The 352,644-nt window shown below is 62.8% G+C and carries 315 protein-coding genes, 1 tRNA gene, 1 other RNA gene and 4 pseudogenes (1 of these 321 only partly in view); 165 read left to right on the forward strand and 156 right to left on the reverse strand.

Features of this window, described 5'->3' with window-relative positions; genetic code table 11:
- Window positions 1-297, forward strand: the 3' end of a protein-coding gene (zapE, locus tag UB48_RS12210) for a cell division protein ZapE (protein ID WP_045197288.1). 798 nt of this gene lie to the left of the window's left edge; the window shows 297 of its 1,095 coding nt (coding positions 799-1,095); its start codon lies beyond the left edge, outside the window; its stop codon occupies window positions 295-297.
- 125 nt (window positions 298-422) lie between these two features.
- Here the strand turns inward: zapE and UB48_RS12215 are convergent, their stop codons facing one another.
- Window positions 423-1,343 (reverse strand): GlxA family transcriptional regulator, encoded by a 921-nt coding sequence (locus tag UB48_RS12215; RefSeq protein WP_177329159.1) that lies wholly within the window; start codon window positions 1,341-1,343, stop codon window positions 423-425.
- 190 nt (window positions 1,344-1,533) lie between these two features.
- Entirely contained in the window at window positions 1,534-2,574 is a 1,041-nt protein-coding gene (locus UB48_RS12220) for an NADP(H)-dependent aldo-keto reductase (RefSeq protein WP_045197290.1), read from the reverse strand.
- A 252-nt stretch (window positions 2,575-2,826) separates the two neighbouring features.
- Between UB48_RS12220 and rplM the strand changes: the two genes are divergently transcribed.
- The 7 genes from rplM to UB48_RS12255 all read left to right on the forward strand — a co-directional run bounded on the left by rplM (window position 2,827) and on the right by UB48_RS12255 (window position 7,691).
- Window positions 2,827-3,255, forward strand: a complete 429-nt coding sequence (gene rplM, locus UB48_RS12225; RefSeq protein WP_010220758.1) for a 50S ribosomal protein L13 — start codon at window positions 2,827-2,829, stop codon at window positions 3,253-3,255.
- Between the two features lie 14 nt (window positions 3,256-3,269).
- A complete protein-coding gene (rpsI, locus tag UB48_RS12230) occupies window positions 3,270-3,662 on the forward strand; it encodes a 30S ribosomal protein S9 (RefSeq protein ID WP_038998850.1) in 393 nt (130 codons plus the stop codon).
- A 263-nt stretch (window positions 3,663-3,925) separates the two neighbouring features.
- The gene (gene petA, locus UB48_RS12235; protein WP_010220763.1) at window positions 3,926-4,519 is read left to right on the forward strand and encodes a ubiquinol-cytochrome c reductase iron-sulfur subunit; all 594 of its coding nucleotides are present in this window, start codon (window positions 3,926-3,928) and stop codon (window positions 4,517-4,519) included.
- A complete protein-coding gene (locus UB48_RS12240; protein WP_045197292.1) occupies window positions 4,519-5,730 on the forward strand; it encodes a cytochrome bc complex cytochrome b subunit in 1,212 nt (403 codons plus the stop codon). The genes petA and UB48_RS12240 overlap by 1 nt, the downstream gene beginning before the upstream one ends.
- The gene (locus UB48_RS12245; RefSeq protein ID WP_010220765.1) at window positions 5,730-6,509 is read left to right on the forward strand and encodes a cytochrome c1; all 780 of its coding nucleotides are present in this window, start codon (window positions 5,730-5,732) and stop codon (window positions 6,507-6,509) included. Before UB48_RS12240 ends, UB48_RS12245 begins: the two co-directional genes overlap by 1 nt.
- A gap of 118 nt (window positions 6,510-6,627) precedes the next feature.
- Window positions 6,628-7,245 carry a glutathione S-transferase N-terminal domain-containing protein gene (locus UB48_RS12250; RefSeq protein WP_010220766.1) on the forward strand — a complete coding sequence of 206 codons (618 nt, stop codon included), beginning with the start codon at window positions 6,628-6,630 and terminating at the stop codon, window positions 7,243-7,245.
- A gap of 17 nt (window positions 7,246-7,262) precedes the next feature.
- Window positions 7,263-7,691: a ClpXP protease specificity-enhancing factor gene (locus tag UB48_RS12255; protein WP_045197293.1), complete on the forward strand. Its 429-nt coding sequence runs from the start codon at window positions 7,263-7,265 to the stop codon at window positions 7,689-7,691.
- 50 nt (window positions 7,692-7,741) lie between these two features.
- On the opposite strand, the gene UB48_RS12260 is transcribed toward UB48_RS12255, so the two are convergent.
- From UB48_RS12260 to UB48_RS12280, 5 genes are all read right to left on the reverse strand, one after another.
- Window positions 7,742-7,960, reverse strand: a complete 219-nt coding sequence (locus tag UB48_RS12260; protein WP_045197295.1) for a YgdI/YgdR family lipoprotein — start codon at window positions 7,958-7,960, stop codon at window positions 7,742-7,744.
- Window positions 7,961-8,014: 54 nt separating this feature from the next.
- The gene (locus UB48_RS12265; RefSeq protein WP_045197297.1) at window positions 8,015-8,593 is read right to left on the reverse strand and encodes a BON domain-containing protein; all 579 of its coding nucleotides are present in this window, start codon (window positions 8,591-8,593) and stop codon (window positions 8,015-8,017) included.
- A complete protein-coding gene (locus UB48_RS12270) occupies window positions 8,590-9,183 on the reverse strand; it encodes a phosphoheptose isomerase (RefSeq protein WP_026001179.1) in 594 nt (197 codons plus the stop codon). Before UB48_RS12270 ends, UB48_RS12265 begins: the two co-directional genes overlap by 4 nt.
- Before the next feature lie 134 nt (window positions 9,184-9,317).
- Window positions 9,318-9,689 carry a YraN family protein gene (locus UB48_RS12275; protein ID WP_045197304.1) on the reverse strand — a complete coding sequence of 124 codons (372 nt, stop codon included), beginning with the start codon at window positions 9,687-9,689 and terminating at the stop codon, window positions 9,318-9,320.
- Window positions 9,689-11,509, reverse strand: a complete 1,821-nt coding sequence (locus UB48_RS12280) for a penicillin-binding protein activator (protein ID WP_045197306.1) — start codon at window positions 11,507-11,509, stop codon at window positions 9,689-9,691. Before UB48_RS12280 ends, UB48_RS12275 begins: the two co-directional genes overlap by 1 nt.
- Before the next feature lie 186 nt (window positions 11,510-11,695).
- Here UB48_RS12280 and rsmI point away from each other — a divergent pair, with 186 nt between their 5' ends.
- The 18 genes from rsmI (at window position 11,696) to lpxC (ending at window position 31,091) form a co-directional block, all read left to right on the forward strand.
- A complete protein-coding gene (rsmI, locus tag UB48_RS12285; RefSeq protein WP_045197308.1) occupies window positions 11,696-12,571 on the forward strand; it encodes a 16S rRNA (cytidine(1402)-2'-O)-methyltransferase in 876 nt (291 codons plus the stop codon).
- Between the two features lie 67 nt (window positions 12,572-12,638).
- An RNA gene (rnpB, locus tag UB48_RS27100) (RNase P RNA component class A) lies at window positions 12,639-12,998 on the forward strand.
- A 309-nt stretch (window positions 12,999-13,307) separates the two neighbouring features.
- Window positions 13,308-13,763, forward strand: a complete 456-nt coding sequence (gene mraZ / locus UB48_RS12290) for a division/cell wall cluster transcriptional repressor MraZ (RefSeq protein WP_010220775.1) — start codon at window positions 13,308-13,310, stop codon at window positions 13,761-13,763.
- 2 nt (window positions 13,764-13,765) lie between these two features.
- Window positions 13,766-14,707 (forward strand): 16S rRNA (cytosine(1402)-N(4))-methyltransferase RsmH, encoded by a 942-nt coding sequence (rsmH, locus tag UB48_RS12295; RefSeq protein WP_156160200.1) that lies wholly within the window; start codon window positions 13,766-13,768, stop codon window positions 14,705-14,707.
- Entirely contained in the window at window positions 14,704-14,997 is a 294-nt protein-coding gene (ftsL, locus tag UB48_RS12300) for a cell division protein FtsL (RefSeq protein ID WP_045197313.1), read from the forward strand. Before rsmH ends, ftsL begins: the two co-directional genes overlap by 4 nt.
- Complete coding sequence (locus tag UB48_RS12305; protein WP_176794319.1) at window positions 14,997-16,730, forward strand: penicillin-binding protein 2; 1,734 nt, start codon at window positions 14,997-14,999, stop codon at window positions 16,728-16,730. The genes ftsL and UB48_RS12305 overlap by 1 nt, the downstream gene beginning before the upstream one ends.
- The gene (locus tag UB48_RS12310) at window positions 16,730-18,193 is read left to right on the forward strand and encodes a UDP-N-acetylmuramoyl-L-alanyl-D-glutamate--2,6-diaminopimelate ligase (protein WP_045197317.1); all 1,464 of its coding nucleotides are present in this window, start codon (window positions 16,730-16,732) and stop codon (window positions 18,191-18,193) included. The genes UB48_RS12305 and UB48_RS12310 overlap by 1 nt, the downstream gene beginning before the upstream one ends.
- Window positions 18,186-19,556 (forward strand): UDP-N-acetylmuramoyl-tripeptide--D-alanyl-D-alanine ligase, encoded by a 1,371-nt coding sequence (murF, locus tag UB48_RS12315; protein ID WP_045197320.1) that lies wholly within the window; start codon window positions 18,186-18,188, stop codon window positions 19,554-19,556. Before UB48_RS12310 ends, murF begins: the two co-directional genes overlap by 8 nt.
- Window positions 19,556-20,638, forward strand: coding sequence for a phospho-N-acetylmuramoyl-pentapeptide-transferase (gene mraY, locus UB48_RS12320; protein ID WP_036996790.1), 1,083 nt, complete (start codon window positions 19,556-19,558; stop codon window positions 20,636-20,638). Before murF ends, mraY begins: the two co-directional genes overlap by 1 nt.
- A 6-nt stretch (window positions 20,639-20,644) precedes the next feature.
- Complete coding sequence (gene murD / locus UB48_RS12325; RefSeq protein WP_045197331.1) at window positions 20,645-21,991, forward strand: UDP-N-acetylmuramoyl-L-alanine--D-glutamate ligase; 1,347 nt, start codon at window positions 20,645-20,647, stop codon at window positions 21,989-21,991.
- Complete coding sequence (gene ftsW, locus UB48_RS12330; protein ID WP_176794320.1) at window positions 21,991-23,202, forward strand: putative lipid II flippase FtsW; 1,212 nt, start codon at window positions 21,991-21,993, stop codon at window positions 23,200-23,202. The genes murD and ftsW overlap by 1 nt, the downstream gene beginning before the upstream one ends.
- Entirely contained in the window at window positions 23,192-24,271 is a 1,080-nt protein-coding gene (murG, locus tag UB48_RS12335; RefSeq protein ID WP_045197334.1) for an undecaprenyldiphospho-muramoylpentapeptide beta-N-acetylglucosaminyltransferase, read from the forward strand. Before ftsW ends, murG begins: the two co-directional genes overlap by 11 nt.
- Window positions 24,264-25,718: a UDP-N-acetylmuramate--L-alanine ligase gene (murC, locus tag UB48_RS12340; RefSeq protein WP_045197336.1), complete on the forward strand. Its 1,455-nt coding sequence runs from the start codon at window positions 24,264-24,266 to the stop codon at window positions 25,716-25,718. Before murG ends, murC begins: the two co-directional genes overlap by 8 nt.
- The gene (locus tag UB48_RS12345) at window positions 25,715-26,674 is read left to right on the forward strand and encodes a D-alanine--D-alanine ligase (RefSeq protein ID WP_045197338.1); all 960 of its coding nucleotides are present in this window, start codon (window positions 25,715-25,717) and stop codon (window positions 26,672-26,674) included. The genes murC and UB48_RS12345 overlap by 4 nt, the downstream gene beginning before the upstream one ends.
- Window positions 26,675-26,678: 4 nt before the next feature.
- Window positions 26,679-27,548 (forward strand): cell division protein FtsQ/DivIB, encoded by an 870-nt coding sequence (locus UB48_RS12350; RefSeq protein WP_038998876.1) that lies wholly within the window; start codon window positions 26,679-26,681, stop codon window positions 27,546-27,548.
- Between the two features lie 15 nt (window positions 27,549-27,563).
- Window positions 27,564-28,823 carry a cell division protein FtsA gene (ftsA, locus tag UB48_RS12355; RefSeq protein WP_010220793.1) on the forward strand — a complete coding sequence of 420 codons (1,260 nt, stop codon included), beginning with the start codon at window positions 27,564-27,566 and terminating at the stop codon, window positions 28,821-28,823.
- A gap of 56 nt (window positions 28,824-28,879) precedes the next feature.
- Window positions 28,880-30,067, forward strand: a complete 1,188-nt coding sequence (gene ftsZ, locus UB48_RS12360; RefSeq protein ID WP_045197340.1) for a cell division protein FtsZ — start codon at window positions 28,880-28,882, stop codon at window positions 30,065-30,067.
- A 112-nt stretch (window positions 30,068-30,179) separates the two neighbouring features.
- Window positions 30,180-31,091 (forward strand): UDP-3-O-acyl-N-acetylglucosamine deacetylase, encoded by a 912-nt coding sequence (lpxC, locus tag UB48_RS12365; RefSeq protein ID WP_028943297.1) that lies wholly within the window; start codon window positions 30,180-30,182, stop codon window positions 31,089-31,091.
- Between the two features lie 123 nt (window positions 31,092-31,214).
- Here lpxC and UB48_RS12370 read toward each other — a convergent pair whose 3' ends face one another.
- Window positions 31,215-31,682, reverse strand: a complete 468-nt coding sequence (locus tag UB48_RS12370) for a DUF721 domain-containing protein (protein ID WP_045197343.1) — start codon at window positions 31,680-31,682, stop codon at window positions 31,215-31,217.
- 283 nt (window positions 31,683-31,965) lie between these two features.
- Between UB48_RS12370 and secA the strand changes: the two genes are divergently transcribed.
- The 4 genes from secA to UB48_RS12390 all read left to right on the forward strand — a co-directional run bounded on the left by secA (window position 31,966) and on the right by UB48_RS12390 (window position 37,697).
- A complete protein-coding gene (secA, locus tag UB48_RS12375; RefSeq protein ID WP_045197346.1) occupies window positions 31,966-34,698 on the forward strand; it encodes a preprotein translocase subunit SecA in 2,733 nt (910 codons plus the stop codon).
- A 126-nt stretch (window positions 34,699-34,824) separates the two neighbouring features.
- A complete protein-coding gene (gene argJ / locus UB48_RS12380; RefSeq protein ID WP_045197349.1) occupies window positions 34,825-36,042 on the forward strand; it encodes a bifunctional glutamate N-acetyltransferase/amino-acid acetyltransferase ArgJ in 1,218 nt (405 codons plus the stop codon).
- 81 nt (window positions 36,043-36,123) lie between these two features.
- Complete coding sequence (locus UB48_RS12385) at window positions 36,124-36,756, forward strand: glutathione S-transferase (RefSeq protein ID WP_045197351.1); 633 nt, start codon at window positions 36,124-36,126, stop codon at window positions 36,754-36,756.
- Window positions 36,753-37,697, forward strand: coding sequence for a Nudix family hydrolase (locus UB48_RS12390; protein ID WP_045197354.1), 945 nt, complete (start codon window positions 36,753-36,755; stop codon window positions 37,695-37,697). Before UB48_RS12385 ends, UB48_RS12390 begins: the two co-directional genes overlap by 4 nt.
- 56 nt (window positions 37,698-37,753) lie before the next feature.
- Here the strand turns inward: UB48_RS12390 and UB48_RS12395 are convergent, their stop codons facing one another.
- The 3 genes from UB48_RS12395 to UB48_RS12405 are packed head-to-tail and all read right to left on the reverse strand — an operon-like array spanning window position 37,754 to window position 41,298.
- Window positions 37,754-38,314, reverse strand: a complete 561-nt coding sequence (locus tag UB48_RS12395; RefSeq protein WP_045197356.1) for a cob(I)yrinic acid a,c-diamide adenosyltransferase — start codon at window positions 38,312-38,314, stop codon at window positions 37,754-37,756.
- Window positions 38,315-38,316: 2 nt separating this feature from the next.
- The gene (locus UB48_RS12400; protein ID WP_045197359.1) at window positions 38,317-40,329 is read right to left on the reverse strand and encodes an ATP-binding protein; all 2,013 of its coding nucleotides are present in this window, start codon (window positions 40,327-40,329) and stop codon (window positions 38,317-38,319) included.
- Window positions 40,330-40,380: 51 nt separating this feature from the next.
- Window positions 40,381-41,298 (reverse strand): putative 2-dehydropantoate 2-reductase, encoded by a 918-nt coding sequence (locus UB48_RS12405; protein WP_045197361.1) that lies wholly within the window; start codon window positions 41,296-41,298, stop codon window positions 40,381-40,383.
- Between the two features lie 113 nt (window positions 41,299-41,411).
- On the opposite strand from UB48_RS12405, the gene UB48_RS12410 reads away from it, so the two are divergent.
- The 3 genes from UB48_RS12410 (at window position 41,412) to UB48_RS12420 (ending at window position 44,273) form a co-directional block, all read left to right on the forward strand.
- Window positions 41,412-41,897, forward strand: a complete 486-nt coding sequence (locus tag UB48_RS12410; RefSeq protein ID WP_045197363.1) for a YajQ family cyclic di-GMP-binding protein — start codon at window positions 41,412-41,414, stop codon at window positions 41,895-41,897.
- A 116-nt stretch (window positions 41,898-42,013) separates the two neighbouring features.
- Complete coding sequence (locus tag UB48_RS12415) at window positions 42,014-42,856, forward strand: mechanosensitive ion channel family protein (protein ID WP_045197365.1); 843 nt, start codon at window positions 42,014-42,016, stop codon at window positions 42,854-42,856.
- 166 nt (window positions 42,857-43,022) lie between these two features.
- Window positions 43,023-44,273 carry an MFS transporter gene (locus tag UB48_RS12420; RefSeq protein ID WP_045197366.1) on the forward strand — a complete coding sequence of 417 codons (1,251 nt, stop codon included), beginning with the start codon at window positions 43,023-43,025 and terminating at the stop codon, window positions 44,271-44,273.
- Window positions 44,274-44,297: 24 nt separating this feature from the next.
- On the opposite strand, the gene UB48_RS12425 is transcribed toward UB48_RS12420, so the two are convergent.
- Window positions 44,298-45,839 carry an AmpG family muropeptide MFS transporter gene (locus UB48_RS12425; RefSeq protein WP_045197368.1) on the reverse strand — a complete coding sequence of 514 codons (1,542 nt, stop codon included), beginning with the start codon at window positions 45,837-45,839 and terminating at the stop codon, window positions 44,298-44,300.
- A 43-nt stretch (window positions 45,840-45,882) separates the two neighbouring features.
- A complete protein-coding gene (locus UB48_RS12430) occupies window positions 45,883-46,236 on the reverse strand; it encodes an MGMT family protein (RefSeq protein WP_045197370.1) in 354 nt (117 codons plus the stop codon).
- Between the two features lie 152 nt (window positions 46,237-46,388).
- On the opposite strand from UB48_RS12430, the gene UB48_RS12435 reads away from it, so the two are divergent.
- The 5 genes from UB48_RS12435 (at window position 46,389) to groL (ending at window position 51,052) form a co-directional block, all read left to right on the forward strand.
- Window positions 46,389-47,396: a DUF481 domain-containing protein gene (locus UB48_RS12435; RefSeq protein WP_045197889.1), complete on the forward strand. Its 1,008-nt coding sequence runs from the start codon at window positions 46,389-46,391 to the stop codon at window positions 47,394-47,396.
- Between the two features lie 108 nt (window positions 47,397-47,504).
- The gene (locus UB48_RS12440) at window positions 47,505-48,236 is read left to right on the forward strand and encodes a HugZ family protein (protein ID WP_045197372.1); all 732 of its coding nucleotides are present in this window, start codon (window positions 47,505-47,507) and stop codon (window positions 48,234-48,236) included.
- A gap of 64 nt (window positions 48,237-48,300) precedes the next feature.
- Complete coding sequence (locus tag UB48_RS12445) at window positions 48,301-48,801, forward strand: FxsA family protein (protein ID WP_045197374.1); 501 nt, start codon at window positions 48,301-48,303, stop codon at window positions 48,799-48,801.
- A 257-nt stretch (window positions 48,802-49,058) separates the two neighbouring features.
- Window positions 49,059-49,352 carry a co-chaperone GroES gene (locus UB48_RS12450; RefSeq protein ID WP_003260750.1) on the forward strand — a complete coding sequence of 98 codons (294 nt, stop codon included), beginning with the start codon at window positions 49,059-49,061 and terminating at the stop codon, window positions 49,350-49,352.
- Window positions 49,353-49,399: 47 nt separating this feature from the next.
- Window positions 49,400-51,052 carry a chaperonin GroEL gene (gene groL, locus UB48_RS12455; RefSeq protein ID WP_045197377.1) on the forward strand — a complete coding sequence of 551 codons (1,653 nt, stop codon included), beginning with the start codon at window positions 49,400-49,402 and terminating at the stop codon, window positions 51,050-51,052.
- Window positions 51,053-51,114: 62 nt separating this feature from the next.
- Here the strand turns inward: groL and UB48_RS12460 are convergent, their stop codons facing one another.
- Window positions 51,115-51,843, reverse strand: a complete 729-nt coding sequence (locus UB48_RS12460; protein ID WP_045197379.1) for a phosphatase PAP2 family protein — start codon at window positions 51,841-51,843, stop codon at window positions 51,115-51,117.
- 188 nt (window positions 51,844-52,031) lie between these two features.
- Between UB48_RS12460 and colR the strand changes: the two genes are divergently transcribed.
- The 5 genes from colR to UB48_RS12485 all read left to right on the forward strand — a co-directional run bounded on the left by colR (window position 52,032) and on the right by UB48_RS12485 (window position 55,763).
- Window positions 52,032-52,715 (forward strand): two-component system response regulator ColR, encoded by a 684-nt coding sequence (gene colR, locus UB48_RS12465; RefSeq protein WP_045197381.1) that lies wholly within the window; start codon window positions 52,032-52,034, stop codon window positions 52,713-52,715.
- The gene (locus UB48_RS12470; protein ID WP_045197383.1) at window positions 52,705-54,000 is read left to right on the forward strand and encodes a HAMP domain-containing sensor histidine kinase; all 1,296 of its coding nucleotides are present in this window, start codon (window positions 52,705-52,707) and stop codon (window positions 53,998-54,000) included. The genes colR and UB48_RS12470 overlap by 11 nt, the downstream gene beginning before the upstream one ends.
- Before the next feature lie 137 nt (window positions 54,001-54,137).
- Window positions 54,138-54,818: a class I SAM-dependent methyltransferase gene (locus UB48_RS12475; RefSeq protein WP_045197385.1), complete on the forward strand. Its 681-nt coding sequence runs from the start codon at window positions 54,138-54,140 to the stop codon at window positions 54,816-54,818.
- Window positions 54,819-54,825: 7 nt separating this feature from the next.
- Complete coding sequence (locus UB48_RS12480; RefSeq protein ID WP_045197386.1) at window positions 54,826-55,536, forward strand: lipopolysaccharide kinase InaA family protein; 711 nt, start codon at window positions 54,826-54,828, stop codon at window positions 55,534-55,536.
- Window positions 55,536-55,763 (forward strand): hypothetical protein, encoded by a 228-nt coding sequence (locus UB48_RS12485; RefSeq protein ID WP_045197388.1) that lies wholly within the window; start codon window positions 55,536-55,538, stop codon window positions 55,761-55,763. The genes UB48_RS12480 and UB48_RS12485 overlap by 1 nt, the downstream gene beginning before the upstream one ends.
- Before the next feature lie 53 nt (window positions 55,764-55,816).
- Here the strand turns inward: UB48_RS12485 and UB48_RS12490 are convergent, their stop codons facing one another.
- From UB48_RS12490 to UB48_RS12530, 9 genes are all read right to left on the reverse strand, one after another.
- Window positions 55,817-58,864 carry a multidrug efflux RND transporter permease subunit gene (locus tag UB48_RS12490; protein ID WP_045197390.1) on the reverse strand — a complete coding sequence of 1,016 codons (3,048 nt, stop codon included), beginning with the start codon at window positions 58,862-58,864 and terminating at the stop codon, window positions 55,817-55,819.
- A gap of 13 nt (window positions 58,865-58,877) precedes the next feature.
- Window positions 58,878-60,026 (reverse strand): efflux RND transporter periplasmic adaptor subunit, encoded by a 1,149-nt coding sequence (locus UB48_RS12495; protein WP_045197392.1) that lies wholly within the window; start codon window positions 60,024-60,026, stop codon window positions 58,878-58,880.
- Window positions 60,027-60,151: 125 nt separating this feature from the next.
- Entirely contained in the window at window positions 60,152-61,249 is a 1,098-nt protein-coding gene (locus UB48_RS12500; protein WP_045197394.1) for a DUF1513 domain-containing protein, read from the reverse strand.
- Between the two features lie 2 nt (window positions 61,250-61,251).
- Window positions 61,252-62,316, reverse strand: coding sequence for an imelysin family protein (locus UB48_RS12505; RefSeq protein ID WP_045197396.1), 1,065 nt, complete (start codon window positions 62,314-62,316; stop codon window positions 61,252-61,254).
- A gap of 15 nt (window positions 62,317-62,331) precedes the next feature.
- Complete coding sequence (locus UB48_RS12510) at window positions 62,332-63,759, reverse strand: di-heme oxidoredictase family protein (protein WP_045197399.1); 1,428 nt, start codon at window positions 63,757-63,759, stop codon at window positions 62,332-62,334.
- Window positions 63,760-63,979: 220 nt separating this feature from the next.
- Complete coding sequence (locus tag UB48_RS12515) at window positions 63,980-65,317, reverse strand: imelysin family protein (RefSeq protein ID WP_045197891.1); 1,338 nt, start codon at window positions 65,315-65,317, stop codon at window positions 63,980-63,982.
- Between the two features lie 149 nt (window positions 65,318-65,466).
- Complete coding sequence (locus UB48_RS12520) at window positions 65,467-67,518, reverse strand: bifunctional diguanylate cyclase/phosphodiesterase (protein ID WP_045197401.1); 2,052 nt, start codon at window positions 67,516-67,518, stop codon at window positions 65,467-65,469.
- 344 nt (window positions 67,519-67,862) lie between these two features.
- A complete protein-coding gene (locus UB48_RS12525; protein ID WP_045197403.1) occupies window positions 67,863-68,459 on the reverse strand; it encodes a superoxide dismutase in 597 nt (198 codons plus the stop codon).
- A 189-nt stretch (window positions 68,460-68,648) separates the two neighbouring features.
- Complete coding sequence (locus tag UB48_RS12530; protein WP_045197405.1) at window positions 68,649-69,248, reverse strand: LysE/ArgO family amino acid transporter; 600 nt, start codon at window positions 69,246-69,248, stop codon at window positions 68,649-68,651.
- Between the two features lie 122 nt (window positions 69,249-69,370).
- On the opposite strand from UB48_RS12530, the gene UB48_RS12535 reads away from it, so the two are divergent.
- The 3 genes from UB48_RS12535 (at window position 69,371) to UB48_RS12545 (ending at window position 72,248) form a co-directional block, all read left to right on the forward strand.
- Entirely contained in the window at window positions 69,371-70,261 is an 891-nt protein-coding gene (locus UB48_RS12535) for a LysR family transcriptional regulator ArgP (RefSeq protein WP_045197407.1), read from the forward strand.
- 52 nt (window positions 70,262-70,313) lie between these two features.
- On the forward strand, window positions 70,314-71,318 hold the full coding sequence (locus tag UB48_RS12540) for an NAD(P)-dependent oxidoreductase (RefSeq protein WP_045197409.1): 1,005 nt from the start codon (window positions 70,314-70,316) through the stop codon (window positions 71,316-71,318).
- Window positions 71,319-71,405: 87 nt separating this feature from the next.
- Window positions 71,406-72,248 carry a hypothetical protein gene (locus UB48_RS12545; protein ID WP_045197411.1) on the forward strand — a complete coding sequence of 281 codons (843 nt, stop codon included), beginning with the start codon at window positions 71,406-71,408 and terminating at the stop codon, window positions 72,246-72,248.
- Window positions 72,249-72,375: 127 nt separating this feature from the next.
- On the opposite strand, the gene UB48_RS12550 is transcribed toward UB48_RS12545, so the two are convergent.
- The 3 genes from UB48_RS12550 to UB48_RS12560 are packed head-to-tail and all read right to left on the reverse strand — an operon-like array spanning window position 72,376 to window position 74,928.
- Window positions 72,376-73,425 carry an alkene reductase gene (locus tag UB48_RS12550; RefSeq protein ID WP_045197413.1) on the reverse strand — a complete coding sequence of 350 codons (1,050 nt, stop codon included), beginning with the start codon at window positions 73,423-73,425 and terminating at the stop codon, window positions 72,376-72,378.
- Between the two features lie 17 nt (window positions 73,426-73,442).
- Window positions 73,443-74,612, reverse strand: coding sequence for an MFS transporter (locus UB48_RS12555; protein WP_045197415.1), 1,170 nt, complete (start codon window positions 74,610-74,612; stop codon window positions 73,443-73,445).
- A gap of 13 nt (window positions 74,613-74,625) precedes the next feature.
- A complete protein-coding gene (locus tag UB48_RS12560) occupies window positions 74,626-74,928 on the reverse strand; it encodes a helix-turn-helix transcriptional regulator (protein WP_038998919.1) in 303 nt (100 codons plus the stop codon).
- A 154-nt stretch (window positions 74,929-75,082) separates the two neighbouring features.
- Between UB48_RS12560 and UB48_RS12565 the strand changes: the two genes are divergently transcribed.
- Window positions 75,083-75,655, forward strand: coding sequence for an ACP phosphodiesterase (locus UB48_RS12565; RefSeq protein ID WP_045197417.1), 573 nt, complete (start codon window positions 75,083-75,085; stop codon window positions 75,653-75,655).
- Here UB48_RS12565 and UB48_RS12570 read toward each other — a convergent pair.
- Together UB48_RS12570 and olsB are read right to left on the reverse strand one after the other, a co-directional pair.
- The gene (locus UB48_RS12570) at window positions 75,652-76,437 is read right to left on the reverse strand and encodes a 1-acyl-sn-glycerol-3-phosphate acyltransferase (RefSeq protein WP_045197419.1); all 786 of its coding nucleotides are present in this window, start codon (window positions 76,435-76,437) and stop codon (window positions 75,652-75,654) included. The two genes, UB48_RS12565 and UB48_RS12570, sit on opposite strands and share 4 nt — an antisense overlap.
- Window positions 76,437-77,192 (reverse strand): L-ornithine N(alpha)-acyltransferase, encoded by a 756-nt coding sequence (gene olsB, locus UB48_RS12575; RefSeq protein ID WP_045197421.1) that lies wholly within the window; start codon window positions 77,190-77,192, stop codon window positions 76,437-76,439. The genes UB48_RS12570 and olsB overlap by 1 nt, the downstream gene beginning before the upstream one ends.
- A gap of 133 nt (window positions 77,193-77,325) precedes the next feature.
- On the opposite strand from olsB, the gene UB48_RS12580 reads away from it, so the two are divergent.
- The 5 genes from UB48_RS12580 to UB48_RS12600 are packed head-to-tail and all read left to right on the forward strand — an operon-like array spanning window position 77,326 to window position 81,432.
- Window positions 77,326-78,213, forward strand: a complete 888-nt coding sequence (locus UB48_RS12580; RefSeq protein ID WP_045197423.1) for an acyl-CoA dehydrogenase — start codon at window positions 77,326-77,328, stop codon at window positions 78,211-78,213.
- Window positions 78,214-78,255: 42 nt separating this feature from the next.
- Complete coding sequence (locus UB48_RS12585; protein ID WP_082075435.1) at window positions 78,256-79,353, forward strand: serine hydrolase; 1,098 nt, start codon at window positions 78,256-78,258, stop codon at window positions 79,351-79,353.
- Window positions 79,350-79,646, forward strand: coding sequence for a hypothetical protein (locus UB48_RS12590; RefSeq protein WP_045197425.1), 297 nt, complete (start codon window positions 79,350-79,352; stop codon window positions 79,644-79,646). The genes UB48_RS12585 and UB48_RS12590 overlap by 4 nt, the downstream gene beginning before the upstream one ends.
- Before the next feature lie 45 nt (window positions 79,647-79,691).
- Complete coding sequence (locus UB48_RS12595; RefSeq protein WP_045197427.1) at window positions 79,692-80,273, forward strand: YceI family protein; 582 nt, start codon at window positions 79,692-79,694, stop codon at window positions 80,271-80,273.
- Window position 80,274: 1 nt separating this feature from the next.
- Window positions 80,275-81,432 (forward strand): phosphatidylserine/phosphatidylglycerophosphate/cardiolipin synthase family protein, encoded by a 1,158-nt coding sequence (locus UB48_RS12600; protein WP_045197429.1) that lies wholly within the window; start codon window positions 80,275-80,277, stop codon window positions 81,430-81,432.
- A 123-nt stretch (window positions 81,433-81,555) separates the two neighbouring features.
- Here UB48_RS12600 and UB48_RS12605 read toward each other — a convergent pair whose 3' ends face one another.
- A complete protein-coding gene (locus UB48_RS12605) occupies window positions 81,556-83,079 on the reverse strand; it encodes a fumarate hydratase (RefSeq protein ID WP_045197431.1) in 1,524 nt (507 codons plus the stop codon).
- Window positions 83,080-83,395: 316 nt separating this feature from the next.
- Here UB48_RS12605 and UB48_RS12610 point away from each other — a divergent pair, with 316 nt between their 5' ends.
- Window positions 83,396-84,508, forward strand: a complete 1,113-nt coding sequence (locus UB48_RS12610) for a diguanylate cyclase (protein ID WP_045197434.1) — start codon at window positions 83,396-83,398, stop codon at window positions 84,506-84,508.
- Complete coding sequence (locus UB48_RS12615) at window positions 84,501-85,439, forward strand: iron-sulfur-binding ferredoxin reductase (RefSeq protein WP_045197436.1); 939 nt, start codon at window positions 84,501-84,503, stop codon at window positions 85,437-85,439. Before UB48_RS12610 ends, UB48_RS12615 begins: the two co-directional genes overlap by 8 nt.
- 659 nt (window positions 85,440-86,098) lie before the next feature.
- On the opposite strand, the gene pyk is transcribed toward UB48_RS12615, so the two are convergent.
- On the reverse strand, window positions 86,099-87,550 hold the full coding sequence (gene pyk, locus UB48_RS12620) for a pyruvate kinase (protein WP_045197438.1): 1,452 nt from the start codon (window positions 87,548-87,550) through the stop codon (window positions 86,099-86,101).
- A 244-nt stretch (window positions 87,551-87,794) separates the two neighbouring features.
- Between pyk and UB48_RS12625 the strand changes: the two genes are divergently transcribed.
- From UB48_RS12625 to sbcB, 3 genes are all read left to right on the forward strand, one after another.
- The gene (locus tag UB48_RS12625; RefSeq protein ID WP_045197440.1) at window positions 87,795-88,181 is read left to right on the forward strand and encodes a tol-pal system YbgF family protein; all 387 of its coding nucleotides are present in this window, start codon (window positions 87,795-87,797) and stop codon (window positions 88,179-88,181) included.
- Between the two features lie 126 nt (window positions 88,182-88,307).
- Window positions 88,308-88,667 (forward strand): PilZ domain-containing protein, encoded by a 360-nt coding sequence (locus UB48_RS12630; protein ID WP_045197442.1) that lies wholly within the window; start codon window positions 88,308-88,310, stop codon window positions 88,665-88,667.
- 61 nt (window positions 88,668-88,728) lie between these two features.
- Entirely contained in the window at window positions 88,729-90,159 is a 1,431-nt protein-coding gene (gene sbcB, locus UB48_RS12635) for an exodeoxyribonuclease I (protein ID WP_045197445.1), read from the forward strand.
- Between the two features lie 74 nt (window positions 90,160-90,233).
- On the opposite strand, the gene mvaT is transcribed toward sbcB, so the two are convergent.
- A complete protein-coding gene (gene mvaT, locus UB48_RS12640; RefSeq protein ID WP_045197447.1) occupies window positions 90,234-90,611 on the reverse strand; it encodes a histone-like nucleoid-structuring protein MvaT in 378 nt (125 codons plus the stop codon).
- Between the two features lie 314 nt (window positions 90,612-90,925).
- Between mvaT and purU the strand changes: the two genes are divergently transcribed.
- Window positions 90,926-91,777 (forward strand): formyltetrahydrofolate deformylase, encoded by an 852-nt coding sequence (gene purU, locus UB48_RS12645; protein ID WP_045197450.1) that lies wholly within the window; start codon window positions 90,926-90,928, stop codon window positions 91,775-91,777.
- A 23-nt stretch (window positions 91,778-91,800) separates the two neighbouring features.
- Window positions 91,801-91,974 carry a hypothetical protein gene (locus UB48_RS27975; RefSeq protein WP_176794221.1) on the forward strand — a complete coding sequence of 58 codons (174 nt, stop codon included), beginning with the start codon at window positions 91,801-91,803 and terminating at the stop codon, window positions 91,972-91,974.
- Here UB48_RS27975 and UB48_RS12650 read toward each other — a convergent pair.
- The 4 genes from UB48_RS12650 to UB48_RS12665 all read right to left on the reverse strand — a co-directional run bounded on the left by UB48_RS12650 (window position 91,949) and on the right by UB48_RS12665 (window position 96,908).
- On the reverse strand, window positions 91,949-92,953 hold the full coding sequence (locus UB48_RS12650) for a lysylphosphatidylglycerol synthase transmembrane domain-containing protein (protein WP_045197452.1): 1,005 nt from the start codon (window positions 92,951-92,953) through the stop codon (window positions 91,949-91,951). The genes UB48_RS27975 and UB48_RS12650 overlap by 26 nt on opposite strands.
- Window positions 92,950-93,711: a DUF2334 domain-containing protein gene (locus UB48_RS12655; protein WP_045197453.1), complete on the reverse strand. Its 762-nt coding sequence runs from the start codon at window positions 93,709-93,711 to the stop codon at window positions 92,950-92,952. Before UB48_RS12655 ends, UB48_RS12650 begins: the two co-directional genes overlap by 4 nt.
- Window positions 93,704-94,825 (reverse strand): glycosyltransferase family 1 protein, encoded by a 1,122-nt coding sequence (locus UB48_RS12660; protein ID WP_045197455.1) that lies wholly within the window; start codon window positions 94,823-94,825, stop codon window positions 93,704-93,706. The genes UB48_RS12655 and UB48_RS12660 overlap by 8 nt, the downstream gene beginning before the upstream one ends.
- Before the next feature lie 202 nt (window positions 94,826-95,027).
- Window positions 95,028-96,908: a methyl-accepting chemotaxis protein gene (locus tag UB48_RS12665; protein WP_045197457.1), complete on the reverse strand. Its 1,881-nt coding sequence runs from the start codon at window positions 96,906-96,908 to the stop codon at window positions 95,028-95,030.
- 169 nt (window positions 96,909-97,077) lie between these two features.
- Between UB48_RS12665 and UB48_RS12670 the strand changes: the two genes are divergently transcribed.
- Entirely contained in the window at window positions 97,078-98,556 is a 1,479-nt protein-coding gene (locus UB48_RS12670) for a helicase HerA-like domain-containing protein (protein WP_045197459.1), read from the forward strand.
- Between the two features lie 55 nt (window positions 98,557-98,611).
- On the opposite strand, the gene UB48_RS12675 is transcribed toward UB48_RS12670, so the two are convergent.
- The gene (locus tag UB48_RS12675; RefSeq protein WP_045197461.1) at window positions 98,612-100,084 is read right to left on the reverse strand and encodes an inorganic phosphate transporter; all 1,473 of its coding nucleotides are present in this window, start codon (window positions 100,082-100,084) and stop codon (window positions 98,612-98,614) included.
- Window positions 100,085-100,425: 341 nt separating this feature from the next.
- The gene (locus UB48_RS12680) at window positions 100,426-100,626 is read right to left on the reverse strand and encodes a hypothetical protein (RefSeq protein ID WP_010220873.1); all 201 of its coding nucleotides are present in this window, start codon (window positions 100,624-100,626) and stop codon (window positions 100,426-100,428) included.
- A 607-nt stretch (window positions 100,627-101,233) separates the two neighbouring features.
- Here UB48_RS12680 and pcaR point away from each other — a divergent pair.
- From pcaR to pcaC, 9 genes are all read left to right on the forward strand, one after another.
- Entirely contained in the window at window positions 101,234-102,109 is an 876-nt protein-coding gene (gene pcaR / locus UB48_RS12685) for a pca regulon transcriptional regulator PcaR (protein ID WP_176794222.1), read from the forward strand.
- A gap of 277 nt (window positions 102,110-102,386) precedes the next feature.
- Window positions 102,387-103,733 (forward strand): MFS transporter, encoded by a 1,347-nt coding sequence (locus tag UB48_RS12690; RefSeq protein WP_045197467.1) that lies wholly within the window; start codon window positions 102,387-102,389, stop codon window positions 103,731-103,733.
- Window positions 103,734-103,900: 167 nt separating this feature from the next.
- Window positions 103,901-104,758, forward strand: coding sequence for a CoA transferase subunit A (locus UB48_RS12695; protein ID WP_045197469.1), 858 nt, complete (start codon window positions 103,901-103,903; stop codon window positions 104,756-104,758).
- Window positions 104,755-105,534, forward strand: coding sequence for a CoA-transferase subunit beta (locus tag UB48_RS12700; RefSeq protein ID WP_045197471.1), 780 nt, complete (start codon window positions 104,755-104,757; stop codon window positions 105,532-105,534). Before UB48_RS12695 ends, UB48_RS12700 begins: the two co-directional genes overlap by 4 nt.
- Entirely contained in the window at window positions 105,531-106,736 is a 1,206-nt protein-coding gene (gene pcaF / locus UB48_RS12705; protein ID WP_177329160.1) for a 3-oxoadipyl-CoA thiolase, read from the forward strand. The genes UB48_RS12700 and pcaF overlap by 4 nt, the downstream gene beginning before the upstream one ends.
- Before the next feature lie 119 nt (window positions 106,737-106,855).
- A complete protein-coding gene (locus UB48_RS12710; protein WP_045197475.1) occupies window positions 106,856-108,145 on the forward strand; it encodes an MFS family transporter in 1,290 nt (429 codons plus the stop codon).
- Between the two features lie 19 nt (window positions 108,146-108,164).
- On the forward strand, window positions 108,165-109,529 hold the full coding sequence (locus UB48_RS12715; RefSeq protein WP_045197477.1) for a 3-carboxy-cis,cis-muconate cycloisomerase: 1,365 nt from the start codon (window positions 108,165-108,167) through the stop codon (window positions 109,527-109,529).
- A gap of 11 nt (window positions 109,530-109,540) precedes the next feature.
- The gene (gene pcaD / locus UB48_RS12720; protein WP_045197479.1) at window positions 109,541-110,338 is read left to right on the forward strand and encodes a 3-oxoadipate enol-lactonase; all 798 of its coding nucleotides are present in this window, start codon (window positions 109,541-109,543) and stop codon (window positions 110,336-110,338) included.
- Window positions 110,339-110,340: 2 nt separating this feature from the next.
- Window positions 110,341-110,733 (forward strand): 4-carboxymuconolactone decarboxylase, encoded by a 393-nt coding sequence (gene pcaC, locus UB48_RS12725; RefSeq protein ID WP_045197482.1) that lies wholly within the window; start codon window positions 110,341-110,343, stop codon window positions 110,731-110,733.
- A 75-nt stretch (window positions 110,734-110,808) separates the two neighbouring features.
- Here the strand turns inward: pcaC and UB48_RS12730 are convergent, their stop codons facing one another.
- Entirely contained in the window at window positions 110,809-111,333 is a 525-nt protein-coding gene (locus tag UB48_RS12730; protein WP_045197484.1) for a DUF962 domain-containing protein, read from the reverse strand.
- 88 nt (window positions 111,334-111,421) lie between these two features.
- Here UB48_RS12730 and UB48_RS12735 point away from each other — a divergent pair, with 88 nt between their 5' ends.
- Window positions 111,422-112,111, forward strand: coding sequence for a Crp/Fnr family transcriptional regulator (locus UB48_RS12735; protein WP_045197486.1), 690 nt, complete (start codon window positions 111,422-111,424; stop codon window positions 112,109-112,111).
- On the opposite strand, the gene UB48_RS12740 is transcribed toward UB48_RS12735, so the two are convergent.
- The 3 genes from UB48_RS12740 to UB48_RS12750 are packed head-to-tail and all read right to left on the reverse strand — an operon-like array spanning window position 112,083 to window position 116,110.
- On the reverse strand, window positions 112,083-113,684 hold the full coding sequence (locus UB48_RS12740; RefSeq protein ID WP_045197488.1) for an arylsulfatase: 1,602 nt from the start codon (window positions 113,682-113,684) through the stop codon (window positions 112,083-112,085). The genes UB48_RS12735 and UB48_RS12740 overlap by 29 nt on opposite strands.
- A 9-nt stretch (window positions 113,685-113,693) precedes the next feature.
- Window positions 113,694-114,518, reverse strand: a complete 825-nt coding sequence (locus tag UB48_RS12745) for an ABC transporter ATP-binding protein (protein ID WP_045197491.1) — start codon at window positions 114,516-114,518, stop codon at window positions 113,694-113,696.
- On the reverse strand, window positions 114,515-116,110 hold the full coding sequence (locus tag UB48_RS12750) for an ABC transporter permease (protein WP_045197493.1): 1,596 nt from the start codon (window positions 116,108-116,110) through the stop codon (window positions 114,515-114,517). The genes UB48_RS12745 and UB48_RS12750 overlap by 4 nt, the downstream gene beginning before the upstream one ends.
- Before the next feature lie 279 nt (window positions 116,111-116,389).
- Here UB48_RS12750 and UB48_RS12755 point away from each other — a divergent pair, with 279 nt between their 5' ends.
- Window positions 116,390-117,436 (forward strand): ABC transporter substrate-binding protein, encoded by a 1,047-nt coding sequence (locus tag UB48_RS12755; RefSeq protein ID WP_045197495.1) that lies wholly within the window; start codon window positions 116,390-116,392, stop codon window positions 117,434-117,436.
- Here UB48_RS12755 and UB48_RS12760 read toward each other — a convergent pair.
- Window positions 117,393-118,319 carry a LysR family transcriptional regulator gene (locus UB48_RS12760; RefSeq protein WP_045197497.1) on the reverse strand — a complete coding sequence of 309 codons (927 nt, stop codon included), beginning with the start codon at window positions 118,317-118,319 and terminating at the stop codon, window positions 117,393-117,395. The genes UB48_RS12755 and UB48_RS12760 overlap by 44 nt on opposite strands.
- A gap of 182 nt (window positions 118,320-118,501) precedes the next feature.
- On the opposite strand from UB48_RS12760, the gene UB48_RS12765 reads away from it, so the two are divergent.
- On the forward strand, window positions 118,502-119,407 hold the full coding sequence (locus UB48_RS12765) for a TauD/TfdA family dioxygenase (RefSeq protein WP_045197500.1): 906 nt from the start codon (window positions 118,502-118,504) through the stop codon (window positions 119,405-119,407).
- Between the two features lie 87 nt (window positions 119,408-119,494).
- Here UB48_RS12765 and UB48_RS12770 read toward each other — a convergent pair whose 3' ends face one another.
- The 5 genes from UB48_RS12770 to UB48_RS12785 all read right to left on the reverse strand — a co-directional run bounded on the left by UB48_RS12770 (window position 119,495) and on the right by UB48_RS12785 (window position 127,391).
- On the reverse strand, window positions 119,495-120,748 hold the full coding sequence (locus tag UB48_RS12770; RefSeq protein ID WP_045197501.1) for an OprD family porin: 1,254 nt from the start codon (window positions 120,746-120,748) through the stop codon (window positions 119,495-119,497).
- Between the two features lie 388 nt (window positions 120,749-121,136).
- Complete coding sequence (locus UB48_RS28200) at window positions 121,137-121,259, reverse strand: hypothetical protein (RefSeq protein WP_275559691.1); 123 nt, start codon at window positions 121,257-121,259, stop codon at window positions 121,137-121,139.
- Between the two features lie 373 nt (window positions 121,260-121,632).
- A complete protein-coding gene (locus UB48_RS12775) occupies window positions 121,633-123,087 on the reverse strand; it encodes an AdeC/AdeK/OprM family multidrug efflux complex outer membrane factor (RefSeq protein ID WP_045197503.1) in 1,455 nt (484 codons plus the stop codon).
- A complete protein-coding gene (locus UB48_RS12780) occupies window positions 123,084-126,236 on the reverse strand; it encodes an efflux RND transporter permease subunit (protein WP_045197505.1) in 3,153 nt (1,050 codons plus the stop codon). Before UB48_RS12780 ends, UB48_RS12775 begins: the two co-directional genes overlap by 4 nt.
- A 3-nt stretch (window positions 126,237-126,239) precedes the next feature.
- On the reverse strand, window positions 126,240-127,391 hold the full coding sequence (locus UB48_RS12785) for an efflux RND transporter periplasmic adaptor subunit (RefSeq protein ID WP_045197507.1): 1,152 nt from the start codon (window positions 127,389-127,391) through the stop codon (window positions 126,240-126,242).
- A 259-nt stretch (window positions 127,392-127,650) separates the two neighbouring features.
- Here UB48_RS12785 and UB48_RS12790 point away from each other — a divergent pair, with 259 nt between their 5' ends.
- Window positions 127,651-128,283, forward strand: a complete 633-nt coding sequence (locus UB48_RS12790; RefSeq protein ID WP_045197509.1) for a TetR family transcriptional regulator — start codon at window positions 127,651-127,653, stop codon at window positions 128,281-128,283.
- 49 nt (window positions 128,284-128,332) lie between these two features.
- Here UB48_RS12790 and UB48_RS12795 read toward each other — a convergent pair whose 3' ends face one another.
- Both UB48_RS12795 and pobA read right to left on the reverse strand, forming a co-directional pair.
- Complete coding sequence (locus tag UB48_RS12795) at window positions 128,333-129,736, reverse strand: MDR family MFS transporter (protein WP_045197896.1); 1,404 nt, start codon at window positions 129,734-129,736, stop codon at window positions 128,333-128,335.
- A 132-nt stretch (window positions 129,737-129,868) separates the two neighbouring features.
- Window positions 129,869-131,062 carry a 4-hydroxybenzoate 3-monooxygenase gene (pobA, locus tag UB48_RS12800; protein WP_045197512.1) on the reverse strand — a complete coding sequence of 398 codons (1,194 nt, stop codon included), beginning with the start codon at window positions 131,060-131,062 and terminating at the stop codon, window positions 129,869-129,871.
- A gap of 168 nt (window positions 131,063-131,230) precedes the next feature.
- On the opposite strand from pobA, the gene UB48_RS12805 reads away from it, so the two are divergent.
- A complete protein-coding gene (locus UB48_RS12805; protein ID WP_045197514.1) occupies window positions 131,231-132,109 on the forward strand; it encodes a helix-turn-helix domain-containing protein in 879 nt (292 codons plus the stop codon).
- Here UB48_RS12805 and UB48_RS27980 read toward each other — a convergent pair.
- Both UB48_RS27980 and UB48_RS12810 read right to left on the reverse strand, forming a co-directional pair.
- Window positions 132,102-132,275 carry a hypothetical protein gene (locus UB48_RS27980; protein WP_176794223.1) on the reverse strand — a complete coding sequence of 58 codons (174 nt, stop codon included), beginning with the start codon at window positions 132,273-132,275 and terminating at the stop codon, window positions 132,102-132,104. The two genes, UB48_RS12805 and UB48_RS27980, sit on opposite strands and share 8 nt — an antisense overlap.
- A gap of 71 nt (window positions 132,276-132,346) precedes the next feature.
- The gene (locus UB48_RS12810) at window positions 132,347-133,255 is read right to left on the reverse strand and encodes a LysR family transcriptional regulator (RefSeq protein WP_045197516.1); all 909 of its coding nucleotides are present in this window, start codon (window positions 133,253-133,255) and stop codon (window positions 132,347-132,349) included.
- Window positions 133,256-133,360: 105 nt separating this feature from the next.
- On the opposite strand from UB48_RS12810, the gene UB48_RS12815 reads away from it, so the two are divergent.
- Together UB48_RS12815 and UB48_RS12820 are read left to right on the forward strand one after the other, a co-directional pair.
- Window positions 133,361-134,242, forward strand: coding sequence for an MBL fold metallo-hydrolase (locus tag UB48_RS12815; protein ID WP_045197518.1), 882 nt, complete (start codon window positions 133,361-133,363; stop codon window positions 134,240-134,242).
- Window positions 134,243-134,272: 30 nt separating this feature from the next.
- The gene (locus UB48_RS12820; protein ID WP_045197520.1) at window positions 134,273-134,887 is read left to right on the forward strand and encodes an NAD(P)-dependent oxidoreductase; all 615 of its coding nucleotides are present in this window, start codon (window positions 134,273-134,275) and stop codon (window positions 134,885-134,887) included.
- Here UB48_RS12820 and UB48_RS12825 read toward each other — a convergent pair.
- Window positions 134,881-135,762: a LysR substrate-binding domain-containing protein gene (locus UB48_RS12825; RefSeq protein ID WP_045197527.1), complete on the reverse strand. Its 882-nt coding sequence runs from the start codon at window positions 135,760-135,762 to the stop codon at window positions 134,881-134,883. The two genes, UB48_RS12820 and UB48_RS12825, sit on opposite strands and share 7 nt — an antisense overlap.
- A 113-nt stretch (window positions 135,763-135,875) precedes the next feature.
- Here UB48_RS12825 and UB48_RS12830 point away from each other — a divergent pair, with 113 nt between their 5' ends.
- Both UB48_RS12830 and UB48_RS12835 read left to right on the forward strand, forming a co-directional pair.
- Window positions 135,876-137,513 carry a 5-guanidino-2-oxopentanoate decarboxylase gene (locus tag UB48_RS12830; RefSeq protein ID WP_045197529.1) on the forward strand — a complete coding sequence of 546 codons (1,638 nt, stop codon included), beginning with the start codon at window positions 135,876-135,878 and terminating at the stop codon, window positions 137,511-137,513.
- Window positions 137,510-138,943, forward strand: a complete 1,434-nt coding sequence (locus UB48_RS12835; RefSeq protein WP_045197531.1) for an aldehyde dehydrogenase family protein — start codon at window positions 137,510-137,512, stop codon at window positions 138,941-138,943. Before UB48_RS12830 ends, UB48_RS12835 begins: the two co-directional genes overlap by 4 nt.
- Before the next feature lie 92 nt (window positions 138,944-139,035).
- Here UB48_RS12835 and UB48_RS12840 read toward each other — a convergent pair whose 3' ends face one another.
- Entirely contained in the window at window positions 139,036-139,965 is a 930-nt protein-coding gene (locus UB48_RS12840) for an AraC family transcriptional regulator (RefSeq protein WP_045197533.1), read from the reverse strand.
- Window positions 139,966-140,168: 203 nt separating this feature from the next.
- On the opposite strand from UB48_RS12840, the gene UB48_RS12845 reads away from it, so the two are divergent.
- Together UB48_RS12845 and UB48_RS12850 are read left to right on the forward strand one after the other, a co-directional pair.
- Window positions 140,169-140,477, forward strand: a complete 309-nt coding sequence (locus UB48_RS12845; RefSeq protein ID WP_045197535.1) for an antibiotic biosynthesis monooxygenase family protein — start codon at window positions 140,169-140,171, stop codon at window positions 140,475-140,477.
- A 38-nt stretch (window positions 140,478-140,515) separates the two neighbouring features.
- Window positions 140,516-140,758 (forward strand): hypothetical protein, encoded by a 243-nt coding sequence (locus UB48_RS12850; RefSeq protein WP_045197538.1) that lies wholly within the window; start codon window positions 140,516-140,518, stop codon window positions 140,756-140,758.
- Here UB48_RS12850 and UB48_RS12855 read toward each other — a convergent pair.
- Together UB48_RS12855 and UB48_RS12860 are read right to left on the reverse strand one after the other, a co-directional pair.
- Window positions 140,748-141,359, reverse strand: coding sequence for a flavin reductase family protein (locus UB48_RS12855; RefSeq protein ID WP_045197540.1), 612 nt, complete (start codon window positions 141,357-141,359; stop codon window positions 140,748-140,750). The genes UB48_RS12850 and UB48_RS12855 overlap by 11 nt on opposite strands.
- A gap of 134 nt (window positions 141,360-141,493) precedes the next feature.
- A pseudogene (locus UB48_RS12860) lies at window positions 141,494-141,721 on the reverse strand (heme utilization protein); the annotation flags it as partial.
- A 322-nt stretch (window positions 141,722-142,043) separates the two neighbouring features.
- On the opposite strand from UB48_RS12860, the gene UB48_RS12865 reads away from it, so the two are divergent.
- Window positions 142,044-142,799: a membrane protein gene (locus UB48_RS12865; RefSeq protein ID WP_045197544.1), complete on the forward strand. Its 756-nt coding sequence runs from the start codon at window positions 142,044-142,046 to the stop codon at window positions 142,797-142,799.
- A 69-nt stretch (window positions 142,800-142,868) separates the two neighbouring features.
- Here UB48_RS12865 and UB48_RS12870 read toward each other — a convergent pair whose 3' ends face one another.
- From UB48_RS12870 to bglX, 4 genes are all read right to left on the reverse strand, one after another.
- On the reverse strand, window positions 142,869-144,188 hold the full coding sequence (locus UB48_RS12870) for an MFS transporter (RefSeq protein WP_045197546.1): 1,320 nt from the start codon (window positions 144,186-144,188) through the stop codon (window positions 142,869-142,871).
- Between the two features lie 184 nt (window positions 144,189-144,372).
- The gene (locus tag UB48_RS12875) at window positions 144,373-145,707 is read right to left on the reverse strand and encodes a sigma-54 dependent transcriptional regulator (RefSeq protein WP_045197548.1); all 1,335 of its coding nucleotides are present in this window, start codon (window positions 145,705-145,707) and stop codon (window positions 144,373-144,375) included.
- On the reverse strand, window positions 145,701-147,458 hold the full coding sequence (locus UB48_RS12880) for an ATP-binding protein (protein ID WP_045197550.1): 1,758 nt from the start codon (window positions 147,456-147,458) through the stop codon (window positions 145,701-145,703). Before UB48_RS12880 ends, UB48_RS12875 begins: the two co-directional genes overlap by 7 nt.
- A 60-nt stretch (window positions 147,459-147,518) precedes the next feature.
- The gene (bglX, locus tag UB48_RS12885) at window positions 147,519-149,810 is read right to left on the reverse strand and encodes a beta-glucosidase BglX (RefSeq protein WP_045197552.1); all 2,292 of its coding nucleotides are present in this window, start codon (window positions 149,808-149,810) and stop codon (window positions 147,519-147,521) included.
- Window positions 149,811-149,992: 182 nt separating this feature from the next.
- On the opposite strand from bglX, the gene UB48_RS12890 reads away from it, so the two are divergent.
- The 4 genes from UB48_RS12890 (at window position 149,993) to UB48_RS12905 (ending at window position 153,303) form a co-directional block, all read left to right on the forward strand.
- On the forward strand, window positions 149,993-150,595 hold the full coding sequence (locus UB48_RS12890; RefSeq protein WP_045197554.1) for a LemA family protein: 603 nt from the start codon (window positions 149,993-149,995) through the stop codon (window positions 150,593-150,595).
- Window positions 150,595-151,332 (forward strand): YgcG family protein, encoded by a 738-nt coding sequence (locus UB48_RS12895; RefSeq protein WP_045197556.1) that lies wholly within the window; start codon window positions 150,595-150,597, stop codon window positions 151,330-151,332. The genes UB48_RS12890 and UB48_RS12895 overlap by 1 nt, the downstream gene beginning before the upstream one ends.
- Window positions 151,333-151,358: 26 nt before the next feature.
- Window positions 151,359-151,976, forward strand: a complete 618-nt coding sequence (locus UB48_RS12900) for a TPM domain-containing protein (protein ID WP_045197558.1) — start codon at window positions 151,359-151,361, stop codon at window positions 151,974-151,976.
- Window positions 151,977-152,085: 109 nt separating this feature from the next.
- Entirely contained in the window at window positions 152,086-153,303 is a 1,218-nt protein-coding gene (locus UB48_RS12905) for an SAM-dependent methyltransferase (RefSeq protein ID WP_045197560.1), read from the forward strand.
- 35 nt (window positions 153,304-153,338) lie between these two features.
- On the opposite strand, the gene UB48_RS12910 is transcribed toward UB48_RS12905, so the two are convergent.
- The 5 genes from UB48_RS12910 to UB48_RS12930 all read right to left on the reverse strand — a co-directional run bounded on the left by UB48_RS12910 (window position 153,339) and on the right by UB48_RS12930 (window position 159,596).
- Window positions 153,339-154,232 (reverse strand): DMT family transporter, encoded by an 894-nt coding sequence (locus tag UB48_RS12910; RefSeq protein ID WP_045197562.1) that lies wholly within the window; start codon window positions 154,230-154,232, stop codon window positions 153,339-153,341.
- Between the two features lie 95 nt (window positions 154,233-154,327).
- Window positions 154,328-156,880: a TonB-dependent receptor gene (locus tag UB48_RS12915; protein ID WP_045197898.1), complete on the reverse strand. Its 2,553-nt coding sequence runs from the start codon at window positions 156,878-156,880 to the stop codon at window positions 154,328-154,330.
- A 117-nt stretch (window positions 156,881-156,997) separates the two neighbouring features.
- Window positions 156,998-157,951 carry a FecR domain-containing protein gene (locus tag UB48_RS12920; RefSeq protein ID WP_045197564.1) on the reverse strand — a complete coding sequence of 318 codons (954 nt, stop codon included), beginning with the start codon at window positions 157,949-157,951 and terminating at the stop codon, window positions 156,998-157,000.
- Window positions 157,948-158,487 carry an RNA polymerase sigma factor gene (locus tag UB48_RS12925; RefSeq protein WP_045197566.1) on the reverse strand — a complete coding sequence of 180 codons (540 nt, stop codon included), beginning with the start codon at window positions 158,485-158,487 and terminating at the stop codon, window positions 157,948-157,950. The genes UB48_RS12920 and UB48_RS12925 overlap by 4 nt, the downstream gene beginning before the upstream one ends.
- An 86-nt stretch (window positions 158,488-158,573) precedes the next feature.
- Window positions 158,574-159,596 carry a DUF4917 family protein gene (locus UB48_RS12930; RefSeq protein ID WP_045197568.1) on the reverse strand — a complete coding sequence of 341 codons (1,023 nt, stop codon included), beginning with the start codon at window positions 159,594-159,596 and terminating at the stop codon, window positions 158,574-158,576.
- A 112-nt stretch (window positions 159,597-159,708) separates the two neighbouring features.
- On the opposite strand from UB48_RS12930, the gene UB48_RS12935 reads away from it, so the two are divergent.
- The 6 genes from UB48_RS12935 to UB48_RS12960 all read left to right on the forward strand — a co-directional run bounded on the left by UB48_RS12935 (window position 159,709) and on the right by UB48_RS12960 (window position 167,153).
- The gene (locus tag UB48_RS12935; protein ID WP_052676515.1) at window positions 159,709-160,779 is read left to right on the forward strand and encodes a glycerophosphodiester phosphodiesterase; all 1,071 of its coding nucleotides are present in this window, start codon (window positions 159,709-159,711) and stop codon (window positions 160,777-160,779) included.
- Window positions 160,780-160,848: 69 nt separating this feature from the next.
- Window positions 160,849-161,487 (forward strand): LysE family translocator, encoded by a 639-nt coding sequence (locus UB48_RS12940; protein WP_045197570.1) that lies wholly within the window; start codon window positions 160,849-160,851, stop codon window positions 161,485-161,487.
- A gap of 77 nt (window positions 161,488-161,564) precedes the next feature.
- Window positions 161,565-162,104, forward strand: coding sequence for an RNA polymerase sigma factor (locus UB48_RS12945; RefSeq protein WP_045197572.1), 540 nt, complete (start codon window positions 161,565-161,567; stop codon window positions 162,102-162,104).
- Entirely contained in the window at window positions 162,097-163,065 is a 969-nt protein-coding gene (locus UB48_RS12950) for a FecR domain-containing protein (protein WP_045197575.1), read from the forward strand. Before UB48_RS12945 ends, UB48_RS12950 begins: the two co-directional genes overlap by 8 nt.
- A gap of 70 nt (window positions 163,066-163,135) precedes the next feature.
- Entirely contained in the window at window positions 163,136-165,550 is a 2,415-nt protein-coding gene (locus UB48_RS12955) for a TonB-dependent receptor (protein ID WP_045197577.1), read from the forward strand.
- 7 nt (window positions 165,551-165,557) lie between these two features.
- Window positions 165,558-167,153: an alpha/beta hydrolase-fold protein gene (locus tag UB48_RS12960; RefSeq protein WP_045197902.1), complete on the forward strand. Its 1,596-nt coding sequence runs from the start codon at window positions 165,558-165,560 to the stop codon at window positions 167,151-167,153.
- A gap of 27 nt (window positions 167,154-167,180) precedes the next feature.
- On the opposite strand, the gene UB48_RS12965 is transcribed toward UB48_RS12960, so the two are convergent.
- Window positions 167,181-168,923: a SulP family inorganic anion transporter gene (locus tag UB48_RS12965; protein WP_045197579.1), complete on the reverse strand. Its 1,743-nt coding sequence runs from the start codon at window positions 168,921-168,923 to the stop codon at window positions 167,181-167,183.
- A gap of 148 nt (window positions 168,924-169,071) precedes the next feature.
- On the opposite strand from UB48_RS12965, the gene UB48_RS12970 reads away from it, so the two are divergent.
- A complete protein-coding gene (locus tag UB48_RS12970; protein WP_177329157.1) occupies window positions 169,072-169,476 on the forward strand; it encodes a DUF2388 domain-containing protein in 405 nt (134 codons plus the stop codon).
- 58 nt (window positions 169,477-169,534) lie between these two features.
- Here the strand turns inward: UB48_RS12970 and UB48_RS12975 are convergent.
- From UB48_RS12975 to UB48_RS12995, 5 genes are all read right to left on the reverse strand, one after another.
- Window positions 169,535-169,608, reverse strand: a tRNA-Gly gene (locus tag UB48_RS12975).
- A 157-nt stretch (window positions 169,609-169,765) separates the two neighbouring features.
- Window positions 169,766-170,650: an alpha/beta fold hydrolase gene (locus tag UB48_RS12980; protein WP_045197581.1), complete on the reverse strand. Its 885-nt coding sequence runs from the start codon at window positions 170,648-170,650 to the stop codon at window positions 169,766-169,768.
- Between the two features lie 322 nt (window positions 170,651-170,972).
- Window positions 170,973-171,665, reverse strand: coding sequence for a pseudouridine synthase (locus UB48_RS12985; RefSeq protein WP_045197583.1), 693 nt, complete (start codon window positions 171,663-171,665; stop codon window positions 170,973-170,975).
- Window positions 171,666-171,692: 27 nt separating this feature from the next.
- Window positions 171,693-171,914, reverse strand: a complete 222-nt coding sequence (locus UB48_RS12990) for a cysteine-rich CWC family protein (protein WP_045197585.1) — start codon at window positions 171,912-171,914, stop codon at window positions 171,693-171,695.
- Window positions 171,911-173,401 carry a sensor domain-containing diguanylate cyclase gene (locus UB48_RS12995; RefSeq protein ID WP_045197587.1) on the reverse strand — a complete coding sequence of 497 codons (1,491 nt, stop codon included), beginning with the start codon at window positions 173,399-173,401 and terminating at the stop codon, window positions 171,911-171,913. The genes UB48_RS12990 and UB48_RS12995 overlap by 4 nt, the downstream gene beginning before the upstream one ends.
- Before the next feature lie 213 nt (window positions 173,402-173,614).
- Between UB48_RS12995 and UB48_RS13000 the strand changes: the two genes are divergently transcribed.
- Window positions 173,615-173,992: a hypothetical protein gene (locus UB48_RS13000; protein ID WP_045197905.1), complete on the forward strand. Its 378-nt coding sequence runs from the start codon at window positions 173,615-173,617 to the stop codon at window positions 173,990-173,992.
- Window positions 173,993-174,000: 8 nt separating this feature from the next.
- Here UB48_RS13000 and UB48_RS13005 read toward each other — a convergent pair whose 3' ends face one another.
- On the reverse strand, window positions 174,001-175,110 hold the full coding sequence (locus tag UB48_RS13005) for an enoyl-CoA hydratase/isomerase family protein (protein ID WP_045197589.1): 1,110 nt from the start codon (window positions 175,108-175,110) through the stop codon (window positions 174,001-174,003).
- A gap of 126 nt (window positions 175,111-175,236) precedes the next feature.
- Between UB48_RS13005 and ung the strand changes: the two genes are divergently transcribed.
- The 4 genes from ung (at window position 175,237) to UB48_RS13025 (ending at window position 182,570) form a co-directional block, all read left to right on the forward strand.
- Complete coding sequence (gene ung, locus UB48_RS13010; protein WP_045197592.1) at window positions 175,237-175,929, forward strand: uracil-DNA glycosylase; 693 nt, start codon at window positions 175,237-175,239, stop codon at window positions 175,927-175,929.
- 128 nt (window positions 175,930-176,057) lie between these two features.
- Entirely contained in the window at window positions 176,058-177,995 is a 1,938-nt protein-coding gene (locus UB48_RS13015) for a hypothetical protein (protein ID WP_045197595.1), read from the forward strand.
- 189 nt (window positions 177,996-178,184) lie between these two features.
- Window positions 178,185-180,080 carry a hypothetical protein gene (locus tag UB48_RS13020; RefSeq protein ID WP_045197597.1) on the forward strand — a complete coding sequence of 632 codons (1,896 nt, stop codon included), beginning with the start codon at window positions 178,185-178,187 and terminating at the stop codon, window positions 180,078-180,080.
- A gap of 225 nt (window positions 180,081-180,305) precedes the next feature.
- The gene (locus UB48_RS13025) at window positions 180,306-182,570 is read left to right on the forward strand and encodes an autotransporter outer membrane beta-barrel domain-containing protein (RefSeq protein WP_045197599.1); all 2,265 of its coding nucleotides are present in this window, start codon (window positions 180,306-180,308) and stop codon (window positions 182,568-182,570) included.
- 45 nt (window positions 182,571-182,615) lie between these two features.
- On the opposite strand, the gene UB48_RS13030 is transcribed toward UB48_RS13025, so the two are convergent.
- From UB48_RS13030 to UB48_RS13050, 5 genes are all read right to left on the reverse strand, one after another.
- Complete coding sequence (locus UB48_RS13030; protein ID WP_045197601.1) at window positions 182,616-183,647, reverse strand: AbrB family transcriptional regulator; 1,032 nt, start codon at window positions 183,645-183,647, stop codon at window positions 182,616-182,618.
- Window positions 183,640-185,154 carry a tripartite tricarboxylate transporter permease gene (locus UB48_RS13035; protein ID WP_045197603.1) on the reverse strand — a complete coding sequence of 505 codons (1,515 nt, stop codon included), beginning with the start codon at window positions 185,152-185,154 and terminating at the stop codon, window positions 183,640-183,642. Before UB48_RS13035 ends, UB48_RS13030 begins: the two co-directional genes overlap by 8 nt.
- Before the next feature lies 1 nt (window position 185,155).
- Window positions 185,156-185,614 (reverse strand): tripartite tricarboxylate transporter TctB family protein, encoded by a 459-nt coding sequence (locus tag UB48_RS13040; protein WP_045197606.1) that lies wholly within the window; start codon window positions 185,612-185,614, stop codon window positions 185,156-185,158.
- A 70-nt stretch (window positions 185,615-185,684) separates the two neighbouring features.
- A complete protein-coding gene (locus UB48_RS13045; RefSeq protein WP_045197609.1) occupies window positions 185,685-186,665 on the reverse strand; it encodes a tripartite tricarboxylate transporter substrate binding protein in 981 nt (326 codons plus the stop codon).
- A gap of 34 nt (window positions 186,666-186,699) precedes the next feature.
- On the reverse strand, window positions 186,700-187,989 hold the full coding sequence (locus UB48_RS13050) for an OprD family porin (RefSeq protein WP_045197611.1): 1,290 nt from the start codon (window positions 187,987-187,989) through the stop codon (window positions 186,700-186,702).
- A gap of 201 nt (window positions 187,990-188,190) precedes the next feature.
- Here UB48_RS13050 and UB48_RS13055 point away from each other — a divergent pair, with 201 nt between their 5' ends.
- Together UB48_RS13055 and UB48_RS13060 are read left to right on the forward strand one after the other, a co-directional pair.
- Window positions 188,191-188,862: a response regulator gene (locus UB48_RS13055; protein ID WP_045197613.1), complete on the forward strand. Its 672-nt coding sequence runs from the start codon at window positions 188,191-188,193 to the stop codon at window positions 188,860-188,862.
- Window positions 188,855-190,234, forward strand: coding sequence for a sensor histidine kinase (locus UB48_RS13060; protein WP_045197615.1), 1,380 nt, complete (start codon window positions 188,855-188,857; stop codon window positions 190,232-190,234). The genes UB48_RS13055 and UB48_RS13060 overlap by 8 nt, the downstream gene beginning before the upstream one ends.
- Here UB48_RS13060 and UB48_RS13065 read toward each other — a convergent pair.
- Both UB48_RS13065 and UB48_RS13070 read right to left on the reverse strand, forming a co-directional pair.
- On the reverse strand, window positions 190,231-191,037 hold the full coding sequence (locus tag UB48_RS13065; protein ID WP_045197617.1) for an HDOD domain-containing protein: 807 nt from the start codon (window positions 191,035-191,037) through the stop codon (window positions 190,231-190,233). The genes UB48_RS13060 and UB48_RS13065 overlap by 4 nt on opposite strands.
- Window positions 191,038-191,092: 55 nt before the next feature.
- The gene (locus UB48_RS13070) at window positions 191,093-192,034 is read right to left on the reverse strand and encodes a folate-binding protein YgfZ (protein WP_045197618.1); all 942 of its coding nucleotides are present in this window, start codon (window positions 192,032-192,034) and stop codon (window positions 191,093-191,095) included.
- Between the two features lie 165 nt (window positions 192,035-192,199).
- Between UB48_RS13070 and UB48_RS13075 the strand changes: the two genes are divergently transcribed.
- Both UB48_RS13075 and UB48_RS13080 read left to right on the forward strand, forming a co-directional pair.
- The gene (locus UB48_RS13075; protein ID WP_038607607.1) at window positions 192,200-192,454 is read left to right on the forward strand and encodes a succinate dehydrogenase assembly factor 2; all 255 of its coding nucleotides are present in this window, start codon (window positions 192,200-192,202) and stop codon (window positions 192,452-192,454) included.
- Window positions 192,438-192,890: a protein YgfX gene (locus UB48_RS13080; protein WP_045197622.1), complete on the forward strand. Its 453-nt coding sequence runs from the start codon at window positions 192,438-192,440 to the stop codon at window positions 192,888-192,890. The genes UB48_RS13075 and UB48_RS13080 overlap by 17 nt, the downstream gene beginning before the upstream one ends.
- Here UB48_RS13080 and nadB read toward each other — a convergent pair.
- Entirely contained in the window at window positions 192,859-194,475 is a 1,617-nt protein-coding gene (gene nadB / locus UB48_RS13085) for an L-aspartate oxidase (RefSeq protein ID WP_045197623.1), read from the reverse strand. The genes UB48_RS13080 and nadB overlap by 32 nt on opposite strands.
- A gap of 432 nt (window positions 194,476-194,907) precedes the next feature.
- Here nadB and rpoE point away from each other — a divergent pair, with 432 nt between their 5' ends.
- From rpoE to pdxJ, 10 genes are all read left to right on the forward strand, one after another.
- The gene (rpoE, locus tag UB48_RS13090) at window positions 194,908-195,489 is read left to right on the forward strand and encodes an RNA polymerase sigma factor RpoE (RefSeq protein WP_010220971.1); all 582 of its coding nucleotides are present in this window, start codon (window positions 194,908-194,910) and stop codon (window positions 195,487-195,489) included.
- A gap of 31 nt (window positions 195,490-195,520) precedes the next feature.
- Window positions 195,521-196,111 (forward strand): RseA family anti-sigma factor, encoded by a 591-nt coding sequence (locus UB48_RS13095; protein ID WP_038999040.1) that lies wholly within the window; start codon window positions 195,521-195,523, stop codon window positions 196,109-196,111.
- Between the two features lie 12 nt (window positions 196,112-196,123).
- Entirely contained in the window at window positions 196,124-197,089 is a 966-nt protein-coding gene (locus tag UB48_RS13100) for a MucB/RseB C-terminal domain-containing protein (RefSeq protein WP_045197627.1), read from the forward strand.
- Between the two features lie 204 nt (window positions 197,090-197,293).
- Entirely contained in the window at window positions 197,294-198,691 is a 1,398-nt protein-coding gene (locus UB48_RS13105; protein WP_176794323.1) for a DegQ family serine endoprotease, read from the forward strand.
- Window positions 198,692-198,883: 192 nt separating this feature from the next.
- The gene (gene lepA, locus UB48_RS13110; RefSeq protein ID WP_045197631.1) at window positions 198,884-200,683 is read left to right on the forward strand and encodes a translation elongation factor 4; all 1,800 of its coding nucleotides are present in this window, start codon (window positions 198,884-198,886) and stop codon (window positions 200,681-200,683) included.
- A 5-nt stretch (window positions 200,684-200,688) separates the two neighbouring features.
- A complete protein-coding gene (gene lepB, locus UB48_RS13115; RefSeq protein ID WP_045197633.1) occupies window positions 200,689-201,543 on the forward strand; it encodes a signal peptidase I in 855 nt (284 codons plus the stop codon).
- Window positions 201,544-201,791: 248 nt separating this feature from the next.
- Entirely contained in the window at window positions 201,792-202,481 is a 690-nt protein-coding gene (rnc, locus tag UB48_RS13120; RefSeq protein ID WP_010220977.1) for a ribonuclease III, read from the forward strand.
- Window positions 202,474-203,376 (forward strand): GTPase Era, encoded by a 903-nt coding sequence (era, locus tag UB48_RS13125; protein WP_045197636.1) that lies wholly within the window; start codon window positions 202,474-202,476, stop codon window positions 203,374-203,376. Before rnc ends, era begins: the two co-directional genes overlap by 8 nt.
- A gap of 57 nt (window positions 203,377-203,433) precedes the next feature.
- A complete protein-coding gene (gene recO / locus UB48_RS13130; RefSeq protein ID WP_045197638.1) occupies window positions 203,434-204,117 on the forward strand; it encodes a DNA repair protein RecO in 684 nt (227 codons plus the stop codon).
- A gap of 45 nt (window positions 204,118-204,162) precedes the next feature.
- Window positions 204,163-204,906, forward strand: a complete 744-nt coding sequence (gene pdxJ / locus UB48_RS13135; RefSeq protein ID WP_045197640.1) for a pyridoxine 5'-phosphate synthase — start codon at window positions 204,163-204,165, stop codon at window positions 204,904-204,906.
- Window positions 204,907-204,987: 81 nt separating this feature from the next.
- On the opposite strand, the gene UB48_RS13140 is transcribed toward pdxJ, so the two are convergent.
- Window positions 204,988-206,379: a heavy metal sensor histidine kinase gene (locus tag UB48_RS13140; RefSeq protein WP_045197643.1), complete on the reverse strand. Its 1,392-nt coding sequence runs from the start codon at window positions 206,377-206,379 to the stop codon at window positions 204,988-204,990.
- Window positions 206,376-207,050: a heavy metal response regulator transcription factor gene (locus UB48_RS13145; RefSeq protein WP_045197646.1), complete on the reverse strand. Its 675-nt coding sequence runs from the start codon at window positions 207,048-207,050 to the stop codon at window positions 206,376-206,378. The genes UB48_RS13140 and UB48_RS13145 overlap by 4 nt, the downstream gene beginning before the upstream one ends.
- Before the next feature lie 204 nt (window positions 207,051-207,254).
- On the opposite strand from UB48_RS13145, the gene UB48_RS13150 reads away from it, so the two are divergent.
- From UB48_RS13150 to UB48_RS13170, 5 genes are all read left to right on the forward strand, one after another.
- Window positions 207,255-208,508: a TolC family protein gene (locus UB48_RS13150; RefSeq protein WP_045197649.1), complete on the forward strand. Its 1,254-nt coding sequence runs from the start codon at window positions 207,255-207,257 to the stop codon at window positions 208,506-208,508.
- 37 nt (window positions 208,509-208,545) lie between these two features.
- Entirely contained in the window at window positions 208,546-209,760 is a 1,215-nt protein-coding gene (locus UB48_RS13155) for an efflux RND transporter periplasmic adaptor subunit (protein WP_045197651.1), read from the forward strand.
- A 13-nt stretch (window positions 209,761-209,773) separates the two neighbouring features.
- A complete protein-coding gene (locus UB48_RS13160) occupies window positions 209,774-212,938 on the forward strand; it encodes a CusA/CzcA family heavy metal efflux RND transporter (protein WP_045197653.1) in 3,165 nt (1,054 codons plus the stop codon).
- A 100-nt stretch (window positions 212,939-213,038) separates the two neighbouring features.
- Window positions 213,039-214,367 carry an OprD family porin gene (locus tag UB48_RS13165; protein WP_156160197.1) on the forward strand — a complete coding sequence of 443 codons (1,329 nt, stop codon included), beginning with the start codon at window positions 213,039-213,041 and terminating at the stop codon, window positions 214,365-214,367.
- A 98-nt stretch (window positions 214,368-214,465) separates the two neighbouring features.
- The gene (locus UB48_RS13170) at window positions 214,466-214,663 is read left to right on the forward strand and encodes a hypothetical protein (RefSeq protein ID WP_045197655.1); all 198 of its coding nucleotides are present in this window, start codon (window positions 214,466-214,468) and stop codon (window positions 214,661-214,663) included.
- A gap of 73 nt (window positions 214,664-214,736) precedes the next feature.
- On the opposite strand, the gene cmoB is transcribed toward UB48_RS13170, so the two are convergent.
- From cmoB to UB48_RS13205, 7 genes are all read right to left on the reverse strand, one after another.
- Window positions 214,737-215,693, reverse strand: coding sequence for a tRNA 5-methoxyuridine(34)/uridine 5-oxyacetic acid(34) synthase CmoB (gene cmoB, locus UB48_RS13175; protein WP_045197657.1), 957 nt, complete (start codon window positions 215,691-215,693; stop codon window positions 214,737-214,739).
- Entirely contained in the window at window positions 215,690-216,433 is a 744-nt protein-coding gene (gene cmoA, locus UB48_RS13180; protein WP_045197658.1) for a carboxy-S-adenosyl-L-methionine synthase CmoA, read from the reverse strand. Before cmoA ends, cmoB begins: the two co-directional genes overlap by 4 nt.
- An 85-nt stretch (window positions 216,434-216,518) precedes the next feature.
- On the reverse strand, window positions 216,519-216,911 hold the full coding sequence (locus UB48_RS13185; RefSeq protein WP_045197660.1) for a protease inhibitor I42 family protein: 393 nt from the start codon (window positions 216,909-216,911) through the stop codon (window positions 216,519-216,521).
- A 96-nt stretch (window positions 216,912-217,007) separates the two neighbouring features.
- The gene (gene lon, locus UB48_RS13190; protein ID WP_045197662.1) at window positions 217,008-219,428 is read right to left on the reverse strand and encodes an endopeptidase La; all 2,421 of its coding nucleotides are present in this window, start codon (window positions 219,426-219,428) and stop codon (window positions 217,008-217,010) included.
- A gap of 128 nt (window positions 219,429-219,556) precedes the next feature.
- Window positions 219,557-221,965 carry a glucose/quinate/shikimate family membrane-bound PQQ-dependent dehydrogenase gene (locus tag UB48_RS13195; RefSeq protein ID WP_045197663.1) on the reverse strand — a complete coding sequence of 803 codons (2,409 nt, stop codon included), beginning with the start codon at window positions 221,963-221,965 and terminating at the stop codon, window positions 219,557-219,559.
- 30 nt (window positions 221,966-221,995) lie between these two features.
- Window positions 221,996-223,354, reverse strand: a complete 1,359-nt coding sequence (locus tag UB48_RS13200) for a carbohydrate porin (RefSeq protein WP_045197666.1) — start codon at window positions 223,352-223,354, stop codon at window positions 221,996-221,998.
- A 253-nt stretch (window positions 223,355-223,607) separates the two neighbouring features.
- Window positions 223,608-225,668: a TonB-dependent receptor gene (locus UB48_RS13205; protein WP_045197668.1), complete on the reverse strand. Its 2,061-nt coding sequence runs from the start codon at window positions 225,666-225,668 to the stop codon at window positions 223,608-223,610.
- 197 nt (window positions 225,669-225,865) lie between these two features.
- Here UB48_RS13205 and UB48_RS13210 point away from each other — a divergent pair, with 197 nt between their 5' ends.
- Window positions 225,866-226,087 (forward strand): VF530 family DNA-binding protein, encoded by a 222-nt coding sequence (locus tag UB48_RS13210; protein ID WP_045197670.1) that lies wholly within the window; start codon window positions 225,866-225,868, stop codon window positions 226,085-226,087.
- 4 nt (window positions 226,088-226,091) lie between these two features.
- Entirely contained in the window at window positions 226,092-226,745 is a 654-nt protein-coding gene (locus tag UB48_RS13215; protein ID WP_045197672.1) for a Pr6Pr family membrane protein, read from the forward strand.
- Window positions 226,746-226,754: 9 nt separating this feature from the next.
- On the opposite strand, the gene UB48_RS13220 is transcribed toward UB48_RS13215, so the two are convergent.
- Window positions 226,755-227,522, reverse strand: coding sequence for a siderophore-interacting protein (locus tag UB48_RS13220; RefSeq protein WP_045197674.1), 768 nt, complete (start codon window positions 227,520-227,522; stop codon window positions 226,755-226,757).
- Window positions 227,519-228,088 (reverse strand): PadR family transcriptional regulator, encoded by a 570-nt coding sequence (locus UB48_RS13225; protein WP_045197676.1) that lies wholly within the window; start codon window positions 228,086-228,088, stop codon window positions 227,519-227,521. The genes UB48_RS13220 and UB48_RS13225 overlap by 4 nt, the downstream gene beginning before the upstream one ends.
- Before the next feature lie 224 nt (window positions 228,089-228,312).
- Between UB48_RS13225 and UB48_RS13230 the strand changes: the two genes are divergently transcribed.
- Window positions 228,313-228,807 (forward strand): C40 family peptidase, encoded by a 495-nt coding sequence (locus UB48_RS13230; protein ID WP_045197678.1) that lies wholly within the window; start codon window positions 228,313-228,315, stop codon window positions 228,805-228,807.
- Here UB48_RS13230 and UB48_RS13235 read toward each other — a convergent pair.
- Window positions 228,804-231,938: a transglycosylase domain-containing protein gene (locus UB48_RS13235; RefSeq protein WP_045197679.1), complete on the reverse strand. Its 3,135-nt coding sequence runs from the start codon at window positions 231,936-231,938 to the stop codon at window positions 228,804-228,806. The two genes, UB48_RS13230 and UB48_RS13235, sit on opposite strands and share 4 nt — an antisense overlap.
- A gap of 437 nt (window positions 231,939-232,375) precedes the next feature.
- Between UB48_RS13235 and UB48_RS13240 the strand changes: the two genes are divergently transcribed.
- On the forward strand, window positions 232,376-233,797 hold the full coding sequence (locus UB48_RS13240) for an amino acid permease (RefSeq protein WP_045197680.1): 1,422 nt from the start codon (window positions 232,376-232,378) through the stop codon (window positions 233,795-233,797).
- Between the two features lie 60 nt (window positions 233,798-233,857).
- Here UB48_RS13240 and UB48_RS13245 read toward each other — a convergent pair whose 3' ends face one another.
- A complete protein-coding gene (locus tag UB48_RS13245) occupies window positions 233,858-234,982 on the reverse strand; it encodes an OpgC family protein (RefSeq protein WP_045197681.1) in 1,125 nt (374 codons plus the stop codon).
- Between the two features lie 261 nt (window positions 234,983-235,243).
- Between UB48_RS13245 and UB48_RS13250 the strand changes: the two genes are divergently transcribed.
- From UB48_RS13250 to UB48_RS13260, 3 genes are read left to right on the forward strand one after another with little or no spacing between them, the layout of a single operon-like run.
- The gene (locus UB48_RS13250; protein WP_045197682.1) at window positions 235,244-235,618 is read left to right on the forward strand and encodes a GtrA family protein; all 375 of its coding nucleotides are present in this window, start codon (window positions 235,244-235,246) and stop codon (window positions 235,616-235,618) included.
- Window positions 235,615-236,580 (forward strand): glycosyltransferase family 2 protein, encoded by a 966-nt coding sequence (locus UB48_RS13255; RefSeq protein ID WP_045197683.1) that lies wholly within the window; start codon window positions 235,615-235,617, stop codon window positions 236,578-236,580. Before UB48_RS13250 ends, UB48_RS13255 begins: the two co-directional genes overlap by 4 nt.
- Complete coding sequence (locus UB48_RS13260; RefSeq protein ID WP_052676514.1) at window positions 236,567-238,093, forward strand: glucosyltransferase domain-containing protein; 1,527 nt, start codon at window positions 236,567-236,569, stop codon at window positions 238,091-238,093. The genes UB48_RS13255 and UB48_RS13260 overlap by 14 nt, the downstream gene beginning before the upstream one ends.
- Before the next feature lie 59 nt (window positions 238,094-238,152).
- Here UB48_RS13260 and UB48_RS13265 read toward each other — a convergent pair whose 3' ends face one another.
- Window positions 238,153-239,772: an FMN-binding glutamate synthase family protein gene (locus UB48_RS13265; RefSeq protein ID WP_045197684.1), complete on the reverse strand. Its 1,620-nt coding sequence runs from the start codon at window positions 239,770-239,772 to the stop codon at window positions 238,153-238,155.
- A 201-nt stretch (window positions 239,773-239,973) separates the two neighbouring features.
- On the opposite strand from UB48_RS13265, the gene UB48_RS13270 reads away from it, so the two are divergent.
- On the forward strand, window positions 239,974-240,237 hold the full coding sequence (locus tag UB48_RS13270; RefSeq protein WP_045197685.1) for a type B 50S ribosomal protein L31: 264 nt from the start codon (window positions 239,974-239,976) through the stop codon (window positions 240,235-240,237).
- Here the strand turns inward: UB48_RS13270 and UB48_RS13275 are convergent.
- On the reverse strand, window positions 240,230-244,546 hold the full coding sequence (locus tag UB48_RS13275) for a DEAD/DEAH box helicase (RefSeq protein ID WP_045197686.1): 4,317 nt from the start codon (window positions 244,544-244,546) through the stop codon (window positions 240,230-240,232). The two genes, UB48_RS13270 and UB48_RS13275, sit on opposite strands and share 8 nt — an antisense overlap.
- A 118-nt stretch (window positions 244,547-244,664) precedes the next feature.
- On the opposite strand from UB48_RS13275, the gene UB48_RS13280 reads away from it, so the two are divergent.
- Both UB48_RS13280 and UB48_RS13285 read left to right on the forward strand, forming a co-directional pair.
- A complete protein-coding gene (locus tag UB48_RS13280) occupies window positions 244,665-245,078 on the forward strand; it encodes an NUDIX domain-containing protein (RefSeq protein WP_045197688.1) in 414 nt (137 codons plus the stop codon).
- A gap of 22 nt (window positions 245,079-245,100) precedes the next feature.
- Complete coding sequence (locus tag UB48_RS13285; protein ID WP_045197690.1) at window positions 245,101-245,739, forward strand: LysE family translocator; 639 nt, start codon at window positions 245,101-245,103, stop codon at window positions 245,737-245,739.
- Window positions 245,740-245,742: 3 nt separating this feature from the next.
- Here the strand turns inward: UB48_RS13285 and metR are convergent, their stop codons facing one another.
- Window positions 245,743-246,660, reverse strand: coding sequence for a transcriptional regulator MetR (gene metR, locus UB48_RS13290; protein ID WP_045197692.1), 918 nt, complete (start codon window positions 246,658-246,660; stop codon window positions 245,743-245,745).
- A gap of 110 nt (window positions 246,661-246,770) precedes the next feature.
- Here metR and metE point away from each other — a divergent pair, with 110 nt between their 5' ends.
- Window positions 246,771-249,080 (forward strand): 5-methyltetrahydropteroyltriglutamate--homocysteine S-methyltransferase, encoded by a 2,310-nt coding sequence (gene metE, locus UB48_RS13295; protein ID WP_045197694.1) that lies wholly within the window; start codon window positions 246,771-246,773, stop codon window positions 249,078-249,080.
- Between the two features lie 42 nt (window positions 249,081-249,122).
- On the opposite strand, the gene UB48_RS13300 is transcribed toward metE, so the two are convergent.
- Window positions 249,123-254,534: a DUF6543 domain-containing protein gene (locus tag UB48_RS13300; RefSeq protein WP_156160198.1), complete on the reverse strand. Its 5,412-nt coding sequence runs from the start codon at window positions 254,532-254,534 to the stop codon at window positions 249,123-249,125.
- Window positions 254,535-254,734: 200 nt separating this feature from the next.
- Here UB48_RS13300 and UB48_RS13305 point away from each other — a divergent pair, with 200 nt between their 5' ends.
- The gene (locus UB48_RS13305) at window positions 254,735-255,727 is read left to right on the forward strand and encodes an alpha/beta fold hydrolase (protein ID WP_045197698.1); all 993 of its coding nucleotides are present in this window, start codon (window positions 254,735-254,737) and stop codon (window positions 255,725-255,727) included.
- A 22-nt stretch (window positions 255,728-255,749) separates the two neighbouring features.
- Here the strand turns inward: UB48_RS13305 and UB48_RS13310 are convergent, their stop codons facing one another.
- The 11 genes from UB48_RS13310 to UB48_RS13360 all read right to left on the reverse strand — a co-directional run bounded on the left by UB48_RS13310 (window position 255,750) and on the right by UB48_RS13360 (window position 267,890).
- Window positions 255,750-256,076, reverse strand: a complete 327-nt coding sequence (locus UB48_RS13310) for a GlpM family protein (protein WP_176794324.1) — start codon at window positions 256,074-256,076, stop codon at window positions 255,750-255,752.
- 33 nt (window positions 256,077-256,109) lie between these two features.
- Complete coding sequence (locus UB48_RS13315; protein ID WP_045197702.1) at window positions 256,110-257,435, reverse strand: sigma-54 dependent transcriptional regulator; 1,326 nt, start codon at window positions 257,433-257,435, stop codon at window positions 256,110-256,112.
- Window positions 257,432-259,339, reverse strand: coding sequence for an ATP-binding protein (locus tag UB48_RS13320; protein ID WP_045197704.1), 1,908 nt, complete (start codon window positions 259,337-259,339; stop codon window positions 257,432-257,434). Before UB48_RS13320 ends, UB48_RS13315 begins: the two co-directional genes overlap by 4 nt.
- A 65-nt stretch (window positions 259,340-259,404) precedes the next feature.
- Window positions 259,405-260,139: an amino acid ABC transporter ATP-binding protein gene (locus UB48_RS13325; protein ID WP_045197706.1), complete on the reverse strand. Its 735-nt coding sequence runs from the start codon at window positions 260,137-260,139 to the stop codon at window positions 259,405-259,407.
- The gene (locus UB48_RS13330) at window positions 260,136-260,804 is read right to left on the reverse strand and encodes an ABC transporter permease subunit (RefSeq protein WP_177329161.1); all 669 of its coding nucleotides are present in this window, start codon (window positions 260,802-260,804) and stop codon (window positions 260,136-260,138) included. Before UB48_RS13330 ends, UB48_RS13325 begins: the two co-directional genes overlap by 4 nt.
- A complete protein-coding gene (locus tag UB48_RS13335; RefSeq protein WP_045197710.1) occupies window positions 260,801-261,547 on the reverse strand; it encodes an amino acid ABC transporter permease in 747 nt (248 codons plus the stop codon). Before UB48_RS13335 ends, UB48_RS13330 begins: the two co-directional genes overlap by 4 nt.
- A gap of 100 nt (window positions 261,548-261,647) precedes the next feature.
- The gene (locus UB48_RS13340; protein ID WP_045197712.1) at window positions 261,648-262,580 is read right to left on the reverse strand and encodes a glutamate/aspartate ABC transporter substrate-binding protein; all 933 of its coding nucleotides are present in this window, start codon (window positions 262,578-262,580) and stop codon (window positions 261,648-261,650) included.
- Window positions 262,581-262,867: 287 nt separating this feature from the next.
- Window positions 262,868-264,406 (reverse strand): glycerol-3-phosphate dehydrogenase, encoded by a 1,539-nt coding sequence (glpD, locus tag UB48_RS13345; RefSeq protein ID WP_045197714.1) that lies wholly within the window; start codon window positions 264,404-264,406, stop codon window positions 262,868-262,870.
- Between the two features lie 183 nt (window positions 264,407-264,589).
- Window positions 264,590-265,345: a DeoR/GlpR family transcriptional regulator gene (locus tag UB48_RS13350; protein ID WP_045197716.1), complete on the reverse strand. Its 756-nt coding sequence runs from the start codon at window positions 265,343-265,345 to the stop codon at window positions 264,590-264,592.
- Window positions 265,346-265,471: 126 nt separating this feature from the next.
- Complete coding sequence (gene glpK, locus UB48_RS13355) at window positions 265,472-266,971, reverse strand: glycerol kinase GlpK (protein ID WP_045197718.1); 1,500 nt, start codon at window positions 266,969-266,971, stop codon at window positions 265,472-265,474.
- Between the two features lie 67 nt (window positions 266,972-267,038).
- On the reverse strand, window positions 267,039-267,890 hold the full coding sequence (locus UB48_RS13360; protein WP_045197720.1) for an MIP/aquaporin family protein: 852 nt from the start codon (window positions 267,888-267,890) through the stop codon (window positions 267,039-267,041).
- A gap of 283 nt (window positions 267,891-268,173) precedes the next feature.
- Here UB48_RS13360 and ybaK point away from each other — a divergent pair, with 283 nt between their 5' ends.
- Complete coding sequence (gene ybaK, locus UB48_RS13365) at window positions 268,174-268,644, forward strand: Cys-tRNA(Pro) deacylase (RefSeq protein ID WP_045197722.1); 471 nt, start codon at window positions 268,174-268,176, stop codon at window positions 268,642-268,644.
- Between the two features lie 93 nt (window positions 268,645-268,737).
- Window positions 268,738-269,517 (forward strand): PhzF family phenazine biosynthesis protein, encoded by a 780-nt coding sequence (locus UB48_RS13370; RefSeq protein ID WP_045197724.1) that lies wholly within the window; start codon window positions 268,738-268,740, stop codon window positions 269,515-269,517.
- A gap of 72 nt (window positions 269,518-269,589) precedes the next feature.
- Here UB48_RS13370 and UB48_RS13375 read toward each other — a convergent pair whose 3' ends face one another.
- Both UB48_RS13375 and argF read right to left on the reverse strand, forming a co-directional pair.
- The gene (locus UB48_RS13375) at window positions 269,590-270,699 is read right to left on the reverse strand and encodes an ABC transporter ATP-binding protein (protein ID WP_045197726.1); all 1,110 of its coding nucleotides are present in this window, start codon (window positions 270,697-270,699) and stop codon (window positions 269,590-269,592) included.
- Window positions 270,696-271,616, reverse strand: a complete 921-nt coding sequence (argF, locus tag UB48_RS13380) for an ornithine carbamoyltransferase (protein WP_045197728.1) — start codon at window positions 271,614-271,616, stop codon at window positions 270,696-270,698. The genes UB48_RS13375 and argF overlap by 4 nt, the downstream gene beginning before the upstream one ends.
- A gap of 377 nt (window positions 271,617-271,993) precedes the next feature.
- Between argF and UB48_RS13385 the strand changes: the two genes are divergently transcribed.
- Together UB48_RS13385 and grxD are read left to right on the forward strand one after the other, a co-directional pair.
- Window positions 271,994-274,102 carry a molybdopterin oxidoreductase family protein gene (locus tag UB48_RS13385; protein WP_045197729.1) on the forward strand — a complete coding sequence of 703 codons (2,109 nt, stop codon included), beginning with the start codon at window positions 271,994-271,996 and terminating at the stop codon, window positions 274,100-274,102.
- A gap of 92 nt (window positions 274,103-274,194) precedes the next feature.
- Window positions 274,195-274,530, forward strand: a complete 336-nt coding sequence (grxD, locus tag UB48_RS13390) for a Grx4 family monothiol glutaredoxin (RefSeq protein ID WP_045197731.1) — start codon at window positions 274,195-274,197, stop codon at window positions 274,528-274,530.
- A gap of 69 nt (window positions 274,531-274,599) precedes the next feature.
- Here grxD and bfr read toward each other — a convergent pair whose 3' ends face one another.
- Window positions 274,600-275,070 (reverse strand): bacterioferritin, encoded by a 471-nt coding sequence (gene bfr, locus UB48_RS13395; protein WP_045197734.1) that lies wholly within the window; start codon window positions 275,068-275,070, stop codon window positions 274,600-274,602.
- A 198-nt stretch (window positions 275,071-275,268) separates the two neighbouring features.
- On the reverse strand, window positions 275,269-275,487 hold the full coding sequence (locus UB48_RS13400; RefSeq protein ID WP_010221037.1) for a bacterioferritin-associated ferredoxin: 219 nt from the start codon (window positions 275,485-275,487) through the stop codon (window positions 275,269-275,271).
- A gap of 234 nt (window positions 275,488-275,721) precedes the next feature.
- Between UB48_RS13400 and UB48_RS13405 the strand changes: the two genes are divergently transcribed.
- Entirely contained in the window at window positions 275,722-276,324 is a 603-nt protein-coding gene (locus tag UB48_RS13405) for a peroxiredoxin (protein ID WP_010221038.1), read from the forward strand.
- 60 nt (window positions 276,325-276,384) lie between these two features.
- Here UB48_RS13405 and rnt read toward each other — a convergent pair whose 3' ends face one another.
- Together rnt and pyrC are read right to left on the reverse strand one after the other, a co-directional pair.
- Window positions 276,385-277,056: a ribonuclease T gene (rnt, locus tag UB48_RS13410; RefSeq protein ID WP_038999111.1), complete on the reverse strand. Its 672-nt coding sequence runs from the start codon at window positions 277,054-277,056 to the stop codon at window positions 276,385-276,387.
- On the reverse strand, window positions 277,053-278,099 hold the full coding sequence (gene pyrC, locus UB48_RS13415; RefSeq protein WP_045197738.1) for a dihydroorotase: 1,047 nt from the start codon (window positions 278,097-278,099) through the stop codon (window positions 277,053-277,055). Before pyrC ends, rnt begins: the two co-directional genes overlap by 4 nt.
- 130 nt (window positions 278,100-278,229) lie before the next feature.
- On the opposite strand from pyrC, the gene UB48_RS13420 reads away from it, so the two are divergent.
- Window positions 278,230-279,183, forward strand: a complete 954-nt coding sequence (locus UB48_RS13420; protein WP_045197739.1) for an OmpA family protein — start codon at window positions 278,230-278,232, stop codon at window positions 279,181-279,183.
- 129 nt (window positions 279,184-279,312) lie between these two features.
- The gene (locus UB48_RS13425) at window positions 279,313-280,530 is read left to right on the forward strand and encodes an argininosuccinate synthase (RefSeq protein ID WP_038999115.1); all 1,218 of its coding nucleotides are present in this window, start codon (window positions 279,313-279,315) and stop codon (window positions 280,528-280,530) included.
- Window positions 280,531-280,584: 54 nt separating this feature from the next.
- On the opposite strand, the gene UB48_RS28205 is transcribed toward UB48_RS13425, so the two are convergent.
- Entirely contained in the window at window positions 280,585-281,145 is a 561-nt protein-coding gene (locus UB48_RS28205) for a hypothetical protein (RefSeq protein ID WP_045197741.1), read from the reverse strand.
- Window positions 281,146-281,600: 455 nt separating this feature from the next.
- On the opposite strand from UB48_RS28205, the gene UB48_RS13435 reads away from it, so the two are divergent.
- The gene (locus UB48_RS13435; protein ID WP_045197743.1) at window positions 281,601-282,227 is read left to right on the forward strand and encodes a response regulator transcription factor; all 627 of its coding nucleotides are present in this window, start codon (window positions 281,601-281,603) and stop codon (window positions 282,225-282,227) included.
- Between the two features lie 62 nt (window positions 282,228-282,289).
- Here the strand turns inward: UB48_RS13435 and UB48_RS27985 are convergent, their stop codons facing one another.
- From UB48_RS27985 to metG, 8 genes and pseudogenes are all read right to left on the reverse strand, one after another.
- Window positions 282,290-282,466, reverse strand: a complete 177-nt coding sequence (locus UB48_RS27985; protein ID WP_045197746.1) for a PA3496 family putative envelope integrity protein — start codon at window positions 282,464-282,466, stop codon at window positions 282,290-282,292.
- Between the two features lie 105 nt (window positions 282,467-282,571).
- Window positions 282,572-283,210: an endonuclease III gene (gene nth / locus UB48_RS13445; protein ID WP_045197747.1), complete on the reverse strand. Its 639-nt coding sequence runs from the start codon at window positions 283,208-283,210 to the stop codon at window positions 282,572-282,574.
- 4 nt (window positions 283,211-283,214) lie between these two features.
- Window positions 283,215-283,739 (reverse strand): Rnf-Nqr domain containing protein, encoded by a 525-nt coding sequence (locus UB48_RS13450; RefSeq protein ID WP_045197749.1) that lies wholly within the window; start codon window positions 283,737-283,739, stop codon window positions 283,215-283,217.
- Window positions 283,732-284,349 (reverse strand): RnfABCDGE type electron transport complex subunit G, encoded by a 618-nt coding sequence (locus UB48_RS13455; protein ID WP_045197751.1) that lies wholly within the window; start codon window positions 284,347-284,349, stop codon window positions 283,732-283,734. The genes UB48_RS13450 and UB48_RS13455 overlap by 8 nt, the downstream gene beginning before the upstream one ends.
- Window positions 284,346-285,326 carry an RnfABCDGE type electron transport complex subunit D gene (locus UB48_RS13460; protein ID WP_045197754.1) on the reverse strand — a complete coding sequence of 327 codons (981 nt, stop codon included), beginning with the start codon at window positions 285,324-285,326 and terminating at the stop codon, window positions 284,346-284,348. The genes UB48_RS13455 and UB48_RS13460 overlap by 4 nt, the downstream gene beginning before the upstream one ends.
- Before the next feature lie 19 nt (window positions 285,327-285,345).
- Window positions 285,346-286,167 (reverse strand): annotated as a pseudogene (gene rsxB, locus UB48_RS13465) (electron transport complex subunit RsxB); the annotation flags it as partial.
- A complete protein-coding gene (locus UB48_RS13470; RefSeq protein WP_045197758.1) occupies window positions 286,164-286,745 on the reverse strand; it encodes an Rnf-Nqr domain containing protein in 582 nt (193 codons plus the stop codon). The gene UB48_RS13470 and the pseudogene rsxB, both read right to left, overlap by 4 nt.
- A 90-nt stretch (window positions 286,746-286,835) precedes the next feature.
- Complete coding sequence (gene metG, locus UB48_RS13475; protein ID WP_045197760.1) at window positions 286,836-288,875, reverse strand: methionine--tRNA ligase; 2,040 nt, start codon at window positions 288,873-288,875, stop codon at window positions 286,836-286,838.
- Window positions 288,876-289,031: 156 nt separating this feature from the next.
- Between metG and apbC the strand changes: the two genes are divergently transcribed.
- The gene (gene apbC / locus UB48_RS13480; protein ID WP_045197762.1) at window positions 289,032-290,126 is read left to right on the forward strand and encodes an iron-sulfur cluster carrier protein ApbC; all 1,095 of its coding nucleotides are present in this window, start codon (window positions 289,032-289,034) and stop codon (window positions 290,124-290,126) included.
- Window positions 290,127-290,256: 130 nt separating this feature from the next.
- Here apbC and UB48_RS13485 read toward each other — a convergent pair whose 3' ends face one another.
- Window positions 290,257-290,466, reverse strand: a complete 210-nt coding sequence (locus UB48_RS13485) for a cold-shock protein (protein ID WP_010221054.1) — start codon at window positions 290,464-290,466, stop codon at window positions 290,257-290,259.
- A 351-nt stretch (window positions 290,467-290,817) separates the two neighbouring features.
- On the opposite strand from UB48_RS13485, the gene dcd reads away from it, so the two are divergent.
- Both dcd and UB48_RS13495 read left to right on the forward strand, forming a co-directional pair.
- Window positions 290,818-291,384, forward strand: a complete 567-nt coding sequence (gene dcd, locus UB48_RS13490) for a dCTP deaminase (RefSeq protein ID WP_028943496.1) — start codon at window positions 290,818-290,820, stop codon at window positions 291,382-291,384.
- Window positions 291,385-291,483: 99 nt separating this feature from the next.
- Window positions 291,484-291,717, forward strand: coding sequence for a hypothetical protein (locus UB48_RS13495; RefSeq protein WP_045197764.1), 234 nt, complete (start codon window positions 291,484-291,486; stop codon window positions 291,715-291,717).
- 3 nt (window positions 291,718-291,720) lie between these two features.
- On the opposite strand, the gene UB48_RS13500 is transcribed toward UB48_RS13495, so the two are convergent.
- From UB48_RS13500 to UB48_RS13550, 11 genes are all read right to left on the reverse strand, one after another.
- On the reverse strand, window positions 291,721-292,485 hold the full coding sequence (locus UB48_RS13500; protein ID WP_045197766.1) for an ABC transporter ATP-binding protein: 765 nt from the start codon (window positions 292,483-292,485) through the stop codon (window positions 291,721-291,723).
- A 23-nt stretch (window positions 292,486-292,508) separates the two neighbouring features.
- Window positions 292,509-293,624: a succinylglutamate desuccinylase/aspartoacylase family protein gene (locus UB48_RS13505; protein WP_045197768.1), complete on the reverse strand. Its 1,116-nt coding sequence runs from the start codon at window positions 293,622-293,624 to the stop codon at window positions 292,509-292,511.
- A gap of 7 nt (window positions 293,625-293,631) precedes the next feature.
- Window positions 293,632-294,342 (reverse strand): ABC transporter permease, encoded by a 711-nt coding sequence (locus UB48_RS13510; protein WP_038999132.1) that lies wholly within the window; start codon window positions 294,340-294,342, stop codon window positions 293,632-293,634.
- On the reverse strand, window positions 294,339-295,067 hold the full coding sequence (locus tag UB48_RS13515; RefSeq protein ID WP_045197771.1) for an ABC transporter permease: 729 nt from the start codon (window positions 295,065-295,067) through the stop codon (window positions 294,339-294,341). The genes UB48_RS13510 and UB48_RS13515 overlap by 4 nt, the downstream gene beginning before the upstream one ends.
- 64 nt (window positions 295,068-295,131) lie before the next feature.
- On the reverse strand, window positions 295,132-295,914 hold the full coding sequence (locus UB48_RS13520; RefSeq protein WP_045197773.1) for a transporter substrate-binding domain-containing protein: 783 nt from the start codon (window positions 295,912-295,914) through the stop codon (window positions 295,132-295,134).
- Window positions 295,915-296,078: 164 nt separating this feature from the next.
- Window positions 296,079-298,118 (reverse strand): c-type cytochrome, encoded by a 2,040-nt coding sequence (locus UB48_RS13525; RefSeq protein ID WP_045197775.1) that lies wholly within the window; start codon window positions 298,116-298,118, stop codon window positions 296,079-296,081.
- Window positions 298,119-298,312: 194 nt separating this feature from the next.
- Window positions 298,313-300,754 (reverse strand): penicillin acylase family protein, encoded by a 2,442-nt coding sequence (locus tag UB48_RS13530; protein WP_045197777.1) that lies wholly within the window; start codon window positions 300,752-300,754, stop codon window positions 298,313-298,315.
- Between the two features lie 176 nt (window positions 300,755-300,930).
- Window positions 300,931-301,131, reverse strand: a complete 201-nt coding sequence (locus UB48_RS13535; protein ID WP_010221064.1) for an SEC-C metal-binding domain-containing protein — start codon at window positions 301,129-301,131, stop codon at window positions 300,931-300,933.
- Between the two features lie 6 nt (window positions 301,132-301,137).
- Entirely contained in the window at window positions 301,138-301,608 is a 471-nt protein-coding gene (locus UB48_RS13540) for an LEA type 2 family protein (protein ID WP_045197779.1), read from the reverse strand.
- Window positions 301,609-301,612: 4 nt separating this feature from the next.
- Window positions 301,613-302,089 (reverse strand): YchJ family protein, encoded by a 477-nt coding sequence (locus UB48_RS13545; RefSeq protein ID WP_045197781.1) that lies wholly within the window; start codon window positions 302,087-302,089, stop codon window positions 301,613-301,615.
- Between the two features lie 4 nt (window positions 302,090-302,093).
- Window positions 302,094-302,588, reverse strand: coding sequence for a DUF6231 family protein (locus UB48_RS13550; protein ID WP_045197783.1), 495 nt, complete (start codon window positions 302,586-302,588; stop codon window positions 302,094-302,096).
- Window positions 302,589-302,748: 160 nt separating this feature from the next.
- Between UB48_RS13550 and UB48_RS13555 the strand changes: the two genes are divergently transcribed.
- From UB48_RS13555 to UB48_RS13570, 4 genes are all read left to right on the forward strand, one after another.
- Entirely contained in the window at window positions 302,749-303,441 is a 693-nt protein-coding gene (locus UB48_RS13555; protein WP_045197785.1) for an OmpA family protein, read from the forward strand.
- A gap of 90 nt (window positions 303,442-303,531) precedes the next feature.
- Window positions 303,532-304,251 carry an OmpA family protein gene (locus UB48_RS13560; RefSeq protein ID WP_045197787.1) on the forward strand — a complete coding sequence of 240 codons (720 nt, stop codon included), beginning with the start codon at window positions 303,532-303,534 and terminating at the stop codon, window positions 304,249-304,251.
- Window positions 304,252-304,360: 109 nt separating this feature from the next.
- Window positions 304,361-304,636 carry a DUF1145 domain-containing protein gene (locus UB48_RS13565; RefSeq protein ID WP_045197789.1) on the forward strand — a complete coding sequence of 92 codons (276 nt, stop codon included), beginning with the start codon at window positions 304,361-304,363 and terminating at the stop codon, window positions 304,634-304,636.
- On the forward strand, window positions 304,629-305,387 hold the full coding sequence (locus tag UB48_RS13570) for a hypothetical protein (protein WP_045197791.1): 759 nt from the start codon (window positions 304,629-304,631) through the stop codon (window positions 305,385-305,387). The genes UB48_RS13565 and UB48_RS13570 overlap by 8 nt, the downstream gene beginning before the upstream one ends.
- Window positions 305,388-305,457: 70 nt before the next feature.
- On the opposite strand, the gene UB48_RS13575 is transcribed toward UB48_RS13570, so the two are convergent.
- On the reverse strand, window positions 305,458-305,916 hold the full coding sequence (locus tag UB48_RS13575; protein WP_045197792.1) for a CopD family protein: 459 nt from the start codon (window positions 305,914-305,916) through the stop codon (window positions 305,458-305,460).
- A gap of 96 nt (window positions 305,917-306,012) precedes the next feature.
- Here UB48_RS13575 and dinG point away from each other — a divergent pair, with 96 nt between their 5' ends.
- The 5 genes from dinG to pdxH all read left to right on the forward strand — a co-directional run bounded on the left by dinG (window position 306,013) and on the right by pdxH (window position 313,495).
- Complete coding sequence (gene dinG / locus UB48_RS13580; RefSeq protein WP_045197794.1) at window positions 306,013-308,157, forward strand: ATP-dependent DNA helicase DinG; 2,145 nt, start codon at window positions 306,013-306,015, stop codon at window positions 308,155-308,157.
- An 80-nt stretch (window positions 308,158-308,237) separates the two neighbouring features.
- Window positions 308,238-310,496 carry a beta-galactosidase gene (locus UB48_RS13585; RefSeq protein ID WP_045197797.1) on the forward strand — a complete coding sequence of 753 codons (2,259 nt, stop codon included), beginning with the start codon at window positions 308,238-308,240 and terminating at the stop codon, window positions 310,494-310,496.
- Window positions 310,497-310,603: 107 nt separating this feature from the next.
- A complete protein-coding gene (locus UB48_RS13590) occupies window positions 310,604-311,749 on the forward strand; it encodes an EstA family serine hydrolase (protein ID WP_045197799.1) in 1,146 nt (381 codons plus the stop codon).
- Window positions 311,750-311,848: 99 nt separating this feature from the next.
- Window positions 311,849-312,829, forward strand: coding sequence for an OmpA family protein (locus tag UB48_RS13595; RefSeq protein ID WP_045197802.1), 981 nt, complete (start codon window positions 311,849-311,851; stop codon window positions 312,827-312,829).
- 18 nt (window positions 312,830-312,847) lie between these two features.
- The gene (gene pdxH / locus UB48_RS13600) at window positions 312,848-313,495 is read left to right on the forward strand and encodes a pyridoxamine 5'-phosphate oxidase (RefSeq protein WP_045197804.1); all 648 of its coding nucleotides are present in this window, start codon (window positions 312,848-312,850) and stop codon (window positions 313,493-313,495) included.
- Here the strand turns inward: pdxH and UB48_RS13605 are convergent.
- Window positions 313,492-313,728: a hypothetical protein gene (locus UB48_RS13605; RefSeq protein ID WP_045197806.1), complete on the reverse strand. Its 237-nt coding sequence runs from the start codon at window positions 313,726-313,728 to the stop codon at window positions 313,492-313,494. The two genes, pdxH and UB48_RS13605, sit on opposite strands and share 4 nt — an antisense overlap.
- Before the next feature lie 148 nt (window positions 313,729-313,876).
- On the opposite strand from UB48_RS13605, the gene UB48_RS13610 reads away from it, so the two are divergent.
- Entirely contained in the window at window positions 313,877-314,341 is a 465-nt protein-coding gene (locus UB48_RS13610; protein ID WP_010221079.1) for a glycine zipper 2TM domain-containing protein, read from the forward strand.
- A 67-nt stretch (window positions 314,342-314,408) separates the two neighbouring features.
- Here UB48_RS13610 and nhaA read toward each other — a convergent pair whose 3' ends face one another.
- Window positions 314,409-315,590: a Na+/H+ antiporter NhaA gene (gene nhaA, locus UB48_RS13615; RefSeq protein WP_045197808.1), complete on the reverse strand. Its 1,182-nt coding sequence runs from the start codon at window positions 315,588-315,590 to the stop codon at window positions 314,409-314,411.
- A 223-nt stretch (window positions 315,591-315,813) separates the two neighbouring features.
- Between nhaA and UB48_RS13620 the strand changes: the two genes are divergently transcribed.
- Window positions 315,814-316,908 carry a PLP-dependent cysteine synthase family protein gene (locus UB48_RS13620; protein ID WP_045197810.1) on the forward strand — a complete coding sequence of 365 codons (1,095 nt, stop codon included), beginning with the start codon at window positions 315,814-315,816 and terminating at the stop codon, window positions 316,906-316,908.
- 62 nt (window positions 316,909-316,970) lie between these two features.
- Here the strand turns inward: UB48_RS13620 and UB48_RS13625 are convergent, their stop codons facing one another.
- From UB48_RS13625 to UB48_RS13635, 3 genes are all read right to left on the reverse strand, one after another.
- Window positions 316,971-318,584: an NAD(P)/FAD-dependent oxidoreductase gene (locus UB48_RS13625; RefSeq protein ID WP_045197811.1), complete on the reverse strand. Its 1,614-nt coding sequence runs from the start codon at window positions 318,582-318,584 to the stop codon at window positions 316,971-316,973.
- A gap of 106 nt (window positions 318,585-318,690) precedes the next feature.
- Complete coding sequence (locus tag UB48_RS13630; RefSeq protein ID WP_045197813.1) at window positions 318,691-319,365, reverse strand: COG3650 family protein; 675 nt, start codon at window positions 319,363-319,365, stop codon at window positions 318,691-318,693.
- A gap of 70 nt (window positions 319,366-319,435) precedes the next feature.
- Complete coding sequence (locus UB48_RS13635) at window positions 319,436-320,035, reverse strand: short chain dehydrogenase (protein ID WP_045197815.1); 600 nt, start codon at window positions 320,033-320,035, stop codon at window positions 319,436-319,438.
- 107 nt (window positions 320,036-320,142) lie between these two features.
- On the opposite strand from UB48_RS13635, the gene UB48_RS13640 reads away from it, so the two are divergent.
- Window positions 320,143-321,051, forward strand: coding sequence for a LysR family transcriptional regulator (locus UB48_RS13640; RefSeq protein ID WP_045197817.1), 909 nt, complete (start codon window positions 320,143-320,145; stop codon window positions 321,049-321,051).
- A gap of 3 nt (window positions 321,052-321,054) precedes the next feature.
- On the opposite strand, the gene UB48_RS13645 is transcribed toward UB48_RS13640, so the two are convergent.
- The 6 genes from UB48_RS13645 to UB48_RS13670 form a co-directional block, all read right to left on the reverse strand.
- Window positions 321,055-321,303: a hypothetical protein gene (locus UB48_RS13645; protein WP_045197819.1), complete on the reverse strand. Its 249-nt coding sequence runs from the start codon at window positions 321,301-321,303 to the stop codon at window positions 321,055-321,057.
- A gap of 145 nt (window positions 321,304-321,448) precedes the next feature.
- Window positions 321,449-322,150, reverse strand: coding sequence for an ABC transporter ATP-binding protein (locus UB48_RS13650; protein WP_045197821.1), 702 nt, complete (start codon window positions 322,148-322,150; stop codon window positions 321,449-321,451).
- Complete coding sequence (gene livG / locus UB48_RS13655; RefSeq protein WP_045197823.1) at window positions 322,151-322,918, reverse strand: high-affinity branched-chain amino acid ABC transporter ATP-binding protein LivG; 768 nt, start codon at window positions 322,916-322,918, stop codon at window positions 322,151-322,153.
- Window positions 322,915-324,171, reverse strand: coding sequence for a high-affinity branched-chain amino acid ABC transporter permease LivM (locus UB48_RS13660; RefSeq protein WP_045197825.1), 1,257 nt, complete (start codon window positions 324,169-324,171; stop codon window positions 322,915-322,917). The genes livG and UB48_RS13660 overlap by 4 nt, the downstream gene beginning before the upstream one ends.
- Window positions 324,168-325,091 carry a high-affinity branched-chain amino acid ABC transporter permease LivH gene (gene livH, locus UB48_RS13665; RefSeq protein WP_028943524.1) on the reverse strand — a complete coding sequence of 308 codons (924 nt, stop codon included), beginning with the start codon at window positions 325,089-325,091 and terminating at the stop codon, window positions 324,168-324,170. The genes UB48_RS13660 and livH overlap by 4 nt, the downstream gene beginning before the upstream one ends.
- 227 nt (window positions 325,092-325,318) lie before the next feature.
- On the reverse strand, window positions 325,319-326,446 hold the full coding sequence (locus UB48_RS13670; protein WP_045197827.1) for a branched-chain amino acid ABC transporter substrate-binding protein: 1,128 nt from the start codon (window positions 326,444-326,446) through the stop codon (window positions 325,319-325,321).
- A gap of 362 nt (window positions 326,447-326,808) precedes the next feature.
- On the opposite strand from UB48_RS13670, the gene UB48_RS13675 reads away from it, so the two are divergent.
- Window positions 326,809-327,114: a DUF2288 domain-containing protein gene (locus UB48_RS13675; RefSeq protein ID WP_045197829.1), complete on the forward strand. Its 306-nt coding sequence runs from the start codon at window positions 326,809-326,811 to the stop codon at window positions 327,112-327,114.
- A gap of 179 nt (window positions 327,115-327,293) precedes the next feature.
- On the opposite strand, the gene UB48_RS13680 is transcribed toward UB48_RS13675, so the two are convergent.
- The gene (locus UB48_RS13680) at window positions 327,294-329,474 is read right to left on the reverse strand and encodes a hypothetical protein (protein WP_045197831.1); all 2,181 of its coding nucleotides are present in this window, start codon (window positions 329,472-329,474) and stop codon (window positions 327,294-327,296) included.
- Window positions 329,475-329,675: 201 nt separating this feature from the next.
- Between UB48_RS13680 and UB48_RS13685 the strand changes: the two genes are divergently transcribed.
- Window positions 329,676-330,563 (forward strand): NAD(P)-dependent oxidoreductase, encoded by an 888-nt coding sequence (locus UB48_RS13685; RefSeq protein ID WP_045197833.1) that lies wholly within the window; start codon window positions 329,676-329,678, stop codon window positions 330,561-330,563.
- On the opposite strand, the gene UB48_RS13690 is transcribed toward UB48_RS13685, so the two are convergent.
- A complete protein-coding gene (locus tag UB48_RS13690; protein WP_045197836.1) occupies window positions 330,463-332,739 on the reverse strand; it encodes a bifunctional diguanylate cyclase/phosphodiesterase in 2,277 nt (758 codons plus the stop codon). The genes UB48_RS13685 and UB48_RS13690 overlap by 101 nt on opposite strands.
- Window positions 332,740-333,017: 278 nt before the next feature.
- Here UB48_RS13690 and UB48_RS13695 point away from each other — a divergent pair, with 278 nt between their 5' ends.
- Complete coding sequence (locus tag UB48_RS13695) at window positions 333,018-334,370, forward strand: MFS transporter (RefSeq protein ID WP_045197838.1); 1,353 nt, start codon at window positions 333,018-333,020, stop codon at window positions 334,368-334,370.
- 97 nt (window positions 334,371-334,467) lie between these two features.
- Here UB48_RS13695 and rapA read toward each other — a convergent pair whose 3' ends face one another.
- On the reverse strand, window positions 334,468-337,314 hold the full coding sequence (gene rapA, locus UB48_RS13700) for an RNA polymerase-associated protein RapA (RefSeq protein WP_045197840.1): 2,847 nt from the start codon (window positions 337,312-337,314) through the stop codon (window positions 334,468-334,470).
- 119 nt (window positions 337,315-337,433) lie between these two features.
- On the opposite strand from rapA, the gene UB48_RS13705 reads away from it, so the two are divergent.
- From UB48_RS13705 to UB48_RS13730, 7 genes are all read left to right on the forward strand, one after another.
- The gene (locus tag UB48_RS13705; RefSeq protein WP_045197842.1) at window positions 337,434-338,120 is read left to right on the forward strand and encodes a M949_RS01915 family surface polysaccharide biosynthesis protein; all 687 of its coding nucleotides are present in this window, start codon (window positions 337,434-337,436) and stop codon (window positions 338,118-338,120) included.
- A gap of 91 nt (window positions 338,121-338,211) precedes the next feature.
- Window positions 338,212-338,541 carry a hypothetical protein gene (locus UB48_RS13710; protein WP_045197844.1) on the forward strand — a complete coding sequence of 110 codons (330 nt, stop codon included), beginning with the start codon at window positions 338,212-338,214 and terminating at the stop codon, window positions 338,539-338,541.
- 76 nt (window positions 338,542-338,617) lie between these two features.
- On the forward strand, window positions 338,618-338,782 hold the full coding sequence (locus tag UB48_RS27990; RefSeq protein WP_093380215.1) for a hypothetical protein: 165 nt from the start codon (window positions 338,618-338,620) through the stop codon (window positions 338,780-338,782).
- Window positions 338,783-338,916: 134 nt separating this feature from the next.
- Window positions 338,917-339,033: a cytochrome c oxidase subunit CcoM gene (gene ccoM / locus UB48_RS28410; protein WP_010221102.1), complete on the forward strand. Its 117-nt coding sequence runs from the start codon at window positions 338,917-338,919 to the stop codon at window positions 339,031-339,033.
- Between the two features lie 180 nt (window positions 339,034-339,213).
- Window positions 339,214-341,202 carry an FUSC family protein gene (locus tag UB48_RS13720; protein ID WP_045197846.1) on the forward strand — a complete coding sequence of 663 codons (1,989 nt, stop codon included), beginning with the start codon at window positions 339,214-339,216 and terminating at the stop codon, window positions 341,200-341,202.
- A complete protein-coding gene (locus UB48_RS13725) occupies window positions 341,189-341,395 on the forward strand; it encodes a DUF1656 domain-containing protein (RefSeq protein WP_045197848.1) in 207 nt (68 codons plus the stop codon). The genes UB48_RS13720 and UB48_RS13725 overlap by 14 nt, the downstream gene beginning before the upstream one ends.
- Before the next feature lie 11 nt (window positions 341,396-341,406).
- Window positions 341,407-342,276: an HlyD family secretion protein gene (locus UB48_RS13730; protein WP_045197850.1), complete on the forward strand. Its 870-nt coding sequence runs from the start codon at window positions 341,407-341,409 to the stop codon at window positions 342,274-342,276.
- 4 nt (window positions 342,277-342,280) lie between these two features.
- On the opposite strand, the pseudogene UB48_RS13735 reads toward UB48_RS13730, so the two are convergent.
- Window positions 342,281-342,475: pseudogene (locus tag UB48_RS13735) on the reverse strand (SDR family oxidoreductase); the annotation flags it as partial.
- On the opposite strand from UB48_RS13735, the pseudogene UB48_RS28415 reads away from it, so the two are divergent.
- Window positions 342,463-342,597 (forward strand): annotated as a pseudogene (locus UB48_RS28415) (LysR family transcriptional regulator); the annotation flags it as partial. The pseudogenes UB48_RS13735 and UB48_RS28415 overlap by 13 nt on opposite strands.
- Here the strand turns inward: UB48_RS28415 and UB48_RS13740 are convergent.
- Entirely contained in the window at window positions 342,536-343,750 is a 1,215-nt protein-coding gene (locus UB48_RS13740) for an ATP-binding protein (RefSeq protein WP_045197854.1), read from the reverse strand. The pseudogene UB48_RS28415 and the gene UB48_RS13740 sit on opposite strands and share 62 nt — an antisense overlap.
- 189 nt (window positions 343,751-343,939) lie before the next feature.
- On the opposite strand from UB48_RS13740, the gene UB48_RS13745 reads away from it, so the two are divergent.
- Entirely contained in the window at window positions 343,940-344,263 is a 324-nt protein-coding gene (locus UB48_RS13745) for a DUF2025 family protein (RefSeq protein ID WP_045197857.1), read from the forward strand.
- A gap of 34 nt (window positions 344,264-344,297) precedes the next feature.
- Here the strand turns inward: UB48_RS13745 and UB48_RS13750 are convergent, their stop codons facing one another.
- Window positions 344,298-345,740 (reverse strand): amidase, encoded by a 1,443-nt coding sequence (locus tag UB48_RS13750; RefSeq protein ID WP_045197859.1) that lies wholly within the window; start codon window positions 345,738-345,740, stop codon window positions 344,298-344,300.
- A gap of 105 nt (window positions 345,741-345,845) precedes the next feature.
- Here UB48_RS13750 and UB48_RS13755 point away from each other — a divergent pair, with 105 nt between their 5' ends.
- A complete protein-coding gene (locus UB48_RS13755) occupies window positions 345,846-346,427 on the forward strand; it encodes a TetR/AcrR family transcriptional regulator (protein ID WP_045197861.1) in 582 nt (193 codons plus the stop codon).
- Here the strand turns inward: UB48_RS13755 and UB48_RS13760 are convergent.
- Both UB48_RS13760 and UB48_RS13765 read right to left on the reverse strand, forming a co-directional pair.
- A complete protein-coding gene (locus UB48_RS13760; protein WP_045197863.1) occupies window positions 346,424-349,006 on the reverse strand; it encodes an EAL domain-containing protein in 2,583 nt (860 codons plus the stop codon). The two genes, UB48_RS13755 and UB48_RS13760, sit on opposite strands and share 4 nt — an antisense overlap.
- Before the next feature lie 58 nt (window positions 349,007-349,064).
- Window positions 349,065-350,138 (reverse strand): diguanylate cyclase, encoded by a 1,074-nt coding sequence (locus tag UB48_RS13765; RefSeq protein ID WP_045197866.1) that lies wholly within the window; start codon window positions 350,136-350,138, stop codon window positions 349,065-349,067.
- 129 nt (window positions 350,139-350,267) lie between these two features.
- On the opposite strand from UB48_RS13765, the gene UB48_RS13770 reads away from it, so the two are divergent.
- Window positions 350,268-351,368, forward strand: coding sequence for an MBL fold metallo-hydrolase (locus UB48_RS13770; protein WP_045197868.1), 1,101 nt, complete (start codon window positions 350,268-350,270; stop codon window positions 351,366-351,368).
- Here UB48_RS13770 and UB48_RS13775 read toward each other — a convergent pair.
- On the reverse strand, window positions 351,365-352,258 hold the full coding sequence (locus UB48_RS13775; protein WP_045197870.1) for a formate/nitrite transporter family protein: 894 nt from the start codon (window positions 352,256-352,258) through the stop codon (window positions 351,365-351,367). The two genes, UB48_RS13770 and UB48_RS13775, sit on opposite strands and share 4 nt — an antisense overlap.
- A 142-nt stretch (window positions 352,259-352,400) precedes the next feature.
- The coding region (locus UB48_RS28210) for a hypothetical protein (RefSeq protein WP_275559739.1) at window positions 352,401-352,644 on the reverse strand (244 nt) is incomplete at its 5' end.

A 352,644-nucleotide genomic window follows, 5' to 3' on the forward strand; every position in this document is an offset into this window, starting at 1 on the left:
GAACTGTGCGACGGCCCGCGCAGCCAGAACGACTACATCGAACTGGGCAAGATCTTCCATGCCGTGCTGCTCAGCGGCGTCGAGCAGATGAGCGTCGCCACCGACGACATCGCCCGACGCTTCATCAACATGGTCGACGAGTTCTATGACCGCAACGTCAAGCTGATCATCTCGGCCGAGGTTGAACTCAAGGACCTGTACACCGGTGGTCGCCTGACCTTCGAGTTCCAGCGCACCCTGAGCCGCCTGCTGGAAATGCAGTCCCACGAATTCCTGTCGCGGGCGCATAAGCCTTAAAAGCAGCTGCAAGTTTCAAGCTTCAAGCTGCAAGCAGGATCAAGAGCCAACCGCGCGCTGCTCTTGATCCTGCTCTTGCTCTTGCTTGCCGCTTGAAGCTTGAGGCTTGAAGCTGAGGAGGCCTTTCAGGCCTCCTGCATAAACTGCTGCCGATACTGATTCGGCGACAACTCTGTGTGCTGCCTGAACAACCGGGCAAAGAAACTCGCATCGTCATAACCAACTTCATAGCTGATGGTCTTGATGCTTTTGCGTGTGCCCGACAGCAATCCCTTGGCCGTTTCGATCCGCAGCCGTTGCAGGTAGTGCAGCGGCTTGTCGCCGGTGGCGCTCTGGAAGCGGCGCATGAAGTTGCGGATGCTCATGCCGTGGTTGCGGGCCACGTCCTCGAAGCGGAACTTGTCGGCGAAATGTTCTTCGAGCCAGTGCTGGATCTGCAGGATGATCAAGTCCTGGTGCAGTTTCTGCCCGCCAAAGCCCATGCGCCCCGGGGTGTAGTTGCGCTGTACTTCGTAGAGGATGTCACGGGCCACCGCTTGCGCGACGTTGGCCCCGCAGAAACGCTCGATCAGGTAGATGTACAGGTCGCAGGCCGAGGTGGTGCCGCCGGCGCAATAGAGGTTGTCGGCGTCGGTCAGGTGCTTGTCCTGGTTGAGGCTGACCTTGGGGAAGCGCTCTTCGAACTGGCTGAAGAAGCGCCAGTAGGTGGTCGCCTCCTTGCCGTCGAGCAACCCGGCTTCGGCCAGCCAGAACACGCCGCTGGCCTCGCCGCAGAGCACGGCGCCGCGGGCGTGTTGCTCGCGTAGCCAGGGCAATACTTGCGGGTAGCGCTGGCAGAGGGCATCGAAATCGTCCCAGAACGCCGGCAGGATGATGATGTCGGCCTGCTCCAGGCCGCTGTCGACCGGCAGCATCACTTCGCTGAAGCTGCGCACAGGCTGGCCGTCAGGGCTCACCAGGCGGGTTTCGAACATCGGCTGCAGGCCCAGGCCCAACTGCTTGCTGTAGCGCAGGCTGGCGAGATGGAAGAAATCCTTGGCCTGCATCAGGGTCGATGCGAAGACATTGTCGATGGCCAGGATACTGACGCGCCGCAAGGACGCCGTGGGTTGGGTAAACATCATTTTCTTTATTCTTATAGGGTAGAGTGGTCAATCACCGGCTGGATCGTCTTATTTTTTGGCGATTGTGTCTACCCTCGGTTCCCACCTTGTTGATGGGAACCGGGATTGCGTCTCAGGGCGCGGGGTTGGGCTGGTCCTGATGGATGGCCTCGATGGCCGCCAGCAGCTCGTCGCTGAGCTTGAGGTCGGCGCTTGCCAGGTTGCTGTCCAGTTGCTCGAGGGTGGTGGCACCGATGATGTTGCTGGTCACGAACGGCTGGCGGGTGACGAAGGCCAGGGCCATTTGCGCCGGGTCCAGGCCATGGTCGCGGGCCAGCTTCACGTAGCGGCTGCAGGCAGCCACGGTTTGCGGGTTGGAGTAGCGCGAGAAGCGGCTGAACAGGGTCAGGCGGCCCGCGGCCGGGCGTGCGCCGTTTTCGTACTTGCCCGAGAGCATGCCGAAAGCCAGGGGCGAGTAGGCCAGCAGGCCGCACTGTTCGCGGATGGCGATTTCCGCCAGGCCCACTTCGAAGCTGCGGTTGAGCAGGTTGTAGGGGTTCTGGATCGACACCGCGCGGCTCCAGCCGCGGCTTTCGGCCAGCTGCAGGAACTTCATGGTGCCCCACGGGGTTTCGTTGGACAGGCCGATGTGGCGGATCTTGCCGGCCTTGACCTGCTCGTCGAGCACTTCGAGGGTTTCTTCCAGCGGGGTGAACAGGTCTTGCGGCGCATGCTGGTAACCCAGCTTGCCGAAGAAGTTGGTGCTGCGCTCTGGCCAGTGCAACTGGTAGAGGTCGATCCAGTCGGTCTGCAGGCGCTTGAGGCTGTCGTCCAGGGCGGCGACGATGTGCTGGCGGTTGTGCTTGAGCAGGCCGTCGCGGATATGGTTGATGCCGTTGCCGGGGCCGGCCACCTTGCTGGCCAGGATCCACTGGGCGCGATCGCCGCGCTGCTTGAACCCGTTACCGATCATGCGCTCGGTGGCGGCGTAGGTTTCCGGGCGGGGAGGGACGGGGTACATCTCGGCGGTATCGATGAAATTGATCCCGGCGGCCTTGGCCCGTTCGATCTGGGCGAAGGCCTGGGTCTGGTCGTTCTGCTCGCCCCAGGTCATGCTGCCAAGGCACAGGGCGCTGACGTTGAGGTCGGTTCGGCCCAGCTGGCGATAGTCCATTCGACTGCTTCCTGTCTAAAAGAAGCATAAAAGCAGGTTGAATTTTTTTTCGCAATCTGGATAATTCAGCCCCTCTCCGTGCAGCGGGAGTGATGCCCCGCTCCATAGAAGAACCCTGCCGAATATTGGACGCGCTGACCCGAGCCCCCGATAGCGTCCGTGTGCGGCTGTGTCCTTGACTTGTCAAGGTGCGCACTATCCAGTAAGATCTGCCGTCTTATTTTCGCTGGGCGGCCCCTGAGGCTATAAAGAATGAAAACTTTTACTGCTAAACCGGAAACAGTAAAGCGCGACTGGTTCGTCGTTGACGCTGCTGGCAAGACCCTGGGTCGTCTGGCCACTGAGATCGCGAGCCGTCTGCGTGGCAAGCACAAGCCAGAGTACACTCCTCACGTTGACACCGGCGACTACATCGTCGTCATCAACGCCGAGCAGGTTCGTGTCACTGGTGCCAAGACTTCGGACAAAATGTACTACTCCCACTCCGGCTTCCCGGGCGGTATCAAGGAAATCAACTTCGAGAAGTTGATCGCCAAGGCCCCAGAGCGCGTGATCGAGACCGCGGTTAAAGGCATGCTGCCTAAGAACCCACTGGGTCGCGACATGTACCGTAAGCTGAAAGTCTATGCGGGCGCTACTCACCCTCATACTGCTCAGCAGCCCCAAGAACTGAAGATTTAACGGAATAGTTCATTATGTCGGCGACTCAAAATTACGGCACTGGCCGTCGCAAGACCGCAACCGCTCGCGTTTTCCTGCGTCCAGGTACCGGTAACATCTCCATCAACAACCGTTCTCTGGACGTGTTCTTCGGTCGTGAAACCGCGCGCATGGTAGTACGCCAGCCGCTGGAACTGACCGAGACCACCGAAAAGTTCGACATCTACGTCACCGTTATCGGTGGTGGTGTCAGCGGCCAGGCCGGTGCAATCCGTCACGGTATCACCCGTGCACTGATGGACTACGACGAAACCCTGCGTGGCGCTCTGCGCAAAGCTGGCTACGTCACCCGCGACGCTCGTGAAGTCGAGCGTAAGAAAGTGGGTCTGCGTAAAGCACGTAAGCGTCCTCAGTACTCCAAGCGTTAATTTCGCTTCGGCGTTCAAAAAAAGCCCGGTTCCTGGTGGAACCGGGCTTTTTTTATGTCTTGAATAACTATGCTGTTGTTTACTGTGACAACTTGCCGCATAGACGCAAGTCAAGAGTTACAAGGGATAGCGGGGTGGCACAAGGCTAATCACCTTGTCAGAGAAGGGTCTTTTCATTACCATGCGGCAAATTTTTAGCAGTTCAGAAATTACTTAGTAGATGCCTGTTGCAACAGGCCATAAAGCTGATGGGAGAGGACTGAATGAGCAATGACGGCGTCAATGCAGGCCGGCGTCGCTTCCTCGTAGCAGCCACGTCCGTGGTGGGTGCTGCAGGAGCGGTGGGGGCTGCGGTCCCGTTCGTAGGGTCATGGTTCCCCAGTGCCAAGGCGAAAGCCGCGGGTGCACCGGTGAAGGTCAATATCGCCAAGGTAGAGCCTGGTCAGCAGATGATTGCTGAGTGGCGCGGCCAACCGGTGTTCATCGTCCGTCGTACCGAGGAGATCCTCGGTAACCTCAAGAAGATCACCGGCGACCTCTCCGACCCAGAGTCCAAGGCTTCGGTTCAACCCACTTACGTCGATCCGTCGAACCGCTCGATCAAGCCGGAAATCCTCGTGCTGGTCGGCCTGTGCACCCACCTGGGCTGCTCGCCGACCTTCCGTCCGGAAGTGGCACCTGTCGACCTGGGTCCGAAGTGGGTCGGTGGCTACTTCTGCCCGTGCCACGGCTCCCACTACGACCTGGCTGGCCGCGTCTACAAATCCCAGCCGGCGCCGCTCAATCTGCCAGTGCCGCCGCACTCTTATGAGTCGGACGACATCATTGTCGTCGGCGTCGATCAGGAGAACGCGTGATGAGTAAGTTCATGGATTGGGTTGACGCCCGCTTCCCCGCGACCAAGATGTGGGAAGACCATCTCAGCAAGTATTACGCACCGAAGAACTTCAACTTCTTCTATTTCTTCGGCTCCCTGGCCCTGCTGGTCCTGGTCAACCAGATCGTCACCGGCGTGTGGCTGACCATGAGCTTCACCCCTTCGGCCGAAGAGGCGTTCGCCTCGGTCGAATACATCATGCGTGACGTCGAATACGGCTGGATCCTGCGCTACCTGCACTCCACCGGCGCCTCGGCGTTCTTCATCGTCGTCTACCTGCACATGTTCCGCGGCCTGCTGTACGGCTCGTACCAGAAGCCTCGCGAACTGGTCTGGGTGTTCGGCATGCTGATCTACCTGGCGCTGATGGCCGAAGCGTTCATGGGCTACCTGCTGCCATGGGGCCAGATGTCCTACTGGGGTGCCCAGGTGATCATCTCGCTGTTCGGCGCCATTCCGGTGATCGGCGACGACCTGACCCAGTGGATCCGCGGTGACTACCTGATCTCCGGCATCACCCTGAACCGCTTCTTCGCCCTGCACGTGGTGGCCCTGCCGATCGTCATTCTCGGCCTGGTGGTGCTGCATATCCTGGCGCTGCACGAAGTCGGTTCGAACAACCCGGACGGTGTCGACATCAAGAAGCACAAGGATGAGAACGGCGTGCCGCTGGACGGTATCGCGTTCCACCCTTACTACACCGTGAAGGATATCGTCGGCGTCGTCGTGTTCCTCTTCGTGTTCTGCGCCATCGTGTTTTTCTTCCCGGAAATGGGCGGTTACTTCCTGGAAAAACCGAACTTCGAACAGGCCAACGCCTTCAAGACCCCTGAGCACATTGCCCCGGTCTGGTACTTCACTCCGTTCTACGCGATCTTGCGCGCCGTTCCGGACAAGCTGCTCGGTGTAATTGCCATGGGCGCCGCGATCGCCGTGCTGTTCGTCCTGCCGTGGCTGGATCGCAGCCCGGTCAAGTCCATGCGCTACAAGGGCTGGATGAGCAAGGTCTGGCTGCTAGTGTTCTGCATCTCGTTCGTGATCCTCGGTGTGCTCGGCGTTCTGGCCCCTACCCCGGGCCGTACGCTGCTGTCGCAGGTATGCACCTTCCTGTATTTCGCCTACTTCCTTCTGATGCCGTTCTACACCCGGCTCGAGAAGACCAAACCGGTTCCGGAAAGGGTGACTGGCTGATGAAAAAGCTATTTGCAGTATTGATTCTGGCAGTGATGCCCGCGTTCACCTTCGCCGCCGAACACGGCCTGGAGCTGGACAAGGTCGATATCGACCTGACCGACAAGGCCGCCATGCAGGACGGCGCACGCACCTTCGCCAACTATTGCATGGGTTGCCATAGCGCCAAGTTCCAGCGTTACGAGCGCGTGGCTGACGACCTGGGCATTCCTCACGAGCTGATGCTCGAGAAGCTGGTGTTCACCGGCGCCAAGATTGGCGACCACATGAAGATCGGCATGAAGCCTGAAGATGCCAAGACCTGGTTCGGTGCTGCGCCGCCTGACCTGACCCTGGTTGCCCGGGTCCGTGGTACCGACTGGCTGTACAGCTACCTGCGTAGTTTCTATGAGGACAAGTCGCGTCCGTACGGGGTGAACAACAAGGTTTTCCCCAACGTCGGCATGCCTAACGTGCTGGTTGGCCTGCAGGGCAACCAGGTGATTGGCTGCAAGCAAGTGCAGACCGTGGTCGATGGCAAGAAGCAATACGACCCGCTGACCGGCTCGCCTTTGACTCATGAAGCATGCGACCAGCTGACCGTGGAGCCGAAATCCGGTACCCTGACGCCAGAGCAGTTCGACGAGAAGGTCAAGAACCTGGTGACCTTCCTGGCCTACTCGGCTAACCCGGTCAAACTGGAAAGCCAGCGCATCGGTACCTATGTGCTGCTGTATCTGGCCTTCTTCTTCGTATTCGCTTATCTGCTCAAGCGCGAATACTGGAAGGACGTGCACTGATCACGCAGTAGTTTCTGGTAGTTGAACGCGCCCTGGGGCGCCTCTGGAATCACAGGGGCGCTCGCAGGGCGCGTTTGCATTTGCAGCATTTATAAATTCATACGCGAGGAGGACCACTATGGGCGTGACCAACCGGTTAGCCTGCTACTCCGACCCCGCTGACCATTATTCTCATCGGGTGCGCATCGTTCTCGCCGAGAAGGGTGTCAGTGTCGAGATCATCAACGTCGATCCTGGTCGCCTTCCGCCCAAGCTGGTTGAAGTGAACCCCTATGGCAGCGTGCCAACCCTGGTCGATCGCGACCTGGCGTTGTACGAGTCGACCGTGGTGATGGAATACCTCGATGAACGTTACCCGCACCCGCCATTGTTGCCGGTGTATCCGGTGGCGCGGGCCAACAGTCGCCTGCTGATCCACCGTATCCAGCGCGACTGGTGTGCGCTGGTCGACCTGATACTCGACCCGCGCAGCAAGGAGCCGGCACGGGTACAGGCGCGCAAGGAGCTGCGCGAGAGCCTGACCGGAGTGTCGCCGTTGTTTGCCGACAAGCCTTGTTTCTTGAGTGAGGAGCAAAGTCTGGTCGATTGTTGTCTATTGCCCATACTCTGGCGTTTGCCGGTGTTGGGTATCGAACTGCCGCGGCCGGCCAAGCCGTTGCTCGACTACATGGAGCGACAGTTTGCCCGCGAAGCCTTCCAGGCAAGCCTGTCCGCTGCTGAACGTGAAATGCGCTAGGTTTTAAGGAGCTGTCGATGAACTCCAGTCGCCCCTATTTGGTACGTGCACTCTATGAGTGGATCGTGGACAACGACTGCACACCGCATATGCTGGTCAACGCCGAATACCCGGCCGTCCAGGTACCCCAGAGCTTCGCCAGTGACGGCCAGATCGTCCTCAACATCTCACCCAGTGCCGTACGTCACCTGCACATGGATAACGAGGCTGTGAGCTTCGAGGGCCGCTTTGGCGGCGTTGCTCACACCCTGTTCGTGCCTGCCGGTGCCATCCTCGGTATTTATGCCCGGGAAAACGGCCAGGGTATGGTCTTCGAACTCGAGCCGCCGCTGCTCGATGATGAAGATGAAGAAGACGACAGCGTCGAGCCGGATGACGACGGTCCGCCTGCCGGCGGCCAGCCGCCGCGGCCAAGCGGGCGTCCGAGCTTGAAGGTGGTCAAGTAACAAAAAAGGCGATCCGCATGGATCGCCTTTTTTGTGTCTGCCGGCCTGGATTACAGGTCGGTGATGGTGCGGACCTGGTCCTTGTTGACCTTGATCACCTTGCCATCGAGCTGCTTGAACTCGTAGAAGCCGGCTGCGCGGTCGTAGTGCGGCGCGTCGACTGCCTGGAATTCGCGGCCGTCGTTGAGGGTGATCTGGGTTGGGGTGGAGCAGCCGGCCAGGGTGGCGAAGGCGCCAATCAGCAAGGTTGGCAGCAGGCCGTTTTTCATGGGGACTTCCTAAGGATGGTTGGATCGCGGGGCGCCTGCCCCGCGATGGGTTTATCAGTCGATGTATTCGAACAGCTTGACGATCTTCTGCACGCCCGACACGCCCTGCACCAGGTTGGTGGCGCGCGAGGCTTCCTGCTGGGTCAGCAGGCCGAGCATGTAGACGATGCCGTTTTCGGTGATGACCTTGATGCGCGAACCGGGAATGTTGCTGTCGGTGAGCATCTGGGTCTTGATCTTGGTGGTCAGCCAGGCGTCGTTGTTGCGCGCCAGGATCGAGGAGGGCGGCAGCACCTGCAGCTCGTTATGCACCTTTTTCACCCGCTGGACCTGGCCGGCAGCCTGTTCGGCCAGGCCCTTGAGGTCGGCGCGCGGGGTTTGCCCGGCGAGCAGGACGATGCCGTTGAAGCTGCTGACGACAATGTGCGAGTTCTTGTCCAGGTCAGGGCTGGCCTTGGCGACGTTCACCGCGACTTTGGTTTCGATCAGCGAGTCATCGATCTTGCTGCCGAAGGTGCGGGTGCCGCGGTCGTCCTCGATCGGCTTGTCGCGGGTGGCGGTGAGCACCGAGCTGCAACCGGTGAGGCTCAGGCACAGGGTCAGGGCCATCAGGCCGAGGCGGTTAGGGGTCATTCTTCACTCCCGAACAGTTGGCTGTCGATCAGGTCGCAGAGGCAGTGGATCGCCAGCAGGTGGACTTCCTGGATACGTGCGGTGACGTTGGCCGGTACGCGAATCTCGACGTCTTCAGGCAGCAGCAGCGAGGCCATGCCGCCGCCATCGCGCCCGGTCAGAGCTACGACAATCATTTCGCGATCATGTGCGGCCTGGATCGCCTGAATAATGTTCGCCGAGTTACCGCTGGTCGAAATCGCCAGCAGCACATCGCCGGGCTGGCCCAGGGCGCGGATCTGCTTGGAGAATATTTCGTTGTAGCTGTAGTCGTTGGCGATCGAGGTGATGGTCGAGCTGTCGGTGGTCAGGGCGATGGCCGGCAGGCTCGGGCGCTCACGCTCGAAGCGGTTGAGCAGTTCGGAAGAAAAGTGCTGGGCATCGCCGGCCGAGCCGCCGTTGCCGCAGGCAAGCATCTTGCCCTCGTTGAGCAGCGCATTGACCATGACCTGACTGGCTTGCTCGATGTGTGGTGCAAGGACTTCCATCGCCTGTTGCTTGGTGTTGATGCTGGCCTGAAAAAGCTGGCGAATTCGGGATTGCATGTCCATCAGTGTGACCTTAAGTAGGGCGGCTGGCCGGGCGCGTCGGGAGTATACAAAAAAGGTCCCGGCACATGACTGTGCAGCCCGTGAAGCAAAGAGCAAAAAAGTTGTAGGGGTAATGGCGCAGGGCAGTGGCGGGTTCAGCACTCGAAGGCATTTTTCAGCCAGTCCAGCGGTGGGCCCGAATGGCCTCTGCCTTGCAAGGCGATGACATCGAAACGGCAGGGGTGGTTGGCCCAGCGTGTTTCCTTTTGCAGAAAAGACTCGGCGGCTAGCACCAGTTTGTCCTGCTTGCGCCCGTCGATACTGGCGAGCGCACCGCCAAAATCCGCGTGCAGCCGGTAGCGGACTTCGACGAATACTACTGTATCGCTGTCGAGCATGACCAGATCAAGCTCGCCGCGTTTGCATCGCCAGTTCTGCGCCAGCAGCCGCAGGCCTTGCCCTTGAAGGTATTCAAGAGCTTGCCGTTCGGCGGCCTGGCCGGCCTGTTGGCGCGAACTGTCGGGCATCAGCGTGGGGTGTCGGGCAGGCGTTTGATTTGGCCGCCGGTGAACTCGGCCCACGGCAGTTGCCGCTCGATGCGCTGGTTCTCGTTCATGCTCAGGCTGCCGGACAGGCCGTCAATGCGGTTTTCCGGCAGCGCGCGCAGCTGGCCCAGGCGTGGTGCCAGGCTGAAGGCGTCGATGCCCATGGCGTACAGGCGGCCGAGGCTGCCGGCCGCTTGTGGCCACTGACGTTCTACCTGCTGGCGCAACGGGTTGCCGCTGTCGAGCAGCCATGGAGTATCGCAAAAGCGCACGCCGGTGAGGTCGCGGTACTGGTTGACGTCGCCGCTGGCGCTGTAAACGTGCGAGGTGGCATACACCGGTACGTCGCCAGCGTACTGGAAGTTCAGGGTCGGCTTGATCTGCTGGCCTTGCTGCGGGGTGGCGGCAAGGAAGATGAAGTCGATGTCCTGGCGGCGCGACGGCTGGGCCGATACGGCGCCACCGACGGTGCTTTGCAGGCTCTTGGCGCGGCCTTCGCTCTGGCGCAGCTGGAACAGCTCGGCGATCTGCTGGGCCAGGGCTACCGGCTGGTCGATGTGCTGGGCAGCCAGCAGGCTGCCACCGTTGGCTTCCCAGTCCTGGCGGAAGGCCTTGAGCACGCGGTCGCCCCATTCGCCTTTCGGCACCAGGGCGACGGCGCGCACCATGCCGTCGGCGCGGGCGCGGCGCGACACTTCACGGGCTTCGTCTTCGGCGGCGAGGCCGAACTGATACAGCTGCTCCGGGCCTTTCTGGCCGGCGTCGCTGTAGTTCAGGGCGAGGGTGGTGATCGGCAATTGCGGGTAGGCGGCGAGCTTTTTCACCAGCGGTTTTTCCAGCGGGCCAACCACCAGTTGCACGCCAGAGGCCTGGGCCTGGCGGTAGAAGTCGTCCAGCGAGGTCAGTCGCGAGCTGTCGAAGACTTCGATGGTCGGCGGCTTCTGGCCGGCTTGCTGGGCCTGGAAGTGCGCGGCCATGAAACCGTCACGCAGGGCGCGGGCAACGCCGGCCAGCTGGCCTTCCTGTGGCAGCAGCAGGGCGATTTTGGTCAGCGGCTGGCTGGTCAGCTCCATCAGCTTGATCAGCGACGGTGGCAGCTGGGCGGCGGCCGGGTGATCGGCGTGCTGGGCGCGCCAGGCGTCGATGGCGGCTTGTTGCTGCTCGACGGTGCCGGCGCCTTTTACCGCCAGGGCCAGGCTGGCCCAGCCGGCCATGGTGTCGGTGCCGCTGCTGAGGTTATTGAGCTGATCGCGCGGGGTGGCGGCTACCAGGTTCCAGATCGCGTCGTTGTTGGCGTTGGCAGCATCGCCCTTGAGTAGCGGCGTCAATTGCGCGCGCTCCTGGGCGGCGGCCAGTGGCTGGCCGTTGGCTTCCAGCACTGCGGCATGCACGCTGCGGGTACGGATCTGTTGATCTTCCGGCAGCTCGTTGAGGCGCGCCAGGCTTGGGTGGCTCAAGGCGGCCAGGGCCATTTTCGGCTGGTTGCGGCTCATGGCCAGTTCTGCCGCCAGGGTGCTGGCGAAGATCTGCTGGGCCGGTTTGAGCTGCTCCAGCGGCACCTGCTCGAGGATGCGCGCGGCGCGGGCATTGTCCTTTTGCTTGTAGGCCAGGTCGGCGGCGCTCAGGCGCAACAGTGCAGCTTGCTCCGGCGTCTTGCTGGTGGTGGCCTGTTCAAGCAGTTGCTCGATGCTGGCATCCGGTGTGCGCGGCAGTTCGCCGAGGCTCGACGAGGGCGAGCTGGCGCAGGCTGCCAGCAGGGCGGCGAGGCAAAGGGCTGTGAACAGCCGCAGGCAAGCGATCATGTAAGGGTCCTGTTACTCGATCAAATTAACTGGCAATTGTACCCAAGCGCTGGCCGGGGCGCGATCTTGCTGGCGTTAATCCTTCAATATAGGTGCTGGAACGCCGCTTTGCGGCAATCCTGATTGCCCAATGTTGCCGACTCTCGGGCTACAATGGCGCTTTGATCATGACGACAGGTGTGTGCAGTGACTGATGTTCCAGGGGCTTCCCAATCCACTTCGGGCACGCTTTACGTGGTGGCCACGCCGATCGGCAACCTGGATGACATGAGTGCCCGGGCACTCAAAATACTCGGTGATGTGGCGCTGATCGCCGCCGAAGACACCCGTCACTCCATTCGTCTGATGCAGCACTTTGGTATCAACACGCCGCTGGCTGCCTGCCACGAGCACAACGAGCGTGATGAGGGCAGTCGTTTTATCACCCGTTTGCTGGCGGGCGACAACGTCGCGCTGATTTCCGACGCCGGTACGCCGCTGATTTCCGATCCTGGCTATCACCTGGTACGCCAGGCCCGCGCCGCCGGCATCGCCGTGGTGCCGGTGCCCGGTGCCTGCGCGCTGATCGCGGCGCTGTCGGCCGCTGGCCTGCCGTCGGACCGGTTCATCTTCGAAGGCTTCCTGCCAGCCAAGGCTGTAGGACGTCGCGCGCGCCTGAGTCAGGTAAAGGAAGAGCCGCGTACGCTGATCTTCTATGAAGCACCACACCGGATTCTCGAGTGCCTGCAGGACATGGAAGAGGTGTTCGGTGGCGAGCGCCCGGCGTTGCTGGCCCGCGAGCTGACCAAAACCTTCGAGACCCTCAAGGGTCTGCCGCTGGCCGAGCTGCGCGCCTTCGTCGAGGCTGACAGCAATCAGCAGCGTGGCGAGTGTGTGGTGCTGGTGGCGGGCTATACCGCGCCGGAAGACGAGCAGGCGGTCAGCAGCGAGGCAATGCGTATTCTCGACCTGCTGCTGGCGGAAATGCCGCTCAAGCGCGCCGCTGCGCTGGCGGCGGAAATCACCGGGGTGCGCAAGAACCTGCTGTACCAGGCGGCACTGGAAAAACAGAAAGCCCACTGATGTTATAGTGCTATTATCGGTTTTATCGCTTGTTCTTGGCGCCCGCTACCGTTAACCTTTGCGGCGGAGAGTCGATTGGACAGTCGCTGCCTTCTATTGTTCCGCAATAGAGGGGGGAGGAAAGTCCGGGCTCCATAGGGCAGAGTGCCAGGTAATGCCTGGGGGGCGCGAGCCTACGGAAAGTGCCACAGAAAATAACCGCCTAAGCACTTCGGTGCCGGTAAGGGTGAAAAGGTGCGGTAAGAGCGCACCGCATGACTGGCAACAGTTCATGGCTAGGTAAACCCCACTCGGAGCAAGACCAAATAGGGTTCCATATGGCGCGGCCCGCGTTGGAACCGGGTAGGTTGCTAAAGGCGTCCAGTGATGGCCGTCGTAGAGGAATGACTGTCCTCGACAGAACCCGGCTTACAGATCGACTCTCCACCTCTTCCCCTCCTGCTTGAATCGATAGCAGATGCGTGCTGGTAATACCGAAAAAATCTTACTCTTAATAAATTACTTTAACTTCGCTCTCTATCCGTCTGAGTGGGTTTGAGTTTTTTCGTCAAAATCCCTTCCGAATTGTCCTTCTATCTTCTCTGTGCGCGCTAAATCTCCGATCTGTAAGGGATTTCCTTATAAGCGTGCCTTGACGGTGTGGTAGGCGGATTCCTATAGTGTGCGCAAGTGGCAGAAAGTGGCATGAAGTGGGTTTTCTGACACAAAAACGCTAACATTGTGGGGAATCGCAGCCGTGTTCCGCGGAGCCAACGCCATCAACCTCGACGCAAAGGGCCGTCTCGCAATGCCGAGCCGGTACCGTGACGAGCTCGATTCGCGTAGTTCCGGGCAGTTGATCGTGACCATCGATGCGGTTGATCCCTGTTTATGTGTGTACCCGCTCGATGAGTGGGAGCTGATTGAAGCCAAGTTGCGCGCCTTGCCGTCATTGCGTGAAGAGAACCGCCGCCTGCAGCGTTTGCTGATCGGCAACGCGGTGGATCTTGAGCTTGATGGCAGTGGGCGTTTCCTGGTGCCGCCGCGTTTGCGCGAGTACGCCAAGCTCGACAAGAAGGCAATGCTGGTGGGGCAACTGAACAAATTTCAGCTGTGGGACGAGGATGCCTGGAACGCGGTTTCGGCAGCCGACCTCGCAGCTATCCAACAACCGGGCGCCATGCCTGATGAACTGCGTGATTTGATCCTGTGACTATAGATAGCGGCTTTAACCACATCACCGTACTGCTTGACGAAGCCGTCGAGGCTCTCGCCGTACGCGCCGATGGCTGCTATCTGGATGGCACCTTCGGGCGCGGCGGGCATAGCCGGTTAGTCCTCAGCAAGCTCGGGCCGCAGGGCCGGCTGCTGGGTTTTGACAAGGACCCACAAGCGATTGCCACCGGGCAAGCGCTGGCGGCCGAAGACGGCCGCTTTGTCATTGTGCAGCGCAGTTTTGCCGAGCTGGGCGCCGAAGTTGCCGAGCGCGGCCTGGCCGGCAAGGTCAGCGGCATCCTGCTCGACCTGGGCGTCTCGTCGCCACAGCTGGACGACCCTGAGCGCGGCTTCAGCTTCCTCAACGACGGCCCGCTGGACATGCGCATGGACCCGACTCGCGGCGTCAGCGCTGCCGAGTTCATCGCCACTGCGCCGGAAGAAGAAATCGCCCGGGTGTTCAAGGAATACGGCGAAGAGCGCTTTGCCAAGCGCATGGCCCGTGCCGTGGTGCTGCGCCGTGAAGAAATACCGTTTACCCGCACCGCTGACCTTGCCGAAGTGCTCAAGGTTGCCAACCCGGCCTGGGAAAAGGGCAAGAACCCGGCAACCCGTGCCTTCCAGGGCCTGCGCATTCACGTCAACAACGAACTCGGTGATCTTGAGGCCGGCCTTGAGGCTGCGCTCGAAGCGCTGGAAGTCGGCGGGCGCCTGGTGGTGATCAGCTTCCACTCGCTGGAAGACCGCATCGTCAAACTGTTCATGCGCAAGCTGGTCAAGGGTGAGGCCGACAACCTGCCGCGCAACCTGCCGGTCCAGCACAAGCACTTCGAGCCGAAGATCAAGGTCCACGGCAAGGCCCAGTTCGCTTCCGAAGCCGAGCTCAAGGCCAACCCACGTTCGCGTAGCGCGGTCATGCGCGTCGCCGAGAAACTGCGGTGAGCCGTTTGTTCGCCAAGCCTTTGCCAGGCGGAAGCTTCCTGATGCTTCTGCTGTTCATTGGCGTGCTCGTTTCTTCGGTGGCGGTGTCCTACAGCGCGCACTGGAACCGTCAGTTGCTCAACACCCTGTACGGCGAACTCAGCGAGCGCGACAAGGCCCAGGCCGAGTGGGGCCGACTGATTCTCGAGCAGAGCACCTGGACGGCCCACAGCCGTATCGAGAACCTTGCCAGCGAACAGCTGAAAATGCGTATTCCGGCCGCTGACGAAGTACGGATGGTGGCGCCATGATGAAACTTGAAGGCGCACTCTACCCATGGCGGTTCCGCGTGGTCATCGCCCTGCTGGCACTGATGGTCGGCGCGATTGCCTGGCGCATCATCGACCTGCAGGTGGTCGACCGTGACTTCCTCAAGGGCCAGGGCGATGCCCGCAGCCTGCGACATATTCCTATTCCTGCGCACCGCGGGCTGATCACCGACCGTAATGGCGAGCCGCTGGCCGTCAGTACCCCGGTGACCACCCTGTGGGCCAACCCGAAAGAAATGCAGGCTGCCAAGGACCGCTGGCCGGCCCTGGCTGCCGCGCTCAAGCAGAATCCGCAGCAACTGGCGGCGCGCCTGGAACAGCAGGCCAGCAAGGAGTTCATCTACCTGGTCCGCGGCCTGACCCCGGAGCAGGGCCAGGTGGTGCTCGATCTTAAAGTCCCCGGTGTCTATGGCATCGAGGAATTCCGTCGTTTCTACCCGGCCGGCGATGTCGCCGCGCACATGGTCGGCTTTACCGACCTCGACGACCATGGCCGCGAAGGCGTGGAGCTGGCCTACGATGAATGGCTGGCCGGCGTGCCCGGCAAGCGACAGGTGATCAAGGACCGGCGCGGCCGGCTGATCAAGGACATCCAGGTAACCAAAAACGCCAAGGCCGGAAAGACCTTGGCGTTGTCGATCGACCTGCGCCTGCAATACCTGGCCACCCGCGAGTTGCGCAACGCCATTGCCGAACAGGAAGCCAAGGCCGGCAGCCTGGTGATCCTCGACGTCAAGACCGGCGAAGTGCTGGCCATGGTCAACCAGCCGACCTACAACCCCAACAACCGCCGCAGCATGTTCCCGGCGGCCATGCGTAACCGGGCGATCATCGACGTGTTCGAGCCAGGTTCGACGGTCAAGCCGCTGTCCATGAGCGCGGCCCTGCAGAGCGGGCGCTGGAAGCCGACCGACAAGGTCGAGGTCTACCCGGGCACCCTGCAACTGGGCCGCTACACCATTCGCGACGTATCGCGCAGCGAAGGGCCGATCCTTGACCTGACCGGCATCCTGATCAACTCCAGTAACGTCGGCATGAGCAAGATTGCCTTCGATATCGGTGGCGAATCGATCTACCGGGTCATGTCCCAGCTGGGGCTTGGCCAGTACACCGGCCTGGGCTTCCCGGGCGAACGCGTCGGCAACCTGCCCAACCACCGCGAGTGGCGCAAGGCCGAGACCGCGACCCTGTCCTACGGCTACGGCCTGTCGGTGACCGCGCTGCAACTGGTGCATGCCTACGCCGCGCTGGCCAACGACGGCAAGATGGTGCCGCTGAGCATCCTCAAGGTCGACAAGGCGCCGGAGTCTACCCAGGTCGTGCCCAAGGAAGTCGCCGAGACCATCCAGGGCATGGTCCAGCAGGTTATCGAGGCGCCGCGCGGGGTGTTCCGCGCCCAGGTGCCGTTCTACCACGTGGGTGGCAAGTCGGGCACCGCGCGTAAAGCCACTATCGGTTCCAAGGGTTACACCGAGAATTCGTACCGTTCGCTGTTCGCCGGCTTCGGGCCGATGAGCGACCCGCGCTATGCCGTGGTCGTGGTCATCGATGAGCCGAGCAAGGGCGGCTACTTCGGTGGCCTGGTATCGGCGCCGGTGTTCAGCAAAGTCATGTCCGGCACCCTGCGCCTGATGAACATTCCGCCGGACAACCTGCCGCCGGCAACACCTACGCAGCAAGTCAACGCTGCACCGGTCAAGGGAGGACGCGGTTGATGACAATGCCATTGAGCAAGCTTTTTACCCAGGCCAGCCGCGATCCGTCGATCCGCGAACTGACCCTGGACAGCCGCAACGTGCGCCCGGGCGACCTGTTCCTGGCGGTGCCGGGTACGCGCATGGATGGCCGTGAACACATTGCCGACGCGCTCAAGCGCGGTGCGGCGGCGGTCGCCTATGAAGCCGAAGGCGCCACCGTGCTGCCGATCGCCGAGGTGCCGTTGATCCCGGTCAAGGGCCTGGCCGCGCAACTGTCGGACATCGCCGGGCGTTTCTACGGCGAGCCGAGCCGCCTGCTCGACCTGGTCGGCGTCACCGGCACCAACGGCAAGACCAGCGTCACCCAGCTGGTAGCCCAGGCGCTGGACCAGCTCGGCCAGCACTGTGGCCTGATCGGCACCCTCGGGACCGGTTTCTATGGCGCCCTGCAAAGCGGTCGCCTGACCACGCCGGACCCGATCGCCGTGCAGGCGACCCTGAGCGACCTGAAAAAGGCCGGGGCCAAGGCCGTGGCCATGGAAGTCTCTTCCCATGCCCTGGACCAGGGCCGGGTCGCGGCTCTGGCATTCGATATTGCGGTGATGACCAACCTGTCCCGTGATCACCTCGACTACCACGGCAGCATGCAGGCTTACGAAGACGCCAAGGCGCGCCTGTTCGCCTGGCCGAACCTGCGTTGCCGGGTGGTCAACCTCGATGACGATTTTGGCCGGCGCCTGGCAGCCGGGCAGGGCGAGTCGCGCCTGATCAGCTACAGCCTCAAGGATTCGGCCGCGTCGCTGTACTGCCGCGAAGCGCATTTCGATGATGATGGCGTGCGCGCCGTGATCGTCACCGCCCAGGGTGAGCACGCGCTGCGCAGCCGCCTGCTCGGGCGCTTCAACCTGAGCAACATGCTCGCGGCGGTCGGCACCTTGCTGGCGCTGGATTACCCGCTGGACGAAATTCTCAAGGTCACCCCGGCGCTGGAAGGCCCGGTCGGGCGCATGCAGCGCCTGGGCGGCGGCAGCAAGCCGCTGGTGGTGGTCGATTACGCGCATACCCCCGATGCCCTGGAGCAGGTGCTGCAAGCGTTGCGCCCGCACGCCAAGGGCCAGTTGCTGTGCCTGTTCGGTTGCGGCGGCGATCGCGATCGCGGCAAGCGGCCGCTGATGGCCGAAGTTGCCGAGCGCCTGGCTGACCGCGTGCTGGTTACCGACGACAACCCGCGCACTGAAGACCCGCAGCAGATCTTCGCCGACATCCGCCCGGGTTTTGCCCAGGCCGATGCGGTCGAATTCGTTGCCGGCCGCGGTGCCGCCATCGCTCAACTGATTGCCAGCGCCGGCGTTGACGATGTCATCGTCCTGGCCGGCAAGGGGCATGAGGATTATCAGGAAATCAACGGCGAGCGCCACGACTTCTCCGACCTGGTTGAAGCCGAGAAGGCCCTGGCCGTGTGGGAGGCTGCCCATGCTTAAGCCATTGTCCCTCAGCCAACTGAGGGCGCCGCTCAACGGCCGCCTGCACGGTCAGGATGCAACCTTCAATGGCGTCAGCATCGACAGCCGTGCCATCACCGCCGGGCAGCTTTTCGTTGCCCTGGCCGGGCCGCGTTTTGACGGCCACGATTACTTGAATGACGTTGCTGGCAAAGGCGCGGTCGCCGCCCTGGTGCAGCGCGAAGTGCCGGGCAGCAGCCTGGCGCAGTTGGTGGTTGCCGATACCCGCCTGGCCCTGGGCCAGCTCGGCGCGTTGAACCGCGCCGCTTTCGACAAGCCGGTCGCCGCCATTACCGGCTCCAGCGGCAAGACCACGGTCAAGGAGATGCTTGCCAGCATCCTGCGCACCCGTGGCCCGGTGCTGGCCACCCGTGGCAACCTCAACAACGATTTTGGCGCACCGCTGACCCTGCTCGAACTGGCTCCGGAACACACCGCGGCGGTGATCGAGCTGGGCGCCTCGCGCATCGGTGAAATTGCCTACACCGTCGGCCTGACCAAGCCGCAGGTCGCGTTGATCAACAATGCCGGAACTGCTCATGTCGGCGAGTTCGGCGGGCCAGAGAAGATTGTCGAAGCCAAGGGCGAGATCCTCGAAGGTCTGGGTCAGGATGGCGTGGCCGTATTGAACCTTGATGACAAAGCCTTCGCCATCTGGAAACAGCGCGCCGGTAATCGCCGGGTGCTGACCTTCGCCCTGAACAACGCCGGTGCTGATTTCCACGCCGGCAGCATTGCCCACGACCCGCGCGGTTGCCCATCGTTCGACCTGCACAGCCCGCTGGGCGTGGCGCGGATCCAGCTCAACCTGCTGGGCACCCACAACGTGGCCAACGCACTGGCGGCCGCCGCTGCCGCGCATGCCTTTGGTCTGACCCTGGACGGTATCGTCCAGGGCCTCAATGCCGTGCAACCGGTCAAGGGCCGCACTGTGGTGCAGATGACGGCCAACGGTGTGCGGGTGATTGATGACACTTACAACGCAAACCCCACCTCGATGTGCGCTGCCGTTGATATACTCGCCGGCTTTTCCGGCCGCACCGTCCTGGTGCTCGGGGATATCGGCGAATTGGGCCAGTGGGCTGAGGAAGGGCATCGGCAGGTAGGCGAGTACGCCAAAGACAAGGTTTCGGCACTCTATGCGGTGGGCACCAACATGGCCCACGCGGTAGCTGCGTTCGGTACCAATGCCCGACATTTCGCTAATCAAGCTGACCTGATCGACGCCGTTCGCGCCGCCGAACAGGCCACCAACACCACTATTTTGATCAAGGGTTCGCGCAGCGCTGCGATGGAGAACGTCGTGGCGGCTTTGTGCGGTTCCAGCGGGGAGAAACATTAATGCTGCTGCTGCTGGCTGAGTATCTGCAACAGTTCTACAAAGGCTTCGCGGTCTTTCAGTACCTGTCCCTGCGCGGGATTCTGGGTGTACTGACCGCGTTGTCGCTGGCCCTGTGGCTGGGCCCATGGATGATTCGTACCCTGCAGATTCGCCAGATCGGTCAAGCCGTTCGTAACGACGGCCCGCAATCGCACCTGTCCAAATCCGGCACCCCGACCATGGGTGGCGCACTGATCCTGTCGGCCATCGGCATCAGCACCCTGCTGTGGGCCGACCTGACCAACCGTTATGTCTGGGTGGTGCTGATCGTCACCCTGCTGTTCGGCGCTATCGGCTGGGTCGATGACTACCGCAAGGTGATCGAGAAGAACTCGCGCGGCCTGCCGAGTCGCTGGAAGTATTTCTGGCAGTCGGTGTTCGGCCTGGGCGCGGCGATCTTCCTTTACATGACCGCGCCGACCAGCGTCGAAACCACCCTGATCGTGCCGATGCTCAAGGATGTCACCATCCCGTTGGGTATCGGTTTCGTCGTCCTGACCTACTTCGTCATCGTTGGCTCCAGCAACGCGGTGAACCTCACCGACGGCCTCGATGGCCTGGCGATCATGCCAACAGTCATGGTCGGCGGCGCCCTGGGCATCTTCTGCTACCTGTCGGGTAACGTGAAATTCGCTGAATACCTGCTGATCCCTTATGTACCGGGCGCAGGCGAACTGATCGTGTTCTGTGGCGCGCTGATCGGTGCCGGCCTGGGCTTTTTGTGGTTCAACACCTATCCGGCCCAGGTGTTCATGGGCGACGTCGGTGCCCTGGCACTGGGCGCCGCACTGGGCACGATCGCGGTGATCGTGCGCCAGGAAATCGTCCTGTTCATCATGGGCGGTGTGTTCGTCATGGAGACCCTGTCGGTGGTGATTCAGGTGGCCTCCTTCAAGTTGACCGGCAAGCGCGTGTTCCGCATGGCGCCGATCCACCACCACTTTGAACTCAAGGGTTGGCCCGAGCCTCGGGTGATCGTCCGCTTCTGGATCATCACCGTGATTCTGGTGCTGATCGGCCTTGCCACCCTGAAACTGAGGTAGAAACGCGTGTCCTTGATCGCTTCTGACCACTTCCGCATCGTTGTCGGCCTCGGCAAGAGCGGCATGTCCCTGGTTCGCTTCCTGGCGAACCGGGGCATTGCCTTTGCGGTTGCCGACACCCGTGACAACCCGCCGGAACTGGACACCCTGCGCCGTGATTTCCCGCAGGTGGAAGTGCGCTGTGGCGAGCTGGACGTCGAGTTTCTCTGCCGCGCCGACGAGCTGTATGTCAGCCCCGGCCTGGCCCTTGCCACCCCGGCCCTGCAACAGGCCGCTGCCCGCGGCGTGAAGCTGTCGGGCGATATCGAACTGTTCGCCCGCAACGCCAAGGCGCCGATCATTGCCATCAGCGGCTCCAACGCCAAAAGCACCGTCACCACCCTGGTTGGCGAAATGGCCGCCGCGGCAGGCAAACGTGTGGCGGTCGGCGGCAACCTCGGTACCCCGGCGCTGGATTTGCTCAGCGACGACGTCGAGCTGTATGTGATGGAGCTGTCGAGCTTTCAGTTGGAGACCACCGACCAGCTCAACGCCGAAGTGGCCACCGTGCTCAACGTCAGCGAAGACCACATGGACCGCTACAGCGGCCTGCCGGCCTATCATCTGGCCAAGCACCGGATCTTCCGTGGTGCGCGCCAGGTGGTGGTCAACCGCCAGGATGCCCTGAGCCGGCCTCTGTTGTCTGAAGGCCAACCGGTATGGACCTTTGGTCTGAACGCCCCCGACTTCAAAGCCTTCGGTCTGCGCGAAGAGAGCGGCGAGAAGTACCTGGCGTTCGAATTCCAGAATCTGATGCCGGTGCGCGAGCTGAAGATTCGCGGCGCCCACAACCAGTCCAACGCCCTGGCGGCCCTGGCCCTGGGCCATGCGGTCGGTTTGCCGATGGACGCCATGCTCTCCAGCCTGCGCACCTTCGCAGGCCTTGCCCACCGTTGCCAGTGGATCCGCGAGCGTAACGGCGTGAACTGGTATGACGACTCCAAGGCGACCAACGTCGGTGCCGCCCTGGCGGCGATCGAAGGCCTGGGCGCCGATATCGACGGCAAGCTGGTGCTGGTCGCCGGCGGCGATGGCAAAGGTGCCGACTTCAGCGCCCTGCGCGCACCGGTTGCAGCCAACTGCCGCGCCGTGGTGCTGCTTGGCCGCGATGCCGAGCGCCTGGCGCAAGCCCTGGGCGACGACGTGCCGCAGATCCGGGTGAACACCCTCGATGAAGCCGTGCAGCAATGCGCCGAACTGGCCCAGCCTGGCGATGCCGTGCTGTTGTCGCCGGCCTGCGCGAGCCTGGACATGTTCAAAAACTTCGAAGAGCGTGGGCGCCTGTTCGCCCAGGCCGCAGGAGGGCTGGCATGATCTTCGGCATCATCAAGCCTTATCCATCGCCGCTGATCAGCGGTCGCGGCATCGACCTCGATTTCGCCATGCTCGCCGGTTGCCTGGCGCTGCTCGGCCTCGGCCTGGTGATGATCACCTCGGCGTCCTCGGAAGTCGCCGCGGCGCAGTCGGGCAACCCGCTGTATCACATGTTTCGCCACCTGGTGTACGTGGCCATCGGCGTCTTTGCCTGCATCGTCACCATGATGGTGCCGATCGCCACCTGGCAGAAGATGGGCTTCACCATGCTGGTCGGCGCCTTCGGCCTGCTGGTGCTGGTACTGGTGCCGGGCATCGGCCGCGAAGTGAACGGCTCGATGCGCTGGATCGGCTTCAGCTTCTTCAACGTCCAGCCCTCGGAAATCGCCAAGGTCTTCGTGGTCATTTACCTGGCCGGTTACCTGGTGCGTCGCCAGCAGGAAGTGCGCGAAAGCTGGATGGGCTTCTTCAAGCCGTTCATCGTGCTGTTGCCAATGGCCGGCCTGCTGCTGATGGAGCCGGACTTCGGTGCCACGGTGGTCATGATGGGCGCGGCGGCAGCGATGCTGTTCCTTGGTGGCGTCGGTCTGTTCCGTTTCAGCCTGATGGTGGTGCTGGCGGTGGCGGCGGTGTTCATCCTGGTCCAGGCCCAGCCCTACCGAATGGCACGTTTGATCACCTTTACCGACCCCTGGTCGGATCAGTTCGGCTCCGGCTACCAGCTAACCCAGGCGCTGATCGCCTTCGGTCGCGGCGAGTGGCTGGGTGTCGGCCTGGGCAACAGCGTGCAGAAGCAGTTCTACCTGCCCGAAGCGCACACCGACTTCGTCTTCTCGGTGCTTGCCGAAGAACTGGGCGTGGTCGGCTCGCTGGTCACCGTGGCGCTGTTTGTGTTTGTCACTGTGCGCGCGCTGTACATCGGCCTGTGGGCTGAAAAAGCCAAGCAGTTCTTTGCCGCCTACATGGCTTTCGGCCTCGCCTTCCTGTGGATTGGTCAGTTCCTGATCAACATCGGCGTGAACGTCGGCCTGCTGCCGACCAAGGGCCTGACCCTGCCGTTCCTCAGTTACGGCGGTAGCTCGCTGGTGATCTGCTGCGCCTGCGTCGGCCTGCTGCTGCGGATCGAGTGGGAGAGCCGCACGCACCTGGGCAGTGAAGAACACGAATTCGATGAAAGCGATTTTGCCGAGGAGCCGAATCATGGCCGCTAACGGCAAGAACGTATTGATCATGGCCGGCGGCACCGGGGGCCACGTGTTCCCGGCGCTGGCCTGCGCCCGTGAGTTCCAGGCGCGCGGCTTCAGCGTGCACTGGCTGGGCACCCCTCGCGGTATCGAGAATGAACTGGTGCCCCAGGCAGGCCTGCAATTGCACCTGATCCAGGTCACCGGCTTGCGCGGCAAGAGCAAGCTGTCGTTGCTCAAGGCGCCGTTCACCCTGGTCAAGGCGGTGCTGCAGGCGCGGCGGATCATTCGTCAGCTCAAGCCGGTGTGCGTGGTCGGCTTCGGTGGCTACGTGACCGGCCCCGGTGGCGTAGCCGCCAAGCTCTGCGGCGTGCCGGTGGTGATTCACGAGCAGAACGCCCGCGCCGGTACCGCCAATCGGCTGCTGGTGCCCTTGGCTGGCCGAGTCTGCGAAGCTTTCCCCGACACCTTCGCGGCGTCGGACAAACTGCGCACCACCGGTAACCCGGTGCGCAGCGAACTGTTCATGGAAACCCTGCGCGAGCCCCTGGGCGCGCGCAGGCCTCGCTTGCTGGTACTCGGCGGAAGCCTGGGTGCCGAACCGCTGAACAAGCTGCTGCCCCAGGCCCTGGCCCTGGTGCCTCAGGAGATTCGTCCCGAGGTGTTCCACCAGGCTGGCAAGCAGCACGACCAGATTACCGCCGAGCGTTATCGCCAGGCGGGTGTCGAGGCTCAGGTAGAGCCGTTCATCAAGGACATGGCCCATGCCTATGGCTGGGCTGATCTGGTGGTCTGCCGCGCGGGTGCGCTGACTGTCAGCGAACTGGCTGCGGCCGGCTTGCCCTCGATGCTGGTGCCCTTGCCCCATGCCATCGACGACCACCAGACCCACAACGCCCATTATCTGGCCCGTGAAGGCGCTGCCTTCCTGATGCCACAAGCGACAACTGGCGCAGCGCAACTCGCTGAACGCCTGAACGAGGTGCTGATGCAACCGGAAAAACTCACCACCATGGCCGCCACTGCCCGGCGCCTGGCCAAGCCCGCTGCCACCCGCACCGTGGTCGATATCTGTCTGGAGGTGGCCCATGGTTGAGAATCAAAAAGCCATGCCACAACCGGAAATGCGCCGTATCCGTCGCATCCACTTCGTCGGTATCGGCGGCGTGGGCATGTGCGGTATTGCCGAAGTGCTGCTGAACCTGGGTTACCAGGTGTCGGGCTCCGACCTCAAGACCTCGCCGGTCACCGAGCGTCTGGAATCCTTCGGTGCGCAGATCTTCATCGGTCACCGTGCCGAGAACGCCGCCAGCGCCGATGTGCTGGTGGTCTCGAGCGCCATCAACACCGCCAACCCGGAAGTCGCCACCGCCCTTGAGCGGCGCATTCCGGTGGTGCCGCGGGCCGAGATGCTCGCCGAGCTGATGCGCTACCGCCACGGCATCGCCGTTGCCGGTACCCATGGCAAGACCACCACCACCAGCCTGCTGGCCTCGGTGTTCGCCGCCGGTGGCCTGGACCCGACCTTCGTCATCGGTGGCCGCCTCAATGCAGCCGGCACCAATGCCCAGCTCGGCACCAGCCGCTACCTGATCGCCGAAGCCGATGAAAGCGACGCCAGCTTCCTGCACCTGCAGCCGCTGGTGGCGGTGGTCACCAACATCGACGCCGACCATATGGCGACCTACGAAGGCGACTTCAACAAACTGAAGAAAACCTTCGTCGAGTTCCTCCACAACCTGCCGTTCTACGGGCTGGCGGTGATGTGCCTGGACGATCCGGTGGTGCGCGAGATCCTCCCGCAGGTCAAGCGGCCGGCGGTCACCTATGGCTTCAGCGAAGAAGCCGACGTGCGTGCGATCAATGTCCGCCAGTCGGGCATGCAGACCCACTTCACCGTGCTGCGCCGCGATCGCGAGCCGCTGGACGTGTCGGTCAACATGCCGGGCAATCACAACGTGCTCAACGCCCTGGCGACCATCGCCATTGCCACCGACGAGGGCATCAGCGATGAAGCCATTGTCCAGGGCCTTTCGGGGTTCCAGGGGGTAGGGCGGCGCTTCCAGGTCTACGGCGAACTGCCGGTAGAGGGCGGCAGCGTGATGCTGGTCGACGACTACGGCCACCACCCGACCGAAGTCGCGGCGGTGATCAAGGCCGTGCGCGGTGGCTGGCCTGAGCGGCGCCTGGTGATGGTTTACCAGCCGCACCGTTACAGCCGCACCCGCGACCTCTACGACGATTTCGTCCAGGTCCTGGCCGACGCCAACGTACTGTTGCTGATGGAAGTCTATCCGGCCGGCGAAGAGCCGATCCCCGGTGCCGACAGCCGTCAGCTGTGCCACAGCATCCGCCAGCGCGGCCAGCTCGACCCGATCTACATCGAGCGCGGCATCGAGCTGGCGCCGCTGGTCAAGCCGCTGCTGCGCGCTGGCGACATCCTGCTGTGCCAAGGTGCCGGTGACATCGGTGGCCTGGCCCCGCAATTACTCAAGAGTCCGTTGTTCGCTGGTGCTGTTGCCAGTCAGGGGAAGTCGAAATGACTGATAACGCATACGCCACTTTGCACTCGACCATCGACCCGAAAGCCTTCGGCCGCGTTGCCGTGCTGTACGGCGGCAAGAGCGCCGAGCGCGAGGTTTCGCTGAAGTCCGGCGCCGCAGTCATCCAGGCGCTGACCAGCGCCGGTGTCGATGTGGTCGCCATCGACGTCGGTGACGATCTGCTGCAGCGCCTGCTGAGCGAGAAGATCGACCGCGCCTTCATCATCCTCCACGGCCGTGGCGGTGAAGACGGCAGCATGCAGGGCTTGCTGGAGTGCCTGGGCATCCCCTATACCGGCAGCGGCATCCTCGCTTCGGCACTGGCCATGGACAAGCTGCGGACCAAGCAGGTCTGGCACAGCCTGGGGATTCCGACCCCTCGTCACGCCGTACTGAGCAGCGAAGCCGACTGTATTTCTGCAGGTGCGGAACTGGGCTTCCCTTTGATCGTCAAACCGGCCCATGAAGGTTCCAGTATCGGTATGGCGAAAGTGCAGGGTGTCGACGAATTGATCGCCGCCTGGAAGGACGCCGCTACCTACGATTCGCAAGTGTTGGTCGAACAATGGATTCATGGTCCGGAGTTCACCGTCGCGACCCTGCGTGGCCAGGTGTTGCCGCCGATTGCCCTGGGCACGCCGCACACCTTCTATGACTACGACGCCAAGTACATTGCCAACGATACCCAGTACCGCATCCCGTGCGGCCTGGACGCGGCCAAGGAAAAAGAGCTGATCGACCTGACTGCCCGTGCCTGCGACGCCATCGGCATCGCCGGCTGGGGCCGCCTGGACGTGATGCAGGACGAGCAGGGGCGTTTCTGGCTGCTCGAGGTCAACACCGCACCAGGCATGACTGATCACAGCCTGGTCCCGATGGCGGCACGCGCGGCCGGCCTGGACTTCCAGCAGTTGGTGCTGGCGATCCTGGCGGCAAGCGCCCCGGCGCGAGGTTAAGCCCATGCAAGGCGCGATGTTACGTCATCAGCAACCCGCCCCCGGCCGTAACAAGCCGGTGCCGCGTGGTGCCAGCCGGATGGTGGCCAAGGAGCCACTGTCGGCGCGCCTGCCCAAGGCCAACTTCAGCGTGTTCAAGCGCCTGCTGTGGCCGGTGCTGCTGGTCGTCGCAGGTTTTGGCGCCTACGAAGGTGCCCAGCGCCTGATGCCGTACGCCGATCGGCCGATTACCAAGATCGCCGTACAGGGCGACCTCAGCTACATCAGCCAGCAGGCGGTGCAGCAGCGGATCGCCCCCTACGTAGCGGCGAGCTTCTTCACCGTCGACCTGGCGAGCATGCGCGCGGAACTGGAGCAGATGCCCTGGATCGCCCACGCCGAAGTGCGCCGGGTGTGGCCGGATGAAGTGGTGATCCGCCTGGAAGAACAGTTGCCGGTCGCGCGCTGGGGTGACGAAGCCTTGCTCAATAACCAGGGCCAGGCCTTTACCCCGCGTGAACTGGCCAACTACGAGCACCTGCCGCAGCTGTTCGGGCCGCAGCGGGCGCAGCAAAAAGTAATGCAGCAATATCAGGTCCTGAGCCAGATGTTGCGGCCGATGGGCTTTTCGATTGCCCGGCTGGAGTTGCGCGAGCGCGGCAGCTGGTTCCTGACCACCGGTGCCGGTAGCGCCGGGCCAGGTATCGAACTGCTGCTGGGACGCGATCATCTGGTGGAAAAGATGCGCCGCTTCATTGCCATTTACGACAAGACACTCAAAGAACAGATCACGAACATCGCCCGCATCGATCTGCGTTATGCCAATGGCCTGGCTGTTGGCTGGCGGGAACCGAATGCACCGACGACGGCCCAACCCGCCGTTGCGAAGAATTAGAGAGAGGCAGGACCCATGGCAAATGCGCATAGCGGCAAAATGATCGTCGGGCTGGATATCGGCACCTCCAAGGTCGTGGCACTGGTGGGCGAAGTCGCCGCCGACGGCACCCTGGAAATCGTCGGTATCGGCACCCACCCATCGCGCGGGCTGAAGAAGGGCGTGGTGGTCAATATCGAGTCCACCGTGCAGTCGATCCAGCGTGCGGTCGAAGAGGCCCAGCTGATGGCTGGCTGCCGGATCCACTCGGCGTTCGTCGGTGTTGCCGGCAATCACATCCGCAGCCTGAACTCCCACGGCATCGTCGCCATCCGCGACCGTGAAGTCAGCGCCGCCGACCTTGAGCGCGTGCTCGACGCCGCCCAGGCCGTGGCCATTCCGGCCGACCAGCGGGTCCTGCACACCCTGCCGCAGGACTACGTGATCGACAACCAGGAAGGCGTGCGCGAGCCACTGGGGATGTCCGGCGTGCGTCTGGAAGCCAAGGTCCACGTGGTCACCTGCGCCGTCAATGCCGCGCAGAACATCGAAAAGTGCGTGCGTCGCTGCGGCCTGGAAATCGACGACATCATCCTCGAGCAACTGGCCTCGGCTTACTCGGTGCTGACCGATGACGAGAAAGAGCTCGGCGTGTGCCTGGTCGACATCGGTGGCGGCACCACCGACATCGCCATCTTCACTGAAGGCGCGATCCGTCACACCGCGGTGATCCCGATTGCCGGCGACCAGGTGACCAACGACATCGCCATGGCCCTGCGTACCCCGACTCAATACGCCGAAGAGATCAAGATCCGTTACGCCTGCGCCCTGGCCAAGCTGGCCGGCGCCGGTGAAACCATCAAGGTGCCGAGCGTCGGCGACCGTCCGCCGCGCGAACTGTCGCGCCAGGCCCTGGCCGAAGTGGTCGAGCCGCGTTACGACGAGCTCTTCACCCTGATCCAGGCCGAACTGCGTCGCAGCGGCTACGAAGACCTGGTACCGGCGGGCATCGTCCTGACCGGCGGTACCTCGAAAATGGAAGGCGCGGTAGAACTTGCCGAAGAAATCTTCCACATGCCGGTACGCCTGGGCGTGCCGCACAGTGTTCGCGGCCTTAGCGATGTGGTGCGCAACCCGATTTATTCCACCGGTGTGGGCCTTTTGACCTACGGCCTGCAGAAGCAGTCCGACGGCTTGACCCTGACCGGTATCAGCAGCAGCAACAACGGCTATGGCGATGAACCGAAGGCTCCAGCGTTCGAACGCTTCAAACGCTGGGTCCAGGGCAACTTTTAAAGTTTCAAAGCAGTAGTAGTAGGCGCAAAAACTAGAGAACTGTAAGGAGAGGGAAAATGTTCGAGCTCGTAGACAACGTCCCGCAAAGTCCGGTCATCAAAGTGATCGGCGTCGGTGGCGGCGGTGGCAACGCCGTCAATCACATGGTCAAGAGCAACATCGAAGGCGTCGAATTCATCTGCGCCAACACCGATGCTCAAGCGCTGAAAAACATCGGCGCGCGTACCATCCTGCAACTGGGCACCGGTGTAACCAAGGGCCTGGGTGCCGGTGCCAATCCGGAAGTCGGCCGTCAGGCCGCGCTGGAAGACCGTGAGCGCATCGCCGAAGTGCTGCAAGGCACCAACATGGTGTTCATCACCACCGGCATGGGCGGCGGTACCGGTACCGGTGCGGCGCCAATCATCGCCGAAGTGGCCAAGGAACTGGGCATCCTCACCGTTGCCGTGGTGACCCGGCCGTTCCCGTTCGAAGGCCGCAAGCGCATGCAGATTGCCGACGAGGGCATCCGTGCACTGGCTGACAGCGTCGACTCGCTGATCACCATCCCCAACGAGAAGCTGCTGACCATCCTCGGCAAGGACGCCAGCCTGCTGTCGGCGTTTGCCAAGGCTGACGACGTACTGGCCGGTGCCGTTCGCGGTATCTCCGACATCATCAAGCGTCCGGGCATGATCAACGTCGATTTCGCCGACGTGCGTACCGTGATGAGCGAGATGGGCATGGCCATGATGGGTACCGGCTGTGCCAGCGGTCCTAACCGTGCACGTGAAGCGACCGAGGCAGCCATCCGCAACCCGCTGCTCGAAGACGTCAACCTGCAGGGCGCTCGCGGCATCCTGGTGAACATCACCGCAGGTCCTGACCTGTCGCTGGGTGAGTACTCGGACGTCGGTAGCATCATCGAGGCCTTCGCATCCGATCACGCCATGGTCAAGGTCGGTACCGTTATCGATCCGGACATGCGCGACGAGCTGCACGTTACAGTGGTTGCCACTGGCCTGGGTGCGAAAATCGAGAAGCCGGTCAAGGTTATCGACAACACCATGCAGACCGCTGCGGCGCAGACCCCGGCTCCGGCCCCTGTACGCAACGAGTCGTCGGTTAACTACCGTGACCTGGAGCGTCCGACCGTGATGCGCAACCAGGCCCACGCCGGTGCTGCGGCGGCTGCAAAACTTAATCCGCAAGACGATCTGGACTACCTGGACATCCCGGCATTCCTGCGTCGTCAGGCCGATTAATGAAATTTATCAGGGGTATAAGGGTGATTGGTGTTCAGCAAAGGCCGGGTCTGGTATTATCCTCAGCCTTTGTTGATACCAGTTCGCAATTTGCGCTGAAGCGGCCAATGCCATGATTAAACAACGCACCCTGAAGAATATTATCCGTGCCACAGGTGTCGGCCTGCACTCCGGGGAAAAGGTTTACCTGACCCTCAAACCTGCACCTGTGGATACCGGCATCGTATTTCGCCGTGCCGACCTCGACCCCGTGGTGGAAATTCCCGCCCGCGCGGCCAACGTCGGCGAGACCACCATGTCGACGACACTGGTCAACGGCGATACCAAGGTAGACACGGTTGAGCACTTGCTCTCGGCCATGGCTGGCCTGGGCATCGATAACGCCTACGTCGAGCTCTCCGCGTCCGAAGTGCCGATCATGGACGGTAGCGCTGGGCCCTTTGTATTCCTGATTCAATCTGCCGGCCTGGAAGAACAGGACGCAGCCAAGAAGTTCATCCGCATCCTGCGCGAAGTGACAGTGGAAGACGGCGACAAGCGCGCTACTTTCCTGCCATTCGACGGGTTCAAGGTGAGTTTCGAGATCGATTTCGATCACCCGGTGTTCCGCAACCGGACCCAAAGCGCCAGCGTGGACTTTTCCAGCACCTCGTTTGTGAAGGAAGTCAGCCGCGCCCGTACCTTCGGGTTCATGAGTGACATCGAGTACCTGCGCAAGCACAACCTCGCACTCGGTGGCAGTGTGGAAAACGCCATCGTGGTCGACAAGGACGGCGTGCTCAACGAAGACGGTCTTCGCTACGAAGACGAATTCGTCAAGCACAAGATCCTCGACGCCATCGGCGACCTCTACCTGCTGGGCAACAGCCTGATCGGCGAGTTCAAGGGCTACAAGTCCGGACACGCGCTGAACAACCAGCTGCTGCGCAAGCTGATCGAGGAAACAGACGCCTGGGAAGTGGTGACTTTCGAAGATGCCAGCACGGCACCGATCTCTTACATGCGTCCGGTTGCGGCAGTGTAAGTACGAACACTCTCTTCTTTAGTTTTTTTCGGCCACCTTCGGGTGGCCTTTTTTATGCCTGGTTTTTGTGTGGGAGCCGGTCTTGCCGGCGATGGGCTGCGCAGCAGCCCCATGCACGGAATATCAGCCGTCCGCCGCATCCTTATCCCGCGCATGGCTGGCCAACCGCTCCAGCGCCGCCCGCAGCTTCGGATCGCTGATGCCTTCAGCCGTCGCCTGAATACTTTCGGCCGCCCGGCTCGACAGGTCGGCGGTGTGCCCGGCCGCGCGGCTCTGGGCGGTCGGTGGCTGTACCTTGAACAAAATCCGCGTCAGGCTGGCAAAGGCCTCCAGAGTCTGCAACTGGCGTTGCAGGCGTTTTTGCTGGTAACGCAGGCGGGTGGCCCAGTGGCCGTCGGTGACGATCAACAACAGCGTGCCCTCGCGCCAGGAAGCGAGGTGGCAATGTTCGCGGGCCGCCGGCTGCAGCTGGCTGTCGAGCAGCTTCTGCAGTTGCGCCAGGCGCTGGGCCTGGCTGAACAGGGCTTTGAGCGGCCGGGCTTCGCGCAGAAGGACAGCGGGAGCGCGGGCTGGCGAGGGGCGAAAAGCCATGAAGGGACACCTGAAGTTACAGAGCTGCCATCTTAGCAGATCGCCACAGGCAGGCCCTGTTTGCGCTGCGAGGGTAAAACTTCATGTTGCAATGGCTTGAAGTTGGCGAAAAAGGCCTTATTTTAACCATGCCCCGTCAAAGCGCTGTGCCAGCATCGTGGAAATCCGCCACTTTCCTCACCATCGTTTCCGGGTAGAATGCTCGTTCGCATGCGGCCATTAGGGCTGCACGGGCGACTTACGGGGCCGCCCTCCATCCCCACGTGTGGAAGATCCTGCCGATATGTTTGCGCCTTTGTTAAAAAAACTTTTTGGAAGCAAGAACGAGCGTGAAGTCAAACGCATGCTCAAGACGGTACAGATCGTCAATGCCTTCGAAGAGCAGATGGTGGCCCTCTCGGACGAGCAGCTGCGCGCCAAGACCGCAGCGTTCAAAGAGCGCCTGGCCAAAGGCGAGACCCTCGACCAACTGTTGCCTGAAGCCTTCGCGGTCGCCCGTGAAGCGGGCAAGCGGGTCATGGGCATGCGTCACTTCGATGTGCAGCTGATCGGCGGCATGACCTTGCACGAAGGCATGATCGCAGAAATGCGTACCGGTGAAGGCAAGACCTTGGTCGCAACCCTAGGCGTGTACCTCAATGCCTTGTCGGGCAAAGGTGTGCACGTGGTCACGGTGAACGACTACCTGGCCCGCCGCGACGCCAACTGGATGCGTCCGCTGTACGAATTCCTCGGCCTGACCGTCGGTGTCGTCACACCGTTCCAGCCGCCGGAAGAGAAGCGCATTGCCTACGCCGCCGACATCACCTACGGCACCAACAACGAATTCGGTTTCGACTACCTGCGCGACAACATGGCCTTCAGCATGGAAGAGAAATTCCAGCGCGAGCTGAATTTCGCCGTGATCGACGAAGTCGACTCCATCCTCATCGATGAAGCCCGTACCCCGCTGATCATCTCCGGCCAGGCCGAAGACAGCTCCAAGCTGTACATCGAGATCAACAAGCTGATCCCGCGCCTCAAGCAGCACATCGAGGAAGTCGAGGGCCAGGTTACCCAGGAAGGCCACTACAGCATCGACGAGAAGAGCCGTCAGGTTGAACTCAACGAAGCCGGCCACCAGTTCATCGAAGAGATGCTCACCCAGGTCGGCCTGCTGGCCGAGGGCGAGAGCCTCTACTCGGCGCACAACCTGGGCCTGCTGACCCACGTCTACGCCGGCCTGCGCGCGCACAAGCTGTTCCATCGCAACATCGAGTACATCGTCCAGGACGGCCAGATCCTGCTGATCGACGAACACACCGGGCGTACCATGCCGGGTCGCCGTCTGTCCGAAGGCCTGCACCAGGCGATCGAAGCGAAAGAGAACCTGAACATTCAGGCCGAGAGCCAGACCCTGGCCTCGACCACCTTCCAGAACTACTTCCGCCTGTACAACAAACTGTCGGGCATGACCGGTACCGCCGACACCGAAGCGTTCGAGTTCCAGTCGATCTACGGCCTCAACGTGATGGTGATCCCGCCGAACAAGCCGTTGGCCCGTAAGGACTTCAACGACCTGGTGTACCTGACCGCCGACGAGAAGTACCAGGCGATCATCGCCGACATCAAGGAAAGCATGACCCAGGGCCGTCCGGTCCTGGTGGGCACCGCGACCATCGAAACCTCCGAGCACATGTCCAACCTGCTGCAGAAGGAAGGCATCGATCACAAGGTCCTGAACGCCAAGTACCACGAAAAAGAAGCCGAGATCATTGCCCAGGCCGGTCGCCCGGGTGCGCTGACCATCGCCACCAACATGGCCGGTCGCGGTACCGACATCCTCCTGGGCGGTAACTGGGAAGTCGAAGTCGCCGCCATGGACAGCCCGACCGCCGAGCAGGTCGCGCAGATCAAGGCCGACTGGCAGAAGCGTCACCAGCAGGTGATCGAGTCCGGTGGCCTGCACGTGATTGCTTCCGAGCGTCACGAATCGCGCCGTATCGACAACCAGCTGCGTGGCCGTTCCGGTCGTCAGGGCGACCCGGGTTCGAGCCGTTTCTACCTGTCGCTGGAAGACAGCCTGATGCGTATCTTCGCCTCTGACCGGGTGAAGAACTTCATGAAGGCCCTGGGCATGCAGTCCGGTGAAGCCATCGAACACCGCATGGTCACCAACGCCATCGAAAAAGCCCAGCGCAAGGTCGAAGGCCGCAACTTCGACATTCGCAAGCAGTTGCTCGAATTCGACGACGTCGCCAACGAACAGCGTAAAGTCATCTACCACATGCGTAACAGCCTGCTGGCAGCCGACAACATTGGCGACACCATCGCCGACTTCCGCCAGGAAGTGCTCGACGTCACCGTCGCCCAGCACATTCCGCCGCAATCGCTGCCCGAGCAGTGGGACGTGGCCGGCCTGGAAGCGGCCCTGGCCAGCGATTTCGGGGTCAAGCTGCCGATTCAGCAATGGCTCGACGAAGACGACCACCTGTACGAAGAAACCCTGCGTGCCAAGCTCATGACTGAGCTGCTGGCGGCCTACAACGAGAAGGAAGAGCAGGCCAGCGCCGAAGCCCTGCGTACCTTCGAGAAGCAGATCCTGCTGCGTGTGCTCGACGACCTGTGGAAAGACCACCTGTCGACCATGGACCATCTGCGCCACGGTATCCACCTGCGCGGCTATGCGCAGAAGAACCCGAAGCAGGAGTACAAGCGCGAGTCGTTCAACCTGTTCCAGGAGCTGCTCGATTCGATCAAGCGCGACACCATCCGCGTGCTCTCGCACGTTCAGGTGCGCCGCGAAGATCCGGTCGAGGAAGAGGCCCGTCTGCGCCGCGAAGCCGAAGAGCTGGCTGCGCGCATGCAGTTCCAGCACGCCGAGGCCCCGGGCCTTGAAGCTGAACCGCAGGAAGACGGTGCTGACGTTGCCGTGGCCGCCGCGCCTGTGCGCAACGAGCAGAAGCTGGGCCGCAACGAGCCATGCTGGTGCGGTTCGGGCAAGAAGTTCAAGCAGTGCCACGGCAAGATCGACTGATCATCACGCCGTAGTACCTCGCTGACATCTGAACACCGCGCCGCGACAGGTCCTGACCGTCGCGGCGTTGTTCCATCTCAAGCGCCGGTAATCTCGTCCCGGTGCCTTTTTTCTAGGAGCGCTTTCATGGCTGTTGGTCTTGGTCCTTTGCCAACGTTGCACCCGGTTCCAGGTTTCGAACTCGGCATCGCCTCTGCGGGCATCAAGCGCCCCGGGCGCAAGGACGTGGTGGTAATGCGCTGCGCCGAAGGCTCCAGCGTCGCCGGCGTGTTTACCCTGAACGCCTTTTGCGCCGCCCCGGTGATCCTCGCCAAACAGCGCGTACAGGGTACCGTACGCTACCTGCTGACCAACACCGGCAACGCCAACGCCGGCACCGGCGCGCCAGGCCTGGCTGCGGCCGAGCGCACCTGCGCCAAGCTGGCCGAGCTGACTGGCGTCGACGCCAGTGCCGTGCTGCCATTCTCCACCGGCGTGATCGGCGAGCCGCTGCCGGTCGAGAAGATCGAAGGCGCCCTGCAGGCAGCCATCGATGACTTGTCGGAAAACAACTGGGCCGCAGCCGCCACCGGCATCATGACCACCGACACCCTGCCTAAAGGCGCCAGCCGCCAGTTCCAGCATGACGGCGTGACCATCACCGTCACCGGCATCAGTAAAGGCGCGGGCATGATCCGCCCGAACATGGCGACCATGCTCGGTTACATCGCCACCGACGCCAAGGTGGCCCCGGCAGTGCTCAAGGACCTGATCCTCGACGGCGCCAATAAGTCGTTCAACCGCATCACCATCGACGGCGACACCTCGACCAACGACTGCTGCATGCTGATTGCCACCGGCAAGGCCGATGTCGCCGAAGTCAGCGAAGCCAGCGGCCCGCTGTTCGAAGCGCTGAAAAAAGCCGTGTTCGAAGTGTGCATGGAAGTCGCCCAGGCCATCGTCCGCGACGGCGAAGGTGCGACCAAGTTCGTCACTGTTGAAGTCAACGGCGGCGGCAACCATCAGGAGTGCCTGGACGTCGGCTATGCCGTGGCCCACTCGCCGCTGATCAAGACCGCACTGTTCGCCTCCGACCCGAACTGGGGCCGGATCCTCGCCGCGGTCGGCCGGGCCGGTGTACCGGACCTGGACGTCAGCCTGATCGACGTTTACCTGGGTGATGTGTGCATCGCCAGCCAGGGCGGGCGCAGCGCCAGCTACACCGAAGCCCAGGGCTCGGCAGTCATGGCCCGTGAAGAAATCACCATCCGTATCGAGCTGGGCCGTGGCCAGTGCAGCGAAACCATCTGGACCACCGACCTGTCCCACGAGTACGTGAAAATCAACGCTGAATACCGTACTTAACCTCATCGCCGGGCGAGCCCGCTCCTACCAAACCTGTAGGAGCGGGCTTGACCCGCGAAAAGCCCCTGATGGAGCCGAACCATGAGCTACCACCTGATCATCGGCGACAAGCTGTACTCCTCCTGGTCGCTGCGCGCCGCCCTGGCCCTTGAGCTGGCCGTTGCTACTTACGATGAAACCCTGATCAAGCTCAACCAGCCTGACACCCGCCAGCGCCTGCTCGAGCATTCGCCCACTGCCAAGGTACCGCTGCTCAAAAGCGAGCACGGGGTGATTGCCGACTCCCTGGCGATTGCCGAATACCTGGCCGAGCGTCACCCGCAAGCCAACCTCTGGCCTACCGACGTCGCTGCCCGTGCCCAGGCCCGTTCGGCTTGCGCACAGATGCACAGCGGCTTCTTCGCCCTGCGTGGCAACATGCCGTTCGACCTGTCTCGCGATCAAGCGCTGGAAAGCATGCCGCTGGACGTGCAGGTCGATATCGACCGCATCGTCGCGCTGTGGTCCGAATGCCGCCTGGCAGCCAAAGAGGCTGGCCCTTACCTGTTCGGCAGCCTGAGCCTGGCCGACGCCTTCTTTGCCCCGATCGCCGTGCGCCTGCGCACCTACCGGGTCGAAGTGCCGGCAGATGCGGCGGCCTATATCGAGACCATCTACCAGTGGCCAGCCTTCCAGGCCTGGCAACAAGCTGGCCTGGCGGAGCGTGAAGGGTGAAACGTGTGCATGTAGCCGCCGCGGTCATCCGCGGCACCGACGGACGCATCCTGATTGCCCGCCGCGCTGACAGCCAGCACCAGGGCGGCCTGTGGGAATTTCCCGGTGGCAAGGTCGAAGACGGCGAAGCGGTCGAAGTGGCCCTGGCTCGTGAGCTTCATGAAGAGCTGGGCATCGTTGTCACTGCGGCGCGGCCGCTGATCAAGGTCAAGCACGATTACCCGGACAAACAGGTACTGCTGGATGTCTGGGACGTTAACGGCTTTAGCGGCGAACCCCATGGCGCCGAAGGCCAGCCGCTGGCCTGGGTGACTGCGCGGGAGTTGCCGGACTACGACTTCCCTGAAGCCAACCAGCCAATCGTTGCCGCCGCGCGTTTGCCGGGGCAATACCTGATTACTCCCGAGGGGCTGGAAGTCCCGCAGATGTTGCGAGGCATCCAGAAGGCCATTGCCGACGGAATCAAGCTGGTACAACTACGTGCGCCGAACATGTACGACCCCAAATACCGCGATGTCGCGGTAGATGCGGTCGGTCTGTGCGCGGGCAAGGCGCAGTTGATGCTCAAGGGCCCGCTGGAATGGCTGGGCGACTTCCCGGCGGCCGGTTGGCACCTGACCTCTGAGCAGCTGCGCAAGTACGCCAGCAAAGGCCGGCCGTTCCCCAGGCAGCGCTGGCTGGCGGCGTCGTGTCATAACGCTGAAGAACTGGCACTGGCCGAGCAGATGGGCGTGGATTTCGTCACCCTGTCACCGGTGCAGGCGACCCAGACCCATCCGGATGCCGTGCCACTGGGCTGGGACCAGGCGCAGCAACTGATCGAAGGCTTCAGCAAGCCTGTGTATCTGCTTGGTGGCGTGGGCGCTGCCGAGCAGGAAAAGGCCTGGCAGCATGGCGCTCAGGGTGTGGCGGGGATCCGCGCGTTCTGGCCTGAGCTCTGAATTGATCGCGAGGCAAGCCTGTTCTGTGGGAGCGGGCTTGACCCGCGATGAGGCCATCAAGGCTTGGCCGCAGCCTGCCACAACACCTCGGCCACTCCCTGACGCCGTGCTATCAAGCGTGCCGCGACAAACAGCAAATCCGACAACCGATTGATATACGCCAGGCCCACCCCGGCCAGCGGCTCGATGCTGTTCAACTGCTGGCAGCGCCGCTCGGCACTGCGGGCCAGGCTGCGGCACACGTGGGCCTGGGCGATCAGCGCCGAACCACTGGGCAGAATGAAGTTCTCCAGCGGCCCCAGCTCTTCGTTCCAGCGGTCGATCGCCGCCTCCAGGCGCTCCACTTCAGCGCTGTTCAGTGCTTGATACGCCGGCATCGCCAGTTCCCCGCCCAGATCGAACAGCCGGTGCTGACACGGCGCCAGCACTTCACTGAGTTCATCCAGCCCCTGTTCGGCCAACCCGGCCAGTAACAGGCCCAACTGGCTGTTGAGGCTGTCGACCTCGCCAATCGCTTCGATTCGCGGATGGTCCTTTGGCACGCGGCGGCCATCGCCCAGCCCGGTTTCACCTTTGTCGCCGGTGCGGGTGTAAATCTTCGACAAACGAAAACCCATGCTCAAGACTCCGTTTTGCTTGGGGCAAGCGGCAGGCGCAAGGTGAAGCAAGTACCCTGGCCCGGTGCCGATTGCACTTCCATCTGCCCCTTGTGATTGTTGGTGATGATGAAATACGACACCGACAGGCCCAGGCCCGTGCCCTGGCCGATTTCCTTGGTGGTGAAGAACGGCTCGAAGGTGCGTTTGCGCACCGCTTCGGGCATGCCGATGCCGTTGTCCTCGACCTGGATCTCCGCCCACGGCGGGTTGAGCCGGGTGCGCAGGGTGATGCGCCCGGGCTCACTGTCGTCGTGGCGCAGGTGAATGGCCTGGGCGGCGTTTTTCAACAGGTTGAGCAACACCTGTTCCAGTTCGTTGGCGGTGCACGGCACCGGGCCCAGGTTGGGGTCGAACTGGCGGACGATGGCCTGGCCCTTGAAGTCGAAGCCGATGGTCAGGTCAAAGTCGTTGCCGGCAATTTCCACCGCCTGGTCGATCAGCGCCGGCAAATCGCAAGGCGCCAACTGGCGGTTGCTGCGCCGGCTGAAGCTGAGCATGTGGGTCACTATTTTTGCCGCGCGGGCGCCGGCCTGCTGGATGCCGTCGAGCAACTGCGGCACTTCGCGGCTTTGCAGGTAGCGGTTGACGGTCGGCAAGTCGATGCCGATCTCGTCGGCCTGTTCGAGGTTCCTGGCAAGGTCCGGCGATAGCCGCCGGCGAATGTTCTGCACGTTGTGCAGGATGGCGCCCAGCGGGTTGTTGATCTCGTGGGCCATGCCCGCCGCCAGGCCGCCGACCGAGAGCATCTTCTCCGACTGCACCATCATCTCTTCCAGCGACAGGCGCTGGGTGATGTCGTCGATGCGGATCACCACGCCGCGGCCGCCACCGCCCATCAGTGGGTAAAAGGTCAGGGCATAGTGGCGGGCGTCGTCGTCCTTGGTCCAGGTTACCCGCTCGATCTTCGCCACCCGGTGCTTCTCGACGCTCTCCTTGAGCTGCGGTAAGAACGGCTTGAGGGGTTCGAAGGCAAGGAAGATCGGCTGGTTCAGCGCTTCGTCTAGCGGCGTGCCGGAGAGCGCACTGGCTTCCTGGTTCCACTGGGTGACATAGAGCTGCTCATCGAGGGCGATCAGCGCCGAGGGCATGGAGTCGATGATGCTGTTGAGATAGTTCTGAAAACCGGTGAGTTTTTTCTCGATCTTGCTGCGCACCTGGACTTCCAGCTCCAGCTTGCGGTTGGTATGACGGGTTTCTTCGGCCAGGCCCTGGGCCTGGTCGTAGGCGTCCTGGAATTCGTCGCGGGTGCGCTTGAGCTGCTGCTCGCGGGCTTCGATGCGCGAGAGCATGGTGTTGAAGGCGTCGGCCAGGCTGCCGATCTCGTCATCGTTGCCGCGCTTGGCGCGCAGGGCGTAGTTTTCTTCGCGGGTGACCTGGCGCGAGAGTTCTTCGAGCTGGTAGATCGGCTGGGTGATCAGGCGTTTGATCTGCCGGGCGATGATCATCCACAGCAGGATGCTGAACACCAGGATGCCCAGGCTGGCGGTCAGGGTGCCGGTGTAGAAGGCCATCGGCAGCTCGCTGCTGGCCACCAGCAGCAGATGGCCGGGCGGGCCGCCCGCGCGCGGCAGGCTCACCAGTTGCGTGCTGCGAAATTCGGTCAGGCGCCAGTTGTCGATGTTGCGGTAGCGCTTGGGCAACGGCAGGGCTTCGCCGTGCTGCAATTGCGCAAGCATCTTGCCGTCGCTGCCGTACAGGGCGGCGGCGCGCAGCGGGGTGTAGCTGTCGAGTTCCTTGAGCAGGGCCTTGGCGGCCTCCGGCGAATCGCTGGCCTGTTGCGCCAGTTGCGGGTTGGACACCAGCCGGCCAATGGTCTGCAGGGCCTGCGGGGCCATGCTCTCCTGGGAAATCCAGTAGGCGGCGCTGATAAAAGTCAGGTTGGCCACCAGCAGGATAGTGATCAGCAGCACCAGCAGGGCGGCCAGCAACTTCTGGCCGACCGGCAGGTTCTCCAGGCGTTCGCGCAAAGTCATGTGAAAGGCGTAGTCCCGGTCTGTAGGTGAAGGGGCAGGGTAGCGCCGTGCTCAGTCGCTGGGCAATCCGCGCGTGTTCAGGTGTTCGACCAGGCGCCGGTACAGCCGTTCCAGGTGCGGCAGCTGCCGGCCGTGGCGGCTGGCGGTGCGGCAGGCATGGCCGAGCAGGTAGTGGATTTCGGTGCGCCGGCCGTGGCGAACATCCTGGTACATGGAAGAGTAGTTGGCCGCCGTGGCATGGATCACCCGTTCCACTTCATCGACCAGGCCCTCGGCCGCTTGCGGCTGGCCGCAGTATTGCAGCAGCTCGGCAAGTTCGGCGCACAGGGTCGCGACTTCGCACTGATGCGCCTGCAGGCCGCCATTGCGACAGTCATGCAGCACGGTCAGCGGGTTGATCGCACAATTGAGCGCCAGTTTGCGCCACAGGCGGGTGAGGATGTCCGGGGTCCACTGGTGGGGAATGCCGGCTTCGCTCAGGTCATCGAGCCAGTCCGGGGCGCCGGGGTTGGCCGGATCGCCTAGCCAGTTGAAGCCGTGCCCGGCGAAATTAACCTGCCAGTCCTGCTCGCGGAACGCGCCTTCGGTGCTCGAGGCGGACACGCAGCGGGCGTGGGGTACGCGGTTGGCCACAGCTTCCTGGCTGCCCAGACCGTTCTGCAGCAGGATCAGCTCGGCATCTTTAGCCAGGCGCGGCGCCAGTTGCGCCACCGCCTGTTCGGCGTCGTAGGCCTTGCAGGCCACCAGCAAGCGGTGGATCGGCGTGTGGTCGTCGGCCAGTTGTGCGGGGATCGCCTGCAGTTGCGCCTTGTCCTGTTCGACCAGGGTCAGGCCGCCTGCGGCTTCATAGGCCTGCAGCCGCGCCTTGTCGCGCAGGATCAGCCGGACCGGTTTGCCGGCGCGGGCCAGCCGGCAGGCCCAGAGGCTGCCCAGACTGCCGGCGCCGAGAATATGCCAGGTGCTGCTCATCAGCGTTTCGCAACCGTTATAATGATCCGGTATTTTAACCGTCAAACCCTGCGCGCTCCATCGCGCTCTTTCAGCAGAGCCGCGAGGGTGCCTTTATTTTTTGGAGAAAAGGTATGCCGTCGTTCGACGTGGTATCGGAACTGGACAAGCACGAAGTCACCAACGCCGTGGAAAACGCGGTCAAGGACCTGGACCGTCGCTATGACCTCAAGGGCAAGGGCAGCTTCGAGTTCAAGGAAAAGGAACTGACCGTCAACCTGACCGCCGAGGCCGAGTTCCAGCTCGAAGCGATGATCGAGATCCTCAAGCTGGCCCTGGTCAAGCGCAAGATCGACGTGCAGTGCCTGGAAGTGAAGGACGCCTTCGCTTCGGGCAAGGTCATGAAGCAGGAAGCGGTGCTCAAAGAGGGTATCGATAAAGAACTGGCGAAGAAGATCGTCGCCCACATCAAGGACGCCAAGCTCAAGGTCCAGGCCGCCATCCAGGGCGAGCAGGTGCGCGTCACCGGCAAGAAGCGCGACGACCTGCAAGAAGCGATCGCCGCCCTGCGCGCCAAAGAGTTCGGCATGCCCCTGCAGTTCAACAATTTCCGCGACTGAAGTCGCGGAGCCCGGAACCTTGGCGCCTTTTTGGCGTCCGAGGGCCGAGGTGCCGCTGAAACGTTTGCGGCAGGTCTTTTTCAGCTCTTTGCCGCTCGGCATCAGGAGAACATACGATGGATTTCAACGCTGAGGTCGACCAGCTGGTCAAGGCTTCGCAAACCTGGCTTCCGCTGATCATGGAATACGGCAGCCGCCTGTTGCTGGCGCTGCTGACCCTGGCCATCGGCTGGTGGCTGATCAACAAAGTCACTTTCCGCCTGGGCAAACTGCTGGCCCTGCGCAATGCCGACCAGGCCCTGCAAGGCTTCATCAGCAGCCTGGCCAACATCATCCTGAAGATCCTGCTGATTGTCAGCGTGGCTTCGATGATCGGCATCGAAACCACCTCCTTCGTCGCCGCCATCGGTGCCGCAGGCCTGGCCATCGGCCTGGCGCTGCAGGGCAGCCTGGCCAACTTCGCCGGTGGCGTATTGATTTTGCTGTTCCGCCCGTTCCGCATCGGTGACTGGATCGAAGCCCAGGGGGTTGCGGGTACCGTCGACAGCATCCAGATCTTCCACACCGTGCTGCGCACCGGCGACAACAAGACCGTGATCCTGCCTAATGGCAGCCTGTCCAACGGCATCATCACCAACACCAACCGCCAGCCGACGCGCAAGGTGGTGTTCGATGTGGGCGTGGACTACGACGCCGACCTGCAAAAGGCCCGCAACGTGCTGCTGGAACTGGCCCAGGACCCGCGGGTGCACCAGGACCCGGCGCCACAGGCAGTGATTTCGACCCTGGGCGACAGCTCGATCACGGTATCGCTGCGCATCTGGGTCAACACCGCCGACTACTGGGACGTGCTGTTCATGCTCAACGAGCATGCCCGTGACCGCCTCAAGGCCGAAGGCATCGACATTCCCTTTCCGCAGCGGGTGATCCGCGTGGTGCAGGAAGCGGCGGTGCAGTAACGACCGACGCCATCGCGGGGCAAGCCCGCTCCTGCACAATCCTGCAGGAGCGGGCTTGCCCCGCGATGCTTTCAGCAGTCATTACACTTGTTCACGTCTTCGCGCTACCTGCGCCCGGTGCTTTCTGGCATATAGGCTCGCTTACTTCTGTTTGCCCGGTCTTATCATGCTTACCCCCCTGATCAACATCACGCCGTTGCGGGCGTTTTGTTTCGCCATGACCCTGGCGTTGTTCGAACTGCTCACTTACCTCGCCAGTGACGTGGTAATGCCGGCGATGCCGGTGGTGGTCGGTGACCTGAACGCCAGCCCCGAATTCATTCCCCACGCGCTGAACCTCTACCTGCTTGGCGGCGTTGTCCTGCAATGGCTGATCGGCCCGCTGGCCGACCGTTACGGGCGGCGACCGCTGCTGCTGGGTGGCTGCGCGTTCTTCTGCCTGGCCTGCATCGCTACCTTCTGGGTGCAGGGCATCGAGTTGTTCAACCTGCTGCGCCTGCTGCAGGGCATCGGCCTGGGCTTTGTCGTGACCGTCAGCTACCCGGCGCTCAACGAGGCGTTCAGCGAGGCCGACGCGGTGCGGATGATGGCCTTGCTGGCCAATATTGCCTTGCTCTCGCCGCTGCTCGGGCCATTGGTCGGCACCCTGCTGCTGGAGTGGGTGTCCTGGCGCTGGCTGTTCGTGCTGTTCGGCGCGGCGGCGGTGCTGGCCTGGTTTGCCCTGTATCGGTTCATGCCGGAAACCCTTGGCGTCGAGCGCCGCGACGGCTCACGCCTGGCGTTCCAGCCGATCCACCTGCTGCCGTTGCTGGCAGGCTACGGGCAACTGCTGAGCAACCGCCGCTTTGTCGCCGGCAGCGCTGCCTTGGGTCTGGTCGGCTTGCCGCTGATCGGCTGGATCGGCCTGTCGCCGGTGCTGCTGATCCATGACGAGGGCCTGAGCACCCTGGATTACGCCCTGTGGCAATTGCCAGTGTTCGGCGGGTTGATCCTCGGCAACCTGATCATCAACCGCATCGCCGACCGCTACGCGCTGACTACCCTGGTACGGCGGGCGCTGTGGCCGTTTCTGATCGGTTTGCTGGGCATGATGCTCGGCACCTGGCTGCTGCCTTCGGTGCTGAGCCTGGTGGCCGGCCTGTCGGTGTATGCTCTGGGCCTGGGCATCGCCAACGCGGTGCTGTACCGCATGACGCTGTTTTCCAGCGAGCAGAGCAAGGGCCTGGTGTCGGCGATGCTGGGGATGATCACCATTGCCCTGCTGGGCCTTGGCGGGGCGTTGCTGGCGATGCTCGGCGCGGGTGCCAGCCTGGTGCACTTCGCCCTGGCGGCGGGCGCTGCGGGGATTCTTGCGCTATGGCCGCTGAGGGTCGTTCTGAGCGCTTCCAGCAACCTGCCAGAGGCTATCCCGGAGTAATCCCGGCGATAGCCTCAGCGCGGTTCAGGGGCGTTCTGCCACCTGGTGCTCGACCGGCTCTGGCTTGCCGCGCTCCTGACGCCATTGCAGGGCGATCAGGATCAGGGTCGGCACGCCGAGCAGGGCGGTGATCAGGAAGAAGTCGTGGTAGCCGAACTTCTCGACCATGACCCCTGAATAGCCGCCGATCAGCCGCGGCAACAGCAGCATGATCGAGCTGAGCAGGGCATATTGGGTTGCCGAGAACTTCAGGTTGGTCAGGCTCGACAGGTAGGCGACAAACGCCGAGGTGGCCAGGCCCGAGCTGAAGTTGTCCAGCGAGATGGTGACGATCAGCATCTGCAGGTTGGCGCCCATGTCGGCGAGCATCAGGAACAGGATGTTGGTCGCCGCCGACGCCACGCCGCCGATGAACAGGATCGGCAAGATGCCGAAGCGCACAATCAGCAGGCCGCCGAAACCGGCACCCACCAGGGTCATGATCAGGCCGAAGATCTTGCTGACGCTGGCGATCTGGTCCTTGGTGAAGCCCTGGTCGATATAGAACACGTTGGCCATCACGCCCATCACCGTGTCGGACATCCGGTAGGTGGCGATCAACCCGAGCAGCAGCAGGGCCTGCCAGCGATAGCGGGTGATGAAGTCGTTGACCGGGGTCAGCACCGGTGCCAGGCCGCGGCGGCCCATGGACGACAGGCACAGGGCGGTGAGGGTGATATAGAGGATTGCGCGCAGGAAGGCGCGGTCTTCGAGCAGCAAGTCGAGCAGGCTCACGCCTTCGAACAGCACGCTGGCGAAATCGGTGTTGTACAGCTGGGTGAAGGTAGCCGGTACCGACACCAGCAGGATGATCAGCACGAACACCGACACCAGCTGGTGGGCCAGGCCATAGCGCGCCGCCGACAGCTGGGTGCGCAGTGGCACCGGCGGTTCGCGCATCAGCAGGGTGGTGATCAGCGCCGGCAGCATCATCACGCCGAACAGCACGTAGGTGCCGGTCCAGGCCTTGTGCAGGTAGCTGAAGCCGGTTGAGCCGAAGCCTTCGGCGAAGAACAAGGCACCGGCGGTGGCCAGCAGCGCGGCAACCCGGTAGCCGGCCATGTAGCTGGCGGCCAGCGCGGCCTGGCGCTGGTCATCGGCGATTTCCAGGCGGTAGGCGTCGACAGCAATGTCCTGGGTGGCCGACGCAAAGGCCACCAGCACCGCCAGGGCAATCAGCCAGGACAGGTGCTTTTGCGGGTCGCAGAAGCCCATGCCGATCAGGCCGATAACCACCAGGATTTGCGACAGCACCAGCCAGGAGCGGCGGCGCCCGAGTTTGCCGAGCAACGGCAGGCGCCATTGGTCGAGCAGCGGCGACCACACCCATTTGAAGGCATAGGCCAGGCCGATCAGGCTGGCATAGCCGATGGTTTCACGGGCCACGCCGGCCTCGCGCAGCCATACCGACAGGGTCGAAAACACCAGCATGTAAGGCAGGCCGGCGGCAAAGCCGAGCAACAACAGCACCAGTGTCGACGGGCTGGCATAGGCAGCGAGCGCAGCGCGCCAGGTTTTACGGGGCATGGGCCAACATCTGCCTCAAGTTTACGAAAACAAAGCGCGCACTCTAACCGCTGTGCTCCATCGGGCGCCAGCCATGGCGCAACATATCCACACGATTATTGTGCAAGGTGATGCCTTCTGCGCGCAGCCGGGCCCGCTGTTCATCGCCTGAAGGGGTGCCCAGGGCCAGGCTCAGGCGTCCGCCGGCGCCCAGCACCCGGTGCCAGGGCAACTGGGTATCGCTGGGCAACTGGCTGAGGGTACGCCCGACCCAGCGCGCCGCGCGGCCTAAACCTGCCAGTTGCGCCAGTTCGCCGTAGCTGATCACCTTGCCCGCGGGCACCTGGCCAAGCACCAGGTAGAGTGCCATTCGTCGGGCTTCGGCGCTTTCGGTCGGATCGCCGGGAATCCCGTTCATCGCGGGATTCGCGTATTGCGCGCTGCACGCGCAGGTTTGTTCGAGCAAATAAGAATTGAACTCATCGACATGGGGCAGGTCAGTCCTTGCTCTGATGGCGGGTATCTGGATAATGCCCGACTTTTTTCGCGAACCCGAGTCCGTTGCCGCTTATGTTTCCTAGAGCCTTGTTGTGCGTTGCCCTCGCTGCTGCCTGTTCCCCCGCCCTTGCCGACACCGTGTGGATGAAAAACGGTGACAAGCTGAGCGGCAAGATCAAGGTCTTCGATGGCGGTAAACTGTTGCTCGAAACGCCTTATGGCGGCTCCATTGCCCTGGACTGGAAGCAGGTGCAGACCCTGGAAAGCGATCAGGAGTTGCTGGTCAAGCAAGACGCCTACAGCGGCGAAAAAGCCAAGTCGCTGCAGGCTGCCGAAGACGGCAAGGTCGTTCTGGCCAACGGCGAGGCCCCCAAGACTGTCGAACTGGCCAGCATCCAGCAGATCATGAAGCCAAAGCCTGTGGTCGAGGACCTGTCGTGGAAGGGCAATGTCGACCTGGCCATGGACTATAAGCGCGCCGAAACCGACAGCGACGACTACGACATCGACTTCAAGACCACCGCCCGTCACGGCCGCTGGCGCCATCAGGCCGAAGGCGAATACAACCGCGAAAGCAAGGACGAGGTCACCACCACCAACAACTGGAGCGCCGAATACGCGCTGGACCGCTTCATCACCGAGAAGTGGTTCTGGCAGGGCCGTCTGGAATACAAGCGTGACCACATCGAAGACCTCGCCCGCCAGCGCACCGTGGGTACCGGCCCGGGCTACCAGTTCTGGGATGACGAACTGGGCGCGTTCTCGCTCGGTTCGCTGGTCAACCGTACCGACTATGAATACGCCGACGGCGGCAAAGACAACTTCTACTCGCTGGCCATGAAGTGGGACTACAACCGCTACCTGATTGGCAAGCGCGTCGAGTTCTTCACCAACGGCGAAGTCGGCAAACCGCTGGGCGGCGTCGCCGAGTACGCCCTGGATGCCGAGGTCGGCCTGCGCTACAAGGTTACCGAGTGGGCCTCGCTCAACCTCAAGGCCGAGAAAGACATCATCAGCGGCACCCGCGACAGCGACCTGGACAAGACCCGCTATACCGCAGGTTTCGGTGTGGCCTGGTAAGCACGCTGGCAACACCGAGCGATAATGATTATTTTGTCGGTTAACTAGCCTGGGCGTGCGCGCATGCACGCTCGGCATTACGACGATTATCGAGCGGGGAGTCATACAGTGAGCGCTAAAGCCGCAACACAGGCACGGGAGCTGCTGCTCAAGGAATACCGCGGGGTGCTGTCGACCCATTCCAAATCGATGCCGGGCTTTCCGTTCGGATCGGTGGTGCCCTATTGCCTGGATGCCGACGGCAATCCGCTGATCCTGATCAGCCGCATTGCCCAGCACACCCACAACCTGCAAAAAGACCCCAAGTGCTCGCTGCTGGTGGGCGAGCGCGACGCCGAGGACGTCCAGGCGGTGGGCCGCCTGACCGTGCTGGCCGAGGCGCAACAGCTGGTCGAGACCGAGGCGGTTGAAGCCGCTGCCGAGCGCTATTACCGTTACTTCCCCGAATCGGCCAACTACCATAAAGCCCACGATTTCGACTTCTGGGTGCTCAAGCCGGTGCGCCATCGCTACATCGGCGGCTTCGGCGCAATCCACTGGATCGATCACCTGAACCTGGTCAACCCCTTTGCCGGCAAGGCCGAACAGAGCATGATCGAGCACATGAACAGCGATCACGCCAACGCCATCGAGCACTACGTCCAGCTCAGCGGCCTGCCCCAGGGCGCGGCGGCGCAGATGGTCGGCATCGACAGCGAGGGCATGCACCTGCGCATTGGCCAGGCCCTGCACTGGTTGCCGTTCGCAGCGCCTTGCAATACGCCGATACAAGTGCGCGAAGCCCTGGTTTTTCTGGCCCGCGCCGATCAATGGCCTCGACGGCAAGCCGCCGAGGCTTGAAATGGCGAGGGATCGCATCCATTAAAGGTCTACTGCAAGGACATCTTGCGCAGAGGAACCGTTGATGCGTGCTTTTCTATTGCTGTTTCTGATTTTTCCGGTGCTGGAGCTGTATGTGTTTTTCAAGGTCAGCACCGCGATCGGCTTCTTTCCCGCGCTGCTGCTGATCATCGCCGGCTCCGCCCTGGGCGTGCTGGTGGTGCGGGTGGCGGGCCTGGCCACCGCCCTGCGTGCCCGCGAGAGCCTGCAGCGCGGCGAGCTGCCGGCCGAGGACATGTTCCACGGCCTGATGCTGGCGCTCGGTGGCGGCCTGCTGCTGTTGCCCGGCTTCATCAGTGACGTGATCGGCCTGGTCTGCCTGCTGCCGTTCACCCGTCGCCTGCTCGGGCGCAAGATGCGCGAGCGCGCCGAGGCCCAGGCCATGCGCCAGCGCGCCTTTGGCGATGATCCGTTCATGGCGCGGCCGGGCCAGCCCGGTGGCCACCAGCCAACGGTGATCGAAGGTGAAGTGGTCGGCCGTGAAGATCCTGCTCAGCCTAACCTGCGCAATCCACGGGACTTGTAAAGGTTACCTGTGCTTTGCCAACGGCCCCTATCGAGGCCGTTTTGCTTTGTGCAGCGCCGATCGCTAAAAATTTTCACAGCCAAGCCTTGTAATTGCTCTTGGCGACCTCATGTATGGGTCACCGCAAGGTTTCTGGTGATTTGCACCAGACATTACATGTGTGGTCCGCCCCGCGGGCTACGAGCGGCTACGCCGCAAGCATCAACCCGCCGGTGTCTATACCGGCCGATGAAAACCACAATTAGGAGAGATCGACAATGAAGCTTCGTCCTCTGCATGACCGCGTCGTTATCCGTCGCAGCGAAGAAGAATCGAAAACCGCTGGCGGTATCGTTCTGCCAGGTTCGGCCGCTGAAAAACCTAACCGTGGCGAAGTCGTCGCTGTAGGTACCGGTCGCATCCTGGACAACGGTGAAGTGCGTGCGCTGGCCGTGAAAGTGGGTGACAAGGTGGTTTTCGGCCCTTACTCGGGCAGCAACACTGTGAAAGTTGACGGCGAAGACCTGCTGGTGATGGCTGAGAACGAAATTCTCGCTGTCATCGAAGGCTGATTCCGCTGGTTTCCCGTTACTCCAAAGTATTCAAGGATTAAACGATCATGGCTGCTAAAGACGTAAAATTCGGCGACTCCGCCCGTAAGAAAATGCTCGTTGGTGTCAACGTTCTGGCTGACGCTGTAAAAGCCACCCTGGGCCCGAAAGGCCGTAACGTTGTTCTGGCCAAGAGCTTCGGCGCTCCAACCATCACCAAAGACGGTGTTTCGGTTGCCAAAGAAATCGAGCTCAAAGACGCCTTTGAAAACATGGGCGCCCAGCTGCTGAAAGACGTTGCCTCCAAGGCCAACGACGAAGCTGGTGACGGCACCACCACCGCTACCGTTCTGGCTCAGGCCATTGTTAGCGAAGGCCTGAAAGCCGTTGCTGCCGGCATGAACCCGATGGACCTCAAGCGTGGTATCGACAAAGCCACCATCGCCATCGTCAAAGAGCTGAAGTCCCTGTCCAAGCCATGCGCCGACTCCAAGGCCATCGCTCAGGTCGGCACCATCTCGGCCAACTCCGACAACTCCATCGGTGACATCATCGCCGAAGCCATGGAAAAAGTCGGTAAAGAAGGCGTGATTACCGTCGAAGAAGGCTCGGGCCTGGAAAACGAACTGTCGGTCGTAGAAGGCATGCAGTTCGACCGCGGCTACCTGTCCCCTTACTTCGTCAACAAGCCAGACACCATGGTCGCCGAGCTGGATGGCCCGCTGCTGCTGCTGGTTGACAAGAAAATCTCCAACATCCGCGAACTGCTGCCAGTTCTGGAAGCCGTTGCCAAGGCCGGCCGTCCGCTGCTGATCGTGGCTGAAGACGTCGAAGGCGAAGCGCTGGCCACCCTGGTGGTCAACAACATGCGCGGCATCGTCAAGGTTGCTGCAGTCAAGGCCCCTGGCTTCGGCGACCGCCGCAAGGCCATGCTGCAGGACATCGCCGTCCTGACCGGCGGTACCGTGATCTCCGAAGAAATCGGCCTGAGCCTGGAATCCGCTACCCTGGAGCACCTGGGTAACGCCAAGCGTGTGACCCTGTCCAAGGAAAACACCATCATCGTCGACGGCGCTGGTGTTCAAGGCGATATCGAAGCGCGCATCACCCAGATCCGCGCTCAGGTTGCCGAGACTTCCTCGGACTACGACCGTGAAAAACTGCAAGAGCGTCTGGCCAAGCTGGCTGGCGGTGTTGCCGTGATCAAGGTCGGTGCTGGCACCGAAGTCGAAATGAAAGAGAAGAAAGCCCGCGTTGAAGACGCCCTGCACGCTACCCGTGCAGCCGTCGAAGAAGGCGTGGTGCCTGGCGGTGGTGTTGCCCTGGTTCGCTCGCTGCAAGCTATCTCCGAGCTCAAAGGCGACAACGAAGACCAGAACGTCGGTATTCAGCTGCTGCGTCGCGCTGTTGAAGCGCCACTGCGTCAGATCGTTGCCAACGCCGGCGACGAGCCAAGCGTGGTTGTCGACAAGGTCAAGCAAGGTTCCGGCAACTTCGGTTACAACGCTGCTACCGGCGAGTACGGCGACATGATCGAGATGGGTATCCTCGACCCTGCCAAGGTAACCCGTTCGGCCCTGCAAGCTGCAGCTTCGATTGGCGGTCTGATGATCACCACCGAAGCCATGGTTGCTGACGCTCCAGTGGAAGCTGGTGCTGGCGGCGGCATGCCAGACATGGGCGGCATGGGTGGTATGGGTGGCATGGGCGGCATGATGTAAGCTAGCCTTACCCGCTCGATAAAAAGCCCCGCCTTGTGCGGGGCTTTTTTATGCCTGCGTTTTTACTTTGCAGGCACCAGCGCGTCCTGCTTGACCTCAACCGGCCGGCGGTACAGCACCCAGTAGTAACAGCCAAGGCTGATCAGCCAGCAAAACACCGCCGTCCATACGTTGTGCGAAAAAAAGTGCGCGCCTTGCAGCATGCGCCCCACCGAAAACAGCGTACCCAGGCCAAAGGCGAATACCAGCGCGGCCCTGGCCAGGCGCGGGCGCCGATCACGCAAAACAAAAAACAGCGCAAACAGGGTAAAACCGGTTGCCGCATGGCCGCCTGGCCAGCAGCGTCCGGGCTTGTCGGTAGCCGGGCGCGGGCTGAGCAGCTCGCTGTAGGTTTCCTTGCCACCAAACTCGCTCAGGCTCCACGGGCACTGCACCGCAGTTACTGCCTTGACCGGGGTGACAAAGCTGGTCGACAAACCCATGGCCAGCACCAGGCAACCCAGTTCCCGCCGCCAGCTGAACAGCCGCGACCAGAAGAAACTCACGGCGAAGGCGACAATCGCCAGCAAACCGAGGGCGATTACCGCCTGTTTGGCCCGGTCGTGCAGGATATCTTCGAGAAAATAGCTGTGCCGGCCGATGAACTGCCCGGCTACCGGATCGAACGCCATCTTGGCCAGGTCCATGTCCAGCGAGGTCAGTTCCAGCAGGATCAATATGATTGCGGTAATGGCGGGAATGCCCAGGGCGATCCAGAAATTCAGCGGACGGGAGTAGGCGGGTAGTGACATGGCAAGTCCAGGCAGGTCAAAGGGGAGTCCGACCGGCAATTCTCGGGCAGCCGCCATCACCTGTCCGTGAAGGCTCGGTGAAAAAAACGTTAACCTGCAATAAAGTCGCGCCGACCTAGCCTGGCGGCGCTGATGGCCTTAAGCTGCGCCTGCCAAGCAGGCAAAAGCGTCGGACCGGAGACACCCCAATGCGAATTCTACTGGTTGAAGACAACCGCGATATCCTGGCCAACCTGGCCGACTACCTGGGCCTGAAGGGCTACACGGTGGATTGTGCCCAGGATGGCCTGTCCGGCCTGCACCTGGCCGCTACCGAGCACTACGACCTGATCGTGCTCGACATCATGCTGCCCGGCATCGACGGCTACACCCTGTGCAAGCGTCTGCGCGAAGATGCCCGGCGTGATACCCCGGTGATCATGCTCACCGCCCGAGACCAGCTCGATGACCGCTTGCAGGGTTTTCGTTCTGGCGCTGACGATTACCTGCTCAAGCCGTTTGCGCTGTCGGAGCTGGCCGCGCGCATCGAGGCAGTACTGCGCCGGGCCCAGGGCGGCGGTCGCCGGACCTTGCAGATCAGCGACCTGATCTACGACCTGGACACCCTGGAAGTGACCCGCGAAGGCAAGCTGCTCAAACTCAACCCGGTGGGCCTCAAGCTGCTGGCTGTGCTGATGCAGAAGAGCCCGCACGTACTGCGCCGCGAAGTGCTCGAAGAGGCGCTGTGGGGCGATGACTGCCCGGACAGCGACAGCCTGCGCAGCCATGTTCACCAGTTGCGCCAGGTGATCGACAAACCCTTCGAAAAACCCCTGCTGCATACCGTCCACGGCGTCGGCTATCGTCTGGCCGAGGGCCGTGATGGAGTTTAGACAGAGCCTTGCCCAGCGCATCATCATTGCTTTTGCCCTGATGAGCGCACTGGTGGCCGGGGCGTTTGCCTTTGGCATCGTCGCCACCGTGCACCTGGTCGAAGAGCGGCTGATTTCCGCGGTACTGGGCGGCGATCTGCAGCGCTTGCTGCGCATGGACAGCGTCGGCGACTGGAGCCACCGGCCACGGCCGGACCAACTGTTCTATTTCAGCGGCGGGCGCGACGAATTCGAACTGCCCAAGGATTTGCGCCATCTCGAACGAGGCTTTCACGAAGTGTTTCGCGAAGACTTGTCCTACCACGCGATGGTCGAAATCGTTGATGGCCGGCGCTATGTCCTGCTCCAGGACCAGAGCGATTTCGAAGAACGCGAGCGGGTGCTGTTCGCCGTCGTGGTGGTCGGCTTCGTGTTGAGCCTGGCGCTGGCAGTGTTCCTCGGCTGGGTCCTGGCCCGCCGGGTTATGGCGCCGGTGATCCGCCTGGCGCGCCAGGTTCGTCACCGCGACCAGTTGCTCGGCCTGGCACCACCTTTGGCACCAGATTACGCCGCGGATGAAGTCGGCCAGCTGGCGGTGGCCTTCGACGACACCCTTGGGCGTCTGCGCGATGCCCTGACCCGTGAACGCCTGTTTACCAGCGACGTCAGCCACGAGCTGCGTACGCCGCTGATGGTGCTGGCCAGCTCCTGCGAGCTGTTGCTGGTCAACCCCAACATGGAGCCCCGGGCGCGCTCCCAGGTCGAACGTATCGCCCGCGCCACTGAAGAGATGCAGGAACTGGTGAAAACCTTCCTGATGCTTGCCCGTGCCCAGCGCGACGAAGGCGCAGTGGCCTCGCAGGCAACCATGAAGGAAGTCGCCGATGACCTGATTGGCGTCTGGCGCGACACCATCGAGCAGAAAGGCCTGACCTTGCTGTACGACCCCAAGGCCGCAACCTCGACCTTGTACAACGCCACCTTTCTGCAGGCGGTGATGGGCAACCTGCTGCGCAACGCCGCGCACTACACCGACCAAGGCTTTATCCGCCTGACCCTGGAGCCTGCCGGGTTTCTGGTCGAGGACAGTGGCGTGGGGATTCCCGAAGAGCAGCGCGAAGCCATGTTCCGGCCGTTCGTGCGCGGCGACGAACGGCGTGGCGAAGGCCTGGGCCTGGGTTTGTCGCTGGTGCAGCGGATCTGTGACGATCAGGGCTGGTCGGTCAGCCTTAGCGCTATGGTGCCCCATGGCTGCCGCTTCCATGTCGACCTGAGCCTGGCACCCGAGCGGCCGCTCGAGGGGTAACAGGGCATTGGCCGGTGTGAAACTTTGTAATTTGTTGAAACCTTTACCGTGAAAACTAACAAATTTTTCACACCAGCATGACCTGACGCCAACGCTTGCCTGCCTAAGGTGAGTGCATTGGAGTCAGGAGATGCACAATGCGTAGCCCTATCAAACTCGAGTTTTCGGAAAAGTACGACCAGCAGCACGCCCAGGAATACTTCCTCAAGCACCAGGATGGCCTGGCGCGGCGGATGTCCCACCAGCGTGACGAGCAACTGGCCCGTCGCGCCCTGGCGCTGGCTGGCGAGCCCGGGCTGGTCCTCGACCTGCCGTGCGGCGCCGGGCGTTTCTGGCCGTTGCTGGCAGAAAAACCCAACCGGGTGATCATCGGCGCCGACAACTCCGAAGCCATGCTCGAAACTGCACGCGCCTCGCAGCCGGCCCATGTGGTGGAACGGGTACGTACCTTGCAGACATCTGCCTTCGCCATCGATTTACCGGATAACTCGGTCGACAGTATTTTTTGCATGCGGCTGATGCATCACATCGGTGAAGCCGCCCATCGCAAGACATTACTCTCGGAATTTCAACGAGTTACCCGCGACAGCGTGATCGTTTCGCTGTGGGTGGATGGCAACTTCAAAGCCTGGCGGCGCAAAAAGCTCGAGCAACGGCGTTACGCCGAAAGCGGGCAGGGCAGTTACCAGAATCGTTTTGTGTTACCAGCTGCTACGGTTGAAGAAGAATTCGAAGCCGCAGGGTTCCGCATTCAGGAACGATTGGACTTCTTGCCGTTCTATGCCATGTGGCGAGTCTATCTATTGCGTAAGGGGTGAGCGGGGCATGGGGTTTGAGCGCACAGCAGCAACGACGAACAAGGATCAGTTCGATCATTTCTGGCAGCAGCAGGGTGAATGGGTCGAGGAGCCCAATCAGCGTCGCGGCGGCGAGAGTGGTGTACAACGCCTGAGCGACGACACGGGCCATACGTTCTATGCCAAGCGTCAGATCGGCCATATCTACCGCAGCCTTTTGCACCCCTTCGGCCGGCCCACCGTGCTCCGTGAGTACGAGGCCCTGAACAGTTTCGAGCAGCTTGGCGTGCGGGTGCCGCATATCGTCTATTGCGGCGTCGAGCGCGATGCCGAGCACCAGTGGCGCGCGTTGCTGGTCAGCGAGGCGCTGGAAGGTTTCGAGGACATCGACAGCTGGTTCGCTGCCGGCGCCCGTGAGCGCTATCACCCGGCATTGCACGAGCGGGTCCTGCTGGACCTGGCGCAGAACCTGGTGCGTATGCACCGTGGTCACTGGCAGCATGGTTGCCTGTATGGCAAGCACGTGTTCGTCAAGGTCGTCGGTGAGGGCGCCGAAGCCAGGGCCGAGGTGGCATTGCTGGACCTGGAAAAATGCCGCCGGCGCATCAGTTGCCAGCGCGCTGCCGCCAATGACCTTAAACAATTGCGCCGCCATTCGTCTTTCACTGACGCAGAGTGGCAAAAACTGCTCTATTTTTACCAGATGGCGTTTGGCAGCGCTGTCAAAGGTTTAGAGTAATGAAACTAGAAATAGCTCGAGGTGTGTTCCTGCTGATGGCGCTGGGCGTGGCAACTGTCGCCGTGGCCGCGTGGGAAGAGCCACGCCCGCAAATAGTCAGCAAGGTCGACGCCGGTGCGCAATGTCCGTTGCCCCGGGTGGTCAAGCCCCAGGTCGATGCCAAACCCGATCACGATCTGCTGTTGTTGCTGTTCGGGTTGAGCCAGGGCGTACGCGCCAGCGGCTGAAACCTTGCAAGGCGTTCGGGCAAAGGCCTCGTCATCGACGAGGCCTTTGCATTTCATACCGTTTGCGTGGCGGCTTGCGGCGCATCGGCCTTGGCCAGCAAGGTATAGATGCACGGCAGCACGAACAGGGTGAACAAGGTGCCCACCGACATGCCGGTGGCGATCACCGTGCCGATGTCGAAGCGGCTGACCGCGCCGGCGCCGGTGGCAAGGATCAGCGGCACCATGCCAAATACCATCGCCGCAGTGGTCATCAGCACCGGGCGCAGGCGGATGGCGGCGGCTTCTTCCACCGCTTCGCGGGCGCTCAGGCCTTTTTGCTGGCGCAACTGGTTGGCGAACTCGACGATCAGGATGCCGTGCTTGCTGATCAGCCCGATCAGGGTCACCAGGCCCACCTGGGTATAGATGTTCATGCTCGAGATCCCCAGGAACAGGGGAATCAACGCCCCGCAGATCGACAGCGGCACCGTCACCAGGATCACCAGCGGGTCGCGGAAGCTTTCGAATTGCGCCGCCAGTACCAGGAAGATGATCGCCAGCGCCAGGCCGAAGGTTACCCACAGGGCGCTGCCTTCCTGAACGAACTGACGCGCCGCGCCGCCATAGTCAAAGCCGTAGCCCTCCGGCGCTTCCTCACGGGCAATCGTGCGCACGGTATCCAGCGCCTCGCCCATGCTGACCATCGGGAAGCCCTGGATGATCGCCGAGTTCAGTTGCTGGAACTGGTTGAGCTGACGCGGGCGGGCGCGGTCGCTGATGCTGATCAGGGTCGACAACGCCAGCATCTGCCCCTGCTGGTTCTTCACGTAGTAGTTGTTCAGCCAGTCGGGGTTGTCGCGGTAGGGCCGCTCGACCTGGGCAATGACCTTGTAGCTGCGCCCGTCGATAGTGAAGCGGTTGATCTCCGCCTCGCCCAGCAGGGTCGCCAGGGTGCCGCCCAGGGCGTCCATGGACACGCCCATCTGCGCCGCCTTGGCGCGGTCGATATCGACCACCACCTCGGGCTTGTCGAAGGCCAGGTCGATGTCGAGGAAGGCGAACTTGCCCGACGCCTGGGCACGCGCCTTGACCCGTTCGGCCACCTCCAGCAACGAGGCGTAGTCGTTGGCGGTGTTGATCACGAAGGCGAACGGCAAGCCTTCACCGGTGCCCGGTAGCGAGGGCAGGTTGAAGCCGAAGATCTGCAGGCCGCTGATGCCTTCGAGCTTGGCCTGTACCAATGGCAGCAGCTGCATCTGGGTGCGCTCGCGTTCGTTCCACGGCTTGAGCAAAAAGCCGCCGATGCCCGATTGCACGCCGTTGAAGCCGTTGATCTGGAACGACGAATAGTACTCGGGGAAGTCTTTGAAGATCTTGATGAACTCGTCGGTGTAGCTGTTCAGGTAATCGAGGTTGGTTGGCTGCGGGGCGGTGGCCATCATGAAGATGATGCCCTGGTCTTCATCGGGCGCCAGCTCGTTCTTGGTGAACATCAGAAACACCGGAATCAGGCACAGCACGATCAGCGCGAACACCAGCACCACCGGCCGGGTGTTGAGGGTGCCATGGAGGGTTTTCTGGTAGCGCAGTTTGAGCCGTTCGAAGAGTACATCCAGACGGTGGGCCAGGCCGCTGGGGTTCTGCTCGTGCCGCAACAGCAGGGCGCACATCATCGGTGACAGGGTCAGGGCGACGATCCCGGAAATCACCACGGCGCCGGCCAGGGTCAGGGCGAACTCCTTGAACAGCGCGCCGGTGAGCCCCTGCAGAAAGCCGATAGGGGCGTACACCGCCGCCAGAGTGATGGTCATCGACACCACCGGCATGGCAATTTCGCGAGCGCCTTCCAGGGCCGCGTCGTAGGGCGATTTACCTTCTTCGATATGACGGTGGATGTTTTCCACCACGACGATAGCGTCATCGACCACCAGGCCGATGGCCAGGACCATGGCCAACAAGGTGAGCAAGTTCAGCGAATAGCCCATCAACTGCATGAAAAACAGCACGCCGATCATCGACAGCGGGATGGTAATGACCGGGATCAGCACCGAGCGCAAGGCGCCGAGGAACAGGAAGACCACGACGATGACGATCAGCACCGCTTCGACCAGGGTCTTGACCACTTCGTCGATCGAGGCCTGGATGAACAGCGTGGCGTCGTAGGCGATCGAGGATTTCAGGTTCGGCGGTAGCTGGCTTTCAAGCTCGGGCATGAGCTTGCGCACCTCCTTGATCACTTCCAGCGGGTTGGCCCCGGGGGTGGCCTTGATGCCGATGTACACCGACGGCGTGCCGTCGAAGGAGCTCACGGTGTCGTAGTTCTCGGCGCCCATTTCAACCCGCGCCACGTCGCCGAGCAGCACCCGGCTGTCGCCACTGGTCTTGAGCGGGATATTGGCGAAGGCTTCGGCGCTCTTGAGCTCGGTGGTGGCGTTGATACTGGTGACGATGTACTCGCCCTTGAGCTCGCCGGCCGCCGAAAGGAAGTTGTAGCCGCGCACCGCCTGGGTCACGTCGTTGGCGCTCAGGCCGTAGCCGGCAAGCTTTACCGGGTCGATCCACAGGCGCATGGCGAACAGCTGGTTGCCGAGGATCTCGGCTTCGGCCATGCCCGGCAGGGTCGCAAGCTTGGGCTGGATGACCCGCGACAGGTAATCGGTGATCTGCGGGTTGCTCAACTCGCTGCTGTAGAAGCTTACGTACATCAGCGCCGAGGCGTCGGCGGCCTCCTTGCTCAGCACCGGATCTTCGGCGTCCTGGGGCAGCTTGTTCTTGACCTCGTTGGCCTTGGCCAGCAACTCGGTGAACAGCCGGTCGCTGTCCGAGCCGATGCGCGCATAGATCGAAATCACCGAGAAGTTCTGCCGGCTCACCGAGGTCATGTAGTCGATGCCTTCGGCGCTGGCCAGGCTTTGCTGCAGCGGCTGGGTGATGTAGCCCTGGATGGTTTCGGCGTTGGCCCCGGGGTAGGCGGTGGTCACCGTGATCAGGGCGTTTTCCATTTGCGGGTATTGGCGGATCGGCAACTTGCTCCAGGCCTGGAAGCCCAGCAGCACGATCAGCAGGCTGACCACGCTGGCCAGCACCGGGCGGCGGATGAACGGATCGGTAAAGGCCATGACGGTTCCTTGATCAGTTGCTGCGCGGCGGACTGTCGGGGGCTTGCAGGGCTTTGTCCGGGCTGATGCTGATCGGCGCGCCCTGGGTGAGTTTCAACTGGCCGGCGGTGACTACCGTTTCGCCGGCCTTGAGCCCCTTGCTGATGATCACCAGGCCATCGCGGCGCTCGCCGGTCTCGACGAAGCGGCGTTCGGCAATCAGGGTTGGCTGGGCGTCGGCGTTGTCTGGCACTTTGCCGTCCTCAGGCTTTTTCGCCGTGGCGACATACACCGAGTTGCCATACAGGGTGTAGGTCACCGCGCTTTCCGGCACCACCACCTGTGGCTGCGGGTCGGGCAGCAAAACCTGCAGGCTGGTGAACATGCCGGGCAGCAGCTTGCCGTCGGGGTTGGCCAGGGTGGCGCGGACCTGCACGTTGCGGGTGCTGTCCTCGACCTTGGGGTTGATCGCGCTGATGCTGCCGGGGAAGTGCTCTTGCGGGTAGGCGGCGACGCTGACCAGCACTTGCTGGCCAATGCTCAGCTTGGGAATCGACTGCTCGGGGACGAAGAAATCGACGTAGAGGCTGCTCAGGTCTTGCAAGGTGGCGATCACCGTGCCGCTGGCCAGGTAGTCGCCAACGTCCACCTGGCGGATGCCGATGGTGCCGCTGAAGGGCGCATTGATGCTCTTTTTTGCCAGCGCCGCCTTGAGTTGATCGACCACTGCCTTGTTGCGCTTGAACTGGGCGCTCAAGCGATCGAACTCACCCTTGGAAATCGCCTGGCTGCCGACCAGCTGGCTGCCGCGGTTGTAGTCGACCTGGGCCAGGCCCAGGTCGGCGAGGGCGGTCCCCAGCAGCGCGGTTTCGACATCGCTGTCCAGTTGCAGCAACAACTGGCCCTTGCTGACTTTCTGCCCGGACTCGAACTGCAGGGCCTTGACCGTGCCGGCGATCTCCAGGCTCAGGTCGACCCCTTGCAGCGCCTTGAGGCTGCCCACGGCCGGCAGGCGGTTCTGCCAGGCACGTTCGCTGGCCTCGGTCGCCGCTACGCTGATCGGCGGCTTGGGGGCCGAGAACATCTGGATCTGCTGATAGATGGCAAAGGCCTTGTAGCCCCCCAGGATCAGCACGAGCAGCAAGACAACACCCAACATGATCAGCATGCGGCGGCGCAGCATAGTCCAGTTCCTTGGAGACGAATTGTTGTTCGCTTGGCACGACGACGGGCGATCCTGCCCACGTGCGATGTAGCCGAATATTACTCTGTTGACCGGGCCTGGGAAGCCTGTGTTCCCGGCTATTTTCAGGCCAGGTGCAGGTGGTTGTCCCAGAGCCCGGACGGCAATTGCAGGGGCTGGCCGATCAGTTCGGGCTTGCGGCAATCGTACAGGCGGCAACGGCCTTGGCCTGAGGTCACGACAAAACCGTCGGCCACCGCGCCGACACCGGCGCAATCGGGCATCGGTGCATCAAGGCGTACCTGGGCGCTGTCCAGGTCCCAGATAAACAGCCGGTTGGCCCGTGGCGCGGTCAGGGCCACCAGGCGCAGCTCGTTGTGAATGGCGACGCTGGCGGTGTAGTGGGCCATGGACTGCAATTGCTGCTCGGGCACCGGGAAGGCTTCAAAGGCCTGGCCCGGGCGCTTGATCGCCAGCAGCTCGGCAGTCTCGTGGCTGGCGCCCATGAACTGCTGGCCGGCGACGATGGTGCCGTCGGCGGCAATCGCCAAATGGCGCACGCTGTTCATCTGCTGGCTGAGCACTTCTTTGCTCAGCAGTGTGCCGTCGCGCTGCATCAGCACCAGGCTCGGCTGCATGGCATCGAGGTTCATCTCCACCCGGCTTTCGGCTTCGGTGCGAATGCCGCCGTTGGCCACCACCAGGGTTTCGCCGTCGGGCATCCACGACACCTGGTGCGGGCCGATGCCGTGGGTCGAGATTTCGCCAGCATGGCTCAGGCGCTCGCCGTCGAAACGGTAGACACCGAGTACGCCACGGCCAGGGTCAGTGGTGTCGTTCTCGGTGGCGTAGAGCCATTCGCCGCTCTTGTGGATCACCGCATGGCCGTAGAAATGCCGGTTCGGCTGCGAGGTGATGGTCTGCAGCAAGCGGCCATCGCGCAGGTCGATCAGGTAGCTCTCGGTGCCGGGGCGGCGGGCGACGAACAGGGCAATTGGCTGTTCGGGATGGTTGATGATGTCATGGCAACGCTGGCCCACCTCGGTGGCGAACACCTGGGTGCCGTCCAGGCGGTAGCCGACGGCGTAGTGCTTGCCGTCGCCATCGTCACGCGCCGAGAGCAGCAGCGGCGTGCCGGCCTTGTTGCGAAACAGGGTCCAGCCGCCGAGGGTGAGGGCGCTGAGCACAACGCTACCGAGTTTGAGAGCCTGGCGTCGCAACATGATCAGTCACCGTCGTTGGCGTTGAAGCCCAGCTGGATGCCCAGCGCCTTGGCCAGCTCGCCTTCGTGCAGGCGGTGAACGGCGTTGAGGCTGTCGTAAATAGTGTTCAGCTGCTGGCGGCCGGCTTCGTCGTCGAGCAACTCGCCGAGGGTTTTCTGGTTGCCGGCCAGCAGCTTGGAGGCGTTGGCGTAGGCGGCGTCGATCTTGTCCGCCAAGGCTTGCTGGTCTTTGCCCAGCAGGCCGCGCAGGCCTTTGTTGTCGACCCCGACCCAGACGGTCTGGGCAGCATTGAGGCTGGCTTCCAGGCTTTTCAGCGAGGAGTGGCTGCGCCAGGCCTCGGCCTGCAGCGGCTGCGGGATACCCTTGCTCAGGCGGCCCATGGGCGCGCCGAGTTTCTTCTTCAGGGTATCCAGGGCGGTAACCTGGGCCCGCAGCAGGTCGGCGATGGCCTCGTGGGAATCGGCGTAGCGCTGGTTGGGGAACTTGGTCATCTGCGCGAGCATGCCGTCGGTGCTGTTCCAGCCTTTGAGGATTTCCTCGGCCAGGGCCTTCTGGTGCTCGCCGATGGCCACCAGCAGCGGGCAGTAGCGGGCTTTCTGTTCGGCGTTGGCGGCATCCGGCTTGCTGTCGAAGAGGATGTACTCGTAGGCCGACAGGCCGCGCACGACGACACTGGATTTGCCCAGGGTTTCGGCGTCGAGTGGCTTGTCACCGTTGACCAGTTGCTCGACCTGACGGCCGACCAGGTTCTTCTTGTCGGGCCAGAACTGCACCTGCCAGGCACGGTTGCCTTCGGCCAGCGGGCCGATCAACAAGGGCTGCAACTCGGCCCAGGCTTTTTGCGCATGGAGAAAATCGGCGCGGGCAGTGGCCAGGTCCGCCTTGCCTTCACAGAAGGCCAGGGCGCTGACGGCCAGCTGGCGGTCGGCTTCGACCCAGCGGCTGTAGGTCGGCAGGATTACCTGTTTGGCGATCGCCGCCGAGGTCACCGCTTGCGGGTCTTGCGGCGAGCAGGCGCCGAGGGCGAGGGCGGCAAGGCTGGTGAACAACAGTTTGGGACGGAACATGCCCGGCTCCTTTGCTTAAAGTGAATTCAGGAAAGCCAGCAACGCGGTGCGTTGCCCGGCGTTGAAGCTCAAGACGTACTGTTTGGCCGCTTCGGCTTCGCCACCGTGCCAGAGCACAGCTTCGAGCAGGTTGCGGGCGCGGCCATCGTGAAGAAACTGGGTGTGACCGCTGACGGTCTCGTTCAGGCCGATACCCCACAGCGGCGCGGTGCGCCAGTCCTGGCCGCTGGCGGCGAACTCGCTGCGGTTGTCGGCCAGGCCCGGACCCATGTCATGCAGCAGCAGGTCGCTGTAGGGGCGGATCAGCTGGTTGGCCAGCTCCGGCTCGGCGGCGTCGCTGGCGGTGGTGAACTGTGGCGTGTGGCAGCCTTGGCAGCCGGCCTGGTGGAACAGGTTCTTGCCGGCCAGCACCTGGGGCGAATCGACGTCCTTGCGCACCGGCACCGCCAGGTTGCGGGTATAGAACAGCACCAGGCGCAGGATGTTGTCGCTGACTTCCTGCTCGCCGTTGGCGCCGTTGCCGTTGGCGGCGTTGAGGCAGTCGGTCTGCGCCGGGGTGCAGTCGTCCATTGGCCGCAGGCTGGTGGTCAGGCCCATGTCACCGGAAAACGCATGGACGTTCTGCTGATTGAGGTTCGGCTGCCCGGCCTTCCAGCCGAAGCGGCCGACCACGGTCTTGCCCTGGGCATCGTCCCAGACCCGGTTGGCGCGGCCGCGGATGCCATCGCCGTTGCGGTCGTCGGGGTCGGCATTAGCCAGCAGCGCCGCCTCGGGGATGGCCTCGAGCAGACCCAGGCCGATCATCGGCGGGGCGACCCGGGCCGAGAAGCGCGTATCGGGGTGCATCGGCCCGTAGCCCAGCTGGGTGATCTGCAGGCGCGGCTTGCGCAGTTCGACCTGGGTGCCGTCCTTGAAGGTGACCTGTTGCGTATCGTACTCGACCCGCACCTTGCCTTCGGGGGCGACACCCGGCACCGCCATGTCCTGCAACTGACCGCCATACACCGGCTCCGGGACGATGCCCAGTTGCTCGATAACCTTGGCGTACTGCGGCTGATCGGGGATCGACAGGCGCACCAGCATCGACACCGCGTTGGCGGCGTTGGGCCCGGGCGGGTGGCCGCGGCCGTCCTTGATGTGGCAGTTCTGGCAGGCATTGGTATTGAACAGCGGGCCCAGGCCGTCGCGGGCGGTGGTGGTCGACGGGGCGATCACCCAGGGGCTGCGGAAAAAGCTGTTGCCGACGCTGAAATCCAGGCGCCGGCTTGGCGGCAGGTTGGCCGAAGGCATTGAGTAGGCGTTCTGGTCGCGCTTGTTCACCGTCGCCTTGCCACCGGCCAGCGCTTCACCGGGCTCGGCCTGGGTGAATCGCGGGGCGTCGTCGCAACCGGCCAGAACGGCGACCAGAAGCAGGGGGCTGAGACGGGGAAGCAACGAGGACATCAATAATCCTGGGGCTTGGGCAAAAAACCGGCGTGCAAGCTTAGCAGGCTCGGGGTAATTGAATAAGAGGGATTTGCGTTTGCTCGATGAAATCTATCGCGGGGCAAGCCGGCTCCTCCAGTGGGCTTGCCTGCACCAATCCTGTGGGAGCGGGCTCGACCCGCGATGATGCGCATAAAGAAGGCGACCCGAAGGTCGCCTCTATCAAGCCGCCGCTGAATCAGAACTCGTGATCAGCGGTGTCCGGGGCCAGGTTGGCGATGCCCAGTTTGCTTGCGGCCTGTTCGATCGCACCGGTCTGCTTGACGAGGGCGGCGATGGCGTCACGCACGATCTGGTTGCCGGCAGCGTTGTCGGCCGCGATCAGCTGGTCGTAGTGCTCGCCTTTGGCGGCATGGTCGACCATCACCTGAATCTTGGCTTCGGTTGCTTGCAGGTCGGCCTTGAGGGTGGTGTCGGTGGCGGCGTCGATCTTGGCCACCAGCGACGACAGGCTCGGGCCGCTCAGCTTGGTGCCGTCGGTGCGGGTGTACTCGCCCAGGTAGACGTTGCGGATGCCCTTGGCGTCATAGAAGTGCGAGTTGTGGGTGTTGTCGCTGAAGCAGTCCTGCTCGTCTTCAGGCGAATTGGCTTCCAGGGAAACCTTCATGCGCTCGCCAGCCAGTTCGCCCAGCGACAGGCTGCCCATGCCGAACAGCATCTTGCGCAGGCCGTCGGTAACCGGCTCGGCTTCGAGGGTGGCACGGTAGTTGGTGGCAACGTTCGGTGCCCAGTTGCCGACCATTTCCTCGAGGTCGTTGACCAGCAGTTGGGTCACGGCTTTGAGGTAAGCACGGCGGCGCTCGTTATGGCCGCCGGTAGCGCCCTGGCCTTCCAGGTAGTCGGAGGCAGGACGGGCGCCGGCGCCCGGGCCGGTGCCGTTGAGGTCCTGGCCCCAGAGCAGGAATTCGATGGCGTGGTAACCGGTGGCAACGTTGGCTTCGGAGCCGCCCAGCTCGTTCAGGCTGGCGAGCTTCTCCGGGGTGATGTCCTTGACGTCAACCTTGTCTTCGCCGACCTGAACCTGGGTATTGGCGATGATGTTGGCGGTCGCGCCAGGGTTGCCCAGAGCATGCTCGTAGCTCTTGTCGACGTAGTCGATCAGGCCTTCGTCCAGCGGCCAGGCGTTCACCTGACCTTCCCAGTCGTCGATGATGGTGTTGCCGAAGCGGAACACTTCGCTCTGCAGGTAGGGCACTCGGGCAGCGACCCAGGCGGCCTTGGCGGCGTTCAGGGTTTCGTCGCTGGGCTTGGCAAGGAAGGCGTCGATCGCGGTTTGCAGGGTCTTGGCGGTGCTCAGCGAGTCGCTGTAGACGGCGTGGACCATGTCGGCGTAATGCTTGACCACGGCCTTGGCCGCTGCCTCGTCGACGGCGCCAGCGGCAGCAGGGGCGGTAGCCGAGGTGGTGGCCGGGGCTTGCGGTGCGGCGGCTTTGTCCTTGTCCTTGCTGTCGCCGCAACCGGCGAGAGAGATGGCAATGGCCAACAGACTGGCGGTGGCCAGAGGCATACGAATCATGGCGAATTCCTGCGTCGAGAGGTTGGACAGGCGTACCGGGGGCACGCAAAACTGCAACATAATGCGAAAGATTTGCATTTTGTGTAAAGGGGCAGTCACGTAAATATTCAAATGCGTGGGTTGACCGCTTCGAGCAATGCGTACAGGGGTTAGAGAATCGAAACCTGGTTGCGCTGGGCCTGTTTGAGGAACGCAGTCAGCTCCCGGGCCGGCAAGGGTTTGCTGTAGTGGTAGCCCTGACCTTCATGGCAACCCTGGGCGATGATGTAGGCTTCCTGTTCCGCCGTCTCGACCCCTTCGGCAATGACTTGCATGCCCAGGCTCTTGCCCAGCTGGATGATGGCGCGGACGATGGTGGCATCGTCGTCGTCATCGAGCAGGTCCTGGACGAAGCTCTTGTCGATCTTGATCTTGTCCAGCGGCAGCGACTTCAGGTAGCTGAGCGACGAGTAGCCGGTGCCGAAGTCGTCAATGGCAATCAGCGCCCCGGATCGGCGCAGGCTCAGCAGGTGCTGGGCAGCGGTGCTGATGTCTTCCATCAGGCCGGTCTCGGTGACTTCCAGCTCCAGGCTGCGCGGCGGCAGGCGGTAGATCTGCAGCAGGTTGTTGACCACTCGCGGCAACTCGTTGTGGTGCAGTTGCACGGTCGACAGGTTGACCGCCATGCGCAGTTCGCTGAAGCCCTGATCGTGCCAGTCGCGTAGTTGCCGGCAAGCCTGGTCGAGCACCCATTCGCCGATGCTGATGATGTTGCCGTTCTGCTCGGCCAGGGGGATGAACTGGTCCGGCGGGACCATGCCCAGTTCCGGATGCTGCCAGCGCAGCAGCGCCTCGACACCGACCACGCGATGGTCGCGGTAGCTGATCTGTGGCTGGTAGACCAGGAACAGCTGGTTGCGCGGCAGCGCTTCGCGCAGGTCTTTTTCCAGCTCGCGGCGCCGGCGCATCTCGCTGTCGACACTGGCGATGTAGAACTGGTAGCGGTTGCGCGAGCGGGCCTTGGCCAGGGTCATGGTCTGCTCGGCCTTTTGCAGCAGCTTCTCGGTGCTGTCGCCGTCTTCGGGGAACAGGGTGATGCCGATGGTCGCGCGCAGGCGGATTTCCTGGTGGTCGAGGGCGAACGGCGCCTCGAGGTCATCGAGAATGCTCTGGGCCAGCTCCGCCGCTTCGTAGGGCTGCTCGATATCGGCCTGGACCAGGGCGAACTGGTCGCCGCCCAGGCGGGCCAGGGCACCGAGGCGGCCACTGTGGGCGCGCAGGCGGTCGGCCAGGGCCAGCAGCAACTGGTCGCCGGCCTGGTAGCTGAACTGCTCGTTGATGCCCTTGAAGTCGTCAAGGCCCACGCACAGTACCGCCACCCGGCGTTGCAGGCGCCCGGCGTCGACGAGGATCTTGTCCAGTTGCTGCTGCAGTTGCTGGCGGTTCGGCAGGCCGGTGAGAAAGTCGTACTGGGCCATGCGCAACAGGCTGTTCTCGGCTTCATGGCGCAGGTGGGTATTGCGCTCGATCGAGGCCAGCAACTGGTTGGCGGTATTGACCCACAGGCCCAGCTCGTTCTTTTCGTGGCCCTTGATCAGCGGCAACTGGTGCTGGCTGGGACGGTCGGGGTTGATCTGGGTGAGGTGCTCGATGATCTTCGACAGCGGCTTGGTCAGCATCCAGTGATAGACCAGGTACAGCACCAGGCCCATGGCCAGGGCGCGCAGCACGCCGGAAATGAAGATGATCACTGAACTGACCAGGAAGCCCTCGCCGTAGGAGGCGGTGTCGAGGGTGATGCTCAGGTCGCCGTAATATTCGCTATAGGGGCCACGGCCGACCAGCTGGGTGGTGAAGTTGCGCTCCTGGCCGAGAATCAGGTCGGTCAGCCAGCGGCTGGAAACCTCCTGCAGCGGGCGGGATTTTTCCGCCAGCATGGTCTCGTTGGGATGGCCGATGGAGGCCATGCGCACGGACTCGTCCTGGAACAAGCCCTCCATGACCTGCATGCCCATTTCCTTGTCCAGGCTGTACACCGCCTGGGTCGAAGGGTCGCGGAACATGTCGAGGATCCGTTGGGCGTCATTGGCGACGGCCTGGCGGGTCTTGTAGGCATCAAAGACGATCTGCGCACAACTGAGAACTACACCGACGACCAACGCCGAGAGCAGTACTACCCTGAGCAACTTGACCGATAAGCTGTTCTTGAGTTCCAGCTTCAATGGGGTTTCCTTAATCCATGCGCATGGCATCATTTTGCCATCAAACTTGGCAATCCACTATCGGCCGTCAACAGGACTTCTCCAGCTCCTTGACGGTGCATTTTGCACCAGGAGCAGGTTGGCTGCCTGCCGTCACTGTATCGGTTGCCCGGCCTCGCGACTTTAATCCGTGGCAACGAGTTTCCCAACGTTTGATGTTAGCGTGCTCTGCGTGCGCGGCAAGATGCATGGTGCCTGAATAGGATGAAAAATGTTGCAGCGCAGACGCGCATAAAAAAGCCCACCGCTAGGGTGGGCTTTTCGCGCGCTCAATACCTTGTGCAAGGTATTGCTCAGCAGCCGGCTCAGGCAGTGAAGGTTTTGCCTTCGAACTGCTCGGCGACGAACTTCCAGTTGACCAGGTTCCAGAACGCCTCGACGTACTTCGGACGCACGTTACGGTAGTCGATGTAGTAGGCGTGTTCCCAGACGTCGCAGGTCAGCAGCGGAGTGTCGCCGTTGGTAAGCGGGTTGCCGGCGCCGATGGTGCTGGCCAGGGCCAGGGAACCGTCGGATTTTTTCACCAGCCAGCCCCAACCGGAACCGAAGGTGCCGACCGAAGTCTTGGTGAACTCTTCCTTGAACTTGTCGAACGAACCGAACGCGGCGTTGATGGCTTCAGCCAGGGCGCCGGTTGGTTGGCCGCCGGCGTTTGGCGCCAGGCAGTTCCAGTAGAAGGTGTGGTTCCAGACCTGAGCGGCGTTGTTGAAGATACCGCCCGAGGAAGTCTTGACGATCTCTTCCAGGGTCTTGCCTTCGAACTCGGTGCCTGGCACCAGGTTGTTCAGGTTCACGACATAGGTGTTGTGGTGCTTGTCGTGGTGGTATTCCAGGGTTTCCTTGGAAATGTGCGGCTGCAGGGCGTCGTGGGCGTAAGGCAGCGGCGGCAATTCAAAAGCCATGGTGATTCTCCTAATCAGGTCTGTTGCGGTGAGCGCAAGGCCGATCACGGGCGGCCGGTGTGCGTCGGCGAGTTTGTACTCTTTGCGACGCAAGGGCTGGATCATAGCACCGGGCCCGGTGCATAACCACGCAACAAGTGTACGGGAAAGAGGTTCCAGAGCCTTTGCCGGTGCCGGACGAGCGGCGCCTCAGGTAAAGATCAGCTGCGCCGCCACGGCAAACATCATCACCGCCACCATCAGGTCGAGCAGCCGCCAGGTGCCTGGGCGCGCCAGCCACGGGGCCAGCCAGGCGGCGCCCAGGGCGAGGGTGAAAAACCACAGCAGCGAGGCGCTGGCGGCGCCGGCCACGTAAGCGCCGGGCACGGTCTGCTGGGCGCCCAGCGAGCCGATCAGCAATACCGTGTCGAGGTACACATGGGGGTTGAGCAGGGTTACCGCCAGGGCGCTGAGCAGCACCGCCCGACGCGAACGCAAGCCCTGGCCTTCGCCCTGTTGCAGGCTTTGTTGCGAGCAGGCGCGCAGCAGCGCCTTGGCGCCGTACCAGATCAGAAACACCGCGCCACCCCAGCGCGCCACCGCCAGCAGGGTCGGGTTTTGCGCCAGCACCGTGGCCAGGCCAAACACGCCCGCGGCCACCAGGATGGCATCGCAGACCACGCACAGCGCCGCCACCGGCAGGTGATGTTCGCGGCGCAGGCTCTGTGCCAGGACAAAGGCGTTTTGCGTGCCGATCGCCATGATCAGGCCGAAGGCGACCAACAGGCCGTTCAGGTAGCTTTGCCACATAAGGGGAACTCCACAAGACACCCGCAGGGCGCGGGCGCAAATACAAAGAAGATGCTGGCCATTGTGGGGATTTCCTCTGTATAAGAAAAACAAATAAAGCTGATCTGGCATTAGGAAAAATAATGTTCGATTACAAACTGCTGTCTGCCCTCGCCGCCGTAATTGAACAGGCCGGTTTCGAGCGCGCCGCCCAGGTGCTGGGCTTGTCGCAGTCGGCGATTTCCCAGCGCATCAAGTTGCTCGAGGCGCGCGTTGGCCAGCCGGTGCTGGTGCGCGCCAATCCGCCGAGCCCCACCGATGTCGGCCGGCGCCTGCTCAACCATGTGCAACAGGTGCGCCTGCTTGAGCGCGATCTGCAGAGCCAGGTGCCAGCGCTGGATGCAGAGGGCATGCCCGAGCGCCTGCGCATCGCCCTCAATGCCGACAGCCTGGCGACCTGGTGGGCAGGCGCTGTGGGCGAATTCTGTGCCGATCAGCAGGTGTTGCTCGACCTGGTGGTCGAAGACCAGGAAGTCGGCCTCAAACGCATGCGCGCCGGCGAAGTGGCAGCCTGCCTGTGCGGCAGCGAGCGGCCGGTGGCCGGCGCACGCAGCCTGTTGCTCGGCGCCATGCGCTACCGGGCGCTGGCCAGCCCGGCGTTCATGGCCCGCTACTTTCCAGCCGGTTTCGCTGCCGCGCGGCTGTCGCGCACGCCGGCGCTGGTGTTCGGGCCGGATGACTTTCTTCAGCACCGTTACCTGGCCTCGTTAGGTATTCAGGACGGTTTCCTCCATCACCTGTGCCCGTCGTCCGAAGGCTTCTTGCGCATGACCGAAGCGGGCCTGGGCTGGGGCCTGGTGCCGGAACTGCAGGTGCGCGATCAGCTGGCCAGCGGGCGCCTGGTAGAAATATCCGCGGATAAACCCATCGACGTGCCCTTGTACTGGCATCATTGGCGCAATGGCGGGCAGTTGCTCGGCCAACTGACGGATCACCTGCGCCTGACAGCCGGGCAGTGGCTGGTGCCCTTGTAGGCATTGGCGGCGTCAGCAGTATCTGAAAAACCTGTTTTAGGCGGAGTGCTACATGCAAATTCTGGTCACCGGCGCGAGCGGCTTCATAGGCGGGCGCTTTGCGCGCTTTGCCCTGGAGCAGGGCTTTGACGTTCGGGTCAACGGCCGCCGCGCCGAAGGCGTCGAGCACCTGGTGCGACGCGGCGCGCAGTTCATCCCGGGTGACCTTGGCGATCCGGACCTGGCCCGACGCCTGTGCCAGGGCGTCGAGGCGGTGGTGCATTGCGCCGGTGCGGTGGGCAACTGGGGGCGTTACCAGGACTTTTACCAAGGCAACGTGGTGGTCACTGAAAACGTTGTCGAGGCTTGCCTGAAGGAGCATGTACGGCGCTTGGTGCACCTGTCTTCGCCGTCGATCTATTTCAATGGCCGCTCGCAGCTGGGCATTACTGAAGACCAGGTGCCACGGCGCTTTCATGACCATTACGGGGCCACCAAGCACCTGGCCGAACAGAAGGTCTTCGGCGCCCAGGAGTTTGGCCTCGAAGTGCTCGCCCTGCGTCCGCGCTTTGTCACCGGCGCGGGTGATGTGAGCATCTTCCCGCGCTTGCTGCAGATGCAACGCAAGCGGCGCCTGGCGATCATCGGCAATGGCCTGAACAAGGTCGACTTCACCAGCGTGCAGAACCTCAACGAAGCGCTGATCAGTGCCTTGCTCGCCGATAACGCGGCGCTTGGCCAGGCCTACAACATCAGCAACGGTCATCCCTTGCCGCTGTGGGATGTGGTCAATTATGTGATGCGGCAAATGCACCTGCCGCAAGTCACCCGCTACCGTTCCTACGGCCTGGCCTACAGCCTTGCAGCCTTGAACGAAGGCGCCTGCCTGCTCTGGCCGGGCCGCCCGCAGCCGACCCTGTCACGCTTGGGGATGCAGGTGATGAGCAAGGACTTCACCCTCGACATCAGCCGCGCCCGGCAGTTTCTTGATTACCGCCCCAGCGTCAGCCTGTGGTCGGCACTGGATGAGTTCTGCGGCTGGTGGAAAGCCCAGGACCTTGCGTCCGGCCAGCACTGAACCCGATCACGGCTTTGCGGTCGATCAGTGCGCAGATCAGGCTTTATACTAATGACCATTTGCTATCACCGTGGTTGAAGGGATCCCATGCGTAACAATGCCCCAGATGATTTCGATAACGTACCGACCTTGAGTGCCGGTAGCCGTGACGACGATGATGTTGTCCCGGTTGCCGGCGTGCGTCGTGGCGGTGCGGCGGCCGCGCATGCCCAGCCCAAGGTGGCCAGCAGCGGCCCGTTGTGGGCGTTGCTCGGCGCCTCGTTCATTGCCCTGGCGGGCCTTGGCTGGTGGAGCTTTCAGCAGATTTCGCTGATGGAACAGCAACTGGTTGCCACCCAAGAAAGCTTTGCCCGCATCAGTGAAGAAGCGGCGGGGCGCCTGCAGGCAATCAGCGGCAAGGTGGCGGCCAGCGAGAGCAGTGTCAGCACCGACAGCGAAGCCCTGAAGCTGCAGATCAGGCAGTTGCAGGCGAGCCTGACCGAGCAGGGCAAGCAACAGCAGGGTGTAGCCGGGCAGACCGGTGACCTGGGTAAACGCCTGGAGCAAGTGCTGGCGCAGGCCAGCGAACAGCAAGCGGCCAATGCCAAATTGCAGGAGCAGTTGCAGGCCCAGCTCAAGCGTGTGAACGAGGAGCTGGCCGCATTGAAGACGGCCCAGGTGGATGGCGGCAAGCTTGAAGGTGAGCTCAAGAGCCTGAACGCTGATGTGGCAGCCTTGAAGAAGCAGGGCAACCCTTCAGCGGCGATTCAGCGCCTGGAGCAGGACCTGATCGTGCTCAAGAGCGAGCAGGAGAACCGCCCGGCGCCGGCGGCCAGCAGCGGTGCCTCGACGGCGGAGTTCGATGCGTTTCGTGGCCAGGTGACGCGCAATATCAATACCCTGCAAAGCCAGGTGCAGAACCTGCAACAGCAGATCAACGCCCGGCCTTGATCGGCGTTAAACAGGGCCGCTGTTGCAGCCCATCGCCGGCAAGGCCGGCTCCCACACTGGATCTGCTTGCAGCGGACTTTGTGGGAGCTGGCCTTGCCAGCGATGGGCTGCACGGCAGCCCCAAGGTTTACAGTCGCGGATAATCGATGTAACCCACTGGCCCCTTGCCATAGAAGGTCTCCGGATGCGCTTCGTTCAGTGGCGCATCCGCCGCCAGCCGCGCTGGCAGGTCCGGGTTGGCAATGAACGGAATGCCGAAGGCCACCGCATCGGCTTTACCGCTGGCCAGCGCTGTGTTGGCGCTGGCCTTGGTGAAGCGCTCGTTGACGATATACGGGCCGCCAAAGGCTTGTTTGATCAGTGCGCCGATGCTGTCGTCGGCTTCCTTCTCCCGCGAGCAGATGAAGGCGATGCCGCGCTTGCCCAGTTCGCGCGCCACATAAGTGAAAGTCTCGGCGCGGTTGGCGTCGCCCATGTCATGGGAGTCGGCGCGCGGTGCCAGGTGCACACCCACCCGTTGCGCGCTCCAGACTTCGCTCACCGCGTCAGTCACTTCCAGCAACAGCCGAGCACGGTTCTCCAGCGAACCGCCGTACTGGTCATCGCGCTGGTTGGTGCTGCTCTGCAGGAACTGGTCGATCAGGTAGCCGTTGGCCGCGTGCACTTCAACGCCATCGAAACCGGCCGCCTTGGCATTCTCGGCGCCGGTACGGTAAGCCTCGACAATGTCGGCGATTTCTGCGGTTTCCAGTGCCCGCGGGGTCGGGTAATCGGCCAGTGGACGCACCAGGCTGACATGGCCTTTGGGCTGGATGGCGCTCGGCGCGACCGGGGTTTCACCATTGAGGTAGCTGGGGTGAGAGATCCGCCCTACGTGCCACAGCTGCAGGAAAATCCGCCCGCCGGCGCCATGCACGGCCTTGGTCACGTTGGTCCAGCCGCGCACCTGGTCGTTGGACCAGATGCCCGGGGTGTCCGGGTAGCCGACGCCCATGGGCGTCACCGAGGTCGCTTCGCTGAGGATCAGCCCGGCGCTGGCGCGCTGCACGTAGTACTCGGCCATCAGTGCGTTGGGCACCCGGCCTTCATCGGCGCGGCAGCGGGTCAGTGGGGCCATGATGATGCGGTTCGGCAGCACGAGGTCGCCGAGGGTGATCGGATCAAAAAGCGTCGTCATAAATACCTCAAGGCTTATCAGTGAGTGGCAGGTGCCAGTTCGGCTTTTTTGCCGCCCTGGCTGAAGGTGATCAGGGTGACGATCAGCGCCAGTACCGCCAGCGCTGCGGCGGCCAGGGGCACGCGGGTCAGGCCCAGGCCCTGGGCGATGACGGTGCCGCCGACCCAGGCGCCAAGGGCGTTGCCCAGGTTGAAGGCGCCGATGTTCAGGGTCGAGACCAGGTTCGGCGCGGCCTTGCCGAAGGTCACCACGTTGACTTGCAGGGCAGGCACGGCGGCAAAGGCGGCGGTGGCCCAGAGGAACAGGGTGATTTCGGCCGGAATCAGCGCGACGCTGGTCCAGCTCAGCACGGTGGAGACCACCGCCATGCTGGCGAACACGCCGACCAGGGTGGCGCCCAGGCGCTTGTCGGCCAGCTTGCCGCCGACGATATTGCCCAGGGTCAGGCCGACGCCGATCAGCAGCAGGGTCCAGGTCACGCCCCGTGGCGAAACGCCGGTGACGTCGCCAAGCAGCGGCGCGACGTAGGTGAACAAGGCGAACATCGAGGCTGAGAACAGTACGGTCATCGACAGCGACAGCCAGATGCCGGCGCCTTTGAGCGCAGCCAGTTCGGCGCGCATGTCGAGTTTTTCTTCGTCATGGCGAAACGGCAGGAAGCGGATCAGGCCGATCAAGGCAATCACGCCGATCACGGTTACCGCCCAGAAAGTCGAGCGCCAGCCGTATTCCTGGCCCAGCGCGGTGCCCAGCGGCACGCCAAGGACGTTGGCCAGGGTCAGGCCGGTGAACATCAGGGCCACGGCCGAGGCGCGGCGGTTGGCCGGCACCAGGCTGGCCGCGACCACCGAGCCGATTCCGAAGAAGGCACCGTGGCACAGGGCGGTCACCACCCGGGCGAACATCAGCAGGTTGTAGTCGCTGGCCACCGCACACAGCAGGTTGCCGACGATGAACACGCCCATCAGCGCAATCAGCGCCGCTTTACGCGGCAGGCGCGAGGTGGCCAGAGCCATGAACGGCGCACCGATGGCCACGCCCAGGGCGTAACCGGTGACCAGCCAGCCGGCACCGGGAATCGACACACCCAGGTCTGCCGCCACGTCGGGCAGCAGACCCATGATGACGAACTCGGTGGTACCGATGGCGAAGGCGCTGAGCGCCAGGATTATCAGCGAAAGGGGCATTGCAAGGTCCTTGTCAGAGCTCTTGGCTCATCTGCTGGAGGAAGGCCTGGATGGTTTCCTCGTTGCGTTTGAAAAAATGCCACTGGCCAATCTTCTGGCTGCTGATCAGGCCCGCGCGCTGCAGGGTCGCCAGGTGGGCAGAAACGGTCGACTGCGACAGGCCGCAGCGTTGATCGATCTGCCCGGCACACACACCGTGTTCGGTGCTGTGGTGCTGGTCGGGGAACTGCGCGTCGGGGTCCTTCAGCCAGTTGAGGATTTCTCGCCGTACTGGGTGGGCCAGGGCTTTTATTATTTCGTCGAGATCGAGAGGCATGATTGGGCTCGTGGTTGTGTAGCGGTATATCGCGATGTGGCGAAATATAAATCGGTATTTCGCGATATACAAATATGATGTGGTTCTGAGCTCAGCGTAAATCGCTATATCGGGTTATAACGATATAGATGCCGGGGTGCTAGAATCCCAGTCCATGAACTACCTCGCACACCTTCACCTCGGCGGTCAGCAGCCCGAGCAATTGCTCGGCAGCCTCTATGGCGATTTCGTCAAAGGGCCGTTGCAGGGGCGCTTTGCCCCATCGCTGGAAGCGGCGATTCGTTTGCACCGGCAGATCGACGTCTACACCGACAGCCATCCACTGGTGCTGGCGGCGCTGGCGCGTTTTCCGCGGCAGCGGCGGCGTTATGCCGGGATCATCCTCGATGTGTTTTTCGACCACTGCCTGGCCTTGCACTGGCAGGACTACGCTGAGCAGCCATTGGGCCAGTTCACCGAACGCGTGTACCAGGTCCTCGCCGCCGAGCCGGCCTTGCCCGGGCGCCTGGCGCAAATCGCGCCGTACATGGCCGCCGATGACTGGTTGGGGTCTTACCGCGAATTCGCGGTGCTTGAGCAGGTGTTTCGCGGCATCGCCCGGCGCCTGTCGCGGCCCGAAGGCATGGACGGTGCGATAGAGGAGGTGACGGCGCTGTACCAGCCATTGCTGAATGACTTTCGCAATTTCTACCCAGAGCTTCAGCGCTTTGCCAGGGCCAATACCTAGGCGGCCCTGGCCCGGCGTTGTGGCTGGGCAACCGGTTCGCTGCCGAACAGTGCCTGCTGGATTACCTGCTGCGCCTTGAACGCCAGGGCGGCGCGTTCTTCGCCGGCGCTGGCAATTGGCGCGAGCAGATGGATCTCGACCTCGGCGCAATCATTGGCAAACAGCCGGAACAGGTGCGAGAGCAAATCGTCATTACCGATAAACGGTGCGATCGTATCGCTCTGGCCGTTGCGCAGGTAGCGCAGGGCGACCGGCTGCAACGGGGTTTGCGTATCGATGGCACTGGCCAGCAGGCGCCCATGAAAGGTGCGCAGGCTGCGCCCGTCGGTGGTGGTGCCTTCGGGGAAAATCAACAATGCGCTGCCTTGTTGCAGGTGCTGGCTGATCTGCTGGCGCAGCAGCTGGCTGTCGTTACCACCGCGGCGGATAAATAGAGTGCCGGCCTTGAGCGCCAGCCAGCCGGCAATCGGCCAGGTGCGCACTTCGGCCTTGGACAGGAACGACAGCGGCGCAAGCATGCCCAGCAACGGGATGTCGGTCCAGGACACATGGTTGCTGACCCACAGCATCGGTTGCTGCGGCACCTGGCCCACCACCCGCACCTTGAACGGCAGGGCGTTGCTCAGCCTGCCCATGAACAGCTGCGACCAGCGCTGCCGACGCTCGGTCGAGGCCGGTACGCGCAGGCGCTCGTAGAGGGTGAACAGCGCGGCCATGGCCAGGCCGAACAGCACCACCAGCAGCACCCGGACCACGCGCCCATAGACGCGCAGGCGCTGCATCAGACCGCCGCCTTGAAGTGCCGGGCATAGCGCGGGCACAGCTCGTCGCGCTTGAGCAGGATGAACACGTCGGCGACCTGGAAGTCTTCGTCCCAGCACGGCTCGCCGCAGATCTTCGCCCCCAGGCGCATATACGCCTTGAGCAGCGGCGGCATCTCGGCGATGACGTTACCCGGCAGGGCCAGGCTTGGCAGCGGGTTTTTCGGTTCGGCGCGCAGGTGCTCGGTGCACAGGTAGCGTTCGCGCAGGCGTTGCATGATCGCATGGGCCTGCACGCCGCCATCCTGCATGGGGATGCTGGCGCAACCCATGAGGTAGCTGTAGCGGCCCTCGTTGAGCACTTCGGCGAGTTCCGCCCAGAGCACGGCGATGGTGCCGCCGTTGCGGTAGGCCGGGTCGACGCAGGTGCGCCCCAGTTCGAGGATTGGCCCTTGCAGGTGGCCGAGGCCGTGCAGGCTGAATTCCTCTTCGCTGTAGAAGCGCCCCAGGCTGCTGGCAGCCTGATGGTCGAGCAGGCGGGTGGTGGCGACCAGGCGCCCGCTGGTCAAGTCGCGCACGCCGATGTGGCGGCAATGAATGTCGTAGTCATCTATGTCCAGGCCCAGTTCGGCGCCTTTGAGCTTGGCCTTGAATTCACCGCTGAATACGCTGAACCTCAGGGCCTGGGCTTCCTGCAGGGCTGCCGGGCCGACCAGGCGTTCGGCTTGCAGACGGCGTTCAGTGCTGTTGTCGCCAGAGCGAGCGATCCGAGTCATTGCGTGTCTCCATAAGCCAGCCATGGGGTTGCGGCCGGTCGACTTTGTTGTGCAAAGTCAGCCTAGGTAGATGCGGTGTCACCCCCGTGAACAATTGGTGATGCTTGTATGACAGCCCCCAAGGAGCGCTTCGATGGCCTGGCTGCAACGACTCAACGACCGACAGCGACACCCCCAGGCGGCCACGCTGGCCGATACCTATTCCACCTTGCTGGCACGCCTGGGCACGGTCAGCCCGTTCGAGCTGGCGGTGCTCGGCGCACGCGCCATGGCCACCCCGGGCCTGGCGTTTCTGCTCGGCTACCAGGCGGCCCTGCGGGTACTGTGGCCGAGCGCGCCGCCGAGCCTCGGCGCCCTGTGCGCCAGCGAGCGGCGCAGCGTGCGTCCGGCCGACATGCAGGTGCGCCTGGATGACCTGCGCCTGAGCGGCAGCAAGGACTTCGTCACCGCCGGGCTGGATGCCGAATGGCTGCTGGTGGCGGCGCGCTGCGAGCCACAAGGGCAGGCGCCTGAGCTGAGCCTGGCGGTGGTTTATGCCGGCGAGCCCGGGGTGCGCCTCGAACCGCTGCCGGCCTTGCCATTGATGCCGGAGGTCGGCCATGCCCGCCTGCACCTGCAAGGGGCGTTGTGCGAACGGCTGGCGGGCGATGGTTGGGATGCCTACGTCAAACCCTTCCGCTCCTTGGAAGACCTCTACGTGCTCAGTGCCCTGTGCGCCTGGCTGTATGGCGTCGGCCAGGAATCGGGCTGGGCGCAAAACCTGCAACTGCGCCTGATCGGCTTGCTCGGCGCCTGTGCCGAAAGCTCCCGCCAATGCGCGGAGGCTTCAGCCAGCCATTTATTGCTGGGCGGCCTGTTCGCGCAGTTCAACGCCATGAAGGAGGAGATCAACCAGGCGCTGCTGGCCAGCCCTGGTGAATGGGCAAGCCTGTGGCAGCGCGACCAGGGCCTGCTGGAAATCGCCAGCGCCGCCCGGGCCAAGCGTTTGGCCAAGGCCTGGGCTGCCGCCGGACTGTCATGAAACGCTGGCAGGCTGGGCAAACCCTGGCCTTGAGTAAGCGGCATGAGCAACGTGGCGTGGTGGATGCTGGCGCTGTTGGCCTTGAGCAAGGCCGTGCCAGCGCAGGAGTTGTGGCCTGTACCTGACTGGACCGTTGCGCCCGTGGCCAACCGTAGCGCCTGGCAGGCGGTGGAGCGTTATGCCTTCGCCCCTCGCGATGATCAGCAGCGCCAGGGCGTACGCACCGACGCGCTGCTGGTGATCGCCGACGGGCGCATTGTCTATGAACGCTATGCCGCGCCCAGCAGCGCTGCAACCGCGCACCTGACCTGGTCGATCAGCAAGAGCGTGCTGGCGACCCTGCTCGGCGTCGCCCACGGCGAAGGCCGCTTTGACCTGCACGATCCGCTGGCGCGTTTCTACCCGCCGATGCGCGCCCATCCCCAGGTGCGCATCGAAGACCTGCTGCACTGGGCCAGCGGCCTGGACTGGCAGGAAGACTACGAGTACGCGCCGCTCAAGTCCTCGGTGGTGGCAATGCTCTACACCCGCGGGCGCGGCGACATGGCCGGCTACACCGCAGCCAGACCCGAAGCGGCCAGCGCCGGGCAGCGTTTTCTTTACTCCAGTGGCGACAGCAATGTGCTGGCGGCGGCCTTGCGCGGCATGCTCGGCGAAGCTGACTATGCGAATTATCCCTGGCACGCCTTGTTCGAGCCCCTGGGCATCAGCAGTGCGGTCTGGGAGCGTGACGCTAAAAACACCCTGGTGGGTTCCTCCTACCTGTACATGAGCGCCCGCGACCTGGCCCGTATCGGCCTGTTGATGCTGCGCGAAGGTCGCTGGCAGTCACGCCAGCTACTGTCCAGCGACTGGGTGGCGTTCAATCGCCAGCCGTTCCTGCCGGCCACCGCCCAGCCGGGTGAAGCCAACCCGGGTGGGCACTGGTGGCTCAACCAGCCGCTGCCCGGCAGTCCGCGACCCTGGCCGGATGCGCCGGCCGATACCTACGCAGCCCTCGGGCACTGGGGGCAGGCGCTGTATGTGCTGCCGGCGCAGAAGCTGGTGATCGTGCGCTACGCCGATGATCGCGATGCCAGTTACGCCCACAACGAACTGCTCAAGCGGGTACTGGCTGCGGTCGATGAGGTGCGGCCATGAAGCGCGTGTTGCTGGTGCTGGTGCTGCTGGCTGGCGCCTGGGCCTGGTATGAGCGCCAGGCACTGATGGATTTCCCAGGCATTCTCAGTGCCTACTCGGCCAAGGAGTACTGCTCGTGCCGTTATGTCATGGGTTTCGATCCGCAGTACTGTCGCAGCTACGTGCAGCAGTACCTGCCGCTCAGCCGCCTGGACGAAGACGCGCAGCAGCGGCTGATCAGCGCTGCCGGCCTGGGGGTGGAGAATCATGCGCAGTGGCTGGGGCCGCGCGAGGGCTGTCGCTTGCTGCCGTGAAGACAGCCGGGTAAGGTTGACGACCATTGTGTTACAGGATTTCACATGTTCAGTCTGCCGCGTCTTCTGCTTGCCCTGCTGGTCGTCTTGAGTCTCCCTGCCCAGGCCAACTGGCACCTGGACGGCGAATCGTCGCGCCTGTCGTTCGTCTCCAGCAAGAATGGCGACACCGCCGAGGTGCATCGCTTCCTCGTCCTGCATGGCAAAGTCGATCGCAAGGGCGCCGCCGAGCTGCTGATCGAGATGGACTCCAACAGCAGCAGCGTACCGCTGCGTGACGAGCGCATGCGCAAGGAGCTGTTCGAGTTCAGCAAATTCCCCGAGGCCAAGGTCAACGCACAGATCGACCTGCGTCCGATCAACGACCTGGCCAATGGCGCCCAGGTCGAACTGCGCCTGCCGGTGACGGTCAGCCTGCATGGCAAGCAGCACAGCTACAGCGCCCTGTTGCTGGCGACCCGCCTGGATGAGCGGCGCTTTCAGGTGGTCACCCTGGAGCCGTTGATGCTGCGCGCCGATGATTTCGATCTGCTCCCAGGCCTTGCCACCCTGCGCAAGCTGGCCGGGCTCAAGTCCATCAGCCCGTCGGTGCCGGTGGCTGCGGTGCTGATTTTTACGGCGCGCTGATATGGCCGGACCGGTCTTTCCCTGGCGCGATGGCAATCAGTTCGAGCTATTGATCGACGGTCCCGAGTTTTTCCCGCGCATGCTCACCGCGATCGTGCGCGCCGAGCACCAGGTCGACCTTGAGTTGTACCTGGTCGAAGCGGGGGCTTGCGCCGAAACCATGGTCCAGGCCCTGGTGCAGGCTGCCGAGCGCGGAGTGCAAGTGCGTTGCCTGTTCGATGACTACGGCTCGCTGGCTTTTACCCTGAGCCTGCGCCAGCGCTTGCTGGCCGCTGGTGTCGAGCTGCGCTGGTACAACCGCTTGCGCTGGCGCCGGGGCTTGCGCAACCTGTATCGCGATCACCGCAAGCTGCTGCTGGTCGACCAGCGCTGGGCGGTGGTGGGTGGTACCGGGGTTACCGACCAGTTCTGGACGCCCACTGAAGACGTCAGCGAGTGGCACGAAGTGATGGTGCAGATGCAAGGCCCGCTGGTGGCCGACTGGCAGATGCTCTTCGACCGCCAGTGGCGGGCCAACCTGCGCCGCACCGCATGGCGGCCGCCAACCCACTTCGGCCTGCCGCGTTTGCCGCCGATCCCGCTCAGTGGCGCCGGCCTGGGCCGCGTGGCCTATGCCGACGCCCGCCAGCACCGGGACATTCTGCAGTCGCTGGTGCGCGCGCTGAACAGCGGCCAGCGGCGCATCTGGCTGGCCACGCCGTACTTCTTGCCGACCTGGAAAGTGCGCCGTTCCCTGCGCCGTGCTGCTTCTCGCGGCGTCGATGTGCGTTTGCTGCTGACCGGGCCGCGTACCGATCACCCGTCGGTGCGGTATGCCGGCCATCGCTATTACCCGCGGCTGCTGCGCGCCGGGGTGAAGATCTTCGAGTACCAGCCGTGCTTCCTGCACCTGAAGATGGTGTTGGTGGATGACTGGGTGAGCATCGGCTCGTGCAACTTCGACCACTGGAACCTGCGCTTCAACCTCGAAGCCAACGTCGAAGCTATCGACCCACCCCTGACCGCCGACGTGACGGCGAGCTTTGAGCGCGACTTTGCCCAGAGCCTGGCCGTGGACCTTGCCCACTGGCATGCGCGACCGTTGTGGAAGCGGGTGCAGCAACGCTTGTGGGGCTGGCTCGACCGGCTCGTAGTCAACATGCTCGATCGGCGCGATTGAGCCTGAGGCCGGTTGGCGGTCTATGGTGTCCTTGTTCGCCAGCGATGAGGCCCGTACAGGCAATAAAAAAGCGGCAGGGGAATAATCCACCTGCCGCTTTCTTGTACCAGCAAACCCTGAGGCTTACTTCACTTCCACCGCCAGGCTTTCAGCGATCTTGTGCTGCCAGATCGCAGGGCCGGTGATGTGTACCGACTCGCCGTTGCTGTCGACCGCGACGGTGACCGGCATGTCCTTGACCTCGAACTCGTAGATCGCTTCCATGCCCAGTTCGGCAAAGGCCAGGACCTTGGACTTCTTGATCGCCTGGGCCACCAGGTAGGCAGCGCCGCCGACGGCCATCAGGTACACGGCCTTGTTGTCCTTGATCGCTTCGATGGCGGTCGGGCCGCGCTCGGATTTGCCGATCATGCCCAACAGGCCGGTCTGCTCGAGGATCTGCCGGGTGAACTTGTCCATCCGCGTTGCGGTGGTGGGGCCGGCCGGGCCAACCACTTCGTCACCGACCGGATCAACCGGGCCGACGTAGTAGATGAAGCGACCCTTGAGGTCGACCGGCAGTTCTTCGCCCTTGTTGAGCATCTCGACCATGCGCTTGTGCGCAGCGTCGCGACCGGTGAGCATCTTGCCGTTGAGCAGGATGGTCTCGCCCGGCTTCCAGCTCTGCACGTCTTCCGGGGTCAGGGTGTCGAGGTTGACGCGGCGGGCCGATGGGCCGGCTTCCCAGACGATCTCCGGGTAGGCGTCCAGCGATGGCGCTTCCAGGTCGGCCGGGCCGGAACCGTCGAGCACGAAATGGGCGTGACGGGTGGCGGCGCAGTTGGGGATCATGCACACCGGCAACGAGGCGGCGTGGGTCGGGTAATCCATGATCTTGACGTCGAGCACGGTGGTCAGGCCGCCCAGGCCCTGGGCGCCGATACCCAGCTGGTTGACCTTGTCGAACAGTTCCAGGCGGATCTCTTCGATGCGGTTCTGCGGGCCACGGGCCTTGAGCTCGTGGATGTCGATGGATTCCATCAACACTTCCTTGGCCATCACCGCGGCTTTCTCGGCGGTACCGCCGATGCCGATACCGAGCATGCCCGGTGGGCACCAGCCGGCACCCATGGTCGGAACGGTCTTGAGTACCCAGTCGACAATCGAGTCGGACGGGTTGAGCATGGCCATTTTCGACTTGTTCTCGGAGCCGCCGCCCTTGGCCGCTACGTCCACTTCCACGGTGTTGCCCGGGACGATGGAGTAGTGGATGACCGCCGGGGTGTTGTCCTTGGTGTTCTTACGCGCGCCGGCCGGGTCGGCCAGGATGGATGCACGCAGGACGTTTTCTGGCAGGTTATAGGCGCGGCGCACGCCTTCGTTGATCATGTCGTCCAGGCTCATGGTCGCGCCGTCCCAGCGCACATCCATACCGACGCGCACGAACACGGTAACGATACCGGTGTCCTGGCAGATCGGGCGGTGGCCGGTGGCGCACATGCGCGAGTTGATCAGGATCTGGGCGATGGAATCGCGCGCAGCCGGCGACTCTTCACGCAGATAGGCCTCATGCATGGCCTGGATGAAATCAACGGGGTGGTAGTACGAAATGAACTGCAGGGCGTCGGCAACGCTCTGAATCAGGTCGTCTTGCTTGATCACGGTCATGCAGCGCGCTCCTCTTAAAGACGGGAACATTCATTAAGGTATTCCGACGCGGACTGGCCGAGGTGTCGAAACGACCTTCAACAGGCGCCAACGCAAGGCTGTCGGCGCAAAAAAGGCGCGGCAGTATAGCGCGCATCCGCGGTTGGCACACGTACCAAAGGTCCCCACCAAGGTCGGCAGTGGCCGGGCACTGTTCTTGCCTGAATGCCTGTCAGGGCCGATATGTGCAAACATGGCAATTATTCTTCACACACCCTAAAGTGGCGGTTGGCCATGCCTTATTCCTCTGCCCTGGCCAGAGCACGGTGAGCCACCTGTGACCGAAACAGCGCTGCAGAAGCTTCTCCTCAAACGTTTTCTCATGGCGGCCGGCACCTATCTGTTGGTGTTGGCGCTGGTCTGGGTTGCGCTGTTGAATGGCCATCTGCAAGCCTCCCTGGATGTCTTGTTGCTGGGCAGCGGCTTGTTGCTGATGAGCCAGTTGCTGCTCGGCTGGGTGTTTGCCAGTGGCCGCAACCTGCGCTTTGGCGATCCGAGCCTGACCGAATTCCAGGTGTTGCTGGCGATTGCCTGGCAAACCTGGCTGCTGGCCCAGCTTGACCAGGGCCGCGGTACTTTTCTGATGTTTTATCCGTTGATTCTGATGTTCGGCCTGTTTCACCTGAGGGGGCGGGTGTTCGTGCGCTGCGCGCTGCTGGTGCTGTGCAGCTTCTTCGGCCTGATTGCCTGGGAGGCCTGGCAGGTGCCGCATTTCGCCGGTTCGCTGCTGGCGTTGCAGGCCAGTGCCTTGCTGGTGGTGCTGTGCTGGTTGTGCCTGTATGCCCGCTATGTGCAGGCCGCTCGCCAGCGCATGCGCCAACGCCGCTATGCCTTGCAAGCCCATCAGGACACCTTGCGCGGCATGATGCGCCAGCTTGAAGACCTGGTGGCCACCGACGAACTGACCGGGCTGTTCAACCGTCGGCATTTTCTCAGCCTGGCCAGCCGCGAGCTTGCGCACATGCGCGCAGACAGCAGCCACGGCCTGGCGTTGATCGACCTCGATCATTTCAAGCGCATCAACGATGTCTATGGGCATGCCGCCGGCGACCAGGTGCTGCAAGCCTTCGCCTCGATCGCCAGCGATTGCCTGGGCGACACTGCGGTGCTGGCCCGTTACGGTGGCGAAGAGTTCGTGCTGTTGCTGCCCGATTGCAGCCAAGCGCAGCTGTTCAGCTGTTGTGAACGCTTGCGCAAGGCCTTTGCCCTGGCCCAGCCGCCAGCGGTCGGCTTGCGCGTCGAACCGTTAAGCCTGTCGGCCGGGCTGACCCTGTTGGCGCCTGGCGATGATCTCGACGACGCCTTGCAACGTGCCGATCAGGCCTTGTACCGGGCCAAACACTGTGGGCGCAACCGCTGCCTGGCCGCCTGGGAGGCCGTCGATGCCTGAGTTGCGGGTCGCTGAGCGACAATGGCAGGTGGCCGCGGGCAGCAACCTGCTCGATGCCCTTAATGATGCCGGGCTGGCGGTGCCCTACAGTTGCCGTGCCGGCAGTTGCCACGCCTGCCTGGTGCGCTGCCTGCAAGGCCAGCCGGCAGATGCCCGACCCGATGCCCTGGCGGCGGACAAACGCCAGCAAGGTTGGCGCTTGGCGTGCCAATGCAGTGTCGAAGAAGATTTGCAGGTGGCCTTGTTCGACCCGCTCGCAGATGGCCTGCCGGCCGAGGTCAGCGGCCTGGACTGGCTGAGCCCGACGGTGCTGCGCCTGCGGCTTGAGCCGCAAAGGGCACTACGCTACCAGGCCGGCCAGCACCTGGTGTTGTGGAGCCCGAACGGGGTCGCCCGACCTTATTCGCTGGCGAGCCTGCCGGGGGAGGAGGGCTTTCTCGAGTTTCACCTCGATTGCCGGCAACCCGGTGCCTTCTGCGATGCCGCCCGGCAACTGACTATCGGTGCGACGTTGCGCTTGGGCGAGTTGCGCGGCGGCGCCTTGCATTACGATCCGGACTGGCAGGAGCGCCCGTTGTGGCTGCTGGCCGCCGGCACTGGCCTGGCGCCGTTATGGGGGATTGTGCGCGAAGCCTTGCGCCAGGAACACCACGGCCCGATTCGCCTGCTGCACCTGGCCCATGACCCGCAGGAACATTACCTGGCGCCCGCACTGACGGCGCTTGCCAGCCAGCATCCGCAACTGCAGGTCGAGCTGCTGACCCCGCAGCAGTTGCCCCAGGCTCTGGCGGCGCTACGCCTGCCGTCACGCCAGACCGTGACCCTGGCCTGTGGCTCGGCGGCCAGTGTCGAGCAGTTTGCCCGGCGCATGTTTCTTGCCGGCCTGCCGCGCAATCAGTTGCTTGCCGATGTTTTTATTGGCCACGCCTGATTCCCCGCAGGTAAAAAAAGGTTCTTCACAAAATCCGGGTTGGATGTTGAGGCTGCGAGTTTATCCATTCAGTGTGGGGCTGCTGCTGGCCCCTTCCGCCTTTACGGCGGCCTACTTTTCTCTTGGGAAGAAGTAGGCAAAACCGCTTGCTCCTGCATACGGCCCTACGCTGCGCTTCGGGTCCCCTCGCTACGGCACCTTCCGGGGCATCGCGGCCTACGACTTGCTTCGCAAGTCTACATCTCGCGTCTTCGGCTGCCGCCGAAGGTGCTGCGCACCGCCCCTACAGGCACCTACGCTCGGCCTCCTGAAGTCGCTTTTCGCGGCGCCTGGAAGTACGTGCATGAATATCAAGATCAAGTTGGTGCTCGTTTTATCAGCGGGCTTGTCCCGCTCCTGCGTCAGCATGGCTTCGCCAACATCAGCTTTCTCAGATACATCAGTGCAGGCGCCGCCCGTACATGTGTCCACCACGTGTCCGGTCCGTACACCAAGAACAAAAGGGACCCGCCGTAAGGGCGGAAGGGGCCAGCAGCGGCGCCACACCGAATGGATAAGCCCGCAACAACCCAAGAATCATAGCCCCAGGGATTCCGTGAAGAATCAAAAAAAAGCCCCGCAGCACAGGCTACGGGGCTTTGTTCAGCAGGGGCTGAGCATCAGACCAGCGAATCACCGACGTGCAGGATCTTCATGCCGTTGGTACCACCGATGGTGTGGTAGCTGTCGCCTTTGGTCAGGATCGCCCAGTCACCTGGCTCGACCGCGCCGCGCTGCAGCAACTCGTCGACTGCCGCCTGGCTGACTTTCTCCGCCGGCAGGGCTGCCGGATCGAAAGCCACCGGGTACACGCCACGGAACATCGCAGCGCGAGCCAGGGTGGCGCGGTGCGGCGAGAACGCGTAGATCGGCACCGAGGAACGCAGGCGCGACATGATCAGCGGGGTGTAGCCACTTTCGGTGAGGGCGATGATTGCCTTGACGCCGGGGAAGTGGTTGGCGGTGTACATGGCCGCCAGGGCGATGCTTTCGTCGCAGCGCTCGAAGCGGGTGTGCAGACGGTGGCTGGACTTCTGGCTAGTCGGGTGCTTTTCCGCGCCCAGGCAGATGCGCGCCATGGCCTGTACTGCTTCGATCGGGTAGGCGCCGGCGGCGCTTTCGGCCGAGAGCATCACCGCATCGGTGTTGTCCAGCACGGCGTTGGCCACGTCGGACACTTCGGCGCGGGTCGGCATCGGGTTCTGGATCATCGACTCCATCATCTGGGTCGCCACGATCACCGCCTTGTTGTTGCGGCGGGCGTGCTGGATGATCTTCTTCTGGATCGCGATCAGCTCGGCATCGCCGATTTCCACGCCCAGGTCGCCACGGGCAACCATGACCGCGTCACTGGCGGCGATCAGGCCGTCGAGGGTCTCGTCATCGGCGACCGCTTCGGCGCGCTCGATCTTGGCCACCAGCCAGGCGCTACCGCCGGCTTCGTCGCGCAGGCGACGGGCGTATTCCATGTCGCAGGCGTCGCGCGGGAAGGAAACGGCCAGGTAGTCCAGGTCCATTTCGGCTGCCAGCTTGATGTCGGCCTTGTCTTTTTCGGTCAGCGCCGGAGCTGTCAGGCCGCCGCCGCGACGGTTGATGCCTTTATGGTCGGACAGCGGGCCGCCGATCAGCACTTCGCAGTGCAGGGCGTCGGCGGTGGCGCTGGTTACGCGCATGACCACGCGGCCGTCGTCGAGCAGCAGTTCGTCGCCGACGCCGCAGTCCTTGACCAGGTCCGGATAGTCGATGCCGACGATATCCTGGGTGCCTTCGGTCAGCGGATGGGCGGTGGAGAAGGTGAAGCGGTCACCGACCTTGAGTTCGATACGCTTGTTGCTGAACTTGGCGATACGGATCTTCGGCCCTTGCAGGTCGCCGAGCAGCGCCACGTGGCGGCCCAGGCGGGCAGCGATATCGCGGATCAGGCGCGCGCGAGCCTTGTGCTCGTCAGGCGTGCCGTGGGAGAAGTTCAGGCGAGCGACATCCAGGCCGGCGAGGATCAGTTGCTCGATCACTTCCGGCGAGTTGCTGGCGGGGCCAAGGGTGGCGACGATTTTGGTACGGCGGATGGTCATGCACAGACTCCTATAGTGAAGCGCAGCGAAAGGCTACTCCGGAAATTCGCTGTAGTCATTGTTCCTTTGCACTACCTGGCGGTTAGCGCGGGTGGCGTTTGAACGGCTACAGGGCCCGAGCGCCGCTGGTGTGGGAGCGGCGGTGCGACGACTCGACTTGACCCGCGATGAGGCCAGTGCAGCCAGCCATGTCTACAGATTTTCCGCACAAAGCCGATACACTGCTCAATACAGGAGATCCCCCATGCGAGCCTTGATCGTTTTAGCCCTGGCCACCAGCGTCGTCGGTTGCACCCGCTGGTCGATGGACCATCATTTGAACAACGCCTACCGCGCCTATGACCGGGGCAACTGCGAGAAGGTCATGCTCGAGCTGTCCCAGGTCGAGCGCACCAGCCGTGCCCGACCGTTCATCCAGCCGGAAGTGTCGCTGCTGCGTGGCCAGTGCCTGGAACGGCAGAAATTGTTCGTCGATGCGGCGCAGACCTACCAGTTCATTCTTCAGCGCTACCCGCAGAGCGAGTACGCGTTCCGTGCCCGTGCCCGGCTGCAGACCCTCGAACAACTGGGCCACTACCGCAGCGGCGAAGCGGCGATTGCCCGCCCGGCAACCACCACGCCTTGGCGTTAATACTAAAGTCAGCAGGTCTGATTGTGACGCGCGGGTCAGGGTGCGCTAATCTTGTTGCTGAAATGAATGAAAAACAGCAGCCCTAGCGCGGCCCTGCTAAAAGGGTCTTCGACAGCGATCCCGACCATGTTTGACGAGCGCCGCATCGAGCGTCACCAGCTCCCTTATTTTCTCAAAGTCTTCAACCGCTTCACCGACCAGCCCATCGGCTACCTGGGAAATGTGTCCGAAGACGGCCTGATGCTGATCAGCCAGCTGCCGATGCTGGTCGGCCCGGATTTCGAGTTGCAGCTCAAAGTCCCGGGCCGCGATGGCGCAGTGCACCTGATCAACCTCACCGCCAGTTGCCTGTGGAGCCATGAAGACCAGACGCCCGGGCATTACGACTCGGGTTTCATGCTGCTGCAGGCGCCACGTGACTACGAGCAACTGGTGCGTGCCCTGCGCAACTATTTCAGCTTCCATCCGTTGAACGCTTCGGCCTGACGCTGGCCGTGACGGGCTGCTGGCCCTAGACTCTGGGCGACCTTCTGTTCAGGACGACCCCGTGAGCTCCAGCATTTTCTGGCACGACTACGAAACCACCGGTATCAACCCGCGCAACGACCGGCCCTTGCAGGTCGCCGGGGTGCGCACCGACCTTGACCTCAACGAGATCGAGGCGCCGATCAACTTCTATTGCCAGCCCAGCGCCGATATCCTGCCGCATCCCAAGGCTTGCCTGGTCACCGGCATCACTCCGCAGCAACTGGCCGCCAACGGCTTAAGCGAAGCCGAGTTCATGACCCGGGTGCATGCCGAACTGGCCCGCCCCGGCACCTGTGGCGCCGGCTACAACAGCTTGCGGTTCGACGACGAAGTCACCCGCTACAGCCTGTATCGCAACTTTTTTGATCCCTATGCCCGCGAGTGGCAGGGCGGCAACAGCCGCTGGGACTTGATCGACATCGTACGCACTGCTTATGCCCTGCGCCCGGACGGTATCGAGTGGCCACAACAGGACGGGCGCACCAGTTTGCGCCTGGAGTTGCTCACTGCCGCCAATGGCATCGACCATGGCCAGGCCCATGAAGCGTTGTCTGACGTGCGCGCCACCATTGCACTTGCGCGATTGATCCGACAGAAACAGCCCAAGCTTTATGACTGGTTGTTTCAACTGCGCAGCAAGCAGAAAGTCCTCGACCAGATTCGATTATTACAACCGATGGTGCATATCTCTGGCCGTTTCTCTGCGGCACGCAATTATCTGGGGGTGGTATTACCTCTGGCCTGGCACCCGCGCAATCGCAATGCCTTGATTGTCTGTGACCTGCACCTGGATGTTCAGCCCTTGATAGATGAGGATGCTGATTCACTGCGTCAGCGTTTATACACTCGTCGTGAGGAAATGCCTGACGGACAATTGCCGGTGCCGTTGAAATTAATCCATATCAATCGCTGCCCGGTGGTCGCCCCGTTGAGTGTATTGCGTGGCGAAGATCAGCAGCGTTTGCAACTGGATATGGCTGTTTATCAGGCGCGCGCGGCGAGTCTGATTGCCGCCGCCGGGCAATGGCAGGAGAAATTGCCGCTGGTTTATAGCGCCGAGGAGTTTGCTCCCAGCGAAGACCCGGAACAGCAGTTGTATGATGGCTTTCTTGGCGATCGTGATCGGCGTTTGTGCGAGCAAGTGCGCAGTGTCGATCCGCAGCAACTAGGGCAGGGGCAGTGGATGTTCGATGATGAACGGTTGCCGGAATTGTTGTTTCGTTATCGCGCACGCAATTTCAGCGAAACCTTGAATGCCGAGGAACGCCAGCGTTGGCAAACCTTCTGCCAGCAACGCCTGAGCGACCCGTTGATGGGCGCGCCCAATACCCTTGGGGATTTCGAGCGGGCCCTGCAGGAATGCTGGCTGGACGCCGACGCCCAGCAACAGCTGTTGCTCGGCCAGTGGCGTAACCATGTGCAGGCGCTTAAGTTGCAATTGGGAATGTAAGCAAACGTTGAAAATAAAAAACGCCAGCAAGGCTGGCGTTTTTAGCGAGTAACACAAGGTTACCAGCGGGCTTATTAACCCAGCAGGGTTGCCCAGCCTTCAACCACGTCACCACCCCATTTGGCTTTCCATTCTTTCAGGGTTTTGTGGTTGCCGCCTTTGGTTTCGATGACTTCACCGTTGTGCGGGTTTTTGTATTGCTTGACCTTGCGCGCACGTTTGGTGCCGGTGGTTTTAACCGCGCCGCGCGGGGCTTTGTTCAGTTTGGCTTCTGGATCCAGCAGCGCAATGATGTCACGCAGGGACTTCGAATATTCGCCCATCAGTGCACGCAGTTTGCCTTCGAATTCCAGCTCGGTTTGCAGCTTGTCGTCTTGCGACAGGTTCTGCAGACGCGCTTGCAGTTCTTTGATGGCTTCTTCGGTAGCGCGATATTCGTTGATCAGGGACATGAGGCGTTCCTTGGAAATGAAGGATTTTGGACAGACAGTGCGGCAATAATAATCAGACAGTACCCCCAAGTAAACATTTAAGCAGGCAATTAGCTCAATGAATGCTTAAACACCTTGAGGGATTAGGTTAAGAAAAATTTACAAACTAAGCGGTTTTTCCAATAGTTAACTTGATCGCCAGCCCGCAGCGCTACACGGCAGTGCCCTCTACCGCGCCGCCCAGGCAGGCGACAGGGCGCGTGCAATGAGTACTGCAGTTTTGCCGGGCACTCGCTAGAATGTGCGCCTTTGCGAAAGTTTCTGGAGTCCATTTCATGCGCACCTACCGGCTGGTGATTGCCTGCCCCGACCGCGTTGGCATCGTCGCCAAAGTCAGTAATTTCCTGGCGTCCTATAACGGCTGGATCAACGAAGCCAACCACCACTCCGACGAGCAGAGCGGCTGGTTCTTCATGCGCCACGAAATCCGCGCCGAAACCTTGCCGTTCGGTATCGAGGAGTTTCGTGAAGCTTTCGCACCGATCGCCGAAGAGTTCTCGATGGTCTGGCGCATCACCGATACCGACCAGAAGAAGCGCGTAGTATTGATGGCCAGCCGCGAGTCCCACTGCCTGGCCGACCTGCTGCACCGCTGGCATGCCAAGGAACTGGACTGCGACATTCCCTGTGTGATTTCCAACCACAACGACCTGCGCAGCATGGTCGAGTGGCACGGCATCCCGTTCTTCCATGTGCCGGTTGATCCGCAGAACAAGCAGCCGGCCTTTGCCGAAGTCTCGCGCTTGGTCAAGGAGCACGGTGCCGATGTGGTGGTACTGGCGCGCTACATGCAGATCCTGCCGCCGCAACTGTGCCAGGAATACGCCCAGCAGGTGATCAACATCCACCACAGCTTCCTGCCTTCGTTCGTCGGCGCCAAACCGTACCACCAGGCGTCGCTGCGCGGCGTCAAGCTGATCGGCGCGACCTGCCACTACGTCACCGAAGAGCTCGATGCCGGCCCGATCATCGAGCAGGACGTGGTTCGCGTCAGCCATAGCGACAGCATCGAAGACATGGTGCGTTTCGGCCGTGACGTCGAGAAAATGGTCCTGGCCCGCGGCCTGCGTTATCACCTGGAAGACCGCGTGCTGGTCCACGGCAACAAGACCGTGGTGTTCAACTAAGCCTCAGTGCCGGAGGTTGGCCGATGGCCGATCCACTCGACAAGGCTACCTCCAAGGCCCCGCCGACCCTCGGCGAGGGCTGCCTGAGCCGCTACGACCCGGATGCGCTGGACAGCGAAGACGGCACCGATTTTCCCGGTGCCGCCGAGCTCTGGGAGCAGCTCAAGCCGGCTAGCGACGAACCCGCGCCTGACTGAGCCGCCAGCGCTCCAGCAGCGGCCGGCCCAACAGGCAGAGGAACACCGGGCCACCGGCGACCAGGTAGAAGTAATAGGTCACCAGCCGCCAGATCAGGATGGCCGCCGCCGCGGTCGATGTGCCGACCAAAGGCGAAAGCAATGCGGCCGAGGTCATTTCAGCCGCGCCTGCACCGCCCGGTAGCAGGCTGAATTGCCCGGCGCTGAGCGACAGCATCTGCACCAGAAAGCTCGGTATCCACTGCAGATCGACCCCAAGCCCGCGCAACGCCAGGTACAGCACGCTGTAGCGCAGCCCCCAGTGCACGCAGGTCAGGGCAAATACCAGCGCCAGGGTGCGTTTAGGTAGCCGCCAGGTTTCGCCCAGGGCGTGAAAGAAGTGCAGCAGCTTGCGCGTCCAGCGTCGGCGCCTGCGGGCGGACACCTTGAGCCGGTGCAGCAACCGGCCATTGAGGCGCAGTAGCGCGCGACGGTATCGCAGCAAGCCGAGCAGGGTGGCGAAGGCGGCGAGCATCAACAGCGCGCTGCTGAGCAGCAGGCCCTCCAGGCTGCGGTTGAGACTGTGGAACAGCGCGTAGCCGGCGATCCCCAGCATGGCGCAGAAAAAGAACAGCAGATCATTGAGCTGGTCGGCAGCAAATACCGCGCTGCTGCGCGCAGGCCCGATGCGATCGCGGGCCAGCAAGGCCATCAGTGCCAGCGGCCCGCCGCTGCCGCCCGGCGTTGTACAGATGGCAAACTCGGTGGCCATGATCACCCCCAGGCTGCGCAAGCGCCCCAGCGCCGCGCCCTGGCTGCCGAGCAGCAAGCGCAGGCGCATGGCGTTGATGATCCAGCACACTACAATCATGGCGAACAGGCCCAGCAGCAGGTGCGGGGCAAAACCACGCAGGCGCGGCAACAGCTCGCTGCCTCCGAGCAGGGCTGGCACCAGCAGCGCCACGATCAGCGCCATCAGCAGCCAGAGCAGGCGGTTCACCGAGGGTGCCTGCTGGCCAGCCAGGCGGATTTGGTCATCGGCTCGCGGCCCTGGCGCAGCAAGCGCTGGACCGTTTGCAGCCAGTAGCGGCGCGAAAAGCCATGGCGCATGTCCACCGGGTGCAGGCCCAGGCGGATCACCGGCGCTTGGCGCAGGCGCGCCTCACGTACGTCGCACAACACTTTCGACAGCCCGCGGCGCCAACGGCTGCGGGCGCTCCAGACCAGGCCGGGGGCCGCGATCGGGCTGAAGTCGGGCAATTGAAAGATGTGCTGCGGGTCGCTGGTGTAACGCAGCGGGAGTTGGCGCAAGGCCTGGCGGGTGCCGTCGCTCATCAGCCAGGCCGGGGCGACAAAGCCCGCCAGGGGCCAGTCATAGCGGCGAAACAGGTCGATACCGGCTTCAAGGCGTTGCCGCGCCTGGGGCTGGTCGAGGCTGTAGAACTCGCCTTCCCAGGTATAGATGCGGCGCATGAAGTAGTCCCGCGGCGAGCGCGGCGGCGGGCTGTCATCGGCATGAAAGTAGCCATGCAGGGCCATTTCGTCGCCACGCTGCAAGCGCCGGTCGAGCATCAGGCGAAATCCGGGGGCCTGCTCCAGGGCATTGCGCTTGTGAAAGTCCGGCACCACCAGCCAGGTCATGGGAATGTTGCCCAGAGCGTCGATGGCTTCGACGAAGGGTTGGTAGTCCGGCCAGGTTTCCGGCGCAACATCATGCAGCACCAGCAGCAGGCTCGGGCGATCGGCAGGCTCAGGCATGAGCGCGTACCGGCATCGGGTGGCCGAGCACCGCCCGGTAATGCTCGAGCAGGCCATTGACTACGCTGTCCCAGGCGTAGTGCTGCTCGACATGGGCGCGGGCCTGCTGGCCCATTTGCCGGGCACCGGCCTCGAACACCTCGCGCACCGTGCGGGCCATGGCCTGGCCATCGTTGGGCGTACACAGGCGCCCGCACTGGTCGTTGACGATTTCGCTGAAGGCCCCGGCGGCCACGGCAATGACCGGGATGGCGCTGGCCATGGCTTCGAGAATCACCAGGCCGAAGGTCTCCTGGTCGCCTGCGTGCAGCAGGGCATCGGCGCTGGCCAGCAGGCGGGCGACTTCAGCGGCCGGGCAGAAGTGATCGATGACGCTGACGTTGGCCGGCACGGTGGCCGGCATGTGCGAGCCCACCAGCAGCAGGTGATAGTGCTTGCCCAGACGTTTCATGCAGTCGAGCAGCACCGGCAGGTTCTTCTCCCGCGAGCCGCGTCCGGCGAACACCAGCAGGCGCGTGGTATCGGCGAGACCCAGTTGCCGGCGCAGCGACAGGTCACGGTGCTGCGGGTGGAAGGTTGCCAGGTCGACGCCCAGGCGCTGCACATGGACATTGTCGATACCCAGGCCGCGCAACTTGTCGGCCATTACCTGACTCGGCGCCAGCACCCGGTCGAAATTGCCATAGAGTTTGCTGACATAGGCTTCGACGTTGGGCGTGAACCAGTTGCCCATGCGGTTGCTCACCAGCAACGGCAGGTCGGAGTGATAGAAGCCGATCACCGGCACATCCAGCTGGCGCCGGGCATCCAGCGCCGCCCAGGCGGTCAGATAGGGGTCACCGACCTCGATCAGGTCCGGCTGAAGATCGTGCAGGACATTGCGCCAAGGTGCCAGGCGCAGGGGGAAGCGATAGCCGTTGCCAAATGGCAGGGCCGGGGCCGGCACCTTGTAGATGCCGTTATCGTGGCTGGCGCTGGCGCCGGGAATCAACAGGCTGTGACGAACACCGGGGGTAAGGCCCAGGCGGCGGTGTTTGGCATCAAGATAGGTACGCACGCCGCCGCTGGCGGGCGCGTAGAACATGGTGATGTCAGCGATGTGCACGATCAGCATCCCTCCGAGATCGTCTCCAGAGTGTGTCACCAGGCGGCTTTTCGCCGCTGGAGACGCGCCCTAAGGTTGACCTCTATGAAGGATAGTTTGTTCGATTGGGTTCGGTAGCGGCTAGCGGCAAGCTACAAGCTGCAAGAAAAAGCAGAGCGCACTAGGCTCTGTTTCTTCTTGCACCTTACAACTTGTAGCTTGCCGCTCAAGCTCAAATACGGAAGCTGCCCACCAGTTGTTTCAGGCGGCTGGCTTGTTGCTCCAGGTCGGCGCAGGCGCGCAGGGTCGACTGCAGGTTCTCGACCCCTTCCTGGTTGAGCATGTTGATTTCGTTGATGTCCATGTTGATCGAATCGACCACGGCGGTCTGTTCCTCGGTGGCGGTGGCCACGGACTGGTTCATGCCGTCGATCTCGCCGATGCGCAGGGTTACGCTGCCCAGGCGCTCACCGGCCTGGTTGGCGATCTCGACGCTGTCCTGGCTGTGGCGCTGGCTTTGGCCCATGGTGTCGACCGATTCACGGGCGCCGACCTGCAGCTCTTCGATCATGTTCTGCACTTGCTGCGCCGACTCCTGGGTGCGGTGCGCCAGGTTGCGTACTTCATCGGCGACCACGGCAAAGCCGCGACCGGCTTCCCCTGCGCGTGCCGCCTCGATGGCGGCGTTGAGCGCCAGCAGGTTGGTCTGCTGCGAGATGCTGGTGATCACTTCGAGGATCTGGCCGATGTTCACCGTTTTGCTGTTGAGCGTCTCGATGTGTGCGCTGGAAGTGCAGATCAGGTCCGACAGACGGTTCATCGCCTGGATGCTGCGATCGACCACCTGCTGGCCTTCTTCAGCCAGATGCCGTGCCGAGCTTGCCTGTTGCGAGGCTTGCGCGGCGTTGTGGGCGATTTCCTGGGCGGCGGCGCCCAACTGGTTGATCGCCGCGGCAACGCTGTTGGTGCGGTTGGACTGCTCGTCGGAGTTGACCATCGACGAGTTGGAGGCACTGACTACCCGCAGGGCCACTTCGTTGACCTGCTCGGTGGCCGAGGACACTTCGCGGATCGAACCGTGGATGCGCTCGACGAAGCGGTTGAAGGCGGTGCCGAGGATGCCGAATTCGTCGTGGTTATGGATCGCCAGACGCTTGGTCAGGTCGCCCTCACCTTCGGCGATGTCCTCCATGGCCCGGGTCATGGTGTGCAGCGGTTGCATCAGTACGCGGATCAGCAGGCCGAGCAGGGCAATGATGATGACCACGGCGACCAGGGTGGCAATCACCGCCGAGGTGCGGAACTTGCTCAGCATCGAGTAGGCCTCGTCCTTGTCTACCGACAGGCCGATGTACCAGTTAGCCGAAGGCAGGCCCTTGACCGGGGCGAAGCTGAGGATCCGGGTCTTGCCGTCAAGTTCGACCTCGCTCGGCTCCTTGCTGATGCGCGGGGTGTTCTGTGGGAACAGGTCCGACAGCGACTTCATCACCAGGTTTTTATCCGGGTGCACGAGGATCTTGCCTTGATCGTTGATCAGGAAGGCGTAGCCCATGCCGCCGAAGTTCAGCGAGTTGATGATCTCGGTCAGGCCGTCGAGGGCCAGGTCGCCACCGACCACGCCAACGTTGCGCGCAGCGGTCGCCACCACCGAAATGACCATCTTGCCGGTGCTGACATCAATATAAGGTTCGGTCAGGATCGGCCCGTTGGCGGCCATGCCGTCTTTATACCAGGGGCGTACGCGCGGGTCGTAGCCGTCGGGCATCTTGGTCTGTGGGCGAATGGTGAAACCGCCGTTGACGTCACCCAGGTAAATGGTCAGGAAACTTGAGACCAGCGCTTGTTGGCCGAGCAGCGTGCCGACTTTGTCAGCCTCGGGAAACGCGGCAATGTTTTGTGCAACGTTTTGTACCAGCAGAATACGACCGTCAAACAGGTTCTTGATATTGGTCGAAGTGGTTTCGCCCATTTCTTCAAGATAGTTTTCCAGATCCTCGCGAATGGCATTACGCTGCAAGAAATCGTTGTACAAGGTAAACAGGGTAAAGGCGATCATGACGATCAGCGAGGCGGCCAATAGGATCTTGTGGCTGAATCGGAGGCTTTTGTTCATAACGTGTCGGTCCGCTAAGGTCTTGTTATCCGGGTCGTTCGCACAAAGAACAGCGTGAAAGCAGTGCAGGTCCCAATTCCTTGTCGGGCTATTCCTGTCTTCCTGGTGGTCTATCGCTATTTAATATCGGCCGTTTCAAGCCAAAGCTTTAAACAGAGGGTGAAAAAACATGCCTGACTCTTCGCAATTCGTGCTCGGCGCCGACCTCGCCGGGCAGCCGGTGGCCCAGGCCATGCGCCTGGCCAACCGTCACGGCCTGGTGGCCGGGGCGACCGGTACCGGCAAGACCGTGACCCTGCAACACATGGCCGAAGCCTTCAGCGACGCTGGCGTGGCGGTGTTTGCCGCTGACGTCAAAGGCGATCTGTGCGGCCTGGGCGCGGCGGGCAACCCCCAGGGTAAGGTGGCCGAGCGCATTGCCGGCATGCCCTGGCTTAACCATCGGCCTCAGGCTTATCCGGTCAGCTTGTGGGATATTCAAGGTCAGTCTGGTCATCCGCTGCGCACCACCCTCAGCGAAATGGGCCCGTTGTTGTTGGGCAATTTGCTGGAGCTGACCGACAGCCAGCAGGCGGCGTTGTATGCCGCGTTCAAGGTCGCCGACCGCGAAGGCCTGTTGCTACTCGACATCAAGGACCTCAAGGCGCTGCTGGCGCACCTGAAGGACAACCCGCAACTGCTCGGTGAAGACAGTGCGCTGATGACCACCGGCTCCAGCCAGGCCCTGTTGCGGCGCCTGGCAACCCTCGAGCAGCAGGGCGCTGAGGCGCTGTTTGGCGAGCCGGCCTTGCAACTGGAAGACATTCTGCAGCCGGATGTCGATGGTCGCGGACGCATTCACCTGCTCGATGCCAGCCGCCTGGTGCATGAGGCGCCGAAAGTCTATGCGACCTTCCTGCTGTGGCTGTTGGCCGAACTGTTCGAGCAATTGCCCGAGCGTGGCGATGCCGAAAAACCGTTGCTGGCCCTGTTCTTTGATGAGGCCCACTTGCTGTTCAATGGCACCCCCAAGGCCCTGCAGGACCGGCTGGAGCAGGTGGTGCGGCTGATCCGTTCCAAGGGCGTAGGTGTGTACTTTGTCACCCAGTCGCCGGGCGATCTGCCGGATGATGTCCTCGCGCAGTTGGGCCTGCGCGTCCAGCACGGCCTGCGGGCATTCACCGCCAAGGAGCAGAAATCCCTCAAGGCCGTGGCCGATGGTTTCCGCCCCAACCCGCAATTCGACACCTTGAGCGTGCTAACCGAGCTGGGCATCGGTGAGGCCCTGGTCGGTACCCTGCAGGAAAAGGGCACGCCGGGTATGGTCCAGCGTGTACTGATTGCCCCGCCGCAGTCGCGCATCGGGCCGCTGAGCGCCGCCGAACGGGCAGCGCTGATTGCCGCTTCGCCCTTGGTCGGGCGTTATGACAAACCGATCGACCGTGAATCGGCCTATGAAATGCTCAATGCCCGTAAAGGCGGCGCCGCTGAGCCTGAGCAGGCGCCGGCTGCGGCTGAAGAGAGCTTGGCCGACAAAGCCGGCGAGTTCCTGCAAAGCGCAGCAGGGCAGGCGATCAAGTCGGCGGTACGCCAGGCGGCCAACCAGTTCGGGCGCCAGTTGGTACGGGGCCTGATGGGTTCGTTGCTCGGCGGCAGCAAGCGCCGCTGATTGCATCAGGCATAAAAAAGGCGCCCCTCGGGGCGCCTTTTTACTGCGGGGTGTATTAGCCGATGGCTTTGGTTGCCAGCCAGAACAAAGCTGCCGACAAGCCCACGGTAGCCGGAAGGGTCAGTACCCAGGCCAGCAGGATGGTGCGTACGGTGCCACCTTGCAGGCCGCTCTTGTTCGCCACCATGGTACCGGCCACACCCGAGGACAGTACGTGGGTGGTCGAGACCGGCAGGCTGAAGATGTTGGCCATGCCGATGGCGCAGGCTGCGGTGATCTGCGCCGACATACCCTGGGCATAGGTCATGCCCTGCTTGCCGATCTTCTCGCCGATGGTCAGCACTACGCGTTTCCAGCCGACCATGGTACCCAGGCCCAGGGCCAGGGCGACCGCGAGAATCACCCAGAACGGTGCGTACTCGGTGGTGGCGGTGAGGTCCTTGCGCAGTTTGTCCAGGTCCGCCTTCTCGCGTGCCTGCAGGCCTGGCAGCTTGCCGACCTTCTTGGCGGTGTCGTCCAGGCAGAGCAGGTAACGACGTACTTCAATGCGTTTTTCCGGCGTCAGCGAACGGTAGTCGGCCACACCTTTGAGCGAATCGAGCAAGGCATTGATGGTCGGCTCGGTCTGCTGCGGGTTGCAACTGAACTGTTCTGGCAGGTCGCCTTCTTTGGCTTTGCCCAGGGCCAGGAATTCGCCCAGGGTCGCTTCGTTGCGCTGGTAGAACTGGTTCAGGTGCAGCGTGGCGTCGCGGGTCCGCTCGATCTGGTAGGTGGTGCTGTTGAGGTCGAGAACGAACGCCGATGGAACGATACCGATCAGTACCAGCATGATCAGGCCGATACCTTTCTGACCGTCGTTGGAACCGTGCACGAAGCTCACACCCATCGCCGAAATTACCAGCACCAGGCGGTTCCAGAATGGCGGGTGCTTCTTGTCGTCGAGTTTGCGGCGCTGTTCCGGCGTCTTGTGCATCTTCGACAGTGGTCGCCACCATTTCAGGCCGAGCAGCACCAGCGCGGCGACAGCGAAACCGGCCATCGGCGACAGTACCAGCGACATGCCGATATCGATTGCCTTCTGCCAGTTGACCCCGTCACCCAGCGGAATGTCGCTGATCAGGGCGTTGGCCAGGCCCACGCCGAGGATCGAGCCGATCAACGTGTGCGAACTGGACGCCGGGATCCCGAAGTACCAGGTACCCAGGTTCCAGGTGATGGCGGCAGCCAATAGAGAGAAGACCATCGCCAGGCCGTGGCCGGTGTTCACGTTGATCAGCAGTTCGACCGGCAGCAGGTGAACGATGGCATACGCCACGCCGACACCGCCGAGCAGAACCCCGAGGAAGTTGAACACGCCGGAGAAGAACACGGCCAGGTGCGGCGGCATGGCTTTGGTATAGATGACTGTAGCTACCGCGTTAGCGGTGTCATGAAAGCCATTGATGAACTCGAAGGCGAGTACGAAGGTCAGAGCGAGCAGCAAGCTCACCAGTACCCAGGCATCAAGTCCGCTGAATAAATCGATCATGAAGGAATTCTGACCCGGTCATAAGGGGGCGCGATTATGCCAGAAATCCCCGGTAATCGATGCCCCTGCGACGGACCGCTCGACGACTTTTCTACCCCATTGCCCAAGCCGCTGAGTCGGCGATGCTTCGGTGATCGTCGGCTAAAATCGAAAAAAATCGAGAAAAATTAAACATTTGCATGATTTCATGCGTGTCAGAAAAAAATCAAACGGCCGTATGAAATTTGTGAAATTCCGTTACCGCATGCGTATGACGGCGCAAAAATCAGCTGCATCGTGCTCAGCTAAAAGCATCCCCGCACGCCGTGGCGCGGCGTGTTGCGATCGCCATCAGGCGTGGCTCAGGGCGCCTGGTCCTTGAGTTCTTTCTCGATTTTTTCCAGTTCCTGGGCGAAGGCCTGGTCTAGCACGCTTGCGCGTTTGCGCCATGGCTTGCGTTCCGGGTCGGGTTGCGCGGCATAAGTGGTCACTTCACCGCCATAGACGTCCTTGTAACGTTGTTCCTGGCGCTCTAGTTCGGCGCGCAGTTCATCTTTGGTCACAGTATTACCTGTATGGATATAAACCCTGGCGTTTACGCGGGCAATTGAGTGCGCGGGGCACAACATGCACACGGCTACGCGGCCAGAGCGGCATAACTGTCGCAGCAACAGTAGGTTGTGGTGGTGCAAGCGAAAGTGAACATCGAGGTGTTCACGTTAATGGCACTTGCAGCGATCCGGTTGTGTCTGCCTGGGGGCAGCAGCGGATTGGATCCGCACTATCCTCGCCCAAGGGCGTGGATACGAAGTTTTATTATAGCAAGCAGATTGTCTGACACTAGTACTCTCTATTGTTGATAAGAACAATAGAGCGGCGGTTTTGTTACCAAGTTATGAATGCGCTCAGTCCGCCGAGTATGAAATTTGAACCGGGCGCCGAGAAAAAGTTCTCTGGCCACCGACCCCGTCTTTTACGGAGGAAGGAAAAACGGCCTCGCTTCGTGGGCAAGGCCGTGCCTGGGACTTCTACGGTGGGTACCTGACCAGTCTCTCCAAGAAGCCACATGGTGGCGGGAGAAAGGTATAAGCAATTGAGGGTAGCGGTCAATTGCGATTATCGGTCGATGGTTCGATAATCGCCCCAGTGACCGTGTTGCCGAGGCTAGCCATGACAGAAGAAACCACGCCCAAAGGGCCAGGATTGAACGACAACGTGCGTAGCTCGTTTGCGTCCCTGGCGCCGCCTATCGTTGCCTCGCCGGCCAAGCGTATCCAGGCCTTTACCGGTGACCCCGATTTCATGACCTCGCTGGCCCGGGGCCTGGCGGTAGTTCAGGCGTTCCAGGAGCGCAAGCGCCACCTGACCATCGCCCAGATCAGCCACCGCACGGAAATCCCCCGCGCCGCGGTGCGCCGCTGCCTGCATACGCTGATCAAGCTCGGCTACGCCACCACCGACGGGCGCACCTATTCGCTGCTGCCCAAGGTGCTGACCCTGGGTCACGCCTACTTGTCGTCGACGCCGCTGGCGGTATCAGCGCAGCCTTATCTGGACCGCATGAGCGACCAGTTGCACGAGGCTTGCAACATGGCCACCCTGGAGGGCGACGACATTCTCTACATCGCCCGCTCGGCCACGGTGCAGCGCCTGATTTCGGTCGACCTGTCGGTTGGCGGGCGCCTGCCGGCTTATTGCACCTCCATGGGCCGTATCCTGTTGGCGGCGCTGGACGACGCAACCCTGCACGAATACCTCGAGCACGCCGACCTGCAGGCCAAGACCAGCCGCACCCTCCATGACCCGGTGGCCTTGCTCGAGTGCCTGCAGCTGGTTCGCCAGCAGGGCTGGTGTGTGGTCGACCAGGAGCTGGAGCAGGGCTTGCGCTCGATTGCCGTTCCGGTCTACGACGCCTCCGGCCAGGTGCTGGCGGCGCTCAACGTCAGTACCCATGCCGGACGGGTCAGCCGCACCGAGCTTGAACAGCGCTTCCTGCCGATCATGCTTGCCGCCAGTCGTGACCTCAGCGCGCAATTGTTCGCCTGAACGTTCCTGTTCGATAAACGCACAGAGATGCGTTTATCGAATTGCGCCGCGCCCGCCTGCTTATTAATGTCCCTCGCAGCGGTCAGCCTGCCCTGACCGCCCATAATAATGAGCGAGAGGCAAACGCCCTATGACCGACTTCCTGTCCCTGCACGGTTTGCACCTGTCCTACGCGGGACTGCGCGGCAGCTGATCCAGTTTTTCGATCCCGTCCCTGTTCGTCCGTGCCGTTCACGCGCGCACCCGCACACGCGCGCGCTTCTTCTGGATAAAAATAATGAATAGTCCTCAAGCTGCTGTCGGAAACTGCCTTGATGTGCAGTCCTTTATCAATAGCCAACCGCTGTCGCGCTACCAATGGCGGGTGGTGATCCTGTGCTTTCTGATCGTCTTCCTCGACGGCCTCGATACGGCGGCCATGGGCTTTATCGCCCCGGCCCTGTCCCAGGACTGGGGCATTGACCGGGCCAGCCTCGGCCCGGTGATGAGCGCTGCGTTGATCGGCATGGTCTTCGGTGCGCTGGGGTCCGGGCCGCTGGCCGATCGTTTCGGGCGCAAAGTCGTACTGGTGGGGGCAGTGCTGCTGTTCGGCGCGTTCAGCCTGGCGTCGGCCTACAGCACCAATGTTGACCAGTTGCTGGTGCTGCGTTTTCTCACCGGGCTGGGCCTGGGCGCGGGCATGCCCAATGCCACGACGCTGCTGTCCGAATACACCCCGGAGCGGCACAAGTCGCTGCTGGTGACCAGCATGTTCTGCGGCTTCAACCTGGGCATGGCCGGGGGTGGCTTCATTTCTGCCAAGCTGATCCCGGCGTTCGGCTGGCACAGCCTGCTGCTGATCGGCGGGGTTCTGCCACTGGTGCTGGCGGTGGTGCTGGTGTTCTGGCTGCCGGAGTCGGCGCGTTACCTGGTAGTCCGTAACCGCGGCACCGACAAGGTACGCAAGACCCTGGCGCCGATCGAGCCGGCCATCGTCGGCCAGGCATTGAGCTTCAGCGTGCCGGAGCAAAAGACAGTCAAAGCCCGCAACGTGTTTGCGGTGATCTTCTCCGGGACTTACAGCGTCGGCACTCTGCTCTTGTGGCTGACCTATTTCATGGGCCTGGTGATCGTCTACCTGCTGACCAGCTGGCTGCCAACCCTGATGCGCGACAGTGGCGCGAGCATGGAGCAGGCCGCCTTCATCGGTGCGCTGTTCCAGTTTGGCGGGGTGCTCAGCGCCGTGGCGGTGGGCTGGGCCATGGACCGTTACAACCCGCACAAGGTTATCGGCACCTTCTACTTGCTGGCCGGGGTGTTTGCCTACGCGGTAGGGCAGAGCCTGGGCAACATCACCCTTCTCGCGACCCTGGTGCTGATTGCCGGTATGTGCGTCAACGGTGCGCAGTCGGCGATGCCGTCGCTGGCGGCCCGCTTCTACCCGACCCAGGGGCGCGCCACCGGGGTGTCGTGGATGCTCGGTATCGGCCGTTTCGGGGCGATTCTCGGGGCGTGGATGGGCGCAACCCTGTTGGGCCTGGGCTGGAATTTCGAACAGGTGCTGACCGCGCTGGTGATCCCTGCGGCACTGGCCACCACGGCGGTGATTATCAAGGGCATGGTCAGTCACGCAGATGCGACCTGACAGCCCTCGCACGTGTTGTTAGCAAGGTAACAATCAGTTCGATAATCGAACGGTTAGTCGATTATCGGATTGAACAGCCCCCCAGCCCATCTTAATCTGAACCCATGACCGGCGCCGCCCGAGGCGCCTTGAAACCGACCCCGACTCAGCATATCCAGGAGTCTGCAATGGCTGAAATCCTCTCGCTCCACGACGCCGTGAAGCAGTTCGTCAACGACGGAGACAGCGTCGCCCTCGAAGGCTTCACGCACTTGATTCCGACTGCCGCCGGGCATGAAATCATTCGTCAGGGCAAGAAAGATCTGACCCTGGTACGCATGACGCCTGACCTGATCTACGACCAGCTGATCGGCGCCGGTTGCGCCCGCAAGCTGATTTTCTCCTGGGGCGGCAACCCGGGTGTCGGTTCCCTCCATCGCCTGCGCGACGCGGTTGAAAAACACTGGCCGCACGCTATCGAGATCGAAGAACACAGCCACGCCGACCTGGCCAACGCCTACGTCGCCGGCGCCTCGGGCCTGCCCTTCGCGGTGCTGCGTGCCTACGCAGGTTCCGACCTGCCGAAGGTCAACCCACTGATCAAGAGCGTGACTTGCCCGTTCACCGGTGAAGTTCTCGCCGCCGTGCCTTCGGTACGCCCGGACGTCACCGTGATTCACGCGCAAAAGGCCGACCGCAAGGGCAACGTGCTGCTCTGGGGCATTCTCGGTGTGCAGAAGGAAGCAGCCCTGGCGGCCAAGCGCTGCATCGTCACCGTCGAGGAAATTGTCGACGACCTCCAGGCGCCGATGAACGCCTGCGTGCTGCCGACCTGGGCGCTGTCTGCGGTGTGCCTGGTGCCGGGCGGCGCGCATCCGTCCTACGCCCATGGTTACTACGAGCGGGACAATCGCTTCTACCAGGCCTGGGACCCGATTGCCCGCAGCCGCGAAAGCTTCACGGCGTGGGTCGACCAGTACATTCGCGGCACCGCCGACTTCACTGAATTCAAGGCAAAACTGGCCAGCGCGGAGGCTGCACAATGAGCTACTCCACCAATGAAATGATGACCGTTGCCGCAGCCCGTCGCCTGCGCAATGGCGCCGTCTGCTTCGTCGGCATCGGCCTGCCGTCCAAGGCCGCCAACCTGGCGCGCCTGACTTCGTCGCCCGATGTCGTGCTGATTTACGAGTCCGGCCCGATCGGCGCCAAGCCAAGCGTGCTGCCGCTGTCGATCGGTGACGGCGAGCTGGCGGAAACCGCCGACACCGTGGTGCCGACCGGCGAGATCTTTCGCTACTGGCTGCAGGGCGGGCGCATCGATGTGGGCTTTCTCGGCGCGGCCCAGGTCGACCGCTTCGGCAACATCAACACCACCGTGGTCGGTGACTATCACCAGCCCAAAGTTCGCCTGCCAGGTGCCGGTGGCGCGCCGGAGATCGCCGGTTCCGCCAAGCAGGTGCTGATCATCCTCAAGCAGTCGAACCGCGCCTTTGTCGACAAGCTCGACTTCATTACCTCGGTCGGCCACGGCGAAGGCGGTGATTCACGCAAGCGCCTGGGCCTGCCAGGCGAGGGGCCGGTAGGCATTATTACCGACTTGTGCATCATGGAGCCGGAAGCCGGTACTCATGAGTTCGTGGTGACTTCGATTCACCCGGGCGTGACTCGCGAGCAGATCATCGCTGCCACCGGCTGGGCCATCCGTTTTGCCGACAACGTGCAAACCACCGTCGCGCCGAGCGATGTCGAGCTCAACGCCCTGCGCGACCTTGAAGCGCGCACCGCCGCCGCCCACGGCCAAGCGCCAGGAGAAGCCTGATGCGTGAGGTATTTATCTGCGATGCCATTCGCACCCCCATTGGCCGCTTTGGCGGCGCCCTGGCCAGCGTGCGCGCCGACGACCTGGCGGCAGTGCCGCTCAAGGCATTGATCGAGCGTAACCCGCAGGTACAGTGGGATCAGCTCGACGAGGTGTTCCTCGGCTGCGCCAACCAGGCCGGTGAAGACAACCGTAACGTCGCGCGCATGGCGCTGCTGCTGGCCGGCTTGCCGGACAGCGTGCCGGGGGTGACCCTCAACCGCCTCTGCGCCTCGGGCATGGACGCGGTGGGCACGGCCTTTCGCGCCATCGCCAGCGGCGAGATGGAGCTGGCGATTGCCGGCGGCGTCGAGTCGATGTCCCGGGCGCCGTTCGTCATGGGCAAGGCCGACAACGCCTACTCGCGCAACATGAAGCTGGAAGACACCACCATCGGCTGGCGCTTCATCAACCCGCTGATGAAGGCCCAGTACGGCGTCGATGCCATGCCGCAGACCGCCGACAACGTTGCCGATGATTACCAGGTCTCGCGTGCCGACCAGGACGCCTTTGCCCTGCGCAGCCAGCAACGCACGGCTGCCGCCCAGGCTGCGGGCTTCTTTGCCGAAGAGATCGTGCCGGTGCGCATCGCCCATAAAAAGGGCGAGACGGTCGTTGAGCACGACGAGCACCCGCGCGCCGACACCACCCTCGAAGCCCTGGCCCGCCTCAAGCCAGTCAACGGCGCGGACAAGACCGTCACCGCCGGCAATGCCTCGGGGGTCAACGACGGTGCTGCGGCGCTGATCCTGGCCTCGGCAGACGCAGTGAAAAAGCATGGCCTGACCCCGCGGGCGCGGGTGCTGGGCATGGCCAGTGCTGGTGTGGCGCCGCGGGTAATGGGCATCGGCCCGGTGCCGGCGGTGCGCAAACTGACCGAGCGCCTGGGCTTGGCGGTGGCTGATTTTGATGTCATCGAACTCAACGAAGCCTTTGCCAGCCAGGGCCTGGCCGTGCTGCGCGAACTCGGCCTGGCCGACGATGCGCCGCAGGTCAATCCCAACGGCGGCGCCATTGCCCTTGGCCATCCGCTGGGTATGAGCGGCGCGCGCCTGGTCCTTACCGCTTTGCACCACCTGGAGAAATCCGGCGGACGCAAAGGCCTGGCGACCATGTGTGTCGGCGTCGGCCAGGGCCTGGCCCTGGCCATCGAGCGGGTGTAAACCAATGACCCGGCCGCGCCGCCTCCACGCAAGGCGGCGCGGCCGGCGTGATTGTTCTGTGGAACGTGAGTGTTACTGAGTGTGTCTAGACTCTCAGAACCCACCAAGAGTAAGCAGCCATGACTTCAGCCTATTACACCGGTGAGGAGCGTAGTAAACGCATCTTTGCCATTGTCGGTGCGTCCTCGGGCAACCTGGTCGAATGGTTCGACTTTTACGTCTATGCCTTCTGCGCCATCTATTTCGCCCCGGCCTTTTTCCCCTCCGACGATCCGACGGTACAGTTGCTCAACACCGCCGGAGTGTTCGCCGCCGGCTTTCTGATGCGACCGATTGGTGGCTGGTTGTTCGGCCGCGTCGCCGACCGTCATGGCCGCAAGAATTCGATGATGATCTCGGTGCTGATGATGTGCGCCGGATCGCTGGTCATCGCCTGCCTGCCCACCTATGCCTCGATCGGCGCCTGGGCGCCGGCGCTGCTGTTGCTGGCGCGGCTGTTCCAGGGCCTGTCGGTGGGCGGTGAATATGGCACTACCGCCACCTACATGAGTGAAGTGGCGCTGCGCGGCCAGCGCGGTTTTTTTGCCTCGTTTCAGTACGTGACCCTGATCGGCGGGCAGTTGCTGGCGGTGCTGGTGGTGGTGATCCTCCAGCAGTTGCTCAGTGAAGACGAACTGCGCGCCTGGGGCTGGCGCATCCCGTTTGTGGTCGGTGCGATTGCTGCGCTGATCTCGTTGTTTCTGCGCCGCTCGCTGGAAGAAACCAGCAGCGCCGAAACCCGCAACGACAAGGACGCCGGCAGCATCGCCGGGCTGTTTCGCAACCACAAGGCGGCGTTCATCACCGTGCTCGGCTACACCGCCGGCGGCTCGCTGATCTTCTACACCTTCACCACTTACATGCAGAAGTACCTGGTCAACACCGCCGGCATGAGCGCCAAGACCGCAAGCTTCATCATGACCGGCGCATTGTTTTTGTACATGTGCATGCAGCCGTTGTTCGGCATGCTCTCGGACCGTATCGGCCGGCGTAATTCGATGCTGCTGTTCGGCGCGTTGGGCACGCTGTTCACCGTGCCGATCCTGCTGGCGCTGAAAACCGTCACCAGCCCGTTCCTGGCCTTCGTGCTGATTACCCTGGCGCTGTGCATCGTCAGCTTCTACACCTCGATCAGCGGTCTGGTCAAAGCCGAAATGTTCCCGCCGCAGGTACGCGCCCTGGGCGTCGGCCTGGCGTATGCGGTGGCCAACGCGCTGTTTGGCGGCTCGGCCGAGTACGTCGCCTTGGGGCTGAAATCCATGGGCATGGAAAACACCTTTTACTGGTACGTTACGGCGATGATGGCGATTGCCTTCCTGTTCAGCCTGCGCTTGCCGAAGCAGGCTGCGTACCTGCACCACGACCATTGACCTGTTCAAGGAACTGCCAATGAACCCGCGTCCGGGCAATCAGCTGTTCGATGCCTATTTCACCGCGCAGGGAATGCGCGAGATTTTCTCTGACCGTGGCCGGGTGCAGGGCATGCTTGATTTCGAAGCGGCCCTGGCTCGTGCCGAAGCGGCCACCGGGGTGATCCCCCAGGTGGCGGTGGCGGCGATCGAAACCGCCTGCCATGCCGAGCGCTACGACTTTGCCGCGCTGGCCGAGGCGATTGCCGTGGCCGGCAACTCGGCGATCCCGCTGGTCAAGGCGCTGGGCAAGGTGATTGCCAGTGGCGTACCGGAGGCCGAGCGTTATGTGCACCTGGGCGCCACCAGCCAGGATGCCATGGACACCGGCCTGGTGTTGCAACTGCGGGCGGCGCTGGCCTTGATCGAGGCCGACCTGGCGCAACTGACCAACGCCCTGGCGCGCCAGGCCGAGATTCACGCCGAGACGCCCCTGGCCGGGCGCACCTGGCTGCAACATGCTACGCCGGTCACCTTGGGCATGAAGATTGCCAGCTGGCTGGGCGCCTTGAATCGCCATCGCCAGCGCCTGCAGGAACTCAAGCCGCGCCTGCTGACCCTGCAGTTTGGCGGCGCCTCCGGGACCCTGGCGGCGTTGGGCGACAAGGCCTTGCCGGTCGCCGAAGCCTTGGCCGCAGATTTGCAGCTGACGCTGCCTGAACAACCCTGGCACACCCAGCGCGACCGTCTGGTGGAGTTCGCGGCGGTGCTCGGCATGATTGCCGGCAGCCTTGGCAAGCTCGGCCGTGACGTCAGCCTGCTGATGCAGACTGAAGCGGCTGAGGTGTTCGAGCCTTCGGCGCCGGGCAAGGGCGGTTCCTCGACCATGCCGCACAAGCGCAACCCGGTCGGCGCTGCGGTGCTGATCGGCGCCGCCACCCGGGTCCCGGGCCTGCTGGCCACGCTGTATGCCGCCATGCCCCAGGAGCACGAGCGCAGCCTCGGCCTGTGGCATGCCGAATGGGAAACCCTGCCGGAGATCTGCTGCCTGGTCTCCGGGGCGCTGCGCCAGGCACAGATCATCGCCGATGGCCTGGAAGTGGACGCCGAGCGCATGCGCCGCAACCTCGACCTGACCCAGGGCCTGGTGCTGGCGGAAGCGGTGAGTATCGTCCTGGCCCAGCGCCTGGGCCGTGACCATGCCCACCATCTGCTGGAAACCTGCTGCAAGCGGGCCGTGGCCGAGCAGCGCCATCTGCGCGCCGTGCTGGGCGACGAGCCGCAGGTCAGTGCCGAACTTTCGCCAGACGAGCTCGATCGTCTGCTCGACCCAGCCCACTACCTCGGTCAGGCTCGTGCCTGGGTCGAGCGGGCGCTGGCTGAACATCACCGCGTCAATGCCTGAAGGAGGCTGCAGTGGCACAGGTACAACTCACCGATGGCGTACTCAACTATCAACTCGAAGGCCCGGAACACCTGCCGGTGCTGGTGCTGTCCAATTCTCTGGGTACTGACCTGCACATGTGGGACACCCAGGTGCCGGCTTTGACTGCGCATTTTCGCGTGCTGCGCTACGACACCCGCGGCCATGGCGGTTCGCTGGTGACCCCGGGGCCGTACAGCATCGAACAACTGGGGCAGGATGTAGTGGCGTTGCTCGATGCCTTGCATATCGAACAGGCGCATTTCTGCGGTCTGTCGATGGGCGGGCTGATCGGCCAGTGGCTGGGGATCAACGCCGGCGAGCGGCTGAACCGCCTGATCGTGTGCAACACCGCGGCCAAGATCGGCGCGCCGGACACCTGGAACCCGCGCATCGAGCTGGTATTGCGTGATCGTCAAGACGCCATGGTCGGCTTGCGTGATGCCTCGATCGAGCGCTGGTTCACCAAAACCTATGCCGAGGGCAATCCCGACCAGGCCAAGCGGATTACCGATATGCTCGCCGCCACCTCGCCTGAAGGCTATGCGGCCAACTGCGGGGCGGTGCGCGATGCTGATTTTCGTGAGCAACTGGGCCAGATCAAGGTGCCGCTGCTGGTGATCTCCGGCAGCCACGACGCAGTGACGCCGCCGGCCGGTGGGCGTTTCATCCAGGAGAACGTGGCGGGCGCGCAGTACGCCGAATTCCACGCTGCGCACCTTTCCAACGTCGAAGTCGGTGCGCCGTTCAGCCGCCGGGTAATTGATTTTCTGCTGGGCCGAGAGGGCTGACCATGGACGAAAAACAACGTTATGACGCCGGCATGCAAGTGCGCCGCGCGGTGCTCGGCGATGCCCATGTCGACCGTAGCCTGAGCAACCTGAGCGAGTTCAACAGCGAGTTCCAGGAAATGATCACCCGCCACGCCTGGGGTGACATCTGGACCCGCCCGGGCCTGCCGCGGCATACCCGCAGCCTGATCACCATCGCCATGCTGATTGGCATGAACCGCAACGAGGAGCTGAAGTTGCACCTGCGCGCGGCGGCCAACAATGGCGTGACCCGTGAGGAGATCAAGGAAGTGCTGATGCAGAGCGCGATCTACTGCGGCATTCCGGCGGCCAATGCCACCTTCCACCTGGCCGAGTCGGTGTGGGATGAGTTGGGGGTTGAGTCCAGGGGCTGACCCTCAGGGCCTCATCGCGGGGCAAGCCCGCTCCAACAGGTTTGGTGTAAGAGCAGGGCTGCAAAGCAGCCCCGCTCAGACCGCTGCCTTCTTCTGCCGAACCGCCACCGGCCCGACATTCTCCTCGATGGCCTTCTTCAGCTCCGGGCGCAACCCCAGCAAGAACCCCAGCTCCACCACCACGAACAACGGCCCGATGATCAAGCCCATCAGATCATCGACAAACGCCGGCTTGCGGCCTTCATAGTGGTGGCCGACAAACTGGATCACCCAGCCGATCACGAACAACACCAGCCCGGCACTCAGCCAGACCAGGGTGCTTTGCACCGCCAGCGCCTGCCCGGCCCACAGGCACAAGCCCAGCAACAACGCCATCAGCAGGCCCAGGCGTTGGTCCAGGCGCAGGTAGAACCAGCCGGTAACCAGCGCCACCAGCAGTGCTGGCGACAGCCAGACGCCAGCTAGTTCGGTGCCCGGGCGTGACAGCAAAACCGTTACCGCCAGCACGATCAGCGGTATGCCGATGAAGTGGGTGGCGATGTTGCGCGGGTCGCGGTGGTAGGCGGCGTATTGACTCAGGTGTTCGACCAGGTTTTTCATTGTTGTTCCTCCTGTAGGTGACGTGAGCATGTCCTACAGATATCCACCTGTCTGTCGGCTAGCCGACAGAGTTCAGCTTCGAGGCGCCATGCGCGAAACCCTGCTGCAAGGTCACTGGTTCCAGGCATTGCCTCCCAGCTTTCAGGATAGCCTGCTGGCACTGGCCCGGCCGCGTCAGCTGGCGGCCGGGCAATACCTGTTCCAGCGCGGCGATGCGCCGTGCGGGCTGTATGCGGTGCTCGACGGGGCGATGCGCGTGGGCGCGGTGGCCACCGATGGCAAGGAGGCGCTGCTGACCCTGATCGAAGCGCCGCACTGGTTCGGCGAGATCAGCCTGTTCGACGGCCAGCCGCGCACCCACGACGCCCAGGCCGAAGGACTGACCCAGTTGCTGTGGATCCCCCAGGCGCCGCTGTTGAAGTTGCTCGATCAACAGCCCCGGCACTGGCGCGACGTGGCCTTGTTGATGAGCCATAAACTGCGCGTGGTGTTTGTTGCGCTGGAGCAGCAGAGCCTGCTGGCCGCCGCACCGAGGGTGGCCCACAGGCTGTTGCAGATCGCCGCCGGCTATGGCGAGTTGCTTGGCAGCCGGCGCGTGCTGCAACTGTCCCAGGAGCAACTGGCGCTGATGCTCTCGCTGTCGCGCCAGACCACCAACCAGATCCTCAAGTCGCTGCAGCAGGAAGGCGCCTTGCGCCTGGGCTATGGCGAGATCGAGATCCTCGACCCGGCACGCCTGCAGGCCCTGGCTAGTCCGGCTGGAACGGCGACTGACTGAGGATCACTCCGGTCTCCTCGACATACTTCTGCCATTCGCCCAGCAGCGCCTGCAGCTTCGCCGGTTGTACTGCGGCCAGGTCGTTGATTTCGCCCGGGTCGCTGGCCAGGTCGTACAACTGCCAGGTGGCCGGGCCGACCGGGCCGGGAATGTACAGCGCTTTCCAATGGCCCTGGCGAATGGCCCGGCGCCCGAACAGCTCCCAGCCGGTGACGGTGTTTTCGTCGTGCACTTGCTCGGTCTCGCCCGACAGGTAACCCAGCCAGGATTTACCGCGCAGCGGCGCCACCTCACGGCCGCGCCAGCGCTTGCCGGGGTGGCGCACACCGGCAAGATCGAGCAGGGTCGGGGTGATGTCCATCACCGTGCTGAACTGCTGGCTGATCTGACCCTGGCGTGCCAATGCCGGGTAATGCACCAGCGCCGGTACGCGAATCCCGCCTTCGCTGGTAAAGGCCTTGTACAGCCGCGACGGTGCGGTGGCCGCCTGGGCCCAGTGCGGGCCATACCAGACATAGGAGTTGGCCCGGCCGATGTTGTCCAGGCTGTTGTCGTAGTGCTGGTCGAGGTAGCTGGCCAGTTGCGGGCCGAACTTGGGGAAGGCTTCGAGCAGCGCACCTTCGGCGCCGTTGTCGGACATGAACAACACCAGGGTGTTGTCGAGCAGGCCCTGGTTGCGCAGGTAGTCGAGCACCCGGCCGATGTTCCAGTCCATGCGCTCGACCATCGCCGCGTACACCTCCATGGCCCGCGCCGAGCGCTGGCGTTGCTCGTCGCTGAGGCTGTGCCAGTGGTTGTCGACCGGGTGGGCCTGGGTGTCGGCGGCGATCAGGCCGAGCGTGCGCAGTTTTTCCAGGCGCTCCTGGCGCAGCACTTCGGGGCCGGCGTCGTAGCGGCCCTGGTAGCGCGCCACCACTTCGGCCGGCGCCTGCAACGGCCAGTGCGGCGCCGAGAACGGCAGGTAGGCGAAGAACGGCCGGCTCTGGTCGCGCTCCTTCAGGTACTGCAGCAGCTTGTCGCCGAAGGCGTCGGAAGAATAGAAATCCTTGGGCAGTTCGTCGATGAAGGTCTGGTCTTCGATGTACAACGCCGGCGTTGATTTGAGCAGGCCCGGGGTGTGTTCGTCGTAGGTCGGTTCAAAGCCATAGTGGTTGGCCGCGCCCGGCAGCAGGGCGAAGGAGCGCTCGAAGCCGCGGGCCTGGGGCGCCAGCTCGGCGGTCAGGCCCAGGTGCCATTTGCCGCTCATCAGGGTCTGGTATCCGGCATCGCGCAGCAGCTCCGGCAAGGCCACCACGCGGTCGTTGAGGTAGCCTTCGTAGCCCGGCTTGCCGATCAGCTCCGGGGTCAGCGCCTCGGCCATGGTGCCGATGCCGGCGATATGGTGATCGGTGCCGGTGAGCAGCATCGAGCGGGTGGGCGAGCAGGTCGGCGCGGTATGAAAGTCGGTCAGGCGCAGGCCGGCGGTGGCCAGCGCGTCGAGGTTCGGCGTGGCGATTTCGCCGCCGAAGGCGCCGATATCGGAGAAACCCAGGTCGTCGGCAACGATGACCAGAAAGTTGGGGCGTTGGCTCATGGTCGGTTCTCAGTAGGCAAGGTAGGTCAAGGGCAGGTCGCGGATCTGTTCCTGCGCCGGTGGCAGGTAGCGCGCGTCGGCGGTCAGTTCGTGCAGCAGGTCTTCGCGCAGGCGGTGGAAGGCCAGGCTTGCGCGTTGGCGCGGGTGCGCCAGGTCGATCTCGACGATGCGCTTGATCCGCCCCGGGCGCGGCTCCAGCACCACCACGCGGTCGGCGAGAAACAGCGCTTCCTCGACATCGTGGGTCACCAGCAGGGTGGTGATGCGCGCGCGCTCGCGAATCGCCAGCAGCTCGTCCTGCATCTGCTGGCGGGTCAGCGCGTCGAGGGCGCCGAAGGGTTCATCGAGCAGAAGAATGCGCGGGCTGGCCACCAGGCCGCGGGCAATCGCCACGCGCTGGGCCATGCCACCGGACAGCTGGTGCGGGTAGGCCTGGCTGAAGTCCTCAAGGCCGACCAGGGCGATGTACTGGTTGATGCGTTGCTGGCGCTGCTCGTTGTTCAAGGGGTCGTTGACCAGGCCCAGGGCGATGTTTTGCGAAACCGTCAGCCAGGGGAACAGCCGGTGCTCCTGAAAGACGATGCCGCGTTCGCTGCCGATGCCATCGAGCGGCTTGCCATCGATCAGGATCTGCCCCTGGTAGTCGTTGTCCAGGCCGATCAGCAGGCGCAGCAGGGTGGATTTGCCGCAGCCGCTGGCGCCGACGATGGCGACGAATTCACCGTCGGCGATCTGCAGGTTGAAGTCGCGGATGGCTTCCAGCTCGCCGCCAGCAACGGCGAAGTGTTTGCCGACCTGATTGAAACTGACCAGGGCAGGGGCGATGGCGTTCATGCTCGTCTCCAGCGCGTGGCGCGCAATTCGAGGTGTTGTCCGAGGGCGCCCAGCAGGGCGCCGGTGAGGCCGACCAGGAGCATCCCGGCCATGATGATGTCCATGCGCAGCAGTTGCTGGGCGCCGATCATCAAGCTGCCGATACCGCCGCCCGAAGGCATGAAATATTCGGCGCCGATGGTGCCCAGCCAGGCGTAGATCAGGCTGATGCGCAGGCCGGCGAAAATCCCCGGCGCCGCGCCCGGCAGCACCAGCCGGCGCAAGCGCTGGGGCAGATCGAGGTGCAGTACGCGGGCGGCTTCCTCCAGCTGTGGCGAACGGCTGGCCACCGCCCGCTGGGTGGCAATGAACAGCGGGAAGAACGCCGCCAGGCCAACGAACACCCACTTGGCCAGTTCACCAAGGCCGAACCAGGCGGTCAGCAGCGGCACCCAGGCGAAGATTGCGATCTGCCGCAAGCCGGCCAGGCTGGGCCCGAGCAGGCGTTCGGCAGGCGTCGACAGCCCCAGCCACAGGCCCAGGGCGAAGCCCAGGCCACCGCCGAGCAGCAAACCGCCCAGTGCCCGGCCGACACTGATGGCCAGTGCGCCGCTGAGCGAGCCGTCAAGCAGGCCGTCCCAGGTGGTGTGCAAGACCTGCAGCGGGGCGACCAGGATCTGCGTGTCGACCCAGTCCAGCTGATTGGCCAGTTGCCACAGCACCAGCAGCGCCAACGGTAGCAGCAGGGCCTGCAGGCGCTGGCCACTCTGCAGGCGCGAGACCCGCAGCTCGGCGCTGGGCGGGTGCGGCCAGTGCACCAGGCGCCGGTCGAGCCAAGCCAAGCCACGGTCCATGACAAAACCCAGCAGGCCGATGACCAGGATGCAGACGAAGACGATATCGAGCATGAACAACTGCCGGGCCCAGACCATCAGGTAGCCGATGCCTTCACTGGAGGCCAGCAGCTCTACCGCCAGCAATGAAGTCCAGCCTGTGGCCAGGGCCAGGCGCACGCCGGCGAGAAAGGCCGGCAGGGCCGCCGGAAAAATCAGCCGGCTGATCAACAGGCGCGGCGGCAGGCGCAGTACCGTCGCCGCTTCGCGCAGGCGTGGCTGGGCATCGCGCACGCCGACCAGGGTGTGCAGGGTCACCGGGACGATGATCGCCTTGACCAGCACCACCAGCTTGAGCACCTCGCCGATACCGAACAGCACCATGAACAGCGGCACCCAGGCCAGGGTCGGGATCTGCGCCAGGGCATTGAAGGTCGGCAGCACCAGGCGTTCGGCGCGACGGCTGAACCCCAGCCAGGCGCCGAGCAAGGCGCCGCTGGCAACCCCCACCAGCAGGCCCAGGGCCAGGCGTTGCAGGCTGATCGCCAGGTGTGTCCACAGCTCGCCCTGGGCCAGTTCCAGGCCGCTCTGCCAGACCAGGCTCGGCGCTGGCAGTATCTGTTCGCTCATCCACTGGTTGCGGCTGGCCAACCACCACAGGGCGGCCAATGACAGCGGCAGATACCAGGCTTGCAGGCGGCGCAGGGGCAGGCCGCCGAACCGTCGCGTCCGGCCTGGGGGGCTTGCCAGTGGCAGGCTGGAAAGTGAAGCTCGGGCCATGGAAAACCTCCGCACATTGGCTATTTGCTTATTCTTAAATTGAATTATTCGGTGAGTTTCAATGCGTTTAGGTGATAAGAACCTGCATTTAAAGCCGCTGCCATAACCCGCAGCCAATGCATTCGAAGCATATTTTTCTTGTGTCTGATGCATGGCACGCTGCAAGGCACGTGCTGCGGCATTTATGCTTACAAGTTATTAAAATGTAATTTATTAGTATTTATTTAATGGTTCGGGTTGTCGGTAGCGTGGGCGCACCATTACCAGGAGTCGCGTGCCATGAACCTGTCGATCAACCGTGTGTTTAACCTGTTTGCCGTTCCCGCCCTGGCCGCGGTGGTCGGCTGGCTGCCGCCGCTGGCCCTGGCTGGCGAGGTCAAGGAAATCCGCATCGCCGTGCCTGACCTGAGCGCCGGCACCCAGCATTCCGGTGGCGGTGTGACCGACGTGCTGCGCGACCAGCAACTGCTGGAAAAAGCCTTCGCCGCCGATGGCATCCACATCCAGTGGAACTACTTCAAGGGCGCCGGCCCGGTGATCAACGAGGCCTTCGCCAACGGCCAGGTCGACTTCGCCTACCTTGGCGACCTGGCGGCGATCATCGGCAAGGCCAATGGCCTCGACACCCGCCTGCTGGCCGCCACCGGGCGCGGCATCAAGCACTACCTGGGGGTGGCGCCGGGCAGTAACATCAAGACCCTGCAAGACCTCAAGGGCAAGCGCGTGGCGGTGTTCCGCGGCACCGCCACCCAGCTGTCGTTCGACGCCGCCCTGGCCAGCCAGGGCCTGAGCGAGAAGGACCTGAAGGTCATCAACCTGGATTTCAACGCGGCGATTGCCGCCCTGGCCGCCAGGCAGATCGACGCCACTTGGGGCTCGACCGGCATCAGCGCCCTCAAGCAACGCGGCCTGGCCGAGCTGCCGTTGAATACCCGCGACCTGAGCGGCGCCGGCAATGTCCAGGCGGTGCTCGTGGGCTCCGGGCGCTTTGTCGACGAGCATCCCGAACTGGTGGAAAAACTGCTGGCCGCCCAGCAGCAGGCCGTGCACTGGCTGACCCAGGACGACAACAAGGACGCTTATATCCAGCTGGTTTCGGGGCTGGCCAGCTACCCGCCGGCGATCCTCCAGCAAGACTTGCAGGATGAGCAACTGAGCAAGATCTTCCCCTCGACCCTGGATGCCGACTTCCTGAGCAAATTGCAGGCGTCAGTGGACCTGGCCGCCGAGCAGCGGCTGATCCGCAAAGGGTTCAAGGTCGATCAGTGGCTGGCACCGCAGGCTATCCGGCCAGCACCTGCACCTCTGGCTGCCGATCGAGGCTGACCAGGGTTTCGATCATTGCCCGGGCGGCGGGCGAGAGGCGGTATCCGCTGCGGCTGACGATGCCGCAGCGGGCGTTGAGGCTATCAAGGTTGGCCGGCAGGTTGCGCCAGTGCAGGCGCACCAGGCGGCCGTGGTCGATGTCCTCGGCAAAGGCTTCTTCGGTGCCGATGCCAATGGCATCGGTACCCAGCACGATTTTCACCAGGGTCGGCAGGTGCTCGGTTTGCACCTGTGGGGCGAAGTCGGTCTTGCCGCTGAGGTTGGCCAGCAGCTTGCGCACCCCCGGTGGGATCAGGGTGGTGGCCAGCGGGTAGTCGAACATGTCGTTGGTCGACAGGCTGTCCTTGGCCAGCAGCGGGTGCCCCGGGCGGCAAAAGAACAGGCCGCGGCGTGGGCTCAGCGCTTGGGTCTGGAAGTTCGGGTCGGCCTCGAAGTGGCGGATATCGGCGACGAAGAATTCGATCTCTTCACGGTTTAGCGCGCGGCTGAGTTTTTCCCAGTTATCCACGTCGAAGCAGGTGCGCACCTTGGGGTGGGCGGCGAGAAAGCGCGCCACCGCCTGCGGCACCAGGTGCACTGCCGGCGCCGGGCCGCAGCCAAAGTGCAGCTCGCCGGCATCGAGCTTGGTCATCTGCTGCACTTCGCTGTTGAGCTGAGCCGCGCCTTGCACCAGGCGCAGGGCGTGCTGCAGCACTACCTGGCCTTCGGGGGTGGGGCGCAAATCCTTGTTGCCGCGATCGATCAGCACGCAACCAAACTCCTGTTCCAGGCCCTGGATACTGCGGCTGAACGCCGGCTGGGTGATGCCCATGGCATCGGCGGCGCGGACAAAACTGCGGTGTTCGGTGAGGGCGATGAAGTAACGCAGTTGGCGAAGATCCATATGCTTTCCCGGCATTCCAAAAATACGGCGAAGGTATTTGCCGCCGCGCAGGCTCAGGTTTTAAATGCAAGCTCTTATTCCGTCAATGAAGTATCTGCTTATTTGTTAGAGCTTATTAGCATATCAATAGAGCAGAGCTTTCATCGGCACTTAGCGCAACCCAGCCAGATGAGGGTCAAACCATGAGCAATGCCGCACGCGCCGTAGCACCTGTCACCCACGCCCTGGAGATTCACCCGGTGGCCGGGCGCATCGGTGCCGAGATTCGTGGCGTCCAGTTGAGCGCCGACCTTGAACCGGCCGTGATCGAGGCCATCCAGGCTGCGCTGGTGCAGTACAAGGTGGTGTTCTTCCGCGCCCAGCCCCACCTTGATGACCAGGGCCAGGAAGCCTTCGCGCACCTGCTTGGCGAGCCGATCGCCCACCCGACCGTGCCGGTGCGCGAAGGCACCCGCTACCTGCTTGAGCTTGATGGTGGCGATGGGCGCCGGGCTAATTCCTGGCACACCGACGTGACTTTCGTCGATGCCTACCCCAAGGCGTCGATCCTGCGCTCGGTGGTGGCGCCTGAATCCGGCGGCGATACCGTCTGGGCTAACACCGCCACGGCTTACCAGGACCTTTCCGCTGAGCTGCAGGCCTTGGCGGACCAGCTCTGGGCGGTGCACAGCAACGAGTACGACTACGCCGCCGCCAAACCCAACGTGAGCCTTGAGCAGCTGGAAAACTACCGCAAGATCTTCACCTCGACGGTGTACGAAACCGAGCATCCAGTAGTGCGCGTGCACCCGGTCAGCGGCGAGAAAAACCTGCTGCTGGGGCACTTCGTCAAACGCATCAAGGGCTACTCGCAGAGCGACTCGGCGCACTTGTTCAACCTGCTGCAAAGCCATGTCATCCGGTTGGAAAACACCGTACGCTGGCGCTGGCAGGCCGGTGACGTAGCGATCTGGGACAACCGCGCGACCCAGCATTACGCAGTGGACGACTATGGCACCCAGGGCCGGGTGGTGCGCCGGGTGACCTTGCAGGGCGATGTGCCGGTGGGGGTTGCCGGGCAGCGCAGCCGCACGACTCGCGGGGCTTGAAGCCATCGCGGGTCAAGTCGAGTCGTCGCACCGCCGCTCCCACAGGTGTCCCAAACACCTGTGGGAACTGGCGTAGCAGCCGCAGGTTCAGAGAATACCGATCGGATAACTGATGATCAGCCGGTTCTCGTCAAAGGCGTTGGTGCTGTAGTCCCGGCGCATGGTCGAGTTGCGCCATTTCAGCGACAGGCTCTTCAAGGTCCCGGACTGGATTACATAAGCCAGCTCCGATTCCCGCGCCCATTCCTTGCCATCGGTGATGGCGCCGGTATGCACGTTGTCGCCGCTGATGTAGCGGTTCATCAGGGTCAGCCCGGGCACGCCGAGGGCGGCGAAGTTGTAGTCGTGACGCAACTGCCAGGAGCGCTCCTGGGCGTTGTCGAAGCTTGAGTTGTAGCTGTCGTTGGCCAGGGTGCCACCACTGGTGCCATTGACCCGCATCCAGGCATCGTCGCCGCTGACTTTCTGCAGGCCGACATAGAAGGTACTGGCGCCGTACTTGGCCGAGAGCATTGCCGAGGCGGTGCGGTTGTCCAGTTTGCCGGCGCGTTCGGCGCCGTCTTCCTTGCCGATGAAGTAGCCGAGGTTGGCGCCCAGGGTCCAGTCGCCCAGCGGCTGGCTGTGCACCAGGCTGAGGTACTGCTGGTTGTAGATGTCCTTGAGCTCGGCGTTCCACAAACCAATCATCGTGCGCTTGTCGTTGAAGCTGTATTCGCCACCGGCAAAGTTGAAACGGTCGGAGGTGAAGGCCGCGCGGCCGTTCATCGACATGTCTTCCATGCTCGCATCGTTACGCGGGCTGTTGCCGCGAAACTGCCCGGCATACAGGGTCAGGCCGGCGATTTCCTGCGAGGTGAGCTGGCCGCCACGGAAGGTCTGCGGCAGCGAGCGGCCGTCGTCGGAACGCAGGATCGGCAGCACCGGCATCCATTCGCCAACCTTAAGCTCAGTGTTGGAGATCTTCGCCTTCAGCGCCACCCCCAGGCGGCCGAAGTCATCGGCCGGGCGGCCATCATCGTGCACCGGCAGCAGGTGGGTACCCGCCGTGCCCTTGCCGCCATCGAGCTTGACCGAGTACAGGCCCAATACATCCACGCCAAAACCGACCAGGCCCTGAGTAAAGCCGGAGCGGGCGTCGAGGATGAAGCTCTGGGTCCATTCCTCGGCCTTGCCCTGGGGGTTGGCCGGGTCGACGAAGTTGCGGTTGATGTAGAAGTTGCGCAGGTTGAGGCTGGCCTTGGCGTCCTCGACAAAGCCGCCTTCGGCCGCGAGGGCGGGCAGGGCGCAAGTCATGGCCAGCAAGCCGGGAAGCAGGTGTCGTGCGGGTGTGGTCATCGTCAGTTGTCTCTTGTTTTTATGTAAGCCGAAGCCATCCGCTGCGACGCTTGGAGGTCACAGGCCGGGCTACGATCTTTGGGAATACGCTTTGGAAAAGCTGCGAAGCGATGGTGCGGCGGCGGGCGGGGATGAATCAATTCGTTACGGGCGGAATTGGGCGATAATCGAACGGTAACTGTTTGGTTAATTCCTTGGCCCGGGGTTACAAAAGGCTCTTCATGCAATCCTGAGATCTATGATTTTTGTGGTTGGGTTTGCAAGCTTATCCATTTGATGTGGCGCGGCTGCCGGCCCCTTCCGCCCTTACGGCGGGTCCCTTTTGTTCTTGGTGTAGAGACCGGACACATGGTTGACGGGTGTGCGGAGACATGGTGGACACTTTTCGGCGAGCTCACTTCGCCGGAAAACCATCATGCCTTGGAACACGAGAGATGCCATGAGCCTGAAAGAAGAGTTCGTTGCCTTGGCCCTGCAACCCGGCAGTAACAAGCGCCAACTTGATCTTGATATTCATGCACGCACTTCCAGACGCCGCGAAAAGCGACTTCAGGAGGCCGAGCGTAGGTGCCTGTAGGGGCGGTGCGCAGCACCTTCGGCGGCAGCCGAAGACGCGAGATGTAGACTTGCGAAGCAAGTCGTAGGCCGCGATGCCCCGGAAGGTGCCGTAGCGAGGGGACCCGAAGCGCAGCGTAGGGCCGTATGCAGGAGCAAGCGGTTTTGCCTACTTCTTCCCAAGAGAAAAGTAGGCCGCCGTAAAGGCGGAAGGGGCCAGCAGCAGCCCCACACTGAATGGATAAACTCGCAGCCTCAACATCCCAACCCGGGATTCTGTGAAGAGCCAAAAAAAAGCCCACCGCCAAGGGTGGGCTCTTCTACAGCACAGGGATTCAGCCTTTCGGCGTCTGGACCGCCGCCTGCTGCTGCGCCTGACCGGTCTGCTCGTACCAGCCGCCACCGAGGGCCTTGTACAGGTTGACCTCGCTGACCAGCTGCGACAGGCGATCGCTGATCAACGACTGCTGGGTGTTGAACAGCTGACGCTGGGCGTCGAGGAAGGTCAGGTTGCTGTCGATACCGATGCGGTAGCGACGCTCGGCCAGGCGGTAGTAGTCCTGGTTGGCGGCAACCAGGTCACGTTGGGCCTGCAACTGCTGGTTGAAGGTCTGGCGCGCGGCGAGGCCATCGGAGACTTCCTGGAAGGCGGTCTGGATGGTTTTCTCGTATTTCGCGACGTTGATGTCCTTCTGGATCTTCGAGTAGTCGAGGCTGGCGCGCAGGGCACCGGCGTTGAAGATCGGCAGGTTGATCTGCGGCTGGAACAGCCAGGTGCCCGAACCACCCTTGAACAGGCCGCCCATGTCCGGGCTCAGGGTGCCGGCATTGGCGGTCAGGCTGATGCTCGGGAAGAACGCTGCGCGGGCGGCGCCAATGTTGGCATTGGCGGCCTTGAGCAGGTGTTCGGCTTCCTGGATGTCTGGCCGGCGTTGCAGCAGGTCGGACGGCAGGCCCGCCGGCACTTCGGCCAGCAGGTCGCTGTCGAGCTTCTGCGCGGTCGGCAGGTTGGCCGGCACGCCGGTGCCGAGCAGCACGGTCAGGCTGTTGAGGTCCTGAGCAACCTGGCGCTGGAACTGCGCCAGTTTGACCCGCGCGCCCTCAACCGAGGTGCGTGCCTGGCTCAGGTCCAGAGCCGAGGCCACCCCCACTTCATTGCTACGCGCGGTCAGCTGATAGCTTTCCTCGTAGGTCTTGAGGGTGTCTTCGGTCAGCTTGAGCAGTGCCTGGTCGGCCTGCCAGGTGAAGTAGGCGTTGGCCACACTGGCCACCAGGCTGATCTGCGTCGAGCGCCGGGCTTCTTCGCTGGACAGGTAGTTCTCCAGCTGTTGCTCGGTCAGGCTGCGCACCCGGCCGAACAGGTCCAGCTCGTAGGCGCTGACCCCGAGGGTCGCCGAGTACTGGCTGGTGATGCCCGATTCGCCGGTTTGCGACATGTTTGCCGGCATCCGCTGGCGGCTGCCGCTGCCATTGGCCGAAACCGCCGGGAACAGGTCGGCACGCTGGATGCGGTATTGCGCACGGTAGGCATCGATGTTCAGCGCCGCGACCTTGAGGTCGCGGTTGTTGACCAGCGCGGTCTGGATCAACTGCTGCAGCGCCGGGTCATGGAAGAACTGACGCCAGCCCTGTTCGGCGGCGGCCACCTCGGCCGACTCGGTCGGCGAGTAGGCAGGGCCTTGCGGCCACTGCGCGGCCACCGGCGATTCCGGGGTCTGGTAGTCAGGGATCAGCGAGCAGCCGCCAAGAATGAAAGCGGTTACTGCCAGGGACAACAGGGACTTACTCATTGCCCGGCCTCATAGCGTGGAGTTTCAGGGGTGGCGTCTTCTTCGGGCTTCTTGCTACCGAACAGCGACGACACACTTACGAAGAACAATGGCACCCAGAAGATCGCCAGTACCGTGGCGGTGATCATGCCGCCGATCACCCCGGTACCGATCGCATGCTGGCTACCCGAGCCTGCACCGCTGGAAATGGCCAACGGTACCACGCCGAGAATGAACGCCAGCGAGGTCATGATGATCGGCCGCAGACGCATCCGGCAGGCTTCGATGGCTGCGTCGATCAGGCTGCGGCCCTGCTCGTGCAGCTCTTTGGCGAATTCGACGATCAGGATCGCGTTCTTCGCCGCCAGGCCGATGGTGGTCAACAGACCCACCTGGAAATACACGTCGTTGGACAACCCGCGCAGGCTGGTGGCCAGCAGCGCACCGATGATCCCCAGCGGTACCACGAGCATGACCGCGATCGGGATCGACCAGCTTTCATACAGCGCTGCCAGGCACAGGAACACCATCAGCAGCGACAGGGCGTACAGCGCTGGCGCCTGGGAGCCGGACAGCCGCTCCTCGTACGACAGGCCCGTCCATGAGTAACCGATACCCGCCGGCAGTTGCGCGGCCAGGCGCTCGACCTCGAGCATGGCTTCACCGGTACTGTAGCCAGGGGCTGGTGCACCGAGGATTTCCATGGCTTCGACACCGTTGTAACGCGACAGCTTCGGTGCACCGTAGATCCACTCGCCCTTGGCGAAGGAGGAGAACGGCACCATCTCGCCGGCGGCGTTGCGCACGAACCACTTCTGCAGGTCTTCCGGGCTCATCCGTGCACCGGCTTCACCCTGGATGTAGACCTTCTTGACCCGGCCGCGGTCGATGAAGTCGTTGACGTAGCTGGCACCCAGGGCAATCGACAGGGTGTTGTTGATGTCGGCGATGGTCACGCCCAGGGCACTGGCGCGCTCGTCGTCGACGGTCAGCTGGTACTGCGGTTCATCGTTCAGGCCGTTCGGGCGGACTGCCGAGAGGATCTTGCTTTGCGCAGCCATGCCGAGGAACTGGTTACGCGCTTGCATCAGTTTTTCGTGGCCGACACCGGCACGGTCTTGCAGGAACACGTCGAAACCGGTGGCGTTACCCAGCTCCAGTACCGCAGGCGGGGCAAAGGCGAACACCATCGCGTCGCGGAAGCTGAAGAAGTGCTGCTGGGCACGGTTGGCCAGGTTGAACACGTTGTTCTCGGCCGAACGTTCGCCCCATGGCTTGAGCATGATGAAGGCCATGCCCGAGCTCTGGCCGCGACCGGCGAAGTTGAAGCCGTTGACGGTGAACACCGAGGCAACGGTATCGGCTTCCTTGTCGAGCAGGTAGCTGCGCATCTCGTCGATCACCACCTGGGTGCGCTCGGCGCTGGAACCGGCCGGGGTCTGCACCTGGGCAAACAGTACGCCCTGGTCTTCTTCAGGCAAGAACGCCGTCGGAATGCGGGTGAACAGCCAGATCATGCCGACCACGATCAGCAGGTAGGCCAGCAGGTACGGGGCCTTGTGCCGCAGCATGTTGCCGACGCCGCGCTCGTAACTGCGCACGCTGCGGTCGAAGTTGCGGTTGAACCAGCCGAAGAAGCCGCGCTTGGCAACGTGGTGCTCGCCCTTGGCAATCGGCTTGAGCATGGTCGCGCACAGTGCCGGGGTGAAGATCAGTGCCACCAGTACCGACAGGGCCATGGCCGAGACGATGGTGATGGAGAACTGTTTATAAATCACACCGGTGGAGCCGCCGAAGAAGGCCATGGGCAGCAGTACCGCCGACAGCACCAGGGCGATACCGACCAGGGCGCCCTGGATCTGGCCCATGGACTTCTTGGTCGCTTCCTTGGGTGACAGCCCTTCTTCGGACATTACCCGCTCGACGTTCTCCACCACGACGATGGCATCGTCCACCAGCAAGCCGATGGCCAGTACCATGCCGAACATGGTCAGGGTGTTGATGCTGAAATCGAACGCCGCAAGAATCCCGAACGTACCCAGCAATACCACCGGTACGGTCATGGTGGTGATGATGGTGGCGCGGAAGTTCTGCAGGAACAGGTACATCACCAGGAACACCAGCACGATCGCTTCGATCAGGGTGTGGATTACCCCGCTGATCGACTCGGTCACCACTGGCGTGGTGTCATACGGGAACACCGCCTTCATGCCTTCCGGGAAGAACGGTTCCAGGTCGGTGATGGTCTGGCGCAGGGCCTTGGCGGTATCCAGGGCGTTGGCGCCGGTGGCCAGTTTCACCGCAAGGCCAGAGGCCGGCTTGCCGTTGAACTGGGCGCTGATTGCGTAGTTTTCACCACCCAGGCCGACCTTGGCGACATCACTCAGGCGCACCTGGGAGCCGTCACGGTTGACCTTGAGCAGGATCTTCTCGAACTGCTCGGCGGTCTGCAGGCGGGTCTTGCCGATGATCGTGGCGTTCAGCTGGGTACCCGGCAGGGCAGGCAGGCCGCCGAGCTGGCCGGAGGACACCTGGACGTTCTGCGCGGCCACGGCGGTACGCACGTCGACCGGAGTCAGCTGATACTTGTTCAGCTTGGCCGGGTCGAGCCAGATGCGCATGGCGTACTGCGCACCGAATACCTGGAAGTCACCGACACCGGCAGTGCGCGAGATCGGGTCCTGCATGTTGGAGACGATGTAGTTGGCCAGGTCGTCCTTGGACATGCTGCCGTCTTCGGACACCAGGCCGATAACCAGCAGGAAGTTCTTCACCGCCTTGGTCACGCGGATACCCTGTTGCTGCACTTCTTGCGGCAGCAGCGGGGTGGCCAGGTTGAGCTTGTTCTGCACCTGGACCTGCGCGGTATCGGGGTTGGTACCCTGCTCGAAGGTCGCGGTAATGGTCATACTGCCGTCGGAGTTACTTTCCGACGACACATAACGCAGGTTGTCGATACCGTTGAGCTGCTGCTCGATCACCTGCACCACGGTGTCCTGCACGGTCTGCGCCGAAGCGCCCGGGTAGGTCACGGCGATGGCGATGGCCGGCGGCGCGATGCTTGGGTACTGGTTGATCGGCAACTTGAGGATCGACAAAGCGCCGACCAGCATGATCACCAAGGCGATCACCCAGGCAAAGATCGGGCGATCGATAAAGAATCTCGACATGGTTTACTCCCCTTTGGCCCCTGCAGTCGTTGCATTGGCCTGGGTTGGCTGGGCAGGCTTGACGTTGGTGGCTTCGCTGACCTTGACCTCGACGCCCGGCTTGACGAACTGCAGGCCTTCGGTGATCAGGCGGTCGCCCGGGTTCAGGCCTTCCTCGATCAGCCAGTCGCTACCGACGGTACGGCTGGCCTTGAGCTGACGCAGCTCGACCTTGTTGTCCTTGTTGACGATCAGCGCGGTCGGCTGGCCCTTGAGGTCGCGGGTCACGCCTTGCTGCGGCGCGAGGATGGCGGCGCTGTTGACCCCGGCAGCCAGGCGCGCATGCACGAACATGCCCGGCAGCAGGTTGTGCTCGGGGTTGGGGAACACGGCGCGCAGGGTCACGGAGCCGGTGGTCTGGTCAACCGAGACTTCGGAGAACTCCAAGCGGCCTTCCTTGCTGTAGGTGCTGCCGTCTTCCAGGGTCAGGGTGACCTTGGCGGCATTCTCGCCGACCTTCTGCAACTGGCCGCTTTCCAGCTCGCGACGCAGTTTAAGCAGCTCGGCCGAGGACTGGGTGACGTCGACATAGATCGGGTCGAGCTGCTGGATAACGGCCATGGCGTCGGCCTGGCCGTTGTTGACCAGCGCGCCTTCGGTTACCGAAGAGCGGCCGATACGGCCGCTGATAGGCGCCAGGACCTTGGTGTAGCGCAGGTCGATCTGGGCGCTGCGCAGCGAGGCTTCAGCCTGCAAACGTTTGGCTTGGGCGTCGTCGTATTCCTGGCGGCTGACAGCCTGTTCGTTGACCAGCTGCTTGTAACGCTCGGACAGCGAACGGGTCGATTGCAGGTTGGCCTGGGCGCTATTCAGGGTCGCCTCATACACCGACGGGTCGATCTGGTACAGCTGCTGGCCGTCTTTGACCTCGCTGCCTTCCTTGAACAGACGCTTGAGAATGATGCCGTTGACCTGTGGGCGAACCTCGGCGATGCGGTACGCGGTGGTACGGCCGGGGAGGTCGGATGTCAGGGTATAGGCTTGGGTTTGCAGGGTCACGACGCCGACCTGAGGAGCTTGCGCCGCAGGCGCCGCCTCTTCCTTTTTACAGCCGCTGAGCAGTGTTGCCAGGGCGACGGCGGAAACCAGAGCGGTAACAGCTGGCTTGAATTGCATGAAGATCCTCGGGTCGCAAGAGCTGAAGACGCTCAAGAATAATGGAAAGGGTGCGCTATAAAAAATGCTGTCGAGTGGATAAATAGCTTGCTAAGGAATATACTTACATTCATGGTTGTTTGTAAATACCTCGCAGGCGACGTGTTCAGCCAATGCGAGCCCCCAAATTAATACAGCCGGTAACAGCCTGCAGAGGCTGACCCGGCCCGACTCCCAGGCACCCTGCGTGCGTGCCCGGGCCTGATGAGGTTGTACTGCCATGGTCCGTCGAACCAAAGAAGAAGCCCAGGAAACCCGCGCCCAGATTCTCGAAGCTGCGGAAAAGGCCTTCTACAAGCGCGGGGTAGCGCGTACCACCCTGGCCGATATCGCCAAGGAGGCGGGTGTGACCCGCGGTGCTATCTACTGGCACTTCAACGACAAGGCCGAACTGGTGCAGGCCATGCTCGACAGCCTGCACGAGCCGCTGGACGCCCTGGCCCGGGCCAGCGAAAGCGAGGATGAACTCGACCCGCTCGGCTGCATGCGCAAGCTGCTGGTACGCTTGATGCACCAGATGGTGCTCGATCCGAAGACCCGGCGAATCAATGAAATTCTGCATCACAAATGCGAGTTCACCGATGATATGTGCGAGATCCGCCAGCAACGGCAGGCCTCGACGATCGAATGTCATGCCCATATTGCGTTGTCGCTGGGCAATGCAGTCAAGCGCGGGCAACTGCCCGCCGACGTGGACCCGGAACGCGCAGCGCTGGCCATCTATGCCTATATAGACGGACTGATTCGCCGCTGGCTACTGCTGCCCGACAGCTTCGACCTGCTTAACCAGGCCGAGCAGTGGATCGATACCGGGCTGGATATGCTGCGCTTGAGCCCCGCCTTGCGCAAATGAGACTTTGTGAAGCTTTGTGATCATTTGTTTCCACGTCAGTTATAAGGTCTTACGGGCGGCCGCGCAATTGTCTGTCAGGCAAGGCCAGCGCCGCCGTCAGCCCCAGCAGTGAAACTGCCGCGCTGCCGAGCAGCAGGTTGCGAAAGGTCAGCAGCAATTCAGCCTGCATTGCCGCGGTCGGTTCGCCGGCCTGCAGGCTGCCAAGCAGGGCATCGCCGGCCAGGCTCAAGCCGCCCTGGGCCAGCATCGCCAGCAACAGGGTGGACATGATAGCCACGCCCATGGCCCCGCCCAGTGAGCGGAACAGGTTGGTAGTACTGGTGGCCACGCCGATATCCCGCGGTTCTACCGCACTCTGGGTTGCCACCAGCGAGGTGGGGAACTGCAGGCCCGAGGCAATGCCGGTCAACAACATGAACACGCCACTGAACCAGGCTGCCTGCGGCGGGCTGAAGGCCATGCCGACGATGGCAAACGGCATCAGCAGTGCGCCGCCGAGAATCTGCGGTTTGTAGCGCCCTGTGTGCGAAGTCATGCGGCCGCCGCAATAAGCGCCGATGGGCAAGCCGATGGCCAGCGGCAGCAGGTGCAACGCGGCGCTGTCGGCGCCGGCACCGGTGATGCTCTGGTAGCGCAGCGGCATCAGCATGGTCAGCGAGATGGCCTGGAAGCTGGTAAAGAAAATCGTGCACCAGCACAGGGTGGCGATGCGATTGGCGAACAGCTTGAGCGGCAGCAGCGGTTCGGCGGTTCGCTGTTCATGCAGTACGAACAGCAGCAGGCCGATCAGCGCACAGCCGAGCAAGCTGGCCACTTGCGCAGAATCCCAGGGCTGGCCCTGGCCGATCAGGGTGATGCCCAGCAGCAGGCTGCCCAGGCCAAGAATCAGCAGCGCGGCGCCGAGGTAATCGACCTGCGCCTTGCGTGTAGGCACCTGCAGGCTGCGCAGGGCTCGGCGGGTCACCCACCAGGCGGTCAGGCCCAGCGGCAGGTTGAGCCAGAACACCCAGCGCCACGACAGGTATTCGGTGAGTATTCCGCCCAGCACCGGCCCGGCGACACTGGCCAGGGCGTACATGCTGCTGAAATAGCCCTGGTAGCGGCCGCGTTCGCGCGGCGGCACGAAGTCGCCGATGATCGCCTGGCTGACCGAGACCATGCCGCCGGCGCCGATACCCTGCAGCACCCGCGCCAGCACCAGTTGCTCCATGTTCTGCGCCAGTGCGCAGAAGATCGACGCCAGGGTAAACAGCGCAGTGCCGGTAAGAATCATCCGCCGCCGGCCGTACAAGTCGCCGAGCTTGCCGTAAATCGGCACCGCTACGGTCATGGCCACCATGTAGCCGGAAATCACCCAGGCGAGCAGGCCGACGTCGTTGAATTGCGCCGAAATCGCCGGCATCGACACGGCGACGATGGTCTGGTCGAGGGCGCCGAGGAAGATCGCCAGCATCAGCGCGACGAGCACGCTGCGCAGCACCGGTTGCGGAGTGTTCAGTTGAGTCACGGGCCAGCTCGGGGGCAGGTGAAGCCCGCAGCCGTTACGCTGCGGGAGCAGGTGCTGACCAGTCTACTCGATAGCTTGCTAAGCGTCTTCTTCGATTGGCTCGTAGGGCAGGCCGACGTAGTTTTCTGCCAGTGTTGTGCGGCCGGCTTCGGAGCTCACGTAATACTCAAGCTCGGTTTGCTGGATACGCTGGCTGAAGGCGTCGCTGCCCGGGAATCGATGCAGCATGGAGGTCATCCACCAGGAAAACCGTTCGGCTTTCCAGATCCGCCGCAGGCAGATCTGCGAGTAGCGCTCGAGCAGATCGGTGCGCCCTTCGCCGTAGACCTTGCGCAGGATGTTGTACAAGGTGCTGACATCGCTGGCCGCCAGGTTCAGGCCCTTGGCGCCGGTGGGCGGGACGATGTGCGCGGCGTCGCCGAGCAGGAACAGCTTGCCGTACTGCATGGGTTCGACGACGAAGCTGCGCAGCGGCGCGATGCTTTTCTCGATTGACGGGCCGGTCACCAGGCGCTCGGCAAGATCCGTGGGCAGGCGCGATTTCAGTTCAGTCCAGAAGCGCTCATCGGACCAGTCCTCGACCTTTTCTTCAGCCGCCACCTGCACGTAATAGCGAGTGCGGGTCGGCGAGCGCATGCTGCACAGGGCGAAGCCGCGCTCGTGGCGGGCGTACACCAGTTCGTCGCTGACCGGCGGGGTATCGGCCAGCACGCCGAGCCAGCCGAACGGGTAGACCCGCTCGAAAATCTTCAGCGCCTCAGCGGGAATCGATTGCCGGGCGATGCCGTGGTAGCCGTCGCAGCCAGCAATGTAGTCGCAGTCCAGGCGCAGCACTTCGCCGTTTTTCTCGAAGGTCAGGTAAGGGTGCTCGGACTTCAGATCATGGGGCCGGACGTTGTCGGCTTGATAGACCGTCACGGCGCCGCAGGCCTGGCGCGCTTGCATCAGGTCACGGGTGACTTCGGTCTGGCCGTAGATCATCACCCCTTTGCCGCCGGTCAGGCCCTTGAGGTCGATGTGTTCGCGGCGCCCGTCGAAGGCCAGTTCAAAACCGCTGTGGGGCAGGCCCTCGGCGTCCATGCGCGCACCGACGCCAGCTTCGCGCAGCAATTGGACCATGCCTTGTTCCAGCACCCCGGCACGGATGCGCCCGAGCACGTAGTCGGCGCTCTGGCGCTCGACGATGACGTTGGCAATCCCGGCCTTGTGCAGCAACTGGCCGAGCAGCAGTCCGGCAGGGCCGGCACCGATAATGGCGACTTGAGTCTTCATGGTTGTTATCCCAGGCAAGCTTCAGCGCAGGGCCGAAAGCAGCTTATGATTGTTGTGCTTGCATTTTTCGCTTGGAAAGACGGGCGAAGAAGGGATAAAAACCGCAGGAAGCAGGACTTTTCACTAATCAGTGCGATTATCGGGCATTGCCCTGGAGCCAGTTGATCAATGAGCAAGGCGTCGATACCGGTATTCAAACTGTATGGCGAACAGTTGCAGTGGCCGACCCCGGACCTGCTGCACTGCGAGTCGATCCCGGCGCGCAGCCGCTTGCACGACTGGGAAATCGAGCCCCATCGGCACGCCGATCTGTGCCAACTACTGTTCCTTTATGCCGGCCAGGCCGAGATCGAAGTCGAAGGCCAGGTGCGGCGTCTGGAGCAGGCCGCGATCCAGGTGGTACCGGCGCTGTGCGTGCACGGCTTTCGTTTTTCCAGCGATGTCGACGGCTACGTGGTGACGCTGGCGGCGCCGCTGGTCAACCTGCTGCACATGCAACTGGCCGGCGCACCAGCGGCCCTGGCCCAGGCCGGCACCTACCTGGCAGGCGACGATCGCAACTATCTCTACAGCCTGTTCAGCGCCTTGCAGCAGGAGTACCAGCGGGACCTGCCCGGGCGCGATTTGCAGTTGCGCTCATTGATAAACCTGATGGTGGTGTGGATCAGTCGTCAATGCTTGCAGCGTCATGGCCAGGGCCTGGCGGTGGCGCGCGGGCGTGAGTATCTGGAGCGCTTCAACGCGCTGGTCGAGGCGCAGTTTCGTCAGCAGCCGAGCGTCGAGGCGCTGGCCCATGAGGTGGGGATTTCGGTGGCGCACCTGAACATCATCTGCCGTGAACTGGCCGGACAGTCGGCCTTGCAGATCATCCATCAACGCCTGTTGCTCGAAGCCAAGCGCGAGCTGATCTACACCAGCCTGAGCATCAAGCAACTGGCCGACAGCCTGGGCTTTGCCGACCCTGCGTATTTCTCGCGGTTCTTCCGCCGCCTGACCGGCAAGGCGCCCAGTGACTTTCGTCACCAGCCCGGGCAATCACCTACTTGAGTGCGCTCAGCGTCGCGGTGTGCGGCACGCAGTGCGCCAGGCTGCAACTGGCGGCGGAGTAGGGTTGATTGCGGATCTGTTCAACCCGCCAGGCGGCGGTGGCATACAAGCCGACCACAGCGGCCATGGCACAGATAACGGCGCATTTTCTGGATTTGACGCCCATGATGCTCACCTCCTGCCAACCACCTACAGGTGTTATTCAAAGCATAGGTCAGCTTGGCCGGGTGTGCCCGTCTAGAGCAGGTCCTGGTCCCAGATAGGCTCGGCGGTAAAGCGCTCGGCGAGAAAGTCGAGCATGCTGCGCAGGGTCGCCGGCATGTGCTTGCGCGAGGTGTACACAGCGTTGAGGTTCAGCTCGCGCGGCTTGGCCCGGGGCAGCAGGCGAACCAGCTCGCCACTGCGCAGGGCGCCGGCAGCCTGGTAGGTCGGCAGCATGGCCACACCGGCGCCAGCCAGCGCCGCCCGTTGCAGGGTCATGGCTTCGTTGGCGCTGATGTTGCCTTGCACCGGTACCGACACCACCTCGCCAGCCACGTCGAAATGCCACAGGCTGCGACCGAAGTAGGAATGGGTCAGGCAGTTGTGCTGGCTGAGCTCCTGCACCTGCTGCGGCGCCGGGTGCTGGCGCAGGTAGGCGGGCGAGGCGCAGATCACCGAGCGGCATACGCTCAGGCGCCGGGCGATCAGGTTCGGGTCCAGGTCGTTGCTGGTGCGGATCGCCAGGTCGATGCGCTCATCCACCAGGTTCACCGTGCGGTCGAGCATCTGCAGGTCGATCTTTACCCCGGGATAGCGTTTGACGTAGTCGGCTACGGCGTCCATCAACTGTGCCTGGCCGAACGAGGTGCTGACGCTGATGCGCAACTCGCCGCGCGGCGCATCGTTGGGGGTACTGACCGCGGCCTGCAGGTCGCCGGCAAGCTCGAGCATCTGCCGGCAGCGCGGCAGGGTTTCCTGGCCGGCGGCGGTCAGGCTCAGGCGCCTGGTGGTGCGCTGCATCAGGCGCGCGCCGACCCAGTCCTCAAGCTCGGCCAGGTAGCGGGAAACCACCGGCCGGGAGAGTTCCAGGTGGTCGGCGGCAGCCGATTGGCTGCCCAGGTCGACCACGCTGACGAAGACCCGCATTGCTGTCAGACGATCCATGATTTGCCCGCTTTTAGAAACAAACTAATCCTAAGCATCGCATTTTTTGTGACGGATCGTGCAACTAAGCTGTTGCTCATTGCCCACTTCACAGGAATCACCTTGATGCCTCGTTCGTTCTCCCTGCGCCGCTTGTTGCTCGCCTTTGCCACCCTTGGGGTCATGGCCCAGGCTTCGGCCGCCGAGCCGCTTAACCTGGATGTCTACAACCCGGGTAGCAATGCCCTGTTTCCGGTCAGTTCGGTGATCGTCAGCGGCAAGCATGACGCCATCCTCGTTGACGCCCAGTTCGGCAAGGCCCAGGCCGAACAGGTACTGGCCAAGCTGCAAGCGAGCGGCAAGCAACTGACCACTATCTATATCAGCCACGGTGACCCGGACTACTACTTCGGCCTGCAGACCCTTACCGACGCCTACCCCAAGGCCAAAGTCGTGGCCTCGGCGGCGACCGTCGCCCATATCAAGCAGACCATGGATGGCAAGCTGGCTTACTGGGGCCCGCAGATGGGCGCCGACAAGCCCACGAAGCTGATCGTGCCGCAAGTATTGCAAGGGACCGAGCTCAAGCTTGAAGGCCAGCGCCTGCAAGTGGTTGGCCTCGACGGCCCGCAGCCGGACCGCAGTTTCGTGTGGATTCCGTCGATCAAGGCGGTGGTCGGTGGTGTGGTGGTCGCCGAGAACCTGCACGTGTGGATGGCCGACACGCAGTCGGCGCAATCGCACAAGGACTGGCTGGCGACCCTCACGCGTATCGAGCAGCTCAAGCCCGACACCGTGATCCCTGGCCATTACCTGGGCCAGAGCAGCCGTTCGCTCAAGGCGGTGCAGTTCACCGCGGACTATATCCGTGCCTTCGACGAAGAAACCGCCAAGGCTGGCAACGCCGCCGAATTGATCGCGGCGATGAAAAAACGTTACCCGGACCTGGGCGAAGAGAGCTCGCTGGAGCTCGGTGCCAAGGTCGCCAAGGGCGAGATGAAGTGGTAAGCGTCGTTCAATCCTGACTGGAGATTTCCCATGAGCAAGATCGCAATCATTGGTGCTACCGGCCGTGCTGGCAGCCAGTTGCTGGAAGAGGCCCTGCGCCGCGGCCACAGCGTTACCGCCATTGCTCGAGACCCGTCGAAACTGCAGGGGCGTGAGAGGGTGAAAAGCGTGGCGCTGGACGTCAGCGATGCCGCCGCCCTTGAACAGGCAGTCGCTGGCCACGACGTGGTACTGAGCGCCGCACACTTTTCCAGCATCAAGCCGCAGGCCATCATCGAGCCGGTCAAGCGCGCCGGGGTCAAGCGCCTGCTGGTAGTAGGCGGGGCCGGCAGCCTGTTGCTGCCGTCGGGGCACAAGGTCATCGACAGCCCGGACTTTCCCGAGGCCTACAAGGCTGAAGCCACCGCCGGCGGCCACTACCTTGACACTCTGCGTCAGGAACAGGAACTGGACTGGAGCTTCCTCTCGCCTTCGGCCGAGTTCGTCGAAGGTGAGCGCCGCGGCGCTTACAAACTGGGCAAGGATCACCTGCTGATCGGCGCCGACGGCAAGAGCTGGATCAGCTTTGCCGACTACGCCATTGCCATGCTCGATGAAGTGGAGAAACCGGCGCACTCGCGCCAGCGCTTCACTGTCGGTTACTGAGGGGCCTGGGCCTGCTCGCACAACCAGGCGAGCAGCTCCAGCAAAGCCGCTGAAGCCGACCCTTGCGGTCGCACCAGGTAATAGGCCTGGCCAGTGCTGACCTTGAGCGGGAACGGCATCACCAGCCGTCCGCACTTGAGGTCATCACCGATCAGCGACCAGTCGCCGATGGCCACCCCGGTGCCCTGAGAGGCCATGGACATGGCCATGTCCAGGGTTTCGAAATGCTGGCCCTTGCCCTGTCGGGGCAGGTTCGCCCCGGCGGCATCGAGCCAGGCATTCCAGTCGCGCTGGTCGCGGGTCGGGTGCAGGAGCATGTGCTGATCAAGGTCGGCGACCTGTTGCAAGGGCAGGGCGCCGCTCAGCAGTTGCGGCGCGCACACCGGCGTCAGTTGCTCATCAAAGAGTTTCTGGGTCTGCAGGCCATGGTTGGGCCGGGCGCCATAGACCACCGCCGCATCGAACACTTCCCGACGAAAATCCACCCCGTGCTGCACCGTGGTGGTCAGCTCCACCGGCACCTCCGGGCGCAGCGCCTGCCATTCCATCAGCCGTGGCAGCAGCCAGCGCATCACGCAGGTCGGGGCTTTGAGCTGCAAGGTGGTACTGCGCGCCCCGACCTGCTGCACGCCTTCCTCGATCAGGGCGAACACCTGCTGCACCCGCGGCAGCCAGTCCTGGCCTTCGCGGGTCAGGCTCAGGCCGCGGGCCTGGCGTAAAAACAGCGGATAACCCAGGTGCTCTTCAAGGCCGGCGATCTGCCGGCTCACCGCACCCTGGGTGATGTGCAGCAATTGCGCGGCGCGGGTGAAGTTGCAGCACTGGGCGGTGACCAGAAAGGTGTGCAGGGCAGGCAATGGAGGCAGGCGTTTCATCAGCTTGAGCCATGACTTGGGAACATGGCTAGTATGAGCTTTTTTGCATTGTGCAGGTAGTCGTCGGGCGGTCCAATACAGGCTGTTTCCCGAACAATTACAGGCACACGATCATGGCGACTTGCGGCGAAGTACTGGTCAAACTCCTTGAAGGCTATGGCGTAGACCATGTCTTTGGAATACCCGGCGTGCATACCGTTGAACTCTATCGCGGGCTGGCAGGCTCGAGCATCCGCCACATCACTCCGCGCCACGAGCAAGGCGCCGGCTTCATGGCTGACGGCTATGCGCGTACCCGTGGCAAGCCGGGCGTGTGCTTCATCATCACCGGCCCGGGCATGACCAACATCACCACCGCCATGGGCCAGGCCTACGCCGATTCGATTCCGATGCTGGTGATCTCCAGCGTGCAGTCGCGCGACCAGCTGGGTGGTGGGCGCGGCAAGCTGCACGAGTTGCCGGCGCAGGGCAACCTGGTGGCCGGTGTGGCGGCGTTTTCCCACACGCTGATGAGCGCCGATGACCTGCCGTCGGTGCTGGCCCGTGCCTTTGCCGTGTTCGATGGCGCCCGGCCACGCCCGGTGCATATCGAGATTCCGCTGGATGTGCTGGTCGAAGACGCCGATCACCTGCTGGCCTGTGCCCCGGTGCGCATCGCCCGTGCTGGCGCCGCGCCTGCGCCGGTCGCACAAATGGCCGCCATGCTCGCTGCCGCTCAGCGGCCGCTGATTCTCGCCGGGGGTGGCGCCATCGATGCCAGCGCCGCGCTGACCCGCCTGGCGGAATACCTGCAGGCACCGGTAGCGCTGACCATCAATGCCAAGGGCGTACTACCGGCCAGCCACCCGCTGCAGATCGGCTCGACCCAGTCGCTGGTCGCCACCCGCGCCCTGGTCGCCGAGGCCGATGTGGTGCTGGCGATCGGTACCGAGCTTGCCGAGACCGACTACGATGTGACCTTCAAGGGCGGTTTCGAGATCCCTGGTGAGCTGCTGCGTATCGATATCGACCCCGACCAGACCGTGCGCAACTACCCGCCGAAGGTCGCTTTGGTCGCCGATTCGACCATCGCCACCCAGGCCCTGCTGGTCGCCCTGGCCGAGCAACCGGCCCCGGTGCGCGGCGCCGAATGGGGCGCGGCCCGTGCCGCGCGCCTGCGTGAGGTGCTGCAAGCCGAGCGCGACCTGCCGATGCGCAGCCAGACGCGCATGCTCACAACCCTCCTCGAAACCCTGCCCGGCGCAGTGCTGGTCGGCGATTCGACACAGCCGGTGTACACCGGCAACCTGACCCTGGACATGGACCAACCGCGGCGTTGGTTCAACGCCTCGACCGGCTACGGTACCCTCGGTTACGCCCTGCCGGCAGCCATGGGCGCCTGGCTGGGTAGCGCTGAAGTGGCGGCCGAGCGCGCGCCGGTGGTGTGCCTGATCGGTGACGGTGGCTTGCAGTTCACCCTGCCGGAGCTGGCCAGTGCCCGTGAGGCGCAGGTGCCGCTGATCGTGCTGTTGTGGAACAACCAGGGCTACGAAGAGATCAAGCGCTACATGGTCAACCGCGCCATCGAACCGGTCGGTGTCGACATCTACACCCCTGACTTTATTGGCGTGGCCAAGGCCCTGGGCTGCAGCGCCGAATCGGTGGGTGACCTTGCCCAGTTGCGTGAAGCCTTGCGCCAGGCTTGCGATCGTAAAGGCCCGAGCCTGATCGAAATCGACCAGGCCACCTGGATGCAGGCGGTGCCCGCATGATCAAGCTGCCTGGCATTTATATCGAAGGCGTCTGGCAGCATGGCCCGCAAGCGCTGGCGGTAATCAACCCGAGCAACGAGCAGGTGCTGGCGGAAGTTGCCGGGGGTGACGCTGAAGCCGTCGAACGGGCAACGCTGGCTGCCCAGGCTGCGTTTGTTGAGTGGTCCACCTCCAGCGGGCCGACCCGTGCGGCGATCTTGCGGGCCATTGCCGAGGGCGTCGAAGCGCGGCGCGAGCGCCTGGTGCAGTTGCAAGCCAGCAACAACGGCAAGCCGCTGGCTGAAGCCCATATCGATGTCGATGATGTCGTCGCCACTTTCCGCTATTACGCGGAACTCGCCGATAACCTCGGGCGTGACCGCTCGGTGGCGCTGCCCAGCGAAGATTTTGTCGCCCGGGTGCGCCGTGAACCGTGCGGCGTGGTCGGCTTGATCGTGCCGTGGAACTTCCCCATGGTCACTACCGCCTGGAAGCTCGCGCCAGCCCTGGCGGCCGGCTGCTGCGTGGTGCTCAAACCGTCGGAAGTCACGCCGCTGGCCGAGCTGGAACTGGCGGCAATCATCGCCGAAGCGGGGCTACCGCACGGGGTGTTCAACCTGGTCTGTGGTACTGGCCTTGCAGTGGGCGCGCCGCTGGCGGCCGATCCGCGTGTTGCCAAGATTTCCTTCACCGGCAGCAATGCGGTGGGTGTGCAGGTCATGCAGCGCGCGGCGGAAACGGTCAAGGGCGTGAGCCTTGAGCTGGGCGGCAAGTCGCCGTTGCTGGTGCTCGAGGACGCCGACCTCGAACTGGCAGTGGAGCTGGCTTGCCTGGGTGGCTTCTTCAATGCCGGGCAGATGTGTTCGGCGACCAGCCGGGTGCTGGTGGCCGAAGCCCTGTACCCGGCGTTTATCGACGCCTTGAAGGCCCGTGCCGAATCGATTCGCGTCGGCGAGCCGTTCAGCGGCGACAGCGAAATGGGGCCGCTGGTCAACCAGGCCCAGTACCAAAGGGTGCAGGCGCATATCGCCGCAGGCCTGCAAGCAGGGGCGCAGTTGCTGTGTGGCGGCTCACGGCCGGCGCAGCTGCCTTGCGGCTATTTTGTCAGCCCGACGGTGTTCACCGAGGTGCCACTGGACAGCGCCTTGTGGCGCGAGGAGATCTTCGGCCCGGTGCTGTGTGTGCGTTCGTTTGCCACTGAAGCCGAGGCGCTGGCGCTGGCCAACGACACCGAGTTCGGCTTGGTGGCCAGTGTACTCAGCCGGGACTTGCAGGCGGCTGAACGGGTCGCCAATGCCTTGCAGGCAGGGCTGGTGTGGATCAACGCGCCGCAAGTGATCTTCCCGCAGACGGCCTGGGGTGGCTACAAGCAGAGCAGCCTGGGACGGGAGCTGGGGCCTTGGGGCTTGAGTGCGTTTCAGGAGATCAAGCACGTGGTCAGGGCGGTGTAAAAGCGGGGCTGCGTTGCAACCCATCGCTGGCAAGCCAGCTCCCACAGGTTTGATGGTGAACCGGTGGGAGCTGGCTTGCCAGCGATAGCCATCTAGAGCGCACTGCGCAACCTGGCCAGGTCGCGCACCGGCGGCGCCCCATACAAGCGGCTGTACTCGCGGCTGAACTGCGAGGGGCTTTCATAGCCCACCCGATAACCCGCCACTGCCGCCTCCAGCCCGTCATTGAGCATCAGCCGCCGCGCTTCCTGCAGGCGCAACTGCTTCTGGTACTGCAGCGGGCTCATGGACGTCACTGCCTTGAACCGGTGATGCAGGGTCGAAGTACTGAGGTTGACCTCGCGCGCCAGTTCGTCGATGCGCAATGGCCGATCAAAGTGCTGGTTGAGCCATTCGATGGCCTGGCACACCCGGTGGGTCTGGCTGTTGGCCATGGCAATTTCATACAGCCGGTAACCCTGCGGCCCTCGGAGCAGCCGATAAAGAATCTCGCGCTGGATCAGCGGTGCGAGGATTGGGATGTCCTTGGGTGAATCGAGCAAACGAATCAGCCGCAGCAACGCATCGAGCAACAGCGGATCGGTCCGCTCCACATACAGCCCGCGCCCCGACGGCAAGCTCGGTACGCCCAGCGGGCCGGCATCGGCCAGCAGGTTGTTGATCTGCGCCGGGTCGATGTTCAGGCGCACGCCCAGGCTGGGGTTTTCCGGGCTGGCCTCGAGCAGTACGCCGCTGATCGGTAGTGCCACCGACACCACCATGTAATGCAACGGGTCGTACATATAGCGCTCGTCGCCCAGGCACACCTCCTTGCTGCCATGGGCCAGGATGCACAGCGCAGGCTCCGCCAGGGCCGGCATGGAGCGCACGCTTTCTTCGTAGCGCACCAGAAACAGGTCTTCAACCGCCGACTCGACGCCAGCCTGGCGTGGTGCATGGCGCTGGATGAGATCCGCCAGCTCCTGGCGCTGGCGCTCCAGGGCAGGGTCGAGGATCAAGCGGTTGGGGTCGGTAGCGGACATGGGAGCGATTCCTCGGAGAACGACTGCAGGATAGGTTTGTGCAAGCCACGGCGCTAGTCGAAAGCTGCCGCCTGCTTGCCTGATCCTGCAAGGCGCGCAGGATCAGGCAAGCGCTCGACAGGAATCGCCTAACCGCCGCGCAGGCGCGTGGCCTAACCTGTGCAGCCTGGCAATTTCATCTGGCTGCACATGGAGAAACGCTCATGACCTCGGCACAATCGGTCACCCACCTTGCTTTTATCCGCGCCAGCAGTGGTCGTTCAGACGAACTGGGCGAGCGCCTGCGTGATCTGCTGGAACCCTCGCGCCAGGCCCCCGGCTGCCTGAAATTCAGCCTGCAACGCTCCCAGGCCGACGCCGACCTGTGGCTGCTCAGCGGCTTCTGGCGCGATCAGCAATCGATGAGTGGTTACTTCGCTTCACCGACCCTCGAGCTGTTCGGCGAGTTGGTACAGGCGCGGGTGGTCGACAGCCTCGACCTGCATACCTTCGGCGAACCATCTGCAGGTTAGAATGGCGGCTTTCGGCAATTGATGTGGATTCAAGGCACATGGCACGTAAAGAATTTTCCCAGTTCGAAGCAGTATCGGCAGCCGTGCGCGGCGACGACGGCTACCACGCCGCCATCGCCGTCAAAGGCCTGGGCGCCTCCGGGGCGCCGCGCTTTCACAAGGTCTTGCTGGAGCAGACCTTCAAGACCGCATTGGCCGCTGATGAAGCAGCCTGCGCCGAACTTGAACGCCTGCAGGGCGTCGATGACGACGCCGAGCTGCTCTGGCAACTCAGCTGTTGACCTGCGGGCGGGCCATTTTGAACAGGTTGCCCAGCTCGAAGTAATCCGCCGGGCCACCGCCACGCAGGATCGGCTGGCCCGCAGCGGTATCGTAGATACCGTCCTTGAGCAGGTGCTCGGCGATATGCACCGCCACCACTTCACCCAGCACCAGCCAGCTAGGCACCAGTGCCTGGTCGGCACTTTGCAGCTGGATAATCTGGGTCACCTTGCACTCGAACGACACCGGGCTTTCTTGCACCCGCGGCACCGCAATCACCTTTGATGCGACGGGCGTCAGCCCGCTCAGGGCGAATTCGTCGATCTGCGGCGCAACCGCAGCGCAGCTCTGGTTCATGGCCTCGGCCAGCGGCAGGGTGGCCAGGTTCCAGGCGAACTCGCCGGTCTGCTCGATGTTGTTCAAGCTGTCTTTACGCCCGACGCTGGAAAAACCAATGATCGGCGGAATGTAGTTGAAGGCGTTGAAGAAGCTGTAGGGCGCAAGGTTCAGGCGACCTTCGGCGTCCTGGGAGGAAATCCAGCCAATCGGGCGGGGGCCGACGATGGCATTGAACGGATCGTGGGGCAGGCCGTGGCCTTTTGCCGGTTCGTAGTAATACATCTGCGCTGGCCCGAAGGCCTTCCCTGTGAGTAAGCCTCTAGTGTGCCAAGGCTTGGCCTTGCTGAAAATGACTAAGCCCGGCCGAAGCCGGGCTGACTGCGTCGCAGCAGGGGTTAGCTGATGCGGTGGGCCTGGGTGCGATCGAAACCGTCTTCAGCGAATTTGGCGCCGCCAGTGCGATCGAAGCCGTCTTCGGTAAATTTGGCCGCGCCAGTGCGATCAAAACCATCTTCTGCATAAGTGGCCGACTGGCTTTGCACGGCGCTGAAGTTGTGGCCGTTGGTGCGGTCGAAGCCGTCTTCGGCGAATGCATTGGCAGCCAGTACCGAGAAGGCCAGGGTCAGGATCAGTTTGCTTTTCATGGTCGTTGCTCCGAGGTGGTGAGGGGTTGTTTGTTTCTATGGGTTTAATGCTACGCCGATTAAATTGATTAAAAAGCGCAAAAAATAGCGTATAAAAATCGAATAACTAGATGTGTTTGGCGACAGTCCCGCCTTTATCGCGCACCTGTGGGAGCGGGCTTGACCCGCGATGCAGGCAACCCGATCTCCCATGGGTGAACAATGCCCCCCCAGGATTAATCAGTCGTTAAACCGGCCAAAACACTTTTTTCATCAGCCCACTACCGATTTTTCATCGGCGCTTGCGCAGTCTCTGCCGCACCTGACACTGGAGCGCTACCCGATGAATAAACTCCCCCAGATCACCTTGGCCTTCTGGGTCATGAAGATCTGCGCCACCACCCTCGGCGAGACCGCCGGCGACCTGCTTTCAATGACATTGAACGTGGGCTACGCCATGAGCTCGCTGATCCTGATCAGCGTGTTTCTCGCCACCCTGGTCACCCAACTGTTTTCCAGGGCCTACCACCCAGTGCTGTACTGGCTGGTAATCCTTTCTACCAGCACCGCCGGCACGACCATGTCCGACTTCATGGACCGCACGCTGGGCCTGGGCTACGCCACCGGCTCGGCGATCCTGATCGGCATTCTGTTGCTGACCTTTGCCCTCTGGCGCCTTAGCGGCAATCCGCTCAACGTCAATCACATCAAGACGCGCAAGGGCGAGCTGTTTTACTGGGTGGCGATCCTGTTCTCCAACACCCTGGGCACGGCGCTGGGCGACTACCTGGCAGACGATTCGGGCCTGGGCTTTGCCGGTGGCGCCTTGCTGATCGGCAGTGCCATCGGTTTGGTGGTGCTGGCCCGGTACTGGACCCGGCTGTCCGGCGTGGTGTTGTTCTGGATCGCCTTCGTGCTGACCCGGCCCTTTGGTGCGACTTTGGGCGACTTCCTCACCAAACCCCATGAAAAGGGCGGCCTGGACTTCGGCACGGTAGGCTCATCGGCGGTATTGGGCGGTATCTTGCTGGCGATGATCGGCCTGGCCTATTACTACAACAATCGCAATCAGCGCCAGGCACTGGCCGAGTTGTCCTGAACCGGGTCATGCAAAAAAGGGGCGTCCATTGCTGGACGCCCCTTTTCATTTACAGCGCAAAGTTGGCTGTCAGTCAGTGGTGATCCGCGAATGCTTGCGGGTGTCCTTCATGAATACATACACCAGCAACGAGCAGGCGATACAGGCAGTCACATACCAGTAGTAGCCGGTCTCCATGCCGATGCTCTTGAACCACAGCGCGACGTATTCAGCCGTACCGCCGAAGATCGACACGGTCAGGGCGTACGGCAGGCCAACGCCCAGGGCGCGGATTTCGGTCGGGAACAGCTCGGCTTTGACCACGGCGTTGATCGAGGTGTAGCCGCTGACGATGATCAGCGCCGCCATGATCAGGAAGAACGCGCCCCACCAGGTTTCGATAGTGTGCAGGGTGGTCAGGATCGGGACCGTGCACAGGGTGCCGAGCACGCCGAAGGCGATCAGGATCGGGCGTCGGCCGATCTTGTCGGAGAGGCTGCCGATGACCGGCTGCAGGCACATGAACAGGAACAGGGTGGCCGCCGAAATGGTGGTCGAGTCGGAGATGCTCATGCCCACCGTGTTCACCAGGTACTTCTGCATGTAGGTGGTGTAGGTGTAGAAGGCCAGGGTGCCGCCCATGGTCAGGCCGACCACGGTAGCCAGCTCTTTCGGATGGCGCATCAGGGTGCGCATCAGGCTTTCCTTGGACTTTTCCTTCTTGGTGAAGGAGGCGGTTTCTTCCATGCCGCGACGCAGGTACAGGGCAACCACCGCGCACAGTGCGCCGATCACGAAGGGTACGCGCCAGCCCCAGGCATACAGCTGCTCGGTGGTCAGGGTCTGCTGCAGGATGATCAGCACCGCCAGGGCGATGAGCTGGCCGGAGATCAGCGTCACGTACTGGAAGCTGGAGAAGAAGCCACGGCGTTCCTTGGTGGCCATCTCGCTGAGGTAGGTGGCGGAGGTGCCGTACTCACCGCCTACCGACAGGCCTTGCATCAGGCGGGCGATGACCAGCAGTACCGGTGCGGCGACGCCGATGGTTTCATAACCCGGGGTCAGGGCAATGACCAGCGAGCCTGCGCACATCAGCAGTACCGAGGCCATCAGTGCGGCCTTGCGGCCCTTGCGGTCGGCGTAGATACCCATCAGCCAGCCGCCGATCGGGCGCATCAAAAAGCCCACGGCGAAGATCGCAGCGGTGTTGAGCAACTGGGCAGTGGTGTCGCCAGCAGGGAAGAAGGCTTTGGCGAAGTACAGGGAAAACGCGGCGTAAACGTACCAGTCGTACCATTCGACCATGTTGCCGATCGAACCGCTGAAAATCGACTTGAGTCGGCTTCGGGTGGTTTTTTCCGCGGCGGGCGCAACGGCCGCCCCGGCGGGCAGGGTGGTGGAGTTATCCATCGAAGGGACCTTCATAGTTGTTTTTGTGGAGCGCGCCGAAACGCAGCCTGCCAGGGCTATAGCAGAAGCTGTGCCAGGTGCTGGAAGCCCGGTCTAGAAGGGTTGTATGGATGTGGTGAGCGGAAATCCGCCTATTCAAACGGGTGGGTCGGCGAAAATCCGCTTATGTTGATCGGCGTTTCGATCAAGCAGGGCCGAGAAAATCTTCACGCAACAGGCCGTGGCGTTGCATCTTCTCGTTGAGGGTGCGCCGCGGCAGTTGCAGCTCTTCCATGACCGCCTTGATCTCGCCCTTGTGCCGGCTCAAGGCGGCGCGCAGGCACTGGGCCTCGAAGGCCTCCTGCTGGGCGGCCAGCGACTGCCCGGCTTCGATGGGCGCCGCTGCCGGCTCGCCCAGCCCCAGGGCATGGCGTTCGGCGGCGTTGGCCAGTTCACGGACGTTGCCCGGCCAGTCGTGCCCCAGCAGCTTGCCCAGGTGCGCGCCACTGAGTAGCGGCGCACTGCGGCCAACGCGCTCGGCGGCCAGGCGGGCGAAGTGGTTGAACAGCAGCGGAATGTCTTCACGGCGCTCGCGCAAAGGCGCCAGGCGCAATTCGGCGACGTTCAGGCGGTACGCGAGGTCTTCGCGAAAGCGTCCAGCGCGGGCCTCTTCGAGCAGGTCGGGCTTGGTTGCGGCGATGATCCGCAGGTCGACGCTGATGCTCTGGTTGGCGCCCAGGCGTTCGAGCTTCTGCTCCTGCAGCACGCGCAGCAGCTTGGCCTGCTGGGCCAGCGGCATGCTTTCGATTTCGTCGAGGAACACCGTGCCGCCGTTGGCGTATTCAAGCTTGCCGATGCGCTTGCCCTGGGCGCCGGTGAAGGCGCCGCTTTCATGGCCGAACAGCTCGGCTTCAAACAACTGCTCGGGGATTGCCGCGCAGTTGAGGGCAACGAAAGGCTTGCCGGCGCGCGGGCCGAAGTCGTGCAGGCAGCGTGCGACCTGCTCCTTGCCGCTGCCGGTTTCGCCGCGAATCAGCACATTGACCGGCAGGCTGGCGAGGTCCAGCACCTGCTTGCGCAACTGCTGCATGCCCTGGGACACACCCAGCAGGTTCGCCTCCAGGCGCACCTTGAAATCGGCCTGCTCATGCAGGCGGCGGTTCTCCAGCACCAGCTGGCGTTTTTCCAGGGCGCGGCGCAGGCTGCCGAGCAGGGCTTCGGGGCTGAAGGGTTTTTCCAGAAAGTCGTAGGCGCCGTTGCGCATGGCCTCGACCGCCATCGGCACATCGCCGTGCCCGGTGAGCAGAATCACCGGCAGGTCGGCATCGCTGGCCTGCAGCTTTCCAAGCAACTGCAGGCCGTCCATCCCTGGCATGCGCACGTCACTGAGGATCACCCCGGGGAAGTGCCCGGGCAGTTGCTCAAGGCAGTCTTCGGCGCGGCTGAACAGTTGCACGTTGAAGCCCGACAGGCTCAGCCACTGCTCTACGGCGGTGCGGATGCTGGCTTCATCGTCGACAACCATTACTGAGTTCAACATGCAGATTCCGGGTCCATAGGCAGGGTCAGGCTGAAACGGGCGCCGCCGGGCTGGTTTTCAACCTGCAGGCGGCCACCGGCTTCGTGAATGATGCCATAGGAAATCGCCAGGCCCAGGCCCAATCCTTCGCCCACCGGCTTGGTGGTGAAGAACGGGTCGAAGACACTGCCCAGGTGTTCGGCGGGGATACCGCCGCCGCTGTCGAGCACGCTCAGGCGCCAGTGCTCCTGCTCGGCATCGATGCGCACCTCAAGGCGTTTGTAGCTCTTTTCGGCCATGGCATCCAGGGCGTTGCGCAGCAGGTTGATCAGCACCTGCTCAAGGCGGATCGCATCGCCGCGCACCCAGGCCGGGCGGGCAAGGTACAGGGCGACGCTGACGTCTTCGGCGCGGATCCGCGCATCGAGCAACTGCAGTGCCTGGTCGACCACGGTGGCCAGGTCCAGGCGTTCGCGCAGGCCGCTGGGGCTGTTGCGGGCGAAGGTCTTCAGGTGCCCGGTGAGCGCCGCCATGCGCGTCAGCATCTGCTCCAGCGGCTCCAGGGCCTGGCGCGCTTCGTCCAGGCGCTGGTTGTCGAGCAGCAGGCGCAGGGTTGCCAGTTGCATGCGCTGGGTGGTCAAGGGTTGGTTGATTTCGTGGGCCAGGGCCGCCGACATCTGCCCCAGCGCCGCCAGTTTGGCCGATTGCACCAGGCCTTCCTGGGCGGTGCGCAGGTCGCGGGTGCGGGCCTCGACCAGGCGTTCGAGCTCTTCGCGGCTGCGTTGGCGCAAGCGCGCCAGGCGCAGGCGCTGGCTGATGAACAACAGGGCGAACACCAGGCTTAGCCACACGGCAGCGGCGGCCAGCGCGGCGTTGCGCCCGTCATCGCTGACCTGCGGCTTGCGCAGCAGGTGCAGGGTCCAGCCTTCGGCCTCCAGCGGCAGGCTTTCCCACAGGTAATCGGTGCTGCCCTCGGGGCCCTGCACGCGCATCAGGTGGCTGTTGGCGTCGAAGCTGCTGAGGATATGGTGCTGCAATGGCACCAGCGGTTGCTTGTCGTACTGGCGGGTAGCGGCCAGTTCCGCGCGGTCGGCGCTGCTCAATGGTTGCAGTTCGCGGTAGCGCCAGCCGTCCTGGTTGGCGATGAAGATGATCCCGCGGGCGTCGCTGACCAGGAGGATATCGCTGCCCTGGCGCCATTCGCGCTCAAGCTCGGGGAACTCCAGCTTGACCACCATGGCGCCGAGAAAGCGGCTGTTTTCATCATGCACGGCACTGGACAAGAAATACCCCGGCACGCCGCTGGTCACGCCCACCGCATAGAAGCGGCCGCTGCCCTGGCTGCGGGTCTGCTTGAAGTACGGGCGAAAGCCATAGTTGGAGCCGACATAGGTGCTGGGCAGGCGCCAGTTGCTGGCGGCCACGGCCAGGCCGGTGCGGTCGAGCAGTTCCAGGGTCGAGGAATTGGCCGCGCCGTTGATGCGTTCCAGTTTGCGGTTCAGGGCGTCCTGCACCGGGCCTGCGACTGGCCCGCGCAAGGCGCTGATCAGTTCCGGGTCGAGTGCCAGCACGGCGGGCAAGGCGCGGTAGCGCTCGATCAGGGTGTGCAGCGACGTGGCATACAGCCCCAGTTGCTCATTGGCCCGGCGGGCATCCTCGACCATCGACTGGCGCTTGGCATGGTGCATGGCCCAGCCTGCGGTCAGCAGGGTACCGGCAAGGATGAAGAACAGAATCAGGCCCAGACGCAGGGCGCGAAAGGAAGAAGGCATGGTGCAAGTCCCGGCAGTGGGGAAGGCCTCCTGGCCTTCCCTTGGAGCATGGCAACGTTGTTACAGCAGCTCGAAGCTCTGTTGTTGCACGGCCTGCGAATCGAGGCCGACCTGGACCCGGAACTCGCCCGGTTCCGCCGCCCATTGCAGCTGGCCGTTGTAGAACTTCAGGTCGTCGGCGTTGATGGTGAAGCGCAGGGTGCGTTCTTCGCCAGCCTTGAGCATGACTTTCTGGAAGTTCTTCAGCTCCTTGACCGGGCGGCTCATGGACGCGGTGACGTCCTGCAGGTACAGCTGCACCACGGTTTCGCCATCACGCTTGCCGGTGTTCTTGACCACGATGCTGGCTTCCAGGTCCTGGCCCTGTTTGACCGTCTTGCTCGAAAGCTTCAGGTTCGCCAGGCTGAAGTCGCTGTAGCTCAGGCCGTAGCCGAAGGGGTACAGCGGGCCGTTTGGCTCTTCAAAGTACTGCGAGGTGTAGTTGCCTGGCTTGCCTGGGGTGAACGGGCGGCCGATGCTCAGGTGGTTGTAGTACATCGGGATCTGCCCGACCGAGCGCGGGAAGGTGATCGCCAGCTTGCCCGACGGGTTGTAGTCGCCGAACAGCACGTCGGCAATGGCGTTGCCGCCTTCGGTGCCGCTGAACCAGGTTTCCAGAATCGCATCGGCCTGCTCGCGTTCCCAGGCCAGCGACAGCGGCCGGCCGTTCATCAGCACCAGCACCAGCGGTTTGCCGGTGGCTTTCAGGGCCTTGATCAGCTCGCGCTGGGCGGCGGGGATTTCCAGGGTGGTGCGGCTGGACGATTCGTGGGACATGCCACGGGACTCGCCCACCACCGCCACCACCACGTCGGACTGCCTGGCAGCCTTGACCGCTTCATCGATCAGCACCGCGGCAGGGCGCGGATCGTCGATGATTTCCGGGGCATCGAAGTTGAGGAAGTTCAGGTAGTCGAGGATGGCCTTGTCGTGGGTGACGTTGGAGCCTTTGGCGTAGATCACCTTGGCCTTGTCACCGAGCGCCTGGCGCATGCCTTCGCGCACAGTGATCGATTGCTGCGGGCGGCCGGCGGCGGCCCAGCTGCCCATCATGTCGATCGGGGCATCGGCCAGCGGGCCGACCAGGGCGATGGTGCCGGCTTTTGCCAGCGGCAGGGTCTGCTGGCGGTTTTCCAGCAAGACCAGGCTGCGGCGCGCGACGTCACGGGCCTCGGCGCGGTGCAGGCGGCTGTCGGCATAGGTGTCGGCCGGGTCGTCGCTGGCCTTGCCGATGCGCCGGTAGGGGTCTTCGAACAGGCCCATGTCGTACTTGGCGCCGAGCACTTCGCGCACGGCGTTGTCGATATCGGCCTGCTCGATTTCACCGGCCTTGAGCAGGCTGGCCAGCTCTTCGCCGTACAGCGAGTCGTTCATGCTCAGGTCGATGCCGGCCTTGATCGCCAGCTTGGCGGCTTCGCGGCCATCGCGGGCGACACCGTGACGCACCAGCTCGGTGATCGCCCCGTGGTCGCTGACGGTCACGCCTTTGAAGCCCCAGTCCTTGCGCAGCAGGTCGTTCATCAACCAGGTGTTGGAGGTTGCCGGTACGCCGTTGATCGAGTTCAGCGCCACCATGACCCCGCCGGCGCCGGCATCGATGGCGGCGCGGTAAGGTGGCAGGTAGTCGTTGAACATCTTGGTCGGGCTCATGTCGACCGTGTTGTAGTCGCGCCCGCCTTCCACCGCGCCGTACAGGGCGAAGTGCTTGACCGCGGCCATCAGGCTGGTTGCCGCCGCCGGGCTCGGGCCCTGGAAGGATTTGACCATCACCTTGGAGATGCGCGAGACCAGGTAGGTGTCTTCGCCGAAGCCTTCACTGGTACGGCCCCAGCGCGGGTCGCGGGCGATGTCGACCATCGGTGCGAAGGTCATGTCGATGCCGTCGGAGGCGGCCTCGGCGGCGGACACCCGGCCAACCTTGGCGATCGCTTCCATGTCCCAGCTGGCGGCCAGGCCCAGGCTGATCGGGAAGATCGTGCGGTGGCCGTGGATCACGTCGTAGGCGAAGAACATCGGGATTTTCAGCCGGCTCTTGGCGGCGGCGTCCTGCATCGGCCGGTTTTCTGCGCGGGTGATCGAGTTGAAGGTGCCACCGATGCGGCCGGCGGCGATTTCCTTGCGGATCATCTCGCGGGGCATTTCCGGGCCGATGCTGATCAGGCGCAACTGGCCGATCTTTTCATCCAGGGTCATCTGCTTGATCAGGTTGGCGATGAACGCCTGTTTGTCCTGCAGCGGGGCGGCAGAGGTGTCGGCAAAGGCCGATTGACTGGCCAGGCTGACAACCAGACCCAGCAAACACAGCTTGTTCATGAATTCTGTTCTCAAGGCTTGCGGCAGTATTCACGGTGATACTGCCCAGCCGAAGTTGGGGAAGCGGCTATTGTTGTAGTTTGCTGGGGCATCTTTTAGCCGATTGGGCGATCCCGATCCAGCGGCGATGACGGATTATGCCTCAAGTCCGGTGAATCACGGCGATCAAGGAGCGTAGCGACATGCAGGTAATTCAATTCAAGGGCGTACGCCTGTGGCTGCTGCTGATGCTTGGCAGCCTGCTGGCCGGTTGCGGGATCAACAACATCCCCAACTACGACGAGCAGGTAAAGGCCGCCTGGGCTCAGGTGCAGAACCAGTACCAGCGCCGCGCCGACCTGATTCCCAACCTGGTCGAAACGGTCAAAGGCTACGCCAGGCAGGAGCAGGAAACCCTGACCGCGGTCATAGAAGCCCGGGCCAAGGCGACCTCGATCCAGGTCGATGCCAGTACGCTGGACGATCCACAAAAGTTGCAACAATTTCAGCAGGCGCAGTCGCAGCTGACCGGGGCCTTGAGCCGCTTGATGGTGGTGTCCGAGCGTTACCCGGACCTCAAGTCGAACCAGAACTTCCTGGCCTTGCAGTCGCAACTGGAAGGCACCGAGAACCGCATCGCCGTGGCGCGCAAGGATTTCATCGCCGCCGTGCAGCGCTACAACACCGAGATTCGCACCTTTCCCGGGCGCCTCTGGCACAGCGTAATGTACAGCGACCTGCCGATCCGCGAGAACTTCGAGGCCACCAGCGCCGATGCCGAAAAAGCGCCTGAAGTGAAATTCTGATGCGCCTGTTCAAGCTCGCGCTGCTGCTAGCGCTGCTGATCGCCACGCCGCTGCGCGCCGAGCTCAGCTTCCCGGCGCTGAGCGGGCGGGTGGTGGACAACGCCGGCCTGCTCGACGGTGCCAGCCGCAGCCAGCTGGACAACATGCTCAAGGCCCATGAGCAGGGCACCGGCGAACAGGTCGTGGTGGTGACCCTGGCCGCCCTACAGGGGCAGAGCATCGAAGACTACGGCTACCAGCTCGGCCGTCACTGGGGCATTGGCCAGAAAGGCAAGGACAACGGCGCGCTGTTGATCGTCGCCCCCCAGGAGCGCAAGCTGCGCATCGAAGTCGGCTATGGCCTGGAAGAGCGCCTGACCGATGCGCAGTCGTCGGTGATCATCAACCGCATCATCACCCCGGCGTTTCGTCGTGGCGAGTACAGTCAAGGCATCGTCCAGGGCACGGCGGCGATACTCCAGGTGCTGGGCGGCAACCCCTTGGCCGAGCCTTCGCGGGCGCTGGGCAACGATGGCCAGGACGGTGCGCCGGCCTGGGGCATCGGTTTGTTCATCCTGCTGATCCTGGTGGTGTTCGCCCTGCAGTCGCTGGGCCTTGGCGGCAGCGGGCGCGGCGGCATGGGCGGCGGTTTCGGCGGTGGCTACGGCGGCGGTGGTTTTGGCGGCGGCGGTGGCGGAGGGGGCTTCAGCGGTGGCGGGGGCAGCTTCGGCGGCGGTGGGTCGTCGGGGGGCTGGTAAATGAACAACAACGGGTAGCGCAGCGCATGACTTTGCTCACTGAACAACAACAGCGCCAGGTCGCTGAAGCCATTGCCCGGGTCGAGCGGCATACCGATGCCGAACTGGTCACGGTGCTGGCCAGCCGCGCCGACGACTATGCCTATATCCCCTTGCTGTGGGCCAGCCTGCTGGCCCTGGTGGTGCCGGGCGTCGTCCATTACCTCAGCGGCTGGATGAGCGTGCACAGTTTGCTGATCGTGCAGTGGCTGACCTTTATTGCCTTGTGCCTGCTGTTTCGCATCCCGTCGCTGACCACCCGCCTGATTCCGCGCTCGGTGCGCCACTGGCGCGCGGCGAACCTGGCCCGCCGGCAGTTTCTCGAGCAGAACTTGCACCACACCGTGGGTGGCACCGGCATGCTGATCTTTGTCAGCGAGGCCGAGCGCTATGTCGAGATACTCGTCGATGAAGGCATCTCCCGGCACCTGGACAACAAGGTCTGGGACGCGATCGTCAAGCGCTTTACCGTACAGGTGCGACAGGGCCAGACACTGCAGGGGTTCGTCAGTTGCATCGAGGCCTGCGGCGAGCTGCTGCGCACCCATGTGCCGCAGACTCACGAGCGCAACGAGCTGCCCAACCGCCTGGTGGTGCTCGGTTAGCCGCGGCGACATCGGTCGACAAAAGCTGTGCAGGGCAAGCGCATCCACGTAAAATTCCCGGCACTGCGCATCCCTGCGCCCCCTCCGCAACCCGAGGCAGCCTTTCCCGATGTCCGATTCCCCCACCGCCCAGGCCGCGCCGGATGCGCGTGCGCAGTTTCTGAGCCTGCTCGCCACCAGCCTGGAACAGAACGCCCTGATCAAGCTGGTGCTGGCGCGCCATGTCGGCAACGAAGAAACCCTGCAGCGCATCATCGCCAAGCCGCTGACGGTCAAGGGCCAGGCTTGCGTGTCGTTCGTCTACCGCTACAAGACCCGCGACATCACCCGCAACCTGGTCAACGATGAAGCCCTGGCGCTGGTCGATGAGCTGCTGCCGGCGTCGTTTCGCAACGCCCATCTGCTCAGCCTCAGCGACGAAGCGCAGCTGGAATTCAGCAAGAAGGGCAAGCCGATGCTCCATCGCAGCGCCGTGCAGCAGGCGCGCCAGGCGCCGGCCGGGGAGCATGACCGGGAGAAAAAGCGCTACCTGGAGCTGAGCCGGCCGTTCTTGCACGACCTGGGCGTGACCGACAAGCAGCAGGCGCTGATCCCGGCGATGTCGCGCAAGTGGAAGCAGATCAACAAGTTCATCGAAGTGTTTTCCCATGCCCTGAATTCGGCGCCGCTGGCCGCCGACCAGACGCTGCGGGTGGCCGACTTCGGCTCGGGCAAGGGCTACCTGACTTTCGCCATCCACGATTACCTGCGCAATACCCTGCAGCGCGAGGCGCAGGTTACCGGCGTCGAACTGCGCGCGGACATGGTCGAGCTGTGCAACGCCGCGGCCTCGCGCCTGGAGCACCCGGGCCTGGTGTTCGAATGCGGTGACGTGCGCAGTGTGGTGCCCAGCGCCATCGAGGTGATGATCGCCTTGCATGCCTGCGATATCGCCACCGATTACGCGATTCATACCGGCATTCGTTGCGGCGCGGCGATCATCATGTGCTCGCCGTGCTGCCACAAGCAGATCCGCCCGCAACTGCACAGCCCAGGCTTGCTCAAGCCGATGCTGCAGTACGGATTGCACCTGGGCCAGCAGGCCGAGATGCTCACCGACAGCTTGCGCGCCTTGTACCTGGAAGCCTGCGGTTACGAAACTAAGGTTTTCGAGTTCATTTCCCTGGAGCACACCAACAAGAACAAGATGATTCTGGCGGTCAAGCGCCAGGCACCGGTTGAGGCTTCAGCATTGCTGGAGAAGATCCAGCAGCTCAAGGACTTCTACGGGGTCAAGGAGCATTGCCTGGAGACCTTGTTGCGCGCCGATGGCTTGATTCCTGCCTGAATCATCGCGACGCCTTGACTTGACCCGCGATCGCGTCAGCCCAGGCCCCGCACAGGCGCAGGCTGCACCCGGGTCTTGCGCCCCAGCACCACCGTGGCAATCACCCCGGCGGCAAACAGCCAGGTAATCGGCTCGACCTGCTCGCCAAAGAACAGCGCCGAAAAGGCGATGGTGAAGAAGATCTGCAGCAGCTGGATCTGGCTTACCCGGGCAATGCCGCCCAAGGCCAGCCCGGCGTACCAGGCAAAGAAGCCGATGAACTGCGAAAACAGCGACACATAGCCGAACGCCCACCAGGCCTTGGCACTTACCGGCCCCTGGTGCTGCAAGGCCAGGTAGATCACCGGTCCGAGCAACAGCGGCGCCGACAGCACCAGCGCCCAGCAGATCACCTGCCAACCGCCCATTTCCCGCGCCAGCCGGCCGCCTTCGGCATACCCCAGGCCGCCCACGGCAATCGCCGCGAGCATCAGCAGGTCGCCGGCCTGGATCTGCCCGGCGCCCATGATCATCGCGTAGGCCAGCACCAGCGCACTGCCCAGCGCGGCGCAGGCCCAGAAGGCTTTCGATGGCCGCTCATGGGACAACCAGGCGGCGTACACCGCCACGCATAAAGGCTGCAGGCCGTTGACCAGTGCTCCGTGGGACGCCGGCACGCTTTGCATGGCCCAGGCCGAGAACACCGGAAAGCCGAGGATCACCCCCAGAGCCACCAGGCTCAGGCCCTTGATCTGCGCCCAGGTTGGCCATTTTTCCCGGCGCCAGAGCAGCAGCGCCGCAGCCGGGATCGCCGCCAGCAAGGCCCGCCCCAGGCCGTTGAGCAAGGGGTGTAGCTCCTGCACGACGATGCGCGTCATGGGCAGGGTCAGGCTGAAAATAATCACACCGAGAAGGCCAAGGGCCATCCCGGTGTTTTCGCGGCTGGACATACGGAGCGCCTGTGGCAGATAAGTGCTTTCATTGAGCCACAGGGCGGACGGATGATCTGGTTACAGTTGCTGACAAGTTCATCCGTACAGTTGCCTCAGAAGAAGCGGGTGATGCTGACCTTGGCGTTCCGGCCCTGGCTGTAGGCGTACTCGCCACTGAGCTCGGAGCGGTAGTCCTTGTTGAACAGGTTGTCCACCGTCAGGTTCACCTCGGTGCCTTTCAGGTAAGGCTGCTGCGGCTTCCAGTTGGCGAACAGGCCATGGATCTGATAGTCGTCGTTGGCATAGTGGTCGTAATAGCGATCACCCAGGGCGCTGGCCGGGCCTTCGCGGTAGTTGTCGCTCGGCAGGCGGTCGGTCTTGCGCACGAACTGCGCCTGCCAGCCGACCTTGGCGTCCCAGCTGGGGATCTTCACACCCAGGGTGGTGATCCATTTCGGTGCCGGAATGTCCTTGGCCCAGACGTCCGGCCCCCAAGGGTTGGTGTAGGCGCCTTCATGGCGGCCGGTCATCCACGAGTAGGACACCGAACCGAACAGGTAGGTCGAGTCGTAGAAGCTTTCGACCTCGAAGCCCTTGATGGTCACACCCTTGAGGTTGCGGTAGTTGGACATCAGGCCTTTACCGCAGGCGTCGGAGATGCTTTCGCCCTTGGCCAGCTGTGCTTCGCAGCCGATGCCGGTGGCCTTGAAGATCTCGTCCTTGATCTCGTTACGAAACAGCGTGGTGCGGATCTGCATGCTGTCGTCAGCGGTGAAGACGTTGGCAAAGTCGGTGACGTTACCGGCACGCAGGGCGGTGATGCGTTCCGGGTCGAGGTTGCGGCTGCTGGCGGTGCGGCTGCCGATGCCCTGGACTTCGTATTGCTCATCAAGCACCGGAGCGCGCCAGGTCTTGCTGTAGTCGGCAAAGAAGGCGGTGTTGGCGGTGGCTTTCCAGAACACTGACAGGCGTGGCGACCAACCGGTGTAGGTTTTTTCGCTGTAGTCGTGGCCATTCTCGGCAACGTTGTAGTACGGCGCCTGGTTCGGCTTGCCCTTGTTGGCAACATGGTCGTAGCGCAGCGACGGGGTGATGGTCACGTCACCGAGGGTGATGGCGTCCTGGATGAAATAGCCCTGGCTGTCGACGGTGCCGCTGGGCATGAAGTACGGCTGGTAGTGGCCGTTGTTGTACTTGGGAATCTCGTAGCTTTTGCCGGGCATCCACATCTGTGTGTCACGGTCGTGGTGGCGGATCTGAAAGCCGCTGGTGAAGGCGTGCTCCAGCGGGCCGGTGGTAAACAGGCTGGTGTTGCGCACATCGAGCATCTGGTCCTGGTATTCGGTGTCCATCTTGCGCCCGCCGGTGGACGGCTGGAAGAACGCCGTGGCATCGCGCTCGTCGGTCTGCTTGGTGTCGGACTCGGAGTATTTGACCTGCAGGTCGATCAGCGGGTTGTTCACCGGCTGGTACTTGTAGGTGGTCGACCAGGTGGTGTCGGTGGTCGTGCGATTGGCCAGGAAGCGCTTGAGGGCATCCTTGTAGCCGAACCTGTTGATGTCCGACTGGGTCGGCGGCGTCGGGTAGGCGGTGGAAGAGAACGGCGCCCAGCGCTCACTTTCCGAGCGCGACCAGGAGAAGCCCAGGCTGTGCTCGTCGGTAAAGTGCATGTTGGCCTTGAGCAGCGCGCCGTCCAGGTCCAGGGCACTGTTGGGCAGGCGCTGGGGGTTGATCGGGTAGCGGCCCTCGGGGTCGGGCAGGGTACCGGCCAGTTTCATGTCATCGCCGTCACGCTTGGTCAGGTACACCAGGGCGTCCATGCGGCCATCGTCGGTGCGACCGAACAATGCCGAGCTGTAGACCTGCTGATGGTCGTTGCTGGCATAACCATACTTGAGCATGGCGCCGCTGTTGCGACCTTCCTGGAGCAGGTCGGGGGCGTCCTTGGTGGTCATGTTGACGCTGCCGCCGAAGCCGCCGTTGCCGGTGTAGATCGAGTGCGGGCCCTTTTCTACTTCGATGTTCTTGATCAGCTCCGGCTCGATGAAGATGGTGCCTTGCTGATAGCGCTCAAAGCCGCTCTTGGTCGCGCCGTCGACGGTCATCGGCACGTCTTCGGCATCGCCCAGGCCCCAGATGTTGATGGTCTGGCCGCCGGGCTTGGCCGAACCGCCCATGTTCACCCCGGGCAGGGTCGCGAGCACGCTGGGGATGTTGCTCGGCTGATAGCGGTCGATGTCTTCCTGGGTCAGGGTCGAGCGGCCGACGGTGCTCGGGTCGACCTGCTGGCCGTTACCCACCACGCTCACCGCGCCAAGCTGGATGCTGTTGTCGGCGGTAGCATCGTTGTCTTCACGCAGGCGCACCACATAGGTGTTGCCGACCTTGACCAGGGCAAAGCGGCTGTTGTGCAGCAACTGGCTGATGGCTTCGAGCGGTTCGTAAGCACCTTGCAGGGCCGGGGCCTGGACGCTGTTGAGCAAGGATTCGTCAAACAGCAGCTGCAGCTTGGCCTGCTGCGCCAGCTGGCTCAGCGACGTCGCCAGCGGCTGCGCCGGCAGGTTCAGTTGCACCGGTGCGGCCTGGGCCTGCAGGCTCAGGGCCAGGCACGCGGCCAGCAGCGAAGGACGAACAGACAACGGCTTGAAAGGAGCAAACGCACGCAAGATAAAACCCCCCAATACGGCAACAAAGGCCAGAAAAGGCCTGCAGTGATTACGCAGACGGGAGGAAGACGCAGGGCTGCGGAAAACCCTCACATGCGAATGAAAAATATTCTCAAATTATTGTTTGCGTTCGATCCGCACCCGACCGTCGGCAAGGTTCACCGCCTTGATCGGCAGCAGCACTGGCAGCGCAGTGAGCAGGGCGTCAGGGTCGTTGACGTCAAGATTGCCCGAGACCTTGTAGCGGCCCAACGAGGGATCGGCGAGCAGCACCGGTGCCGTACGGTAAAGCGACAGTTCGTCGATCAGGCTGGCCAGTTCGCGGTTGCGAAAACTCACGTGGCCGCTGCGCCAGTCGGCGATTTCTGCAGCGCTCAGGTTGTGCACGTTGAGGCTGCCGCGGGCCAGGTCATAAACCGCTCGCTGGCCGGCGCTCAATAGCAGCGGCGGGCGATTCTCGCCGGGGGTTTCCAGCGCTACCTGGCCGTGGGCGACGCTGAGCACCAGCTCCTGCTGGCCACGGCGCAGGTCGAAACCGGTACCCACCACGCGTACCCGGGCGTTGCCGGCATCGACGAACAGCGGCCGCTCCCTGTCGGGCGCCACTTCGATGTACAGCTGGCCCTGGTCGAGGCGAATCAGCCGGCGTTCGTTGTCAAAACTCAGGCTCAGCCGGGTGCGGGCGTTGACGTCCAGCTGGCTGCCATCGGGCAGGGCCAGGTGTTGTGGGCGTTCGCTCTGCGCGGCCAGCTGTTTCTGGTGATGGCGGTTCGGCAGGCCCAGGTTGGCCGCCAGCAGCGCACACACCAGCCCGGCGGCGATGGCCAGGGCCGGGCGCCAGCGCAACGGTTGGCGGCTGGGCAGAGCGACCGGTTTGTTCAGGCTCTTGAGCGCAGCCAGGTCGTCCCAGAGCTGTTCGAACTGGGCATAGGCGCGGGCATGCTCGGGGTTTTGCAGCCACTGGGCGAAGGCCTTGCGGGCTGCGCGCGAGTTGTCGTTGCGGTTACGGGTTAACCAGCTGGCCGCCTGGGCATCGATGCTGCGCTTATCGATTTCAGGAGTGGGGGTCATTCTGGCTGCTCCATGCCGTTGTCACTGTCCAGGCGATGCTTGCAATGCAGCAGGGCCGCGGCGATGTGCTTTTCCACCATGCTTACGGAAATGCCCATGCGCGTGCTGATCTGCGCCTGCGTCAAACCTTCAAAGCGGTGCAGCATAAGGGCTTCGCGGCGGCGCGGCGAGAGCTCGGCGAGGACAAGTTTCAATTGTTCCAGGCGTTGTTGCTGCTGGGCATGCTTGAGCGGGTCGCTGGCGGTGCCGGCCGGTGTCTGTTCGCTGGCCTGGGCATCTTCGTCGAGCACGCTGTGGCGTACCTTCTGCCGACGCCAGTGATCGCTGAGCAGGTTGCGCGCCATCTGGAACAGGAACGCCCGTGGTTGCTCGACCCGCGCCCGGTCGCGATAGCCCAGCCACTGGGTGAACACGTCCTGGGTCATGTCTGCCGCATCGTTGGCATTGTCCATGCGCTTGCGCAAAAAATGCAGGATATCGGCATAGAACCCGCGGCAGGTGTCGTGGGCCAAAGGGTCGGGTTTGGGGCGCGGCATGCAAGCTTTCCAGGACGGACCGGAGAGAAAGGTTGCGAATGGTATCGAGAATAATTGTTATTTACCATGCCTGTTTTTATCGCCGGTCAACGCCGCTTGCGAATTGGTACCGGCACCGCGACTTCCAGTCCGGGCGCTCCCAGCGGGTGGCTGCTGGCATCGAAGAAGTGCAATTGCAGCGCGGGCATATCGGCAAAGCGCTGCACGTAGTGCTGCTTCTGGCTGATGATCGAGGCTGCGCTTAACGGCCGGATGGCGATGGCCAGGTGCGCCGGGCGTGCTTGCTTGATCGCCTCCAGCAGGTGGCGGTCGGTGCTGTCCAGGTGCTGGCCGAAAATGCACAGGCCGCCTTGATGGCCGGCCAGTTCACCAAGCGCCCAGCTTAAGTAATCGGAACTGCGGATGGCCTTGAGCTTGTCGTCGCTGCTGCTTTCGTTGACGAACAGCGGCACATCACCGGGGGTGTTGACGGCAAAGCCGTCGAGCAACTGGCCGTCGCTGGCGCTGCGCTGGCGTGTGCTGCCGTCCTGCTGCTTGAGCAGGTGCAGGCCGCCGTGCAGGTACAGCAGGCGCGTGCCCGGGCCGCGAGTGCGGCGGATATCGAAGTTGCCGTCTTCGTCGAACAACTGCTGGAAACCTTCCGGCTTCTGGCTGGCGGCCCAATGGCAGATCAGGTCGTAGTTGCTTGAGTAAACGCTCTGGTAGTTGCCCAGCTCGCGGTTGATCAACTGCAAGGTCTGGCTTGGCAGCATGCGCCAGGGAATGTGCACGCTGCGGATGGCGTGGATCAGCGCTTCCTTGATCGCGTAGTAACGGTTCAGCGGCGCCGAGGAGCTGATCGCCAGCGCGGCGTTGATCCGCACCGTGGTGTTCAAGGCACTGAGCACCGGCTCGAACAGCTCGCTGCCCAGCGACTTGAACAGCGCCTGATCGCTCAGGTTCAGGGGCTTGTGCCGCACCCGCTGGGCCTCCTCGAACAGCGAGAAGTAGCTGAACGGCCGCCACAGTGCACGGCTGGCACCATTGCCCAGCAGCAGGCCGCTGCAGGGGTGACTGGCGTTCAGGTCTGGCCAGTGGTTGAGGCTGGCGTCGAGGTCGGCGTGGGGCATCGGGTATCTCTGTGACAGGGCAGGCAATCGCCGGCGACTTTAGCATGCAACCGGTCTGTCATCAGCGTTGGCGACTATGCTGGATTCGCTGCGCAGCAAAGGAAGCCTGAAGATGTTCAAAACCGTTAAACATGTATGTTACCTGGCGCTATTGCCGCTGGCGGCGCTTGCCGAGGCCGGGCCGGGCACTGAATTGGCCAGGGTGCAGGGCATTGCCTACCCGGCGGTGATCGCTCATCGCGGCGCCTCGTATGATGCACCGGAGTCCACGGCGCCGGCCTACCGGCTGGCACGGGAGCTGGGCGCCGATTACCTGGAGCTGGACCTGCAACGCTCCAGCGACGGCGTGCTGGTTGCTGTGCATGACGATAACCTGCTGCGCACCAGCGACGTGGCCGAGCGCTTTCCCGAACGCCAGGACCAGCCGGTGAGTGCCTTCACCCTGGCCGAGCTGAAATCCCTGGACGTCGGCAGCTGGTTCAACAAGGCCTACCCCGATCGCGCCCGGGCAAGCTTCAAGGGTTTGAAAATCCAGACCCTCGATGAAGTCATGGACATCGCCGCGGCCAACCCGCAACGCCAGCCCGGCTTGTACATCGAAACCAAGGTGCCGAACCTGTTTCCCGGTATCGAAGCCGACCTGAACAAAGCCCTGCAGGCCCGTGGCTGGCTCGAACGGCCGGGCAGGGTGGTGCTGCAGAGCTTTGACCGCAACAGCCTGGCGCTGCTGCACCAGCACATGCCCCAGGTGCCCAAGGTGCTGTTGCTGTGGATCGGCAAGGGCAGCATCGAGCCCGCCTCGCAGCAGACCTTCGCCGAATCCGGTGAAGCCGACAAGGCCGCCTTCTATGCCCGTCAGCAACCCCGGGACAAGGCCGAGTTCGTGCGCTGGCTGGATTACGCCAAGGCCGCCGGCGCCATCGGCACCGGACCGTCGGCGGCGCTGGCCGAGGGCGGCGCGCAGAGTTACGCCGACCTGGTGCAGCCGTGGATGAACCAGCTCAGCCACGACAAGGGCCTGCTGGTGCACGTGTACACCGTCGATGAACCGGTGGATTTTCGCCAGGTGCTGGAGGCGGGTGTGGACGGTATCTTCAGCAACCGCAGCGGCCAGCTGCTGCGCTATCTGGGCCGCCCCAGTGCCCGCAGCCAGGCGCAGATCCTGCGTGCCGAGGGCTACTGAGAGGCTGGCTGGCGCCGCGCGGCTGCCGTAGACTTCGCGCCTTGCACGGACTTTCAGGACACTGCCCCGATGACCTTTTCGCTGCTGCTCGCGGTAATCGCTTCCGGTTTTATCTACGGTATTACCCCGGGCCCCGGCGTGCTGGCGGTGCTCGGCATTGGCGCCACCCGCGGGCGCCGCGCCGGCGCGGGGTTTCTTTGCGGGCACTTGCTCGGCGATGTGCTGTGGTGCAGTACCGCATTGGTGGCGATCGTCGGTGCCCGGCAAATCGGCAGTTCGGTGTTCGACATCCTCGGTGTGATCAGCGGCCTGTACCTGTTCTGGCTGGGCATGCGCGCCTTGCGCAGCCGCCCGGGCAGTGGCGACGGCGAGCAGGGGCCGGTGCGCAAGCCGTTCTGGCATGGCGTGGTATTTGGCCTGACCAACCCCAAGGCCTACCCGGTGGCGGTGGCGACGTTCACCGCCTTGCTCTCGAGCCGCGCCGAAGCGCTGGACTGGTCGATGCTGCCAGCCTTGATCGCCCTGAGCTTTGTTGGCGGCTTGCTGGCCTACCTGATTCTGATCGGCGTGGTCGGTGCCCGTCATGTGCGCACCCTGTACACCCGCTACGAGCTGTGGATCACCCGCGCCTGCGGGGTGATGTTCATTGGCTTTGCCGTCAATGCCCTGGCCCACGCCTTGCCGGGGCTGCTGCCGCGCAACAGCTGAGGGCTGGCAGAAGGCCGCACAGGTATGTGAGAATGATATGAATTCCTATTCATGTTTATCTTCCACGCCGGACCTTCATGACTTCGCTTTCCATGCCCTGGACCGCCGCTGCTCCGGCCCTGCAGGCGGTCGTCGACGATCTGCTGGCCAATTACAGCGACCTGCGCCGTTACCTGTGTGGCCGCCTGCGTAACCCGGATGATGCCGCCGACATTGCCCAGTCAAGCTTTGCCCAGGCTTACGCCCATGCTCTGAACGCGCCAGTGGTCAACGCCCGGGCGTTGTTGTTCCAGGCCGCGCGCAATCTGTGCATCGATCAGTACCGGCGGCGCAGCAACGAGCTGGCGGCGCTGGAAGACTGGCTGAGCCGCGCCGATATGCTGAGCCCCAGCGTCGAAGACATCATCATCGCCCGCGAGCAGTTGCAGCAATTGATCGAGCGTATCGAGCGCATGCCGCGCCTGCGCCGCGAGGTGTTCGTCCGTGTGCGTCTGCACGGCCAGCCCCATCGCCAGGTATGTGCTGAACTTGAGCTGTCGGCCAAGGCCGTAGAGCTGCACATCGCCCGGGCGGTGTTCGATTTGTCCGAGCTGAGCCTGGCGGCACGGCATGTCTGAGTCGTCGCCGGTTTCTCCACGCAAGGTGCAGCAAGCCCTGACCTACCTGGCCGCGCTGAACAGCGACGACCCGCAGCGGGTGCAGCAGACACGTGGCCAGCTGGAGCGTTGGCGCGGCAAAAGCAGTGAGCACGAACGGGCCTGGCAGGAGGCCGAACAACGCTGGCAACTGGTGCATCGGCTGACCCCGCAACTGCGCACGGCGGTAACGCCGGAGCCGGTTAATCTCAGTCGTCGGCGTCTGCTGCGCCAGGGCGGCGGCTTGCTGGTGGCGGTGGCCGGGGCCAGTTGGCTGGGCTGGTTGTGGCGGCGTGCGCCGCAGTTCGATCGCCTGCTGCAAACCGTGCATGCCGAGCCGCCGCGGCAGGAGATTCTGCCCGATGGCAGCCAATTGTTGCTGGCGGCCGAAACCAGCTTGCGCATCGAGTACAGCAACGGCTTGCGCCAGGTGCGCCTGCTGCAGGGCAATGTCTATTTCGATGTGGCGCGCGAGCGCATGCGACCGTTTCTGATCAGCACCCGCCTGGGCGAGGTAGAAGTGCTGGGCACGGCCTTCAGTGTCAGCGATCGCGGTGGCGAGATTCAGGTCGCGGTGGCTCGCGGGCGGGTCGAGGTGCGTGGCCTGCGTGAGGGCTCGCAGGTGTTGCAGGCGGGTGAGCGCATCAACCTCGACGCATATGGGCGCCTGCTCGCGCGCAGGGCTGATGCGCATGCTGCAGCGAGTCTTGAGCATTGGCAGCGGGGCTGGTGGTCGTTTACCGATACGCCGCTGGCCGAGGTAATCGCCGAGGTCAACGCCTATGCCCTGCAACCGGTGACCCTCGCGGCTAGCGCCGCCCAGTTGCACCTGACCGGTAGCTTCCCCAGCAACCAGCCGGAAATGCTCCTGCAGGCGCTGCCGAAAATCCTCCCGGTGAGCCTGGTCAACCAAGGGCAGCAGCGCACCCTGCAACGGCGCTGAAAATAATTTTGAGGGGTAACGCCGAGGTGGCCCGTCTTCATCGCTGAACCCACCTCTGCAAGGACAGATCATGTCGCTTCCCCATGCCCGCCCGGCACACCCTGTGGCTTTTCCCGGCACCCTGCGTCGATTGGCGCTGGCCTGTGCCCTGGGCAGCGCCAGCCTGTTGCCGTTGAGCGCGGCCGATGCCGGCGCTCTGGCCGCCGATGCGCAGGCCTTGAGCCTGAACCTGCCGGGCCAGTCCCTGGAAGCCGCGGTGCATGCCCTGGCCCGCGAAGCCGGGGTGGCCATCGCCGCCGACAGCCAGTTGCTGGCTGGCCGTAATGCCCCGGCCTTGCAGGGTCGGTTCACCTTGCAGCAGGCCTTGCAGCGCTTGCTGGCCAACAGTGGCCTGGTGGCCAGCGAAGAGAACGGCGTGATCATTCTGCGCAGCCTCGACAGCGATGGCGCCCTGACCCTTGGCGAGCTGAACATCAACGCCAACAGCAACGCCAACGGCATCCCCGAGGCCTACAGCGGTGGCCAGGTCGCCCGTGGCGCGCGGCTGGGCATGCTGGGCAATCGCGAGGTGATGGAGACGCCGTTCAACGTCACCGCCTATACCGCCCAGCACATGGAAAACCAGCAAAGCGGCACGGTTGGCGCGGTGCTGCGCAACGACCCGTCGATCCGCTTCAGTACCGGCGAAGGCCACGCCTACGAGAACTTCATGATTCGTGGCTACTCCCTCGATTCCACCGAACTTGCGCTGAACGGCCTGTACGGCCTGGCCCCGGACGGCCACGTTGCGACCGAGTTTCTGGAACGTGTCGAGGTGCTCAAGGGGCCTGGTGCCTTGCTCAACGGCATGGCGCCCAACGGCGGTGTCGGCGGGGTGATCAACCTGGTGCCCAAGCGCGCCGGCGAAGCACCGCTGACGCGCCTGACCAGCAGCTACGTGTCCGACGGTTATGTCGCCAACCATATCGACCTGGGCCGACGCCTGGGCGATGAGCAGCGTTTCGGCATCCGCTTCAACGGCGTCTACGGCAGCGGCGAAACCGGTGTCGACCAGCAGTCCAAGGACCGCACCCTGGCGTCATTGGGCATGGACTATCGCGGCGATGGCTGGAAGCTCGAGCTGGACGCTTACGAAAGCCATGAAAAGCTCGAAGACGGCAGCCCGATGATGGCCGGCTTCAGCAAACTTGGGCATGTCACCAAGGCGCCGAAACCGGACACCAACATCCTCGACGGCATCTCCGCCAAGCAAGTCAGCAAGGCCGTGGTGCTGCGCGGCGAATACGACCTCAACGACGACTGGACCGCCTACGCCAGCGTCGGCAGCGCCCGCACCCGCTACAAGGGCTTTCTCAATGGCACCCGGGTGATCGTCACCGGCGCCAACGGCGATGCCAGCGGCGAGACCTACAACCAGGCCGGCTACACCCACAGCCTGTCCACCGAAGCCGGGGTACGTGGCAACTTCGTCACCGGCCCGGTGAACCACCAGGTGGTGTTGAGCACCACCTTGCTGCACCAGGACATCGGCCGCGCCGCCACCGTCACCAGCAAGAAATACGTGACCAACATCTACCACCCGGGCAAGCCGATCATTGCCGGCGATATCGGCTCCAGCGACAAGACCGGTGACAACACCCTGTCCAGCTTCGCCGTCGCCGACACCCTGGGCTTTATCGACGACAAGGTTCTGCTGACCCTGGGCGTGCGCTCGCAACGGGTACGGCAAAAGATGAGCAACCCGGCCTACGACGAACGCGCCCTGACCCCGGCCCTGGGCCTGGTGCTCAAGCCCTGGGACGCGCCGGTGTCGCTGTACGCCAACTACATCGAAGGCCTGACCCAGGGCGGCATGGTCACCGACCTTGCCGCTGCCAACTACGGCGAGCAGTTCGCCCCGTTCAAGGCCAAGCAGATGGAGGCCGGGGTCAAGTGGGACCTGGGCGACTTCACCCACACCCTCAGCGTGTTCCAGATCGAGAAGCCGAGCATGCTTCTGGACCGCGCCAGCAACCGTTACACCGACGATGGCGAGCAGCGTAACCGTGGCGTGGAATGGAACCTGTTCGGCTCGCTGACCCCGAGTGTGCGTCTGCTCGGTGGCGTCACCTACACCCGCGCCGAACTGACCCGCACCGCTGGCGGCAGCTTTGATGGCAACACCGCCCGTGGCGTGCCGGCCTGGTCGGCCAACCTCGGCGCCGAGTGGGACACCCCCTGGATCGAGGGCCTGACCCTGACCGCGCTGGGCATCCACAGCAGCTCGCAATACCTCGATAGCGCCAACGACCTGAAGATCCCGCAGTGGACCCGCTATGACCTCGGCGGTCGCTACAGCACGCGTATCCTCAGCAAGGACGTGGTACTGCGCGCAAGCCTGGAGAACGTCGAGAACCGCGCCTACTGGGCCGGAGTGTTCAACGACGGTTACGCCACGGTCAGCGAGCCGCGCACGCTGAAACTCTCCGCCAGCATCGATTTCTGAGGTGACCATGCAAATATTCAATCAATGGCGCTGCGCCCTGGCGCTGGCCCTGTGCATGAGTGGCAGCGCGATGGCCAGTAGCGGCAACCTCCTGCAACCTGGGCAAACCGTCAGCGCCAGCTTTGCCCAGGGCCAGCAATCGGTCTGGACCTTGCAGCTCAAAGCCGGCGACCTGGTTCGGGGGCGGCTGCAGGGCGATGCCAGCCTGCGCCTGCTCGATGCCCAGGGCCAACCTGTACGGCTGCTCATCGATGGCCAGGACCAACCGCGCGAGTTCATTTTCATCGCCGAGCGCGATGGCGCCTACGGCCTGCGCGCCGAGGCGCTGGCCAGCCGCGCGCAAGCCACTTATGCACTGACCCTGAAGCAAGTAATCGCGGCCAGCGAGCAGACGCGCACGGCCGCCCCGTTGCCAAGCCCGACCCTGCGCGAGTTGCAGCAACAGCTGGCTCAGGGCGCGAGTACCGAAGCCTTCTGGCAGGCCCGTCAGCAGCAGGGCACGCCGATGGTCGAAAGCGTGGCAGACCAGCCCGGCATGGCCCTGGTGACCTTCCTCTGGCGCGGTGCGCGGGACAACGTGCGAGTGTTCGGCGCGCCCTCGGGCAATCATGATGAGCTGCAACGCCTGGGCGACAGCGACGTGTGGTTTCGCAGCTATCTGCTGCCGGCGTCTGCGCGCCTGAGCTACCAGATGGCCCCGGATGTGCCGGCCTCGGATGATCGGCGGATGATCCTCGCCAGCACCCGCCGCGATCCACTCAACCCCAACGGCTTTGCCGATGGCAGCGGCGACCCGTTCCTCTCGCGCTCACGCCTGGAATTGGCGGCAGCGCCTGCGCAACCCTGGGTTGCCGAGCGTCCCGGTATTGCTCGGGGCAGCCTGGAACACAAGGTGTTGAGCAGTAAATTGCTCGGCAACGAGCGTGACGTTTACCTGTATCGCCCGGCGCAGTGGCAGCCGGGCGCCAAGGGCCAGGGTTTGCTGGTGCTGTTCGATGCCCACGCCTATACCCGCCAGGTGCCGACCCCGACGATTCTCGACAACCTGATCGCCGATGGCCTGATCGCGCCGACCGCGGCGTTGATCATCGCCAACCCCAGTGACCTCAGCCGCCAGCAGGAACTGCCGCCCAACCCGCAGTTCGCCCGCTTCATGGCTGAAGAACTGATGCCCTGGGCGCGCCGGCAAGGTCTTGCGGCAGCGTCAGAACGCACGGTGGTGGCCGGTTCCAGCTACGGCGGCCTGGCGTCGGCCTACCTGGGCCTCAAGCACCCGCAGCTGTTCGGCAATGTCTTGAGCATGTCCGGTTCCTACTGGTGGGGACGTGAGGGCGAAGAGCCGGGCTGGCTCACCCGCGAATACGTCAAGGCGCCCAGGCAAGCGCTGCGCTTTTACCTGCAGTCGGGCCTGTTCGAAGGGCCGAAAATCCTCGACACCAACCGCCATCTGCGTGACGTGCTGCTGGCCAAGGGGTATGCGGTGGAGCAGGTCGAGTACCCGGCCGGGCATGATTATTTGCAGTGGCGGGGCAGCCTGCCGTGTGGCTTGATCAGTTTGATCGGCAACGTTGCGCAAGTGCCCGAGGCCTGTCAGCTCCGGTAATGGCTCGATCGCGGGGCAAGCCCGCTCCTACCCATCTGTAGGAGCGGGCTTGCCCCGCGATGCCGTTTCCATCCCCGGCACCGTTGCCCTGCGACTGCGATTGCGCCACAACCGATACGCCCGGATCCCCGAACGCACCGAGCCAAACAGCAAGCCGTTCTCCATCTCCCGGGCGATCCCCGAGCGCACCAGCATGCGCAAGAAGCGCCCGCGTGCCCGGGCGATACCGAAGTAGATGCCGCGGGCTGTCAGGGTATCGCGCACCTCGCGCAGGGCCGCAATGCCGCTGACATCGATGGAACTGACCGCTTCGGCATCGAACAGCACCGCGCGCGGCTGCTCCTCGCGCTGCACCGCCTCGAGCAAACGCATCTTGAAGTAGTCGGCATTGAAGAACAGGATCGCATCGTCAAAGCGATACACCACCAGCCCCTGCACCGTGCGCGCATCCTGGTGGCGGCGGATGTCGACCTGGCCCTCGATGCCCGGCACCCAGCCGAGCACCGCATCGGTAGGCTGGTAGATGCTGTAGAGCAAACGCAGGATCGCCAGGGTCACAGCGATGATGATGCCCGGCAGCACACCGACGCCGAGCACGCCGACGGTGGTCAGCACGCACAGCCAGAACTCGAAGCGGCTGAGGCGGTAGATTTTTTTCAGCGACTGCACATCGATCAGCCCCCAGCCGGCCATCAGCAAAACTGCACCGAGGGCAGCCTGGGGAATCCAGGCCATGGGCGTGGTGAAGGCCAGCAGGATCAGGGCGATGACCAGGGCGGCGATAATCCCCACCAACTGGCTTTTGCCGCCGACCATGTCGTTGACCGCGGTGCGCGAGTCGGCGCCGCTGATGGCAAAGCCCTGGGAAACCCCAGCGGCGATATTGGTGACCCCGAGAGCAAGGAACTCATGGTTGGCGTTGATCGCATAGCCATGGCGGGCAGCAAAGCTGCGGGCGGTGAGCATGGCGCTGCAAAAGCTCACGGTGGCGATACCCAGGGCGTCGCGCAACAGGCTTTTCATTTCTTCCAGATTGGTTTGCGGCCAGGCCAGTTCCGGCATGCCGGCCGGCACCGGGCCGAGGATCGCCACGCCAAAGCGGTCGAGGCCAAACAGCCCGACTACCAGGGTGGCCACTGCCACGGTGACCAACGCCGCTGGCAGGCGCGGGTAGCGGCGCGGCAACCAGATCAGCAAGCCCAGCCCGGCAACGCCGATCACCAGGGTCAGCCAGTGGATTTCGCCCAGGCGCTGCAGCAGGTTGATCAGGCTGAGGACAAAGCCGTTGCCCTCGATCTGAAAGCCCAGCACCTTGCCCAGTTGCCCGGCCAGCAGGCTCAGGCCGATACCGTTGAGGTAGCCGATAAGGATCGGCCTCGAGAAGAAGCTGGCAATGAACCCGGCCCGCGCCAGCCCGGCACCGATCAGCATCAGGCCAACGAGGATGGTGACAATCACCGACAACTGCGCCAGCCGCGCCGGGTCGCCCATGGCCAGTGGCGCAATGGCCCCGGCGACCATGGCGCAGGTGGCGGCATCCGGGCCGACCATCAACTGCCGCGAACTGCCGATCAGCGCATAGACCATCATCGGCAGGATGCACGCGTACAGCCCGTACTGCGGTGGCAGGCCGACGATCTGCGCATAGGCGATGGCGATGGGAATCTGGATCGCCGCCACCGACAGGCCGGCCTGCAGGTCATGACGAAACCATTCGCGGCGGTACTGCAACAGATTGGCCAGGCCAGGCAGCCAGCGGGAGAGAAACATGCACGGATCCTTTCGAGTGTTTCGCGGTGGGCTATTAAAGCGCAGCGCGCGGCGCCTGGGCAGGGCGCCAAGTCAAAAACACTGCTGTTAAGTCTGGCTCAAGCCGTGGAGAATGCCGGCCGATTACAGGGACAGTGAATGGATACCGATGGAACGCAGGATCAATCGCTGGAAAAAGCGCGCAATGTTGCTGAGCCTGGCCTGGTGCTGTAGCGCCCAGGGCCAGGGCGACATCTTTGGTAGCGGCGGCGACGTCGATGGCATGTTGACCCTTGGAGCCACGTTTTATCTGCCCTTCATGCTCACTGGCGCAACCACTTATGGACCCACCATGGCCTCTGAGGCCAGTTCCGGCAAAGATGGCAAACGCGTGATGGCGCAGGCTCGCGACGATGCTGCGGCGTTCATTGCCAGCGACGGGGCTTACCGGGGTGTCTATCTGGAATCGGCGTTGAACTGGTTGCGTAGCGAAGGGCGTGCGCCAGGCGCAACGGATCGCGACCTGGCCCAGGGAATACTGGTGCTGGCAGCAGTTGAAGCGAAGGGGATCTAGCGAAACAGCCACCAGAGTGGTGGCCAGGGCCTCAGCGGCGCTGAAACCTGAAGGAAGCTGGAGCGGGTGAAGGGAATCGAACCCTCGTTATCAGCTTGGGAAGCTGGAGTAATGCCATTATACGACACCCGCTTTCAGGGCTGACTTTGTACCAGAACTTCGTCGCGATTTGAAGCCCTATGTTGCTTAAGCGTCATCTGCCGGTGGCCAGTAGCGCGAGGTCGTGCATCTTCTGTTTGGCCTTTTGGGCCGTTGATGCAGGAGGCTGCGCTACCGCCGACCGTGTCGCTCAGATAGCCAGTGCATGATGCTCCTGGGTGTAGCTGTAACGCGGGCGCGATTCCTTCAGGGCAGGTTTGAGAAAACCCAGCAGGGCTTCGCGGGTATCGCGGCAGGCGGCCTTGTGTTCCATGTCGAGGAAGTGGCCGGTGGCGCGGATCTCGCGAAAGTGGCTGTTGCGCACGTGTTGGCCGAACTGGCGGGCATCTTCGGTGGTGGTGTATTCGTCCCACTCGCCATTCATGAACAGCACCGGAATGTCGATCACCCGCGCCGCCCGCAGGGCATTGCCCAGGTCGTGGTCGAGCACCTGGTTGATGTGAAAGTGCATCTGCGCGTATTCGTGGTTGTCCAGGCTGCTGACGTGGCGGTAGTTGAAGCGCTTGAACAGCGACGGCAGGTGCTTGCCGATGGTGTCGTTGACCAGGTTGCCGACCCGGTAACGATCGCAGGCGCTCAGGTACTGGCAACCGCGTTCGAGGTAGTCGCGCATCGGTTCGTTGATTACCGGCGAGAACGAGCTGACCACCGCCTTTTCGATGCGCCGTGGCTTGTGCGCCAGGGCCAGCAGGGTGCAGGCGCCGCCCCAGGAGAAGGACATGACATGATCGGCGCCAAAGTGGTCGATCAGCTCCAGGAGGATCTGCCCTTCGGTTTCCTTGGTCAGCAAGTGTTCGTTGCGGTTGTGCGCCTTGGACTTGCCGGCGTAAGGCTGGTCATAAAGCACCACGTTGAATTGCGGGTGCAGGTTGCGCACCGTCTGGGCAAACGAGGCCGTCGTGGCCAGCGAGCCATTGATCAGGATGATCGTCTTCTCAGCGGCATCTGCGCGATAGAACTCCGTGTAAACCCGATACTGACCTTGTATATCAAGCACAGCGATTTCTGGCCTCATGTCGTCGACTCCTGGCGCAAAAAGGGTGTTCGCACATGCAAGGATGCGCGTTCTTTATGACAGGTAGGCATACGCCTTGAAGAGAAGCTGAGGGCCCTGGTCGATCCGCGTGGCACGTTGGTCGACCGGTATTGTTCTAGGAGGGCAATCTGCCGGACGCCGGGGCTTCGAGGCACTGGTCGCTGGCAAAAAGGTGTCTTGGACTACGATCGTGACTGGCTGGTCACATGCAGACCGACGATTGGATTCAAGCAGGCACCCGGCCAACCCGCAAGTGCCTTTCGGGCAATTGACGAAAATTTTCCGCCAGGCGGTCGCTGGCTCAGATCGCCCGGATTTCTTCAGGGTAGAGCGCGCGGTACTGACCAGGCTGCAGGTTGGGGTCCAGCTGCAACGGGCCCATGCGTTCGCGGTGCAGGCGCACGACCTTGTTGTCGAAGTGGCCGAACATGCGCTTGACCTGGTGGTAGCGGCCTTCGACGATGCTCAGGCGCGCGCTGCGTGGGCCGAGCAAGGTCAATTCGGCGGGCAGGGTGGTGAGGTCTTCAAAGGCGAAGTAGAAACCCTTGCGGAATTTCTCGATGTAGTGCTCGCCGATCTCCTGCTCGGTCTCGACGTAGTAAACCTTGGGCAGCTTGGTCTGCGGCTGGGTCAGGCGCCGCGACCACAGGCCATCGTTGGTCAGCAGCATCAGCCCGGTGGTGTTGAAGTCCAGGCGCCCGGCGATGTGCAACTCTTCGGTGTCGGCTTGGTCGATCAACTCGATCACCGTGGGGTGCTGCGGGTCCTGGGTGGCGCTGACGCAGCCTTGGGGCTTGTGCAGCATCAGGTAGCGCAACGGGCGCCCGGCCTGCAGCAGTTGCTCGTCGACCTCGATGCGGCTGAATTCGCGCACCTGGAAGCGTGGATCGCTGACCTGCTGGCCATCCACGCGTACGCGCCGTTCGACCAGCAGCAAACGCACGTGCTGACGGCTGAAGCAGGGCAGGTTGCTGAGGAAGCGATCGAGACGCATACAAAACCAGGTGCAGGGCGCGACAGTTTAACCGGCTGGCGTGGCCTTGGCTGCCTGCAATTGCGCCTCGACCTCGGCGCAGCGCGGGCACAGGCAGGCCTGGTTGCGCAGTTCGGCGGGCAGGGCTTCGAGTACCTTGGGGTCGATGCTCACGCCGTAGCACCAGCAGGCCTGGGCGGCCGTGCGCGGGTCGGCCAGGCTGCAATCGTTGCTGGCGCCGCAGGCGGGGCAGCGGCGGCTGTCATTCATGATCGGGGCTGTTCATGGTCGGTTCGGGGTATCTCGCTGCAGACACGGTTGCGCCCACTTTGTTTGGCCCGGTACAGGGCACGGTCGGCGCGGGCGATCAGGCTGTGCAGGGTATCGTCGGCCTGCAGGTTGCTCAAGCCGATGCTGGCGGTCAGGTGGATCGGCTGCTCGGCATAGGTAAAGGCCAGGGCCTCGGTCTTGCTGCGAATCTTCTCGGCCACCGCCGCGGCGTTCTGGCTGTCGGTGTCCTTGAGCAGCACGATGAATTCCTCACCACCCCAGCGGCAGATGATATCAGCATGGCGCAGGCATTCCTCCAGCACCTGGGCGAACTGGCGCAGCACTTCGTCGCCGGCCAGGTGGCCATGGGTGTCGTTGAGCGCCTTGAAGTGGTCGAGGTCGATCAGCAGGGCGATCAGCGGCTTGGGTTCGCGCTGGGCTTCCTGCAGCGCTTGCGCGGCCAGCAGGTCGAAGCCACGGCGGTTGGGCAGGCCGGTGAGGCTGTCGAGGGTGGCCAGGGCTTCGATGTTGTCCTGATGGCGCTTGACCATGGCATTGAGCAGCGACAACACCACCAGGGTGATCATCGCGCAGATCGCCAGGTTCAGGTACAGCGACTGGCGAATGGCATCCATGGCGCCGTCTTCGCGCTTGTCGACGAACAGGTACCAGTTCAGCTCCGGCACCAGGCGCACGTTGAGGAAATGACTATGGCCATCGCTGCTGTTGTATTCATGGCTGCCGCTGACCGGTTGTGGCATTTGCCCGAGCCCGTCCAGTTCGACCAGCGGCTGCCCGGTCCTGGCGCCATGGGGACCGCCATTGGAGCCGGTAAGTACGATACGCCCCTGCGGATCGACGAAGAACACCTGGCGCTGATAGCGCTGCTGGTAATCGTCGATCAGGCGGATCACCGCCTCGACCGTCAGGCCGATGCCGGCAACGCCGATGAACTTGCCGTCGTAATCGAACACCCGGTAGTTGATGAACACCGTGAGGCGGTCCTGGTTGGCCATGTCGAGGTCGACGTTGATCTCGTAGGGCGTGTTCATTTTCAGTACCCGCTGGTACCAGGCATCACGGGGTTCTTGCGGGTCGATTTTCTTCAGAACGCCCTTGGTCTGGTAATAGATACCGCTGTTGCTGGAGACGAAGAACGCCGTATAGGCGTGGTGCTGGCGCATGATTTCGTCCAGGTAACGGGTGACCTGGGCGGTGTCGCGCTCGCCGCCCAGGGCCCAGTCGCGCAAGAAGGTGTCGTGAGCCATCATCGACGAGATCAGGATCGGGCGTACCAGGTCTTTCTGGATTTCCGAATAGACCGTATCGGAGGTCAGCGGCAGCTCGGTGTTGACGATGTTGTCGCGAATCGAGCTGCGTGAGGCGAAGTAGCTGAGCAGGGAGGTCGCCAAGAAGCCGCAGGCGAGCAACAGCAGTAATGTCAGGATCAGCGAGCGCTGCGAAAACAGGGCGGAACGAGGCGGCATGACATTCCCGGTCTGTAGGCCAATGGCCTTCATTCTAGTGGTGTGGCAGAAAAATAACTTTACGATTTTTAAGGGTATCGGCCTTGTATCAATTTATTGCAGCAATGGCACCGGACCTGGTTTTGACAGTCTTATTCAATGTCGATGAACACTTGCCGATCGACGCCGACCAGCGCCGCTGGGATGGGCAGTTTCGCGGTCCGGGAGGCCGCCATGTATCGCCGACTTTTGCTGCTTGCAGTGTTGGGTTTGCTGACCACCGCCTGTGTCCCCTATGGAGGTAACGGTTACTACCGCACCGAGGTCTACACCGCCGATCGCTATGGCTATCCGGGTTACTACCGGCCGTCGTATCCCTACAGCCGCGGCTATTACGTAGCGCCGCAGCCGCGCTACTACGTGGCACCACCGCCGCGTTACTACGCGCCGCCACCGCATTACTACCGTCCGGCGCCCCACGGCTATTACCGGGAAACGCCGCATAACTACTACAAGCCTTACCCGGGGCGCGGCCATGACCGCTACCGCCAGGGATCGTCACGTCACGAGCGCAGCCGTGACGGCTGGCCGGATCGCAACTGGCGCCGCTGAGGCGCCATTCAGGCCAGGTCCGCCAAGGGGTGACGACCTTCCCACGCCTTGCTGAAATGCGCTTCAACCACCGCCGTTGGCACCTGGGCGATATCTGCCCAGTGCCAGCGCGGTTTCTGGTCCTTGTCGATCAGCCGCGCGCGCACCCCTTCGCTGAACTCCGGATGCTGGCAGCAATTGAGGCTCAGGGTGTATTCCATCTGGAACACCTGGGCCAGCGACAGGTACTTCGCACGCTGGATTTGCTCCCAGACCAGGTGCGCGGTCAGCGGGCAGCCTTCGAGCATGGTCTGCGCGGCCTTGGCCAGCAACGGGTCGGCGTGGTTGCGCAGCTGGGCGATGGCACGCCAGGCGCACACCGGGTCGGCGACATCGAGCAACGCGTCGATCTGCTGGCGCCTGGGCAGCCACTGGGCTTCTGGCCTTTGCGCCTGGGCGCCGTTCTGCTGGGCCTTGAGCAGGCTGTTGAGCTGCAGGGCGGTCTGCTCCTGCCAGTTCAATTGCAGCAGGTCATCGAGCAACTCTTCCTGCTGGCTTTCGCCCAGCAGACGGTCGGCCAGGCCCAGGTCGAGGGCATCGCTGGCGTTGATCGGCGCGCCGGTAAGGCCGAGGAACAAGCCCAGTTTGCCGGGCAGGCGCGACAAGAACCAACTGCCACCGACATCCGGATACAGGCCGATGCTGATCTCCGGCATGGCCAGGCGGCTGCTGGGAGTGACCACGCGTACACTGGCCCCCTGCAACAAACCCATGCCGCCACCCAGCACATGGCCGTGGCCCCAGCAGATCAGCGGCTTGGGGTAGGTATGCAGGCGGTAGTCGAAGCGGTATTCGGCGGCAAAGAACTGCGCCGCCAGGGGCGGTACCCGGCCGGGATGGTCAAGGCAAGCCTGGGCCAGGCTGCGCACCTCGCCACCGGCGCAGAAGGCCTTGGCGCCTTCGCCGCGCAGCAGCACGCAGACCACATCCGGGTCATCGGCCCAGGCCTTGAGCTGTTCGTCGAGTACCTCGATCATCGGCAGCGACAAGGCATTGAGGGTTTGCGGCGTATTGAGGGTGGCAACGCCGATGCGCGCGCCGTCGACGCCGGTGAGTTCTTCGCACTGTACTGCAGCCATGGGCGACCTCGTGGTTGATCCGCACAAGTATGGCCGCTGCTGGCGATTTCGGCGGTCGCCGGTCGGATCGATTGACAAGCGCAGGCAGCTTTCCTAGTGTCGCGCCATTGTTTTACGGACCCGACCATGACTGACGACGATCGCATCAAACTTGAACCGAGCTGGAAAGAGGCCCTGCGCGCCGAATTCGACCAGCCCTACATGCACCAGTTGCGCGAGTTCCTGCGCGAAGAGCACGCTGCCGGCAAAGAGATCTACCCACCTGGCCCGCTGATCTTCAACGCCCTCAACTCCACCCCGCTGGACCAGGTCAAGGTGGTGATCCTCGGTCAGGACCCGTACCACGGCCCCGGCCAGGCCCATGGCCTGTGCTTCTCGGTGCAACCGGGGGTGGCAACGCCGCCGTCGCTGGTGAACATCTACAAAGAGCTGCAGCGTGACCTCAACATCGAAATCCCCAAGCACGGCTGCCTGCAGTCCTGGGCCGAGCAGGGCGTGTTGCTGCTCAACACCACCATGACCGTCGAGCGCGCCAACGCCGCGTCTCATGCCAACAAGGGCTGGCAGTTCTTCACCGACCGCATCATCGAAGTGGTCAGCGAGCACCAGCCCAACAGCGTGTTCCTGCTTTGGGGCGCCCATGCCCAGAGCAAGCAGAAACTGATCGATGCCACCAAGCACCTGGTGCTCAAGTCGGTGCATCCATCGCCGTTGTCGGCCTACCGTGGCTTTCTCGGCTGCGGCCATTTCAGCCAGGCCAACCGCTTCCTAAAGCAGTGCGGACTGACCCCGATCGACTGGCGTTTGCCACCGGTTTAACGCCGGGTACCTAGCATTTTTGTCAGTTTCGGCCGATTTGAAATAGGCATCTAATACTTCCAGGTTTTCCACGGCAGCCAGCTACAGGCTCGCTGCCAGGGTGCTCTTCGCTGGAAGGAACTGTCGCCATGGGCTCGGACGATTCTGATGCTACTGATGAACCGGTAAATCCCCGGGAGCGCTACGCCGCGCCGTTCGTTCCGGCCGCTATGGAGTTGACGGAAGATGACGTGCTGGGGCATTTGGTCCGCAGGGAAGACCAGTTACGCCCATTGGAAATCAGCATCAGGGAGATCTGGGCGGATTACAATGCCGCTCCTCCGGGCGTGGATACAAAAGTTGAATTTCTCTGGCGAAACGACGTAGTTGAAACATTTACCTTTTCTCAGCCAGTGATCCCGGATGATGTGATCCCGGTTGTCTGCAAGATGCCCTCGGAGTACATGGCGGCGCCTGGCCCCGCCCGGGTCGAGTACCGCGTTACGGTATCGTTGAACCCGTCCACTTCGCACGCAACGCACCTGTTCATCGATAAGCAGGCGCCCAATGGCGACGAAGAAGGGTCACCCCTGCAGTTTGACCAGGAAGTCCTGATCAGCGGCGTTACCGAGGATTATCTCAGCCGGCACGACACGGTCGATGCCCGGGTCGAGCCTTGGCCAGATATCAGGGTGGGCGACCTGCTGACCTACTACTGGGAAAAGTTGCCCGTTATCGATACGGATAAGCAACCACGCGAACTGCCCTATGCCGGTGAACTGCGCATTACCGATGTCAATGCGCCGATCATTGTGCAATACGATGCAATGCTGGTTCGTGAGAGCGGTTCAGGCCTGCATGAAGCCTACTATCGCCTGGAAGATCGAACCGGTAACCGCGGGCCAAAATCCGAGGTCCAGCCAATTGAGGTAGTGCTGGATGAATTGCCGGGCGACCTGCCTGACCCTCGGGTGCCCAGGTTCGATGTCGATGGGCTGATTGACCTGGAAGATGCCCGTGCAGGTGTCGAGGTTCACATCGACGTCATCAGCGACGCACAGCAAGGCGATCAGGTTCAGGTCTACTGGCGCGGGCTGGCGCTTCGCCTCATCACCATTGCCGAGAACCAGCAATGGCCTTTAAAGGCCCCGGTCAGTTGGGCAATTCTAGCGGCGGGAGGCTTTGCTGCACCTTTTGTTGATCGGGTGCACTACACCTGGCGACGCGGTGGGGCTTCGCTCACCTCTTCGACCTTATGGGTAGACATCGACCTGACGGTGGCCGGTCCGCCTCCCGGCCCGGATCCGGTCAACCCCTTGTTGCTACCGGCTGTAGTCAAGGGCACGACAGCCGATAATGTGCTCACAGGCGCCGATGCCGGGCAGGACGCGCGCGTCGAGATCCTTCTGTATGACAACCCGCAATTCGGTCAGGTGCTGGAACTGTTCTGGGGCAGTCATCCGCAGGCGGTGGATCGCTACGAGGTGAAGGTTGAGGATGTTGGCGGGCAATTGATCGTGCTGAGGGTTCCTTGGGCGATTATCCATAGTGTCGGCAATTCACCTGCCCTGCCGATGCAGTACACCACGTTCAATGGGGTAAACCGGCAACGGTCGCCTATAACATCCGTGCGTGTCGAGGTGCGAGTCATCGAAGGCCTGGCGCCCGCCACCTTTCCAGATGCCAAGACCAATCAATGGATACGTTGCGAAGAACAGCCATGGTTGGGCGTTCGGGTAGAGATCCCCAAAGACCCGCAACTGCAGGTGGATGACAAGCTCATCCTGCTTTGGGAGGGCGACTACAACCAATCGGGCAATAACCCGATCCCTGGAACCCAGGGACGTTTCGAACATGTTCTGACCCGCGAAGACCTCGAGGCCGAGCATGGCTACAGGTTTACCGTATTGCCCTACGACCCGCTGATCAAGTTGGCGGCTCGAAGTGCGCCGGGTGGGGGGGGCGGTAATGTCCGGTATCGCCTGGAGAAAGGCGACGGTAGTGGTGTGGGGGAGTCGGGGTTGGCCCGTGCGAGGTTGTCAGTCATCGATCTGAGTACGGGCCTGTATTGTGATCTTGAGGCGTGAATACGGTGTTCAATGATGTTGACTCAATACGCTGAAGTGATTGCTCAGTTTCAATAAACAAGATGACGTTTTGCTCTGAAAAAGGTTTGGCTTCGCCCCCGCAATGCCGTTGCTTGGCAGGACGGCGGCTGGGTCGACTGAGGTGCTGATGGTGTTCCAAGCCTATTTCTATTTGCAGGAGATACCAAGATGACCAAGTTTGAAGCGACAACCAAGGCGTCAGCCGAAAAAGCCAAAACACGGGCCCCACAGTCTAGAAGTTTTAGAAACTTGTTTAATCCACCGGTGCCTATTAATACTGAGCAAAATATTCCCGGGGGACAGATTAATCTGCTGCGTACACCGAAAATCCCGGAAGGACTCGAGGTGGAAATTCCGGCTTTCACTACAGTGGGGCCGCCCGGCACAATCGATACGGTAACCGTTTATATTAACGAAAGGCCGGTTCACAGCGTTGAGTTGCCGGTCCCTCATGTGATCACATTTCCCATTCCGGTGACGCTGCAAGACCCAGTGCTTGAGTCGCACGGTGAGAAAGTTGTCTATTTTGACGTCGTCAACTCGCTAAGTCCCAATGATGGAGTTTCGCAGAATCTTACGGTAACAGTCGACAGGCTTGATCCCAATCTTGGTGCTTTCCCAACGGCCATCATTCTTCCGGAGGACCTGCCGGATGCCACGGTGACGCCGGAGTATCTGGAAGCGCACGAAGATGAGCTGGTGTTACAGATTCCAGATTACCTTGACCCGCAAGTGGGTGACTACTGGGCGATTCTCTTTGGTGATGAGCAGTCCCAGCCGAATAAAGGCGGGCTGGTCAGCGAAAGGCCTATCAACGTAGTGCTGACAAAGGAGGAGCTGCTCCTTGCCGGGCCTGGCACCAAGCAGGTGACCTATATACTGGAAGACCGGGCCGGCAATCCGACCAAGCTGGCATACCGCCAGCAAGTGTTCGTTATCCTTGAGCCAACACCTATCGACTTGTTGGCGCCCAGGGTGGATGCTGCGCCCATTGACATTGTCGAAGCACGTGAGGGCGTGCTGATCGAGGTGGATGAGTATACCAATGCGGCGTCGGGTGACGAAGTGCGCGTTTACTGGAATGATATCTATGTGGATCGGGTCTTCCTGCCGCCCACGCCTAACTGGCCTTTACCGTTTACGGCACCGTGGGCAGTCATCTCCAGTGGCGTCGAAGGGACTGCGCATATGGCCCAGGTGCGCTATGAAGTCATCCGTAGCAAGGCCTATCCCTCCCCAGTACTGGATGTGGAAGTAGACCTGGAGCTGATTGGGCCGCCTAACCCGGGCGAACCCGATCCGGTCAACCCGACGCTGGATGTTCCGCTCCTGACCTCGTCGACGGGGGAGCTGAATCTTTTGCGCCCAGAGGATGCAGGCCAGCCTGCCGACGTCAGTTTTGCCCTTTATGATCCTGCGCAAACGGGGGAGGTTATTCGGCTTTACTACGGCCCGGAAAACCTGTTGGTGGCCACCTACACAGTGCTGAGCACAGACAATCCCGGTGACCCGATCGAGTTGCAAATCAGCTGGGACGATATTGTCAAAGTCGGCAATGGAACGGACATTCCGCTGTTCTATAAAATTTTTGCCAATGCGACCACCACCAACTTCCAGTCGTCGGGCAGTCAATTGGTGGATGTCAGGGCCATTCCATTGGCAGAGGTCAACGCGCCTGAGTTGAATCTGCTCGGTAACCAAGCGGGTATCAGCTGTACCGATTTTCCATGGCGAGGCGTTAATGCAAGGATTCTTGATGCTCAAAATCTTCAAGTGGGCGACATCGTTACTTTGTACTGGCTGGGCCTTGAAGGTTTTACCAATTCGCAGCCTGTCGAAGCAACGCGTTCATCTTTCCCACGGGAAGTGCTCACTCAAAACGAAGTTGACACCGGGGTAAATCTTACGATCCCATGGATTCCTTGCATGGAGCCGCTGCGCAGCGGTTTTGTCGAGCTGTATTGGATTCAGGAACGTGGTGGCGAGGATATTGGCCGTTCTCCAGTGAAGTCTTACTACTACTTTGGAGAACAGGGGACCGGGCTGTGCCCAGGGCGGCCATAAGCTGAGTGAGCGATTGTGTATAAAGCCGAGCTATGCTCGGCTTTACTTATTTCTGTCACACAGGTGTGACGCCGCCTGTTGATTGTGCTTACTCGTCATGAGGAATATTCCTACATAAGATTCTGTCAGAAGTTTCTATTCTGCGCTCCGAACAAACGGGGCTTGAACTAGTTGGCTCTGTTTAATCCGGAACTGAATAGTCTCAATGCTGCGGAGTAGAATCTCATGACCAAGCCAAGCATCTTCAAACCCTCGGCGCTTTCGTGCGCCTTGCAGGCAGCCCTTGTCGCACCTTTGGTGATGGCATCGGCTCAGGCCCTGGCTATCACCAAGGTTGTCGAAAGCAACCAGACCTTTACCGCTACCTCGGGGACGCCGTCCTACAACTATCGCGTATTGGAAAATGCCACTCTGAATGTCCAGGGTGCGCGGACCGAGCACATTCAAGTGCGCAAGGGCCAACTGAACATCGAGGGTGGCACCGTCACTGCCGGCGGCTCGAACAACGCTGTTGCCCTGGTGAGCAGTACCGCCCGTATCGCCAACGCACGTATCGATAGCGCCCAGGGCAACGGCCTGACGGTTGGCCGATTGCTCGATGGTTCGGCGACCGGGTCCGAGGTCCAGGTCCAGAGCAGCGAAATCAACGGTGGCCGATTTGGTGCAACCCTCAGCGCCTATAGCAATCTGTCGCTCAAAGACTCGAGCCTGACCGGTGCTACGGCTGATGGTCTGTTGATGATCGGCGGCCAGGCCCAGGCGCACAACAGCGTGATCAAGGGCGCCGAGAGCGGTGTGCGTTTGTCTCATGAATACTATGGCTCTGAAGCCAACGAGCAGGCGCCGACTTTGCTGCTGGACAACAGCAAAGTGATCGGGGAAGCAGGGCCGGCCCTGGTGGTGGATTCTGCAACCACCGCCCGTATCGACGTACTCAATGGTTCGAGCCTGGAAGGCGCCAATGGCACCCTGCTTGAGCTCAAGAACGGTGGTTCGGCAGAGATGCAGATTGGCCGCAGCGACCTGGTCGGCAATATTCAGGTAGGCGATGGCAGCACTGCGCAACTGACCCTGAGCAATGCCAGCCTGGAAGGTGATGTGATTGTCGCCACTGGCGGCGCGGCGCAACTGAGCCTGAACGATCAATCGCTGTTCAAGGGGCGCCTGGAAAACGTCGACGCACTGGCGCTCAACAGCGACAGTACCTGGGCGCTGGTGGGTGACAGCCAGGTTGAACAATTGAGCCTGCAGGGCGGCCATGTGCAGTTTGGCGAGCCAGGCCAGTTCTATCGCCTGGACCTGGGAGAGCTGTCTGGCAACGGCACCTTTCATATGTCGGCTGACTTCGCCACTGGCGAAGGCGACTTGCTCAATGTCAGCGGTCAAGCCAATGGTCAGCACACCCTCGCCATCAGTGCCAGTGGTCATGACCCGGCCGCTGTTGAGCGGATCACCGTGGTCACTACCGGTGGCGGCGATGCCGAGTTCAGCCTGGTGAACGGTCCTGTCGACCTGGGCGCGTTTTCCTATGACCTGACCAAGGAAGGCAACGACTGGCACCTGGACACCGAGAAGAAAGTCATCAGCCCCGGCACCCGTTCGGTCCTGGCGCTGTTCAATACCGCACCGACCGTGTGGTATGGCGAGCTGTCGTCGCTGCGTATCCGCATGGGCGAGTTGCGCTACAACGAAGGTAAAAGCGGCGCCTGGGGCCGTGCCTATGGCAGCAAGTACAACGTTGCCGAGTCGTCTGGCATCGCCTACAAGCAAACCCAGCAGGGCTTCACCCTGGGTGCCGATGCCCAGGTGGGCGACAGCCAGTGGCTGGTGGGTGTGCTGGCCGGTCATAGCAAGTCCGACCTGGACCTGAGCCGCGGTACTACCGGTACGGTCGACAGCTACTACGCCGGTGCCTACACCACCTGGCTGGACCAAGACAGCGGTTACTACTTTGACGCGGTGGCCAAGGTCAACCGCTTCGACAACAAGTCCAAGGTGGCCATGAGCGACGGCAGCCAGGCCAAGGGCAACTACAAGACCAACGGCGTCGGTGCGTCGGCCGAGTTCGGTCGTCACATCAAGCTCGATGACGGCTACTTCGTTGAACCTTTCGCCCAAGTGTCGGCAGTGAGCATCCAGGGTGCATCCTACGACCTGGACAGCGGCCTGAAGGCTGAAGGTGACCGCACCATGTCGGTACTCGGCAAGGCCGGTGCCACGGTAGGTCGCAACTTTGATCTTGGCGAGGGGCGCTTTGCCCAGCCGTACCTGCGCGCTGCCGCGGTGCACGAGTTCGCCAAGAACAACCAGGTCAAGGTCAACGACAACGTGTTCAACAACGACCTGTCCGGCTCGCGTGCCGAGGTCGGTGCCGGTATTGCCGTGTCGCTGTCCGAGCGCCTGCAGTTGCATGCCGATATCGACTACAGCAACGGCGACAAGATCGAAAAGCCGTTCGGTGCCAACGTCGGCGTGCGTTTCACCTGGTAAGCGCGTAACTGAAAAGAGGAAGCCTTGGCTTCCTCTTTTTTTGTTTCAGTCGCAGCGTTTGTCCCAGTGCCTGAACAACGGCTCGGCCAGAAACAGCACGAACAGCAAACGCATCACCTGTAGCGCCGTGACCAGTGGCACCGACAGTTGCAGGGTTTCGGCGGTCAGGCTCATTTCGGCGATGCCGCCGGGCATCATGCCCAGCGTCAGCGAGCGCAGGTCGAGGTGGGTCATGACACTGAGCACACCCGCCGCAAGGCCGGCGATCAACATGGTCAGCGCCGTGGCAATCAAGGTGCGGCCGAGAAACGACGGTGCCCGGCGAAAGAACGCGCGGTTGAAGTGACAACCCAGACCGCTGCCGATCAGCCATTGGCCGATCTGGCTGGCGCCATCGGGCAGGGCCACCTGCAGGTTGGCACTGACACTGGCCACCGCCGCCACCAGCAACGGCCCGAACAGCCACGGGTTGGGTTGTTTCAAACGCTGCCAGCCCAGGGCCAGCAACACCCCCAGCGGGCAGATCACTACCAGCCAACCCCAGTGCACGCTCCCGGCGTGGGTCAGCGGCACACCATTGCCGAGCAAAAACTTGAACAGCGCCGGCACACACAGCACCACCGCCAGCACCCGCAAACTCTGCGCTGCCGCCACCTGGCTGAGCACCGCGCCGTTACGGGCGCCGAGGTTGACCATCTCCCCGGAGCCACCGGGCATGCTGGAAAAGAACGCTGTGGCGCGGTCTTCGCCAGTACGGCGCAGCAACCACACCCCGACCACACTGGAAACACTGGTGATCAGCGCCCCGCAGAAAATCAGGCCGAAGTTGCTCGCCACCTGCTCGACCACCGCCGGGGTGAAGTGCAGGCCGATCCCGATACCAATGATCCACTGCCCGCACTTGCGCCCGCCGGGGATCTCGCTCAATTGCCAGGGCGTCAGGCAACGCACGAGGATGATCGCCAGCAACGAGCCGACCATCCACGGCAGCGGCCAGCCGACCCTGCTGGCGAGGTAACCGCCGGCCAGGCCGACCAGGCCGGTGGCCCAGTACAGTTTCAGGCGGCCATCAGACATCGGCCAGGGCACGGCGCTGAAGGCTGCGCTTGCGCCAGATGCGCAGCAGCGGCAAAAGCATCATGGCGATGGTCAGGCCCCACACGCTCATGCTGATCGGGCTCGACCAGAGGATGTCCAGGGCACCATTGGAAATCGACAGCGCCCGGCGCAGGTTCTGCTCCATCAACCCGCCGAGGATGAAGCCCAGCAAGATTGGCGACAGCGGGAAGTCCAGCTTGCGCAGGATGTAGCCGAAGATACCGATACCGATCATCAGGAACAGGTCGAAGGTGGTGGCATGCACCGCGTATACACCGATCGCGGTAATGATCGCGATCACCGGCACCAACGCCCAGTTCGGCACGGCGAGGATGCGGGTGAAGATGCGGATCATCGGGATGTTGAGGATCACCAGCATGATGTTGGCGATGAACAATGACGCGATCAGCCCCCAGACGATGTCCGGTTGCTGGGCGAACAGCATCGGCCCCGGGGTGATGTTGTACAGAGTCAGGGCGCCGATCATCACGGCGGTGGTGCCCGAGCCGGGTACGCCGAGGGTCAGCATTGGCACCAGGGCGCCGCAGCAGGAGGCGCCGATGGCGGTTTCCGGTGCGGCCAGGCCGCGCTTGTCGCCCTTGCCGAAGGTGCCGCTGGCACCGGCGATGCGCTTTTCGGTCATGTAGGCCACGGCGCTGGCCAGGGTTGCGCCGGCACCGGGCAGCACGCCCATGATGAAACCGAGCAGGCCGCAGCGAATGTTGACGACGAATACCGAGGCCGCTTCCTTGAAATTGAACAGCATGCGCCCGGTGGCTTTCACCGCTTCGTGGCCATGGTGGGTTTTTTCCAGCAGCAGGAGAATCTCGCTGATGGAGAACAGCCCCAGCACCAGCACCACGAACTGAATGCCGTCGGCCAGGTGCACGCTGTCGCCGGTAAAGCGGTACACGCCGCTGTTGGCGTCGATGCCGACACTGGAAAGAAACAGCCCGATCAGCGCGGCGATGAAGGTCTTCAACGGCCGGTCGCCGGCCATGCCACCCAGGCAGACAATGGCGAACACCATCAGCACGAAATACTCCGCCGGGCCGAAGGCAATCGCCCATTTCGCCAATAGCGGCGCGAACAGCACCATGCCGCAGGTAGCGATAAAGGCGCCGATGAACGAACTCCAGGCCGACAGCGACAGCGCCACCCCGGCCAGGCCCTGGCGGGCCATGGGGTAGCCGTCGAGGGTAGTCATCACCGTCGAAGCTTCACCGGGGATATTGAGCAGGATCGAGCTGATCCGCCCGCCGTATTCGCAGCCCAGGTACACCGCTGCCAGCAAAATCAGCGCCGACTCCGGCGGCAGGCCGAGGGCGAAGGCAATCGGGATCAGCAGCGCCACGCCGTTGATCGGGCCCAGGCCCGGCAGCAGGCCGACCACGGTGCCGATCAGGGTGCCGGCGAGGGCGGTAACCAGGTTGTAGGGGCTCAGGGCGACGCCGAAGCCCTGGCCGAGATAACCAAGCGTATCCATGTCAGTTCTCCAGAACGTCGAGCAGGCCGAGGGGCAGGGGCACATCCATCACGCGGTCGAACAGCCAGTACAGGGCGATGCTCATCAGGCCGATGATCACCACGCTGGGCAGCCAGCGCCCGCCATACAGACGCGCCATCGGCACGCCGATGAGAATGCTGCTGACGATGAAACCCAGTGGCTCGAAGGTGGCGGCAAAGACCAGCAGCAAGGCGACGCAGAGGCCGATCTTGTTCAGGGTTTCGCGGTCTAGTTCGGGTTCGTCGTCCTTGTGCACGATCGGCGTGGGACGAAAGGCCAGGTACAGCAGGCCCGCAGCCATCAGGCCGAGCATCAGCAAGGGATAGGCACGTGGCCCGACCGGTTCGTAGGAAAAGGCTGCCTGGTAGGGCCAGGCCATGACGGCCAGGGCGGCGCACAGCGCCAGCAAAAACAGGGCGAAGAGACGTTGCAGGATCATTGCGGAATCCTCTTTTCGCGGGGCAAGTGGGAGCGGGCTTGCCCCGCGATGCGTTCGAAAGGGGAGAGGCTTATTGAATCAAGCCAAATTCCTTGGCCAGGGCCTTGTAGTCAGCCACCTGCTTCTTGACGTAGGTGTCCAGCTCGACACCGGTCATGGCGAAGGGGAACAGCTCGCGCTGATCGCGCAGCTTGGCGAACTCTTCGGAGGCCAGCAGCTTGTCGAACGAGGCTTTCCACCAGTCGTACTCTTCATCGGTGACTTTCGGCCCGAGGTAGAAACCGCGCACCACCGGCCAGACGATGTCGTAGCCTTGTTCCTTGGCGGTGGGGATGTCCTTCATTTCCGGCTCGTCCAGGCGGGTTTCGGCGAACACTGCAAGCAGGCGCATGTCACCGCTCTGGATGTGCGGCATGGAGTCGGAGATGTCGGTACTGCCGACCTGAATGTGCCCGCCGAGCAGCGCCGTGGCGATTTCGCCGCCGCCTTCCAGGGCCACGTAGCGCAGGTCGCGCGGGTTGATCCCGGCGGCCTTGGCGATCAGCGCGGTCTGCATCCAGTCCTGGCTGCCGACGGTGCCGCCGGAGCCGATCACCACCTTGCTCGGGTCTTTTTTCAGCGCCGCGACCAGGTCGTCGAGGGTCTTGTAGGGCGAATCGCTTTTCACGGCAATGGCACCATAGCTGGTGCCTACCGCCGCCAGCCAGCGCACGGCGTTTTCATCGAAACGGCCGAACTTGCCCTGGGCCAGGTTCAGCAACGAACCACTGGACCAGGCCACCAGGGTGCCGGCATCGGCCGGACGCTGGGCGACCACCGCGTTATAGGCCACCGCGCCGACACCGCCGGGCATGTAGGTGACGCGCATCGGTTTGCTGAGGATCTTTTCGTTGACCAGGGCGCTTTGCACCAGTTTGCAGGTCAGGTCGAAACCGCCGCCGGGCGAAGCCGGGGCGATGCATTCAGGGCGTTTCGGTTCGCCCGCCAGAACGTTGCCGGCCAGCAGCAGGCAACCGGTGGCGAGGGCAATGCGGCGCAGTGAAAAAGTCATCGTGTCTCTCCGTGAACGTTATTGTTATCAGGGATTACCACAGCGCAAGGCTGTAACTCACCAGCAGTCGCACTTCGTCGGCATCGCGGGCGAAGTTGGAGCGGAAGGTGGCGTTGCGCAGGCGCACGGCGACGTTTTTCAGGGCGCCACTTTGCACCACGTACTTGAACTCGGTGTTGCGTTCCCACTCCTTGCCCTCGCCACCATCGGCCAGGCTGACATTATCGCCGCTGATGTAGCGGCTCATGAAGGTCAGGCCGGGGATGCCGAGCTTGCTGAAGTCGTAGTCGTAACGGGCTTGCCAGGAGCGCTCGTCGGCGCCGGCGAAGTCGTTGATCTGTACGAAGTTGACCAGGTACGGGTCGGCGCCATCGACATAGGGGAAGGCGGTGTCGCCGGACAGGTGCTGGTAGCCGGCGCTGAGCTTGTGGCCGTTCAGGCCGTAGCTGAGCATGCCGTTGAGCGCGGTGTTGTCGATGTTGCCACCGCGGGCCTGGCCCTGGTCGTCACTGAAGGCCATGCGCAGGTCGGCGCCGAAGGTGCCCGGGCCCCACGGCTGGGAGGCGATCAGGCCGACGAAGTGCTGGCGGTAGACGTCATCGAGCTGGGCCCAGTGGTAGCTGCCGGTAATCTTGTCGGTGAACCTGTAGTCCAGGCCGGCCATGTCGAAATGGTTGCCGGCGACGGTGCCAAGAAATCGGCTGTTCTTGTTGTTGAGGGCGATGTCCTCGTTGTTGGTGCTGTCGCGGTCGCGGGCTTTTTCCAGGCGCCCGCCGGTAAATGTCAGGTTTTTGATCTCGCCCGAGGTCAGCAGGCCGCCCTCGAAGGTCTGCGGCAGGATGCGCCCGTCGTTGGGCTGCAGGGTCGGCAGCTCCGGGATCAGCGTGCCGATCTTGAGTTCGGTCGCGGAAATCTTCACCTTGCCGGTCAGGCCGAGTTTGGAATACTCGTCGGCGGCGCGGCCATCGTCGTGGGTTGGCAGCAGGCCGGTGCCGGTGCGGTCGGGGCTTGAGTCGAGCTTGATACCGAGCATCCCCAGGGCATCCAGGCCGAAGCCTACAGTGCCGTCGGTATAACCTGACTCGAAATTGAGCATGAAGCCCTGGGCCCATTCGTCACGCTTGGATTGCTGGGCGCTGGTGCCATCGCGAAAGTCGCGGTTGAAGTACATGTTGCGGGTTTCGAAGCTCGCCTTGCTGTCATCGAAGAAGGCGGCCTGGCTCAACGGGGCGACGCCGGCAAGGGCGAGGGCGCTGGCAACTGCGGTCTGGCGGGAAGGTAGACGTCGGGTAGGCGCGTACGCCTGCGGCTGCATGGACAGCATCGTGGAGTGACTCCGTTATTGTTCTTATTAGTTCGGACCTTGGGTCCGGTTTTACGGCAAGCAGAGTGAGCCGTGAGAGGATGCTAGGGCGTGAACCTTTCGCTAACCTTTCAGCAGCTTTTGATTGCGCCGAAGGCTTCACAGGCGGGCTGTCGGTTGTACACTCCGCGCCATTGAACGCGACGCAAAGGGGAGAAATCGATGCGTGTGCTGCTCGTCGAAGACCATCTGCAACTGGCCGAAAGCGTGGCCCAGGCCCTGAAAAGCACCGGCCTGACCGTGGATGTGCTGCATGATGGCGTGGCCGCCGACCTGGCCCTGGCCAGCGAGGAATACGCCGTGGCGGTACTCGATGTCGGCCTGCCGCGGATGGACGGCTTCGAGGTGCTGGCGCGCCTTAGGGCCCGTGGCAAGACCGTGCCGGTGCTGATGCTGACCGCGCGCAGCGACGTCAAGGACCGGGTCCATGGCCTGAACCTGGGCGCCGACGATTACCTGGCCAAGCCGTTCGAGCTGACCGAGCTTGAGGCGCGGGTCAAGGCCCTGCTGCGCCGTAGCGTGCTCGGTGGCGAGCGCCAGCAGCGCTGCGGGCCGCTGGTTTACGACCTCGATACCCGGCGCTTCACCCTCGGCGAAGAGCTGCTGACCCTGACCTCCCGCGAGCAGGCGGTGCTCGAAGCACTGATTGCGCGGCCCGGGCGGGTGATGAGCAAGGAGCAACTGGCCGCCCAGGTGTTCGGCCTGGACGAAGAAGCTAGTGCCGATGCTATCGAAATCTACGTGCACCGCCTGCGCAAGAAGCTCGACGGCCATGCGGTGGCGATCGTCACCTTCAGGGGGCTCGGCTACTTGCTCGAGCACAAAGATGCGTAACAGCGACAGCCTGCGCGGGCGACTGCTATGGAACCTGGCAATCCTGCTGGTGGTGCTGATGCTGGCCAGCGGCCTGAGCGCTTACTGGAACGGCCGTGAAGCCGCCGACACGGCCTACGATCGCACCTTGCTGGCCTCGGCACGGACCATCGCCGCGGGCCTGTCACAACGCGACGGCACCCTCAGCGCCGATGTGCCCTACGTGGCCCTGGACACTTTCGCCTACGACAGCGCCGGGCGAATCTACTACCAGGTCAACGATATTCACCAGCGCTTGATCTCCGGCTACGAAAACCTCCCGGCGCCGCCGCCCAATACCCCGCGCACCGACGATTACCCGGCCCTGGCGCGCTTTTACAACGCCCGTTATCTGGGTCAGGACGTGCGCGTGGTCAGCCTGCTCAAGGCGGTCAGCGAGCCGAACATGAACGGCATGGCCGAAATCCGCGTGGCCGAAACCGAAGAGGCGCGAGTACGCATGGCCCGCAGCCTGATGGCCGATACCCTGCTGCGCCTGGGTATGCTCGCCCTCGGCGCGCTGATGCTGGTGTGGTTTGCCGTCAGCGCCGCCCTGCGCCCGCTAGAGCGCTTGCGCAGCGCTGTGGAAGAACGCCAGCCCGATGACCTGCGGGCCTTGCCGGTGGTCCAGGTGCAGCGCGAGCTGAGCCCGCTGGTGCGCGCCCTGAACCACTTTACCGAACGCTTGCGCGGCCAGTTCGAACGCCAGGCACAGTTTATCGCCGAGGCCGCCCATGAACTGCGCACGCCACTGGCGGCGCTAAAGGCGCGGGTCGAACTGGGCTTGCGCTCCAACGAGCCGCAAGTCTGGCGCGAAACCCTTGAGGCCGCCGCGCAAGGCACCGATCGCCTGACCCACCTGGCCAACCAGTTGCTGTCGTTGGCGCGGGTCGAAAACGGCGCCCGGGCGATTGCCGAAGGCGGCGCGCAATTGCTCGACCTCAGCCAATTGGCCCGTGAGCTGGGCATGGCCATGGCGCCGCTGGCCCATGCGCGTGGCGTCGCCCTGGCGCTGGAGACCGAGGGGCCGGTGTGGGTGCGCGGCGAGCCGACGCTGCTCAATGAGCTGCTGAGCAACCTGGTCGATAACGCCATGGCGTATACGCCCAAGGGCGGCGATGTGATTCTGCGCGTGGTTGAGCCGGGCATTCTCGAAGTCGAAGACGACGGCCCGGGGATTCCTGAAAGCGAGCGCGAAAAGGTCTTCGAGCGCTTCTACCGGCGCGGCGCCCAGGGCACTGGCCTGGGTCTGGCGATTGTCGGCGAGATCTGCCGCGCGCACCTGGCGCAGATCAGCCTGCACGATGGTGAGCGTGGCGGCTTGAAGGTGCGGGTCAGCTTCAGCGCTGACTAGCGGAACATCGCCTTGGCATTGAGCAGATCGCTGGCCTGCAGTTCGGTGCCGGTGGGCAGGCCAAGGTGGCGGTAGGCGGGCAGGGCGGCCAGCGGTCGTTCCTTGCTGTTGCTGCTGAGCACCTGGGCGATCTGCACGATATCGACGTAGTCGACCTTGTCGGTGCCGCGATCCAGGTCCTGGATCAGCCCGGGCAGGTGCACCAGTTGCTCGGGGAACTCCCAGACGCTGAGGATCTTGTCGCCCAGTGCCGGGTGAATCTGTTCGATTACATAGTTCAAGCTGACCGGGTCGGAGAGCAGCTCGTTGTGCTCTTCGGCATACAGCAGGATCGGCAGCGCGCCAATCTGATGAACCAGGCCAGCGAGGGCTGCCTGGTCCGGCTTGAGCTGGGTGAATCGCAGGCACAGCTCATAGCTGATGCCAGCCACTTCGAGGCTTTTTGACCAGATCTCGCGCATTTTTTGCTCAACCACATCCGAGCGGGCATGGAAGATCTGCTCGATCACCAGGCCGATCGCCAGGTTGCAGCTGTAGTTGATGCCCAGGCGGGTGATGGCCGTTTGCAGGTCGGTGACCTCGGTGGCGGCGCGCAGCAAGGGGCTGTTGACCACCTTGATCAGGCGCGCCGACAACGCTGCATCGCGACCGATCACCTTGCTCAGGGTACTGACGCTGATCTCGCTGTCTTCGGCGGCTTCGCGAATGCTCAAGGCCACTTCCGGCAGGGTCGGCAGCACCAGGTCATCGTTGTCGATGGCGCTCAGCAGGTGGGCCTGGATCATCTCGGCCATCTTGTTCATGGTGATTCTCTACCGCAATTGACGAGTGCCCCGCCCGTGCAGGGCGGGCGCAGGCTCAGCGCTGGATTTCGCGATCGCGGTCCAGTTCGTAAGGAAGCGTCAGCAGCTCCAGGCGCGGACCTTCGGCGCTGCCCAGGTGCAGGTTGTTGTCGGCAACCGCGTCGGCGGTCAGCACGGCCAGCAGTTCGCAGCCCTGTTCACTGCGGGCCGCCAGTACCACTTCACCGACGGAGGAGTTGTGGGTGGGCGAGAACACTTCGGTACCGGGCTGCGGCAGGTCACCCTCGGCCAGGGCCAGGCGGTACTGGCGGCGCTTGAGCTTGCCCAGGTACTGCATGCGCGCGACGATTTCCTGGCCGGTGTAACAGCCTTTCTTGAAGCTCACGCCACCCACGGCCTGCAGGTTGATCATCTGCGGAATGAACAGCTCGCGGGTTTGCAGCATGACCTGGCCGATACCGGCGCGGATCTGCCCGAGCAGCCAGTCGTTGAGGTCAGCCTCGGCCAACTGCGCCGCCAGTTGCGCTTGCACCGCCGGGGCCTGCTCGGCAGGTACCCACAATTCCACACGCCCAGCCGATACGGCAATGGCGATCAGGCCGTTGTGACGGGTGACCGCGTCAGTCTGCACCGGCACTTCCAGGCCCAGGGCCGTCAGCGCGGCTGCACCGTCGTGCAGGCCGAAACGCACCCAGGCAGCGCTGTCGTCGGTCAGCTTGGCCTTGGAGAACACTGCGTACTTTTTAAGGTCGGCCAGTTGCGGTTCGAGCAGTTCGCGGGTCATCGCCAGCAGGTAGCCATCGCCTTCGGGGAGGATGCGAAAGCTCGACTGCATGCGGCCCTTGACCATGCAGCGGGCGCCGAGGCTGGCGGTATGCTCGTTGAGGTAACTGATGTTGCAGGTCAGCTGGCCTTGCAGGAACTTGCCGGCGTCCGAGCCGCGGACGGCGAGAACGCCTTCGTGGGAAAGGGTGCAGAAAAAAGCGGAATCGGCCATGGTTTATCGCAAGGTGATAGGACTGGGGCCCATGATAGAGCGCTGTCGGCAAAATAGGTAGTTGAGTACAGGCCTCTGTCATTATTTGCTCACATGTCCGGACCAACGTCGCGTGTCCCCCGGGCGCTGGCTCTGTATACTGGCGGCCTATTTTAGGAGGGCTTCATGGTCGAACAAACTGAACTCAACCGGCTCTTTTGGCACAGCCGCCGCGGCATGCTCGAGCTTGATGTACTGCTGGTCCCGTTCAGCGCGGAGGTCTACCCGACCCTGAGCGAGGCCGACCGTGAGCTGTACAAGCGCCTGCTGAGCTGCGAAGACCAGGACATGTTCGGCTGGTTCATGGAGCGCAGCGAGTCCGAAGACCCGGAGCTGCAACGCATGGTTCGCATCATCCTGGACCGTGTCCAGCCCAAGTGAGCGTTTCGAATGTCGCTGGCAGGGCTCAAGGGCCCTGCTGGCGGCGTACCTGGCCAGCCTGCTGCTGGCCTTGCTGGCCCTGAGCCTGCTGCAGGTGCCCCTGTGGTTGCGCCTGGCGGCCATTGCCTTGTGCCTGCTGCACGGCGCCTGGGTCATTCCCCGGCGCATCCTGCTGACCCACCCCAACGCCATTACCGCCCTGCGCCGCGATGCCCACGGCTGGCAGTTGTTCAGCCGCGCCCAGGGCTGGCAGGCGGTGCAACTCAAGCCCGATAGCCTGGCCTTGCCCGGATGCGTGGTATTGCGCTTTCGCCGGGCCGGGCGGCGTTTCAACGAGGGCCAGTGCATCGCCTTCGACGCGCTGGAGCCGGTGCAGCACCGGCGCCTGCGTTTGCGCCTGAAATTCAGTCGGCGTAGGTGGGCGGCTGCAGGATAGTGTCGCGGGCCTCTGTGAGCATGCCCGGGTAATCCAGGGTGTAGTGCAGGCCGCGGCTTTCCTTGCGTTGCATGGCCGAGCGGATCATCAGTTCGGCGACCTGGGCCAGGTTGCGCAATTCGATCAGGTCGCGGCTGACCTTGTAGTTGCTGTAGAACTCGTCGATTTCATCAAGCAGCAGGCGCACCCGGTGTTCGGCGCGCTGCAGGCGCTTGTTGGTGCGCACGATACCGACGTAGTCCCACATGAAGCGCCGCAGTTCGTCCCAGTTGTGCGCGATGATCACGTCTTCGTCCGAATCGGTCACCTGGCTGGCATCCCAGCACGGCAGCGCCCGGGGCATTGCAGTCTGGTCCAGGCGGGCGACGATGTCGTTGGCCGCCGAACGCCCGTAAACGAAGCATTCGAGCAGCGAATTGCTGGCCATGCGGTTGGCACCGTGCAAGCCGGTAAAGCTGGTTTCGCCGATGGCGTACAGGCCCGGCACGTCGGTCAGGCCTTGTTCGTCGACCATCACCCCGCCGCAGGTGTAATGGGCGGCCGGTACTACCGGGATCGGCTGGCGGGTGATATCGATGCCAAAGCCCAGGCAGCGCTCGTAAACGGTGGGGAAGTGGCTTTTGACGAATTCGGCCGGCTTGTGGCTGATGTCCAGGTAGACGCAGTCCACCCCCAGGCGCTTCATTTCATGGTCGATGGCGCGGGCGACGATGTCGCGCGGGGCCAGTTCTTCGCGCGGGTCGAAGCGCGGCATGAATCGCTCGCCATTGGGCAGCTTGAGCAGGCCGCCTTCGCCGCGCAGGGCTTCGGTGATCAAAAAGCTCTTGGCCTGCGGGTGGTACAGGCAGGTCGGGTGGAACTGGTTGAACTCAAGGTTGGCCACCCGGCAACCGGCGCGCCAGGCCATGGCAATGCCATCGCCACAGGCGCCGTCGGGGTTGCTGGTGTAGAGGTAGACCTTGGCTGCGCCGCCGGTGGCGAGCACGGTAAAGCGCGCGCCGAAGGTGTCGACTTCGCCGCTGGTGCGGTCCAGCACGTACGCCCCCAGGCAGCGATCGCCGTCCAGGCCCAGGCGCCGCTCGGTAATCAGGTCGACCGCTACCCGTTGTTCCAGCAGCTCGATATTCGGTCGCAGTCGCGCTTGCGCCAGCAAGGTGGTGAAAATCGCCGCACCGGTGGCGTCGGCGGCGTGGATGATGCGCCGATGGCTGTGGCCACCTTCGCGGGTCAGGTGGAACTCGAAGCCGCTTTCTTCATCACCGGCGTGTTCGTCGCGGGTAAAGGGCACGCCCTGGTCAATCAGCCACTGGATCGCTTCGCGGCTATGCTCAACGGTGAAGCGCACGGCGTCTTCGTGACACAGGCCGCCACCGGCATTGAGGGTGTCTTCGACGTGGGACTGCACCGTGTCGGTGTCGTCCAGCACCGCGGCCACGCCGCCTTGGGCCCAGAAGGTCGAGCCGTTGGCGAGGTCGCCCTTGCTGAGCACGGCGACGCGCAGGTGACCGGGGAGGGTCAGGGCCAGGCTGAGGCCGGCGGCGCCGCTGCCGATCACGAGAACATCATGTTGGAATTGTTGGCTCATGTCAGGACACTAGTATCTGAAGGGGGGGATCGGCACAATAGTCAGGCGCTTATGGCATTGTGAAACTATCGTGAATCTGGACCGGCTGCCTTTATAGCAGCCCCAAGGCCCTGATTTCCAATGGCGCTTGTGCAGTCCAGGGAGCCTTTTGTGGGAACTTTCCGTGATGTACGGATATCCATAGAAGGATGCCCGCACGCCACAATGCCGCGGCGACGCATGGCAGGCGCCCCTTGAAGGCACTGTTTGCGTATTCGAGACCCGATTATCGACGCAGCCGGCCGTGACCGCGCTGCGTTTTTCGTGCGAGCCGACCAAGGGCCGCAGGAAACTTGCTTGGAGGGGAGAACTTTTGCGCAAAGCCCGAGTCTATGGTTGCAAGCCTGAACGATGGCAGGTGCAACGCTCCTTCGAGTTCACTGAGGAGTGTTCATGCTAACCCAGGAAGAGGATCAGCAGCTTGTCGAGCGCGTGCAGCGTGGCGACAGGCGAGCGTTCGATCTGTTGGTGCTGAAGTATCAGCACAAGATTCTCGGGTTGATCGTGCGTTTTGTCCACGACACCCATGAAGCCCAGGATGTGGCGCAGGAAGCTTTCATCAAGGCTTACCGGGCGCTTGGTAATTTTCGCGGGGACAGCGCCTTTTATACCTGGCTGTACCGCATTGCCATCAACACGGCAAAAAACTATCTGGTGTCCCGCGGTCGGCGGCCACCAGACAGCGATGTAAGTTCCGAGGATGCGGAATTTTACGACGGCGATCATGGCCTCAAGGATCTGGAGTCCCCCGAGCGCGCGTTGTTGCGAGATGAGATCGAAGGCACCGTCCATCGGACCATCCAGCAACTGCCAGAAGATTTGCGTACGGCGTTAACTTTACGTGAATTCGATGGTCTGAGTTACGAGGACATTGCGAGCGTCATGCAGTGTCCGGTGGGTACCGTGCGCTCTCGAATCTTCCGCGCTCGGGAGGCCATAGACAAAGCCCTGCAGCCGTTGTTGCAGGAAACCTGAGACAGCGGCGACAGCCAAGAGAGGAACCGCCATGAGTCGTGAAGCTTTGCAGGAATCGCTGTCCGCGGTGATGGATAACGAAGCGGACGAACTGGAATTACGACGGGTGTTGAATGCCGTCGATGATCCCGAAACCCGTGCCACCTGGTCGCGTTACCAGGTAGCCCGTGCAGCCATGCACAAAGAGCTGGTACTGCCACAGCTGGATATCGCCTCGGCCGTATCCGCAGCCCTGGCCGATGAAGCCGCTCCGGCCAAGGTCTCCCGTGGACCCTGGCGCAGCCTGGGCCGCCTGGCCGTTGCCGCTTCGGTGACCGTCGCGGTACTGGCCGGTGTACGCCTGTACAACCAGGACGAAATCAGCGGTGCCCAGCTGGCTGCCCAGCAACCGGCGCAGCAAGGCCTGAGCTTGCCACAGGCACAGGGCCCGGCCGTATTGGCAGGCTATAGTGAAAGTGCAGAACAGCCAGGCCCGATGGCCAATGGCGTGCTGCAGGGGCAAACCGGCTGGCATGACCAGCGTCTGCCTGGCTACCTGCGTCAGCATGCTCAGGAAGCAGCCCTCAAGGGTACCGAGAGCGCTCTGCCGTATGCACGTGCAGCCAGCCTGGAAAATCGCTAAGTAAGGAGGATCATGCGCGCGCTACCTCTCATACCGCTGCTGCTGGGTGGCTGGTTGACGCTACCGGCCCTTGCCGCCAACTCCTCTGCGCAGGCAGGTGACTGGCTCAAGCGTCTGGCCCAGGCCGAGCAACAGCAGAGTTATCAGGGTACTTTCGTTTACGAGCGTAACGGTAGCTTCTCCACCCACGACATCTGGCATCGCGTCCAGAGCGGCAAAGTCAGCGAGCGGCTGTTGCAGCTCGATGGCTCGGCCCAGGAAGTCGTGCGTGTCGACGGGCAGACCCAGTGCGTAAGCGGGGCCCTGGTACCGGGAGTGGCCAACACGCCGGAGTCTGCGGCGCGAGTGCTTGATCCTCTGAAACTGATGAGCTGGTACGACCTCGGGGTCGCCGGCAAATCGCGGGTGGCCGACCGTGAAGCGGTCATCGTCACCCTTACCCCGCGTGATCAACACCGCTATGCCTTCGAGCTGCACCTGGATAAAGACACCGGGCTGCCGCTCAAGTCGTTGATGCTCGACGACGGTGGGCGATTGCTCGAGCGTTTCCAGTTCACTCGCCTGAATACCGCCGTCGCACCAAGCGATGAACAGCTCAAGGCCAGTGGCATCTGCAAGCCGGTTGCCCAACTGACCGCGCAGGCTGCACAACCTGTCACCGGCTGGCGATCGGACTGGTTGCCACCTGGATTCGAGCTGATCACCAGCTCCGTGCGCAAGGACCCGCAAAGCAAGAATGCCGTCAGCAGCCTGATGTACGACGACGGCCTGGCGCGCTTTTCGGTGTTCGTCGAAGCCCTCGACAAAGGCTCGGCCGCCGATATCCGCACGCAGCTGGGCCCGACGGTCGCCGTCTCGCGGCGCCTGACCACGCCCCAGGGCGAAATGATGGTGACTGTGGTGGGCGAGATCCCTATCGGCACCGCCGAACGCATTGCGCTGTCCATGCGCGCCCAGGATGCCCAGGCTAAAAAATGAGGCGCAGGCAATGAGGCTGACAGGTCGAGGATTGCTTGGCTGACATGATTGGCAAGCTTTGCAGTTTGCAAAAACTCCAGAATTTTTCTATAGGTCAGTCCTTTCGGGGGCTGGCCTTTCCTGCTTCTGCAGGTCCCTACTGCTAACCACGCTCGTTGTGACGGGAGCCGTATGTCAATACCACGCTTGAAAACCTACCTATCGATGGTCGCCGCCGTGTTCATGCTCGGTCAGGTGCTCACCGCCCAGGCCGAAGCCCTGCCGGACTTCACCACCCTGGTCGAGCAGGCCTCGCCTGCGGTGGTGAACATCAGTACCAAGCAGAAACTGCCGGACCGCAAGTACGCCGCCGGGCAGATGCCTGATCTTGAAGGCCTGCCGCCGATGTTCCGCGAATTCTTCGAGCGCAACATGCCGCAGACGCCGCGTTCGCCGCGCGGTGACCGCCAGCGTGAAGCGCAATCGCTGGGTTCGGGCTTCATCATCTCCAGCGACGGTTACGTGCTGACCAACAACCATGTGGTCGCCGACGCCGATGAGATCATCGTCCGCCTGTCGGACCGCAGCGAGCTGCAGGCCAAGCTGGTCGGCACCGACCCGCGCACCGACGTGGCCCTGCTCAAGGTCGAAGGCAAGGACCTGCCGACCGTCAAGCTGGGTGACTCCGAGAAGCTCAAGGTCGGTGAGTGGGTGCTGGCCATCGGTTCGCCGTTCGGCTTCGACCATTCGGTGACCAAAGGTATCGTCAGTGCCAAGGGCCGCACCCTGCCCAACGACACCTACGTGCCATTCATCCAGACCGACGTGGCGATCAACCCGGGTAACTCCGGTGGCCCGCTGTTCAACATGAACGGCGAAGTGGTGGGTATCAACTCGCAGATCTTCACCCGTTCCGGTGGCTTCATGGGCCTGTCGTTCGCCATCCCGATCGATGTCGCGCTGGATGTTTCCAATCAGCTGAAGAAAGACGGCAAGGTCAGCCGCGGCTGGCTGGGCGTGGTGATTCAGGAGGTCAACAAGGACCTGGCTGAGTCCTTCGGTCTCGACAAGCCGGCCGGTGCCCTGGTCGCCCAGGTGCTGGAAGATGGCCCGGCCGCCAAGGGTGGCCTGCAGGTCGGTGACGTGATCCTGAGCATGAACGGTCAGCCGATCGTCATGTCTGCCGACCTGCCGCACCTGGTCGGTGGCCTCAAGGATGGCGCCAAGGCCAAGCTCGACATCATCCGCAATGGCAAACGCCAGTCGCTGGACATCACCATCGGCGCACTGCCGGATGAAGATGCCGACATCACCACCAACGCCAATGGCGGCGTCGAGCGCAGCAGCAACCGCCTGGGTGTGTCGGTGGCCGACCTGACCGCCGAGCAGAAGAAGTCCCTCGAGCTCAAGGGCGGCGTGGTCATCAAGGAAGTCCAGGACGGTCCGGCAGCGCTGATCGGCCTGCGTCCGGGCGACGTCATCAGTCATCTGAACAACCAGGCGATCCTTTCGGCCAAGCAGTTCACCGAAATCGCCAAAGAGCTGCCGAAGAACCGTTCGGTGTCGATGCGCGTCCTGCGTCAGGGCCGCGCCAGCTTCATCACCTTCAAACTGGCTGAATAAGCCGGCTTGAGCAGAAAAGGGCAGCCTCGGCTGCCCTTTTTTCTGGGCGCCGCGCAGGTTTCCCGGGGCATGCACCGATTTCCCACAATCGCGGTACCCACAGTTCACGTGACGCCAACGTCAAGCTTCAGGTACAATTCCCGGCTATTTTTCGGTGGGCGTCCGGCCCGCAGCCTTTTTGAGTGTTGACCCGTGAGTGATTTGAGTCATATCCGCAATTTCTCCATCATCGCCCACATTGACCATGGCAAGTCGACCCTGGCCGACCGCTTCATTCAGATGTGCGGTGGCCTGACTGCGCGTGAAATGGAGGCCCAGGTACTCGATTCCATGGACCTGGAGCGTGAACGCGGTATCACCATCAAAGCCCACAGCGTCACCCTGCACTACAAGGCGCAAGACGGCAAAACCTATCAGCTGAACTTCATCGACACCCCCGGCCACGTTGACTTCACCTACGAAGTCAGCCGCTCGCTGGCGGCCTGTGAAGGTGCCTTGCTGGTGGTCGACGCCGGCCAGGGTGTAGAAGCCCAGTCGGTCGCCAACTGCTACACCGCCATCGAGCAGGGCCTTGAGGTCATGCCGGTACTGAACAAGATGGACCTGCCCCAGGCCGACCCGGACAAGGTCAAGGACGAGATCGAGAAGATCATCGGTATCGACGCCACCGACGCCGTGGCCTGCAGTGCCAAGAGCGGCATGGGCGTCGACGAGGTGCTCGAGCGCCTGGTGCACACCATCCCGGCGCCTACCGGTGACATCGAGGCGCCGCTGCAGGCGCTGATCATCGACTCCTGGTTCGACAACTACCTGGGCGTTGTCTCCCTGGTGCGTGTCCGTCACGGCCGGGTGAAGAAGGGCGACAAGATCCTGGTCAAGTCCACCGGCAAGGTCCACCTGGTCGACAGCGTCGGTGTGTTCACCCCCAAGCACACCCAGACCGCTGATCTCAAGGCCGGCGAAGTAGGCTTCATCATCGCCAGCATCAAGGACATTCACGGCGCGCCGGTGGGTGACACCCTGACCCTGAGCACGACCCCCGAGGTCGAGGTGCTGCCAGGCTTCAAACGTATTCAACCGCAGGTGTATGCCGGTCTGTTCCCGGTCAGTTCCGATGATTTCGAAGATTTTCGTGATGCATTGCAGAAACTGACCCTGAACGACTCGTCGCTGCAGTACCTGCCGGAAAGCTCCGACGCCCTGGGCTTCGGCTTCCGTTGCGGCTTCCTCGGCATGCTGCACATGGAGATCATCCAGGAGCGCCTGGAGCGCGAGTACGACCTGGACCTGATCACCACCGCGCCGAGCGTAATCTTCGAGGTCAAGCTCAAGACCGGCGAAACCATCTACGTCGACAACCCGTCGAAGCTGCCGGACGTGTCCTCGGTCGAAGACTTCCGTGAGCCGATCGTATCGGCCACCATCCTGGTGCCGCAGGAGCACCTGGGCAACGTCATTACCCTGTGCATCGAGAAGCGTGGCGTACAGCGCGACATGCAGTTCCTCGGCTCGCAGGTGCAAGTACGCTACGACCTGCCGATGAACGAAGTGGTACTGGACTTCTTCGACCGCCTGAAGTCCACCAGCCGCGGCTACGCCTCGCTGGACTATCATTTCGACCGCTACCAGTCGGCTAACCTGGTCAAGCTCGATGTACTGATCAACGGTGACAAGGTCGACGCCCTGGCGCTGATCGTGCACCGCGACAATGCGCACTACAAGGGCCGCGCATTGACCGAGAAGATGAAGGAACTGATTCCTCGGCAGATGTTCGATGTGGCAATCCAGGCCGCCATTGGCGGGCAGATTGTTGCGCGTACGACTGTCAAGGCGCTCAGAAAGAACGTACTGGCCAAATGCTACGGTGGTGACGTTAGCCGTAAGCGCAAGCTGTTGGAGAAGCAGAAGGCCGGTAAGAAACGCATGAAACAGGTCGGTAACGTGGAAATCCCACAAGAAGCCTTCCTCGCCGTGCTCAGGTTGGATAGTTAGGTCCTATGTCGCTAAATTTCCCGCTGTTGCTTGTCATCGCCGTCGCCGTCTGCGGTCTGTTGGCCCTGGTCGACCTGCTGTTCCTGGCCCCGCGCCGGCGTTCGGCGATCGCCAACTATCAGGGCAGCGTCAGCCAGCCAGAAATGGCAGTGGTCGAGCGCCTGAACAAGGAACCGTTGCTGGTCGAGTACGGTAAATCGTTCTTCCCGGTGCTGTTCATCGTCCTGGTGCTGCGCTCGTTCCTGATCGAGCCGTTCCAGATCCCTTCGGGGTCGATGAAGCCGACCCTGGAAGTGGGCGACTTCATCCTGGTGAACAAGTTCTCTTACGGGATCCGCCTGCCGGTGATCGACAAGAAGGTCATCGAGGTGGGTGATCCGCAGCGTGGCGATGTCATGGTGTTCCGCTACCCGAGCGACCCGAACGTCAACTACATCAAGCGTGTGGTTGGCCTGCCGGGCGATCAGATTCGCTACACCAGCGACAAGAAGCTGTTCGTCAACGGTCAGGCGATCGCCGAGCAGTTGGTCGGCACCGAGCCGGGTACCCTGGGCAGCGCCGAGCTGTACAAGGAAAAGCTCGGTGAAGCCGAGCACCTGATCCGCAAGGAAATGAGCCGCTACCGCATGCCGCCTGACCAGCAATGGACAGTCCCGGCCGGCCATTACTTCATGATGGGCGACAACCGCGACAACTCCAACGACAGCCGTTACTGGGATGATCCCAACATTCCCAAGGAACTGCACGGCATGGTCCCGGACCAGAACATCGTCGGCAAGGCCTTTGCGGTCTGGATGAGCTGGCCAGAGCCTAAACTGAGCCACTTCCCGAACCTGTCGCGGGTCGGCCTGATCAAGTAACACTACAACGGCGCTGTCCTGGGACAGCGCCGAATGCGTTTCTGGCATAGGCTGTGTTCAGGGAAGCCTGGATGCAACCGATCACCCCGGCCAGCGAGCATGAGCCAAACAGTCTTTCAGGATGTTGATTTGAACAATGCGTTAAATCCGACGGTAGCCCCGATGGCGGCGTACCGAGTTGCAAAGTGTGAGCCCCGCGCCCAGGCGTGCGGGCTGAATTTCGGCCACGAACTGCGCGTGGGTACACTGTGAGCGTTTCCTTGAGCCGCCTCGAGCGCCAGCTCGGCTACACCTTCAAGAACCAGGAGCTGATGCTGCTGGCCCTGACGCACCGCAGTTTTGCCGGGCGCAACAACGAACGCCTCGAGTTCCTCGGCGATGCGATCCTCAACTTCGTCGCCGGTGAAGCGCTGTTCGAGCGCTTCCCCCAGGCCCGCGAAGGCCAGCTGTCGCGCCTGCGTGCGCGGCTGGTCAAGGGCGAGACCCTGGCGGTACTGGCCCGGGGCTTTGACCTGGGCGAATACCTGCGCCTGGGTTCGGGCGAGCTGAAAAGCGGCGGTTTTCGCCGCGAGTCGATCCTGGCCGATGCCCTGGAGGCGCTGATTGGCGCCATCTACCTGGATTCGGACATGCAGACCGCTCGCGAGCGGGTACTGGCATGGCTGGCGGGTGAATTCGAAAGCCTGACCCTGGTCGATACCAACAAGGACCCGAAAACCCGTCTGCAGGAATTCCTGCAGTCGCGGGCCTGCGAACTGCCGCGCTACGAAGTGGTGGATATTCAAGGTGAACCCCATTGCCGGACGTTTTTCGTCGAATGCGAAGTGACCCTTTTGACTGAAAAAAGCCGAGGGCAAGGCGTCAGCCGGCGTATCGCCGAGCAAGTCGCGGCCGCCGCAGCACTGATCGCCCTGGGCGTGGAGAATGGCAATGACTGATACCAACACTACCCGCTGCGGCTATGTCGCCATTGTCGGCCGCCCGAACGTCGGCAAGTCGACCCTGCTCAACCACATCCTCGGGCAAAAGCTCGCAATCACCTCGCGCAAGCCGCAGACCACCCGCCACAACATGCTCGGGATCAAGACCGAAGGTGATGTGCAGGCGATCTACGTCGATACCCCGGGCATGCACAAGAGCAACGAAAAGGCGCTCAACCGTTACATGAACAAGACCGCTTCGGCCGCCCTCAAGGACGTCGACGTGGTGATCTTCGTGGTTGACCGCACCAAGTGGACCGACGAAGACCAATTGGTGCTCGAGCGCGTGCAGTACGTGCAGGGCCCGGTGATCCTGGCGATCAACAAGACCGACCGGATCGAAGAGAAAGCCGACCTGATCCCGCACCTGCAATGGCTGCAGGAGCAACTGCCGAACGCCGAAATCGTGCCGATCTCGGCCCAGCAGGGGCACAACCTCGAAGCACTGGAAGGGCTGATCGCCAAACACCTGCCGGAAAACGAGCACTTCTTCCCGGAAGACCAGATCACCGACCGCAGCAGCCGCTTCCTGGCCGCGGAACTGGTGCGCGAGAAGATCATGCGCCAACTCGGCGCCGAGCTGCCGTACCAGATCACCGTCGAGATCGAAGAGTTCAAGCAGCAGGGCAAGATCCTGCACATCCATGCGCTGATCCTGGTCGAGCGTGACGGCCAGAAGAAGATCATCATTGGCGACAAGGGCGAGCGGATCAAACGCATCGGCTCCGAGGCGCGCAAGGACATGGAAGTGCTGTTCGACGCCAAGGTCATGCTCAACCTCTGGGTCAAGGTCAAGGGTGGCTGGTCCGACGACGAGCGTGCCCTGCGCTCGCTGGGCTACGGCGACCTCTGATCGCTCCAGGCCCGGTAGCGTCCGCCGCCGGGTCGAACCTTTTCTGAAGCGCCGCTCATGGAACTGCCAGTTGGCCAACCGGCCTACGTGCTGCACAGCCGGGCCTACCGTGAAACCAGCGCGCTGGTGGATTTCCTCACCCCGCAAGGACGCCTGCGCGCGGTCATGCGCCGTGCCCGTGGCAAAGGCGGCAGCCAGGTGCGGCCGTTCGTCCCGCTTGAAGTCGAGTTTCGCGGCCGCGGCGAGCTGAAGAACGTCGGGCGTCTGGATAGCGTCGGTGTCGCTGCCTGGCTGCACGGCGATGCGCTGTTCAGCGGGCTGTACCTCAACGAGCTGCTGATTCGCCTGCTGCCGGCTGAAGACCCGCATCCGGTGGTATTCGAGCACTATGCGGCGACCTTGCAGGCGCTGGCCGCCGGTCGCCCGCTGGAGCCGCTGCTGAGGGCGTTCGAGTGGCGCCTGCTGGACGAACTGGGTTATGCCTTCGCTCTCGATCACGACGTCAACGGCGATCCCCTTGCGGTCGATGGCCTGTACCGCTTGCAGGTCGATGCCGGGCTCGAGCGCGTCTACCTGTTGCAGCCGGGGCTGTTCAACGGTGCCGAGCTATTGGCCATGGCTGAAGCCGCCTGGGAAATCCCCGGTGCTCTGGGCGCCGCCAAGCGCCTGATGCGCCAGGCCCTGGCCGTACACCTGGGCGGTCGGCCGCTGGTCAGTCGCGAACTGTTTCGCAAGCGCTGAACAACGTCGTATGCTGTGGGGCTCAATCTTCAGGAGAGCCTCTTCGTGACTCAAAGCAACCGCATGCTGCTCGGCGTGAACATCGACCACGTGGCGACCCTGCGCCAGGCGCGTGGTACCCGCTACCCGGACCCGGTCAAAGCCGCGCTGGACGCCGAAGAAGCCGGTGCCGATGGCATTACCGTGCACTTGCGCGAAGACCGCCGGCACATCCAGGAGCGTGACGTGCTGCTGCTCAAGGATGTGTTGCAGACGCGCATGAACTTCGAAATGGGCGTCACCGAAGAAATGATGGTGTTTGCCGAGCGCATTCGCCCGGCGCACATCTGCCTGGTTCCGGAAACCCGTCAGGAGCTGACCACCGAAGGCGGCCTGGACGTCGCCGGCCAGGAAGCACGGATCAAGGCTGCGGTTGAGCGCCTGTCGCGTCTGGGCGCGGAAGTGTCCTTGTTCATCGATGCTGACGAGCGCCAGATCGAAGCCTCGCGCCGTGTCGGTGCGCCGGCCATCGAGCTGCACACCGGCCGTTATGCCGATGCGCAAACCCCGAGCGAAGTGGCTGAAGAGCTCAAGCGCGTGGCCGACGGCGTAGCCTTTGGGCTCGGCCAGGGCCTGATCGTCAATGCCGGTCACGGCCTGCATTACCACAACGTTGAAGCGGTGGCGGCGATCAAGGGCATCAACGAACTGAACATCGGCCATGCGCTGGTGGCCCATGCGCTGTTCGTTGGCTTCAAGTCGGCGGTAGCGGAGATGAAGGCGCTGATTCTGGCGGCCAGCCGGCACTGAGATTGTCCGGGGCTGCTTTGCAGCCCATCGCCGGCAAGGCCAGCTCCCACAAAGTAAGCAACCCTGTGGGAGCCGGCCCGATCAGCCAACCTGATCGGCAAACACCAGGCTAAACCGCGTCACCCCCTGCAGCTCGCTCTGCACCTCAACCCGCCCGCCATGCACCTGCATGATCGAGCGCACGATTGCCAGCCCCAGCCCGGTACCGCCTTCCAGGCGCGAGCGCCCCGAGCCCACGCGGTAAAAGCGCTCGAACAGGTGCGGCAAATGCATCGCGGCAATACCGGGACCGCGATTTTCCACTGATACCCACACCGAGCCGTCGCGGCGTTCAATCGCGATGTTGATCGGCTGGCCCTCATCGCCATGGCGAATCGCATTGCTGAGCAGATTCGACAGCGCCCGCTGCACCATCAAGCGATCACCCAGCACCGTGCCCCAGCCCTGTACGCGCAGGGCAATACCTTTTTGCTCGGCGTTGCATTCGAACAGTTCGCAAACCCGCTGCACCTCGTCGGCCAGCACCACCGGCTTGAGCGGCACCTGCGCCTGCGGCTGGCTGACTTGGGCGAGGAACAGCATGTCGTTGATGATGCGATTCAACCGGGTCAGCTCTTCGATGCTGTTTTCCAGCGCTTCACGGTATTGCTCGTTGGAGCGCTCGCGGGTCAGGGTGACCTGGGCCTTGCCCATCAGGTTGCCGATGGGCGTGCGCAGTTCATGGGCAAGGTCGTCGGAAAACTGCGACAACCGCTGCACGCCGTCGTCCAGGCGGTCGAGCATGATGTTGATACCACCGGCCAGATCGCCCAGTTCTTGCGGCAGGCCGGTTTCCGGCAGGCGGTGGCTGAGGGTTTGCGCCGAGACCTGTTCGGCCACCCGGCGAAAACGGCGCAATGGCAGCAGCCCGCGCTGGACCAGCTTCCAGGCGCCCAGGCCGATCAGCACCAGCAGCAGCGGCAAGGCCCACAGAGTCGAGCCCAGGTAGGCCTGGAGCAGGGCATGGTCGTCGGCACGATTGACCGTCAGCAGCACCCGCACCAGGGTGCCGTCCTGCAGGCGCATAAGCCGCGAGGCGGTGAGCAGGTGTTCGCCGTCCTGGTCGCGCCAGGGGCTGAAAGCCAGGTGCGGGCCGCTTTCGATCTGCAGCAAGGCGTTGGCTTCCAGGGCCGGGCCCAGAGTGAGCAGGGCTGAGTGACGGCCGGTCAGGGCAATGACGCTCAGGCTCAGGTTGTCGTGGCCCATGACCACATCCAGCAACGGATGCACCGGCGTGCCCAGGTCGGCGGCCTTGAGGTCAATCGTCAGGCTGTGTTCGATCTGCGCCATCTTGTTGGCCAGGTGCTTGCGTGCACGGCTGTCCAGCTCATGGTCGAGGGCAAATACCGCAAGGCATGCGAGCAGCAGCACCAGCGCCGCGCCCATCAGGCTGACGCTCAGGCCCAGGCGCAGCGACAGGCGCGCAGGTTTCATTCGCGGGCCTCAAGTACGTAGCCGACGCCGCGCAGGGTGTGGATCAGCTTGTTGTCGAAAGGATCGTCGATTTTCGCCCGCAGGCGGCGGATCGACACTTCCACCACGTTGGTGTCGCAATCGAAATTCATGTCCCAGACCAGCGAAATGATCTGTGTGCGCGACAGTACCTCGCCGCTCTGGCGCATCAGCAGGTGCAGCAGGGCGAACTCCTTGGCGGTCAGGTCGATGCGCTGGCCGCTGCGGTAGGCGCGGTGGCGGCTGGGGTCCAGCTCCAGGTCGGCGACCTTGAGGGTATTCGGTTGCAGGGCCTGGTCGTTGCGCCGCAACAGGCTGCGGATGCGCGCCAGCAGTTCGGGGAACTCGAAGGGCTTGAGCAGGTAATCGTCGGCGCCCAGGTCCAGGCCCTTGACCCGATCGGCCAGGCGGCCGTGGGCGGTGAGCATCATGATCCGCGTGCTGGACTCGGCGCGCAGGCGCTGCAGCACGGTCCAGCCATCGAGCTCGGGCAGGTTGACGTCGAGAATCACCAGGTCATAGGCCTGCTGGCGCGCCAGGTGCAGGCCGTCGGCGCCAGTGTGGGCGCAATCGACGATGTAGCCGTTTTCGCGCAGGCCCTGTTGCAGGTATTCGGCGGTGCGCAGTTCGTCCTCGACAATCAGTAGACGCATGGGATGACTCGTTGGCAGTGAAAGGCGCTGATTCTCAACCCTGTAGTAACTGTAAGGTCAAGCGCTGGAGTGCATTGAGCGGCGGATACTAAGCCATCCGCGCCTGCGGTTTGCCTGGATTACAGATTTGTAATACTTGAGTCATCCTGGCGATAAACCCCGATTACTAGAGTGCGGGCTCCGATCACGGCGCAGGAGTCCGCCATGTTTTGCACCCTGGAGCGGCCAGGCACAGGCCCTGGCCGACTATTGCTGGCCCTGTTGTTGCTGGCCTTGCCGTCACTGGCCCTGGCGCAGGAGCCCGTATTAACGCTGGAATCGGCGCTGCAGACGGCCCGTGACAACAACCCCGAGCTGGCTGCGGCGCGTTGGGGCATCGACATTGCCGAAGGCGAGCGGCGCCAGGCCGGTGTACTGCCCAACCCGGAACTGAGCTGGGAAGTGGAAGACACCCGCAAAGGCTCGCAGACCACCACCGTTGGCGTCAGCCAGCTGTTCGAGCTGGGCGGCAAACGGGGGGCGCGCCTGAACGTTGCCGGCCGCGATGCCGAGCTGGCGGCGCTGGAACTGGAGCGCCAGCGCAACGTGCTGCGGGCCGAGGTTATTGCTGCCTTCCAGGCCGCTGCCCAAGCTCAGGAAGGCTTGCAACTGGCCGAGCAGTCGTTGCGCCTGAGCGAGCGTGCGCTGCAAGTGGTGCAAGGCCGGGTCAGGGCCGGCAGCGCCTCGCCGGTCGAGGCTACCCGCGCCCAGGTGCAACTGTCAGAAGTGCGCCTGGAGCAGGGCCGCGCCGAGCAGGCGCTGACCGTTGCCTACCAGCAACTGGCCGCCGTCACTGGCGCTGCCAGGGTGCAGTTCAGCCGCGTTGACGGCGGCCTGCAGGCGAACGACGACATCCCCAGCCGCACACTGCTGCTCGATCGCCTGGAGCAGACGGCCGACTTGCGCCTTGCCCGCCTGCAGATCGACCAGCGCGAAGCCGCCCTGGGCCTGGCCCGCAGCCAGCGTATTCCCGACCTGACGGTCAGTGTCGGCAGCCAGTACAGCGAAACCGACCGCGAGCGCATCAATGTGGTCGGGCTTTCGGTGCCGATTCCTTTGTTCGATCGCAATCAGGGCAATGTGCTGGCCGCTGCCCGGCGCGCCGACCAGGCCCGTGACCAGCGCAATGGCGCCGAACTGCGCCTGCGCAGCGAAGTGGTCCAGGCCCTGGCGCAGTGGAGCACGGCGGCCAGCGAGGTGCAGACCTTCGACCGCTCGATCCTGCCTTCGGCGCAGCAGGCGCTGGATGCCGCCACCCGCGGCTTTGAGCGCGGCAAGTTTGCCTTCCTTGATGTACTCGACGCCCAACGCACCCTGGTGGCTGCGCGCCTGCAATACCTGCAGGCCCAGGCCCAGAGCAGCGAGGCACGGGTGCGCCTGGAACGGATCTTTGGCGACCTGAGCCTCGCCAGTCGCTGATCGCGACCATCACCCGACACTTTGCTGAGGAACCTGCATGAACAACAAGTCCATCACGCTGCTGGTCGCGGCCCTGCTGCTCGGCCTGGGCCTGGGCGTGCTGCTGGCGCGCCAGGGCGGCCCGGTTGCCGCCGCCCCTGCCGCCGCCCACGCCCATGCCGAAGGCGATCATGAGGAAGAAGAACATGGCCAAGCGGAACAAGCCGAAGAAGGTCATGAAGAGGAGGGCGCGCTGACCCTAAGCCAGGAGCAGATAGATCTCGCCGGTATCGAGCTGGCCGCCGTTGCCCCGCGCCAACTGCAGCGCAGCCTGGCACTGCCCGGCGAGATCCGTTTCGACGAAGACCGCACCGCGCACCTGGTGCCGCGCGCAGCCGGGGTGGTCGAGTCGGTCGCCGTGGTGCTCGGCCAGCAGGTCAAGGCCGGCGATCTGTTGGCGGTGATCGCCAGCCCGCAGATCTCCGAGCAGCGCAGTGAACTGGCCGCCAGCCAGCGCCGCCTGGAACTGGCGCGCAGCAGCTACCAACGCGAGAAGGACCTGTGGCAAGAGGGCATTTCCGCCGAGCAGGATTACCAGCAGGCGCGCCAGGCCCTGCAAGAGGCAGAAATCGCCCAGGCCAATGCCCGGCAGAAGATCAGCGCCCTGAGCGGCAGTGTGGTGCTGGCCGGCGGCAACCGCTACGAGTTGCGCGCACCGTTTGCCGGGCAAATCGTCGAGAAGCACCTGGTGCCGGGCGAGGTGGTCAACGAAACCAGCGCCGCCTTCACCCTTTCGGACCTGTCGCGGGTCTGGGCGACTTTCGGCGTGGCGCCCCGTGACCTGCCCAAGGTGCGCGCCGGCATGCCGGTGACCATCGTTGCCAGCGAGCTGGGCCAGCAGGTGAGTGGCACGGTTACTCATGTCGGCAGCCTGCTCGGTGAACAGACCCGTACCGCTGCGGTGCGCGTCACCCTCGACAATCCGCAAGGGGCCTGGCGCCCAGGCCTGTTCGTTGCCGTGCAGGTGCCCACCGAGCAGTATGCCGCCGCCCTCAGCGTACCGGACCAAGCCCTGCAGACCCTGGAAGAAAAGCCCACGGTGTTCGTGCGCACTGCCGAAGGCTTTATCGCCCAGGCGGTTGAGCCGGGCGCCAGTGCCAACGGTTTCGTCGAGATTCGCAAGGGGCTGCAAGCCGGCCAGCAAGTAGCGGCGCAGGGCAGCTTCATCCTCAAGTCGGAGCTGGGCAAGGCCAGCGCCGAACACGCCCACTGACCGGGAAGCTCACATGTTCGAACGCCTCATACAATTTGCCATCGAACAGCGCCTGATGGTGCTGCTGGCGGTGCTGCTGATGGCTGGGCTTGGGGTTGCCAGCTACCAGAAGCTGCCGATCGACGCCGTGCCGGACATCACCAACGTCCAGGTGCAGATCAACACCCAGGCTGCGGGCTTTTCGCCGCTGGAAACCGAGCAACGCATTACCTTCGCCATCGAAACCGCCATGGCCGGCTTGCCGGGGCTGGAACAGACCCGTTCGCTGTCGCGCTCGGGCCTGTCGCAGGTGACGGTGATTTTCGAAGAAGGCACCGACCTGTTCTTTGCCCGGCAACTGGTCAACGAGCGCCTGCAGCAGGCACGTGAACAATTGCCCGAAGGCGTTGAAGCGGCCATGGGGCCGATCTCCACCGGCCTTGGCGAGATTTTCCTGTGGACCGTCGAAGCCGCTGACGATGCGCGCAAGGCCGATGGCAGCCCGTACACGCCGACCGACCTGCGCGAGATCCAGGACTGGATCATCAAGCCGCAACTGCGCAACGTGCGCGGGGTGGCGGAGATCAACACCATCGGCGGTTTCGCCAAGGAATACCAGATTGCCCCAGACCCAAAACGGCTGGCGTCCTACAAGCTGACCCTGGGCGACCTGCTCACCGCCCTTGAACGCAACAACGCCAACGTCGGCGCCGGCTATATCGAGCGCCGTGGCGAGCAGTTGCTGATCCGCGCGCCGGGGCAACTGGCCGGTCTCGATGACATTGCCAATATCGTCCTGGCCAACGTCGACGGCACGCCGATCCGCGTGCGCAACGTCGCCGAAGTCGGTATCGGCCGTGAGCTGCGCAGCGGCGCGGCGACCGAGAACGGCCGCGAAGTGGTGCTCGGCACGGTGTTCATGCTGATCGGCGAGAACAGCCGTACAGTGTCCCAGGCGGTGGCGCAAAAGCTGGTGGAGATCAACCGCTCGCTGCCGCAAGGGGTGAGTGCGGTCACCGTCTACGACCGCACCAACCTGGTCGACAAGGCCATCGCCACGGTGAAGAAGAACCTCATCGAAGGCGCGATCCTGGTCATCGTCATTCTATTCCTGTTCCTCGGTAACATCCGTGCGGCGCTGATCACCGCCATGGTCATCCCGTTGTCGATGCTGTTCACCTTCACCGGCATGTTCAGCAACAAGGTCAGTGCCAACCTGATGAGCCTGGGCGCGCTGGACTTCGGCATCATCGTCGATGGCGCCGTGGTGATCGTTGAAAACGCGATCAGGCGACTGGCCCATGCCCAGCAGCATCACGGCCGCCTGCTGACCCGTTCCGAACGCCTGCACGAAGTGTTCAATGCCGCCCGCGAAGCGCGCCGGCCGCTGATTTTCGGCCAACTGATCATCATGGTGGTGTACCTGCCGATCTTTGCCCTGAGCGGCGTCGAGGGCAAGATGTTCCACCCGATGGCCTTCACCGTGGTCATCGCCTTGCTCGGCGCCATGCTGCTGTCGGTGACCTTCGTGCCGGCGGCCATCGCCCTGTTCGTCACCGGCAAGGTCAAGGAAGACGAAAACCTGCTGATGCGCAGCGCCAAGCGTGGTTATGCGCCGTTGCTCAAATGGGTCATGGGCCATCGCCCGCTGGCGTTCTTCCTCGCGGCGATTACCGTGTTGCTTTCGGGCGTGCTGGCCAGTCGCATGGGCAGCGAGTTCGTGCCAAGCCTGAGCGAGGGCGACTTTGCCCTGCAGGCCCTGCGCGTGCCTGGCACCAGCCTGAGCCAGTCGGTGCAGTTGCAGCAGCGCCTGGAGCAAAGCGTGCTCAGCCAGGTGCCGGAAGTCGAGCGGGTGTTTGCCCGCACCGGTACCGCCGAAATCGCCTCGGACCCGATGCCGCCGAATATTTCCGACAGCTATGTGATGCTCAAGCCACAAGAGCAATGGCCCGATCCGGGCAAGAGCCGCGAGCAACTGATCGCCGATATCCAGCGTGCCAGTGCGCGGGTACCGGGTAGCAACTATGAACTGTCGCAGCCGATCCAGTTGCGCTTCAACGAGCTGATCTCCGGGGTGCGCAGTGATGTTGCGGTGAAGGTGTTTGGCGATGACATGGCGGTGCTCAACAGCACTGCGGCGAAGATCGCCAGTACCTTGCAGGCGGTGCCGGGCGCGTCGGAAGTGAAGGTCGAGCAGACCTCGGGGCTGCCGGTGCTGACCATCGACGTCGACCGCGACAAAGCCGCGCGCTATGGCCTCAACGTCGGCGATGTGCAGGACACCATCGCCGTGGCCGTCGGCGGTCGCCAGGCCGGGACCCTGTATGAAGGCGATCGGCGTTTCGACATGGTGGTGCGTTTGTCCGATACCCTGCGCACCGATATCGACGGCCTGTCGCAGTTGTTGATACCGGTGCCGGCCAGCAGCGGCAGTGGCGGCCAGATCGGCTTTATTACCCTTGGCGATGTCGCCAGCCTTGAGCTGGTGCAGGGCCCCAACCAGGTCAGCCGTGAAGATGGCAAGCGCCTGGTGGTGGTCAGCGCCAACGTGCGCGGTCGCGATATCGGCTCGTTCGTCGACGAGGCGGCGGCGCGCATCGACAGCCAGGTGAGCATTCCGGCCGGTTACTGGACCCGCTGGGGCGGTCAGTTCGAGCAGTTGCAGTCGGCGGCGCAGCGCCTGCAAGTGGTGGTGCCGGTGGCGTTGCTGCTGGTGTTCGGCCTGTTGTTCATGATGTTCAACAACCTCAAGGACGGGCTGCTGGTGTTCACCGGCATTCCTTTCGCCCTGACCGGCGGGGTGGTTGCCCTGTGGCTGCGGGATATCCCCCTGTCGATCTCGGCGGGCGTGGGCTTTATTGCGCTGTCCGGGGTCGCGGTGCTCAACGGCCTGGTGATGATTGCCTTTATCCGCGGCCTGCGCGAGCAAGGTCGTTCGCTGCACCAGGCGATCGACGAAGGCGCACTGACGCGTTTGCGCCCGGTGCTGATGACTGCCCTGGTGGCATCCCTGGGCTTTATCCCCATGGCCCTGGCCACCGGCACCGGTGCTGAAGTGCAGCGACCGCTGGCCACTGTGGTGATCGGCGGCATTCTCTCGTCGACGGCGCTGACCCTGCTGGTACTGCCGGCGTTGTATTACTGGGCGCACCGCAAGGATGAAGAGCAGGAGGTCGCATCCGAGGTGACGAAACTGTAATTCGCCGCTCATCTTCGGGTTATTCAGCCCTTGTCAGGATACCCAAGGCGCCCGCATTGCGGGCGCCTTGCGTATCTCTGCCAATAATCAGGAGTTGAAGATGGGGAACAAATCCACAGCCTGTTTTACCGGCGCCCTGGCCCTGGCCAGTTGTGCGACCGCCAATGCCGTCAGCCAGCCCGCAGGCGGAGGCTTTGTCGAAGACAGCAGCCTGACGGTGCTCAGCCGTAACTTCTATTTCAACCGCGACTACCGCAACGGTGAACAGTCGCCCACCGGCAAGGCCGGCTACGCCGAAGCCTGGGCCCAGGCCTTTATCGCCCGCTTCGAGTCGGGTTACACCGAGGGCACCGTGGGCTTTGGCCTGGATGCCCACGCCATGCTCGCCCTCAAGCTCGACAGCGGTGATGGCCGCAGCGGCGGGCGCAGTTCGTTCGACATGTTGCCGGTGGACCGCAATGGCGATGTCGCCAGCAACTTCAGCAAGCTCGGTGGCGCGATCAAGGCGCGCTTGTTCGATACCGAGCTCAAGTTCGGCGACGTGTTCCCGACCACCCCGGTGGTGCATTTCGGCGACTCGCGGCTGTTGCCGGAAAGCTTCACCGGCTGGACCCTGGAGAACACCAGCCTGGCTGGCCTGAAAGTGCAGGGCGGGCGCCTGCATGCCATGAGCCAGCCGCTGTCGAGCAACAACCGCGACGGTTTCGTGACTTTCTACGCCGGCCCCGTGGATTCGCCCTGGCTGGGCTATTTCGGCGGCGATTACCAGGCCACCGACAACCTCAGCCTGAGCCTCTACAGCAGCCGCCTGAAGGACGCCTGGGACCAGTACTACGCCGGAGTCAGCTACAAGTACCCGATCACCCGCGACCTCACCGGCTTTACCAGCTTCAACTACTACAAGGCCAAGGACGAGGGCCAGCAACTGCTCGGCACGTTCGACAACGACATCTGGAGCGCCCGCGTCGGCGTCAGCTACGGCGCCCACACCCTGGCCCTGTCGCACCAGCGCAACCAGGGTGACAACGATTTTGACTACCTGCGCCAGTCCGACTCGATCTACCTCGACAACTCGATCCAGTACAGCGACTTCAACTCGCCGAAAGAGCGCTCGTGGATGCTCCGTTACGACCTCGACATGGCCGCCTATGGCGTGCCGGGCCTGTCGTTCATGAGCCGCTACGGGCGTGGCAGTGGCGTTGATTACTCCGATGCCAACGGCGTGTACATGCGCCGCGATGCCGACGGCAACCCGCTGACCGGGCAGAAGCGCTGGGAGCGTGATATCGAGGCGAAGTACGTGGTGCAGTCCGGCAGCCTCAAGGATCTGTCGCTGCGCGTGCGCCAGGCCACGACCCGAGCCACGGCATTCGAATCGGATCTCGATGAGGTGCGCCTGATTGTCGAGTATCCGCTGACCGTGCTGTAGGGCGAATCTTGCAGCACTGTAATGTCCGCCTCACCTTGGCGTTAGCTTGCCCCCCGTAAGATTGAACTGTACTGAAATTCAATCACGAGGTGAGCAACATGAGCCTGAACAAGTATGTGCTGATGGCCGTATTGGCCCTGGGCAGTAGCGCGGCACTGGCCGAAGGCGGGGCGGAGCGTTCCAGGCAGTTCTGGGAAAACTTCCGCCTCAGCCAGGAGCAGATTCACGGCAAGAAGGACCAGGCCGTGGCCGAGTCCGAACGTGAGAGCAAACAGAAGCAGGTCGCCAAAGAGTAGCTCCGTTCACCTTGGAAGCTCCCCAGCTCCTTTGGAAAAGGTGAATCTTCGGCGCCCGTTACGGGCGCCTGTTTTATTTGCGCGCCACCAGTACGGCGCGGCGCGGCGCCGGCAGGCCTTCGATGGTGCGGCTGTGGTCGTCGGGGTCGAGGAAGTCGCTGAGCGACTGGTAGCGCATCCACTCGGTGCTGCGCTGTTCTTCGATGCTGGTGGTGCTGACATCGACGCAGCGCACATCGCTGAAACCGGCACGGCGCAACCAGCGCTCAAGGGCCGGCACCGACGGCAGGAACCAGACGTTGCGCATTTGCGCGTAGCGGTCTTCCGGCACCAGCACCTGGTTTTCGTCGCCTTCGATCACCAGGGTTTCCAGCACCAGTTCACCGCCCTTGACCAGGCAGTCCTTGAGCGCCAGCAGGTGCTCGATGGGCGAGCGGCGATGGTAGAACACGCCCATGGAGAATACTGTGTCGAAGCCTTCGAGGTTGGCCGGCAGGTCCTCCAGAGCGAACGGCAGGTGCCAGGCCGGCAATTGCGGCAGGTAGCGCTGCACCGCCTGGAACTGGCAGAAGAACAGCCAGTTGGGGTCGACGCCGATGACGCAGTCGGCCCCTGCGCCGAGCATGCGCCACTGGTAGTAACCATTACCGCAACCGACATCCAGCACCCGCTTGCCCTTGAGGTCCAGGTGCGGGGCGACGCGCGACCACTTCCAGTCCGAGCGCCATTCGGTGTCGACGTGCACGCCGAACAGGTCGAACGGCCCCTTGCGCCACGGCGACAGGCCCATCAGCGCCTGCTGCATACGCGCGCGGGTGTCGTCGTCGCAGTCGCAATCGAGGTTGAGGCCGTTCTGCAGATCGATGCGCGTGGGTTCCAGCACTGGCAAGGCATCCAGCGCCGCTTGCCAGCGTTCCAGGTCGCCATGACCTTTTGCCATCTTGGCGTCGAGTTGCGCTTGCAGGCCTTGCGCCCATTGCGCCAGGGGGGTGCCCGCCAAGCGGCGGACCAGGGGGGACAGATCAATCATGGCAGGGCAATCAACGAGGCAAAGTTAAGGCATTGGAACCAGGGCACAACCTTGGAGAAGCCAGCCGCCAGCAGGCGCTGGCGGTGTTCTTCGAGGCTGTCGGGCTTCATCACGTTCTCGATGGCGCTGCGCTTCTGGGCAATTTCCAGTTCGCTGTAGCCATTGGCGCGCTTGAAGGCCACGTGCAGGTCAGTGAGCAGCGCGTGTTCATCAGCGTCTTCGAAGCGCAGCTTCTCCGAAAGGATCAGCGCACCGCCCGGCAGCAGCGCCTGGCGAATACGTGTGAGCAGCTCCAGGCGTTGTTCGGGGGCGATGAACTGCAGGGTGAAGTTCATCGCCACCACCGAGGCCGGCTGGAACTCGAGGGCAAGGATGTCGCCTTCGATCACCTCGACCGGCAACAGCTCCTGGAACATCGAGTCCTGGGCATTGAGGTACTGCCGGCAGCGCTCGACCATGGCCGCCGAATTGTCGATGGCAATCACCCGGCAACCATCGCTGCGCACATGCCGGCGCAGCGCCTGGGTCACCGCGCCGAGCGAGCTGCCCAGGTCATACAGGGCCGTGCTGGGCTGGGCAAACTGGGCGGCGAGCACGCCGAGGTTCTCGACAATGGTCGGGTAACCGGGCACCGAACGCTTGATCATGTCCGGGAACACCCGCACCACGTCTTCGTTGAAGGCGAAGTCGGGCACCTGGCCAAGGGGCTGGGCGAAAAGGCGGTCGGGTTCTTTGCTCACGGGGGCAATCCAGGCGTTGGGCGGTAAAAGGCCGGCATTTTAGCCAAACTGGCGCCAGGATGCATGGCCTGCTGACCAGCGCGGCCTACTTGACCGTGATTGCGCAGTCGAAGGTCTGCACCGGGCGCACTTCCGGGGCCCAGGGTTGCTGGTAGACCAACAGTAGATGGCCTTCACCGGCGCCCTGGGCCTGGAAACGCCACACCGATTGCCCGGCGCTACCGACGATGCCGGCATCTTCCGGGTGGCTGTAGACCTCGGGGCCGAGGCTACGCAGGATGCCTGCGGCCGGGTTCTGCACCAGCCAGCGATAGCCGGTGCTGGGGTTGCTCGGTAGGGTCAGGGTGAGGTTCTGGCCGTTTTGCAGTTGCAGCGGGCAGTCGGCCTGGTTGTCCAGTTCGACGTTGTGCACAGGTTTTTGTGCGCAGGCAGCTAGCAGGGCAAGGCCCAGGGGAACGAGCAGGCGGGCGGCAGTCATGATGGCTCCGGATAGGCGACGATAGCGCAGCATAACCGAAGATGATCGCGGGGCAAGCCTACTCCACAGCAGGAGCGGGCCGGCCCCGCGAAGGGCTTAGAACAACACCTTCGCTACATCACTGAAGCGCTTGGCGAAGTGCACGCTCAAACCCTCCTTGAGGTAATCCGGCAATTCTTCGAAATCACCGCGGTTGGCTTCCGGCAGGATCAGCTCGAAGATTTTCTGCCGCCGCGCCGCAATCACCTTCTCGCGCACCCCGCCAATCGGCAGGACCTTGCCGGTCAGGGTCAGCTCGCCGGTCATGGCCACGCCTTTCTTCGGCGCCTGGTCGCGCGCCAGCGACAGCAGCGCACTGGCCATGGTCACCCCGGCGCTGGGGCCGTCCTTGGGCGTGGCGCCTTCGGGTACGTGCAGATGAATGAAGGCCTCGTTGAAGAAGCTCGGATCACCGCCATATTGCTTGAGGTTGGCGCTGACGTAGCTGTAGGCAATTTCAGCGGACTCTTTCATCACCTCACCCAACTGGCCGGTGAGCTTGAAACCACGATTGAGGGTGTGGATGCGCGTCGCCTCGATCGGCAGGGTGGCGCCGCCCATGCTGGTCCAGGCAAGGCCGGTGATCACGCCTTTGCCGGTCAGTACCTGTTCGCTGCGAAACACCGGCATGCCCAGTGACGTTTCGAGGTCCTTGGGGCCGATCTTGATCTTTTTCTCGGGATCTTCGAGCAGTTGCACCACGGCCTTGCGCACCAGCTTGCCCAGCTGTTTTTCCAGCTGGCGTACCCCGGCTTCGCGGGCATAACCCTCGATCACCGTGCGCAAGGCGCTGTCGCTGATGCTCAGGCTGGTCTTGGCCACCCCGGCCTTTTGCAACTGCTTGGGCCACAGGTGGCGCTTGGCGATGGCCAGTTTTTCTTCAGTGATATAGCCGGACAGGCGGATCACTTCCATGCGGTCGAGCAACGGCCCGGGGATCGAGTCGAGGGTGTTGGCGGTGCACACGAACAGCACCTTGGACAGGTCCAGGCGCAGGTCCAGGTAATGGTCGAGGAAGTCGACGTTCTGCTCCGGGTCGAGGGTTTCCAGCAGCGCCGAGGCCGGGTCGCCCTGGTAGCTCTGGCCCATCTTGTCGATCTCGTCGAGCATGATCACCGGGTTCATCACCTCGACGTCTTTCAGCGCCTGCACCAGTTTGCCCGGCTGGGCGCCGATGTAGGTGCGGCGATGGCCCTTGATCTCGGCCTCGTCGCGCATACCGCCGACGCTGAAACGGTAGAACGGTCGGCCCAGGGATTCGGCAATCGACTTGCCGATGCTGGTCTTGCCAACCCCCGGCGGGCCTACCAACAGCACGATGGAGCCGCTGATCTCGCCTTTGTAGGCACCCACGGCGAGGAACTCGAGGATGCGTTCCTTGATGTCATCGAGGCCGGCGTGATGCTGGTCGAGCACCTTGCGCGCGTGCTTGAGGTCGAGCTTGTCCTTGCCGTAGACACCCCAGGGCAGGGCGGTGGCCCAGTCCAGGTAGTTGCGGGTGACGGCGTACTCGGGCGAGCCGGTCTCGAGGATCGACAGCTTGCCCAGCTCTTCGTCGATGCGCTTTTGTGCGGCTGCGGGCAGGGTCTTGCCTTGCAGGCGCTGCTCGAATTGTTCGAGGTCGGCACTGCGGTCGTCTTTGGTCAGGCCCAGCTCCTGCTGAATGACCTTGAGCTGCTCCTTGAGGAAAAACTCGCGCTGGTGCTCGCCGATCTGCCGGTTGACCTCGGCGGAGATCTCGTTCTGCAGGTGCGCGACTTCGACCTCTTTACGCAGCATCGGCAGGACTTTTTCCATGCGCTTGAGCATCGGTACGCAGTCGAGCACTTCCTGCAGCTGATTGCCGGTGGCTGAGGTCAGCGCCGCGGCAAAGTCGGTCAGCGGCGACGGATCGTTGGGACTGAAGCGGTTGAGGTAGTTCTTCAGCTCTTCGCTGTAAAGCGGGTTGAGCGGCAGCAGCTCCTTGATCGCGTTGATCAGGGCCATGCCGTAGGCCTTGACCTCGTCGGTCGGCTCGCTGGGTTGATGCGGGTACTCGACCTCGACCAGGTAAGGCGGGCGATGGTGCTTGAGCCAGGTACGGATGCGCACCCGGGTCAGGCCCTGGGCGACGAACTGCAACTTGCCGTTCTCGCGGCTGGCGTGGTGAACCTTGACCAGGGTGCCGTACAGCGGCAGGGCCGAGGTGTCGAAATGACGGTGGTCTTCCGGCGGCGTGTCCATGAAGAACAGAGCCAGGGAGTGGTGCGGGGTCTTGGCGACCAGGTCCAGGGTTTCGGCCCAGGGTTCTTCATTGACGATTACCGGCAATACTTGCGCGGGGAAGAACGGGCGGTTGTGGATCGGGATGATATAGACCTTGTCCGGCAGCTGTTGGCCCGGCAAAGCAAGGTTATGGCCGCTGTTTTCGGCGGCTTCGAGATGCTCGACTTCGGCGTTTTCCTCGGGACGTTCCGGTAGATCCTGCTGATCGCTCATGGCGCACCTGCTCAATGACTATGGTGCTTAGATGGGGCGGGTGGAGCAAAGATTCAAGCTTCAAGCTACAAGCCGCACGTGAGGAGCGCGGTGCTTGCAGCTTGAAGCTTGTAGCTGGCAGCTAAGGCCTACTCAGCCAGTTTGTAAGCGATTACGTAATCGCCCATCTTGGTACCCAGCGAGCCGTGACCACCGGCGGTCACCAGCACGTACTGCTTGCCGTCCTTACCGGTGTAGGTCATCGGCGTGGCCTGGCCACCGGCCGGCAGGCGCGATTTCCACAGCTCCTTGCCGGTGTTGCTGTCATAGGCACGCAGGTACTGGTCCAGGGTGCCGCTGAGGAAGCCCAGGCCGCCGGCGGTGACGATCGAGCCGCCCATGCTTGGCACGCCAATCGGCAGGCCGATCGGGATCGGCGAGCTGTCGCGGCTGGTGCCGTTCTTATGCTTCCACACCACCTGGTTGGTGGTCAGGTCGATACCGGCCACGTAACCCCAGGCTGGCGCCTGGCACGGTACGCCCAGTGGCGACATGAACGGGTGCATGATCACCGCATAAGGTGCGCCGGTGTTCGGCTGCACACCGCTGGTTTCGCTCTCGCGCTTGCTGCCGGCGGCGACTTCGGCGCGCGGCACCATTTTCGAAACGAAGGCCATGTAGTTGGGGCTGGTGAACAGCAACTGGCGGACCGGGTCGACCGAGACGCTGCCCCAGTTGAACACGCCGACGTTACCCGGGTAGACCAGGCTGCCCTGCACCGACGGTGGGGTGTACTGGCCTTCGTAACGCAGTTCGCGGAACTGGATGCGGCAAAGCATCTGGTCGAACGGGCTGGCGCCCCACATGGCCTGTTCGGTCAGGTCCGGGCCGAGCAGGTTGAGGTCCGAGCGGGCCTGGGTCGGTGCGGTATGATCGCCTTCGACCGCACCTTGCGGTACCGGGATTTCGCGGATCGGCACGATCGGCGTACCGTCGCGACGGTCGAGCACGTACAGGCTGCCTTGCTTGGTCGGGGCGATCAGCGCAGGTTTGACGCCGTCTGCGGTCTTCAGGTCGAGCAGGGTTGGCTGGCTGCCGACGTCCATGTCCCACAGGTCGTGGTGGGTGAACTGGTAGTTCCAGCGGACTTTGCCGTTGGCAAGGTCCAGCGCAACGATACCGGCGCTGTACTTCTCGGCGCCCGGGGTGCGATCAGCGCCCCACTGGTCGGGGGTCTGGTTGCCCAGCGGGAGGAAGACCATGCCCAGTTTCTCGTCGACACTGGCCAGCGACCACATGTTCGCCGAGTTGCGGCTGTAGGTCTTGCCCGGCGCCAATGGTGCGGTGTCGTCCGGGTTGTTGCTGTCCCAGTTCCATACCAGGCGGCCATCGTGCACGTCGTAGGCGCGGATCACCCCGGACGGCTCGTTGGTCGACTCGTTGTCGGTGACATGGCCGCCGATGATCACCAGTTCGCGGGTGATCGCCGCAGGCGAGGTGGAGTAGTAACCGCCGGCGGTGAACGGGCCGATGCCGGTGGTCAGGTCGATCACGCCCTGGTTGCCGAAACCTTCACAGACCTTGCCGGTGTCGGCGTTGAGGGCGATCAGACGGGCGTCGGCAGTCGGCAGGTAGAGGCGACGCGGGCAGGCGACGGCAACGGCCTGGCCGGCATCGCTGATTTTCGGCGCCGGGCTGCCGTCAACGTTGACGTAGTTGTTTTCGTCGTAATACGACACACCACGGCAGGTCATGTGGGCGAAGCCCTTGAAGCCCACCGGGCTCTTGATCTGCGGGTCGAAACGCCAGATTTCGGCACCGGTGTCCGGGTCCAGGGCCAGCACCTTGCTGTGGGCGGTGCAGGCGTACAGCTTGCCGTTGACCTTCAGCGGGGTGTTCTGGTTGGTCAGCTCGACCGGGTCGTTGTCGGTCGGCAGGTCGCCAGTGCGGATGCGCCAGGCTTCCTGCAGCTTGTGCACGTTCTGCGGGGTGATCTGGCGCAGCGGCGAGTAGCGGTCGCCGAATTCGGTACGGCCGTAGGCCTGCCACTCGCCATCCGGCATCTGTGGCGCAGTGCTGCTCATCTCGGCGCTTTCACGGCCCAGCTCGCCCTTGATTTCACCCGGGTGGGTGAACTGGCTGGCCACTGCAGTAGCGCCCGACAGCACTACGGCCAGGCTCAGCAGGCCGCTGTTGACCTTGGACGGGTTGCCCAGCAGCGGGCGGCGTGCCCACGGCAGCAGCAACACCACACCCAGGGCGAACCACAGGGCCAGGCGCGGCACCAGCTGCCACCAGTCCAGGCCGACTTCCCACAAGGCCCACAGCGTGCTACCGAGCAGCACCAGGCCATACAGGCCCAGGGCGTTGCGGCGCAGGGCCAGCAAGAGGATGCCGGACAGGGCAAAGCCGATGCCGGCGATCAGGTAATACAGCGAACCGCCCAGCTGGCTCAGTTTGATACCGCCAGCCAGCAGGGCCAGGCCCATCAGCAACAACAGCACACCGATCAGTCGCGGCAGCCAGCGGGTTCTACTCAAGGCACCATCAGTGCTCATCGTGTGTTCTCCGTTAGGTGAAAAGGGTGGTTAGAAACTGCTCTGGATCTTGATCCCGCCGATCAGCGCGTCATCGACCTGGCTCACGCCACCGGGGTGGCGGATGTATTGCAGGTTCGGGCGCACGGTCAGCCAGTCGGCCAGGTGGATGCCGTAGTACAGCTCGGCGCTGTATTCGGTGTCCTGGATCGGACGGAACAGGGAGTCGTTGAAGTCGCTGACGTCGCGGGCCTGGTTGATGGCCTGGGCGTTCTTGCGGTAGGCAGGGTTAACGTGCACGCGTGCCAGGGCGAAACCGATGTCGTCCTTGGCACGGGCATCGAAGGGCCCCTTGTACACCACACCTGCCTGAACATAGTTGTCGATGGCATTGGTCTTCTTGTCGTGCAGCGTGGCGTTGGCGAATACGCTCAAACCACGCGAATGGTCAGATGCCAGCGACGTCACCTGTTGCTGGGCACCGAGCCAGAAGCCGTGCTTGCTCGAGCTGCTGCGGTAAGCCTGGCCGCTCAGTGCTGCCGGTTGATCGTTGCTGTCCTTGTAGACATCGCTTGCCTTGGCATTACTGTAGTAGTAACCGGCGCGATATTCCCCTTTCAGGCCATTGACCGCCGGGCTCCACACCAGTTCGACCGGAATCACCGCGCCCTGGGTGCCGCTGCCGCTGAGCTTGAAGCCGTTGCCGCGATCGAGGTTGGAAGGGTTCTGCTCGTAGGCGCCGATCTGCGCGTACAGCTCGGGAGTCAGGTTGTACTTGACCCGCAGGGCCCACTGGCTGACCGGCCAGTTGTACCAGATGTCACCGACCCAGTTGCCCACCTGCGAGCCGCAGAACGCCAGGTTCTGGAAGTCGCACGGGAAGCTGTTGAAGTCCTCGCCCTGGCCGAAGCGGCCGAATTTCACATCCAGCGCGCCGTCGAAGTATTTCTGCTTGATCCACATCTGCGTCAGCCGCCAGGTCTGGCCACGTCCCCAGACTTCCTGGGCCGAGGTAAAGCCGCCAACGCGCGGGTCGTTGATGCGGTCATTACTGATGTTGTTGCCGTGACGCTCGGTGACCGTCAGCTGGAACTCGGCATCATGCCAGCCAAGGATCTTCTGCAGGTCCAGGTGGGTGCCGAGGGCGAACTGGTCGCTGTAGCGCGCGGTCTTGTCGTTGTCATGGCCGCCGTGCAGGTTGGCGCCCATCTCGCCGGTATAACCGAGGGTGAAGTCGTAGCCGCGTTCAGCCAGCTCCGTGCGGGTGCCGCCCCAATCGCCAAGCATCCATGGCGAGTCGCTGGCGAACATCGCCGCGGCCTGGGCGCAAGGCGCGAGGCTGGCGATGGCCAGACCCGAAAGCAGTGTCCGGGTGGCGGGGGAAAAGCGGAAACGATCGTTCTGAGGCATGAGATAGCGCTATCTTTTGATTATTGAAAAAACGGCAAGGCCACCGAGTTCCGAGGATCATCGGCGATAAAGCTGCAGGGAAATAGACTGAAGCGGTTCAGCTTGCGGCGGGGAGGATATAGCTGAACTTGTAAGAAAAAAAGTCAATTCAGCAAGAGGCACCGTTGCCGGATTGGTAACAGTGCGGTTGAGGCAGGCGACTCTGATCCGCTGTGGGAGCCAGCAAGGCCGGCGCCCACAGGGGGCTATTGCTTTAGAAGGTGGTACGCAAGCCGACTTCGACACTGCGCCCTGGTGCCGGGGCGATGTCACGCAGGATCGAACTTGAGTAGCGCACGGTCTGGTCGGTCAGGTTCTCGCCCCGGACGAAGGCCAGCCACTGGCTCTGGCCGATATCGAAGCGGTAGCCGACGCTGGCGCCGAGGGTGGTGTAGCCGTCGGTGCTGGTCTCGTTGGCCGGTTTCTTGTGCTGAGCGCTGGCGTGCTGCACGTCCACCCGCGCCTGCCAGCGATCCAGTTCCCACAACAGGCCGCTGTTCAGGCGCAGCGGGGCGATGCGCGGCAGGTCTTCGCCGGTGTCGAGGTTCTTGGCCCGGGTGTAGTCGCCGGACAGTTCCAGGGCAAAGCTGCCATAACGGTTCTGCGCCAGTTGCCAGCGGTCCTGGGCCTCGATGCCGTAGAAGCGCGCGCGAACCCCGTGGTAGAGGTATTCGGGTACATCGCCGCCGTGGTCATGATCATGGTCGTGATCGTGGTCTTCATCGCCGTGATCATGGTCGTGGTCGTGGCCTTCGCGCAGGTTGCCGCTGGCCAGCAGGCCGATGTAATTGCGAAAGTGGCTGTAGAACACACCGACGCTGCCCTTGTGCGTGCCGTTGTCGAAGCGCAGGGCCAGGTCGCTGGAGATGGCTTTTTCCTTGCTCAGGTTCGGGTCACCGACCTCGTAGGTGCCGGTGGCGACGTGGGCGCCGTTGGCGTACAGCTCGTAGAAGGTCGGAGCACGCTCGGTGTAGCCCAGGGTCGCGGCCAGGGACCACACCGGGGTCAGCTCGTAGACCGCGCCGGAGGACAGGCTGGCGGCGGTGAAACTGCTGGAACGATCAGCCTCGGCAAAACGTTCGCTGCCCTTGCTGTCGGGTTCGACCCGGGTGTGCTCCAGGCGCCCGCCGAGGCTCAGGTTCAGGCGTTCGGTGGCTTGCCACTGCTCGAGCATGAACAGCGCCAGGCTGTTGGTGTCGGTGTGCGGCACGAAGGCTTCTTCGCCGAGGGCGGAGAACTCGTTGCGGCTGACCTGGGCGCCAATCACCCCTTCGACCGGCCCCAGTGGCTGATGCCGCGCCTCGACCCGCGCCTCGTAGCCTTTGTTCTTGAAGGTGGTGTGCACCTCGCCGCTTTCCAGCTCGCGGTGCTGGTAGTCGGTATAGCCAAGGTCGACCTTCACCGAACTGAACGGGCCGTCGAGGTCGCGCAACTCCGAGGCGAAGCCGTAATGATCCTGCTGCATGTCCAGGCGCACGCCCGGCTCGGCCACCGAGCCGTAGTTGGAGTCATAGCGGCTGTAGGAAAGGCCGGCATAGCCGTGATCCCAATGGTAGGAACCGCCAACGGCACCGCCGTCCTGGCGACCGTCGCTGTTTTCCAGGCGGTGCTTGCTGCCCGGTTCGTCGGCGTCGCGCACTTTCGAGCTGCGGGCGTAGCCTGGGATGCGCAGGTCATTGAACTGGCGGCTGTTGGCGTCCAGGTGCAGGGCGAAGCGGCCATCACCAGCCTCCAGCTTGCCGGCGCTGCTGCGGGTGGTGTCGGCGCCGCCATAGCGCAACTCGCCGGCGCCGTGAATGCCGTCGATGGGCGAAGTCGGAATGCGGTTGTCGAAGCTGTTGACCACCCCGCCGATGGCGTTGCCGCCGTAGAGCAGGGCAGCCGGGCCGCGGACGATTTCGATACGCTCGACGGTGGCCGGGTCCAGCGGCACGGCGTGGTCATAGGACAGCGACGAGGCATCCAGGGCGCCAACGCCGTTGCGCAGGATGCGGATCCGGTCGCCGTCCAGGCCGCGGATCACCGGGCGGCTGGCACCGGGGCCGAACCAGGTCGAGGCGACGCCGGGCTGGTTGTTGAGGGTCTGGCCGAGGCTGCCTTTTTGTTGCAGGGCCAGGTCGTCGCCATCGAGCACAGTGGTGGGCGCAGCCAGCTCGCTGTTGCCCAGCGGGTTGGCGGTGATCACCTGGGGTTGCAGTTCGACAGCCTGGCTCACGGGGGACGCGAGCCAGAGCGCAGCGGCAAGGGGAGAGAGGCGCAGGGGTAAGTGACGCATGGAGGGAAGGGGTCCTTGGCAGTGTTATAGTGTTGATACAATATAACATTACCGTCAAAGATAAAACGCTCAAGCGCTGGCTAGAGCCTTTGCCCACACTAGAATGTCTGTTAGCAGCACCTGGGATGCGAAAAGTCTGAAGACTTGCAGCCGTGCCTCGGCTAAGGTGCGCACCTTTCGTTGGCTGGAGCACAGGCATGACCGCCGCTAATCAAAACCCGCTGCATGGCGTGACCCTGGAGCAGATCCTTACCGCGCTGGTCGCGAAGTACCAATGGGACGGCCTGGCTGAGCGCATTGATATCCGCTGCTTCAAGAGCGACCCGAGCATCAAGTCGAGCCTGACCTTCTTGCGCAAGACCCCCTGGGCCCGCGAGAAAGTCGAGCGCCTGTACCTGAAAATGCAGCGCGGCCGCTGAGCCGGTGAGCCGGCGCAGGCAGTTGATTGCCCTGGCTGCGTGCCTGGGCTGGAGCGCGCTGGCGATCCAGATGTACCTGCTGTTGCTGGCACGCTGGCAGGAGCAGGCGAGCCTGCTGGGCGGCCTGGTGACCTTGTTCAGTTTTTTCACCGTGCTCAGCAACACCCTGGTCGCGGTGGTGCTGAGCCACGCGGCATTCGGCCGCGAGTCGGCGCTGCGACGGTTCTTCCTCGCGCCCTGGGTCAGTTCCGGGATTGCCGCGAGCATTATCCTCGTGGGCCTGGCCTACAGCCTGTTGCTGCGGCACCTGTGGCACCCGCAAGGTTGGCAATGGCTGGCGGACGAGCTGCTGCACGATGTCATGCCGCTGCTGTTCGTGGTCTATTGGTGGTGCTGTGTGGAGAAGGGCAGCCTGCGATTCAGGCATCTGCTGGCCTGGCTGCTGTATCCGCTGGGGTATTTTGCCTACGCACTGCTGCGCGGGCATGTGATAGGTGTCTATCCCTATCCGTTCATCGATGTGGCCGAACTGGGCTATGGCCAGGTGCTTCTTAATGCGCTGGCGATTCTCGCCGGGTTTGTCGCCATCAGTCTGCTGTTGCTCGGCCTCGATCATTGGCAGGGCGGGCGCCTGGCCAAGGCCAGGACGCAACCCTGAGGCAGCCGTTCATTCGTCGTGCGGGTCGAGCTGCCAGTACGAGGCGGCTTTGATCAGGTCTTCCTTGACGCCCTTGTCATCGATCAGCAGGCGCTTGGCCTTACGCATCAGCGATTTTTCCAAGGCTACCCAGGTATACAACTGACCGCTTGGCAAGGACAGATCCTTCACTACGTCAAGCAGATCCTGCTGCTGGCGCAGAACCCAGATCACTTCGACCTGCGCGGCGCTGGTCAGTGCTTGTTGCTCCTGGGCATTCTCGATCTCGATCACTGCCAGCACCTTGCGGCCGGCCGGCAGTTCTTCCAGGCGCCGGGCGATGGCCGGGATCGCGGTTTCGTCACCGACCAGCAGGTAGCTGTCGAAGATATCCGGGACCACCAGCGAGGCCCGTGGCCCGGCCATGTTGAGCACCTGGCCGACTTGCGCCTGGGCCGCCCAGGTCGAAGCAGGGCCGTCGCCGTGCAGGACAAAGTCGATGTCCATCTCGCCGCCGGCCAGGTCGATGCGCCGCGGCGTGTACTCGCGCATGGTCGGGCGCAGGCCGTCGCGGCTGAAGTCGAGGTTGTCGAGCACGGCCTGTTCTTCTGCCGAGCAGGCGAACATCAGTTTGACGTGATCGTCGCTGCCAACGCTGGTAAAGCCCTGCAGTTCTGGCCCGCCGAGGGTGATGCGGCGCATGCGCGGGGTCAGCTCGGTAACCCGCAGCACGTTCAGGCGGCGGTGCTTGATCTCGTGGTTGACGCGGTGAATGGTGGCGTTTTCGCTAACAGTCATTCGGCTTGCTCCGTTGAGGTCGCAATGGGCCCTGCGACGATGGCTTTGGCGGTGTCGTTGAGCAGGGTGCGGACCCGCTCGATTTCTGCCGGGTTCCAGCGCCCGCTGTGCATCTGCAGGGCATGGCGCAGGTTGTGGACCGCTTCGTGGATCTCGGCCGGGCGGTCGTGGCCGCGCAGCGAACGCTTGCTGACTTCAATGCGCATGCGCACCCCGTCCAGGGCGATGGCCTGGTCGGCCAGGGACTTCTCCCCGGCTGCGGTAATGCCGTAGAGGCGCTTGCTGCCCTGGGTCTGGCCGCTGATCAGCTCGGCTTCTTCAAGAAAATTCAAGGTCGGGTAGATCACCCCGGGGCTGGGGCTGTAGCTGCCATCGAAGAGGCTTTCGATCTGGCGGATCAGGTCGTAGCCGTGGCAGGGCTGCTCGGCCAGCATCGACAACAACAGCAGTTTCAGGTCGCCTGGGGCAAACACGCGGGGGCCGCGATCGCCGCGTTCACGGCCGTGACGGCGTTCAAAGCCGTCATGCCGGTCGCCATGCTCGCGGTGGGGATGATGGTCACGCATGGGGGATCTCCGTTTGCGTTAGATGTATCTTCAGATATTACTCAAGATATATCTTAAAGCAAGCGCGAGAATAAGAATATTTCTCATGATCAGCGTAGGACGAGCTGAATTTGTGTAGGAATGCTTAAGGTTTTTCCTACAAGCGCCTCAGATTGGCTTGATCTACACCCACGGAAATCACCCCTAAGATTCGCCACGTTTTCTTCACCTGTGAGTATTTCACCGTGGCGCGTTCAATTTTTTTCATCAGCCTGCTCTGGGGGCTGTCGTTTTTTGCCCAGGCCAATTTCTCCGTTACCCAAATCGCTCGCGAACACACGGTGCGGCACGAGCTGGAAGCCAACCTCGATCGTCTGGTCGAGCGTGCACACGAGTTGATCGGCGTGCCGTACCGCTGGGGCGGCATGTCGGTCAAGGGCGGGTTTGATTGCAGCGGCCTGCTGGTCTACCTGTTTCGCCACGAGGCCGATATCAGGATTCCGCGTACCACCGCGGCGATGCTCAAGTCCGGTGCCCGGACCATCAAGCAGAGCCAGCTAAAACGTGGCGACGCGGTGTTCTTCAACCGTAATGGCCAGGGCCGGATCGGCCACGTCGGCCTGTACATCGGCGAAGGGCGTTTCATCCACGCCCCACGGACCGGCAAGAACATTCGTATTGACTCGCTGAGCAACAGTTACTGGGCCAAAAGCTACACGACCGCCAAGCGCTTCCACTAACGCTGGACCATCCGTGGCGGCTTGCACAGGGTGTGGCTGCCTGGTTCCAGGTAGGGCATCAGGATTGGCGCCATGCCCTTGAGCACCTGCACCGGCAAGGCCGAGGTAAAGCGGAAGGATTCCGCCGCACGGCCAGGTACGAAGGCGGTGAGGGTGCCGAAGTGGTTTTCGCCGAGGTAGAACACGAAAGTCGCGGTGCGGTTCAGCGAGCGTGAGCCGATCAGCCGCCCGCCGGCACCGAAGCTTTCGATGCGGTTATCGCCGGTACCGGTCTTGCCGCCCATCACCAGCGGGGTGCCGTCGGCCAGTTTGAAGCTGCCCGACACCCGCCGCGCAGTACCGGCGTCGACCACTTGCGAGAGGGCGCCGCGCAGGGCCCGGGCAACTTCCACCGAGAGCACCCGCTGGCCGAGGTCGGGGTCGCTGGTCAGGCGGGTTTCATACGGGGTATCGGCGGCGAAGTGCAGGGTGTCGATGCGCAGCACCGGCAGGCGTACGCCATCGTTCTGGATGATCCCGATCAGCTCGGCCAGGGCTGCCGGACGGTCGCCGGAGCTGCCGATGGCGGTGGCCAGCGACGGCACCAGGTGGTCGAACGGGTAGCCGACACGTTTCCAGCGCTGATGAATATCGAGGAAGGCTTCGATTTCCACCAGGGTGCGGATACGGCTGTCGCGTGCGCCCTTGTGCCGGCTCTTGAACAGCCAGCCATAGACTTCCTGACGCTCGAAGTGACCGGCCTCAGCCGCCTCCTGGAAGGTGGCGCTGGGGTGCTGGAGCAGGTAGCCAAGCAGCCACAGGTCCAGTGGATGGACCTTGGCGATAAAGCCCTGGTCGGGCAGGTCGTAGGCGCCCGGGCGGTAGGCTTCGTACAGCTCTTGCAGGCGTTTCTCGGTGACGGTGTTCTGCTTGGTCGCCGGGGTCTTGTTCTCGACCCGGTCCTTTTTCAGGTGCGCCTGGACGAACGCGTTGAAGGTCGCCTGGTCAGCCTCGGGAAACAGGTAGCGGTGCACTGCGGCCAGGCGGATCGGGGTGACCCGCAGGCTGTCGAGGAAGGTATCCAGGCGCTGCTGCGACGTCTTGCGCTGGTACTTCTTCCAGAACCTGCGCATGTAATCGGTGCCTTCCTTGTCGGCAAAGCGTGCCAGGTACTCCTGGCGGCGCGGCTCGGCATCGTCCTTGAGCAGGCTGGCGCTGTTGCCCGGCTGCTGGTAGGTGCTGTAGCGCACCAGGTCGCGCATCAGGCGAATGAACGGCAGGTTGATCGACTCGCGCAAGGCGTCTTTGAGGGTAGGGATACGGCCGTTGTCTTCCTTGCGAAAGTTGTTGAACACATGCAGGCCGCCGCCAGTGAAGAAGGCTTCGCCGGGGCTGGCGGAATACTTGCGCTCAAGGGCGGCGTTGAGCATGGCGCTGAGGTCGCGGTCCTTGTTCTGGATCAGGTAGTCGATGGCCCAGCGGGTAATGAAGTCCAGTTCCGCCACCGGGACTTTTTTCAGCTCCGCAGCCGGGGTGTTGGCGTACTTGTCGTGCAGTTCGCCGATGATTTCCAGGTAGCTGGTCAGCACCCGCAGCTTGGCGGTCGAGCCCAGCTCGAGCTTGCTGCCTTCGTTGATGTCGAACGGCTGGTCGGTGCTGTCGGTCTGCACCCGCACCCTTGAGCCGTCGGCGGTGCGTTCGAGCAGGGTGAAGCTATAGCGCACCTGGGTGGTACTGGTCGGGGTCAGCAGGCGTTCGCCGAACAGGCCCATTTTTTCCGCAAAGGCCGGGTCGGCGAGGTCCTTGAGGTACTGGCTGACCTGGCCCTGCAAATCCGACTGCAGGGTGCTGGTGGCCGACAAGTCGAGACGGTCGAGGTCGTACAGCGGCCGGCCGAGGGCCGAAGACAGCCGGCTGCGGGCAACGCTGATGCCCTTGTTGGTGACGATTGGCTGAATGGTCGGCTGGGCTACCCAGTCGCGGTAGATGGCCTTGCTGGCCAGGGCCGCGTCCGCCAGCGGCTTGTCGATGATGTTGCTGGCCGCGAGGATGCGGATGTGGCTGTCGGTCAGCAGCGCCAGTTCCGCCCGGCCCTTGGACAAAAAGTGCGAGGGCCGGCGTTGAGCGATCATCAGCGACAGCACCTGGCGCAGGGCCAGGCCACGGGCGGCGAGGCTGGCCGGGTCGGTGTCGGTGGACGACAGGGCCTGGTTGACCTGGGCGAAGTCGGCGCCGTACCAGACCCGCAAGCCTTCGGCCATGCCATGTACTTCACCATGCCCGGGAACCGCCGACAGCGGCACGCTATTGAGGTAATCACGGACGATGCGCTGGCGGGCTTCCAGGGTCTGCGGGCCATCCTGATAAGCGCGCACGCTGGCGGAAATCATCTGGCGAATCTTCTCGCTGCCCGAGGCGGTCAGGCCGTCGGGCGAATGCCGGTATTTTTCCAGCTGGGTCGCCAGGGTACTGCCGCCTGCCGACTGGCCTGGCAGGGCCAGGTACTTGGCCACCTGGGTGTAGGCCGCTTTGGCGAAGCGCGGCCAGTCCACGGCGGGGTTGTTCAGTGGGTCGTCGGGGTTGAGCAGGTCGCGGTTCTCGATGAACAGCAGGCTGTGGACGATGACCGGCGGGATCGAGGCGAAGTCGGGGTACAGGTGCTGCGGGTAATGAAACTGGTACAGGGCGTCGCCCTTGCAGTCGGTAATCGACAGGCCTGCCTGAATCTTCTCGGCATAAGGCACGAAAAAGCCATGATCGACGTAGTCCATCAATGCGGGCGAAAAACGCGTCTGTTCATTGATGACGTAGTCCCGCTTGAGCAGGCGCGGCAGGAACTCCCCCAGCGAGCTGTAGCCCAGGCGCTTGTCGAACGGGCCGTCGCCAGGGTAGCGAATGGCATCACTGGGGCCGGGTTGCATGGAATAACTGAGGGTCGCGGCGAACTGGCTGAATTCTCGCGCCTGCAGGCGCGAAGTGCGCATTTCTTCGGAGGCGGCATAGCCCAGGGCGATCAGGGCGAGCAGCAGCACCAGCCACAAAAGGCGCCACCAAAGACGGCGCTGGCGTGGGCTTTTCGGCAATGGCGAAGGTTCGAGGTGTTCAGAGGGAGCTTCCGTACTGTTCGGTTCCGATTGCCACAATGCGCCCATAGTCTTCAGCCCGGCTACGTATTTTCGTCTTGCTTGCCTGAAGCTTAGACGGTGGCCGGGTTTGGTGAAAAATTTGTAGTCAGTTGCCGGGCATTTCCTAAAAACGTGTCAGAAATGCGCCTTTGGTGGAGCTTGAATTGCCCCGTTTTGGTGCTATGTTAGCCGCCCTGTTTCCTGCAGAGGCTCTAGCACGGGGAATGCCCCTCCGTAGAAGCGGTTTTTGCCGAGAGTTCTCGCCAAATATCGCGCTTTATACAGTGAAATGCCCTGCAGGGGCCTTTCTATACTGCTCGCCCCTTTCGCTCTGCCGGTTTTGCACACCCGGCAGACGGGTCCGCTCACAAGGTGGTGCCCGGCGAGGCAGCGCATCCAGCCTATCGGCGGTGCCAGGCCTGCACGAATGGTCATATCCAATAACAAAATGAGGTTGTATTTCTATGCCAGTCGGCAACCACCCTTCTCATGGTGAGACCGCCCAGGGCGGCCCACTCAAGCGAGAACTCGGCGAACGCCACATTCGCCTGATGGCGCTGGGCGCCTGTATCGGTGTCGGCCTGTTCCTCGGTTCGGCCAAGGCCATCGAAATGGCCGGTCCGGCCATCATGCTGTCGTACATCATTGGCGGTCTGGCGATCCTGGTGATCATGCGCGCCCTTGGCGAGATGGCCGTGCACAACCCGGTAGCCGGCTCGTTCAGCCGCTACGCCCAAGACTACCTCGGCCCGCTGGCGGGTTTTCTCACCGGCTGGAACTACTGGTTCCTGTGGCTGGTGACCTGCGTGGCGGAAATCACCGCGGTGGCCATCTATATGGGCATCTGGTTCCCGGAAGTGCCGCGCTGGATCTGGGCCCTGGCGGCTCTGGGCAGCATGGGCGCGATCAACCTGATCGCGGTCAAGGCCTTCGGTGAGTTCGAGTTCTGGTTCGCCCTGATCAAGATCGTCACCATCATCGCCATGGTCCTGGGCGGCGTCGGCATCATCGCCTTCGGTTTCGGCAACGATGGCGTGGCCATGGGCATCTCCAACCTCTGGAGCAACGGCGGCTTCATGCCCAATGGCGTGACCGGCGTGCTGATGTCGCTGCAGATGGTGATGTTCGCCTACCTGGGCGTCGAGATGATCGGCCTGACCGCCGGTGAAGCGCGCAACCCGCAAAAGACCATTCCCCAAGCCATCGGCTCGGTGTTCTGGCGCATCCTGCTGTTCTACGTCGGCGCCCTGTTCGTGATCCTGTCGATCTACCCGTGGAACGAAATCGGCAGCCAGGGCAGCCCGTTCGTGATGACCTTCGAGCGGCTGGGCATCAAGACTGCTGCCGGTATCATCAACTTCGTGGTGATCACTGCCGCGCTGTCGTCGTGCAACGGCGGCATCTTCAGCACCGGGCGCATGCTCTACAGCCTGGCGCAGAACGGCCAGGCGCCGGCCACCTTTGCCCGCACCTCGAGCAACGGCGTACCGCGCAATGCCTTGCTGCTGTCGATCGCAGCCTTGCTGCTGGGCGTGCTGGCCAACTATCTGGTGCCGGAGAAAGTCTTCGTCTGGGTAACCGCCATTGCCACCTTCGGCGCGATCTGGACCTGGGTGATGATCCTCCTGGCCCAGCTGAAGTTCCGCGCCGGCCTGAGCAACGCCGAGCGCGCTGCCTTGAAGTACCGCATGTGGCTGTGGCCGCTGAGCTCCTACCTGGCGCTGGCGTTCCTGATCCTGGTGGTCGGCCTGATGGCCTACTTCGAGGAAACCCGCGTAGCCCTGTACATCGGCCCGGCGTTCCTGGTGATGCTGACCGTGCTGTACTACGTGTTCAAGCTGTCGCCAAACAGCGTGGAACAGCGCGCGGCAAGTTCGGCGTCCTGATCCTCGCGTAAGTAAAAAAGCCCGTATCCTTGGATACGGGCTTTTTTTTACCTGCGCGAATCAGGTAGCAACCGCCCGCATCGACTGGGTCAGGCGCTTGTTGAAGTCCAGCCAGGCGCCGAGCAGGGCCATGATCGCGACGCCCACCAGGGCGGTGAATACCTGCATGGCAAAGGCATCGCCGGCCATGGCATTGATCATGTCCGCCAGCGGCGCCAGCAGTACCCCCAGGCAGAATACTTCAAGCGAATAGCGGCCCATGCGCCCGGTTTGCTGCGCCAGCCAGTTCTGCGTCCAGCCGCTGCCGGGCAGCAGCTTGGCGGTGACGTAGGCCAGGGCCAGGAAGTGCAGCAAGCGCACCGGCGACAGGTCGGTCTTGCTGATCGGGTACAGCAGGTTGTTGAGGCTGGCCGGCATCCACGCATCGTGAATCTCTGGCCAGCGCCAGGACAGGGTAATGATGCCGGCTGTCAGCGAATAGGCGGCAGCTGCCAGGAACAGTGGCTGGCGGCGCAACGGTCGGGTTTGTGCTGGCCGCGCCTGCTGCCCGTACAACGCCGCGGCGCCGCCCAGCACGAACAGGAACTGCCAGGTGACCGGGTTGAAGTACCACACGCCATCGGAAAAATTCGCCAGGTTCCAGCCCATGCCGGGGGCCGCCAGGTACACCGCCATCGATACACCGACCACCGCCAGGGTGTTGCGCATCAGCAGCCCCAGCCCCAGCGCCAGGCCGGCCAGTAGCACGATGTACAGCGGCAGCGGGTCCATCAGGTTGGGTTTGAAGCGCAACAGCAGCTCGTCGGTCAGGGCTTGCTGAGGGTTGGTGACGAAGTGGGTAAGACCCATTTCCTGGACCAGGTCGCGAGTTTCTACATGGCTGTTGGCAAAGAACACGATGCCCATCAGCATCGCCAGCAGGAAGATATGCACCACATACAGCACCCAGGTGCGGCGCAGGATTTTCACGCAGGCGATCAGATAACCGTCGCGCTGCAGCACCTTGCCGTAGGCCAGCACTGCAGCGTAGCCGGCAAGGAAGACGAAAACCTCGGCGGCATCGCTGAAGCCGATGTTACGCAGGGTGATCTGGCCTAAAGGGTTGTGGGGGACGTGATCCCAGAAAATGAAGATCAACGCCAGGCCTCGAAAGAAATCGATGCGCGGGTCGCGTCCGTTAAGCATGGCAGCGGGCTCTTGAACAGTGGGTTTAATAGTGACAGGCAGACGCCGGCAAACACACGCGCCGCACGTCGGGCGGGGGGCAGGGTGGCGGTATTGGCAGCGAATTGCAAAAGTTGCGTATTACCGGATGTCTCGATTGTCCCTTGAGCAACAGACCGTTGGTCGTAAATCGTCCGTTCCTGTCATTAGTATCAGTAGACGAACCGCCAATGGCGTGGCCTGCTGAGCCCAGGCGCAACGGTCAGCGAGGCGTGACAGGCAATGGCCAACCTATGGAAAGGATTTTCCACCTACAGCGTAATTGGCATCGCCAATACCCTGGTTCATTGGCAGCTGTTTTTCGTCCTGCGGGTCGAGTTCGACCTGAGCCAGGCCCTGAGCAACCTGCTGGCGTTTTGTGTTGCTGCGAGCCTTTCCTACTACGTCAATGCGCTCTACACCTTCGCCGTGCCGCCCTCGATCGGCCGCTACCTGCTGTTCATGCTGTGTCTGGGCACGGTCAGCCTGGCGGTGGGTTGGCTGGGCGACCACTGGCGGCTGCACGGGATGATCACGGTAGTGAGTTTTTCCCTGATCAGCCTGACCTGCGGCTTCCTGCTGGCCAAATGGCTGGTGTTTCGCGGGGCCGAGTCATGAACGTCTCGCTGATCGTGCCGGTGTTCAACGAAGAACAGGCGCTCAGACTGTTTTACCAGGCTGTGCGTCAAGAACCCTCGTTGCAGGCACACTGCATTGAAATCGTCTTCATCAACGACGGCAGCAGCGACCGCACCGCCGAGGTCGCCCGTTCGCTCGCGCTGGCGGACAGGGACGTGGTGCTGATCAACTTCTCGCGCAACTTCGGTAAGGAACCGGCACTGTTCGCCGGCCTGGAGTACGCCAGCGGTGACGCCGTGGTGCCCATGGATGTTGACCTGCAAGACCCGGTAGCGGTGGTTGCGCAGTTGATCGACGCGTGGCGCGACGGTGCCGACGTGGTCCTGGCCAAGCGTCGGGATCGCTCCAGCGATGGTTACCTGAAGCGTCGCAGCGCCTCGCTGTTCTATCGTCTGCTTAACCGTATTGCCTACACCCATATTGAAGAAAACGTCGGCGATTTTCGCCTGATGGACCGCAAGGTGGTGGACGTGATCAAGACCTTGCCCGAGCAGCAGTTGTTCATGAAGGGGGTGCTGTCGTGGGCGGGGTTCAACGTCGCCATCGTCGAATACGACCGCGCGCCGAGGGCGGTGGGGCGCAGCAAGTTCAACGTCTGGCGGCTGTGGAACCTGGCGCTGGACGGCATAACTTCGTTCAGCACCTGGCCTTTGCGCTTGTGGAGTTATGTCGGCGCATGCATCTCGTTGTTGGCGTTGCTGTACGCCGGGTACCTGGTAGTGGACAAGCTACTGTTCGGCAATGAGGTGCCCGGATATCCGTCATTGATGACAGCGATACTGTTTCTGGGCGGGGTGCAACTGATCGGTATCGGCATATTGGGGGAGTACATCGGCCGTATCTACATGGAGGCCAAGCATCGACCCCGGTATGTGGTCAAAGAGATCGTCAGGGCCAATGGCACGAGCTATCGAAAGGGGGCCAAGCGTGTTGGCGAGTGAACGGGTGTTAAGCCCCCAACAGGTGCTGTTGTTTTTTATTGTTCTGTCCCTGGCTTACGTGTTTCCCATTGTTCATGCCGACTACGCCTATGTGGATGACAACTGGCGGGCGTTGCTGCAGGCCCAGGGCGAGTGGGGCGAGCAAGGCCGTATTTTGCTTGAGTGGTTGTACTGGGCGCTGAGCTTCAGCAAGGCCACGATCAACATTTTCCCGTTGCCCTTGTTGATTAGCGTCTTTGCCCTGGCCTGGGCCATGGCGCGCCTGACCTTCTGGTTGTTTCCAAACCCTGGAATTACCCGCTGCCTGGTGATTTTTCCGGTGTTGGGCAACCCGTTTTTCCTCGGCAACCTGAGCTATCAATACGATGGCCCGGGAATGGTGCTGGCGTTGGTCGCGGTCATCTGCGCTGTGACCTGCCGGGTTGAACAACGATTGCTGCGCCTGTTGATATCCGCTGTGTTGATTGCCGTCACGCTGAGCCTCTATCAACTGACCATTAGCTTGTTTATCGGTTTGTGTGTTGTCGAGTACGTGCAGGGTGTCAAGGATAGAACACCGGTCGACGCCTTGATGTATCGGGTTGCAGAAAGAGTCGGACAACTTCTTGTTGGCGGAATTTTCTATTTTTTGACTGCCTACCAACTGACATTCAATGCGCGAGGCAAGCTGTTGGCTATTGATCAGCAATGGCTCGGCGTGGTCTATCAGAAGTTTTGTTTTTCATTGGAGATGATCGACTTGCTGGTAGCGTCCATCGGCAACATGGTTGCTATCACTGTCCTGGTGCTGGCAAGCGCAGGTTTCATGGTGGTTATGAAAAATATCTTGCACCTGCAAGGCAGCACTCCAGGCAAAGCCGCTGTTGCGCTTTTGTACCTGCTTAGCGGGGTAGTGTTGATAGGTAGTGTGCCAGGCATCATGCTCTTTCTTGCTGAACCGAACCTGGATGCTAGAAATTTTATTGGTTTTTCGGCGGTCCTGATGGTCCTGTTTTTTTTCATTGAAGACGTACTGGGCCGCGTGTCACCGAAGTGGCGTGTGCTATTGGTCGTGCCGACCGTTTTCATGTTTATGTTGAGTTACGCCTACGGGCAAGTGCTTATTGCAAAGAAAGAGCTGGAGTCGGCAATGGCAGGATACATCGCACAGGACATCGTCGGAAAAACGGAGTTGATGGACGTGCAACGGTTCTACTACGTGGGACCGCGTACCGCCGGAAACTGGCTTCCCAGAGGCCATGGTGCGATGGCTCATCTGCCCGTTTTGCGCTATCTGTTGAGCACCTCCAATACCGTGTTACACCCGCATTTCTTTCCTCGCTTGGGGATTAACAATGTAGTGGAGGGGCGGCGCGATGATTTCGAAAAGCGACTTGAAGCAGGTGAGGTTGGCACACCTGTGGTAAACAGCAAGTTTTACGCTATTTACCTCAGTGCCGAAGCAGCCTTTATCGTTATGAAAGAAATATCAGACCCTGAAAACTACAATGACAACTGGCTTGTTACGCCCTAGCGAGACGCTGGGTGTTGTCGAACGGGGTCGCCTTGATCGCCGGCGACCCTGTCGGTTCTTCAGGCCGCCGCCACCTCTTGCGGCTCGAAGCTGTCCGCCCGCGCCATCTGCCACATCCGCGAATAGAACTCGCCGTTGACCTCGCCGTTGAGCAATTCACCCGGCTTGAGGAACACATGCATCTGCGAGAACAGCTTGATCTCGGTGGCCGAGATGCGCCGCACCAGGTGCTTGGCTTGCAGTTGCGAGGGGTGATCGAGGCCGGCGGCGGCGAGCATTTCGGCCAGGGCCTTGAGGGTGTTGTGGTGAAAGTTGTGCACCCGCTGGGCCTTGTCGGGCACCACCAGGGCGCGCTGGCGCAGCGGGTCCTGGGTGGCAACGCCAGTCGGGCACTTGTTGGTGTGGCAGCTTTGCGACTGGATGCAGCCGATGGCGAACATGAAGCCGCGCGCCGAGTTGGCCCAGTCGGCGCCGATGGCCAGGACGCTGGCGATGTCGAAGGCGCTGACGATCTTGCCGCTCGCGCCGAGCTTGATCTTGTCGCGCAGGTTCAGGCCCACCAGGGTGTTGTGCACGAACAGCAGGCCTTCGCGCAGTGGCACGCCGATATGGTCGGTAAACTCCACCGGCGCCGCGCCGGTGCCGCCTTCCTTACCGTCGACGACGATGAAGTCAGGCAGGATGCCGGTTTCCAGCATGGCCTTGGCGATGCCCATGAACTCCCAGGGGTGGCCGAGGCAGAACTTGAAGCCCACCGGTTTGCCACCCGACAGTTCACGCAATTGGGCGATGAACTGCATCATCTCGATCGGGGTAGAGAACGCGCTGTGGCGTGACGGCGAGATGCAGTCTTCACCCATCATTACCCCGCGGGTTTCGGCGATTTCGCGGGTGACCTTGTGCTTGGGCAGGATGCCGCCGTGGCCCGGTTTGGCGCCCTGGCTCATCTTGATTTCGATCATCCGCACCTGCGGGTTACGCGCCTGCTCGGCAAAGCGCTCGGGGTCGAAGCGCCCGTCTGAGGTGCGGCAGCCAAAGTAGCCGCTGCCCAGCTCCCAGGTCAGGTCGCCACCGTGCTCGCGGTGGTAGGGGCTGATGCTGCCTTCACCGGTGTCGTGGGCGAAGTTGCCCAGCTTGGCGCCCTGGTTCAGGGCACGGATGGCGTTGGCGCTGAGTGAGCCGAAGCTCATCGCCGAGATATTGAACACCGACGCCGAGTACGGCTGCGTGCACTGCGGGCCGCCGACGATTACCCGAAAGCTCGACGGGTCGCTGAGCGGCGCCGGGCGCATGGAGTGGCCGATGAACTCGAAACCGGACTGGTACACGTCGATCAGGGTGCCGAAAGGCTTGTCCGAAGCTTCGTTCTTGGCCCGCGCATACACCAGCGAGCGCTGCGCCCGGGAAAACGGCAGGGCATCGCTGTCGGCTTCAAGCAAGTACTGGCGGATTTCCGGGCGAATGCCTTCGACCAGGTAGCGGATATTGCCCAGAATCGGGTAGTTGCGGCGCACCGCGTGACGGCTTTGCAGCAGGTCGCCAAGGCCGATCAGGCTGAGCACGGCGGTCACCAGGGTGAACGGCCACAGCCATTCGTGGGGGAGGAAGGGCAGGCTGACCAGGGTGAACAACACACAGGCAGCGAAGAAGGCGTAGCGGCTGAGAAGTGACAGGCTCATACGGTTTCCTTGCGATGGCACGGTCAGGCTCAGGGCCTGGACAAACCCCGACCTTAGCCCGGTTGGGGTTTCCAGCGCCAGCCCGCAGCGCGCAAGGGCTGCAAGCTTCATCTTGGAATCGAAAATCATTTGTATTTGCGAGTAATTGATATGTTATATTATATCAGTTCGTATTCGTTCATTTTCCCAAGAGGCTTGGCCATGAAACCCGGCATTCACCCCGACTATCGCCCCGTGCTGTTCCACGACACTGCCGCCGATGTGTACTTCCTGATCGGCTCGACCGTCGACACTGACCGCAGCCACACCCATAGCGACGGCAAAACCTACCCCTACGTGGCCCTGGATGTTTCCAGCGCTTCGCATCCGATCTATACCGGCCAGCAACGCAAGACCACGGTCGAAGGTCGGGTGGCCGGTTTCAACAAGCGCTTTGCCGGGTTCGCCGCGCCGCAGGTCAAGTGACCAGAGCAGCATCGCGGATCAGGCGCTCGCGCCATTCGCCATGCGCCGCCAGTTCATCTTCTGCATTGAACTGGAGCTTGCCGGCAATCAGCGTCGCCACCGGCACACCATCGCGATAAAGCAGGCGATTGCCGCTGACTGCAGGCACCTTGCTGCCCGGCAGCAGGGTGCCGACCAGGTTCAGCGGGTCGCTGGCGCTGATCGCCACCAGGCTGCCATCGAGCGGGCGCCGGCGCACTTCGCGCAGCAGTGCCACGGCCTCGGGCAGGGCGAACTGCTCGCCGGCCAGGCCGCTGATAAAGCGCCCGCCACGGATTTCGCCGCGGGCTTCCAGGCGGTGGTAGCAGCGCAGCAGCTCGCGCCAGCTGGGCAGCCAGTCGGCCTCGCGATCCAGCAAGCGCCAGCACATCACGCCATAGCGGCGCAGCAAGGTGCGGGCGATGTGTTCAAGGTCCTCGTCACGCTTGGCAGTGGGTTTGCGCAACAGCGCCCAGCGCCCGGCGTCTTCCATACCGCCGAACAATGGCCCGCGACCGCGGCGATGGCTACGGCCCTGGCGTTTGCTCGCCGGGGTAATCAGTGCACGCAGGCCGGCAAAGCTGTCGGCGCTGATCAAACCGGCGGCCACCAGCTCTTGCAAGGCGTTTTCCAGTTCGCTGGGCAGCAGGTGGGCGTCGTGCACCAGCTCATCGAAGAACAATGCGCCGTGTTCGCTCAACACCGTGTGTACGCGTTGGGCACGCAGGCCCAGTTCGCTGCTGTCCAGCGCCGGGCTCAGGGCCCGCCACAAGCCCAGGCGGGGGCGTGGCAACAGCACCAGCGGCGTGCTGCGCAGGGTGCTCGCCGCGGCGCTCGGGGCCAGGCGTGCCCAGGCATATTTGCCGGCGCGGCAGGCTTCGTCGAGCCAGCGCGGGCTGTAGTCCTTGAGCCGGGTGGGCAGCAGGTCGCTTTCCCAGGCCGCCGCCGCTGCGGGGTAACCTTCGAACTGATCGAGCACGGCGCTCAGCGCGGCCTGGCCTTGCAGGCGCGAGCCGGGTGCCAGGTGCTGCCAGTCGAACAGAAAGCGGGTGAAGTCCTGCAGGCTGACCGGTTCGATTTCCCGGCGCAGGCGCTTGATGGTGTAGCGATGAATCCGCGCCAGCAGGTGCCGTTCGCACCATTGCAGCGCTTGCTGGCCCGGTTGCTGGTTCGGTTGCTGATTTGGTTGAAAGTAGTACCCGCGCATCACGTAGCCTTCGCCTTCCAGGCGGGCCAGGGCCTGCTCGATGGCGCTGACCGGCAGTTGCAGCGGCGCGGCAATCTGCTCGGTCGTCAGCGGGCCGAAGCCGCTCAGGCGTGCGCGCAGCAGCTCGACCAATGCGGCTTCGGCGTCCATGGCCTGATCAAAGCCGGGCAGGGCGCTGACGTCGGGTGTCAGGGGCGCGTTTGGGTACAGGGCGCGCAGCAGCATCAGGCGTTCGCGGGCCAGCCACAATGCTTGGCCACCGCTCAGTTGCAGGCGGCAGGCGCGGCCTTCATTGCCCAGCGCCGCCAGCCACTCTTGCCAGCCGTCATTGGCCTCGGCTTCGGCCTGGCTGATGCAGGCCAGGCTCATCAGAGCCTCATGCATTTCATCGCTGCGGGTGGGCGTCGGCCACGCCTCGCTTTGTACGGCGGCGATGGCCTGCGGGTCGAGCGCGCCGAGGTCATCGCTGCTTTGCGCCTCGTTCCAGCGGCGATTGAGTACGGCCTGGGTGCGTCGTTCTTCTAGCGGCGCATCATCCAGGAAGGTATAGGGCCGGGCGTTGAGAATGGCCGAGGCCAGCGGCGAAGGCGCGGGCAGGTCACGGGCAATCAGCGTGATCTGGCCGTGCTCGATACGCCGCAGCAGCGCCAGCCAGCCTTCGCTGTCCATGGCTTCGTGCAGGCAGTCGTCGAGGGTCTGCTCGACCAGCGGGTGATCGGGAATCTGCCGCTCGCCGGCGAGGTTTTCCAGGCAGGCAATCTGGTCGGGGAACACTGCGGCTATCAGGTCTTCGCTTTTCATCCGCTGGATTTGCGGCGCCACCTTGCGCCCGCCGACAAAGCGCGGCAGGGCCAGCGCGGTGCCGGCATTCCAGCGCCAGCGCACGCCGAACAGCGGCGCATCGAGCAGAGCCTGGATCAGCACCGCCTCGGCGCTGTTGCTGTGCAGGTAACGCCAGACTTCTTCGAGGGCAAAGCTGTGGCTGGCCGACAGCGACAGGACAATCGCATCTTCGCTGGCCGCCGCCTGCAGCTCGAAGTTGAAGGTACGGCAGAAGCGCTTGCGCAGGGCCAGGCCCCAGGCGCGATTGATGCGGCTGCCGAACGGTGAGTGGATGATCAGCTGGGTGCCGCCGGACTCGTCGAAAAAACGCTCCATCACCAGGGTCTGCTGCGAGGGCAGGGCGCCGAGCACCTGGCGAGTATGGGCCAGGTATTCAAGCAACTGCTCGGCGCTGTCCAGGCCCAGGCTCAGCTCGGTCGTCAGCCAGTCGAGCAGCGGTTGCAACTGGCCGTCGGCAGCGGCCAGGCGCTGGTCGATCTCGCCTTGCAAGCGTGCCACGCCTGCCGACAACTCGTCACTGCGCCCCGGCGCTTCACCGAGCCAGAACGGGATGCTCGGCGGCAGGCCCTTGGCGTCCTCGACCCGCACCCGGCCGCTTTCCACGCGCAGGATGCGGTAGGAGGCGTTGCCCAGCTGGAAGATATCGCCAGCGATGCTTTCCACCGCGAAGTCTTCGTTGACCGTGCCGATGTTCAGGCTCTGCGGTTCGAGCACCACGCTGTAGTCGGCGTTATCGGGGATGGTGCCGCCGCTGGTCAGCGCCGTCAGTTGCGCGCCACGGCGCCCGCGCAGGGTACCGTTGACCGCATCGCGGTGCAGATAGGCGCTGCGGATACCCTGGCGACCATTGAAGCCTTCGCCGAGCATGCGCAGCAGCGCCTGGTAGTGGCCTTGATCCAGCTCGGCGTAGGGCATGGCCCGGCGCAGGCAGTCGAACAGCGCCTGTTCATGCCATTCCTGGCTGCTGACTTCGGCGACGATCTGTTGCGCCAATACGTCCAGCGGTGCCTGCGGCACCTGCAGGCGATCGAGCTCGCCGCGCCGTACGCAATCGAGCAACGCTGCGCATTCGATCAGGTCATCGCGCGACAGCGGGAACAGCCGGCCCTTGGGCGTGCCTTCGACCTGGTGCCCGGAGCGCCCGACTCTTTGCAAAAACGCGGCAATCGAGCCGGGCGAGCCGATCTGGCAGACCAGCTCGACCTCACCGATATCGATGCCCAGCTCCAGCGAGGCGGTGGCCACCAGGACCTGCAGCTCACCACGCTTGAGCCGTTGCTCGGCGTCCAGGCGGTACTCCTTGGCCATGCTGCCGTGGTGCGCGGCCACGGCGTCGCGGCCCAGGCGTTCACTCAAATGGCGGGTCAGGCGCTCGGCCAGGCGCCGGGTGTTGACGAACACCAGGGTGGTGCGGTGCTCGCGGGCCAAGGCCGCCAGGCGATCGTAGACCAGGCCCCAGACATCTGTGGCCATCACCGCGCCAAGCGGCACCGGCGGCACTTCCAGGCCCAGGTCGCGGGGGCGGGCATGGCCGATATCGACAATCGCGCACTCGCGCCCCTGGCCCACCAGAAACTGCGCCACGCGCTCGACCGGGCGTTGCGTGGCCGACAGGCCGATGCGTCGCAGCGGCCGCCCGCACAGCGCTTCAAGGCGTTCCAGGCTCAGGGCCAGATGGCTGCCGCGCTTGTTGCCGGCCAGGGCGTGGATTTCGTCGACGATCACCGTGTGCACGCTGGCCAGGCCCTGGCGCCCGGAGGCCGAGCCGAGCAACACATACAGCGATTCGGGGGTGGTCACCAGAATATGCGGGGCCTGGCGGCGCATGGCTGTGCGTTCTTTTTGCGGGGTATCGCCGCTGCGCACCGCCGTGCGGATTTCCAGCGGCGCCAGGCCTTGCTCGGCCAGTACCGCATTGATCCCGGCCAGCGGCGCCTGCAGGTTGATCTGGATATCGTTGGACAGCGCCTTGAGTGGCGAGACGTAGACCACCTGGGTCTGGTCCGGCAACTGGCCGGCGGCCAGGCCCTGCACGAACAGCTCGTCGAGGATGGCCAGGAAGGCAGTGAGGGTTTTGCCCGAGCCGGTAGGCGCTGCCACCAACAACGATTGCCCGCTTCCGATCAACGGCCAGGCTCGGGCCTGGGCGGCGGTGACCGTCGGGAACTGGCGCTCGAACCAGGTGCGGACCGCGCGGTGGAAGGCGTCCAGTTCCGGGTGCTTGCAGGCGGGTAGGTTCATGGCCTGTTTATGCGGCCAATGGCGCGGGCTTGCAAGGGGCGTTCGTCAGACCGGCCCAGGATTGAAAGGCACCTGCCAACATGTGATCCTTGCGCGCTTTCCTGTTCACGAGCGTCCCATGAGCAAAACCATCCGCATCGCCGCCGCCCTCCTGCTTGACCCGCAAGGCCGTACCCTGCTGGTGCGCAAGCGCGGTACCCAGGCGTTCATGCAGCCTGGTGGCAAGATCGAGGCCGACGAGCAGCCGGTCAGCGCCCTGGCCCGCGAGCTGTTCGAGGAGCTGGGCTTGGCGATCGAGGCGCAGGACGCCGAGTACCTGGGGCAATTCAGTGCCCCGGCCGCCAACGAGCCGGGTTTTGTCGTCCAGGCCGAGATTTTCAAGGTGCACACCGCCATGCCGGTCGAGCCTGCCGCGGAAATCGAAGAGGTGGTCTGGGTCTCGGCGCGCAAACAACTGACCCTGGAGCTGGCGCCGTTGACCCGGGACTTGATTCTGCCGCTGTACCGGCAGTTAACTACAGCACCTGCCTGATCTCACTTGCAAAGGAATGCCGATGATCCCCACCCATGAATGGCTGCTGTTTATCGGCGCCGCGCTGCTGATGGTGCTCACCCCCGGGCCAAACATGATCTACCTGATTTCCCGTTCGATCTGCCAGGGCCGCATGGCCGGGGTGACGTCGCTGCTGGGGGTGGTCGGCGGCTTTCTGGTGCACATGACGGCCGCAGCCATTGGCCTGACTGCATTGTTCATGGCCGTGCCGCTGGCCTACGACCTGCTCAAGTGGGCCGGTGCCGGCTACCTGCTGTGGCTGGCCTGGCAGGCGGTCAAGCCGGGTGCCCGTTCGCCGTTCGAGCCTCGTGAGCTGGCGCCGGACTCGCCGCGCAAACTGGTGTTGATGGGTTTTCTGACCAGCGTGCTCAACCCCAAGGTGGCGGTGTTCTACCTCTCGGTGCTGCCGCAGTTCGTCTCGCCGGAAAACGGCTCGGTGCTGCTCCAGAGCCTGGCCCTGGGCCTGACCCAGATCGCCGTAAGCTTTTCGGTCAACCTGCTGATCGCATTGTTCGCCGCCGGCATCGCCGGTTGGTTTGTGCGCTACCCGCTGTGGCTGATGCTGCAGCGCTACGTGATGGGTTTCGTCCTGGCCGGCCTGGCGTTGCGCCTGGTGCAGGAGCAACGCCGGGCCGTGTAAGGCTCAGCGTACCGCGCTGACGCCATCGAGGGTCGAGAACGAGGTGTCCTTGGCGGTCAGCAGAAAATCGCGCATGTACGGCGCATCGAGCATGTCGCTGCGCACCGCCGCGTAGAGCGTGGCGAACAGGCCTTTCTCGCCCAGGCGCTTGGCCTTCACGTAGCCGCGCGAACTGTACTCGTGCAAGGCCCAGTGCGGCATGCCGCAGACCCCGCGGCCGCTGGCCACCAGTTGCATCATCATCACCGTCAATTCGGCCGTGCGCACCTGCGCGGGCTCGACGTCGGCCGGCTCCAGGAAGCGGGTGAAGATGTCCAGGCGGTCACGTTCTACCGGGTAGGTGATCAGGGTTTCCGTGGCCAGGTCTTCCGGCACCATGTACGGCTTGTGCGCCAACGGGTGCTGGTTGGCCACGGCGAGCATGGCTTCGTAGGTAAACAGCGGCACGTAGGTGATGCCGCTGAGCTCCAGCGGGTCGGAGGTCACCACCAGGTCGAGGTCGCCGCGGGCCAGCGCCGGCAGCGGGGCGAAGGCAAAGCCCGAGGCCAGGTCCAGTTCGACCTCCGGCCAGGCATCGCGGAACTGGTCGATGGTCGGCATCAGCCACTGGAAGCAACTATGGCATTCGATGGCCATGTGCAGGCGCCCGGCAGTGCCGCCGGCCAGGCGGGCGATGTCACGCTCGGCGCCGCGCAACAATGGCAGGGTGGCATCGGCCAGCTGCAGCAGGCGCAGGCCGGCGCTGGTAAAACGCAGCGGCTTGGTCTTGCGCATGAACAGCGGCATGCCCAGGCGCTCCTCGAGCTCCTTGAACTGATGGGACAGTGCCGACTGGGTCAGGTGCAGGCGTTCAGCGGCCTCGACCAGGCTGTCGGCTTCGCGCAAGGCGTGCAGGGTTTTCAGGTGGCGAATTTCCAGCACCGAGGGGCTCCATGAGTAAATTTTGAGATGAACACGAATTTATTGAGTTTGTCTCATGTTGGTCTGGCTGTCGACAATAGCGTCATCTTTTACAGGGAGGACGTTTTCTCATGGCACTGGCCCACAACCTTGGTTTCCCGCGCATCGGCGCTGACCGCGAACTGAAAAAAGCACAAGAAGCCTACTGGAAAGGCGATCTCGATCAGGCCGGCCTCGAAGCGGTTGGCCGCGAACTGCGCGCCCGTCACTGGCAGCTGCAGAAAGACGCCGGGATCGAGCTGCTGCCGGTTGGTGACTTTGCCTGGTACGACCAGGTGCTGACTCACTCGCTGACCTTCGGTGCGATCCCCGAGCGCTTCGCCCAGGTTACCGGAGATAACGGCCTGCCGACCCTCGACACCCTGTTCGCCATGGCCCGCGGCGCCAGCACCTGCTGCGGTACCAGCCACGGCCAGACCCAATATGCGCAAGAGCTGACCAAGTGGTTCGATACCAACTACCACTACCTGGTCCCGGAGTTCAGCGCCGACCAGCGCTTTTTGCTCAGTTGGGAGCAACTGTTTGAAGAAGTCGCCGAAGCCCAGGCACTCGGCCATGCGGTGAAACCGGTGCTGATCGGCCCGCTGACCTACCTGTGGCTGGGCAAGGCCAAGGGCGGCGAGTTCGACAAGCTCGATCTGCTTGAGCGCTTGCTGCCGGTGTACGGTGAAATCCTCAGCCGCCTGTCGCGCCAGGGTGTGGAGTGGGTGCAGATCGACGAGCCGATCCTCGGCCTGGACCTGCCGCAGGAATGGAAGAACGCCTTCGAACGTGCCTACCACATCCTCCAGTACTCGCCCCTGAAGAAACTGGTCGCCACCTACTTCAGCGGCCTGGAAGACAACCTCGGCCTGGCCGTCGGCCTGCCGGTGGATGGTCTGCACATCGACCTGGTGCGCGCCCCGGAACAACTGCCGGCCGTGCTCGATCGCCTGCCAACTTACAAAGTACTGTCGCTGGGTGTGGTCAACGGCCGCAACGTCTGGCGCTGCGACCTGGACAAGGCCCTGGAGCAGTTGCAACAGGCCCAGCAGCGCTTCGGTGCCAACCTCTGGGTCGCCGGTTCCTGCTCGTTGCTGCACAGTCCCGTGGACCTGTCCCGTGAAGACAAGCTCGATGCCGAGCTGAAAAGCTGGCTGGCCTTCGCCGTGCAAAAGTGTGAAGAGATCGCCGTGCTGGCCAAGGCCCTGGATACCCCGCACCTGCCAGCGGTACAAAACGCCCTGAGCCACAGCCGCGCGGTACAGAAAAGCCGTGCCGAGTCGCCACGTATTCACAAGCCGCAGGTCCAGGCGCGCCTGGCCGCCGTCACCGCTGCCGACAGCCGGCGCCAATCGGCCTTCGCCCAGCGTATCGAAGCCCAGCGTCAGCGCCTGCAATTGCCGGCGTTCCCGACCACCACCATCGGTTCTTTCCCGCAGACCTCGGCGATCCGTCTGGCGCGTCAGGCCTTTAAGCAGGGCAAGCTCTCGGCCAACGATTACACCGATGCCATGCACAGCGAGATTCGCCACGCCGTGCAGGTCCAGGAACGCCTGGGCCTGGACGTGCTGGTGCACGGTGAAGCCGAGCGCAATGACATGGTCGAGTACTTTGCCGAGCAACTGGACGGCTATGCCTTCACCCGCTTTGGCTGGGTGCAGAGCTACGGTTCGCGTTGCGTAAAGCCTGCGATCATCTACGGCGACCTCAGCCGTCCGCAGGCCATGACCGTGGCCTGGATCGAATACGCCCAGCGCCTGACCAGCAAGGTCATGAAGGGCATGCTGACGGGCCCGGTGACCATGCTGATGTGGTCGTTCCCGCGCGAAGACGTGTCGCGCAAGGTCCAGGCCGAGCAACTGGCGCTGGCCATTCGTGACGAAGTGCAGGACCTGGAAGCCGCCGGCATCAAGATCGTGCAGATCGACGAAGCCGCGTTCCGTGAAGGTCTGCCGCTGCGCCGGGCGCAATGGCAGCAATACCTGGGTTGGGCGGTGGAAGCCTTCCGCCTGTGCTCAAGCGGCGTGCGCGATGAAACCCAGATCCACACCCACATGTGCTACAGCGAGTTCAACGATGTGATCGAAGCGATCGCGGCCATGGACGCCGACGTCATCACCATCGAGACTTCACGTTCGGACATGGAGTTGCTGGAGGCCTTCGAAGCTTTCGACTACCCCAACGACATCGGCCCGGGCGTCTACGACATCCACTCACCGCGGGTGCCGGACACGGCCGAGATGGTCAAGTTGATGAGCAAGGCGGTCAAGCGCATCCCGGCTGAACGCCTGTGGGTCAACCCGGACTGCGGCCTGAAGACCCGTGCCTGGCCGGAGACTGAAGCTGCGTTAATCAATATGGTCGCGGCGGCGCGGCAACTGCGCAGCGAACTGGCGTAGAGCGCGAGCCGGGCATCCTGTTCAAGGATGCCCGGTGTGGTTTCAGAAGAGGTGGGCGAAGACACGTTCGGCCAATGGCCGGCCCAGGTCACCTCGCCAGATTTGCACTTCTTCGATCTGGCTGCTTTGCCATTCTGTGCCCAGTTTGCGCTGGGCCGGTATTTTCAAATGGGCTTTGTCGAACTCGGCAAAGCGCGGCTTCTGCTTGTTGTAATGGAAGTGCGCATACCAGAGGGTACGTCGCGGTTGATGGGTGCGATCATAGATGACGTACTCCTGCAGAAAGTCCGGACGTCCATCGGGGCGTTTTCTTAGTTCCACAAGGCCGCCAACCTTTTCGATCTCCACCACACCCCGTTGATTCTCTAAGTACTCAAGGTGGCCGCCGTTAGGCTGTTTGGTTTGCAGAATTTGCTGGACGCGCAGTTGACGTCCATCGTTCACCAGCTGTCTTGCGGCTTCGCGCAGTTCGTTGATCAAGTCGTCGGTGGGGCTTAGGCGTTCGATTGTGTTGGCGGCAGCATTCAGGTCGTCGGCCCGTTTGAGCATCAAGTCCTCAAGGCTGGCGGGTTCCAGGTTTTGAGTGGCATAATCATCGACTTTGTTGCGAAACGCAGTGGATCCGTCGAGAAATTTGCGTGCCTCGGAGCGGCTTTGTGAAAGCGATGTTTGACTGGCTGACCCCGCAGACGTTTGGGGGTTTTGCAGGATGAACCTGCCGTCGGCGCCTTGAGTGTAGATTTCGTCACGACCATTGATGCCCGTGAGTGTGTAGGTGTTGCGCTGTTGTGTGGGAGTACCAATAAGGTAAAGGTCGTCAGTGGTTTGAAACACCCGAGCGCTGCTAGGCTGGTTTCTCTGCACGGTCGGAAGGTTTTCGGTGGGTGTCTTCAAGTAGCGGCTGTAATAATTGATGCTATCGTCGAGGCTACTTTCTAGTACCTTTACAACGGCGGCGTCGAAGTACTCATCACTGCTGATGCTCCAGTAACGCAGATTGTTTTTGAAGGCGTGAAGTTCATCGATTCCTTGTTTGAGTATTGCACTGCGTTGCACTCTGCTATGGCTGACCGAAGCAAGCTGGCTCAGGGCATAGAGCATCCGGTCAAGGCGCTTGCGCGGTGCTGACAATTTTTCCTGAAGACGAGCCCAACCTAGGTCGAAACCGCTTAGCGGTTTACTGATCAACTCTTTGAGCTGGTCGATTCGCAGGCCGTTGAGCACCACGGGTGTGAGGTTTTCGGTCACGCGATCGATGTCGCTGATAAAGTCTCTTCGGTCAATGCCCCGGGTGATTTTGAGTTTCCAGGTCCTCATGTTGTCGATATGGCGTGCCATCAGTTCAAGTGCGTCGAGAATGTTGCGGCGAAGGGGCAGGACCTGATTTCTCTTCTGCGCCAGCTGACGAGTAAGGGTGTAAAAAGCCTCTCCTGTGGTTCCGTCCGGCGCTAGGGTTTGCGCGATTCCCTGGGCCAGTCTCTTGAGCTCCAGGCCGATATTCTCTATTTCGGTATAAATAGATTCGACGCGTGTTATGGCGTTGTTCAATCTGAGATGGTAGCGGCTGGTCAGCATTTTCGCTGTGACGCTCATTTGATCTTTTGTTGACTGGGCGTTGGAGCGTGTTGCCAGTGCCAGGAAGTCTTCGTAGGTTGAGTACAGCGCAAGCCCGTCCGTGATGTCCTTTTCGATCTCCTGCTCTGTAATTGCTAGCCCTTGGCGGTGTTTGTCATTGACTCTACGTGTTTGCAGTTGAAAGGCTTCGCCGTCTGACCTTAATTTGTTTAAAAGCCTTTGGTATTGGCGCTGACGTACATCCGTCCAGGATATCGGTAGCCGCTCGCGAATCGCCGCCGGCCAGTACGGTGCCAGTACATCCGCCAGGTGTCCCAGGACCTGCCCGCCGCCTGCGCCGCCGCCGAGCAGGTGCACGCCATACAGCGCGAAATGGGTGTCCCACTGGCCGTTTTCATTCAGCGCGATATTTTTCCGCCAGGTCTTGAACTGTGTGCCACGCAGACGCCAGGTGTGTTCCGTCTCCAGCCATTGCACCTGGCAGGGGCGGTCGCCCACCAGGATGAAGTCGCCTTTGGCGTGCTGGTAGATGCCTTTGTACTTGCCGTGGCGCCCCGGCTCGATCCCGGCCAGCGACAACGGCGTCTGGTATTCGTAACCTTCAAAGCGCGACAGGCGTCGGGCGCTGCCGGGCGCAAAGCCCGCCGCCGGGCCTGCTTGCAACAGTTGCAACTGACGCTGGCGGGTAAGCTGACGGGCGCTCAGGGCCTTGAGGGGCAGGCTGGGCGCGAGGTCGATGGCAGCATCGACGAAAGCCAGCAGCACTTGTTGCAGCGCCTCCAGCGCCTTGTACACCTCATCCTGGCGCAATGCGCTGACCAGTCGGGCGCTGGCGTCAAAGAAGTCGTAGACGGCGACGACGGTGCCGATTACCGGAATGAAGCCCAGCGCCATCTTGATGTAGTTAAAGATCATGCCGCTCTGGTAGGCGAAGTTTTCCAGCCACAGGTCGCGGTTCGAGCGCGAGGTGGCGCGATGGGCTTCGAGTATCCGGCCACCTTGGGCGTCGAGCAGGTGCTGGGCCAGTGAGGTGGTCGAGGGCCATGTCGTGCCCAGGCCAATAATGCCGTCGAAGCGATGTTCGATGGCCTGGCGCATCCGCGATCGGTGTGCGTCCGGGTTGCCCAGCAAGGCGCGCCCGGCCAGGTAGTCGATTTCGCCGCTCTGCTTGCTCAGGTTATACAAGCCGGAACGGGCCGCTTCCAGGCTGCTGTACTGGCGCACCAGGCGGGTGGGATGCTCGGGTCGGTAGAGTACAGTGATGCCGCTGTTCTGATCGCTGATGAAGGTGACCCCGGACAGCGTAGTGCCGTAGCTGTCGGTGTCTTTGCCGCCTGCGCTCAGCCGCGCAGAAATCAGTTCAATATCGTGGCCGTCGGCTTGGTAGGCCGCTTTGTTGTCGGCGTCGATGGCGATATTGAAGATCGTCTGGCCCCTGTCATCCAGCTCGCCCTTGGCCCTGGCCTGGGCGCTATGCATGATGAGCATCTGACGGAAAGGTTCACCCAGGCATTGACGCCGATAGGCCCGGGAAAAAGCGCTTTCGTGAGTGCCCCGATACGCCTCGGTGATCTTGTTCTCGTATTGCTGGGCCAGGTCAAGGTCGGTGGCCAGGCCGCTCAGGTAGGTTTTGTCGATGCTGTCCTTGAGCTGTTGAACAAGCGCCTGATTCGATGTGTTGAGCTTCAGCTTGAGAAAACTCAGACGCTCTTTCATGGCCTCGTCGATGTTGTCCAGCAACAAGGCATCCAGCGTCAGGTCGACCCATTTGTTGCTGGCCTTGAGCGTCGACTTGGTGGCAATGCCCTGGGGGCTGGTGCTGTCAACCACAATGGGCACCCACGAGGTGCTCTCTGGCAGGTAGAGGGTGATGGGGCTGTCGTCGTAGCCAGGGAAGTCCTGCTTCAGGCGTTGGCTGATGAGCTGGCGGCAGAACAGTTCGCGGTGGGGCAGGTCGCGGGCGACCAGGGCTTGGGCCCGGTGCATGGCCGCGATGAAGCCGAGGGTGCCGGCCTTGAGCATCGCCCGATCGCTTGCCGACAGCTTGTCCAGCCAGTTCAGGGAAACGCCCGTCAACGTGGCACTGGTTTCCTGCTCCTGGATCAGGTTGAACGCGTACTCGCGCGCGGCGTGGCGGGGGACCTGCAGGCGCCGGGCCAGTGCTTCTTTCACCGCCGCGGGCGCCTCCTCGGTGGTCAGCGCAGTCTTGGCCTGGCTTAAATGGTGGGCCAGAACCACGGCCAGGACATCGCCGGTCACCGGGCTCAGGCTCAGTGACTGCTCGCTCTGGTCGTTAATGGCGAAGCAGCGGGTCAGTTCCGCTTGGTTGGCGCAGCGTAGCAGCCCGCCGGCTTCACCCGGCCAGTACAGCAGCAGGCTCTGCGGTTTGTCACCGTCCTGCAGGGTCACGACCAGGCAATCATTGAGGGGGGTGCTGGTAGAGATTTGGACGCCATTGTCCATCGACGTTGTGTTGAGCACTGGATGCGCCGCGACAATACGGGAGCCCAGGCGCGGGAAGGTGTCGGGTTGATCGAGAAGGCTTTCGAGCCACCTCAATTCTTCGTTATCGATTTGCCCCAGCAGGTTCTGCAAGCGCGCGTGGGCGCGCAAGCCGTGGTAATGCGCCTGGAGCAGCGCAACATTGGCGGCGGGGGATTGCTCCTGGTGCCAGGTGTCGGTCTTCAGTTGCTGCTCAATGGCCTGTTCCGCTTGTTGGCAGGCATCGCCAAGAGTTTGCTGATGATCCTTGAGCGCTTGCAGATCGGTTTCGGCAATGCTGGCCATTAGTGCCCGCTGGGTGTTGATCTGTTGCAGGCGGATGGAATAAGGGATGTCGAGGTTCAAGCTGCCAAAGTCGTAGAACGAACGCTGCGAGGCGTCTTCGCTGTCGGTTGATTCAAGGGCAGGCGGCAGGCTGAAGATGCTTGAACTGCGCTGCTGAGTATCGACCCAGTGGACCATCGACAGCGCAAGTTCGCCAAACTGGCGGATATCTTCGCCGGGCTTGAAGTCCAGCGCACTCAAACGCTCATTGAGCAGGCTGTTGAACAGCGGGCTGAAACCGCCCGAAAGGCTGTCGTGGCTTTCATAGCTGACGCTGGAGGCCGTGGCGCCAATGGCCGCCTCCAGGTCCGCCTGGGACGCGTGGGTACTGAAGCCGCTGCCGGGGCGATACAGCATCAGTTGTGGTTCGTCTTCGGTTTTGAACAGCAGCGCTCCTGGCATTACCTGTCCGACTATCGAGACGGTCTGGATCTCGATACCTTGCTGGCTATGCCATTCAGGGTTGTCGAGCACCTCTTTGACCGCGCGTTGCTGTTGCCTATCGAATTTGCCGGTTGCCAGCGCCACATCCCAACTGGCCTTGAAAATATCCAGGTACTGGTTCTGGGCATGGGTACGGCGGCTGACGGCGGTATCCGAGGCCCGCGCTTGCCAGTAGCGATCCCACTGGTGTCGGACCGCCGCGGGAAGGTCCAGTTGCGCAAGCCTGGCGAGCAGTTGCGTGGGTGTCAGGCGCAAGGTCGGATGATCGGGGCCCTGAGCGGTCACCCGGGCGTGCTGGTCAAGATCAGCGGGCGGCTGGGGATACTGGCGCGTGTGTAGCGCCAGGGCGACCAGGCTGACATCGCTGTCATGTGTATCGGAGATACGAAATCGCAGGGCAGTGCTCAGTGGATCGACACCCAGCTGTTCGCGTACTACGTCCTGTAGTGTCTGGTAAACGCCGGGTGCTTGTGCAAGCAAGGTGGTGAAAGTATCGCGATGGTCTTTCCAGCGTTTGCTGGCATCTGCCAGCAACGCAGTGTCGTGGTTTATGACTGAAATGAAATCCACAGGAGAGTGAGGGGCGGGAATTTCTGGCAAGTCGCTCATGGGGTATCCCAAACGTGAAGTTATGGCCGGAAATGGCGTTCACATTGGGCGCGAGGCGTTGCCGCTAGATGCGGTACATAGGTACTGCGGATAACCGTCGGGCGACATTCATCAAACTGTCACGCAACTGTGGCAGCGCGCTTGAACGAATTTCATCAGACTCGCGCTCTACTGGGGATTTGCATTCTGGTGTTTCGCTCATGCGGGCTTTGGTTTTTTTTCTGGCGCTGATGTGCGCCATTCCTTCTTTTGCAGCGTCGCGTTGCGACGTCAACGTGCCCACTGAACGGGTCGAGCTGGCGCAGGTCAGCCTGGCTTACCAGAGCATCGGGCGTGATTCGGACCCGGTCTTGCTGCTGGTCATGGGCCTGGGCGGGCAACTGATCCACTGGCCCGATGAAGTGGTGGTGGCCCTGTGTCAGCAGGGCTTTCGGGTGATCCGCTACGATAACCGTGATGTCGGCCTGTCCAGCTGGAACCAGGCGCCAGACGACGCCAACCTGACCTTCGAAGTGCTGCGCTACAAGCTGGGTTTGCCGGTGGCCGCGCCTTACACCCTGAGCGACATGGCCGAAGACGGCCTGGGGTTGATGGATGCCCTGCAGGTGGAGCGCTTTCATGTACTGGGCGTGAGCATGGGCGGCATGATCGCCCAGCATCTGGCGGCGCTGGCACCGCAGCGGGTCGAGAGCCTGACCCTGATCATGTCCAGTTCCGGTGCCCAGGGCCTGCCGGCACCAAGCCCGGCGCTGGTGCAGTTGCTGGCCAGGCGCGGCGCGCCGAATCGCGAGGTGGCGCTTGAGCAGCAGGCCGACTTGCTGGCCGCCTTAGGCAGCCCCGAGGTCAAGGATGATCGCCAGGCGCTGCTTGAGCAGGCCGCGATCGCCTACGACCGCGCCTTCAACCCCGAAGGGGTCAAGCGCCAGATCATGGCGATCCTCGCCGAACAGAGCCGGGTTGAGCTGCTCAACAACCTGCGCCTGCCGACCCTGGTGGTGCATGGCACCGCCGACCCGCTGCTGCCGGTGATGCATGGCGTACACCTGGCAGCGCACATCAAGGGCAGCCAGCTACGCCTGATTCCAGGGTTGGCGCATCGCTTTCAGGAGCAGTTCAAAGGGCCGTTGCTGGGTGCGGTGTTGCCGTATCTGAACACGCAGCGCCTGGCCGATACCCATGTGGCGGTGTATTGAGACTGCTGCTGCCCTGAACAGGTCAATGCAATCTGACCCAGACACTCACCAGCACCGTCGCCGCCACCAGCCAGGCCAGGGTCGCCAGGGCCAGCGAAGTTTCCAGGCGCAGGCGCTCGACCAGCAGGTACAGCGTCGCCAGGTAAACGAAGTAGGGGATGATCGACCACGCACTGAACAGGATGGTGGTCTTCAGGTCCTCCAGTGAACGCCCCTTGCCGACGATGTAGTGGGCGATCAGGGCGAAGGTCGGGAACAACGGCACCAGGCCGGCTATGTAGTAGTTGCGGGTCTTGGCCAGGGCGGCAAGGATCACCACCACGGCCGCACCCAGGCAGGCTTTGAGGATCAGGTCCACGTTTTGTTCCGTTTCTGCGGCCGGTCAGCCCAGGCCATACTTTTTCACTTTGTCGAACAGCGTGGTCTTGGCCATGCCCAGCTCCTGGCTGGCCTGGCTGAGGTTGCCGCCGGTACGTTGCAGGGCATCGCCGAGCAGGTTGCGCTCGAAGGCCTCGACCGCTTCGGCAAAGCCCAGGCCCTGGTTGGCGCTGGCACCGGCCTTTTTGAATGCCGGCAAACCCAGGGCATAGCGCTCGGCGACGTTGCGCAGTTCGCGCACGTTGCCTGGCCAGTCGTGGGCCATGAGCCGCGACAGGGTCTGGCTGTCCAGTTGCGGGACTTCCCGGTCGAAGCGCAATGACGACTGCTGCAGGAAATGTTCGAACAGTTGCAGGATGTCTTCGCGACGCTCGCGCAGTGGCGGCAGTTCCAGGGTCACCACGTTCAGGCGGTAGTACAGGTCGCTGCGAAATTGCCCGCTCTGGCCCAGGGTGTCGAGGTCGGACTTGGTCGCGGCGATAACCCGGCAGTCCACGGCAATGCTCTGGTTCGAGCCCAGGCGCTCCAGGGTGCGCTCCTGCAGCACGCGCAGCAGCTTGATCTGCAGGTTCAGCGGCATGCTTTCAACCTCGTCGAGGAACAGCGTGCCGCCGTTGGCGTGCTCGATCTTGCCGATCCGGCGTTTGCCGGCGCCGGTAAAAGCGTTGGCTTCGTGGCCGAAGATTTCGCTCTCGAACAGGTTCTCCGGCAGGCCGCCGCAGTTCAGGGCCACGAACGGCGCGCCCTGGCGGCGGCTGAAATCGTGCAGGCAACGGGCGACCAGCTCCTTGCCGGTGCCGGTCTCGCCTTCGATCAGCACATTGGCCGAAGTATCGGCGACGTTGGCGATCAGTTCACGCAGGTTCTGCATGGCCGGCGAGCGGCCGATGATTCGCCCTTCAAGGGTACTCTGCCCGGCCAGTTGCCGGCGCAGGGCAAACACTTCGCGGGACAGCCCGCGCTGCTCCAGGGCACGGCGCACCACTTCGACCAGGCGCTCCGGGGCGAAGGGTTTTTCCATGAAGTCGTAGGCGCCGTTGCGCATGGCGCCGACCGCCATGTCGATATCGCCGTGGCCGGTGATCAGCACCACCGGCAGGCTGCGGTCGCGGGCCTTGAGGCGGCTGAGCAGTTCCAGGCCATCGATGCCGGGCAGGCGTATGTCGCTGACAACGATGCCGGCAAAGTCATCGCCGATGCGCTGCAGGGCCTCTTCGGCGCTGCCAACGCCTTCGCAGGCAATGTCTTCCAGGGCCAGCGCCTGCTGGCAGCCGAGCAGCACATGCGGGTCGTCTTCGACGATCAGGACAGTTAGGGGCGCTTGGTTCATAGGGACTCGGCTGATTCTGTGGGGGCATTGACCAGCGGCAGGCCGAGCACGAACGCAGTGCCGCCGCTGGCGGGGTGTTCGACGCTGAGGCTGCCCTTGGCGGCGGCGGCGAGGCTGGCAGACAAGGTCAGGCCCAGGCCCAGGCCGTGCTCTCCCGGTTTGGTGGTGAAAAACGGTTCAAACAGGTGCTTGCGCGCTTCGTCATCGATGCCGTGACCGTTGTCGCGCACGCGCAGGCGGTACTTGTCGCCCTGCAGCTCGCCTTCCAGCCACAACTGCGGCATGGGTTGCGCGGCCATGGCATCGAGGGCGTTGCCGATCAGGTTGACCAGGATCTGCTCCAGGCGGGTCTGGTCGATGGCCAGCTTCTGGTCTTCGTAGTTGCTGTGCAACTGCAGGTGACAGCCGGCGATGCGGTTGCCCAGCACCTGCAGGCTGGCCTCGACGGCCTTGCCTAGCGAGGCCTTGCCGCTGTCTTCGCCACGGCGGGCGAAGGAGCGCAGGCTGGCGGTGATGCGGCCCATGCGGTCAATCAGGTCGTTCATGGTGCGCAGGTTGGTGCTGACGGTTTCCAGCGCGCCGCGTTCGAGGAAGCGCACGCTGTTGCCCGACAAAGTGCGCAGGGCCGCCAGCGGCTGGTTCAGTTCGTGGGCGATGCTGGTCGACATCTGGCCGATGGCGGCCAGCTTGCCGGCCTGGACCAACTCGTCCTGGGCGTGGCGCAGGGTCTGCTCGGCATGCCGGCGTTCGCGGATCTGGCCCTTGAGCCGGTCGTTGCTGGCGCGCAGGTCGGCGGTGCGTTCGGCGATCTTGCGCTCCAGCTGGCTGTTGGCTTCTTCCAGCGCTTCACGGGCGGCCAGGCGCGTGGCGATCACCTTGCGTCGTTCGTTCCAGGCAATCAGCAGGATCGCCAGCAGGGCAAAGGCGACGCCGACCAGGATGCCCTGGACCATGGATTCGCGGCGTAGATCCTGCAGCGGCGTGAGCAGGGTGAAGTGCCAGGGGGTGTCGCTCAGGCGCCGGGTTTGCGCCAGGTACGCCACTTCGCGGCGGCCATCGCCGAGTTCGGCATTGGCCGGGAAGCTCAGCTTTTCGACGCCGTCGGCGATTTTCTCCCGCGACAGCGGCTCCAGTTCATTCAGCGGCCACCAGTAGTACTGCAGGCTGCGCGCCAGGCGTTCCTTGATTTCCGGGGTCAGCGGGCGCACCGACTTGAGCCGCCGTGCCGGGTCGCTGGAAAGGATGATGATGCCGTTCTCGTCGCTGACGAACGCCTCCAGGCGAGCCCGTTGCCAGCGCTCTTCCATGGCCTCAAGGCGCACCTTGATCACCGCCACGCCGATGATCTTGCCGTGTTCTTCCAGGCCGTGGGCGAGGAAATAACCCGGCTCCCCGGTGGTGCTGCCGATGCCATAGAAGCGCCCCGGCTGGCCGCGCACGGCGTCCTGGAAATAGGCACGGAACGACAGGTCTTCGCCGAGGAAGCTGTCGACATCGCGCCAGTTGCTGGTGGCCTGGACCCGGCCGCTGGTGTCGAGGACGAAGATCGCCCGGCTGCGGCTGCGGCGGTTCAGGCCTTCAAGGTATTCGTTGACCGCCTGGCGGTGTTCGCCATCGGTTTCGGTGAGCAGGCTGGAAACGCTGTTTTCAAGCTCCAGCAGGCTTGGCAGGTAGGTGTACTTGCTGATCTCGCTCTCGACCGCGCGCGCGTGCAGCTCGAGCTGTCGCTCGCCGTTTTCGCTCAAGGTGCGGATGCCGTTGTGTTCGCTGATCATGAAGCCGGCCACGCCCAGGCCGATCATCAGCAGGATGATCAGTGGCGGTAACAGCAGCTGGCGAATCAGACGGGGTTTCACGGCAAGGGCAGGCTTGGCAGGGCGAAAGAGCGTAGGGTCGCATTTCATCACAGTAGCCTTGGTACGGCCAGCACGCTCTGCCGGCGTACACCGGACAGAGCGTGATGATCACCTCAGTGTTGCAGGATCTTGCTGAGGAAGTGCTGGGTACGCTCGTCGCGCACGCTCTGGTCACCAAAGAACTCTTCCTTGGTGCAGTCTTCGATGATGTTGCCCTTGTCCATGAAGATCACCCGGTTGGCGACCTTGCGGGCAAAGCCCATTTCATGGGTCACGCACATCATGGTCATGCCTTCGTTGGCCAGCTGGACCATGACGTCGAGTACTTCGCTGACCATTTCCGGGTCCAGTGCCGAGGTCGGTTCGTCGAACAGCATGACGATCGGGTCCATGGCCAGGGCGCGGGCAATCGCCACGCGCTGTTGCTGACCACCGGAGAGCTGGCCCGGGTGCTTGTGGGCATGCGCCGAGAGGCCGACCCGCTCAAGCAGTTGCAGGCCCTTCTTGGTGGCTTCTTCCTTGCTGCGGCCGAGCACCTTGATCTGCGCGATGGTCAGGTTTTCGGTGATGGTCAGGTGCGGGAACAGTTCGAAGTGCTGGAACACCATGCCGACCCGCGAACGCAGCTTCGGCAGGTTGGTCTTGGGATCGGCAATCGAGGTACCGTCGACCACGATGTCACCCTTCTGGAAGGGTTCCAGGGCGTTGACGCACTTGATCAGGGTCGATTTGCCCGAGCCCGACGGACCGCAGACGACAACCACCTCGCCTTTCTTGACCTCGGTGTTGCAGTCGGTCAGAACCTGGAAGTCCCCGTACCACTTGTTGACGTTCTTGATGGAGATCATACGGTTATCCTTTTCTGCAGACGCTTGACCAGGAAGGAAGCGGAGAAGCTGATGACGAAGTACACGGCGCCGGCAAACACCAGGAACTCGTTGGAGCGCCCGATGATGTCGCCACTGGCCCGTGCCGAGTTGAGGAAGTCGACCAGGCCGACGGTGTAGACCAGCGAGGTGTCCTGGAACAGGATGATGCTCTGCTGCAGCAGCAGCGGGGTCATCTTGCGAAACGCCTGGGGCAGGATGATCAGGCGCATGGTCTGGCCGTAGGTCATGCCCAGGGCCTGGGCGGCACCCATCTGGCCCTTGGCGATCGACTGCACGCCGGCGCGGACGATTTCACAGAAATACGCCGCCTCGAACATCATGAATGCCACGACGCAGGAGGTGAATGCGCCGATCGGGGTGTCTTCGCCGGTGATCCAGCGCAGCACGAACGGCACCGCCAGGTAGAACCAGGTGATCACCAGCAGCAGCGGGATGGAGCGGAAGTAGTTGACGTAGGCGCCGGCCACGTTCGACAGCAGCTTGTTCGACGACAGGCGCATCAAGGCCAGGATGGTGCCCAGCACGATACCGCCGACAACGCCCATGACCATCAGCTGCAGGGTCATGACCATGCCGTTCCACAGGCCCGGCAGGGCAGGGATGATTCCACTGAAGTCCATTATTTACCCCCCACGGAGATCAGGCCGGGTACGGCGACTTTCTTCTCGACCAGGCGCATCAGCAACATCAGGCCCATGTTCAGGGTGAAGTAGATCAGGGTCGCCAGGGTGAAGGCTTCGAACAGGTTGGCCGAGAACTCGGCGGTCTGCTTGGTTTGCGCCAGCAGCTCCATCAGGCCGATCAGCGAGGCCACCGAGGAGTTCTTGAACACGTTCAGAAATTCCGAGGTCAGCGGCGGAATGATGATCCGGTAGGCTTGCGGCAGCAGCACGTTCCAGTACACCTGCGGCAGGCTGAAGCCCATGGCGCGGGCAGCGGCTTCCTGGCCGCGGGGCAGCGCCTGGATACCGGTACGCACCTGCTCGCAAACACGGGCGGCAGTGAACAGCCCCAGGCAGACGATCACGCTGATCAACGCCGAGGTGGTCGGATTGAGGTCCTGCTTGTACCACTCCTGCAGGTTCTCTGGCAGCAGGTCGGGCACCAGGAAGTACCAGATGAACAGCTGCACCAGCAGCGGTACGTTACGAAAGAGTTCCACGTAGGCGGTGGCAATGCCCGACACCAGACGGTTTGGCACGGTACGCATGACGCCGAGTATCGAACCCAGCAGCAAGGCAATGATCCAGGCGGCGATGGCAATGGCGATGGTCCAGCCCAGGCCGGTGATGTACCAGTCCAGATAGGTTTCGCTGCCCACGCCAGTGGACTTGAAGAATACGCCCCAGTCCCAGTTGTAATTCATCGGGATCTCCCCTCAGATCAGTTTTTCACGGGCACCTTCGAGCATCCGGGGGCGCGCGAGGCACCCTCGGATGAAAGGTTAGACACTAACTAGCTGGGGATCAGGACTTCTTTTCGTCTGCAGCTTTGTCGGTTGGTTCGGCGATCAGCTTCTTGAGTTCGTCGCTCATCGGGAACTGCAGGTTCAGGCCTTTAGGTGGCACTGGCTGGTTGAACCACTTGTCGTAGATCTTGTTGATCTCGCCCGACTTGTAGAGGGCGACGATGGCATCGTCGACGGCTTTCTTGAACGCAGGATCGTCCTTGCGGACCATGCAGCCGTAGATTTCATAGGACTGCGGGGTGCCGACAATTGCCCAGCCCTTCGGGTTCTTGGCCTTGGCCATTTCACCGGCGAGCAGTGCGTCGTCCATCATGAAAGCCACGGCACGGCCGGATTCAAGCATCTGGAACGACTCGCCATGGTCTTTGGCCGAGATGACGTTCATCTTCATCTGCTTGTCGGCGTTCATGGCCTTGAGGATGCGCTCGGAAGTGGTACCGGCGGTGGTAACCACGTTCTTGCCGGCCAGGTCCGCGAAGTCTTTGTACTTGGCGTTTTCCGGCTTGCCGTCTTCTGCTTTGGTCAGCAGGCGGGTGCCCACCTCGAAGATACCGACCGAGAAGTCGACCTGCTGCTGGCGCTCGACGTTGTTGGTGGTCGAGCCGCACTCGACGTCAACGGTGCCGTTCTGGACCAGCGGGATACGGGTCTGGGAGGTGACGAGGTTGTATTTGACCTTCAGGTCCGGCTTGTTCAGGTCCTTTTTCAGGGCCTCGACGATTGCCAGCTGAATGTCATGGGAGTAACCGACGGGTTTGCCCGAAGCGTCGGCGATGTAGGAGAACGGAATGGAAGCGTCGCGGTGCCCCAGGGTAATGGTGCCCGACTCGTTGATCTTTTTCAGGGTGCCGGTCAGTTCGGCAGCGAAGGCTGGCGCGCTGATCAAAGCGGCCGCAACAGCGGCGCCCAACAGATGGGGAACGATACGCATCAAAATTTCCTCGACGTTGTTTTTTTTATGGAGCCGTTGGCCGGCTCTTTCGTTCAGCGAACACTGCAGTGAAGCGTTTTGCGCATTCGGGTACTGAGTGTAGAGCATGACTCGTGCCAAGCCCTGATTTCGATCATAACGCCATGAAAAATCGGGGGATTAATCTTTTTTGACGGTTTGCGGAAGGTAGGATTCGTCCGGATGGCCGAATGGGAGGGTGTTTAGTGTTCGGAAATCCGAATGAATGGGTTCATCGCGGGGCTTTGCCCCGCGATGATGTTCAGCGATCAGGCCGCCTGAACCCGCGCGCGGTTCAGTTCCAGGCGCTGCAGGTAATCCTGCAACGCCTGTTGTTCGGCGGCGGTAGTGAACAGCCCCAGCTTGCTCCGGCGCCAGAGGATGTCGTCGGCATTCACCGCCCATTCCTCGCTGCACAGGTAATCCACCTCGCGGGTGAACAAGCCGCCGCCAATCGCCTCACCCAGGTCTTGCGGGCCCTGTACGCCTTCGAGCAGGCGCCAGACGCGGCTACCGTAGGTGCGTGCCCAGCGCTTGGCAATCTCCACCGGCAACCAGCCACAGCGGGACAGGATGGCATCCACCAGCGCCTGCGGGGTGCTCATGTCTTCACCGCCCGGCAGGGGAGCGGTGGCGGTCCAGCTGCCGCGCATCTGGGTGAAGAACGGCGCCAGTTCGCTCATGGCCGACTCCGCCAGTTTGCGGTAGGTGGTCAGCTTGCCGCCGAACACCGACAGCAGCGGTGCTTCGCCGGTGCTGGCCGACAGCGCCAGGGTGTAGTCGCGGGTGACGGCCGACGGGTTGTCGGATTCGTCGTTGCACAGTGGGCGAACACCGGCATAAGTGTGGAGGATATCGGCGCGGCTGAGCTGGTGGTTGAAGTGCTCGTTGACCACTTTCAGCAGGTAATCGGTCTCGCCCTCGGTGATAGCTACCTTGGCCGGGTCGCCGGTGTACTCGCGGTCGGTGGTGCCGATCAGGGTGAAGCGTTCCAGGTACGGAATGGCGAAGACGATGCGCTGGTCTTCGTTCTGCAGAATGTAGGCATGTTCGCCGTCGTACAGCTTCGGCACGATCAGGTGGCTGCCCTGGATCAGGCGGATGCCGTACGGTGCATCGAGCTTGAGGTCGTCCTGGATAAACTTGGCCACCCACGGGCCCGCGGCATTGACCAGCGCGCGGGCCTTGATCGACTGCTGGCTGCCATCGGCGTTTTCCAGTTGCACGTTCCACACCCCATCGACCCGGCGGGCGCTGATGCAGCGCGTGCGGGTCCGGATGTCGGCGCCTTTTTCGCGGGCGGCCATGGCGTTGAGCACCACTAGGCGGGCGTCATCGACGGCGCAGTCGGCATATTCGAAGCCACGGGTAATCGCCGGTTTGAGCGGGTTGCCCGGGCCAAAACGCAGGCTGCGCGACGCACCGAGCTGCTTGCGCTTGCCCAGGTTGTCGTAGAGGAACAGGCCGGCGCGGATCATCCAGGCCGGGCGCAGGTGTGGGCGGTGCGGCAGCACGAAGCGCATCGGCTTGACGATGTGCGGCGCCTTGGCCAACAGCACTTCGCGCTCGGCCAGAGCCTCACGCACCAGGCGGAATTCGTAATGCTCGAGGTAGCGCAGGCCGCCGTGGATCAGCTTGCTGCTGGCCGAGGAGGTATGGCTGGCCAGGTCGTCCTTTTCGCAAAGGAACACCGAAAGACCGCGTCCGGCTGCATCGGCGGCAATCCCCACACCGTTGATGCCACCGCCGATTACAGCGAGGTCATAGATTTCGGCAAGGGCGGGCGATGGCAAGCTGGATTGGGACACGGGTGGCCTCCTGAAGGTCTTTCCGACATCGAATCTGAACATTAATGTTCACTTTCGAAAATATTAGCGCAACAGAATGCGGCTCGCCAGTCACTTCCCATAGAAAATACTGATCAGATGACAAATAAATGAAAAATAACGAACATTCGAGCTGCCACCGTTGCGGTGGCAGCGTGCGCCGGCTCAGACCACTTCGAGGCGGATCTTGTACTGGTTGAGCAATTGGCTGAGGGCGGGGACCGGCGCCTGGTCGGTCACCAGGCAGTCGATCAGGCTGATCGAGCCCAGGCGCACCATGGCATTACGGCCGAACTTGCTCGAGTCGGCGGCCAGGATCACCTGGCGGGCATTGGCGATGATCGCCTGGGAGACACGCACTTCCTGGTAGTCGAAATCCAGCAGGCTGCCGTCCTCGTCGATGCCGCTGATACCGACCAGGGCGAAATCGACCTTGAACTGGTTGATGAAGTCGACACTGGCCTGACCGACCACGCCGCCGTCACGGCGCACGTTGCCGCCGGCCAGCAACACTTCGAAATCGTCCTTGGCACTGAGGATCGACGCCACGTGCAGGTTGTTGGTGATGATTTTCAGGTGGTTGTGGTTGAGCAGGGCGCGGGCGATGGATTCGGTAGTGGTACCGATATTGATGAACAGCGAAGCGTGGTCGGGAATCTGCGCGGCAATCGCTTCGGCGATGCGCTGCTTTTCATCGCGCATCTGGTCGGCGCGCATGGCATAGGCGGTGTTTTCGATGCTGGAATCGTAGGCCGCGCCCCCGTGGTAGCGGCGCAGCAGATTGACCTCCGCCAGCTGGTTGATATCACGGCGGATGGTTTGCGGGGTGACGACGAACAGCTGCGCCATTTCTTCGATACTGACATAACCGCGTTCGCGGACCAGTTCGAGGATTTGTTGTTGGCGAGGGGGCAGATTCATGGGCGGTCCTTTGGGGCAGCCGGGCAAATTGCGCCATGAAAACAGCTCAAGCTACAAGCTGCAAGCCACAAGATGATTCGCGTCTTACGCACTTGCAGCTTGTAGCTTACAGCTTGCGTCTACTGCCTACTCTTCGTGCGGTTCCCAGTCGCGGGTGCGATCCACGGCCTTCAGCCAGCCGGCATACAGCTTCTCTTTGGCCTCTTCGTCCAGTTGCGGAGTGAACTCGCGCTCGATGATCGCCTTGCCGCGCAGTTCATCCAGGCCGCTCCAGAAACCGCAGGCCAGGCCCGCCAGGTAGGCGGCGCCGAGGGCGGTGGTTTCGCGCATTTGCGGGCGCTCGACACAAGTGCCGAGGATGTCGGCCTGGAACTGCATGAGGAAATTGTTGGCGACAGCGCCGCCGTCAACCCGCAGTTCGCTCAGGCGCTGGCCGCAATCCTGCTGCATGGCGTCGAGCACGTCGCGGGTCTGGTAGGCGATCGACTCCAGCGCCGCGCGGATGATGTGATCGACCTTGACCCCGCGGGTCAGGCCGAACAGCGCGCCGCGGGCGTACGGGTCCCAGTACGGAGCGCCGAGACCGGTGAAGGCCGGCACCAGGTATACGCCGTTGCTGTCCTTGACCTTGCTGGCGAAGTACTCGGTGTCGTGGGCATCGTTGACGATCTTCAGTTCGTCACGCAGCCACTGCACGGTAGAGCCGCCGTTGAACACCGCGCCTTCCAGGGCGTAGGCCACTTCGCCGCGCGGGCCGCAGGCGATGGTGGTGAGCAGGCCGTGGGAGGAGGTCACTGCCTTGTCGCCGGTGTTCATCAGCAGGAAACAGCCGGTGCCGTAGGTGTTCTTGGCCTGGCCGGGCTCCACGCACATCTGGCCGAACAGCGCGGCCTGCTGGTCGCCAGCGATACCGGCAATGGCGATACCGCTCTTGGTGCGGCCGTAGACTTCCGAGGAGCTGCGCACCTCGGGCAGCATCTGCCGAGGGATGTTCAGCACCTGGAGCATCTTCTCGTCCCACTCCAGGGTGTGGATGTTGAAGAGCATGGTGCGCGAGGCGTTGGTGTAGTCAGTGACGTGCACTTTGCCGCCGGAGAATTTCCAGATCAGCCAGCTGTCGACGGTGCCGAACAGCAGGTCGCCACGCTCGGCGCGCTCGCGGGCGCCTTCAACGTTGTCGAGAATCCACTTGAGCTTGGTGCCGGAGAAGTAGGGGTCGGTGACCAGGCCGGTGGTTTCGCGGATGTAGTCCTGCAGGCCGTCACGCTTGAGCTGCTCGCAGATCTCGGTGCTGCGCCGGCATTGCCAGACGATGGCGTTGTACACCGGGCGGCCGGTCTCCTTGTCCCAGACCACGGTGGTTTCACGCTGGTTGGTGATACCGATGGCGGCGACCTGGTCATGGCTCAGGCCAGCCTGGGCCAGGGCTTCGACCATGGTCGCGCTCTGGGTGGCGAAGATTTCCATCGGGTCGTGCTCGACCCAGCCGGCTTGAGGGTAATGTTGTGCGAATTCGCGCTGCGAGGTGCCAACCACGTTGGCGTCACGGTCGAAAATGATGGCCCGCGAACTGGTCGTGCCCTGGTCCAGGGCAATGATGTAGTTCTTGTTCTGGGTGTCTGTCATGTCGTTGGCCTTGCACTAAATGGGGTAGAGATCAGGGTGGGGCGAGCCTGGCTCGCCACCGCAGGCATCAGGATGCCTGGGTCTTGCCCTGAGGGTTGGCGTCGGTCTGGGCGTTTTCGCTCTCGGCAACCGGCAGGTTGCGGGCGATCACGCCGCGGTACAGGGCGGCCCCAAGGCTCGCTCCTATGATCGGCGCAAAAATCGGAATCAGGAAATAGGGAATATCACGACCGCCAGTAAAGGCGACTTCGCCCCAGCCGGCGAGGAAAGTCATCAGCTTGGGCCCAAAGTCCCGCGCCGGGTTCATCGCAAAGCCGGTCAGCGGGCCCATGGCGCTGCCGATCACGGCAATCAGCAGGCCGATCAGCAGGGGTGCCATGGCGCCACGCGGCAAGCCGTTGTTGTCGTCGGTCAGGGCCATGATCACCGCCATCAGTACGGCGGTGATGATCACTTCGACCAGGAAGGCCTGGCTGGTGGACAGCGCCGGGTGCGGGTAGGTGGAAAACACCGAGGCCAGCTCAAGGCTGGCCTGGCTGCCGCGGATCATTGCGTGGGCCTGTTCGAAATCGAAGAATAGGTTGCTGTACAGCGTGTAAACCAACGCCGCGCCACAGAAGGCGCCGGCGATCTGGGCAACGATGTAGAACGGTAGTTTGTGCTTCTCGAAACCGGCGAACAGGCACAGGGCGATGCTCACGGCCGGGTTCAGGTGCGCGCCGGACACCCCGGCGGTGAGGTAAATCGCCATGCTCACGCCGACGCCCCAGATGATGCTGATTTCCCACAGGCCGAAGCTGGCACCCGCAACCTTGAGCGCAGCAACGCAGCCAGTGCCGAAAAAGATCAGCAGTGCGGTGCCGAGAAATTCGGCCATGCACTGGCTTGAAAGTGTTGGTTGTCGCAGAGCAGTCGTCATTCGTTACCTCGGTTCTTGTTGTTGTGAGGCGCAGTGAGCGCTCGACAAAAACCCGACAGAAATCCCCATTTCGGTCGGGCGGCGGCAGGAAATGCACCTTATCGGGGCATAGCTATATTCAGAATCGAAAAAATATAGACAAGAAACGCTTATGTCAAAGGTCGAAAGTGAACCACCGTTCACAATCTGACTATTGGTGGCGCTGATGGGCGTTGGTTGCGCCTGGGCTTTTGCCCTAAAGTAACCGGCGAAATGGCATTCACCCTTCTGCTTGGAGTCCTGCATGACCCCCGCCCTGGATCTGCTGAAAAAGGTTCGCGCCGAACACCACATCCACAGTTACGAACATGACCCCAAGGCTGCGTCCTACGGCCTGGAGGCGGCGGAAAAGCTCAACCTAGAGCCCGCACGGGTGTTCAAGACCTTGCTCGCCAGCAGTGAAAAGGGTGAGTTGCTGGTAGCGGTAGTGCCGGTAGTCGGTAGTCTGGATCTGAAAGGCCTGGCCCATGCGGCCGGGGTGAAGAAGTGCGAGATGGCCGATCCGGCGGCGGCGCAGCGTTCGACCGGTTACCTGTTGGGCGGGATCAGCCCCTTGGGACAGAAAAAGCGCCTGCGCACTTTTATTGATGAAACCGCTCAAACCTTTGAAACAATTTTCGTCAGCGCTGGCCGCCGCGGCCTGGAAGTCGAGCTAGCTGCGGCAGTGCTGGCCGAGCATACCCAGGGTAAATTCGCCGCCATTGGCCGCGACTGACATCTGTATGCTCAAAATCGCTTGATTCTGTCTCTGTCGGCCGAGGCTGTCTGGCGGGCATGCTCTGCGGCCCGCCACTCTGAGATTCACCTCATGCCGCTTGAATTCCATCAGGTCGATGCCTTCAGCGACCGTCCTTTCGCTGGCAACCCGGCCATGGTCTATCGCCTCGACAGCTGGCTCGCCGATGAGCTGATGCAGCAGATTGCCGCCGAACACAACCTGGCCGAGACCGCGTTCGTCGTCCCCCATGCCGAAGGCTGGCAGATCCGCTGGTTTACCCCGAGCACCGAAGTGCCGCTGTGTGGCCATGCAACCCTGGCCAGCGCTCATGTGCTGTGGGAGGTCTATAAAGAGCCGGGTGAGCGCTTGTTGTTCCAGAGCAAGTCCGGTCCGCTGAGCGTCAGCCGTGACGGTCCGCGCCTGCAACTGGATTTCCCCCGGGTCGAGCCACAGCCGTTGAATGAAGCGGTAGCGGTGGCCGAAGCACTGGGCTGCCCGGTGCTGGAAGTGTGGAAAACCAGTGAGCTGCTGGTTCGGGTCGAATCCGAGCAGGTGTTGCGTGCCTGTACCCCGGACATGACGGCACTGGCGCAATTGCCGGGGCTGGGGGTGATCGTTACCGCGCCGGGTATCGAACACGATTTTGTTTCGCGCTACTTTGCGCCGGGTATCGGCATTCCTGAAGATCCGGTGACCGGCTCTACCCATTGCAGCCTGATCCCATACTGGGCGCAGCGCCTGGGCAAGAATCAGCTGCGGGCGTTCCAGTGTTCGAGTCGCGGCGGCGAATTGTTCTGCCGGCTGGAGGGGGAACGGGTGAAGATTGCTGGGTATGCCAGGCTGGTGGCCAGTGGGACTTTGATGCTTTGAAAGCATCGCGGGGCAAGCCAGCGCCTACATTGACCTTTGTAGGAGCGGGCTTGCCCCGCGATTGGCCCTGCATCAGACCGCCGAGCTATACCGCCGAACGCCGTTCTCCGGCACCGGCAACTGCGCTGCGACACTGCCAGGCACGGCAAACACCACCAGGTGATCCGCCGCCACTTCGATCCCCACTTCGCTGCCGACCTGATGGTCATTGTGGCTCGGGAAAATCGCTTCCAGCTGGCTGCCGGTCGGCAGTTGCAGGCGGTAGAGGGTCGAGGCGCCGAGGAAACTCTTGCCGACGATCAGCGCTTTGAGCTCGCTGTCCGGTGCATGAATGATGTCGTCCGGACGCAGCAGCACATCCACGGCGCTGCCGGGCGTCAGGGTATAGGCGCGGTTGCCGCGCAGCTCGCCGAGCTCGGTGCGTACCGACTCCGGGCTGGTCAGCTGGCCACGAATGAAATAGCCCTGGCCGATGAAGCTGGCCACGAACGGTGTCAGTGGTTCGTGGTAGAGGTTGTAGGGGGTATCCCACTGCTCCAGACGACCTTCCTTGAACACCCCGACGTGATCGCTGACGGCAAAGGCTTCTTCCTGGTCGTGGGTGACCAGGATTGCGCTGGTGCCGCGGCTTTTGAGGATGTCGCGCACCTCGTGGCTCAGGCGTCGGCGCAGCTCGACATCGAGGTTGGAGAACGGCTCGTCGAGCAGCAGCAGTTGCGGCTCGGGCGCCAGCGCGCGGGCCAGGGCCACGCGTTGCTGCTGGCCACCGGAAAGCTCGTGCGGGTAGCGTTTGCCCAGGCCGCCGAGCTTGACCAGCTCGAGCATCTCGTCGACCACCTGGCGCTGCTGCGGGTGCTTGCCGATGCCGAAGGCGATGTTCTCGGCCACAGTCAGGTGCGGGAACAGCGCGTAGTCCTGGAACACCATGCCAATCCGGCGTTTCTCCGGTGCCAGGGTGAACCCGGCTTTGGAGATGACTTCGCCGCCCAGCTGGATTTCGCCCTCGTGCACCGGCTCGAAACCGGCGATGGCGCGCAGGGTGGTGGTCTTGCCGCAGCCGGAGGAGCCCAGCAGACAACCGATGTCGCCGGCGTTCAGGTGCAGGTTGAGGTTCTGGACGATGCGCTGCTCGCCATAGCCACAGGCGAGCTCGCGCAGGTTAAGCAGTAAAGGTTGACTCATGCGTGGTGATAGGCCGGTTCAACAAGAAATTCGAGAAGCGCCTTCTGTGCATGCAAGCGGTTTTCGGCCTGGTCCCAGGCGACCGAACGGGGGTCGTCGAGCAGGTCCAGGCTGATTTCCTCGCCGCGATGGGCGGGCAGGCAGTGCATGAACAGGGCATCGGGTGCTGCCAGGTCGAGCAGTTCGCGGGTTACCTGGTAAGGCGCGAACAAGGCCAGGCGCCGTGCAGTTTCCTCTTCCTGACCCATGGAAGTCCAGACATCGGTGCTCACCAGGTGGGCGCCCTGCAGGGCTTCTTTGGGTTCACGGAAGATTTGCACGCGGTCACCGGCCTGGGCCAGGAACTGCGGATTGGGCTCGAATTCGGCCGGGCAGGCGATGCGCAGCTGGAAGTCGAACTGGATGGCCGCTTCTATATAGCTGTTGCACATGTTGTTGCCGTCGCCGATCCAGGCCACGGTCTTGCCCTGGATGGCGCCGCGGTGCTCGAGGAAGGTCTGCATGTCGGCCAGCAGCTGGCACGGGTGCAGATCGTCGGACAGGCCGTTGATCACCGGTACGCGTGAATTGGCGGCGAATTCGGTCAGGGTGCTGTGGGCAAAGGTGCGGATCATCACCGCATCGAGCATACGCGACATGACGATGGCGCAATCGCCGATCGGCTCGCCGCGGCCCAGCTGTGTGTCCCGTGGCGAGAGGAAGATGGCCTGGCCGCCGAGCTGGATCATGCCGGCTTCGAACGACAGGCGGGTGCGGGTCGAGGACTTCTCGAAGATCATCCCCAGCACGCGATTTTTCAGCGGTTCGAACAGTACGCCGCGGTTACGCAGGTCCTTCAGCTCGATACCTCGACGGATCACACTGAGCAGTTCTTCGGGTGTGAAATCCATCAGGGAGAGAAAGTGCCTAGCGCTCATGTTTGACTACCTTTTTGCAACAGACCGCAGATCAGCCATACCGGTTTTTTTTAACAACGGAAGTGACCTGCGGCGAAAGCCGCACGGGGCGACGAATTAGGGGAAGACGCAATACTATAATTAAATGTCGCGTCATACCAAGAGGGGGTTTCGTCGCCGATGTTTCAGGCAGTGTCGTAACCCATTGGGCTGAAGCTTTTTTTATACGCTGCACAAGGGTTTTACACTGCCTGCCAGCGCCTTGGCAAACCCGGTAGCGGGCCTGCGCTGAATCGCCTTGCCTGATGGACGAAGATTCACGCGACGAACCTCACTGGCCGCAAGCTCGGGTCAGGCTCATAGTCGGTTGATCCCAGACACCCGAGCAAGAGGTGGCCATGAACAAGACCCAGCATCACCGTGCCTGTCATCTGTGCGAAGCCATCTGCGGCTTGACCCTGGAAATCACCCACGAGCCCGACGCCCCAATGCGTATCAGCTCGATCAAGGGCGACCCCGAAGACAGCTTCAGTCGCGGCCACATCTGCCCCAAGGCGGTGGCCCTGCAGGATATCCAGAACGATCCTGATCGCTTGCGCGCGCCGCACAAGCGCGTCGGTGACAGTTGGCAAGCCATCAGTTGGGAGGAGGCCTTTACACTGGCCGCGCAAAAGCTCTGGGCCATCCAGCAGGCCCATGGGCAGAACGCCGTGGCGGTCTACCAGGGCAACCCCAGCGTGCACAACTACGGGCTGATGACCCACAGCAACTACTTCCTCGGCCTGCTCAAGACCCGCAATCGTTTCTCCGCCACCTCGGTGGACCAGCTGCCGCACCACCTGACCAGCTACCTGATGTACGGCCACGGCTTGTTGTTGCCGATCCCTGACATCGACCACACCGAGTTCATGCTGATTCTGGGCGGCAACCCGCTGGCCTCCAACGGCAGCATCATGACCGTGCCGGACGTCGAGAAACGCCTTAAGGCGATCCAGGCCCGTGGCGGCAAGTTGGTGGTGGTCGACCCGCGCCGCAGCGAGACTGCGGCGATGGCCGACCAGCATGTGTTCATTCGCCCCGGCACTGACGCGGCGCTGCTCTGTGGCCTGCTCAACACCCTGTTTGCCGAAGGCCTGACTCGCCCCTCGGCCTTGCCGGTGGATGGCCTGGACAGGGTACAAGCGGCCATTGCGCCGTTCACCGCCGAGGCCATGAGCGCCCTATGCGGTGTCGACGCCACGGTGATACGCCAGTTGGCGCGGGATTTCGCCAGCGCCGACAAGGCCGTCTGCTACGGGCGCATGGGCGTCTCGACCCAGGCCTTCGGCACCTTGTGCCACTGGCTGGTGCAGTTGCTCAACCTGGTCAGCGGCAACCTCGACCGTGTCGGTGGCGCGCTGTGTACCGAGCCTGCGGTGGATCTGGTGGCGAGTACTTCAGGCGGGCATTTCAATGCCTGGCAGAGCCGGGTCTCGGGGCTGCCCGAGTATGGCGGCGAATTGCCGGTGGCGGCCCTGGCCGAAGAGATGCTGGTTGAAGGCCAGGGGCAGGTTCGCGCGCTGGTGACGGTGGCGGGCAACCCGGTGTTGTCCACGCCCAATGGCCGCCAGCTTGAACGCGCCCTGGACGGTCTTGAGTTCATGCTCAGCATCGACCTGTACATCAACGAGACCACCCGTTACGCCGACCTGATCCTGCCGTCCACCTCGGCATTGGAGAACGATCACTACGACACCACCTTCAACCTGTTTGCGGTGCGCAATGTCAGCCGCTTCAATCGGGCCATCCTGCCCAAGCCCGAAGGTGCCTTGCATGACTGGGAAATCTTCGTCGGCCTGGCCAAGGCCTTTGCCGCCCTTAGCGACAAGCCTTTGAAACCGACCCTGCCGCCGGCACAAATGATCGATATCGGCCTGCGCCAGGGCCGCTATGGCGAGGCCTCGGCGTTCAAGCTGTCGCTTGAGACCCTCGACCAGCACCCCCATGGCATCGACCTGGGCCCGCTGCAGCCCAACCTTGCTGCACGCCTGAAGACGGCTAACCAACGGATTCAGGCCGCACCCCAGGAGATCCTCGGCGACCTGCAGCGCTTTGCCGGGCAGCCGCCGCTGGCGGCGGGTCAACTGCTGCTGATCGGGCGCCGCCATGTGCGCAGCAATAATTCATGGATGCACAACTATCATCGCCTGGTGAAAGGCAAACCCCGTCATCAGTTGTTGATGCACCCGGACGACCTGGCGGGTCGCCAGTTGCAGGATGGCCAGCGTGTGCGCGTCAGCTCGCGGGTCGGCGAAATCGAGGTCGAAGTGCAGGCCAGCAGCGACATGATGCCGGGGGTGGTCAGCCTGCCGCATGGCTTTGGCCATGCCCGTGCCGGGGTGCGCATGGAAATCGCCCAGGGCCAGCCCGGCGCCAGCGCCAACGACCTCACCGATGAGCGCCAGCTCGATGCGGTGTCGGGTAATGCGGCGCTTAACGGCGTGCCAGTGCAGGTGGTTGCGGCCTGATATCGGCAAGGCCGAGCGTCCTGCTCGGCTTTCCGATACAATGCGTCACCGTGCCGACAACCAGGTCGGAAAGTTCAGCCGCGAGGTGCTTCATGGATATCATCGAAACAATCAAAGAGCAGATTGCCAACAACACCATTCTGCTTTACATGAAAGGCTCGCCGAATGCCCCGCAGTGCGGTTTTTCGGCCAAGGCGGCGCAAGCCGTGATGGGTTGCGGCGAGAAATTCGCTTACGTGGATATCCTGCAGAATCCGGAAATCCGCGCCAACCTGCCAAAATACGCCAACTGGCCGACCTTCCCACAGCTGTGGGTTGCCGGCGAGCTGGTCGGCGGTTCCGACATCATGGCTGAGATGTTTGCCAACGGCGAACTGCAGACCCTGATCAAGGACGCTGCAGCCAAGGCTGAGGCGGCCAAGGCCTGACCCCAGGTTTGGTCAAAAAAAGCCCCGCAGTGCGGGGCTTTTTTGTGCCTGTAGGGCAGGGCAGCGAACTTACTCGCCCATTTGCGACTGCAGGTAGTTCTCCAGGGAGACCTTGTCGATCAGGCTCAGCTGGGTTTCCAGCCAGTCGATGTGCTCTTCCTCGGCTTCGAGGATGTCTTCGAGCAGCTCACGGCTGCCGAAGTCGCCGACGGTCTCACAGTGGGCGATGGCGGCCTTGAGGTCGACCAGGCCTTTTTGCTCGATCTTCAGGTCGCACTCGAGCATTTCCTTGGTGTGTTCACCAATCAGCAACTTGCCCAGGTCCTGGACGTTGGGGATGCCTTCGAGGAACAGAATACGCTTGATCAGTTTGTCAGCGTGTTTCATCTCTTCGATGGATTCTTTGTACTCGTGCTTGCCGAGCTTCTCCAGACCCCAGTCTTCGTACATGCGCGCATGCAGGAAGTATTGGTTGATTGCGACCAGCTCGTTTCCGAGGATCTTGTTGAGATGCTGGATGACGCTAACGTCGCCTTTCATGATGGGGTCCTGCCCTGTAAGTGTGTCTATAAAGGCAAGTCTGAGCCCCGCAACTTCTACTGTCAAACCTAAGTTATTGAATAATAAATGAAAATTAATCGGAATAAGAATGTTTGTGTTCCGCGTTAAACCCCTAACTACTTGAATTACAGGCATAAAAAAACCGGACACTGGGTCCGGTTCTTGGAATTCGTTGAATTATGCTGCAGTAAATTCTACAGGATAGGGCAGGGCAGCCTGGCTGACCTGAAGCTCGGTGAGGGTTTCGCGCACCACCTGCTTGGCCAGGCAGGCACATTTGCCACACTGGCTGGCCACGTTGGTGGCGCTTCTGACTTCCTTGTAGCTGCAGCATCCTTCATAGATCGCATCGCGGATCTGTCCGTCGGTCACACCAACACAAAGACACACATACATAGGGCTGACCATCGCTGGTTAAGGCTCAATGCGAAGAAGCTTAATGTTAATGAGAATGCTTGTCAAAACTCTTTCTGTAATAGGCGAACTAGAGCGACCGACGGCAGATTGTCGAGCGTTCGGACTGAAATTCGGCGAGCGGCGCCGGGCGGTGTATGATGGTCGGCCATTTCGCTGCCGGGCCAGTGCATGCTGGCCTGTGCAAGATGATTCCACCCCATCAGGAGATATCGCATGAGCGTACTCGTTGGCAAAAATGCCCCGGACTTCACCGTTCCAGCTGTTCTGGGCAACGGCGAAATCGTCGACAGCTTCAACCTGGCTTCGGCCATCAAGGGCAAGTACGGCCTGGTGTTCTTCTACCCGCTGGACTTCACCTTCGTCTGCCCGTCCGAGCTGATCGCCCTGGACCACCGCATGGCCGAATTCAAGGCGCGTAACGTTGAAGTGATCGCCGTGTCGATCGACTCGCACTTCACCCACAACGCCTGGCGCAACACCCCGATCAATGCCGGCGGCATCGGTCAGGTCCAGTACATCATGGCTGCCGACATGAAGCACGACATCGCCAAGGCCTACGACGTAGAGTCCGAAGGCGGCGTAGCTTTCCGTGGCGCGTTCCTGATCGACGACAAGGGCGTTGTCCGCTCGCAGATCGTCAACGACCTGCCACTGGGCCGTAACATGGACGAACTGCTGCGTCTGGTCGACGCCCTGCAATTCCACGAAGAGCACGGCGAAGTCTGCCCTGCCAACTGGAAAAAAGGCGACAAGGGCATGACCGCTTCGCCAGAAGGCGTTGCTGCTTACCTGAGCGAGAACGCTGGCAAGCTGTAATTTGCCAGGCAAAAAAAACCGGCCTTGATGGCCGGTTTTTTTATGCGCGGTGCACAGGCTTCAGTCGTTGAAGTCCTGCCAGCCGCCCATTTCTTTCCAGCGGTTGACGATGCCGCAGAACAGCTCGGCAGTCTTCTCGGTGTCGTAACGCGCCGAGTGCGCCTCACGGCCATCGAAGTCGATGTCGGCGCTCTGGCAGGCCCGCGCCAGCACGGTCTGGCCATAGGCAAGGCCGGCCAGGGTGGCGGTGTCGAAGCTTGAGAACGGATGAAACGGGTTGCGCTTCATGTCGTGGCGGGCCACGGCGGCATTGAGGAAGCCCAGGTCGAAGCTGCTGTTGTGGCCGACCAGGATCGCCCGTTTGCAGCCATTGGCCTTGAGCGCCTTGCGCACGCCGCGGAAGATGTCGGTCAGTGCCGACTCTTCGCTGACGGCCATGCGCAGCGGATGATCGAGCTTGATCCCGGTGAACTCCAGAGCCGCTTGCTCGATGTTGGCGCCTTCGAACGGCTCGACGCGGAAGAAATAGGTGTGTTCCGGGAACAGGAAGCCCTTTTCGTCCATGCCGATGGTGACTGCGGCGATTTCCAGCAGGGCGTCGGTGGCGCTGTTGAAACCGCCGGTCTCGACGTCGACCACTACCGGCAGGTAACCGCGAAAGCGTTCAGCCATCGGGTGGCGCGGACCGCCGCCATGACCTTCCTGGTCGTCTTCGTACTGATCTTCGCTCACGCAGTTTCCTCCAGCAGGCGCCAGCGCAGTTGCTCACCGGCGCGCAGCGGGATAACGGTCTGCTCGCCGAACGGCAAGCTGCTTGGGGCGGTCCAGCTGTCGCGGACCAGGGTAATCGTATCGGTGTTGGCCGGTAGGCCATAGAAGCTTGGGCCGTGCAGGCTGGCGAAGCCTTCGAGCTTGTCCAGCGCGTTACGCTGCTCGAATGCCTCGGCGTACAGCTCGATCGCGGCATAGGCGGTGTAGCAGCCGGCACAGCCACAGGCGGCTTCCTTGGCGTGCTGGGCATGGGGCGCCGAGTCGGTACCGAGGAAGAACTTGCTGCTGCCGCTGGTGGCGGCGTCCAGCAAAGCCACCTGGTGGGTGTTGCGCTTGAGGATCGGCAGGCAATAGAAGTGCGGACGAATGCCGCCCACCAGCATGTGGTTGCGGTTGTACAGCAGGTGCTGGGCAGTGATGGTCGCGCCGACGTTGGCCGGGGCCTCGTTGACGAACTGCACGGCTTCGCTGGTGGTGATGTGTTCGAACACCACCTTGAGGGTCGGGAAGCGCTCGACCACACGGCGCAAGTGCTCGTCGATGAACAGCTTCTCGCGGTCGAACACGTCGATCTCGGGGCGCGTTACTTCACCGTGCACCAACAGTGGCATGCCGACCTCGGCCATGGTTTCGAGCACCGGGAAGATCTTGTCGACACTGGTCACGCCGGAATCGGAGTTGGTCGTCGCGCCGGCCGGATACATCTTGGCGGCATGGACAAAACCGGTGGCCTTGGCCGCGCGGATTTCCTCGGGCTGGGTGCGGTCGGTGAGGTACAGCACCATCAGCGGCTCGAAACGGCTGCCGGCAGGGCGTGCGGCAAGGATGCGCTCACGGTAGGCACCGGCTTGGGCGGCGTTGCGCACCGGTGGTACCAGGTTGGGCATGATGATTGCGCGGGCAAAGGTGCGCGCAACGTCACCGACGGTATGCGGCAAAACAGCGCCATCACGAAGATGGATGTGCCAGTCGTCGGGACGCAGGAGGGTCAGGCGGTCGGACATTGGGGATTCCAGGCGGGTCGAACTCAAGGTGAATGCTACCGGAAAAGCCGGTTACGAGCACTCGCTATCAAGTTTTGCCGTGACCGACCGATAGCGTGCTGGTATACCGTGAAAATCTGTGGAGCCGCCCGTGCGCCAGCGTTATCTAGCCCTGCTCAGTGTGTTTGCCAGCATGCCCGCCATGGCACTCACTTTCCAGACCCGTCTGGAGAACGTCGAGTGGAAGGTCGAAGGCGATCAGTTCGAATGTCGGCTGGTTCAACCCATTGCCGATTTCGGCAGCGGCGAGTTCGTTCGCCGGGCTGGCGAGCAGCCAACTTTCCAACTGCGCTCAAGCAGTAACGTCCTCGGTGCCGGTTCCGCCACCCTGCTGGCGGCGGCCGCGCCGTGGCAGCCCGGACGTGGCGATATCAACCTGGGCGCGGTGCGCATGGCCCGCAGCGGCGTGCTTTTTACCAGTTCCCAGGGCCAGGCCAGCCGCTTGATCAACGGCCTGCTCGATGGCCGCAGCACCGTGGTGCGCAACTACGCCGGTGAAGCCGGGCGGACCATGGAAGTGCGGGTGTTGCCGGTCAAGTTCAGCAAGGCCTACGGCGACTATCAGGCCTGCGCGGCAAAACTTTTGCCGATGAATTATGACCAGGTGCGTCAGGCGCGGGTCGGCTTTCCGGGCGGCGGCATTGACCTGGATGCCGATGCCCGGGCACGCCTGGACGTGATCCTCGACTTCCTCAAGGCCGACCCCACTGTTAACCATATCGAACTCGACGGCCACTCCGACAACAGCGGCAACCGCCTGACCAACCGCGACCTGTCGCGGCGCCGGGCACTGGCGGTGATGGAGTACCTCAAGGCCCACGGTATTCCCGAAGAGCAGATCACCGTGCGCTTCCATGGCGAGCGTTATCCGCTGGCGCGCAACAACAGCGCAGCCAACCGCGCGCGCAACCGACGGGTGAATATTCAGCTTGATCGGGTTACGCCTGTCGAAAAACCGCTGGAAAAGCCCGTTGAACCTGCAGCCAAACCACCGGCCGCACCTGCTGCCGCAGCCAGTACCGCGAAGCCCGTCGCCACGTCCTGAGGTGCGACCGTCCGTCGCGCTCTCGACAGTTCCTGTCGCTTTGTCGTCACAAGCTGTCGCCCCACTGTAAATTTTGTCGCAAGGCCGGTAGAATCGACGGCTTTCCGTACAACCCCGTGGAGTGATGGCATGGCGGACGTAAAAAAGGTCGTACTGGCGTATTCCGGCGGCCTTGATACTTCGGTGATTCTCAAGTGGCTGCAGGATACCTACAACTGTGAAGTGGTGACCTTCACCGCTGACCTTGGACAAGGCGAAGAGGTCGAACCGGCCCGCGCCAAGGCCCAGGCCATGGGCGTCAAGGAAATCTACATCGATGACCTGCGCGAAGAGTTCGTACGCGACTTCGTGTTCCCGATGTTCCGCGCCAACACCGTCTACGAGGGCGAGTACCTGCTGGGTACTTCCATCGCTCGTCCGCTGATCGCCAAGCGTCTGATCGAAATCGCCAACGAAACCGGCGCCGATGCCATTTCCCATGGCGCCACCGGTAAAGGTAACGACCAGGTCCGTTTCGAGCTGGGCGCCTACGCCCTCAAGCCAGGCGTCAAGGTCATCGCGCCGTGGCGTGAATGGGACCTGCTGTCCCGTGAAAAACTGATGGACTACGCCGAGAAGCACGGCATCCCGATCGAGCGTCACGGCAAGAAGAAGTCGCCGTACTCGATGGACGCCAACCTGCTGCACATCTCGTATGAAGGCGGCGTGCTGGAAGATACCTGGACCGAGCACGAAGAAGACATGTGGCGCTGGACCAAGTCGCCAGAAACCGCTCCGGACGTGCCGACCTACCTGGAACTGACCTACCGCAACGGCGACATCGTTGCCCTGGACGGCGTTGAAATGTCGCCGGCCACGGTGCTGGCCACCCTCAACCGCATCGGCGGCGAGAACGGTATCGGTCGTCTGGACATCGTCGAAAACCGTTACGTCGGCATGAAGTCCCGCGGCTGCTACGAAACTCCAGGCGGCACCATCATGCTGCGCGCCCACCGGGCGATCGAGTCGATCACCCTGGACCGCGAAGTCGCTCACCTCAAAGATGAGCTGATGGTCAAGTACGCCAGCCTGATCTATACCGGCTACTGGTGGAGCCCTGAGCGTCTGATGCTGCAACAGATGATCGACGCTTCGCAGGTCAACGTGAACGGTGTCGTGCGCCTGAAGCTGTACAAAGGCAACGTCATCGTCACCGGCCGCAAGTCCGACGATTCGCTGTTCGACGCCAACATCGCCACCTTCGAAGAAGATGGCGGCGCCTATAACCAGGCCGACGCAGCGGGCTTCATCAAGCTCAATGCCCTGCGCATGCGTATTGCTGCGAACAAGGGCCGCAAGCTGGTCTGAGGCTTGTTGTGCAGAAAAACCCCGGCCTGTGCCGGGGTTTTTTTTGCCTGAACATTAGTGTGCCGGACCATTCAACGGCCGCGTCAGCAACACGGTTTGCCTGCCGCTATCGAGGTTGCACAAAATCCATTTGCTGTCCGGTGCGGGCGGGGATTTGAGTGCGTGCAAGGCGAAGTAGCTTATCAAGTCGGCCGCTGCGGGGCCGCGCAGCGCAATCGTGACGGTAGTGCATCCGCTATTAATGGCGGGTGGATTCGCTGTTTCGATTGCTTTCGGAGTTTCTATGGGGCGGTCGGCTGGAGTATCAACCGGATTGGAAGTAACAAGGGCGGGGGCTGGAGACTCAAGAGTAGTTTTTGAGTCGGCAGTGTCAGGTGTTGGAGTAACGCCAGGTATCGGCTTGTTCAACTCAGGTGAGTAAAGGGATTTGTAGTTGAAGTTAAGGGTCAGGAAAAACAATACCGTGAGGAAGAACGGAAAGCCCACCAGGAACCAGGTATAAATACCCTGGCTGTCTTCACCCAGAAATGGCAGCGAGGCTAGCGCCGAGGCTTCGATGATGCCGGCGAAAATCGCAATGATCGTCAAAGGGCTTTTCGGCTCGATTTTGCTCATCCAGGATTCCCATGTGCCCACCGGGGCAAGTTCGCAGTGGCTGCGAGGTTTACATGGGCTGCGCCATGCCAGGCAGCATGCTGTGTTTCTCGGTTGGGTAATGTGTCCAATACGGATATGTAACGATTATACACAGATTGCAATATTGGTTTTATCAAACAAGTCTATAGGACATTTCCTTCAGGTAATAAGGCTGGGTTTTATAGGTTATTTTATTCTCTGGTGCTACCGTGATAGAGAAAGTTTTGTACGGCCTTTACACGGTCTGCAATTACCAGTGAGGTGTTGATTTCTTAAAGAATTATTGGTATTTCCCGCTTGTAGGATAATTCTTTAATGGTTGTAGGTTGTGTCCTTGTGTGCATTTGCTTGTTAATGGCGCAATACAATATGTCGTGTAACTAGGCTATTGTGCTGGCTCAAAAAATAGAACAGCGAACAATTGGATTTTGCCCATGAATAAAGTCCTGATCGTGGATGATCATCCGGTCATTCGCCTGGCTGTACGCATGTTGATGGAGCGGCATGGTTATGAAGTCATTGCCGAGACGGATAACGGCGTGGACGCATTGCAGCTGGCACGCGAGCATGGTCCGGATATCGTTATCCTGGACATCGGCATCCCCAAACTTGACGGCCTTGAGGTGATCGCCCGGCTGACCGCCAACAATGCCAGCATCAAAGTGCTGGTATTGACCTCGCAGGCGCCCGGGCATTTTTCCATGCGCTGCATGCAGGCAGGGGCTGCGGGCTATGTCTGCAAGCAGCAGGACCTGACCGAGTTGCTTAGCGCTATCAAGGCAGTGCTTTCCGGGTATAGCTACTTCCCCAACCAGGCGCTGCATTCGGTTCGCTCGAACCTGGGCGGCGCCAGCGAGGCGGACATGGTCGAGCGTTTGTCAGGCCGGGAGATGATGGTGCTGCAGCAACTGGCCCGCGGAAAAACCAACAAGGAGATTGCCGATGGCATGTTCCTCAGCAACAAGACGGTGAGTACCTACAAAACGCGATTATTGCTCAAACTCAATGCTCGCTCGTTGGTTGACCTGATCGAACTGGCCCAGCGCAACGGGCTTGTTTGAAATGCCCAGAAACAACAAAGCCTCCATCAAGGAGGCTTTTGTGATCTGTCGGTATCGATCCTTCAGAGGTCGAAGTCGTAATCGGCCAGCTGTTTTTGCAAGCGACGCTCTTCCAGCAGGTTGTCGATGGTGCGGCGTTTGCTCAGGTTGGTTTTCGCCACTTCAACCGGGACCTCGTCGTCTGCGTCTTCAGTGACGATGTCATCATCTACAACCAGGTCTTCTTTATCGGTGCTCATAAGTCACTCCAAGCCAAGAGGGCCATTGGCGCACCTTATAGCGAGAAATTTTGACCGGGTAAAAAAGATTTTTTCAATCGACCAAGCTGTCTTTTCACTATCGGCTCAATCGTCCGAAGTTTTCTGCTTGTACTCGCACAAATCTTCGATCCGGCAACTACCGCAACGGGGTTTGCGCGCCTGGCACACATAGCGCCCGTGCAGGATCAACCAATGGTGGGCGTCAAGCAGGTACGGCTTGGGCACGAACTTCATCAAGGCCTTTTCAACTTCCAGAACGGTCTTGCCCGGGGCAATGCCGGTGCGGTTGCTGACCCGGAAAATATGCGTATCAACGGCCATGGCCAGTTGCCGAAAGGCGGTGTTGAGCACCACGTTGGCGGTCTTGCGGCCAACCCCGGGTAGTGCTTCAAGCGCTTCTCGGGTTTCTGGTACCTGGCTGCCATGTTGCTCCATCAGCAGGCGACAGGTTTCGATGACGTTTTTCGCCTTGCTGTTGTACAGGCCGATGGTCTTGATGTACTCCGACAGGCCGTCAACACCCAGGGCATGGATGGCTTGCGGGGTATTGGCGACCGGGTACAGTTTGGCCGTGGCCTTGTTCACGCTGACGTCGGTAGCCTGTGCCGAGAGGATGACCGCAATCAGCAGTTCGAAAGGATTGGTGTAGGCCAGCTCGGTTTTCGGCTCGGGGTTGTCTTCATGCAACCTGCGAAAAATTTCCAGGCGTTTGGCAGCATTCATGGGGTCAAAGCGTTCCTTGACGACGGGAAAGGGCTCGCCGTTGGCAAACCCGGTTATACAGGGCGAGTATCAGGCCCAGAAGGATCAGGGCGCCGGGCAACATGCCGGCCAGGCGCAGGTTGGCAAACTCACTGAGCAGCTGGCGCGTGAACCCCGCGGCCATGCACAGCGCAGCAAATGCTGCCAGTGTGGTAGCTGCGGTACGCCAGCGGGCACTGTTACCCAGGGCCAGCTCGAACAGCAGGCATTGTACGGCGATCAATGCCGGATAGCGGCCCAGCTCCAGTGCCAGCGGCAGGGCCCAGGCGCGCAAGCCTAGCTCAAGGCAGGTGACCAGCAGGGCGGCCATCAGCACGCTTGCGAACAGGCGGGCGTCAGCGTCCAGCTGTTTGCGCAGGGGTGTCATGCACAGACGGTGCAGGCCGACGGCCAGCAGGCTTAACAGCGCCATGGTGCTGGCCTGCAGCAATGTCTGTGTGGCGCCCAGCACGGGCGCCAGGCTTATTGCGGCGAGCCATTGTCTATTCATCCGCACCTGCGCTTAGCAACTGTTGGCGATGCTCGTCGAAATAGCGCAGGGCATCGTGGGTGGCTTGAATGACGGCGCGGGAGGTGACGGTGGCACCGGCCAACTGATCGAACTGGCCGTTGTCACGCTTGAGCGCCCAGGCTGAATCAGGCGTTTTTTGCCGGCTGTTGCCGACAAAGCCTTGCAGCCAGGTGTTGCCGGGTTCCACCAGCTTGCCGCCCAGGCCTGGCGTCTCCTGTTGTTGCAGCACCTTGACGCCGATCAGGCGACCCCCCTCATCAATGGCAATCAGCAGGTCCAGCGGGCCGCCGTAACCCTGGCTCTGGCTGTGCAGCACAACGGCGCTCGGCTGGCCTTTCAAGGTTGCCAGATAGCCTGCGAGCAGCCGGCTGTGGTCCAGGTTGGTGGCGCCCAGAGTCAGGGGCTGTTGCAGCGGTTGGTTGTCGTAGGCCTGCTGCGCCAGAACGCTCAGCCAGCGTTGGGCCTTGAGCTGCTGCTCGGCGGCAGTGATGCGCGCGGTGGTGAACTGTTGCCAAAGCACCGTGCCACCCACGGCCAGCACGGCAAGGCTCAGTAGCAGGGCGGTGGTGCGAATCGACGAGGTGCTCATGATGTTTGCCCGCGTTCTGCCCAGCGCTCCAGGGACGGAACACAAAGATTCATCAGCAGGACCGCGAAGGCGGCGCCGTCGGGGTAGCTGCCCCAGGTTCTGATCAGGTAGATGAGCAAGCCTGCGCCGACGCCAAACAGCAGCTTGGCCTTCGGGCTTTTCGCTCCTGAAACCGGCTCGGTGACAATGAAGAACGCCACCAGCATGGTTGAACCGGACAGCAGGTGCAGCAACGGCGAGCCGTTTGAGTCCGAGCCCGAGCCGTTCCAGCACAGCAGGCTGGCCACGAACAGGCTGGCCAGCAGGCCGAGCGGCGCATGCCAACTGATGACCTTGCGTTGCACCAGAAGCAAGCCGCCGAGCAAAAAGGCCAGGTTGACGAATTCGCTGCCGCGACCGCCAAGGTGGCCGAAGCCTGGATGACTGGCGAACAATTCATCGATGGTCAGGCTGCGGTTGTTGCGCAGGCCGTCGAGTACCGTGGCTTGCGCCCAGGCGTCGGGCTGGTTGCCCAAATCAAGGCCGAACACTTGCTGCAGCGTGTCGGTCAGGCCCAGCATCTGGGTGACCGGCCACTGGGTCATGTGCTGCGGGAACGACAGCAACACCAGCGCATAGCCGAGCATCGCCGGGTTGAACAGGTTCTTGCCGACGCCGCCGTACAGTTGCTTGCCCAGGGCAATGGCACTGCTGGCGGCAATTGCTGGCAGCCACCAGGGCGCGTAGGCGGGCAGTGCCGCTGTCAGCAGCACCGCAGTCACCAGGGCGCTGCCGTCGTTCAGCGCCGGCAGGCCTGGCCGTTGTTGCAGTCGCAGCAGCGCCGCTTCAGTCGCCAGCGCCGCAACGGCGCACAGCAGCAGGTTCAGCAGCAGCCCCCAGCCATGCAGCCACAGCAGGGTCAGCAACCCGGGTGCGCTGGCCAGCAGCACCATGGCCATGGTGCTGCGCAGGCGCTCGCTGCTATCAGCCGTGGCCATTGGCGGCCGCCGGTTGCAGTGCTTGCAGGCGAGCCTGGGCCTGTTGCGCTTCGTGCTCAAGTTCAGCCAATTGTGCTTGCTGGGCCTGGTTCGGCGCCTCGCCAAAGGCGCTTCGGGCCTTGCTCAGTTGCGCCCGGCTCATGGCGGCGGCGATTTTTGCCTGCTTCAGCGCTGCATCGGCGGCCGCGGCTTTCTGCGCCTTGACCCGTTCGATGGCGGCCTTGATCGGGTCGTCGACAGTGGCGCCCGGCGTGGTGATTGTGGCAGTGGCCGCACGCTGGCTGCGGGCCAGGCGTTCGGCCTGCTTGCGGGCTTCTTCGCGCTGCAGGCGGTTGTTGCGCTGCTCGAAGCGCCGCCGCGCCTGGTTACGCTTGTGGCTGCGGGCCTCGAGGGTCTGGGTGTCTTCGGCCAGGCCACCGACAATCGGCACGATGTTGCTGTGGGCGGTCAATGGCAGCAGGTCGATGCAGTCCACCGGGCACGGTGCCACGCACAGGTCGCAGCCGGTGCATTCGGCGCTGATCACGGTGTGCATCAGCTTGGCGGCACCGATGATGGCGTCCACCGGGCAGGCCTGGATGCATTTGGTGCAGCCGATACATTCGGCTTCACGGATATAGGCGACTTGCGCCGGTGCACGGCCGCGCTCGTGGTCGAGTTCGATCACCGGCACGTGCAACAGCTTGGCCAAGGCTGCGATGGTTTCGCCGCCTCCGGGTGGGCATTTGTTGATCGCTTCGCCCGCCGCCAGGCCTTCGGCGTAAGGCCGGCAACCAGGATGGCCACATTTGCCGCATTGGGTCTGCGGCAACAGGGCGTCGATGCGTTGAATCAAGCTCATGGGTTGAATAGTCCGTTGAATCCGAGAAACGCCATGGCCATGATCCCGGCGCCGATCAGCTCGATCGGCAGGCCGCGAAAGGCCAGGGGGATGTCATCGTGGTCGCTGCGCTGGCGCAGGTCGCTGAACAGGCCCAGGGCCAGCCAGAACCCCAGGCCACCGCCCAGGCTCCAGCCCAGGGTTTGCAAAATCCCATAGCTGCCTTCACTGGCTTGCAGGCTCAAGCCTAGCAGCGCCAGGTTACCTACCATCAGGGGCAACAAACCGTCGAAGGGCAGGGTTGGCAGCAGGCGTGTCAGCACTGCGAGCAGCGGCTTGATCGGTAACACGCACAGCGCCAGGAACACGAACAGGCGCAGGTATTCAAGCTGCAGGGGCAGCAACGCCAGGTGATAAATCAGTTGCCCAAGCCCGACCGCCACTACCAGCGACACCAGGGTCGCCAGGCCCAACGCATGCACCTGGCGCCGATCCGGATCGGTGTCGCTGCGCAGCAAGGGGTCGATGGCCAGCCCCTGGTGCAGGACCAGGTTGTTGATCAGCGCGGCGCTGACCAGGGCCAGGAAGAATTCGCTCATGAGGGGGCCGAATGCTGAGGCTGTCCGCCATTATCCGGCAATGACGCGAAGATGAGAACGCCCCGGCCGCAATCGGCCGGGGCGTGAGCCTTACTTGATGCGCTGGCCCGGCTTGGCGCCGCTGTCAGGGCTGAGCAGGTAAATTTCTTCACCGCCGGGGCCTGCGGCCATGACCATGCCTTCGGAGATGCCGAAACGCATTTTGCGCGGCTTGAGGTTGGCGATCATCATGGTCAGGCGACCTTCGAGCTTGGCCGGGTCCGGGTACGCCGACTTGATGCCGGAGAACACGTTGCGTTGCTCGTCACCGATGTCCAGGGTCAGGCGCAGCAGCTTGTCGGCGCCCTCGACGGCTTCGGCCTTGAGGATCAGGGCCACCCGAAGGTCGACCGCGGCGAAGGTGTCGAAGTCGATCTCGGCCGACAGCGGATCCTTGGCCAGTTCGCCATTGCCGGTGACAACGCTGGTCTGGCTGGCGGCCAGGTCTTCCTTGGAAGCGGCGGTCATGGCTTCGACCTTGGCCGGGTCGATGCGGCTCATCAGCGCCTTGAACGGGTTGAGCTGATGGTTGCTCAGGCGGGTCTGGTGATCGGCCCAGGTCAGTGGCGCGACATTGAGGAACGCCTCGGCGTCGGCGGCCAGCACCGGCAGCACCGGCTTGAGGAAGATTACCAGCTGGCGGAACAGGTTAATGCCCTGGGCGCAGATCGCCTGGACTTCGTCCTGCTTGCCTTCCTGCTTGGCCAGCGACCACGGCGCCTTGTCGGCGATCCAGGCGTTGGCGCGGTCGGCCAGGGCCATGATTTCGCGCATGGCACGGGCAAAGTCGCGGCCTTCGTAGGCTTCGGCAATACCCGGGGCGGCAGCGAGGAAGGCCTCGGTCAGTTCCGGTGCGGCGTCGCCGGCCACCATGACGCCGTCGTTACCCTTGTGGATGAAGCCTGCACAGCGGCTGGCGATGTTGACTACCTTGCCAACCAGGTCGGAGTTGACCTTCTGGATGAAGTCTTCAAGGTTCAGGTCGAGGTCGTCGACGCCGCGGCCCAGTTTGGAGGCGTAGTAGTAACGCAGGTATTCCGGCGCCAGGTGATCGAGGTAGGTGCGGGCCTTGATGAAGGTGCCGCGCGACTTGGACATCTTCGAACCGTTGACGGTCAGGTAGCCGTGCACGTTGATGCCGGTCGGCTTGCGGTAGCCGGCGCCTTCGAGCATGGCTGGCCAGAACAGGGCGTGGAAGTTGACGATGTCCTTGCCGATGAAGTGGTACAGCTCGGCTTTCGAATCCTTGTTCCAGAACGCGTCGAAGTCCAGCTCCGGGCGGCGGGCGCACAGGTTCTTGAAGCTGGCCATGTAGCCGATCGGGGCGTCCAGCCAGACGTAGAAGTACTTGCCCGGCTCGTCGGGAATCTCGAAGCCGAAGTACGGCGCATCACGGGAGATGTCCCATTCCTGCAGGCCGGCATCCAGCCATTCGGCGATCTTGTTGGCCACCGCGTCCTGCAGGGTACCGCTGCGGGTCCACTGCTGGAGCATGGCCTGGAAGTCTGGCAGCTTGAAGAAGAAGTGTTGCGAATCCTTGAGCACCGGGGTGGCGCCGGAAATCGCCGACTTGGGGTTCTTCAGCTCGGTTGGTGCGTAGGTGGCGCCGCATTTTTCGCAGTTGTCGCCGTACTGGTCTTCAGCCGCGCACTTGGGGCAGGTGCCCTTGATGAAGCGGTCGGCCAGGAACATTTTTTTGTCCGGGTCGAAATACTGGGTGATCGAACGGGTAGCGATGTGCCCGGCGTCACGCAGCTTGAGGTAGATCTGGCTCGACAGTTCGCGGTTTTCTTCGGCGTGGGTCGAGTGGAAGTTGTCGAAGTCGACCAGAAAGTCGGCGAAATCCCCGCTGTGCTCGGCCTGGACGGCGGCAATCAGTTGCTCGGGGGTGATGCCTTCTTTCTCGGCGCGCAGCATGATGGCCGAGCCGTGGGCGTCGTCAGCGCAGACATAAATGCACTGGTTGCCGCGAAGCTTCTGGAAGCGCACCCACATGTCTGTCTGGATGTACTCGAGCATATGGCCAAGGTGAATGGAACCATTGGCATAGGGCAGGGCGCTGGTGACGAGAATCTGACGTGGCTCGGACATGGGGGCTCGGCTACTTTTTTCGGCTACTTGAGATGAAACGGTGATCGGCCACTATAAAACGCCGGGAAATATATTTCACCCCATGGACGTATCTGAAGAGGGATGACGGGTTAGCATAGTGGTCTGTTTTGCTCAGTCTTTATCACGGGAGTCTCCATGAGTGCCGTCACTCGCGCAGCCGTCGAAGCCGTTCTTCGCCAGTACACCGACCCATACCTGAACCAGGACCCGGTCAGCGCCGGCTGTGTCCAGGCCATTGATATCCAGGGCGATCGCGTCAGCGTGCAGCTGCAACTGGGCTATGCCGCCGGCCTGTTCAAAAATGGCTGGGCGCAGGTGCTGCAAACGGCTGTCGAAGGTCTCGACGGGGTTACCTCGGCGCGGGTCGAAATCAACTGCGTGATCGCCGCACACAAGGCCCAGGCGCAGATCCCGGGCCTGGCCAACGTCAAGAACATCATCGCCGTGGCCTCCGGCAAGGGCGGTGTCGGCAAATCGACCACCGCCGCCAACCTGGCCCTGGCCCTGGCTCGCGAAGGCGCGCGGGTAGGCATTCTCGATGCCGACATCTATGGCCCGAGCCAGGGCGTGATGTTCGGTATCGCCGAAGGCACCCGCCCGCAGATTCGCGAGCAAAAGTGGTTCGTGCCGCTCAAGGCCCACGGTGTCGAGGTCATGTCCATGGCTTTCCTGACCGACGACAACACGCCGATGGTCTGGCGCGGTCCGATGGTCTCCGGGGCCTTGCTGCAACTGGTGACCCAGACCGCCTGGGACGATCTCGACTATCTGGTGATCGACATGCCGCCTGGCACCGGCGACATCCAGCTGACCCTGGCGCAGAAAGTCCCGGTGGCCGGCTCGGTGATCGTTACCACCCCGCAAGACCTGGCGCTGCTTGACGCCAAGAAGGGCGTGGAGATGTTCCGCAAGGTCAATATCCCGGTGCTGGGCGTGGTCGAGAACATGGCCGTGCACATCTGTTCGAACTGCGGCCATGCCGAGCATCTGTTCGGTGAGGGCGGTGGCGAGAAGCTGGCGGCGCAGTACGGTGTCGAACTGCTGGCCTCGTTGCCGCTGTCGATGCTGATCCGCGAACAGGCCGACAGCGGCAAGCCGACGGCGATTGCCGAGCCGGAAAGCCAGATCGCCATGGTCTACCAGGAGCTGGCCCGCCAGGTCGGTGCACGGATCGTGTTGCAGGAAGCGGCGGCGCCGGCGATGCCGAATATCACTATCAGCGAGGACTGAGGTGATTTTCGCGGGGCAAGCCCGCTCCTACCGTAGGAGCGGGCTTGCCCCGCGATGAGGTCAAAATCCAGGGCATAAAAAAAGCCCCGCCTGTTAAGGGCGGGGCTTTCTTCAAGCTGTAAAGCGGAAGTTAGATAACTTCTACTTCTTCAGCCTGCATGCCTTTCTGACCGCGGGTAGCGATGAAAGAGACCGCTTGGCCTTCTTTCAGGCTTTTGAAGCCGTCAGCTTTGATGGCTTTGAAGTGTACGAACAGGTCGTCACCGGATTGTGGGGTGATGAAGCCGAAGCCTTTTTCATCGTTGAACCACTTAACGGTACCGGTTTGGCGATTGGACATGGTCTGTCTCCTTGGACAAAGTTAACTACGACTCAGGAAACGCCCTGGCCGAGACTGAGTGCAAAGAGGCAGAAAATTCATGAAGATGGGTTGATCGAAATCTTGCATCAGGTAGATATTCTCAGTGACACGTGCAGCACAGTGGCGTCACCTTAACCCTTTTTCCAGAACGTGCCAATGGTCTTGTGACGCTTTCTCATAATTCATGACTGACGGTGCCTCGCGCTCCCGTGCAGGCCCCGTGGTACGGGGATCCGACGGTTGATGCTGCATGGAACTTTGAACCCGGCGCCGGGCCCGGTAAGATGCGCCACAGAATTTTTTCACCACGCAATTTCAGGACACCCCGCCATGAGCATCAAATCGGACAAGTGGATTCGCCGCATGGCGCAGGAACACGGCATGATCGAGCCGTTCGTCGAGCGCCAGGTGCGCGGTGAGAGCGACAACCGGCTGATCTCCTTCGGCGTCTCCAGCTACGGCTACGACGTGCGCTGCGCCGACGAATTCAAGGTGTTCACCAACATCAACTCGGCGACCGTCGATCCGAAAAACTTCGACGCCGGCAGCTTTGTCGACGTCAAGAGCGACGTCTGCATCATCCCGCCGAACTCCTTCGCCCTGGCCCGCACCGTCGAATACTTCCGTATCCCGCGCAACGTGCTGACCATCTGCCTGGGCAAGAGCACCTACGCCCGCTGCGGCATCATCGTCAACGTCACCCCGCTTGAACCCGAGTGGGAAGGTCACGTGACCCTGGAGTTCTCCAACACCACCACGCTGCCGGCGAAAATCTACGCCAACGAAGGCGTGGCGCAGATGCTCTTCCTCGAATCCGACGAAGAATGTGAAGTGTCCTATAAGGATCGTGGCGGTAAATACCAGGGCCAGCGCGGCGTTACCCTGCCACGCACCTGAGGCGACAAGGCGAGGGAATTCCTTGCCTGCGGCGTACTCCAATGAGTTGAACTGTTCCGCCCGGCAACACGCCAGGCGGACGTCAACCAGGAGCCGCCCATGAAACTCGACCCGACCATCAGTGCCAAGCTGGCCGTGCTACAGCCCAACAGCGTTGGGATGTTGGCCTGGTCGCTGCTGGCCCATCCGCACCCGCACATCCTCCACGCGGGCGGCGTGCCCGGTCAGCCTGATCCAGACACGCCTATCCCTGCACAGCCGGGTGATACCCCACCGATGGAGCCGGGTGAGCCCACTCTGCCTGACGAGCCGCCACCAGCCCCCGTCGCCTGACCGCTACTTGAGGTTGCCGCTGAGAAACTGACGCAGGCGTTCGCTTTTTGGATTGCCCAGTACCTCGTCCGGCGGCCCTTGCTCCTCCACCAACCCCTGGTGGAGGAACATCACCTGGCTCGCCACCTTGCGTGCGAAGGCCATTTCGTGGGTCACCATGATCATGGTCCGGCCCTCTTCGGCCAGGCCCTGAATCACCCGCAACACTTCGCCGACCAGCTCCGGGTCCAGCGCCGAGGTCGGCTCGTCGAACAGCATGACTTCCGGCTCCATGGCCAGTGCCCGGGCGATAGCCACCCGTTGCTGCTGGCCGCCGGAGAGAAATGCCGGGTATTGATCGGCCACCCGCGGTGCCAGGCCGACTTTGTCCAGGTAGCGCCGGGCGCGCTCCTCGGCCTCGTGCTTGCTCACGCCCAGCACCCGTCGCGGCGCCATGGCGATGTTGTCCAGCACGCTCAGGTGGCTCCACAGGTTGAAGTGCTGGAACACCATGGCCAGGCGCGTGCGCAGGCGCTGCAGCTCGTCCGGATCGGTGACGTGCAGGCCATGATGGTCCTGGGTCATGTGCACCGGCTTGCCATCGAGGGTCATGCTGCCTTCGTTGGGTTGCTCGAGGAAGTTGATGCAGCGCAGGAAGGTACTCTTGCCCGAGCCGCTGGCGCCGATCAGGCAGATCACGTCGCCGGTCCTGGCCTTGAGCGATACGCCCTTGAGCACATGGTGCTCGCCGTAGCGTTTGTGCAGGTCTTCGATGGTCAGTTTGTACATGCGCAGGCTCTAAAGGTAAGGGGTCAAGGCGACAGCAGGTAGCCGCTGCGGTAGGCCTGGTTGCCTGCCACATGGGCGATGACCATGCCGGCGGTGGCCATGCGCCGCAGCGAGCGGGCATAGAGCAGGCCCGGCTGGCTGTTGCGCACCGGGGTGACCCGGTCGCTGAGCGGGTCGATAACTTCGGCGATCAGTTGGTCGGCCTGCAGGTACTGGCCCGGCTTGGCGTGGAACACCAACAGGCCGCCCAGCGGCGTTGCCACCGGTTCCACCCCGGCCAGCGGCGTTGCCGGGTAGCTGAGGGCGGGCAAGGTGGCAGGTTCGCCTTCAATGGCGCCGTAACGGGTCAGGTACTCGAGAATCGCCGTGCAGTCCTGTTCCGCCAACGGATGGCTGACATCGCCCTGGCCACGCAATTCGACGGTCACCGAAAAGCTGCCCTGGGGGATCGGGAACTGCTTGGCGAAGCGCTGCTGCAATTGCCACCAGACCAGGGTGAAACATTCATCGAAGGACTGCCCGCCCGAGTCGGTGGCCAGCAGGCTGGCCTGGGCGCCCAGGTAGCGCGACAGCGGTTCGACCTGCGGCCAGGCTTCGGGCGTGGTGTACAGGTGCGCCACGGCTTCGAAGTCGCAGTGCAGGTCGAGCACCATCTCGGCGTCGCAGGCCAGGCGTTGCAGGGTCAGGCGCTGGGATTGCAGCGGGGTGTGGGCGGCATGGGCATCCAGGGCGCGGCGCAGGCTTTCGCGGATCAGGGCAATGTTGTGCTGCGGATCCTGGGTCAGGTGATCGGCAATCTGGTCGCCGATCTGGTCGCTCAAGTCAACGAAGTGGCGGTTGAAGTTCTCGCCGCTTTGCAGCTCGTAACGGCCCAGCGGCACATCCATCAGTACCTGTTCCAGGCCTACCGGGTTGGCGATCGGTACCAGCACGATTTCGCGGCGCAGCAGGCCCTGGGCCTCAAGTTCGGCCAGGCGTTGCTTGAGGTGCCAGGCCACCAGCATGCCGGGCAGTTCATCGGCATGCAGCGAGGCCTGGATGTAGATCTTGCCGGCGCCGCGGGGGCCGAAGTGAAAGCTGTGGATCTGGCGGGCAATGCCTGGAACCGGCGCCAGAATGTCGTGGGTCGAGTGATGCATATCAGTCCTAGTGTGTCGGTCCTAGAAAAGCCAGCCAGCGACGTTCGGCGATGCGAAACAGCCCTACCAGGGCGAAGGTCACGCACAGGTAGATCAGCGCGGCGATGCCGAACGACTGAAAGGTCAGAAATGTGGCCGAGTTGGCGTCGCGGGCGACCTTGAGGATGTCCGGCACGGTGGCGGTGAAGGCCACCGTGGTGGAGTGCAGCATCAGGATCACTTCGTTGCTGTAGTAGGGCAGCGAGCGGCGCAGCGCCGACGGCATGATGATATAAGCATAAAGTTTCCAGCCGCGCAGGCCATAGGCCTTGGCGGCCTCGACTTCACCATGGTTCATGCTGCGGATCGCCCCGGCGAAAATTTCCGTGGTGTAGGCGCAGGTGTTGAGGGCAAAGGCGAGGATGGTGCAGTTCATCGCATCGCGAAAAAAGCTGTCGAGCAGCGGCTGCGCGCGCACCGCTTCCAGGCTGTAGATGCCGGTGTAGCAGATCAGCAACTGGATATACAGCGGTGTGCCGCGGAACAGGTAGGTATAGAACTGCACGGGCCAGCGAACCCAGAAGCGCGGCGAAACCCGCGCAATCGACAACGGGATCGAAACCACGAAGCCAATCGCCAGGGCTGCGGTGAGCAACCACAGGGTCATGGCCAGGCCGGTGATGTGGGTGCCGTCGGTGTAGAGGAAGGCACGCCAGTATTCCTGCAAGAGCTCGATCATCGGATGGCCTCCCGGGTGCCGACGTTGTAGCGCCGTTCCAGCCAGCGCAGGGCGACGTTGGAGGCGCTGGTGATCAACAGGTAGATGAACGCCGCGACCATCAGGAAGTAGAACAGCTGGTAGCTGCTCTTGCCGGCGTCCTGGGCGGCCTTGACCAGGTCGGCCAGGCCGATGATCGACACCAGAGCAGTGGCCTTGAGCATCACCATCCAGTTGTTGCCGATGCCGGGCAGGGCGAAGCGCATCATTTGCGGAAAGACCACGAAGCGAAAGCGTTGCAGGCGCTTGAGGCCGTAAGCAGTGGCCGCTTCGACCTGGCCGCGCGGCACGGCGAGAATTGCGCCGCGAAAGGTTTCGGTGAAATAGGCGCCGTAGATGAAGCCCAGGGTGATGACCCCGGCGGCGAACGGGTCGATCTCGATGTATTCCCACTCCATGGCGTCGGTGAGGCTGGTCAGCCAGGTTTGCAGGCTGTAGAAAATCAGCAGCATCAGCACCAGGTCAGGCACGCCGCGAATCAGCGTGGTGTAGGCCTGGGCGATCAGGCGTAGCGGGCGCAGCGGCGAGAGCTTGGCACTGGCGCCGAGCAGGCCCAGGCCAACGCTGACCAGCAGCGACATGAAGGACAGTTTGAGGGTCATCCAGGTGCCCTGCAGCAGCAAGGGGCCGAAGCCCTTCAAGCTGAATGCCGAGAGCCCCAGGAACTGCAGCAGGTCTTCGAACATGAAGCGAACCTATGCCAGTGGACGCGATCATGCGGGAACCGGCGTTTGCCGGTTCCCGCAGTGGTTATTTGCCGCTGTAGAGGTTCAGGTCACCGAAGTGCTTTTTCTGGATCGTGGCGTAGGTGCCGTCGTCGTGTAACGCTTTGATACCTTTGTCCAGGAGTGCCTTGAGCTCAGTGTTACCTTTTTTGATACCGACTGCGGTCTTGGACGGCAGCAATTCGCTGTCGACCGGCTCACTGACTTCATAGTCGGCGCCTTGTGGCGACTTGAGAAAGCCCAGTTCGGCCTGGAGCATGTCCTGGATCGAGGCATCCAGGCGTCCGGAGGTCAGGTCGGAATAGACCTGGTCCTGGTTCTGGTAGGCCTGGGTCTTGACCCCGGCCTTGTCCAGCACGGCCTTGGCGTAGGCTTCCTGGATGGTGCCTTGCTCGTAGCCGACAGTCTTGCCCTTGAGCGAGGCCGGGTCAGCGGTCAGGCCTGCACCTTTCTTGAACACCAGGCCGGTAGGGCCGGAGAACAGCTCGCTGGAGAAGTCGATGACTTTTTCCCGTGCCGGGGTAACGGTCATCGACGAGATCACGCCGTCGAACTTGTTGGCCTTGAGCCCCGGAATCATGCCGTCAAAGTCACTTTCCACCCACTTGCACTTGACCTTGAGCTCAGCACAGATGGCATTGCCCAGGTCGATGTCGAAGCCCACCAGGGAACCGTCGGCGGCTTTCGATTCGAACGGTGCATAAGACGGATCGACGCCGAAGCGCAGCTCCTTGTATTCCTTGGCCAGGGTGTTCCCCGCAGCCAGACACAACGCGAGTGCGGAAAGCGTCAGCCATGCTTTTTTCATTGTGTGTCCTTGGATTCGCAAAGTGTTGGGGTGGCAAAGGGCCGTTACCGGTCGATGCCAGACAACACAGTGATAGCAAGTTTCACACCATATTCCAGGCCAGCCCCACATTCAGTGGGAACTGGCCTTGCCTGCGAGGGGCCGCAGCGCGGCCCTGAACAGCCTCAGTAACGCGCATCCACCGGCTTGCCGCCGTTGGGCCAGTCCTTGACCTTGTCCGGGAAGTCCGGCCGTGGCTGTTGCGAGAACCAGGCCGCGACGTCCACTGCCTCCTGGTCGCTCAAGCCGCCCTGGCCCAGGGGGAATTTCTCGTGAAAGCCGATCGGCATGTTGCGTTTGACGAACGCCGCAGCGGTATAGGTGCGGGCCATGCCGGCGCCGATGTTGAACGACTGATCGCCCCACAGTGGTGGGTACACCAGGCTGCCGTCTTCTCGGGCCAGGCCCTCGCCATTGCTGCCATGGCACACCGCGCACTGCTCGGCATACACCTGCTTGCCGTTGTCCAGGTCTGGCTTGATCGCCGTGTCGATCTTGCCGACCCCGCGCCCGGCCACCTTGTCGCCCGGCTGGGTGTTCATCTTCATCCAGTCGAAATAGGCCACCATCGCCTGCATGTCCGCCGATTGCGGCGGTATCGGCTTGCCGTTCATCGAACGCCGGAAGCAGCCGTTGATGCGCTCTTCAAGGGTGACTTCCTTGCCCGCCCGCGGAGCGTAGCTGGGGAAGAACGCCGAGACGCCGACAAACGGCGAGCCGTCGGCCACGGTGCCGGCGTTGAGGTGACAGCTGGTGCAGTTCAGCGCGTTGCCGACGTTGTCCGGCAACAGCTCGCGGGTTTGCAGGTGCAAGCGCATGCCGCGGATCACCTGGTCGGCGTTGGCTGCGGCGAGCAGGTTGGCCAGGCGCGGGGTTTCAAAGGCGCTGGAGTCGGTGGTCTGCGGATTGAGCTGGTCACGCAGGGTTTTCACCTGCTTGGCAGTGATCGGCGAGCTGTTGTTGCCCCAGCGACCGCGCACGAAGGTGAGGATCTCGGCGATCTCTTGATCGGCCAGGCGGGCGAAGCCGGGCATGGTGTAGACCCGCGAATGGGTGGCGGTCTGCGCGGTTTCCCAGCCGGTGAGGGTGATGTGCAGCAGCGAGGTCGGGTTGGCCGAGGCGATGCTCGGGTTGCCGGCCAGTGGCGGGAACAGGCCCGGGACCCCACGCCCGTCCGGGCGGTGGCAATCGCTGCAGAACTGGGTGTAGCCCAGGCCGCCGCGGCTGCTGAACAGGTCATCCGGGGCAACGGTTGCGGCCAGCGGAACATCCGGCATCGGCAGGTCATCCTTGCCCGGCGGCAGCGATTTCAGGTAGCTGGCGATAGCCACCAGGTCGCCGTCGCTAAAGTGCTGGGTACTGTGATGAATGACGTCGGCCATGTTGCCCGACACCGTGGCAAAGCGGTTCTGCCCGGTCTTGAGCAATTGCACGGTGTCTTGCACGGTCCACAGGTTGCGCAGGCTCAGGGCCTGCCAGTGCTCTACGGTTTCACCGGCAAGGAAGTGCTTGCCGCTGCGGCCGGCGTCGCTCATGGCCTTTTCCTGGAAGGCGATGCCGCGTGGGGTATGGCAGGCACCACAATGGCCCAGGCCCTGCACCAGGTAGGCGCCCCGATTGAGCACTTCGTCCTTGGCGGGATCGGGCTCGAAGGGCTCGCTGTCGACGAAGGCGAAGTTCCACAGAGACAGGCCCCAGCGCATGTTGAACGGCCAGCTCATGTCCGCTTCCTGGTTGGACTGGCTGATCGGCGTCACGCCCTGCATCAGGTAGGCGTACAGGGCGCGCATGTCCGCTTCGCTCATTTTCGCGTAGGACGGGTAGGGCATTGCCGGGTACAGGTTGGTGCCGTCCGGGGTCACGCCTTCGCGCATGGCCTTGTCGAACTGCTCGAAGCTGTAGCGGCCGATGCCAGTGTCCGGGTCGGGGGTGATGTTGCTTGAGTAGATGGTGCCCATCGGTGTTTTCAGTTGCAGGCCACCGGCCATTTCCGGTGCTTGCGGTGCGGTGTGGCAAGCAATGCAGTCGCCGAGCTGGGCGATGTATTTGCCTCGGGCAAGCAGTTCGCTGTCGGCCGCCGCTGCCGGGGGCGGCTCGCTGGCGAATACGGAGAACGAGAACACGGTCGTGGCCACCAGGGCCAGACGGGAGAAGGCAGATGCCATTGCATTATTCCTTTAGTCACCTGGCCTGGGGTGGTCCCCTGGGCGCAGGGCTGCAATCGTTTTTATGGTTCATCAGGCAGAGGCGGGTAACGAAACCTGCCTCAGTTTCGTTGTAAGGGATTTGCTGGCGGGGGCTGTTGATATGGATCAGCGCAGCCGGCATTGCACCGGCTGCGCATGTGGATTGCGCGGTTTTACCTGCCCGGCACCAGGGTCAGGCGCTTGTTGCCGTAGGCGCGGTCGAAGTTTTGTGGTTGCAGCGGCAGGCTCATGTAGCGGCCCTTGAACCAAGCATCCAGACCATCGGCAAAGTGCGGGCTGGCCGGGTTGCCGGACTGGCCGCTGCTGCTTTGCAGTTGCAGCGGTTCAATCTGACCGAAGTCCACCACCATGCGCAGTGACGGTGCCAGTTGTGCGTTGAAGTCCTTGCCCCAGGCGTAGGGCGCAAGGTTCAGGGTGCTGTGGTCGCCGCCCGTGGCCAGCGGGCCGCGACTGACCGCGTCACCCAGGCCATGAAAAGTCGGCGCCGGCCAGCGGTACTGGTGCAGTTTGCCCCATTGCCAGGCGCGCTGATTATTGCCCAGTTGCGCTTCGCCGGCAGTGATTGCTGCTGCCAGGCTGCGGGCGAGAATGGCCGGTTTGTCTTCTTTTTGCGCGGTGTTCTGATCGTCCCAGAACGGGCTGTCTTCGCGGCCGAGCAAGTGGTCGGCCTGGGCCGAGTACGACAGCCGGGCGTTACCGACAAAAGCCTGCCAGCTCGGGCTGGACTCAGGGCCGAGCTCGTCGAGGAAGGTCAGCTTGGCACTTTCCTGCAGGAACAGTTGGTACAGGGCGGCATCTGCCGAGGTGGTGCTCAGTCGGCCGTCGAAGGCCATCAACCGGGTGTAGGCCTCGCGTGCCTTGGTCCGTTGCTCGGCAGGCAGGGCGTCGATTGCCTGCTTCAGCGGTTGGGCCATGCCGGGGGCTTGGAACATTTTCTTCAGCTTGTCGGCAAACAGCGTGGTCTGGTCGCTTTGCATCAGCATCAGGCTGCGGCTGTCGTGCTTGCCGTTGCCGGCCAGTTGCGCCAGGCGCTCGGCACGCTCGGGGTAGTACCAGCTGTTGGACAGCTGCATGCCATAGCCTTTGGGCACGCTGCGCTGGTTGGCATTGCCGATCCAGCCTTGGGGCGGGTCCTGGTCGTAGGGGTGGAGCATCGGGTCGGCGTAGCCGTCCCAGTCGTAGCGTCCGTCCCAGCCCGGCGACGGCAGCAGGCCCTGGCCCTCGCGGCGGTTGGGGAAGCGCCCGCTGACCTGCCAGCCGATATTGCTGGCGTCGGCAAACACGAAGTTCAGCGCCGCAGCGCCAATCTCGCGGGTGTTGTCGAAGGCGCGCTCGACATTCTGCGCCCGCGACAGGTTGAAGAACGCATCCAGGCTCTGGTCGCCCTTGAGCTCGGGCATGCGCAGGGCCAGGCCCAGGCTGGCGTTCTGCGGCTGGCCGAGCAGGGTGCCGTGGCGGGTGTCGTACAGGGTTTCACGCAGCGGGCGCTGGCCCTTGATGAAGAAGGTTTCGTTGCGGGCCTGGGCTGGCAGCCATTTACCGTCGGCCTGGTACATCAGGCGGCTGCCTTCCTTGCGCAGTTTTTCCAGGAACAGGTCCTGGTTGTCGGCCATCACCGCGCTGGCGCTCCAGGCCAGCTTGCCGTTGTAGCCTGAAAGCACCAGCGGCAGGCCGGCGATGGATACGCCAGCGGCCTGGTACTTGGGCGAACGGATCTGCACCGGGCTCATCGCCCAGGCACCAAGGGTATCGCTGGCCATCAGGCTCTTGCCGCTGCGACTGCGCTGCGGGGCAATCGCCCAGTTGCTCGAGCCGGCGCTGCCGAGCAGGTTGAGTGCGGCCAGTTGCTCGCTGACTGCGGTCAACGGTGCCAGGCCCGCGAGCTGGGTGTTCAGGTTCAGGCCTTTGAGCTTGTCGGTTTCGCTCAGCGCCAGCGGTTCGTCAGGGTAGCTTGGCAGCAGCCAGGCCAGTTTGTCGGTACCGACTTTTTGCGCCAGGCCCAGGGCTGCGAGTTCTTCCTGCAGGTTGACCGACTGGCTGAAGTTGTACAGGCAGAAGATCAGCGCCGAGTCCTCGGGCTTCCAGTATTCCGGACGGTAGCCGCTTTGCGCCAATGGTGCCGGCAGCTTGTCGCGGTAGCGGAACATATAAGCGTTGACGCCACGGGCATACACCTCGAAGAAACGCTTGAGGCGTGGCGAGGCATCGGCATACAGCTGGTTGGCGCTGGCCTTGAGGTTGGCCGCGCGCATCAGGCGGTCGACTTCCAGCACGTCGGCACCGGCCATTTCCGCAAGCCGGCCTTGAGCCAGCAGGCGCATGCCAACCATCTGCCCGATGCGGTCACCGGCGTGGATATAGCCCAGGGCGAACAGCGCGTCGTGGAAGTTGTTCGATTCGATCAGCGGCATGCCCAGGGCGTTGCGGCGCACCGACACATTTTGTGCCAGGCCTTTGAGCGGTTGCACGCCCGTGGCAGGCAGCACGCTGTCGCGCTGGCCGGCCATCTGGCAGCCACCCAGGCTGAGCAGCCCGAGCATCGCAGCGGCTACGCCGAACCGGGGGGTAAAAGGGGGAAGGGCTGGCGCGGCCATGATCAGGCTCCTGCAGGGCGTGGCGGTAAAAGGCGCTACGTTAGTGAGCGCGATCACACCATGCAAGCGGGGCGCAGCCTTTATTTTCACCAGCTGACGAGGCGTCGGGCCGGCAGGGGAGCTAGCGGTCGCGCCGGCGTACTGCGCAAGCGCCGACCACTAGCAAAAGGCCGCGATCAGGCGCCGTGGCACTTCTTGAACTTCTTGCTGCTGCCGCATGGGCACGGATCGTTGCGGCCGACGTCCTTCAGGGCGTTGCGCACCGGCTCCTGGTGGCCGTGGTTGCAGTGCGGGCCGTGTACATGGCCATGGTCATGGTCGTGATGATCATGATCGTGGTTGCAGTCAGGGCCATGGACATGGGGTTGCTGGGTCATCTTGGGTTACTCCGGAATAAGATCGCCGGGAATTATCTCACCACTGCGCGACAAGTGCAGGTCGCGGGCGAAGAATAATCCGCTGCTCATCTCACCTTCCAGGCGATAGCGCAGTGGGCCTTCGCTGCCTTTGAGCAGTTTGGCCAGGGGTTTGACCTGCTGCCAGAGGTTGGTGCGCACCGGGATCTTGAAGGTGCGCCGCGCGTGCGGGCCGACACTGCGCCACAGGCTGGCCTCGCCTTCGGTCAACGGCAGGTCGTTGATCAGCACCTTGTAGCCCAGGTAACGGATGAACAGACGGCTGTCGTTGGGGTTGTCGACCTGGACATGCAGTACGAATTCCTGCTGCAGCAGGCGCATCTTCAGCGGTTCAACCTTGAGCAGATGCACCTGTGGGTCCTGGTAGTCGCTGTCCAGCCAGCTGGCGCAGCCCGCCAGTTGCAGGAGCAGAACGCTGATCAGCAGCAGGCGGGCCATCAGCTCAGCTACCCAGGTAACTGGAGCAGCACTTCTTGAACTTCTGCCCGCTTTCGCATGGGCAGGGATCGTTGCGCGTGGCCTTGAGGCCGACGGTCGGGTCAATGAAGTACCAGCGGCCGTGGTTCTGCACGAAGGCCGAGCGTTCGCGATGGCAATGCTCGCCATCGCTGTCGTGCCAGCGAGCGGTAAAGGTGACAAAGGCATGTTCGGGCTTGCCGCCGAACACCTCGGCGCCTTCGACTTCAAGGCCCAGCCAGGTGCTCTGCTGGCTCCAGTTGCGGATCGCCTCGCGGTCGAGCCCGGCTTGCTGCGCTGGCAGGGTGGTGGTCACCAGATAGTCGACCAGCCCCAGCACGTAGGCGCTGTAGCGCGAACGCATCAGGGTCTGCGCGTCGGGGGCGGGGAGCCCAGCGTGATAATGCCCGCAGCAGGTATCGAGCAGATCGCCGCTACCGCAAGGACAAACCGAGACACTCATTGCTTCACCACCAGTACTTGCCAAAATTTTCCGGGTTGGCCCAGAACTTGGCGTTGAGCCAGTCCGGGACCTGCTTGTATTCACGTAGATCATAGGTGAACAGGTTCAAAACCTGCGCATCGCGCTGGAATTTTTCACTGGCTTGCAGGGCCAGGGCGAAGAAGTCGGTTTCTTGCCAGCCGCAGGCGCTCAAGTCGGCCAGCACCGCCACGCGGCTGGCATTGAGGTTGCGGATGCCGCCGAGCAATTGCAGGCCATCGCGTTTGCTCAGGTGCTCGAGGCAATCGACCAGCAGCGCCAGGTCGAAGCGTTGCGCCGCAAGCTCGGCCGGCAGAGCGCCGGGGTTGGCCACGGCGATTTGCGCCTGCGGGTGCGCCTGGGCGAAAGCCTCCAGGGCCGGAAAGCGCTCGCCTATCAATAGCAGGCGCTGCGGCGCATAGCGATCAAGCAGGGCGGCCAGGGCCTGTTGCGGGGTGCGCTGGGAAAAACCGTCCATCATCGGGAATCCTCGGTCAGATGGGGCAAGACTAACGGTCTGGCGCCACTTGGCATAGTGCCGCGGCGCCGCATCATGGCCTATTGCTGGCGGATATCAATGAGGCGGTCTTTACTCCCAGAGCATCGGTTTTGCACCGATTCCCCCTAGGAGATGCAACAAAATGAGCATAGTACGCACAGCATTACCTCTGGTTCTGCTAACCAGCGTGTTGACTGGTTGTGCAGGTTTGCAAAAAACCGACTGGCCGAAGTGTGCTGCCGTCGGGGGCGTAGGCGGCGCAGCCCTGGGCGCTATCGAGAGCTCCAGCTGGGCAGGCTGGGGCGCGCTGCTCGGCGCGGGCATGGCCGCCGGTTATTGCTGGGCCCACGGCGATGGCGACGAAGACGGCGATGGCGTGCCGGACAGCCGCGACAAGTGCCCGGGCACGCCACGTGGCGTGCAGGTCGATGCCAACGGATGCCCGCCGGAGCCTGTCGCCGTGGTCGAAGAAGTGGCCGTGGTCAAGGAAGAGGTCATTGTCATTCGCGATGTTCACTTCGAGTTCGATTCGGCCAAGCTGACCGCAACCGACAAGGAGCGCCTCAATACCATTGCCACGCGCCTGAAAAACGAAGCGGCGAGCGCGCGCTTGAGTGTCACTGGCCACACCGACAGCAAAGGCTCCGATGCCTACAACCAGAAACTCTCGGAGCGCCGCGCGCATTCGGTCACCGAATACCTGATCGAGAGCGGCGTGCCACGTGCCAGCTTCGTCTCGGTGCGCGGTGCCGGTGAGACCCAGCCGGTTGCCGACAACGCCACTGCCGATGGCCGGGCGCAGAACCGTCGTACGGAAATTCGCATCGAGCGCTGAAGCGCCAGCGGCCTGCGGCTTGAGAAGTACCGCAGGCCGGTCTTTACTCCTGTGTGACCGGTAGAGGCCGGTGACACAGGAGCAATTCTCATGAGTGTTCTCTTCAAGGCCACACTGCCGGTCCTTCTGGCCGCAAGCCTGCTCTCCGGTTGTGCGACCCACAGCGATGGCAGCGCCCCACTCAATCAAAGGACCTGGCCTATCTGCAGCTTGCTTGGCGGTCTGGTCGGTGGCGGTCTGGGTGCCATCGAAAGTTCCGCCTGGGCAGCCGGTGCCGGTGCTGCCGGCGCGATTGCCGGCGGCCTGATCTGTTATGCCCAGGACGGTGACGAGGATGAAGACGGCGTGTTCGACCGTCGCGACCTCTGCCCCGACACGCCGGCCAACACCCCGGTCAGCCATACCGGTTGCCCGCTGCCGCAATACCCAGCGAGCCAGAAAGCGCCGGAGCCTGCACCGACCTCGGAAGTGATTACCCTCAGCGACCAGGGCGCGGTGATGTTCGCCTTTGACTCGGCGCAGTTGACCAGCGCGGCCCAACAGCAGTTGCAGGCGCTGACCAGCAAGCTCAATGGCGCCAATGTAACCAGCGTCAAAGTCGTCGGCCATACCGACAGCCAGGGCTCGGACGCCTACAACCAGGCGCTGTCCGAACGGCGAGCCAGCAGTGTTGCCGAGTACCTGATCAGCCAGGGCCTGTCGCCAGCCAAGGTCACCAGCCAGGGCAAGGGGGAAAGCCAGCCTGTCGCCGATAACGACACTGATGCCGGGCGGGCGCAGAACCGCAGGGTGGAACTGCACCTTAATTGATCGAGCCACTGACACAAGGACTGGCACAAGGAGCGTGTCAGCCGTTACTGTTGCAGGCGATGCCAGCACCCCTGGCATCGCCACCGAAAAATAACAACGGGGGGCGCCTATGCAAGGTTTACTGGGGCTGGCCAAGGCCCTGACCGTGGTGTTCTGGTGGGTGGTACTGGTCAATCTGCTGATACCGCTGGAGCACCCCTTCCACCTGCTGATCAATGCCGCCGGTGCCGCCCTGCTTGGCCTGCACTTGCTGGAAGTATTGATGTTCAATGGTTGCCTGCGTGAGCGCAGCCATCGTTGGTTCGATCGCTTGCAGATCCTGCTGGTCGGTATTTTTCATGTTCTTTCAATTCCGGCACCCCGCAAGGAAGCTGCTAATGCGTAAATTGATCATTCTGGCTGCATTGTTCAGCCCTCTGGCCCTGGCCGACGCCATCAGCGTGGCGGCCCATTCGGTGCTGCGCCTGCCAAACAAGGCCAGCGTCGTGCATTTGCAGCGCCTGGAGGTTGCTGATTCCGCCACCCTGGTGCTGCCCGCCAGCCTGGTCGATCTCAGGGTCGATGAGTTGCTCCTGGGCCAGGAGGCGCGGATTGCCATTGTGCCGGCCGAAACCACCCTGCAGCTTGAAGTGCAACGGGCCAGCTTCGGCGAGGGCAGCCAGATCGTTGCCCATGGTGCCCCGGGCACTTACGAAAAAGCGGCAAAGGCCGGGCGCAACCTGGAATTGCAACTGCATGAGCTCAAGGCCTCGACCCTGGCCATTGATGCCCGTGGCGGCGCCGGTGCGCCGGGTTATGTCGGCCTTGATGGCGCCAATGGCAAGCCGGGGGGCTGCACCTGGGGCCAGGCCAGCCGCGGCGCCAATGGCGACAACGGTGGCAATGGCCATGACGGCGCGCCGGGTGGCCGGGTGCGGCTGGCGTTGCCGGCAGGTTTTCCTGCCGAGCGCATCGTGGTCCAGCTTGATGGCGGTGCGCCAGGCGCGGCGGGTGCAGCCGGCAAGCCGGGTGTCGGTGGCGCAAGCAAGGGCTGCCTGGTGTACAGCACTGCGGGTGGTGCAGCAGGCAAACCTGGGGCTGCGGGTCAGCCGGGAGCGGCGGGTGCAGTTGGAGAGTTGATCTTGCAGCGCCTGTAAAAGCACGCGCCGGCCCCTGTTGGAGCCGGCTTTGCCGGCGACGGGCTGCAAAGCAGCCCCTTGACCTGGTTCACCACAGCACCCCTCCCGACAACACCACCGCAATCCCCAGCACCAGGTTGAGCCCGACCATCCGCCGAATCCTCGCCATCACCGCCGCACCCGCCGGCCAGTCCTCAGCCTGCACCGCCTGGCGCAGTTCCGGGTACAGCAACGACTGGACACGAAAGAACACGGCAAACATCGCAATCGCACCGCCGATCATCACCTGGACATGCCGTGGCGTGGTCTCGAAGCTGGCAAAACGGGTGTTGACCATGAACATACCGCTGATCGCCAGCACCGCGATTGCGATCCATACCCAGCCAAAAAAACGCTGAAACACTTCTACCCACAGGCGTAGGCGAGCGGGGCCTTCCAGGGCTGCAACCGCCGCCGGGCGCAGGATCAGCCAGGCAAAGAACATCCCCCCGACCCACACCAGGGCGGCCAGAACATGCAGGCTGTAAGACAGGGCAAAGACGGGCATGGGGATCTCCATTCGGCGCAAAGGGCAATAGCGGGGTATGATAGCGACCCAATCGAAACACTGAAAATTTATCCAGCCCTTCGGGCGCCCGACACCATGATCAGCAACGAACTCAAAACCACGATTCAGGGCGCCTATTCGCGTTTTCTCGAAGCCAAGAGCCTTAAGCCGCGCTACGGCCAGCGTCTGATGATTGCCGAAGTGGCCAAGGTGCTTGGCGATATCGACTGTGACGACGAAGGCCGGCGCGTCGGTGAACCAGCGGTGGTCGCGGTCGAGGCCGGCACCGGTACTGGCAAGACAGTGGCCTACAGCCTGGCCTCGATTCCGGCGGCCAAGGCGGCCGGCAAGCGCCTGGTGATCGCCACCGCCACGGTTGCCCTGCAGGAGCAGATCGTCTTCAAGGACCTGCCCGACCTGATGCGCAACAGCGGCCTCAATTTCAGCTTCGCCCTGGCCAAGGGCCGTGGCCGCTACTTGTGCCTGTCGAAACTCGACGTGCTGCTGCAGGAAGGCCAGGCGCAATCGGCCACTGCCCAGCTGTTCGAGGAAGAAGGCTTCCGGATCGAGGTCGACGAGGCCAGCCAGAAGCTCTTTACCAGCATGATCGAGAAGCTCGCCGGCAACCGCTGGGATGGCGATCGTGACAGCTGGCCCCAGGCTCTGGAAGACCAGGACTGGGCGCGCCTGACCACCGACCACAGCCAGTGCACCGGGCGCCATTGCCCGAACTTCGGCCAGTGCACCTTCTACAAGGCCCGCGAAGGCATGGGCAAGGTCGATGTAATCGTCACCAACCACGACATGGTTCTCGCCGACCTGGCCCTGGGCGGCGGCGCCGTGCTGCCGGACCCGCGCGACACCATTTATGTATTCGACGAAGGCCACCACCTGCCCGACAAGGCCATCGGCCATTTCGCCCATTACACCCGTTTGCGCTCGACTGCCGACTGGCTCGAGCAAACCGCCAAGAACCTGACCAAGCTGCTGGCCCAGCATCCGCTGCCGGGCGACCTGGGCAAATTTATCGAGCAGGTGCCGGAGCTGGCCCGTGAGATCAAGGCCCAGCAGCAGTTCATGTTCAGCGCCTGCGAGCAGGTTGCCGATTTCCGCCCGGGCGAAGACATGGAAGGCCGTGAGCGGCCCCGTCATCGTTTCGAAGGCGGCGTGGTGCCTGAGCACATGCGCGAGATGGGCATCGAGCTGAAAAAGGGCTTTTCGCGCCTCAGCGACCTGTTCACCCGCCTGACCGAGCTGCTCAAGGAAGGCATGGATGGCGAGGTCAATATCGGCATCGCCAGCCATCAGGCCGAGGAGTGGTACCCGCTGTTCGGCAGCCTGCTGATGCGCGCCCAGGGCAACTGGGAGCTGTGGACCGCTTTCACTGCCGAAGACCCGGAAGACAGCCCGCCCATGGCCCGCTGGCTGACCCTGGCCGAAAGCGGTGCGCTGTTCGATATCGAGGTCAATGCCAGCCCGATCCTCGCCGCCGAAATGCTCCGGCGCAACCTGTGGAACGTCGCCCACGGCGCCCTGGTGACTTCGGCCACCCTGACTGCGCTGGGCAAGTTCGATCGCTTCCGCATGCGTGCCGGGCTGCCCAAGACTGCGGTCACCAGCGTCGTGCCGAGCCCGTTCCATCACGTCGATGCCGGTGTATTGCGAGTGCCGGACCTGCGCGCAGACCCGCGTGATGCCGCCGCCCACACGGCGGCGATCATCCGCGACCTGCCGGAGCTGGTGGAAGGTTCGCGCGGTTCGCTGGTGCTGTTTTCCTCGCGCAAGCAGATGCAGGACGTGTTCGACGGCCTGGATCGCGACTGGCGCAAGCAGGTGTTCATCCAGGGCAACCTGTCCAAGCAGGAAACCCTCAACAAGCACAAGGCGCGGGTCGATGGCGGTGATTCCAGCGTGCTGTTCGGCCTCGCCAGCTTCGCCGAAGGCGTCGACCTGCCGGGTGCCTATTGCGAGCACGTGGTAATTGCCAAGATTCCTTTCGCCGTGCCGGATGACCCGGTCGAAGCCGCCCTGGCCGAATGGATCGAGGCCCGTGGCGGCAACCCGTTCATGGAAATTGCCGTGCCGGACGCCTCGTTGCGGCTGATCCAGGCCTGCGGGCGGCTGCTGCGCACCGAAGAGGACCGCGGCACCATCACCCTGCTTGACCGGCGGGTGGTCACCCAGCGCTACGGCAAGGCTATTCTCAATGCGTTGCCACCGTTTCGCCGGGAAATTTCCTGAAAACCCGGAGCGCAATGCTCCGGGCGTTGTCTATCACTCAGTTCAAGGCCCCATGGGCCCTCAAGGAGAGCTCCAGCCCTATGATTCGCCGTACCTTGCCTGCCGTATTCGCACTGTTGTTCAGCACGCCGTTGCTGGCTGGGCAACAGACGCTGTTCAGCTTCGTTCGCCCGGCCGCCGTGGTCAATGTGCTGACCGAAGATGCCAGCCTGCCGCAGTACAACGCAGAGCAGACGGCCGAGGGCGAGGTGCTGCGCCGCGTGGTGTTCAACCCGGTGGCGCAGCCCAAGCTGCGCCTGACCCCGCAGGCCGGGGCCTGGGACTGGTCCAGCGCCACGGCCCTGACCTTGCGTCTGCAAAGTGCCATGGACTGGGCGCTGACCGTCGATGTCACGGTGCTAAGCAGCGACGGCAAGACCCTCACCAGCCGCATCGACCTGCCGGCGGGCCCGGCGCAAACCGTCTATGTGCCGCTCAAGGCCAGTTCGCCGCTGAGCCAGGGCATGCGCGCCGGGCCGCCGATGCCCTGGGTGCACGAGGGCCAGCGGGTACTGCTGACCAGCAGCGCTGGCGAGGTCGATCTCAAGCAGGTGGTGTCGGTGACCTTGTCGATGAACAAGCCCAACGTCGCCCAGAGCATCCTCATCGAGCGCGTCGGCACCCAGGATGACGAGCAACTGCAAAAGGCCGTGTACACCGGCCTGATCGACGGCTATGGCCAGTCGACCCGCGGTCGCTGGCCGGAAAAGATCGTCAGCGATGACCAGCTCAAGGCCGCCGCCGGCCGCGAACAGCAGCAGCTCAAAGGCTGGCTGGGCGAACGCAGCAAGCTCAAGCTCGACAAGTTCGGTGGTATCAGCGAAGGCCCGGCGTTCGAGGCCAAGGGCTTCTTTCGCACCGAGAAACGCGAAGGTCGCTGGTACCTGGTGACCCCCGAAGGCCATCCGTTCTATTCCCTGGGCGTCAACACCGTGGCAGCCGACGGTGGCCGCACCTATGTAGCAGGGCGCGAGAGCATGTTCAGCGCACTGCCGCAAGCAGGTGAGGCGCTGGCGCAGTTCTACGGTGAAGGCAACAACAACGACGGCAATGGCTCGGCCCGTGGTCGCAACTTCAACCAGGGGCGCTGGTTCGACTTCTATGCCGCCAACATCGAGCGCAGCCATGGCACGCCGTGCACGCCGGTGGCAGCCAGCGACAAGGCGCCGGCGCTGGAATGCCCGCCCGCGGGCCTGGACAAGCAGCGCTGGCAGGGCCACACCCTCGACCGCCTGCAAGCCTGGGGCTTCAATACCCTGGGCAACTGGAGCGAGCCGACGCTCGGCCAGGCCAACCGCATGCCGTACACCTTGCCGCTGTCGATCGTTGGTGACTACACCAGCATCAGCACCGGCATGGACTGGTGGGGCGGCATGCCTGACCCGTTCGACCCGCGCTTTGCCATGGCCACCGAGCGTGCGGTGGCGATTGCCGCCCGCGATCACCGCGACGACCCCTGGCTGATCGGCTACTTTGCCGACAACGAGCTGGCCTGGGCCGCCCCCGGTGACGATCCCAAGGCCCGCTACGCCCTGGCCTACGGCACCTTGCGCCTGACCACCGATGTACCGGCCAAGCGTGCCTTCCTCAAGCAGTTGCGCGACAAGTACCGCAACCAGGCCGGCCTGTCCAAGGCCTGGGGCATTGACCTGCCCGCTTGGGAGCTGATGGAAGACCCAGGGTTCGAACCGCCGCTGCCAAGCCCTGAGCACCCGGAAATCGAGGCCGACTTCAAATACTTCCAGAAGGTCTTCGCCGAAACCTATTTCAAGACCATTTCCGACTCGCTGAAGTGGCATGCGCCCAATCATCTGTTGCTTGGCGGCCGTTATGCCGTGAGCACCCCGGAAGCAGTCGGCGCCTGTGCCGAGTACTGCGACGTCATCAGCTTCAATTTCTACACGCCCAAACCGCAGGACGGCTACGACTTCAACCAGCTCAAGGCGCTGGACAAGCCGGTGCTGGTCTCCGAGTTCCAGTTCGGCTCCCGCGACCGCGGCCCGTTCTGGCCGGGGCCGATGGAGGTGGCCAAGGAAGAGGGCAGGGCGCCGGCCTATGCCAGCTTCGTCAAGGCTGCCCTGGATGAGCCGTCAATCGTCGGTGTGCACTGGTTCCAGTACCTCGATCAACCTGCCAGCGGGCGCCTGCTCGATGGCGAGAACGGCCATTTCGGCCTGGTCGGCATTACCGATGTACCGTTCCAGGGCTTTGTCGACGGCGTGCGCAAGAGCAATCTGCAAACCCAGGAACAGTTCGGTAAAACCCTGGTGACCCCGGAAAAAGCACCGAAGACGCCCTGACACCTGCTGCCGGGCATGCACCGCCCGGCTTCTGTCTGTTCCCAAATCGTGCGCAGGCTGAAACAATGCACAGCCATTTGATAAGCCGGTTTCGCGGGAGTTGCTGGGTGCAGATTCAGGGTCATTACGAGCTTAAGTTTGAAGCGGTACGTGAAGCCTTTGCGGCGCTGTTCGACGATCCTCAGGAGCGTGGCGCGGCGCTGTGCATCCAGGTTGGCGGCGAAACCGTCATCGACCTCTGGGCCGGCAGCGCCGATAAAGACGGCGCCGAGGCCTGGCACAGCGATACCATTGCCAACCTGTTCTCCTGCACCAAGATGTTCACCGCCGTGACCGCCCTGCAGCTGGTCGGCGAAGGCAAGCTGGCCCTGGATGCGCCGGTGGCGCGGTACTGGCCGGAGTTCGCCCAGGCCGACAAGCAATCGATCACCTTGCGGCAACTGCTCAGCCATCGCGCCGGTGTGCCGGCCCTGCGTGAGCTGATGCCGGCCGAAGCCCTCTACGACTGGCACGCCATGGTCCAGGCACTGGCTGGCGAATCACCGTGGTGGACCCCGGGTACGGCCCACGGCTATGCGGCCATTACCTTTGGCTGGTTGATCGGCGAACTGATTCGCCGTGCCGATGGCCGCGAGCCAGGCGAATCGATCGTTGCCCGCACGGCCAGGCCGCTGGGCCTGGACTTTCATATCGGCCTTGGCGAAGAAGACTTCCCCCGCGTTGCGCATATCGCCCGCAGCAAAGGCAACATGGGCGACGAGGCGGCCCAGCGCCTGCTCCAGGTCACCCTGCGCGAGCCGCAAGCCCTGTCGACCCGGGCCTTTACCAACCCGCCGGGGATGCTTACCAGCGTCAACAAACCCGAGTGGCGGCGCATGCAGCAACCGGCGGCCAACGGCCACGGCAACGCCCGCAGCCTCGCCGGTTTCTACGCAGGCCTGCTCGATGGCAGTTTGTTGGAGTCGCAGCTGCTCGATGAGCTGACCCGCGAGCACAGCCTTGGCCAGGATCGGACTTTGCTGACCTCGACCCGTTTCGGTCTTGGCTGCATGCTTGACCAGCCGAGCGTCGCCAACGCGACCTTTGGTCTGGGCGCGCGCGCCTTCGGTCACCCGGGGGCGGGCGGTTCGGTGGGCTTTGCCGATCCGGAACACGATGTTTCCTTTGGTTTTGTTACCAATACCCTGGGCCCTTACGTGCTCATGGACCCTCGGGCGCAGAAGCTGGTGCGGGTATTGGCCAGCTGCCTTTGATCGGTTAACCCCCATGGGGCCTGAACCCTTTGGCTATTCTGAATTCCAAAGCCCTGCATTGCTGGGCCAAATTTCTTTCATTTTCATGGTGTATCGCTGATGTCTTCGCATAAATCCTTAGCTCTCGCCCTGTGCCTGGCCGTGACCGGCTGCGCGCAGCATCCTCAGAAAGATGGCGCCGCAGATGCCGGCTTCAACTGGTGGCCGTTTGGCTCGGACCAGGTCGTCGACAAGGAAGTTAAGGAAGTGGTCACCGAAAAAGTCGCCAAGGCCGACGCCAAGTCGGAAAGCGCCAGCCGCTGGTGGTGGCCGTTTGGTGACGACGCCAAGGGTAAGACCGCTGCCGTACCGAAAATCGACCACAAGGCCACCCAGGCCTGGCTGGACAGCTACGAGCCAAAGCTGCGCGAAGCGATCAAGGACAGCAAGTTCGAAGTCGAGCGCCGTGAAGACGTATTGGTCGTGACCGTGCCGGTCGACAGCTCCTACAACCCGGATCGCCCAGCGATGCTGCTGCCGGTCACCCTCGGCCCGATCACTCGCGTAGCCAAAGCCGTCGAGGCCGACAAGCAGACTGCCGTGCTGGTCCTGGGGCATGCCGACACCAGCGGTGTTGCCGCCGCCAACACCAAACTCAGCCAGGAGCGCGCCGGTTCCGTGGCGGCGATCTTCCGCCTCAGCGGCCTGGAGCGTGATCGCCTGATGCTGCGCGGCATGGGCTCGCAAATGCCGCGTGCCGCCAACGACAGCGTTGAAGGCCGCGCCTTGAACCGTCGCGTTGAACTGGTACTGACCCCGCAGAACACCATGGTTGCCCTGCTGGCCAAGTACAAGCAGCCAACCCCGAGCCCGGCCGAACTGGTTGCCGTACAGGATGCCAAGGCTCCGGCCAAGGCTGCTGCGAAACCGGCTGCCAAGCCTGCAGCCAAGGCCCCAGCGAAAAAGGCCACTGTGGCCAAGAAAGCCGCGCCGGCCAAGGCCGCTGCCAAGAAGCCTGCCGCCAAGCCTGCGGCGAAGAAGGCGGCGGCACCGGCGGCGAAAAAAGTCGCCGCCAACACCAGCCCTGCGAAGACTAACTGATCGTCAAGGAACGCAGTAATGACCCAGTCCCTGGCCGATATGCGCCGCGATTACACCCGCGACGGCCTGACCGAAGCCCAGGCTCCGGCGCAGCCGTTCGCGTTGTTTCGTCAATGGTTCGATGATGCCCTGAACACCGAGCAGCCGCCGGTTGAAGCCAACGCCATGACCCTGGCGACGGTGGATAGCGAAGGCCGCCCGCATTGCCGGATCGTCCTGCTCAAGGGCCTGGACGAGGAGGGTTTTACCTTCTTCACCAACTACGACAGCGCCAAGGGCCAGCAGCTGCTGGCCAACCCGTTCGCGGCCATGACCTTCTTCTGGCCGGCGCTGGAGCGTCAGGTGCGTATTGAGGGCCGGGTGGTCAAGGTCAGCCCGCAAGAATCGGACGAGTATTACCAGGTGCGCCCGCTGGGCAGCCGCCTGGGCGCCTGGGCCTCACCGCAGAGCCGGGTGATCGCTAACCGCGCCGAGCTCGAGGGCCTGGTCAAGGCCACCGAACAGCGCTTTAGCGACAACCAGCCACACTGCCCGGAGCACTGGGGTGGCTACCGCCTGCTACCCGAGCGCATCGAGTTCTGGCAGGGCCGCGCCAGCCGCCTGCACGACCGCCTCAACTATCGCTTGCAGCAAGGTAACTGGCTGCGTGAGCGCCTCGCGCCTTAATCGGCCGGGTAACCGGCGGCCTCGCGTTCCAGCCAGGCCGCCAGTTCACTGCGTTTGACCTTTTGCGCCTTGGCGCTGTCCAGACGTTGTAGCATGAAGGCTTTCTTGCCTTCGTCCTGGCCTGCCAGCGACAAGGCCAGGTCACGGTCCATCCAGCGCTTGATGCGAACGTAGATCCACCAGTGGAAGTACAAGCCTGCCACGGTGGTTATGACGACGATGAAGTAATCCATGTCTATCCTTGCGCTAGAAGTTTCTACCGGCTGCCCCGATAGCAACAGGCTGTACGGAAGCTGAATGGAAGCAATTTTACCCCGCATGTGTCGTGACAGTCGTCAATGCGCGGAGTCTAATGAGCATCTGTCTTACGGAGATCATCCAATGCGTAAATCTGTTCTGCTGGTGGCAAGCTTCACCACAATGTCGCTGCTGCTTGGTGGTTGTGCCTCGAGCCTGACCGGCGATTCGTACTCCCGTGATGAAGCGCGCCGTGTGCAGACCGTGCGCATGGGCACCATCGAGTCCCTGCGGCCGGTAAAAATCGAAGGGACCAAGACCCCGATCGGCGGCGGCGCCGGTGCCATCGTCGGCGGCGTCGCCGGCAGTGCGGTAGGTGGTGGCCGCGGCAGTATCGTTGCCGCCGTGATCGGCGCCGTGGCCGGTGGCCTGGCAGGCTCCGCCGCCGAAGAAGGCCTGACCCGCACCCAGGGCGTGGAAATCACCGTGCGTGAAGATGACGGCAGCATGCGTGCCTACGTGCAGGCCGTGCAGCAGAACGAGATCTTCCGCGTCGGCGAGCGTGTGCGGATCATGACCGTCGACGGCACCAGCCGCGTCACTCACTGAGTTTTGCACCACCCATTAAAAACCCCGACTCGGCAAAGCCGGTCGGGGTTTTTTATTGCCTTGAGACTCAGGCCGTGACGGGCTTGCGACTCGACAGCGCGGTGATGCCATAGCCGATCAGCGCGGCCAGAATGGAGCCGGTGAGAATGCCCATGCGGTCCATGCCGGCGTATTCGCTGCTACCCGGCACGAAGGCCAGGGAGCCGACAAACAGGCTCATGGTGAAGCCGATGCCGCAGAGAATCGCCACACCCAGCACCTGGCCCCAGTTGGCACCCGCCGGCAAGGCGGCCATGCCGGCCTTGATCATCAGCCAGGCGAAGCCGAACACGCCGAGGGTCTTGCCCACCAGCAAACCTACGGCAATGCCCATCGGCACGTGATGGGTGAAGCTTTCGAGGCTGACCCCGGCCAGTGACACACCGGCGTTGGCAAAGGCGAACAGCGGCAGGATGCCATAGGCAACCCAGGGGTGCAGGGCATGCTCCAGGCTCAGCAGCGGCGAAGGCTCGGCGTTCTTGGTGCGCAGCGGAATGCACAGCGCCAGGGTGACACCGGCCAGGGTGGCGTGCACACCGCTCTTGAGCACGCAGACCCAGAGGATCAGGCCGACCACCATGTACGGGCCAAGCTTGACCACGCCCATGCGGTTCATCGCGATCAGTACCAGCAGACAAGCTGCCGCCAGGCCCAGCGACAGGCTCGACAGGGTACCCGAGTAGAACAGGGCGATGACGATGATCGCCCCCAGGTCGTCGATGATCGCCAGGGTCATCAGGAACAGCTTGAGCGAAACCGGTACGCGCTTGCCGAGCAAGGCCAGCACGCCGAGGGCGAAGGCGATGTCGGTGGCCATGGGGATTGCCCAGCCAGCCACGGCAGCCGGGTTGTCCTTGTTCAGGAACCAGTAGATCAGCGCCGGTACCACCATGCCGCCGATAGCGGCTGCGCCGGGCAAGACGATCTGCGAAGGCTTGGACAGATGCCCGTCGACCACCTCGCGCTTGACCTCCAGGCCAATCAGCAGAAAGAACAGGGCCATCAGCCCGTCGTTGATCCACAACAACAGGGGCTTGGCGATTTTCAGCGCGCCAATCTGGGCGACTACGGGAACATCCAGCAAGCCGTTGTACAGGTACGACAAGGGCGAGTTGTTGATGATCAAGGCCAGGGCAGCTGCAGCAATCAGTAATAGACCGCTGGCAGCTTCCAACTGAAAGAAACGAGTGAAAGTGCTACGCAGGGGCAAGGGCGCTCTCCATCCTGAAGGTTCTGATAGGGGCACACCCTACCCTGTGGTGATATTCTTTAAAACAAAAACTATATTCTTTTTTGTTATAAGCTGTAACCAACTCACGCCATGCAGCCTAGCAGTTGCAGTCGATAATTCACCGTGGCTGTATCTGTAGCAATTATCAGAATTTTCCTAACATGTTCTGCTGAACTTCGAACTTTTTGCCCGAGAATCGACCATGACCGATCACCGCCAGTGGGCCCGTGAAGCCATCCGCATCATCGAAGCGGACTTCCAGCGCAGCGCCGATACCCACCTGATCCCGCTGCCGCTGCCTGGGTTTCCTGAGGTCGAGCTGTATTTCAAGGATGAGTCGAGCCACCCCACCGGCAGCCTCAAGCACCGGCTCGCGCGTTCGTTGTTTCTTTATGCCCTGTGTAACGGCTGGTTGCGTCCGGGCGCGCCGGTGATCGAGGCGTCGAGCGGCTCGACGGCGATTTCCGAAGCCTACTTTGCGCGCTTGCTTGGGCTGCCCTTCATTGCCGTGGTACCGGCCAGTACCTCGCAGGAAAAGATCGCCCAGATCGCCTTCTATGGTGGCCAGAGCCACCTGGTACAGGATCCGACGCAGATCTACGCCGAGTCCGAGCGTCTGGCCCGGGAAAGCGGCGGACACTTCATGGACCAGTTCACCTATGCCGAGCGCGCTACCGACTGGCGGGCCAACAACAACATCGCCGAGTCGATCTTTGCCCAGATGCGCTTCGAGCAATTCCCCGAACCGAGCTGGCTGATTTCCAGCCCCGGTACCGGTGGCACTACCGCGACCCTGGGCCGTTACGTGCGTTATCGCCAGCACGCCACCCGGGTGTTGTGCGCCGATGCCGAGCGCTCGGTATTTTTCGACTGCTACAAGACCGGTGACCGCTCGCTGCGCCTGGACTGTGGTTCGCGCATCGAAGGCATCGGCCGACCGCGGGTCGAGGCGTCGTTCCTGGCGCAGGTGATCGACGCCATGGTCAAGGTGCCGGACGCCCTGTCACTGGCGGCCATGCATTACCTGGCCCAGCGCCTGGGGCGGCGGGTCGGCGGCTCCAGCGGCACCAACCTGATCGGCGCCCTGGCGGCGGCGCAACACATGCGCGCGGCGGGGGAGGCCGGCTCGATCGTGGCGATCCTCTGCGACGGCGGCGATCGCTACGCCACTACCTACTATGACCAGGACTGGTTGAGCGGGCAGGGGTATCAGCTGGAGGGGATGATCGCGGCGGTGACGGCGTGTGTCGAGCGCGGTGAAGCGTTGCCGGAATCGGTATTGCGCGAGGGCGTTTGAAGGCGGGGCTGATTTACAGCCCATCGCCGGCAACGCCGGCGATGGCTTTATTGCGATATGAATCAGGCCTGCAGGCCCAGCATGCTGCGCGCCACCGCTTCAGCAATGCGAATCCCGTCGACACCGGCCGAGAGGATCCCGCCGGCATAACCAGCACCTTCACCCGCCGGGAACAGGCCCTTGAGGTTCAGGCTCTGCATGCTGGCATCACGGGTGATGCGCAGCGGCGATGAGGTGCGGGTTTCGATCCCGGTCAACACCGCGTCTGGCAGGTTGTAGCCCTTGATCTGCCGATCGAAGGCTGGCAATGCTTCGCGAATGGCTTCGATGGCAAAATCCGGCAGGCTTGGCGCCAGGTCGCCGAGGTTCACCCCCGGTTTGTAGGACGGCTCGACACTGCCGATGGCGGTGGACGGCCGCCCGGCAACGAAGTCACCGACCAGTTGCGCAGGTGCCTGGTAGTTGCTGCCGCCCAGCACGTAAGCGTGGGCTTCGAGTTTTTCCTGCAGCTCGATACCGGCCAGCGGGCCACCCGGGTAGTCCTGCTCGGGGGTAATGCCGACAACAATACCGGAGTTGGCATTGCGCTCGTTACGCGAGTACTGGCTCATGCCGTTGGTGACTACCCGGCCCGGCTCGCTGGTAGCGGCAACCACGGTGCCGCCCGGGCACATGCAGAAGCTGTAGACCGAACGGCCGTTCTTGGCGTGGTACACCAGCTTGTAATCGGCTGCACCGAGTTTCGGGTGGCCGGCATACTTGCCCAGGCGCGCCTGGTCGATCAGCGATTGCGGGTGCTCGATCCGAAAACCGATGGAGAACGGCTTGGCTTCCATAAACACGCCACGGGCGTGCAGCATGCGGAAGGTGTCACGGGCACTGTGGCCCAGGGCCAGGACGACGTGGCGCGAGTGCAGCTGTTCGCCACTTTCCAGGACTACGCCATTGAGCTGGCCGTCGTCCATCAACAGGTCGGTGACCTTCTGTTCGAAGCGTACTTCGCCGCCCAGCGCCTGAATTTCCTGACGCATGTTTTCGACCATGCCGGTCAGGCGGAAGGTACCGATGTGCGGCTTGCTGACGTAGAGGATCTCGTCCGGTGCACCGGCTCTGACGAACTCGTGCAATACCTTGCGGCCGTGGTGCTGCGGGTCCTTGATCTGGCTGTACAGCTTGCCGTCGGAGAAGGTCCCGGCGCCGCCTTCGCCGAACTGCACGTTCGACTCGGGATTGAGCACGCTTTTGCGCCACAGGCCCCAGGTGTCCTTGGTGCGCTGGCGAACTTCCTTGCCGCGCTCGAGGATGATCGGCTTGAAGCCCATCTGCGCCAGCAGCAGGCCGGCGAAGATCCCGCACGGGCCGAAGCCGACCACAATGGGCCGCTCCTGCAGGTCGGCAGGTGCCTGGCCAACCACTTTGTAGCTGACATCGGGGGCGACGTTGACGTTGTGATCGTCGGCGAACTTTTGCAGCAGTTCGGCTTCGTTGCTCGCCTGCAGGTCGATGGTATAGATGAACAGCAGCTCGCTGTTCTTCTTGCGCGCATCGTAGCTGCGCTTGAACAGGGTGAAGTCCAGCAGTTGCTCGTCGCTGATCCCAAGGCGTTGCACGATGGCCTCGCGCAGGGCTTCATCAGGATGATCCAGCGGCAGCTTCAGTTCGGTGATTCGTAACATGGCAGGGTCCAGTATCCCGGCCATGAACGGCCGGCGGCTTTACACAAACCGCCAAGTATAAGCTGTTCGCCGCCTTTGCAGGCAGGTTAAACGCAGGCGCCGATGATCAGTCGTTGCGTGAGCCACCGTAGTAGGCGCAGCCGCGCAGGGTCTGGCCGTCCACCCGTAGCTCGGCGATCAGATGCTGGACACTGCCGGTGGCGCTGTCGACGCAGCGTTGCGGAGCGACCCAGAGCTCGACTTTCTGGCCGTTGGCCTCGGTGTTGAGGCTGAAGCGCCCGTCGGGCAGCTGTTCTTCCAGGAAAGGGACCGCCAGTGTTGGCTGGCCGAGGCGTTCGAGGACCATGCCCTTGCCGCCGGCCTTGAGGTTCCAGTCCGGCTCGTGGCCACTGGCGCGCAGGGTCAGGCGCTTGAAGTTGGGGTCGCTGCAGGCGCTGCTGGAGTGTTCGATGCGGTACAGGCGTTGTACGTTCAACTGGCCGTCGTTGCCGGCCTTTGCGCTGGCCGACAAGGTACCGCGCACGTCGGCGAACAGGGTGCCGGGGGTGGCCGCCAGCGCGCTGGCTTCCTGCAGCAGGCCGGTGTTGCCGCTGTCGGTCACGGCAAAGCGGCGGGTCTCTTCACAGGGCTTGAACAGCAGCTGTCCGCCCTGGGCTGTCAGTTCGCCCTGCATGCGGGTCTGGCCGGCGGTAGAGGCGGCTTGCGGCTTTTCAGCCAGCATCTGGCAGCCGGCGAACAGCGGCAACAAGGCGACAAGCAACAGCGAAGGGGCGGCACGCATCAAGCAAACTCCAGCATCTCGAGCAAAAGGTGCCGCCACGTTACGCAGGCTGGTCGCCGATCACAAGGCCTTAGCCCACCTGGTAGGTCTGGCCGGTTTGCAAACCTTCGACGCTCTTGGCATAGGCCAGTGCCACGTCGGCGGCCGGAACGGGTTTGAAACCGCGAAAATATGGCGCATAGGCCGGCATGGCTTCGACCAGTACAGTGGGGCTGATGGTGTTGACCCGCAGGCCACGGGGCAATTCGATGGCGGCAGCTTTGACGAACGCATCGAGGGCGCCGTTAACCAGCGCGGCCGAGGCCCCGGTGCGAATCGGGTCGCGGTTGAGGATGCCGCTGGTAAAGGTGAACGAGCCGCCATCATTGATGAACTCGCGGCCGATCAGCAGCAGGTTGACCTGGCCCATGAGCTTGTCGTTCAGGCCCAGGGCGAAGTGCTCCGCGTTCATTTCATCGAGGGCGGCGAAGGTGACATTGCCGGCGGCGCAGACCAGGGCATCGAAGCGGCCGGTTTGCTCGAACAGGCGCCGGATCGAGGCACTGTCGCTGATGTCCACCTGATAGTCGCCGCTGCTGCGGCCGATGCGCAGCACTTCATGACGTTGCTCCAGCTCTTTGGCAACCGCCGAACCGATGGTACCGCTGGCGCCGATCAACAGGATTTTCATTGAGCCATTCCTCGTAGGGTGTGTAGACAAGGCTCAAGTCTAGGGTGGATTTTTCTGTAGATAAGCGTGCTAATAGGCAACCTTTGGTTTTCATCTGGAAACAATCCATGAGCGACCTCGATGATCTGGCGGCCTTTGCCGTGCTGATGGATGCCGGCAGCTTTACCTTGGCCGCACAACAACTGGGCTGGAGCAAGGGGCAACTGTCCAAGCGCATCAGCGCTCTTGAAGCCAGCCATTCGGTGAAGTTGCTGCACCGCACTACCCGGCGGCTGAGCCTGACTGCGGCTGGCGCCATGTTGCTGCCCCAGGCGCAGGCACTGGTGCGGCAAATGGAAGGGGCGCGGCAGACCCTGGCCATGCTCAAGGACGAACTGGCGGGACCGGTGCGAATCACCGTGCCGGTGTCGTTGGGCGAGACGTTTTTTGAAGGATTGCTGCTGGAGTTCGCCACCCGCTACCCGGACCTGCAGGTAGAGCTTGAGCTGAACAACGGCTATCGCGACTTGCTGGGCGACGGCTTTGACCTGGCGATTCGCACCGATGTCCAGGATGACGCGCGACTGGTTGCCCGTCCGGTGCTGGCCATGCAGGAGCTGACCTGCGCCAGCCCGGCCTACTTGCAGCGCTATGGCGAACCGATGGTGCCGGGCGAACTGAGCAGCCATCGCTGCCTGCTCAACAGCCATTACAGCGGCCGTGAAGAGTGGTTGTATCACCAGCAGCACGAACTGTTGCGGGTGCAGGTGGCGGGCAGCTTTGCCAGCAATCATTACAGTTTGCTGAAGAAGGCGGCGCTGCTGGGCGCCGGGGTCGCCCGTCTGCCGTCGTACATGCTCCATGCAGAACTGGCTGACGGCCGCTTGCAGTGGTTGCTGCGCGACTATCAGACGCGCAGCGTGCCGTTGTTCCTGGTGCACCCCTATCAAGGCGGGATGCCGCAGCGGGTCCAGGTGCTGGCCGATTACTTGCTGGCCTGGTTCAGGCGAAGCAGCCAGGCCTTGCGGACCCTGTAGGGGTTACATCTTGTCGTCGTGCATTTCGTTTTTCATCATCTTGTCGTTCTTGTCCATCTTCTTGTCCATCTTCATGTCGTTGCTCATGTCCATCTTCTTGTCGTCGGCCATTTTCTTGTCCATTTTTATGTCTTTCTCCATGCTTGCTTCCTTGCTCATTTTCATGTCGTCGGCGGCGTGGACAACAGGCAGGAAGGCCAGGCTCGAGCCCAGGGAGAGGATAAGTGCGGCGGCGCTGAGGGACTTGTTCATGATGAGGCTCCAGTAGTAAGGGGAGGTTAGAGCCAGCGCTTCTGGCCCACCTGCAGCACTAGAGTCCGGTGCCCTGGAGGCGTTACAGCAGGCAAGAAAAAAGGCCCGAAGGCCTTTTTTCATTTGTGGCATATAGCGTCTGGCATCAACCGCCCAGGTAGGCGTCGCGGACTTTCGGGTCGGTCAGCAGCGCTTCACCGGTGCCTTCCATCACCACCCGGCCGTTTTCCAGCACATAGGCACGGTCGGCGACTTTCAGCGCCTGGTTGGCGTTCTGTTCGACCAGGAACACCGTCACGCCATCACGGCGCAGTTGTTCGATGATGTCGAAGATCTGCTGGATGATGATCGGTGCCAGGCCCAGCGATGGCTCGTCGAGCAGCAGCAGCTTGGGTTTGCTCATCAGCGCCCGGCCGATGGCGAGCATCTGCTGCTCGCCGCCGGACATGGTGCCGCCACGCTGGCTGAAGCGCTCCTTCAGGCGCGGGAACAGTTGCAGGACCTTGTCCATCTGCTCCTGGTAATCGCCCTTGTCGGTGAAGAAACCGCCCATGGCCAGGTTTTCTTCCACGGTCAGGCGGGCGAACACGCGGCGGCCCTCAGGGACCACAGCGATGCTCTTGCGCATGATGTGCGAGGACGGCTGGCCGACCAGCTCTTCACCCAGGTAGCGGATGCTGCCGCTGCTCGCTTGCGGCGAGCCGCAGAGGGTCATCAGCAGGGTCGATTTGCCGGCACCGTTGGCACCGATCAGGGTGACGATCTCGCCCTGGCGGATCTCGACGTTGACGCTGTGCAGTGCCTGGATCTTGCCGTAGAAGGTGGAAACGTTTTCGAACTGCAGCATTTACGCTTCCCCCAGGTAGGCTTTGATCACTTCAGGGTTGTCGCGGATCTGTTCCGGCGTACCGTCGGCCAGGGGCGTGCCCTGGTTGATCACCACGATGTGGTCGGAGATGCTCATGACCAGTTTCATGTCGTGCTCGATCAGCAGCACGGTGACGTTGTGCTCTTCACGCAGCACGCTGATCAGCGCCTTGAGGTCTTCGGTCTCTTTCGGGTTGAGGCCGGCCGCCGGTTCGTCGAGCATGATGATCCGTGGACGGGTCATCATGCAGCGAGCGATTTCCAGGCGCCGTTGCTGGCCGTAGGCAAGCGTACCGGCGGGGCGGTTGGCGAACTCGAGCAGGTCGACCTTCTCCAGCCAGTACCGTGCGTACTCTTTTGCTTCGAGCTCGCTGCGGCGAAAGGACGGGGTCTTGAGCAGGCCGGCGAAGAAGTTGGTGTTCAGGTGCCGGTGCTGGGCGATCAGCAGGTTTTCCAGGGCGGTCATCTCTTTGAACAGACGCACGTTCTGGAAGGTCCGCACCACACCCTTGCGGGCGATCTGATGGCCGGCCAGGCCCTGGATCGGCTGGCCGTCGAGCAGGATACTGCCGGCGCTCGGCTTGTAGAAACCGGTCAGGCAATTGAACACCGTGGTCTTGCCGGCGCCGTTCGGGCCGATCAACGCCACTACCTGTTTTTCCTTGACGGTCAGGGCCACGCCGTTGACCGCCAACAAGCCGCCGAAGCGCATGCTCAGGCCGCTGACTTGCAGAATTTCGCGGCTCATCGACGCAGCTCCATATGTGGACGTTGCATAGGCAGCAGGCCTTGCGGACGCCAGATCATCATCAACACCATCAGCGCACCGAACATCAACATGCGGTATTCGCTGAATTCACGCATCAGCTCAGGCAGCAGGATCATCACGATGGCCGCAAGGATCACGCCCAGTTGCGAGCCCATGCCGCCGAGCACGACGATGGCGAGGATGATGGCCGATTCGATGAAGGTGAACGACTCCGGTGTCACCAGACCCTGGCGTGCGGCGAAGAAGCTGCCGGCGAAACCGGCGAAGCAGGCACCCAGGGTGAACGCCGAGAGCTTGATGATGGTCGGGTTCAGGCCCAGTGCGCGGCAGGCGATTTCGTCTTCACGCAGGGCTTCCCAGGCGCGACCGATCGGCATGCGCAGCAGGCGGTTGATCACGAACAGCGCCAGCAACGCCAGCAGCAGCGCCACCAGGTAGAGGAAGATCACCTTGTTGATCGAGTTGTACTGCAGGCCGAAGAACTCGTGGAAGGTCTGCATGCCCTCGGCGGCCTTGCGTTCGAAGGTCAGGCCGAAGAAGGTTGGTTTCTCGATGTTGCTGATCCCGTTGGGGCCGCCGGTAAGACCGGTGAGGTTTCGCAGGAACAGGCGGATGATTTCACCGAAACCCAGGGTCACGATGGCCAGGTAGTCGCCGCGCAGACGCAATACCGGGAAGCCGAGCAGGAAGCCGAAGGTCGCCGCCATCAGGCCGGCAATCGGCAGGCAGATCCAGAAGCTCAGGCCGTAGTAGTGCGACAGCAGGGCGTAGCTGTAGGCGCCGACGGCATAGAAGCCGACGTAACCCAGGTCGAGCAGGCCAGCCAGGCCGACCACGATGTTCAGGCCAAGGCCCAGCAATACGTAGATCAGGATCAGGGTGGCGATGTCGACCGCGCCGCGTGAGCCGAAGAACGGCCACACCAGTGCAACCATGATCAGGCCGATGATGATCCAGCGCTGGGTCTTGGGCAGGGTCAGGAAGTTGCTCATGGCCGGCGAGATCAACTTACGGCCCGAACGGCGGCTGGTTGCCGCGCTCCATTGCTTGTCGAACAGCACGCGCAAGAACATCAGCACCGAACACACGGCGATGACCGTGAGGGTGAAAGGCCCTTGGCTGTGAACGATCAGGTTGATGCCGTCGATGCTGAGTTTCAGGCCCAGCACCGGAAAGGCGACAGCCCAGACCAGCAAGGCGCTGAAGAACGCCTGTTTAAGATTTTTGTTCATACTTTTTCAACCTCCGGACGGCCGAGGATGCCGGTCGGACGGAACAACAGCACCAGAACCAACAGGCCGAATGCCACGACGTCCTTGTACTGGTCACCGAAGATATCGGCGCCAAAGGCTTCAGCCACCCCCAGCACCAGCCCGCCGAGCATGGCGCCCGGAATGCTGCCGATGCCGCCCAGCACAGCCGCGGTAAAGGCCTTCAGGCCCACCAGGAAACCGGCGTTGGGGTTGATCACCCCGTACTGCATGCTCAGCAGCACGGCCGCCACGGCCGCCAGGGCGGCACCGATGACGAAGGTCAGGGCGATGATGTTGTTGGTGTTGATGCCAAGCAGGTTGGCCATCTTGATGTCTTCGGCACAGGCCCGGCAGGCCCGGCCCAGACGCGAGCGGGAGATGAACAGGGTCAAACCGGTCATGGCCACCAGGGTGACTACGAAAACCAGGATCTGCATGTAGGAGATCAGCACTTCCTCTGCGCCGCCCGGGCCGAAGGAGATACTCCCAGGGATCAGGTTGGGGATGGACTTGTCCTTGGAGTCTTGGGATAGCAATACGGTGTTTTGCAGGAAAATCGACATACCGATGGCAGAAATCAGCGGGATCAACCGGTTGCTGTTACGCAACGGACGGTAGGCGACCCGTTCGATACTGTAGCCATAGGCACTGGTAACGAAGATCGTGGCGACGAAGGCGACGGTCATCAATATCGGCAGTGAATCGATCCCCATCATGGCCAGGCCCGCAAGGGCGATAAAGGCCACGTAGGAACCGATCATGTACACCTCGCCATGGGCGAAGTTGATCATTCCAATGATGCCGTAAACCATTGTGTAGCCAATGGCTATCAAGGCATAGGTGCTGCCAATGGTCAGACCATTAACCAGCTGTTGGAAGAAGTGATAGATCTCAGGCATTACAGCGCTCCTAAAAACCTGATACGCATTTCACTGGTGGGGATGCCCCCGGCCTGGTCTTGTGGTCTTGGCCACTTCGGCACAGGCAACTGCCAGCGAACCGCTGGTGACGGTTTTAAGATTTTCAGGTGAACCTGCTCCCGGATCGCGGGAATCAGGCCCATGAACCTCGTAAAACAAAGCCCACTGCTCGCACAGTGGGCTTGTAGTCATATAGTCAGACGGGATTACTGAGGGGAAACTTCGGTTTTAGGTTTGCCGAAATGCCATTCGTAGACCACGAATTTGAAGTCTTTCAGGTCGCCTTTGGCGTCGTACGACAGGTCGCCGGTCGGGGTCTTGAAGGTGCCGGCATGGATGGCTGCAGCCACTTTGTCGGTGTCTTCGGACTTGGCCGCCTTGATGCCTTCGGCGATCAGCTCGACAGCCGAGTAGGCCGGGAACACGAACGGGCCGCTTGGGTCTTTGCCGTCAGCCTTGATGGCATCGGCGATGGCCTTGTTCGCAGGGTCGGCGTCGAAGGATTTCGGCAGGGTCACCAGCAGGCCTTCGGAAGCGCCTTGGGCGATCTGCGAGATGGAGTCGTTACCGACACCTTCAGGGCCCATGAACTTGGCGTTCAGGCCTTTCTCCTTGGCTTGACGCAGGATCAGGCCCAGCTCTGGGTGGTAGCCGCCGTAGTAGACGAAGTCGACATTGGCTTGCTTGAGCTTCTGGATGATCGAGGAGAAGTCCTTGTCGCCGGCGTTCAGGCCTTCGAACACGGCAACCTTGACGCCTTTGCCTTCGAGGGTGGTTTTGACCGCGCTGGCGATGCCTTCACCGTACTGCTGTTTGTCGTGCAGTACCGCAACCACTTTCGGTTTCACATGGTCGGCAATGTAGTTGCCAGCCGCAGGGCCCTGGGCGCTGTCCAGGCCGATGGTGCGGAAGATCAGCTTGTAGCCGCGGGAGGTGATTTCCGGGCTGGTGGCAGCCGGGGTGATCATGATCACGCCTTCGTCTTCGTAGATGTCGGACGCAGGCTGGGTGGAGCTGGAGCACAGGTGGCCGACCACGTATTTGACGCCGTCGTTGACCACTTTGTTGGCGACTGCCACGGCCTGTTTAGGGTCGCAAGCGTCATCGTATTCTTTGGCTTCAAGCATCTTGCCGTCGACGCCGCCCTTGGCGTTGATGTCCTTGATGGCCTGTTTTGCACCGATGAACTGCATGTCGCCGTACTGAGTGACCGGGCCGGTTTTCGGGCCGGCGATGCCGATCTTGATGGTATCGGCTGCAAACGAATGGCTGGCAACCCCGGCCAGAACCATTGCGGCAAACAGTTTGGAAATCTGCTTAGTAGCCTTACTCATAGTGCTCCACTCATTCTGTTGTAATTTTTATAGTCCTGGCGGCCAGAGCTTGAGGACCGGATCAGGTTCCATGAGAGGCCACGCCTCGTCACGGACCCGGATAACCCCCGGAACGGCCCTGGCAACTGTACCGGTACAGTGTAGAGCGCTGCTTTGTCGCTTGAAAAGCAGGCCCGCCGGGGCAAAAACCAGGGGTGTCGCCTAATCGACAGAAAGTTATAGAAAAACGCCACTGGCTAGCCAGTTTTACTGGCCCATCCCGGGCATTTACCACCTTGTCGATCAATTACTTATTTTGAAACTGGGTTTTTCTGCAAAAATACCGACCTTTATCGCGGTCGAATTATTTCTGGTAGGAACCCATGACAGATCAACCAAGCACCCTCTATGCCAAATTGCTCGGCGAGACAGCAATAATCGAGTGGAAAGCGCTGGAGCGTTTTTGGGCCAAGGGTGACCTGATTTGGGTCGAGCCGACCCTGGACCTGATCGATGTTGCACAGGCAATGGCCGAAAACCGTAGCGAAAGCGTCGCTGCATGGCGTAATGCTGGCACTGTCGGAGCGGTCACTGCAGAGCAGGCACTAGACCTTCAGAGCCGCGATCCAGAGATCTGGGCCGTGGTGGTCTCGCCGTTTATTGTGATTCAGGAAAAGACCAACGGCTGATCACGCGCCAAAATGGTGCGTGAAAATGCACAGCGGGATGGTTTTGGTGCGCGGGACTGTTCAGCCGGGGTGGCTGTTGGTAACAGTTGGGTGTGCCAAGGCAGTGCGGTAACAGTCTGATCGCGGGGCAAGCCTGCTCCTACCGATGTAGGAGCAGGCTTGCCCCGCGATGCTTTCAATCAGTAATCCACTTTGCCGGTATGGCTGTTCAACGAGATCACCCGGGTCTTGCCGATGCGGTGACGGTAGATCTCACGCAGGTATTTCACCGCTTTCTTCACGCATTCGCGTGACAGCCGGATGTCATTGATCGAGACGAACTTGCTCTTGTCGTTGATCAGCTCGCGGTATTTCTTCTCATACATCGGTTTGATCGCGTACCAGTTGGTATCGAGGATCTTCGCCGGGTTCTCGAACTCGTTGAGCAGGTCATCGATGCGGTCTTCATCGAAGGCATCGCTGGTGATGAACTCAAGGATGGCATTGTCCAGGGTATCGTCGAAGCGGTACGGGTTACGCGCAAAACAGCGCTTGATAAAGGCCACGATCAGGGTCAGGAAGTCGTCCGACAGGCACGGGCTCTTGGCGATCAGGGTGGTCAGCGACAGGTTCGCCGAGGCACCGATCACCAGCGCATAGCGCTTGAGCGTGGTGTTGGGGAACAGGCTGTTGAGGTGAGTCTTGAGCCGGTTCAGGTCCATGTACGACAGCTTGTAGTCCTTGGGCAGCGACACGATCGACACCACCGACGAGCAGTTCTTGAAAAAATGCAGGTCGTGCAGCGCCGCCGCGTCGTAGCCGGAGGCCTGGTATTGCTCAAGGGCGGCGCGGTAGCGGCGGGATTCAATCGGCAGCAGGCTGATGCCTTCGATCGCCTGGGTCACCTTGTTGAAGTGCGGCAGGTCGATGGAGCGGAAGAACAGGTCGTCGATATTCAGCCGCGGCTGCTCTTTCTCGAACACCTTGAATTTGTCCGAGCTGGGCGAGGGCTGTTCCGGCACTACCGATTCGGCGTAGGCGATGGCCACGGGGCCTGCCAGGCTCATGAACAGGTCGTTGGCATCCAGGCGGATGGTTTCGCCGATGTCGATGCCGGCACGACGGAAGTAGTTCTGGTCGTAGTCGGTGGTCACTGCCTGGGCGGTGAGGATGTTGAAGATCTGCTGGGAGATGTACTGGTTGGCGTGCTTCTCCATGGCGTTGACGTCGATGTTCTGGATGTTGCCGTCATCGTTCTCTTCGGCGTAGCGCATGATGTCGTTGGAAATCAGCATCATCGCGTTCCACGGGCGGATGCGGCCCATGACGCTGGCCTCGCTGCTGTCTTCATTGTCGAAGTTGTACGAGAAGTCCCATTCCTCGGACAGGTACTTGCACAACAACCGGCCGGCGTTGATGTGCAGGGCTTCGGACATTTCGCTGCGATGATCGGAGATGTTCGGCAGCACGCAGATGCCGCTGGTGAAGATCGGCTCGAAGACGAACGAATGGCCGCTCTTGCCGTCATTCTCGTCGGCCGGCTTGGTGTCGAACGTCTTGTTCATGTACGAATATTGCTGGGCCAGGCCGAACTCCGAAGCCATGCCCGAGCCGGTACCGCCACCGGCGCTGAAGATGTAGAAATACAGGCGTGACTGGTTGGCCTTGATCCCGCAGGAGTCGATCAGGTACGAGTGGATCAGCTTCCAGTCGGCGCTGGAGAAGCGGTGGGTTTCCTTGTTGAGGATGATCTTGGCCAGGTACTGGCCGAGGATCGGCGCGTTACCGGCGCCACCGGCATGGACTTCCGACAGGTCCATGATTTTCATCTTGCTGTAGTCGCGGATAAAACCGCTCTTCTCACCCTTGCGCGAAAAACGGATGCGTCCGGCGATGTCCTTGTCGAGGTCGCCGAGCATCACCAGCGGCTCTACCAGGAACACCGGCTTGGTGCCCTTGTTCTGCACCAGGCGCAGGTTGTTGCGAATCCAGCGCGCCGGGCTGTAGTTCGGTTCGCTGCCGGCGCGGTCTTCGTTGTTGAATTCGTTGAGGTAGAAGGTCCTGGCGTTGTATACAAGTTCTGCGACATCCAGGGCGATGTTCGAGCCACAACGGCCCAGGCCAATCAGGCACACCGAGGGGAACTGCTGGTCCAGGCGCAGCTGGGTGTCGTCTTCGACATGCACGCTGGGCGGGAACACCAGATCACGCAGGCCATCGAGGTTGTCGAGGATGCGCTGGATATCGGTTTCGGTGAAGTACAGGTACTGCTGCGGGTTGAGCGCCCGCGGGCTGTAGTAGCTCGAGCCGGGAGCGCTGTACGCGGGAGTGGGTGATGTCAGCTCGGAAACCGCGTTGGCAGAAGTAGTCTTGGAGGTCATTTTGCGCCATTTGCCTGGGGGTGGGTGGCTGTTCTAGTAGGTAGCATAGAGCCATCACTGGATGAGGTTCGCGACTGTATCAGTGCGCATTTGGCGTGGGCGATAGGGGTTAACCCGATGCCTGTGTAGGAGTTTTCCTTGCCACGCCTGCAAACTGAATCGTCCGATCAGTCAACTTCTTTAATCTGTCTGGAGCTGTACATGAGCACTGCACGTCCTTCGTTGGGGTTTGCCGGTATCGGGCTGATGGGCTTGCCCATGTGTCGGCGGTTGCTGGCCGCAGGTTATCCGCTGACGGTGTGGAACCGCTCGGCGGACAAATGCGCCGAACTGGTCAAGGCCGGTGCCCGCCAGGTGGCGACTCCGGCCGAGCTGTGCCAGCACGCCGAGGTGCTGATGCTGTGCCTGGCCGACACGGCGGTGGTGCGCGAGGTGGTGTTTGGTGAGCAGGGCATTGCTGGCGCAGGCAAGGCCGGCCAGTTGCTGGTGGATTTTTCCAGCCTCGAACCGACCGCTACCCGTGAGATGGCCAGCGAACTGGCGGCGAAAACCGGCATGCACTGGCTCGACACCCCGGTCTCCGGCGGCACGCCAGGCGCTGAAGCCGGCACTTTGGCGATCATGGCCGGTGGTGAGGCGGCCGACCTTGAGCGCGTGCGCCCGCTGTTGTTGACCCTTGGTCAACGCGTGACCCACATGGGGCCGGTCGGGGCAGGGCAGGTAACCAAGGCCTGCAACCAGATGATCGTTGCCTGCAATGCGCTGGTGATTGCCGAGGTGGTGGCGCTGGCCGAGCAATCAGGCGTCGACGCCAGCCTGATCGCCGAGGCCCTGGCGGGTGGTTTCGCCGATTCAAGGCCGCTGCAGATCCTGGCCCCGCAAATGGCCGCCAGTCGCTTCGAGCCGGTGAAGTGGCACGTGCGCACCTTGCTCAAGGATCTGGATAGCGCGGTGAAATTTTCCCGCGAACAGGGTTCGTCGACCCCGATCAGCGGCCTGGCCGCCCAACTGATGCGCTTGCATGGTAGCCAGGGCTATCTGCAAAAAGATCCGGCGACACTGATTGATCTGTACCGGCGTAAGGATTGATGCTGCTCAGCGCCTGTTCATGGCGTTGGTTGAGTTCGCCCAGGATCGGCCGCAGTTCACCCAGTGGCACGGGCCGGCTGAGCAGGTAGCCCTGGAGGTAATCGCAGCCTTGCTGGGCGAGGAACTGGTACTGCTCGGTGGTTTCAACGCCTTCGGTGATCACCTGCAGGTGCAGGGTGTGGGCCATGACGATGATGGCCTGGACGATTTCCATGTCCTGGCGGCAACGCGGTACATCCTGAATGAACGAGCGATCGATCTTCAGGGTGTCCAGCGGCAAGCGCTTGAGGTAGGCCAGTGACGAGTAGCCGGTGCCAAAGTCATCGATCGACAGCGACACGCCCTGGGCGCGGATGCGCTTGAGCAGGGCGATGGTGTTGTGAATGTTGCCCATCAGCGCGTTTTCGGTGACTTCCAGCTCCAGCTGGCGCGCCGGAATGCCGGCCTGACGCAGGGCATCTTCGACTTCCTGGGCCAGTTCTTCGCGGGCCAGGGTCAACGCCGAGCAGTTGACGGTCACCTTGAGCCCGTCGTAACCGTGGCGGTTGAGCTGGGCCAGGTCTTCGCAGGCATGGCGCAACACCCATAGGTCGAGTTCGGCGATCAGGCCGTTGGCTTCGGCAATGCCGATGAAGCGGTCCGGGCTGAGCAGCCCGTGCTGTGGATGTTGCCAGCGCACCAGGGCCTCGAGCTTGGCCACCTGGCCGCTGTGAAGGTCGAAAATCGGTTGGTAGTGGATGCGCAGGCCACGTTCTTCGAGCAGGGCGATGCGCAGTTCTTCTTCCAGTTGCAGCTCGAGGGTGGCGCGGGTTTTCAGGTTGCTGTTGAAGAAGTTCAGGTTGTTGCGCCCGCAACCCTTGGATTGATAAAGGGCCAGGTCGGCGTTTTTCAACAGCTCGTCACAACTGCGGCCATCATCGGGGAACACGCTGATACCAATGCTGGTGGTCATGACCATGCGCCGACCGGCCAGGTCGATCGGCTCCTTCATCTTCTGCATGATGCGCTGGGCCAGATGCCGGGCCTCATCGCGGCTGTGCAGGGCGGTGAGGATGCAGAACTCGTCGCCACCGAAACGGGCGACCACATCCTGGCTGCGGGTGGCGGTCTTGATGTGTGCGGCAATCACCTTGAGCAACTCGTCGCCAGCATCATGGCCGAGGCTATCGTTGATGCGCTTGAAGTGATCGATGTCGAGGAACATCACCGCCAGCATACCGTCATTGGCGGTTTGCTCGGCCAGGCGCTCGGCGAACACCTGGTTGAAGCCGCGGCGGTTGACCAGGTTGGTCAGGGCGTCGTAGTGGGCGGCCTGCTGCAAGGACACCCGGGCCTGGTCGAGCTGGCTGAGCAGCACGTTGACCCGGCGCAGGTCGTGCTCCTTGCTTTGCAGTTTCTTGTCCGAGAGCGCGGCGCTGATGCTGCTGGCGCTGATCAACAGGGTAATGAAGGCGATGGTCAGGCTCAGTTGCAGGCTGTTGTCGCTGACCGGCAGCGACAGCGCGGTGTCCGCGGGTAGTACCAGGGTCAAGGCGGCCATGCCCAGCAGATGGGTCGCGACAATGCCGCCGGCCATCAGCAGGCTGGCGCCGTACTTCATCAGTTGAAAGAGGGTGCCGCTGCCATTGCGCAAATAACGGGCGAACAGCAGCGCCGCGAGGCTGGTGGCGATGGCGGCAGCGACCGAGGCGGCGAACAGGTCGGGGCGATAGAACTGCTGGGCGCTGGAGCGCATGGCGGCCATGCCGGTGTAGTGCATGGCAATGATCCCCAGGCCGAAGCACACCGCCGCTTGCAGGTAGTGGCGCGGCAACAGTTGCTGGCGGCTCAGGGTATTCATGGCCATCCAGCCGGCCAGCAGCATGATCAGCAGCGAGACGCCGGTCAGGGCCACGTCGTAGTGAACCTCCAGCGGCGTTTGCAGGGCCAGCATGCTGATGAAGTGCATGGCCCAGATGCCGCCAGCCAGACAGCAGGCGCCGAGCAAGCGCCATTGCCGCTGGGCCGCGGGTTGCTCGACGTGGCTCAGGCGCTCGGCCATGTCGAGGGTGGCGAAGCTGCCGGCACAGGCGATCAGAAAGGCAAGCAACACCAGGTAGGGGTTGTGCCTGCAATCGAGAAGGATCTGTCCGGTTGCCGGAAGTTCGGCGAGCATTTGCAGCCCCAGCCACTCCATAGCATGCCTCTTTTTCGAGTTGGCACTCGTCCCCCTATAGCCCGCTTGGAGACCGTTGTGCAGGAGTATAGGAACTCAGCATTAGTCCATCCTGAATAATGGCATATTGATTCCTACGATTTGGTCATTGAACCAATAGCGTCGGGTTCTAAAACCGCGAATGGTTACAATTACCCGGTATCAGTCCGGTCAATGGTGGCAGACAGATCGGCAAGTGCCCTCTAGATTCAGTTCGGCGTGCTGGAAAGCCCCGAACAATAATAACGAGGGACTGATCGATGCAGAGCTCCACTCAAGCGGCCAACGCCTGGCGAATCCTGTTCCTGCTGTTTCTGGCCAACCTGTTCAACTTCTTCGACCGCACCATTCCCGCCATCATCATCGAGCCGATCCGCCTGGAATGGCACCTGAGCGACTTTCAGATCGGCTTGATCGGTACCGCCTTCACCCTGGTCTATGCCATTGCCGGCCTGCCGCTGGGGCGCCTGGCCGACAACGGTTCACGCAGCAAACTGATGGGGTGGGGGCTGATGGCCTGGAGCGGGCTGACCGCGGTCAACGGCATGGTCGGCAGCTTCTGGAGCTTTTTGCTGGTGCGCATGGGCGTAGGCATCGGTGAGGCCAGCTATGCGCCAGCCGCCAACTCGCTGATCGGCGACCTGTTCCCCGCCGAAAAACGCGCGCGGGCCATGGGCATTTTCATGCTCGGCCTGCCGTTGGGCCTGTTGCTGGCGTTCTTCACCATCGGTGCGATGGTGCAGGCCTTTGACAGCTGGCGGGCGCCGTTCTTTATCGCCGCAGTGCCCGGGTTGTTGCTGGCGCTGTTCATGTTCATGATCCGCGAGCCGGCGCGCGGCGCGGCGGAGTCGGTGGCGATCTCCCAGGCGCCCGTGGACCGGCCGTTGCGCCGGGTTCTGAGTGTGCCGACCTTCTGCTGGCTGGTGCTTGCGGGCCTTACCTTCAACTTCGCCACCTACGCCTGCAACTCGTTCATGGTGCCGATGCTGCAGCGTTACTTTTTGCTCTCGCTGCAGCAGGCCGCGGTGGCCACCGGAGTGATTGTCGGCCTGACCGGGCTGGTTGGCCTGACCCTTGGCGGCTGGATTGCCGACAAGGTACACCAGCGCTTTGCCAACGGGCGCTTGTTGTTCGGTGCCCTGAGCATGCTGATCGCCACCCTGGCCACCGCCTGGGCGTTGCACGCCGGGCGGATCGAGATCGGCGTGTTCGTGGCGGTGTTCGGTGTCGGCTGGTTGTTTGCCTACAACTTCTATACCTGTGTCTACACCGCGATTCAGGATGTGGTGCAGCCGCGTCTGCGGGCCACGGCCATGGCGCTGTTCTTTGCCGGGCTTTATCTGCTCGGTGGCGGCCTGGGGCCGGTGGTGGTGGGGGCGCTTTCGGACCATTTTGCCGTGGCGGCCATGCAGGCAGCGGGGGCGGTGCAGATGAGCGAGGCATTCAAGGCTGAAGGCCTGCACGGGGCGATGTACCTGATACCGGTGGCGTTGATGTTGACGCTGGTGTTCCTGCTGCTGGCCTCGCGGTGCTTCAGCCGGGATGCGCAGAGGATGCGCGAGGGGATGGTGGCTGACAGCGAGGAGGCAGCGGGCAAGCTTGCACAAGCGTGAGGGGCCTCATCGCCAGCAAGGCTGGCTCCCACAGGGTTCGATCTCTGCCAAAAGATCCTGTGGGAGCTGGCTTTGCCAGCGATGAATACGACGCGGTTTATCCGGCGACCAGCACCCGAATCGCTTCCAGGCGCAGCGCCGCTTTATCAAGCATCGCCAGGCCTTGTTCACGCTGCTTGCGCAGGGCGTCGATTTCGCTGTCGCGAACGGTCGGGTTGACCGCTTGCAGGGCGATCAGGCGCGCCAGCTCTTCATCGGTTTGCGCCGCCAGCCGGCGTTGGGCTTGGGCGACACGTTCGGCATGGCGCGGCATGATCTTGGCTTCGCCGTCGTTGATCCGCGGCGCCAGCACGTCGCGCTGGGCCTGGATGAACTTGTTGGCGCTGGCCTTGGGCACGCTCTCGAGCTGGTCGTTGAGGGTCTCGAAGGACACCCGCGAAGCCAGGTCGTTGCCGTTGGCGTCGAGCAGGCAGCGCAGCGCGGCCGGCGGCAAGTACCGGCCCAGCTGCAGGGCGCGCGGAGCCACCACTTCACTGACGTACAGCAGCTCCAGCAGCACGGTGCCGGGCTTGAGCGCCTTGTTCTTGATCAGCGCCACCGAAGTGTTGCCCATCGAACCGGACAGCACCAGGTCCATGCCGCCCTGGACCATCGGGTGCTCCCAGGTGATGAACTGCATGTCTTCACGCGACAGCGCCTGGTTGCGGTCGTAGGTGATGGTCACGCCTTCGTCGTCGCCCAGCGGGAAGCTGGCGTCGAGCATTTTTTCGCTCGGCTTGAGGATCAGGGCGTTTTCCGAGTGGTCTTCACTGTCGATGCCAAACGCGTCGAACAGGGTTTCCATGTAGATCGGCAGGGCGAACTGGTCATCCTGCTCAAGGATCGCCTCGACCAGCTCCTGGCCTTCACCGGCGCCACCGGAGTTGAGCTCCAGCAAACGGTCGCGACCACTGTGCAGCTCGGCTTCGAGGCGCTCGCGTTCGGCACGGGCCTCGTCGACCAGCGCTTGCCACTCATCGTCATCGCCGCTTTCGAGCAGCGGCAGCAGGCGCGGGCCAAACTGGTGCTGCAGGGCGTTGCCGGTCGGGCAGGTGTTGAGGAAAGCGTTCAGGGCCTGGTTGTACCACTGGAACAGGCGCTCTTGCGGGCTGTTCTGCAGGTGCGGCACGTGCAGCTCGATGGTGTGCTTCTGGCCGATGCGGTCCAGGCGGCCGATACGCTGCTCGAGCAGGTCCGGGTGGGCTGGCAGGTCGAACAGCACCAGGTGGTGGGCGAACTGGAAGTTGCGGCCTTCACTGCCGATTTCCGAGCAGATCAGCACCTGGGCGCCGAATTCTTCGTCGGCGAAGTAGGCCGCAGCGCGGTCGCGCTCAAGAATGCTCATGCCTTCATGGAACACCGTCGCGGGGATACCGGAACGCACGCGCAGGGCGTCTTCCAGGTCCATGGCGGTTTCGGCGTGGGCGCAGATCACCAGGACCTTGACCCGCTTGAGCATCTTCAGGGTGTCGATCAGCCAGTCGACCCGAGGGTCGAAGCGCCACCAGCGCTCTTCTTCGCTGCCTTCGCTCTGGGACTGGAAAGCAACCTCAGGGTACAGCTCGGCGTGCTCGCCCAGCGGCAGCTCCATGTACTGGTCGGGGTTGGGCAGCGGGTAGGGGTGCAGGTTGCGCTCAGGGAAACCCTGGACCGCCGCGCGGGTGTTACGGAACAGCACGCGGCCGGTGCCGTGGCGGTCGAGCAACTCGCGAATCAGGCGGGCGCTGGCCTGGGTATCGCCATCGTTGACCGCAGCCAGCAGGGCTTCGCCTTCGGCACCGAGGAAACCCTCGATGGTGGCGTGGGCCTTGGGCGACAGGCGGCCTTCGTCGAGCAGCTCCTGGACCGCTTCGGCTACCGGGCGATAGTGCTCGCTTTCGGCGCGGAACGCGGCCAGGTCGTGGAATCGGTTCGGGTCGAGCAGGCGCAGGCGCGCGAAGTGGCTGTCCTGGCCCAGTTGCTCCGGGGTCGCGGTGAGCAGCAGCACGCCGGGGATGACCTCGGCCAGTTGCTCGACCAGGGCGTACTCGGGGCTGACCTGGTCTTCATGCCAGACCAGGTGGTGCGCCTCGTCGACCACCAGCAGGTCCCAGCCGGCGGCAAACAGCGCGTCCTGGGCCTTTTCGTCTTCAGTCAGCCATTCCAGGGCAACCAGCGCCAGCTGGGCATCCTCGAAGGGGTTGCTGGCGTCGCTTTCGATAAAGCGCTCGGCATCGAACAGCGCAACCTGCAGGTTGAAGCGCCGGCGCATTTCCACCAGCCACTGGTGCTGCAGGTTCTCCGGGACCAGGATCAGCACACGGCTGGCGCGGCCCGAGAGCAACTGGCGATGGATCACCAGGCCGGCTTCGATGGTCTTGCCCAGGCCTACTTCGTCGGCCAGCAGAACCCGCGGGGCGATACGGTCGGCCACTTCACGGGCGATATGCAACTGGTGGGCAATCGGTTGCGCGCGGGTGCCGCCCAGGCCCCAGAGCGACGACTGCAACTGACGGCTGGTGTGCTCGAGGGTGTTGTAGCGCAACGAGAACCACGGCAGCGGGTCGATCTGCCCGGCGAACAGGCGGTCACTGGCCAGGCGGAACTGGATGAAGTTCGACAGCTGGGTTTCCGGCAGGGTACGCGCCTGGTTCTGCGCGTCGAGGCCGTGATAGACCAGCAGGCCGTCGACATCCTCGACCTCGCGCACGGTCAGCTTCCACCCTTCGAAATGGGTGATCTGGTCGCCAGGCGAGAAGCGCACCCGGGTCAGGGGCGCATTGCGCAGGGAGTACTGGCGGGTGTCGCCAGTGGCCGGGTAGAGCACGGTCAACAAGCGGCCGTCCTGTGCCAGAACGGTCCCCAGACCTAGCTCGGCTTCGCTGTCGCTGATCCAGCGTTGCCCCGGTTGATACTGCTGCGCCATACTGCCTGACTCCCGCCATGAAAAAGCCGACTATCTTAACGGATAGCTCTGTGCAGACCAAAGAGTCTAGCAACTTCATCGACGAAAACCGCTGTCGCCATTGAGGGCCCGATACAGCCATGCCGATCTCCAACCCGTGGTTCATCCGAACGCTGGCCGTGGCGGGCGTGCTTCTGCTGGCTGCCTGTGACAACAAAGGTTTCGAAATTCTGGCGCCGATTCCCGCTGCGCAACTCGAGGCCCTGGGCGTGCAATCGCCGCTGCAGAGCGTGCATTACCACGACCGCGAGGGCGAAGGTTTGCTGGTGCTCAGCCGCAATGACGACCAGGTCAGCGATGAAGAGACCGATCAGGACGTCGATCGCGTGGTGCTCACGGCAATGCTGTATGAGCGCCAGGGCGATGGCAGCTTCAAGCCGCGCTGGAAGATCGAGAACGAGACCACCTGCTCCGGGCTCGACCTGGATGTCGGCTTTTATACCGACGTCAGCGGCGTCAGTGACCTCGACAACAACGGCCTGGCCGAGCTGACGGTCGCCAGCCACGCCTTTTGTGGCGGCGGCGTCGACCCCCATGAACTGCGTGTCGAGTTGCGTGAGGGCCAGGCCAGCTATGCTATCAATGGCCAGTCGCTGATCGCTATCGAGGGCGAGCAGCCATATGGCGGTGAGCGCGAAGACAGCCCGTCGCTCAAGGATGCACCACAAGTGTTGCGCGATCACGTGAACGACGTCTGGAACAAAGTGCTCAAACGGCCGTGGAGCGAAGCCCAGCCCGCCCCGACGGACGAGGACGAAGAACAGTAGCCGGCAACTGTGAAGCGCCCCGCACATTTTGCCGGCACTGGCTCAAGGCCCGTGGCCATCAGCCGACACACTGGCGACAGGAGATCATCCCATGCTGCCGCCCCTCATCCCGCTCAGTGCTGCACCCGTGACACAACAACTGGACCCGGTAAAGCCGACGCCAGACATCAAGCCCGTGGTCCCGGCGCAACCGAGCTCCAGCGACAGTACCATTGACCTCAAGCAGCGTGACCCGGAGCAGGCCGCGATCCTCTTGCGCGAAGAGCAGCGCCGTCAGCAGCGCCGACGCCCGTCGAGCCAGGACGAAGAGCTGTACCAGGCGTTGCCCGGCGATGAAGTCAACGCCGACAACACCGTGCCGGTGGCACCCTTGATGGGTGAGCAGCCGCGCCAGGGGCTGCTGGTGGACATCGAAGTCTGAAGATACAAGCGCCACTGGTCAGCGCCGGCTGCAGCCTTCATGATTGCAGCACTGCAGTCAGCTTTCCGAGCCCGCCATGAGCCAAGAAAACAACCTGATCGACCTCGGTGCCGAACGTGCACGCCGGGTCCACGACCTCAATGAAAAGCGTCTGAACGAAGTTCGTCAGGCGTTCGAGCAGGCCATGCCGCTAGGCAAGGCCAAGAAGAAAAAGCCCAAGGGCAAACCCAAGAAGCGTTGAAAACTTGATGCAGGTCAAGCCTGCACCCGCCTTGCGCGCCCGGTTCCGGGCGCTATTGACCTCGGTCAATTTCCTCCCCCGAGCCATTCGCTACCTTAAGCCCATCGGACAGGTTCAGGCGAATGGAGGCCGACATGTTCTTCGATAATGTGGTTATCGCTGGAGTGATTACGGTCGGTCTGATGCTGATGTTCTTCGTCGGATTCGGAATATTCATCTGGAAAGACTCGAACAAGCGCAAAGAGCGCTGATCCTTTCCAGTCACGAGCACGCAAGGCATTTAGGGCGACTTCGGTCGCCCATTTTTTTGTCTGGTGAAAAAACCTTTCAGCTCCTCTGGACTATTAATAGTTAGCTAACTAATAATTAAACCCTGAACTTCTCGCTTCATCCTGACTATCTTTACTACACCGTCGTTCAAGGTGCGTCCCGTGCCCATCACGTTGCAGGCCCTGCTGGCGCCAAACAAAACCGCTGTGCAATTTGCCCTCAAAACCCTGCTCGGTGGCGGCCTGGCCCTGTGGCTGGCGCTGCGCTGGGGGCTTGAGCAGCCGGCCTGGGCACTGATGACCGCGTTTATCGTTGCCCAGCCGCTGTCGGGGATGGTGGTGCAGAAGGGCCTGGCGCGTCTGCTCGGCACCCTGGTCGGCACGGTCATGTCGGTGCTGTTCATTGGCGCCTTCGCCCAGACCCCGTGGCTGTTCCTGTTCGCCCTGGCCTTGTGGCTGGCGCTGTGCACCGCCTGCTCGACCTTGCTGCGCAGTGCCTGGGCTTATTCGTTCGTGCTGGCCGGTTACACCGTGGCAATCATCGCTTTGCCGGCCATCAACCATCCGCTGCTGGTGTTCGACCAGGCGGTGGCGCGCTGTACCGAAATCTGCCTGGGGATTGTCTGCGCCACGGCCACCAGCGCCTTGCTCTGGCCGATGCGCGTCGAGCAACAGCTGAGCGGGCAGGCGCGCCAGGCCTGGCAAAGCGGGCTGCAGGCCGCCAGCGCCGCCTTGAGTGGTGAAGAACAGGGGCGCAAGGGCCTGCTGGAGATTCTCGGGCGCATCGTGGCGGTGGATTCCCAGCGTGAACATGCCTGGTTCGAAGGCAGCCTCGGCCGTCAGCGCGCCCGGGCGATTCGCGGGCTGAGCCAGAAACTGCTGGTGCTGCTGCGCATTTCCCGTTCGGTGCGCCGGCAATGGCGGCAACTGGATGAACAGCAGGCGCAGCACCTGGCGCCGTGGCTGGAAGAGGTTCAGGCGCTGCTGGCCAGCCCCGACCAGGCCGGCCTGTTGCTGTTGCGCCAGCGCGTCTGGGATGCAGCCCACGATGAGCAGATCAGCTCCGCCGAACACTACTGTCTGGCGCGCCTGACTCTGTTGCTGGACAACGCCATGGCCGCGACCCTGGCCCTGCGTGGGGTAGAGGAGGGCAAGCCGGCCGTCGATGTGCCCGACAGCCTGGCGGTTCACCGCGACGTATCGCTGGCGCTGCTGTTCGGCTCGCGCAGCGCCCTGGCGTTCCTGGCCATGGCCAGCTTCTGGTTGGCCACTGCCTGGCAAGCTGCCCCCGGTGGCCTGGTGCTGACCTGCGTGGTCTGCAGCTTGTTCGCCAGCCGCGAGAATGGCGCGCAGATCGGCATGAGTTTTTTGCGCGGGATACTGTTGGCGATACCGGTGGCGTTCGTGGTCGGGCAGATCCTCCTGCCGGAGCTCAGCGGTTTTGCCATGCTCTGCCTGGCCATGGGCGTGCCGCTGTTCTTTGGCGCCCTGGGCATGGCCAATCCGCGTATTGGCGCCACCGCTACTTCTTATTGCCTGCACTTTATCGTGCTGGTGGCGCCGCTCAATGTCATGAGTTTCGATGTCGCCAACTTCTTCAACAGCGCCCAGGCCATGCTCATGGGTGTCGGCGCCGCAGTGCTGGCGTTCAAGTTGCTGGTGCTGCGCAACCCGGCCTGGCATGGCAAACGCCTGCGCGCTGCCACCCAAAGCGACCTGGTGCGCCTGACCCGCCGCGACCTGCGCGGCGCCGACAGCTGGTTTGGTGGACGCATGGCCGATCGCCTGTTGCAACTGGCCCGGCACTACGGCGCCTTGCCCGAACAGGAGCGCGGGCGTTGGGACGATGGCCTGCACGGCCTGGATATCGGCGACGAGCTACTGCACCTGCGCATGTGCCTGGCAGTCGCCCAGGCGCCGGTAGCGGCGGCTGAGCGCCAGTACCTGCAACAACTTGAATCAGTATTGGCCAGCGGCCCGGCCCCGGGGCGTGGCCAGCGCCTGGATGCGGCCAGCGAGCAGTTCATCGACGCACTGCAGAGCGTGCCTTCGAGTGACCCGCTGCGCCTGGCCATCGGTGCTGTGCTGCAATTGCAGAAGAGCTGGGGCAAGTGGTGCCGTCGACAGGAGGAAATCCATGGGCTTGCGTGAATGGGCGCTGGGCGGTGTGTTGCTCAGTCCGTTTCTGCTGTATGTGTTGTTGGCCTTGCTGCTGACCGGGGTGTTGCGCCTGTTGTTGCGCTACACGCCGTTGGGGCGCTGGGTCTGGCATGAGGCGTTGTTCGACTGCGCGCTGTTCGTTTGTATTCTGACCCTGGTGACCCACGTGCTGGGGCCGTTATAAGGAGTGTGACCATGCGTGCTGCTGTACGTATCGCAGTAACCCTGTGCCTGGTGGCGGTGGCGATTTTTGCCGGCTGGAAGCTCTGGCAGTACTACATGCTCACGCCCTGGACCCGTGATGCGAAGATTCGCGCCGACGTGGTGATCATTGCCCCGGACGTATCTGGCTGGGTACGTGAGCTGAAGGTGCGTGACAACCAGCAGGTCAAGGCCGGCGAGTTGCTCATGTCGATCGACCGTGACCGCTTCGAGGCCGCCCTGGACAAAGCCAACGCCGTGGCCGAAACCCGCCAGCAACAACTGCGCCTGCGCGAACACGAAGCCTCGCGCCGTGCCGCCCTCGGCCCCCAGGCGATCAGCGCGGAACTGCGCGAAAATGCCCAGATCAACGCCGCCGTTGCCCGTGGCGAATTGCGCGAAGCGTTGGCCGAGGTCAAGGTCGCGGCCATCAACCTGGCGCGCAGCCAGGTCAAGGCGCCGCGCAGCGGGCATATCACCAACCTGCGCCTGGCCGAAGGCAACTACGTCAATGCCGGGCAGGCGGTGATGGCCCTGGTGGACGACTCGACCTTCTACGTCCAGGCCTACTTCGAAGAGACCAAGCTGCCACGCATCCGCGTCGGTGACCCGGTCAAGGTCTGGCTGATGAGCGCTGGCGAGCCGATGCAGGGGCATGTCGAGAGCATCAGCCGCGGCATCACCGACCGCAACGCCAACCCCGACAGCCAGTTGCTCGCCGAAGTAGAACCGACCTTCAACTGGGTGCGCCTGGCCCAGCGCATTCCGGTGCGGATCAAGCTTGATCAGGTACCTGAAGGGGTCAACCTCAGCGCCGGCATGACCGCCAGTGTGCAGGTGCGCGAGGACCAAGTGCAGCGCTGAGCGCTTAAAGAAACATGCCGCCGGAGACTTCCAGACGCTGGCCGGTAATCCAGCCGCCGCCATCGCCAAGCAACAGGGCAACCGCGGCGCCGATATCGACCGGCAGGCCGACCCTGCCCAGGGCGGTGTTGCCGGCGATAAAGTCATTGACCTCGGTGTTGTCGCGTACCACGCCGCCGAAATCGGTTTCGATCGCCCCCGATGCCGGTGTCATTACTCTACGCCGGGCAACTACACCTGCCGCAACGGGTGCGGGCATTCATGGACTGGCTGGCGCAGTTGCTTCAGGCACCACTCGATCAAGCGGCAAGCGAAAGGTAAACAGCGTACCGGCTTCGGCGCTCGACACCACCTCCATGCGCCCGCCGTGGGCCAGGGCAATCTGGTTGGCGATATACAGGCCCAGGCCCAGGCCGGGTTGCGGCGCATCATCGCGTGGCCGTGAAAAGGGCTGGAACAACTGCGCCATCACCTGGGGTGCAATCGGTTCACCGAGGTTGTGCACACCGAGGACGAACACCCGCTCGCGGATATCGGCCATGACATTTACCGGGCTGTCGGCGGCGCCGTGGGTGAGGGCGTTGGCAATCAGGTTGGACAGCAATTGGGTGACCCGTTCACGGTCGCATTGGATGTCGCCGAGATCGCCGATGTTCAGCCGAATCAAGCGCTGCGGATGCACCCGTTGCAGCTCCGAAGCCACGTGGCTGAGGGCGTCGGCCAGATCCGGGCAGGGTTGGACGTTGATCATGATGCCGTTGCCCAGGCGGCCACGGGCAAAATCCAGGACATCGCGGACCAGCTGGTTGGCGCGCCGGCCACAGGTCAGGATGTGCTGGGCGATGGCGCGGCTTTTTTCGTCCTGCAGGCGCTGGCTGAGCAGTTCGGCACCGGCGGTGATGGCGAACAGCGGATTGCGCAGGTCGTGGCCGAGCACGGCGATGAACTGTTCACGCAAGTCGGCGATGGCGCGTTCTTCTTCCAGGGCCTGTTCGGTTTGCTGGGCGTTCTCTTCGCTTTCGATCTGGATCGACAGCAGGCGGGCGAAGGACTCCATCATCGGCTGGATGGCGCTGCCCTTGAGATTGGCCGGCAATGGGTCGAGGGCGCAGATGGTGCCGAAGAAGCTGCCGTCGGTGCGAAACACCGGCACCGAAATATAGCTTTCGAACTTGTAGATACGCGGGGTGTGGTGGTTGCAGTACAGCTCGTCTTCGCTGGCCTTGTCGATCACGATGGTCTGGTGGCTGGCGCGGATCTCGTGACACAGGGTGGTGATCAGGTCGAGTTCGCCGCCGACCTCCAAGCCAAAGCCCAGCGAGTCGAGCACCGCGCAGGCCGTCCAGCTGCTGTCGGTGACCCGGGCGACGGCGGCGAAACGCAAGCCGGTGGTCTCGCAGATCACCTGCAGGATGGCCGGTACTGCGTTGATTCGGCTGATCGTGGCGATATCGGAAGTGACGGCGGTGCTCATGAATCATCCACGTTCGCTGACTACTGGAAGGCGTTGAGAAAGATAAGTCTAGCGAGCAACTGCCGCTTGGGTAAAAAAATCCTTTACCGAATGCGATGAATTTCCATTAACCTTGATCCCCGAGTTGCCCGCCAGAGCGCAACCCCTATCGCCCAGCGTGCCAATCCCCTTTTTCAAGTGAGGTTTGACATGCACATCACATCCCAGGACATCTGCGCCGCTGCTGACCAGCTCAAGGGCTTTGTCGGCTTTCATCGCAAGCTTGGCAAGCACATCGTGCGTTTCAGCGAAGACTCGTTCGGCATGGACGTGGCTGACGATAGCATCACCCCGAGCAACGAATTCGTCTGGCAGGCCGCCGAGGCCGAGGTCATGACCTTGAGCCGAGCCTTGATCGAGATTCTTCTGGCGCAGAACGTCGATGAACGGTTGAATGTGACCGAGCCGCTGCGGGTTTACCTGCGCCGCAAGGATTTGCCGGAGATCGCCGCGCAGCGACGGCTGCGGGCCTGAGCGGCCACATCGCCGGCGTTGCCGGCGGTGCTTTTCAACTATGCGCCGCCCAGACCGGCGGGGTGCGCCCCCGCCAGGGCAACGCCTGCTCCAGTTGCCCGGCCAGGCTCAGCAGCAGGCGCTCCCCCGCAGCCGCGGTGGTAAACTGCATACCCACGGGCAAGCCGCTGGCCGGATCCTGATACAGCGGCAGCGACATCGACGGCGTACCGCAGATGTTGGCCAGGGCGGTGAAAGGCGAGTGGTTGAACACCCGATGCATCCAGCCCAACCCGTCGAGCTGTTCCTGGCCGGCGTTGTAGGCGCCGATCACCGGCGGCAACTGGCTCAGGGTCGGGCTCAGCAACAGGTCAAAACGCTTGAAGAACCCGCCCAGTTGCCGGCTGACCTGATTGCGCTGGTCCATCGCCGCCAGCAGGTCGGTAGCCGGCAGCGCCTGGCCGTAACGGTTAAGCGCCAAGGTTGCCGGTTCAAGCCAGTCAGCATCGAGCGGGCGACCCGTCTGGGCACTCAATGCGTCCAGCCAGGCTGCGGTATTGCTGGCCCAGAAGCGCGCGTTCATCTCGACAAAAGCATCCCACGACAGGCCGATGTCCAGGTCTACCTGCTCGCACCGGTGGCCAAGACCTTCAAGGGTGCGGACCAGGCCCTGTAGCGCCTCGAGCATCAGCGGATCGCTGCGCTGGCCATTGAGCGGATGCAACTGCACGGCAATTTTCAACGGCCCAGGCGCTTGCTTGAGCGCACTCAGGTAACTGCCCTGTGCTGGCGCCACCTGGAACGGGTCACCGGGTTCTGCCCCGGCCATGCAATCGAGCAGCAGGGCGCTGTCACGCACCGAACGGCTGAGCACCCCCTGTACCGCCAGGCCGTTCCAGGCCTCGTCCAGGAACGGCCCCATGGAGATCAACCCGCGGCTGGGCTTCAAGCCAAACAAGCCGCAGGCTGCAGCCGGCACCCGGATCGAACCGCCGCCATCGGTGGCATGGGCCACCGGCACCATGGCGCTGGCTACCGCTGCTGCCGAACCGCCGCTGGAGCCACCGGCGCTGCGGTTCAGGTCCCAGGGGTTGCGGGTCGGGCCGCACAGGCGCGATTCGGTGGTGGTGCTGATCGCCAGTTCCGGGACGGTAGTGCGCCCCAGGGTGAGCAATCCTGCGCGGCGAAACCGCTGCATCAGGAACGAGTCGGCACTGCTGCCGGTGCCCTGGGCCAGGCGGCTGCCGAACTCATGAGCACGGCCCTGCATGCTGATCGCCAGGTCCTTGATCAGAAACGGCACGCCATACAACGGACCTTCAGCAGCGCTTGGCAGAGGTTCGTCGTGCCAATGTTCAGCCAGCGCATTGAGCCGGGGTTCGACGTTGGCGATGGCCTGTCGCGCCGCCGCCTGCACTTCAACGGCACTGACTTGCCTTCGAGCAATCAGCTCGGCCAGGCCAATGGCATCGAATTGCACATATTCACTCACCTTCATTGCGCACTCCCGGGGCAATTGACGATAAAATACCGATGGGTATCGAGAGATACTCAAGAGTATAGAATGATACTGATTAGTATCGTCGTCAACCGGAGTTTGCCCATGCGTTCGCAACGAATCGCCCGCTTGCCCCCGCGCGAGCGGGTCCTGGATGCCGCCCACGAGCTGTTTTTCAACGAGGGCATCAGCCGCGTCACCGTCGATGCCATTGCTGCCAAGGCAGAAACCACCAAGATGACCGTGTACCGGCATTTCGAATCCAAGGACGTGCTGGTAGTGGAGTGGTTGCGTCTGTTGATGGCCGAATACGATGAACTATGGGCGCGCCTGGCCGAACAGTTCAACGGCCAGCCGACGCGACAGATCCTCGGATTTGCCGAATTCCTGGTCCAGGAACCGCTGCTGTCTTCGCACCGTGGCTGCGCCTATACCAACACCCTGGCGGAGTTGCCGGTGTGTGACAGCCCGGCACGCGAGTTGATCGAGGCGCACAAGCGTCGTCAGGCGGCGCGCCTGGTGCGCTTGTGCGAAGAGGCAGCGATGGTCGAACCGCAGCAGGCAGCGTTCGAACTGACCCTGCTGCTTGAGGGGGTACAGATCGTTGCGCAGAACAAGGGCTTCGACCAGGTCGGGCCGAACCTGCTCAAGCTGGTGCGGGCGCGGTTGGGGTTACCTGCGGCCTAGGAGACGCTGGCGCGGTTGTTGTCGGCAGATTGCAGCAGCGCCTCGAAAGCCAGTTTGTCGATCGGTTTGCTCAGGTAGTAGCCCTGCACCTCGTGGCATTGCTCCTTGCCCAGGGCCTTGAGTTGCTGCTCGGTCTCCACCCCTTCGGCGGTCACGGTCAGGCCCATGGCCTTGCCCAGGTTGATGATCGCCTGCACCACGGCGCGGTCGTTGCCATCGCTGCTGAGCCCGGCGATGAAGCGCTTGTCGATCTTGATGCTGTCGAACGGGTAGGTACGCAGGTAGCCCAGCGACGAGTAACCGGTGCCGAAGTCATCCATGTTCAGGCGCACGCCCAGTTCCTTGAGTGCATTCATGGTGCCCAGCGCACCTTCGATATCGTTGAGCATCACGTTCTCGGTGATCTCCAGTTCCAGGCGCTGGGCCGGGAAGCCGGTCTCGACCAGAATCTGGTGAACATCCCTGACCACGTCGCTGCGCGAGAACTGCGCAGGCGAAAGGTTGACCGAAACCAGCAGGCCGGCCGGCCAGTTGCGCGCGGTTTCACAGGCTTCGCGTAGCACCCAGCGGCCCAGGGGCACGATCAGGTCGGTCTGCTCGGCCAAGGGGATGAAGGTGTCCGGGCCTAATAGACCCTCGACTGGATGCTGCCAGCGCACCAAGGCCTCGACCGAGACGATCTCGAGGGTCTCGAGGCGGTAGCGGGGCTGGTAGTGAAGGATGAACTCGTTGTTTTTCAGCGCCTTGCGCAAGTCGTTTTCCAATTGACGGCGGTACTGGATCTGCTCGTTCATCTCTGGCGAGAAGTAACGCCAGGTGTTCTTGCCCTCGGCCTTGGCCTGGTACAGGGCGATGTCGGCGCAGCGGATCAGCTCGCCGGCATCGAAGCCCTGCAGGCGCGTTTGCGCCACACCGAGGCTGGCGCCGATGTGCAGGGCCTGTTCTTCGAAGTAGATCGGCTGGTGCAGGCTGTCGATCAAGCGCGCGCAAAAGCGGTCGATTTCGTTGCGGCTGTCCATGCCGTTCATCACCAGCACGAACTCGTCGCCACCCAGCCGCGCCACCAGGTCGCCGTCGCGGGTCGACTCGCGCAGGCGCGCGGCTACCTCAAGCAGCACGGCGTCGCCGGCAGCGTGGCCGAGGGAATCGTTGATCGGCTTGAAGCTGTCCAGGTCAAGCAACAGCAAGGTCAATGGAGTGGCGTCCTGGCCCTTGAGCAATGCCTGATCAAGAAAGCGTGAGAGCTTGTTGCGGTTGGCCAGGCCCGTCAGCGCGTCGTGCATCGACAGGTGCTGGATGCGCGCATGGGCCGCCACCTCATCGGTAATGTCGCTGGCGGTGCCGCGATAGCCGACCAGCTTGCCATCGAACACGATCGAGCGCGCCGAGACCCGGCAGAAGCGCACCTGGCCGGTATGGTCGCGGTAGGCGCAGCGCAGGTTGGCGACCTGCTGCGAGTCGGAATCGGCCTGGTTGTCGAGCCACTGGATCAGCGGCGTGGTCTCGCAACTGAGCAATTGATTGAGCGGCTGGCCCAGCCAGTCTTCACTCTGAAAACCGGTCACGGCGACGAAGCGCTGGGACAGGTAGCTGAGGCGGTGATGGCGGTCGGTTTCCCAGATCCAGTCCGAGGCCGCCTCGGCCACGGCGCGAAAGCGTTGCTCGCTGGCTTCCAACGCCAGGTTGCTGGCTTGCAGGCGGCGCAGGTTGGCATCGATTTGCCGTGAAGTGCGCAGGGCATAGCGGAAGAAGTACACCATCAGCAGGCCCAGCACCAGCATGGCGCCAAGCAGCGGCGGCAACACGGCCCAGAGCAGTTGGTCGCCAGGGCGCGGGGTGATCCAGTCGAGCCGGTAGCCGGTGTCGCCGAGCATCAGGCTGGGCTGGTCCGCCAGCGGCGCGTCGGCTTTTTCGATGTGCATGCCGGCAAGGCCGACACCGGTGCCCAGGCGGGTGAGTTTTTCCGGGGTCAGCTGATCGACGAAGAGCATGACCGAGGTGGTTTGCGGGTCGATGCTCAGCACCTCGTCGTCCGGGCGAATGGCGGCGGCAACCAGCACGGCGGGCCAGCCGTTGAACAACACATGCTCGGTGATCTGCTGGCGCTCGGCTGCAACTTTGCGCGCCTTGGCGATAATCGGGCCCAGCGGGTTCTCTATATAGGTGCTCGCTGGCGCCTTGCTCAACTGGCCTTTGAACAGGGCGTATTTGGTGGTTTGGTCATCGACGACGAACACCCCTTCGTAGCCGCTGGCGGTGTACAGCGAATCGCCGACGTTCTTCTCGTCATAGGCCCAATGCAGGTCGGGGCTGGCATTGAGGTGCTCGTAAGCGGCGTTCCATACCGCGTAGCTGGAGAGAAACTGGCGCGACGACTCCAGGCGCTGGTCCAGGGCTTTATGGGCGTAGAAACTGCTTTTTTCCCGCTCGTTGGCATTGAGCGTGGTGGCGATGTTGAACAATGCCCCCAGGGCGATCAGGCAGGCCAGGGCGAACAACGCGGCAATCGCGGCAATAAGCTTGCGCGTCTGCAGGCTAGGGCGCTGGCTGGCTGGCGGAACATCGGCAATCCTGTCCATACGCGAGCTGTTCCTTAATGAAGCAGCATCCCTGCGGCCGTACCGCAAGGACGAACGTTCAGTCAGGATAGGCCAGCTTCAGCGCGCTGAGGTCCGAATGGGCGAAATTGACCTGGTTACGCCCGGCTTTCTTCGCGCAGTACAGGGCTTTGTCGGCCTCGTTGAGCCAGGTTTCCGGGTCGGGCAGGGCCGCGCTGCAACTGGCCAGGCCGATACTGAGGCTGATGCGCAGCTCCGGCAGTTGCGGGTTGCGGTAGCTGCCAACCCGCTCGCGCAGGCGTTCCATGGCCTGACTGGCGTGTTCCATGCGGGTATCCGGCAGAATCACGCAGAACTCGTCACCGCCGTAGCGTCCGGCCAGGTCATCTTCGCGCAGGGTGCGTTTGAGCTCGTTGCTCAACTGGTGCAGGACGCAATCGCCGACCACATGGCCGTAGGTGTCGTTGATGGCCTTGAAATGGTCAATATCGATGATCGCGATCACCGCCTCGCGGCCTTGCTGCTGGCAGATCTGGAACTTGAGCTGCAGCAGGTCCTTCCACGAGCCGTGATTGAGCAGGCCGGTGAGGCTGTCGGTGCGGCTCAGGGCGCTTAGCCGGCGCTTGTGCTCAGACAGCTTCATCGCCAGGCGGTAGCAGACCCAGCCAACGGCCATGGGATACAGGGTCAGCATCGGCAGGCAGGCATAGACCTGCAGGGTGCTGGCATGCAATTGCAGCCCGGGGCCGAACAGGGCCATCGACAGCAGCATGCCCAGGCCCTGGATCAGCAGGCCCTTGATGAACAGGCGCTGGCCGCCGGCAGCGAAGTTGTTCATGGCCATCATCGCCAGGATGGTCACGCTGGGCAGGGGATTGAACTGCAGGGTGGCGGTCCAGAACCCGCCCATCAGCGAGTCCAGTTGCAGGTTGCGGTACTCGGCGTGATACGGAACCTTGGCGCGCAAGGCAATCTGATAAGCCAGGTGCGGCCACACCAGGCCGTTGAACAGCAGCAGGCCCCATACCCAGGCGGGCACCGGCAGGCTGGAAATCCCGGCCATAACGCTGAGCATGCCGATCCCCAGGCCGATGATGCGCGGCAGGTAGATCCGCTGTACAAATGAAAGTCCCTTGCCGTTTTTCTTTTCCATCATGGATGCTGGTCTGTTCCGGGGCGCCGTTTATCGCATAAATGCTGTCAATATTGTTGAACAATCGCAGGCTGTTGAAAAATGGCCTTACAAGCCATTTCACGGTTGATGCAATCACTGTGGGGTACCATGAAACTTACCTTCATCCTTGGAGTGTTTCTGCTCATGGCCCCGCTGACTCCCCAGGCCGGTGAACCGGCGCAACGCCAGGATGGGCGTTATCGCAACCAGGCGCAGTTGCCCCAGGACGGGGTGATGAAAAAACTGCGTATCGGCCTCAAGTACCTGTTCCTGAAAAAGCCCGCCGATACCCGCCCCAGTGTCAGCATCGCCGTGCAGCCACTGAGCCGCCAGCAGTTGCTCGAGGCCCCGGACCACAGCGTCTGGCGCCTGGGGCATTCCACGGTATTGCTGAAACTGCGCGAGCGCTTCTTCATTACCGACCCGGTGTTCGCCGAGCGCGCCTCGCCGGTGCAATGGGCCGGGCCCCTGCGCTTTCACCCGCCACCGCTGAAACTCGAGGAGTTGCCGCCGTTGACCGCGGTGATCCTCTCCCATGACCACTTTGACCACCTCGACGAGCAGGCCATACGCCAACTGGCCGTTAGCGCCGAGCACTTTATTGCGCCTTTGGGGGTGGGCGATATTCTGATCGGCTGGGGCGTACCGGCGGCCAAGGTCAGGCAGCTGGATTGGTGGCAGGAAACCAGCGTCGAAGGTGTGCGATTTGTCGCCACCCCGGCGCAGCATTTTTCTGGCCGCGGCCTGTTCGACAGCAACAGCACCCTGTGGGCCTCCTGGGTGATGATCGATGACCAGCTGAAAGTGTTCTTCAGTGGCGATACCGGCTATTTCGACGGCTTCAAGGAAATCGGCAGGCAGTACGGTCCCTTTGACCTGACCCTGATCGAAACCGGCGCCTACAACGTCAATTGGCCTGATGTACACATGCAGCCCGAGCAAAGCCTGCAGGCGCACCTCGACCTGCGCGGGCGCTGGCTGTTGCCGATTCATAACAGCACCTTCGACCTCTCCACCCACAGCTGGCATGAACCCTTCGACCGTATCCTGGCCCTGGCCAACGCGGCGCAGGTACCTTTGAGCACGCCGCAGATCGGCGAGCGGGTCAGTATCGAGCAGCCACACAGCGGGCCGGCCTGGTGGCAGCCCAAGCCACAACGGGAATTACGCAAGGGCGGTGAGCGGGCGCTGGCGGCGCGCGAGCCCTAGGGCTCCTTGTCTGCCGACGGTTGTTTGTGCTGCTCACGGCGGGGCAGGGCGGAGGGTGGCTTGCCGCTATCGCTGCGCACTTGGGCGTGGCTAATCAGGGCGAATATAAAGCTGCCGCCTATGATGTTGCCGATCAGCGTCGGTGCTGCGAAGTCCAGCCAGAAGGCCGCCCAGCTTATCTCTCCGGCCCAGACCAGGTAGGAAACTTCCACCGAGCCTACAACAATATGGGTGAAATCACCCAGGGCCATCAGGTAGGTGATCATCAGGATGATCCATACCTTGGCAGTCTCCATCGACGGGATCATCCACACCATGGTGGCGATCATCCAGCCCGAGATGATGCCCTTGGCGAACATCTGGTTCAGGTCGTTCTCCATCACCTTGCGGCCAACGTCGAGAAAGGCGACGTCGGTCTTGCTGTCGAAGATCGGCAGGTTGAGCATCACGTAGGACACCAGGATGGTGCCGGCCAGGTTACCGACCAGCACCACCGACCATAAACGCAGCAAGCGGCCGAAGTTGCGCACGGTCGGTTCGGTCATTACCGGCAACACCGCCGTCAGGGTGTTTTCGGTAAACAGTTGCTGGCGGGCGAGGATCACCGCGAGAAACCCGGCCGAGTAGCCGAGGCTGGCAATCACTTGGCTGCTGTCGCCTTGCGGCAGGCGCGAATAGAACAGCCCCATGGCCATCAGCGACAGGCCCATGGTCAGGCCGGCAGCCAGCGCCGACCAGAACAGTGCGGCAATGGTGCGCTCCAGTTCCTGGTCACCCTGATAACGGATGATCTCGTGTAGCACCGCCGCGCGGGGCGGCTGGTTGTGGCTGACTTCCTGCTCTTCGTCTGCAGACAGGCCCGGGGTCTTGCCGCTTTGCGCTTCACTCATGGCGGTGGCTCATCTTGTAGGGTGCCTTATCTACAGATCAACGCGGCTTTGAATAGTTGCTTTAAAGGATGGTAGCTGCAAGCTACAAGCTTCAAGTTGAGCGCGGTGTTACTGCTTTTACTTGTAGCTTGAAGCTTGTGGCTTATAGCCAAAACGCCCCCGCTGAAACAAAGTTGAAATAAGTCCTTGACGCCCCCTCAGATCTCTCTATAATTCGCCCCACTTCCGGCGCAGTCGGAACTGAAAACTCCTTGATTTTCAAAGAGTTAGCGGTTCCAGGGTCATCCGGAGGTGCTTCGATCGAAAGATCGGCAGCGGTGAAAAAGGCAGTTGACAGCGGTTTGAAACGCTGTAGAATTCGCCTCCCGCTGACGAGAGATCGCAGC

This window comes from Pseudomonas sp. 2(2015) (genome assembly GCF_000955865.1).
Classification (GTDB): domain Bacteria; phylum Pseudomonadota; class Gammaproteobacteria; order Pseudomonadales; family Pseudomonadaceae; genus Aquipseudomonas.

What these genes read in the sequence shown, in the direction of transcription:
- UB48_RS13680 (WP_045197831.1), bottom strand. Translation starts at nt 329,474, where the DNA reads ATGACCTCCAAGACTACTTCTGCCAACGCGGTTTCCGAGCTGACATCA.
- UB48_RS12545 (WP_045197411.1), top strand. Translation starts at nt 71,406, where the DNA reads ATGCGTAACAATGCCCCAGATGATTTCGATAACGTACCGACCTTGAGT.
- UB48_RS13055 (WP_045197613.1), top strand. Translation starts at nt 188,191, where the DNA reads ATGCGTGTGCTGCTCGTCGAAGACCATCTGCAACTGGCCGAAAGCGTG.
- UB48_RS12615 (WP_045197436.1), top strand. Translation starts at nt 84,501, where the DNA reads ATGCCTGAGTTGCGGGTCGCTGAGCGACAATGGCAGGTGGCCGCGGGC.
- UB48_RS13675 (WP_045197829.1), top strand. Translation starts at nt 326,809, where the DNA reads ATGACAGATCAACCAAGCACCCTCTATGCCAAATTGCTCGGCGAGACA.
- UB48_RS12505 (WP_045197396.1), bottom strand. Translation starts at nt 62,316, where the DNA reads ATGTTCCGTCCCAAACTGTTGTTCACCAGCCTTGCCGCCCTCGCCCTC.
- UB48_RS12965 (WP_045197579.1), bottom strand. Translation starts at nt 168,923, where the DNA reads ATGTTTCTCTCCCGCTGGCTGCCTGGCCTGGCCAATCTGTTGCAGTAC.
- metE (WP_045197694.1), top strand. Translation starts at nt 246,771, where the DNA reads ATGGCACTGGCCCACAACCTTGGTTTCCCGCGCATCGGCGCTGACCGC.
- UB48_RS12565 (WP_045197417.1), top strand. Translation starts at nt 75,083, where the DNA reads ATGAACTACCTCGCACACCTTCACCTCGGCGGTCAGCAGCCCGAGCAA.
- UB48_RS12970 (WP_177329157.1), top strand. Translation starts at nt 169,072, where the DNA reads ATGGAACGCAGGATCAATCGCTGGAAAAAGCGCGCAATGTTGCTGAGC.
- mvaT (WP_045197447.1), bottom strand. Translation starts at nt 90,611, where the DNA reads ATGTCCCTGATCAACGAATATCGCGCTACCGAAGAAGCCATCAAAGAA.
- UB48_RS13625 (WP_045197811.1), bottom strand. Translation starts at nt 318,584, where the DNA reads ATGTTACGAATCACCGAACTGAAGCTGCCGCTGGATCATCCTGATGAA.
- UB48_RS13160 (WP_045197653.1), top strand. Translation starts at nt 209,774, where the DNA reads ATGTTCGAACGCCTCATACAATTTGCCATCGAACAGCGCCTGATGGTG.
- UB48_RS13285 (WP_045197690.1), top strand. Translation starts at nt 245,101, where the DNA reads ATGATCCCCACCCATGAATGGCTGCTGTTTATCGGCGCCGCGCTGCTG.
- UB48_RS13250 (WP_045197682.1), top strand. Translation starts at nt 235,244, where the DNA reads ATGGCCAACCTATGGAAAGGATTTTCCACCTACAGCGTAATTGGCATC.
- UB48_RS12535 (WP_045197407.1), top strand. Translation starts at nt 69,371, where the DNA reads ATGTTCGATTACAAACTGCTGTCTGCCCTCGCCGCCGTAATTGAACAG.
- UB48_RS13270 (WP_045197685.1), top strand. Translation starts at nt 239,974, where the DNA reads ATGAAACCCGGCATTCACCCCGACTATCGCCCCGTGCTGTTCCACGAC.
- UB48_RS13060 (WP_045197615.1), top strand. Translation starts at nt 188,855, where the DNA reads ATGCGTAACAGCGACAGCCTGCGCGGGCGACTGCTATGGAACCTGGCA.
- UB48_RS12820 (WP_045197520.1), top strand. Translation starts at nt 134,273, where the DNA reads ATGAGCAAGATCGCAATCATTGGTGCTACCGGCCGTGCTGGCAGCCAG.
- UB48_RS12445 (WP_045197374.1), top strand. Translation starts at nt 48,301, where the DNA reads ATGCGTGCTTTTCTATTGCTGTTTCTGATTTTTCCGGTGCTGGAGCTG.
- UB48_RS13585 (WP_045197797.1), top strand. Translation starts at nt 308,238, where the DNA reads ATGATTCGCCGTACCTTGCCTGCCGTATTCGCACTGTTGTTCAGCACG.
- UB48_RS12815 (WP_045197518.1), top strand. Translation starts at nt 133,361, where the DNA reads ATGCCTCGTTCGTTCTCCCTGCGCCGCTTGTTGCTCGCCTTTGCCACC.
- pyrC (WP_045197738.1), bottom strand. Translation starts at nt 278,099, where the DNA reads ATGTCCGACCGCCTGACCCTCCTGCGTCCCGACGACTGGCACATCCAT.
- grxD (WP_045197731.1), top strand. Translation starts at nt 274,195, where the DNA reads ATGGATATCATCGAAACAATCAAAGAGCAGATTGCCAACAACACCATT.
- UB48_RS13220 (WP_045197674.1), bottom strand. Translation starts at nt 227,522, where the DNA reads ATGACTGTTAGCGAAAACGCCACCATTCACCGCGTCAACCACGAGATC.
- pcaC (WP_045197482.1), top strand. Translation starts at nt 110,341, where the DNA reads ATGGACGAAAAACAACGTTATGACGCCGGCATGCAAGTGCGCCGCGCG.
- UB48_RS13005 (WP_045197589.1), bottom strand. Translation starts at nt 175,110, where the DNA reads ATGGCTGCAGTACAGTGCGAAGAACTCACCGGCGTCGACGGCGCGCGC.
- pdxH (WP_045197804.1), top strand. Translation starts at nt 312,848, where the DNA reads ATGACCCAGTCCCTGGCCGATATGCGCCGCGATTACACCCGCGACGGC.
- UB48_RS12435 (WP_045197889.1), top strand. Translation starts at nt 46,389, where the DNA reads ATGTTTCCTAGAGCCTTGTTGTGCGTTGCCCTCGCTGCTGCCTGTTCC.
- UB48_RS13635 (WP_045197815.1), bottom strand. Translation starts at nt 320,035, where the DNA reads ATGAAAATCCTGTTGATCGGCGCCAGCGGTACCATCGGTTCGGCGGTT.
- UB48_RS12625 (WP_045197440.1), top strand. Translation starts at nt 87,795, where the DNA reads ATGCGAGCCTTGATCGTTTTAGCCCTGGCCACCAGCGTCGTCGGTTGC.
- UB48_RS13650 (WP_045197821.1), bottom strand. Translation starts at nt 322,150, where the DNA reads ATGCTGCAGTTCGAAAACGTTTCCACCTTCTACGGCAAGATCCAGGCA.
- UB48_RS12785 (WP_045197507.1), bottom strand. Translation starts at nt 127,391, where the DNA reads ATGCAATTCAAGCCAGCTGTTACCGCTCTGGTTTCCGCCGTCGCCCTG.
- UB48_RS13165 (WP_156160197.1), top strand. Translation starts at nt 213,039, where the DNA reads ATGGGGAACAAATCCACAGCCTGTTTTACCGGCGCCCTGGCCCTGGCC.
- UB48_RS12255 (WP_045197293.1), top strand. Translation starts at nt 7,263, where the DNA reads ATGAACTCCAGTCGCCCCTATTTGGTACGTGCACTCTATGAGTGGATC.
- colR (WP_045197381.1), top strand. Translation starts at nt 52,032, where the DNA reads ATGCGAATTCTACTGGTTGAAGACAACCGCGATATCCTGGCCAACCTG.
- UB48_RS12780 (WP_045197505.1), bottom strand. Translation starts at nt 126,236, where the DNA reads ATGTCGAGATTCTTTATCGATCGCCCGATCTTTGCCTGGGTGATCGCC.
- UB48_RS13565 (WP_045197789.1), top strand. Translation starts at nt 304,361, where the DNA reads ATGCAAGGTTTACTGGGGCTGGCCAAGGCCCTGACCGTGGTGTTCTGG.
- UB48_RS13140 (WP_045197643.1), bottom strand. Translation starts at nt 206,379, where the DNA reads ATGAAACCTGCGCGCCTGTCGCTGCGCCTGGGCCTGAGCGTCAGCCTG.
- UB48_RS12580 (WP_045197423.1), top strand. Translation starts at nt 77,326, where the DNA reads ATGGCCTGGCTGCAACGACTCAACGACCGACAGCGACACCCCCAGGCG.
- purU (WP_045197450.1), top strand. Translation starts at nt 90,926, where the DNA reads ATGCGCACCTACCGGCTGGTGATTGCCTGCCCCGACCGCGTTGGCATC.
- UB48_RS12345 (WP_045197338.1), top strand. Translation starts at nt 25,715, where the DNA reads ATGACTGATAACGCATACGCCACTTTGCACTCGACCATCGACCCGAAA.
- UB48_RS13765 (WP_045197866.1), bottom strand. Translation starts at nt 350,138, where the DNA reads ATGGAAAAGAAAAACGGCAAGGGACTTTCATTTGTACAGCGGATCTAC.
- UB48_RS13280 (WP_045197688.1), top strand. Translation starts at nt 244,665, where the DNA reads ATGAGCAAAACCATCCGCATCGCCGCCGCCCTCCTGCTTGACCCGCAA.
- glpK (WP_045197718.1), bottom strand. Translation starts at nt 266,971, where the DNA reads ATGACAGACACCCAGAACAAGAACTACATCATTGCCCTGGACCAGGGC.
- UB48_RS13660 (WP_045197825.1), bottom strand. Translation starts at nt 324,171, where the DNA reads ATGAACAAAAATCTTAAACAGGCGTTCTTCAGCGCCTTGCTGGTCTGG.
- UB48_RS13605 (WP_045197806.1), bottom strand. Translation starts at nt 313,728, where the DNA reads ATGGATTACTTCATCGTCGTCATAACCACCGTGGCAGGCTTGTACTTC.
- UB48_RS13000 (WP_045197905.1), top strand. Translation starts at nt 173,615, where the DNA reads ATGTATCGCCGACTTTTGCTGCTTGCAGTGTTGGGTTTGCTGACCACC.
- UB48_RS12405 (WP_045197361.1), bottom strand. Translation starts at nt 41,298, where the DNA reads ATGAGCAGCACCTGGCATATTCTCGGCGCCGGCAGTCTGGGCAGCCTC.
- UB48_RS12420 (WP_045197366.1), top strand. Translation starts at nt 43,023, where the DNA reads ATGCTTACCCCCCTGATCAACATCACGCCGTTGCGGGCGTTTTGTTTC.
- UB48_RS12895 (WP_045197556.1), top strand. Translation starts at nt 150,595, where the DNA reads ATGCGCCTGTTCAAGCTCGCGCTGCTGCTAGCGCTGCTGATCGCCACG.
- UB48_RS12875 (WP_045197548.1), bottom strand. Translation starts at nt 145,707, where the DNA reads ATGTTGAACTCAGTAATGGTTGTCGACGATGAAGCCAGCATCCGCACC.
- UB48_RS12515 (WP_045197891.1), bottom strand. Translation starts at nt 65,317, where the DNA reads ATGATTCGTATGCCTCTGGCCACCGCCAGTCTGTTGGCCATTGCCATC.
- UB48_RS13550 (WP_045197783.1), bottom strand. Translation starts at nt 302,588, where the DNA reads ATGATGGACGGTTTTTCCCAGCGCACCCCGCAACAGGCCCTGGCCGCC.
- UB48_RS28200 (WP_275559691.1), bottom strand. Translation starts at nt 121,259, where the DNA reads ATGAATATCAAGATCAAGTTGGCGCTTGTTACTGCCGGGTTGCAGGGC.
- rpsI (WP_038998850.1), top strand. Translation starts at nt 3,270, where the DNA reads ATGTCGGCGACTCAAAATTACGGCACTGGCCGTCGCAAGACCGCAACC.
- UB48_RS12415 (WP_045197365.1), top strand. Translation starts at nt 42,014, where the DNA reads ATGGATTTCAACGCTGAGGTCGACCAGCTGGTCAAGGCTTCGCAAACC.
- UB48_RS12790 (WP_045197509.1), top strand. Translation starts at nt 127,651, where the DNA reads ATGGTCCGTCGAACCAAAGAAGAAGCCCAGGAAACCCGCGCCCAGATT.
- UB48_RS12490 (WP_045197390.1), bottom strand. Translation starts at nt 58,864, where the DNA reads ATGGCCTTTACCGATCCGTTCATCCGCCGCCCGGTGCTGGCCAGCGTG.
- UB48_RS12775 (WP_045197503.1), bottom strand. Translation starts at nt 123,087, where the DNA reads ATGAGTAAGTCCCTGTTGTCCCTGGCAGTAACCGCTTTCATTCTTGGC.
- UB48_RS13555 (WP_045197785.1), top strand. Translation starts at nt 302,749, where the DNA reads ATGAGCATAGTACGCACAGCATTACCTCTGGTTCTGCTAACCAGCGTG.
- UB48_RS13035 (WP_045197603.1), bottom strand. Translation starts at nt 185,154, where the DNA reads ATGGATACGCTTGGTTATCTCGGCCAGGGCTTCGGCGTCGCCCTGAGC.
- UB48_RS12675 (WP_045197461.1), bottom strand. Translation starts at nt 100,084, where the DNA reads ATGATCGATTTATTCAGCGGACTTGATGCCTGGGTACTGGTGAGCTTG.
- UB48_RS12425 (WP_045197368.1), bottom strand. Translation starts at nt 45,839, where the DNA reads ATGCCCCGTAAAACCTGGCGCGCTGCGCTCGCTGCCTATGCCAGCCCG.
- secA (WP_045197346.1), top strand. Translation starts at nt 31,966, where the DNA reads ATGTTTGCGCCTTTGTTAAAAAAACTTTTTGGAAGCAAGAACGAGCGT.
- UB48_RS12585 (WP_082075435.1), top strand. Translation starts at nt 78,256, where the DNA reads ATGAGCAACGTGGCGTGGTGGATGCTGGCGCTGTTGGCCTTGAGCAAG.
- UB48_RS12595 (WP_045197427.1), top strand. Translation starts at nt 79,692, where the DNA reads ATGTTCAGTCTGCCGCGTCTTCTGCTTGCCCTGCTGGTCGTCTTGAGT.
- UB48_RS13450 (WP_045197749.1), bottom strand. Translation starts at nt 283,739, where the DNA reads ATGAATAGACAATGGCTCGCCGCAATAAGCCTGGCGCCCGTGCTGGGC.
- UB48_RS13705 (WP_045197842.1), top strand. Translation starts at nt 337,434, where the DNA reads ATGCCGATCTCCAACCCGTGGTTCATCCGAACGCTGGCCGTGGCGGGC.
- UB48_RS12410 (WP_045197363.1), top strand. Translation starts at nt 41,412, where the DNA reads ATGCCGTCGTTCGACGTGGTATCGGAACTGGACAAGCACGAAGTCACC.
- UB48_RS13710 (WP_045197844.1), top strand. Translation starts at nt 338,212, where the DNA reads ATGCTGCCGCCCCTCATCCCGCTCAGTGCTGCACCCGTGACACAACAA.
- UB48_RS13150 (WP_045197649.1), top strand. Translation starts at nt 207,255, where the DNA reads ATGTTTTGCACCCTGGAGCGGCCAGGCACAGGCCCTGGCCGACTATTG.
- olsB (WP_045197421.1), bottom strand. Translation starts at nt 77,192, where the DNA reads ATGACTCGGATCGCTCGCTCTGGCGACAACAGCACTGAACGCCGTCTG.
- UB48_RS12450 (WP_003260750.1), top strand. Translation starts at nt 49,059, where the DNA reads ATGAAGCTTCGTCCTCTGCATGACCGCGTCGTTATCCGTCGCAGCGAA.
- groL (WP_045197377.1), top strand. Translation starts at nt 49,400, where the DNA reads ATGGCTGCTAAAGACGTAAAATTCGGCGACTCCGCCCGTAAGAAAATG.
- UB48_RS12525 (WP_045197403.1), bottom strand. Translation starts at nt 68,459, where the DNA reads ATGGCTTTTGAATTGCCGCCGCTGCCTTACGCCCACGACGCCCTGCAG.
- UB48_RS13755 (WP_045197861.1), top strand. Translation starts at nt 345,846, where the DNA reads ATGCGTTCGCAACGAATCGCCCGCTTGCCCCCGCGCGAGCGGGTCCTG.
- UB48_RS13105 (WP_176794323.1), top strand. Translation starts at nt 197,294, where the DNA reads ATGGTCGCCGCCGTGTTCATGCTCGGTCAGGTGCTCACCGCCCAGGCC.
- UB48_RS13305 (WP_045197698.1), top strand. Translation starts at nt 254,735, where the DNA reads ATGCGGGCTTTGGTTTTTTTTCTGGCGCTGATGTGCGCCATTCCTTCT.
- UB48_RS12960 (WP_045197902.1), top strand. Translation starts at nt 165,558, where the DNA reads ATGCAAATATTCAATCAATGGCGCTGCGCCCTGGCGCTGGCCCTGTGC.
- UB48_RS13525 (WP_045197775.1), bottom strand. Translation starts at nt 298,118, where the DNA reads ATGGCATCTGCCTTCTCCCGTCTGGCCCTGGTGGCCACGACCGTGTTC.
- UB48_RS12495 (WP_045197392.1), bottom strand. Translation starts at nt 60,026, where the DNA reads ATGCTGCGCCGCCGCATGCTGATCATGTTGGGTGTTGTCTTGCTGCTC.
- UB48_RS12670 (WP_045197459.1), top strand. Translation starts at nt 97,078, where the DNA reads ATGCCTGACTCTTCGCAATTCGTGCTCGGCGCCGACCTCGCCGGGCAG.
- UB48_RS13435 (WP_045197743.1), top strand. Translation starts at nt 281,601, where the DNA reads ATGAATAAAGTCCTGATCGTGGATGATCATCCGGTCATTCGCCTGGCT.
- UB48_RS13645 (WP_045197819.1), bottom strand. Translation starts at nt 321,303, where the DNA reads ATGAACAAGTCCCTCAGCGCCGCCGCACTTATCCTCTCCCTGGGCTCG.
- UB48_RS13025 (WP_045197599.1), top strand. Translation starts at nt 180,306, where the DNA reads ATGACCAAGCCAAGCATCTTCAAACCCTCGGCGCTTTCGTGCGCCTTG.
- UB48_RS13360 (WP_045197720.1), bottom strand. Translation starts at nt 267,890, where the DNA reads ATGACGACTGCTCTGCGACAACCAACACTTTCAAGCCAGTGCATGGCC.
- ybaK (WP_045197722.1), top strand. Translation starts at nt 268,174, where the DNA reads ATGACCCCCGCCCTGGATCTGCTGAAAAAGGTTCGCGCCGAACACCAC.
- UB48_RS12920 (WP_045197564.1), bottom strand. Translation starts at nt 157,951, where the DNA reads ATGACCCCCACTCCTGAAATCGATAAGCGCAGCATCGATGCCCAGGCG.
- petA (WP_010220763.1), top strand. Translation starts at nt 3,926, where the DNA reads ATGAGCAATGACGGCGTCAATGCAGGCCGGCGTCGCTTCCTCGTAGCA.
- UB48_RS13405 (WP_010221038.1), top strand. Translation starts at nt 275,722, where the DNA reads ATGAGCGTACTCGTTGGCAAAAATGCCCCGGACTTCACCGTTCCAGCT.
- UB48_RS12810 (WP_045197516.1), bottom strand. Translation starts at nt 133,255, where the DNA reads ATGGATCGTCTGACAGCAATGCGGGTCTTCGTCAGCGTGGTCGACCTG.
- UB48_RS13775 (WP_045197870.1), bottom strand. Translation starts at nt 352,258, where the DNA reads ATGAGTGAAGCGCAAAGCGGCAAGACCCCGGGCCTGTCTGCAGACGAA.
- UB48_RS12955 (WP_045197577.1), top strand. Translation starts at nt 163,136, where the DNA reads ATGTCGCTTCCCCATGCCCGCCCGGCACACCCTGTGGCTTTTCCCGGC.
- UB48_RS12430 (WP_045197370.1), bottom strand. Translation starts at nt 46,236, where the DNA reads ATGAACGGGATTCCCGGCGATCCGACCGAAAGCGCCGAAGCCCGACGA.
- UB48_RS13750 (WP_045197859.1), bottom strand. Translation starts at nt 345,740, where the DNA reads ATGAAGGTGAGTGAATATGTGCAATTCGATGCCATTGGCCTGGCCGAG.
- UB48_RS13745 (WP_045197857.1), top strand. Translation starts at nt 343,940, where the DNA reads ATGCACATCACATCCCAGGACATCTGCGCCGCTGCTGACCAGCTCAAG.
- UB48_RS12900 (WP_045197558.1), top strand. Translation starts at nt 151,359, where the DNA reads ATGACTTTGCTCACTGAACAACAACAGCGCCAGGTCGCTGAAGCCATT.
- pyk (WP_045197438.1), bottom strand. Translation starts at nt 87,550, where the DNA reads ATGACCATCCGCCGTACCAAAATCGTCGCCACCCTTGGCCCCGCCAGC.
- UB48_RS13570 (WP_045197791.1), top strand. Translation starts at nt 304,629, where the DNA reads ATGCGTAAATTGATCATTCTGGCTGCATTGTTCAGCCCTCTGGCCCTG.
- UB48_RS12555 (WP_045197415.1), bottom strand. Translation starts at nt 74,612, where the DNA reads ATGCCCCTTTCGCTGATAATCCTGGCGCTCAGCGCCTTCGCCATCGGT.
- metG (WP_045197760.1), bottom strand. Translation starts at nt 288,875, where the DNA reads ATGTCCGAGCCACGTCAGATTCTCGTCACCAGCGCCCTGCCCTATGCC.
- UB48_RS12735 (WP_045197486.1), top strand. Translation starts at nt 111,422, where the DNA reads ATGCGCGAAACCCTGCTGCAAGGTCACTGGTTCCAGGCATTGCCTCCC.
- UB48_RS13385 (WP_045197729.1), top strand. Translation starts at nt 271,994, where the DNA reads ATGAACAAGACCCAGCATCACCGTGCCTGTCATCTGTGCGAAGCCATC.
- UB48_RS12270 (WP_026001179.1), bottom strand. Translation starts at nt 9,183, where the DNA reads ATGGACATGCAATCCCGAATTCGCCAGCTTTTTCAGGCCAGCATCAAC.
- UB48_RS12460 (WP_045197379.1), bottom strand. Translation starts at nt 51,843, where the DNA reads ATGTCACTACCCGCCTACTCCCGTCCGCTGAATTTCTGGATCGCCCTG.
- UB48_RS27975 (WP_176794221.1), top strand. Translation starts at nt 91,801, where the DNA reads ATGGCCGATCCACTCGACAAGGCTACCTCCAAGGCCCCGCCGACCCTC.
- UB48_RS13210 (WP_045197670.1), top strand. Translation starts at nt 225,866, where the DNA reads ATGACCGCCGCTAATCAAAACCCGCTGCATGGCGTGACCCTGGAGCAG.
- UB48_RS12840 (WP_045197533.1), bottom strand. Translation starts at nt 139,965, where the DNA reads ATGTCCGCTACCGACCCCAACCGCTTGATCCTCGACCCTGCCCTGGAG.
- UB48_RS12385 (WP_045197351.1), top strand. Translation starts at nt 36,124, where the DNA reads ATGAGCTACCACCTGATCATCGGCGACAAGCTGTACTCCTCCTGGTCG.
- rapA (WP_045197840.1), bottom strand. Translation starts at nt 337,314, where the DNA reads ATGGCGCAGCAGTATCAACCGGGGCAACGCTGGATCAGCGACAGCGAA.
- UB48_RS13495 (WP_045197764.1), top strand. Translation starts at nt 291,484, where the DNA reads ATGAAACTCGACCCGACCATCAGTGCCAAGCTGGCCGTGCTACAGCCC.
- UB48_RS13620 (WP_045197810.1), top strand. Translation starts at nt 315,814, where the DNA reads ATGACCGATCACCGCCAGTGGGCCCGTGAAGCCATCCGCATCATCGAA.
- UB48_RS12600 (WP_045197429.1), top strand. Translation starts at nt 80,275, where the DNA reads ATGGCCGGACCGGTCTTTCCCTGGCGCGATGGCAATCAGTTCGAGCTA.
- UB48_RS13325 (WP_045197706.1), bottom strand. Translation starts at nt 260,139, where the DNA reads ATGATCTCCATCAAGAACGTCAACAAGTGGTACGGGGACTTCCAGGTT.
- bfr (WP_045197734.1), bottom strand. Translation starts at nt 275,070, where the DNA reads ATGAAAGGCGACGTTAGCGTCATCCAGCATCTCAACAAGATCCTCGGA.
- UB48_RS12240 (WP_045197292.1), top strand. Translation starts at nt 4,519, where the DNA reads ATGAGTAAGTTCATGGATTGGGTTGACGCCCGCTTCCCCGCGACCAAG.
- UB48_RS12350 (WP_038998876.1), top strand. Translation starts at nt 26,679, where the DNA reads ATGCAAGGCGCGATGTTACGTCATCAGCAACCCGCCCCCGGCCGTAAC.
- UB48_RS13640 (WP_045197817.1), top strand. Translation starts at nt 320,143, where the DNA reads ATGAGCGACCTCGATGATCTGGCGGCCTTTGCCGTGCTGATGGATGCC.
- UB48_RS12485 (WP_045197388.1), top strand. Translation starts at nt 55,536, where the DNA reads ATGAAACTAGAAATAGCTCGAGGTGTGTTCCTGCTGATGGCGCTGGGC.
- UB48_RS12825 (WP_045197527.1), bottom strand. Translation starts at nt 135,762, where the DNA reads ATGAAACGCCTGCCTCCATTGCCTGCCCTGCACACCTTTCTGGTCACC.
- UB48_RS12750 (WP_045197493.1), bottom strand. Translation starts at nt 116,110, where the DNA reads ATGGCCCGAGCTTCACTTTCCAGCCTGCCACTGGCAAGCCCCCCAGGC.
- UB48_RS12305 (WP_176794319.1), top strand. Translation starts at nt 14,997, where the DNA reads ATGAAACTTGAAGGCGCACTCTACCCATGGCGGTTCCGCGTGGTCATC.
- UB48_RS12745 (WP_045197491.1), bottom strand. Translation starts at nt 114,518, where the DNA reads ATGAACGCCATCGCCCCTGCCCTGGTCAGTTTCAATCAGGTCGGCAAA.
- lpxC (WP_028943297.1), top strand. Translation starts at nt 30,180, where the DNA reads ATGATTAAACAACGCACCCTGAAGAATATTATCCGTGCCACAGGTGTC.
- UB48_RS13340 (WP_045197712.1), bottom strand. Translation starts at nt 262,580, where the DNA reads ATGCGTATCGTTCCCCATCTGTTGGGCGCCGCTGTTGCGGCCGCTTTG.
- UB48_RS13205 (WP_045197668.1), bottom strand. Translation starts at nt 225,668, where the DNA reads ATGCGTCACTTACCCCTGCGCCTCTCTCCCCTTGCCGCTGCGCTCTGG.
- UB48_RS12700 (WP_045197471.1), top strand. Translation starts at nt 104,755, where the DNA reads ATGAGCTACTCCACCAATGAAATGATGACCGTTGCCGCAGCCCGTCGC.
- UB48_RS27985 (WP_045197746.1), bottom strand. Translation starts at nt 282,466, where the DNA reads ATGAGCACCGATAAAGAAGACCTGGTTGTAGATGATGACATCGTCACT.
- cmoB (WP_045197657.1), bottom strand. Translation starts at nt 215,693, where the DNA reads ATGATTGATCTGTCCCCCCTGGTCCGCCGCTTGGCGGGCACCCCCCTG.
- UB48_RS13500 (WP_045197766.1), bottom strand. Translation starts at nt 292,485, where the DNA reads ATGTACAAACTGACCATCGAAGACCTGCACAAACGCTACGGCGAGCAC.
- pobA (WP_045197512.1), bottom strand. Translation starts at nt 131,062, where the DNA reads ATGAAGACTCAAGTCGCCATTATCGGTGCCGGCCCTGCCGGACTGCTG.
- UB48_RS12470 (WP_045197383.1), top strand. Translation starts at nt 52,705, where the DNA reads ATGGAGTTTAGACAGAGCCTTGCCCAGCGCATCATCATTGCTTTTGCC.
- argJ (WP_045197349.1), top strand. Translation starts at nt 34,825, where the DNA reads ATGGCTGTTGGTCTTGGTCCTTTGCCAACGTTGCACCCGGTTCCAGGT.
- UB48_RS13530 (WP_045197777.1), bottom strand. Translation starts at nt 300,754, where the DNA reads ATGGCCGCGCCAGCCCTTCCCCCTTTTACCCCCCGGTTCGGCGTAGCC.
- UB48_RS13400 (WP_010221037.1), bottom strand. Translation starts at nt 275,487, where the DNA reads ATGTATGTGTGTCTTTGTGTTGGTGTGACCGACGGACAGATCCGCGAT.
- UB48_RS12980 (WP_045197581.1), bottom strand. Translation starts at nt 170,650, where the DNA reads ATGAGGCCAGAAATCGCTGTGCTTGATATACAAGGTCAGTATCGGGTT.
- UB48_RS13455 (WP_045197751.1), bottom strand. Translation starts at nt 284,349, where the DNA reads ATGAGCACCTCGTCGATTCGCACCACCGCCCTGCTACTGAGCCTTGCC.
- UB48_RS13155 (WP_045197651.1), top strand. Translation starts at nt 208,546, where the DNA reads ATGAACAACAAGTCCATCACGCTGCTGGTCGCGGCCCTGCTGCTCGGC.
- UB48_RS28205 (WP_045197741.1), bottom strand. Translation starts at nt 281,145, where the DNA reads ATGAGCAAAATCGAGCCGAAAAGCCCTTTGACGATCATTGCGATTTTC.
- UB48_RS13760 (WP_045197863.1), bottom strand. Translation starts at nt 349,006, where the DNA reads ATGGACAGGATTGCCGATGTTCCGCCAGCCAGCCAGCGCCCTAGCCTG.
- UB48_RS13100 (WP_045197627.1), top strand. Translation starts at nt 196,124, where the DNA reads ATGCGCGCGCTACCTCTCATACCGCTGCTGCTGGGTGGCTGGTTGACG.
- UB48_RS12530 (WP_045197405.1), bottom strand. Translation starts at nt 69,248, where the DNA reads ATGTGGCAAAGCTACCTGAACGGCCTGTTGGTCGCCTTCGGCCTGATC.
- UB48_RS12845 (WP_045197535.1), top strand. Translation starts at nt 140,169, where the DNA reads ATGACCTCGGCACAATCGGTCACCCACCTTGCTTTTATCCGCGCCAGC.
- UB48_RS12655 (WP_045197453.1), bottom strand. Translation starts at nt 93,711, where the DNA reads ATGCCTGAGCCTGCCGATCGCCCGAGCCTGCTGCTGGTGCTGCATGAT.
- UB48_RS13045 (WP_045197609.1), bottom strand. Translation starts at nt 186,665, where the DNA reads ATGACTTTTTCACTGCGCCGCATTGCCCTCGCCACCGGTTGCCTGCTG.
- UB48_RS12510 (WP_045197399.1), bottom strand. Translation starts at nt 63,759, where the DNA reads ATGTCCTCGTTGCTTCCCCGTCTCAGCCCCCTGCTTCTGGTCGCCGTT.
- UB48_RS13520 (WP_045197773.1), bottom strand. Translation starts at nt 295,914, where the DNA reads ATGAAAAAAGCATGGCTGACGCTTTCCGCACTCGCGTTGTGTCTGGCT.
- UB48_RS13315 (WP_045197702.1), bottom strand. Translation starts at nt 257,435, where the DNA reads ATGAACCAAGCGCCCCTAACTGTCCTGATCGTCGAAGACGACCCGCAT.
- UB48_RS13560 (WP_045197787.1), top strand. Translation starts at nt 303,532, where the DNA reads ATGAGTGTTCTCTTCAAGGCCACACTGCCGGTCCTTCTGGCCGCAAGC.
- UB48_RS13265 (WP_045197684.1), bottom strand. Translation starts at nt 239,772, where the DNA reads ATGAGCCTGTCACTTCTCAGCCGCTACGCCTTCTTCGCTGCCTGTGTG.
- UB48_RS13335 (WP_045197710.1), bottom strand. Translation starts at nt 261,547, where the DNA reads ATGAATTACAACTGGGACTGGGGCGTATTCTTCAAGTCCACTGGCGTG.
- UB48_RS13065 (WP_045197617.1), bottom strand. Translation starts at nt 191,037, where the DNA reads ATGAACAAGATGGCCGAGATGATCCAGGCCCACCTGCTGAGCGCCATC.
- UB48_RS12245 (WP_010220765.1), top strand. Translation starts at nt 5,730, where the DNA reads ATGAAAAAGCTATTTGCAGTATTGATTCTGGCAGTGATGCCCGCGTTC.
- UB48_RS13505 (WP_045197768.1), bottom strand. Translation starts at nt 293,624, where the DNA reads ATGCATCACTCGACCCACGACATTCTGGCGCCGGTTCCAGGCATTGCC.
- UB48_RS13050 (WP_045197611.1), bottom strand. Translation starts at nt 187,989, where the DNA reads ATGCTGTCCATGCAGCCGCAGGCGTACGCGCCTACCCGACGTCTACCT.
- livG (WP_045197823.1), bottom strand. Translation starts at nt 322,918, where the DNA reads ATGAGCCGCGAAATTCTGCAAGTCAGCGGCCTGAGCATGCGCTTCGGC.
- UB48_RS12500 (WP_045197394.1), bottom strand. Translation starts at nt 61,249, where the DNA reads ATGTTGCGACGCCAGGCTCTCAAACTCGGTAGCGTTGTGCTCAGCGCC.
- murF (WP_045197320.1), top strand. Translation starts at nt 18,186, where the DNA reads ATGCTTAAGCCATTGTCCCTCAGCCAACTGAGGGCGCCGCTCAACGGC.
- UB48_RS12805 (WP_045197514.1), top strand. Translation starts at nt 131,231, where the DNA reads ATGAGCAAGGCGTCGATACCGGTATTCAAACTGTATGGCGAACAGTTG.
- mraY (WP_036996790.1), top strand. Translation starts at nt 19,556, where the DNA reads ATGCTGCTGCTGCTGGCTGAGTATCTGCAACAGTTCTACAAAGGCTTC.
- murG (WP_045197334.1), top strand. Translation starts at nt 23,192, where the DNA reads ATGGCCGCTAACGGCAAGAACGTATTGATCATGGCCGGCGGCACCGGG.
- UB48_RS12740 (WP_045197488.1), bottom strand. Translation starts at nt 113,684, where the DNA reads ATGAGCCAACGCCCCAACTTTCTGGTCATCGTTGCCGACGACCTGGGT.
- UB48_RS13545 (WP_045197781.1), bottom strand. Translation starts at nt 302,089, where the DNA reads ATGAGTGTCTCGGTTTGTCCTTGCGGTAGCGGCGATCTGCTCGATACC.
- UB48_RS13595 (WP_045197802.1), top strand. Translation starts at nt 311,849, where the DNA reads ATGTCTTCGCATAAATCCTTAGCTCTCGCCCTGTGCCTGGCCGTGACC.
- UB48_RS13485 (WP_010221054.1), bottom strand. Translation starts at nt 290,466, where the DNA reads ATGTCCAATCGCCAAACCGGTACCGTTAAGTGGTTCAACGATGAAAAA.
- UB48_RS12730 (WP_045197484.1), bottom strand. Translation starts at nt 111,333, where the DNA reads ATGAAAAACCTGGTCGAACACCTGAGTCAATACGCCGCCTACCACCGC.
- UB48_RS12865 (WP_045197544.1), top strand. Translation starts at nt 142,044, where the DNA reads ATGAATAAACTCCCCCAGATCACCTTGGCCTTCTGGGTCATGAAGATC.
- murC (WP_045197336.1), top strand. Translation starts at nt 24,264, where the DNA reads ATGGTTGAGAATCAAAAAGCCATGCCACAACCGGAAATGCGCCGTATC.
- UB48_RS12250 (WP_010220766.1), top strand. Translation starts at nt 6,628, where the DNA reads ATGGGCGTGACCAACCGGTTAGCCTGCTACTCCGACCCCGCTGACCAT.
- UB48_RS13300 (WP_156160198.1), bottom strand. Translation starts at nt 254,534, where the DNA reads ATGAGCGACTTGCCAGAAATTCCCGCCCCTCACTCTCCTGTGGATTTC.
- UB48_RS13515 (WP_045197771.1), bottom strand. Translation starts at nt 295,067, where the DNA reads ATGTTCGAAGACCTGCTGCAGTTCCTGGGGCTCTCGGCATTCAGCTTG.
- UB48_RS13170 (WP_045197655.1), top strand. Translation starts at nt 214,466, where the DNA reads ATGAGCCTGAACAAGTATGTGCTGATGGCCGTATTGGCCCTGGGCAGT.
- UB48_RS12605 (WP_045197431.1), bottom strand. Translation starts at nt 83,079, where the DNA reads ATGACCGTGATCAAGCAAGACGACCTGATTCAGAGCGTTGCCGACGCC.
- UB48_RS13425 (WP_038999115.1), top strand. Translation starts at nt 279,313, where the DNA reads ATGGCGGACGTAAAAAAGGTCGTACTGGCGTATTCCGGCGGCCTTGAT.
- UB48_RS12930 (WP_045197568.1), bottom strand. Translation starts at nt 159,596, where the DNA reads ATGCCCCACGCCGACCTCGACGCCAGCCTCAACCACTGGCCAGACCTG.
- UB48_RS13240 (WP_045197680.1), top strand. Translation starts at nt 232,376, where the DNA reads ATGCCAGTCGGCAACCACCCTTCTCATGGTGAGACCGCCCAGGGCGGC.
- nth (WP_045197747.1), bottom strand. Translation starts at nt 283,210, where the DNA reads ATGAATGCTGCCAAACGCCTGGAAATTTTTCGCAGGTTGCATGAAGAC.
- UB48_RS12945 (WP_045197572.1), top strand. Translation starts at nt 161,565, where the DNA reads ATGACTTCGCTTTCCATGCCCTGGACCGCCGCTGCTCCGGCCCTGCAG.
- UB48_RS12870 (WP_045197546.1), bottom strand. Translation starts at nt 144,188, where the DNA reads ATGGATAACTCCACCACCCTGCCCGCCGGGGCGGCCGTTGCGCCCGCC.
- livH (WP_028943524.1), bottom strand. Translation starts at nt 325,091, where the DNA reads ATGCCTGAGATCTATCACTTCTTCCAACAGCTGGTTAATGGTCTGACC.
- UB48_RS13370 (WP_045197724.1), top strand. Translation starts at nt 268,738, where the DNA reads ATGCCGCTTGAATTCCATCAGGTCGATGCCTTCAGCGACCGTCCTTTC.
- UB48_RS12480 (WP_045197386.1), top strand. Translation starts at nt 54,826, where the DNA reads ATGGGGTTTGAGCGCACAGCAGCAACGACGAACAAGGATCAGTTCGAT.
- UB48_RS12795 (WP_045197896.1), bottom strand. Translation starts at nt 129,736, where the DNA reads ATGCTGGCGATCTTCCTCGGCGCCCTCGACCAGACCATCGTCGCCGTG.
- UB48_RS13235 (WP_045197679.1), bottom strand. Translation starts at nt 231,938, where the DNA reads ATGGGCGCATTGTGGCAATCGGAACCGAACAGTACGGAAGCTCCCTCT.
- UB48_RS12990 (WP_045197585.1), bottom strand. Translation starts at nt 171,914, where the DNA reads ATGAATGACAGCCGCCGCTGCCCCGCCTGCGGCGCCAGCAACGATTGC.
- UB48_RS12275 (WP_045197304.1), bottom strand. Translation starts at nt 9,689, where the DNA reads ATGCCCGACAGTTCGCGCCAACAGGCCGGCCAGGCCGCCGAACGGCAA.
- ccoM (WP_010221102.1), top strand. Translation starts at nt 338,917, where the DNA reads ATGTTCTTCGATAATGTGGTTATCGCTGGAGTGATTACGGTCGGTCTG.
- UB48_RS12985 (WP_045197583.1), bottom strand. Translation starts at nt 171,665, where the DNA reads ATGCGTCTCGATCGCTTCCTCAGCAACCTGCCCTGCTTCAGCCGTCAG.
- UB48_RS12950 (WP_045197575.1), top strand. Translation starts at nt 162,097, where the DNA reads ATGTCTGAGTCGTCGCCGGTTTCTCCACGCAAGGTGCAGCAAGCCCTG.
- UB48_RS13695 (WP_045197838.1), top strand. Translation starts at nt 333,018, where the DNA reads ATGCAGAGCTCCACTCAAGCGGCCAACGCCTGGCGAATCCTGTTCCTG.
- UB48_RS13610 (WP_010221079.1), top strand. Translation starts at nt 313,877, where the DNA reads ATGCGTAAATCTGTTCTGCTGGTGGCAAGCTTCACCACAATGTCGCTG.
- rpoE (WP_010220971.1), top strand. Translation starts at nt 194,908, where the DNA reads ATGCTAACCCAGGAAGAGGATCAGCAGCTTGTCGAGCGCGTGCAGCGT.
- UB48_RS12550 (WP_045197413.1), bottom strand. Translation starts at nt 73,425, where the DNA reads ATGACGACGCTTTTTGATCCGATCACCCTCGGCGACCTCGTGCTGCCG.
- UB48_RS13020 (WP_045197597.1), top strand. Translation starts at nt 178,185, where the DNA reads ATGACCAAGTTTGAAGCGACAACCAAGGCGTCAGCCGAAAAAGCCAAA.
- UB48_RS12835 (WP_045197531.1), top strand. Translation starts at nt 137,510, where the DNA reads ATGATCAAGCTGCCTGGCATTTATATCGAAGGCGTCTGGCAGCATGGC.
- UB48_RS12940 (WP_045197570.1), top strand. Translation starts at nt 160,849, where the DNA reads ATGACCTTTTCGCTGCTGCTCGCGGTAATCGCTTCCGGTTTTATCTAC.
- UB48_RS13375 (WP_045197726.1), bottom strand. Translation starts at nt 270,699, where the DNA reads ATGAGTCAACCTTTACTGCTTAACCTGCGCGAGCTCGCCTGTGGCTAT.
- UB48_RS13725 (WP_045197848.1), top strand. Translation starts at nt 341,189, where the DNA reads ATGGGCTTGCGTGAATGGGCGCTGGGCGGTGTGTTGCTCAGTCCGTTT.
- ftsZ (WP_045197340.1), top strand. Translation starts at nt 28,880, where the DNA reads ATGTTCGAGCTCGTAGACAACGTCCCGCAAAGTCCGGTCATCAAAGTG.
- UB48_RS13460 (WP_045197754.1), bottom strand. Translation starts at nt 285,326, where the DNA reads ATGGCCACGGCTGATAGCAGCGAGCGCCTGCGCAGCACCATGGCCATG.
- UB48_RS12260 (WP_045197295.1), bottom strand. Translation starts at nt 7,960, where the DNA reads ATGAAAAACGGCCTGCTGCCAACCTTGCTGATTGGCGCCTTCGCCACC.
- UB48_RS12855 (WP_045197540.1), bottom strand. Translation starts at nt 141,359, where the DNA reads ATGTATTACTACGAACCGGCAAAAGGCCACGGCCTGCCCCACGATCCG.
- UB48_RS12695 (WP_045197469.1), top strand. Translation starts at nt 103,901, where the DNA reads ATGGCTGAAATCCTCTCGCTCCACGACGCCGTGAAGCAGTTCGTCAAC.
- UB48_RS12310 (WP_045197317.1), top strand. Translation starts at nt 16,730, where the DNA reads ATGACAATGCCATTGAGCAAGCTTTTTACCCAGGCCAGCCGCGATCCG.
- UB48_RS12850 (WP_045197538.1), top strand. Translation starts at nt 140,516, where the DNA reads ATGGCACGTAAAGAATTTTCCCAGTTCGAAGCAGTATCGGCAGCCGTG.
- UB48_RS12660 (WP_045197455.1), bottom strand. Translation starts at nt 94,825, where the DNA reads ATGCTGATCGTGCACATCGCTGACATCACCATGTTCTACGCGCCCGCC.
- dinG (WP_045197794.1), top strand. Translation starts at nt 306,013, where the DNA reads ATGATCAGCAACGAACTCAAAACCACGATTCAGGGCGCCTATTCGCGT.
- UB48_RS12830 (WP_045197529.1), top strand. Translation starts at nt 135,876, where the DNA reads ATGGCGACTTGCGGCGAAGTACTGGTCAAACTCCTTGAAGGCTATGGC.
- UB48_RS13095 (WP_038999040.1), top strand. Translation starts at nt 195,521, where the DNA reads ATGAGTCGTGAAGCTTTGCAGGAATCGCTGTCCGCGGTGATGGATAAC.
- UB48_RS12630 (WP_045197442.1), top strand. Translation starts at nt 88,308, where the DNA reads ATGTTTGACGAGCGCCGCATCGAGCGTCACCAGCTCCCTTATTTTCTC.
- UB48_RS13535 (WP_010221064.1), bottom strand. Translation starts at nt 301,131, where the DNA reads ATGACCCAGCAACCCCATGTCCATGGCCCTGACTGCAACCACGATCAT.
- UB48_RS13690 (WP_045197836.1), bottom strand. Translation starts at nt 332,739, where the DNA reads ATGGAGTGGCTGGGGCTGCAAATGCTCGCCGAACTTCCGGCAACCGGA.
- UB48_RS13200 (WP_045197666.1), bottom strand. Translation starts at nt 223,354, where the DNA reads ATGCCTCAGAACGATCGTTTCCGCTTTTCCCCCGCCACCCGGACACTG.
- UB48_RS12400 (WP_045197359.1), bottom strand. Translation starts at nt 40,329, where the DNA reads ATGACTTTGCGCGAACGCCTGGAGAACCTGCCGGTCGGCCAGAAGTTG.
- UB48_RS12890 (WP_045197554.1), top strand. Translation starts at nt 149,993, where the DNA reads ATGCAGGTAATTCAATTCAAGGGCGTACGCCTGTGGCTGCTGCTGATG.
- UB48_RS12765 (WP_045197500.1), top strand. Translation starts at nt 118,502, where the DNA reads ATGAGCAATGCCGCACGCGCCGTAGCACCTGTCACCCACGCCCTGGAG.
- ung (WP_045197592.1), top strand. Translation starts at nt 175,237, where the DNA reads ATGACTGACGACGATCGCATCAAACTTGAACCGAGCTGGAAAGAGGCC.
- bglX (WP_045197552.1), bottom strand. Translation starts at nt 149,810, where the DNA reads ATGAACAAGCTGTGTTTGCTGGGTCTGGTTGTCAGCCTGGCCAGTCAA.
- UB48_RS13630 (WP_045197813.1), bottom strand. Translation starts at nt 319,365, where the DNA reads ATGCGTGCCGCCCCTTCGCTGTTGCTTGTCGCCTTGTTGCCGCTGTTC.
- UB48_RS12880 (WP_045197550.1), bottom strand. Translation starts at nt 147,458, where the DNA reads ATGCCTTCTTCCTTTCGCGCCCTGCGTCTGGGCCTGATTCTGTTCTTC.
- UB48_RS12370 (WP_045197343.1), bottom strand. Translation starts at nt 31,682, where the DNA reads ATGGCTTTTCGCCCCTCGCCAGCCCGCGCTCCCGCTGTCCTTCTGCGC.
- UB48_RS13185 (WP_045197660.1), bottom strand. Translation starts at nt 216,911, where the DNA reads ATGACTGCCGCCCGCCTGCTCGTTCCCCTGGGCCTTGCCCTGCTAGCT.
- UB48_RS13510 (WP_038999132.1), bottom strand. Translation starts at nt 294,342, where the DNA reads ATGATCGAGCTCTTGCAGGAATACTGGCGTGCCTTCCTCTACACCGAC.
- UB48_RS12910 (WP_045197562.1), bottom strand. Translation starts at nt 154,232, where the DNA reads ATGTCCAGCCGCGAAAACACCGGGATGGCCCTTGGCCTTCTCGGTGTG.
- era (WP_045197636.1), top strand. Translation starts at nt 202,474, where the DNA reads ATGACTGATACCAACACTACCCGCTGCGGCTATGTCGCCATTGTCGGC.
- UB48_RS13225 (WP_045197676.1), bottom strand. Translation starts at nt 228,088, where the DNA reads ATGCGTGACCATCATCCCCACCGCGAGCATGGCGACCGGCATGACGGC.
- UB48_RS12710 (WP_045197475.1), top strand. Translation starts at nt 106,856, where the DNA reads ATGACTTCAGCCTATTACACCGGTGAGGAGCGTAGTAAACGCATCTTT.
- UB48_RS13350 (WP_045197716.1), bottom strand. Translation starts at nt 265,345, where the DNA reads ATGAATCTGCCCCCTCGCCAACAACAAATCCTCGAACTGGTCCGCGAA.
- UB48_RS13075 (WP_038607607.1), top strand. Translation starts at nt 192,200, where the DNA reads ATGGTCGAACAAACTGAACTCAACCGGCTCTTTTGGCACAGCCGCCGC.
- UB48_RS12760 (WP_045197497.1), bottom strand. Translation starts at nt 118,319, where the DNA reads ATGGATCTTCGCCAACTGCGTTACTTCATCGCCCTCACCGAACACCGC.
- nadB (WP_045197623.1), bottom strand. Translation starts at nt 194,475, where the DNA reads ATGAGCCAACAATTCCAACATGATGTTCTCGTGATCGGCAGCGGCGCC.
- ftsA (WP_010220793.1), top strand. Translation starts at nt 27,564, where the DNA reads ATGGCAAATGCGCATAGCGGCAAAATGATCGTCGGGCTGGATATCGGC.
- UB48_RS12905 (WP_045197560.1), top strand. Translation starts at nt 152,086, where the DNA reads ATGTCCGATTCCCCCACCGCCCAGGCCGCGCCGGATGCGCGTGCGCAG.
- UB48_RS13470 (WP_045197758.1), bottom strand. Translation starts at nt 286,745, where the DNA reads ATGAGCGAATTCTTCCTGGCCCTGGTCAGCGCCGCGCTGATCAACAAC.
- UB48_RS13040 (WP_045197606.1), bottom strand. Translation starts at nt 185,614, where the DNA reads ATGATCCTGCAACGTCTCTTCGCCCTGTTTTTGCTGGCGCTGTGCGCC.
- UB48_RS12215 (WP_177329159.1), bottom strand. Translation starts at nt 1,343, where the DNA reads ATGCAGGCCAAGGATTTCTTCCATCTCGCCAGCCTGCGCTACAGCAAG.
- UB48_RS13685 (WP_045197833.1), top strand. Translation starts at nt 329,676, where the DNA reads ATGAGCACTGCACGTCCTTCGTTGGGGTTTGCCGGTATCGGGCTGATG.
- UB48_RS12925 (WP_045197566.1), bottom strand. Translation starts at nt 158,487, where the DNA reads ATGCCGCGCCCCAAACCCGACCCTTTGGCCCACGACACCTGCCGCGGG.
- UB48_RS13670 (WP_045197827.1), bottom strand. Translation starts at nt 326,446, where the DNA reads ATGAGTAAGGCTACTAAGCAGATTTCCAAACTGTTTGCCGCAATGGTT.
- UB48_RS13145 (WP_045197646.1), bottom strand. Translation starts at nt 207,050, where the DNA reads ATGCGTCTACTGATTGTCGAGGACGAACTGCGCACCGCCGAATACCTG.
- UB48_RS13320 (WP_045197704.1), bottom strand. Translation starts at nt 259,339, where the DNA reads ATGAAATGCGACCCTACGCTCTTTCGCCCTGCCAAGCCTGCCCTTGCC.
- UB48_RS12935 (WP_052676515.1), top strand. Translation starts at nt 159,709, where the DNA reads ATGTTCAAAACCGTTAAACATGTATGTTACCTGGCGCTATTGCCGCTG.
- UB48_RS13730 (WP_045197850.1), top strand. Translation starts at nt 341,407, where the DNA reads ATGCGTGCTGCTGTACGTATCGCAGTAACCCTGTGCCTGGTGGCGGTG.
- UB48_RS27980 (WP_176794223.1), bottom strand. Translation starts at nt 132,275, where the DNA reads ATGGGCGTCAAATCCAGAAAATGCGCCGTTATCTGTGCCATGGCCGCT.
- rplM (WP_010220758.1), top strand. Translation starts at nt 2,827, where the DNA reads ATGAAAACTTTTACTGCTAAACCGGAAACAGTAAAGCGCGACTGGTTC.
- UB48_RS12475 (WP_045197385.1), top strand. Translation starts at nt 54,138, where the DNA reads ATGCGTAGCCCTATCAAACTCGAGTTTTCGGAAAAGTACGACCAGCAG.
- UB48_RS12560 (WP_038998919.1), bottom strand. Translation starts at nt 74,928, where the DNA reads ATGCCTCTCGATCTCGACGAAATAATAAAAGCCCTGGCCCACCCAGTA.
- UB48_RS12280 (WP_045197306.1), bottom strand. Translation starts at nt 11,509, where the DNA reads ATGATCGCTTGCCTGCGGCTGTTCACAGCCCTTTGCCTCGCCGCCCTG.
- UB48_RS12220 (WP_045197290.1), bottom strand. Translation starts at nt 2,574, where the DNA reads ATGGACTATCGCCAGCTGGGCCGAACCGACCTCAACGTCAGCGCCCTG.
- UB48_RS27990 (WP_093380215.1), top strand. Translation starts at nt 338,618, where the DNA reads ATGAGCCAAGAAAACAACCTGATCGACCTCGGTGCCGAACGTGCACGC.
- UB48_RS12265 (WP_045197297.1), bottom strand. Translation starts at nt 8,593, where the DNA reads ATGACCCCTAACCGCCTCGGCCTGATGGCCCTGACCCTGTGCCTGAGC.
- argF (WP_045197728.1), bottom strand. Translation starts at nt 271,616, where the DNA reads ATGAGCGCTAGGCACTTTCTCTCCCTGATGGATTTCACACCCGAAGAA.
- UB48_RS12995 (WP_045197587.1), bottom strand. Translation starts at nt 173,401, where the DNA reads ATGCCGCCTCGTTCCGCCCTGTTTTCGCAGCGCTCGCTGATCCTGACA.
- dcd (WP_028943496.1), top strand. Translation starts at nt 290,818, where the DNA reads ATGAGCATCAAATCGGACAAGTGGATTCGCCGCATGGCGCAGGAACAC.
- UB48_RS12715 (WP_045197477.1), top strand. Translation starts at nt 108,165, where the DNA reads ATGAACCCGCGTCCGGGCAATCAGCTGTTCGATGCCTATTTCACCGCG.
- UB48_RS13070 (WP_045197618.1), bottom strand. Translation starts at nt 192,034, where the DNA reads ATGGCCGATTCCGCTTTTTTCTGCACCCTTTCCCACGAAGGCGTTCTC.
- UB48_RS13245 (WP_045197681.1), bottom strand. Translation starts at nt 234,982, where the DNA reads ATGCTTAACGGACGCGACCCGCGCATCGATTTCTTTCGAGGCCTGGCG.
- UB48_RS13195 (WP_045197663.1), bottom strand. Translation starts at nt 221,965, where the DNA reads ATGAGCACTGATGGTGCCTTGAGTAGAACCCGCTGGCTGCCGCGACTG.
- UB48_RS13030 (WP_045197601.1), bottom strand. Translation starts at nt 183,647, where the DNA reads ATGTCTGATGGCCGCCTGAAACTGTACTGGGCCACCGGCCTGGTCGGC.
- UB48_RS12395 (WP_045197356.1), bottom strand. Translation starts at nt 38,314, where the DNA reads ATGGGTTTTCGTTTGTCGAAGATTTACACCCGCACCGGCGACAAAGGT.
- UB48_RS12540 (WP_045197409.1), top strand. Translation starts at nt 70,314, where the DNA reads ATGCAAATTCTGGTCACCGGCGCGAGCGGCTTCATAGGCGGGCGCTTT.
- UB48_RS12690 (WP_045197467.1), top strand. Translation starts at nt 102,387, where the DNA reads ATGAATAGTCCTCAAGCTGCTGTCGGAAACTGCCTTGATGTGCAGTCC.
- UB48_RS13575 (WP_045197792.1), bottom strand. Translation starts at nt 305,916, where the DNA reads ATGCCCGTCTTTGCCCTGTCTTACAGCCTGCATGTTCTGGCCGCCCTG.
- UB48_RS13740 (WP_045197854.1), bottom strand. Translation starts at nt 343,750, where the DNA reads ATGAGCACCGCCGTCACTTCCGATATCGCCACGATCAGCCGAATCAAC.
- UB48_RS13275 (WP_045197686.1), bottom strand. Translation starts at nt 244,546, where the DNA reads ATGAACCTACCCGCCTGCAAGCACCCGGAACTGGACGCCTTCCACCGC.
- UB48_RS12590 (WP_045197425.1), top strand. Translation starts at nt 79,350, where the DNA reads ATGAAGCGCGTGTTGCTGGTGCTGGTGCTGCTGGCTGGCGCCTGGGCC.
- apbC (WP_045197762.1), top strand. Translation starts at nt 289,032, where the DNA reads ATGAGTGCCGTCACTCGCGCAGCCGTCGAAGCCGTTCTTCGCCAGTAC.
- UB48_RS13770 (WP_045197868.1), top strand. Translation starts at nt 350,268, where the DNA reads ATGAAACTTACCTTCATCCTTGGAGTGTTTCTGCTCATGGCCCCGCTG.
- lepB (WP_045197633.1), top strand. Translation starts at nt 200,689, where the DNA reads ATGTCGCTAAATTTCCCGCTGTTGCTTGTCATCGCCGTCGCCGTCTGC.
- UB48_RS13540 (WP_045197779.1), bottom strand. Translation starts at nt 301,608, where the DNA reads ATGGCCCGCCTGCTGCTGATCAGCGTTCTGCTCCTGCAACTGGCGGGC.
- UB48_RS13255 (WP_045197683.1), top strand. Translation starts at nt 235,615, where the DNA reads ATGAACGTCTCGCTGATCGTGCCGGTGTTCAACGAAGAACAGGCGCTC.
- lon (WP_045197662.1), bottom strand. Translation starts at nt 219,428, where the DNA reads ATGAGCGATCAGCAGGATCTACCGGAACGTCCCGAGGAAAACGCCGAA.
- UB48_RS12665 (WP_045197457.1), bottom strand. Translation starts at nt 96,908, where the DNA reads ATGAACAAAAGCCTCCGATTCAGCCACAAGATCCTATTGGCCGCCTCG.
- UB48_RS12570 (WP_045197419.1), bottom strand. Translation starts at nt 76,437, where the DNA reads ATGCAGCGCCTGCGCGTCTATGGGCGCGTGGTCCGGGTGCTGCTGGTG.
- UB48_RS12755 (WP_045197495.1), top strand. Translation starts at nt 116,390, where the DNA reads ATGAACCTGTCGATCAACCGTGTGTTTAACCTGTTTGCCGTTCCCGCC.
- UB48_RS13015 (WP_045197595.1), top strand. Translation starts at nt 176,058, where the DNA reads ATGGGCTCGGACGATTCTGATGCTACTGATGAACCGGTAAATCCCCGG.
- recO (WP_045197638.1), top strand. Translation starts at nt 203,434, where the DNA reads ATGGAACTGCCAGTTGGCCAACCGGCCTACGTGCTGCACAGCCGGGCC.
- pcaR (WP_176794222.1), top strand. Translation starts at nt 101,234, where the DNA reads ATGACAGAAGAAACCACGCCCAAAGGGCCAGGATTGAACGACAACGTG.